The sequence below is a fragment of the Micromonospora sediminicola genome (assembly GCF_900089585.1).
In the GTDB taxonomy this organism is placed as follows: domain Bacteria; phylum Actinomycetota; class Actinomycetes; order Mycobacteriales; family Micromonosporaceae; genus Micromonospora; species Micromonospora sediminicola.
Map to the genome: position 1 here is coordinate 718,705 of NZ_FLRH01000003.1, position 446,880 is coordinate 1,165,584.

454 protein-coding genes, 1 tRNA gene, 4 pseudogenes and 2 riboswitches (2 of these 461 cut by a window edge) are annotated in these 446,880 nt (G+C 73.5%); of the genes and pseudogenes, 212 read left to right on the forward strand and 247 right to left on the reverse strand.

What is annotated here, in order from left to right:
• From GA0070622_RS03815 to eccCa, 4 genes are all read right to left on the reverse strand, one after another.
• Positions 1–376, reverse strand: partial view of a phosphatase PAP2 family protein gene (locus GA0070622_RS03815; protein WP_091568615.1) — the 5' portion only. The gene continues 350 nt to the left of window position 1, outside the view; only the first 376 of its 726 coding nucleotides appear in the window; it begins with the start codon at positions 374–376; the stop codon falls past the left edge of the window.
• Positions 377–406: 30 nt separating this feature from the next.
• Positions 407–1,201 (reverse strand): phosphatase PAP2 family protein, encoded by a 795-nt coding sequence (locus GA0070622_RS03820; protein ID WP_091568617.1) that lies wholly within the window; start codon positions 1,199–1,201, stop codon positions 407–409.
• A 43-nt stretch (positions 1,202–1,244) separates the two neighbouring features.
• The gene (gene mycP / locus GA0070622_RS03825; RefSeq protein ID WP_176710412.1) at positions 1,245–2,564 is read right to left on the reverse strand and encodes a type VII secretion-associated serine protease mycosin; all 1,320 of its coding nucleotides are present in this window, start codon (positions 2,562–2,564) and stop codon (positions 1,245–1,247) included.
• An 88-nt stretch (positions 2,565–2,652) separates the two neighbouring features.
• Complete coding sequence (gene eccCa / locus GA0070622_RS03830) at positions 2,653–6,600, reverse strand: type VII secretion protein EccCa (protein WP_091568620.1); 3,948 nt, start codon at positions 6,598–6,600, stop codon at positions 2,653–2,655.
• A 100-nt stretch (positions 6,601–6,700) separates the two neighbouring features.
• Between eccCa and eccD the strand changes: the two genes are divergently transcribed.
• On the forward strand, positions 6,701–8,089 hold the full coding sequence (gene eccD / locus GA0070622_RS03835) for a type VII secretion integral membrane protein EccD (RefSeq protein ID WP_091568622.1): 1,389 nt from the start codon (positions 6,701–6,703) through the stop codon (positions 8,087–8,089).
• A 56-nt stretch (positions 8,090–8,145) separates the two neighbouring features.
• On the opposite strand, the gene GA0070622_RS03840 is transcribed toward eccD, so the two are convergent.
• Positions 8,146–8,652, reverse strand: coding sequence for an inorganic diphosphatase (locus GA0070622_RS03840; protein WP_013288994.1), 507 nt, complete (start codon positions 8,650–8,652; stop codon positions 8,146–8,148).
• Between the two features lie 366 nt (positions 8,653–9,018).
• Between GA0070622_RS03840 and dacB the strand changes: the two genes are divergently transcribed.
• The 3 genes from dacB (at position 9,019) to tilS (ending at position 12,676) form a co-directional block, all read left to right on the forward strand.
• Positions 9,019–10,530 carry a D-alanyl-D-alanine carboxypeptidase/D-alanyl-D-alanine endopeptidase gene (gene dacB, locus GA0070622_RS03845; protein WP_176710528.1) on the forward strand — a complete coding sequence of 504 codons (1,512 nt, stop codon included), beginning with the start codon at positions 9,019–9,021 and terminating at the stop codon, positions 10,528–10,530.
• A 66-nt stretch (positions 10,531–10,596) separates the two neighbouring features.
• Positions 10,597–11,664, forward strand: a complete 1,068-nt coding sequence (locus GA0070622_RS03850) for a zinc-dependent metalloprotease (protein WP_091576847.1) — start codon at positions 10,597–10,599, stop codon at positions 11,662–11,664.
• Between the two features lie 61 nt (positions 11,665–11,725).
• A complete protein-coding gene (gene tilS, locus GA0070622_RS03855; protein WP_091576850.1) occupies positions 11,726–12,676 on the forward strand; it encodes a tRNA lysidine(34) synthetase TilS in 951 nt (316 codons plus the stop codon).
• 20 nt (positions 12,677–12,696) lie between these two features.
• Here tilS and GA0070622_RS03860 read toward each other — a convergent pair whose 3' ends face one another.
• Positions 12,697–13,656: a GlxA family transcriptional regulator gene (locus tag GA0070622_RS03860; protein WP_091568625.1), complete on the reverse strand. Its 960-nt coding sequence runs from the start codon at positions 13,654–13,656 to the stop codon at positions 12,697–12,699.
• Positions 13,657–13,806: 150 nt separating this feature from the next.
• Between GA0070622_RS03860 and GA0070622_RS32380 the strand changes: the two genes are divergently transcribed.
• From GA0070622_RS32380 to folE, 4 genes are all read left to right on the forward strand, one after another.
• On the forward strand, positions 13,807–13,944 hold the full coding sequence (locus tag GA0070622_RS32380; RefSeq protein WP_172967895.1) for a hypothetical protein: 138 nt from the start codon (positions 13,807–13,809) through the stop codon (positions 13,942–13,944).
• A 99-nt stretch (positions 13,945–14,043) separates the two neighbouring features.
• Positions 14,044–14,619, forward strand: coding sequence for a hypoxanthine phosphoribosyltransferase (hpt, locus tag GA0070622_RS03865; RefSeq protein ID WP_091568626.1), 576 nt, complete (start codon positions 14,044–14,046; stop codon positions 14,617–14,619).
• A gap of 378 nt (positions 14,620–14,997) precedes the next feature.
• Positions 14,998–17,004, forward strand: a complete 2,007-nt coding sequence (gene ftsH, locus GA0070622_RS03870) for an ATP-dependent zinc metalloprotease FtsH (RefSeq protein ID WP_091568628.1) — start codon at positions 14,998–15,000, stop codon at positions 17,002–17,004.
• A gap of 83 nt (positions 17,005–17,087) precedes the next feature.
• On the forward strand, positions 17,088–17,705 hold the full coding sequence (gene folE, locus GA0070622_RS03875) for a GTP cyclohydrolase I FolE (protein ID WP_091568630.1): 618 nt from the start codon (positions 17,088–17,090) through the stop codon (positions 17,703–17,705).
• 63 nt (positions 17,706–17,768) lie between these two features.
• On the opposite strand, the gene GA0070622_RS03880 is transcribed toward folE, so the two are convergent.
• The 3 genes from GA0070622_RS03880 to GA0070622_RS32385 form a co-directional block, all read right to left on the reverse strand.
• The gene (locus tag GA0070622_RS03880; RefSeq protein ID WP_091568632.1) at positions 17,769–18,470 is read right to left on the reverse strand and encodes a hypothetical protein; all 702 of its coding nucleotides are present in this window, start codon (positions 18,468–18,470) and stop codon (positions 17,769–17,771) included.
• A gap of 175 nt (positions 18,471–18,645) precedes the next feature.
• A complete protein-coding gene (locus GA0070622_RS03885; RefSeq protein ID WP_176710413.1) occupies positions 18,646–21,174 on the reverse strand; it encodes an FtsK/SpoIIIE domain-containing protein in 2,529 nt (842 codons plus the stop codon).
• A 31-nt stretch (positions 21,175–21,205) separates the two neighbouring features.
• A complete protein-coding gene (locus GA0070622_RS32385) occupies positions 21,206–21,355 on the reverse strand; it encodes a hypothetical protein (protein ID WP_176710414.1) in 150 nt (49 codons plus the stop codon).
• A 43-nt stretch (positions 21,356–21,398) separates the two neighbouring features.
• On the opposite strand from GA0070622_RS32385, the gene GA0070622_RS03890 reads away from it, so the two are divergent.
• The gene (locus tag GA0070622_RS03890; protein ID WP_091568635.1) at positions 21,399–21,962 is read left to right on the forward strand and encodes a hypothetical protein; all 564 of its coding nucleotides are present in this window, start codon (positions 21,399–21,401) and stop codon (positions 21,960–21,962) included.
• A 6-nt stretch (positions 21,963–21,968) separates the two neighbouring features.
• On the opposite strand, the gene GA0070622_RS03895 is transcribed toward GA0070622_RS03890, so the two are convergent.
• Genes GA0070622_RS03895 through GA0070622_RS03925 form a run of 7 tightly spaced genes read right to left on the reverse strand, consistent with a single transcriptional unit; the run spans position 21,969 to position 30,395 of the window.
• Positions 21,969–22,568: a hypothetical protein gene (locus GA0070622_RS03895; RefSeq protein WP_091568637.1), complete on the reverse strand. Its 600-nt coding sequence runs from the start codon at positions 22,566–22,568 to the stop codon at positions 21,969–21,971.
• A 10-nt stretch (positions 22,569–22,578) separates the two neighbouring features.
• Positions 22,579–23,754, reverse strand: a complete 1,176-nt coding sequence (locus tag GA0070622_RS03900; RefSeq protein ID WP_091568638.1) for a M23 family metallopeptidase — start codon at positions 23,752–23,754, stop codon at positions 22,579–22,581.
• Positions 23,751–24,311, reverse strand: coding sequence for a hypothetical protein (locus GA0070622_RS03905; RefSeq protein WP_091568640.1), 561 nt, complete (start codon positions 24,309–24,311; stop codon positions 23,751–23,753). The genes GA0070622_RS03900 and GA0070622_RS03905 overlap by 4 nt, the downstream gene beginning before the upstream one ends.
• Entirely contained in the window at positions 24,308–26,251 is a 1,944-nt protein-coding gene (locus GA0070622_RS03910; RefSeq protein ID WP_091568642.1) for an MraY family glycosyltransferase, read from the reverse strand. Before GA0070622_RS03910 ends, GA0070622_RS03905 begins: the two co-directional genes overlap by 4 nt.
• Position 26,252: 1 nt before the next feature.
• Entirely contained in the window at positions 26,253–29,654 is a 3,402-nt protein-coding gene (locus GA0070622_RS03915) for an ATP-binding protein (RefSeq protein ID WP_091568643.1), read from the reverse strand.
• A gap of 49 nt (positions 29,655–29,703) precedes the next feature.
• Positions 29,704–30,066: a hypothetical protein gene (locus tag GA0070622_RS03920; protein ID WP_091317037.1), complete on the reverse strand. Its 363-nt coding sequence runs from the start codon at positions 30,064–30,066 to the stop codon at positions 29,704–29,706.
• Positions 30,067–30,080: 14 nt separating this feature from the next.
• Positions 30,081–30,395 (reverse strand): hypothetical protein, encoded by a 315-nt coding sequence (locus GA0070622_RS03925; RefSeq protein WP_091568645.1) that lies wholly within the window; start codon positions 30,393–30,395, stop codon positions 30,081–30,083.
• 357 nt (positions 30,396–30,752) lie between these two features.
• Here GA0070622_RS03925 and folP point away from each other — a divergent pair, with 357 nt between their 5' ends.
• The 7 genes from folP to GA0070622_RS03960 all read left to right on the forward strand — a co-directional run bounded on the left by folP (position 30,753) and on the right by GA0070622_RS03960 (position 35,332).
• Positions 30,753–31,628 carry a dihydropteroate synthase gene (gene folP, locus GA0070622_RS03930; protein WP_091576853.1) on the forward strand — a complete coding sequence of 292 codons (876 nt, stop codon included), beginning with the start codon at positions 30,753–30,755 and terminating at the stop codon, positions 31,626–31,628.
• Positions 31,625–31,984: a dihydroneopterin aldolase gene (gene folB, locus GA0070622_RS03935; RefSeq protein ID WP_091568647.1), complete on the forward strand. Its 360-nt coding sequence runs from the start codon at positions 31,625–31,627 to the stop codon at positions 31,982–31,984. Before folP ends, folB begins: the two co-directional genes overlap by 4 nt.
• Positions 31,981–32,508 carry a 2-amino-4-hydroxy-6-hydroxymethyldihydropteridine diphosphokinase gene (folK, locus tag GA0070622_RS03940; protein WP_091568648.1) on the forward strand — a complete coding sequence of 176 codons (528 nt, stop codon included), beginning with the start codon at positions 31,981–31,983 and terminating at the stop codon, positions 32,506–32,508. The genes folB and folK overlap by 4 nt, the downstream gene beginning before the upstream one ends.
• A 38-nt stretch (positions 32,509–32,546) precedes the next feature.
• Positions 32,547–33,035 carry a DUF3180 domain-containing protein gene (locus tag GA0070622_RS03945; RefSeq protein WP_172968059.1) on the forward strand — a complete coding sequence of 163 codons (489 nt, stop codon included), beginning with the start codon at positions 32,547–32,549 and terminating at the stop codon, positions 33,033–33,035.
• 116 nt (positions 33,036–33,151) lie between these two features.
• The gene (locus GA0070622_RS03950) at positions 33,152–34,381 is read left to right on the forward strand and encodes an ABC transporter permease (RefSeq protein ID WP_091568652.1); all 1,230 of its coding nucleotides are present in this window, start codon (positions 33,152–33,154) and stop codon (positions 34,379–34,381) included.
• Positions 34,382–34,456: 75 nt separating this feature from the next.
• Positions 34,457–34,759, forward strand: coding sequence for a hypothetical protein (locus GA0070622_RS03955; protein ID WP_091568655.1), 303 nt, complete (start codon positions 34,457–34,459; stop codon positions 34,757–34,759).
• Between the two features lie 81 nt (positions 34,760–34,840).
• Complete coding sequence (locus GA0070622_RS03960) at positions 34,841–35,332, forward strand: hypothetical protein (protein WP_091568657.1); 492 nt, start codon at positions 34,841–34,843, stop codon at positions 35,330–35,332.
• Between the two features lie 75 nt (positions 35,333–35,407).
• Here the strand turns inward: GA0070622_RS03960 and GA0070622_RS03965 are convergent, their stop codons facing one another.
• On the reverse strand, positions 35,408–36,406 hold the full coding sequence (locus tag GA0070622_RS03965; RefSeq protein ID WP_091568659.1) for an ABC transporter ATP-binding protein: 999 nt from the start codon (positions 36,404–36,406) through the stop codon (positions 35,408–35,410).
• Positions 36,407–36,408: 2 nt separating this feature from the next.
• On the opposite strand from GA0070622_RS03965, the gene GA0070622_RS03970 reads away from it, so the two are divergent.
• The 4 genes from GA0070622_RS03970 to GA0070622_RS03985 all read left to right on the forward strand — a co-directional run bounded on the left by GA0070622_RS03970 (position 36,409) and on the right by GA0070622_RS03985 (position 41,127).
• Positions 36,409–37,095 (forward strand): ABC transporter permease, encoded by a 687-nt coding sequence (locus tag GA0070622_RS03970; protein WP_091568662.1) that lies wholly within the window; start codon positions 36,409–36,411, stop codon positions 37,093–37,095.
• Positions 37,092–37,814 (forward strand): ABC transporter permease, encoded by a 723-nt coding sequence (locus tag GA0070622_RS03975; protein WP_091568664.1) that lies wholly within the window; start codon positions 37,092–37,094, stop codon positions 37,812–37,814. The genes GA0070622_RS03970 and GA0070622_RS03975 overlap by 4 nt, the downstream gene beginning before the upstream one ends.
• Before the next feature lie 211 nt (positions 37,815–38,025).
• The gene (locus tag GA0070622_RS03980; protein ID WP_091568667.1) at positions 38,026–39,030 is read left to right on the forward strand and encodes a glycine betaine ABC transporter substrate-binding protein; all 1,005 of its coding nucleotides are present in this window, start codon (positions 38,026–38,028) and stop codon (positions 39,028–39,030) included.
• A gap of 129 nt (positions 39,031–39,159) precedes the next feature.
• On the forward strand, positions 39,160–41,127 hold the full coding sequence (locus GA0070622_RS03985; protein ID WP_091568669.1) for a hypothetical protein: 1,968 nt from the start codon (positions 39,160–39,162) through the stop codon (positions 41,125–41,127).
• Positions 41,128–41,140: 13 nt separating this feature from the next.
• Here the strand turns inward: GA0070622_RS03985 and GA0070622_RS03990 are convergent, their stop codons facing one another.
• Both GA0070622_RS03990 and GA0070622_RS03995 read right to left on the reverse strand, forming a co-directional pair.
• Positions 41,141–42,310: an NADH-quinone oxidoreductase subunit D gene (locus GA0070622_RS03990; RefSeq protein ID WP_176558974.1), complete on the reverse strand. Its 1,170-nt coding sequence runs from the start codon at positions 42,308–42,310 to the stop codon at positions 41,141–41,143.
• Positions 42,307–43,272 (reverse strand): SAM-dependent methyltransferase, encoded by a 966-nt coding sequence (locus tag GA0070622_RS03995; RefSeq protein ID WP_091576855.1) that lies wholly within the window; start codon positions 43,270–43,272, stop codon positions 42,307–42,309. The genes GA0070622_RS03990 and GA0070622_RS03995 overlap by 4 nt, the downstream gene beginning before the upstream one ends.
• Before the next feature lie 256 nt (positions 43,273–43,528).
• Here GA0070622_RS03995 and GA0070622_RS04000 point away from each other — a divergent pair, with 256 nt between their 5' ends.
• The 7 genes from GA0070622_RS04000 (at position 43,529) to GA0070622_RS04030 (ending at position 50,398) form a co-directional block, all read left to right on the forward strand.
• On the forward strand, positions 43,529–44,458 hold the full coding sequence (locus tag GA0070622_RS04000; RefSeq protein WP_091568672.1) for a Rossmann-like and DUF2520 domain-containing protein: 930 nt from the start codon (positions 43,529–43,531) through the stop codon (positions 44,456–44,458).
• Between the two features lie 55 nt (positions 44,459–44,513).
• Positions 44,514–45,362, forward strand: coding sequence for a pantoate--beta-alanine ligase (gene panC, locus GA0070622_RS04005; protein WP_091568673.1), 849 nt, complete (start codon positions 44,514–44,516; stop codon positions 45,360–45,362).
• Positions 45,363–45,391: 29 nt separating this feature from the next.
• Positions 45,392–45,820, forward strand: coding sequence for an aspartate 1-decarboxylase (gene panD / locus GA0070622_RS04010; protein ID WP_091568676.1), 429 nt, complete (start codon positions 45,392–45,394; stop codon positions 45,818–45,820).
• Positions 45,821–46,032: 212 nt separating this feature from the next.
• The gene (locus GA0070622_RS04015) at positions 46,033–46,926 is read left to right on the forward strand and encodes a septum formation family protein (RefSeq protein WP_091568678.1); all 894 of its coding nucleotides are present in this window, start codon (positions 46,033–46,035) and stop codon (positions 46,924–46,926) included.
• 61 nt (positions 46,927–46,987) lie between these two features.
• On the forward strand, positions 46,988–48,676 hold the full coding sequence (locus tag GA0070622_RS04020; protein ID WP_091568681.1) for an L-aspartate oxidase: 1,689 nt from the start codon (positions 46,988–46,990) through the stop codon (positions 48,674–48,676).
• Entirely contained in the window at positions 48,673–49,569 is an 897-nt protein-coding gene (gene nadC / locus GA0070622_RS04025; RefSeq protein ID WP_091568683.1) for a carboxylating nicotinate-nucleotide diphosphorylase, read from the forward strand. The genes GA0070622_RS04020 and nadC overlap by 4 nt, the downstream gene beginning before the upstream one ends.
• 70 nt (positions 49,570–49,639) lie before the next feature.
• A complete protein-coding gene (locus GA0070622_RS04030) occupies positions 49,640–50,398 on the forward strand; it encodes a type III pantothenate kinase (RefSeq protein ID WP_091568686.1) in 759 nt (252 codons plus the stop codon).
• Positions 50,399–50,450: 52 nt separating this feature from the next.
• Here GA0070622_RS04030 and GA0070622_RS04035 read toward each other — a convergent pair whose 3' ends face one another.
• Positions 50,451–51,191: a class I SAM-dependent methyltransferase gene (locus tag GA0070622_RS04035; RefSeq protein ID WP_091568688.1), complete on the reverse strand. Its 741-nt coding sequence runs from the start codon at positions 51,189–51,191 to the stop codon at positions 50,451–50,453.
• Positions 51,192–51,285: 94 nt separating this feature from the next.
• On the opposite strand from GA0070622_RS04035, the gene lysS reads away from it, so the two are divergent.
• The 3 genes from lysS (at position 51,286) to GA0070622_RS04050 (ending at position 56,267) form a co-directional block, all read left to right on the forward strand.
• Entirely contained in the window at positions 51,286–52,794 is a 1,509-nt protein-coding gene (gene lysS, locus GA0070622_RS04040; protein ID WP_091568691.1) for a lysine--tRNA ligase, read from the forward strand.
• Positions 52,795–52,911: 117 nt separating this feature from the next.
• Positions 52,912–53,262 carry a histone-like nucleoid-structuring protein Lsr2 gene (locus GA0070622_RS04045; RefSeq protein ID WP_172967898.1) on the forward strand — a complete coding sequence of 117 codons (351 nt, stop codon included), beginning with the start codon at positions 52,912–52,914 and terminating at the stop codon, positions 53,260–53,262.
• Between the two features lie 467 nt (positions 53,263–53,729).
• A complete protein-coding gene (locus GA0070622_RS04050; protein WP_091568696.1) occupies positions 53,730–56,267 on the forward strand; it encodes an ATP-dependent Clp protease ATP-binding subunit in 2,538 nt (845 codons plus the stop codon).
• Between the two features lie 237 nt (positions 56,268–56,504).
• Here GA0070622_RS04050 and GA0070622_RS04055 read toward each other — a convergent pair whose 3' ends face one another.
• Positions 56,505–57,404, reverse strand: a complete 900-nt coding sequence (locus GA0070622_RS04055) for an HhH-GPD family protein (protein ID WP_091568699.1) — start codon at positions 57,402–57,404, stop codon at positions 56,505–56,507.
• Positions 57,405–57,500: 96 nt separating this feature from the next.
• Here GA0070622_RS04055 and GA0070622_RS04060 point away from each other — a divergent pair, with 96 nt between their 5' ends.
• From GA0070622_RS04060 to GA0070622_RS04070, 3 genes are all read left to right on the forward strand, one after another.
• A complete protein-coding gene (locus GA0070622_RS04060; protein ID WP_091568702.1) occupies positions 57,501–58,013 on the forward strand; it encodes a glycine cleavage system transcriptional repressor in 513 nt (170 codons plus the stop codon).
• On the forward strand, positions 58,010–58,573 hold the full coding sequence (locus tag GA0070622_RS04065; protein ID WP_091568705.1) for a peptide deformylase: 564 nt from the start codon (positions 58,010–58,012) through the stop codon (positions 58,571–58,573). The genes GA0070622_RS04060 and GA0070622_RS04065 overlap by 4 nt, the downstream gene beginning before the upstream one ends.
• Before the next feature lie 130 nt (positions 58,574–58,703).
• The gene (locus GA0070622_RS04070) at positions 58,704–59,450 is read left to right on the forward strand and encodes a hypothetical protein (RefSeq protein ID WP_091568708.1); all 747 of its coding nucleotides are present in this window, start codon (positions 58,704–58,706) and stop codon (positions 59,448–59,450) included.
• Positions 59,451–59,456: 6 nt separating this feature from the next.
• On the opposite strand, the gene disA is transcribed toward GA0070622_RS04070, so the two are convergent.
• The 4 genes from disA to GA0070622_RS04090 form a co-directional block, all read right to left on the reverse strand.
• Positions 59,457–60,647 (reverse strand): DNA integrity scanning diadenylate cyclase DisA, encoded by a 1,191-nt coding sequence (gene disA, locus GA0070622_RS04075; protein WP_091576858.1) that lies wholly within the window; start codon positions 60,645–60,647, stop codon positions 59,457–59,459.
• Positions 60,648–60,788: 141 nt separating this feature from the next.
• Complete coding sequence (radA, locus tag GA0070622_RS04080) at positions 60,789–62,240, reverse strand: DNA repair protein RadA (protein ID WP_091568710.1); 1,452 nt, start codon at positions 62,238–62,240, stop codon at positions 60,789–60,791.
• Between the two features lie 104 nt (positions 62,241–62,344).
• The gene (locus GA0070622_RS04085; protein ID WP_091568713.1) at positions 62,345–63,118 is read right to left on the reverse strand and encodes a hypothetical protein; all 774 of its coding nucleotides are present in this window, start codon (positions 63,116–63,118) and stop codon (positions 62,345–62,347) included.
• A gap of 142 nt (positions 63,119–63,260) precedes the next feature.
• Positions 63,261–64,100: a UbiA family prenyltransferase gene (locus GA0070622_RS04090; RefSeq protein ID WP_091568715.1), complete on the reverse strand. Its 840-nt coding sequence runs from the start codon at positions 64,098–64,100 to the stop codon at positions 63,261–63,263.
• Positions 64,101–64,145: 45 nt separating this feature from the next.
• Here GA0070622_RS04090 and GA0070622_RS04095 point away from each other — a divergent pair, with 45 nt between their 5' ends.
• The 4 genes from GA0070622_RS04095 to GA0070622_RS04110 all read left to right on the forward strand — a co-directional run bounded on the left by GA0070622_RS04095 (position 64,146) and on the right by GA0070622_RS04110 (position 67,946).
• Positions 64,146–64,901: a methyltransferase domain-containing protein gene (locus GA0070622_RS04095; protein ID WP_091568718.1), complete on the forward strand. Its 756-nt coding sequence runs from the start codon at positions 64,146–64,148 to the stop codon at positions 64,899–64,901.
• Between the two features lie 42 nt (positions 64,902–64,943).
• Positions 64,944–66,110, forward strand: a complete 1,167-nt coding sequence (locus GA0070622_RS04100; protein WP_091568720.1) for an acyl-CoA dehydrogenase family protein — start codon at positions 64,944–64,946, stop codon at positions 66,108–66,110.
• A 154-nt stretch (positions 66,111–66,264) separates the two neighbouring features.
• Positions 66,265–67,314: a type III polyketide synthase gene (locus tag GA0070622_RS04105; RefSeq protein WP_091576860.1), complete on the forward strand. Its 1,050-nt coding sequence runs from the start codon at positions 66,265–66,267 to the stop codon at positions 67,312–67,314.
• Positions 67,315–67,346: 32 nt separating this feature from the next.
• Positions 67,347–67,946: a hypothetical protein gene (locus GA0070622_RS04110; protein WP_091568723.1), complete on the forward strand. Its 600-nt coding sequence runs from the start codon at positions 67,347–67,349 to the stop codon at positions 67,944–67,946.
• Positions 67,947–67,953: 7 nt separating this feature from the next.
• On the opposite strand, the gene GA0070622_RS04115 is transcribed toward GA0070622_RS04110, so the two are convergent.
• Complete coding sequence (locus GA0070622_RS04115) at positions 67,954–68,643, reverse strand: hypothetical protein (protein ID WP_091568727.1); 690 nt, start codon at positions 68,641–68,643, stop codon at positions 67,954–67,956.
• 327 nt (positions 68,644–68,970) lie between these two features.
• Between GA0070622_RS04115 and GA0070622_RS04120 the strand changes: the two genes are divergently transcribed.
• From GA0070622_RS04120 to GA0070622_RS04140, 5 genes are all read left to right on the forward strand, one after another.
• Positions 68,971–69,456, forward strand: coding sequence for a CarD family transcriptional regulator (locus tag GA0070622_RS04120; RefSeq protein ID WP_013288937.1), 486 nt, complete (start codon positions 68,971–68,973; stop codon positions 69,454–69,456).
• 53 nt (positions 69,457–69,509) lie between these two features.
• Positions 69,510–70,205 carry a 2-C-methyl-D-erythritol 4-phosphate cytidylyltransferase gene (gene ispD, locus GA0070622_RS04125; RefSeq protein ID WP_091568729.1) on the forward strand — a complete coding sequence of 232 codons (696 nt, stop codon included), beginning with the start codon at positions 69,510–69,512 and terminating at the stop codon, positions 70,203–70,205.
• 207 nt (positions 70,206–70,412) lie between these two features.
• Entirely contained in the window at positions 70,413–70,895 is a 483-nt protein-coding gene (gene ispF, locus GA0070622_RS04130; RefSeq protein ID WP_091568732.1) for a 2-C-methyl-D-erythritol 2,4-cyclodiphosphate synthase, read from the forward strand.
• Between the two features lie 42 nt (positions 70,896–70,937).
• Complete coding sequence (locus GA0070622_RS04135; RefSeq protein WP_091568735.1) at positions 70,938–71,936, forward strand: tetratricopeptide repeat protein; 999 nt, start codon at positions 70,938–70,940, stop codon at positions 71,934–71,936.
• A 150-nt stretch (positions 71,937–72,086) separates the two neighbouring features.
• A complete protein-coding gene (locus tag GA0070622_RS04140) occupies positions 72,087–73,127 on the forward strand; it encodes an NAD(P)-dependent alcohol dehydrogenase (protein ID WP_091568738.1) in 1,041 nt (346 codons plus the stop codon).
• Between the two features lie 54 nt (positions 73,128–73,181).
• Here GA0070622_RS04140 and GA0070622_RS04145 read toward each other — a convergent pair whose 3' ends face one another.
• The gene (locus GA0070622_RS04145) at positions 73,182–74,348 is read right to left on the reverse strand and encodes a homogentisate 1,2-dioxygenase (protein WP_091568740.1); all 1,167 of its coding nucleotides are present in this window, start codon (positions 74,346–74,348) and stop codon (positions 73,182–73,184) included.
• A 94-nt stretch (positions 74,349–74,442) separates the two neighbouring features.
• Between GA0070622_RS04145 and GA0070622_RS04150 the strand changes: the two genes are divergently transcribed.
• From GA0070622_RS04150 to GA0070622_RS04170, 5 genes are all read left to right on the forward strand, one after another.
• Entirely contained in the window at positions 74,443–75,309 is an 867-nt protein-coding gene (locus GA0070622_RS04150) for a hypothetical protein (protein WP_176558976.1), read from the forward strand.
• Between the two features lie 53 nt (positions 75,310–75,362).
• Positions 75,363–76,562 (forward strand): fumarylacetoacetase, encoded by a 1,200-nt coding sequence (fahA, locus tag GA0070622_RS04155; protein ID WP_091576863.1) that lies wholly within the window; start codon positions 75,363–75,365, stop codon positions 76,560–76,562.
• A 148-nt stretch (positions 76,563–76,710) separates the two neighbouring features.
• Entirely contained in the window at positions 76,711–76,920 is a 210-nt protein-coding gene (locus tag GA0070622_RS04160; RefSeq protein WP_091568746.1) for a DUF397 domain-containing protein, read from the forward strand.
• A gap of 111 nt (positions 76,921–77,031) precedes the next feature.
• On the forward strand, positions 77,032–77,514 hold the full coding sequence (locus tag GA0070622_RS04165; protein ID WP_091568749.1) for an SRPBCC family protein: 483 nt from the start codon (positions 77,032–77,034) through the stop codon (positions 77,512–77,514).
• A 68-nt stretch (positions 77,515–77,582) separates the two neighbouring features.
• Positions 77,583–78,836, forward strand: coding sequence for an outer membrane protein assembly factor BamB family protein (locus GA0070622_RS04170; protein ID WP_091568751.1), 1,254 nt, complete (start codon positions 77,583–77,585; stop codon positions 78,834–78,836).
• A gap of 119 nt (positions 78,837–78,955) precedes the next feature.
• Here the strand turns inward: GA0070622_RS04170 and hisC are convergent, their stop codons facing one another.
• Genes hisC through hppD form a run of 4 tightly spaced genes read right to left on the reverse strand, consistent with a single transcriptional unit; the run spans position 78,956 to position 83,009 of the window.
• Entirely contained in the window at positions 78,956–80,059 is a 1,104-nt protein-coding gene (gene hisC / locus GA0070622_RS04175; RefSeq protein WP_091568753.1) for a histidinol-phosphate transaminase, read from the reverse strand.
• A complete protein-coding gene (locus GA0070622_RS04180) occupies positions 80,056–81,057 on the reverse strand; it encodes an RDD family protein (protein ID WP_091568756.1) in 1,002 nt (333 codons plus the stop codon). The genes hisC and GA0070622_RS04180 overlap by 4 nt, the downstream gene beginning before the upstream one ends.
• A 22-nt stretch (positions 81,058–81,079) precedes the next feature.
• Positions 81,080–81,793: an RDD family protein gene (locus GA0070622_RS04185; RefSeq protein ID WP_091568758.1), complete on the reverse strand. Its 714-nt coding sequence runs from the start codon at positions 81,791–81,793 to the stop codon at positions 81,080–81,082.
• A gap of 10 nt (positions 81,794–81,803) precedes the next feature.
• Positions 81,804–83,009 carry a 4-hydroxyphenylpyruvate dioxygenase gene (gene hppD, locus GA0070622_RS04190; protein ID WP_091568761.1) on the reverse strand — a complete coding sequence of 402 codons (1,206 nt, stop codon included), beginning with the start codon at positions 83,007–83,009 and terminating at the stop codon, positions 81,804–81,806.
• A 140-nt stretch (positions 83,010–83,149) separates the two neighbouring features.
• Here hppD and GA0070622_RS04195 point away from each other — a divergent pair, with 140 nt between their 5' ends.
• From GA0070622_RS04195 to GA0070622_RS04220, 6 genes are all read left to right on the forward strand, one after another.
• Complete coding sequence (locus GA0070622_RS04195) at positions 83,150–83,656, forward strand: Lrp/AsnC family transcriptional regulator (RefSeq protein WP_091568764.1); 507 nt, start codon at positions 83,150–83,152, stop codon at positions 83,654–83,656.
• A 139-nt stretch (positions 83,657–83,795) separates the two neighbouring features.
• The gene (locus GA0070622_RS04200; RefSeq protein WP_369700224.1) at positions 83,796–85,193 is read left to right on the forward strand and encodes an outer membrane protein assembly factor BamB family protein; all 1,398 of its coding nucleotides are present in this window, start codon (positions 83,796–83,798) and stop codon (positions 85,191–85,193) included.
• 76 nt (positions 85,194–85,269) lie between these two features.
• Entirely contained in the window at positions 85,270–86,937 is a 1,668-nt protein-coding gene (locus GA0070622_RS04205; RefSeq protein ID WP_091568770.1) for a fumarate hydratase, read from the forward strand.
• 265 nt (positions 86,938–87,202) lie between these two features.
• Positions 87,203–90,184, forward strand: a complete 2,982-nt coding sequence (locus GA0070622_RS04210; protein ID WP_091568772.1) for an AfsR/SARP family transcriptional regulator — start codon at positions 87,203–87,205, stop codon at positions 90,182–90,184.
• A gap of 43 nt (positions 90,185–90,227) precedes the next feature.
• Positions 90,228–91,637 (forward strand): class II fumarate hydratase, encoded by a 1,410-nt coding sequence (locus GA0070622_RS04215; RefSeq protein ID WP_176558977.1) that lies wholly within the window; start codon positions 90,228–90,230, stop codon positions 91,635–91,637.
• 63 nt (positions 91,638–91,700) lie between these two features.
• Positions 91,701–92,294 carry a GNAT family N-acetyltransferase gene (locus GA0070622_RS04220; RefSeq protein WP_091568777.1) on the forward strand — a complete coding sequence of 198 codons (594 nt, stop codon included), beginning with the start codon at positions 91,701–91,703 and terminating at the stop codon, positions 92,292–92,294.
• On the opposite strand, the gene GA0070622_RS04225 is transcribed toward GA0070622_RS04220, so the two are convergent.
• Positions 92,261–92,806, reverse strand: coding sequence for a CGNR zinc finger domain-containing protein (locus tag GA0070622_RS04225; RefSeq protein ID WP_091568780.1), 546 nt, complete (start codon positions 92,804–92,806; stop codon positions 92,261–92,263). The genes GA0070622_RS04220 and GA0070622_RS04225 overlap by 34 nt on opposite strands.
• 72 nt (positions 92,807–92,878) lie before the next feature.
• Between GA0070622_RS04225 and GA0070622_RS04230 the strand changes: the two genes are divergently transcribed.
• The 3 genes from GA0070622_RS04230 (at position 92,879) to GA0070622_RS04240 (ending at position 96,313) form a co-directional block, all read left to right on the forward strand.
• Positions 92,879–93,841: an EamA family transporter gene (locus GA0070622_RS04230; RefSeq protein ID WP_091568782.1), complete on the forward strand. Its 963-nt coding sequence runs from the start codon at positions 92,879–92,881 to the stop codon at positions 93,839–93,841.
• Positions 93,838–94,536, forward strand: a complete 699-nt coding sequence (locus GA0070622_RS04235; RefSeq protein WP_091568784.1) for an HAD family hydrolase — start codon at positions 93,838–93,840, stop codon at positions 94,534–94,536. Before GA0070622_RS04230 ends, GA0070622_RS04235 begins: the two co-directional genes overlap by 4 nt.
• An 88-nt stretch (positions 94,537–94,624) precedes the next feature.
• Positions 94,625–96,313 carry a S8 family serine peptidase gene (locus tag GA0070622_RS04240; RefSeq protein WP_176558978.1) on the forward strand — a complete coding sequence of 563 codons (1,689 nt, stop codon included), beginning with the start codon at positions 94,625–94,627 and terminating at the stop codon, positions 96,311–96,313.
• Between the two features lie 68 nt (positions 96,314–96,381).
• On the opposite strand, the gene GA0070622_RS04245 is transcribed toward GA0070622_RS04240, so the two are convergent.
• Positions 96,382–97,437: a PDDEXK family nuclease gene (locus tag GA0070622_RS04245; RefSeq protein ID WP_172967903.1), complete on the reverse strand. Its 1,056-nt coding sequence runs from the start codon at positions 97,435–97,437 to the stop codon at positions 96,382–96,384.
• Positions 97,438–97,705: 268 nt separating this feature from the next.
• Entirely contained in the window at positions 97,706–98,353 is a 648-nt protein-coding gene (locus tag GA0070622_RS04250; RefSeq protein WP_091568796.1) for an IclR family transcriptional regulator, read from the reverse strand.
• 62 nt (positions 98,354–98,415) lie between these two features.
• On the opposite strand from GA0070622_RS04250, the gene cysS reads away from it, so the two are divergent.
• Complete coding sequence (gene cysS / locus GA0070622_RS04255; RefSeq protein ID WP_091568798.1) at positions 98,416–99,831, forward strand: cysteine--tRNA ligase; 1,416 nt, start codon at positions 98,416–98,418, stop codon at positions 99,829–99,831.
• Positions 99,831–100,946 carry a 23S rRNA (guanosine(2251)-2'-O)-methyltransferase RlmB gene (gene rlmB, locus GA0070622_RS04260; RefSeq protein WP_091568801.1) on the forward strand — a complete coding sequence of 372 codons (1,116 nt, stop codon included), beginning with the start codon at positions 99,831–99,833 and terminating at the stop codon, positions 100,944–100,946. The genes cysS and rlmB overlap by 1 nt, the downstream gene beginning before the upstream one ends.
• Positions 100,947–101,006: 60 nt before the next feature.
• On the opposite strand, the gene GA0070622_RS04265 is transcribed toward rlmB, so the two are convergent.
• Positions 101,007–102,098: an ABC transporter ATP-binding protein gene (locus tag GA0070622_RS04265; RefSeq protein WP_091568804.1), complete on the reverse strand. Its 1,092-nt coding sequence runs from the start codon at positions 102,096–102,098 to the stop codon at positions 101,007–101,009.
• 364 nt (positions 102,099–102,462) lie between these two features.
• On the opposite strand from GA0070622_RS04265, the gene GA0070622_RS04270 reads away from it, so the two are divergent.
• From GA0070622_RS04270 to GA0070622_RS04285, 3 genes are all read left to right on the forward strand, one after another.
• Positions 102,463–102,539: transfer RNA gene (locus GA0070622_RS04270), tRNA-Thr, on the forward strand.
• Positions 102,540–102,668: 129 nt separating this feature from the next.
• Entirely contained in the window at positions 102,669–103,670 is a 1,002-nt protein-coding gene (locus GA0070622_RS04275; protein WP_245666123.1) for a tyrosine-type recombinase/integrase, read from the forward strand.
• Positions 103,671–104,169: 499 nt separating this feature from the next.
• Positions 104,170–104,424, forward strand: a complete 255-nt coding sequence (locus GA0070622_RS04285; RefSeq protein WP_141684513.1) for a hypothetical protein — start codon at positions 104,170–104,172, stop codon at positions 104,422–104,424.
• Between the two features lies 1 nt (position 104,425).
• On the opposite strand, the gene GA0070622_RS04290 is transcribed toward GA0070622_RS04285, so the two are convergent.
• Positions 104,426–104,647: a winged helix-turn-helix domain-containing protein gene (locus GA0070622_RS04290; protein WP_091568812.1), complete on the reverse strand. Its 222-nt coding sequence runs from the start codon at positions 104,645–104,647 to the stop codon at positions 104,426–104,428.
• Between the two features lie 180 nt (positions 104,648–104,827).
• Complete coding sequence (locus tag GA0070622_RS04295; protein WP_091568814.1) at positions 104,828–105,901, reverse strand: helix-turn-helix domain-containing protein; 1,074 nt, start codon at positions 105,899–105,901, stop codon at positions 104,828–104,830.
• A 241-nt stretch (positions 105,902–106,142) separates the two neighbouring features.
• Here GA0070622_RS04295 and GA0070622_RS04300 point away from each other — a divergent pair, with 241 nt between their 5' ends.
• From GA0070622_RS04300 to GA0070622_RS04310, 3 genes are all read left to right on the forward strand, one after another.
• Positions 106,143–106,331 (forward strand): hypothetical protein, encoded by a 189-nt coding sequence (locus GA0070622_RS04300; RefSeq protein ID WP_091568817.1) that lies wholly within the window; start codon positions 106,143–106,145, stop codon positions 106,329–106,331.
• Complete coding sequence (locus GA0070622_RS32390) at positions 106,328–106,546, forward strand: hypothetical protein (RefSeq protein ID WP_176710416.1); 219 nt, start codon at positions 106,328–106,330, stop codon at positions 106,544–106,546. Before GA0070622_RS04300 ends, GA0070622_RS32390 begins: the two co-directional genes overlap by 4 nt.
• 294 nt (positions 106,547–106,840) lie before the next feature.
• Positions 106,841–107,371 carry a hypothetical protein gene (locus tag GA0070622_RS04310; RefSeq protein WP_091568820.1) on the forward strand — a complete coding sequence of 177 codons (531 nt, stop codon included), beginning with the start codon at positions 106,841–106,843 and terminating at the stop codon, positions 107,369–107,371.
• 131 nt (positions 107,372–107,502) lie between these two features.
• Here the strand turns inward: GA0070622_RS04310 and GA0070622_RS04315 are convergent, their stop codons facing one another.
• A complete protein-coding gene (locus GA0070622_RS04315; protein ID WP_141684514.1) occupies positions 107,503–107,739 on the reverse strand; it encodes a hypothetical protein in 237 nt (78 codons plus the stop codon).
• A gap of 105 nt (positions 107,740–107,844) precedes the next feature.
• On the opposite strand from GA0070622_RS04315, the gene GA0070622_RS04320 reads away from it, so the two are divergent.
• The 5 genes from GA0070622_RS04320 (at position 107,845) to GA0070622_RS04340 (ending at position 111,042) form a co-directional block, all read left to right on the forward strand.
• Positions 107,845–109,197, forward strand: coding sequence for a hypothetical protein (locus GA0070622_RS04320; RefSeq protein WP_091568825.1), 1,353 nt, complete (start codon positions 107,845–107,847; stop codon positions 109,195–109,197).
• 195 nt (positions 109,198–109,392) lie between these two features.
• Complete coding sequence (locus GA0070622_RS04325; protein ID WP_091568827.1) at positions 109,393–109,746, forward strand: hypothetical protein; 354 nt, start codon at positions 109,393–109,395, stop codon at positions 109,744–109,746.
• The gene (locus GA0070622_RS04330; RefSeq protein ID WP_091568830.1) at positions 109,746–109,979 is read left to right on the forward strand and encodes a hypothetical protein; all 234 of its coding nucleotides are present in this window, start codon (positions 109,746–109,748) and stop codon (positions 109,977–109,979) included. The genes GA0070622_RS04325 and GA0070622_RS04330 overlap by 1 nt, the downstream gene beginning before the upstream one ends.
• Positions 109,979–110,566 carry a hypothetical protein gene (locus GA0070622_RS04335; protein ID WP_091568833.1) on the forward strand — a complete coding sequence of 196 codons (588 nt, stop codon included), beginning with the start codon at positions 109,979–109,981 and terminating at the stop codon, positions 110,564–110,566. The genes GA0070622_RS04330 and GA0070622_RS04335 overlap by 1 nt, the downstream gene beginning before the upstream one ends.
• Positions 110,566–111,042, forward strand: a complete 477-nt coding sequence (locus GA0070622_RS04340; protein WP_091568835.1) for a hypothetical protein — start codon at positions 110,566–110,568, stop codon at positions 111,040–111,042. Before GA0070622_RS04335 ends, GA0070622_RS04340 begins: the two co-directional genes overlap by 1 nt.
• Positions 111,043–111,107: 65 nt before the next feature.
• Here GA0070622_RS04340 and GA0070622_RS04345 read toward each other — a convergent pair whose 3' ends face one another.
• The 47 genes from GA0070622_RS04345 to GA0070622_RS04565 form a co-directional block, all read right to left on the reverse strand.
• Positions 111,108–111,482, reverse strand: a complete 375-nt coding sequence (locus GA0070622_RS04345; protein WP_091568839.1) for a hypothetical protein — start codon at positions 111,480–111,482, stop codon at positions 111,108–111,110.
• A gap of 27 nt (positions 111,483–111,509) precedes the next feature.
• A complete protein-coding gene (locus GA0070622_RS33410; protein ID WP_218060634.1) occupies positions 111,510–112,115 on the reverse strand; it encodes a hypothetical protein in 606 nt (201 codons plus the stop codon).
• Positions 112,112–112,411 carry a hypothetical protein gene (locus GA0070622_RS04355; protein WP_091568842.1) on the reverse strand — a complete coding sequence of 100 codons (300 nt, stop codon included), beginning with the start codon at positions 112,409–112,411 and terminating at the stop codon, positions 112,112–112,114. Before GA0070622_RS04355 ends, GA0070622_RS33410 begins: the two co-directional genes overlap by 4 nt.
• Positions 112,412–112,435: 24 nt before the next feature.
• Entirely contained in the window at positions 112,436–113,356 is a 921-nt protein-coding gene (locus tag GA0070622_RS04360) for a collagen-like triple helix repeat-containing protein (RefSeq protein WP_141684515.1), read from the reverse strand.
• A 22-nt stretch (positions 113,357–113,378) separates the two neighbouring features.
• Positions 113,379–114,080 carry a hypothetical protein gene (locus GA0070622_RS04365; protein ID WP_091568849.1) on the reverse strand — a complete coding sequence of 234 codons (702 nt, stop codon included), beginning with the start codon at positions 114,078–114,080 and terminating at the stop codon, positions 113,379–113,381.
• 1 nt (position 114,081) lies between these two features.
• On the reverse strand, positions 114,082–115,554 hold the full coding sequence (locus tag GA0070622_RS04370) for a hypothetical protein (protein ID WP_091568851.1): 1,473 nt from the start codon (positions 115,552–115,554) through the stop codon (positions 114,082–114,084).
• Positions 115,555–115,566: 12 nt separating this feature from the next.
• Positions 115,567–116,487, reverse strand: a complete 921-nt coding sequence (locus GA0070622_RS32395) for a hypothetical protein (RefSeq protein WP_176710417.1) — start codon at positions 116,485–116,487, stop codon at positions 115,567–115,569.
• A 213-nt stretch (positions 116,488–116,700) separates the two neighbouring features.
• Entirely contained in the window at positions 116,701–117,891 is a 1,191-nt protein-coding gene (locus GA0070622_RS04380) for a siphovirus ReqiPepy6 Gp37-like family protein (RefSeq protein WP_091568854.1), read from the reverse strand.
• Positions 117,892–117,900: 9 nt separating this feature from the next.
• Positions 117,901–118,863 (reverse strand): phage distal tail protein, encoded by a 963-nt coding sequence (locus tag GA0070622_RS04385; RefSeq protein ID WP_091568856.1) that lies wholly within the window; start codon positions 118,861–118,863, stop codon positions 117,901–117,903.
• Positions 118,864–120,999, reverse strand: a complete 2,136-nt coding sequence (locus GA0070622_RS04390; protein ID WP_091568858.1) for a hypothetical protein — start codon at positions 120,997–120,999, stop codon at positions 118,864–118,866. It lies immediately after the preceding gene.
• A 4-nt stretch (positions 121,000–121,003) separates the two neighbouring features.
• Positions 121,004–121,291 carry a hypothetical protein gene (locus GA0070622_RS04395; protein ID WP_091568861.1) on the reverse strand — a complete coding sequence of 96 codons (288 nt, stop codon included), beginning with the start codon at positions 121,289–121,291 and terminating at the stop codon, positions 121,004–121,006.
• A 74-nt stretch (positions 121,292–121,365) separates the two neighbouring features.
• Positions 121,366–121,932: a hypothetical protein gene (locus GA0070622_RS04400; RefSeq protein ID WP_091568863.1), complete on the reverse strand. Its 567-nt coding sequence runs from the start codon at positions 121,930–121,932 to the stop codon at positions 121,366–121,368.
• Positions 121,929–122,438 (reverse strand): phage tail tube protein, encoded by a 510-nt coding sequence (locus GA0070622_RS04405; RefSeq protein ID WP_091568866.1) that lies wholly within the window; start codon positions 122,436–122,438, stop codon positions 121,929–121,931. Before GA0070622_RS04405 ends, GA0070622_RS04400 begins: the two co-directional genes overlap by 4 nt.
• Entirely contained in the window at positions 122,435–122,680 is a 246-nt protein-coding gene (locus GA0070622_RS04410; RefSeq protein ID WP_091568868.1) for a hypothetical protein, read from the reverse strand. Before GA0070622_RS04410 ends, GA0070622_RS04405 begins: the two co-directional genes overlap by 4 nt.
• Positions 122,681–122,707: 27 nt before the next feature.
• Entirely contained in the window at positions 122,708–123,136 is a 429-nt protein-coding gene (locus GA0070622_RS04415; RefSeq protein WP_091568870.1) for a hypothetical protein, read from the reverse strand.
• Entirely contained in the window at positions 123,133–123,531 is a 399-nt protein-coding gene (locus GA0070622_RS04420; protein WP_091568873.1) for a hypothetical protein, read from the reverse strand. The genes GA0070622_RS04415 and GA0070622_RS04420 overlap by 4 nt, the downstream gene beginning before the upstream one ends.
• Positions 123,528–123,929, reverse strand: a complete 402-nt coding sequence (locus tag GA0070622_RS04425) for a DUF6093 family protein (RefSeq protein ID WP_091568875.1) — start codon at positions 123,927–123,929, stop codon at positions 123,528–123,530. The genes GA0070622_RS04420 and GA0070622_RS04425 overlap by 4 nt, the downstream gene beginning before the upstream one ends.
• Positions 123,929–124,489 carry a hypothetical protein gene (locus GA0070622_RS04430; protein ID WP_091568878.1) on the reverse strand — a complete coding sequence of 187 codons (561 nt, stop codon included), beginning with the start codon at positions 124,487–124,489 and terminating at the stop codon, positions 123,929–123,931. The genes GA0070622_RS04425 and GA0070622_RS04430 overlap by 1 nt, the downstream gene beginning before the upstream one ends.
• Positions 124,490–124,588: 99 nt before the next feature.
• The gene (locus GA0070622_RS04435; protein ID WP_091568881.1) at positions 124,589–125,248 is read right to left on the reverse strand and encodes a hypothetical protein; all 660 of its coding nucleotides are present in this window, start codon (positions 125,246–125,248) and stop codon (positions 124,589–124,591) included.
• A gap of 59 nt (positions 125,249–125,307) precedes the next feature.
• Positions 125,308–126,504, reverse strand: coding sequence for an SU10 major capsid protein (locus GA0070622_RS04440; RefSeq protein WP_091568884.1), 1,197 nt, complete (start codon positions 126,502–126,504; stop codon positions 125,308–125,310).
• A gap of 54 nt (positions 126,505–126,558) precedes the next feature.
• Positions 126,559–127,290: a hypothetical protein gene (locus GA0070622_RS04445; RefSeq protein ID WP_091568886.1), complete on the reverse strand. Its 732-nt coding sequence runs from the start codon at positions 127,288–127,290 to the stop codon at positions 126,559–126,561.
• Between the two features lie 58 nt (positions 127,291–127,348).
• Complete coding sequence (locus tag GA0070622_RS04450) at positions 127,349–127,621, reverse strand: hypothetical protein (protein WP_141684516.1); 273 nt, start codon at positions 127,619–127,621, stop codon at positions 127,349–127,351.
• Positions 127,621–127,929 carry a hypothetical protein gene (locus tag GA0070622_RS04455; RefSeq protein WP_091568892.1) on the reverse strand — a complete coding sequence of 103 codons (309 nt, stop codon included), beginning with the start codon at positions 127,927–127,929 and terminating at the stop codon, positions 127,621–127,623. The genes GA0070622_RS04450 and GA0070622_RS04455 overlap by 1 nt, the downstream gene beginning before the upstream one ends.
• An 18-nt stretch (positions 127,930–127,947) precedes the next feature.
• Entirely contained in the window at positions 127,948–129,006 is a 1,059-nt protein-coding gene (locus GA0070622_RS04460) for a VG15 protein (RefSeq protein ID WP_091568895.1), read from the reverse strand.
• Positions 128,996–130,504: a phage portal protein gene (locus GA0070622_RS04465; protein WP_091568898.1), complete on the reverse strand. Its 1,509-nt coding sequence runs from the start codon at positions 130,502–130,504 to the stop codon at positions 128,996–128,998. The genes GA0070622_RS04460 and GA0070622_RS04465 overlap by 11 nt, the downstream gene beginning before the upstream one ends.
• 3 nt (positions 130,505–130,507) lie before the next feature.
• The gene (locus GA0070622_RS04470) at positions 130,508–132,154 is read right to left on the reverse strand and encodes a terminase (RefSeq protein WP_091568901.1); all 1,647 of its coding nucleotides are present in this window, start codon (positions 132,152–132,154) and stop codon (positions 130,508–130,510) included.
• Positions 132,151–132,780, reverse strand: coding sequence for a hypothetical protein (locus GA0070622_RS04475; protein ID WP_141684517.1), 630 nt, complete (start codon positions 132,778–132,780; stop codon positions 132,151–132,153). Before GA0070622_RS04475 ends, GA0070622_RS04470 begins: the two co-directional genes overlap by 4 nt.
• Before the next feature lie 184 nt (positions 132,781–132,964).
• Positions 132,965–133,243, reverse strand: a complete 279-nt coding sequence (locus tag GA0070622_RS04480; RefSeq protein WP_091568906.1) for a DUF7213 family protein — start codon at positions 133,241–133,243, stop codon at positions 132,965–132,967.
• 545 nt (positions 133,244–133,788) lie between these two features.
• The gene (locus GA0070622_RS04490; protein ID WP_091568911.1) at positions 133,789–134,634 is read right to left on the reverse strand and encodes a DNA-methyltransferase; all 846 of its coding nucleotides are present in this window, start codon (positions 134,632–134,634) and stop codon (positions 133,789–133,791) included.
• 67 nt (positions 134,635–134,701) lie between these two features.
• Positions 134,702–135,796 carry a hypothetical protein gene (locus GA0070622_RS04495; protein ID WP_091568913.1) on the reverse strand — a complete coding sequence of 365 codons (1,095 nt, stop codon included), beginning with the start codon at positions 135,794–135,796 and terminating at the stop codon, positions 134,702–134,704.
• Positions 135,793–136,863 carry an HNH endonuclease gene (locus tag GA0070622_RS04500; RefSeq protein ID WP_091568915.1) on the reverse strand — a complete coding sequence of 357 codons (1,071 nt, stop codon included), beginning with the start codon at positions 136,861–136,863 and terminating at the stop codon, positions 135,793–135,795. Before GA0070622_RS04500 ends, GA0070622_RS04495 begins: the two co-directional genes overlap by 4 nt.
• Before the next feature lie 101 nt (positions 136,864–136,964).
• Entirely contained in the window at positions 136,965–137,582 is a 618-nt protein-coding gene (locus tag GA0070622_RS04505) for a hypothetical protein (RefSeq protein ID WP_091568918.1), read from the reverse strand.
• On the reverse strand, positions 137,579–137,863 hold the full coding sequence (locus GA0070622_RS31925; protein WP_141684519.1) for a hypothetical protein: 285 nt from the start codon (positions 137,861–137,863) through the stop codon (positions 137,579–137,581). Before GA0070622_RS31925 ends, GA0070622_RS04505 begins: the two co-directional genes overlap by 4 nt.
• A 207-nt stretch (positions 137,864–138,070) precedes the next feature.
• Complete coding sequence (locus tag GA0070622_RS04510; protein WP_091568921.1) at positions 138,071–139,168, reverse strand: ICP22 family protein; 1,098 nt, start codon at positions 139,166–139,168, stop codon at positions 138,071–138,073.
• 127 nt (positions 139,169–139,295) lie between these two features.
• The gene (locus tag GA0070622_RS04515; protein WP_091568923.1) at positions 139,296–139,481 is read right to left on the reverse strand and encodes a hypothetical protein; all 186 of its coding nucleotides are present in this window, start codon (positions 139,479–139,481) and stop codon (positions 139,296–139,298) included.
• Entirely contained in the window at positions 139,471–140,508 is a 1,038-nt protein-coding gene (locus GA0070622_RS04520) for a hypothetical protein (RefSeq protein WP_091568926.1), read from the reverse strand. The genes GA0070622_RS04515 and GA0070622_RS04520 overlap by 11 nt, the downstream gene beginning before the upstream one ends.
• Positions 140,505–140,717, reverse strand: coding sequence for a hypothetical protein (locus tag GA0070622_RS04525; RefSeq protein WP_091568929.1), 213 nt, complete (start codon positions 140,715–140,717; stop codon positions 140,505–140,507). The genes GA0070622_RS04520 and GA0070622_RS04525 overlap by 4 nt, the downstream gene beginning before the upstream one ends.
• Entirely contained in the window at positions 140,710–141,036 is a 327-nt protein-coding gene (locus tag GA0070622_RS04530) for a hypothetical protein (RefSeq protein ID WP_141684520.1), read from the reverse strand. The genes GA0070622_RS04525 and GA0070622_RS04530 overlap by 8 nt, the downstream gene beginning before the upstream one ends.
• Positions 141,036–141,191, reverse strand: coding sequence for a hypothetical protein (locus GA0070622_RS32400; RefSeq protein WP_176710418.1), 156 nt, complete (start codon positions 141,189–141,191; stop codon positions 141,036–141,038). Before GA0070622_RS32400 ends, GA0070622_RS04530 begins: the two co-directional genes overlap by 1 nt.
• Positions 141,192–141,252: 61 nt before the next feature.
• Complete coding sequence (locus GA0070622_RS04535; protein WP_141684521.1) at positions 141,253–141,615, reverse strand: hypothetical protein; 363 nt, start codon at positions 141,613–141,615, stop codon at positions 141,253–141,255.
• Complete coding sequence (locus GA0070622_RS04540) at positions 141,612–141,890, reverse strand: hypothetical protein (RefSeq protein WP_091568937.1); 279 nt, start codon at positions 141,888–141,890, stop codon at positions 141,612–141,614. Before GA0070622_RS04540 ends, GA0070622_RS04535 begins: the two co-directional genes overlap by 4 nt.
• Positions 141,887–142,021, reverse strand: a complete 135-nt coding sequence (locus GA0070622_RS33415) for a hypothetical protein (RefSeq protein ID WP_281186919.1) — start codon at positions 142,019–142,021, stop codon at positions 141,887–141,889. Before GA0070622_RS33415 ends, GA0070622_RS04540 begins: the two co-directional genes overlap by 4 nt.
• On the reverse strand, positions 142,018–142,230 hold the full coding sequence (locus GA0070622_RS04545) for a hypothetical protein (RefSeq protein WP_091568939.1): 213 nt from the start codon (positions 142,228–142,230) through the stop codon (positions 142,018–142,020). The genes GA0070622_RS33415 and GA0070622_RS04545 overlap by 4 nt, the downstream gene beginning before the upstream one ends.
• On the reverse strand, positions 142,227–142,676 hold the full coding sequence (locus GA0070622_RS04550; protein ID WP_091568942.1) for a hypothetical protein: 450 nt from the start codon (positions 142,674–142,676) through the stop codon (positions 142,227–142,229). Before GA0070622_RS04550 ends, GA0070622_RS04545 begins: the two co-directional genes overlap by 4 nt.
• A gap of 226 nt (positions 142,677–142,902) precedes the next feature.
• Entirely contained in the window at positions 142,903–143,364 is a 462-nt protein-coding gene (locus tag GA0070622_RS04555; RefSeq protein WP_141684522.1) for a hypothetical protein, read from the reverse strand.
• 79 nt (positions 143,365–143,443) lie between these two features.
• Positions 143,444–143,728: a hypothetical protein gene (locus tag GA0070622_RS04560; RefSeq protein ID WP_218060566.1), complete on the reverse strand. Its 285-nt coding sequence runs from the start codon at positions 143,726–143,728 to the stop codon at positions 143,444–143,446.
• Positions 143,728–143,979, reverse strand: coding sequence for a helix-turn-helix domain-containing protein (locus GA0070622_RS04565; protein ID WP_091568948.1), 252 nt, complete (start codon positions 143,977–143,979; stop codon positions 143,728–143,730). The genes GA0070622_RS04560 and GA0070622_RS04565 overlap by 1 nt, the downstream gene beginning before the upstream one ends.
• Before the next feature lie 221 nt (positions 143,980–144,200).
• Here GA0070622_RS04565 and GA0070622_RS04570 point away from each other — a divergent pair, with 221 nt between their 5' ends.
• Positions 144,201–144,680, forward strand: a complete 480-nt coding sequence (locus GA0070622_RS04570; RefSeq protein WP_141684523.1) for a hypothetical protein — start codon at positions 144,201–144,203, stop codon at positions 144,678–144,680.
• Between the two features lie 202 nt (positions 144,681–144,882).
• On the opposite strand, the gene GA0070622_RS04575 is transcribed toward GA0070622_RS04570, so the two are convergent.
• From GA0070622_RS04575 to GA0070622_RS04595, 5 genes are all read right to left on the reverse strand, one after another.
• On the reverse strand, positions 144,883–146,139 hold the full coding sequence (locus GA0070622_RS04575; protein WP_342672780.1) for a tyrosine-type recombinase/integrase: 1,257 nt from the start codon (positions 146,137–146,139) through the stop codon (positions 144,883–144,885).
• Between the two features lie 60 nt (positions 146,140–146,199).
• Complete coding sequence (locus GA0070622_RS04580) at positions 146,200–147,057, reverse strand: hypothetical protein (RefSeq protein WP_091568956.1); 858 nt, start codon at positions 147,055–147,057, stop codon at positions 146,200–146,202.
• A gap of 493 nt (positions 147,058–147,550) precedes the next feature.
• On the reverse strand, positions 147,551–148,012 hold the full coding sequence (locus GA0070622_RS04585) for a WapI family immunity protein (RefSeq protein WP_091568513.1): 462 nt from the start codon (positions 148,010–148,012) through the stop codon (positions 147,551–147,553).
• On the reverse strand, positions 148,009–149,829 hold the full coding sequence (locus tag GA0070622_RS04590; RefSeq protein WP_245666118.1) for an IS481 family transposase: 1,821 nt from the start codon (positions 149,827–149,829) through the stop codon (positions 148,009–148,011). Before GA0070622_RS04590 ends, GA0070622_RS04585 begins: the two co-directional genes overlap by 4 nt.
• A gap of 632 nt (positions 149,830–150,461) precedes the next feature.
• On the reverse strand, positions 150,462–153,302 hold the full coding sequence (locus GA0070622_RS04595; RefSeq protein WP_091568959.1) for an HsdM family class I SAM-dependent methyltransferase: 2,841 nt from the start codon (positions 153,300–153,302) through the stop codon (positions 150,462–150,464).
• 353 nt (positions 153,303–153,655) lie between these two features.
• On the opposite strand from GA0070622_RS04595, the gene GA0070622_RS04600 reads away from it, so the two are divergent.
• Positions 153,656–155,770, forward strand: coding sequence for an AIPR family protein (locus GA0070622_RS04600; RefSeq protein WP_218060567.1), 2,115 nt, complete (start codon positions 153,656–153,658; stop codon positions 155,768–155,770).
• 233 nt (positions 155,771–156,003) lie between these two features.
• Here GA0070622_RS04600 and GA0070622_RS04605 read toward each other — a convergent pair whose 3' ends face one another.
• From GA0070622_RS04605 to GA0070622_RS04625, 4 genes are all read right to left on the reverse strand, one after another.
• Positions 156,004–156,645 (reverse strand): SPFH domain-containing protein, encoded by a 642-nt coding sequence (locus tag GA0070622_RS04605; protein ID WP_091568963.1) that lies wholly within the window; start codon positions 156,643–156,645, stop codon positions 156,004–156,006.
• Between the two features lie 1,145 nt (positions 156,646–157,790).
• Positions 157,791–158,959, reverse strand: a protein-coding gene (locus tag GA0070622_RS04615) for an IS3 family transposase (RefSeq protein ID WP_091568968.1) whose coding sequence is annotated in 2 segments (ribosomal slippage) — positions 157,791–158,672 and positions 158,675–158,959 — 1,167 coding nt in all. Because the reading frame shifts where the segments join, the coding sequence is not laid out codon by codon here.
• Positions 158,960–159,503: 544 nt separating this feature from the next.
• On the reverse strand, positions 159,504–160,397 hold the full coding sequence (locus tag GA0070622_RS04620; RefSeq protein ID WP_091568970.1) for a tetratricopeptide repeat protein: 894 nt from the start codon (positions 160,395–160,397) through the stop codon (positions 159,504–159,506).
• Positions 160,398–160,519: 122 nt separating this feature from the next.
• Positions 160,520–160,984 carry a carboxymuconolactone decarboxylase family protein gene (locus GA0070622_RS04625; RefSeq protein WP_218012424.1) on the reverse strand — a complete coding sequence of 155 codons (465 nt, stop codon included), beginning with the start codon at positions 160,982–160,984 and terminating at the stop codon, positions 160,520–160,522.
• A gap of 125 nt (positions 160,985–161,109) precedes the next feature.
• Here GA0070622_RS04625 and GA0070622_RS04630 point away from each other — a divergent pair, with 125 nt between their 5' ends.
• The 4 genes from GA0070622_RS04630 (at position 161,110) to GA0070622_RS04645 (ending at position 163,518) form a co-directional block, all read left to right on the forward strand.
• Positions 161,110–161,967: a sigma-70 family RNA polymerase sigma factor gene (locus GA0070622_RS04630; protein WP_091568976.1), complete on the forward strand. Its 858-nt coding sequence runs from the start codon at positions 161,110–161,112 to the stop codon at positions 161,965–161,967.
• Complete coding sequence (locus GA0070622_RS04635; protein ID WP_091568979.1) at positions 161,964–162,365, forward strand: helix-turn-helix domain-containing protein; 402 nt, start codon at positions 161,964–161,966, stop codon at positions 162,363–162,365. The genes GA0070622_RS04630 and GA0070622_RS04635 overlap by 4 nt, the downstream gene beginning before the upstream one ends.
• A 35-nt stretch (positions 162,366–162,400) precedes the next feature.
• A complete protein-coding gene (locus tag GA0070622_RS04640; protein ID WP_091568982.1) occupies positions 162,401–162,835 on the forward strand; it encodes a VOC family protein in 435 nt (144 codons plus the stop codon).
• Between the two features lie 68 nt (positions 162,836–162,903).
• Positions 162,904–163,518, forward strand: a complete 615-nt coding sequence (locus GA0070622_RS04645) for a histidine phosphatase family protein (protein WP_091568984.1) — start codon at positions 162,904–162,906, stop codon at positions 163,516–163,518.
• Between the two features lie 60 nt (positions 163,519–163,578).
• Here GA0070622_RS04645 and GA0070622_RS04650 read toward each other — a convergent pair whose 3' ends face one another.
• A complete protein-coding gene (locus GA0070622_RS04650) occupies positions 163,579–164,235 on the reverse strand; it encodes a type 1 glutamine amidotransferase domain-containing protein (protein ID WP_091568986.1) in 657 nt (218 codons plus the stop codon).
• Between the two features lie 71 nt (positions 164,236–164,306).
• Here GA0070622_RS04650 and GA0070622_RS04655 point away from each other — a divergent pair, with 71 nt between their 5' ends.
• Entirely contained in the window at positions 164,307–165,191 is an 885-nt protein-coding gene (locus tag GA0070622_RS04655; RefSeq protein WP_091568989.1) for a LysR family transcriptional regulator, read from the forward strand.
• Positions 165,192–165,200: 9 nt separating this feature from the next.
• Here the strand turns inward: GA0070622_RS04655 and GA0070622_RS04660 are convergent, their stop codons facing one another.
• Positions 165,201–165,656 carry a protealysin inhibitor emfourin gene (locus GA0070622_RS04660; protein WP_141684524.1) on the reverse strand — a complete coding sequence of 152 codons (456 nt, stop codon included), beginning with the start codon at positions 165,654–165,656 and terminating at the stop codon, positions 165,201–165,203.
• A gap of 172 nt (positions 165,657–165,828) precedes the next feature.
• Here GA0070622_RS04660 and GA0070622_RS04665 point away from each other — a divergent pair, with 172 nt between their 5' ends.
• The 3 genes from GA0070622_RS04665 (at position 165,829) to GA0070622_RS04675 (ending at position 169,744) form a co-directional block, all read left to right on the forward strand.
• Positions 165,829–168,228, forward strand: a complete 2,400-nt coding sequence (locus GA0070622_RS04665) for a M4 family metallopeptidase (RefSeq protein ID WP_091568994.1) — start codon at positions 165,829–165,831, stop codon at positions 168,226–168,228.
• A gap of 77 nt (positions 168,229–168,305) precedes the next feature.
• Positions 168,306–169,073 carry an enoyl-CoA hydratase/isomerase family protein gene (locus GA0070622_RS04670; protein ID WP_091568996.1) on the forward strand — a complete coding sequence of 256 codons (768 nt, stop codon included), beginning with the start codon at positions 168,306–168,308 and terminating at the stop codon, positions 169,071–169,073.
• A gap of 59 nt (positions 169,074–169,132) precedes the next feature.
• Positions 169,133–169,744, forward strand: coding sequence for a hypothetical protein (locus GA0070622_RS04675; RefSeq protein ID WP_091568999.1), 612 nt, complete (start codon positions 169,133–169,135; stop codon positions 169,742–169,744).
• On the opposite strand, the gene GA0070622_RS04680 is transcribed toward GA0070622_RS04675, so the two are convergent.
• The gene (locus tag GA0070622_RS04680) at positions 169,719–170,270 is read right to left on the reverse strand and encodes a peroxiredoxin-like family protein (protein ID WP_091569001.1); all 552 of its coding nucleotides are present in this window, start codon (positions 170,268–170,270) and stop codon (positions 169,719–169,721) included. The two genes, GA0070622_RS04675 and GA0070622_RS04680, sit on opposite strands and share 26 nt — an antisense overlap.
• A 69-nt stretch (positions 170,271–170,339) precedes the next feature.
• Between GA0070622_RS04680 and GA0070622_RS04685 the strand changes: the two genes are divergently transcribed.
• On the forward strand, positions 170,340–170,963 hold the full coding sequence (locus GA0070622_RS04685; protein WP_176558979.1) for a TetR/AcrR family transcriptional regulator: 624 nt from the start codon (positions 170,340–170,342) through the stop codon (positions 170,961–170,963).
• 132 nt (positions 170,964–171,095) lie between these two features.
• Here the strand turns inward: GA0070622_RS04685 and GA0070622_RS04690 are convergent, their stop codons facing one another.
• The 3 genes from GA0070622_RS04690 to GA0070622_RS04700 all read right to left on the reverse strand — a co-directional run bounded on the left by GA0070622_RS04690 (position 171,096) and on the right by GA0070622_RS04700 (position 174,017).
• Complete coding sequence (locus GA0070622_RS04690) at positions 171,096–171,536, reverse strand: HNH endonuclease (protein WP_091569006.1); 441 nt, start codon at positions 171,534–171,536, stop codon at positions 171,096–171,098.
• A 272-nt stretch (positions 171,537–171,808) separates the two neighbouring features.
• Entirely contained in the window at positions 171,809–173,335 is a 1,527-nt protein-coding gene (locus GA0070622_RS04695) for an FAD-dependent oxidoreductase (protein ID WP_091569008.1), read from the reverse strand.
• 202 nt (positions 173,336–173,537) lie between these two features.
• Positions 173,538–174,017: an MSMEG_6728 family protein gene (locus GA0070622_RS04700; protein WP_091569010.1), complete on the reverse strand. Its 480-nt coding sequence runs from the start codon at positions 174,015–174,017 to the stop codon at positions 173,538–173,540.
• A gap of 87 nt (positions 174,018–174,104) precedes the next feature.
• Here GA0070622_RS04700 and GA0070622_RS04705 point away from each other — a divergent pair, with 87 nt between their 5' ends.
• A complete protein-coding gene (locus tag GA0070622_RS04705) occupies positions 174,105–175,889 on the forward strand; it encodes a potassium channel family protein (RefSeq protein ID WP_369700222.1) in 1,785 nt (594 codons plus the stop codon).
• A gap of 6 nt (positions 175,890–175,895) precedes the next feature.
• Here GA0070622_RS04705 and GA0070622_RS04710 read toward each other — a convergent pair whose 3' ends face one another.
• The 3 genes from GA0070622_RS04710 to GA0070622_RS04720 form a co-directional block, all read right to left on the reverse strand.
• Positions 175,896–177,125 carry an APC family permease gene (locus GA0070622_RS04710; RefSeq protein ID WP_091569013.1) on the reverse strand — a complete coding sequence of 410 codons (1,230 nt, stop codon included), beginning with the start codon at positions 177,123–177,125 and terminating at the stop codon, positions 175,896–175,898.
• Positions 177,126–177,197: 72 nt separating this feature from the next.
• Positions 177,198–179,729 carry a glycosyl hydrolase family 18 protein gene (locus GA0070622_RS04715; protein WP_091576878.1) on the reverse strand — a complete coding sequence of 844 codons (2,532 nt, stop codon included), beginning with the start codon at positions 179,727–179,729 and terminating at the stop codon, positions 177,198–177,200.
• 85 nt (positions 179,730–179,814) lie between these two features.
• Positions 179,815–180,552, reverse strand: coding sequence for a phosphatase PAP2 family protein (locus tag GA0070622_RS04720; protein WP_176710529.1), 738 nt, complete (start codon positions 180,550–180,552; stop codon positions 179,815–179,817).
• A 130-nt stretch (positions 180,553–180,682) separates the two neighbouring features.
• On the opposite strand from GA0070622_RS04720, the gene GA0070622_RS04725 reads away from it, so the two are divergent.
• Positions 180,683–181,891 carry a DUF4032 domain-containing protein gene (locus GA0070622_RS04725; protein ID WP_091569017.1) on the forward strand — a complete coding sequence of 403 codons (1,209 nt, stop codon included), beginning with the start codon at positions 180,683–180,685 and terminating at the stop codon, positions 181,889–181,891.
• A gap of 8 nt (positions 181,892–181,899) precedes the next feature.
• On the opposite strand, the gene nagA is transcribed toward GA0070622_RS04725, so the two are convergent.
• From nagA to GA0070622_RS04740, 3 genes are all read right to left on the reverse strand, one after another.
• Positions 181,900–183,009, reverse strand: coding sequence for an N-acetylglucosamine-6-phosphate deacetylase (gene nagA, locus GA0070622_RS04730; RefSeq protein WP_091569019.1), 1,110 nt, complete (start codon positions 183,007–183,009; stop codon positions 181,900–181,902).
• Positions 183,006–183,938, reverse strand: a complete 933-nt coding sequence (locus GA0070622_RS04735; protein WP_091569021.1) for an ROK family protein — start codon at positions 183,936–183,938, stop codon at positions 183,006–183,008. The genes nagA and GA0070622_RS04735 overlap by 4 nt, the downstream gene beginning before the upstream one ends.
• A 112-nt stretch (positions 183,939–184,050) precedes the next feature.
• On the reverse strand, positions 184,051–184,980 hold the full coding sequence (locus GA0070622_RS04740) for an SIS domain-containing protein (protein ID WP_091569023.1): 930 nt from the start codon (positions 184,978–184,980) through the stop codon (positions 184,051–184,053).
• Positions 184,981–185,179: 199 nt separating this feature from the next.
• Between GA0070622_RS04740 and GA0070622_RS04745 the strand changes: the two genes are divergently transcribed.
• The 4 genes from GA0070622_RS04745 to GA0070622_RS04760 all read left to right on the forward strand — a co-directional run bounded on the left by GA0070622_RS04745 (position 185,180) and on the right by GA0070622_RS04760 (position 188,651).
• A complete protein-coding gene (locus GA0070622_RS04745) occupies positions 185,180–185,965 on the forward strand; it encodes a DeoR/GlpR family DNA-binding transcription regulator (protein ID WP_091569025.1) in 786 nt (261 codons plus the stop codon).
• A gap of 142 nt (positions 185,966–186,107) precedes the next feature.
• Positions 186,108–187,109 (forward strand): ATP-binding cassette domain-containing protein, encoded by a 1,002-nt coding sequence (locus tag GA0070622_RS04750; protein WP_091569028.1) that lies wholly within the window; start codon positions 186,108–186,110, stop codon positions 187,107–187,109.
• On the forward strand, positions 187,106–188,119 hold the full coding sequence (locus tag GA0070622_RS04755; protein WP_091569031.1) for an ABC transporter permease subunit: 1,014 nt from the start codon (positions 187,106–187,108) through the stop codon (positions 188,117–188,119). The genes GA0070622_RS04750 and GA0070622_RS04755 overlap by 4 nt, the downstream gene beginning before the upstream one ends.
• A 136-nt stretch (positions 188,120–188,255) precedes the next feature.
• Positions 188,256–188,651 carry a DUF3263 domain-containing protein gene (locus GA0070622_RS04760; RefSeq protein ID WP_091569033.1) on the forward strand — a complete coding sequence of 132 codons (396 nt, stop codon included), beginning with the start codon at positions 188,256–188,258 and terminating at the stop codon, positions 188,649–188,651.
• A 6-nt stretch (positions 188,652–188,657) separates the two neighbouring features.
• On the opposite strand, the gene GA0070622_RS04765 is transcribed toward GA0070622_RS04760, so the two are convergent.
• Entirely contained in the window at positions 188,658–188,870 is a 213-nt protein-coding gene (locus GA0070622_RS04765) for a hypothetical protein (RefSeq protein WP_091569036.1), read from the reverse strand.
• A 149-nt stretch (positions 188,871–189,019) separates the two neighbouring features.
• Here GA0070622_RS04765 and GA0070622_RS04770 point away from each other — a divergent pair, with 149 nt between their 5' ends.
• The 12 genes from GA0070622_RS04770 to GA0070622_RS04825 all read left to right on the forward strand — a co-directional run bounded on the left by GA0070622_RS04770 (position 189,020) and on the right by GA0070622_RS04825 (position 196,048).
• Positions 189,020–189,922 (forward strand): hypothetical protein, encoded by a 903-nt coding sequence (locus GA0070622_RS04770; protein WP_091569038.1) that lies wholly within the window; start codon positions 189,020–189,022, stop codon positions 189,920–189,922.
• Between the two features lie 151 nt (positions 189,923–190,073).
• Positions 190,074–190,583, forward strand: a complete 510-nt coding sequence (locus GA0070622_RS04775; RefSeq protein WP_091569041.1) for a GNAT family N-acetyltransferase — start codon at positions 190,074–190,076, stop codon at positions 190,581–190,583.
• A gap of 255 nt (positions 190,584–190,838) precedes the next feature.
• A complete protein-coding gene (locus tag GA0070622_RS04780) occupies positions 190,839–191,291 on the forward strand; it encodes a hypothetical protein (protein ID WP_176710419.1) in 453 nt (150 codons plus the stop codon).
• Between the two features lie 2 nt (positions 191,292–191,293).
• A complete protein-coding gene (locus GA0070622_RS04785; RefSeq protein ID WP_091569043.1) occupies positions 191,294–192,454 on the forward strand; it encodes an SRPBCC family protein in 1,161 nt (386 codons plus the stop codon).
• Positions 192,451–192,849 (forward strand): gas vesicle protein GvpJ, encoded by a 399-nt coding sequence (gene gvpJ, locus GA0070622_RS33635; protein ID WP_091569046.1) that lies wholly within the window; start codon positions 192,451–192,453, stop codon positions 192,847–192,849. Before GA0070622_RS04785 ends, gvpJ (GA0070622_RS33635) begins: the two co-directional genes overlap by 4 nt.
• Before the next feature lies 1 nt (position 192,850).
• Positions 192,851–193,606: a GvpL/GvpF family gas vesicle protein gene (locus GA0070622_RS04795; RefSeq protein WP_091569049.1), complete on the forward strand. Its 756-nt coding sequence runs from the start codon at positions 192,851–192,853 to the stop codon at positions 193,604–193,606.
• A gap of 1 nt (position 193,607) precedes the next feature.
• Entirely contained in the window at positions 193,608–193,952 is a 345-nt protein-coding gene (locus GA0070622_RS04800; RefSeq protein WP_091569052.1) for a gas vesicle protein GvpG, read from the forward strand.
• A complete protein-coding gene (locus GA0070622_RS04805; protein WP_091569055.1) occupies positions 193,949–194,296 on the forward strand; it encodes a gas vesicle protein GvpO in 348 nt (115 codons plus the stop codon). The genes GA0070622_RS04800 and GA0070622_RS04805 overlap by 4 nt, the downstream gene beginning before the upstream one ends.
• 1 nt (position 194,297) lies before the next feature.
• The gene (gvpJ, locus tag GA0070622_RS04810; protein ID WP_091569058.1) at positions 194,298–194,666 is read left to right on the forward strand and encodes a gas vesicle protein GvpJ; all 369 of its coding nucleotides are present in this window, start codon (positions 194,298–194,300) and stop codon (positions 194,664–194,666) included.
• Positions 194,650–195,465, forward strand: a complete 816-nt coding sequence (locus GA0070622_RS04815; RefSeq protein WP_091569061.1) for a GvpL/GvpF family gas vesicle protein — start codon at positions 194,650–194,652, stop codon at positions 195,463–195,465. Before gvpJ (GA0070622_RS04810) ends, GA0070622_RS04815 begins: the two co-directional genes overlap by 17 nt.
• Positions 195,456–195,698, forward strand: coding sequence for a gas vesicle protein (locus tag GA0070622_RS04820; protein WP_091569063.1), 243 nt, complete (start codon positions 195,456–195,458; stop codon positions 195,696–195,698). The genes GA0070622_RS04815 and GA0070622_RS04820 overlap by 10 nt, the downstream gene beginning before the upstream one ends.
• Positions 195,695–196,048 carry a gas vesicle protein K gene (locus GA0070622_RS04825; RefSeq protein ID WP_218012425.1) on the forward strand — a complete coding sequence of 118 codons (354 nt, stop codon included), beginning with the start codon at positions 195,695–195,697 and terminating at the stop codon, positions 196,046–196,048. The genes GA0070622_RS04820 and GA0070622_RS04825 overlap by 4 nt, the downstream gene beginning before the upstream one ends.
• A gap of 4 nt (positions 196,049–196,052) precedes the next feature.
• Here the strand turns inward: GA0070622_RS04825 and GA0070622_RS04830 are convergent, their stop codons facing one another.
• Genes GA0070622_RS04830 through GA0070622_RS04860 form a run of 7 tightly spaced genes read right to left on the reverse strand, consistent with a single transcriptional unit; the run spans position 196,053 to position 204,500 of the window.
• Positions 196,053–198,269 (reverse strand): AAA family ATPase, encoded by a 2,217-nt coding sequence (locus GA0070622_RS04830; protein WP_091569066.1) that lies wholly within the window; start codon positions 198,267–198,269, stop codon positions 196,053–196,055.
• A 38-nt stretch (positions 198,270–198,307) separates the two neighbouring features.
• Positions 198,308–198,808, reverse strand: coding sequence for a hypothetical protein (locus GA0070622_RS04835; protein WP_091576883.1), 501 nt, complete (start codon positions 198,806–198,808; stop codon positions 198,308–198,310).
• A gap of 46 nt (positions 198,809–198,854) precedes the next feature.
• Positions 198,855–199,616: a GTP-binding protein gene (locus GA0070622_RS04840; RefSeq protein WP_176558981.1), complete on the reverse strand. Its 762-nt coding sequence runs from the start codon at positions 199,614–199,616 to the stop codon at positions 198,855–198,857.
• Positions 199,594–200,043 (reverse strand): DUF742 domain-containing protein, encoded by a 450-nt coding sequence (locus tag GA0070622_RS04845; RefSeq protein ID WP_091569069.1) that lies wholly within the window; start codon positions 200,041–200,043, stop codon positions 199,594–199,596. The genes GA0070622_RS04840 and GA0070622_RS04845 overlap by 23 nt, the downstream gene beginning before the upstream one ends.
• A complete protein-coding gene (locus GA0070622_RS04850) occupies positions 200,040–200,504 on the reverse strand; it encodes a roadblock/LC7 domain-containing protein (protein ID WP_091569071.1) in 465 nt (154 codons plus the stop codon). The genes GA0070622_RS04845 and GA0070622_RS04850 overlap by 4 nt, the downstream gene beginning before the upstream one ends.
• The gene (locus GA0070622_RS04855; protein WP_091569074.1) at positions 200,501–203,341 is read right to left on the reverse strand and encodes an ATP-binding protein; all 2,841 of its coding nucleotides are present in this window, start codon (positions 203,339–203,341) and stop codon (positions 200,501–200,503) included. The genes GA0070622_RS04850 and GA0070622_RS04855 overlap by 4 nt, the downstream gene beginning before the upstream one ends.
• The gene (locus GA0070622_RS04860; protein ID WP_091569077.1) at positions 203,328–204,500 is read right to left on the reverse strand and encodes a hypothetical protein; all 1,173 of its coding nucleotides are present in this window, start codon (positions 204,498–204,500) and stop codon (positions 203,328–203,330) included. The genes GA0070622_RS04855 and GA0070622_RS04860 overlap by 14 nt, the downstream gene beginning before the upstream one ends.
• A gap of 375 nt (positions 204,501–204,875) precedes the next feature.
• Here GA0070622_RS04860 and GA0070622_RS04865 point away from each other — a divergent pair, with 375 nt between their 5' ends.
• From GA0070622_RS04865 to GA0070622_RS04875, 3 genes are all read left to right on the forward strand, one after another.
• Entirely contained in the window at positions 204,876–207,743 is a 2,868-nt protein-coding gene (locus tag GA0070622_RS04865; RefSeq protein WP_091569079.1) for an alpha/beta fold hydrolase, read from the forward strand.
• Positions 207,743–208,666, forward strand: coding sequence for an ABC transporter permease (locus GA0070622_RS04870; RefSeq protein WP_091569082.1), 924 nt, complete (start codon positions 207,743–207,745; stop codon positions 208,664–208,666). The genes GA0070622_RS04865 and GA0070622_RS04870 overlap by 1 nt, the downstream gene beginning before the upstream one ends.
• Positions 208,667–209,051: 385 nt before the next feature.
• Entirely contained in the window at positions 209,052–209,501 is a 450-nt protein-coding gene (locus tag GA0070622_RS04875; protein WP_091569084.1) for a DoxX family protein, read from the forward strand.
• A gap of 51 nt (positions 209,502–209,552) precedes the next feature.
• On the opposite strand, the gene GA0070622_RS04880 is transcribed toward GA0070622_RS04875, so the two are convergent.
• Complete coding sequence (locus GA0070622_RS04880) at positions 209,553–210,206, reverse strand: DUF4232 domain-containing protein (protein WP_091569087.1); 654 nt, start codon at positions 210,204–210,206, stop codon at positions 209,553–209,555.
• A gap of 7 nt (positions 210,207–210,213) precedes the next feature.
• On the reverse strand, positions 210,214–210,522 hold the full coding sequence (locus GA0070622_RS04885; protein ID WP_091569089.1) for an ArsR/SmtB family transcription factor: 309 nt from the start codon (positions 210,520–210,522) through the stop codon (positions 210,214–210,216).
• Between the two features lie 90 nt (positions 210,523–210,612).
• Between GA0070622_RS04885 and GA0070622_RS04890 the strand changes: the two genes are divergently transcribed.
• The 3 genes from GA0070622_RS04890 to paaN all read left to right on the forward strand — a co-directional run bounded on the left by GA0070622_RS04890 (position 210,613) and on the right by paaN (position 215,129).
• Positions 210,613–211,587 (forward strand): DMT family transporter, encoded by a 975-nt coding sequence (locus GA0070622_RS04890; protein WP_091569092.1) that lies wholly within the window; start codon positions 210,613–210,615, stop codon positions 211,585–211,587.
• A gap of 72 nt (positions 211,588–211,659) precedes the next feature.
• Positions 211,660–211,792: riboswitch (SAM riboswitch) on the forward strand.
• Between the two features lie 12 nt (positions 211,793–211,804).
• Positions 211,805–213,094 carry a threonine synthase gene (gene thrC / locus GA0070622_RS04895; protein ID WP_091569094.1) on the forward strand — a complete coding sequence of 430 codons (1,290 nt, stop codon included), beginning with the start codon at positions 211,805–211,807 and terminating at the stop codon, positions 213,092–213,094.
• A gap of 361 nt (positions 213,095–213,455) precedes the next feature.
• Positions 213,456–215,129, forward strand: a complete 1,674-nt coding sequence (gene paaN, locus GA0070622_RS04900) for a phenylacetic acid degradation protein PaaN (protein WP_176710420.1) — start codon at positions 213,456–213,458, stop codon at positions 215,127–215,129.
• Between the two features lie 58 nt (positions 215,130–215,187).
• Here the strand turns inward: paaN and GA0070622_RS04905 are convergent, their stop codons facing one another.
• Positions 215,188–215,703, reverse strand: coding sequence for a GNAT family N-acetyltransferase (locus GA0070622_RS04905; protein ID WP_091569099.1), 516 nt, complete (start codon positions 215,701–215,703; stop codon positions 215,188–215,190).
• Positions 215,704–215,926: 223 nt separating this feature from the next.
• Here GA0070622_RS04905 and GA0070622_RS04910 point away from each other — a divergent pair, with 223 nt between their 5' ends.
• The 3 genes from GA0070622_RS04910 (at position 215,927) to groL (ending at position 219,435) form a co-directional block, all read left to right on the forward strand.
• Positions 215,927–216,130, forward strand: a complete 204-nt coding sequence (locus GA0070622_RS04910; protein ID WP_067305333.1) for a cold-shock protein — start codon at positions 215,927–215,929, stop codon at positions 216,128–216,130.
• A 110-nt stretch (positions 216,131–216,240) separates the two neighbouring features.
• Positions 216,241–217,539: a hypothetical protein gene (locus GA0070622_RS04915; RefSeq protein WP_091569102.1), complete on the forward strand. Its 1,299-nt coding sequence runs from the start codon at positions 216,241–216,243 to the stop codon at positions 217,537–217,539.
• A gap of 273 nt (positions 217,540–217,812) precedes the next feature.
• Positions 217,813–219,435 carry a chaperonin GroEL gene (gene groL, locus GA0070622_RS04920; RefSeq protein WP_018787968.1) on the forward strand — a complete coding sequence of 541 codons (1,623 nt, stop codon included), beginning with the start codon at positions 217,813–217,815 and terminating at the stop codon, positions 219,433–219,435.
• A gap of 70 nt (positions 219,436–219,505) precedes the next feature.
• Here groL and GA0070622_RS04925 read toward each other — a convergent pair whose 3' ends face one another.
• From GA0070622_RS04925 to GA0070622_RS04935, 3 genes are all read right to left on the reverse strand, one after another.
• Positions 219,506–219,748: a hypothetical protein gene (locus GA0070622_RS04925; RefSeq protein WP_091569104.1), complete on the reverse strand. Its 243-nt coding sequence runs from the start codon at positions 219,746–219,748 to the stop codon at positions 219,506–219,508.
• 62 nt (positions 219,749–219,810) lie between these two features.
• Positions 219,811–220,737 (reverse strand): GNAT family N-acetyltransferase, encoded by a 927-nt coding sequence (locus GA0070622_RS04930; RefSeq protein WP_091569106.1) that lies wholly within the window; start codon positions 220,735–220,737, stop codon positions 219,811–219,813.
• Positions 220,738–220,780: 43 nt separating this feature from the next.
• Positions 220,781–223,288 carry a S8 family serine peptidase gene (locus GA0070622_RS04935; protein ID WP_091569108.1) on the reverse strand — a complete coding sequence of 836 codons (2,508 nt, stop codon included), beginning with the start codon at positions 223,286–223,288 and terminating at the stop codon, positions 220,781–220,783.
• 68 nt (positions 223,289–223,356) lie between these two features.
• On the opposite strand from GA0070622_RS04935, the gene GA0070622_RS04940 reads away from it, so the two are divergent.
• Positions 223,357–225,159, forward strand: a complete 1,803-nt coding sequence (locus GA0070622_RS04940) for a glycerol-3-phosphate dehydrogenase/oxidase (RefSeq protein ID WP_091576889.1) — start codon at positions 223,357–223,359, stop codon at positions 225,157–225,159.
• 69 nt (positions 225,160–225,228) lie between these two features.
• Positions 225,229–225,738 (forward strand): hypothetical protein, encoded by a 510-nt coding sequence (locus GA0070622_RS04945; protein ID WP_091569111.1) that lies wholly within the window; start codon positions 225,229–225,231, stop codon positions 225,736–225,738.
• Between the two features lies 1 nt (position 225,739).
• On the opposite strand, the gene GA0070622_RS04950 is transcribed toward GA0070622_RS04945, so the two are convergent.
• Positions 225,740–227,140, reverse strand: a complete 1,401-nt coding sequence (locus tag GA0070622_RS04950) for an FAD-binding oxidoreductase (RefSeq protein ID WP_091569114.1) — start codon at positions 227,138–227,140, stop codon at positions 225,740–225,742.
• Positions 227,141–227,173: 33 nt separating this feature from the next.
• Between GA0070622_RS04950 and GA0070622_RS04955 the strand changes: the two genes are divergently transcribed.
• Positions 227,174–227,506, forward strand: coding sequence for a DUF4031 domain-containing protein (locus GA0070622_RS04955; protein WP_091576892.1), 333 nt, complete (start codon positions 227,174–227,176; stop codon positions 227,504–227,506).
• On the opposite strand, the gene GA0070622_RS04960 is transcribed toward GA0070622_RS04955, so the two are convergent.
• A complete protein-coding gene (locus tag GA0070622_RS04960) occupies positions 227,432–228,067 on the reverse strand; it encodes an HD domain-containing protein (RefSeq protein ID WP_091569117.1) in 636 nt (211 codons plus the stop codon). The two genes, GA0070622_RS04955 and GA0070622_RS04960, sit on opposite strands and share 75 nt — an antisense overlap.
• A 109-nt stretch (positions 228,068–228,176) precedes the next feature.
• Here GA0070622_RS04960 and GA0070622_RS04965 point away from each other — a divergent pair, with 109 nt between their 5' ends.
• A complete protein-coding gene (locus GA0070622_RS04965) occupies positions 228,177–229,400 on the forward strand; it encodes an FUSC family protein (RefSeq protein WP_245666124.1) in 1,224 nt (407 codons plus the stop codon).
• A 24-nt stretch (positions 229,401–229,424) separates the two neighbouring features.
• Here the strand turns inward: GA0070622_RS04965 and GA0070622_RS04970 are convergent, their stop codons facing one another.
• Positions 229,425–230,687 (reverse strand): aminotransferase class V-fold PLP-dependent enzyme, encoded by a 1,263-nt coding sequence (locus GA0070622_RS04970; protein ID WP_091569120.1) that lies wholly within the window; start codon positions 230,685–230,687, stop codon positions 229,425–229,427.
• A gap of 45 nt (positions 230,688–230,732) precedes the next feature.
• Positions 230,733–230,855, reverse strand: a riboswitch (SAM riboswitch).
• Positions 230,856–230,877: 22 nt separating this feature from the next.
• Here GA0070622_RS04970 and GA0070622_RS04975 point away from each other — a divergent pair.
• Positions 230,878–232,329 carry a PrsW family intramembrane metalloprotease gene (locus tag GA0070622_RS04975; protein ID WP_091569123.1) on the forward strand — a complete coding sequence of 484 codons (1,452 nt, stop codon included), beginning with the start codon at positions 230,878–230,880 and terminating at the stop codon, positions 232,327–232,329.
• A 3-nt stretch (positions 232,330–232,332) separates the two neighbouring features.
• Here GA0070622_RS04975 and GA0070622_RS32405 read toward each other — a convergent pair whose 3' ends face one another.
• Entirely contained in the window at positions 232,333–232,500 is a 168-nt protein-coding gene (locus GA0070622_RS32405; protein WP_172967907.1) for a hypothetical protein, read from the reverse strand.
• A 72-nt stretch (positions 232,501–232,572) separates the two neighbouring features.
• Positions 232,573–232,920 carry a GroES family chaperonin gene (locus tag GA0070622_RS04980; protein ID WP_091569126.1) on the reverse strand — a complete coding sequence of 116 codons (348 nt, stop codon included), beginning with the start codon at positions 232,918–232,920 and terminating at the stop codon, positions 232,573–232,575.
• A 154-nt stretch (positions 232,921–233,074) separates the two neighbouring features.
• Here GA0070622_RS04980 and GA0070622_RS04985 point away from each other — a divergent pair, with 154 nt between their 5' ends.
• On the forward strand, positions 233,075–234,373 hold the full coding sequence (locus tag GA0070622_RS04985; protein WP_245666125.1) for an AI-2E family transporter: 1,299 nt from the start codon (positions 233,075–233,077) through the stop codon (positions 234,371–234,373).
• A 52-nt stretch (positions 234,374–234,425) separates the two neighbouring features.
• Here GA0070622_RS04985 and GA0070622_RS33640 read toward each other — a convergent pair.
• A pseudogene (locus tag GA0070622_RS33640) lies at positions 234,426–235,112 on the reverse strand (ATP-dependent DNA helicase); the annotation flags it as partial.
• Positions 235,113–235,232: 120 nt separating this feature from the next.
• Positions 235,233–236,564 (reverse strand): annotated as a pseudogene (locus tag GA0070622_RS33645) (ATP-dependent DNA helicase); the annotation flags it as partial.
• A gap of 125 nt (positions 236,565–236,689) precedes the next feature.
• Between GA0070622_RS33645 and GA0070622_RS04995 the strand changes: the two are divergent.
• Positions 236,690–237,196 (forward strand): DUF402 domain-containing protein, encoded by a 507-nt coding sequence (locus GA0070622_RS04995; RefSeq protein ID WP_091569133.1) that lies wholly within the window; start codon positions 236,690–236,692, stop codon positions 237,194–237,196.
• A 7-nt stretch (positions 237,197–237,203) separates the two neighbouring features.
• Here the strand turns inward: GA0070622_RS04995 and sigJ are convergent, their stop codons facing one another.
• Positions 237,204–238,157: an RNA polymerase sigma factor SigJ gene (gene sigJ / locus GA0070622_RS05000; protein ID WP_091576897.1), complete on the reverse strand. Its 954-nt coding sequence runs from the start codon at positions 238,155–238,157 to the stop codon at positions 237,204–237,206.
• Positions 238,158–238,680: 523 nt separating this feature from the next.
• On the opposite strand from sigJ, the gene GA0070622_RS05005 reads away from it, so the two are divergent.
• The 3 genes from GA0070622_RS05005 (at position 238,681) to GA0070622_RS05015 (ending at position 241,418) form a co-directional block, all read left to right on the forward strand.
• Positions 238,681–239,631, forward strand: a complete 951-nt coding sequence (locus GA0070622_RS05005; protein WP_091569136.1) for a PPK2 family polyphosphate kinase — start codon at positions 238,681–238,683, stop codon at positions 239,629–239,631.
• A gap of 151 nt (positions 239,632–239,782) precedes the next feature.
• A complete protein-coding gene (locus tag GA0070622_RS05010) occupies positions 239,783–240,409 on the forward strand; it encodes a DUF47 domain-containing protein (RefSeq protein ID WP_089157475.1) in 627 nt (208 codons plus the stop codon).
• 4 nt (positions 240,410–240,413) lie between these two features.
• The gene (locus GA0070622_RS05015) at positions 240,414–241,418 is read left to right on the forward strand and encodes an inorganic phosphate transporter (RefSeq protein WP_091569139.1); all 1,005 of its coding nucleotides are present in this window, start codon (positions 240,414–240,416) and stop codon (positions 241,416–241,418) included.
• A 76-nt stretch (positions 241,419–241,494) separates the two neighbouring features.
• On the opposite strand, the gene GA0070622_RS05020 is transcribed toward GA0070622_RS05015, so the two are convergent.
• Entirely contained in the window at positions 241,495–242,463 is a 969-nt protein-coding gene (locus GA0070622_RS05020) for a Gfo/Idh/MocA family protein (protein WP_091569142.1), read from the reverse strand.
• Between the two features lie 139 nt (positions 242,464–242,602).
• Positions 242,603–243,202: a HEAT repeat domain-containing protein gene (locus tag GA0070622_RS05025; RefSeq protein ID WP_091569144.1), complete on the reverse strand. Its 600-nt coding sequence runs from the start codon at positions 243,200–243,202 to the stop codon at positions 242,603–242,605.
• 142 nt (positions 243,203–243,344) lie between these two features.
• Here GA0070622_RS05025 and GA0070622_RS05030 point away from each other — a divergent pair, with 142 nt between their 5' ends.
• Positions 243,345–244,172: an NUDIX hydrolase gene (locus tag GA0070622_RS05030; RefSeq protein WP_091569146.1), complete on the forward strand. Its 828-nt coding sequence runs from the start codon at positions 243,345–243,347 to the stop codon at positions 244,170–244,172.
• A gap of 64 nt (positions 244,173–244,236) precedes the next feature.
• Here GA0070622_RS05030 and pstB read toward each other — a convergent pair whose 3' ends face one another.
• The 7 genes from pstB to GA0070622_RS05065 form a co-directional block, all read right to left on the reverse strand.
• The gene (pstB, locus tag GA0070622_RS05035; RefSeq protein WP_091569147.1) at positions 244,237–245,013 is read right to left on the reverse strand and encodes a phosphate ABC transporter ATP-binding protein PstB; all 777 of its coding nucleotides are present in this window, start codon (positions 245,011–245,013) and stop codon (positions 244,237–244,239) included.
• 20 nt (positions 245,014–245,033) lie between these two features.
• On the reverse strand, positions 245,034–246,122 hold the full coding sequence (pstA, locus tag GA0070622_RS05040) for a phosphate ABC transporter permease PstA (protein WP_091569148.1): 1,089 nt from the start codon (positions 246,120–246,122) through the stop codon (positions 245,034–245,036).
• Positions 246,119–247,207, reverse strand: a complete 1,089-nt coding sequence (gene pstC, locus GA0070622_RS05045) for a phosphate ABC transporter permease subunit PstC (RefSeq protein WP_091569150.1) — start codon at positions 247,205–247,207, stop codon at positions 246,119–246,121. Before pstC ends, pstA begins: the two co-directional genes overlap by 4 nt.
• Before the next feature lie 41 nt (positions 247,208–247,248).
• Positions 247,249–248,349, reverse strand: a complete 1,101-nt coding sequence (gene pstS, locus GA0070622_RS05050; protein ID WP_091569153.1) for a phosphate ABC transporter substrate-binding protein PstS — start codon at positions 248,347–248,349, stop codon at positions 247,249–247,251.
• Positions 248,350–248,638: 289 nt separating this feature from the next.
• On the reverse strand, positions 248,639–249,583 hold the full coding sequence (gene mshD, locus GA0070622_RS05055; RefSeq protein WP_091569156.1) for a mycothiol synthase: 945 nt from the start codon (positions 249,581–249,583) through the stop codon (positions 248,639–248,641).
• Positions 249,584–249,650: 67 nt separating this feature from the next.
• Positions 249,651–250,511, reverse strand: a complete 861-nt coding sequence (locus tag GA0070622_RS05060) for a polysaccharide deacetylase family protein (RefSeq protein ID WP_091569158.1) — start codon at positions 250,509–250,511, stop codon at positions 249,651–249,653.
• A 143-nt stretch (positions 250,512–250,654) separates the two neighbouring features.
• Positions 250,655–251,374, reverse strand: a complete 720-nt coding sequence (locus GA0070622_RS05065) for a winged helix-turn-helix transcriptional regulator (RefSeq protein WP_217428853.1) — start codon at positions 251,372–251,374, stop codon at positions 250,655–250,657.
• A gap of 247 nt (positions 251,375–251,621) precedes the next feature.
• Between GA0070622_RS05065 and GA0070622_RS05070 the strand changes: the two genes are divergently transcribed.
• The 6 genes from GA0070622_RS05070 to GA0070622_RS05090 all read left to right on the forward strand — a co-directional run bounded on the left by GA0070622_RS05070 (position 251,622) and on the right by GA0070622_RS05090 (position 256,019).
• Positions 251,622–252,671 carry a hypothetical protein gene (locus GA0070622_RS05070; RefSeq protein WP_091569161.1) on the forward strand — a complete coding sequence of 350 codons (1,050 nt, stop codon included), beginning with the start codon at positions 251,622–251,624 and terminating at the stop codon, positions 252,669–252,671.
• Between the two features lie 82 nt (positions 252,672–252,753).
• Positions 252,754–253,536 (forward strand): LmeA family phospholipid-binding protein, encoded by a 783-nt coding sequence (locus tag GA0070622_RS05075; protein ID WP_091569163.1) that lies wholly within the window; start codon positions 252,754–252,756, stop codon positions 253,534–253,536.
• Between the two features lie 61 nt (positions 253,537–253,597).
• Positions 253,598–253,675 carry an Ms5788A family Cys-rich leader peptide gene (locus GA0070622_RS33550; protein ID WP_310503780.1) on the forward strand — a complete coding sequence of 26 codons (78 nt, stop codon included), beginning with the start codon at positions 253,598–253,600 and terminating at the stop codon, positions 253,673–253,675.
• Between the two features lie 196 nt (positions 253,676–253,871).
• On the forward strand, positions 253,872–254,720 hold the full coding sequence (locus GA0070622_RS05080) for a sulfurtransferase (protein WP_091569166.1): 849 nt from the start codon (positions 253,872–253,874) through the stop codon (positions 254,718–254,720).
• 1 nt (position 254,721) lies between these two features.
• Positions 254,722–255,054 (forward strand): DUF1416 domain-containing protein, encoded by a 333-nt coding sequence (locus tag GA0070622_RS05085; protein WP_091569169.1) that lies wholly within the window; start codon positions 254,722–254,724, stop codon positions 255,052–255,054.
• Between the two features lie 116 nt (positions 255,055–255,170).
• The gene (locus GA0070622_RS05090; RefSeq protein ID WP_091569172.1) at positions 255,171–256,019 is read left to right on the forward strand and encodes a hypothetical protein; all 849 of its coding nucleotides are present in this window, start codon (positions 255,171–255,173) and stop codon (positions 256,017–256,019) included.
• A 6-nt stretch (positions 256,020–256,025) separates the two neighbouring features.
• Here GA0070622_RS05090 and GA0070622_RS05095 read toward each other — a convergent pair whose 3' ends face one another.
• The 3 genes from GA0070622_RS05095 to GA0070622_RS05105 all read right to left on the reverse strand — a co-directional run bounded on the left by GA0070622_RS05095 (position 256,026) and on the right by GA0070622_RS05105 (position 258,920).
• A complete protein-coding gene (locus tag GA0070622_RS05095; protein WP_091569174.1) occupies positions 256,026–258,086 on the reverse strand; it encodes an amylo-alpha-1,6-glucosidase in 2,061 nt (686 codons plus the stop codon).
• On the reverse strand, positions 258,083–258,466 hold the full coding sequence (locus tag GA0070622_RS05100; RefSeq protein WP_091569177.1) for an SCP2 sterol-binding domain-containing protein: 384 nt from the start codon (positions 258,464–258,466) through the stop codon (positions 258,083–258,085). Before GA0070622_RS05100 ends, GA0070622_RS05095 begins: the two co-directional genes overlap by 4 nt.
• A 79-nt stretch (positions 258,467–258,545) precedes the next feature.
• Positions 258,546–258,920: a DsrE family protein gene (locus tag GA0070622_RS05105; RefSeq protein ID WP_091569179.1), complete on the reverse strand. Its 375-nt coding sequence runs from the start codon at positions 258,918–258,920 to the stop codon at positions 258,546–258,548.
• A 12-nt stretch (positions 258,921–258,932) separates the two neighbouring features.
• Between GA0070622_RS05105 and mtfM the strand changes: the two genes are divergently transcribed.
• Positions 258,933–259,037 carry a small membrane protein MtfM gene (gene mtfM / locus GA0070622_RS33420; protein WP_013288813.1) on the forward strand — a complete coding sequence of 35 codons (105 nt, stop codon included), beginning with the start codon at positions 258,933–258,935 and terminating at the stop codon, positions 259,035–259,037.
• The gene (locus GA0070622_RS05110) at positions 259,003–259,629 is read left to right on the forward strand and encodes a heme-binding beta-barrel domain-containing protein (protein WP_091569182.1); all 627 of its coding nucleotides are present in this window, start codon (positions 259,003–259,005) and stop codon (positions 259,627–259,629) included. Before mtfM ends, GA0070622_RS05110 begins: the two co-directional genes overlap by 35 nt.
• On the opposite strand, the gene GA0070622_RS05115 is transcribed toward GA0070622_RS05110, so the two are convergent.
• Positions 259,610–260,557 carry an aminotransferase class IV gene (locus tag GA0070622_RS05115; RefSeq protein ID WP_091569185.1) on the reverse strand — a complete coding sequence of 316 codons (948 nt, stop codon included), beginning with the start codon at positions 260,555–260,557 and terminating at the stop codon, positions 259,610–259,612. The genes GA0070622_RS05110 and GA0070622_RS05115 overlap by 20 nt on opposite strands.
• A gap of 91 nt (positions 260,558–260,648) precedes the next feature.
• On the opposite strand from GA0070622_RS05115, the gene GA0070622_RS05120 reads away from it, so the two are divergent.
• The 4 genes from GA0070622_RS05120 (at position 260,649) to GA0070622_RS05135 (ending at position 264,158) form a co-directional block, all read left to right on the forward strand.
• The gene (locus tag GA0070622_RS05120) at positions 260,649–261,056 is read left to right on the forward strand and encodes a Fur family transcriptional regulator (protein WP_091569188.1); all 408 of its coding nucleotides are present in this window, start codon (positions 260,649–260,651) and stop codon (positions 261,054–261,056) included.
• Entirely contained in the window at positions 261,053–262,165 is a 1,113-nt protein-coding gene (ygfZ, locus tag GA0070622_RS05125) for a CAF17-like 4Fe-4S cluster assembly/insertion protein YgfZ (RefSeq protein ID WP_091569190.1), read from the forward strand. Before GA0070622_RS05120 ends, ygfZ begins: the two co-directional genes overlap by 4 nt.
• Before the next feature lie 111 nt (positions 262,166–262,276).
• Positions 262,277–263,104, forward strand: a complete 828-nt coding sequence (locus GA0070622_RS05130; RefSeq protein WP_091569193.1) for a beta-keto acid cleavage family enzyme — start codon at positions 262,277–262,279, stop codon at positions 263,102–263,104.
• A gap of 94 nt (positions 263,105–263,198) precedes the next feature.
• Positions 263,199–264,158, forward strand: a complete 960-nt coding sequence (locus GA0070622_RS05135; protein WP_091569197.1) for an asparaginase — start codon at positions 263,199–263,201, stop codon at positions 264,156–264,158.
• A 61-nt stretch (positions 264,159–264,219) separates the two neighbouring features.
• Here the strand turns inward: GA0070622_RS05135 and GA0070622_RS05140 are convergent, their stop codons facing one another.
• A complete protein-coding gene (locus GA0070622_RS05140; RefSeq protein WP_091576901.1) occupies positions 264,220–265,017 on the reverse strand; it encodes an alpha/beta fold hydrolase in 798 nt (265 codons plus the stop codon).
• A gap of 111 nt (positions 265,018–265,128) precedes the next feature.
• Here GA0070622_RS05140 and GA0070622_RS05145 point away from each other — a divergent pair, with 111 nt between their 5' ends.
• The 5 genes from GA0070622_RS05145 (at position 265,129) to GA0070622_RS05165 (ending at position 268,428) form a co-directional block, all read left to right on the forward strand.
• Positions 265,129–265,728 (forward strand): helix-turn-helix domain-containing protein, encoded by a 600-nt coding sequence (locus GA0070622_RS05145; protein ID WP_091569201.1) that lies wholly within the window; start codon positions 265,129–265,131, stop codon positions 265,726–265,728.
• Positions 265,725–266,408, forward strand: coding sequence for a hypothetical protein (locus GA0070622_RS05150; protein ID WP_091569204.1), 684 nt, complete (start codon positions 265,725–265,727; stop codon positions 266,406–266,408). Before GA0070622_RS05145 ends, GA0070622_RS05150 begins: the two co-directional genes overlap by 4 nt.
• 72 nt (positions 266,409–266,480) lie before the next feature.
• On the forward strand, positions 266,481–266,795 hold the full coding sequence (locus GA0070622_RS05155; RefSeq protein WP_091569207.1) for a DUF2516 family protein: 315 nt from the start codon (positions 266,481–266,483) through the stop codon (positions 266,793–266,795).
• A complete protein-coding gene (locus tag GA0070622_RS05160; RefSeq protein WP_091576904.1) occupies positions 266,792–267,679 on the forward strand; it encodes an alpha/beta fold hydrolase in 888 nt (295 codons plus the stop codon). The genes GA0070622_RS05155 and GA0070622_RS05160 overlap by 4 nt, the downstream gene beginning before the upstream one ends.
• An 11-nt stretch (positions 267,680–267,690) precedes the next feature.
• A complete protein-coding gene (locus GA0070622_RS05165) occupies positions 267,691–268,428 on the forward strand; it encodes an alanyl-tRNA editing protein (protein ID WP_091569210.1) in 738 nt (245 codons plus the stop codon).
• Position 268,429: 1 nt separating this feature from the next.
• Here GA0070622_RS05165 and GA0070622_RS05170 read toward each other — a convergent pair whose 3' ends face one another.
• Complete coding sequence (locus GA0070622_RS05170; RefSeq protein WP_425412775.1) at positions 268,430–269,119, reverse strand: nucleotidyltransferase domain-containing protein; 690 nt, start codon at positions 269,117–269,119, stop codon at positions 268,430–268,432.
• A 57-nt stretch (positions 269,120–269,176) separates the two neighbouring features.
• On the opposite strand from GA0070622_RS05170, the gene GA0070622_RS05175 reads away from it, so the two are divergent.
• The gene (locus GA0070622_RS05175; RefSeq protein WP_091569216.1) at positions 269,177–270,091 is read left to right on the forward strand and encodes an SDR family oxidoreductase; all 915 of its coding nucleotides are present in this window, start codon (positions 269,177–269,179) and stop codon (positions 270,089–270,091) included.
• Here GA0070622_RS05175 and GA0070622_RS05180 read toward each other — a convergent pair.
• Entirely contained in the window at positions 270,082–271,068 is a 987-nt protein-coding gene (locus tag GA0070622_RS05180; RefSeq protein ID WP_091569220.1) for a helix-turn-helix transcriptional regulator, read from the reverse strand. The genes GA0070622_RS05175 and GA0070622_RS05180 overlap by 10 nt on opposite strands.
• 103 nt (positions 271,069–271,171) lie before the next feature.
• Between GA0070622_RS05180 and GA0070622_RS05185 the strand changes: the two genes are divergently transcribed.
• Positions 271,172–271,963, forward strand: coding sequence for an EI24 domain-containing protein (locus tag GA0070622_RS05185; protein WP_091569224.1), 792 nt, complete (start codon positions 271,172–271,174; stop codon positions 271,961–271,963).
• 1 nt (position 271,964) lies between these two features.
• Complete coding sequence (locus GA0070622_RS05190; RefSeq protein WP_091569229.1) at positions 271,965–272,483, forward strand: O-acetyl-ADP-ribose deacetylase; 519 nt, start codon at positions 271,965–271,967, stop codon at positions 272,481–272,483.
• Here GA0070622_RS05190 and GA0070622_RS05195 read toward each other — a convergent pair.
• The 7 genes from GA0070622_RS05195 to GA0070622_RS05225 all read right to left on the reverse strand — a co-directional run bounded on the left by GA0070622_RS05195 (position 272,476) and on the right by GA0070622_RS05225 (position 279,995).
• On the reverse strand, positions 272,476–273,381 hold the full coding sequence (locus GA0070622_RS05195; RefSeq protein WP_091569233.1) for a GNAT family N-acetyltransferase: 906 nt from the start codon (positions 273,379–273,381) through the stop codon (positions 272,476–272,478). The genes GA0070622_RS05190 and GA0070622_RS05195 overlap by 8 nt on opposite strands.
• A 93-nt stretch (positions 273,382–273,474) precedes the next feature.
• The gene (locus GA0070622_RS05200) at positions 273,475–274,482 is read right to left on the reverse strand and encodes a LacI family DNA-binding transcriptional regulator (RefSeq protein WP_091569237.1); all 1,008 of its coding nucleotides are present in this window, start codon (positions 274,480–274,482) and stop codon (positions 273,475–273,477) included.
• A 19-nt stretch (positions 274,483–274,501) separates the two neighbouring features.
• Positions 274,502–275,869 carry a GH1 family beta-glucosidase gene (locus GA0070622_RS05205; protein WP_091569240.1) on the reverse strand — a complete coding sequence of 456 codons (1,368 nt, stop codon included), beginning with the start codon at positions 275,867–275,869 and terminating at the stop codon, positions 274,502–274,504.
• Complete coding sequence (locus GA0070622_RS05210; RefSeq protein ID WP_091569244.1) at positions 275,866–276,699, reverse strand: carbohydrate ABC transporter permease; 834 nt, start codon at positions 276,697–276,699, stop codon at positions 275,866–275,868. Before GA0070622_RS05210 ends, GA0070622_RS05205 begins: the two co-directional genes overlap by 4 nt.
• Entirely contained in the window at positions 276,696–277,685 is a 990-nt protein-coding gene (locus GA0070622_RS05215; protein WP_091569248.1) for a carbohydrate ABC transporter permease, read from the reverse strand. Before GA0070622_RS05215 ends, GA0070622_RS05210 begins: the two co-directional genes overlap by 4 nt.
• A 68-nt stretch (positions 277,686–277,753) precedes the next feature.
• Positions 277,754–279,061, reverse strand: coding sequence for an ABC transporter substrate-binding protein (locus GA0070622_RS05220; RefSeq protein WP_091569251.1), 1,308 nt, complete (start codon positions 279,059–279,061; stop codon positions 277,754–277,756).
• A 178-nt stretch (positions 279,062–279,239) separates the two neighbouring features.
• Positions 279,240–279,995, reverse strand: a complete 756-nt coding sequence (locus GA0070622_RS05225) for a maleylpyruvate isomerase family mycothiol-dependent enzyme (RefSeq protein WP_091569256.1) — start codon at positions 279,993–279,995, stop codon at positions 279,240–279,242.
• 70 nt (positions 279,996–280,065) lie between these two features.
• Between GA0070622_RS05225 and GA0070622_RS05230 the strand changes: the two genes are divergently transcribed.
• Positions 280,066–281,157 carry a UDP-N-acetylmuramate dehydrogenase gene (locus tag GA0070622_RS05230; protein ID WP_091569261.1) on the forward strand — a complete coding sequence of 364 codons (1,092 nt, stop codon included), beginning with the start codon at positions 280,066–280,068 and terminating at the stop codon, positions 281,155–281,157.
• 644 nt (positions 281,158–281,801) lie between these two features.
• Here GA0070622_RS05230 and GA0070622_RS05235 read toward each other — a convergent pair.
• Both GA0070622_RS05235 and GA0070622_RS05240 read right to left on the reverse strand, forming a co-directional pair.
• Positions 281,802–282,590: an SAM-dependent methyltransferase gene (locus GA0070622_RS05235; protein ID WP_091569265.1), complete on the reverse strand. Its 789-nt coding sequence runs from the start codon at positions 282,588–282,590 to the stop codon at positions 281,802–281,804.
• A 2-nt stretch (positions 282,591–282,592) separates the two neighbouring features.
• On the reverse strand, positions 282,593–283,357 hold the full coding sequence (locus GA0070622_RS05240) for an SDR family NAD(P)-dependent oxidoreductase (protein WP_091569269.1): 765 nt from the start codon (positions 283,355–283,357) through the stop codon (positions 282,593–282,595).
• A 171-nt stretch (positions 283,358–283,528) separates the two neighbouring features.
• Here GA0070622_RS05240 and mshA point away from each other — a divergent pair, with 171 nt between their 5' ends.
• From mshA to GA0070622_RS05255, 3 genes are all read left to right on the forward strand, one after another.
• A complete protein-coding gene (gene mshA / locus GA0070622_RS05245; RefSeq protein WP_091569275.1) occupies positions 283,529–284,890 on the forward strand; it encodes a D-inositol-3-phosphate glycosyltransferase in 1,362 nt (453 codons plus the stop codon).
• Positions 284,891–284,938: 48 nt separating this feature from the next.
• Positions 284,939–285,472 (forward strand): type III secretion system chaperone family protein, encoded by a 534-nt coding sequence (locus GA0070622_RS05250; protein ID WP_091569278.1) that lies wholly within the window; start codon positions 284,939–284,941, stop codon positions 285,470–285,472.
• Positions 285,473–285,664: 192 nt separating this feature from the next.
• Positions 285,665–286,567 carry a hypothetical protein gene (locus tag GA0070622_RS05255; protein ID WP_245666533.1) on the forward strand — a complete coding sequence of 301 codons (903 nt, stop codon included), beginning with the start codon at positions 285,665–285,667 and terminating at the stop codon, positions 286,565–286,567.
• A 378-nt stretch (positions 286,568–286,945) separates the two neighbouring features.
• On the opposite strand, the gene GA0070622_RS05260 is transcribed toward GA0070622_RS05255, so the two are convergent.
• Both GA0070622_RS05260 and GA0070622_RS05265 read right to left on the reverse strand, forming a co-directional pair.
• Entirely contained in the window at positions 286,946–288,196 is a 1,251-nt protein-coding gene (locus tag GA0070622_RS05260) for an MDR family MFS transporter (protein ID WP_091569287.1), read from the reverse strand.
• 80 nt (positions 288,197–288,276) lie between these two features.
• Complete coding sequence (locus GA0070622_RS05265; RefSeq protein WP_091569290.1) at positions 288,277–289,602, reverse strand: MDR family MFS transporter; 1,326 nt, start codon at positions 289,600–289,602, stop codon at positions 288,277–288,279.
• Positions 289,603–289,753: 151 nt separating this feature from the next.
• On the opposite strand from GA0070622_RS05265, the gene GA0070622_RS05270 reads away from it, so the two are divergent.
• Positions 289,754–290,521, forward strand: coding sequence for a phosphoglyceromutase (locus tag GA0070622_RS05270; protein WP_091569294.1), 768 nt, complete (start codon positions 289,754–289,756; stop codon positions 290,519–290,521).
• 102 nt (positions 290,522–290,623) lie between these two features.
• On the opposite strand, the gene phoU is transcribed toward GA0070622_RS05270, so the two are convergent.
• Positions 290,624–291,268 carry a phosphate signaling complex protein PhoU gene (phoU, locus tag GA0070622_RS05275; protein ID WP_091569299.1) on the reverse strand — a complete coding sequence of 215 codons (645 nt, stop codon included), beginning with the start codon at positions 291,266–291,268 and terminating at the stop codon, positions 290,624–290,626.
• Between the two features lie 201 nt (positions 291,269–291,469).
• On the opposite strand from phoU, the gene GA0070622_RS05280 reads away from it, so the two are divergent.
• The 3 genes from GA0070622_RS05280 to GA0070622_RS05290 all read left to right on the forward strand — a co-directional run bounded on the left by GA0070622_RS05280 (position 291,470) and on the right by GA0070622_RS05290 (position 295,030).
• Positions 291,470–292,762 carry a sensor histidine kinase gene (locus tag GA0070622_RS05280; RefSeq protein ID WP_176558984.1) on the forward strand — a complete coding sequence of 431 codons (1,293 nt, stop codon included), beginning with the start codon at positions 291,470–291,472 and terminating at the stop codon, positions 292,760–292,762.
• Between the two features lie 21 nt (positions 292,763–292,783).
• Positions 292,784–293,467 carry a response regulator transcription factor gene (locus tag GA0070622_RS05285; protein WP_091569302.1) on the forward strand — a complete coding sequence of 228 codons (684 nt, stop codon included), beginning with the start codon at positions 292,784–292,786 and terminating at the stop codon, positions 293,465–293,467.
• Positions 293,468–294,478: 1,011 nt separating this feature from the next.
• Positions 294,479–295,030, forward strand: a complete 552-nt coding sequence (locus GA0070622_RS05290) for a hypothetical protein (RefSeq protein WP_091569305.1) — start codon at positions 294,479–294,481, stop codon at positions 295,028–295,030.
• A 49-nt stretch (positions 295,031–295,079) separates the two neighbouring features.
• On the opposite strand, the gene GA0070622_RS05295 is transcribed toward GA0070622_RS05290, so the two are convergent.
• Positions 295,080–295,733, reverse strand: a complete 654-nt coding sequence (locus tag GA0070622_RS05295) for an NADPH-dependent F420 reductase (RefSeq protein ID WP_091569310.1) — start codon at positions 295,731–295,733, stop codon at positions 295,080–295,082.
• Positions 295,734–295,871: 138 nt separating this feature from the next.
• Here GA0070622_RS05295 and GA0070622_RS05300 point away from each other — a divergent pair, with 138 nt between their 5' ends.
• Positions 295,872–296,450: a TetR/AcrR family transcriptional regulator gene (locus GA0070622_RS05300; RefSeq protein ID WP_091569313.1), complete on the forward strand. Its 579-nt coding sequence runs from the start codon at positions 295,872–295,874 to the stop codon at positions 296,448–296,450.
• A gap of 45 nt (positions 296,451–296,495) precedes the next feature.
• Here GA0070622_RS05300 and GA0070622_RS05305 read toward each other — a convergent pair whose 3' ends face one another.
• Positions 296,496–297,302 carry a DUF3109 family protein gene (locus tag GA0070622_RS05305; protein WP_091576909.1) on the reverse strand — a complete coding sequence of 269 codons (807 nt, stop codon included), beginning with the start codon at positions 297,300–297,302 and terminating at the stop codon, positions 296,496–296,498.
• 74 nt (positions 297,303–297,376) lie between these two features.
• On the opposite strand from GA0070622_RS05305, the gene GA0070622_RS05310 reads away from it, so the two are divergent.
• Together GA0070622_RS05310 and GA0070622_RS05315 are read left to right on the forward strand one after the other, a co-directional pair.
• Positions 297,377–298,321: a Ppx/GppA phosphatase family protein gene (locus tag GA0070622_RS05310; RefSeq protein ID WP_091569317.1), complete on the forward strand. Its 945-nt coding sequence runs from the start codon at positions 297,377–297,379 to the stop codon at positions 298,319–298,321.
• 75 nt (positions 298,322–298,396) lie between these two features.
• Positions 298,397–299,203 carry a sugar phosphate isomerase/epimerase family protein gene (locus GA0070622_RS05315; protein WP_172967911.1) on the forward strand — a complete coding sequence of 269 codons (807 nt, stop codon included), beginning with the start codon at positions 298,397–298,399 and terminating at the stop codon, positions 299,201–299,203.
• Between the two features lie 211 nt (positions 299,204–299,414).
• Here GA0070622_RS05315 and GA0070622_RS05320 read toward each other — a convergent pair whose 3' ends face one another.
• The 3 genes from GA0070622_RS05320 to GA0070622_RS05330 are packed head-to-tail and all read right to left on the reverse strand — an operon-like array spanning position 299,415 to position 301,444.
• Entirely contained in the window at positions 299,415–299,981 is a 567-nt protein-coding gene (locus GA0070622_RS05320; RefSeq protein ID WP_091569324.1) for a CGNR zinc finger domain-containing protein, read from the reverse strand.
• 19 nt (positions 299,982–300,000) lie between these two features.
• A complete protein-coding gene (locus tag GA0070622_RS05325) occupies positions 300,001–301,167 on the reverse strand; it encodes a glutathionylspermidine synthase family protein (protein ID WP_091569329.1) in 1,167 nt (388 codons plus the stop codon).
• A 1-nt stretch (position 301,168) separates the two neighbouring features.
• Entirely contained in the window at positions 301,169–301,444 is a 276-nt protein-coding gene (locus GA0070622_RS05330; protein ID WP_245666126.1) for a hypothetical protein, read from the reverse strand.
• A 117-nt stretch (positions 301,445–301,561) separates the two neighbouring features.
• Between GA0070622_RS05330 and GA0070622_RS05335 the strand changes: the two genes are divergently transcribed.
• The 12 genes from GA0070622_RS05335 (at position 301,562) to GA0070622_RS05390 (ending at position 313,608) form a co-directional block, all read left to right on the forward strand.
• Positions 301,562–302,482, forward strand: a complete 921-nt coding sequence (locus tag GA0070622_RS05335) for a proline dehydrogenase family protein (RefSeq protein ID WP_091569337.1) — start codon at positions 301,562–301,564, stop codon at positions 302,480–302,482.
• 39 nt (positions 302,483–302,521) lie between these two features.
• Positions 302,522–303,316 (forward strand): alpha/beta fold hydrolase, encoded by a 795-nt coding sequence (locus tag GA0070622_RS05340; protein ID WP_091569341.1) that lies wholly within the window; start codon positions 302,522–302,524, stop codon positions 303,314–303,316.
• Complete coding sequence (locus tag GA0070622_RS05345; RefSeq protein WP_091569345.1) at positions 303,309–303,878, forward strand: TetR/AcrR family transcriptional regulator; 570 nt, start codon at positions 303,309–303,311, stop codon at positions 303,876–303,878. Before GA0070622_RS05340 ends, GA0070622_RS05345 begins: the two co-directional genes overlap by 8 nt.
• On the forward strand, positions 303,875–304,210 hold the full coding sequence (locus GA0070622_RS05350) for a YrdB family protein (RefSeq protein WP_091569350.1): 336 nt from the start codon (positions 303,875–303,877) through the stop codon (positions 304,208–304,210). Before GA0070622_RS05345 ends, GA0070622_RS05350 begins: the two co-directional genes overlap by 4 nt.
• A 1,489-nt stretch (positions 304,211–305,699) precedes the next feature.
• A complete protein-coding gene (locus tag GA0070622_RS05355; RefSeq protein WP_141684525.1) occupies positions 305,700–306,950 on the forward strand; it encodes a hypothetical protein in 1,251 nt (416 codons plus the stop codon).
• A 29-nt stretch (positions 306,951–306,979) separates the two neighbouring features.
• Positions 306,980–308,377, forward strand: coding sequence for an efflux RND transporter periplasmic adaptor subunit (locus tag GA0070622_RS05360; protein ID WP_091569356.1), 1,398 nt, complete (start codon positions 306,980–306,982; stop codon positions 308,375–308,377).
• Positions 308,374–309,231 carry an ABC transporter ATP-binding protein gene (locus GA0070622_RS05365; RefSeq protein ID WP_091569360.1) on the forward strand — a complete coding sequence of 286 codons (858 nt, stop codon included), beginning with the start codon at positions 308,374–308,376 and terminating at the stop codon, positions 309,229–309,231. Before GA0070622_RS05360 ends, GA0070622_RS05365 begins: the two co-directional genes overlap by 4 nt.
• Positions 309,228–310,412: an ABC transporter permease gene (locus GA0070622_RS05370; protein WP_091569365.1), complete on the forward strand. Its 1,185-nt coding sequence runs from the start codon at positions 309,228–309,230 to the stop codon at positions 310,410–310,412. Before GA0070622_RS05365 ends, GA0070622_RS05370 begins: the two co-directional genes overlap by 4 nt.
• A gap of 223 nt (positions 310,413–310,635) precedes the next feature.
• Complete coding sequence (locus GA0070622_RS05375; RefSeq protein ID WP_013288759.1) at positions 310,636–310,845, forward strand: helix-turn-helix domain-containing protein; 210 nt, start codon at positions 310,636–310,638, stop codon at positions 310,843–310,845.
• Between the two features lie 220 nt (positions 310,846–311,065).
• Entirely contained in the window at positions 311,066–311,167 is a 102-nt protein-coding gene (locus GA0070622_RS05380) for a 30S ribosomal protein bS22 (RefSeq protein ID WP_007465623.1), read from the forward strand.
• A gap of 120 nt (positions 311,168–311,287) precedes the next feature.
• A complete protein-coding gene (locus tag GA0070622_RS05385; RefSeq protein WP_091569368.1) occupies positions 311,288–312,361 on the forward strand; it encodes an NAD-dependent epimerase/dehydratase family protein in 1,074 nt (357 codons plus the stop codon).
• Positions 312,362–312,750: 389 nt separating this feature from the next.
• Positions 312,751–313,608, forward strand: a complete 858-nt coding sequence (locus GA0070622_RS05390) for a lysophospholipid acyltransferase family protein (RefSeq protein ID WP_091576911.1) — start codon at positions 312,751–312,753, stop codon at positions 313,606–313,608.
• A gap of 21 nt (positions 313,609–313,629) precedes the next feature.
• Here GA0070622_RS05390 and GA0070622_RS05395 read toward each other — a convergent pair whose 3' ends face one another.
• The 3 genes from GA0070622_RS05395 to GA0070622_RS05405 form a co-directional block, all read right to left on the reverse strand.
• The gene (locus tag GA0070622_RS05395) at positions 313,630–314,505 is read right to left on the reverse strand and encodes an HAD family hydrolase (RefSeq protein WP_091569372.1); all 876 of its coding nucleotides are present in this window, start codon (positions 314,503–314,505) and stop codon (positions 313,630–313,632) included.
• Positions 314,506–314,616: 111 nt separating this feature from the next.
• Positions 314,617–315,477: a DUF5667 domain-containing protein gene (locus GA0070622_RS05400; protein ID WP_091576914.1), complete on the reverse strand. Its 861-nt coding sequence runs from the start codon at positions 315,475–315,477 to the stop codon at positions 314,617–314,619.
• A 291-nt stretch (positions 315,478–315,768) separates the two neighbouring features.
• Complete coding sequence (locus tag GA0070622_RS05405; RefSeq protein ID WP_091569376.1) at positions 315,769–316,743, reverse strand: ECF subfamily RNA polymerase sigma factor, BldN family; 975 nt, start codon at positions 316,741–316,743, stop codon at positions 315,769–315,771.
• A gap of 560 nt (positions 316,744–317,303) precedes the next feature.
• Here GA0070622_RS05405 and GA0070622_RS05410 point away from each other — a divergent pair.
• Genes GA0070622_RS05410 through GA0070622_RS05420 form a run of 3 tightly spaced genes read left to right on the forward strand, consistent with a single transcriptional unit; the run spans position 317,304 to position 319,841 of the window.
• Positions 317,304–318,932, forward strand: coding sequence for an AMP-binding protein (locus GA0070622_RS05410; RefSeq protein WP_176710421.1), 1,629 nt, complete (start codon positions 317,304–317,306; stop codon positions 318,930–318,932).
• Positions 318,922–319,176, forward strand: coding sequence for a glutaredoxin family protein (locus GA0070622_RS05415; RefSeq protein WP_091569385.1), 255 nt, complete (start codon positions 318,922–318,924; stop codon positions 319,174–319,176). The genes GA0070622_RS05410 and GA0070622_RS05415 overlap by 11 nt, the downstream gene beginning before the upstream one ends.
• A gap of 14 nt (positions 319,177–319,190) precedes the next feature.
• Positions 319,191–319,841: an HAD family hydrolase gene (locus tag GA0070622_RS05420; protein WP_091569390.1), complete on the forward strand. Its 651-nt coding sequence runs from the start codon at positions 319,191–319,193 to the stop codon at positions 319,839–319,841.
• Between the two features lie 9 nt (positions 319,842–319,850).
• Here GA0070622_RS05420 and GA0070622_RS05425 read toward each other — a convergent pair whose 3' ends face one another.
• Positions 319,851–320,507: a LuxR C-terminal-related transcriptional regulator gene (locus tag GA0070622_RS05425; protein WP_091576916.1), complete on the reverse strand. Its 657-nt coding sequence runs from the start codon at positions 320,505–320,507 to the stop codon at positions 319,851–319,853.
• Between the two features lie 80 nt (positions 320,508–320,587).
• A complete protein-coding gene (locus GA0070622_RS05430; protein WP_091569392.1) occupies positions 320,588–321,892 on the reverse strand; it encodes a sensor histidine kinase in 1,305 nt (434 codons plus the stop codon).
• A gap of 389 nt (positions 321,893–322,281) precedes the next feature.
• Here GA0070622_RS05430 and GA0070622_RS05435 point away from each other — a divergent pair, with 389 nt between their 5' ends.
• The 5 genes from GA0070622_RS05435 to hemB are packed head-to-tail and all read left to right on the forward strand — an operon-like array spanning position 322,282 to position 327,962.
• Entirely contained in the window at positions 322,282–323,052 is a 771-nt protein-coding gene (locus tag GA0070622_RS05435) for a redox-sensing transcriptional repressor Rex (protein WP_091569396.1), read from the forward strand.
• Positions 323,049–324,422, forward strand: a complete 1,374-nt coding sequence (locus GA0070622_RS05440; protein ID WP_091569400.1) for a glutamyl-tRNA reductase — start codon at positions 323,049–323,051, stop codon at positions 324,420–324,422. The genes GA0070622_RS05435 and GA0070622_RS05440 overlap by 4 nt, the downstream gene beginning before the upstream one ends.
• Complete coding sequence (hemC, locus tag GA0070622_RS05445; protein ID WP_091569405.1) at positions 324,419–325,387, forward strand: hydroxymethylbilane synthase; 969 nt, start codon at positions 324,419–324,421, stop codon at positions 325,385–325,387. Before GA0070622_RS05440 ends, hemC begins: the two co-directional genes overlap by 4 nt.
• Positions 325,384–326,964 carry a bifunctional uroporphyrinogen-III C-methyltransferase/uroporphyrinogen-III synthase gene (locus GA0070622_RS05450; protein ID WP_091569409.1) on the forward strand — a complete coding sequence of 527 codons (1,581 nt, stop codon included), beginning with the start codon at positions 325,384–325,386 and terminating at the stop codon, positions 326,962–326,964. The genes hemC and GA0070622_RS05450 overlap by 4 nt, the downstream gene beginning before the upstream one ends.
• Positions 326,965–326,978: 14 nt before the next feature.
• Entirely contained in the window at positions 326,979–327,962 is a 984-nt protein-coding gene (gene hemB / locus GA0070622_RS05455) for a porphobilinogen synthase (RefSeq protein WP_091569414.1), read from the forward strand.
• A 632-nt stretch (positions 327,963–328,594) separates the two neighbouring features.
• Here hemB and GA0070622_RS05460 read toward each other — a convergent pair.
• The 3 genes from GA0070622_RS05460 to GA0070622_RS05470 form a co-directional block, all read right to left on the reverse strand.
• Positions 328,595–331,867 (reverse strand): lamin tail domain-containing protein, encoded by a 3,273-nt coding sequence (locus tag GA0070622_RS05460; RefSeq protein WP_091569418.1) that lies wholly within the window; start codon positions 331,865–331,867, stop codon positions 328,595–328,597.
• Positions 331,868–331,962: 95 nt separating this feature from the next.
• Positions 331,963–332,979, reverse strand: a complete 1,017-nt coding sequence (locus tag GA0070622_RS05465) for a GNAT family N-acetyltransferase (RefSeq protein ID WP_091569421.1) — start codon at positions 332,977–332,979, stop codon at positions 331,963–331,965.
• Between the two features lie 72 nt (positions 332,980–333,051).
• Positions 333,052–334,383: a lytic transglycosylase domain-containing protein gene (locus GA0070622_RS05470; protein ID WP_425412753.1), complete on the reverse strand. Its 1,332-nt coding sequence runs from the start codon at positions 334,381–334,383 to the stop codon at positions 333,052–333,054.
• 38 nt (positions 334,384–334,421) lie between these two features.
• On the opposite strand from GA0070622_RS05470, the gene GA0070622_RS05475 reads away from it, so the two are divergent.
• Together GA0070622_RS05475 and GA0070622_RS05480 are read left to right on the forward strand one after the other, a co-directional pair.
• Positions 334,422–334,646, forward strand: a complete 225-nt coding sequence (locus tag GA0070622_RS05475) for an FmdB family zinc ribbon protein (RefSeq protein WP_091569430.1) — start codon at positions 334,422–334,424, stop codon at positions 334,644–334,646.
• 158 nt (positions 334,647–334,804) lie between these two features.
• Entirely contained in the window at positions 334,805–337,621 is a 2,817-nt protein-coding gene (locus GA0070622_RS05480) for an ATP-binding protein (RefSeq protein ID WP_091569434.1), read from the forward strand.
• Positions 337,622–337,734: 113 nt separating this feature from the next.
• Here GA0070622_RS05480 and GA0070622_RS05485 read toward each other — a convergent pair whose 3' ends face one another.
• Positions 337,735–338,277, reverse strand: a complete 543-nt coding sequence (locus tag GA0070622_RS05485) for a phospholipase (protein ID WP_091569438.1) — start codon at positions 338,275–338,277, stop codon at positions 337,735–337,737.
• Between the two features lie 177 nt (positions 338,278–338,454).
• Positions 338,455–340,116: a glycoside hydrolase family 10-like protein gene (locus GA0070622_RS05490; RefSeq protein WP_091569442.1), complete on the reverse strand. Its 1,662-nt coding sequence runs from the start codon at positions 340,114–340,116 to the stop codon at positions 338,455–338,457.
• 275 nt (positions 340,117–340,391) lie between these two features.
• Here GA0070622_RS05490 and GA0070622_RS05495 point away from each other — a divergent pair, with 275 nt between their 5' ends.
• Positions 340,392–341,888, forward strand: a complete 1,497-nt coding sequence (locus tag GA0070622_RS05495) for an amino acid permease (RefSeq protein WP_091569447.1) — start codon at positions 340,392–340,394, stop codon at positions 341,886–341,888.
• A 96-nt stretch (positions 341,889–341,984) separates the two neighbouring features.
• Here the strand turns inward: GA0070622_RS05495 and GA0070622_RS05500 are convergent, their stop codons facing one another.
• Genes GA0070622_RS05500 through arfA form a run of 5 tightly spaced genes read right to left on the reverse strand, consistent with a single transcriptional unit; the run spans position 341,985 to position 347,679 of the window.
• Positions 341,985–342,998, reverse strand: a complete 1,014-nt coding sequence (locus GA0070622_RS05500) for a glycoside hydrolase family 43 protein (RefSeq protein WP_091569451.1) — start codon at positions 342,996–342,998, stop codon at positions 341,985–341,987.
• Complete coding sequence (locus tag GA0070622_RS05505) at positions 342,995–343,819, reverse strand: carbohydrate ABC transporter permease (protein WP_091569455.1); 825 nt, start codon at positions 343,817–343,819, stop codon at positions 342,995–342,997. The genes GA0070622_RS05500 and GA0070622_RS05505 overlap by 4 nt, the downstream gene beginning before the upstream one ends.
• A 10-nt stretch (positions 343,820–343,829) precedes the next feature.
• Positions 343,830–344,792, reverse strand: coding sequence for a carbohydrate ABC transporter permease (locus GA0070622_RS05510; protein WP_091569461.1), 963 nt, complete (start codon positions 344,790–344,792; stop codon positions 343,830–343,832).
• Positions 344,793–344,798: 6 nt separating this feature from the next.
• Positions 344,799–346,130: an ABC transporter substrate-binding protein gene (locus GA0070622_RS05515; protein ID WP_091569466.1), complete on the reverse strand. Its 1,332-nt coding sequence runs from the start codon at positions 346,128–346,130 to the stop codon at positions 344,799–344,801.
• Between the two features lie 37 nt (positions 346,131–346,167).
• Complete coding sequence (gene arfA / locus GA0070622_RS05520) at positions 346,168–347,679, reverse strand: arabinosylfuranosidase ArfA (protein ID WP_091569471.1); 1,512 nt, start codon at positions 347,677–347,679, stop codon at positions 346,168–346,170.
• A 151-nt stretch (positions 347,680–347,830) separates the two neighbouring features.
• Between arfA and GA0070622_RS05525 the strand changes: the two genes are divergently transcribed.
• Positions 347,831–348,838 (forward strand): LacI family DNA-binding transcriptional regulator, encoded by a 1,008-nt coding sequence (locus tag GA0070622_RS05525; protein WP_091569476.1) that lies wholly within the window; start codon positions 347,831–347,833, stop codon positions 348,836–348,838.
• A gap of 134 nt (positions 348,839–348,972) precedes the next feature.
• Here the strand turns inward: GA0070622_RS05525 and GA0070622_RS05530 are convergent, their stop codons facing one another.
• The 3 genes from GA0070622_RS05530 to GA0070622_RS05540 all read right to left on the reverse strand — a co-directional run bounded on the left by GA0070622_RS05530 (position 348,973) and on the right by GA0070622_RS05540 (position 352,255).
• Positions 348,973–349,698, reverse strand: coding sequence for a methyltransferase domain-containing protein (locus tag GA0070622_RS05530; RefSeq protein WP_091569479.1), 726 nt, complete (start codon positions 349,696–349,698; stop codon positions 348,973–348,975).
• 563 nt (positions 349,699–350,261) lie between these two features.
• Positions 350,262–350,579 (reverse strand): hypothetical protein, encoded by a 318-nt coding sequence (locus GA0070622_RS05535; RefSeq protein WP_091569484.1) that lies wholly within the window; start codon positions 350,577–350,579, stop codon positions 350,262–350,264.
• Positions 350,580–350,617: 38 nt separating this feature from the next.
• Entirely contained in the window at positions 350,618–352,255 is a 1,638-nt protein-coding gene (locus tag GA0070622_RS05540) for an ABC-F family ATP-binding cassette domain-containing protein (protein WP_091569488.1), read from the reverse strand.
• Positions 352,256–352,340: 85 nt separating this feature from the next.
• Here GA0070622_RS05540 and GA0070622_RS05545 point away from each other — a divergent pair, with 85 nt between their 5' ends.
• The 3 genes from GA0070622_RS05545 to GA0070622_RS05555 all read left to right on the forward strand — a co-directional run bounded on the left by GA0070622_RS05545 (position 352,341) and on the right by GA0070622_RS05555 (position 353,871).
• Positions 352,341–353,111 (forward strand): ROK family protein, encoded by a 771-nt coding sequence (locus tag GA0070622_RS05545; RefSeq protein ID WP_091569493.1) that lies wholly within the window; start codon positions 352,341–352,343, stop codon positions 353,109–353,111.
• 86 nt (positions 353,112–353,197) lie between these two features.
• The gene (locus GA0070622_RS05550) at positions 353,198–353,560 is read left to right on the forward strand and encodes a tetratricopeptide repeat protein (RefSeq protein WP_091569498.1); all 363 of its coding nucleotides are present in this window, start codon (positions 353,198–353,200) and stop codon (positions 353,558–353,560) included.
• A gap of 56 nt (positions 353,561–353,616) precedes the next feature.
• Positions 353,617–353,871, forward strand: coding sequence for a Smr/MutS family protein (locus GA0070622_RS05555; RefSeq protein ID WP_013288724.1), 255 nt, complete (start codon positions 353,617–353,619; stop codon positions 353,869–353,871).
• Between the two features lie 142 nt (positions 353,872–354,013).
• On the opposite strand, the gene GA0070622_RS05560 is transcribed toward GA0070622_RS05555, so the two are convergent.
• The 3 genes from GA0070622_RS05560 to GA0070622_RS05570 all read right to left on the reverse strand — a co-directional run bounded on the left by GA0070622_RS05560 (position 354,014) and on the right by GA0070622_RS05570 (position 355,941).
• Positions 354,014–354,463, reverse strand: a complete 450-nt coding sequence (locus GA0070622_RS05560) for a GNAT family N-acetyltransferase (protein WP_091576919.1) — start codon at positions 354,461–354,463, stop codon at positions 354,014–354,016.
• A 192-nt stretch (positions 354,464–354,655) separates the two neighbouring features.
• Positions 354,656–355,258, reverse strand: a complete 603-nt coding sequence (locus GA0070622_RS05565; RefSeq protein ID WP_091569503.1) for a dihydrofolate reductase family protein — start codon at positions 355,256–355,258, stop codon at positions 354,656–354,658.
• 86 nt (positions 355,259–355,344) lie between these two features.
• Complete coding sequence (locus GA0070622_RS05570) at positions 355,345–355,941, reverse strand: TetR/AcrR family transcriptional regulator (protein ID WP_176710422.1); 597 nt, start codon at positions 355,939–355,941, stop codon at positions 355,345–355,347.
• 118 nt (positions 355,942–356,059) lie between these two features.
• On the opposite strand from GA0070622_RS05570, the gene GA0070622_RS05575 reads away from it, so the two are divergent.
• Positions 356,060–356,917 carry an SDR family oxidoreductase gene (locus GA0070622_RS05575; protein WP_091569509.1) on the forward strand — a complete coding sequence of 286 codons (858 nt, stop codon included), beginning with the start codon at positions 356,060–356,062 and terminating at the stop codon, positions 356,915–356,917.
• A 20-nt stretch (positions 356,918–356,937) separates the two neighbouring features.
• Here the strand turns inward: GA0070622_RS05575 and GA0070622_RS05580 are convergent, their stop codons facing one another.
• Entirely contained in the window at positions 356,938–359,319 is a 2,382-nt protein-coding gene (locus GA0070622_RS05580; RefSeq protein ID WP_091569513.1) for a M28 family peptidase, read from the reverse strand.
• A 297-nt stretch (positions 359,320–359,616) separates the two neighbouring features.
• On the opposite strand from GA0070622_RS05580, the gene GA0070622_RS05585 reads away from it, so the two are divergent.
• The 7 genes from GA0070622_RS05585 (at position 359,617) to GA0070622_RS05615 (ending at position 368,390) form a co-directional block, all read left to right on the forward strand.
• Positions 359,617–360,828 (forward strand): PP2C family protein-serine/threonine phosphatase, encoded by a 1,212-nt coding sequence (locus GA0070622_RS05585; RefSeq protein ID WP_091576921.1) that lies wholly within the window; start codon positions 359,617–359,619, stop codon positions 360,826–360,828.
• Between the two features lie 28 nt (positions 360,829–360,856).
• Entirely contained in the window at positions 360,857–362,626 is a 1,770-nt protein-coding gene (locus GA0070622_RS05590; protein WP_091569517.1) for a sensor histidine kinase, read from the forward strand.
• Entirely contained in the window at positions 362,623–363,075 is a 453-nt protein-coding gene (locus GA0070622_RS05595; protein WP_091569521.1) for a response regulator, read from the forward strand. Before GA0070622_RS05590 ends, GA0070622_RS05595 begins: the two co-directional genes overlap by 4 nt.
• Positions 363,068–363,877 (forward strand): inositol monophosphatase family protein, encoded by an 810-nt coding sequence (locus GA0070622_RS05600; RefSeq protein ID WP_091569525.1) that lies wholly within the window; start codon positions 363,068–363,070, stop codon positions 363,875–363,877. Before GA0070622_RS05595 ends, GA0070622_RS05600 begins: the two co-directional genes overlap by 8 nt.
• 191 nt (positions 363,878–364,068) lie before the next feature.
• Complete coding sequence (locus GA0070622_RS05605) at positions 364,069–365,112, forward strand: coiled-coil domain-containing protein (protein ID WP_091569530.1); 1,044 nt, start codon at positions 364,069–364,071, stop codon at positions 365,110–365,112.
• Between the two features lie 36 nt (positions 365,113–365,148).
• A complete protein-coding gene (locus GA0070622_RS05610; RefSeq protein WP_091569534.1) occupies positions 365,149–366,702 on the forward strand; it encodes a fused MFS/spermidine synthase in 1,554 nt (517 codons plus the stop codon).
• A 71-nt stretch (positions 366,703–366,773) separates the two neighbouring features.
• Positions 366,774–368,390: a serine/threonine-protein kinase gene (locus GA0070622_RS05615; RefSeq protein WP_091569538.1), complete on the forward strand. Its 1,617-nt coding sequence runs from the start codon at positions 366,774–366,776 to the stop codon at positions 368,388–368,390.
• Between the two features lie 74 nt (positions 368,391–368,464).
• On the opposite strand, the gene GA0070622_RS05620 is transcribed toward GA0070622_RS05615, so the two are convergent.
• Positions 368,465–369,133 carry a potassium channel family protein gene (locus tag GA0070622_RS05620; RefSeq protein WP_091569542.1) on the reverse strand — a complete coding sequence of 223 codons (669 nt, stop codon included), beginning with the start codon at positions 369,131–369,133 and terminating at the stop codon, positions 368,465–368,467.
• The gene (locus GA0070622_RS05625) at positions 369,123–370,457 is read right to left on the reverse strand and encodes a TrkH family potassium uptake protein (protein ID WP_091576923.1); all 1,335 of its coding nucleotides are present in this window, start codon (positions 370,455–370,457) and stop codon (positions 369,123–369,125) included. The genes GA0070622_RS05620 and GA0070622_RS05625 overlap by 11 nt, the downstream gene beginning before the upstream one ends.
• A 106-nt stretch (positions 370,458–370,563) precedes the next feature.
• On the opposite strand from GA0070622_RS05625, the gene GA0070622_RS05630 reads away from it, so the two are divergent.
• Positions 370,564–371,682, forward strand: a complete 1,119-nt coding sequence (locus tag GA0070622_RS05630) for a glycerophosphodiester phosphodiesterase (protein WP_091569547.1) — start codon at positions 370,564–370,566, stop codon at positions 371,680–371,682.
• A 748-nt stretch (positions 371,683–372,430) separates the two neighbouring features.
• Here the strand turns inward: GA0070622_RS05630 and GA0070622_RS05635 are convergent.
• Positions 372,431–372,661 carry a GntR family transcriptional regulator gene (locus GA0070622_RS05635; protein WP_091569552.1) on the reverse strand — a complete coding sequence of 77 codons (231 nt, stop codon included), beginning with the start codon at positions 372,659–372,661 and terminating at the stop codon, positions 372,431–372,433.
• A 276-nt stretch (positions 372,662–372,937) separates the two neighbouring features.
• Here GA0070622_RS05635 and GA0070622_RS05640 point away from each other — a divergent pair, with 276 nt between their 5' ends.
• The 8 genes from GA0070622_RS05640 to GA0070622_RS05680 all read left to right on the forward strand — a co-directional run bounded on the left by GA0070622_RS05640 (position 372,938) and on the right by GA0070622_RS05680 (position 382,706).
• On the forward strand, positions 372,938–373,243 hold the full coding sequence (locus GA0070622_RS05640) for a DivIVA domain-containing protein (RefSeq protein WP_091569557.1): 306 nt from the start codon (positions 372,938–372,940) through the stop codon (positions 373,241–373,243).
• Positions 373,244–373,588: 345 nt separating this feature from the next.
• Positions 373,589–376,873 (forward strand): VWA domain-containing protein, encoded by a 3,285-nt coding sequence (locus GA0070622_RS05650; RefSeq protein WP_245666128.1) that lies wholly within the window; start codon positions 373,589–373,591, stop codon positions 376,871–376,873.
• A 292-nt stretch (positions 376,874–377,165) separates the two neighbouring features.
• Positions 377,166–378,368, forward strand: a complete 1,203-nt coding sequence (locus GA0070622_RS05655; RefSeq protein WP_091569564.1) for a substrate-binding domain-containing protein — start codon at positions 377,166–377,168, stop codon at positions 378,366–378,368.
• A gap of 3 nt (positions 378,369–378,371) precedes the next feature.
• The gene (locus GA0070622_RS05660) at positions 378,372–379,115 is read left to right on the forward strand and encodes an ABC transporter ATP-binding protein (RefSeq protein ID WP_091569568.1); all 744 of its coding nucleotides are present in this window, start codon (positions 378,372–378,374) and stop codon (positions 379,113–379,115) included.
• Positions 379,115–379,846, forward strand: a complete 732-nt coding sequence (locus GA0070622_RS05665; RefSeq protein ID WP_091569573.1) for an ABC transporter ATP-binding protein — start codon at positions 379,115–379,117, stop codon at positions 379,844–379,846. Before GA0070622_RS05660 ends, GA0070622_RS05665 begins: the two co-directional genes overlap by 1 nt.
• Complete coding sequence (locus GA0070622_RS05670; RefSeq protein WP_091569577.1) at positions 379,843–380,733, forward strand: branched-chain amino acid ABC transporter permease; 891 nt, start codon at positions 379,843–379,845, stop codon at positions 380,731–380,733. The genes GA0070622_RS05665 and GA0070622_RS05670 overlap by 4 nt, the downstream gene beginning before the upstream one ends.
• Complete coding sequence (locus tag GA0070622_RS05675; protein WP_091569579.1) at positions 380,730–381,848, forward strand: branched-chain amino acid ABC transporter permease; 1,119 nt, start codon at positions 380,730–380,732, stop codon at positions 381,846–381,848. Before GA0070622_RS05670 ends, GA0070622_RS05675 begins: the two co-directional genes overlap by 4 nt.
• 105 nt (positions 381,849–381,953) lie before the next feature.
• A complete protein-coding gene (locus GA0070622_RS05680) occupies positions 381,954–382,706 on the forward strand; it encodes an SDR family NAD(P)-dependent oxidoreductase (protein WP_091569583.1) in 753 nt (250 codons plus the stop codon).
• A 58-nt stretch (positions 382,707–382,764) separates the two neighbouring features.
• Here the strand turns inward: GA0070622_RS05680 and GA0070622_RS05685 are convergent, their stop codons facing one another.
• Complete coding sequence (locus tag GA0070622_RS05685) at positions 382,765–383,586, reverse strand: hypothetical protein (RefSeq protein WP_091569586.1); 822 nt, start codon at positions 383,584–383,586, stop codon at positions 382,765–382,767.
• Between the two features lie 142 nt (positions 383,587–383,728).
• Here GA0070622_RS05685 and GA0070622_RS32980 point away from each other — a divergent pair, with 142 nt between their 5' ends.
• The 4 genes from GA0070622_RS32980 (at position 383,729) to GA0070622_RS05705 (ending at position 389,398) form a co-directional block, all read left to right on the forward strand.
• A complete protein-coding gene (locus tag GA0070622_RS32980; RefSeq protein ID WP_245666129.1) occupies positions 383,729–385,798 on the forward strand; it encodes an AfsR/SARP family transcriptional regulator in 2,070 nt (689 codons plus the stop codon).
• On the forward strand, positions 385,795–387,915 hold the full coding sequence (locus GA0070622_RS05695) for a RecQ family ATP-dependent DNA helicase (protein ID WP_091569589.1): 2,121 nt from the start codon (positions 385,795–385,797) through the stop codon (positions 387,913–387,915). Before GA0070622_RS32980 ends, GA0070622_RS05695 begins: the two co-directional genes overlap by 4 nt.
• A gap of 135 nt (positions 387,916–388,050) precedes the next feature.
• A complete protein-coding gene (locus GA0070622_RS05700; protein WP_091569593.1) occupies positions 388,051–388,281 on the forward strand; it encodes a heavy-metal-associated domain-containing protein in 231 nt (76 codons plus the stop codon).
• Positions 388,274–389,398 (forward strand): hypothetical protein, encoded by a 1,125-nt coding sequence (locus GA0070622_RS05705; protein WP_091569596.1) that lies wholly within the window; start codon positions 388,274–388,276, stop codon positions 389,396–389,398. The genes GA0070622_RS05700 and GA0070622_RS05705 overlap by 8 nt, the downstream gene beginning before the upstream one ends.
• 4 nt (positions 389,399–389,402) lie before the next feature.
• Here GA0070622_RS05705 and GA0070622_RS05710 read toward each other — a convergent pair whose 3' ends face one another.
• A complete protein-coding gene (locus GA0070622_RS05710; protein WP_091569599.1) occupies positions 389,403–389,822 on the reverse strand; it encodes a helix-turn-helix domain-containing protein in 420 nt (139 codons plus the stop codon).
• Positions 389,823–390,004: 182 nt separating this feature from the next.
• Here GA0070622_RS05710 and GA0070622_RS05715 point away from each other — a divergent pair, with 182 nt between their 5' ends.
• The gene (locus tag GA0070622_RS05715; RefSeq protein ID WP_091569602.1) at positions 390,005–390,436 is read left to right on the forward strand and encodes a hypothetical protein; all 432 of its coding nucleotides are present in this window, start codon (positions 390,005–390,007) and stop codon (positions 390,434–390,436) included.
• Here GA0070622_RS05715 and GA0070622_RS05720 read toward each other — a convergent pair.
• On the reverse strand, positions 390,433–391,587 hold the full coding sequence (locus tag GA0070622_RS05720) for a class I SAM-dependent methyltransferase (RefSeq protein WP_091569605.1): 1,155 nt from the start codon (positions 391,585–391,587) through the stop codon (positions 390,433–390,435). The two genes, GA0070622_RS05715 and GA0070622_RS05720, sit on opposite strands and share 4 nt — an antisense overlap.
• 162 nt (positions 391,588–391,749) lie before the next feature.
• A complete protein-coding gene (locus GA0070622_RS05725) occupies positions 391,750–393,420 on the reverse strand; it encodes a DEAD/DEAH box helicase (protein ID WP_091569609.1) in 1,671 nt (556 codons plus the stop codon).
• A gap of 307 nt (positions 393,421–393,727) precedes the next feature.
• On the opposite strand from GA0070622_RS05725, the gene GA0070622_RS05730 reads away from it, so the two are divergent.
• On the forward strand, positions 393,728–394,372 hold the full coding sequence (locus GA0070622_RS05730) for a ferritin-like fold-containing protein (RefSeq protein WP_091569614.1): 645 nt from the start codon (positions 393,728–393,730) through the stop codon (positions 394,370–394,372).
• Positions 394,373–394,418: 46 nt separating this feature from the next.
• Here the strand turns inward: GA0070622_RS05730 and GA0070622_RS05735 are convergent, their stop codons facing one another.
• Together GA0070622_RS05735 and GA0070622_RS05740 are read right to left on the reverse strand one after the other, a co-directional pair.
• Positions 394,419–394,646: a DUF3107 domain-containing protein gene (locus GA0070622_RS05735; protein WP_013288692.1), complete on the reverse strand. Its 228-nt coding sequence runs from the start codon at positions 394,644–394,646 to the stop codon at positions 394,419–394,421.
• Positions 394,647–394,711: 65 nt separating this feature from the next.
• Entirely contained in the window at positions 394,712–395,350 is a 639-nt protein-coding gene (locus GA0070622_RS05740; protein WP_091569618.1) for a TetR/AcrR family transcriptional regulator, read from the reverse strand.
• Between the two features lie 288 nt (positions 395,351–395,638).
• On the opposite strand from GA0070622_RS05740, the gene GA0070622_RS05745 reads away from it, so the two are divergent.
• Positions 395,639–396,619, forward strand: coding sequence for a tyrosine-type recombinase/integrase (locus tag GA0070622_RS05745; RefSeq protein ID WP_091569621.1), 981 nt, complete (start codon positions 395,639–395,641; stop codon positions 396,617–396,619).
• Positions 396,620–397,647: 1,028 nt separating this feature from the next.
• On the opposite strand, the gene GA0070622_RS05750 is transcribed toward GA0070622_RS05745, so the two are convergent.
• Complete coding sequence (locus GA0070622_RS05750; RefSeq protein ID WP_091569625.1) at positions 397,648–398,052, reverse strand: GntR family transcriptional regulator; 405 nt, start codon at positions 398,050–398,052, stop codon at positions 397,648–397,650.
• A gap of 126 nt (positions 398,053–398,178) precedes the next feature.
• On the opposite strand from GA0070622_RS05750, the gene GA0070622_RS05755 reads away from it, so the two are divergent.
• The 4 genes from GA0070622_RS05755 (at position 398,179) to GA0070622_RS05765 (ending at position 400,699) form a co-directional block, all read left to right on the forward strand.
• A complete protein-coding gene (locus GA0070622_RS05755) occupies positions 398,179–399,393 on the forward strand; it encodes a helix-turn-helix domain-containing protein (protein ID WP_091569630.1) in 1,215 nt (404 codons plus the stop codon).
• A 198-nt stretch (positions 399,394–399,591) separates the two neighbouring features.
• Complete coding sequence (locus GA0070622_RS32410; protein ID WP_176710423.1) at positions 399,592–399,762, forward strand: hypothetical protein; 171 nt, start codon at positions 399,592–399,594, stop codon at positions 399,760–399,762.
• Positions 399,759–400,049, forward strand: coding sequence for a hypothetical protein (locus tag GA0070622_RS05760; protein WP_141684526.1), 291 nt, complete (start codon positions 399,759–399,761; stop codon positions 400,047–400,049). The genes GA0070622_RS32410 and GA0070622_RS05760 overlap by 4 nt, the downstream gene beginning before the upstream one ends.
• Positions 400,050–400,279: 230 nt before the next feature.
• Positions 400,280–400,699, forward strand: a complete 420-nt coding sequence (locus GA0070622_RS05765; protein WP_091569640.1) for a hypothetical protein — start codon at positions 400,280–400,282, stop codon at positions 400,697–400,699.
• 200 nt (positions 400,700–400,899) lie between these two features.
• On the opposite strand, the gene GA0070622_RS05770 is transcribed toward GA0070622_RS05765, so the two are convergent.
• The 17 genes from GA0070622_RS05770 to GA0070622_RS05850 all read right to left on the reverse strand — a co-directional run bounded on the left by GA0070622_RS05770 (position 400,900) and on the right by GA0070622_RS05850 (position 414,157).
• Positions 400,900–401,082 (reverse strand): hypothetical protein, encoded by a 183-nt coding sequence (locus GA0070622_RS05770; protein ID WP_091569645.1) that lies wholly within the window; start codon positions 401,080–401,082, stop codon positions 400,900–400,902.
• A 225-nt stretch (positions 401,083–401,307) separates the two neighbouring features.
• On the reverse strand, positions 401,308–401,607 hold the full coding sequence (locus GA0070622_RS05775) for a putative phage holin (protein ID WP_091569650.1): 300 nt from the start codon (positions 401,605–401,607) through the stop codon (positions 401,308–401,310).
• On the reverse strand, positions 401,604–401,804 hold the full coding sequence (locus GA0070622_RS32415) for a DUF7620 family protein (RefSeq protein WP_091569654.1): 201 nt from the start codon (positions 401,802–401,804) through the stop codon (positions 401,604–401,606). Before GA0070622_RS32415 ends, GA0070622_RS05775 begins: the two co-directional genes overlap by 4 nt.
• The gene (locus GA0070622_RS05785; protein ID WP_091569659.1) at positions 401,788–402,078 is read right to left on the reverse strand and encodes a hypothetical protein; all 291 of its coding nucleotides are present in this window, start codon (positions 402,076–402,078) and stop codon (positions 401,788–401,790) included. Before GA0070622_RS05785 ends, GA0070622_RS32415 begins: the two co-directional genes overlap by 17 nt.
• A gap of 2 nt (positions 402,079–402,080) precedes the next feature.
• Positions 402,081–403,772 carry a hypothetical protein gene (locus GA0070622_RS32420; protein WP_176710424.1) on the reverse strand — a complete coding sequence of 564 codons (1,692 nt, stop codon included), beginning with the start codon at positions 403,770–403,772 and terminating at the stop codon, positions 402,081–402,083.
• 10 nt (positions 403,773–403,782) lie between these two features.
• Positions 403,783–404,484 carry a hypothetical protein gene (locus GA0070622_RS05795; RefSeq protein ID WP_091569664.1) on the reverse strand — a complete coding sequence of 234 codons (702 nt, stop codon included), beginning with the start codon at positions 404,482–404,484 and terminating at the stop codon, positions 403,783–403,785.
• A 1-nt stretch (position 404,485) separates the two neighbouring features.
• On the reverse strand, positions 404,486–405,973 hold the full coding sequence (locus GA0070622_RS05800) for a hypothetical protein (protein WP_091569669.1): 1,488 nt from the start codon (positions 405,971–405,973) through the stop codon (positions 404,486–404,488).
• A 15-nt stretch (positions 405,974–405,988) separates the two neighbouring features.
• Entirely contained in the window at positions 405,989–406,906 is a 918-nt protein-coding gene (locus GA0070622_RS05805) for a hypothetical protein (RefSeq protein ID WP_091569673.1), read from the reverse strand.
• Entirely contained in the window at positions 406,906–408,093 is a 1,188-nt protein-coding gene (locus GA0070622_RS05810; protein ID WP_091576926.1) for a siphovirus ReqiPepy6 Gp37-like family protein, read from the reverse strand. The genes GA0070622_RS05805 and GA0070622_RS05810 overlap by 1 nt, the downstream gene beginning before the upstream one ends.
• 11 nt (positions 408,094–408,104) lie before the next feature.
• A complete protein-coding gene (locus GA0070622_RS05815; RefSeq protein ID WP_091569677.1) occupies positions 408,105–409,052 on the reverse strand; it encodes a phage distal tail protein in 948 nt (315 codons plus the stop codon).
• A complete protein-coding gene (locus tag GA0070622_RS05820) occupies positions 409,053–411,902 on the reverse strand; it encodes a phage tail tape measure protein (protein ID WP_141684527.1) in 2,850 nt (949 codons plus the stop codon). It abuts the gene before it with no gap.
• A gap of 3 nt (positions 411,903–411,905) precedes the next feature.
• A complete protein-coding gene (locus GA0070622_RS05825; protein WP_091569682.1) occupies positions 411,906–412,223 on the reverse strand; it encodes a hypothetical protein in 318 nt (105 codons plus the stop codon).
• Positions 412,224–412,303: 80 nt separating this feature from the next.
• Positions 412,304–412,825: a hypothetical protein gene (locus GA0070622_RS05830; protein ID WP_091569684.1), complete on the reverse strand. Its 522-nt coding sequence runs from the start codon at positions 412,823–412,825 to the stop codon at positions 412,304–412,306.
• Positions 412,822–413,046, reverse strand: coding sequence for a hypothetical protein (locus GA0070622_RS05835; protein ID WP_141684528.1), 225 nt, complete (start codon positions 413,044–413,046; stop codon positions 412,822–412,824). Before GA0070622_RS05835 ends, GA0070622_RS05830 begins: the two co-directional genes overlap by 4 nt.
• Positions 413,047–413,125: 79 nt before the next feature.
• Positions 413,126–413,605: a phage tail tube protein gene (locus GA0070622_RS05840; protein ID WP_091569689.1), complete on the reverse strand. Its 480-nt coding sequence runs from the start codon at positions 413,603–413,605 to the stop codon at positions 413,126–413,128.
• Positions 413,598–413,822 carry a hypothetical protein gene (locus tag GA0070622_RS05845; protein ID WP_091569691.1) on the reverse strand — a complete coding sequence of 75 codons (225 nt, stop codon included), beginning with the start codon at positions 413,820–413,822 and terminating at the stop codon, positions 413,598–413,600. Before GA0070622_RS05845 ends, GA0070622_RS05840 begins: the two co-directional genes overlap by 8 nt.
• A gap of 2 nt (positions 413,823–413,824) precedes the next feature.
• On the reverse strand, positions 413,825–414,157 hold the full coding sequence (locus GA0070622_RS05850; RefSeq protein ID WP_091569694.1) for a hypothetical protein: 333 nt from the start codon (positions 414,155–414,157) through the stop codon (positions 413,825–413,827).
• A 76-nt stretch (positions 414,158–414,233) separates the two neighbouring features.
• Between GA0070622_RS05850 and GA0070622_RS05855 the strand changes: the two genes are divergently transcribed.
• Positions 414,234–414,431, forward strand: a complete 198-nt coding sequence (locus GA0070622_RS05855) for a hypothetical protein (RefSeq protein ID WP_091569697.1) — start codon at positions 414,234–414,236, stop codon at positions 414,429–414,431.
• 4 nt (positions 414,432–414,435) lie between these two features.
• On the opposite strand, the gene GA0070622_RS05860 is transcribed toward GA0070622_RS05855, so the two are convergent.
• The 36 genes from GA0070622_RS05860 to GA0070622_RS06035 form a co-directional block, all read right to left on the reverse strand.
• Positions 414,436–414,864: a hypothetical protein gene (locus GA0070622_RS05860; RefSeq protein WP_091569699.1), complete on the reverse strand. Its 429-nt coding sequence runs from the start codon at positions 414,862–414,864 to the stop codon at positions 414,436–414,438.
• Positions 414,861–415,250 carry a hypothetical protein gene (locus GA0070622_RS05865; RefSeq protein ID WP_091569703.1) on the reverse strand — a complete coding sequence of 130 codons (390 nt, stop codon included), beginning with the start codon at positions 415,248–415,250 and terminating at the stop codon, positions 414,861–414,863. Before GA0070622_RS05865 ends, GA0070622_RS05860 begins: the two co-directional genes overlap by 4 nt.
• Positions 415,247–415,642, reverse strand: coding sequence for a DUF6093 family protein (locus tag GA0070622_RS05870; RefSeq protein WP_091569705.1), 396 nt, complete (start codon positions 415,640–415,642; stop codon positions 415,247–415,249). The genes GA0070622_RS05865 and GA0070622_RS05870 overlap by 4 nt, the downstream gene beginning before the upstream one ends.
• Positions 415,642–416,205, reverse strand: a complete 564-nt coding sequence (locus GA0070622_RS05875; protein WP_091569708.1) for a hypothetical protein — start codon at positions 416,203–416,205, stop codon at positions 415,642–415,644. The genes GA0070622_RS05870 and GA0070622_RS05875 overlap by 1 nt, the downstream gene beginning before the upstream one ends.
• Before the next feature lie 99 nt (positions 416,206–416,304).
• On the reverse strand, positions 416,305–416,958 hold the full coding sequence (locus GA0070622_RS32425; RefSeq protein ID WP_091569710.1) for a hypothetical protein: 654 nt from the start codon (positions 416,956–416,958) through the stop codon (positions 416,305–416,307).
• 58 nt (positions 416,959–417,016) lie between these two features.
• Positions 417,017–418,201, reverse strand: coding sequence for an SU10 major capsid protein (locus GA0070622_RS05885; RefSeq protein WP_091569713.1), 1,185 nt, complete (start codon positions 418,199–418,201; stop codon positions 417,017–417,019).
• Positions 418,202–418,255: 54 nt separating this feature from the next.
• Positions 418,256–419,011 carry a hypothetical protein gene (locus tag GA0070622_RS05890; protein ID WP_091569717.1) on the reverse strand — a complete coding sequence of 252 codons (756 nt, stop codon included), beginning with the start codon at positions 419,009–419,011 and terminating at the stop codon, positions 418,256–418,258.
• A 59-nt stretch (positions 419,012–419,070) separates the two neighbouring features.
• Positions 419,071–419,343, reverse strand: coding sequence for a hypothetical protein (locus GA0070622_RS05895; protein ID WP_091569721.1), 273 nt, complete (start codon positions 419,341–419,343; stop codon positions 419,071–419,073).
• Entirely contained in the window at positions 419,343–419,615 is a 273-nt protein-coding gene (locus GA0070622_RS05900; protein ID WP_091569725.1) for a hypothetical protein, read from the reverse strand. The genes GA0070622_RS05895 and GA0070622_RS05900 overlap by 1 nt, the downstream gene beginning before the upstream one ends.
• 15 nt (positions 419,616–419,630) lie before the next feature.
• The gene (locus GA0070622_RS05905; protein WP_091569728.1) at positions 419,631–420,689 is read right to left on the reverse strand and encodes a VG15 protein; all 1,059 of its coding nucleotides are present in this window, start codon (positions 420,687–420,689) and stop codon (positions 419,631–419,633) included.
• Entirely contained in the window at positions 420,679–422,178 is a 1,500-nt protein-coding gene (locus tag GA0070622_RS05910; RefSeq protein WP_091569731.1) for a phage portal protein, read from the reverse strand. The genes GA0070622_RS05905 and GA0070622_RS05910 overlap by 11 nt, the downstream gene beginning before the upstream one ends.
• A 3-nt stretch (positions 422,179–422,181) precedes the next feature.
• On the reverse strand, positions 422,182–423,828 hold the full coding sequence (locus GA0070622_RS05915; protein ID WP_091569735.1) for a terminase: 1,647 nt from the start codon (positions 423,826–423,828) through the stop codon (positions 422,182–422,184).
• A complete protein-coding gene (locus GA0070622_RS05920) occupies positions 423,825–424,451 on the reverse strand; it encodes a hypothetical protein (protein ID WP_141684529.1) in 627 nt (208 codons plus the stop codon). The genes GA0070622_RS05915 and GA0070622_RS05920 overlap by 4 nt, the downstream gene beginning before the upstream one ends.
• Positions 424,452–424,635: 184 nt before the next feature.
• Complete coding sequence (locus GA0070622_RS05925) at positions 424,636–424,914, reverse strand: hypothetical protein (protein ID WP_091569745.1); 279 nt, start codon at positions 424,912–424,914, stop codon at positions 424,636–424,638.
• A complete protein-coding gene (locus GA0070622_RS05930; RefSeq protein WP_091569748.1) occupies positions 424,911–425,306 on the reverse strand; it encodes a holin in 396 nt (131 codons plus the stop codon). Before GA0070622_RS05930 ends, GA0070622_RS05925 begins: the two co-directional genes overlap by 4 nt.
• A gap of 204 nt (positions 425,307–425,510) precedes the next feature.
• On the reverse strand, positions 425,511–426,698 hold the full coding sequence (locus tag GA0070622_RS05935; protein ID WP_091569751.1) for a hypothetical protein: 1,188 nt from the start codon (positions 426,696–426,698) through the stop codon (positions 425,511–425,513).
• Positions 426,695–427,738, reverse strand: a complete 1,044-nt coding sequence (locus GA0070622_RS32830; protein WP_141684530.1) for an HNH endonuclease — start codon at positions 427,736–427,738, stop codon at positions 426,695–426,697. Before GA0070622_RS32830 ends, GA0070622_RS05935 begins: the two co-directional genes overlap by 4 nt.
• A 120-nt stretch (positions 427,739–427,858) precedes the next feature.
• Positions 427,859–428,167 (reverse strand): hypothetical protein, encoded by a 309-nt coding sequence (locus GA0070622_RS32435; protein ID WP_091569756.1) that lies wholly within the window; start codon positions 428,165–428,167, stop codon positions 427,859–427,861.
• Entirely contained in the window at positions 428,160–428,639 is a 480-nt protein-coding gene (locus tag GA0070622_RS05950; RefSeq protein WP_091569760.1) for a hypothetical protein, read from the reverse strand. The genes GA0070622_RS32435 and GA0070622_RS05950 overlap by 8 nt, the downstream gene beginning before the upstream one ends.
• Positions 428,636–429,196, reverse strand: coding sequence for an HAD-IIIA family hydrolase (locus tag GA0070622_RS05955; RefSeq protein WP_091569764.1), 561 nt, complete (start codon positions 429,194–429,196; stop codon positions 428,636–428,638). The genes GA0070622_RS05950 and GA0070622_RS05955 overlap by 4 nt, the downstream gene beginning before the upstream one ends.
• Positions 429,197–429,222: 26 nt before the next feature.
• Positions 429,223–429,528 (reverse strand): hypothetical protein, encoded by a 306-nt coding sequence (locus GA0070622_RS05960; protein WP_091569767.1) that lies wholly within the window; start codon positions 429,526–429,528, stop codon positions 429,223–429,225.
• Entirely contained in the window at positions 429,525–429,848 is a 324-nt protein-coding gene (locus GA0070622_RS05965) for a hypothetical protein (protein WP_091569771.1), read from the reverse strand. The genes GA0070622_RS05960 and GA0070622_RS05965 overlap by 4 nt, the downstream gene beginning before the upstream one ends.
• Before the next feature lie 38 nt (positions 429,849–429,886).
• Positions 429,887–430,072, reverse strand: coding sequence for a hypothetical protein (locus tag GA0070622_RS05970; RefSeq protein ID WP_091569776.1), 186 nt, complete (start codon positions 430,070–430,072; stop codon positions 429,887–429,889).
• 6 nt (positions 430,073–430,078) lie between these two features.
• Positions 430,079–430,255, reverse strand: a complete 177-nt coding sequence (locus GA0070622_RS32440) for a hypothetical protein (protein WP_176710425.1) — start codon at positions 430,253–430,255, stop codon at positions 430,079–430,081.
• Positions 430,252–430,539: a WhiB family transcriptional regulator gene (locus tag GA0070622_RS05975; RefSeq protein ID WP_091569780.1), complete on the reverse strand. Its 288-nt coding sequence runs from the start codon at positions 430,537–430,539 to the stop codon at positions 430,252–430,254. Before GA0070622_RS05975 ends, GA0070622_RS32440 begins: the two co-directional genes overlap by 4 nt.
• Complete coding sequence (locus tag GA0070622_RS05980; RefSeq protein WP_141684532.1) at positions 430,536–431,444, reverse strand: hypothetical protein; 909 nt, start codon at positions 431,442–431,444, stop codon at positions 430,536–430,538. Before GA0070622_RS05980 ends, GA0070622_RS05975 begins: the two co-directional genes overlap by 4 nt.
• A complete protein-coding gene (locus GA0070622_RS05985) occupies positions 431,437–433,464 on the reverse strand; it encodes a helix-turn-helix domain-containing protein (RefSeq protein WP_091569790.1) in 2,028 nt (675 codons plus the stop codon). The genes GA0070622_RS05980 and GA0070622_RS05985 overlap by 8 nt, the downstream gene beginning before the upstream one ends.
• A complete protein-coding gene (locus GA0070622_RS05990) occupies positions 433,461–433,988 on the reverse strand; it encodes a hypothetical protein (protein ID WP_091569794.1) in 528 nt (175 codons plus the stop codon). Before GA0070622_RS05990 ends, GA0070622_RS05985 begins: the two co-directional genes overlap by 4 nt.
• Positions 433,973–434,233: a hypothetical protein gene (locus GA0070622_RS05995; RefSeq protein WP_091569798.1), complete on the reverse strand. Its 261-nt coding sequence runs from the start codon at positions 434,231–434,233 to the stop codon at positions 433,973–433,975. Before GA0070622_RS05995 ends, GA0070622_RS05990 begins: the two co-directional genes overlap by 16 nt.
• A complete protein-coding gene (locus GA0070622_RS06000) occupies positions 434,230–434,538 on the reverse strand; it encodes a hypothetical protein (protein ID WP_091569801.1) in 309 nt (102 codons plus the stop codon). Before GA0070622_RS06000 ends, GA0070622_RS05995 begins: the two co-directional genes overlap by 4 nt.
• On the reverse strand, positions 434,531–435,046 hold the full coding sequence (locus GA0070622_RS06005; RefSeq protein ID WP_091569805.1) for a hypothetical protein: 516 nt from the start codon (positions 435,044–435,046) through the stop codon (positions 434,531–434,533). Before GA0070622_RS06005 ends, GA0070622_RS06000 begins: the two co-directional genes overlap by 8 nt.
• Entirely contained in the window at positions 435,043–435,327 is a 285-nt protein-coding gene (locus tag GA0070622_RS06010; RefSeq protein WP_091569809.1) for a hypothetical protein, read from the reverse strand. Before GA0070622_RS06010 ends, GA0070622_RS06005 begins: the two co-directional genes overlap by 4 nt.
• A complete protein-coding gene (locus tag GA0070622_RS06015; protein WP_091569814.1) occupies positions 435,321–435,983 on the reverse strand; it encodes a sigma-70 family RNA polymerase sigma factor in 663 nt (220 codons plus the stop codon). Before GA0070622_RS06015 ends, GA0070622_RS06010 begins: the two co-directional genes overlap by 7 nt.
• Positions 435,980–436,252, reverse strand: a complete 273-nt coding sequence (locus GA0070622_RS06020) for a hypothetical protein (protein WP_141684533.1) — start codon at positions 436,250–436,252, stop codon at positions 435,980–435,982. The genes GA0070622_RS06015 and GA0070622_RS06020 overlap by 4 nt, the downstream gene beginning before the upstream one ends.
• Positions 436,252–437,190 (reverse strand): hypothetical protein, encoded by a 939-nt coding sequence (locus GA0070622_RS06025; RefSeq protein ID WP_141684534.1) that lies wholly within the window; start codon positions 437,188–437,190, stop codon positions 436,252–436,254. The genes GA0070622_RS06020 and GA0070622_RS06025 overlap by 1 nt, the downstream gene beginning before the upstream one ends.
• A gap of 266 nt (positions 437,191–437,456) precedes the next feature.
• Positions 437,457–437,702, reverse strand: a complete 246-nt coding sequence (locus GA0070622_RS06035; protein ID WP_091569832.1) for a helix-turn-helix domain-containing protein — start codon at positions 437,700–437,702, stop codon at positions 437,457–437,459.
• Between the two features lie 100 nt (positions 437,703–437,802).
• Between GA0070622_RS06035 and GA0070622_RS06040 the strand changes: the two genes are divergently transcribed.
• The 7 genes and pseudogenes from GA0070622_RS06040 to GA0070622_RS06070 all read left to right on the forward strand — a co-directional run.
• Entirely contained in the window at positions 437,803–438,084 is a 282-nt protein-coding gene (locus tag GA0070622_RS06040) for a helix-turn-helix domain-containing protein (protein ID WP_091569836.1), read from the forward strand.
• A gap of 1,703 nt (positions 438,085–439,787) precedes the next feature.
• Positions 439,788–441,161 (forward strand): annotated as a pseudogene (locus tag GA0070622_RS33650) (DNA polymerase III subunit gamma/tau domain-containing protein); the annotation flags it as partial.
• A 49-nt stretch (positions 441,162–441,210) separates the two neighbouring features.
• Complete coding sequence (locus GA0070622_RS06050) at positions 441,211–442,251, forward strand: alpha/beta fold hydrolase (protein ID WP_091569843.1); 1,041 nt, start codon at positions 441,211–441,213, stop codon at positions 442,249–442,251.
• A gap of 5 nt (positions 442,252–442,256) precedes the next feature.
• Positions 442,257–443,120, forward strand: coding sequence for a DUF3152 domain-containing protein (locus tag GA0070622_RS06055; protein WP_091569847.1), 864 nt, complete (start codon positions 442,257–442,259; stop codon positions 443,118–443,120).
• A gap of 76 nt (positions 443,121–443,196) precedes the next feature.
• The gene (locus GA0070622_RS06060) at positions 443,197–444,009 is read left to right on the forward strand and encodes a DUF3152 domain-containing protein (RefSeq protein ID WP_091569852.1); all 813 of its coding nucleotides are present in this window, start codon (positions 443,197–443,199) and stop codon (positions 444,007–444,009) included.
• A gap of 41 nt (positions 444,010–444,050) precedes the next feature.
• Positions 444,051–445,298 carry an adenylyltransferase/sulfurtransferase MoeZ gene (gene moeZ / locus GA0070622_RS06065; protein ID WP_176558987.1) on the forward strand — a complete coding sequence of 416 codons (1,248 nt, stop codon included), beginning with the start codon at positions 444,051–444,053 and terminating at the stop codon, positions 445,296–445,298.
• Between the two features lie 73 nt (positions 445,299–445,371).
• Positions 445,372–446,241, forward strand: a pseudogene (locus GA0070622_RS06070) (hypothetical protein); the annotation flags it as partial.
• A gap of 634 nt (positions 446,242–446,875) precedes the next feature.
• Here the strand turns inward: GA0070622_RS06070 and GA0070622_RS06075 are convergent.
• On the reverse strand, positions 446,876–446,880 hold the final stretch of the coding sequence (locus GA0070622_RS06075) for a glutamate-5-semialdehyde dehydrogenase (protein ID WP_091569861.1). Its footprint extends 1,237 nt past the window's final position; the window shows 5 of its 1,242 coding nt (coding positions 1,238–1,242); its start codon lies beyond the right edge, outside the window; the stop codon is at positions 446,876–446,878.

Sequence of the window (446,880 nt, forward strand, 5' to 3'; positions counted from 1 at the left end):
TGTGCTCGACGGCCGGGCGGTTCCGGTCGATGACCATGGTGGTGAAGAGGAAGATCAACGCCTGGGCGCTCACCGCCGCGCAGAGGAAGAGCGGCTCCCGCCAACGGTGCAGCACCAACCGCAGCACCAGCGCGGCCAGCACCGTCACCACGACGATCATCTGGGTGCTGGCCAACGTGCTGAAGACCAGCGACACGTCGTTCCAGCCCCCCGTCCGGTCGGCCGCCAGCTCGCGGTTGACCGCGTCCTCCACGGTGAACGGCCAGGTGTGCGCGAGGACCCGGGTGACCAGAAGTCCGAGCCCCACCATGAGAGCGAACAGCAGCGCCAGCGGCAGCAGGACCCGCCGGGTGACCCGGACCACGACATCGGACATGGGCCGCCATCTACCCAGATCCGCGCCGGACTACGCCCGTGGGTCGTCCGGCCCCGGTTCGGCCAGCTCCGGCTCGATCCCCTCGCGCAGCGGACGCGTGGTCCGCCGGCCGGTCGAGGTGCGCCACGTCGCGAAGCCGGCCGCCGTGGCGGCCACCACGGCCACCCCGAGCACCCAGCCGCCCACCACGTCGCTGGTCCAGTGCACGCCCAACGCGATCCGGCTCAGCCCGGTGACCACCATGACCAGCGCGGCGCCCGTCCACAGCGCGACCCGACCGGCCCGGCTGTCCCGGGCGAACGGCAGGAACACCAGCAGCAACACCCCGGCCGCCAGCGCCGCGTTCAACGCGTGACCGGACGGGAAGGAGTAGCCCGCCGCGCGCGCCACCGGGTCCAGCAGCTCCGGCCGGTCCCGCCCGACCAGCAGCTTCAGCAACGCGCCGAGCAGCCCACCGACCAGCATGGTGGCGACCACCCACACGGCCAGCCGGGGCGCGCCGCGACGCAGCAGCCAGACCACCACCACCGCGGCGGCCACCCGCAACGGCCCCGGCCCCAGCGCGTGGGTCCACACGGTCATCACGTGGACCCAGGCCGGATGGTCCACCGCGTAGCCGTGGAACGTGTCGGTGACCGACGCGTCCAGTCGGAGCAGCGGCGGCCAGGCGCCCAGCACCAGCAGCGCGAGCAGGGCGAACGGCACGAGCACCAGGAAGGCCGCGGTGGCGGCCAGGGTGAGCCGGAGACCCAGCGAGTGGTCGGGGTCGAGGCGACGGGCCCGCCAGGACCGCTCCCGCGTGGACGTCGGACCGGTGGTGTTCATGCGCCGTTCACTACCCAGGGCACGGCCCGATCAGACCGGCCGCTCAGCGACGGGTCTGCCGGAACCGGCGCACCATCAGCGCGGTGCCGGTGACCAGGGCGACGAACAACGCCAGCCCGGTCCACAACCGCTCCGGCGCGGAGTCGTCGGCCTGCCCGGCCGGGCGGGCCGACCACCCGGACTTCTGCGTTGGGCCGAGCGGATCACCGCCCTGCCCCGCGCCCGCCGCCCGGCTGTCCCGGCCCTCGCCGGGTGCCGGCCCGAAGCCCACCACCCCCGGGGAGGCGTTGTCGTCGAGCGGGTTGCGCCCCACCGGCGACACGTCGGCGGTGAGCGCGGCCACCGGATCCACCATGCCGAAGCCGAACCGGTCGTCCCGTCCGGTCGGGCCGAGATCCCGGGCGGTGCTGATCAGCCGGTTCACCACGTCCCCGGCCGGCATCCGCGGATAGCGGGCCCGGACCAGGGCAGCCGTCGCGGCGACCAGCGGCGCGGCGAAGCTCGTCCCCTGCACCCGCCAGTAGCCGCCCTGCTGCCGCGCGCCGTAGAGGGCGGTGGCCGGGGCGCTGAGGATGGTCTCGCGGCCGGTGACCGAGCCGGACCAGAGGTTCTCGCTGTTGCGGTCCAGCCCGGTCACCGCCAGCACGCCCGGCTCCCGGGCCGGGTACCAGACCTTGGTGCTGGTCGACGTGGCCAGGTTGCCGGTGCAGGCGACCACCACCACGTCGCGCGCGAACGCGTAGTCGAGCGCCGCGGCCAGGGCCGGGCTGTCACCGCCGCCGCCGAGCGACAGGTTGATCACGCGGGCGCCGTTGTCCACCGCCCACCGCACGGCCTTCGCGATGATCAGCGCGTCGTCGTACCGGTTCTCGGCGTCCAGCACGCGGACCGGGAGGATCCGGGCATCCGGCGCCAGCCCCACCACGCCCCGGTCGTCGTCGGCCCGCCCGGCGATCAGCCCGGCCACCGTGGTGCCGTGCCCGACCGGGTCCGGCCCGCCCGCGCCGTCCGGGTCGACCAGGTCGAGGCCGGGCAGCACCTGCCCGGCCAGGTCCGGATGCGAACCATCCACACCGGAGTCGATCACCGCGACCACCACGCCGCGACCGGTCGAGGTGCGCCAGGCGGTCTTCGCCCGCAACTCCGCCAACTGCCACTGCTCGTCGCGGACCTGGTCGGTGCGGACCACCGCGTCGGGGGCCCGGGCCGGCAGCGGACGGGCGACGGGGGCAGCCGCTGTCGCGTGCGCCGGTGGCGCGAGCGGGCCGCCCGCGACGGCCAGCGCCGACACCGCGGCGAGCAGCACCCGTGCGGTGAGACGCCGGGATGGCACGCCGGGAGCTCCCTGCCGTTCCCTGGTCACATTCCCCAGCCATTCCGTCGCGTCCGACACATGCTGCTCGGAGATTACCGGTTGTCCCGACCGTCACGGGGCAACTCCGCACGCCCGGTCACCCGGGCGGAAGATGGGCCAACTGCACCAGACGTACGCCCTCACGGCGGGTGACCAGACGGGCCCGTCCCGGGGGCAGCGGGCCGGCCTTCACCTGACCGACGAGCGGCCCCTCCTCCGGGCCGCCCGACATCACCAGCCCGGCCGTGGACAGCTCCCGCAGCCGCTGGATGACCGGCTCGTACGACGTCCGGCCGGCGCCGCCCGAGCGCCGCGCCAGCACCAGGTGCAGCCCGACGTCCCGGGCGTGCGGGAGGTGCTCCTCCAACGCGCGCAACGGGTTGCTCGGCCCGCCGGCCACCAGGTCGTAGTCGTCCACCAGCACGAACAGCTCCGGCCCCGTCCACCAGGACCGGGCGCGCAGCTCGGCTGGCGTCACCCCGGGACCGGGCTGCCGCCCCTGCAGGTAGCCGGCCGCCGACTCGATCAGCTCGGTGGTGTGCGGCGCGGCCGTGCCGTACCCGATCAGGTGCGGCGTGTCGATCGTGCCCATCAGGCTGCGCCGGTAGTCCACCAGGATCACCCGGGCCTGCTCCGGGGTGAACCGGCGGACGATCGAGGTGGCCAGCGCGCGCAGGAACGAGGACTTGCCGCACTCGGCGTCGCCGAACACCACGAAGTTGGGTTCGGTGGCGAAGTCGAGCACCACCGGGGACAGGTCCGCCTCGGCCACCCCCACCGGGAACGCCAGCCCGGTGGTCGAGGTCTGGTCCAGCTCGGCGTACGGCAGCACCGGCGGGAGCAGCCGCACCCGGGGCGCCACCGGACCGGCCCAGGCGCCGGCGACCGCCTTGACCAGGTCGCCGGTCTCGGCGCCCAGGGTGGTGGCCCGCGGTTCGGCGGTGAGGAAGTGCAGCCCGCCGGCGGTGATCCCGCGCCCCGGCCGCTCCTCCGGCACAGTCGCCGCCAGCGCCCGCTTGACCACCGCCGAGTCGGCCGGATCACCGAGGCGCAGCTCCAGCCGGGAGCCGAACAGGTCGCGGATCGCCGGCCGGAAGTCCGACCAGCGCAGCGCGGTCGCCACCACGTGCACCCCGTACGCGAGGCCGCGCGTGGCCAGCTCGGTGACCAGCGGCTCCAGGTCCTCGTACTCGCCGCGCAGCGTGTTCCAGCCGTCGACCACCAGGAACACGTCCCCGAACGGGTCGGCGCCGCCCGGCCCGCCCGCGGCCCGTCGCCGACGCCAGGCCGCCATCGACTCCACCCCCGACTCGGTGAAGCGCCGCTCCCGCTCGACGAGCACGTTGACGACCTCGCCGACGGTCCGGCGGACCGCGGTGCCGTCGGTGCGCCCGCTCACCCCGCCGACGTGCGGCAGGTCGCGCAGCGCGCCGAGCGTCCCGCCGCCGAGGTCGAGGCAGTAGACCTGCACCTCGGCCGGCGTGTGGGTGAGGGCGAGCGCGCAGACCAGCGTGCGCAGCAGGCTGGACCGGCCGCTGCGGGTGGTGCCGACCACCCCGACGTGCCCGGCCGCGCCGTCGAGGGCCAGCCAGAAGAGGTCCCGCCGCTGCTCGAACGGCTTGTCCACCACGGCCACCGGCACCTGCAACGCGCCGTGCAGCTCCGGGTTGGCCACGGTCAGCCCGCGCACCGGGTCGCTCCCGATCGCGCCGAGCAGCTCGTCGAGCGTCGGCGAGGCGTCCAGCGGGGGGAGCCACACCTGGTGTGCCGGCGGGCCCTGCCCGGCCAGCCGGTCCACCAGCAGGTCGAGCAGGGTCCCGCCGGTCTCCTCCTCGGCCGGGAGGGCCGCCGGCGCGGCCGGCTCGGGCACCGGGACCAGGTGGCTGGAGAAGGCGAGCACGCGAGGGCTCCCGGCGCCGGCCGTACCCGCCGGGCCGGGGCGGCGGCGGACCGTCCCGGAGACGTACGCGGCCTTGAACCGGACCAGCGGGTCGGTGCCGGAGCGCAGGTAGCCGTGGCCCGGGGTGCGGGGCAGCTCGTGCGCGTCCGGCACGCCGAGCACGGTCCGGGACTCCAGCGCGGAGAACGTGCGCAGGCCGATCCGGTAGGACAGGTGGGTGTCCAGCCCGCGCAGCCGGCCCTCCTCCAGCCGCTGGCTGGCCAGCAGCAGGTGCACCCCGAGCGACCGACCCAGCCGCCCGATCTGCACGAACAGGTCGATGAAGTCGGGCTTGGCGGAGAGCAGCTCGGAGAACTCGTCGCAGATCAGCAGCAGCGACGGCAGCGGGGCCAGCGGGGTGCCGGCCGCCCGGGCCCGCTCGTAGTCGCGCACGCTGGCGAAGTTGCCCGCCCGGCGCAGCAGCTCCTGCCGGCGCATCAGCTCCCCGTTGATCGCGTCCACCATCCGGTCGACCAGGGGCAGCGCGTCCGCCAGGTTGGTGATCACGGCGGCGGTGTGCGGCAACCGCTCGAACGGCGCGAACGTGGCTCCGCCCTTGAAGTCGACGAGCACGAAGTTGAGCTGCTCGGAGCTGTGCGTGGCGGCCAGGCCGAGCACGAGCGTGCGGAGCAGCTCCGACTTGCCCGAGCCGGTGGCGCCGATCAGCAGGCCGTGCGGCCCCATCCCGTCCTGCGCCGACTCCTTCAGGTCGAGGTCGATCGCCCCGCCGTCGGCGCCCACCCCGATCGGCACCCGCAGCCGGTCCCGCGCGGCCCGGGGCGCCCACCCCTGCTCGGCGGTGAAGCCCTCCGGGTCGCCGAGGCCGAGCAGCTCGGGCAGGCCCGGCTCGGCGCCGGGCGGCGCGTCCGGCCCGCGTACCGTGCCGGCCAGCCGCAGCGGCGCGAGTCGCCGGGCCACCGCCTCGGCGTCGGCCGCCGGCAGCGCGTCGGCGGCGCCGACCTCGGCGTGCCCCTCCACGGAGTGCGAGTGCAGCCGGCCGTCGACCAGGTCGAGCAGCAGCGCGTAGCGGTCGAGCAGCCGTGGGGGCGGGGTGTCCAGGTCGAGCACGGTGACCGCGTCGATGCCGCCGTCGCCGGCCAGGTCGGCGGCGCCGGTCAGGTCGCCGCCGTCGAGCACCACGACCACGTGCGGCCCGTCCGTGGCCGGGCCGTGCGGGCTGAACCGGGACCGGCTGCCGAGCACGTCGGCGAGGAGCCGTTCCAGGTCGGCGGCGGAGCTGGTGACCAGGCGCACCGCGCCCAGGGCGTCGGTGCGCGTCGGATGGTGGGCGTGCGGCAGCCACTTCACCCACTCCCACCGGTCCCGGCGCTCCGGCCCGGCGCAGACCGCGACCAGCAGCTCGTCCGGGGCGTGGAAGACCGCGAGCTGGGTGAGCACCGCCCGGACCAGGGCCTGCGCGGCGGGCGAGCCGGCCCCGCGCACCGGGCCCGCCGGACCGCGCACGAAGACCCGGGCGAAGCTGCGCAGCGACAGCGCCACCGGCAGGTCCGGCACCACCGAGTACGCGTCCAGGAAGCGCCGCAGCGCCCCGGCCGTCATCGGCTCCAGCTCCTCCAGCGGCCGGGTGACCGGCGGAACCAGTGGCGTGGCCAGCGTCTGCGGCCCGACACCGACCCGGACCACGGCGAAGTCGGGGTCGGCCGGCCGGCGCTCCCAGACCCGGTGGCTGTCCACCGTGGACCAGAGCCGGCCCGGCTCGGGGTGGCGGTAGGAGAGCCCGGCCCGCTGGGCGCCGGCGGTCTCCCGGACCCGGCGGCGCAGCGTGGCCAGGTGGCGCAGGTATTCCCGGCGGGCGGCCATCAGCTCGGACTTCTTCGGGCCGGCGCTGCCCCAGGTGGTCACCAGCATGGCCAGCGAGGAGAGCCCGAACATGCCGCCCACCGCGTACGAGTAGGCCCCGCCGCCCCGGCCGAACATCATCGCCATGGCCACCGTCCCGCCGAGCATCGGCAGCACCATCAACGCCTGCTGCCAGCGCCCCCCGGTCGCCACCGGGATCTCCGGCGGCGCCTCGACGGGCAGCTCGCCGACCGGGATCTCCGGGGCCGGGCGGCGCGGCGGCCGCTTGATGACGACAGTGGACAACGATCCTCCCATGGCTCTCGGTAACCCGAGCCTGGCTCATAGTAGGTAAAGTCCTGTCGTCCGTCAGCCCACCGATCCGGTCCGGGATGGAGATACGTCGATGACAAGCGGCCTTGCCCGGGTCACCATCAGCGCGCCCCGGCGCCGCGTCGACGTGGCCCTGCCGGAGCAGGTCCCCCTGGCCGAGTTGCTGCCCGAGGTGCTGCGGCACGCCGGCGAGGGGCTGGCCGACGACGGGGAACGGCACGGCGGCTGGCTGCTGCGCCGCACCGACGGCGCGGTGCTCGCCACCGCCCAGGCGCTGCTGCCGCAGGGCGTCCGGGACGGCGAGGTGCTGCACCTCGTGCCGGCCCGCGCCGAGTGGCCCGAACTGGAGTACGACGACGTGGTCGAGGCGATCGTCGACGGGGCCCGACGCCGGGGCGCCGCCTGGTCCGCCCCGGCCACCCGGGCCGCCGCGCTGGCCGGGGCCGGCGTGCCGCTGGCCGTCGGGCTGGTCGCCGTGCTGACCGCCGGCGCCGGCGCCGGGGGCCGGGACTGGCCGGTCGCCGCCGCGGTCGCCCTGATCCTGGTGCTCGCCGCCACCGCCGCGTCCCGGGCGTACGGGGACGGCCCGGTCGGCGCCACCCTCGGCGGGTACGCGCTGCCCTGGGCGGCGACGGCCGGCGCGCTGGCGGTCGGCTCGGGCGACCCGGTCGGTCCGATCCCCGGGCTTCGCTGGATCGGCGCCCCCGAACTGCTCGTCGGCTCGGTGGCGCTGCTGCTGGTGGCGGTGCTCGGCCTGCTCGGGGTGGCCAGCCGGTCCCGGGTCTTCGTGGCCGGCGTGACAGTGGGCGCGGCCGGGGCGGTGGCCGCGCTCGGTGGGCTGCTGCTGACGCCGGCCGGCACCGCGGCCGTGCTGCTCGCCGTCCTGGTCTTCGCGCTCGGCGGGCTGCCGCTGCTGGCCATCCGGGTCGGCAAGCTGCCGCTGCCGCCGCTCACCCTGCCCGCTCCCGCCGGCACCCGTGACCTGCCCGACCGGGGACGGGTGCACGCCGCCGTGGCCCGCGCCGAGGAGGTGCTGACCGGGATGCTGCTCGGGCACGCCGCGCTGGCCGTCGGCGCGATCGGGGTGCTCGTCGCGGTCGGCGGGACCGCCGCATGGCTGCTGGTCGCCGTCGGCAGCGGGGTGCTGCTGCTGCGCTCCCGGCTCTTCGTGGCGGTGCGGCACCGGCTGCCGGCCGTCGTCGCCGGGCTCGCCGGGTACGGCCTGCTCGGCGCGGTGCTGGCGGAACGGGCCGGTCCGGGCGGGCGACTCGCGCTGACCGTCGGCGGGCTGGCCCTGGCCCTGGTGGCGGTGACCGCCGGCGCCACGTACGCCCGGCGACCGGTGTCCCCGTACCTCGGCCGGCTGGCCGACCTGACCGACACCGCCCTGGTGGCCGCGGTGGTCCCGGTGGCCTGCGCGGTGCTCGATCTCTACGACCGGGCCCGCGGCCTGCTCGCCTGAGTACGCGACGGCCCGGATCGCGACGTGCGACCCGGGCCGTTCGAGAAACCTGACCGTCAGTGCAGCGTCTCGCCGCGCTCCTCGGCCTCCTTGGCGCGCCGGTAGGACGCGGCGATCTCGGCCTCGGCCTCGACCCGGCCGACCCAGGTCGCGCCCTCGACCGACTTGCCCGGCTCCAGGTCCTTGTAGACCTCGAAGAAGTGCTGGATCTCCAGGCGGTCGAACTCGCCCAGGTGGTGGATGTCCCGCAGGTGCTCCTGGCGCGGGTCCTCGTAGGGGACGCAGAGGACCTTGTCGTCGCCGCCCTTCTCGTCGGTCATCCGGAACATGCCGATGGTGCGGCAGCGGATCAGGCAGCCGGGGAAGGTCGGCTCGGGCACCAGCACCAGCGCGTCCAGCGGGTCGCCGTCCTCGCCCAGGGTGCCCTCGATGAAGCCGTAGTCGGCCGGGTACTGCGTGGAGGTGAAGAGGGTGCGGTCCAGCCGGATCCGGCCGGTCGCGTGGTCCACCTCGTACTTGTTGCGGTGACCCTTGGGGATCTCAACCGTGACGTCGAAATCCATTTCCCACGCTCCCTCGTTTGCCCACGCTGGCTAACGGAAACCAGCGGCTCGCCGCCCGCACGGGTGAACGCCCCCCGCCGGCTCCGGCCGCCGCATAGTGTTCGGACCGAAGTAGTGTCACCCAAGGTGATTTCGAGCGGGGAGGAGGGGGCCGTGGGGAGGGAAGATTCACACTACCGCCCCGAGGGGGTTGACGGGCGACGGTCCGTCGGATCCGGTTCCGGTGGAGCCACCGGGCGGGTGTCCGTCCCCGGCGCCAACGTTCCCCATCGTCCGGCCCCGGCCAGCGGATCGGCCCGGGTCACCCCGACCGGCGACCCGGCGGCGGCCCCGGTGAGCTGGCCCGGCGCGCCGGGTCCGATCCCGGTGAGCCCGCCGGTCCCGCCGGTCGGCGCCGCCCCGCCGCCGCCCCCGCCCGCCGTTCCGCCGCGCCGCCGTCGTGGCCGCCTGGTCGCGGCGCTGGCGGGCGTGCTGGTGCTGGTCCTCGCGGTGGCCGGGCTGGCGGTGCTCCGCCCGGGTCCGGTCGCCCGTCTGCTGGGCGGCGAGGCCGCCCCGTCCGGTGCCACCGCCGCGCCGCCCGAGCCGGACCCGCCGGCCGTGCTCGGCGGTCCCGACGCCAACGCGCCGCTGCCCACCGAGGCCGGGATCCGGGCCGCGTTGGAACCGCTGGTGGGCGCCGCCGCGCTCGGCGACCGGGTGAACGTCTCGGTGGCGGACGTGGCCACCGGCGAGACGCTCTACGGCAAGGGACCGGACGCGCCGACCGTGCCCGCCTCGGTGACCAAGCTCGCCACCGGCGTCGCGGTGCTCGCGGCGCGTGGTCCGGCGTACCGGATCCCCACCCGCGCGGTGGCCGGCCCGAACCCCGGCGAGGTGGTCCTGGTGGGCGGCGGCGACCCCACGCTCGCGGTGGACAAGAACGGCTTCTACCCGGGCGCGGCCCGGCTGGACGCCCTGGCCGCCCAGGTGCGCGACGCGCTCGGCGGCACCGCACCGACCAAGGTGATCGTCGACTCGTCGCTGTTCAGCGGTCCGGTCTTCGAGCCCGGCTGGGACGCCGACATCCCCACCGGCGGCTTCGGCGCGGCGATCACCGCGCTGATGACCGACGGCGCCCGCAAGGACCCGGCGCTGGCGCGGCGCACCGCCGAGGAGACCAACCACGCCGCCGAGCGGGTGCCCCAGCCGGACCTGACCGCCGGCCGGCAGTTCGCCAAGCTGCTCGGGCTCACCGGTGGCGCCGCCCAGGTGACCCGGGGCGCGGCGCCGACCGCCGGGGGTTCCGGGTCGGCCGGCCCGGCGCCCGGCACCGAGCTGGGCAAGGTCGAGTCCCTGCCGGTGATCCGGCTGGTCGACATCATGATCAGCGACAGCGACAACGTGATCGCCGAGGCGATGGCCCGCCAGGTGGCGCTGGCCAAGGGCAAGCCCGGCTCGTTCACCGGGGGTGCCGCCGCCACCGACCAGGTGCTCGGCGAGCTGGGACTGCCGGCCGGCGAGATCAGCCTCGCCGACGGCAGCGGGCTGTCGCGCACCAATCGCATCAGCCCGTCCCTGCTCACCGAGCTGATCACGCTCGCCGGGAACGGCAGCCACCCGGAGCTGGCGGCGATCTTCGGTGGGCTGCCGGTCGGCGGCTGGTCCGGCACGCTCGACGAGCGCTACCGGGCGGCCGCCACCGCCGCCGGGGCCGGTGTGGTGCGGGCCAAGACGGGCACGCTGACCGGGGTGAACGCCATCGCCGGGACGGTCCTCACCGCCGACGGGCGGCTGCTCACCTTCGCCGTGCTCACCGACCGGACGCAGGGCTCGCTGGACGAGACCCGGCAGGCGCTCGACCGGATCACCTCCGCGCTGGCCGGCTGCGGCTGCCGCTGACCGACCGACGTCGATCGGCCGACGCGAGCCCGGGTGGGGGTGTCGCGGCGCGGGTACGGTGGGTTCATGGCGCAGTTCGTGGACTGGGATCTGGCCGCCGCGACCGCGGGGGCGCTGGGCAAGTCGGGCCCCCGCGTGTCATACGCGGAGGCCACCGACGTGGTGGGCGACCTGCGCCGGCTGACCGAGGAGGCCGCCGGTCACGTGGCCGACTACACCGGGCTGCGCGCCCAGGTGGCCCACCCGCCGGTGCGCGTGGTCGACCGCCGGGACTGGGCGGCGGCCAACATCGCCGGGCTGCGCGAGGTGGTCACGCCACTGGTCGAGCGGCTCTCCGGGGACAAGCGGCCCGGCGCGCTCACCGAGGCGATCGGCTCCCGGCTCACCGGCGTGCAGGCCGGCACCGTGCTGGCCTACCTCTCCGGCCGGGTCCTCGGCCAGTACGAGGTCTTCGCCGGCGACCCGGGCCAACTGCTGCTGGTGGCCCCGAACATCGTCGAGGTGGAGCGGAAGCTCGGCGCGGACCCGCGCGACTTCCGCCTCTGGGTGTGCCTGCACGAGGTGACCCACCGGACCCAGTTCACCGCCGTGCCGTGGATGCGCGCCTACTTCCTCGGCGAGGTGCAGGCGTTCGTGGACGCCTCGCAGGGCGGTGAGCACCTGCTGGAGCGGCTGCGCCGCGGCGTGGCGACACTCTCCGACGCGGTGAAGGACCCGGAGAGCCGGGCCAGCGTGCTCGACATCGTGCAGACCCCGGCGCAGCGCGCCGTGCTGGACCGGCTGACCGCGTTGATGACGCTGCTGGAGGGGCACGCCGAGTTCGTGATGGACGGCGTCGGCCCCGAGGTCATCCCCAGCGTCGGCGCGATCCGGGCCGCGTTCAACCGCCGCCGGGAGTCCGGCAACCCGCTGGAGAAGGCGATCCGCCGGCTGCTCGGCATCGAGGTCAAGATGCGCCAGTACGCCGAGGGCCGCAAGTTCGTGCACGGCGTGGTCGACCGGGTCGGCATGGCCGGCTTCAACAAGATCTTCTCCTCCCCGCTCACCCTGCCCCGGCTCGACGAGCTGGGCGATCCGGACGCCTGGGTGAACCGGGTGCACGGGCCGGCCGGTGCCACCCCGGCCGCCGGCTGACCCGGCCGCTCCGGCCCTCCGGCCGCCGGTCGGCCCGGCGCCCGCGCCGTCCGTGGCCGCCGTGCGGCTCGCCGTGCGGCGCCTGCTGACCGACCTGCCCGCCGCCGGACCGGTCCTGGTGGCCTGCTCCGGCGGGCCCGACTCGCTGGCGCTCGCCGCCGCCACCGCGTTCGTGGCTCCCCGGCTCGGCCGCCCGGCCGGACTGGTCACGGTCGACCACGGCCTCCAGCCCGGCTCCGCCGAGCGGGCCGACGCGGTCGCCGCCTGGGCCCGCACGGCCGGGCTCGACCCGGTCGAGGTGCTCCGGGTGCGCGTGGACGGGCGGCCCGGCGGTCCCGAGGCGGCCGCTCGCGAGGCCCGCTACGAGGCGTTGGTCGAGGTCGCCCGCCGGCATGGCGCGGCCGGGGTCCTGCTCGGGCACACCCGCGACGACCAGGCCGAGACGGTGCTGCTGGCGCTGGCCCGGGGCGCCGGCCCGCGCGGACTGTCCGGCATGCCGGAACGGCGCGACCTCGACGGGGTGCCGCTGCTGCGCCCGCTGCTCGACGTCGCGCGCGACGACACCCGGTCGGCCTGCGCCGCGCTCGGGCTCGACCCGTGGAGCGATCCGCACAACACCGATCCCGCGTACGCCCGGGCCCGGGTGCGGGCCGACGCGCTGCCGGCGCTCGTCGCCGCGCTCGGCCCGGGCGTGGTGGCGAACCTGGCCCGGACCGCCCGGCTGCTCGCGGCGGACACCGCCGCCCTGGACGCGTTGGCCGACGCCGCCTTGGCCGACGTCCGGGCCGGCGATGAGGGGTTGTCGGTCGACGGGCTGGCCGCGCTGCCCGCGGCGGTGCGCACCCGGGTGCTGCACGCCTGGGCCCGGGAGCTGGGGGCCGCCCCGGCTGCCCTGTCGCAGCGGCACGTGGCGGCGTTGGACGCCCTGGTCACCGGCTGGCGGGGGCAGGGGCCGGTGCACCTGCCCGGCGGTCGTCCGGTCCGCCGTCACGCCGGCCGCCTGCTCGGCTGACCGTCGCGGCGGGGCGGCGGTCAGGCGTCGGCGCGCTCGCGGAACGTGGTCCGGTAGGCGTGCGGGGTGGTGCCGACCCGGCGGGTGAAGTGGTGCCGCAGCGCTGCCGCGTCGCCGAAGCCGGCCTGGTCGGCGACGCTCTCCACGCTGAGCCGGGTGTCCTCCAGCAGTCGTCGGGCCAGCAGCACCCGTTGGTTGGTCAGCCAGTCGTGCGGGGTGGTGCCGGTCTCGGCCCGGAACCGGCGGGCGAAGGTCCGCGGTGCCATGTCGGCCCGGGCGGCCAGCTCGTCCACGGTCACGGTGCGGTCGAGGTGGCCCATCAGCCACTCCAGCACCGGTTCGAGCGTGGGGGCCTCCGGCGCGCGGGGGATCGGCGCCTCGACGTACTGGGCCTGCCCGCCGTCGCGGTGCGGCGGGACGACCATCCGCCGGGCCAGCCGGGTGGCCACGGCCGAGCCGTGCGCCTGGCGGACCAGGTGCAGACAGGCATCGATCCCGGCGGCGGTGCCGGCGCTGGTGAGCAGCCGGCCGTCCTGCACGTAGAGCGAGTTGCACCGGACCCGGGCCGCCGGGAAGCGCTGCTGGAGCTCGTCGACGTGCCGCCAGTGGGTGGTGCAGTCGCGTCCGTCGAGCAGGCCCGCCTCGCCCAGCACGAACGCGCCGGCGCAGACGCTGAGCAGCCAGGCGCCCCGGTCGGCGGCGCGGCGCAGCGCGGCGAGCACCGGCTCGGGCACCGGCGTCCCCTCGGCGTGCGCCGGCACCGCCACCAGGTCGGCCTCGTCCACGGGCGCGAGGTCGGCGGTGGGGGTGAGCAGGAAGCCGGAGCGGCTGCGGACCGGCGCGCCGTCGGCGGTGCAGACGTCGAACCGGTAGCCGGGGAAGCCGTCGACCGTGCGGTCGGTGCCGAACACCTCGGCGACGACGCCGAGTTCGAACGCGGCGACCTCGTCGAGGGCGATGACGGCGACGGAGCGGAGCATGTGACGAGGGTAACCCGAGAGGTGGCAGGAAATCGATGCCCGCTGGCATTCCTGCCACTGTCCGGACCGGACGGCGGGCCGGAAACTAGGTGGTGTCCGGTGCGCACCGGCGGCGAAAACCATCCGAACCACGCGAAAGCGAGCGCCGCCATGACCGTTCTTCTGCTCCTGCTCTTCCTGCTCCTCCTCGTCGGCGCCAGCGCCCTCGGGCTCACCGCCGACACCCGCGACTCGGCCGACTGGAAGCCGACCGACGACGGGCGGCGCTGGCGCTCCCGCACCTGCTGAGGTGATTTGCCTCGTTCGCGCCGAAAATCCCCGGCGGGACCGCGCCAAAAGGGGCGGCCCCGCCGACGGAGGCCATCCGGCGTACGGCAGGCTAGGAGCATGGCTGACGGCTCCTGGTACGACGCCGACATCGACCACGTGATCATCTCCGAGGCGCAGATCCGCGAGAAGACCGCGGAACTGGCCAAGCAGGTCTCGGCGGACTACGCGCACGTCGAGGACGGTCTCCTGCTCGTCTGCGTGCTCAAGGGCGCGGTCATGTTCATGGCCGACTTCGCCCGCGCGCTGGGCCGCCAGGGCCCGCCCGCCGAGCTGGAGTTCATGGCCGTCTCCTCGTACGGCCAGGGCACCACCTCGTCCGGCGTGGTCCGCATCCTCAAGGACCTGGACCGCGACATCGCCGGCCGGCACGTGGTCGTCGTCGAGGACATCGTCGACTCCGGCCTGACGCTCTCCTGGCTGCTGCGCTACCTGGAGTCGCGCTCGGCGGCCAGCGTCGAGGTGGTCGCGCTGTTCCGCAAGCCGGACGCGGTCAAGGTCGAGGTGCCGGTGAAGTACGTCGGCTTCGACATCCCCACCGAGTTCGTCGTCGGTTACGGCCTCGACTTCGGCGAGCGCTACCGCGAGCTGCCCTACGTCGGCGTGCTCAAGCCCGAGGTCTACGCCCGCGCCTGAGCGCCGTCGGGCCGCTCGTCAGCGGACGTTCAGCGGGCTCTCAGCCTTTCGGTCTACGGTAGAGACCGGTGACGTGGAGGCACCCTCCACGCCCGACCCCTCGAGCCGCGTGACCGGGCGGTGTGGGCGGGTCGGGTGCGGAGCTCCCCGCCACGCCGGCTCAAACCCTGGTTCGCCCTACGCGTAAGTGCCGGGCTCACAAGCTCACATCTCGCTCGTACGGTGTACCGTCGAATGACCGTGGTGCGGCAGTTCGCGTGCCCCGGGGGTCGGGCCGGCCCGCACGGCGGCCACGGCCGCCGCCCGAGGCGGCGACACCATTCAGACGGTCAGGACGTCGATCAGGAGGATGCGGGCGTCTCGGCGCCCGACGACAGCATGGAACGTACGCGTTTCTTCCGCCGACCGGTGGTCTGGATCATCCTGGTCATCCTCGGCGCCGTTGTGCTCAGTCAACTGTTCACCGCTGGTCCCAGCTACCACCGCGTGGACACGTCCGTCGCGCTCGACCAGCTCAACAAGGGCGGTATCGAGAAGGTCGTCTTCCAGGACAAGGAGCAGACGCTCCAGCTCGACCTGAAGGACAAGGCCAAGTTCGGCGACACCAACACCGACAAGATCGAGGCGCAGTTCCCGTACGAGGTCGGCGGCCAGGTCTGGAACCAGGTGCGCGAGGCCGAGGCGGCGGACCGGATCACCGGCCCGGTCGACACCAAGGTGTCGTCGGACAGCATCTGGGTCAGCCTGCTGGTCAATCTCCTCCCCATCGCGCTGCTCGTGCTCCTGCTGCTGTTCTTCATGTCGCAGATGCAGGGCGGCGGCTCGCGGGTGCTCAACTTCGGCAAGTCCAAGGCGAAGATGATCACCAAGGACACGCCGAAGACCACCTTCGCGGACGTGGCCGGTGCGGACGAGGCCGTCGAGGAACTGCACGAGATCAAGGACTTCCTGCAGAACCCGGCGAAATACCAGGCCCTGGGCGCCAAGATCCCGAAGGGCGTGCTGCTCTTCGGCCCGCCCGGCACGGGTAAGACGCTGCTCGCCCGCGCGGTGGCCGGCGAGGCCGGCGTGCCCTTCTACTCCATCTCGGGTTCCGACTTCGTGGAGATGTTCGTCGGCGTCGGCGCCAGCCGGGTCCGCGACCTCTTCGAGCAGGCCAAGTCGAACGCGCCGGCGATCGTCTTCGTCGACGAGATCGACGCGGTCGGCCGGCACCGTGGCGCCGGCATGGGCGGCGGCCACGACGAGCGGGAGCAGACCCTCAACCAGCTGCTGGTCGAGATGGACGGCTTCGACACCAAGGGCGGGGTCATCCTGATCGCCGCCACCAACCGGCCGGACATCCTCGACCCGGCGCTGCTGCGCCCGGGCCGCTTCGACCGGCAGATCCCGGTCGACGCCCCCGACATGGAGGGCCGCAAGGCCATCCTGCGGGTGCACGCCAAGGGCAAGCCGTTCACGCCCGACGTCGACCTCGACGCGGTCGCCCGGCGTACCCCGGGCTTCTCCGGGGCCGACCTGGCCAACGTGATCAACGAGTCCGCGCTGCTCACCGCCCGCAAGGAACAGCGGGCGATCACCAACGACTCGCTGGAAGAGTCGATCGACCGCGTGATCGCCGGTCCGCAGCGCCGGACCCGGGTGATGAGCGACCAGGAGAAGAAGATCACCGCGTACCACGAGGGTGGGCACGCGCTGGTCGCCTGGGCGCTGCCGCACGCCGCGCCGGTGCACAAGGTGACCATCCTGTCCCGGGGCCGGTCGCTGGGCCACACGCTGGTCCTCCCCACGGAGGACAAGTACACCCAGACCCGCGCCGAGATGATCGACACCCTGGCGTACGCGCTGGGCGGCCGGGCGGCCGAGGAACTGGTGTTCCACGAGCCGACCACCGGCGCCGGCAACGACATCGAGAAGGCCACCCAGCTGGCCCGCGCGATGATCACCCAGTACGGCATGAGCTCCAAGCTCGGTGCGATCAAGTACGGCACCAGCGGCGACGAGCCGTTCCTCGGCCGCAACATGGGCCACGAGCGGGACTACTCCGACTCGGTCGCGGCCGAGATCGACGGCGAGATGCGTGCGCTGATCGAGCTGGCCCACGACGAGGCCTGGGAGATCCTGGTGGAATACCGGGACGTCCTGGACAACATGGTCCTGGAGCTGATGGAGAAGGAAACCCTCTCCACCGCCGACATGGCCCGCATCTGCGCCCGGGTGGTCAAGCGCCCGCCGATGGCCCCCTACCACGGCTTCGGCAAGCGCCAGCCCTCGACCGAGCCGCCCGTGCTCACCCCGGCCGAGAAGGACGCGCTGCAGAAGCAGGCCACGGCCGACGGCATCTCGGTCGGTGGTTCCAGCAACAACTCGGACGGTACGCACTGAGCACCGACCCGACGGCCGGCTCCCCTGACCGGGAGCCGGCCGTTTCCGCGACCGAACCCGACGGCGACGACGCCCTCGACTACGTGGCCGCGCGCCTGATCAGCGGCAAGCTGACCGGTGGCCCGGTGGAGCAGAGCGTCGACCTCGCCCGGATCGAGAAGGCCGTCCGGGAGATCCTCATCGCCGTCGGGGAGGACCCCGACCGGGACGGCCTGCAACAGACACCGGCCCGGGTCGCCCGCGCGTACGCCGAGCTCTTCGCCGGCCTGCGGGTCGACCCGGCGCAGGTCCTCCGCACCACCTTCGAGGCCAACCACGAGGAACTCGTGCTGGTCCGGGACATCGACGTGATGAGCCTGTGCGAGCACCACCTGCTGCCATTCCGGGGCAGCGCCCACATCGGCTACATCCCCGGCCCGGACGGCCGGATCACCGGCCTGTCCAAGCTGGCCCGGCTGGTCGAGGTGTTCGCCCGCCGGCCGCAGGTGCAGGAGCGGCTCACCTCGCAGATCGCCGACCTGCTGATGTCCAGCCTCGCGCCGCGCGGCGTCATCGTGGTGCTCGAGTGCGAGCACATGTGCATGGCGATGCGCGGCATCCAGAAGTCCGGCGCCAAGACCATCACCTCGGCGGTCCGGGGCGGCCTGCAGAACGACGCCAAGTCGCGGGCCGAGGCCATGGCGCTGATCATGCACCGCTGACCCGGCAACCTCGACGGCCGCGTGCTCCCACCCGGGAGGCGCGGCCGTCGCCGTCCCGGGACGTCAGCCGGGCAGCATGGCCAGCAGCAGCCCGGCGGCGGTGAGCACCGCCGGGATCAGGCAGACCAGGGCACCGAAGCGAGGAGTCCGGTCCACCCGGTCGGTCGGGCGGGGGCGGAAGAGCCGCCCCACCGCAAGCCAGCCCAGCATGAACGCGACCGCCGGCAGCGGCAGCCCCACCAGCAGCGCCAACGCGGTCACCGGCCCCGCGCCGGCCAGCGCGTACAGGGCGAGCTGGAGCAGCGGCACCACCAGCGCCAGCGGCCCGTACACCAGCAGGTTGCGCGGGCGGGCCGGCCAGCGGGCCAGCCGGGGCAGACCCCGAGCGCTCAGCGTGTCGTCCGCCGCGTCCGCCCACCCTCCGGCGGCACGCAACGCCGCCAGCACCGCGGCCGGGCCGCCGGCCATCGACCGGGCCGCCTCGCTCACCTCCGGCGGCGTCGGCACCAGGGAGATCGCCGGTACGCCCAGCTCACGCAGCCGGGCCTGCTGCGGTGCCAGCCGTTCGCGTACCGCGGTCAACTCCTCGCGGGCCGCCGCCACCGACCGGGCCTGCTCCCCGGCGGCGGTGGCCGCCGCCCGTCGTACGCCGTCGAGCTGCCGCGCGGCCGCCACGTAGTCCGCCCAGGCCGACTCGGCCGGGTCCACGGCCACGGTCGCGCCACCGGCCCGGGGCCCGGGCACCGTCGTGCCGGTCTCGCTCACGTGGCTACTTCCGTTCGCGACTGCGGGGCTCGCAACCCCGGCTCACTCCTCGCGCTCACCGGGCAGTCCTTCGTTCGCGACTGCGGGGCTCGCAACCCCGGCTCACTCCTCGCGCTCACCGGGCAGTCCTTCGTTCGCGACTGCGGGGCTCGCAACCCCGGCTCACTCCTCGCGCTCACGCGGTCATCTCCCCGGTGCCGAAGGGCACGAAGACCGTGCCCTGCTCGTCCGGGCCGTCCCAGAGCACCGCGCGGCCCGGCCGCGGCCGCCACCACACCGGCCGGTCGAAGAGCTGCTCCAGGCGCCCGCCCGGCACGTCGGTGACCGCCACGGCGGTGAGCTTGTCCACCTCGCCCTCGGGACCGAGCAGCCCGGCCAGCGGCGCCGGCGTCCGCCACCAGGCGAGCAGGTGCCGGCCGGCCGCCGGGCCCTCCAGCAGCAGCGACCGCAGCAGCTCCGGCGGCAGCTCGGCGGCGTCCGGCACGTCCAGCCCGAACACCACCAGGTAGCCGGGCTCGTCCGACTCCATGGCCGACCGCAGCCCGGCCGCGTCGACCGTCTCCACCCGGTGCCGCCCGGCCAGCTCGGCGGCGAGCACGCCGGCCGGCTCGGCCGACCCGTTCGCCAGGGGCGCCAACACGAACCGCGCCGCGCCCGCATGGGCCGCCGCCGCGCTGCGCACCGCGGTGACCAACAAGCGCTCGGCCTCCTCGTCGCGACCCAGCACGGCCAGGTTCCGGCCGGCGGCCGGCCCGAGCGGGACGGCCACGGTGCTGCGCCGGACGTCCACCGCCCGGCCGAGCAGCGCGGCCGGCCCGTGCGCCCGGCCGGCCAGGGCGGCCCGGTGCCGGGGGTCGTTGGCGAGCAGCGGGCGGGCGTAGCCGGCGAAGACCACCGGGGGGACGGCCTCCTCGGTCCGGTCCGACCAGAGTCGCCGCCGCAGGTCCGCCAGCACCTGCGGATCCTCGTACGGGTCGGGGAAGCGGATCATCCGCTCGTGCCCCCGGGTCGCGCCGCGCGGGCCGCCCAGCCCGCCGGCCGTGTTCACCACCGCGCTGCCCACCGGCAGGCCGGCCGCCGAGTCGTTGGCCGGCTCCAGCACCGCCGAGCCGCCCGGCAACGCCACCCGCACCGGAAACTGGCCCAGCAGCGGGTCACGCGGACCACCGATGCCCAGGTCGCCCTCGCCGGCCAGCACCAGGTGGACCCCGTACGACCGGGCGGTGCGGGCCAGCGCGTCCAGCCGGGCCAGCACGTCGACGGCGAGCCGGTCCCGGTCGCGCAGCAGCAGCGGGAAGTTGTCGATCACGCAGACGATCCGGGGCAGCGGCTGGTGCTGGCGCAACTCGGTGTAGCGCTGTCCGCCGGCCCGTCGGGACGCCTCCTCACGGCGGCGCACCTCCGCCTCCAGCTCGCCGAGCAGGTCGGCGACGTACTCCCGGTCGGCGGCCATCCCGGCGGCCCGCACCTGCGGCACCCAGGACCGGTCCCGCTCGGTCTGCAGGAACTCCACGAAGGACTCGCCGTCGCCCAGGTCGGCCAGGTAGAGCGTCAGCTCCTCCGGCCCGTACCGGGTGGCCAGGCCGAACAGCGCGTCGGTGAGGAACGCCGAGCGGCCGGCCTGCGACCGGCCACTGACCAGCCAGTGCGGGGTCAGCTCGGTGAAACCGAGGCTGACCGGACGCCCGGCGGCGTCACCGACCGTGGTGCTCAACCCGTCGACCGAGTCCGCCGTCCACAGCCCGTCGGCGGGCAGCAGGTCGGCCAGGGCGAGCCGGGAGCCGTCCTCGATCTGCCGGGCCAGCCGGCGGCACACCTCGGTGACCAGCTCCGTGGGTGGATCCTCGTCCAGGAACACCGGCGAGTGGAGACCACCCGGTGGTTCGGCGCCCGGGCTGCTGAACCCGGTGAGCGGCGGGTCACCGACCAGCGCGTACGCCGTGCGCACCGTGAGCGGCGTGGCCCGGGGCAGCGGGTCGCCGTCGGGCCATCCGGCGACCACCAGGTGCAGCCCGGCGCGCGGCCCCCGGTCGGCCAGGTCGGCGAGCCGGTCCAGGTCGGCGGTGGTCGCGCCCTCGGGCAGGGCGGCCACCACGAGCAGCAGCGTACGGTCGTGCCCGCGCTGCCGCGAGGTCCCGGCGGCCACCCACTGCTCCGCCTCGGCCAGCACCGCCCGGAGGCCGGTCAGGTCGGCGGTGGGCGGGGGCAGCAGGCCCGCGTCGGCGAGCGCCGCGAATCCGGCGAAGGTGTCGCCCGGACCGCCGTCGACCGCCCGGGCCAGCAGCGCGCCCGCCGGCGTGGCCGCGAACAGGCGCAGCAGCAGGGCCCGGAGCAGCCCGGCCACCCGAGGGTCGGCGGCGTCGGCGTCGACGCTCAGGTGACCGCTGCCGAACAGCGGGACCAGCGCGGGGAAGCGGGCGTCGTCCAGCGGCGCGGCGGCGCCCACCCGGACCCGGGCCGGCGGACCGTCGCCCGGTGGCGTCGCCGGCGTGAGGGCCTCCACCGCCGCGCCGGCCCACCCGGGCGCCGCCCGCTCGGCCGCCGCACGCAGGCGTTCGGCCAGCTCGTACTGTCGGTGGTGGTCGGCGGGGGCGGGCCGGATCTCGTCGAGGATGCCCGCCGCCGCGGTCGCGGCGGCCTCGGCCCGGCGGTGCAGCGCGGCGGCCCGACCGGCGCGCGCCTTCGGAGTCGCCACCGCGTCCACCTCTCTTCCCGAGGCCGACATCTCCTCCCGATCAGTGACGGTAACCCAGGCGCGGGCCGTCCACCGGGATGTCGGTCGGCGCGGTGAGCTGCGCGGCGGTGAGCAGCCTCACCCCGCGCAGGCCCGCCCGCCGGGCGGCGTCCGTCCGGCGGTTCGCCACGATCCGCCAGTTCTGAGGCATTGGGTACGCGGCGCGCAGCCGATAGCCTCAGGAGGTGGAATCAGTGCAGCCCCCCGCCGGTTCCCAGGTCTCCCGCGTACCGGCGCAGCGGACCCCGCCGGAGCAGATGGCGCCCCCCGCGCCGGCTCCGCTTCCGGTACGCCCCAAGCGCCCGCTGCGCACCGTGCTGATGGTCGTCGCGGGGGTGCTCGCGTTGCTCTGCACGGGGGGAGCGGTGGTCGGGTTCGTCCTCTACGACCGCGCGACAGCCCCGGACCGCAGCGCCCCCGACGTAGTAGTGGCCAACTATATTCAGGCATACCTCATTGATCGCAACGACGCAAAGGCGCAGGAGTTCGCCTGTAGGAGCAGCGGTGACCTCGACGGCATCCGTGCCCTTCGGGCAGAGCTGGAGCAACGTGAGGCCAACTTCAACGTGATGATCAAGGTGAGTTGGGGGCCGCTCGTCCGCGCCGAGGATGGACCAGGCGAGGCGGTGACAACGACACTCGCGATATCAAGCTCACAAAACGGTCAGCCTCGGAGCAGCCGTCGTGAGGCTTGGCGGTTCGCTCTGGTGGATAACAAGGACGGCTGGCGTGTCTGCGGGGCGAACAAGATTGGTTAGCCGCAGTTACTCCAGCCAGAGCAGGTGGACCGGAACCTCCAGGGTGGTCGGTGCCTGGCCGCGCCAGGCCCACCGGTACCACTCCAGCTCCGACGTCACCCGGACGCAGATGTCGCCGTCCGCGCCGGAGTAGGTCTCGGTGACCGCGCGGAGGTCGCGTCGTTCCACACCGCCGTCCACGTGCACCACGCGCCGTCCGGTCACCGCGTCGGCCTCGAACGCCGGGGTGGGCGGCCGGCGGGTGGGCGCGTCGAGCGAGACCAGCCGGATGCCCGCCCCGGACGCGGCGGCCGGTGGCGGCCGGTCACCGATCGTCTCCACCCAGACCCGCTCCACGGGCACCAGCGGCGCGAACACCTCCACCTGCTCGGACTCGGCCCGGTACCACTCGTGCTCCGGGATGACCGGCACGTAGGTGCGGCTGCCCTGCACCACCCGCTCGTCGGCCCGCAGGTCGCCACGCCAGCCGAGACCGGGCAGACCGACCAGCACGCGGCGGCCGCGCAGGTCGGTCCCGCCGGTGGCCGGCACGATCTCGACCGGCCGGGGTGGCAGCGGTGCCCAGTCGGGACGGTCGGCGAAGGGGTCGGGCAGCGGGTTGCTCATGCGGGGCGCCTCACTCGGACTTGCCGAGGGGCGCGCCCCTTTTGCGCATGAACGGCAGCGGATCCTCGGCGCCGCGACTGGACCGGTCGCCGCTGTTGTGCACCTCGAAGTGCAGGTGCGGGCCGGAGGAGTTGCCGCTGCTGCCGGAGAGCCCGATCACCTCGCCGGCCTCGACCGCCTGACCCGGCGTGACCCGAGGCCGTTCGATCATGTGGCAGTAGCGGGTGATGAACCCGCCAGCGTGCAGGATGTCCACGAACCATCCGCAGCCACCCTTGTCCGGCCAGCCGTCCCGGTCGCAGTCCCGGCGCCCCGAGCGGTCCGGATCGCAGCGCGCGACCAGCACCCGCCCCGCCGACGCGGCGTGGATGGGGGTGCGTTTCCCCGCGGCCAGGTCCACCCCGTTGTGGCTCCGGCGGGCGGCGGTGCGGAAGCCGGACACCACCCCGCCGGGCAGCGGGGCGGTCCATCCGGAGGCCGCGATCCGGGCCCCGGCGGCAGCGTCGCAGACGGCCCTGCCGGCGATCTCCACGGTCCGGGCCGCGCCGCCGGCCAGCGCGTCGACGATCCGCCCGGCCAGCTCCTCGTGCTTCGCGTAGGCATCCGGGAACGCGCTGACCTGGACCCGCTGGGCCACCACGGTGAGCGGCCGCTGCTGCCAGTTCGGGACCTTGACCATCTTCTGGTAGAACTTGCGCGCCGTGTACGAGGGCGTCATCCGCTGCTCGACGCTGCCCCAGCCGGGACGCTGCTGGAACAGGCCCAGCGAGTCGTGGTCGGCGCCGACGCCCTCGTGCGGCAGGGCCAGCGACGCCGGGACCGTGGTGTTGGCCAGGTTGCGCAGCGCCGACTCCTGCATCGCGGTGGCCAGCGCGATGACCCAGCCACGGGCCGGGACCTTCATGTCCTGGCCGACCTTGATGATGACGGCCGCGTTGCGCAGCTGAGCCTCGCCGTACTCGGCGAAGCGCGGCATGTCCCCGGTCAGGTTCACCCGGTAGGCGGGGTCGCAGTCGAGGGCCGCGAGCTTCGGATCCTCCTGGTCGCCGCCCAGCTCTGTGAGGAAGAACGCGCCGGCGCCGCCGACGCAACAGAGCAGGGCGAGTGCGACGGTGACCGCGGTCGCGAGGACGCCGACGCGCAGCTTGCGGCGGACCTGCGCGGCGACGGCCGGCTCGCCGCTCACGACCGCTCCCAGTCGACCGCGTCCACCAGCCACGGACCGTCCTCGGCGACCAGTTCGAGCCGGAGCGTGCCGTTGTCCAGCGGGACCAGTGCCTCCACGAAGGACTCGGTGCGCGGTCGCAGCGTCGGCGGGCCGGTGGTCCGCCGGGCGGGCACGGTTTCCGGATCGGCGCCGGTCATCTTCTCCACCAGCGCGGGCGTGGAGAGCGGACGCAACTTCGCCTGCCAGGCGTCGCCGGTGGTGCCGGGCCCGGTCAACCAGGCCGTGGTGAACCGGCCGGCGACCTGCTCGGGGGTGTCCTCGCCCGGCCGGGTCCGCGGGGCGACCGTCGCCGGCGGACTGGACAGCACGCCGTCGTCACCGGCCTCGGGATCCACCGTGCTGATCGGCTGGGTGGGGCGGGTGGTCAGCCCGAGACCGGAGTCGACCGGCCCGGAGACCAGTCGGGCCGCGCCGATCACGCCGAAGACCAGCACCGCGATCACCAGCGCGATGCCGAGCCGGGACCGGAGGACCCGGGTGACGAGGAATTCGAGTGCCCGGCGCACCGGTCTCACCGGGCCTCGGAACGGATCCGCGGCGCCGGGCGGGCCGGCGGCGCGGCGCGGTCCGCCGAGTCCGGCCGGTAGACCGCGTAGGAGGGCGCCTCCTCGGGCACGTCCGGTTCGGTCCAGGTGGAGCGGGCGCGACGGGGCCGGGGCGCGGCGGCGGGCCGGTCGCCGCGGCGCTCGACCACGGGCGCCTCCTCGGGCCGTTCCCGCCCGTCCGGCCGCTCCCGCTCGACGGAGGTGGCGGCGTGCGCCGGGTCCTCGTGCCGGGCCTCCGGCCGGAGGCTGCGCTGGTCGGCCGTGACGGTACGGCGTCGGCCGAACGCCGGCTCGTTGGTGCCGCCGGGCTCGGCCACGTCCAGCCGGGCCGCGATCCGCATGTCCCGGAAGAAGCGGCGGTGCCACGAGCCGGCCGAACTGACCGCCTCGCTGCTGTCCTTGCCGCCGAGCTGGGTGATCCGTCGGTACGGCCGCAGCAGCAGCCAGCCCACCACGCCGCAGAGCCAGACCAGGACCACCTGGAGCCAGCCGGGCAGCGTGGCGGTGTTCATGATCAGGTCGACCGCGAAGAGATAGATGGCCGCGCCGGTGCCGAAGATGGCGATGTTGAACACGGCGGCCACCACCGCGTTCGCCAGCCGGCGCAGGCCGGCGCTGGCCGGGCGCATCAGGCCGACGGTGCCCAGAATGGGCGCGGCGATCACCGCCCACCGGAAGATCAGGAATCCGAGCAGCACGAGCAGCGACGCGGTGAGGTCGAACATGGCGAAGAGCAGCGAGGCCAGCACCGCGATGAAGCCGGCGCCGATCCGGTCCATGTCCCGGGTGCCCTGCAGGTACTCGTATGCCTCCGGGTCCTCCGTCTTGATCTGCTGGGCCACCTTGGCCCACTGCTGCTCCTTGCCCTTGATGACGACGTCCCGAGTCCGGGGATTGGCGCGGATCGACTCGGCCTCGTCCCAGCTCAACGACTTGGCGTCATAGAGCGCTTGGCCGTACTTCTTGGCCGTCTCGCTGTCGGCCGAGCCGACCACGCCGCGCAACCAGTTCCGGTAGAGCATGGTCTCGGTGGCGGTGTCGCTGGCCCGTACCGCCGGCGGGCGATGGTCTTTACACGCCTCGGGATTCGGGTCGTCGCACTGACCGGGAGGAGTGTCCTTCGACGACGGGCCGACCGCGTCGTGCACCACGCCGAGCGTCGTGATCAGCGTGCTGTCGGCCATGTTCGCGGACTTGACCGGCCACGCGGCCAGCGCGGTCACCGCCACCATCACGAGCAGCGCCCAACCGGCCGTGGTCATCGCGTTGCTCATGTCCGACTGGCGGGAGCGCCACAGCAGGTAGAGGCCGACGACGCAGATGGTGATGATGCCGAAGACGCTGAACACCTTCTGGTAGACGGCCTTGGTGGCCTGCTCGACCAGCGGGTCCGCCCAGCGCCACATGGTCCGGGGGTCCCAGGCCCGTTCGCGCAGCGCGTTCGACGCGCCGATGACCGCGTTGGCGAACATGAACTCGCCGTTCGCCACCATGGTGGTGAAGCGGTAGTCGGGGTGGAGCACGGACGAGGCGCAGCCGCCGTCCACGTCGTACGTGACGTAGCTGTAGCCGGCGTACCCGTAGTCGCTGTAGAGGCCCTTCGGGCCGGGCTCCTTGGCTGAGTCGGGGCGGGACGCGAACCAGCCGGCCAGGCCGGAGTCCGGCGCTGCCGGTACCGGCGGCTTGCGGCACTCGATCTGGTCCTCGCTGACCGCCTGGAGCCGGTTCACGCAGGCGCGGAAGTCGGCCTGCCACTCCTTGGTGCTGCACAGCTCGGCCCGGGCCTGGGCGGTCGGGCCGGCGGCGTACGCCGGTGTGGCGCCTCCGATCACCGGCCAGGAGATCGTGGCCCCGGCGAGTACGCCGAGCGCGAGGAGGAGCGCCGCGATCCGTGCCCGGGCCCTCGCCATGTCACGCCTCCAGATCAGCCAGGACGGTCGGCAGTTGCCCGGCGGCCGGGGCGACCGTGCCGGGGGTGGTGTCCAGGTGTTCCAGCAGCCCGTTGACGTACGACACGTCGACCCGGACCTTCTGCACGCGGCCGTCGACGTCGCGCATGACGAACTCGCGGAAGCCGAGGCGGGACGCCGAGCCGCTGTCGGCCTGGCTGAGCGAGGCGAGAGTGGCCTCGTAGCCGTCGTCCACCGGCACCCGCAGCAGCCGCAGCGCCTCGGAGGCGATCTCGCTGTCCTCGGCGATCCGGCCGACGAAGACGGTGGAGACGAGGTTCTGGACGTCGAGACCGAGGATGTCCTTCGGGTTCTGCGAGGCGACCAGCGCGGCCAGGTTCCACTTGCGGGAGTCGCGGGCGAGGCGGACCAGGAACGAGCGCCCGGACCGCCAGCCCTCCATGAAGTGCGCCTCGTCGAGGCCGACCAGCTTGCGGGAGGACATCGAGCCGCCGTAGCAGCGGCGGACCGCCAGCCGGTGCGCGGTGTGCAGCATCGGCAGCGCGAGGGCCTCCTCGGCGGACCAGTATTCCCGCTCGATCTTCAGGTCGGGGAGCCGGAGCCCGGCCATGGTGATGACGGTGAGCGCGGCGTCGGCGCCGAGCAGCCCCTCCGGCGGCCGGCCGAAGAAGAGCATGGCCAGCGGCATCTCGGCGGTGTCGAGCAGCAGGTGGGCCAGTTCGCGTCCGGCGTCGTCGTCGAGCCCCTGGAGGCAGGTGACCACATCGTCGAGCGTGGAGGTCTCCTCGGCCGGCACCTGGCGTACGGCGTGCCGGAACAGGGTGGCCGTGGACGCCTCCCGGGCCACCTGTGGCGGCACCAGCATCATGCAGATGTCCTGCACCAGCATCCGGCGCTCGGCGCGGGCGTTGGAGACCGCGATCTCGAACTCCCGGTCGCCGGCCGCCCCGGCGGCGAACTCGCTGCGCAGGGGCGTGGGGATCAGCGCGTACGGCGCCAGGGTGCCCTGCTCCGAGCCGGTCAGGTTGAGCACCCGCGAGTAGGGCGCCAGCTCGGGCATGGCGCAGAGCCGGGCCAACGGGCCGGACGGGTCGAGCAGGGTCACCTGCACGCCGCGCCGGGCGGCCAGGTAGCCGAGCGCGCCGAGCAGCGTGGACTTGCCGCCGCCGGGTTCGGCGACGAAGACGGCGAGGCCGGAGCGCTCGCGTACCTCCATCGGGAAGTGCATGTCGAGGAAGACCGGGCGACGGCAGGTGCCGGCGGTGCGGCCGATCAGGTCGCCGCGCCGGTCGCCGACGGTGGACGCGGCCTGGGGCAGCGCGGCGGCCAGCAGGTTGACCGGCATCCGCCGGACGTAGCCGGTGTTGGCGATCGGCTCGCCGGGGATGAACTCGCGGGCCAGCCAGTCCTGGTTCTTCGGGTGCTGGAGCGAGATGCGCAGCTCACGGGAGTAGAGCTGGATGAGGCGGCGGGCCCGTTCCAGGCACTCCTCCCGGGTCCGGCCGCCGACCGCGATCCGGTGCCACCCGTGCGCGCGGGCCGAGTCGACCGGCAGCCCGGTGGTCATCTCGTCGCCGATCACCAGGGCGCGCTTGGCCAGGCGTTCCAGCTCCGGCGGGGCGTCGATGCCGTGCTCGGCGTAGTCGAGCTGCTGGGAGCGGATCATCCGGAGCCGGTGTTCGAGGTTCCGGAAGGAGTCGTTGGGGCCGAGGATGTCAACCCGGGTGGAGAGTTCCATCGGCCAGGGCAACCGCTCGTGGAAGTGCAGCCACGGCTCGTGTCGCTCGGGGATCTCCAGCGGTTCCATCCGGCCGACCGCGAGCACGGCCACGTGCCGCTCCTCGCCGGTCATCCGGTTGACCAGCTTGACCGTCGAGCCGTAGGGCGTGCGGTAGCGCTCGACCTGTTCGGTCAGGGCCAGCAGGTCGCCGCGTTCCCAGCGGCCGTTGGTGATCGGGGAGAGCACGCCGGGCGGCGCCATGCAGAGCGCCACCGAGCGGTAGAGCAGCCACTCCAGCTCCGGCGCGGTGACCCGGCGCCCGCGCATCCCGAACGCGCCGAGCACCTCGTCGAACTGCTCGACCGTACGGCCCAGCCGGCGGCGCTCGCCGTCGGCGGTGCCCCGGCCGAACGTGCGCAGCAGGCGCTCGGTGAGCGAGTCGCCGAGTGACCGGCGGGCGAAGGTGACGCCCAGGTAGGTCTGGCCCTCGGCGTGGTTGACCGCCATCAGGTGCCGCTGGGCGGCGACCAGGTGGTCGGCCCAGCCGGTGGTGCCGGGCACGTCCGGCAGCGGGGCGGCGGTGTGCGTGTCGATGGTGCGCGCCCACTCGTCGGCCGGGAACGGCCGGGTGGTGCGGCGCAGGTGCAGCCGGAACCCGGCCAGGCCCGCGTACTGCTCGGAGATCGCCGAGAGCAGCGCCTCGCGTTCGGCGTCGGGCCGGAACGCCCAACGGACCTCGGGCAGCCAGTACCAGGCGGTGACCGTGTTGGGGGTGAACGTGAGGTGCCCGGCGATCTCGGTGATGGCCAGCTCGACGGCGGGGTCGCGGTCGCCGAACTTGATTTTCGGGGCGCGTACCCGGACCGGCTTGGTCGGCTTGTCCCGGCGGGCGGCGGACCGCTGCCGGGGCGGCGCCACCTCGCGGTGCGCCGGCCGCCCGACCTCGCGGGTCGGCGCCGGCGTCGCCGCGTACGGGTCCGGCAGGTCGTGGTCCGGCTCGCGCCGGTCGACGCGGCGCGCGGGGGCCGGCGTCTCGACCGGCGCCGGGGCCACGGCCGCCTCGTGGAGCGGCTCCGGCTCGGCCGGGGGCCGGAGCGCGGGGAGGCGGTCACCGGCCTGCTGCGGCACCCGCGTGCGCGACGGGGGCGGCGGGTCGAGCGCGGGGGGCTGAACGGGCTCGGGCAGGGCGTGTGCCGGCTCCGGCCGGGGACGGCCGACCGCGCGTACGCCGGAGGTCTGCTCCCGGGCCGGCGGCGCGGGTTCGGGTCGGGGCGGTTCGACCGGCGCGGCGTGCTGGTGCGGGATCGGCAGGGCCTCGCGGCCGACACCGCGGCGGGGCGGCGCCACCACCGGTTCGACCGGCGCGGCGGGCGGAGTCGTCCCGGCGGGCGGGCCGGCCGGCCGGCGGACACGGGGCTGCGCGCCGCCGAACAGGTCGAGGAAGGGCGAGTCGATGTCGCCCTCGGGGCGGATCGGCTCGCGGGGTTCGGCGCCCCGAGGGCTGAGCGGACGCGGGGGCTGGAAGACGCCGACCCGCCCGTGGCCGGGAGTGGTGACGAGCGCCGGGTCGAGGACGATCTCGTCGAGGTCCTCGTCCGGTGGGTAGTCGAACGATCGCGCACGGTTACCGGGCGATCCGCCCGGGTGCCCGGCCGGGGAACCCGGCGTGGAAGAGCGACTCATGCGACCGCCTCACCCGCGTCGTTCGTCTGCGCCGTCGGCGTACGCCCGGTCATGCCAGTTCCTCCCGGATCCTGATCCGGCTCGCGACGAGGCGCGGGTCCCGCAGCTCGGCGGCCGGCTCCCGGGTGCGTCGCCAGTCGGTCAGCGCGGTCCGGATGACCATGCGCGCCGGCCGGTCCGGGTCGACGTACCGGAAGATGAACGAGGTCGTCACGATGGCGAGCGAGATCTCCCAGGCGGGGAACAGCTCGACCTGGAGCGTGAACAACCAGTGGATGAACATGTAGAGGGGTACGAGCAGCATGAACAGGCCGTACTGGGCGTACGGCAGGTGGACGGGAAGGGTGTACCCGGGCGGCCCCAGGTAGACGAGGCGAGCCCGGTAGATGTCGTCGTCGGTGCGCAGCCGCATCGTCGCCCAGCGCCCTATTCGAAGATCAGCTTGATCAGGTAGTCACCGACGAAGAAGAGTGTGGCCGCGCCGGCGATGAAGGCCAGCCCGATGATGGCGATGGCCGAGCTGGTCAGCACCTTGGAGATCTCACCCCGGCTGGCCCGGCCGATGAAGATCACCCCGAGCACGGCCAGCAGGATCGGCGCGATCTTGCTGGCGAAGAAGGTGACGACGTTGTCCGTGTCGATGCCCTTGGGCGCCGGCTCGGCGAGTGGAGTCGACGCCAGGGTGTGGAGCGCGTGGTCGACGGCGGTGGACGCCGTTGCCATGAGCTCGATGGCGATCACTGGAAACCTCCCCAAGGTCGCGGCCGGCGGCGCCGCGTTGGTGCAAGTAGGCAAGCCTGGCGGGATGATGCTCGTCAGAGACAGCGCCGTCGACGCTGGGTCCGTCACTCACCACGGAGCGTGGCGAGTTTTGGGGGGATTCTTCCCGCTTCGGCCCTCCCTCCAGGCTTCGCCATCTCGATGCTGGGCAATTCCAAAGCGTACGGGCCGGCCACCTTTGCGACAAGCCGCGAAGAGTGGACCCCGAACGACCCGGACGACCGATCGTACACCTGTTCCAATGTGCACGTCAGGGCGCGCGCTCCGGTGCTCGCCCGGCCGCCGGAAGCCCTGCTGGCGAACGGTACTGTCGGGTCCGTGACCGATCTGGTACGGGCGGAGACCCCGGTGGTGATGGGCGTCCTCAACGTCACGCCCGACTCCTTCTCGGACGGCGGCAGATACGCCGATCTGGACGCCGCCGTCGCACACGGCGTGCGACTGCGCGCCGACGGGGCGGACCTGGTCGACGTGGGCGGCGAGTCCACCCGGCCCGGCGCCGACCGGGTGGACGCGGAGACCGAGACCGCCCGGGTGCTGCCGGTGGTGCGGGAGCTGACCGCCGCCGGCATCCCGGTCAGCATCGACACCAGCCGGGCCCGGGTCGCCGAGGCCGTCCTCGCCGCCGGCGCGGCCGTGGTGAACGACGTGTCCGGCGGGCTCGCCGACCCGGACATGGCCCGCGTGGTCCGCGACGCCGGGTGCCCGTGGGTGCTCATGCACTGGCGGGGCCACTCCCGCGAGATGCGCGACCTGGCCCACTACACCGACGTGGTGGCCGACGTCCGGGCCGAGCTGGGCGCGCGGGTCGACGCGGCGCTCGCCGCCGGCGTGGCCGCCGACCGGATCATCGTCGACCCCGGGCTCGGCTTCGCCAAGACCGCCGCGCACAACTGGGAACTCAGCGCCCGCCTGCCCGAGCTGGTCGATCTCGGCTTCCCGGTCCTGTTCGGGGCCAGCCGCAAGTCCTACCTGGGCCGGCTGCTCACCGACCCGACCGGCGCGCCCCGCCCCACCGCCGGCCGGGAGGCCGCGACGATCGCGACCAGTGTGCTCGCCGTGGCCGCCGGCGCCTGGGGGGTACGCGTGCACGACGTCCGGGACACCGCCGACGCGCTCGCCGTCTGGCGTGCCACCGGCCGCCCCCGGTTGGCCACCGCGGGCGCCGGCGCGACCGGGGGAGGGGACCGATGACCGACCGGATCGAGCTGACCGGCCTGCGTGCGCACGGCCGGCACGGGGTCTACGACTTCGAGCGCGCCCAGGGCCAGGAGTTCGTCGTCGACGCCGTGCTCGAACTCGACCTGGGTCCGGCCGCCCGTTCCGACGAGGTGACCGACACCGTGCACTACGGCGAGCTGGCCGAGCGGCTGGTCGCGGTGATCACCGGCGACCCGGTGAACCTGATCGAGACGCTCGCCGACCGGCTGCTCGCGGTCTGCCTGGCCGAGCCGCTGGTCGCCGCCGCGACGGTGACCGTGCACAAGCCGGAGGCCCCGATCCCGCACGCCTTCCGGGACGTGGCGGTCACCATGCGGCGTACCCGGTGACCCGGGCCGTGCTGTCGATCGGCAGCAACCTCGGCGACCGCCTCGACCACCTGCGCGGCGCGGTGGCCGCGCTCGGCGACGGCGTCCTGCTGGTCTCCGGCGTCTACGAGACTCCACCGTGGGGGGACGCGGACCAGCCCGCGTACCTGAACGCGGCGGTGATGGTCGCGGACCCGGCGGCGACGCCGGGCGACTGGCTGGCGCGGGCCCGGGCCGCCGAGACGGCGGCCGGGCGCACCCGCGACGCGGACCGGCGGTACGGGCCGCGCACGCTCGACGTGGACGTGATCGCGGTCTGGGACGACGCCGGGCGGCCGGTGCTCAGCGACGACCCCGAGCTGACCCTGCCGCACCCCCGCGCCCACCTGCGCGCCTTCGTGCTGCGGCCGTGGATCGACATCGAGCCGCACGGCCGGCTGCCCGGGCACGGCTGGCTGACCGACCTGCTCAACGCCGAGCCGTTGGCCGCCGACGCCCTGGAACTGAGCCCGCGACCGGATCTGACGCTAGAGTCGGACACATGAGTACGACCCGGTCCCCACAGGATCCCGACCGCTTCCGGATGGGTCCGACCCGGGTCTCCACGCTGGTGGTGGCCGGTCTGGCCGCCGCCGCCGTGGCCTGGCTGCTGATCAGCAACTTCTACGGCGACTTCGCCGCCGACCTGCCCTGGCTGCCGGTGATCACGCTGGCCGGGCTGGCCGTGCTGGAGGGCTACGCGGCGGTCAACACCCGGGGCCGGATCGAACGGCGACCCGGACGGGAGCCGGTGAACCCGCTGCTGGTCGCCCGCTTCGTGGTGCTCGCCAAGGCGTCCGCGCTGGCCGGAGCGATCTTCGCCGGCTTCTACGCCGGGCTGGCCGGCTGGCTCTTCGTCGAGCCGACCAACGCCGCCGTCGGCGACCGCCCCGCCGCGGTGGCCGGGCTGGTCGCCTCGCTGGCCCTGGTCGCGGCGGCGCTCTGGCTGGAACGGTCGTGCCGGGTGCCTGAGCAGGAGGACGACTCCGACCGCGAGCCGGGCGACCGGGAGACCCCGCGCGGGCGCCTCTGATCAGGGGGTTCCCCACACCCCGGCCCGCAGGTACCGTCCCTGGCGACCGGAGAGCGACGGCCGCCACCGGTCCGCCCGCCCGTGGGCCGGACGCGGCCACCTGGGAGGCGCGGCCAATGGGGTACGACGAGGCGGACCGGACCGCGTCACCGGAGACCTCCTCCGGCGTACCGGCCGCCGTGCTGGAGAACGTCTTCGACGACCCGTCGCACGGCGAACCCGGCCGGGACCGGATCGCGGTGCACGTGGTCTGGGAGTTCCTGCTGCTGGCCGGGCTGGCCGCGGTGACCTGGCTGCTCTGGCGGGAGGACGCGGACGCGCTGCGCGGCGGCGCGCTCAAGACGCTGCTCGTCGACGTGGCCGGGCTCGGCCTGCTCACCCTGGCCGCCGGGCTGAGCCTGCGGGCCGCCGCGGTGAACCTGGCGGTCGGTCCGGTCGCGCTGGCCGCCGCGATGCACTTCGCCGAGCAGGGCGACCGGGGTGCCCGGGAGGCGCTGCTCCCGGCGCTCGCGGTGGCCGCGGTCGGCGGGCTGGCGCTCGCCCTGGTCGTGGTGGTGCTGCACGTGCCGGGCTGGGCGGCGAGCCTGGCCGGCGCGGCCGGCGTGATCGTCTACCTGGAGCGGCGGACCGCCCCGGTCGCGGTCCAGGGGGACTACGACCCCCGGCGCACCGCGCTCTACCTGTTCGTCGGCTTCGCCGCGGTGGCCGTCCTCGGTGGCCTCTTCGGTGCGATCAAACCGGTGCGCCGGCTGATCGGCCGGTTCCGTCCGGTCGCCGACCCGGCCCGGCGGCGCGGGGCGGTCGCCGCCGTCGTGACCGCGCTGGCGCTCGTCGGCTCCACGGTGCTGGCGATGCTCGGCGGGGTCCTGATCGCCGCGAACGGGGACGGTCCGGTGGCCCCCGGCACCGGGCTGGACTGGACGGTGCTGGCGGTCGGCACGGTCCTGCTCGGCGGCACCAGCGCGTACGGCCGGCGCGGCGGTGTCTTCGGCACGCTGATCGCGGTCAGCCTGGTGGTGGTGTTCCTGGCCTGGACCGTGGCGCACGACTGGTCGATCGGCCGGTGGGCCCTGGGCGGGGCGGTGCTCGGCGCCGGGCTGCTGGTCACCCGGCTGGTCGAGACGTTCGGCCGGCCCCGCCCGGCCCGGCAACTGACGGCCGTGCCCGGCCCGCCGCGCCCGGTCGGGGACGGCCGGATCAGCACCGGCTGGACGACGACCCCGACGCCCGAGCCGACCGACACCTGGCCGTCGGTGCTGCCCGTACGCGAGACCGACACCCCGGTCGACGCCTGGGAGGCGCCCCGCTGGGAGAGCGAGCCGCGGCGCTGGGACGCCGACCGCTGACGTCGACGAGGGTCGGCTCCGGCGGGGGTCGCGTCCGGCGGGCCGAAGCTGATCTCGCCGGTTAGGCTCGGCGGCATGAGCGAGACTCCTGCCCCCGGCGGCCGTACCTTCGACGAGCTCGACAAGCTCTCCACCGAGGAGCTGCGCGAGCAGGCGTTCCACCTGGCCCGGGAGCGTCGCGACGTGGGGTTCTTCTGGTCGGTGCTGCGGCACCTGCCGAACGCCGACGAGGCTGCCGCCCTGGACGGCGCGCCGAACTCGGTCGGGCCGACCATCGACGAGGCCAACGCGCTGTGGCGGGAGCTGACCGGGCACGGCTACGACGAGTCCGCGCCGCTGCTGCGCGCCGCCTTCATCGACTACCTGATGAAGCACTGACCCGTGGCCGCCCGCCGGCCGACGGCGGTCGCGCGGACGCGCAGGTTTGCCCGGCGCGGCGGCCCGGGAACTGACCGCTCCATGGCCCTCACCAACCGCCCCCGCACCGTCCCCCGGTACGGCACGGCCGCCGGCACCGGCACGCTCGCCGCGTTCCTGCTCGTCGCGGTCGGCGGCAGCCCGATGTACGGGGACTGGGCGCAGGGCCACACCGATCCGACCGGAGCCGGTGGCTGGTTCCTGCGGCTGCTCTCCTGGCCGGCCTGGCGGTGGCACGCCGACGAGGGGTTGCTCACCACCAACCTGCGGGCGATCCTGCTGCTCGTGGTCGCCGCGGCGCTGCTCTACCTGCTGCCCGGCCCGCAGGTGGACCGCGTGGCCGCCTCGGGCAGCCAGTTCCTCTCCGGTTGGGGCGCGTACGCCCTGGCCGGCGGGATCACCGCCCTGCTCGCCACGCTCCTCGGACCGCACGGCACGCTCTTCGCCGCCTTCCAGGCCGCGAGCGGCGGCGTCACGTACGGCTTCTTCGCCGGCTGGATCGTCGGTCTGGCCAGCCTGGGCGGCCGGGCCTGACGCGCCGTACGGCGGGCCGGGACCGCTGCCGGGCCCGATCCTCCGGTGACCGGTCCGGCCGGCCGCGCGGGCCGGTCAGGCGCCGTCCACCGCGCCCAGGCTCAGCACCCGGCTGCGCGCGATCAGCCCCACCGGGCTGCCGTCCTCGGTGACCAGCGCGTGGTCGGCGCCGGAGGTGAGCAGCGCGCCCAGCGCGTCGTAGGCCGAGTCGCCGAGCGGCACCGTGGGCAACCCGGTCCCGCCGTCGGCCGGGAGCGGGTCGAGCACCGCGCGGGTCAGCGGGGTGACCGCCAGCCGGCGGATGCCCCGGTCGGCGCCGACGAACTCGCGGACGAACGCCGAGGCGGGCGAGCCGAGCAGCGCGGCCGGGCTGTCGTACTGCTCCAGCACGCCACCCTCGGAGAGCACCGCGATCCGGTCGCCCAGCCGGACCGCCTCGTCGAGGTCGTGGGTGACCAGCACGATGGTCTTGCGCACCTCGGCCTGGAGCCGCAGGAACTCCTCCTGGAGCCGGGTCCGCACGATCGGGTCAACGGCCGAGAACGGCTCGTCCATCAGCAGCACCACCGGGTCGGCGGCGAGGGCGCGGGCGACGCCCACCCGCTGCCGCTGCCCGCCGGAGAGCTCGTGCGGGTAGCGCCGGCCGAACTGCGCCGGGTCGAGGCCGACCAGTTCCAGCAGCTCACCGACCCGGGCGCGGGTGCGTTCGCGCGGCCAACCGAGCAGCCCCGGCACGGTCGCCACGTTGGCGGCGACGGTCTGGTGCGGGAACAGGCCGACGTTCTGGATCACGTATCCGATGCGGCGGCGCAGGGTCACCGGGTCGACGCGGGTGACGTCGTCGTCGCCGAGCAGGATCCGGCCGTCGGTCGGTTCGATCAGCCTGTTGATCATCCGCAGCACCGTCGACTTGCCGCAGCCGGACGGGCCGATCAGCACCACCAGCTCGCCCGCCTTGACCTCCAGGCTCAGCTCGCGGACCGCCTCGGTGCCGTCCGGGTAGCGCTTACGGATGCGCTCCAGCGTGATCGAGGCGGCGCCGTGACCGGCGGTGGTGCCCGGGGTAACGTCCACGTGTGTTCCTCCACCTGAGCTACCGGGCCGCCCCGGGCAATCCGTGGTTCTCCTGGCAGTACGTGCGGGACAACTCTGACACCATCCTCGCCGCGCTGCGCGAGCACACCTGGTTGACCGCCCGGGCCGTGGTGATCGCCGCGCTGGTGGCGCTGCCGCTCGCGGTGGCAGCGTACTGGTTCCGCTCGCTGGCCGCGTCGATCCTGGCGCTGACCGGCGTGCTCTACACGATCCCGTCGCTGGCGCTGTTCGCCTTCCTCGCGCCCTACCTCGGCATCGGGGCGATCACCGTGCTCACCGTGGTGGCGCTCTACGCGCTGCTGGTCATCGTGCGCAACACGCTGGCCGGCCTGAACCAGGTGCCACCGGAGGTGCGGGAGGCCGCCGAGGGCATGGGCTACGGCCGCTGGGGCCGGCTGGTCCGGATCGAGCTGCCGCTGGCGCTGCCCGGCATCCTCACCGGCGTACGGCTGGCGACCGTCTCCACGGTCGCGCTGGTCACCGTGGGCGTGGTGGTGGGCCGGGGCGGGCTGGGCCAGCTCATCTTCGCCGGCTTCCAGAACAACTTCTACAAGGCGCAGATCATGACCGGCACGGTGCTCTGCGTGCTGCTGGCGCTGGTGCTCGACCTGGTCCTGGCGGGGGTGGGCCGGCTGCTCACCCCGTGGCTGCGCGGACGGGTCTCATGAATCCGGTGCAGCAGGCGGTGCTCTGGCTGAACGACCCGCTGAACTGGACCAACCCCGGCGGCGTGCTGGACCGCCTCGGCGAGCACCTGAGCATGTCCGCCCTGGCGGTGCTGCTGGGGTGCCTGGTGGCATGGCCGATCGGTCTCTGGCTCGGCCACAGCGGCCGGGGCGGCGGGCTGGTGCTGCTGGTCTCCAACGTCACGTTGGCGATCCCGACCCTGGCCCTGCTGACCATCCTGCCGCTGACCTTCCTCGGGTTCGGCCGGTCGGCCGTGGTGGTGGCGCTCGCGGTCTTCGCGGTGCCGCCGCTGCTGGCGAACGCGTACACCGGGGTGCGGCAGGCCGACCCGGAGGCCCGGGACGCCGCGCGCGGCATGGGGCTCTCCGGCGGGCAGGTGCTGCGCCGGGTGGAGTTGCCGCTCGCGGTGCCCTACCTGGCGGCGGGGTTCCGCACCGCGGCCGTGCAGGTGGTGGCGACCGCGGCGTTGGCCTCGTTCGTCAACGGCGGTGGGTTGGGTCAGATCATCCGGGCCGGCTTCGGGCTGGACATCGCGGCCGGCGGCGGCCAGATCATCGCCGGCGGTGTGCTCGTGGCGGGCCTGGCGCTGCTGGTCGAGGGGATCCTCGCGGTGCTGGAGCGGGTGGTCACGCCGCGCCCGCTGCGACGGGTCAGCCGGCGGGCGAACCGCCGTGCGGCGGCGGCCACGGCCGGCAACTGATCTTCCGGCGGCTCCTCGCCGGCCCGTCGGTGAGTCGGGCATCACAGCGCATCCGACCCGCTGGTGACGATCGGATGACGAAAACCGCTCCAAGTTTGTCGGTCGGGTCCGGAGGATGTTGGGTGAAGTCACGGGCGGCCGTCCGGATCGCCCGTCGGACACGCGGCCGGCCCCATCGGGGGCCGCGCCGGGACACGGAAGGCGGGCACTGATGCGCGCACGTGCACGGCTGGCCGCGGGGGCCTTCGGCGCCCTCGCCGCGGCAACTCTCCTCACGGGCTGCGGTGACGCCGGCTCCTCCGGCACCGACGCTCCCGAGGCGGGCGCCTCGGGTGCCGGCTGCGCCCCGGTGGCGGGTGACCAGCTGGTCGTCCTCACCGACGACAAGAAGCTGCAGAACACCGACAACGTCCTCCCCGCGATCAACAAGAAGGCGGCGACGCCGCAGCTGGTCGCCGCGCTGGACAAGGTCTCGGCGAAGCTCGACACCCCCAAGCTGATCCAGCTCAACCGGGCGGTCGACGTCGACCGGAAGACGCCCCAGGTGGCGGCGCAGGAGTTCGCCGCCGCCAACGGCGTGACCGACGGGATCGAAAAGGGTCCGGGCGGCCAGGTGACGGTGGGCGCGGGCAACTTCAGCGAGAGCCAGACCGTCGCCGAGCTCTACAAGATCGCGCTCACCGCGGCCGGCTACCAGGTCAAGGTGCAGACCATCGGCAACCGGGAGCTCTACGAGCCGGCTCTGGAGAAGGGCCAGGTCCAGGTCGTCCCGGAATACGCCGCCACCATGGCCGAGTTCCTCAACACCAAGGCCAACGGCAAGGACGCCCAGCCGGTCTCGTCCCCTGAGCTGGAGAAGACCGTCGCCGCGCTCAGGACCGAGGGCGACAAGGCGGGCCTGGTGTTCGGCCAGCCCTCCCAGGCGCAGGACCAGAACGCGTTCGCGGTGACCAAGGCCTTCGCCGAGAAGTACGGCCTGTCGACGCTCTCCGACCTGGCCGCGAAGTGCTCCGGGCAGGCCACCGTGCTCGCCGGTCCGCCGGAGTGCCCGCAGCGGCCGAAGTGCCAGGCCGGGCTGGTCGAGGTCTACGACTTCAAGGCCGGCTCGTTCAGTTCGCTGGACGCGGGTGGCCCGCAGACCAAGAACGCGCTGAAGACCGGCGCCGCCAGCGTCGGGCTCGTCTTCTCCTCGGACGCGGCGCTCGCCACGAGCTGATCCGTCGCCGCCGGCCGGTCGAACCGGCCGGCCGGCGGCGATCCCGGGCGGGGTCGCTGGTCAGCGACCGTGCATCCGATCGCGCCGACCCGTTCCCCTCCGGTGGAACTCTCGGTAATCTGCTCAGCCATGCCCGCCTCGGTCGCCCCCGCCGACAAGCGCACCCCGACGCCACTGACCGTCCTGTTCTGGATCGGCGTGGGGTTGGCGCCCCTGGCGGCGCTCATCCTGCTGGTCGCCGATGGCAACGGCACGCTGCGCTTCGGCGCCGTGCTGGCGATCCTCGCCGTGGTGCTGATCGGCCTCTCCATCGCGCTGCGGGCCGAGAACGGCTCCGGTGACGCCGGGGCCGAGGAGCTGCGCGAGGAGCTGGAGCAGCTCCGGCGCGAGTTGCGCTCCGAGATCGTGGCCGCCGCCCAACGTGGCAATCAGGCGCTCGACCAGGCCCGGCGGGCGGAGGAGACGGCCGGCGCGGTGCGTCAGCGGCTCGACGCGGCAGCCGCGGGGCTGGCCGCCGCGCCCGCCGAGGAGCGCCCGGGCGGACGGGCCCGGGTGCCGGTGGCCGGCGCGTACGACGCGGGACGGGCGCACCCGGCCGGCCGCGACGAGGACGCCCCGGGCCGGTCGTCGGGCACGCGCTACGGCGCCGACGACGCGTCCCGGCCCGACGTCGACCGCCCCGACGCTCACGCCGGTACGGGCTGGGGCCGGCCCGAGCCGTACGACGCCGACCCGTCGGGCCCGTACGCCGGGGAGCGCGCGGAGCCGGGCGGCTACCGGGCCGACCCGGACCGCTCCGGCGCGGACCGCCCGGGTTTCGCCGGCTACGGCGCCGACCCGGCCCGGTCCGACCCGCGCGGCACGGAGTGGCCGTCCGCCGGCACGCCGGGCGCGGACCGGCCGTCGGCCGCCGGATACGGCCAGGACCGGTCGTCGACCGGCGGATACGGCCAGGACCGACCGTCGGCCGGTGTCTACGGCGCGGCGCGGGTGGCCGAGCCGGCCCGGCCGGAGCAGCCCCGCCCCGTCGGCGTGGTTCACCACACCGAGACGGTGCACGTCACCACCCGGCACACCATCGTGGACGGTGGCGAACCGGCGGGTGGCCGGTACGGCGGGTTCGCCGGCCGCTGGTCACCGGGAGCGGAGGACCGGCCGCGGGGTGCGGAGGCGGCCGACCACCGGGGCGTCGGGCACCGCGAGTCGGGCCGGGACGAGCCGGCCCGATCCGGCTGGTCCGGCTCTGAGGAGGACGGCTGGCTGGGCGGCCTGCGGTCCGGTCCGGGCGCGGAACGGACCTGGCCCCGCGACGACGGCGCCCGCGACGACGGCTACCGGGCCGGCGCGCCCGGTGACGCCTACCGGGCCGCCCCGGCGGAGGACGCCTACCGCACCGGCCCGTCCGGTGACGGCTACCGGGCCGCACCCCCGGACGACGGCTACCGACCGAGCCCGTCCGGCGACGGATACGCGCGGACCGGTGACGGGCGCGAGCACCCCTGGGCGGGTGTCGGCCGGGCCGCGGGCGGCCAGCGGGGCTGGCCGGCGGACGACGGCTGGTCGCGGGGCCCGGGATCGGACCGGCCGGCGGACGAGCAGCGCGACTGGTCCGGCCCGGGTGACGACCGGACCGGTCCGGCGGCGGGCGGGGCGCGAGGCGACCGCTCCTGGCCGCCGGTGGAGCAGGCCGGGCGGGCGCAGGTGGCCGAGCCGGACGGCGCGCACTGGTCGCAGGTGCGGGCCGCCGGCAACCGCTGGGCGGCGGTCCGCGACGACGACCGGGGGCGGGAGATCCGGGTCGGGGAGCGGCGGGCCGCGGTGCACAAGGACGGCGGGAGCACCGAGTACCGGGTCGAGGACCGGTGGGCCTCCGTCCGTGGCGAACCGGCCGGCGGCTGGTCGCCGGAGAGCCACCCGGCGCTGCCGGCCGGTGGGGTCCCGGTGCCGCAGGAGTGGCGACCGCCGACGCAGCGGAGCGGCCAGCCGGAGTGGCGCGAGGTCGAGCCGGAGTGGCGGCAGCCCGAGCCGGAGTGGCGCCGGCCGGAGCCCGGCGGCTACGGTCACCCGCCCCGCGACGCCGACGACCGCTGGCGCTGACCGCGCCCCGGACTCACTTGTCGATGTCGCCGACCACGAAGAACATCGAGCCGAGGATGGCGATCAGGTCGGGGACCAGGCACCCGGGCAGCAGCGTCGACAGCGCCTGCACGTTCGCGTACGAGGCGGTGCGCAGCTTGAGCCGCCACGGCGTCTTCTCGCCCCGGGAGACCAGGTAGTAGCCGTTGATGCCGAGCGGGTTCTCGGTCCAGGCGTAGGTGTGTCCCTCGGGCGCCTTGACCACCTTGGGCAGCCGGGTGTTCACCGGCCCGGAGATCCGGTCCACCCGGTCCAGGCACTGTTCGGCGAGGTCGAGCGAGGCGTACACCTGGTCGAGCAGCACCTCGAACCGGGCGTGGCAGTCCCCGGCGGTCTTGGTCACCACCGGCACGTCGAGCTGGTCGTAGGCCAGGTAGGGCTCGTCCCGGCGCAGGTCCAGGTCGAGCCCGGAGGCCCGGGCGACCGGCCCGGACGCGCCGAACGCGGCGGCGTCGGCCGCGGAGAGCACGCCGACCCCGACGGTGCGGGCCAGGAAGATCTCGTTGCGCCGGATCAGGTGGTCGAGGTCGGGCATCCGGCGGCGTACCTCGGCGATGGCGGCGCGGGCCCGCCCGGTCCAGCCGGCGGGCACCTCCTCCTTCAGGCCGCCGACCCGGTTGAACATGTAGTGGATCCGGCCGCCGGAGACCTCCTCCATCACCGCCTGGATGGTCTCCCGTTCCCGGAACGCGTAGAACATCGGCGTGATCGCGCCGATCTCCAGCGGGTAGGAGCCGAGGAACATCAGGTGGTTGAGCACCCGGTTCAGCTCGGCCAGCGCCATCCGCAGCCAGGTGGCGCGCTCCGGCACCTCCATGCCCATCAGCCGCTCGACCGCGAGCACCACGCCCAGCTCGTTGGAGAACGCCGACAGCCAGTCGTGCCGGTTCGCCAGCACGATGATCTGCCGGTAGTCGCGTACCTCGAAGAGCTTCTCCGCCCCCCGGTGCATGTAGCCGACGATCGGCTCGGCGGCGATCACCCGCTCCCCGTCGAGCACCAGCTTCAGCCGCAGCACGCCGTGCGTCGAGGGGTGCTGCGGCCCGATGTTGAGCACCATGTCGGTGCCGAGCTGCTCACCGCCGGCGCCGGTCCCGACGGTCAGCTCGCGGAGGTCGCCGGCGTCCGTGGTCATGCCCGTCATCGTGCCATGGTCGCCTCGGGCGCGACGCCGACCGGCTGCCGCAGCCACCAGTGCCCGCCGAGGCCGGCCGGGTCGGTCAGCTCGGCCGCCGCCGACGCGCCGGCCAGCGCGCGCAGGTAGCCGGCCGGGTCCCGGGAGGCCAGGGCCAGCGGTGGTCGGCCGCCGTCGGCTCCGAGCGCCCGCAGCGCCTCCCGCTGCGACACCAGGGTGTACGCGCACCCCGCGACCCGCGCGCCGGCGGCGGCCACCGAGTCCATGGCGACGTGCGCGGTCACGTCGCACGACCCGTCGGGAACCGGCGACACCTGCCGCCCGTCCCGGTACCCGGTCAGCGTCCCGTCCAGGGGCCGGGCGTCCCGCAGGTGCCCGTAGTCCACCGCCAGCGCAAGCCCCCGCTCGACCCGTCCCACCGCCTCCGCCCACGCCTCGTCCCGAGTCCTCCCCACCTCCGCCCGGGTCGGGGTGGGGGGCCACCAGTGGGTCAGCCAGGTGGTGTCGGTGGGGGAGACGGTGGGGCCGGGGGTCTCGTGGCCGGTGGTGGGGTCGACCAGCAGGTGCCGCCAGCCGTCCGGGGTGGGGGTGGCGACGTCCAGGGGGACGTTGTCCAGCCACTCGGTGGCCAGCAGCAGGCCGGTGATCCCCTCGGGGATCTCGTGGCGCCAGTCGATGCCGGGCGGCAGGTCGGCGGGGCGTTCGGCGCGTTCCACCGCGACCGGGTGGATCCGGTCGGCCAGGTCCGGGTCGGCCCGCGTCAGCAGCGCGCGGAGCAGCTCGCCCCGGCCGGCGCCCACGTCGACCACGTCCAGCCGGGCCGGCCGCCCCAGCGCCTCGTCGACGGCGGTGAGCTGCCGCAGCAGGCAGGCGGCGAAGACCGGTGAGGCGTGCACGCTGGTGCGGAAGTGGGCGGCGGGGCCGGGGCCGGCCACGAAGAAGCCGTCCGGCCCGTAGAGGGCCTGTTCCATCGCGTCGCGCCAGCGCAGCGCGGGGTACCCGGACGTCACCGGGCCGACCCTACGGCCCGCCCTGGCCGGTGCCGTCCGGCGACCCGCCGGCCCGGCGTGGAGCGGCGCGGACGTACCCGTACGGGGGGTTCCTCCGCCACCGGAGCGGGCGCTCCGGGCGGTCGGTGAAGGTTTTCACACCTTCTTGTTTCCGGTCTGTCACCCGGGCGCATACTTGCCATCGACCGGTACCCCCTTCGAGGACTGGATCGCTGCCATGAGCGCACCGCTGCGCCCGCGGGCCACTCGCGCCCCGCTCGTCTTCCCCCGCACCCTCACCGTCGGCGTGCTCGGCGCCGGCCGGGTCGGTTCCGTGCTCGGCGCGGCCCTGGCCGCCGCCGGTCACCGCGTGGTGGCCGCCTCGGGCGGTTCCGGCGCCAGCCGGGCCCGGGTGGCGCTGCTCCTGCCGCAGACCCCGCACCGCTCCGCCGCCGCCGTGGCCCGGGCCGCCACCGACCTGCTGATCGTGGCCGTACCCGACGACGCCCTGGCCGACGTGGTCGCCGACCTGGCCGCGAGCGGCGCGCTGCACCCCGGCCAGGTGGTCGCGCACACGTCCGGCGCGCACGGGCTGGCCGTCCTGGCCCCGGCCGCCGCGGCCGGCGCCCGGCCGCTCGCGCTGCACCCCGCGATGACCTTCACCGGTACGCCGGACGACCTGTCCCGCCTCGCCGGCAGCTCCTACGGCGTGACCGCGCCGGCCGAGCTGCGCCCGTTCGCGGCCCGGTTGGTGGCCGACCTGGGCGGCGTGCCGGAGTGGGTGGGGGAGGCCGACCGGCCGCTCTACCACGCGGCGTTGGCGCACGGCGCGAACCACCTGGTCACCCTGGTCAACGAGGCGGCCGACCGGCTGCGCGACGCCGGGGTGGACCGGCCGGAGAAGGTGCTCGCCCCGCTGCTGCGGGCGGCCCTGGAGAACGCGCTGCGGCTCGGCGACGACGCGCTCACCGGCCCGGTGTCCCGGGGCGACGCGGGCACCGTACGTCGGCACCTGGACCGGCTGGCGCGGACCGCGCCGGAATCCGTACCGGCCTACCTGGCGTTGGCCCGACGGACGGCGGACCGCGCCGTCGCGGCGGGCCGGCTGCGCCCGGCGGACGCCGCGTCGCTGCGGGACGTGCTGGACGGGATGGAGGTTGTGGCGTGAGCGCGAGGAGTGAGCCGGGTCTGCGAGCCCCGCAGTCGCGAACCGGGAGGCCCTGATGGTGGACGTGCTGCACACGCGCAAGGAGTTGGCGGCGGCCCGGGAGGGGCTGACCGGCACCGTCGGCGTGGTGATGACCATGGGCGCGCTGCACACCGGGCACGAGACGTTACTGCGGGCCGCCCGCGAGCGGGCCGACCACGTGCTGGTGACGATCTTCGTGAACCCGCTGCAGTTCGGCCCGAACGAGGACTTCGACCGCTACCCGCGCACGCTCGACTCCGACCTGGAGATCTGCCGGCGGGCCGGGGCGGACCTGGTGTTCGCGCCGTCGGTGGCCGAGATGTACCCGGAGGGCCAGCCGACGGTGCGCCTGAACCCGGGCCCGCTCGGCGAGGACCTGGAGGGACTGAGCCGGCCCGGCTTCTTCCACGGCGTGCTCACCGTGGTCCTGAAGCTGCTCCAGCTCACCCGCCCCGACCTGGCCTTCTTCGGCGAGAAGGACTACCAGCAGCTCACCCTGGTGCGCCGGATGGTCCGTGACCTCGACGTGCCGACCGAGATCGTCGGGGTGCCGACCGTGCGGGAGCCGGACGGCCTGGCGCTGTCCAGCCGCAACCGCTACCTGTCGGCCGACGAGCGGCGGGCCGCGCTGAGCCTGTCCGCCGCGCTGCGCGCGGGTGTCGCGGCGGCCGAGCGGGGCGACGACGCCGGGGCGGTGCTGGCCGCCGCGCACCGGGCCTTCGACCCGGGTACGCCGGACGCCCGCCTCGACTACCTGGTGCTCACCGACACCGACCTGGAGCCCGGTCCGGTCTCCGGCCCGGCCCGGCTGTTGATCGCCGCCTGGGTCGGCGCCACCCGACTGATCGACAACACGGCGCTCCACCTCGCGCCGCGTCCCTGACCCCACCACGAATGCGGAAAGGCACCCCGATGCTCCGGACCATGCTCAAGTCGAAGATCCACCGGGCCACGGTGACCCAGGCCGACCTGCACTACGTCGGTTCGGTGACGGTGGACGAGGACCTGCTCGACGCGGCGGACCTGATCCCCGGCGAGCAGGTCGCGATCGTGGACATCACCAACGGCGCCCGGCTGGAGACGTACGTGATCCCGGGCCGGCGGGGCAGCGGCGTGATCGGCATCAACGGCGCCGCCGCGCACCTGGTGCACCCCGGTGACCTGGTCATCCTCATCTCGTACGGCCAGATGGACGACGCCGAGGCGCGCGCCTGGCAGCCCCGCGTGGTGCACGTCGACGCGGACAACAAGGTCGTCGACCTGACCGCCGACCCCACCACCGCCGCCCCCGGCACCGCCGGCGACCCCGTCCCCAACCCCCTCGCCGCCGCCCTGAACTGACCCCCTCGTCCCCCGCCCCTGCCCCCGCCCTCCCCCGTCGATCTTGCACTTTCGGCCCCTCGTTCGCCCGGTCTGCACCTTTCATCCGGGCCGCAACTGCAAGATCCACGGGGTCGGAGGTGGGGGCCGGCGCGGTCTGTTACCGGAAGGTCATTTTCGGCTACCCTGAGCGGACCGTCGGAATCGACGGTCGTCGGGCTGGGGGAGGCGCGATGGGCCGTAGGCTGGGGAGCCTCGTCGCCGCCGTGGTCGCGACAGCGGCGCTGGTCGGGTGCGCCTCCTCGGGCGGGCTGGACGGGGACCTCACCGACGACTGGGCGTCGATGGGTCGGCCCGGTCCGTTCACCCCGGCGGCCGGGGTGTGCCAGGTCGCCGACTTCACCCCGACGGTCGGCCTGGCCGCGTACGCCCCGGTCGGCTGCGACCTGCCGCACCGGGTGGAGACCGTGCACGTCGGGGCGTTCACCGTCGGCCGGGCCACGCCGCCCCCGCTCGACTCACCCGAGCTGCGCACCGCCTTCGCCGAGTGCGACACCCGGGCCAGCGGCTTCGTCGGCGACGACTGGCGGGCCGGGCGGCTCCGGCTGGCCGTGGCGGTGCCCACCGGCGCCGGCTGGACGGCCGGCTCCCGCTGGTTCCGGTGCGACCTGACCGAGCTGAACACGGTCGAGGCGGCGGCCACCGTGGTGACCCGCACCGGCAGCCTCCGGGACGCGCTCAAGCCGCCGTCCCCGCTGCGTCTGGGCTGCCAGCGCACCGGACAGGACCGGCGGCGGGTGCAGACGCTCACGCCGGTCGACTGCGCGGTGGCGCACGACGCCGAGTTCGTCGGCGTCTGGCTCGCGCCGGCCCGCCCGTACCCGAGCCGGCCGGCGGACTGGGCGCCGCTCTACGACGGCTGCTACGGCGCCGTCGCGCGCTGGGCCGGCGTGCCCGCCGACCCGGTCCTGCGCTACCGCAGCGGCGTGGTGGTGCGCCCGCCCGGCGCGGCCCGCTGGGCGGTGGGCGACCGGGGCGTCCGGTGCTACCTGTGGCTCAGCGACCGCACCGTGACCGCCTCGTTGAAGGGCGCCGGCCCGGCCGGGCTGCCGCTCCGGACGAGGTAGCCGAAACCACTCGTCCCGCCCCCGTGGCCCGGAGCGAGGACGCTTCGGGTTGACTGTCCGCATGGACCTATCCACCGTCGACCTGCCGGCGCTGCCCCGGCTGCTCGCGGCGCCCGCGCCCGGTTGGGTGGAGACGACCGACGTCATCGTGGTCGGCTCCGGGGTCGCCGGGCTGACCGCCGCGCTGCATCTGCGCGAGGCCGGCCTGCACGTCACCGTCGTCACCAAGGTCGACATGGACGAGGGCTCCACCCGCTGGGCGCAGGGCGGCATCGCCGCGGTGCTGGACCCGACGGACAGCCCGGGCGCGCACGCGTACGACACGGAGGTGGCCGGCGTCGGCCTCTGCGACCCGGCCGCGGTGCGGGCGCTGGTGGAGGAGGGCCCGACCCGGCTCCGCGAGCTGATGCGGATCGGGGCGGAGTTCGACCGCAACCCGGACGGCTCGCTGATGCTCACCCGGGAGGGCGGGCACCGGGCCGACCGGATCGTGCACGCCGGCGGCGACGCCACCGGCGCCGAGGTGCAGCGGGCGCTGCACGCGGCGGTACGCCGCGACCCCTGGATCCGGCTGGTCGAGCACGCGCTGGTGCTGGACCTGCTGCGCGCGCCCGGCGACGGGCCGGGCGGCCTCGGTCCGGCCTGCGGGATCACCCTGCACGTGCTCGGTGAGGGCAGCGAGGACGGCGTCGGCGCCGTCCTCGGCCGCGCGGTGGTGCTGGCCACCGGCGGGATGGGGCAGATCTTCGCCGCCACCACCAACCCGGCGGTCTCCACCGGCGACGGGGTGGCGCTCGCGCTGCGCGCCGGCGCGGCCGTCACCGACCTGGAGTTCGTCCAGTTCCACCCGACCGCGCTGATCGTGCCGGCCGGCGGGCCGGGCGCCGGCCTGGCCCAGCAGCCGCTGGTCTCCGAGGCGCTGCGGGGCGAGGGCGCCCACCTGGTCGACGGCGACGGCAAGCGGTTCATGGTCGGCCAGCACGAGCTGGCCGAGCTGGCCCCCCGCGACGTGGTGGCCAAGGGCATCCACCGGGTCCTGCTCGCCACCGGCGCGGACCACGTCCACCTGGACGCCCGGTACCTCGGCGGCGACTTCCTGGCCCGGCGGTTCCCCACCATCGTGGCGTCCTGCCTGGCCATCGGCGTGGACCCGGCGACCGACCTGATCCCGGTGGCCCCGGCCGCCCACTACGCGTCGGGCGGCGTCCGGACCGACCTGCGCGGCCGCACCTCGATCCCCGGCCTGTACGCCTGCGGCGAGGTGGCCTGCACCGGGGTGCACGGCGCCAACCGGCTGGCCAGCAACTCGCTGCTGGAAGGGCTGGTCTTCTCCCGCCGGATCGCCGAGGACATCGCCGCCGGTCTGCCCGAGCAGGCCCGCCCGGCGGAGACCGGCGCCTGGGTCGGCGGGCAGGGCTGGCTGGTGCCGGCCGGGGGCACGCCGGACCTGCAACGGGCGATGACCCGGGGCGCGGGCGTGCTCCGCTCGGCGGACACGCTGGCCGGCACCGCCGCCGCGCTCACCGCGCTGGGCGCGGGTCGGGGCGTGCCGCGTACCGCCGACTGGGAGGCGACGAACCTGATCACGGTGGCGTCGACGCTGGTCGCCGCCGCGTACGCCCGGCGGGAGACCCGGGGCTGCCACTGGCGGGAGGACTTCCCGTCGGCGGACGACAGGTGGCGGGGCCACCTGGTGGCCGAGGTGGGCCCGGACGGGCGGCTGACCGAGAACTGGGAGGATGTTTCGTGATCGAGTCGACGCGGCGGGCGCTGCGGGACGGCGGCCTGGACCCGGAGTCGATCCGGCGGATCGTCGTCGACACCCTGGCCGAGGACCTCGGCCCGGACTTCCTCGACGTCACCAGCGTCGCCACCATTCCGGCCGAACAGCAGGACACGGCCGACCTGGTGGCGCGCGCGGACGGCGTGGTGGCCGGGCTGCCGGTGGCGGCCGCGGTGTTCGAGCTGGTGGGCGAGGTGACCGGCGCCGACCGTACGGTCGAGGTGTCGTTGGTGGCCCACGACGGGCAGCGGGTGGCGCGCGGTGACGTGCTGGCCACCGTGACCGGGCCGACCCGGCTGCTGCTCACCGCCGAGCGGACGGCGCTCAACCTGCTCTCCCGGATGTCCGGGGTGGCGACCCACACCCGGGCCTGGGCCGACGCTCTCGCCGGCACGAAGGCCATGGTGCTCGACACCCGCAAGACCACGCCGGGGCTGCGCGCGCTGGAGAAGTACGCGGTCCGGGCCGGCGGTGGCACCAACAAGCGCATGGGCCTCTACGACGTCGCCATGATCAAGGACAACCACAAGGTGGCCGCGGGCGAGATCGGGGCGGCGTTCCGCCGGGTCCGGGCGGCGTTCCCGGAGGTCCCGGTGCAGGTGGAGGTGGACACCCTGGCCGAGGCGGTGGAGGCGGTCGAGGCGGGGGCCGGGTTCCTGCTGCTGGACAACATGACCCCGGCGCAGCTGCGCGAGGTGGTGGCCGCGGTCGGCGACCGGGCGGAGCTGGAGGCGACCGGCGGGTTGACCCTGCCGGTGGCGGCCGAGTACGGGGCCACCGGCGTCGACTACCTCTCCGTCGGCGCGCTCACCCACTCGTCGCCGATCCTCGACATCGCCCTCGACCTGCGCGAGGAATGACGTGCGGCTCGCCACCCCGGCTCACTCCGCGCGCTTCGACCGCGGCGCGAGCGCCGTCTAGGCTGCCGCTGTGCTGCTCTGCATCGACATCGGAAACACCAACACCGTGCTGGCGACCTTCGACGGCGACAAGCTGGTGCACTCCTGGCGGATCAAGACCGACGCCCGTTCCACCGCGGACGAGCTGGGCCTGATGTTCCGCGGGCTGCTGGCCGGTGACGCCGTGGAGATCACCGGGGTGGCCGCCTGCTCGACCGTGCCGGCGGCGCTGCGCTCGCTGCGCACCATGCTCGGCCGCTACTACGCGGACCTGCCCAGCGTGATCGTCGAGCCCGGCGTCCGCACCGGCGTGCAGCTCGCCATCGACAACCCGAAGGAGGTGGGCGCGGACCGGGTGGTGAACACGCTGGCCGCGTACACGCTCTACGGGGGGCCGTCGATCGTGGTGGACTTCGGCACCACCACCAACTTCGACGTGATCAGCGACCGGGGCGAGTTCCTCGGCGGGGCGTTCGCGCCCGGCATCGAGATCTCCTTCGACGCGTTGGCCGCCCGAGCCGCCCAGTTGCGCAAGGTGGAGGCCACCCGTCCCCGCTCGGTGATCGGCAAGAACACCGTCGAGTGCCTCCAGGCCGGCCTCTACTTCGGCTTCGCCGGCCAGGTCGACCGGATCGTCGAGCGGATGTCCGAGGAGTTGGGCGACGTCAAGGCGGTGATCGCCACCGGCGGCCTGGCCTCGCTGGTGCTCGGCGAGTGCCGCACCATCACCCACCACGAGCCGATGATCACCCTGATCGGCCTGCGGATGGTCTACGAGCGCAACACCTGAGGTGCAAGGAAGGACCCCCTATTAACGCCTCCGGTAGAGGAAGGGCCCCCTGTTAACGCCGGCGGGCCCGGAGCACGAGCGTCCGGTACGGCAGCTCGACGGTGTCCCGGCCGACCAGGTCGGGGTGGCCGGCGAACAGCTCGGTCAGCCCGTCGTCGACCCGGGCCCGCTCGGCCGGGGTGGCGGTCAGCCAGTACGACCGGGTGTGCAGCATGCCCACCACCTGGTCCGGCGTGAGCGTGGTCGCGTGCGCGAACTCGCCCACCTCGACCGGCGTGAAGGCGGGACCGAAGTCGGCGTACCGGCCGGTCACGTCACCGGCGGTGTCGCCGAGGTGGGCGATCCGGGTCAGCTCGGCCACCCAGGCGACCCGCTCGTCCCGGACGTTCCACACCGGCGCGAACGTGCCGCCCGCGCGCAGCACGCGGGCGATCTCGACGTGCGCCCGCTCCCGGTCGAACCAGTGGTAGGCCTGCCCCGCCAGCACGGCGTCCGCCGACGCGTCCGGCAGCGGCACCGCCTCCGCGCCGCCCGCCAGCGCCGTCGTGCCCGGCGTGGCGGCCGCGAGTTGCGCCCGCATCCCCGGATCCGGCTCCACCGGTACGACGTGCTGCCCGAGCGCCAGCAGGCCCCGGGTGAGGATGCCGGTACCGGCGCCGAGGTCCACCACCCGGGCCGGGGCGTCCAGCCCGTCCAGCGCCCAGCGCAGGGCCGCCTCGGGATAGCGGGGCCGGAACCGGTCGTACGCGGCGGCGGCGGCGCCGAACGAGAGCGCCGGAGTGGGGTCGGTCATGGCGGGCAGGTTATCCCGTAACGGTCGCCACGCCGCTTGAGTACGCTCATGGGCTGACCCCGCCGTTGTTCCCCAAGGCCTGAGGAAGCGTGCCGTGACCGAGCAGAACGCCCTGCCCACCGACCCCGCCGACGACCTTCCCGAGCAGATGAAGGTCCGCCGGGAGAAGCGGGACCGGATGCTCGCCGAGGGGGTCGAGCCGTACCCGGTCGGTTTCCCGCGGACCACCACGCTCGCGCGGCTGCGTGAGCGCTACGCCGAGCTGCCCACCGACACGGCCACCGGGGACCGGGTCTCGGTCACCGGTCGGGTGATCTTCATCCGCAACACCGGCAAGCTCTGCTTCGCCACCCTGCGCGACGGCGACGGCACCGAGCTTCAGGCGATGCTCTCGCTGGACCGGGTCGGCGCGGAGCGGTTGGCCGACTGGAAGCGCCTGGTCGACCTCGGTGACCACGTCGGCGTGACCGGCGAGGTGATCACGAGCCGGCGCGGCGAGCTGTCGGTGCTGGCCGACGAGTGGGCGGTCACCGCGAAGGCGCTGCGCCCGCTGCCGGTGGCGCACAAGCCGCTCAGCGAGGAGTCCCGGGTCCGCCAGCGGTACGTGGACCTGGTGGTGCGCCCGCAGGCCCGGCAGATGGTGCGCACCCGGGCCACCGCGGTGCGCAGCCTGCGCGACACGCTGCACGGGCAGGACTTCATCGAGGTGGAGACGCCGATGCTGCAGTTGCTGCACGGTGGCGCGGCGGCCCGCCCATTCGTGACCCACAGCAATGCGCTCGACACCGATCTGTATCTGCGAATCGCGCCGGAACTGTTTCTCAAGCGCGCGGTGGTCGGTGGCGTGGACCGCGTCTTCGAGATCAACCGCAACTTCCGTAATGAGGGCATCGACTCCTCGCACTCACCGGAGTTCGCGATGCTGGAGACCTACCAGGCGTACGGCGACTACGACACGATGGCGGAGCTGACGAGAAATCTCGTGCAGCAGGCCGCCGTCGCGGTCGCCGGCTCCACGGTGGTGACGCACGCCGACGGCCGGGAGTTCGATCTGGGCGGCGAGTGGCGGTCGGTGACGCTGTTCGGTGTTCTTTCCGAAGCGCTCGGTGAGGAGGTCACCGTCCGCACGGAAAGGTCACGCCTGGTCGAGTACGCGGACAAGGTCGGTCTCTCCGTCGACCCGAAGTGGGGGCCGGGCAAGCTCGCGGAGGAGTTGTTCGAGGAACTGGTGGTGCCGTCCCTGCAGGCGCCCACGTTCGTGCGCGACTACCCGGAGGAGACCAGCCCGCTGACCCGGGCCCACCGCAGCGAGCCGGGCCTAGCCGAGAAGTGGGACCTCTACGTGCTCGGTTTCGAGCTGGGCACCGCGTACTCGGAGCTGGTCGACCCGGTCGTGCAGCGGGAGCGGCTGGTGGCCCAGGCGCAGCTCGCGGCGCGCGGCGACGACGAGGCGATGCGACTCGACGAGGACTTTCTCCGGGCCATGGAGTACGGAATGCCGCCGGCCGGTGGTATGGGAATGGGAATCGACCGGCTCCTGATGGCCTTGACCGGCCTGGGAATTCGGGAAACCATCCTGTTCCCGTTGGTCCGACCCGAGTAGGCGCGCAAACCTTCTCCGGCTCGTTACCCGGTCCTATTGACGGAGCAAGCATCGGGCGGGTTATCGTGCTTGCGAGTATTCGCAGGAGCGTGACCCTGCTCGAAAGGAATGTGGGACGTGGCCAAGCAGATCATTCACAAGCTGGTCGATGACCTGGACGGCGGGGACGCTGACGAGACTGTCAAGTTCGCGCTCGACGGCGTGCAGTACGAGATCGACCTCTCCGCCTCCAACGCTGAAAAATTGCGCGACGTATTCGCGCCGTACATCGCGCACGGCACGCGGGTGGGTCGTGGGGGTGTGGTCGTGGGCGGCCGGGCCGCGCGGGGTCGGGGTGGCGCCACCGCCGACCGTGAGCAGAACCGTGCCATCCGCGAGTGGGCCAAGAAGGCCGGTAAGGACATCTCCGACCGGGGCCGGATCCCGCAGGAGATCGTGGACGAGTACCACGCGAAGGCGGGGCACTGACCCCGACCCTCGCGAGACGGGCGACCCGACGCCGGACCGGAGTGCGACTCCGGGCCGGCGTCGCCGTTTCCGCCCCGGGGTGCCGCGTGTCCGGTTCCGGGCCGACCCCGCGCCGGCGGGAAGAAAACCCCGTGCGGACCGGTTGTCCACAGGCGGTGGAGATTCCGTCCACAGGCTGTGGACGACCGTGGCGGGCGCGTACACCCCGCCCGAACCCCCCGACCGGGACTTTCCACCGCCGGTCGAATTTCGCTCTGCGCGTACAGGTAGGGGTCCCGGAACACCTCCTGAGCGTGGACGGTTGTCAGAAACGACGTCGGAACGGTCATTCGCGGGGACACACGACCTCAGCGGAGACGGTCCGCGGCGATAGAGTAAGGAGGCACGGACGCCGTCCCGGACGTCCGCGCACCGGCCCCGCCGAGATCTGACCATCAAGGCGCACGGCACGTGAGGAGCACGAGGGCATGTTCGAGCGGTTCACCGACCGAGCGCGACGGGTTGTCGTCCTGGCCCAAGAAGAGGCCCGGATGCTCAACCACAACTACATCGGTACGGAGCACATCCTGCTGGGCCTCATCCACGAGGGTGAGGGCGTCGCCGCCAAGGCTCTGGAGAGCCTGGGCATCTCCCTGGAGGGCGTGCGCCAGCAGGTCGAGGAGATCATCGGCCAGGGCCAGCAGGCGCCGAGCGGGCACATCCCGTTCACGCCGCGGGCCAAGAAGGTGCTGGAGCTGTCGCTGCGCGAGGCGCTGCAGCTCGGCCACAACTACATCGGCACCGAGCACATCCTGCTCGGCCTGATCCGCGAGGGTGAGGGCGTCGCCGCCCAGGTGCTGGTCAAGCTCGGCGCCGACCTGAACCGGGTCCGCCAGCAGGTGATCCAGCTGCTCTCGGGCTACCAGGGCAAGGAGCCCGCCGCGGCCGGCGCCGCGCCGGGCGAGGCCGCGCCGTCGACCAGCCTCGTGCTGGACCAGTTCGGCCGCAACCTGACCCAGGCCGCCCGCGAGGGCAAGCTCGACCCGGTCATCGGGCGCGAGAAGGAGATCGAGCGGGTCATGCAGGTGCTGTCCCGCCGCACCAAGAACAACCCGGTGCTGATCGGCGAGCCGGGCGTCGGCAAGACCGCCGTGGTCGAGGGGCTGTCCCAGAAGATCATCAAGGGCGAGGTGCCCGAGACGCTCAAGGACAAGCAGCTCTACACGCTCGACCTGGGCGCCCTGGTGGCCGGCTCCCGCTACCGCGGTGACTTCGAGGAGCGCCTCAAGAAGGTGCTCAAGGAGATCCGCACCCGCGGTGACATCATCCTGTTCATCGACGAGATCCACACCCTGGTGGGTGCGGGTGCGGCCGAGGGCGCGATCGACGCCGCCAGCATCCTCAAGCCGATGCTGGCCCGTGGCGAGCTGCAGACCATCGGCGCCACCACCCTCGACGAATACCGCAAGCACCTGGAGAAGGACGCCGCCCTCGAGCGCCGCTTCCAGCCGATCCAGGTGGGTGAGCCCTCGCTGGCGCACACCATCGAGATCCTCAAGGGCCTGCGGGACCGCTACGAGGCGCACCACCGGGTGAGCATCACCGACGCGGCCCTCGTCGCGGCGGCCACCCTGGCCGACCGCTACATCTCCGACCGCTTCCTGCCGGACAAGGCGATCGACCTGATCGACGAGGCCGGCGCGCGGATGCGGATCCGTCGGATGACCGCGCCGCCGGACCTGCGTGACTTCGACGAGCGCATCGCCCAGGTGCGCCGCGACAAGGAGTCCGCGATCGACGCGCAGGACTTCGAGCGGGCCGCGCAGCTGCGCGACAAGGAGAAGCAGCTCCTCGGCCAGAAGGCGCAGCGGGAGAAGGAGTGGAAGGCCGGTGACCTGGACGTCGTCAGCGAGGTCGACGACGAGCAGATCGCCGAGGTGCTCGGCAACTGGACCGGCATCCCGGTCTACAAGCTGACCGAGGAGGAGACCTCGCGTCTGCTGCGCATGGAGGACGAGCTGCACAAGCGCGTCATCGGCCAGGAGGACGCGGTCAAGGCGGTCTCGAAGGCGATCCGGCGGACCCGGGCCGGCCTGAAGGACCCGAAGCGCCCGTCCGGCTCGTTCATCTTCGCCGGCCCGTCCGGTGTGGGTAAGACCGAGCTGTCCAAGGCGCTCGCCGAGTTCCTCTTCGGCAGCGAGGACGCGCTGATCCAGCTGGACATGTCCGAGTTCCACGACCGGTACACGGTGTCGCGGCTGGTGGGTGCCCCTCCCGGCTACGTCGGCTACGACGAGGGCGGGCAGCTGACCGAGAAGGTGCGTCGCCGGCCGTTCTCGGTGGTGCTGTTCGACGAGATCGAGAAGGCCCACCCGGACGTGTTCAACACGCTCCTGCAGATCCTCGAGGACGGGCGCCTCACCGACGGCCAGGGCCGGATCGTGGACTTCAAGAACACGGTCATCATCCTGACCACCAACCTCGGCACCCGTGACGTCGCCAAGGCCGTCTCGCTGGGCTTCCAGGCCTCTGAGGACTCCGAGTCGAACTACGACCGGATGAAGCAGAAGGTCAACGACGAGCTCAAGCAGCACTTCCGGCCCGAGTTCCTGAACCGGATCGACGACACCATCGTCTTCCACCAGCTGCGCGAGAACGAGATCCTCTCGATCGTCGACATCATGATCCAGCGCATCGAGGGCCAGCTGCGCAACAAGGACATGGGTCTGGAGCTGACCGACAACGCCAAGAAGTACCTGGCGAAGAAGGGCTTCGACCCGGTGCTGGGCGCGCGGCCGCTGCGTCGCACGATCCAGCGCGACATCGAGGACAACCTCTCCGAGCGGATCCTGTTCAACGAGCTGACCCCGGGTCAGATCGTGGTGGTCGACTGCGAGGGCGACCCCGAGAACATCGACAAGTCCAAGCTCGTCTTCCGGGGCGCGGACCGGCCGGACGCCGTGCCGGACGCGGTCCCGGCGGACCTCGGCGGCACCGCCGCCACCGGCGCGGACGACGCCGCGTAACTGGAACACCAAGGGCGGCGGCCCCGGCTGGCGAAAGCCACCGGGGCCGCCGCCTTTCCCATGCCCACCGCACCTCGCTCCCGATACCGCCCGCCCTCCCGCCCCGCCCCGCCCCGCCCTCCCGCCCCGCCCCGCCCACCCTCGCCCCGTCGATCATGAAGTTGACCGCACGTGGCGTCCGATTTGTCGCCGCCAACTTCATGATCGACGGGGCGGGTCCTGGGTGGAGGAGGGTGGTTAGGGGAGGGGGACCGGGGGGCCGTCGCCGGCCAGGCGGAAGGACTCCTCGCCCACCGGTTCCACCAGGCCGTCGGTCACCAGGCCGGCCAGGGCGCGGGCCCGCTGCACGTCGTCCTGCCAGACCTGGTCCAGCCGCTGGTGCGGCACCGGACCGGTGGCGTCCCGGAGCACCGCGAGGAGCAGCCCGCGTACCTGCCGGTCGGTGCCCGCGTAGCGCTGCGGGCGGCGGGTCGGGCCGGCCGGCGCCGCCTGGCCGGACGCCCGCCAGGCACAGCTCGACTCGACCGGGCAGACCGCGCACCGGGGCGCGCGGGCGGTGCAGACCACCGCGCCGAGTTCCATGAAGGCCGCGCTGGCCAGGGCGGCGGCGGTCGGCTCGACCGGCAGCAGCTCCTCGGTGGCGACCAGGTCGGCGGGGCGGGTGGTCGGTCCGGCGTCGGCTTCGCCGGCGATCGCCCGGCACACCACCCGCCGGACGTTCGTGTCCACCACCGGGTGGCGCTGCCCGTAGGCGAACGCCGCCACCGCCCGGGCCGTGTACGTGCCCACGCCGGGCAACGCCAGCAGCTGGTCCAGTCGGTCGGGCACCACGCCGCCGTGCCGCTCCACGACGGCCACCGCGCACTCGCGCAGGCGCACCGCCCGACGGGGGTAGCCGAGCCGGCCCCACATCCGGATCGCCTCGGCCGGGGTGTCCTCCGCCAGCGCGCGCGGCTCCGGCCACCGGGCCAGCCACGCCTCCCACGCGGGCACCACCCGGACCACCGGGGTCTGCTGGAGCATGACCTCGCTGACCAGGATCGCCCAGGCGCCGATGCCGGGCCGGCGCCACGGCAGGTCGCGGGCGTTGCGCTCGTACCAGCGGCTGACCTGGGCGGCGAAGGTGGGCTCAGTCATGGCGCTGACGATGATGTCACGGGCGGAGATCCCGCTGGTTGGGCGACCCGGGTGGGCCGGCGCGGCCGATCATGGGCGGCGGGGCAGAATGTCCGAATGAACGAGCTCGCGATCACCGTCATCGGCCGGGACCGGCCGGGCATCGTCGCCGACGTCGCGGAGGTCCTCGCCCGGCTGGGTGCGAACCTCACCGACTCGACGATGACCCGGTTGCGGGGACACTTCGCGATGACCCTGATCTGTGTCGGCCCGGCCGCCGCCGACGTGGAGGCCGCGCTGGCCCCGCTCGCCGCCGACGGGCACCTGCTGGCCACCGTACGCGCGGTGACCCCGGACGGCGGCAGCACGGCCGCCGGCGAGCCGTACGTGCTGGCGGTGCACGGCGCGGACCGGATGGGCATCGTCGCGGCGATGACCCGGGTGCTGGCCGACGCGGGCGGCAACGTGACCGATCTGAGCACCCGGCTCACCGGATCGCTCTACGTGGTGGTCGCCGAGGTCGAGCTGCCGCCGGGCAGCGCGGACGAGGTGGCCGGCCGGCTCACCCGCGCCGCCGCGGAGTTGGGCGTCGGGGTCAGCCTGCGCCCGGCGGACACGGACCTGCTGTGACCGCCGAGGAGTACGCCGGGTTGGGCGGCTGGACGCCGGAGAAGCTGGGCGTCCCCGGCGAGGTACGTCCCGTGGTGGCCGCCCCGGAGCCGGTGCTGAGCCGGCCGGGCCCGACGGTCGACCCGACCTCGCCCGAGGTGGTGCGACTCGCCGCCGACCTGGTGGCCACGATGCGGGTCTCACCGGGCTGTGTGGGCCTGGCGGCACCGCAGGTCGGGGTGAGCGCCCAGGTGTTCGCGGTGGACGTTACCGGCCATCCGAAGGCGGTCACCGTGCACGGCACGTTCGTGCTGTGCAACGCCCGGGTGGTGGAGGCGACCCGCTGGAAGGCCGGTCGCGAGGGCTGCATGTCGGTGCCGGATCTGACCGGGGACGTGAAGCGGGCGAGTCGCCTCGTGGTGGAGGGGGCGCTGCCGGGCAGCGGGGAGCCGGTGCGACTGGTCACCGACGGCTTCGAGGCCCGCGCGCTGCAGCACGAGATCGACCACTGCGCCGGGCTGCTCTTCCTCGACCGGGTGGCCGGGGCGCACGCCGTCTACCAGCGCCAGGTCTATCTCTGACCGGGAGTGGTCCGGCGACGGCGCTCGGTGAACGTCGGCCTCCACAGTGGATGCTTCAGGCCGGGCGGCGCGGTGTTACCGGCGCGTCGGACCCGCGCGTCGCGCACCGCGCGGATACGGTAGGCGCATCATGCGTCTGACGGTCGGCCCCCTGCCCCCCGCCGTGTACTGGCGGCGTCGTGCCGTCGTGCTCGGTGCGGGGCTGCTCTTCCTGATTGTCCTGCTCTATTCCTGCACCGGCACGGATCGCAACGCCGGGACGCCGTCCGGCAACCCGTCGCCGAGCGGCACCGCGGGGGCGGCCCCGGGCCCGTCGGGCTCGGTGCTGAGCCCGCAGTCGGGCAGCCCGTCGCCGACACCGGGCGCCTCGGGCGACACCGGCTCGGACGGCGGAGGCACGAGCAGCGGCGGCGGCACGAGCGACGGGGGTGGCTCGGGCACGGGCGACGGCGGGGCGTCCGGGCAACCGGTCTCCGACGACGGCACCTGCGCCGACTCGGAACTGCTGGTGACGCCGGTGGCGGTGCCGGCCAGCGCCCAGCGGGGCACCGTGGTCACCCTGCGCCTGAAGGTCAAGAACGTCTCGGACCGCACGTGCAGCCGGAACGTCGGCGCCGACCTGCAGGAGCTGTACGTGAAGGCCGGCGCGGAGAAGGTCTGGTCGTCGGACACCTGCGGCACCGGCAAGGGCAACGACGTGCAGTCGTTCACACCGAACTTCGAGCGCGCCTACGAGCTGGGATGGAACGGCCGGCTGGACAACCGGTGCGCCGGCGGGCTGGCCAACGGCGAGTACGCCCCGATCGGCACGTACCAGGTCTTCGCCCGGGTGGGCACCAAGATCAGCGAGCCGGTGAAGTTGACCGTCACCGGCTGAGCCGGGTCAGACGTACCGCTCCAGGATGGACGCCTCGGCGAGCCGGGACAGCCCCTCGCGGACGCCCCGGGCGCGGGCGTCGCCCACGCCCTCGACCGCCTGGAGGTCCTCCACGGTCGCACCGAGGAGCCGCTGGAGGCTGCCGAAGTGCACGACCAGTCGGTCGACCACGGCCGCCGGGAGCCGGGGCACCTTGGCCAGCAGGCGGAACCCGCGCGGGCTGACCGCCGCGTCGAGCGCGTCGGAGGCGGACGGGTAGCCGATCGCCTTCGCCACCGCCACCAGGTCGATCAGCTCGGTGGCGGTGAGCAGGTCGAGTTCGACGAGCGCCTCGTCGAGGGTGCGCGACTTGCGGCCGACGGGCAGGTAGTCGCGGATGACCAGGGTGCGGTCGGCGTCCACGCCGGCCATCAGCTCGTCGAGCTGGAGCGCCAGCAGTCGGCCGTCGGTGCCCAGCTCGACCACGTAGCCGGCGATCTCGTCGGCGATCCGCCGGACCATCTCCAACCGCTGCACCACGGCCACCGCGTCGCGGACGGTGACCAGGTCCTCGATCTCCAGCGCGGAGAGGGTGCCGGAGACCTCGTCCAGCCGCAGCTTGTAGCGTTCCAGCGTGGCCAGGGCCTGGTTGGCCCGGGACAGGATCGCCGCCGAGTCGTCGAGCACGTGCCGCTGGCCGTTGACGTAGAGGCTGATGATCCGCATCGACTGGCTGACCGAGATGACCGGGTAGCCGGTCTGCCGGGCCACCCGTTCGGCGGTGCGGTGCCGGGTGCCGGACTCCTCGGTGGGGATGGACGGGTCGGGCATCAGGTGCACGCCGGCCTGGACGATCCGGGTGCCGTCGCTGGAGAGGACCACGGCGCCGTCCATCTTGCACAGCTCGCGGACCCGGGTGGCGGAGAACTCGACGTCCATCGGGAAGCCGCCGGTGCAGATCTGCTCGACCACCTTGTCGTAGCCGAGCACGATGAGCGCGCCCGTGCGGCCGCGCAGGATCCGCTCCAGGCCGTCCCGGAGCGCGGTGCCCGGTGCCATCAGGGCGAGATTGGCCCGCAGCGGATCGCCACCGGCCCCACCGACGCTCCCGGTGACGGTCACGCTGATGGCGGCACGGGCGGGGTTCCCGCTCACGGCGCCGGTGCGGGCGTGCGGCGTCGCCGTTGCGGGCTTGGTGGCATCGCGGTCGATCGGCACGGGCACAGTCTACGGACTGCGGTGCGGTGGGTGCTCTCGTGGTTACTGTGATGTGTCACGATGCCCGGCTCCGGGGCTCGCCGCCCGCTTGCGCGACCTGTCCGATTCGCCCGACCGCTCCCGCCCCAGCGCTACCCACCGTCACTCCGCCGACGCCCGGGCGGCAGCCTGGAGCGCGGTGCGCACGTCAGTGACCTCGATCACGCGCATGTTCTCCGGGGCGACGCCGCTGCTGCCCGGGCCGCAGCCGGGCGGCACCAGGGCCAGCCGGAAGCCCAGCCGGGCGGCCTCGGCCAACCGTCGGGGGACCGCGCCGACCCGGCGCACCTCGCCGGTCAGCCCGACCTCTCCGATGGCGACCAGGTGCGCGTTGAGCGCGAGGTTGAGCCCGCCGGACGCGACGGCGAGCGCCACGGCCAGGTCGGCCGCCGGCTCGACCACCCGGATGCCGCCGACCGTGGCGGCGAAGACCTCCCGGTCGTGCAGCGTCAGCCGCTCGGTGCGCCGCTGGAGCACCGCGAGGACCATGGCCAGCCGGGCGCCGTCGAGACCCGAGACGGTGCGCCGGGGCGAACCGGCGACGGTGGCCCCGATCAGCGCCTGCACCTCGGTGACCAGCGCCCGCCGCCCCTCCATCGCCACCGTCACGCAGGTGCCCGGCACCGGCTCGGAATAGCGGGTCAGGAAGAGGCCGGACGGGTCGGCGAGGCTGCTGATGCCGCCCTCGTGCATCTCGAAGCAGCCCACCTCGTCGGCCGCGCCGAACCGGTTCTTCACGCCGCGCACCATCCGCAGCGAGGAGTGCTTGTCGCCCTCGAAGTGCAGCACCACGTCGACCAGGTGCTCCAGCACCCGCGGGCCGGCCACCTGGCCGTCCTTGGTGACGTGCCCGACCAGCACGGTGGCGATGCCCCGCTCCTTGGCCACCGCGACCAGCGCCGCGGTGACCGCGCGCACCTGGGTGACCCCGCCCGGCACGCCCTCGGTGCCGGTGGTGGAGATGGTCTGCACCGAGTCGAGCACCAGCAGCCCCGGCTTGACCGCGTCGAGGTGGCCGAGCACCGCCGACAGGTCACTCTCGGCGGCCAGGTAGAGCTGGTCGTGCAGGGTGCCCATCCGCTCGGCGCGCAGCCGCACCTGGCTGACCGACTCCTCGCCGCTGACCACGAGCGACGGGCTGCCCGCGCCGGCGGCCCACTGCTGGGCCACGTCGAGCAGCAGGGTGGACTTGCCGACGCCGGGCTCGCCGGCCAGCAGCACCACCGCGCCGGGGACCAGGCCGCCGCCGAGCACCCGGTCGAGCTCGCTGACCCCGGTCGGCCGGGCACGGGCCGGAGCGGCGCTGATGGTGGCGATCGGCCGGGCCGGCTCGGCCGGCATCCGGGAGCTGACCACCCGGCCGGAGACCACCGGGCCGGTGACGGTGCACTCGACCACCGAGCCCCACTCGCCGCACTCGGGGCACCGGCCCACCCACTTCGGCGGCTGGTGACCGCACGCGTCGCACTCGTAGGCCGGGCGGGGTTCGCGGGCGGCGGCGCGACCGCGGCCGGCGCCGGCACGGGAGGAGGTCGATCGGGGCGAGGTCACCACAGGACGCTAACCGGACGGTATGACGAACGCCCACCCTCCGGACGACGACACCGCCGGCGTGGCGCTGGCCACGAACGGCGGTGTCGACGGAACGGAGAACGGCGTCAGCCGTGGCTGCCGCCCTCGACGCCACCCTCTTCGCCGGCGTGCTCGCGCGGGTTGACCACCGCGGAGGGCTCGGCCTCGGGGGTCAGCGGAACGCCGATCGGGGCCGGAGTCTTGATCACCTTGCCGCCACCGAAGTCGAAGGTCAGGTTGACCTGCTGGCCGACGAGCAGCTTCTGGTTCAGGCCGACCAGCTGGAGGAACTGCGGGTTGCCGCTGTTCAGCTGGGCGTAGGAGAGGGCCGGGATCTCGATCCGGGCCGGCTGGCCGGCGGGCGCCGACTCGCTCTCCGACGGCGACGGGCTGGCCGAGGCGGACTCGCCCGCCGACGGCGAGCCGGTGACGTCGAGCGACTGGCTGGGCGAGGCGCTCGGGTCGGCGGCGGTCGGCGAGGCCGAGGCCGGCTCGGTCGGCGAACCGGTCGGGGTGGCCGCGCCGCTGGACCCGGCACCGCCGGTGAGCAGGATCTCGCGGGCGCTGTCGGTGGTGACGGTCACGGTCACCGGGGCCTGGCTGTCGTTGTAGATCACGACGTTGAGCGGCGCGGTCGCGCCCGCCTCGTAGCCCTTCGGTCCCGGGAACTGCACGTAGAGCCCGCGCACCTTGTAGAGGTTGTCGGAGGTCTGGACGTTGACGCCCTGTACCGACGGGATCTTGTTGGCGGTCTCGGCGATCTGCCCGGCGCCGCACCCGGACAGCAGCAGGCTCGCCGCCGCCGCCGTGCCGGCCAGCAGCAGGGCCGGCCCCCGGGAACCCCTGATCGAGCGCGTCACGTCGGTCCTCCTCGTCACGATCCCCGCCCGGTCGACCCCCGGGCACGGGGTGGCCATACCCGCGCAGACCGCGCTCCAGGGTAGTTGGAGCTGATCGAGGCCCGCACGCGGACCCGGCAATGCCCCCCGCGCAGGGGACTTCTCAGACCACCCGGCCGTTCGCCACCAGCAGCACCACATCGATCAACGCCACCACCAGCACCGCCCGGAAGGCGGTCACCGGCCGGTCGCCGGCCCGGGCGGCGGCGCGTCCCGCGTACCAACCGAGGGCCGGCACCGCGACGGCGGCGGCGACCGCCGACAGGCCGGTCCACGACGGCGGCCCGGGTGGTCCGAACACCAGCGCGACGGTGGCCGCGAGGAGCAGCCCGGCGGCGGCCAGCCGGCTGCCCCCGGACCCCAGCCGGTGCGGCAGTCCGCGCACGCCGGTCCGGGCGTCGTCGGCCAGGTCCGGCAGGACGTTCGCGAAGTGCGCCCCGGCGCCCAGCAGCGCGGCGGCGGCCACCAGCCAGGCCGGTGGCGCGGGCGAGCCGGGCAGGGCCAGCACCACGAAGGCGGGCAGCGCGCCGAACGAGACCGCGTAGGGCAGCACCGACACCGGCGTCGACTTCAGCGGCCGGTTGTAGAGCAGCGCGGAGACCAGTCCCAGGGTGGCGCACGCGGCCGCGGCCGGTCCGCCGGCCAGCGCCAGCAGCGGGGTGGCGACCGCGGCCACCGCGGTGGCGCGGACCAGCGTCGGCCGGGTGACCGCGCCGGTGGTCACCGGCTTGTCGGTACGCCCCACCGCGGCGTCCCGCTCGGCGTCGATCAGGTCGTTGCTCCAGCCCACCGCGAGTTGGCTGGCCAGCACCGTCGACGCCACCACGGCGACGCCGACGGCGGAGTGCCCGACGCCGGCCGCGAGCAGCGCGGCGACCACGACGACCGCCGCCGCCGGCTCCGGATGGCTCGCCCTGACCAGCCCTAACACCCGCGTCGACATAAGGGAAGTCTGGTCGTTACCGGGGAGTCGTGCCACGCTCGGACCATGCCAGAAGCGTCCCCGGTGTCCACACCGCACCGGGTGCTGCCGCCGAACGACCCCCGGCAGTACGACGACCTGGCCGGGGAGTGGTGGCGGCCGGACGGCGCGTTCGCGATGCTGCACTGGCTGGCCCGCGCCCGCGCGGCCCTGGTGCCGCCCGCGTCCACCCCGGACGACCTGCTGGTCGACCTCGGCTGCGGAGCCGGGCTGCTGGCGCCGCACCTGGTCGGGAAGGGCTACCGGCACGTCGGGGTGGACCTGACCCGCTCCGCGCTCGACCAGGCCGCCGCGCACGGTGTGACGGTGCTCCAGGGCGACGCCACCGCCGTGCCCCTGGCCGACGGCTGCGCCGCCGTGGTCTCCGCCGGCGAGCTGCTGGAGCACGTGCCGGACTGGCGGCGGGCGGTGGCCGAGGCGTGCCGCCTGCTGCGCCCCGGCGGCCTGCTGGTGCTCGACACGCTCAACGACACGCTGCTGGCCCGGCTGGTCGCGGTGGAGGTGGGCGAGCGGCTGCCCACCGTGCCGCGCGGAATCCACGACCCACGGTTGTTCGTGGACGCCCGCGCGCTGGTCGCCGAGTGCGCCCGGCACGGCGTGTCGCTGCGGCTGCGCGGGGTCCGGCCGGAGCTGGGCGGCACGCTGGCCTGGCTGCTGCGCCGATGGCGCGGCGGTGACCGTCCGGCCCGGACGGAGCCGCGCATCGTGCCGACCCGGTCCACCGCCGTGCTCTATCAGGGCAGGGGGCGCCGGAGCGGGTAGCCGGGACGGCCCGGGGTAAAGGGACGCCGAGAAGGGGGCGACATGACTGTGCACGCGCTGGAGGCGGCCCGCCGGTTGGCGCCGCGACTGGCCGCCCGCGCGGCCGAGCACGACCGGGACGGCTCGTTCCCGGTGGACGACTTCGCCGACCTCCGGGCGGCCGGCCTGTTCGGGCTGATGGTGCCGCAGGCGCTGGGCGGCCGGGGCGCCAGCTTCGCCGAGTACGCGGCGGTCGCCACCGAGTTGGCCCGGGGCAACGGCGCGACCGCGCTGGTGTTCAACATGCACGCCTCGGTCACCGGGGCGCTGGGCGCGGTCACCGAGGAACTGGCCGAGGCGCTCGGCGTACCGGACGAGGCGCTGGCCGCCCGCGACCGGCTGCTGCGCGCGGCGGCCGACGGCTCCTGGTACGCGGTGGCGATGAGCGAACGCGGCGCCGGCGCGCGACTGTCCCAGCTCAGCACGGTCTACGAGCCGGTCGACGGCGGCTGGCACATCAAGGGCAGCAAGACCTTCTGCTCCGGCGCCGGCCACCCGGACGGCTATCTGGTGGCCGCCCGCAGCGCCGCCGACCAGTCGGTGGTCTCCCAGTTCCTGGTCCCGGCCGGCGAGGGCATCACGGTCGAGCCCACCTGGGACTCGCTGGGCATGCGGGCCACCTCCTCGCACGACCTGCACCTGGACGTGACGGTCCCGGCCGACCGGCTGCTCGGCGGGGTCGAGGGGCTGGCCCTGGTGGTCGCCCAGCTCATGCCGCACTGGCTGGTCGCCAGCTACGCGGCCGTCTACGTGGGGGTGGCGCGGGCCGCCATCGACGCCGCCGCCGAGCACCTGAACGCCCGCAACCTGGCCGGCCTGCCGGCGGTCCGGGCCCGCCTGGGCCGGGCGGACGCGGCCGCCGCCGCCGCCGAGCTGGTGGTCGCCGAGGCGGCCCGCCGGGTCGACGAGGCCCCCGGCGACGCGGAGACGAACCGCTGGGTGTGGCGGGCCAAGCTGCTGGCCGGCACCACGGCGGCCGAGGTGGCGGCGTCCATGCTGGAGGCCGCGGGCACCTCGGCGACCCGCCGGGGCCACCCGCTGGAGCGGCTCTACCGGGACGCCCGCTGCGGCTCGCTGCACCCGGCCACGTCCGACGTCTGCGCCGACTGGCTCGGCATCGCGGCGCTCGGCGGCGACCCGGACCGTGACGGCTCGACCCCTCGTTGGTGAGCGCGAGGAGTGAGCCGGGGTTGCGAGCCCCGCAGTCGCGAACGAAGGACGGCCCGGTGAGCGCGAGGAGTGAGCCGGGGTTGCGAGCCTCGCAGTCGCGAACGAGAAGCGGCCCGGTGAGCGCGAGGGCTGAGGGATCCGAGAGGTGGGGGACGTGGACGTACCGGTGATCGCGGGTATGGGTACGGCGCAGCCGCCGGCCGCCGCGCAGGACGAGCTGTGGACGGGCTTCTTCGCGCGGCACTTCTCCGGGACCACCCGGGCGCTGGCCGAACGGATCTTCGCCAACTCCGGCGTGACCCGCCGGCAGGCGGCGGTGAACCCGTTGCTGGAGGACGTCTCGGAGTGGCCGACCGAACGGCGGATGCGCCGCTACCAGGTCGAGGCGCTGCCGCTGGGCAAGGAGGCGGTGGGGCGCGCGCTCACCGCGGCCGGCCTCGACGCCGGTGACGTCGGCCTGTTCGTGGTCTGCTCCTGCACCGGGTACGCGACCCCGGGGCTGGACATCCTGCTCGCCCGGGACCTCGGCATGGCCCCGGGCACGCAGCGCATGTTCGTCGGGCACATGGGCTGCTACGCGGCCCTGCCCGGGCTCGGCGCGGCGAGCGACTTCGTCACCGCCCGGGGTCGGCCCGCGCTGCTGCTCTGCGCGGAGCTGACCAGCCTGCACATCCAGCCGCCGGGCGCCCGGGTGGACACCCAGCAGATCGTCTCGCACGCGCTCTTCTCCGACGCCGCGGTCGCCGCCGTGGTCGTGCCCGGCGGCCGGGGGTACGCGCTGCGCGAGGTCACCTCGGTCACCGACACCTCCACCGCCGACCACATGACCTGGGACGTCACCGACACCGGCTTCCGGATGGGCCTGTCGCCGAAGGTGCCGCAGGTGCTGTCCCGCTACGTCCGGGACCTGGTGGACGACCTGCTGGCCCGGCACGGGTACGACCGTTCCGAGGTGGACGGCTGGGCGGTGCACCCGGGCGGCCCGCGGATCCTCAACGTGGTGGAACGTGAGCTGGACCTGCCGCCCACGGCGCTGGCCGCGTCCCGGGAGACGCTGGCCGAGCACGGCAACTGCTCGTCGCCGACGGTGCTGCTGATCCTGGACCGGCTGTGCCGTGCGCAGCGCCCGCCCCGGCGGGTGGTGATGCTGGCGTTCGGCCCCGGGCTGACGCTCTACGCGGCACTGCTGGAACGGGCGGGCTGACGGACCGCCGTCGCGTCGATAGCCTGGCGGGCATGGCCTCCGAGGAGCGGACCCGGTTGGCGCTGCTGGCCGGCCTGACCGCGCTGGCGTTGGTGCTCGGCGGGTGGTGGTGGCGGTCGACGGCGCCCCGGGTCGGCGCGACCCCGGGCGGTTCCGCCGACGACCTCGTCCGGTCCCGCGTCGATGCCGCGACCGGGAGGGACTGGCCGGGACCATCGAGCGGATCGGACGCGACGGTGGTCGCGGTCGATCCCTCCTCCGGCGAGCTGGGCTCCGATCCGGACCGCTCGCTGATCATCCAGGTGGAACCCGACGGGGCGGCGCGTCCGCTCCAGGTTTCGCACGTGGTGTGGCGGGAGACGTCCCGGCTGACGCCCGGCGGGTCGCCACTCGTCCGGCAGGCGAACCCGTCGCAGGGCGACAAGTACCGGCTGTCGGTGGGCTGCTCGGGCGACGGGGTGGTCACGGTGGGCTTGTCCGGTGCGGGATCCGACGATGTCGAGCGGGTGCTGCGCTGCGGGGGGCGGCTGGACATCCCGTTGTTGGACGGCAACGGCACACCGATGATGGTGCGGTTCGCCGTCCTGCGGGGTCAGGCCACGCTCGACGCCCGGCTGGAGGCGCTCTACTGAGCCCGGCTCAGCCGCCGAGCCGGACCAGGTCGTCGCGGTAGTCGGTCGCCGGGCCCAGCTCTGGCACCAGCCGGACCAGCGTGCCCTGCCGGTCCACCAGCAGCGCGGCGGCGGTGCCGGGGTGGGCGACGAGGTGCAGGTAGGACCGCAGTCCGCCGGCCGGGTCGCCGAGGGGCCGCACGCCGGGGACGGTGGCGGGGCCGGCGCTGCGGCCCTCGGTCACGGTCACCACGGTGACCCCGGCAGGTGCGGCCGCGGCCGCCGTGCCGACCTGGTCGGCGCAGGTGCAGGCGTCCACCAGGATGATCATGGCGGGTAGCAGGCTGCGCAGCGGCACCGGCGTGTCGTCGCCGCCGACCAGGTCGAGCGCGGGGAGCGGGCCGACCGCCAGCGGCGTGGCCGTGGTCCGGGGCAGCACGGTCGGGGCGCCGGAGCGGTTGGACCGGGGCCAGGTGACGGCCGCCAGGCCGGCGAGCGTGACCAGCACCGAGACCAGCAGCGCGAGTGCCGGAAGCCCGATCCGGACCGGGCCGGGCCGGGGCGCCGGCCGGGGGTCGCGGCGTAGCTCCCGGCGAACCTGCCGGGCCTCGTCGGCCAGCGCGGAGGCGTCGTCGGGGACGACCACCCGGCCCCATTCGGGCGGGAGCCCGGGCAGTCCGTCCGGCGGCCCCTGGCCGTCTGCGTCAGGCACGCCCATCGGACCCCCAGGAACGTCTCGGTGAGCGGACGTCGCGTCCTCCACCAGCGTCCCGCACCGAGGGCCGTACCGCCACACCTGGGCGCGAGTGGAGTTACGGAGCTACCATGGAAGAAGCGCATTGCCCTAGATCTGGACGCTCCCGTCACCCGTGCCAGGTTGTCATTCGTTCGTCACGGAGCGTGTTGAAACCATCGGCTTGACCGCCTGTCAAGCCGAAGAAATACCTCTCACAGGGCCCCTGAGCTGCGCCAACGGTCAGGACAGCGGTGAGACATCGGTGCCTGAGCGTGTTACCCTAGACACAGCGAAAGGGGTTTCGAACCTATGGTTTTCAGTGTCGGCGAGACCGTTGTTTACCCCCACCACGGGGCCGCACTCATCGAGGCAATCGAGACTCGGGTCATCAAGGGCGAGCCAAGGGAATACCTCGTCCTGAGGGTCGCGCAGGGTGACCTGACGGTCCGGGTGCCCGCCGAGAACGCCGAGATCGTGGGTGTGCGCGAGGTGGTCGGCGAAGAGGGCCTGGGCAAGGTCTTCGACGTGCTCCGTGCACCGCACACCGAGGAGCCGACCAACTGGTCGCGGCGTTACAAGGCGAATCTGGAGAAGCTGGCCTCCGGCAACCCGCTGAAGGTGGCCGAGGTCGTCCGCGACCTGTGGCGCCGGGAGCGGGAGCGGGGCCTGTCGGCGGGCGAGAAGCGCATGCTCGCCAAGGCCCGTGACATCCTCGTGGGCGAGGTCGCGCTGGCCGAGAAGAGCACCAAGGACGAGGCTGAGACTCTGCTCGACAAGGTGCTGACCGAGGCCTGATCCACACCTCTGCCTCTACCCGTCCCGCAGCGAACGAATCCGAGGACCGCGACGTGACCGCGCAGCTCAATCCGCGCGGTGACGTCGCGGTCCTCGTTCCTGCGGCCGGTGCCGGGGTACGCCTCGGTCCCGGTGCCCCGAAGGCGCTCCGGCTGCTCGCCGGCGAACCACTGCTGGTGCACGCCGTACGCCGGATCGCCGCCGCGCCCTCGGTCCACACGATCGTGGTGGCCGCGCCGGCCGCCGACGTCGAGTCGGTGCGGGCGATGCTCGGCGCGGTGGCGCCGGTGACCGTGGTGCCGGGAGGCGCCGAGCGCCAGGCGTCCGTGGCGGCCGCGCTCGCCGCCGTCCCCACCGGGCCGGGGATCGTCCTGGTGCACGACGCGGCCCGCGCGCTGACCCCGCCCGACCTGGTCGAGTCGGTGGCCGCGGCGGTCCGCGAGGGGCACGACGCGGTGATCCCGGTGCTGCCGGTGGTCGACACGATCAAGGAGGTCGACGCCGCCGAACGGGTGCTCGGCACGGTCGACCGGTCCGCGTTGCGGGCGGTGCAGACGCCCCAGGGCTTCCGCCGGTCGGTGCTGACCGCCGCGCACGAGGCGGCCGGCGATTCGCTCACCGACGACGCCGGTCTGGTGGAGAAGCAGGGCGTCGCGGTGGTCTGCGTACCCGGTTCCGAACTGGCCCTGAAGATCACCCGCCCCTTCGACCTGGCCCTGGCCGAACACCTGCTGACCACAGGCGCCTGACCCGCGCCGCCCCCGGCGCGTGGCTTCGAGATCTTGGTACGAATCGGCCCCTATGGGGGCCCTTTCGTGCCAAGATCTACCCGGATCCTGGGATCTGGAACGTGGATCCCATTTCGGTCGATGGTTGATCGGCGCGCTGGGGCGTACGAGAACCAGTGCTGACCACAGTCCGGGCCGCAGCCAAGGCGCGGCGCGTACCCTCTGGTCATGATCGTTCCTCGGGTGGCCGTCGGCACCGACGTGCACGCGTTCGAGGCCGGGCGGCCCTGCTGGGTGGCGGGCCTGCACTGGCCGGACCAGGACGGCCTGGCCGGTCACTCGGACGCCGACGTGGCGGCGCACGCCGCCTGCAACGCGTTGCTCTCCGCGGCCGGCCTCGGCGACCTGGGCGCGAACTTCGGGGTGGACCAGCCGGAGTGGGCCGGCGCGTCCGGGGTGGCGTTGCTGGCCGAGAGCGCCCGCCGGGTGCGTGCCGCGGGCTTCCGGATCGGCAACGTCTCGGTCCAGGTGATCGGCAACCGGCCCAAGATCGGCCCGCGCCGGGACGAGGCGCAGCGGGTTCTCTCCGAGGCGGTCGGCGCGCCGGTGACGGTGTCCGCGGCGACCACGGACGGCCTCGGCTTCACCGGCCGCGGTGAGGGCCTGACCGGCATCGCGGTGGCCCTGGTCTACGAGGCTCCGGCGGACTGACCCGCTCCGCGCGGCGGGGTGACGGCGGTTACGCTCGCCGGGATGCCGAGTGACGCCGCCCCCGACCAGTCCGCCGCCGACGGCTACCTGCAGCGTGCCCACCTCCTCGCCGAGCTGGGCCGCTACGACGAGGGGATCGACGAGCTCACCGCCCTGATCGCGGCGCAACCCGCGCATCTGGAGGCGCTGACCATGCTCGCCCGGATGCAGCTCGCCGCCGCCCGTCCCGCGGAGGCGCTCGCCGCGTCCGAGGCGGCGTCGGCGACCGCACCGGGCACCGTGCCGGCGCTGGTGGTACGCGGTCTCGCGCTGCTCGACCTGGAGCGCTGGAAGGCCGCCGCGGCCACCGCGGACGAGATCCTCGCGCTCGGGCCGACCGACGCGTACGCGCAGCGCGGCGCCGCCGCGATCCTGTCCGCCTCGCGGAACGGGCAGGCGGCGCTCGACGCGGCCTGGCGGGGTGTCGAACTGGCGCCGGACGAGCCGGAGGCGCACCTGGTGCTCGGTTTGGTCGCGGTGCGCCTCGAACTGTTCGACCTGGCCGAGCGGGCCTACCGGGAGGCGTTGCGGTTGGACCCGGAACTGGCCGGGGCGCGGCAGGACACCGGCGTGGCCCGGCTGGAGCGGCGCCGCTACGCCGAGACGCTGGAGGACCTGACCGAGGTGGTCGACCTGACCCCGGCGCGGGTCGATCCGGCCCGCACCGCGGACGCCGGGCTGCGCCGGCTGGTGCTGTCCGCCGCCGGCTGGTCGTTGGGCGCCGCCGTGCTGGTGGCGGTGCTGGCCCCGGCCGCCCCGGGCGCGTCCCGCCTGCTCGCCGTGCTGGCCGCGGTCGGTGCCGGGTTGCTGTTCTGGCGGCCCGCGTCCCGGCTGCCCGGGCTGCGCGACGCGATGGCGCGCGGCCTGGCCCCGGCGATCTACGCGGCGGCCGCCGCACCGCTGCTGCTGGGGGTCTACGCGCTGGTCGGCGGCCCGTGGCCGCTGGTGGGGGCGGTCACCGCCACCGTCGTCGCGGGTTTCACGGTGCTCGCCCGCCGCTGAGCCGGGCCGCTATTCCCGTCCCCGGGGTGAGGAAGCGAACGTGTCGACCGGGGTGGCCCGGGGGTAGGAAACCCGGAGCGACAGGCTGTGTCGCGGGCCGGGCGTGTCCCGGCGCGGAAGGAAACCACCGGCTGCAGGAAGCGGGAATCCGTGTTCACCGTCAATGCCTACGCGGCGACGTCCGCGACCGAACCGCTCGCCCCGACCACCATCGAGCGGCGGGACCTCGGACCGGACGACGTCGCGATCGACATCAAGTTCTCCGGCATCTGCCACTCCGACATCCACACCGCGCGCAGCGAGTGGGGCCCGACCACCTATCCGATCGTGGTCGGTCACGAGATCGCCGGCGTGGTCCGGGAGGTCGGCTCCGCGGTGACGAAGTTCGCCGTCGGTGACCGGGTCGGCGTCGGCTGCATGGTCGACTCCTGCCGGGAGTGCGACAACTGCCGCAAGGGCCTGGAGCAGTACTGCCTCAAGGGCAACATCGGCACGTACGGCGGGGTGGGCCGGGACGGCGAGCCGACCCAGGGCGGCTACGCGCAGGCCATCGTGGTCACCGAGGACTTCGTGCTGCGCATCCCGGACGGCATCGAGCTGGACGCGGCCGCGCCGCTGCTCTGCGCCGGCATCACCACCTACTCGCCGCTGCGGCACTGGAACGCCGGGCCGGGCCGCCGGGTGGCCGTGATCGGCCTGGGCGGTCTGGGCCACATGGCCGTCAAGCTGGCCCACGCCATGGGCGCCGAGGTGACCGTGCTGTCCCAGTCGCTGAAGAAGCGGGAGGACGGGCTGCGGCTCGGCGCCGACCACTACCACGCCACCTCGGACGAGGCGACGTTCACCGACCTGGCCGGCTCGTTCGACCTGATCGTCAACACGGTCAGCGCGGCCATCGACCTGGACGCGTACCTGGGCCTGCTGGCCGTGGACGGGACGCTGGTCAACGTGGGCGCGCCGGAGGACCCGCTGTCGGTGCGCGCGTTCTCGCTGATCCCGGCCCGGCGGTCGTTCGCCGGCTCGATGATCGGCGGCATCGCCGAGACCCAGGAGATGCTCGACTTCTGCGCCGAGCACGGGTTGGGCGCCGAGATCGAGGTCATCCCGGCCGAGAAGATCAACGAGGCGTACGAGCGGGTGCTCGCGTCCGACGTGCGCTACCGCTTCGTCATCGACGCCTCGACGTTCTGACGACTCCGTGCGAGGGGGCCGCGTCCGTGCCGGGCGCGGCCCCTTCGGCGTACGTCAGGGCTTGCGCGCCCAGGTCCAGGCGTAGCCGTCGTCCTCGCAGGCGGTCGCCGCGTCGCAGAGGTCCAGCGGGCGGAACGTGTCCACCATGACCGCCAGCTCGTCGAAGAAGTCCGCCCCGATCGACCGCTCGGCGGCGCCCGGCTGGGGGCCGTGGGTGAAGCCGGACGGGTGCAGCGAGATCGAGCCCTGCTCGATCCCGGAGCCGCGCCGGGCCTCGTAGTTGCCGCCGGTGTAGAAGAGCATCTCGTCGGAGTCGACGTTGTGGTGGTTGTACGGCACCGGGATGGCGGCCGGGTGGTAGTCCACCTTGCGCGGCACGAACGAGCAGATCACGAAGTTCGGGCCCTGGAACGTCTGGTGCACCGGCGGCGGCTGGTGGATCCGCCCGGTGATCGGCTCGAAGTCGTGGATGGAGAACGCCCACGGGTACATGTGCCCGTCCCAGCCGACCACGTCGAACGGGTGGTTGGCGTAGACGTACCTCGTCCACCCACGACGGTGCTTGACCAGCACCTCCACCTCCTCGCCGTCGACCAGCAGCGGGGTGTCCGGTCCCCGGACGTCACGCTCGCAGTAGGGCGAGTGCTCCAGGAACTGCCCGCGTACGGAGAGGTAGCGCTTGGGCGGGCCGATGTGGCCGGACGCCTCCACCGCGAGCAGCCGGGTCGGCTCGTCGCCGGTGGGCACCAGGCGGTGGATGGTCGAGGTGGGGATGACGACGTAGTCGCCGGCCACCGCGTCGAGCACGCCGAACGGCGACTCCACCCGCAGCGAGCCGGACTCCAGGTAGAGGCAGTGGTCGCCGGTGGCGTCGCGGAACAGCGGTGAGGGCCGGTCGGCCAGCACGTACGCGATCCGGACGTCGTCGTTGGCGAGCAGGTACTGCCGGCCGAGCACCGGGTCCGCGCCGGCGCCGTCGAGTTTGTGCGTGCGCAGGTGGCGCGGTTTGAGCGGCAGGTTCGGCACCCGGGTGACGGCGGGCGGGGCGAACTCCTCGGCGGCGAGGATCGCGGTCGGCGCGTGCCGGTGGTAGAGCAGCGAGGAGTCGGAGGAGAAGCCCTCCTGGCCGACCAGCTCCTCCGCGTAGAGCGTGCCGTCGGGCTGCCGGAACTGGGTGTGGCGCTTGCGGGGCACCTCGCCGACGCTGCGGTAGTACGGCATCTCGCCTCCCGTTATGTCCCGTTCTCCGGCCGGTGGCGTCCGATAATCGGACGCGGTTGTCCGTTCCTCGTAGCGTCCCGTACATTCTTGTCTCGTGTCAACGCAGGTGCCCCGCCTCCTCGCCGGCCTGGTCGACGACGCCGCGGTCTTCCCGCCCGGCAACGCCGCGCTGCCCGACGCGGTCACCGCGCACCGCCGGCACCGCGCGGCCTGGTACGCCGACCTGGTCGGCCCGCTGCTGCTGCCCGCCTCCGACCTCCAGGCCGGTGCGTTGACCGGCCTGGTCGACCCGGCCGAGGGCCTCGTCATCGGCCTGATCGGCGACACCGGCCTCGACGGGCTGCCCGCCGCGCTGTCGGCCCTGGCGCCGGACGGCGTGACCGCCCGGCAGGTCGAGGCGCCGGTGGCCAAGCGCGGCGAGGACCCCGCCCCCGGTGTGGCCGAGCTGGTCGCGCTCGCCGGCCGGCTCGACGGCGCCTCCGTGTACGCGGAGATCCCGCTGACGCTCGGCCTGATGGACGCGCTGGACGCGCTCGCCCGGGCCCGGGCCGGCGGGCTCCCGGTGGCGGCCAAGTTCCGCACCGGCGGGCTGGCCGCCGAGTTGTTCCCGACGCCGGTCGAGCTGGCCGCGGTGATCTGCGCCTGCCGCGACCGCGAGCTGCCGTTCAAGCTCACCGCCGGGCTGCACCACGCGATCCGGCACCGTGACCCGGAGACCGGCTTCACCCACCACGGCTTCGTCAACGTGCTGGCCGCCACGCTGGCCGCGGTCGAGGGCGCCCAGGTGGACGCCGTCGCCGAGCTGTTGGCCGCGACCGACCCGCTGCGCGTGGTCGAGTCGGCCCGGGCCCGCCGCGAGTCCGCGCGACCGCTCTGGGTCGGCTACGGCTCGTGCAGCATCTCCGAACCATTGACCGATCTGATCCGGCTGGGGCTGGTGAACGGGGGATACGAGGCATGAGCGAACGCACCGAGCGGAGCGAGGGCCGTGAGGCCATGCCCGGCCAGCACGACGTGAGTTGGGTTTCGGGTGCGGCGGGCTCGCCGTACGGGGTGACCAACCTGCCGTACGGGGTGTTCCGGCACGGCGACCGCGAGCCGCGGATCGGCGTCCGCATCGGCGACTTCGTGCTCGACCTGGCCGGCGCGGAGACGGTCGGGCTGGTGCTGGCCGGCGGGGCGCTCGGCCGACCCACGCTGAACGCCTTCCTGGCGCTCGGCCGCCCGCAGTGGACCGCCGTCCGGCAGCGGGTCGTCGAGCTGCTCACCGACCCGGCGCACCGCCCGGCGGTGGAGCCGCTGCTGGTGCCGCTGCGCGAGGTCGAGCTGCTGCTGCCGTTCGAGGTCGCGGACTACGTCGACTTCTACTCCTCGGAGCACCACGCCGGGAACGTCGGGCAGATCTTCCGGCCCGGCCAGCCGCCGCTGCTGCCGAACTGGAAGCACGTGCCGATCGGCTACCACGGCCGAGCCGGCACGGTGGTCGTCTCCGGCACCCCGGTGGTCCGCCCCTCCGGGCAGCGGGCCAGCGCGCAGGGCCCCACCACGGGCGCGTCCGTACGTCTGGACATCGAGGCCGAGGTGGGTTTCGTGGTCGGCGTGCCGAGCCGGCTCGGCGAGCGGGTGCCGACGGCCGACTTCGCCGACCACGTGTTCGGCGTGGTGCTGGTCAACGACTGGTCCGCACGGGACATCCAGGCCTGGGAGTACCAGCCGCTCGGCCCGTTCCTGGGCAAGTCGTTCGCCACCTCGGTCTCCGGCTGGGTCACCCCGCTGGAGGCGCTCGCCGACGCGTTCGTGCCCGCGCCCGACCAGGACCCGCCGGTGCAGGACTACCTGCGGGACACCCCGCACCTCGGGCTGGACCTGACCCTGTCGGTGGAGTGGAACGGCGAGCGGGTAGCCGAGCCGCCGTTCGCCACCATGTACTGGACCCCGGCCCAGCAGCTCGCCCACCTCACCGTGAACGGTGCCTCGCTGCGCACCGGCGACCTCTACGCCTCCGGAACCGTCTCCGGCCCCGAGCGCGCCCAGGTCGGCTCGTTCCTGGAGCTGACCTGGGGCGGGTCCGAGCCGGTCAAGCTCGCCGACGGCAGCGAGCGGACGTTCCTGGAGGACGGCGACACGGTGACGATCACCGCCACCGCGCCCGGCCGGGACGGCACCACCATCGCCCTGGGCGAGGTCACCGGGACGGTCCTGCCCGCCCGCTGAACCACCTGTCGGCCGGACGGCCTCGATCGCACATCGGGTGCGATCGAGGCCGTTTCCTTCCGCGTTGATCGACTCGGATCGCGTACGCCCCGGGCGGCCACTCCGGGGCGCGCCCGAGTCGGAAGAAGCCGAACAGGAAGGACCGAGCATGACCGAGCTGACCGGAGCCGTCTGGCGCACCAGCAGCCGCTCCAACGATCAGGGCCTCTGTGTCGAGGTGGCGACCAACGTGGTCACCGCGCACGGCGTGGTGGGCGTACGCGACTCGAAGGACCCGGACGGTCCGGCGCTCGCGGTCAGCCCGCCGGGCTGGACGGCGTTCGTCACCGCGCTGCGGGGCGGAACGCTCCGCGGCTGACCGCTCGTCGGATGCCCCGGTGCCCCGCTCGGGGCACCGGTGGTGGAAATGTCACCGCAAGGCTCCCGGTTTCCGGTGACGGCCCGTACCGTGGACGACACGGGAGGTGCCATGTCGACGGTGACGGTTTCCGCATTCATCGAAGCGCAGGACGACGACCTGTGGCGCCTGCTCACCGACCTCCCGGCCCGCGCCGACTGGCTCTCGGCGGTGGGCGCGGTCGAGGTCCTCGGCGCCGGCGGCTTCGCGCCCGGCACGGTCTGGCGGGAGACCCGCCTGCGGCCCGACGGCGGCACCGAGCCGGAGGAGTACGAGGTGGTCGAGGCGGTGGCGCCGGCCCGTCTGGTGCTCGACTCGCGCGGCGCGGGCGTCGACTACCGGATCACCTGGACGCTGCGCACGGTCGAGCGGCGGCGGCGCGGGTGCACCGAGGTCACCGTCGAGCAGGAGGCGGTGCCGACCCGGCCGTACGGGCGGGTGCTGGCCCTGATCCTCGGCGGCCTGGCCGCCCGCGCGGTGGAGGGCGCGCTCCGGCGTGACCTGGCCGACCTGGCGCTGGCCGCCGGCCCCGCCCGTTCCGCCGAAGCGGCCTGAGCCGACCCGACCGCTCCCCGCACCCCGGCCCGGACCCGGCCGGTAGGGTGCCGGGGCGGAGGTGGCGGATGGCGAAGGCCGCGAGGCGGCGGATCCTGACGACGCTGCTGGCGGTGCTGGCCGTCGCGGCGTCGGTCGCCGTGGTCGTCCGGGTGTTGGCGCCCGCCGAGGTCGAGACCGTCGCCCGGGACCCGTACCCGGCCGCGCCCGCGCCGACCGCCGGGGTGATCGCGCGGCTGCCGGTGGCGCCGCTGGTCGTGGACGGCCGGCTCCGGGTCTACGCCGGCACCCGCCAGGTGTACGCGGACCAGCCGGTCACCGGGCGGCACCGGGTCACCCCGTTCTGGTCCTACCGCCGCTGGCCGGCGACGCTCGTCGGGGTGCTCGCCGAGGGCACCACGGTGGTCAGCCGCTGGTCCGACGGGACGCTGGTGGCACTGGACGCGCGGACCGGCCGGGTGGCCTGGCGCGCGGACGGCCCGGAGCCGGGTTCGGTGCCGGCGCCGCGCCGCACCTACGCCGGCACGGTCTGGGACCCGGCCGGCCTGCACGTGGCCCGGACGGCGGCCGGCCGGACCGTGCTGCTCGCCGCCGGTCCGGGTGCGCTCGGCGGGTACGACCTCGGCGACGGTCGCCGGCTCTGGCGCGTCGACGTCGGGCGCGGCTGCCGGACCGACGTGGGCACGACGGCCAGCGGCGAGCTGGTCGGGGTGGACCGCTGCGCCGGGCCGGCCGCGGTCGAGCTGCGGGACGCGGCGACCGGCGCGGTACGGACCCGTTGGCGGCCGCCGGACGCGCCGGACCAGCTGGTGGTCAGCCCGGTGGGTTGCCGCGACGGGCACTCCGGCTGCCGGGGACTGCGGACCGCCGGGCCGGGCGGCGAGAACAGCCGGGGCTGGCTGGTGGCGGACCCGGGTGAGCCGACCGCCGCGCCGGGCCTGGACGGTGCGGACACGGCGCTGGACGGCGAGCGGGTGGTGGACACGTCCGGCCCGGTGGTGGTCGGGCGGTCGCCCCGCACCGGCGCGGAGCTGTGGCGTCGGGCGGACATCCACCCGGCCCGGGTGCTGGCGGTCGAGCCGGGGCGGGTGCACCTGCTGACCGACCGGCGGGAGCTGGTCACCGTGGATCCGATCACCGGCGCGACGCGGTCGACGTCCGTGCTGGACCTCGGGCGGGACGGGATCGCCTGGCGACCGGGCCGGGCGTACGCGGTGGACGGTTACGTCGCGGTGGAGCGGCTGCGGGAGCGGGCCCGCCCGGAGGACGACGACCAGGGGTACTTCCTGATGGCGGAGCCGGTGCTGCTCGCCGCCACGTGACCGGATCTGCCAACAAAACGGACAAAAGCCACTACAGTGCTCTCATCCGATGGTCGTCGGACGAGACGTCCGAGGCCGGTCCGTAGGGGGTTGACGGACCGGCCCCGGACGCGCTCCGGTCAGGCCAGCGCGGCCTCGGCGGCGGCCAGGAACGCGTCGTTCTCGGCCGGGGTGCCGATGGTGACCCGCACCCCGTCGCCCGGGAACGGCCGGACGATCACGCCGCGCGCCTCGCACGCCTTGCCGAACGCCACCGCGCGCTCGCCCAGCGGCAACCAGACGAAGTTGGCCTGGCTCTCCGGCACGTCCGGCACGAACTTGCGCAGCGCCTCGGTGACCCGGTCCCGCTCGGCCACCACCAGCGCGCAGCGCCGCTCGACCTCGTCGGCCTGCGCCAGCGCGGCCAGCGCGCCGGCCTGGGCGGCCATGCTGGTGGAGAACGGCGTCACCACCTTGCGCACGGCGGCGGCCACGGCCGGCGCGGCCACCAGCCAGCCGATCCGCAGCCCGGCCAGACCCCACGCCTTGGACAGCGTGCGCAGCACCGCCACGTTCGGCCGGTCCAGGTAGCTCAGGCCGTCCGGCACCTCCGGATCGGTGACGAACTCCCGGTACGCCTCGTCGATCACCACCAGCACGTCGTCCGGCACCGCGTCGAGGAAGCGGTCCAACTCGGCCCGGCGCACCGCCGTACCGGTGGGGTTGTTCGGGTTGCAGACCAGGACCATCCGGGTCCGGTCGGTCACCGCCGCCGCCATCGCGTCCAGGTCGTGCCCGTGGCCGGCGTCGTTCGGCACCCGCACGCTGGTCGCGCCGCTGGTCGCCGCGATGATCGGGTACGCCTCGAACGAGCGCCACGAGTAGAGCAGCTCGTCACCGGGCAGGCAGGTCGCCCGCACCAGGTGCTCGGCCAGCGCCACCGACCCGCAGCCGGTGGCGATCCGGTCGGCGTCCACGCCGTACCGCTCGGCCAGCGCCTGGCGCAGCGCCACCACGCCCATGTCCGGGTAGCGGTGCGAACCGGCGACCGCCTCGGCGACCGCCTCCACCACGCCGGGCAGCGGGCCGTACGGGACCTCGTTGCTGGCCAGCTTGATCGCCTCGGGCAGGCCCAGCTCCCGGGCCAGGTCGGCCGGGCTGCGGCCGGGCACGTAGTTGGGCAGCGCGTCCAGGTCGGCGCGGGTGAGCCGCAGCGGAGGCTGGTGACGTCCGGTGTCGGTCATGGGGTGTCTCCCGGGGGGTCGGCGCGGTCGCGCGGGGCGGTACGGGGGTCGGTCCGGTCACGGGGGAGCTGGACCACCACGGTCTGCGCCCGCTTGTCGTGCAGAGCCTGACGCAGCGGCTGGTCGAACAGCGGCGAGACCGCGTCGACGAACTGGAGCAGCAGGCCCAGCCCGCAGCAGTACCAGAGCAGCGTGGGCAGGCCCATCGTGCTCCAGCGCCGGGTGGCCCGGCCGAAGCCGAGCGGCTGGTCCGCCTCGATCGGCACCGCGCGTACGCCCATCAGCCGCTTGCCGAAGGTCTGCCCGCGCGCCGCCATCGACGGCACCTCGTACGCGTACCAGAGCGCGGTGGCGATCAGCAGGATGGCGATCTGCAACCCGCCGGCCTGCTCGTCGATCTGCGGCAGCCCCTCGGTGGAGGTGTCCCCGTTCAGGGCCCGGCGCATCGACTCGCGCAGGTAGGGCGAGACCGCCTCGAAGTAGCGCCAGACGAACCAGCCGTTGACCACGGCGTTGAGCAGGAACACCACGCCGAGGTCGATCAGGCGGGCGACCAGTCGCGAGCCGTACGAGGCGAGCGGCAACCCGTGCGGACGCGGCGCCGGCGGACGGCCCGGCCAGTGCGGGTACGGCCAGCCCGGCGGCGGCCCCTGCGGCCCCGGCCCGGCCTGTCCGGGCTGCCCCGGCCACGGCCCGTTCGGGCCCGGCTGCCCGGGACCGGCGGTCGGCGGGAGCGGATACGGCCCGGCCGGCGGCTGGCCCGCGCCCGGCCCGGAGACCGGCGGGACGGCCGCGCCACCGGTCGCGCCCGAGGTCGGCCGGGCGGCGGTGGGGTCGGCGCCCGCCGCCACCGGGGTCGGCTCGGGCTCGGCGGGCGGGGGGCCGTCGGGCGGGGTGACGTCGACCGGGATCGGCGCGCCGATCCAGCCCTCACCGTCCCACCACCGGCGGGTCTCCGGATCGGCCGGGTCGACGTGCCAGCCAGGTTCCACACTCACGGCTGTGCCTCGCGGTCTGCGCTCACGGTGCAACCTTAACGACGACCGTGCCGGCCGCCTTGTCGTGCAGGCACTGCTGCCAGGGCTTGTCCCAGAGCTGCCAGAAGCCGTCCAGGTAGTTGAGGAACGGCACGAACGAGCCGGCGACGAACTCGACCAGGTACCGCTTGCCCAGGGCGCCCCGGGTCAGCGGGGCGTCCGGCTGGAGCGGCACGATCCGCAGTTTCATCACCTTCTTGCCGAGCGTCTGGCCGGTCCGGCGGGCGTACTCGACGTGGTAGAGCCAGTAGAAGACCAGCAGGAGCAGGAACAGCCCCAGCTCGGCCAGGAGCAGCGGCAGGAAGATGTCGCTGAAGATCACCGACGGGTCGGGTTCGGCCACGGTGCCGTCCGGTCCGGCCGCCGGCATCCGGTCGATCATCCGGACGACGAGCCAGACGAAGACCGGCGCGAAGAGCACCATCAGCACCGCCGACGCGAGAGCCGTGTCGATCAGCCAGGCCACCAGCCGTTCCCCGAAGCCGGCCAGCGGTTGACCGTTCGGGGCGACGGCCGGCGGCACGAACCCGGCGTGCGGCGCGTACCCCGGGGGTGGGGGCGGATAGCCGGGCAGGTGGGCGTACGTCGGCGGGGTGTGCTGCGCGGGCACCGCGGGGCCGGTGGGCGGCGCGAAGCCGCCGCCCGCGGGCGGCGGCCCGGCGGGCGGCGGCGTGCTGCTCGGGGGAGGCTCGATCACGCCGACAGTGTTACAGGTTGCCGCGCTTCTCCTGCTCCCGCTCGATCGCCTCGAACAGGGCCTTGAAGTTGCCCTTGCCGAAGCCGAGGGAGCCGTGCCGCTCGATCAGCTCGAAGAAGACGGTGGGGCGGTCCTGCACCGGCTTGGTGAAGATCTGGAGCAGGTAGCCGTCCTCGTCCCGGTCCACCAGGATCTTGCGGGACTGGAGTTCCTCGATCGGCACCCGGACGTTGCCGATGCGCGCGCGCAGCTCCGGGTCCTCGTAGTAGGAGTCCGGGGTGTCCAGGAACTCGACGCCCGCCGCCCGCATGGCGTCCACGCTGGCCAGGATGTCGTTGGTGGCCACGGCGACGTGCTGGGCGCCCGGGCCCTGGTAGAACTCCAGGTACTCGTCGATCTGCGACTTCTTGCGGGCCACGGCCGGCTCGTTGAGCGGGAACTTCACCTTGCGGGTGCCGCTCGCCACCACCTTGCTCATCAGCGCCGAGTAGTCGGTGGCGATGTCGTCGCCGACGAACTCGGCCATGTTGGTGAAGCCCATGACGCGCTTGTAGAACTCGACCCACTCGTCCATCCGGCCCAGCTCCACGTTGCCGACCACGTGGTCGACGGCCTGGAAGAAGCGCTTCGGCTGGAGGCCGGCGTCGATCATCGGCTGCCGGTCCACGATCGGGCCGCGGGCGACGAAGCCGGGCAGGAACACCCCGGTGTAGCGGGACCGGTCGACCAGCGTGTGCCGGGTGTCCCCGTACGCGCCGATGGACGCCATCCGGACGGTGCCGTGCTCGTCGCTGACGTCGTGCGGCTCGACCAGACCGGTCGCGCCCTGCGCGGTGGCGTGCGCGTACGCGGCGTCCACGTCCGGCACCTCCAGCGCGATGTCGGAGATGCCGTCGCTGTGCCTGGCCACGTGCGCCTCGCCGTCGGCGCCCGGGCGGACCACGCCGGTCAGCACGAACCGGGCCGAGCCGCTGGTCAGCACGTACTGGGCGTGGTCCCGGTAGCCCTGCTCCGGGCCGCGGTAGGCGACACAGGTCATGCCGTAGGCGGTGGAGTAGTAGTGCGCCGCCTGCTTGGCGTTGCCGACCAGGAAGTGCAGGTGGTCGAGGCCCTTGACCGGGAACGGATCCCGGCTGATGTCGTGGTCGACGGCGCCGACGAGAACGTCGGCGTCGACGTCCTCGGTCGACTGGGGTCGGTCGATCGCCTGGGTCATGGTGGCCTCCCTCGCGTACCGGCCGGCCTCGTGGGCCGCCGTGGATGTGCTCTTCCGGCGAGGATCTACGGCCGACCGTAAGGTGGGCAATAGTTGGCGATATTCCTGGTCAGGTTGCGCATTCGGTACGGTTGGTCGCCATGAACACTGGTCAGGATGTACAGCTCGACGAGCTGGACGCCCGCTTGATCGAACTGCTCGCCGAGGAGCCCCGGATCGGGGTGCTGGAGTGCTCGCGCCGGCTCGGCGTGGCCCGGGGCACGGTCCAGGCGCGGCTCGACAAGCTCGTCGGTCGCGGGGTGGTGGGCGGGTTCGGGCCGGACATCTCGCCGGCCGCGATCGGCTTCGGGGTGACCAGCTTCGTCACCCTGGAGATCAGCCAGCGGCACGGCCACGACCAGGTCACCGCGCACCTGGCCGCCATCCCGGAGGTGCTGGAGGCGCACACCATCACCGGCTCCAGCGACCTGCTCTGCCGGATCGTGGCCCGGTCGAACACCGACCTCCAGCGGGTCATCGACCAGATCGTCGCCTCGGAGGGGATCCGGCGCGCCTCCACCATCATCGCGCTGGCCGAGCAGATCCCCTACCGCACGCTCCCCCTCGTCCGCTCCGCCGCCCGGGGGGAAGGAAGGGCCCCCTCTTAACGCATCCGGTAGAGGAAGGGCCCCCTCTTAACATCCGAACCCGGGCAAGAAGCGGCGCGACACGCCCCGCGGGCGGCCCGGGGGAGCGGTGATCGTCGCTACCGTGTGCGGTGTGAAGGGCCTAGGCGTACGCGGCTGGTTGCTGCTCGGGCTCGTCACCGTGGTCGTGCTCGCCGCCACCGGGGTCTGGAACCCGTTCCCCGGCCTCTGGGACTGGGTCGACCGGAGCAAGCCGATCTCCGAGCCGGACGTGGTCTGGCAGCAGCGCGTCGGCGGCACCCCGCGCAGCGTCACCATCGCCGGCGACACCGTGATCGTGGAGCAGCGCACCCGGATCGAGGCGCGCACGCTCGCCGACGGCAGCCAGCTCTGGGAACGCAAGGCCGACTGGTCGGCGGTGGCGGGCAGCGGCCGGGAGTCCGTCGTCGCGGTGGGCAAGCTGCTGGACAAGGGGTACGAGGTGCTCGACCCGGTGACCGGCGTGACCCGCCGCCGGGACGAGCGGGCCATCGCCGTCTGGACCTACCGGAACCTGCTGCTGGACGCGTACTGCGTGCAGGCCACCGACTGCACGCTGCGGGCCTGGGAGCCGCGCGGGACGACTCCGCTGTGGAGCGCGTTCCTGCCCGGCGTGCACAGCGGCGTGCTCGCCGACAACCCCGAACTGCTCGGCACCCGGCGACTGGGCGCGACCCGGATCGACGGCGGGGTGGCCGGGCCGGAGTCGGTCCCGCCGCTGCTGGGCTTTCCGGTCGACGGTCGGGTGCACGTGGTCGACACCGCCACTGGCCGGGTGCTGCAGAACGTCCAGCCCGGGCGGGAGGAGCGCCTGGCGGTGGTCGGCGGGCGGCTGCTCCGGATCGCGGCGACCTCCCGGGACGGGAGCTGCTACTTCGTCGTCACCGCCGTCGACCCGGCCACCGGGCAGCAGGTGTGGCGGCGGGCCGGGATCAACCTGCGCACCGCCGACTACGCCGGCTGCGTGCAGCGGGAGGATCCGCAGGGCGCCCGCAACGTGCTCATCGGCGTCGCCCCGGACGGGCGGGAGGCGGTCCTCGACGGCTACGACGGCCGGCTGCTCCTCCTCGGCGCGGAGGGCGAGAAGCTGCTCGCGGTCGACGACCGGTACGCGGTGGTGCGCAGCGCCGACAAGGACTCGCTGCTCGGCCGGGAACTGTCCGCCGACCGGACCCGGTGGACCCGGCCGGCCGGCGGCAAGAGCGGCGCGGCGCTCACCCCGTATGCGGCAGTGATCAGCGAGGAGAAGCCGTCCCGGCTGGTCGCGGTCGAGCCGCGTGGGGGTCGGGTGCTGGTCGAGCTGCGTACGTCGGCGAACGCGTTGGCGGTCGGCCCGAACGGCATGATCATCGGCGAGGGACGGGAGATCGGGTACGTGCGCTGGGGCGCCGGGGCCGCCGGAGCGCCGCCGCCGAACGAGGACGCCGTGCCCGCGCCCGACCCGGGTGACACCTGGCGTCCGCCGACTGACCAGGGCAGCTGCGGTCCGAAGCGGGAACTCTGCGCCGACGGCAAGTGACGCCGGGTGAGAGCGCCGTCCCACGACCGACCTGCGGGTGTCACCGATCGACGGCTCTGCCCTAGGCTTTTCGGTCATGAGCAGTGCCGCCGCCTTCTCGTACGCACCCCTGCTGCCGACCGGTCCCGACCAGACGGAGTATCGCCTGGTCACCGACGAGGGCGTGGACGTCGTCAACGGCCCGGGTGGCCGCCGGTTCCTCACCGTGGAGCCGGCCGCGCTGACCGCGCTGACCGCCGAGGCGATGCACGACATCGCCCACTTCCTGCGCCCGGCGCACCTGGCCCAGCTCCGGTCGATCATCGACGACCCGGCGGCCTCGCCGAACGACCGGTTCGTCGCGCTGGACCTGCTGCGCAACGCCAACATCGCCGCCGGCGGCGTGCTGCCGATGTGCCAGGACACCGGCACCGCGATCGTGATGGGCAAGCGTGGCCGGCACGTGCTCACCGACGGCGCCGACGCGGAGGCGATCTCGCGCGGCGTCTACCAGGCCTACACCCGGCTCAACCTGCGCTACTCCCAGCTCGCGCCGCTGACCATGTGGGACGAGCGGAACACCGGCAGCAACCTGCCCGCCCAGGTGGAGCTCTACGCCGAGGACCCGGACGGCCACCCGGACGCCTACAAGTTCCTGTTCATGGCCAAGGGCGGGGGTTCGGCCAACAAGTCCTACCTCTACCAGGAGACGAAGGCGCTGCTGAACCCGACGCGGATGATGCAGTTCCTGGAGGAGAAGCTGCGGCTGATCGGCACCGCCGCCTGCCCGCCCTACCACCTGGCGATCGTCATCGGCGGCACCTCCGCCGAGTACGCCTTGAAGACCGCGAAGTACGCCTCCGCGAAATACCTGGACGCGCTGCCGACGCAGGGCTCGATGAGCGCCCACGGCTTCCGTGACCTGGAGTTGGAGGCCGAGGTGCTGGAGCTGACCCGCAACTTCGGGATCGGCGCGCAGTTCGGCGGGCGCTACTTCTGCCACGACGTGCGGGTGGTCCGGCTGCCCCGGCACGGCGCCTCCTGCCCGGTGGCGATCGCGGTCTCCTGCTCGGCCGACCGACAGGCGGTCGCCAAGATCACCCCGTCCGGCGTCTGGCTGGAGCGGCTGGAGACCGACCCGGCGCGGTTCCTCCCCGACGTCACCGACGAGACGCTGGAGACCGAGGAGGTCGTCCGCGTCGACCTGAACCGGCCGATGGACTCCATCCGCGCCGAGCTGTCGAAATACCCGGTGAAGACCCGCCTGTCGCTGACCGGCCCGCTGGTGGTCGCCCGGGACATCGCCCACGCCAAGATCGCCGAGCGGTTGGACGCCGGTGAGCCGATGCCGCAATATCTGCGCGACCACGCGGTCTACTACGCCGGCCCGGCCAAGACGCCCGAGGGCTACGCGTCCGGCTCGTTCGGCCCGACCACGGCCGGCCGGATGGACGCCTACGTGGAGAAGTTCCAGGCCGCCGGCGGTTCGATGGTGATGCTGGCCAAGGGCAACCGGTCCGGCCAGGTCACCCGCTCCTGCGCGGCCCACGGCGGCTTCTACCTCGGCTCGATCGGCGGACCGGCGGCCCGCCTCGCCCAGGACTGCATCAAGCACGTCGAGGTGCTCGAATATCCCGAGCTGGGCATGGAGGCGGTCTGGAAGATCGAGGTGGAGGACTTCCCCGCCTTCATCGTCGTCGACGACAAGGGCAACGACTTCTTCGCCGAGGTCACCAAGCCGGTGCTCACGGTCGGCCGGCGCTGACCCGCTGACGGCGCGAGGGGCGCCCGGGAGTCCTCCCGGGCGCCCCTCCGCGTGTCCGCTGTGCACCGACATCGGTGCGCCCGCCCGGCTGGACGGCCGGACGGGCGCACCGCCCCCGTCGGATGCCGTCACCGACAACCCGGGTCGAGTCTGGTCGTCGTCGCTGTCGATCCGCTATCACATCGCTATCGCCTCGACAGGGCGTTCCGTGACCGTCGGGCTACGCTGCTGGAAGTTGCACTCACGGGGGCGGGTGGTGGCACAGATGCGCTTCGGGATCCTGGGACCCCTGCGGGTCGGCGGTGGTGAAGCCACCGTCACCGCGGGTCGGGACCGGATCGTGCTCGCCATGCTGCTGCTGCGCGCCGGGCGGGTGGTGTCGACCGAGGAACTGGTCGACGCGGTCTGGGAGGAGCGCCCGCCGGCCACCGCGCGGGCTCAACTCCAGATCTGCGTGTCCCGACTGCGGCAGCGGTTCGCCCTGCTCGGGCTGCCCGCCGAGACCATCGTCACCGACCCGGCCGGCTACGGCATCCGGGTCGAGCCGGACGACCTCGACGCCGAGGTCTTCGCCCGCGGGGTGGAGACGGCCCGCGCGGCGGCGGCCGGCGGCCGGATGGCGGACGCGCGGCGGCACTACCGGGCGGCCCTGGCGCTCTGGCGGGGCCCGGCGCTGGCGGGCGTCCCGGCCCGGAGCGTCCGGCGGCGGGCCCAGACGCTCGACGAGCAGCGGCTCGCGGTGCTGGAGGAGTGCGTCGACGTGGAGCTGCGGCTGCGGCGGGCGGCCGACCTGGTCGACGAGCTGGCCGAGAACGTCGAACGCCACCCGTTGCGCGAGCGGCTGCGCGGGCAGCTGATGCTGGCCCTGTCCGCGCTCGGACGCCAGGCGGACGCGCTCGCCGTCTACCGGGAGGGCCGGCGGATCTACGCCGACGAGCTGGGCATCGAACCCGGTGCGGCGTTGCAGGAACTGCACCAGCGGGTGCTCGCCGGCGACCTGGCGCTGGGCGGGTCGGAGACGCGCGCCGCCACGCCGGTGCGGGCGCTGCCCCGGGCCATCAGCGACTTCACCGGCCGGCAGCAGACCGTGGCCCGGCTGGTCAAGGAGATCGACCAGGACGGGGTCCGGGTCCACCTGGTCGACGGCATGGCGGGCAGCGGCAAGACCACGCTCGCCGTCCAGGTGGCGACCGCGCTGGGCGAGCGCTTCCCGGACGCGCAGCTCTTCGTCGACCTGCACGGGCACAGCGAACGCAGCCCGTTGAGCACGGCCGCCGCGGTGGCCACCCTGCTCCGGCAGCTCGGTGTGCCGGCGGAACGCGTACCGGTGGACCTGGCGGACCGGCTGGCCATGTGGCGCTCCGAGCTGGCCGGACGGCGGGCCGTCGTGGTGCTCGACAACGCGGCGGACGCCGCCCAGGTCGCACCCTTGCTGCCCAACGGCCCGGACTGCCTGGTGCTGATCACCAGCCGTCGGCGGCTGATCGGCCTGGACGGCGGTCGGCCGTCCTCGTTGCCGGTGCTCGACGCCGACGAGGCGGTCGAACTGCTCGCCCGGGTGGCCGGCGCGGAGCGGGTCTGGGCGGAGCCCGACGCCGCCGCGGAGGTGGCCCGCCGCTGCGGCCACCTTCCGCTCGCCCTGCGACTGGCCGGCGCCCGGCTCGCGCACCGGCCGCGGTGGCGGGTGGCCGACCTGGCCGAGCGGCTGGCGACCGCGGCGGATCCGCTGGCCGAGCTGACCGCCGGGGAGCGTTCGGTGGCCCGGGCCTTCGCCCTGTCGTACGAGCAGGTGGCGCCGGCCGCGCAGCGCGTCTTCCGCCTGATCGGGCTGCACCCCGGCACCCGGGTGGACAACCGGGTGGCGGCGGCGCTCGCCGACCTGTCGCTGCCGGAGGTGCAGGACGCGCTCGACGACCTGGTCGACGCGCACCTCGTCGAGGAGGTGGAACCGGGCCGCTACGGGCTGCACGACCTGATCCGGGAGTACGGGCGCACGCTCGGCGCGGACCGGGAGACCGCGGCGGAGCGGCGGGCGGCGCTGGAACGGCTCCTCGAATACCACGTTCAGGTCGCTCTCGCCATCGCGCGCGTGATGGAGCTGCCCGGCAACGGTCACCTGATCGACCTGCCCGAGCCGGCCCGGCCGGACCTCGTGGCCGCCGTCGCCCCCCTCGGCCGGCCCTGGTTCGACGAGAACGGGGCCGCCCTGCTCGCCCTGATCCGGCTGGCGGAGGTCGAAGGACTTCCGCGGTACTGCTGGCAGCTCGCCCGCGCCTGCTGGAAGGCGCACTTCGACGGGGGTCACCTCGACGAGCTGGTCGAGGCGCACACCATCGGCCTGCGCGCCGCCCGGGCCCTCCAGGACGACGAGGCCGTGGCGATGACGCTCAACTACCTCGCCTCGGCGCACTTCCGTCGGGCCCGCTTCGCCGAGGCCGTACGGCTCACCGAGGCGTCGGTCGAGGTCTACCGGCGGCTCGGCCGGCGCCACGCGCTCCGCAACTCACTGAACAACCTGGGCACCGCCTACTCCCACAACGGCGACCACCGGCGGGCGATCGAGACGTACGCGGCCGCCACGCAGCTCGCGCGGGAGCTGGACGAGGCCGCGGCGCTGGCGAACGTGCTCAACAACACGGCGCTGTCGTTGCTGTTGTGGGGGCGGTACGACGAGGCGCTGGAGGTGTCCCGCCGGCATCTCGTGCTGGCCCGGGAGACCGGTGACTTCCGGCAGCTCAGTCAGGCCGTGGGGCACGTCGCGATGGCCCGGCACCGGCTGGGTCACCTGGGCCCGGCCCGGCGGCTGCTCCACGTCGCGTTGCGCCTCAAGCGCCGGGCCGCCAACCGCTACGGCGAGGGCGAGGTGCTCAACGAGATCGGCGTGCTGGAACGCGAGGCCGGCTTCCCGGACCGGGCGGCCGCCCGGCACCGGACCGCGCTCGCCGCGATGACCGACGCCGGCGACGTGATCGGGCAGTGCGCCTCCCGGAACCTGCTCGCCCGGGCGATCGGAGACCAGGGCGACGTCAGCAGCGCGTTGGACCTGCACCGCCGGGTGCTCACCGACGCCACCCGGCTCGGCGCGCGCTACGAGCAGGCCCGGGCGCTGGACGGCATGGCCCGGTGCCTGCGGTACACCGACTCCGACCAGGCGCGGCGGTACGCCAACCGGGCGGTGGCGCTGTTCCGTCAGATCGAGTCGCCGGACCGGTGGGCCACCGAGGAGTTGCTGGCCGAGCTGGGTTGAGCGCCCCCCGCTTTCCCTGCACGCCGGCGGCGGGCGCGGCAGGATGGTATGCGTGACGACTCCAGAGGCGACCGGTTACCGGATCGAACGCGACTCGATGGGCGAGGTGGAGGTGCCCGCCGAGGCACTGTGGCGCGCGCAGACCCAGCGCGCGGTGCAGAACTTCCCGATCTCCGGACGCGGGCTCGAACCGGCCCAGATCAAGGCGCTGGCGCAGATCAAGGGTGCGGCGGCCCAGGTCAACGGTGAGCTGGGGGTGATCGACGCGGACGTGGCGGAGGCGATCGCCACCGCCGCCGCGCACGTCGCCGACGGCGGCTACGACGACCAGTTCCCGGTGGACGTCTTCCAGACCGGCTCCGGCACCTCGTCCAACATGAACACCAACGAGGTCATCGCCACGCTGGCCGGCCGGGAGCTGGGCCGCGACGTCCACCCGAACGACCACGTGAACGCCTCGCAGTCCAGCAACGACGTCTTCCCGACCTCGATCCACCTGGCCGCCACGCAGTTCGTGGTGGAGGACCTGATCCCCTCGCTGAAGCAGCTCGCGGGCGCGCTGGAGGAGAAGGCGGCCGAGTTCGAGACGGTGGTCAAGGCGGGCCGCACCCACCTGATGGACGCCACGCCGGTCACGCTCGGGCAGGAGTTCGGCGGCTACGCCGCCCAGGTCCGCTACGGCGTGGAGCGACTGGAGTCGGTGCTGCCCCGGCTGGCCGAGCTGCCGCTGGGCGGCACCGCTGTGGGCACCGGCATCAACACCCCGCTCGGCTTCGCCGGCAAGGTGATCGGCCGGCTGCGGGACTCCACCGGCCTGCCGCTCAGCGAGGCGCGCAACCACTTCGAGGCGCAGGGCGCCCGGGACGCGCTCGTGGAGACGTCCGGCCAGCTCCGCACCATCGCGGTCGGCCTCTACAAGATCGCCAACGACGTACGCTGGATGGGCTCCGGGCCGCGCGCCGGCCTGCGCGAGCTGCGCATTCCCGACCTCCAGCCCGGCTCGTCCATCATGCCGGGCAAGGTGAACCCGGTGGTGGCCGAGGCGATGCGTCAGGTCTGCGCCCAGGTGATCGGCAACGACGCGGCGGTGGCGTTCGCGGGCTCGCAGGGCGACTTCGAGTTGAACGTGATGCTCCCGGTCATGGGCCGCAACCTGCTGGAGTCGATCAAGCTGATCGCCGCGTCGAGCCGGCTGTTCGCCGAGCGCCTGGTGGCCGGCCTGGTCGCGGACGCCGAGGTCTGCCTGGCGTACGCGGAGGGGTCGCCGTCGATCGTCACCCCGCTCAACCGCCACCTGGGCTACGACGAGGCCGCCTCGATCGCCAAGGAGGCGCTGGCCAAGCAGGTCTCCATCCGGGAGGTGGTGATCTCCCGGGGGCACGTCGACTCGGGCACGCTCACCGAGACCCAGCTCGACGAGGCGCTGGACCTGCTCCGGATGACCCACCCCTGAGCGGGACGCCGCGACGCCGGTAATTGCCTCGCCCCGTCACCAGGTGCGCGGGATGATCCGACCGTGCCTGACGACGGGGTGTTGCTGGAGACCGCGCGGCTGACGCTGCGCCGGTTCACCATGGACGACGTGGACCGGCTGGTCGAGCTGGACGCCGACCGGGAGGTCATGCGGTTCCTCACCAACGGTGAGCCGACGCCCGCCGGGACGATCCGGCACGAGGTGGTGCCCCGGCTGCTGGGGCAGTACGGCCGTCACCCCGGGCTCGGCCGCTGGGCGGCGCTCGACCGGTTCACCGGCGAGTTCCTGGGCTGGCTCGCGCTCGACCCGTCCGACGACGGTGCCGAGGGGGAGCTGGGCTACCGGCTGCGCCGCGCCGCGTGGGGGCACGGCCTGGCCACCGAGGGGGCGCGGGCGCTGGTGCGGCACGCGTTCGAGACGGTCGGCGTGCGGCGGGTGTGGGCCGAGACCATGGCGGTCAACGACCGCTCGCGCGCGGTGATGGCCCGCGCGGGGTTGCGCTACGTGCGCACGTTCCACCTGACGTTCGACGACCCGATCCCGGGTACGGAGCACGGTGAGGTGGAGTACGAGCTGCGCCGCGAGGAGTGGCCCGCGGCGCGTCAGGAGTGGGACGCCGCCCTGCGGGCGCGGTAGGCGCTCACCGCGGCCCGGTTGCCGCAGCCGGCGTCGCAGAACCGGCGGGACCGGTTCTTCGACAGGTCGACCAGCACGTTGGCGCAGTCCGGGTGGTCGCAGTGCCGCAGCCGGCGCAGTTCACCCATGCGGATCAGGTCGGCCAGGGCCATCGCGGCCTCGACGGCCATCCGGGTCGCCAGCGGCGCGTCCCGCGGCACGGCGTGCAGATGGTAGGGCTCGTCGTCGTGCCGGATGAGCTGCGGCAGCGCGTGCGACTCGCGGAGCAGGCCGTTGACGATCTCCACCACCTCGTCCGCGTCGGCGTGCCAGACGCGGTGCAACCGGGGCCGCAGGGCGCGGACCTGGCGCAGCTCGACGTCGGTGTGCTCGTGCCGGCCGCTGAAGCCGTGGACGCTGACGAAGTCGTCGAGGGCCCCCACGTCGGACAGCTCGTCCCGGCCCGGACCCGCCGTGTTCACCAGTGCGGCGGCGGCAACCAGCGCGCACTCCGTGTCATGAGCAAAGAGCACCTTGACTCCTGTCGGGAGTTCCGCCTAGCGTCATCAGCATAACGCTTTTTTACTCATGACCAGGAGTTGCCCATGCGTGAACGGCCCCGCGCCGGGCTCGGTCTGGCCCTGCTCTCCGCGCTCGCGTTCGCCACCTCGGGCACGTTCGCCCGCCCCCTGCTCGCCGGTGAGTGGTCGGCCGCCGCGGTGGTGATCGCCCGGGTCGGTGTCGCCGCGCTGGTGCTGGGCGTGCCCGCGCTGCTCGCGCTGCGCGGCCGATGGCCGGTGCTGCGCCGCAACGGGGTCGCGGTGGTGCTGTTCGGTCTGCTCGGCGTGGCGCTGGCCCAGGCCTGCTTCTACAACGCCGTCCAGTACCTGCCGGTCGGGGTGGCGCTCATGCTGGAGTACCTCGGCATCGTGATGGTGGTCGGATGGATGTGGCTGGTTCACGGGCAACGTCCACGGCTGCTGACCGTGGCCGGCTCGCTGGCCGCCCTGTGCGGGTTGGCGCTCGTCCTCGACCTCACCGGCGCCGGCGGCATCGACCCGGTGGGCGTGCTCTGGGGCCTGGGCGCCGGCGTCGGGCTGGCCGGTTACTACGTCATCGCCGGCCGCGTCGACGCCGAACTGCCGTCGGTGGTGATGGCCAGCGGCGGCATGGCCGTCGGGGCGCTGGTGCTGCTGCTGCTCGGCGCGGTCGGGGCGTTGCCGCTGGCCGCCGGCACCGGGGACGTCAGCTTCGCCGGGCACCGGATGAGCTGGCTGGTGCCGATCGTCGGGCTGTCGCTGATCGCCGCCGTCGTCGCCTACCTGGCCGGCGTCGCCGGGGCCCGGCTGCTCGGTGCGCGGCTCTCCTCCTTCATCGGGCTGACCGAGGTGATGTTCGCGGTGCTGATCGCCTGGCTGGTGCTGAACGAGTTGCCCAGCGGGATCCAACTGGTCGGCGGCGTCTTCATCGTCGGCGGCGTCGCGCTGGTCCGGATGGACGAGTTGCGGGCCGGACCCGGGCCGGCGGCACCCGCTCCGCCCGCGCCGGCACTGGCCGGCGAGCGATGAGCACGCCCCGCGCCGCGGTCGTCTTCGACGCCGACGAAACCCTGATCGACCTGCGCCCGGCGGTCACCGGCGGGCTGGTCGCCGTACTCGAGGAGATGCGGCGGCGGACCCCGGCGGCGGCCGACGTGTCCCTCGCGGACCTGGAGGGGGACTGGGGTGCGGTCTTCGGCGCGCTCAGCGCCGCACCGGTGCAGGAGATCCGACGGGCCGCGCTGGCCCGGTCGCTGGCCCGGGCCGGGCTGGACGCGCACCTGGACGAGTTCGCGACGCTGTTCTTCGCCCGCCGGTACGCGCTGAGCAGGCCGTTCCCCGACGCGCTGCCGGCGCTGGCCGCGCTGCGCCCGCACCACCTGCTGGGCTTCGCCACCAACGGCAACAGCCGCGCCGAACGCTGCGGCCTGCCCGGCCAGTTCGCCTTCGAGCTGTACGCGCACGAGGGCGGCCTGCCGAAGAAGCCGGCGCCGGCGTTCTTCGCGGCCGTGGTCGCGGCCGCCGGGCTGCCGGCCGCGCGCATCGTCCACGTCGGCGACTCGCCGGAGCACGACGTGGTCGCCGCCCAACGGGCCGGGCTGCGCGCGGTCTGGCTCAACCGGGGCGGACTGCCCCGCCCGCACGGGCTCGACCCCGACGCGGAGGTGTCCACGCTGGCCGAATTGCCCGAGGTCATCGCGGCGTTGACAAGTGCGAATGCCTGATTGGGGTCTATACCGGACGTGGATCTGGCGGAACTCGCTCCCGTGATGTGGGATGACACCACGTCCCTCAACGAGAGGATCTGATGTGGTGAGCAAGCGCTTCACCGCCGGCGCGGTCGCGGCTGCGGCCTCGCTGGCACTCACGGTGACCGGCCTGGGCGTTCCGGCGGCCGCCGCGCCGTCCAGCACCCGTACCTTCACCGTGCTGGCCGAGAGCGGCGTCTCCAACGACGCCGCCATCGCCGCGATCACCGCGGCCGGTGGCAAGGTCGTCTCCCGTACCGACGACGTCGGCCTCTTCCAGGTGACCAGCGACCGGGCGGACTTCGCCAGCCGGGCCAACGCCGCCGGCGCGCTGCTCGGTGCGGCCGAGGAGAAGGCGATCGGCAGCAAGCCGAAGCTGGACCGGGTCGAGCAGGAGCACCTGCTGGCCGCCGTCGCGAGCAAGGGCAAGGCCGCCAAGGGCAACGCCAAGAAGATGGACCCCCTGGACGACAAGCTCTGGGGTCTGGACATGATCCGGGCCGACAAGGCCCGCACCATCGAGCCGGGTGACCGTCGGGTGACCGTCGGCGTGCTGGACACCGGCGTCGACGCCAGCCAGCCGGACCTGGCCCCCAACTTCAACTGGGCGCTGTCGCGCAACTTCGCGCCGGACCTCGTCGACGTCGACGGCCCGTGCGAGGTGGCGAGCTGCCTCGACCCGGTCGGCACCGACGACGGCGGGCACGGCACGCACGTGGCCGGCACCATCGGCGCCGCCGCCAACGGCTTCGGCCTCTCCGGCGTGGCGCCGAAGGTCTCCCTGGTCGAGCTGAAGGGTGGCCAGGACAGCGGCTACTTCTTCCTCAACCCGGTGGTCAACGCCCTGGTCTACGCGGGCCGTTCCGGCCTGGACGTGGTCAACATGTCCTTCTACGTCGACCCGTGGCTCTACAACTGCACCGCCAACCCGGCCGACTCGCCGGAGGCGCAGGCCGAGCAGCGGACCATCATCGAGGCCATGAAGCGGGCGCTCACCTTCGCGCACCGCAAGGGCGTCACGCTGGTCGGCGCGCTGGGCAACAACCACGAGGACCTCGGCAACCCGCGCACCGACGTGAGCAGCCCGGACTACGGCTCCGACCCGTACCCGCGGCCGATCGACAACGCGAGCTGCTGGGACCTGCCCACCGAGGGCCCGCACGTGATCGGCGTGTCGGCCGTCGGCCCGTCCGGCAAGAAGGCCGACTTCTCGAACTACGGCACCGAGCAGATCTCGGTGGCGGCGCCGGGCGGATGGTTCCGGGACGGCTTCGGCACCGACACCTACCGCGCCGACGCCAACATGATCCTCTCCACGTACCCGAAGAAGGTGCTGCAGGAGGAGGGCTCGGTCGACGAGGCCGGCAACATCGTCGCCGGCTTCGAGAACTCGGTGTTCAAGCAGTGCACCGCCAAGGGTGAGTGTGGCTACTACACCTACCTCCAGGGCACCTCGATGGCGTCCCCGCACGCCGCGGGCGTGGCGGCGCTGATCGTCAGCCGCTACGGCAAGCAGCAGGGCCGCAACGGCTTCGGCATGTCGCCGGACCTGGTCGAGCAGCACCTCTACCGGACGGCGGCCGAGCACGCCTGCCCGGAGCCGCGGCTGCAGACCTACACCAACGAGGGTCGGGACGCCGAGTTCAACGCGTACTGCGCGGGCTCGCTGAACTTCAACGGCTTCTACGGCTACGGCATCGTCGACGCCTACGCCGCGGTGAAGACCCCGCTGAAGCCCAACGCTCGCCCGTAACACCCGTTCGACCGTCGTGGCGGTGTCCGGTACTCCCGGGCGCCGCCACGTCGGCTTTCTCGCGCTCGTCACGGCCGCCAGCCCCGGGCCACCAGGGCAGTGCGGATCTCCCGGACCAGCGCGGGGAACTCCTTGCGCAGGCGACGGCCGGTCACGTGCAGCACCAGCCAGCCGGCCTCGACGAGCTGGTTGAGGCGCCGCCGGTCCAGGTGCATCCGGTCGGCGTCGGAGTGCCACTGGCCGTCGTACTCGACCGCGACCCGGAACTCCGGCCACGCGAGATCGGGATGCAGGATCAGGCCGGTCGACACGCGCACCGGATGCTGGGCCACCGGACGAGGCAGGCCGGCGAACATCAGCCGCACCCGCAGGTGGGACTCGGGCGGAGACTGAGCCAGCCCGTCGGTCAGGCCGAACACCCACGCCGCCCGTCGGCCTCCGGGGCGACCGACGTTCCGGGCCGCCTCGCTGGCCAACTCCGCGCGGCCCACCGAGCCGGTGCGCAGCAGGCCGTCGATGATGCCGACCGCCTTCACCGGCTCGGCCCAGACCGCGGTCTCCCAGGCACAGGTCACCGGATCGGTGCGGGGCGGTGGCTCGGTCATGACCAGGGGCAGGCCCGATGATCGGTCCGCCGCAGGCGACGAGGTCGTGCGAGCGGGCGGACCGGTGCGCCTGGTCGGCGTGGTGCCCGCGGCCGCGCCGGTGACGGCGGCCCTGGTGGTGCCGGGGGTTGTGGCTGTGCCGGCCGGGACCAGGAGGCCGCAGCGGGTGGTCGACATCGGGGCATGGTGCACCCGCACACCCGGTTGCGAGTCGGCCCTGACCGTGGCCGGCAGCAGGACGTGCACGTCGTCCGTGAAGCCGGCAGCGTGCTCGACACCGTGCAGGTAGGCCGCAGAGGGGCCGGCGACCAGAGTGCCGGGTGGCATGCGCAGCAGAGCCGCGCGGCAGGTCAGCGCGTGATCACGGTCGAGCCGCGCGTCGGCGTAGACGTCCTGCCGGAGCCGGATCCAGGACGCCCCCCGGAGGTGGTGTCGGGACAGCAGGCCGCGCCGGATCGCGGCCGAGCCCCGGAAGACCTGCCAGGCCAACTCCGCTGGTCGATGAGGATGAGGTGGCATGCGACCAGCCTGGCGTGGTCGGGGCGGCACTCGACACCCCTGTGGACAGCCGCGGCCGAGCCATCCACCGCGACCTGTGGACAACCGCCTTACCCAGCCGCCGGTGTGGTAACGCCTCGCGCTCGGGCCGCAGGGTGATCGACTGCGGTTCTGTCGTTGATCGTCTGCGGTTCGGCGAGGTGGTGGCGTCCGGGCTGTGGTGATGCCGCCACGTCGGCGGACTGGCGTGGGCCGCCCGGCCAGGCCTCGTGTCGGCGGGTGAGGCGGATCAGGAGAGAGCGGCGGCGACCGCCTCGGCGGCGGCGGTGACCTGGGCGCCGACCTCGGTCACGTCGAGCGGGGTCAGCGAGACCACCCCCACGCTCCCCTCCAGCCCGGGCACCCCGAGCACCGGCGCCGCCACCCCGTACGCGCCGGACTGCAACTCGCCGCTGGTGCTGACCGGCCCGAACTCGCCGGCCCGCCCGGCCAGCACCGCCCGCCCGGCCGCGCCCCGCTCCAGCGGATGCCGGGAGCCGGTGCGATAGGCCACGTGGAAGGCGGTCCAGCTCGGCTCGACCACGGCCAGCGCCACCCCCTCGCCACCCTCGACGACGGTCAGGTGGGCGGTCGCCCCGGTCCGCTCGGCGAGCCGGCGCAGCGCGGGCAGCGCCCCCTCGGCGAGCAGGGGCTGGGCCCGGCGGGCCAGGTGCAGCACACCCATGCCGATCCGGAGCCGGCCCTCGCCGTCGCGCCGGAGCATGCCGTGCCCGGTCAGCGCGCCGACCAACCGGTAGACCGCCGCGCGCCCGATGCCGAGCCGCTGCGCCGCCTCGGTGACGGTCAGCCCGCCCGGGGCGTCCGCCACGAGGTGCAGCAGGCGCAGCCCGCGGTCCAGGGTCTGCGCCGTCTCACCCGGGCGTGCCGCCGTGTCCACGCACGCAGCGTACGGCCCGGCTCCGCCCAACCTGGAAATGTGCGGACGGCTACGCTTGTGAGGTGACGCTACGCCTGTATGACACCGCCACCCGATCGGTGCGGGACTTCGTCCCGCGGGAAGCCGGCAAGGTGGGGGTCTACCTGTGTGGTCTCACGCTCCAGGCCCCGCCGCACATCGGTCACCTTCGCTCCGGCGTCAACTACGACGTGCTGCGCCGCTGGCTGCTGAGCAAGGGCTTCGAGGTCACGTTCATCCGCAACCTCACCGACATCGACGACAAGGTCCTGGCCAAGGCGATGGAGCAGGGGCGACCGTTCTGGTCGATCGCCTACGCGAACGAGCAGCTCCTCACCGCCTCCTACCGGGCGCTGAACGTGCTCCCGCCGACCTACGAGCCGCGGGCCACCGGTCACGTGCCGGAGATGCAGGAGCTGATCGCCCGGTTGATCGAGACCGGGCACGCCTACCCGGCCACTGACGGCTCCGGCGACGTCTACTTCGACGTGGCCTCCTGGCCGGCCTACGGGTCACTGTCCGGCCAGTCGCCGGCCGACATGCAGTCCGCCGGGGACGCCCCCGACCGGGGCAAACGGGATCCGCGTGACTTCGCGCTCTGGAAGGGCGCCAAGCCGGACGAGCCGGCCGACGCCTACTGGTCCTCGCCGTGGGGTCGCGGCCGGCCCGGCTGGCACATCGAGTGCTCGGCCATGTGCTGGCGCTACCTGGGCGCCGAGTTCGACATCCACGGCGGCGGGCTCGACCTGACGTTCCCGCACCACGAGAACGAGATCGCCCAGTCCCAGGCCGCCGACCTGCCGTTCGCCCGCTACTGGGTGCACCACGGCCTGCTCGGCATCGGCGGCACCAAGATGGGCAAGTCGTTGGGCAACACGCTCGACCTCGACTACGTGGCCTCGCTCGGGGTCCGCCCGGTGGAGCTGCGCTACTACTACGTCGCCGCGCACTACCGGTCCCACATCGACTACTCCGAGGACGCGCTGCGCGAGGCCGCGGTCGCGTACCGGAGGGTCGAGGGCTTCGTGCAGCGGGCGGTCGAGCGGGTCGGCGCCGCCCGGCCCGGCGACCTGCCGGCCGGTTTCGCGGCGGCGATGGACGACGACCTGAACACCTCGGCGGCGCTGGCGGTGCTGCACGAGGTGGTCCGGGACGGCAACACGGCGTTGACCGCCGGCGACGATGTGACCGTCCGCACGACGCTCGCCGCCGTGCGGGCGATGCTGGATATCCTCGGCGTCGACCCCCTGGACCCGGCATGGACCGGCGGTGGGCGCACGGACGACCTGCGTGGTGTGGTGGACTCGCTGATCGCGCTCGCCCTGGAGCAGCGCGCCCAGGCCCGCAGCCGCAAGGACTGGACCGCCGCCGACGCGGTCCGCGACCAGCTCAAGCAGGCCGGCGTGGTCGTCGAGGACACCCCCCAGGGCCCGCGTTGGACTATTGGAGAGCAGGACTGATGGCCGGCAACTCGCAGCGCCGTGGCCGGCGACTGACGTCGAAGTCGGGCGCCCCCAAGGGCACCGGTGGCAAGAACAAGGACTCCCTCGCCGGGCGGGGCCGCACCCTGCCGGCGGACGAGCGGCCGTGGCACAAGGCGTACTCGGGCACCGAGAAGCTGCCCCAGCGCACCGCCTGGAAGCAGGACAAGGAGCGCCGCGCCGCCGCCGAGGAGGGGCGCGCGCCGAAGATCGGCAACCCGGGCACCAAGGACACCACCTGGGGCAAGGGCACCCGGGCCGGCGTGCCGCTGAAGGGCGGCAAGGGCAAGCCCGGCGGCCGCGGCGGCCCCCGGGTGGCGCCGGGGCGCAAGGCCAACCCGGCGAAGGACAGCCCCGAGCTGCTGGTCGGGCGGAACCCGGTGCTGGAGTCGCTGCGCACCCAGGTGCCGGCGACCGCGCTCTACACCGCGCAGGGCATCGACGTGGACGACCGGGTCAAGGAGATCGTCCGCACCGCCGCCGACCGGGGCATCGCGATCCTGGAGGTCAGCCGCGCCGAGCTGGACCGGATGACCGGCGGCGTGCTGCACCAGGGCGTCGGCCTCCAGGTGCCGCCGTTCGCCTACGAGCCCTTCGACGACCTGGTCGCCGCCGCGCTGGAGCAGGCAGCCCCGCTGCTCGTCGCGCTGGACGGGGTCACCGACCCGCGTAACCTCGGCGCCGTCATCCGGTCGGCCGCCGCGTTCGGCGCGCAGGGTGTGTTCGTACCCGAGCGGCGTGCCGCCGGGATCACCGCGACCGCCTGGCGGACCAGCGCCGGCGCGGCCGCGCGCGTGCCGGTCGCCCAGGTCACCAACCTGACCCGGTCGCTCAAGGCGTGCAAGGACGCCGGCTTCGTCGTGGTCGGCCTCGACGCCGACGGGCAGACCGACCTGTACGACCTGGAGGCCGCGGTCGGCCCGCTGGTCGTGGTGGTCGGCTCGGAGGGACGCGGGCTGTCCCGCCTGGTCGGCGAGACCTGCGACCTCACCGTCAGCATCCCGATGGTCTCGGACGTGGAATCGCTCAACGCCAGCGTCGCCGCCGCGGTCACGCTCGCCGAGGTCGCCCGCCGTCGGTCCGTCGAGGCCTGACCGCACGTACGACGAAGGGGCGGCCCGCCACGGCGGACCGCCCCTTCTCTGTCGCTGACGTCAGATCCGCTGGCCGGTGGCGGCGTGGAAGACGTGGCTGCGGCCGGTGCGCGGCTTGACGAACACGGTGTCGCCCATGTTCGGCATGCTGCGCCGGTCGGTGCGGACCACGAACCGCTCGTTGTGGCCCTCCAGCGCGGCGTGGCCGTAGACGTTGGCGTCGGAGCCCAGGTCCTCGACCAGCTCGACCACGACCGGCATGCCGCCCTCGGACGGGCTGACCAGGTCGCAGTCCTCCGGGCGGAAGCCGACGGTCACCTTGCCGTCGGCGCCCTCGGCGCCGGCCGCCTGGACCTGCTCACGGGTCAGCGGGACGATCATCTCGGCGAACGCGCCGCCCTGCTCGGTCAGCTTCACCGTCTTGATGTTCATGGCCGGGGAGCCCATGAAGCCGGCGACGAAGACGTTGGACGGGGTGTCGTAGAGCGCCCGCGGGGTGTCCACCTGCTGGAGCACGCCGTCCAGCATGACCGCCACCCGGTGACCCATGGTCATGGCCTCGACCTGGTCGTGGGTGACGTAGACCGTGGTGACGCCGAGCTTCGCCTGGAGCGAGGCGATCTGCGTACGGGTCTGGACGCGCAGCTTGGCATCGAGGTTCGACAGCGGCTCGTCCATGAGGAAGACCTGCGGCTCGCGGACGATCGCGCGGCCCATGGCGACACGCTGGCGCTGACCGCCGGAGAGCGCCTTCGGCTTGCGGCTGAGGAACTCCTCCAGCTGGAGCAGCCCGGCCGCCTCCTTGACCCGCCGGTCGATCTCCGACTTCGAGGTCTTGCGCAGCTTGAGGGCGAACGCCATGTTCTCGTACACCGTCATGTGCGGGTAGAGGGCGTAGTTCTGGAAGACCATGGCGATGTCGCGGGCCTTCGGCGGGAGGTGGGTGACGTCCCGGTCGTCGATGTAGATCGCGCCGTCGTCGACGTCCTCCAGGCCGGCGAGCATCCGCAGGCTGGTGGACTTGCCGCAGCCGGACGGGCCGACCAGGACGAGGAACTCCCCGTCACCGATCTGGAGGTCGAGCTGGTTGACGGCGGGGCGCTCGGTGCCCGGATAGATCCGGGACGCCTTCGCGTAGGTGACCGTAGCCATGATGGAGCGCTTCCTTTCACCGGCAGGAACGTGCCGGACGATCCGAGTGAAGGAGCGACCGGCGCCCAAGGCACCGGCCAACGGGGTCGTCGCCCGGGCAGCCGAGGCCGACCGGAGTGTCGTCCGTGTCACTGCACCGTAAACGGCTTTCGCGGCCGTGCCAAGACGAGGAACAGCGGGTGGGACGGACGGCATACACATTTCGGTCACCCGGGCACGGCGAGGCATCAATCTCCCCGCCCGAAGCGCGTCAGACCGACGATCCGTCGGCGCCGCCGGTCGGGAAATTGACGTTTTCCGTGCTCGGGAGCCCTGCCAGGCGGGATTTCCGGAGGCCACTCGCTATGCTGAGCCCGTCACACGCGCCCCTGTAGCTCAGCTGGCCAGAGCACTCGCCTTGTAAGCGAGATGTCGCCGGTTCGATCCCGGCCGGGGGCTCCATCCCTTCTCCACCTGCGCAAACTTCGGTAAGCCTCCACGAGAGGACTACCGAACGATGCTCAAAGACCAATCGCTTATGCCCGCTGACCTGGTGTCACCCAGGACACGGGCCCGGGCACGGTGGATCTCATGACCCGCCACCCCAAGATCCGCCGCGCCGAGCCCGGCCACTACCAGCTCTGGATCGACTCCTGGTGCCTGAGCCTGGAGGCCGAGGGCCGCAGCAAGCGCACCGTCACCATGTACCTCGACGTCGCCCGGTTCTTCGCCGGCTGGCTGCGCCAGGCCCGGCCGAAGGTGAGGGACTGGGACGAGGTGGGGCGCGACGAGCTGCGCGCGTTCTTCATCTGGCTGCGCGCCGGCGCAGAGGACGGCAAGCCCTGCCCGCACGCCCTGGCCGACCCCGGCACCGCGCCGGCGGGTTGCGCCGGCTACGGCAAGGGTTACATCAACAACGTCGGCCGCGGCCTGCAGCAGTTCTTCGCCTGGATCGCCGAGGAGGAGGAGCTGCCAAACCCGTTCGAGAAGGTGACCGTGCCCGCGGCGCCCAAGGCGGACGAGAACCCACCCCCGGTGCTCACCCAGGAGCAGATGACCGCGCTGATCAAGGATGCCGAGCGGGAGCGCGACTACGACTCCCGGCGGGACGCCGCCATGCTCCGGCTCTTCGCCGCCACCGGCGGCCGGCTCGCCGAGCTCGCGCTGCTGCGCCTGGACGACGTCGACGTCCACGGCCGCGAGGCGACCGTCACCGGCAAGGGCAACCGCACACGCACCGTCAAGTTCGACGCCAAGTGCGCCGTCGCGCTCAACCGCTACCTGCGTGCCCGCGCCAAGCGCTCCACCGCGTCAGCCCCCGCCCTCTGGCTGGGCCACAAGGGGCCGATGACACCCAACGGGATCTATCAGGTGCTGCGCCGGCGCGGCGAGCGCCTCGGGATCTCCCTGAACCCGCACCTGTTCCGGCACACCTTCGCCCACAACTGGCTCGACAAGGGCGGCGCCGAGGGTGACCTGATGGCCCTCGCCGGGTGGACCTCGCCGCAGATGCTGCGCCACTACGGCCGCTCCGCCAAGTCCGCCCGAGCCCGTCGTGCTTACGACAGGATCGACGTCATGGGCGGGATTTGATCTCCGTAAATAAGCTCTTGAGCAGGGATTTTAAGGCAGCGCTTAACGCGATGTAAGGCGTCTGTCACGACTTGCAGATGGCGCAATTTGCAATCCGGTAGATCGTGGATCACCGGGGGTAGGGTCCGGTGACCGCCGAGTAATAACAGGAGGTCAGCTTCGTATGTGGCGTCGAACAGCCTTGTCACTCCTCGCAACGCTCACCCTGGCCGCGCCAGCGGCCGACCCGCCCACACCCATCCGGGACCTGGTCGACGGGCTCCTCGGCTCGTCGCCGGCGGCGTCCCCGACGCCGTCCACATCCGCCCCACGCCCCGTGCCGGCGCAGAGCGCGAAGAGCGCGCCGGAGACCGCAGCGACGTCGGCACGCTCCAGCGCGCCGGCCCAGCCCGCCGCGCCGCCCGCCGGGCCCGGGACCACGCTCCGGCAGTCGGCCCCCGGCATTCAGCCGGCCGCCGAGGGGCAAGGCGCTCCAGCCGCCGGCGACGAGGCGGTGTCCGTGCAGCGCGAGGATGAGGCGCCGGAAGCCGTGCCGCCGGCGCGAGACGTCGACGCGGGCCGCGCAGGCTTCGGCGGCTGGCCTCTGCTCTCGCTGCTCCTGGCAGTCGTCGCCGTCGCGGCCGCCGCCGTCGCGATCCCGTTCGTGCGGCGCCGGGCGAGGAAGACCGGCTTCGACCGCGGCTTCCTCGAGGGCGCCGAAGCCGGCCAGGCTCCGGCCGAGCCGCACCTGCGGCTGGTCAGGAAGGCGGAGTGAGCTACCAGACCTCGGCGACGTACACGCCCACGCCGGCCCGGCCAACTGTGAGCCCGCGGTCGCGGGTCAACTCCAGAGCGCGCTGGATGGTGGACACGCTCACCGAGTACAGCTCGGCGAACTCGCGGAGGCTGGGCAGCTTCTCCCCAGGCGGGTACTCGCCGGCGCGGATGCGCGCCGACAGGTCGTCCGCGATCTCCCGGGACGACATCGGTATGGGCATGGTGGATCTCCCTGGCTGGCACGCCGATTCGATCACGCACCGCCACATGCCTCAAGCAGTGATTGCACCTAGGTCACAGAGTGGCCTAGCGTAAAGAGCAGGCAGAACGTCCCTGGCTGGCGCCGGGTCGTGACGCCGGGGCCGGGAGGCGTACCCCCGTTCGCCTCCCGGCCCTCACGCTCAGCGGTGTCGGGCGGCCCGCTCTACCTCGCGCAGCACCAGCCCGAGAGTCTGCGATCGCCGCTCAGCGGGCAGCGCAGCCCAGGCCCGGCGCGCGTAGGCCAACCCGCCCGTACCGTCACCGGCCTTCGCCATCATCAGTGCCCGGTGCAGCTCGATGTGCGTCGCGAACCTCGTCAGCGACGGCGGCCGCCATCGGTCCGCATCTGACTGCGCCTGCTCACCTGGGCCCACCATGCCCAACCGGGCATAGAGCATCGACCGGAACGTGGCCATCCGCCAGGACGGGACTGCCGCGTCACTGATCTCGCCGTCCGGGGAGGCGACCTTCTCGAACACGCGCAACGCTGCCTCGTCCGCCGCAACCGCCGCGTCGTCGTCTCCCCGGCCGGCGAAGACGTGTGCGCGAGCCATCAGGGCGTTCAGCCGGCCAAGTGACGACCGGTCAGACAGGCCGATTGCCTCGTCGGCGTACCGCTTCGCCACCGGCAGCGCGGCACCCTCATACGCCAAGGCGATAGCCGCCCGCCCCCGCACCCACACCCGCACACCGAGGTCGTCCGAGCGGTCTGCGGCGGTCCGGGCGATGTCGTACCAGCCGATCGCCTCGGTCGGGTTCTTCGTGGTCTTCCCGTACGTCACCAGCGCACGAGCTGCGGCCGCCCACATCGCCGGCGTGTCGAGGTGCTGCTGCATCACGACCAGGTCCCCGGCCAACTGCTGCTGGAGAGCGTCGGCGCCGATCTCCATGTAGTCCCGGCCGTACCGAGCGACTCGCTCAGCCCACTGGTCTTCGCTTCCCCTGCCGCTGAGCGCGGCCGCGAACCCCGCCCGGATCAACTCACCGGCGGCCACAGGGCCGACCGTCGCGGCGGCAAGCAGGCTCCTGCGCTTCACGTCCGCACCTCCCAACGCCCGCGCATAGGCGAGCACGACGTCCGGCGTCGCGGTCCGGCGCCCTGCCTCGACGTTGCTCAGGTGTGCCGCGGAGTAGCACGACCGCGCCGCGATGGAGGCGAGGGTGACCCCTGCCTCAGTGCGAGCCTCGCGCAGCTGCCTGCCGAGATCATTCATCGGGGCCCCTTGGTGAAAGGTCCTGAAAGCATCGACTCCCTTCCGACAGTAGTCCTCTGGTCACCAGAGTAAGAGCACGGGCCGACCACGGCGCCACCCGTCTGGGGCGGCCCCGGCGGCGGCGGTGCCCTCCCTGCTGGCAAGCGAAGTTGAGCACCGCCGCCGTCCACTCGGGAAGGTCGAGGGCGGCTGCTGCCAGAGAGGCCGGCCGCCTTCGTCCCCTTGAACGAGGAGGCGCACGATGATCTGGCCGTTCCGCCGGCGAAGCCGGCAGCCCGCACCGCTCGACACCACCGGCCCCGCCACCGTCTACCCGCAGCGCGCCGGCGCACTGCCCGCCCCCGAGTGGAATGGGCCGACGCTCATCACCACCGTTTCCCCGCTGCTCACCCCCGGGCAGCTGCACCGTGGCGATGGGAGCGGGCGGTGAGCTCTATGTACGACGAGTCCAGCCCTTCCGTGCTGGCCGCACTCGCGTCGCAAACCATCGAGCAGCACCGAGCCACGCCCGGTCAGAACACGGCCGCGCCCGGCTGCTCGGAGTGCACCCCGACCGGCTGCACCCGACTCGCCCGGGCCGAGCGGGACCTGGCCGAGCACCGACGCCAGCGGGCCGCCCGGCTCGCAGCCGCGCCCAGCTGGTGAGCTTGTCCGTCGAGCAGATCCGCAACCGGCTGGTCCTCGACGCCCGGGTCATCATCACCGACCACTGGCCTCGGCCGGGCAAGGCGGACTGGTGTCCGATCTGCCGCTGGCAGTGGCCGTGCGAACCGACCCAGGTGGCGTACGCCTACCTCAGCCTCGTTGGCCGGGGCCGGTGGATTCCACCCCACATAACGAGGTGAGCTGCGTTGCGCTGGAGCAGAGCCCCGCCGGGCCACCGGTAGACTAACCCGGCCCGTGAGCTGCCAAGATCCCCCACCAATCAGGAGAGCAACCGTGCAGGTATCCCAGGCCCTGGACATCATGGAGGCACTCCTCCAAGCCGCCGAGCACCCGGACATCACCGCCATCTCGCGGTACGGCCGGGACACGCAGCCCGGCGGCCAGTCCCCCCCGGGGATCAAGGTGGTCCACGGCAACAGGTCGTACGCCATGCTCTGGGCCGCGCTCCCGCACCCGGACGCCCGGCCCCTGCCGCTCGGCGAGATGCCGCCCCCGCGGCTTCGCGCCGGACGGATCATCGTGCTCGCGCACCAGCTGCTCGACGCCGCCCAGCCGGACGCCTTCCTCAAGTGGGAGTTGTGCGCCACCCCCGGCGTGGGCGCGTGGGAGGACGGCAACCCTCCCGCTTCGGCGCTCCGGATCACCTGTCGAGACCGGCAGGTGATCTACCTCCGGGGCACCGCAGCGTCCGGCGGTGCGGCCGAGCCCGAGACCGACCCGCACCCGGACTACCGAATCCCCCAAGGAGTCCAGTCATGGCACCTCAGTCCCAGTGCTCCGTCTGCGGAGCCCGTGTCGGCGTAGCCCCAGGCAGCCCCTGCCCGCCGCACCAGGCGATGGGCAGCCGAGGGACCTGCCCCGGATCCCGCCAGCCCACCTCCTGAGCAACGACGACGCCCCCGACCATGGCGGTCGGGGGCGTCGCTGCGTCTGGGCTACTGGTCGCCGTGCACCTGGCGGCGCGCGTCCAGCTCTCGGCGGACGTCGTCCGGGTGGCACTCACGGTGCCGCCCGGTGCCGGGCTTCACCCGGTAGCGGATCTGCGGCGGGTCGCTGTTGAGCAGCCGAACAGCAGCGGTACGGGAGATCCCGAGCAGCCGCGCGACGTCGCCGGGACGTAGCCATTCGCCGGACTCAAGGGCCCGCTCTAGATCTTCCACCGTCCGTGCCATCGCGCCGATCGTAACGGGTGTATCGAGCGTGGCAGTGATCGACACGGACCCTCCCCTCATCCTCCCTAATGTGCACAACGTAAACAGTGTGCCATACTGAGCGACATGAAGCTGATCAGTCGGGCGCCGCGGCTGTCTCCCGCCGAGCTGGCTGAGGTCGAGCAGACGCGCATCCGCACGGAGGACGAGCGGCGCCGCCTGGCCGACGCGTTCGCCCGTGAGCAGGCCGACGCCGACCGCGCCGACCGCCGCCGCGCCGAGCGTGAGAAGGCCCGCGAGGTGAAGAAGGCGCGCAAGGCGAAGGCCCGGGCCCGCGCCCGCCGCAGGGCCACCCTGCACCGTTGGGCCAGCACCGCCCGGTATGTCGCGCCGCTGCTCCTGGTGAACCTCGCCGCCGTTGGTGGGCAGACCGCGTACGCGTTCACCCGCACTCCGGAGTCGTGGCCGGTTCCGGCCCGGATCGCGGTTGCCCTGGTCTACGCGGCCACCGTCGAGTCCATCTCCCTGTACGTGAACTGGCACGCCCACGACGCGCTGCTCCAGGGCGCGACCGGCACGGCGGCCGAGATGCGACGCCGGGCGTACGCCATCGCCGCCGTCGTGGCCGTCATGAACTATTCGCACTTCGACGGGGAGCACTGGGCGCCGACGCCGTTCGCGGTCGGCTCCGGTATGGCGTCGCTGCTGTCCCCGTGGCTGTGGGGTCTGCACACCCGCCGTGCCCAGCACGTGCAGCTCCTGCGCAAGGACCTGCTCGACGAGACCGGCGCGGTGTTCGACCGCAAGCGCCGGCGGGCGTTTCCCATCCGGACCTGGAAGGCGGAGCGGTGGTCGATCGAGCACAACGTCCGGGACCCGCGCCAGGCGTGGGCCGGCTACCACGCCGAGCGTGACGCGAAGCGTGCCCGCGCCCCGCACGGTCGAGCCCGGTGGGCGTGGGCGGTTCTGCGCGGCCGGGCCGTGGCCAACCCGGTGAAGCCGGCGCCGAAGCTGGTGCTCGACGAAAGCGACCCGGGCGTGCAGGTGGCCCGGCGGCTGCGTCAGCAGATGCAGGTCGCGCAGGAGGCGATCCGGCCGCAGCTCGGTCGGCTGGCCGTGGTCGGGCATTCGCTCGGCCTGTGGCCGGCTGGCCCGGCGGCACCGACCACGGGGACCGCGGCCGCCCGTGCGCCGACCGCCGTGGCGGCCACCAAGCCGACCACGCGCACCCGCGCCGTGGTCGCCCGCACCGACCACGCAGCGACCACGAAGACCCGCCAGAAGTCGACCACGAACGCGGCCACCAAGCCGGCCACGACCGGCGCCGAAGCCGACCGCACGGCCGCCGCGTACGCCACATTCGTGGCCGACCACGGCCGACCGCCGTCCGGCACCGAGCTGGCGGCCATGGCCGGCGTCAGCAAGTCCTACGCCAACAACTGGAAGCGCGACAACGCGACCACCGTCAAGGAGGCCTGATGCCCACGGAGAAGTGCGAGAGCTGCCGCGAACCCATCGAGTACGTCGACGTGAAGGACCCGTACTGGCGGCACGTCGGGGCGACCACCCACCCCGTGAAGCGCAAGAAGAAGTAGTTCGACCCCGGGGCGCGGCTCCATCCGCCAAGAGAGTGCCGCCCCCCGGGCCCTCCCAACCCAGGAAGGAACCACCATCATGGCCCCGACCCACCACGTGTGCGGCTACGTCCCCCCGGACTCGCCGCTGCGCGCCCTGGCCGGCCGGATCATCACCCTGCCGGCGCGCGGCCTCCAGCAGCTTGCTCAGCGGGTCCGCGAGCTGCGCGCCGCCGGCGCCCGGCCCTTCGTTCTGGCGGTGCCACGCCGGGTGAACTGGACCCGGATCGCCGTGGCGGTCACGGCCGGCGTGCTCGCCGAGCTGGTGGCCGCGCTGGCCGCCATCCTCACCGGCCACACGATGGCCGCGTGGGCGGCCGCGGCCGCCATGGTGCTGCTCGGCCTCAGCCTGTTCCCGGTCCTGACCCACCTTGAGGCGGAGGGGAACACCTGATGGCCAGCCGCGTCTACCGGGTGCACGTGTTCGACGGCGCCTACGAGGTTCTGCACAAGCGGACCCTCACCTACCAGCTCGACCTGGAGGGCCCGGGCGTGGACGGCGTCCTCGACCGGCTCCTCCAGGCGCTCACCCGCGCCGCCCTCGCTGAGAACGAGCCGATGGGCAGCCCACGCCTGGAGATCCGCGACGCGACCGGCACGACGGTGCTCGACTGGATGGGATCCTGATGCTGCACGCCCTGCCCACGCCGAGCCCGACGCCGGTGCCCGCACCGCACCCGGACGCCGGGATCCTCGTGCACACCATGTCCCCGACCGCGGTGGCCGTGCTGCTTTTGCTCGCCCTGGTCGTCGACTACATGTCGGTCGGCCCGAACAGCATCCGCGACCGGGTCGCGTTCGTCCTGGCCGTGCCGGCGATCCGGGAGGGCTTCGACGGGTCGCCGCTGGACCAGTGGACGGTGCAGACCGCCAGCAGCGGCATCGAGCAGCTCCTCGACGCCACCGGCGGCGCTTACATCGCCGGCGCCTCCATCAACGTCATCCTCGGCGCGCTGGTCGGGCTGCTGTTCGTCTACGTCATTGGCTGCATGCTGCCCACCAAGGCCAGCAAGAAGCTCGGCCGGTTCGCCACCCTCACCTTCCCCCAGAGCCCGCTCTACCGGCTCAACACCCGCCTGTGGATCGCGGCGATCCTGCTCGGTCTGATGGCCGACCTGCCCGGCGGCACGGTCGGCGACGTCACCCGCGGCTGCGTCGACTTCCTCACCGGCTTGGTCGCGGGCCTGCCCGCCTGGCTGTTCGGAGCTGCCTGATGATCACCCTCGCTGTCACTCAGGAGTCCGGACGCGGCTGGGGCGGCCCCGTTGCCATCCTCATCGCCGTGGCCCTGTTCATCACCTTCGCGACCCTTCACGACACGTGGATGCGCCGCCGTGGGCTCCCCTCCCCCGAGGAGGACGACACCACCGACACTGGTGTCAAACAGCAGGCCAGGCCAGTGTCTGACACCGATGACACCGCCGATGACACCAGCCTCTGGGGCCGCATCGTCAACCGCGGCGGCCGCCGGGTCCGGGTCTACACGGAGCCCGCACGAGACGCCGAGGTCGACGTCGACCTGGAGGACGACGAGGAGTTCGAGACGCTGGAGGAAGCCGTCGACCGGATGGACCGCCGGGGCGTGCCGTACGCGGAGATCGTGCGCCGGGTGATGGTCGCCTACCAGGTGTCGGAGTCGACGGCGAAGAGGCGGATCCGGGACAGCCGCAAGGTCCGCACCGGCGGGTAGCCGCAACGACAGAAGCGCCCCCGCCCGGGCCGAGGCCGGGCGGGGGCGCTTCTGGTTGAGGTTGGTTACGCCGCGGCGGTCGTCGACGTCGACGTCGTGGACCTGGCCGTGCCGTCCGGTCCGATCGGCGGGTCGACCTGCGGGCGGACACCGAGCAGCGCGAACAGCGCGAGCACGGAAGCCGAGATCGCCCCGGTCACACCGTCAGGCACCGCCAGGCCGTACTCGGCGACCAGCGCGGCCCCCGCGGCGATGACACCGGTGAACAGCGCCGGCGCCCACGGGCGGGTGGTCAACGCGATGATCACCGCCGACAGGAACGCGGTGATGGCCGCGGCCGCGCCGGCGTCGATGCCCGGCGTCTTGAGCGCGGCCAGGACGGTGAGCACGGAGCCGGTGGCCCCGACGATCAAGGCCGGCTCGCGTCCGAAGATCTTCATGATGCTCCTCAGGTAAGTGGGGATGGTCTAGTCCGCGACGCAGGCGGCGATGCGCTGCGCCCCGGAGGTGGTCACGACGGTCACGGTCTGCGCGGTGGTGCCCTCCGGGCACTGCGGGCCGGCCGGGCCGGCTTCACCGCGCGGGCCCGCCGGTCCGGAAGGGCCGGTCGGGCCGGTCGGGCCCGGAGCGCCGGACGGTCCGGGCGGTCCTGGAGGTCCGCTGCCGCCGGCGGGCCCGGTGGCGCCGGCGGGGCCTGTGGCGCCCTTATCGCCAGTCGGTCCTTGAGCGCCGGCCGGTCCGGTGGGGCCGGGACCGCCTTGCTCGCCGTCGAGGCCGGGGACGCCAGGCGGCCCGGGCGGGCCGGCCGGGCCCGGCTCGCCGCGGTCGCCCTTGAGAACGGCCGGGTCGACCACACACGTGCCGCCGAGCTGCCGTACCTGCTGGCAGAGCTGCTCGGCCCCGGACACGGCGGTGTCGGCGCGCTGCTGCTCTGCGGTCGCCTGCCGGCCGAGCGTGGAAGCCCACCAGCCGATCGCCGCGGCGATCAGCGCGGTGGCCACCACGGCGATCACGGCCCTCCGGCGGCCGCGGCGGCGCATCCGCCGGCGCAGCTCCAGGGTTTCACCGGTCACGGCGCACCCCCGGGATCCGGCGGACGTAGGGTCGCCAGCTCGCGGGAGAGGGCAGCGGCGCGGTCCTCGGCCGCCCGCCGTGCGGCGCGAGCCTCGTCAACGATCTCGTGAAGCTCCCGCACGCGCGCCTCTTCCGCGCGCCGGCGGGCCTCGGCGTCGTCGGCCCGCTTCTCGGCGCGGTCGATCGCCTCCTGGTACTCGCGGCGGTCCTGCCTGTTGGCGTTGAGCAGGTACAGCACGACCAGGACGAGGAGGCCGCCGGCGCCGACCGCACCGAGTCCGCCGGCGGGGAGCATCTGTGCAACGTCGCCCACACGACGTCAGGTGGTCAGTCGCTGGGCGATCTCGTCGATGACGTCGCCCACCGTGACGTTGCCGGGCGGACCGGCCGGTCCCTGCGCGCCCGTCGGGCCCTGGGGGCCGGGGTCGCCCTTGGGGCCCTGGGTGCCCTGGCCGCCGCCGTAGCGGCGGGCGACGATGATGTCCATCCGCATCATCTCCTCCGGGCCGTAGGTGCGGCCGTCGTCGGTGACGCCGATGGAGGCCATGGCCGCCTTGAGCGCGGCGGCGGTCTTGTCGCCGTACGAGCCGTCGACGCCGCCGAGCTGGGCGGCGAACCCGCAGTTGTGCAGCCGGTACTGGAGCAGCTTCACGGCGGGGCCCGTGTCCCCGAACTTGCAGAACAACTCGTCCTCCTGGTGGTCGTCTCCGAGGGCGATCGCGACGATGCGCCCCATGAGCGGTTGGTCCCGGCAGCGCCGGCGGTCGAGGGTGAGGTGCCAGTGATCGAGGTGGGAGCTGTCGCTGCTGAACGTCGAGCTGTCCGAGCGGGTGCCGACAACGGTCCGGCCGTCGAGGGTGCCGATCACCTCGCGTACGCCGGCGAGCCGGCCAGACTTGAGCGCCTCGACCAGGCGGCGGGTCTGCGCGACCATGAGCGCCCGGTTGCTGGCCGTGCCCCACGCTCCGGGGGTGAAGTCGACGCCGGCGATGTGCCGTTCCTGCTCGGCGGTCAGGCCGGACTGGACGGTGTAGGTACGGGACGTGCAGTACTGCGACCGCTTGATCCACTCCTGGGAGCGGTGCGCGCCGCGCAGGTGCGCCGTGTTGCCCTTGGAGCCGAAGGCGGTACGGGGCCGGCCGGCGCGGCGGCACAGCTCGTCGCCGAGCCAGTCCACCTCGGGAGTCACGATCTCTCGTGACCAGTACGACTCGGCTAGCAGTTGGGCTTGGGTGGGCATCGGGCGTCTCCTCGTCGACGGATCAGAAGATGGGGATGCCTGGGGCCGGCTCGCTGGCGGCCGGGGGCGGGGTGGTCGAGTCGGGCTTGAGCGCGATCGCGAACACCACGGCGTTGCCCTCAGACCCCGAACTGGTGAGGGTGCGCGTGACGCCGCTCGCCGCGGCGAGTGGGCCGCCGGAGTCCCAGACGGCCATGGTGATGTCGGCGCTTCCGGCGTTGGTGGCGGCGTCCGCGCGTTTCGGGTCCCCGCCGGCCGATGAGGACCAGGTGGTGACGCCGGCGGCGCCGGGTGCGTGTCGGGTGATGACGCCGTAGACCAGCCAGCCGCCTTCGGGCACGGTGACGGCCGGGGTGGTCTGTGTGGTGCCGGCGGTGCCGGCGACCATGGACGCGGCCGCGACCGGGGCGGTCGCGTCGAGGCCTCGGTATGCGCCGGCCCACGCCGCGCTCTTCACGGCGGTGGAGATGCCCCACGTGTACGAGGCGGGCTCGGAGGCGGCGGTCTTGGTGCGGATCCGGCCGCCCAGGTTCGTTCCGGACGTGGCGTCGCCGCGGACGGTCAGCCCGGCTACCGGCTCGGTCACGGTGGCGCTGGTGCTTAGGAGGCCGAAGAGGTGCACGAGCAGGTCGCCGTCGGCGACGCCGGTCAGCGCGGGTAGCGGGTTGGACGTCGCCGATCCGCTGGGCACGTTCTCCTGGTCGTCGACTCTGCTGATCGCCATGTCAGTAGGCCAGGACCTGGACGGTGAGCTTCGTGCCCGCCGCGGTGGAGCCGACCTGGTCGACGTCGACGGTCAGGTACGACCCGGCCGGCCAGTTCGCCGAGATGAACGTGGACGCGACCCCGCTGTACCGGTTACCGGCGGTGATCGTCGGCCGGTTCCCGCTGGTGAACACGGCGGTGCCGTCGACGCGGACCTGGACGATCAGCGACGACCCGGTCGGCGCGGTCCCGCCGATCGACGCGACCACCGACCGCAGGGTCAACGCCGAGGCGGTGGGGTTGTAGACGCGGTATGTGCCGGTGCCGACCGTGGCGGTGTCCTGCGTCCAGGTGGGCATCACGCTGACCGCGCTGCCGCCTCCGCCGGCCCAGGTGCCGGGGGTGCCGCCGGCGGTGCACAGCCAGAGCACGCCGGCGGCGTCGACGACGGCGTCGCCGGTGGCCCAGGTGCCGGTGGTGGGCGCGCCGGTTCCGGTCTTCTGGCCTCGGAAGTTGACGCCGGAGAGGCTGTTGTAGGAGCCGCCGGCGCGGACGCCCTGCAGGCCGGACAGCACCCGGGTGGCCTCGATCCAGCCGGGCTTGGTGCTGTTCCCGGTGCCGTACGCGCCGAGCAGCGCTTCCCTGTTGGCCGCCACGGAGGGGTTGGTGGACAGCTCGAAGAACCTTCCGGTGGAAGGGCCGCCGCGGTTTTCGTAGGCCTCGAAGACCCGCCCCGCCACTCGGTTGGGCAGCGACGGCGCGGCACGCAGTTCCCCGTTGCCGTTGAACCATCCCGTTTTGATCGACTGGCCGGTGGACGAGGTGGAGAAGAACTGAACCGCGTCGGGGTTGTCGTCGGCGCCGCTGAAGGGCTGGGTGAGCTTGAGCCACGGGTTGCCGTTCTGTCCCTGCGCCGGGTCGGGCGGCTGGGCGGTGTTGCCGACGTAGCTGCCGCCGGAGGCCGGCGGGTTGAGCAGCACCGCGCCGGCGGCCGCCGACGGGGGGATCGTCCCGAACGTGCCGCCCGGGAGAACGCCGAGCAGGTCACCGACGTTGCGGCTGCCTGGTGCGGGAACGGCGACGTCGGTGAGGTTGGCCAGGCCGGTGCCGTGGCCGTTGGCCTGCGCCTTGTGGGCGGCGAGGTCCACGGCGGTGGCCAGGGCCTGGTCGCCGACGTCGGCGGGCATCCACACCCGGGGGCCGCCGCCGGCGGACGCCCACGCCCCGGTCACTCCGTCGGGGTACTGCACGCGGGGGATCTGGCCGAAGGCGCGGCCGTCGGTGGTGTCGGAGGACGGCACCGAGGTGACCGGCTGGCCGACGGCGTTGAGCAGGTCGGCGTATTGGGTGCCGCCGGTCTCGGCGTTCCACCAGACGACATCGACGCCGCCGACGACGACGGCGTTCTTGCCGGTGACCGCGCCGACGGTGACGGTGTCACCGGAGATGATCGTGTAGTCGGACGGTCCACCGCCGGCCCAGTAGCGAGTCATTCAAGATCCTTTCTAGGACGCGGCGTGCCAGACGAGGGAGCCGTCGACGGTGCGGTCCTCGGCGACGGTGACGCCGGCCGGCGTCACGACATACAGCCCGCTGGAGGTGACGCGCAGCCCGGCGACCTGGGCGCCGGACCACCACATCACTGCCGACTGCACGGGGAAGGTCGGCGTGCAGCCGGCGGGTAGGTTCGCAACCTTGGTGGTGGATCCGGCGGGGAACGCGGCGTTGGTGCGCTGGACCTTGATGTTGAGCACGCACACGCCGCCGCGGCGCTGCAGGGTGTTCTCGGTCGCGCCGAAGCCGCTGAGCATCGACACGGCGAGCAGGCCGGAGTCGTCGACGGCGTTGCGCCAGACGGTGCCGTCGGACAGGATCCACCGGCCGGTGTCGGTTTCGAACGCCGACCGGCCGGGGTGGTGCGGGGGCCGGCGGTCGGACTCGCAGAGGATCTGCCCGTCCTCGTTGAGGTACCACGCCTTGTCGGTGACCGTCGACCCGGCCAGGGTGGTGGCGTTGTTGGCGACGGTGACGGTGGCCAGCTCGATCTCGTAGATCGTGCCGCCGCCGGTGGCGGGGGTGCGGGTGGCCGCGGGCGCGCCGGCGCCGGGGGTGCCCTGGACGATCTGCACGGTGACGGTCCAGGTGGACCGGTTGAGGCGCAGCACCACCAGGTCGACGCGGGTCGACCCGGAGGTGTTGGCGGCGAGGGTCTTGGTGATGACGGCGGCGTCGTTGGCCCAGCCGTAGCCCTCGACGGCGCCCTGGCGGGAGGCGCGGATGCGGATCTCTCGGGTGCCGGTGCCGTCGGCGTAGACCAGGGGCTGGTCGTCGGGGTGGCCGAGCAGCCCGGAGGGCAGCGCCCGGCCGAGCAGCCGTTCGTGCTGGGCCTCGGTGACGCCGGGGTTCGGGTACGAGGATTCAGCCATCGGACCTCCTACGGGGTGCGGCTACGGTGGTGGTCGTGACGGCGTACGACGACTGCGACTACTGCTCGACGTGCGGCTGGCACCACGACGGCTGCTGGTGCCGCGGTGGGGTGTTGCGGGATCCCGGCGAGGTGGTGTGTGGTCGGCCGGATCCGGAGCGGGGTTCGGTCGGGTTCGGCCGCGCCGACCGGCCGTGCGTCGCCGCGGCGGCTGCTACACGGTCTCCAGCTGGTCCAGGCGGCGCGACAGCTCCCGCAGGTACGTGAGCCACGCCTGGTCGCTGGATGCCTCCTGCGTGCCGACCAGTGCGGTGACGATCTCCCCGGCGTCGGGGGTCGCCTGCAGGTGCACGGCGCGGACCACGTCGGTGACCGTGACGCCGGAGGCCAGCTCGACCGAGACGCGGTCGCCGAGCTGGTAGTGCACGCCGTAGCGCTGGTCGGGGGTGTCCACGGTGACCGAGGACAGCCGGCCGGTCTCGGCGCCGCGGGTCAGGGCCTCGTCGCCGGCCTGGTTCAGCTCGGTGGTGTCGGCGGCGGTGTCGGTGGACTGGCGTTGGTCGACGAACGTTTCCATCCGCCCCCAGCCGGTGGCCGCGGTGGCGTTGACGCGCTCGACGATGACCCGGGACGTGCCGACGTCCTTGCCGCCGACGATCGCCACGGTGGCGGTCGGGGCCGCCGGCTCGTACCGGTAGGAGCGCAGGTTGTTCAGGCCCGGGGAGAACCGCACGCTGCCGGACAGGTCCTGCGCGGCGTACACGTCGAACAGCAGCTGGTTGGACGCGATGTCGTGGCGGGTGCGCATGCCGAGGCCACCGCCGGCGATCGCGGCGGAGCGCAGCACGTCGCCGAGCGGCTCGAAGCGGGTCCCCACCTTGATGGACGCGCCGAGGCCGGCGCCGGAGCCGAGGAGCAGTTGCGGCACCCGCCGCGCGGGCAGCGCGCCGGGGCCGGCGTTGCCGTTGACCAGGGACCGCATGATGTCGCCGGCCTCGTCGGTGGCCGTCCACCGGGCGGTGGAGGTCTGCGCGGTCGCGGCGGCCGCCGGGTTCGGGTAGGTCACGCGGGCCACGACGGCGGCCAGGTCGTCGGCGAACTGCACCTCGACGGTGCCGGGCCCGGCCGCCGAGCCGGTGACCGCCCAGTCCTCCGGGCCGGGTTCCTCGATCGGCCCGGCGCAGAACACGACGCCGTCGCGGATGACCACGACCCGGTTGCCGGGGGCGAGCTGGGCGGCGGACACGGCGGTGCGCGGCGCGGTGAACGTGCCGGTGGCCGGCTCGTTGAACCGCAGCGTGATGTCCACCTCGGTCCACCCGTCGATCGGATCACCGATGACGGTGAGGTTCCGGTCGGTGATCAGGATCGTGATCCGCGCCGGGCCGCGCAGCAGCAGAGGCATGGCGTCCTCCTACGCGGTCTCGTAGCGCGGCACGTACGACAGGGTGATCTTTGTTCCGGCGGCGGCGCCGGCGACGGCGAACTCCACGTCGTTGACGCCGGGTTGCAGTCCCCACAGCACCGCGCCCGGCCAAGACAGCTTGTTGCTCCAGTTCGCCCCGCCCGGCCCGCGTACGGCGGGCGGGTCGGTGGTGATCGTGGCGACCTGCCCCGCCGTCAGCGTGCCCGTCAACGTGAAGCTCTCGCCGGTGCTGTGGTTGGTGGCGACCACCGCGGTGGCGGGGCCGATGATCGTCCAGGTTGGCCAGGCCTCGACGTCGCCGGCGTTGTGGGCGGTGGTCACGCCCAGCACGCTGGACGGGCTCACCGTCAGGTACGGCGACAGGTAGGACACCGGCGCGCCAGCGTAGGAGTACGGGATGCTCTCCGCCTTGACGTCGCGCCAGAACGGATCCGGGCAGTACAGCGACAGCACCGCGGTGTCCCACAGCCAGCCCTGCCCGGGCTCCCCGTCGAAGCCGGCCTGGTAGTAGCACTCGATCTCCCGCGCCGAGCCGTCCGGACGCAGAGCGCGCAGCCGGCCCGGGCCGCGGCGCCGGGTCGACACGATGTCGGTGACCAGGCTCCGCCAGCCCCCCAGAAACTCCATGTGGGTGTCCGCGCGCACCCGCATCGGCACGATCATCGTGCGCGGCTGCGGCTGGATGTGCCGCACCCGAGTGCCGCCGCGCGGGTGCGGGTCAGCCACGATGGCCACCGGCGCGGCGCCGGTGACGTTCGACCACCCGTCGAGGGTGAAGTGCAGCTCGGCGTCGCTGGTCAGCTGCACCTGCCGGTCCTCGCCAGGCACGACCCACACCAGCTCGAAGCGGCCGCGGTCGCGCGGTCGCCGCGGCGGCGACGGTGTCGGCACCGGGGTGGGCGCCGGCGGCGGGTCGGTGGGCGAGGTGATCACGCCGACGTACACAGGCATCTACCGTGGCCTCCCCAACCTGTTGAGGGCGTCGCGGCGGCGCTCCAGCGCCTCCATGTCGTGCACCGTCCAGTTGGCCTGCTGCGGATACACGGCGATCCGGTTGTCGTTGGTCACCTGTGCGCCGCCGGCGGCCGCGCCGGCGGGCGTCACCTGCTGGCCGTACCAGCGGGCGGCGCGCTGCAGGATGTCCAGCGACCGGGCCGGGTCGCCGTAGCGGGGGATGAACGCCTCCCCGCCGGTGGCCGGCTCCGCCCACGCGTAGCGGGCCGGGGAGACGGGGGCGGCGATCTGCGCCTCCCGCAGCCGCCCCCACTGGGCGTGCTCGACCACGCCACCCCACCGGCGCAGCTGGGTGCCGACCCCGGGGATGTACTCCCCGGCGGACGTGATCCGGGTCCGTACGGTGATGACCCGGCCGTCGAGCTGCCGGATCCGCTTCTCGAAGCCGATGATCTGCCCGGTGGCCTCGTCGGTCAGCGCCCGGACCTTCGTCTCGACCTTCGCGGGGATGGCGAACAGCTGGTCGGCCAGGCGCCGCGCCTCGCCCTTCTCCACGCCCATCGCGTCGGCGGCGCGCAGGAACGCGGCGCGGGCCCGGGCGCTGGCGGCGTTGGCCTGCTCGTGCGAGCCGGTCTGGCGCAGGATCGCCTCGGAGCTGGACTGGGCGGCCTCGGCCATGCCGAGCAGCGCGGAGCGGTTCTTCCGCCCGGCCTCGGTGTTCGGGTCGATGCCCTTGTCGGCGCCGTCCTTGGCCGCCTTCGCGACCTGGTCGATGGCCTCCTCCAGGCGCAGGTTGGCCTGCTCGGCGTTGATGTTCTCCGCCGTCATCCGGCGCATCATCTCGTCGAGGGACTCGATGTCGGCGGCCGCGCCGGCAGCCTCGTCGCCGGCGGAGGTGAAGGAGCCGATCAGCTCCTGCAGGCCGTCGGACAGCCCACCGCCGGAGGTCTTGGCCGCCTCCTGCGCGGCGACCAGCTCGCCGAGCTTGGCGACGTCGCCGGAGATGAACGCGGCGAACTTCTCCATCCACCCGTAGGCGGCGGTCAGGGCCTCGATCGTGCCGGCGATCGACCGGATGCCGAACTCGAAGACGGACCACAGCATCAGCAGTGCGTCCGCGCCGGCGGCGGAGTGCTCCGACAACCCTTCGAAGGTGTCGCCCAGCACGTCGCCGACGCGGGCGCCGATCTCGCCGAGGGCGTCGACGGCGGGCCCGGCCCGCTCGGCGGCGGTCGCGAAGCCCTCCACGGCCCGCCCGGCTCCGCGCAGGAAGTCGTCGGTCAGCGGGGTCAAGTACTTGGAGGTGGCCGAGAAGGCCCGCTCCAGGTCGCCCTCCATACCTTCGATGCCGCTTCGGACCTGGCCCAGGGCGTCGAGGGTGGCCGGCACGAAGGACACGCCGGCGCGTTGCATGGTCTGGGCGAACAGGTCCCCGGTCTCCTTCGCGGAGGCCTGCACCTGGGGGTGCTTGGCGGCGATCGCGATGCCGCCGACGATGCCGCCGGCGCCGGCCGCCCCGACGATCGCGCCGCCGACCGCGCCGCCGACAAGCGGGGCGGCCGCCGCCGCGGCGGCGACCACGCCGGCGCCGATCGCGGCCTGCGCCTGCGGCGGCAGCTCCCCGAACACCGCCGACAGGGCGGAACTGATCGGCCCGCCGGCGCGGGCCAGCCCTGCGGCGAGGCCTTCGGCGAACCGGGCGCCGTAGCGGATGCCCTGCTCTTTGCCCTCGTCGTCGTTGAAGTCGATCAGCTTGCGCAGGTCGACCTGGCCGCGCTGCTTGCCGCGTTCCAGGGTCAGCTTCTCCGACAGCTTGGCCCGCTCGGCCTCGTCCGCGGTCGCGGCGATCTGCCGGGCCAGGTCCCGGATGCCCTCGGAGGTCTCGTCGATCTGCCGATCCAGCCGGGCGGCGTCGGCGCGCAACCGGTCGAGGTCACGGCCGGCGTCCTTGGCCGAACCTCCGAGGTCCTCGGTCGACTCGGTGGCGCGGCCCAGCTCGTCGCCGGTGTCCTTCGCGGAGCCGGCGACGTCGTCGAGGGCGCCCTCGAGATCCTCGGCCGCGTCGGCAGCACGGCCCATGCCGCGCACGAACGGCCGCTCGTCGACGTCGAGGCCGACCTTGGTGGTGCGCAACCGGTCACCTCCTCGGCATCAGCCGCACCGCGTGGATCATCGCGGCGGGGAACTGCGGGTTCAGGGCGGCGGTGTCCCGCTCGGAGCGCTGCAACGCCGCGCAGCAGTGGCACTGCGCGGGGTGGTTCGGCACGGGCAGGTACACGCCGGTGCCGAAGATGTTGTTGAAGTCGTTGGCCGGGGCGGTGGAGATCTCCAGCGGCTCCCCGCACCGCTGGCACAGCCCCGCCTCGTACGCCTCCAGGGCGAGCATCCACGCGACCTGCCGCGGGTCCCACTCGGTCTCCGGCACCGAGCGGGTGAGCCGGCCGCCGCCGTCGTGTTCGTAGGCGGTGGCCGGCTCCCAGCCGTCGAGGCGCTTGAGGCTTACGCCGAGGGTTCGGGCGAGCCGGAGCCGCTGAAGGAGTCCGGGGTCCTCAGCAATCCGGCGACGGAGAAAGGGAGGTCCTGGTCCTGGACGTTGAGGTTCCAGCAGGCCCGCCACAGCTTCTGCCACTGCGGCCGCGACAGCAGCTCGCCCTCCAGGTCCAGCAGCGCCGCCCAGGTGGCGTCCTTGAGCTGCGGGGACACGGTGCTCAGCCGCACCAAGACCGGGAGGAACGTCTCCCGGTTGACCTGCATGCGCAGGTCCTCCTCGTCGCCGTCGCGCGGCTGGTGCTCGGCCACCAGCTCCGCCCACCGCTTCGGCGCCAGCGCCCGCAGCTCGAACGGCACGGTCGCCGCCTCGATCTCGCCGCGCAGCTGCTCCATCCGGCGCAGCTTGTCGTCGGTGCCGTCGCCGGCGATACGCGGGTCGCCGGCTGCCGCCGCCTTGGCCTTACCGACCTCCTTGGCCAGCTGCCGCCACTGGTTGACCAGGTCGCCGCGGGTGCAGATCGCCACGGTGTCCTCTGCCGGCTTCGCGCCGGTGAGGATCGCGTCGACGTCGCTCACGCCACCACCGCCACGTCCATCTGCACCTCGTTGCTGACGAACAGCCGCTGCGTGGCGGTGTGCACGCTGTTGGCGCCGTTCCAGTTCTTCATCGGCTCGCCGGCCTCGATCGGCCACACGTCGGTCAGCTGCGCGATCGCCCACGCCGTGGTCCGCGGCACGCCGTAGCGGGCGAGGATGAACCCGGTCACGCCCTCGGCGAGGGTCAGGTACGCCTCGTTGTTGTCGGCGTCGGCCGGGTTGTGGACGTACACGACGGTCAGCGACCGCGACTTGCGGCCGGGCTTCTCGAAGTCCTGCACCGTGGCGATCCGCGAGTCGGTCACGGTGGCCTGCTCCCCGGAGGGCTGCCAACCATCGCCGGTGATGTAGCCGTGCAGCGGCTGCGACGTCACCGCGTTGATCTCGGTCAGCTTCGGCGACGCCGGGTCGACCAGGCTGGCCACGTACACCAGCGTCAGGGTGCCGTCGGACTTGACGGACGTGGGCAGCAGCGGCGACGTCATCGGGTCTGCTCCTGGCTCTCCGCGCCGGTCGCGGTGTCGGCCGCCGCGCTCTGGGCGCGGCGGGTCTTGGGCTTGGCCTCGGCGGCGCCGGACGGCAGCGGCTGACCGAACGCGTCGACGGCGTCGACGGCGTCGAGGATCTCGACGTCACCGCGGTCGGCGAGCTGCTGCGCGCGCCGCCGCGGCAGCGACGACTCGGTCTTGGTCTTGGGGTCTCGCACGCGCACGAACTCAGTCGGCACGACTCCTCCAATGGGTGTGGTGCCGGACTAGCCCGGCAGGGTTTCGAGGCGGAACACGTACACCTGGTCGACCACCAGGCGGCCCGTGGACTCGTCGGCCCGGACCGGCGGCGAGTCGAGGTAGCGGATCGGAAAGCACTGCCGGCCGGCGATGACCGGCACGGTGTCGAGCAGCGCGTCGACCACCTGCTGAGCGACCGCCCGGGCGGCGATGTCGTTACCGCCGACGCAATGCGCGGTGATGTCGAACACCGCCCGCGTCGTCGCGGCGACGATCGACGGGCCGAGCGCGAAGCCGGGCCGGATCTGCACGGCCACGTACGGCGGCTCGGCCTCGTCCGGCACGATCTGCCCGGCGTCGTCGGGCTCCTCCGGCGGATACACCGTCAGGTCCTCGCGGGCGCGCAGCAGACCGAGGATCGTATCGGCGTGGGCCTGGATGTCGACGCCGGTCACGTGCGGCCGTCCAGGGCGTCCGCTGCGGCCTTCTCCAGGCCGTGCTCCCAGTCGGGGGTCCAGATGTCCAGCGCCGGCCCCAGATGCGCATACGGCGGGTTGTTGATGGTGCCGTACTCCAGGATGTTGCCCAGCGCGCCCTGGCGGCGTTCCTTCTCCGGGCCGATCTCCGCGGCCACGCCGTCGCCGGCGCCGCGGTCGTCGACGTCGTAGGTGATCGCCTGCGGGTAGTCCGGGGCGTGCGCCAGCCCGGAGGCGAACTCCCGGGAGGTGTCCTTGATGCCGCGGGCGGAGAACTCGGTGGCCTTGACCAGGTTGCGGTGCGCGTCGGCCGGCACCTGCTCCAGGTGCGCGCGAAGCCGGTTGACGTCGGAGGCATCCAGGTCGATGTTCACGACGTGCGCTCCTTGACCTTGAGCCGGCGGGCGGTGGCGTCGGCGTGCCGGTGCGGGGCATCGACGACGAACACCCGCCCGACCAGGTCTGGGTCGCCGGTCGAGGCGGTGATCACGCACTCGTCGCCTGTCTGCGGCACCGGGGCGGCGCCCATCGGGATGTGCACCTCCACGCCGACCATCACCACCACGGCCTCCCCGACAGTGGCCGGCGCGGCGGTGGGTGAGGGCTGCTTGAGCCGGCACTTGCCGGCGTACCCATTGGCGTAGACCGGCGTGATCTTCCCCGTGGCCGGGTTGGTGGAGGTGCCGGTCTTGCGACGAAACTGGCACGTGTCGCGCATCCGCGCCTCGGCGAGGCGGCGGCCGCGGGCCACCGCCTGGTCGAAGCGGCCCATCAGCGTCGCCGCCCGTACTGGCGGCGCAGCGCCGCGCGCAGCGTCGGCGTGCCGTCCATGTGCGTCGACATCGCCGCGTAGGTCGTGGACCAGTCGTCCTGCGCCTCGGCCTTGACCCCGGCCGGGTTGTACGGCACGTCGCGGATCAGGCCGAGCACCGCCGAGCGGGCCAGCTGCAACTCCTGCGACCCGTCCGGGTAGCCGTGGGTGTAGACCACGGTGACCGGGATCAGATCGCCCGGGCGGTCCGACCAGCCGCAGCGCCGGTACAGGCGGGTTCCGTGCAGCCGGTACCCGGCCGCGCCGGCCGCGATCGGGGAGCCGTTGTAGTCCACCGACGTGACCGCCTGGACCGGGAACTGCGGCAGGGGCAGCCACTGGCTCGGGCCGGCGGTGAGCACCGCGGTGTCGTCGACGACCTCGACGATGCGCTGCCCGCCGGCGGCGGCCTGGACCACCGCGGTGGCGCACTCGATCAGCAGGGTCACCTGCGCGTCGGGCAGGTCCTGGTCGTCGAGCAGGTTCTTCAGGTCGGCCGGGGCCGCCAGCTGGTCCGCCACCGAGTCCCCCTCTCCTGAACCAGGTGTTCAGTGCTGAACACCTGCCGTGGTGCGGGCTCGGCCGGCAGGGGTGCTCCTGCCGGCCGAGCCCGGTCCGGGTCAGCCGCGGCTGCTGCCGGTGGCCTTGGTCGCCTTGGCCGCGCTGGCCTTGGCGGCGGCGGTGGCCTTGGTCGCCTTCGCCGGGGTGCTGGCGCTGTCGCCGGCGCCGCCGGCGAGCGGATCCGGGTCGGGCACGGCGACCCCGCCCGGCGTGGCCGGGGCGATCACCGTGCCGTCGTCGACGAGCGCCTCCGGCACGGCCGGCGGCTCGGTCTCCTGCCCGCCCATGACCTTCTGCAGCTCGACGACCAGGCCCTGGCGGGTGTTCAGGCCCTTGGCCTGCTCCATGTCCAGGGCCACCCGGGCGCGGGCGAGGTCCTCACCGACCCAGTCGAGGATGTCCTCGGCCGCGCCGGCGACGATGACGTCCCGGTCGATCTCGTCCGGCTCGACCAGGCCCGGCACCGGCCGGGCCGCCGGCGTGCCGAACCGGTTGGTCGGCCCGTCGGTCTCCGCCGACGCGTCGACGTCCCCGTCGCCGTCGCGCAGGCTGATCGCGCCGGCGTCGAGCAGCCGCTGACGCTGCTCGTCCGACACGTCGTCCGGCAGCGGCGCCCCGTGCGGGACGTCGACCAGGGCGCGGCCGGCGCCCACCTGCGTCTCGACGGTCACGTAGCCGGCCGTGACGACGTACTGCTCCTTGTCCTTGGCCTTCGCCATGATGCAGCGCTCCTTTACGCCTTGAGATTGACGATCTCGGGTGGTGGGCCGGGCGCTGCTCAGCCGTTGGCCTTCAGGTTGATGATCTTGCCGTGCTTGCGCTCGTTGCCGTAGGCGAGACCGACCTCGCCGTAGAGCTGGTTCTTGTCGTAGGCGCCCGTCTTGGCCAGGGGCTCCTCGAACATGTGGCCCTTGCCGGGGACCTCCAGGTACACCGGCCGGCACTCCTCGAGGGAGACGACCTGGACCACGTCGGCCGGCATGTGCCGGTTGAGCATGACGTTGAGGATTCCGAAGTCGGTCTCGATCCGGTTGACGGTCACACCGCCGACGGTGGAGATCTCCTTGGTCACGTAGCCGGCCGCCACGTAGGCGTTGGTGATCGCCAGCTTCTGCGAGGCTCCCACCATGATCGTGGCGGTCTCGGACTGCATGATGCCGCCGTTGTTGTAGACGGTCATCAGCAGCGCGTCCACCATGGTCTTGGTCAGGGCCACGCCCTTGGCCCAGACCACAGTGCCGTTCGCGGTGATGTCGACCGGCGCGCCGTCCTTGGTCAGCGACACCTTGAAGTCGCTGGCGGTGAATCCGCTCGCGACGACGTAGTAGACGGCGGTAGTGGTCAGCGGGGTGGCAGTGCCCACCGAGGTGAACCGGATGCTGTCGCCGACGGCCAGGCCGTGCGCGGCCAGGGTGATCAGGTCCGTGGTCGCGGCCGCCGTTCCGGTCGCGGTGACGCCGGCGGCGGCGTCGACGACGTTGGACGACGTGGCCGCGAGGATGCCCCGGGTCTTGCGGGCGGTCAGGTTGTCCGCCGGCAGCTGGTAGATGCCGTTGACGAACGACCACTCGATGTCGCGGACCATCTGCTTGAGCATCAGCTCGGTCTGCCAGTCCAGCTCGTCGACGACCGGGTTGGCCGCGCCGGCGGTGGCCAGCCCGCCGAGCCGGCCGGTGGCCGCCCGCTTGGTGTAGGACACCCCGACGGTCTCGTGGTGGATCTGCGTCACGTTCTTCTTCTGACCGCGGATCCGGTTCTGCGCGGTCGGCGCGTCCTGGCCCTCCAGGGCCACGTTCTGCCCGGCGGCGCGCAGGTCGTACTCCGACCACTCGAACTCGGTGTCGGTGGTTTGCCCGCCGCCGGTCAGCCCGCCGATCGCCGAGAAGAACGGCGTGTCCGACGGGGTGAGCAGGTACAGGATGCCCGTGTAGTTGGGCAGGTTGTAGGTGGTGCCGAGCGCGGTGATGCCAGCCATCGCTGGTCGCTCCCTTCGATCGTTCCTTGGGCGCGGCCCGCGCCGGCCCTTCGGTTACTGCTGGACGGTCAGCTTCTGCTTCTGCAGACGGATGACCTCACGGACGTTGCCGGCGGCCTGCGCGGCCGCGATCAGCGCTTCCAGGTCCGCCGGCTGGTTGCCCCGGGTGCCCTGCGTCGGGTCCGGAGCGGGGTTACGCGGCCCGGCCGGCGCGCCGGGGAACAGCTGCAGCAGCGCGTCCGCGTCCGCTTCGAGCTCTTCCCGGGTGGAGCCCTGCAGACGCGCGGCCTGCTGCGGCGTGAGCCCCTTCGCGGCGGCGACCTCGGCAACTGAGCGCGCCCGCCGCTCCTCGGCGAGCTCCTTCTCGTACGAGTCGAACCGCTCGTTCAGCAGCTCAAGGTCGCTCTTGCCCTTCTCGTGGTCGCCGTCGCCGAAGGCCGCGGCGAGCCGGGAGAAACGCTTCTCCAGCGCGATGCGAGCTACCCGTTCCTCGCGCAGCGCCTTCTCGCCGGCGGGGCCGAGCGGCTTGTCCTGCGGGTCGCCGCCGGTCGGGGCCGGGTCGGCGGGCGGCTGGCCGCCGCCGCTGCCGGTGCCGGGGTTGGCCGGCGGTGCGCCTGTGCCTGGGTCCGCCGGTGGCTGACCGGGGCCGGGGGCGGGTGCCGGCGGGTCGGGGGCGGCGCCGAGCTGCGGCCAGATCAGCCGGCCGGAGCGGGTGCGGCCGAGCGCGCGCAGCGGGTCGCCCGTGCGCGGGTGCCGCAGATGCGGATGGGTGGGCAGGTGGGTCATCGCGACCTCCGGTAGGTGGCCACAGCATCGCGCCGGGCCAGGTGATGTGTGCGGGCCCCTACTCGCCGGGGCCCTTGACGTCGACGGAGAAGACGGGCAGCGGGCCGTACACGGCCAGCCACACCGTCCCGCCGGCGGCGAGCTTCTCCAGGTCCCCGTCCTCCAGCCGCAGCCGCACGCAGACCCGGGGTAGGCCGGTGTGCTCGCCGGTGTCCACCAGCACCTCGACCGGTGCGATGTCGGTGTCGGTCAGGTCACCGGACGGGCCGGTGGCCACCATCCGGCGGGCACCGGGCCACATCTCGTCGTCGGGGATCGGACTCGGGCGCATCAGACGCGAGGCGGCCAGCACCAGGTACCCGGCGGGATCGTGCCGCCGGTCGGCTCGTGTCCGTCCGCGGGCTCACCCCGCTTCCGCGAGGTCACCCAGTGCTGCTGGATGCCGTCGAGCTGAACCACCAGGTTGGCGGTGCCGGAGGCCGGGTCGAAGACGGCGGTGACCATGGCCGGGTAGATCTGGCCGGCGCTGACCGGGTTGCGGTGCTTCTGGACGGCGGTCGCGTCGCTGCCGGAGGTGATGCTCGCGACGTCGGCGTCGCTCAGCCGGTAGTGGACGATGCGGCCGATGGTGGGCTGCATGAGGTCTCCTTCGGTCGGTCAGCGGATGTAGCCGAAGCGGCGCAGGAGGCGGATCGCTTCGTCGCGGTCGTCGCCGGCGGCGGTGAGGATGCTCTCGGGCATCAGGCGGGGCGTGCGGGCCTGCCGGTAGCGGCCGCCGTCCTTGACGCCGCGCTCTCGGGCGCCGAGGCGGACGCCGGCGACGCCGCGGGTGGTGGTGCCCTCGGTGGTGGTGTAGACCTGCCGGCCGTACACGTCGCGGGTTGCCAGCTGCCCGCGGTCGCGGCCGCCGCGCAGCATCCGCGTCTCGGCGGCGGTGAGGCGGGCGCCGGCCGGGGCGAGGCCGAACGCGCCGCGGCGGGCGTTGACGACCTGGCCGATGTCAGCGCCGAGACGGATGGACGCTGCGCCGGCCTTGGTGAACTGCCGGTCCTGCTCGTCCGGTGTGAGGCTGTCGAACCAGGCCCGGGGGTTGGTGGCGATCGCGTCGACGGTGTCCTCGGCGGCGGGCACGTGGACGCAGTCGCAGCACGGGTGCCGGTCGAAGGCCTCCGCGCTGCGGTAGCGGCGGCCGGCGAGCACGACGCAGCGGCCGCAGGTCTTCCCGACGACCATCCGGATGTAGGTGTCGACATCGCGGGCGGCCATCGCGGTGGCGTCGGCGGCCCGGCCGGCGTCAGCGACCTGCGTCCGGACCGCCGTCTCCAGGGTGGCGTATCCGCCGGCGAGGGCCCGCTCGACGTCGACGCCGGCACCGATCGCGGTCAGCGCGGTGATGGCCGGCTCGTACAGCAGGGACGGCAGGGGCCGGCCGTCGGAGGCGATGCCGGCGAGCGCGGCCGGCACCACCCGCGCCCGCGCCCGAGGGTCGGCGCCCTGGGCGTCGAGCACCGCGTCGAGGTAGCTGTCCGCGGTGACCGCGGCGGCGAGCTGCGCGGCCGCGGTGACGGGCACCAGGTCGCCGAGCTGGGCGGCCCAGCTGCGGGCGATCGCGTCCGGGTCGACCCGGGACCACAGCTGCCGGGCGACGACGACCAAGCGGCCAACGATCCGCCGGCGGCGGCGGTAGTGCTCGCGGGCGACCTGCTCAGCCGACACCGGCCGGCTCCGGCTGCGGCGCCGGTGCCGGGACCGGCGCGGGTGGCGCCGGCGGCTCGACCGGGGCCGACTGGCCGCCCATGCCGAGGTTGATGATCTCGCGGACCGGGTCGCGGTCGGCCTCGGCCGCGTCCTCGGCCTGCATCCGGCGGATCTGCCCCTGGCTGTAGCCGAGGTCCTCGCGGGCCTGCCGCTTGGTGATGATCGGCTCGTCGCCGCCGAACACCTTGCGGACCGCGTCAGCGGCCTGCGCCCGGGTGGGCGTCGACGGGTCCCGCCAGATCGTCTCCAGCCGCTTGGTGGCCGGGTCCCAGTCGCCGTCCTGCAGCCGGCGCACGTGCCGGTTCACGCGCTTGTAGGAGCCGCTGAACGGCACGGTCTTGCGCTCGGCCCGCTTGATCAGCCGGGCCTCGGCCGCCCGCCACGCCTCCGCGCTGGCCGGGGTGTCGGTCACCACCCCGAACGCGGTCGGTGGCAGGCCGACCAGGGCGGTGGCGTGCTTGGCCAACTGGGTCAGGGACTGGTGGAAGTTCGCCAGGCTGGAGGCGGCGAACTCGTGGGCCTTGATGCCGCCGCCGTCGGTGTCCTCGCCGCCGCCTTCCAGGGTGAGCAGCTTGCCCATGATGACCTGCAGCGCGGACTGCTTCTGACCCTTGTCGTCGACCAGGTCGTCCTCACCGATGCCGAACAGCGCGCGCAGCGGGATCGCGTGGAACTCCGCGGCGACCATCATGTCGCTGGCCAGCTTGTTGGCGGCGTGCGACAGCGTCAGCAGCGGGATCGTCAGCTCCGACTTGCCGTACCGGTCAGCCAGGCGGCCGCGGTTGGTCAGCGGGGTCACGAGGACCTCGCCCACGTTGTGCACGTCCCGGCCGATCTCCCGCCAGCCCTGCGGGCCCCGGTCGAACCAGACCGTGTGGTTGGGCATGTAGAGGGTGGCGTACTCCTGCGGCAGCCGGATCAGGCTGTCCGGGTCCTCCACCCAGCGGCGCAGCGCCGCCCGCGGCGCCCGGGTGCGCGGGTCGATGTCGGCGTACATCTCCAGCGGGGACTCCACCGTCACCAGCGGGGTGTCGTCGTCGTCCTCGTTGGTGCCCACCGCGATGTAGGAGCGGCGCATCACGAGGGCGTCGAGGCGGCCGAGCTGCGCCTCTTCGTCGAGGTCGTTGTCCTGCCACACCCGCTGGAGGTTCTTGTCCGCGGTGGCGCTGGCCAGCTCGTCGGCCGGGGTGTCCGGATCCGGCTCGTCGTCGTCCTCCGGGTACCGGAACCCGAGCACGTCCAGGCGCTCTTCCAGAGGGTCGACGGCGAGCATCGGCCAGCCCAGCGACACGGCCTGGAGCCGTTCGCCGACCTCCCGCAGGATCTCCGGGTGGATGTAGTGCAGCGGCGCGCTGCCCTCGTAGAGGGCGTTGAGCTCCTGCAGCTGCGGCAGCTCCCGGTCGTGCCGGCTGGCCAGGTGGGTGACCCATCCCAGGTCATCGGTGGGCAGCGGCATGGGTCACCTCCTGACGATGATCTGCTTGCGCTTCTTGCGTTTCCAGCCGCCCTTGGCGATCGCGTCCAGGCGGGCCTTCCAGGACAGGCACCCGGCCATCGCCAGGTCGATGTACTTCGTGGAGTCGGGCCGGATCTTGTAGATCGTCCACAGCGGTGTCTCGTCGTCGTCGCGGACGTTGAGGTCACCGCGGACGGCGTTGCCGATGTGGTCGGCGTAGGTCTTGTCGCCGTTGTGGGTCAGCTCGCCGGAGGTCTGCGCGGTGCGGTAGGCGCGCATCGCCTGGCCGATCTGGCGGGGCCGGTTGGTGTACCACTCCAGCACCCGCCGCTCGCCGTACCGGCCCGACCAGCGGGCCACGGCGGACTCGAAGCGCGGCGGGTCGGCGTACACCAGCCGCACCGCGTACAGGTCCATCGCCTCGGTCAGGACGCCGTCGACGTCGTCGTCGGTGACCTCCCAGCCCTCGGCGTCGTCGGGGCGCACCCAGTAGCGCAGCGGCCACTGGAAGCCGGTCTCGATGTGCGTGGCGATGAACCCGACCGCGTCGCGCCAGCGGGCCCCGTCGAAGCCGATGGTGATCGGTTCGCCGTGCTCGATCCGGATCGCCGGGCGGGCGAGGGTCTTCGTCCACCTGGCGGCGTCGAACGCGTTGCGCTCGGCTGACCGGCGGCGGTTGAGCCAGACCCGCTGCCAGTACATCTTGTCGGTGTCCGGCTGGTGGTACAGCGACGCGATCGACTCGACCTGGCCCTCGAAGTCCGGCCACAGCGCGATCGCCGGGCCGGAGGCCTCCCGGATCGCCGCCTTGAGCTGCTCCGGATCGTCGAGGTCCTCGTCGTCGCGCCACGGCGCCTCGCGGTGGAAGAAGAACAGCGACGCGTCCTTCACCTTGCCCGCGGCGATCATCTCCGCGTACTGGTGCGTGTCCTCCGCGCAGGAACCCTGCCCCTCCCCGTAGGTGGTGGTCGTCTCCAGCTCCCACGCGTCGGCGAGCACCCGCTTGGGCAGGTTGTTGCGCATGGTCTGCCGGGCGTCCTTGAGCCTCGGCAGGATCATCCGGTGGGTCTCGTCGAAGTGCTGGTGCGTCGTCCGGGCGCCGTCGGCCGCCGACGGGGAACCGGCCACCGCGAGGGCCTTGCCCTCGCCGTCGATGCGGGTGATGTGGTCCTTACCCGCATCGAACAGGTCCGCGTCCGGACCCTCCTGCACGATGAACAGCAGCGCCCCGTACGCCAGCTCCTCGGTCTGCTCCTCGGTGTAGGCCAGCATGGGGATGTACGGGTCGGTGACCGGTGCACCGACCGGTTGCCAGATCCCGTCGACCAGCTTCCAGCCGTCGGTGCGCACCGGCGCTTCCGGGTGCAGCTCGCCGTACGCCACCCACGCCGCGAGTTCGGTCTTCGCCACACCCTTGCGCAGCGACCACGCCACCCGCTTGAAGCGCCGGCGGCCGGCGCGCGGGTGCCCGCGCGGGAACACCTCGTAGGCGCGGTAGATCAGCGCCCGCTTCTCCTGGTCGATCACGGCGGGGCGGCCTCGCAGGTCGCCCGGGCCGTGCACGGCCCGCTCCTCCAGGAAGTCGCACAGCTGCGGCCCGAGACTGGGCCAGGGTTGCTCGTCCAGCGGGGGGACGACGAAGACGCTCACACCGCCCGCAGCGCCGCGAGGGGATCAGCCGCCGGCTGCACCGCCGTCGCCGGCGGCGTCTCGGCATCCGCCCGGTCGCGGTCGCGCTCGGCGCGCTTGGCGGCGGTCTCGTCGACAGCTACCTCCCAGCGCAGCCGCAGCATCGCCATCGGCGACAGGCCGAGGCGGTCCGACCACTGCCGGGCCTCCTTGGCCGCGGCGAGGTCGCCCAGCTCGGCGAGGACCTTGTGCCGGACATACTGCGCGACGTCGCGTGTCCAGCGCAGCCGCTCCCACGCCACCGCCTGCGGCAGCCGCCACAGGTCGCGCCACAGGTCGGCCTCCAGCGCCCGCTGCGCTCTCATCTGCGCCTTGATGATGGCCAGCTTCTCCTGGGTCGTCTCCAGCCGTCGGCGCACCGAGGCCTCCTTGCGGGTGCCCTCCAGCTCGGCCAGGTCCTCCTCCAGGTCCGCGACCGCGGCGGCGAGCAGGTCCCGACGCGCGGCCATCACCACGTCGGGCACCAGCGGCCAGTTCGGTGCCCGCCGTCCTCCGCGCCCTTCGGCCGGCAGCCGGGTCGTCGCGACCGTGGCGTTGCGGCGTCGGCGCTGTCCCGCCGGCTTCGGCGGCGGTCCCATCCCTGCCATGATCGGCTCCCTCTCGCGGCATCGCGCCGCAGACAGCCGGGCCGTCACATCGCGTGACGGCCCTCAGGTGTGCCGGATCTCCCAGACCCGTACACGGCAATCTCTACCTCCCCGGCGGTACTGCTGACCTGGGGTCTTGGGGGTCACCCCCCACCCCTCCGGGGTCGATCACTCTCCGTGACATTCAGTGATCCTCGTCCAGGGTCGCGATCGTCTTGCGTGTGCGCGTTGCCGCGTACTCGACGAGCCCAAGGATGCGGTGCACGGGGACCGCGTCGTCCCGGTTGAAGCAGCCGACAGCGGTCACACCATGGCCGTGGTCGTCGAACCGCTGCTGCGCACTGATCACCACGTACTCGGTGAGCACCCACGCCTGGCCATCGTCGGCGTACGCCAGTAGCACCTGCTCGATCGCGGCGGTCAGCGCCTGATCGGCGGCCACCTGCTCGGGGGTGCGGCTCATCGTTGGTTCCACCCTCCCGGCTGCTCGGCCGCGGTGTGCTTGGCGTGGCACGGACCGCACAACCCGCGGCCGCGGGCTGGATCGTTGGGGTCGTCGCCGGCGGCGACCAGGTCGCGTCGGTCGCGGGGCCAGTGGTCGGCGTGCCGGGACGGGCGCAGGCACTGGTCGCCGTGGCCGTGGCCTCGGTCGGTGCAGACGCACAGCGGTTCCTTCCGCAGCACCCGGCGGCGGAAGCGCCGGCGGTGGCGGTGGTCGTAGCCTCGCTCGCCGGCCGTGCCGCGTGCCGCCTCGGCCCGGGCCACACAGTCCGGGCACCGGCCGGCCGGGACCGCCTCGACACAGCCCGACCCGGTTGGGCCGGGGCCGGAGCAGACCTTCCACGCCCTCGGCACCGCCGACCTCCAAGGCCAACGCCGGAGGCCCCGACCTGGTGGTCGGGGCCTCCGTCCGGGAGCCGATCCCCGGTGACTGGCGCGGTAGCTGTGTAGTGGACGCACTGGTCCTACTGGCAGGTCAGCGTACGCCCAGCTCAACCGTTGATCAAGTCAGGTCGTGGCGGGAGTGTCCTGCCTGGCCTGACGGTCGATCTGGACGCGGCTGTCGAGGACCTGGGCGATGCTCGGGCCCGCCGCGGCGTCCAGCTCGACGTGGCCCGGGGCTGCGTCTCGCAGCCGTTCGGCGGCGACCTGCTGGTAGTGCTCGGACAGCTCGACTCCGACGAACCGGCGGCCGGTCTGCAGCGCGGCGACACCGGTGGATCCGGATCCGGCGAACGGGTCGAGCACCGTGCCCCGGGGCACGCACACCTGGGCCAGCTCGGCCAGCAGCGAGACGGGCTTCTCGGTGATGTGCCGCCTCGCTACGCCGCGGGGCTGGCTGGCGGAGTACAGGCCGGGCAGGTACACCGGGTTGCGGGTGGCGTCGATCGGACCGTTGGATCCCCAGAGCAGGTACTCGCACTCGGCCTTGAAGCCGCCCTGCCGGGGCCGGCTGATCGGCTTGTGCCACGGCACGATGCCGCGCCACAGCCACCCGCCGGCCTGCAGCGCGTCGGACGTGGCGGGAAGCTGCCGCCAGTCGGTGAACACCAGCAGGCTGGCGCCCGGCCGGGCCGCCCGGAGGCAGTGGGCCAGGACCAGGGACAGCCAGGCTACGTAGGAGTGCTGGTCGCGGTTGTCGCCGGTGAAGTCGGCCAGGTGGTGAGCGGCGTCGCCGGAGACGTACTTGTCCCGGGCGGACTGCTTGGTGCGGTCGGACTGAGTGCGGCCGCCGCTGTTGTACGGCGGGTCGGCGAGAACCAGGTCGACGCTGCCCGCCGCGAGGGTGGGCAGCACGACCAGGGCGTCGCCGCCGTGCAGGGTTGATCGGTCGTCGGTGTGAAGGATGGTCATATCTGGCGTCCCCCGTTGCACAGATGGATGGTCTGTCGCGCCAGCGTGCGACACGGACGTCCCGGCGTCAGCCGCCGGCGGCGGGGCCCGGGACGGAAGAAGTGGGCGCACTGGTCCCACTGGCGTCCGAGCGTACGCCCTGGTCAGGCTCGTGATCAACCAATGCGGCCTGCCGCTCGCGCGAGGCCTTCGCCGCGGCTCTGCGGGCCCGGTCTTCCTCGTCGCGCCGGCGTTGCTCAGCCAGCTCGTCGAGGACGGTCAGCACATCGCCGAAGCGGTAGAGCGGACGGACCCACACGTCGACGGCCAGTTCCTGCGGGCCCTCGGCACCGTCGAGCTCGACGGTGGCCTGCCTCAGCCGGCCGCGCTGCGCGAGTGCCCGCAGTTGCCCGGGCGTGCACACCCGGCCGAGCCGGGCCGCCGCGGTGGCGAGCTGGGTCGCGGTGCCTCGCACGTCGCGGGCCTCGTCGAGTAGCCACCGGACGCGGGGCCCGGTCTGGTGGGTGGTCTGACAGCCGGGGCAGCGGACCCAGGTGACGCCGGGCCAGGCGTACAGCTCGGTGGTGCACCGCTGCTCCGGATCGGCGTCGATCGGTGTGAGGCAGGTGCCCGCGTACCACCGGTCGGCGGGGTTCTCGACCAGCCGCTTGACCGCGTGCGCCGCGCCGAGCAGCTCCTCGGCGGCGTCGGTGGCGTCGGGCTGGCGGCGCAGCCAGTGCAGGTGCTCGACGACGAAGCGGGCCGCGGCCGCCACCGGGTGCTCGGCGCGTCGGTCGCGGATCTCGTCGCATGAGGGGTGTCCACACCGGCCGGGCAGCGCGGTCCATCCGGCGATGCAGAGCGGCCCGACGACTCGGGGGCGTCGGCGAGGCAGGGGCACGGCTCGGGCGGTGGCGATGTGGTCCATCCAGGTGACCACGACGTGGGCGGCCGCCCAGGCCGCGTTCGACGCCTTGAGGTCGACGGGGATCGGTGGCTCGGTCGAGCGGGGGCCGTCGCGGTCGCCGTATCGGGCCTGCCGGGTGATGTTGACGTCGGGCTCGCCGGCGAGGTCGGCCATCTCCTGGAGGGCGTGCCCGACGGGCCGGTAGCACTTCGGGCAGACGTAGCCGCCGGTCGGGTCCGGCCGGCCGCACCAGGCGCAGTCATGGAAGGAGGTCACCGGGTCTCCTCGTGGGTGGCGGGTGGGGTGGCGGGCACGGAGCCGGGAGGCCAGGCGTAGTCGGGAGGGGCGGTCGGAGGAGCGGGTGCTCGCGAGCGCCGGTGGTAGATGTCCGGGGAGTCCGGGGCCCTGGCGGGTTGGGTGGGGCGGCGGGTCGGATCAGGGTGATCAGGGCGGTGCCCGACCCGACCCTCCCCGGCACCCCCCTCGACCGTCGCGGACCGTTGTTCGTGCTGGTGACCGCCGTTCTGCGGATACACCTCACCCGTGGTGTTGTCGTTCGGATCAGCGATCCGGTCGTCTGTTCGATCAGTGATGCGATCAGCGTTCGGATCAGCGTCTGATCGGTGATCGGTCGCTGTTTCGTCGGTGATCTGTTGCTGATCGGGGAGGTCGTTGAGGACCTGGTCGCGGTTGGTCCAGGCGGCCTTCTCGGAGGACGTGGGCTCGGCCAGGAGGACCATGTCGGCCTCGTACGGGGTGCGGTGGCCCTTGTGCTCGTTGCAGCGGGCGCAACAGACGACGAGGTTGACGCCGTCCTCGCCGGCGGGCAGGTCCGGGTCGACGTGGTCGAACGTGAGGACCTTGCGGCGGTCGCGGGCCCGGCCGGCCTTCGCGCTCAGCGGCCCGGAGCGGCAGTAGCGGCACGCGCCGGCGTCGCGGGCGTAGACCATGGCCTTGAGTGGTGCGGAGCGCAGGTCGGCCTTCTGGGCCTGGTTGCGTTCGTACTCAGCGCGGCTCGGGTTGCGGCGCAGGAAGTTGTGGATCCGGTAGTCGTAGCCCTCGATCCAGGCGTCGCCGAGGCAGCGGCACTCGTCGCCGGGGCGGTGCAGCAGCGGCTGCTCGTCGAGGACCGGCGTGCACAGGAGGTCGAGATACTTGCGCCGGCGGGCGTACCGGACGGCGGTGGGCTCGGTGAGGTAGCCGTCCTTCTTGATGTGGCTGGCCTTGGCCTTGAGGCGGCAGTAGGCGGCCTGGAGGTGGTCGACCAGGTTGGCGTCGCCGGCGGCGAGGACGTCCCAGACGGCCTCGTCCGCGAAGGTGTCGCTCTCCAACCAGTAGGGCATGCAGTCCGCCTAAAGATCAACTTTGTTCGATGGGTGTTCTAAAACGCGATCGGCGCGACCACCCCGCCGAGGGGTGGCCGCGCCGTGTGAAGGCGGATCGGTCAGGTCGGGAAGATCCGGTGCCACCACCGGGTCCGGGGTTGCTCGTCGACGAGCACCGGCAGTGCAGGCGCCGGGGCCGGGACAGCGGCGGCCGCCAGGGACGCGACCCAGCGCAGACGCGCCTCGTCGATTCGCCGGGCGTCGACGGGCTGGCCGAGCGTGGGCTCACGGCCATCCGTCATGTCGGCCAGCTCGCCGAGCAGATGCGCGGCCAGCTCGAAGGCGCTCGGGCCCGCCGGGGTGGCGTTGACGATCAGCGCGGCGATCAGGCTGGTCATCAGCTCGCCGCGCAGGTCACGGGCGAGCCGGCCGCGCAGCTCCGGCTCCAGGCGGCGGCTGGCTGCCTGTGCCTCGGCCAACTCCTCGGCCAGGCGCAGCCGCTCAGCGTTGGCCCGGTCCGCCTGCTCCCGGTACCGGTCACGCTCGCACTCGGCGTTGGTGACCGCCTGGTGCAGCTCGTCGACGCGGCCCCACGCGAAGGCCAGGCCCTCCTGCTGCTCCTGGCACACCCGGTTGAGTCGGATCCGCTGGTCCAGCAGCGCGTCGATCGTCGGCCCGTACACGCGGCGGGCCTCCGCCCGGGCGGCCAGGTCAATGCTGATGTCGGTGTGGGTCACGGGGTTCCTCCAGGGGTGGCGGGTTTGCAGGCAGGGCAGCGGGAGCCAGGAAGGCCCCAGACGGGCCGGTAGCACCCGACGCAGGCCACGTACTCGTAGCCGGCGGGCGGGGACGGCTCGGAGCGTTCGGCGGCCTCGGGCGGTGCGTCTCCCGCGAGCGCGGCCTCGACCAGGGCGCGGCCGCGGCGGGCCCGCTCGGCGGCCTCGGTCGGGGTGCGGGCCTGTCGGGCGGCCAGATCGGCTTCCCAGGCGGGCCGGCCGCGCCGGCGTGGCCCGGTCACCGGGCGCTCCCGGCGGCGGGCGTCCCAGAGGTCGCGGGCCGGGAGAAGTCGGCGGTGAACAGCGTTAGCTGCTCGGCGCGGCACTGCATGTAGCACCGATTTGTGCCCGAGCAGGCGCCACACACGAACAGAATTCCTGCGGACTTGCCGTCGCAGAGAGGGCATCGTCCCGTACCGCGACAGGCTCGACATGTCAGGGCCACCTGGTCACTCCCCGGTTCGATGAGTCAGCGTGAGCGCGGCCTCGACGAGGGCACGGCCGCGCCGGGATGTCGCGGCGAACTGCGCCGCCGGCGTGTGGCCGACGACCGGCCGGCCATCGTCAACCGGTACCGCCTGGGCAGCCGGCGTCGCCGTTGGCGCCGGGGTGGCCGTGCGGTTGGTATCGGGCAGGAGACCGAGCTGGTGGGCGGCGCGGTGCCAGTGCGGGCACGCCTCGTGCAGCAGCCGGCGCGGCGTCTTCGTCTTCGGGTCGGTGGCCGCCGATCGGAACGCCGCGGCGACCAGCGTCCAACTGCGCTCCTGGACCGCGTTGTCGGCCAGGACCTGGCGCAGCACCCGGGGCGACCAGTCCGGGCGGGCGGCGATCAGCTCCGCGGCGAGGTCGTCCTCGACGCTGCGCGGTTGGGGTTGATCTGCCGAAGGCGTCTCCTCCTTCTCCTGGCCGGTAGCCGAGGAACCAGAAGGAGGAGTAGGAGGTTCTACTTCATCAGGTTCAACTTCTTTAGGTTCCCGCCCCGAAATGGGGGTGACAGGTTCCCCCGAATCGGGGGTGACATGTTCCCCCCGATCGGGGGTGACAGGCTCGTCGGCCTGTTCCCCCGAATCGGGGGTGACAGGGCTGACCTGGCCTTTCGCCTTTGCCTTGGCCCGGCGCGCGTCGCGCTTGGCCTTCTCGTCGGCTCGCTTGAGCGCGATCAGCGCCCGGTGCTCCTCGTACCACGCCTTGAGGGTGGTCTTGCCGGTGTAGCCGGGCGGGGGGAGCTGGTGCACGGTGTAGGTGTTGCGGCGGTGCAGGCCGCTGCGGTCGACGTCGACGGCGCCGAGGGTCACCAGCTCGTCGAGGTAGCCCTTGATCTTGTCGCCGCGGGACATGCCCATCAGCACGGCGAGGGTCAGCGTGCTGGTCATGACCATGTCGTCGTCGCGGGAGCGGTTGACGTGCATCCGGAGGACGACGTAGAGGGCGATCGCGCCGGGGCTGACTCCGGACAGGGCGACCCAGTCGTGCACGTCGGTCCACTGCGGCGACTCGCGGCCGCGCTTGAGGTCGACGTCGGCGCCGGTGGTGCTGTTGGCGGTCACGCCCGGCCTCCCGTGAGTCGGTCGGACGCGGTACGGTTGGTGCTTCTCACGCTTGGCCTTTCGAGGTTGAGCAGTCGGCGCGGCACCCCTGGACCGGGTGCCGCGCCGTTCTTGTCGGTGAGCAGGTTCATGCAGCCCTGGCCTTGGGGCTCAGGGCGTCGAGCAGCACCCGGCGGCGGTGCTGCTTCGGGCTGTCGGACGGGTTGACCGGCTGCGGCGCGGGCGCCGGCGGCGGAGCGGACTGCTCGGCGGCGACCTCGCTCGGGTCGCCGTAGCGTTCGGCGAGGGCCTTCCGGAGGCGGTCATCGGCCATCGGGCACCTCCTGGTCGACGTCGCCGCCGTGGGTGCGGCAGAGCCCGTTCAGGAAGGGGCGGGCCCCACAGGGGGTGGTCCCGGTCGGGGGTAGCCACGGGCAGGCGGGCCGGCCGTCCGGGTGCCGGTCGCGGGCCATGTCGGTCAAGCCCTCGCGCATGGCGGCGGTCAGGTCGGCGGCGCTGTCGCCGTGGACGTCGATGCGCTCCAGGCCGTAGTGGTTGTGGTAGCCCGTCCAGAGGCCGTCGCCGTTGGACCAGGTGCGGGCGTGCCAGTCGGTCCACCGTTGCCGGAACTCGTCGTCGCGGTGCTCTTTGATCGACGGGTCGGCCAGCGAGGTTTCGTAGCGCCACCACAGCTCGCTGGCGGCGGAAAGCACCCCCATCGGTGTCTGGGTCCACCCTGTGCCGACGTAGATGAGGCGTCGGCCGATCAGCGGCATCAGGTACGGCACGAGCCGGTCGGCGTCGATCGCCCCCGGCGTGCGGGCAACCTTCGGGCTCGGCCACTTCGGCCAGACGAGGATGTCGACGAGCGGCTGCCCGTCGAGCGCGATGGCGTGGACCTCGATCGGGCAGCCGTGCCCGAGCTGCCGGAGCGCGATCAGGACGACGTCGCTGTCGAGGATGGCGGTGCGCGCCCAGTCGACGGCCCGCTGCCGCAGCGTCAGCCAGGCCGGCCGGGCGGCGGCGAGCCGCTCCAGGCGGTTGCAGCCGAGGCACAGCCGGCGGCCGCCGTGGTTGCGCGCGAGCGGGGTGTCCCTGGTTGTGGCGCAACGCGCGCAGGTGCGCGCCGCGGTCCAGGCGGCCTGCCGCCGCGGCGAGAGGGCCGGCAGGGTGGCGGAGGCGGACACCTCGTAGAGCGGGGCGTGCTTGTTGCCGTGGTAGAACAGCATCGCCACGGCGGGTTGCCCCTGGGCGGGGCGGCGCCGCTGGCGGCGCAGCATCGTCGCGGTGGCCATGCCGTCCGGGATCTCGTCGACCCGGTAGACGGGCAGGCCGCCCGGGCTCAGCTTGCGGGCGGTCATCTCGCTCCTTCGCTGGTGCGGACGTGGACACGGATGTACTGGCGGTAGCGGCCGGCGTCCGGGCCCACGAGGACGCTCGGGTCGCCGACCTCGATGAGGCGGCCGGCGGCGGCGAGCTGCGACCGCAGGCCGATCAGCTCGTCCCAGCTCCCGATGGCCCAGACCTCCAGGCCGAGGGAGGCGTTGGCGCGGGGCTTGGCGCTAGGCACTGTGGCCGCCGAACGGCCACGGCTGGCGCGGCTGGGTGGCGTCCAGGGCTGCGTACGCGGCGCGGGTGAGCCGGTAGCGGGTCGGGCGGGCGTAGCCGAGGCGGGCCAGCTCGGCGATCGCCATGCGCAGCAGGTCGTCCCGGACGTCCCGGTCGGTGGCCTCCAGGACGTCAGTCACCTGGTCGCCCGGGCAGACGCCGGCGTGGGGGCACGCCTCCGCGTCGACGTGCTCGTCGGCGGCGGAGACCAGGTCGACGAGCGCGGCGCGGGTCTGGTCGATCCGGGCGGTCAGCGCCGGCGGCGGGGTGAAGTCGTCCATCACCACTCCCGTTCGCCGAGGATCCGGGCTTCGAGTTCCTGCGCCTCGGGTGGCGTCGGCGGCATGGTCGGCTCCGGGTGCTGGACGTCGCCGGCGCGGCCGAGCTTGTTGCACTCCCGGCACGGGGCGAGCCCGGACCACGGGTCCGCGGGCACGCCGTCCTGCCGCACGTACCGGTGCGGCAGGACGGTTGGGCGAGCGGGCCGGCGCGGCGACCTAGACACCGCTGGCGGCCTCGACGGTCATGCCGAGCAGCGGCGCGATGTTGCGCACGAGCATCCGCGCCTCGTACACCGGGATCAGCGTCAGCGGGCCGCCGGCGACCTGCACCGCGAGGTTGGTCTGCTGGTCGGCGGCCTCGTCGAGGGTGCGTCGCTTCCTGTCGGACTCGCCGAACCACAGCGACCCGGGCCGCTGCAGCTGAGCGACCACGAGCACCGCGTCGCCCCCGGTCAGGCTGATCACCATGCGGTGCGGGACGCCGCGGTGCACGCCGCCGGCGGCGGGCAGGGACGGGACCTCCGCGTCGCAGAGGGCGGGCTCGCACCAGTCCGGGTGCGGCAGCGTCACGAGGCTCATCGCGCCACCGCCGAGGCCAGCGCGTTGAACAGGCGGGCCGGCTCCAGCGACGCGATCCGGAGCACGCCCAGGTGCTCGTCGACGACCTCGCGGTGCGGGGCCGCGGCGATCGCGCCGATGACCGGCCGGCCGGAGAGGTCGGCCAGCGGGTGCCAGTCCTCGGTCGCGCCGAGGTGCTCCGGCTCCCGGGCGAACCGGTCGCCGAGGAAGTCCCTCACCGCGGCCGTCAGGGTGGCCACGGCGGTTCGGCCGGGGCAGGTCAGGGTGGTGGTCATGCGCTGGCTCCGATCAGGAAGAGCAGGAAGGCCCACACCAGGCGGAAGCCGCCGATGAGGACGGCCCAGAGGGCGAGGCAGATCAGGACGAGGACGATCAGCGCGCCGGCGGCGCGCATCGTGTCGGTCACGAGGACTCACCGCCGGTCTTCTTGCGTGGCTGGCGCTTCGTCGGGGCTACCTCGACGAGGCCGAGCATGGGCAGGAGGTCGGCGTTGCCGGTGCGCTCCAGGTAGCGGCGAGCGTCGGTCTGCTGCTGGTCCCGGTAGATGCGGTCCGCCATTGCGGCGGAGACGCGGGCGGTGTTTACGCCGCCATCGATCTTGTCGATCTGGCTCATGCGGCACCGTCCAGCGCGTCGTGCTCCAGGTCGACGAGCGCTTGCACGGCCAGGCGGTGCAGCGCGGCGACCGCAGCGGGCCGGCGCAGGTTCGATGTCGCGTTCGGGCCGACCTCGACCGTCCAGCGGCCGAGGTGCCACAGGTCGCGGCTCAGCTCGCCGAGGACGGTCGGGTCGTCGACGGGGCCGGTCTCGGCGACGGCGTGGGTGCCGTAGTCCATGAGCCGGACCGCGTGCACGGCCCGGCCGAGCGCGGTCAGCCGCCAGTAGTCGCCCGGCCGGTCGCGGTCGAGCTCGACCCAGCCGGCCTGCTTCAGGTCGGCGATGGTCGCGGTGACCTTGCGGTCGGCGCGGATGTACGAATCGTTGATCGCGTCGCGGAAGACGCGGCCGGCGGCGACCTGGTCGAGCAGGGCGCGGCGGGCCGGGGTCGGGAACAGGCTCACGCCGCACCTCGCAACGCCGGGTCCGTGATCGGAGCCGGCAGAACCAGCGGCTGGCGGATGGCGTCCAGCAGCTCGCCGGTCACCCCGTACGAGTCGAGGGTCAGGCACTCACCTTCCGAGACGTCAGCCCGGTCGGGACCGGGCAGAGTCTGCGTGGCAGGAAAAGCGGGCTGCTCACCCGTGCGCGGATTGCCGGGAAGCTGCGGCGGGTTCGGCCAGGGCGACGTCATCGTCCGCCGCCGCTCTGCGCGATCTGCGCCTCCAGCTCGGCGACCTTGGCCTCCAGCTCGGCCCTGGACCGCACCTTCTCCTGCCGGGTCGGAGGGTTCGGTATCCGCGCCGACGCGACGAGCCGGACCTTCCCGTGGTTGGTGCGCATCTCCCGGTTGGTGGTTCGGGTGCGTCCCCGTCCCTCGGTCTTCGTCTCGGCCTTGACGCCGAACGCGGAGGCCAGCGCGTCCACGATCGGCGTCGAGCGCTCCCCGTCCTCCTGGTTGTAGTTCGAGTAGATGGAGACGTAGGGGCCGAAGACGGGCGGGGTTGGCGTGCCGGCGAGGGTCGCGATCCGGTCGGCGACCTGGCGCAGTTCGTCGGCCATGGTCAGCCAGTGGTCCGGCTTCGCCGGCTCGGTGTTGTTGCGGGTCTGCGGCTGCCCCATGGTGGGCACTTCCGCTACGATGTCGGTCATCTGAATCTCCTGGTCTTGGCGGGTCAGGGACAGGTACTGCGGGCCCTCTGCCGTTCCAGCGGCTGAGGGCTCGTGTCGTTCACGCCGCACGACGGCGCTTCTTCGCACTCGCGAGAGCCATCCGGCGGTAGTGCGCCTTCTTCAGCCGGTCGACCGCGGCCGCCAGCTCCGCCGGGCTGAGCACGCCGTCCGGGTCGGCCTGGCGCTCCCACTGCCGCTGCCGGGCCGCCCGCGCCGGCGCGAGCGCGGCCGTGCGGTCCTCCTGGGTGTTCACCCGGGACCAGCGGGTCAGCGAGCCGAGCGAAGCGGTCAACTGCCGCTGCGACGGCGGTAGCGCCGCGAAGCCCTGCGTCTCGCGGCCCATCAGGCCACCGCCTTGTCGGCGCGGAAGGCGTCGGAGCGGGCCGGACGCAGAATGCGAACGAGCGACGCATGGACGGTCACGCTGCAGCGGAGCGAGTGACCCAGCTCCAGCTTGCTGATGTACGGCTTCGTGACCCCGACCCGCGTGGCGAGCTGCTCGATCGACAGCCCCCGCTGCTTCCGCGCCTCCCGGATGGCATCGCCGTTGACGGCGATGAAGGCGCTTGCGCGCGATCCCCTGGAAGTCGTCATGGCGGAAACTATAGGAACCTGTGTGGCAAGTTGGCAACAGGAACCTCTAGGAATCCTGGAAGGTTGCGCAAGCTGCGGTGAGGTTCTTAAGGCGGGGTTAATTCACGTACGCAGATGGCGCAGTGCTGCCGTCTCGGGGTTTCGGTTTCCTGCGGTTTCCTGGCATCCTGTGGGTAGCTGTCAGTAGCCGACCCGAAGTGCAGGACTTGATGACCAGACAGATGACCGAGGACGACCGAGCGGCCATCGGCAAGCTCGTCGAGCGTCATCGGGCTGCACTGCGTCTCGCCGTTGAGACGGTCGCCGCGCGAGCGCCGATGAGCGCGGTCACCTGGACCAGGGTGGAGAAGGGGCTACCCGTGCGTCTCGGGACGTACGGAGGCGTCGAAACCGCGTTCGGCTGGGCCCCAGGGGCGGTGCTGCGGTTCCTTGATACCGGCGAGGATCCGCAGGATGTTCAACCGGCGCCGCGCGTACCGAGGGACCTTGTCCAGGAGGTCCTGGACCTGGACTGCAAGGACGCGGTGAAGGTGCTGCTGGTGAGAGCGGTTCGATCGGGGAGCAAGCCGGTCGACGCGGTCCTCGACTCCGACGCCCCGGACGGGGACAAGGTGGCAGCGATCCGGGCGCTCCGCGAGCTCAAGCTCACCGTCGGCGAGCAGCAGGCACCCGAAGACGTCCGGCCGGCCAAGCCTGCCTAGTTGGCGACCACTCGCTTATCGGGTTTGCGCAAGCGGTGATCATGCGGAAGCGCTGGAAAGGCACGACGCTAAACGGCGCTTCTGCTTGTAAGCGAGATGTCGCCGGTTCGATCCCGGCCGGGGGCTCCAACACCATCAGGCGTTTCGCGGCGGTGGCCGCCACGAGACGGCCCGATGACAGCAACGCTGACGGCAACGCGGTTCATGACAGCCGCCCGTCGAGCTTGCCGAGCGCCTGACGCATCGCATCAAGGTTGGCGTGAGCGTAGACCTTGAGGGTGATCTTCACGTCCGCGTGGCGGGCGATGGCCTGAACGACGTGCGGCGGGACGCCCAACTCCATCAGCAGCGACACGACCGTGTGCCGCAGATCATGAAGGCGGACACCGGGCAGACCGGCGGTCTCCCGAAGCCGAGCAAACGAACGGCTGAGGTTGGTCGGCTCCAACGGGGTGCCCCGCTCGGAGGGGAAGACGAGGCCGTGGTCCTGCCAGACCTCTGCGAGCGCAGTCCGTTCGGCCTGCTGGCGCTCCTGGTGCTCAAGCAGAGCGAGCCAGGTGACCTCGGGCAGCGGCAACACCGCCTCCGAATCCTCGGTCTTGGCGTCCAGGACGTGGAGCTGTCCCGCCACCCGCTGGACGGTCTGCTGAACCCGCAAGGTGCCCTCGTCCAGGTCGACGTCCGACCAGCGGAGCCCGACCAGTTCACCGCGCCGGAGGCCGATCGTGGCGGCCACGACGTAGAGCGCGTGGAGCCGATGACCAGCAGAGGCGGCGAGGATCTTGCGCACCTGGCCGACGGACAGACCCTTACCGACCTTGTAGCGAGGCGAGGGAACCCGGACGAGCTTGGCGACGTTGCAGGGCACCAGCTCCTCGCGCATCGCGTGTTGGAGCGCGTTGCGCAGCAACGCATGCACGAACTGAATCTGCCGTGCGCTGGGGTAGCTCTCGCAGCAGCGGTCAACGGAGCAACACCGCCGGTCAGCAGGACGAATGTCGTTGAGGCCATTGGTGCAGCAGAGGCACTTGCGCCGGAAGTCGTCCATGAACGCCTTGACGTGCTGTACCTGCAAGCCATCGAGGCGCTTGGTGCCGAGTGCGGGGATCAAGTGCAGACGTACTGCGCTCTCGTATCCCCGCGCGGTAGTGGGCTTGAGGTCAGTGACGAAGGCGGCCAGCCAGTAGGGCAGGTAATCGGCGAGCTTCCAAGCCCGATCGGGTACGGGTATGCCGCGCTGGGATCTCGACTTCAGCTCGGTGAGCTTGGCATGGGCTTCCTCCCAGGTGGCGCCGTAGACGAACTTGCGCTTACGGCTGCCGTCCGTCGTCAGGACGTATGCCTGTCCGACCCAGCGGCCATCGCTGGCGCGCTGGTAGATGGAGCCTTCGCCAAACCTGTACGTGCTCCAGATGAGCAGCGGAGAGCGGATCGGCCTGTCGCGGGTGCTGGCCAGCAGGCGTCATGACGAGCTGCTGCGGCAGTGGCGTGAGGTGGCCCGTCCGTCGCCTACCCCGGTCTATGGCCCCTTCACTTCCCTGACGTCCGAGCCCCTTCGGACCGGGCGCTCACCGAATCGCTTATTGTATCGAAGCACCGTCTGCACCTGCATATAGCGTGTCATCGCGTTCACCGCGTCTCTCACCCGCCGCCGGATCAATCGCCTCAGCCGCATGATCCGCAGAACCGGGGTAGAGATCGGCCAGAAATACTCCCAGAGGGCCGACCAGAATGGGTGGCGGAGCTTCCGCTGCCGTGGCCCCCGGAGTCTAATGGGGGGATCGGTACCTAATTTGGACCACGCGTAACCAGCGGCGTCGATGAAGTCAATGGAGACGTCGGCAAACCTCAACATGTCCACCGACGGCACGGGCGTAGTGAAGACATACATAGACACCTCGTCGTCGAGCTCTGCGCCGGGTCCGAGGTGTCTCTTGTAGTACATGTTCTTCCGTCCGCGTCGGACGGCTTCTTCCGCGAGGGCCATCCGCTGGCCGCGCGATTTGTGGCTGTTGCCCGCAAAGATGCTGGGGTGGTTTCCTCGGCTGTCGCCCGCAAAGGTGCCGAGCTGGCCCCCTCGGCTGTCCCGTATCTGCACGTACAACTCGTAGATGGGCCCGCTGCTGTAGTTCCTCACGCCCAGATAGACGTGCTCGACAGTCCCGTCATCGGCTATCCCGGGGTTCCTGAGTCCAGCGGAGACGAGCCTGGCATGCGCGGCATCGGCATCTTCCTTGTCCTCGCGTCGTGCTCGCAACTCGTGGCGGAGCAGGGCCCCGGTGATGATGACGGCGAGCGTGGAGACGCCAACACCCACCAAGCTGCCCCACGCTTGCAGCCAGTCGGTGATCTTCGGAGCATCAGCAACGAGCAGCACCGAGCCAGGGTAAGGCCCCGGATCAACCCAGCGCGCCCCCGCCGGTCTGAAGCCTGGCGCCCTTACATCGCATGCCCGATCCCTCGGTGGTCTCGGCCCCCGGACACTGGCCGGCAATAGGAAGAAGACGATCCCGGCGATAGGTGCCGACGATCATCGTGAACGCACCGGCGATCTTCATGGTGCGCAGATGGCGGCGGGCTCCTGTGCCTCAGATCAGCCTGCCGCGAAGACTGCCACACGAAGCGACAGTCCGGGGCGACCGGCTGCCGGCTGCCGGCTGCCGTGTGATCCGACAGCTGATGTGCGACGCAGCTCCGCCAGGTGCTCCGCCAGGTGATGTCGAGTCTCGGGACCTGCGTGACAGGTCAGTCTCGGGACGTGGGTGACACGTCCGGCTAGACGACTGCTAACTCTGGTGAGGGTAGCTGGCGATCAGTTGAGGGAGGTTTTCCTGCGACTGGCCGTCTGACGGGTTCTTCAGACGGGGGGGTCAGGGCTGCCCGAGGAGTGGGTAGGCACTTTCGAGTGCCGACAGGGCTGTGAGCATCGCTGGGATGTTGGTCTGGTCGAGGCCGGTGATGGCGAACGTCAGGCGGTTCCCGATGCCGGGATTGTCGGCAAGCTCTCCGGTGACGGACAGCGAGCCGTTCGGGCGGCAGGTCACGGTCAGTGAGATCCATTGTTCAAGTGAGGTGAGCACTGCTTCGCCGCGTAGTTGTTGGTTGATCAGCTCTAGCCCGTGTCGGAAGGTCTGTAGTTCATCGACACGTAGCCCGGCGGCGAGCTGTGCTGAGAAGCCGCCCACGTGGGCCGAGATCGGGCTGATCAGCCAGTTGCCGTCCCAGTAGTCGGTGCTGCCGGGGTGCATTCTTCCCATGACGCGGACCGTTAGATGGTCGTCGTTGGGGAGTCCGATGACCAGTTCGGGGGGTTCGGTCACGCCGGTGATCATGCCATCCCTTCCCGGGTGGACGTCTTCTGTCTGGGTGGTTCGGGTTTGCGGACCTTGAACCGGGCGATGGGCTTGGTGGTGGTGCGGGGCACTTCGCTGAGGAGCTGGTCGCCGTCGTGGACGCGGAAGGTGGTGTCGGCGGCTTCGACGGTGAGGGTGGTTCCGGCGTGGGCGATGCCGACGTGGATGCGTTGACCAGCGATGACCAGGGATCCTCGGCAGCTGACGCGGCGTTCGACCCGCAGGGGTTCGGGTGCCGGTGTTGGTGGTGGTCCGGCGGGGCGGGCGTCGCGGATGCGGGCGACTTCGGCCGGTGTCAGCGGGTTGGGCAGGCTGCGCAGCAGGACGCCGTCGGCGGTGATCTGCATGAGGCCGCGGTCGAGGCGGACGGTGACGCGCCTGCCGGCGAAGTGGTAGCCGACGGGGTGTTGCCGGCCGGCGAGGCCGATCAGGCCGGTGGCGTTGACGAGCCGTTCGACCTCGATCGGGGCGCCGGCCTGGATGGTGCCGGTGGTGATCGGTGGTGGCCCGGCCGGTTGGCCGTCGTCGGCGAGGATCTGGCGCAGGTGCGCAGGGGTAAGTCGGGACGGGACGGTCTTGAGTCGGACGCCGTCGACGAGCAGGTGAACGACGGTGGTGTCGGCCCAGAGGGTCACCGGAAGTCCGGCGCGGGTGGGGCTGAGCCAGAACTGCTGTCCGCAGACGGTGAGGTTGCCCGAGGCGGGAACGAGGCGGGTGACCTCTACGGCCAGGCCAACGTCCCCGCTGGCGGCCACCGGCACTGGCGGGGCGACGGCATGCCCGGCGGGTGCTGGAGGCGTCGGTGCCGGTGTTGCTGGCAGTGGCCGGCGGGGTGCAGGGATGGTGGTGGCCAGCGCTGGCGGCAGCCGCAGCGGCAGCTGTTCCTCAGCCGGCTGGGCGGTGAAACGGTCGGCCGGGAACGCCATCCCGAGGGACTGGTGCGGCCGTTCGGTGTTGTATTCGTGCCGGAACACGTCGATCGCTGCTTGGGCCTCTTCCGGGGTGGCCCAGACCTCGACGTCGTCGAGTAGTTCGCGTTGCAGGGTCTGGTGGAACCGTTCGACCTTGCCGGTGGTGGTCGGTGAGCGGGGCTTGGTCAGCCGGTGAGTGATGCCGTTCTCTCGGCAGATCCGGTCGAACATCACCTCACCGCCGCCGCGGCCGAACCGGGCAGTGAACTGCTTGCCATTGTCCGTGAGGACCTCTTCGGGAATCCCGAACCTGTGCAGGGCTTCGGCGAAGGCGAGACAGATCGCCCGACCGGTGGCCCGGCGGACCACGGCGGCGATGACGCAGAACCGGGAGTGGTCGTCCACGCCGGTGACGACCTTCGCCTCACCGCCATCGGCCAGCTGAATACCGCCGACGATGTCCATCTGCCACAGTTCCATCGGCCGGCCACGTTCCCATCGCCGGTAGTCCTCACGCCGACGCCGGCGAGGTGTCGGATCGACCAGGCCGTGCCGGATCAGCACCCGATGCACGGTGATCCGAGACGGGATCGGACCCGGGCAGTCACGACGGCCAAGCTCATAGAGCAGGCGACGGGCACCCCATCGCGGGTGATCCCGGCGCAGCTCACAGATCAGCGCCTCCACCTCAGGAGAAGTCTGGCCAGGCGAGGAACGCGGCCGGCTGGACCGGTCCGCCAGCCCTTCCAAGCCCTCGTCCTGATACCAGGCCAGCCAGCGGTGCACCGCCTGGCGGGAGACCCCGAATCGTTCGGCGACGTCCGTGACCGTGGATCCGGCAAGCACGTCCTGGACGGCTCGATACCGCTGTTCCATCACGCTCATCTCCACCAACACTCGGCGGAGTGTCACCCAGGTCCTGACACCGATGTGTCACGCAGGTCCCGAGACCGGACAGCACCCTCCCAGAATCCCCGTTCAAAGTTTCTGTACGTCTTCAAGGCGGCCCTTGACGGGCCGCACGCGCCGCCGCCTGGGCGCGCGCCAGCCGCTGCCGCTGTCGCTCTGCGGCCGTCACGCCGGATGCCCGGCGGCTGGCGCGGAGAGCGGGGAAGCCCGGAGGGCCGCCGCAGCACGACAGGCCGTTGACGGGTGAGGGGTGGGCCGGCAGCCGGCCGGGCCGCGCGGCCACGAGCCCGCGCGGTGTAGGGGAGCGGACGCTGGCCGCGTCGGCGAGCTGGCGGCGGTCGCGGGGTTGCGGGTTAGAGCGCCTCCGGCGGGGGCGCTCCGGCTCCAGGATGGCCGGGGCTCCATCGGCGGGTCGCGGTCCGTGGGTGGTTGCGGTAGGCCATCCCGTCTGTCATCGACCCGGGACGAGCCGAGCAGACCACCGCCTGGCCCGCCAGCGTCCGTACGAGCCGTCAAGGTCCGCTTGACGTGGCGGGCCAGGCGGTGGCCCGCTCCCCGGGTGGGCGGGTCGACGGCAGACGAGATGGCGAGGTGCTCAGTTGCTCTGGCTACGCCAGTCTCACCGCCTTGCTCCACCGGCCCGTCTCTTCAAGTCGACTACGGATAGCGTCGAGCCTTTTAGCTGCTGCCGCAATCTTCCGTTGCCGTTCGAGATCGAGGGTTCCGTCGGCCATCACCGGAACGTCTACCGATAGTTGGCCTACCCGCTTCGTGTATAGCTTCGCCTCATAGAGATAGCCACCTTGAGCAATCGTCTGGCTTAGGGCGACGGCTAAGTAGTGAAGGTCGATCTCCTGGCTTGGCGCGTCGGCTTCACTCAGCCCGGTCAGACCCGCATGTTCCTCGAATGCGTCGTCGACTTCTTCGTCCACAATGGTGTCCACGGGCACACCGAGGGCGTCAGCAACCTTCTGCTTCTTCCATTTCCGCTCGGCCGGCCGTGACCAGGGTTGAACAATTACCACGTCGTCAGTCATGACGCAGTCGCTTTCGCGAAAGAAGACTGTGCCAACCGCCGAGGCCCCAGTCGCCATTACCGTTACCGACGGAAAGAGTTCGGGCCGTATCCCCCGATCCGAGAGCCAGATCCTGGAGATTTTTCCCTTGATGGTATCTCTACGGGTAAAGACGCTGTATACAGGAACCTCCCCAGGGTTCTCTCGCAAATCCACATTCCTAATCCGCACACCCGATCGAATCTGGAACCTCGCTGCGTTTGACAGGCGGATCTGAGTCATGTCGCCGGCGGTCAGCGATTCCAACTCTTCCCTGGCCTGGCGAAGTTCGTCCAGCAGGTCCATGAGGGTGTCCTCAGCGAACTTGATGAAGTCAGCGCGCTCAACCGTTTCGGTGCGCACGCCGAGCGCGACATACTCCTCGTCCGTCCAATGGCGTACAACATCCCACCGCTCATCTTTCGCGAACTCGGCGGAGGGTACTAACTTGGCAATGGGACTGTCCTGATAAAGAGTTGGGCGATCCACCTTGGGCGGAGAAGTTTTGAGGAACTGAACAAAGAGGTCTGCCAGCAGCGCGAGGTCATTTTCCTCGGGCGTCGCTACGCGCTCGTAGTCAAGCGTCTCCCCGATCGTACGCGCTAGTCCGCAAAACACCGGGGGCCGACTCTGATTCATGACGCGGCGCTTCTCGAGCACAAGAATGTAAGTCGGTTGCGCCGTGTTGAAGAAGGCGTTACGCGGAAGCTGAATGCTCGCAATAATGTTGCATTCTGCGAGCAGGCGAGACTTCATGAGATGTGCGGTTCGATTGAGTAGGCCGAGCGGCACGATGACGAACGCACGCCCTCCAGGCCGAAGTGCCCCAGAAATGTACCGAAGGAACAGCGACTCTACACCAAGTCCGCCATTGTCGTAGTAATCCTTGAGGACTGCCCCATTCCGGAGCCCGGATACGTGTTCGATCTCCTTGCGGTAAATCGATGATCCTTGAGTCACGTACGGCGGGTTTGTGAGGATGACGTCGACGCTGTCTCGCGGAGGGTGCTCAAGCGCCCCGAGCGTTTCGTTTCCGTTGAGCAGAATGAAGGTGTTGGCGAGTGCTTGGTTGAGTGCCGCCGGCGTTGTGCTGGAATCCCGCACTAGCTCCGACAGATGCAAAAGCATGTTCGCCTTGGCCAGGATATTTGTATCTACGTCTACTTCAACGCCGACCAGCTTCACTCGCTGCCGCGGCTTCCCGTCGACAAATTGAATATTGCCGGGAAGTGCATCGGCGAAGAGAAGGGGCTCGAGAAGGAAGCCGCCAACGCCGGCAGCCGGGTCTAGCACAACGGAGTCGTCCGGGAGTGAACTAAGTTGTGCCATCTTGACCATCGACTTGACGATATTTCGAGGCGTGAAGAATTGCCCTAGGCGCTGCTGACGGGCGCTGCGCCTGAGGAACATTTCGTATAGCCGCAACTTGAATTCGGGGTCGATGTTTGTCAGCGAGCCGAACTCCTGGAATGCGTCAAGAATTTCGCAGAAGGTTCGGTTGTAACTAGAGACGGTGACGGTCGACGACGACCGAAGAAAGGCGAAGCCGTTGATGATTGACGTGTGTGAGGTGATCGTGGCAAGACCAAAGAGCTCCGACACCTTGTCGTCATCGACTATTAGGCGATCGGCAAAAATCTGCTTGACTCTTGGTCGGATGGAGTTGACGTAGTATTCGATTTGCGAGGTGCCTTTTTGCTGCTTGAAATCCTCGGGGTCGAGGAGCAGTGCCTCGAAACGAAAATCTGCAGGGAGGACCGACAGCGGAAGGTTATCGCTGAGGAACTTGAGCATGAAGATCTCAACGAAGGTCAGGAGGCAGTCTTTCGGCTCGGCCTTGGTGGCGTGCCAGATGGTCTGCCAAACCGTCTCCGCGAGGCTTTTGGGGTCGCGAACCAAGCCGGACTCGCCACGGTGCAGATCGGCCAGGACTGCGGGGCTCAAGTCTCGGACTTCGTCGAACTCGACAACCTCTCCGGATGTCGCCGAGGTCGCAGCGTCAAGATATCGAAAACGGCTGCCGTCGGTGGTGATCGCTATGCCCACACCCATCGCGAGAGCGGCGACGATAGCCTGCTCGGCCGCTTCCTGAGCCTCCTCCTCGCTTCGGAGCTTCGACCTGTCCTTCCACTCGGCGACGGCGATGGGGACCAGGCGGCTATCCACTCTTTGGAGGTAGACCGCATCGGGACGACACGTGCTTGGCCTCTTGGGCGGCTTGTACCTTTTGGTAGGAAAACTGATGTTAGCGGCAGGGGTGAAGTCGAGCCCGAGCTGCGCGAGGGTTGAGACGGTTGTCGAGCCCAGCTCAAGCAGCTCGAAGTCTCCAAAGCGCTTGCCGCGTAGGCCGTTAGGGGTGAGGTACCCCTTCTTGACGATCTCTTCCTTGCTCACATCATCTCCACGCCGACTCGGTGATCAGAGTGACTGTAGTCGCGGGGCTGGCGTTGTCGTGATCCGCGCGCTGCTCGGTGCACTGGAAGGAGCAGGCGCTCGTCGCTGTGGCCCTTGACGCAAGGGCTCCGGAACACCCTGGGGGGGGGCCATCGAGCAACGGGGAAGCTCAGTAGGAGTGGACGAAGGCGGGCAGCAGATGGGCGCCAGCGGGCGAGAAGACAGCGGCGTCCCGTGCACGAGGACGCCGCTAACGGACGAGCATGAGACAATCCACACTCGTTTGACTGTGCCGCAAGCCGCCTAGGGGGTAACAGTTGAGTCCGACTAGCCCGCGAGCCGGCCACGGGGACGTGGCCCTGCAGGTGCGTCAGGTAGAAGCGTTCCTTCAATCGGTGTACGTAGACGGCGGCTTGCTGGACCTCAGCGACCTTGAGGGCAAGTCGGACGAAGAGCGCGAGCCCCGGACGTTATCGAGGGCCTTGGCCGCCCAGGCGGTCAGGATAGTCACCGGCTGGACTCCGCAGGAGGCTTCGCTCGTCGTCATCGACGGTATGGCGGACCAAGGTATAGACGCGATCGCGGTCGTGGATGGGGCGGATCCGCATGTCTACCTAGTGCAAGCAAAGTGGAGCAAGACAGGGAAGGCTAACTGCGATCGGTCGGCGGTAATGGAACTGCTTACCGGATTGCGGCTTATCGACGACGAGGACTTCGCACCATTCAATCCCCGTGGCCAGCAGCTGGCCGAGCGGGCGAAGAATGTCATGGCTAGCGGACCGGTGCCGGTTACGCAAGTCATCGCACTGATGCGCGCTGAGGAGGTGACCGCTGGCTTCCGCGTGGCCATTGAGAACGGGGAGACTGAGTTCAATCGCCACGGCGGCGTGCTAGGTCATCGAATCATCCTGGCCTCCGAGGTGTGGACTTCGGTTCGGGAGGATATAGCGCCAAAGCCAGTTGAACTGGCGGCTGACTTATTTCCGTGGTTTGCCATCAGCACCCCATACGAGTCGTACCAAGGTGTTGTTGAGGCGGAGCAGGTGTCGCAGTGGGTTACTCATGGCTCAAGCCTTTTCAGCCTTAATATTCGCAATCCCCTCGGCAGGACGCCGATCAACAATGAGATTATCGATACCCTCAGTCGGGAGCCGGCCCACTTCTGGTACTTCAATAACGGGGTAACGATCCTTTGTGAATCGGCCGAAAAGGTTCAGCAGTCCATGCGTTTCCCGCAATCGCGTCCGCTCAGCTTGACGCTGCGCAATGCCAGCGTCGTGAACGGAGCTCAAACCGTTCGTTCAGTCGCTGAAGCCGTTGCTGCTGATGAGGCCGCTGCTTCGGCCCAAGTCGGCGTGCGCATCATTGTTACGGGTAAAGCTGTCGACTTCGCTAAGCAGGCTACCCAAGCCACCAATCGCCAGAACCGCGTCGAGGCGAGGGACTTCATCGCGCTCGATCCGATCCAAGCCGCCATTCTTGAGGAAATGCGAGCCGAGCTAAGGCTCGAGTACAGCGTGCGCCGCAGCGAGCTGGAGCCACAACCGGACACCGGCTGCTCCGTCGTTGAGGCTGCATGCGCACTGGCTTGTGCTCATCCTGATAGCCAGTACGCCGCCCGCATCGCGACTACTCTTGATGTGCTGTGGGAGCGGGGTTCGCAGGGTATCTACGATGCCCTGTTCCGGCCGCAGCCTGGTGTCTATCTGCTTTGGAATGCAGTGCAGGTGCTGAGGCAGGTTAGGCGAACCCTCCACGAGTTGCGCCCACGCTACGCAGGGCGCGGTGCTGCCTTGGCCGAGTACGGCGTATATCTCCTTGCGCACCTCGTATTCCGCCGTCTCGATGCCGATGCAATTGACGAGCCCGATCCGAATCTCGAATGGGCGGAGCGCTCCGTCCACGAGACAAAACAGCTGGTTCGGGAACTGTTGCCCATTGTCGCTGGTGTGATCGATGAGCTCTACACAGAGCGTTCGCAGATCCGATCCGTTTGCTCGGATGTAGCCCGCTGCCGGGAGATAACACGGCGAGTGCTTGGCGGTCCGGGACCAGACCACCTCCCAGACCCGAACAAATACCGCCGGGTGCCGGCTCAACGCAAGCGCCGCCCGAATGCTGTCTCCGTTATCATAGATAAAGCGGTTCTCGCCGAGGGAGAAGCCCTCACGCTTTCGCCCCGTAACCGGTTTGAAGTCGAGGCATTGAAGGGTTGGCTCGCCGCGGATCCGAAGCGTGCACGGGCTACTTGGACCCCGCATCGCACCAAACCGATTGTTTGGGCAGCGGATGGCCTGCAATACTCACCGTCCGGCCTGATCTCTCGTATGTGGGAGCTCGCTCAATGGGAAGACCGGCCTATGGCGAACCAAGGAACCGCGCGGTGGGCAATTAGCACGGGTGAGACTCTGGCCGAGCTGGCGTGGCGTGCCCTTGGCGAACTTGAGTCGTCCGAGGAAAGTGCCTGAACCGGGGGCGACCTGACATCAGTCGGTGACATCAACGGTGGCGGCCGAGGCCGGACCAACGCGGACGGTTGTCACCTCTCGCCGAAAGCGCCTTGTAAGCGAGGTGCCACACGATCGATGGTCGGCACGAGCCGGCAGTCGGCAGGATGGGTCCGCATCCCACCGACGTCGAGCAGAGGCTCGACACCGAGTCGCGGTCGGTTACCGTGGCGGTCAGTCCATGCCGGCGCACCTCATCCCTGGCTGTCAGTGCCAGGAGGCTCGTTGATGACCTCGATTAGGGCCTCGAGGTCCTTCTGCCGGGCCAGCATCTCAGCGAGTGTTGGCTCGTTCATGTCGCCGTCCTTGACGTTGATCGTGTTGTAGTCGACCTCCAGGTTCTCTGCCAGCCGGGCCGCCCTCTCGCGCACTGCCTTCGTCGGGTGGGTTGCGTGCAGCTTACGGAGGTCGCGGATGACGTCACCGACGTCCGCATGCCCGCCGGATGGCAGATGGGCTGGAAACATGTCATGGTCCAGCCCGTACTTTTCCACAGCCTCGTAATAGATCCAGGCCAACGCGTTGCCAGCCAACTCAGCGGCCTCTTTGCGGGCCTCAAAGTGGGCCTGCTGTTGCAGCATCGCCTGTTGGTGTCGGTGATCCACCTGCTGGCGTTCGCGCTGGCCTTCCAGGTCCAGCTTCTGGCGCTCCCGCAGCCCGTCCAGTTCCAGCTTTTGGCGGTCCCCTTGGCCCGCCAACTCCAGCCGCTGTCGTTGGCTCTGCTGCCTGCCAGTGAGCTTCAGGTTCCAGCGATCGAACGCACCCGTCAGAGCTCCGCCCAGAAGTCCCGACACGCCCATCAAGCTGACCCATCCGGTCCAGTCTGGCAACGGCACGTTGTCTCCTCGTTAGGCGTCGAAGGATAGGCACCACTCCAGCCGCCAGCTTGCCGGGCACCGATGCGGGCGGCAAGGGCCTCAACCTCGTTGCCGCCGATCCTCGCGCAAACGGGTTCTCGTCACAGGGCTAGGAGGAGGTCGAAGACAAGCGGAGTCAGCAGGGAGTCAGCAAAATGCTCGCCACGCGGCGATGACAGCCGGAAAGAGACACATGCCAGGCGAGCGTGAGCGCAACCGACGTGGTCTGCCGACACTGCTTGACAACCAGGACCAGGCTCCCCCCGACGGGGGTCGTCCCCTCTGGGCGACGCGCTGTGCCTGGGCATTGCCCCTCATCTTCGACGAAACGGCCCCGTCCGCGGCCTCGCGCCCTTCGGCAACCGTGCTGCCTCTCTGCCGCCTCCCGGAGGTGACCTGCCCGCGATGTCTCCCGGACGTAGTACTACAGGGCGCGATGCCAGAAGGGGCTTGGTTCGCCTATCGGCATGAATCCGGCTGTCTTGAGCACGCGTAGACCGTCGGGGCTCACTGGGCGGGCAATCAGGTCTTTGGTTCCGCTGCTAAGTAGGAACGACTCAAGAAAGCTCAACGCCCAAGCCCGTCCGGCGGGCGTCGTGCCGGCCACCCCTCCTAGGTAGACGCCCTGCGGTCGGTGCCAGGTGCGTGTCACGTAGCGCCTTAACATCGCCGAGTCCAGTGACGTAACCGTCTTCGCCTGGAAGTCCTTCACGGCACGTGCCGTCAACGGGGCGATCACGACCATGCCTACCAGGCGTCGCCTGCTGTTCCGTTCGCTCTCTACCAGTCGGATGCACAGTGGGTTGCGTTGGTATAGACCTTGCATCAGGGTCAGTGATGGCGGGTCATGCGGCAGCAGTGAAGCCAGGAAGTCGTGGGCGTCCGCGACGTCGCGGGGGGACTGGGCCCACCGCGTCGTGTGGATGCCGATGCGCATCCCGGGTAGGTCGCGGTTGCCTAGAGGGAGCCTGCCCAGGAGAGACAGTGTGCGGTGCAGTGCGGCAACGAAGGACCCCAGGGCGATTGCGCCCAGCACGACGCTGAGCGCTCGGAGCCAAGTGACCTGGCTCGGGTTCGAAACTGATACTGCAAGGGTCTGCTGCACCGGCAGGTGACAGGCGTAGTCACGCGGCCTGACTGGCCGGTGGGTGCATGATGGTCTCGAATTCAACGGGGGTCAATCGGGACAGTGACCGTTGGCGTCGGCGGCGGTGGTAGGTCCGTTCGATCCAGGTCACGATCGCGATCCGTAGTTGCTGGCGGGTGGTCCATGATCGTCGGTTGAGGACGTTGTTCTGCAGGAGGCCGAAGAAGGATTCCATGGCGGCGTTGTCGCCGGCGGCGCCGACACGGCCCATCGATCCGGCCATCCGGTGGCGGTGGAGGGCTCGGACGAATTTCCTGGAACGGAATTGGGATCCGCGGTCGGTGTGCAGGATGCAGCCGGCCAGGTCACCGCGTCTGGCTGCGGCGTTGTCCAGTGCGGCGACGGCCAGGCGGGACTTCATCCGCGAGTCGATGGAGTAGCCGACGATGCGGTGGGACCAGACGTCCTTGATCGCGCACAGGTAGAGCTTGCCCTCGGCGGTGTGGTGCTCGGTGATGTCGGCCAGCCACAGCCGGTTCGGGCCGTCGGCGGTGAAATTCCGCCGGACCAGGTCGTCGTGCACCGGCGGGCCGACCTTGCCGCCCTTACCCCGACGCTTGCGCTTGCCGAAGGCGCTCCACCAGCCGTTGCCGGAGCAGATCCGCCACGCGGTGCGGTCGGCCATCGGCTGCCCGGCGTCGCGGGCCTCGTCGACCAGGAACCGGTAGCCGAACTCCGGATCGTCGCGGTGGGCGTCGAACAACGCGTTGGCCCGGTACGCCGCCACCAGGTCGGCGATGGTGACCGGTCGGGCCAGCCACCGGTAGTAGGGCTGGCGAGCGATGTTCAATACCCGGCACGTCACCGCCACGGGGATCCCGTCGGCGGCCAGCTCGCTCACGAGCGGGTAGAGCCTTTTCCCGGCAGATGCGCCTGCGACAGGTAGGCAGCGGCCCGGCGCAGGACCTCGTTCTCCTGCTCCAACAACCGGATCCGCTTGCGCGCCTCGCGTAGCTCGGCCGACTCATCGCTGGCCGTCCCCGGCATGACGCCAGCGTCGATGTCGGCCTGGCGCAGCCACTTGAACAGCGTCATCGGGTGGACCCCGAAGTCCTTGGCGATCTGCTCGACGGTCACGCCTGGCTCGCGGTCGCGAGCGACACGCACGACGTCATCGCGGAACTCTCTGGGGTAGGGCTTGGGCACAGCGACATCCTTCCAGCCTGCCCGCAGGGCAAGCCATCTCAGATGTCACCTATCGGTGCAGCAGACCCCAATGCCGACAATGCCGAGCAGGGTAGATAGGCACCAAGCCCCGATTGCCAGTTGCCAGTTTTGAGGTAAGGCGGGGCCGGGCCTGGGTACCATCCGGCTCCTTCCGATGAGTCGACGGGTATTGCAATGCAGGGCTCACGTAGAGCGAGACATTAGGCCGGTCAGCGACGGGGACACCACGGTAGTGGCGGCGGAACAAGCGGAAAAGGAAGCTGTAAGGAAGCCGTCAGGCTCCAGGTGAGCAGCCAAGGGGGTTGATGGCTGCCCTGAGGGGCGGAGGTCGGCTTGGGCCGCCGGCGGAATGGCTGTCGACAGCAACGGTGACAGCAACCGCGCCGGACGGCAGCACGCTGAGGCGCGCTGGCATGGACGAAGCTCCGAGCATGCAGCCGTTCCCGGACGCGTGCGGACGGGGTGCACAGAGCTTGTAAGCGAGATGTCGCCGGTTCGATCCCGGCCGGGGGCTCCAATTCCATCAGGCGACCCGGGCCGTCTCGCGCGCCGGGCCGCCGGTGGCGTCCTCCTCCGGCAGGCGTCCCGCACGCCCGTGCCGGACCCGGAACGTGAGCGCGAAGAGCAGCGACACCGCCACAGTCGTGAGGCCGAACGCGGCGGCCATGGTCGCCGTGCGGGTACCGCCCCAGACCGCCCCGGCGGCGCCGGCCCCGCCGACGCACGCGGCCCCGACGATCCCGCGCCAGGTCAGCACCAGTGGCACGACGCCCACCGTCCGACCGGCCGCGGCGCAGACGATCAGGACGGCCACCCCGACGACGGTGGGCCACATCGTCCAGCCGGCGTCGGTGGAGCCGTCGTCGACGGCGAGCCAGCGCAGGAACAGCACGCACCAGGGCGGGTACACCGCGAGGAGCACCAGGGTCGCCGCGCCCCGGCGGCGGATCCGCCGGTCCACTCCGGCGCTGTGCCGCGCCGGTGCGTTGCTCGGGTCGACGGTGAGCGCCCGCTGGTAGAGGTCGCGGAACCGGGCCACGTCGCGGTCGACGGTGAGCACGTTGACGGCGAGCAGGTTCAGCCCCTCGGGATCGTCCGAAGCGAGTTCGACCGCACGTCGCGCGTCGGCGTAGGACTCCCGGTGCCGACCGAGCAGTTGCCGGGCCAGCCCCCGGTACCGCCAGGCCACCGTGTCGCCGGGGTCGATGTCGATCGCGCGACCGGCCGCGTCGATCGCGGCGTGCTGGTCACCCAGCCCGATGAGCGCACCGGCCAGTCGACGCCACGCGAGGCTGTCGTCGGGGTGGGTCCGCAGGTGCGCGCCCAGCAGCGTGACCGCGGGCTTGAACTCCTTGGCGAGGACCAGGTCACGGGCGCGCGCGACGGCGTCCTCGACCGGGGCGGACGGCGGTTCCACGTGGCTGCTCCTCGACGGGATGATCAGCGGGCACCGAAGTATCACCCGACGGGTCGGCGGCCGAGGGCCCACCCGGTCCGGGCCGGCGCGGAGGCCCAGCGGCCCGCGCCGGCCCAGAGGAATCAGCCCCAGTTCTGGGGTGCCGGCTGCCGGGTGGTGGCGTTGATCCGGTTGAAGAAGTTCGTGGTGGCGATCCAGAGCACCAACGCCGCCAGTTCCTTCTCCCCGAAGTGCCGGGCCGCCTCGTCCCACACCGGGTCCGGCACCGCGTCGCCGCGGTCGGCGAGACGGGTGGCGTGCTCGGCTAGGTCGAGCGCGGCCCGCTCGGCGTCGGTGAAGTACGGCGTCTCCCGCCACGCCGCCACCGCGAACAGCCGCTCCTCGGTCTCGCCGTTCTTGCGGGCGCCGCGCGCCCCCGAGTCGACGCACGCGCTGCATCCGTTGATCTGGCTGGCCCGCAGGTGGACCAGCTCCAACGTGCCGCCGGGCACGCCGGCCGAGTGCGCGGCCCGGTAGAGCAGGTTGACCGCCTTGACGGTGTCCGGGAGCAGCGCGGCCGGGTTCTGCATGCGGGCTTCGAGGCTCATGGTCGTCCGTCCTGTCCTTGTAGGCTGGGCGGCGTCCGTTCGCCGCCCTCCCCCGTCTGTCGACATCCGGGCCGGTGGTGTGACGGATGTGACGGCGATCACGCGGCGGTGGAGGGCGGGGGGTCGTGACCGACGCGGACCTGGTGGCCCGGCGCTTCGAGGAGCAGCGGCCCCGCCTGCGGGCGGTGGCCCACCGGATGCTCGGCTCGGCCGCCGAGGCGGACGACGCCGTGCAGGACACCTGGCTGCGGCTGAACCGGGCCGACATCCCCGGGATCGACAACCTGCCGGGCTGGCTGACCACCACCGTCGGGCGGGTCTGCCTGGACCGGCTGCGGTCGGCCGGGCATCGCCACGAGGAGACCGTCGACGCGGTGGGCGAGGAGCCCTCGACCGTGCCGGAGCCGGAGCAGGAGGCGCTGCTCGCCGAGCGGGTCGGGCACGCGCTCCAGGTCGTGCTGAGCACGCTCGGCCCCACCGAGCGGCTGGTGTTCGTGCTGCACGACATGTTCGCCGTCTCCTTCGAGGAGATCGCGCCGGTGGTCGACCGCAGCGCCCCGGCGGTACGGCAGATCGCCGGCCGGGCCCGTCGCCGGGTGCAGGGCCGTTCCGCCGATCCGGTGACCGACCCGGCCCGGCAGCGTCGGGTCGTCGAGGCGTTCCTCGCCGCGTCCCGGGAGGGTCGCTTCGACGACCTGGTCGCGCTGCTCGACCCGCACGTGGTGCTGCGGGAGGACGCCGCCGCCGTGCGGATGGGCGGCAGCGCCGAGGTCCGTGGCTCGTCGGCGGTGGCCGGCTTCTTCAACGGTCGGGCGCAGGCGGCGGTGCCCGCCTGGGTCGACGGGGCGGCCGGCGCGGTGGTGGTGCTCGACGGCCGGATCCGACTCGCGCTCAGCTTCGCCGTCACCGACCGGATCATCGGCATCGAGGTGGTGGCCGACCCGGACCAACTCGCCGACCTCGACCTGGTGGTCGCCGGATGAGCCGGGCGACCGAGGAGTCCAACCGGGCCATGCTGCGGGCCCGGGACGCGATGGACCGGGCGTACGCGCAGCCGCTGGACATCCCCGCGCTGGCCCGGATCGCGCACGTCTCCGAGTCGCACTTCATCCGGACGTTCCGGGCCACCTTCGGCGAGACGCCGCACCGCTACCTGCAACGGCGTCGGGTCGAGCGGGCCATGTCCCTGCTGTTGGAGACCGACCGGGACGTCACCGACATCTGCCTCGCGGTCGGCTTCACCAGCCTCGGCACGTTCAGCCGGACGTTCCGCGACATCGTCGGCGAGTCGCCCCGCGATTTCCGGCGGCGCCGGTCCGCCGCCGCGAACGTGCCGAGCTGCTTCGCCAAATCCTGGACCAGGCCCAGCAGTTTTGGATAAGCAGCAGGTCAGGGCGGTGCTCTAGCGTCGACGGCATGACGATGACTTCGATTTCCCGCTCGCAGATCTACGTGCTCGACCAGGACGAGGCGCTCGACTTCTACGTCGGCAAGCTGGGCATGGAGGTGAACACCGACCAGGATCTCGGCTTCATGCGCTGGCTGACCGTGAACGTGCCGGGCGACGCCGAGCGGGAGATCCTGCTGGAGAAGCCCGGCCCGCCGGCGCTGGACCCGAAGACCGCCGAGCAGGTCCGCGAGCTGCTCACCAAGGGCGCCGCCGGTGGCTTCCTGTTCCTGACCACTGACGACGCGCACAAGACGTACGCGGATCTGGTGGCCAAGGGGGTCGAGGTGACCGACGAGCCGACCGACCGGCCGTACGGGATCGACTTCGGAATCCGGGACCCGTTCGGCAACCGGATCCGGATCGGCCAGATGCACCCGCGGGAGCAGTGGGCGAACGGCTGACCACGGGGCTGCGGGGTCGGGGAGCGACCGACTAGGGTCGGCCACTCCCGATCCTGAAGGGGTGACCGATGGCGAGCCGCCTGTTGTTCCTGGCCCGGCACGGCGAGCAGGAGGACACCGGGACGGAGGCCCCGGAGGTCGGTCTCTCCGCCCGGGGCCGGCGGCAGGCGACGCTGCTCGGCGAGCGGCTGCGCGGCGCGCGGATCGACGCCGTGCACCACGGGCCGCTGGCCCGGGCCGCGGAGACCGCCGCGCTGGTCGCCAAGGAGCTGCCGGGTGTTCCGGTCCACGAGGACGAGCGGGCCGGCGACCACATGCCGCACGACACCGACCCGACCGGCCTGCCGGCGCGGTATGCCGAGTTCCTCGCCGAGTTCACCGAGGCGGAACGGCGGGACGGGCCGCGCGTGACGGCGGAGGCGGTGGCCCGGTTCGCCACCGCCCCCGCCGAGGGCGACGTCCGGGAGCTGGTGATCACGCACAACTTCCTGGTCGCCTGGCTGGTGCGGCACGCGCTGGAGGCGCCGGAGCGCCGCTGGATCGGGCTCAACCACGCCAACTGCGCGCTGACCGTGATCCGCTACAGCGACGCCGGCCCGCCGACGGTGGTCGCGCTGAACGACGCCGCCCACCTGCCGCCCGACCTGCGGGCCACCGGCTTCCCCGACGACTACCGGTTCTGACACCCGAACCACGCCCGCCTCGCGGAACGACGCGCGAGGGCGGGCGGCGCGCCCGACGGGTCAGCCGCGGAGCTTGACCACGGCTTCGGCGAGCGCGCGGGCCGACTGCGGGTTCTGGCCGGTGACCAGGCGGCCGTCGACCACCACGTGCTCGGTGAAGTTCGGCGCCGGGACGTGCTGCGCACCGGCCTCGGTGAGCTTGTCGGCGAGCAGGAACGGCACCTCGTCGGTGAGGCCGACGGCCGCCTCCTCGTCGTTGGTGAAGCCGGCCACCCGCTTGCCGGCGATCAGCCGCGAGCCGTCGGAGAGGGTGAGGTTCACCAGCGCCGACGGCCCGTGGCAGACGGCGGCCACCACGCCGCCGCGCTCGTAGACCGCGCGGGCGATCCGGGCCAGGTCCGGGTCGTCGGGGAAGTCCCACATCGTGCCGTGACCGCCGGCGAAGACGATCACGTCGTAGCCGGCCGGGTCGACGTCCGCGGCCTTCGGGGTATCGGTCACGCCGGCGGTGGCGAGGAAGTCGTTCTGGGTCCGGTCGTCGGTGTCCCGGCCGTCGACCGGCGGCTCGCCGCCGGCCACGGACACCAGGTCGACGTCGTACCCGGCGGCCCGGAAGACCTCCCACGGCTCGGCGGCCTCGCCGACGTAGTAGCCGGTCTTGCGGCCGGTGGCACCGAGGTCGGAGTGGCTGGTCAGGGCGATGAGTGCACGAGTCATGTCACCATGCTGGCGCGCCGATCCATAGCTGACCAATAGGCAAGAGTCACGTCGGCGATAGGTTTGCTGATGTGAAGGTGTCCCTGGACCTGCTCCGCAGCTTCCTCGCCGTGCACCGGTCCGGGTCGGTCACCGGCGCGGCCGAGCTGTTGGGTGTGGCGCAGCCCACGGTGACCGCGCAACTGCGCGCGCTGGAGGAGGCGGTCGGTCGGCCGCTCTTCGACCGACTGCCGCGCGGTGTCACCCCGACCGCGGCCGGGGACGAGCTGGCCCGCCGGGTGGCCGAGCCGCTGGACCGGCTGGCGGCCGTGCTGACCGACGAGCCGGGTGCCGCGTACGCCCGGACGGTCTTCCTCGGCGGGCCGGCCGAGCTGCTCGCGGAGCGGGTGCTGCCGGCGCTGGGCGGGCTGGTGGCCGAAGGCCTGGAGCTGCGGGTTGCGGCCGGGTTGCCGGAACGGCTGCTGGACGACCTGGTGGCCGGCCGGCTCGACCTGGCGGTGACCAGCGTGCGGCCGCGTCGGCGGGGGGTGGTGGTGGAGCCGCTCTACGACGAGGAGTTCGTGCTGGTGGCGGCGCCGGCCTGGGCCGACCGGCTGCCCGATCCGGTGACCCCGGCGGCGCTGCGGGACGTGCCGCTGGTCGCCTACGGGGAGGAGGCGCCGATCCTGCGGCGGTACTGGCGGACCGTCTTCGACACCCGGCTCACCCGGACGCCGAGCCTGGTCGTGGCGGACCTGCGGGCGGTCCGGGCGGCGGTGGTGGCCGGTGCGGGGGCGAGCGTGCTGCCCGCGTACCTCTGCCGGGGTGAGTTGGCCTCCGGCGCGGTGCGGGCGTTGCTCACGCCGGCGGTGCCCCCGCTCAACACGCTCTTCCTCGCGGCGCGGCCGGCGGTGGCCGGCCGGCGCGAGGTCCAGGCCGTGCGCCGGGCGTTGCTCGCGGCGGCGCCCGGCTGGTGAGCGGGCGGGTCAGCCGGTGGCGCGGGTGAGCAGGTCGACCACCTCGGCGGTGGCGGCCGGCGGGGTGGCCTGCGGCGGGCAGTCCACGTACGAGCTGGTGGTCGGCCCGATGGTGAGCCGGTAGCTGAACGCGTCGGCGCACATGGTCGCCGGCACGGTGACGGCGGCCTCGGCGGTGAGCCGGGGGTCGGCGGCGAGCTGGCGCAACCGGTCGAGGTCCGCCTCGGCGAGCCGGCCCTCGCGTTCGGCGCCGGCCCGGTCGGTGGTCGTCCAGGTGCCGTCCGCGTGCACGGTGATGGTGTCGGTGAGCCCGGCGATGCCGCCCGACTTGACGAGCACCACCTCGACGCCGGGCAGCGGGGTGGCCTGCGGCAGCGTCGACGTCGGTGCGTCGGTCCTGGCGCAGCCGGCGAGCGGGACGAGGAGGGCGGCGACGGCGGCCGCCACGGCGGGGGCTGCTCTCATGCCGGATCGGACGCACGGCGGGGCCACCCGGTTCCGGACCACCGCGTCCTCCTCATCCGTTCGGTCAGTGTCTCGGACGGGAAGTCGTCGACCTCTTTCACGTTCTTCGATGTATCGCTATATCTACATCAGTGACTACCCCCGTCACAACTTCGCCTTCGGAGGAGGGCCCGTGAAAAGATCCGTCGCCGCCGTCAGCGCAGCGCTGCTCACCAGCGGCGTGCTGACCTGCGTCACCACCACGGCGCACGCGGCAGCGCCCAGCGCCCCCAGCCCCGAGCCCGCCGCCGCGGCCCGGGCCGACAGCCTCGTCCGTGCCAACCCCGGCGCCGTCCAGGGCGCCAGCGGGGAGGCCTACCAGGCCGTCCGCACCAAGGTCGACCCCTCGGGGGCGGCGCACACCCGCTACAGCCGGACCTACCGGGGCCTGCGGGTCTACGGCGGTGACTTCGTCGTCCACACCGCCCCGAACGGCACCATGACCGGCACCTCGGTCGGCCTGTCCGCCCCGCTCACCCTGGGCACCACCGCCAAGGTGGGCGCGTCCGCGGCCAAGGCCAGCGCGCGCAAGGCGTTCTCCGGCACCCTCACCTCGATCGGCGCGCCGGAGCTGTTCGTCGACGCCAGCAGCGGCAAGGGCCGGCTGGCCTGGGAGACGGTCGCCACCGGGTGGAAGGCGGACAAGCAGACGCCGTCGAAGCTGCACGTGGTCACCGACGCCAGCACCGGCAAGGTGATCGGCTCGTACGACGAGATCGAGTCGGTGGTCGGCAGCGGCCAGGGCATCTACACCGGCACGGTCAGCATCGACACCACGCTCAACGGCAGCACCTACCAGATGATCGACCCGTCGCACGGCAACGGCCGGACCTGCGACATGAACAACGGCACGTCGACCTGCACCACGTTCACCGACGCGGACAACGTGTGGGGCAACGGCGCCACCTCCAACCGGCAGTCCGCCGGCGTGGACGCCCACTTCGGCGCCGCCAAGACGTTCGACTACTTCAAGAACGTGCACGGCCGCAACGGCATCTTCGGCAACGGGCAGGGCGTGCCGAGCCGGGTGCACTACGGCAACAACTACGTCAACGCCTTCTGGGACGGGTCCCAGATGACCTACGGCGACGGCTCGGGCAACTCCCGCCCGCTGGTCTCGCTGGACGTCGCCGGGCACGAGATGAGCCACGGCGTCACCGAGGCGCTGGCCGGGCTGGTCTACTCCGGTGAGTCCGGTGGCCTGAACGAGGCCACCAGCGACATCTTCGGCAACATGGTGGAGTTCTACGCCGCCGCGCCGAGCGACCCGGGCGACTACCAGGTCGGTGAGAAGATCAACATCAACGGCAACGGTACGCCGCTGCGCTACATGTACAACCCGTCGCTGGACGGCTCGTCCGACTCCTGCTGGTCCACCAGCACGAAGAACAAGGACGTGCACTACTCCTCCGGCGTCGGCAACCACTTCTTCTTCAACCTCGCCGAGGGCACCGGCTCCACCGCGTACGGCACCTCGCCGGTCTGCGGCTCGGCCCCGGCGGTGACCGGCATCGGTCGCGCCAAGGCGGAGAAGATCTGGTACCGGGCGCTCGACGTGTACTTCACCTCGAACACCTCGTACGTCAACAACACCACCCCGTCGAACACTGCCCGGGCGTACACCCTCAAGGCGGCGACCGACCTGTACGGCAACTGCTCGACCGAGTACAAGGCCGTCCAGGCGGCGTGGACCGCGGTGAACGTGGCCGGCAACGACGCCCCGTGCAGCTCCACCGGCAACGACTTCTCCGTCTCGCTCTCCCCGACCGCCGGCTCGGTGACCCAGGGCGGGTCCGCCACCGCCACCGTCGCCACCGCCACCACCAACGGGGCCGCGCAGACCGTGACGTTCTCCGCGTCCGGCCTGCCGACCGGCGCCACCGCGTCGTTCAGCCCCGCCTCGGTGACCTCGGGCGGCTCGTCCACCCTCACCATCGCCACCAGCGCGAGCACCCCGACCGGCACCTACTCGGTGACGGTCACCGGCAGCGCCGCGTCGGGCACGAAGACCGCGACCTACTCGCTGACCGTCACCGGCACCGGCGGCGGCTGCACCGGCGCGGGTCAGAAGCTCGGCAACCCGGGCTTCGAGTCCGGCAACACGGTCTGGTCCGCCAGCTCCGGCGTGATCGGGCAGTACGGCTCCCAGGGCCAGCCCACCCACGGCGGGACCTGGAACGCCTGGATGGACGGCTACGGCAGCACCCACACCGACACGCTCTCGCAGTCGGTGAGCCTGCCGTCGGGCTGCTCGACGTACAACTTCAGCTTCTGGCTGCACATCGACTCGGCGGAGACCACCTCGAGCGTGCAGTACGACAAGCTGACCGTGCAGGTGCTCAGCTCCTCCGGCTCCGTGCTGGCGACGCTGGCGACCTACTCGAACCTGAACAAGGCCAGCGGCTACAGCCAGAAGTCGTTCTCCCTGGCCTCGTACGCCGGGCAGACGGTCACCCTGAAGTTCACCGGCACCGAGGACAGCTCCCTGCAGACCTCGTTCGTCGTGGACGACACCGCGGTCAACGTCTCCTGACCTGACCGCCCGACCCCGGGGCCCGGCGGCCACCCCACGCGGGTGGTCACCGGGCCCCTCCCGTTACGGTCGGAGCCATGTCCGACGCGGAACTGACCGTCACGGTGGACGGCCCGGTGGCGACCGTGGTGATACGCAACCCGGCCCGCCGCAACGCCATGACCCCGGCCATGTGGCGACAGCTCCCGGTGCTGCTGGACGGCCTGGAGGCCGACCCGGCGGTCCGGGTGCTGGTGCTCACCGGAGCGGGTGGCACGTTCTGCGCCGGCGCCGACCTCGGCGACCTGGACGAGCTGCTGGCCGCCGGTGACGGCAGCATCGCGGTGGCGGCCGAGGAACGGCTCGCCGCGTTCGGCCGCCCCACGGTGGCCGCCATCGAGGGCGCCTGCGTCGGTGGCGGGTGTCAGCTCGCCGTCGCCTGCGACCTGCGCCTGGCCGCGGCGGACGCCCGGTTCGGCGTACCGCCGGCGCGGCTCGGCCTGGTCTACCCGGCGCCGACCACCCGCCGGCTGGCCGGGCTGGTCGGGCCGTCAGCGGCCAAGCACCTGCTCTTCACCGGCGAGCTGGTCGACGCCGAGCGGGCGCTGCGGATCGGCCTGGTCGACGAGGTGCTGCCGGCCGACGCGCTGGCCGATCGGGTCGCGGCGCTGACCACCACGATCGCCGAGCGCTCCCGGCTGACCGTGACCGCCGCCAAGGAGATCGTCGACGGGCGCGCCGACGCCGACCGGCTGGCCTGGTGGCACGCCCAGGTGCGGGACAGCGGCGAGGCCCGCGAGGGGGTGTCGGCGGTCAACGAGCGGCGGCCCCCGCGCTTCGGCTGGACCCCGCCGGCCGCCCGCTGACCGCCGTTTGACCAGCACCCCCCGACGGGTACGTCCCGACCGTCGAACGGGGGACCATCATGGACAGTAGTCCGGAGCGTCGGGAGATCCAGCGGAAGCGGCGTCGGTTCCGCCTGCTGCTGGTCGGCACGGTGCTGGCGTTCGCGCTGGTGTCGCTGCTGGTCGGGCTGATGGCGGACGGCGCGTTCCCGGGCAGCTGGGTGGAACGCGGTGACCCGCCGACCGGGGTGGCGGTGACCGGCGGGGTCCTGGCGGTGCTCGGCCTGGTGCTCGAGATCGTCGGGCTGGTCGGCCTGGTTCGCAGCGGCAGCTACCGGGCCGACCGGGAGTCCCGGCTGTGGGCGGTGAGCTTCCGCCGCCGCCGGGAACTGGCCCGGGCCGTCCGGCGCGGTGTGGTGGACTCCCCGGACGACTTGCCCTTCCTGCGGACCGCCGCCGCGCAGATGGTCCGGCTACGGAGGCAGATCCCCATCATCGGCGGTCTGGTGACGCTGAACCTCGGCCAACTGTTGCTCAGCCTCGCCCCGATGTGGTTCCTCCTGTTCGGCGTCACCTCGGTGATGTTCGCGTTCGCCAGCTGGCAGATCCTCCGGGACGCGCCCCGGGCCGAGGCGTTCCTGCGGGAACACCCCGGCGATCCGGCGGTCACCGAGTCGACCGGCTCCCGCTGACCCGGGCCAGCAGCTCGTCCACCGACCACTGGTCGGAGGCGTGCTCACCGTGCTTCACCGCGAGCACCCGGCCGTCGGGGGCGATCAGGAAGTCGGCCGGCAGCCCCAGCCGACCGCCGTGCGGGGTGCGGGACGGCAGCCGCTCCCGGCCGCGCAGGACGTGCCAGGTGCCGCTCGCCACGGCGCGCAGGATCGGCAGCCAGGCGCGCGGGTCGAGCAGCGCCCGCCGCGCGGACTCCACGCCGAACTCCCGGTAGAGCCGCCGGTCGGGATCGGCCACCACGGCGAACGGCAGGTCGGCGACGTGTTCCCGCAGTTCGTCGGCGGGGGAGTGGAAGAGCACCACCTCGCGGACGCCGGCCGCCTCGATCTCGGCGTGCCGGCGGACGATCGAGCGCAGGTGGAGATTGCAGACCGGGCAGCCGGCGAAACGCCGGAACTGGAGGTGGACCAGGAGGTCCGGATCCGGCAGGGCGACCTCGGCGCCGGTGACGCTGGTCAGGTGGCGGGGGGTGACGACGTCCATGCGTGCTCCCGTTGTAGGCGTACAACGTACTCCTACAACCGTAGGCGTATCTTGTACGCTGTCAAGGCCATGCCCCGTCCCCGTTCCCTGACCCCGGCCCAGCTCGCCGACGCGGCGCTCGCGGTGCTCGACCGGGACGGCCTCCCCGGCCTCACCATGCGTGCGGTCGGCGCGCGGCTCGGCACCAGCACGATGGCCCTCTACCGGTACGTCGCCGACCGTGACGAGCTGGAGGCGCTCGTCGTCGAACGGGTCCTCGACGGGGTGGACATGCGCCCGCCGCTCGACGTGCCGTGGCCGGACGGCATCCGGGAACTGGTCGACCGGGTGCGCGCCGGGGTCGGCGCCCACCCGGCCGTGGTACCGCTGCTCCCGGCGCACCGGCACCGCTCGCCCGGCATCCTGCGCTGGGGCGAGGCGGCGCTCGCCGTACTGACCCGGGGCGGCTTCGCCGGCACCCGGCGGGTGGTCGCGTTCCGCGCCCTGCTCGCGTACGTGGTCGGGGCGATCCAGATGGAGCACCTCGGCGCGCTGGGCGGCCCCGGCACGGCGGTCATCGCCGCGCTGCCTCGCGACGAGTTCCCGCTGCTGGCCGAGACCGCACGCGCGGCTGGTGCGGTCGGCCCGGACGACGAGTTCGGCGGCGGACTCGACCTGCTGCTCGACGGACTCGCCCGGCAGCTCGACGGCTGACCACCGCCACCGCCCGCGTCCGGCGGCCGGGGACGGTGGGGCCGGGGACGGTGGGGCCGGGGACGGTGGGGCCGGCGGGCGCCGCGCCGGGGAAGCTCCCCGACACCGCCCCCTGTGCCCGCCGGCCGTCCGTCACCGCGCCAGCGCGGCCCAGCTCGGCGTCACCGGCTCCCGCCGCAGCGGCATGCCCGCCTCGGCTGGGGTCCGGTCGCCCTTGCGCTGGTTGCAGCCGTAGCAGGCGGCGGTGGTGTTCCCCCAGGTGTTCCGGCCACCGCGCGAGCGGGGCAGGATGTGGTCGATCGTGCTGGCCGGGCCGTCGCAGTAGGCGCACCGCCGGCCGTCGCGGCACAGCACCCCGGCCCGGGACCAGGCCGGACCGGAGGTGAACCGCCAGCGGGTCACCACGTACCGGACGAGGCGGACCACCCGCGGCAGCGGGAAGACGCCGATCACCCGGTCCGGCTCGGACTCGTGGATCTCGGCGACCCGGCGGCAGAGCATCCGGATCGCGTGCTTGACGGTGACCCGGTGCAGCGGGCCGAGGTCGGCGTTGATGACGAGGACGGCGTCCACCGGGCTCTCCCTTCACGATCGGTGGTACGGCGACGAAAAAGCCGCCCGGTCCACAGGGACCGGGCGGCGACGACACGAACGCGCGGCGCGCGTCAGTCGGACCTTCCGGGCCGTGGGCCTTCCGCCCGGCAGCCGTCGTCGAGCAGCCACGACGTCATCGTGGTGGCGGGTCGTAGCGACATCGACGGCTCCTGGAGCGGCGGTTGACCTTGCGCGTTCACGGTAGGTCCACACCGGAGAGGCGGGCAACGCATTTCGATCTCACCCGCGCCTCAGCGGCGGGCCAGCAGACCACGCGGGCGGATCGAACGGACCGGCTCGGCCGCCGCCCCCTCGGCGCGCAGGATGTGGTTGGCGGCGATGATCCCGGTCGCCGCCGAGCGCTCCATCAGCGCGCTCGGGAACTCGGTGCGGATCCCGTCGCCGGCCAGGTAGAGACCCGGCGCGTCGGTGCGTACGCCGGGCCGCCCGGCGTGGCTGCCCGGGGTGAACGCCGGGGCCTGCGCCTCGACCCGGGCGCGCAGCTCGCGTACCCGCAGGTCGGCCACCTCCGGCCAGAGCGTGGTCAGCTCCCGCAACATCCGCGCGGCCAGCTCGTCGGCCGGTACGTCCGGCTCGCAGGCGTACGCGTGCAGCTCCAGCACCGAGCCGCCGGTGCGTTCCGCCCAGCGGCGCGGCTCGGACTCCAGGCGGTGGTAGAGCGTCACCGAGTCCAGGGTGGGCTGCCGGGAGACCCCGCTGAACACCGCCCGCTCCGGGCGCACGTCGCCGTCCATCCAGTAGCGCGCCACCGCGTACGGGGGACCGGGCCGACCGAACGCGGGCATCCGCGCCACCAGCTCGGGCGCCGCCACGGCCAGGCCGGGGGAGGCATCGACCAGCGCGGCCAGGGCGGGCGGGTCGACCGCCAGCACCACGTGCGCGGCCTCCCACACGTCGCCGTCGGCGCCGGCCACCCGCCAACCCTCCGGCGTACGGTCCAGCCGGGCGGCCGCAGCGCCGGTGAGCACCCGGCCGCCGTGCTTCTCCACGTGCCGGGTCAGCGGCTCCCAGATCGCCGTCGCGTAGTCCTCGTCCGGGCAGTCGAAGGCCAACCCCTCCGGGTTGCCGAGCAGGTAGAAGTGGAACTGGGCGATCATCTCGGCGGCGGACATCTCCGCCTCGTGGTTGAAGAACGAGTGCGAGAAGACCTCGAAGAGCATCGCCCGGGCCCGGTCCGGCAGCCGCAGCGAGCTGAGCAGCTCGTCGGCGGTCCGCTCGTCGAACTCGGCGTAGGTGCGCACCGCGTCGTAGGTGAGCAGCGGCAGCGCGGCGTCGCGGTCCATCGACCGCAGGTCCGCCAGGCGCAGGCTCGGGCTGCGCAGCAGCAGCGCCAGCAGGTTGGCCGGCGGGGCCGGCGGCAGCTTGCCGAACTCCTCGGTCGGCCACTGGGCGGACAGGATCGGATAGCCCGGAATCGGCTTGAGGAAACCCAGCGCCGGGTCGACCCGGCGCAGGATCGAGCGCCAGTTCCAGTACTGCCGGAAGAAGGCGTGGAAGCCGTGCTCGTTGCGCTGGACGCCGTCCGGCAGCTCCTCCGGCCAGGCGCCGAGCCGGCCGCCGAGGTGCGGCGCGGCCTCCAGCACGGTCACCTCCACCCCGCGCTCGGCCAGCACCACCGCCGCCGACATGCCGGCGATGCCGCCGCCCACCACCAGCGCCGTCACCGGTCGCGGCACGCGCGGGGCGCCACCACCGCCCGGGTCCACCACGTGCTCCCGTACGCCGATGAGGCGACCTACCACTTGCGACAGACCCACGGGCATCCTCCAGTCGGCGGTCCCCCCAGTCTGCCTGAGGTGAAAGGAAGGGGCCCCTTTTAACGCATAGGGATGTGCGGGGTCCCCTGTTAACGCCCCCCCGCGCCCGCGCCCCGCGTGCGCCGAGTGGGCGCGGGGCGCGGGGGAGGCGTTAACAAGGGACCCTTCCTCTACCGGAGGCGTTAATAAGGGGCCCTTCCTTTCACGGCAGGCAGCGGCGGGGGCGGTCGGAGGGGGGCCAGACGTACTCCAGGTCGGGGGAGACGTCGGTGAACAGCGGGGCGTAGTGGGCGGGGTCCTTGCGCAGCAGCGACGAGCGGTGGCTGCGGTGCAGGTCGTCCCGGCCCAGCCAGGGCGGCAGCTCGCCGGTCGAGGCCAGCTCGTCCTGGGTCCGGATCACCGCGATGCCGCAGGCGGTGGCGAGGTCGGTGGCGAGCGTGGCGGCGCAGGTGTCCGCCCGGCCCGGCTCGCACCACACCGCGCACATGTCCAGCCCGTAGCGGGTCAGGGCCTCCTCGTACCCGGCCCACATCTTCACCGCGGGATGGTTGCGCCAGCCGTAGTCCGGGCGGGTCAGGCCGCGCAGCACCTGGATGGTCTCCACGCGCTGCTTGCCCAGCCGCTTCTGGTCCAGGGTCCGGGCGCTGGCCAGGAAGTCCGGATACGGCAGGAACGTCTGCATGCCGGTGCTCTACCCGTACCCGGCGACGCCATGCGTTCATGATCGAGGGGGCTGCGCCCACCGCGAGCGGCTGACTACGATCCGGGCATGGCCGAGCCCCTGCGCGACCGCGCGCGCCGCGCGACCGGCTGGCGGCTCCGGATGAACGGTGACGAACGACCCCACTTCGTGGTCTGCGGTTCCGACCCGCTGGCCTACTGGGTGGTCCGCGCCCTGCTCGCCACCGACGGGGCCCACGGCCAGGTGCGGGTCACGCTGGTGGTGCCGGAGCGCCGCCGCTCGGAGGGCCCGGACGGGCGGGACGTGCCCGGGGTCCGGGTGGTGCGGGCCGACCGGCTCGACGAGGCCACGTTCCGCCGGGCCGGGCTGGCCGACGCGGCCGGGCTGGCCCTGCTGCACCAGGACGACGTGGGCAACATGCACGCCGCGCTCTGCGCCCAGGAGGTCGAGCCCCGGCTGCGCCTGGTGGTCCGGATGTTCAACACCAACCTGGCCGACGGGCTGCGGCAGCTCTTCCCCGACTCGGCGGTGCTCTCCGACGCCTCGATGGCCGCCCCCGCGTTCGTCGCCGCCGCGCTGGGCGAGCTGGCCCCGACCCACTTCCGGCACGCCGGCCGCACGCTCTACGTGGCCCGCCGCGCCGACGTACGCCCGCAGGACGTGGTCTGCGGCCTGGCCGTCACCGGTGATCCCGAGCTGGTCCGGGTGCTTCCCGCCGACGAGGCGGCGGCCGACGTGGTGCTCGCCGAGGCGACCGGCCAGCCGCCCGGCACCGAGTTGGCCGCGCGGCGGCTGGTCCGGGCCCGGCGGCGCCGGCAACCGGTCGAGGTGCTGCTCCGCGCGGTCCGCAGCTTCGCCACCCGCAAGATCGGCATCGCGGTGCTGGTGCTGCTCGGGGTGATCGCGGTGCTCGGCTGGCTCAACGCCCGGGCCGCCGAGGTCAACTGGAGTGAGGCGCTCTATCTCACCCTGGTCACCACGCTCAGCGGCCAGGACCCGGACGTCAACAAGCCGGTCGCCGCCCAGATCATGCAGGTGGTGCTCAACCTGGCCGGGCTGGCGCTGATCCCGCTGATCACGGCCGCCGTGGTCGACGGCATCGTGAACGCCCGGTTGGCCCTGCACGCCGGCCGGATCCAACCGGACCGGTCCGGCCACGTGGTCGTGGTCGGGTTGGGCAACATCGGCACGCGGGTGATGGCGCAGCTGCACGACTTCGGGGTTGAGGTGGTGGCCATCGACCGGAACGCGGAGGCGCGCGGCGCCGCCCTCGCGCACCGGCTGGGGGTGCCGTTGATCGTCGGCGACGCCGGCCGGGAGGAGACGCTGCGCTCCGCCTCGGTGGACACCTGCCAGGCGCTGGTGGTGGTCTCGACCGACGACGGGACGAACCTGCGTGCCGCGTTGATCGCCCGTTCGCTCGATCCTGACCTGCGGGTGGTGCTGCGGCTGTTCGACGGCGACTTCGCCGAGCGGATCCAGCAGGCGTTCGGCATCGGCATCTCGCGCAGCGTGTCCTACCTGGCCGCGCCGTCGTTCGCGGCGGCCCTGCTGGACCGCGCGGTGATTGCCACGATCCCGGTCGACCGGCACGCGCTGCTGGTCACCGAGGTGCCGGTGGTGGCGGGTTCCCCGCTGGACGGGCGACCGCTCGGCACGGTGGCCCGACCGGGCGAGGTGCGCCTGCTGGCGCACACCCGCGTCGGCCAGAAGGCCGACTGGTCGGTCGACCCGCGCATGGTGCTGCAGGCCGGCGACCGGTTGACCGTGGTGGCCCGGCGGGCCGGGCTGACCGCCCTGCTCCGGGAGACCACACCCGCGCCACCGCCCGCGCCGACCGGGCCACCAGCGCCCCGCGAGGCGGCGGAGTGAGCCTGCTCAGCGGTGGCGGAGGGCGTACCAGGCGGCGCCGAGGGCGAGCACGCCGAAGCCGGCGAGCACGCTGGGCAGCGGCAGGTTGACCGCGAGCAGCAGGCAGCCCACCAGTCCCAGGGCCGCGAGCGTCCGCACCGGCAGCTTCCGCGCCGGGTCCCGCCCCAGCGTCAGCGCCGCCGCGTTGGTGATCGCGTAGTAGACCAGCACGGTGCAGCTGGAGAAGCCGATCGCGCCCCGTACGTCGCCGAGCGCCACCACGACGATCACCACGGCGGCCACGGCCAGTTCGGCGCGGTGCGGCACCCGGTGGCGCGGGTGCACCGCCGCCAGGGTCGCCGGCAGGTCGTGGCGGCGGGCCATCGCCAGCGTGGTGCGGCCGACGCCGGCCAGCAGGGAGAGCAGCACCCCGGTGACCGCGACGGCCGCCCCCGCCCGGACCAGCCAGGCCAGCCCGGGGTGGCCCGCTGCCGACACCACCTCGACCAGCGGCGCGGAGGCGGCGGCCAGCCGCTCGGTGCCCAGCACGCCGAGCGCGACCACGGCCAGCGTCAGGTAGACGGCCAGCACCGCGCCGAGCGCGAGCGGCACGGCGCGCGGGATCGTGCGCTCCGGGTCGCGTACCTCCTCGCCCAGCGTGGCGATCCGCGCGTAGCCGGCGAAGGCGAAGAAGAGCAGGCCGGCGGCGGTGAGCACGCCGCGTGCCCCGATGTCGCCGCCGTCGGTGAGCCGGTCGACGGCGATCTGCGGCGCGCCGGTCACCGCCACCACGGCGAGCACGGTGAGCACCACGCCGACCAGGACCCGGGTGGCGGTCGCGGTCTTGCCGACGCCGCGCAGGTTCACCGCGGTCACCGCCGCCACCGCGAGGACCGCGACGAGCCGGGCCCGCCCCGGCCACAGGTACGCCCCGACGGTCAGCGCCATGGCCGCGCAGCTCGCCGTCTTGCCGACCACGAATCCCCACCCGGCGACGAATCCGGCGAACGGGTGCAGTCGTTCCCGGCCGTAGACGTAGGTGCCGCCGGACTCCGGGTAGCGGGCGGCGAGCCGGGCCGAGCTGGTGGCGTTGCAGAACGCGATGAAGCCGGCCAGCGCGAGCGCCACCAGCAGCCCGGCGCCGCCGGCCGCCGACGCGGCGGGCGCGAAGACCACGAAGACGCCCGCGCCGAGCATCGACCCCAACCCGATGACGACCGCGTCGGGTACGCCGAGTCGTCGTGCCAGCCGTTCCACACCCGCAGCCTAGGGGTGGGACGTGAACGGCCGGTGCCGCCGGCGTGATCCGCCGACGGCACCGGTCCCGGTTCAGCAGGGCCCGTTGTCGGTCCAGACGCCCTGGCTGTTGGCCCCCGGGACGTCACCCTGGGTCCACCACCGCGCGGTCCACCGGTGCCCGCCGTGGGAGACCACCGCACCACCGGAGTACGCGGTGCCGGCGGCCCAGGCCGGGGCCGTGCACGCCCCACCCGTGGACGTCGGGGAGGCGGTGGGCGTCGGGGAGCCGGCGCAGGCACCCTGGTCGGCCCAGACCGCCGCGCTGCCCGGCGTCTCGCCCTGGGTCCACCACTTCGCGCTCCAGGTGTGCCCGCCGTACGAGACGGTCGCGCCGCCGGAGTACGCGGTGGCCGCCGACCACGCCGGGGCGGTGCAGGTGCCGCCGCCGGGCGGGGTGGAGCCGCTCGGGCTCGGCGACGGGGTGACGACCGCGCCACCGCGCGCCCAGTCGCCGGTCAGCGCGTACGTCTGGCCGCCGAAGGCGAGCGTGAGGTTGGCCGGACCGGAGATCGGGAGTTGGTAGTTCAGCGTCACCTCGGCGTACGCGCCGGGCGCGATGGCGGCCGGCACGGTGAGGCGTACCCGGTTGTGGTCGCCCTTGAGGCCGCCCACGTTGCTGCCGGTGTGGCCGGTGGAGACCGTGGTGAGCGCCCAGCCGGACTGCTGGCTGAGCGTGGCCGGGGTGGTGGTGGGGTAGTCGAACTCCAGCTGCGCCCCGGCCGGGATCGGCGCGCCGGTGTTGTTGGTCAGCCGCAGCTCCGGGTTGATCGGGTAGTTGTTGTCGCCGAGCGCGAAGCCGCCCATGCCGACCGCCACGTCGAGCGTCCTCGTGGGCATGGTGGTGCCGGCCTTGCGGGCCCCGTACGCGGGCGCGGTCCTGAACCGGTCGTAGAGCAGCGTGGTGAGCGTGTCGCCCATGCCGTACTGGCCCTTGGCCGGGTCGTAGGCGTAGTCGCCGGCGAGTTCCCAGATCATCACGCCGCCGACGCCCTTGGCCGTGACCCAGTCGGCCTTGGCGGCGAGCGACTGGTCGTCCTCGGTGGAGAGGAAGACCTTCTTCTCGGCGTTCCACAGCCAGGGCGCGACCAACGCGGAGGAGTAGTTCCGGGCGTAGCTGCCGCTGATCCGGTCGGCCGGGTCGGTGGCGGGGGTGAGCCCGTACGCGGTCAGGTAGTCGCCGGTGATGCCCTGCTGGAGGTTCTTCGCGTGCCACATCGGGTTGGCGCCGGCGGGCACCTCGTCGCCGGCGGCGTCGAGGTCGTGCCAGAGGTTGTCGATGCCGACCGCGCCGTTGCCGCAGGGGATGGTGGAGCCGATCGAGCCGCCGGTGCCGGCCGGGCACTTCGTCTGGTCGGGCAGCGCCGCCCGCCCCCACAGGCCGTTGGTGCCGCCGGTGACGCCCTGCCAGCCCCGGGTGTAGTAGGGCACGCCGATGTTGACCCGGCCGCTGGGCAGCGCGCCCCGGAAGTAGTGGTAGGCCCAGTCGGTGTTGAGGTAGCCGATCCCGGAGTACGCACCGTAGACCCCGCCGGAGGCCAGCTCGGCGTCGTCGCCGTTGTCGTAGAGCGCCGCGTTCGGCCCGACGAAGTGGTTCCACGCGCCGTGCAGGTCGTAGGACATGACGTTGACGTAGTCGAGGTACTGCAACGCCTGGTAGGACTCCATGCCGCGCAGCAGCCACCCGGACGCGGGCGCGGCCACGGTGAGCAGGTAGTGCTTGCCGTCGGCGGCGGCGGCCCGGTCGAGCTTCTCCCGCAGCGTGCGCATCAGCACCTGGTAGGAGGCGTTGAGCCCGGCCCGCTTGGCGTCGGCCTGGGCGAAGTCGAGCGGGTTGCCGGCCTTGTTGTTGGAGGTCGGGTACTCGTAGTCGATGTCCACGCCGTCGATCCCGTAGGTGCGCAGGAACGTGACCACCGAGTCGGCGAACGTGTTGATGCCGGCGGTGTTGACCGTGTTGGTGCCGGTGGTGGTCATCCGGTAGAAGCCGCCGGAGTCCACCCGGTTGCCGTTGTCGTCGATGAAGCCGCCGGTCTCGGCCCAGCCGCCGACGCTGATCAGGGTGCGGACGTTCGGGTGCTGCTTCTTGTACTTGTTGAGCAGGTTGAAGTGCCCGGTGTAGGGCAGGCTCGGGTCCATCTCGGCGCCGGCCACGCCGGGCCAGGTCATGTTCGTGGCCGGGTTGTCCGGCGCGGCCGGGTTGCCCACGGAGATGCGGTTGTTCGCGTCGACGTGGGCGAACGCGTAGTTGATGTGGGTGACCTTCTGCCACGGGATCTGGTTCACCAGGTAGGCGGGTGCGCCGTTGCGGCCGGTGCGCCAGCTGGTGAAGTAGCCGATGATCCGGCGCGGGTGGTCGGCGCCCATCTTCTCCCGGCCAGCGGTGTCGTAGACGGTGCAGTAGGGCACCGCGACCCCGGGCGTGCGGTAGAGCCCGTCGGGCCGGCAGGCCTCGTCGTCGACGACGGCCGACCGCGCGTCCGGGGCGACGGCGACCGCCAGGGCCGCGGTCAGCAGACCGGCGGCGCCCGCCGACAGCCAACGGCTGATTCGTCTCGCCAGCACGTGCACCTCCTACATTTAACAAACTTAACTGTTAAGGTTGCTAAATGTATACCGGCGTCGATCCGTCGGGACAAGAGGCAGGAGGTCAGCGCAGCTGGTCGGTCGGCCGGGCCCACGGGCCGAGCCGCCCGGGCAGCGGCAGGTCGTCCCACGGCACCCGGTGCAGCAGCCGGTCCAGCAGCAGCCCGAGCAGCAGCCCGGCGACCGAGTCGGTGAACCAGTGCCAGCCCAGGTAGACGGTGGTGCAGAAGACCACCGCCGGGGGGACGACCCGGACCACGGTGACCAGCCGGGGTCCGACGGCCCGGCCGACCGAACGCAGCAACGGGGCCAGCAGTAGGGCGAGCACGCCGTACCAGACGATCGCGTTGGCCACGTGCCCCGACGGGTACGACTGGGCGAACCGCACCGGCAGGTCGTGCTGGAACAGCGGCAGCGTCTGCTCGGCCGGCAGGAACGGCTCCTTCACCGACGCGCTCGGCGCCGGACGGGCCGTCCACACCTTCAGCGGGCCGATCGTGAAGAACGTCAGCACGAACGCGGTCACCGGCGGCAGCACCGGCCGTACCGAGCGCAGCCGCAGCCCGAGCAGCACGCCGAGCCCGGCCGCCAGCAGCGTCAGTGGGGTGCCCTGGCCGAGCAGGTTGAGCGCCATCGCCACCCAGCGGGCGGCGGTCGGGCGGTGCGCGGCGGCCCAGTCGGCGACCGCCCGGTCGAGCCCGAACAGATGGTCGGTGGCGAGCGCCACGGTCAGCGCCACCAGGGCCGCGAGCAGCAGCCCGTCGAACCACCACCCGGCCGGTCGGACCGGTCGCAGCCGCAGGTCGCGGCGTACCCCTGAGCTCTGGCGCACGCGACCACGCTACCGGCCGACCGCGCCGACCCGATCGGTGGCTGTGTGCCGAGCCACGAAGGGAAGCGCGGCGCGGGGGTCACCGGTCACACTGGTTGCCGTGCGGATCACCTCGGCCCTCGTCGACCCGGCGCTGCTCGACCTCCCCTGGTCGACCCCGCTGGAGCAGTGGCCTGCCGAGCACCTGGTGGCGCTGCCCCAGGGCATCTCCCGGCACATCGTGCGGTTCGTCCGGCTCGGCGGCTACGTCTACGCGGTGAAGGAGACCGGCGAGCGGGTCGCCGAACGCGAGTACGACCTGCTGCGGGCGCTGGAGCGGATCGACTTCCCGTCCGTCGAGGCGATCGCCATCGTGGCCGACCGGCAGACCGACGACGGCGAGCCGCTCGACCCGGTGCTGATCACCCGGCACCTCCAGTTCTCCCTGCCCTACCGCGCGCTGTTCTCCAACACGCTGCGGCCGGAGACGATGAACCGGCTGCTCGACGCGCTGGCCGCGCTGATCGTCCGGATGCACCTGACCGGCTTCTTCTGGGGCGACTGCTCGCTGTCGAACACGCTGTTCCGGCGGGACGCGGGCGCGTTCGCCGCCTACCTGGTGGACGCCGAGACCGGCGCACTGCACCCCTCGCTCTCCAACGGCCAGCGCGGCGAGGACCTGGAGATCGCCCGGGTCAACATCTTCGGCGAGGCGCTCGACCTGCAGGCCGCCGGCCTGCTGCACGAGTCGATCGACCCCGAGCTGGTGTGCGAGGAGGTCGTGCGGCGCTACGAGCGGCTCTGGCACGAGATCACCTACGAGCAGCAGGTCGAACGCGCCGCCCGGCACGACATCGAGGGCCGCATCCGGCGCCTCAACGAGCTGGGCTTCGACGTCGCCGAGGTGGCCATGTCGACCGTCGACAACGGCCGCTACCTGGTGCGACCCAAGGTGGTCGACGCCGGCTACCACACCCGACGGCTGCTGCGGCTCACCGGCCTGGACGCCGAGGAGAACCAGGCCCGCAAGCTGCTCAACGACCTGGACGCCTACCGGGTGGAGAGCGACCTCACCGACGAGCAGCAGGCGGCGCACCGCTGGCTCACCGAGGTCTTCGAGCCGGTGGTCCGGGCCGTGCCCGCCCACCTGCGGCGCAAGCTGGAGCCACAGGAGCTGTTCGCGCAGATCATCGAGCACAAGTGGCTGCTCTCCGAGCAGGCCGGTCGGGACGTCGGGATGCGCCGGGCCGTGCAGTCCTACCTGGCCGACGTGCTGGTGCACCGCCCGGACGAGCAGGCCGTGCTCGGCGTCGAGGTCCCCACCGCCTGACGGCCGGGTCACTCCACCCAGTCGCCGCCGCGCATCACCCGGACCACGTTCAGGTCGTCGTCGAGCACCACCAGGTCGGCGCGCAGGCCGGTCTGGAGGGCGCCCACCCGGTCGCCGAGGCCGATCGCGCGGGCCGGGGTCGTGGACACCATGCGGCAGGCGTCCGGCAGGGCGACCCCCGCGTCGACCGCGTGCCGCAGGGCGGCGTCCATGGTCAGCGTGCTGCCGGCGATCGCCCCGTCCCGGCTGAGCCGGGCCACGCCGTCGGCCACGGTGACCGCCTGGCCGCCCAGCTCGTACTCGCCGTCGGGCATGCCGGCGGCGGCCATCGCGTCGGTGATCAGCGCGGCCCGCTCCGGGCCGGCGACCGAGGTGGCGAAGCCGAGCATGCCGTCGTGCAGGTGGACGCCGTCGGCGACCAGCTCGCAGACCACGTTCGGGGCCTCCAGCAGCGCCACCACCGGGCCGGGCTCGCGGTGGTGCACCGGGCGCATCCCGTTGAAGAGGTGGGTGCCGACGCTCGCGCCGGCGGCCACCGCCGCGCGGGTCTGCTCCCAGGAGGCGTCGGTGTGTCCGACCGCCGCGACCACACCGCGGGCGACCAGCAGCTCGATCGCCGCCGTCGCGCCGTCCCGCTCGGGGGCGAGGGTGACCATGCGCACCGCGCCGCCGCCCAGCTCGATCAGTTCGGTCAGTTCGGCCGTGGACGGGTCACGGAGGAACTCCGGGTTCTGCGCGCCGCAACGGTCGGCCGACAGGTAGGGGCCCTCGTAGTGGATGCCGGCGAGCACCCCCTCCTCGACCAGCGGGCGGAAGGCCGCGGTGGCGTCGCGCATCAGCGCGAACGGGGAGCTGACCAGGCTGGCCAGCAGCGTGGTGGTGCCGTGTCCGAGGTGGAACGCGGCGGCCTGCCGGGCCGACTCCGGGTCGCCGGTGGTGAACGTGTGGCCACCCCCGCCGTGGGTGTGCATGTCGACGAAGCCCGGCACGATCCAGTGGCCGTCGCGCACCGACGGGTAGTCGGCCACCGCGCTGATCCGGCCGTCCCGGATCTCCACGCAACCCTGCCGGATGACGCCGGTCGGGGTCACCACCTTGCCGGTCACGCGCCGGGTCATCGACTCTCCTTCGCCAGGGTGTCCAGGGCCAGCAGGGCGGCGCCCAGGCAGCCGGCCTCGTCACCGAGGGCGGCCGCGACCAGGCGCGGTTCGCGGTGGAAGGTCAGCCGCTCCCGCAGCGCGTCGCGCAACGGGTCGAACAGCCGGGGACCGGCCTGGGCCAGGCCACCGCCGAGCACCACGGTCGCCACATCGTAGAGCGCCTGCCCGGTGGCCAGACCGTCGGCGAGCGCCTCGACCGCCTCCCGCCAGACCCGCTCGGCGAGCCGGTCGCCGGTCGCCGCCCGGTCGGCCACCTCGGCGGCGGTCGCCGGTGTGCCGGCCAGCTCGGTGTAGCGACGGCCGATCGCCGAGGCCGAGGCCACGGCCTCCAGGCAGCCGGCCCGGCCGCAGCCGCAGGGCGGGCCGCCGGGGCGTACCAGGATGTGGCCGATCTCCCCGGCGGCGCCGTGCGCGCCGACGGCGGCCGACCCGTCGACCACGTGCGCGGCGGCGATGCCGGTGCCGATCGCGACGAAGAGCACGTGCCCGGCGTCCCGGCCGGCGCCGAGCCGGGCCTCGGCCAGGCCGCCCACCCGCACGTCGTGGCCGAGCGCCGCGGGCAGGTCGAGGCGCGTGGCCGCCAGGTCGCCCAGCGGTACGTCCCGGAAGCCCACGTTGGCCGACCAGACCGCCACCCCGCGGGCCTCGTCGACCACCCCGGGCACGGCGATGCCGCAGGCCACCGGCGTGAGGCCGGCGGCGCGCGCCTTGCCCGCCAGCCCGTCGGCCACGTCCAGGACGGTGTCGACCACGGCGTCCGGGCCGCGCTGGGCGTCGGTGGCGTGCCGTTCGGTGTGCACGGTCGTGCCGTCCGGCCGGACCAGGGCGCACTTCATCCCGGTGCCGCCCACGTCCAGCGCGACGACGACCTCGTCGCCGCCCCTCACGCCGTCTGCCAGCCGGGCATGCGCTCATGGCCCTCGCTGCGCTCGGTGCGTTCGCTCATGCTGCGCTGGCCGGGCATGCGCTCATGGCCCTCGCTGCGCTCGGTGCGTTCGCTCATGCCAGGACCACGGACCGGGTGAGGTGGCGCGGCGCGTCGGGGTCGAGACCGCGGCTGGTGGCCAGCGCGACGGCGAAACGCTGGGCCAGGATCAGGTCGGCCATCGGGTCGACCGGGTTGCGGCCGGCCGCCCAACTGGTCAGCACCGTGCGGCACCCGTGCGTACGGCTGTGCACGAACGCGGCGCCGGTGGCCGCCACGTCCTCCGGCAGCCCGTCCGGGATGTCGCCGAACGCCCAGACCAGCCGCCCCGGGGCGGCGACCGAGATGGGGCCGTGTCGATAGTCCATCGCCGGGTACGCCTCGGCCCAGAAGGTGGCCGCCTCGCGGCACTTCAGCGCCGCCTCCTGGGCCAGCCCCACGGTCCACCCGCGACCGAGGAAGGTGACCTGCTCGATGCGGGCCGGGTCGATCGGCAGCGGCGCCCGGACGGCGACCTCGGCGTCGGCGGCGAGCCGGCCGAGGTCATCACCGAGGTGTGCGCGGAGCAGCGCGAGCGCGGTGGTGGCGAAGCGGGTCTGCACGACGGAGCGCTCGTCGGCGAAGGGCAGCGCGACCGTGGCGTCGGCCACGGCGACGGCGGGGGAGTCCGGGTCGCCGACCAGGACCGTGGTGGGGATCCGCCCGCGCAGCGCGGCGAGCAGGTCGAGCACCTCGGTGGTGGTGCCGGATCGGGTGATCGCGATCAGCCGGTCGTAGTGGCGGCCGGTGGGGAACTCGCTGGCCTGGAAGGCGTCCGTCTCGCCCTGGCCGGCGCCCTCGCGCAGCCCCGCGCACGCCGCCGCCATGAACCACGACGTGCCGCAACCGACCACCGCGACCCGCTCGCCGGGGCGCGGCAGCTGCCCGGCGACGGTCGGGGCGAGCCGGGCCGCCTCCCGCCAGCAGTCGGGCTGGCTCGCGATCTCCGCGTGCACGAACGCCATGACAACTCCTCGCCAGGGGAGACCTTGCGCAATAGGGCGCGATACAGCCGTCTTTCGCGCGTCATTCTGCGCGAAGTCGGGTGGCTGTGGCAACCGTCTCCCGGTTCGCGCAGCACAGGGTTTTGCGCAGACCCAGTTTCGCGCACTACTGTGCACGCAATCAATCACCGTTCGTGCACAGTCAGGGGAGGCCCCCGCGGTGGACCGCTACGCGCGCTGGAACGCGCTGCTCGAGATGCTGACCGACAGCGGCCGGGTCAGCGTCGAGGAGGCGGCCGAGCGGCTCGACGTCTCCCAGGCCACCATCCGGCGGGACTTCGACCAGCTCGCCCAGCAGCAGATGATCACGCGGACCCGGGGCGGCGCGGTCGCCAACGGCGTCTCCTACGACCTGCCGCTGCGCTACAAGACGGCCAAGCACTCGGCGGAGAAGCAGCGGATCGGCGCCGCCGCCGCGGCGCTGGTCTCCCCGGGCACCGTGGTGGGGCTCAACGGCGGCACCACCAGCACCGAGGTGGCCCGCGCCCTGGCGGTCCGTCCGGATCTCAACACCAGCGCCGAGGGCGCCCAGCTCACCGTGGTCACGAACGCGCTGAACATCGCCAACGAGCTGCTGGTGCGCTCGCGGATGAAGGTGGTGGTGGCCGGCGGCGTGGTGCGGCCCAAGTCGTTCGAGCTGGTCGGCCCGCTGGGCGGGGCGCTGCTGCGCGAGGTCACCCTGGACGTCGCGCTGCTCGGCGTGGACGCGATCGACCCGCAGCTCGGCGCCGCCGCGCACCACGAGGGTGAGGCGGCCATGAACAGCCTCATGGTGGCCCGGGCCAAGCGGGTCGTGGTCATCGCCGACTCGTCCAAGCTGGGCGGGCACGCGTTCGCCCGGATCTGTCCGGTGGACCGGATCGAGACGCTGGTGACCGACTCCGGCGCGTCCCCGACGGTGGTGCAGGCGTTCCGCGACGCGGGCGTGCACGTCGTCTGCGCCTGAGGTGCAAGGAAGGGCCCCCTGTTAACGCCTCCGGTATAGGAGGGGCCCCCGCTTGACACGCCGACACTGCATACCCGGTATTGCCTTCGCGTGCATACCGCGTATGGTGTCGCTGTCACCTACTCATCGGGGGAGGTCAGCTGTGTCGGCTGTCCTGGAGATCGAGGGTCTCCGCAAGACGTACCGGAGCCGGAAACGCGGGGTACGCCACGCGCTCGACGGCTTCGACATGCGGGTCGAGGCCGGCCAGGTGCACGGCTTCCTCGGCCCGAACGGCTCGGGCAAGACCACCACGCTGCGCACGCTGCTCGGGCTGATCCGCCCCAACGGCGGCCGGATGGCGATCCTCGGCCAGGAGCTGCCGCACGCGCTGCCGGCGGTCGCCGGGCAGGTCGGCGCCATCGTGGAGAGCCCGCAGTTCTTCCCGCACTTCTCCGCGCGGGACACCCTGGGCCTGCTCGCCCAGGCCGGCGAGCTGCCCAGGCAGCGGGTCGACGAGGTGCTGGAACTGGTCGGGCTGCGCGACCGGGCCGGCGAGCGGGTGAAGACCTACTCGCTCGGCATGAAGCAGCGGCTCGCGGTCGCGTCGGCGTTGCTCAAGAACCCGAAGCTGCTGATCCTCGACGAGCCGGCCAACGGCCTCGACCCGGGCGGCATCCGGGAGATGCGCGGGCTGATGCGCGGGCTGGCCGAGTCCGGGATGACCGTGGTGCTCTCCAGCCACATCCTGGGCGAGATCCAGCTCATCTGCGACTCGGTCACCATCATCTCGCTCGGTCGGCGGGTCGCGTACGGGCCGGTCGAGGAGGTGCTCGCGGCGCACTCGCAGGGCACCGTGCGGGTGCGGCTGGAGGCGGTCAGCGACCTGCCCCAGGCCGCCGAGACGCTGACCCGCTCCGGCATCCGCGTCGCGACCAGCGAGGCCGACCACCTGATGCTGTCCGGCGTGGACAAGCCGGCCGAGGTCAGCCGGCTCCTCGCCGAGCAGGGCCTCTACGTCAGCGAGCTCACCCCGGTCGCGGTCGACCTGGAGAGCGTCTTCCTCGAACTGACCGCGACCGCGCCGGTCCCCGGCCAGCACCGTCAGGTCGATCAGTCCGCCAAGGTCGACCAGACCGGCACCGCAGGAGGTTGGGGCGCATGAGCCTGTTCGTCACCGAGCTGCGCCGGCTCGGCAAGCGCCGGCTCACCCGGCTGCTGCTCGTCCTGCTGCTGGTCGGGCTCGCCACCGTCGCCACCGCGTTCAGCTTCTCCAGCCACAAGCTCTCGCCCGAGGTGGTCGCCGCCGCCCGGGCCGAGTCCGACGCCCAGTACAAGCGCTCGGTGGAGGACTGGAAGCGCACCGTGGCCGACTGCGAGGCCGCCCAGGCCCGCGGCGAGCAGACCGAGGAGCGGTTCGGCCCGAACTGCGGCAAGGACTACCAGCCGCAGCCCGAGATGTTCGACCCGAAGTGGAACCTGCCCTACCAGTTCGACTTCCGGGCCGAGTTCCCCACGTTCATCGCCGTCTTCGCCGGGGCCGTGGCGCTCTTCGCGTTCATCGTCGGCGCCTCCTTCGTGGGGGCCGAGTGGAACACCGGCGGGATGATGAACCTGCTGCTCTGGCGACCGAAACGGCTCGCCGTGCTGGGCACCAAGCTGGCCGCCCTGCTCACCACCGTGCTCGGCGTGACAGTGGTGCTCGGCGCGCTCTGGACCGCGGCGTTCTGGCTGATCGGCACGTCCCGCGGCACCACCGCGAAGATGACCGCCGGCGTCTGGCGCTCGATCGGCCTGGACGGGCTGCGGGCGGTGGCCCTGGTGCTGGTGGTCGGCGCGGTGGCGTTCGCGCTCGCCTCGCTGGGTCGGCACACCGCCATGGCCCTGGGCGCGGCGGTGGCGGTCTTCGCGATCAGCGAGATCGGCATCCGGATCGCGGTCGGCGTGCTCTCGGTGCCGTTCGGCGACCGCTACGTGCTCTCCACGTACGCCCAGTCGTGGTTCCTGAAGCAGGCGGAGCTGTTCGACTACGACACCTGCCAGTTCGCCAAGGGCGCCTGTGAACCGGCCAAGTACGTGGTCACCTGGCAGCAGTCGGCAGTGGTGTTCGGCGTCGGGGCCGTGGTGGCCCTGGTCGGGGCGTTCTGGACGATGCGCCGGCGGGACATCTCCTGACCGCCGTCCGCGCCGCCGGCCGACGCCGGCGGCGCGGACCGCGCGTGCGATGCGGCCGGGGACGGCCCTGGTTACGCTGGGGTCCCCCGGCCGGCGCGTGCCCCGCGCCGGTCATCTGCCGTCGGAGAGGAGCGCCGTGTCCGCCGACGCCACCCCACGGGCCGCCGACCGGGCCGAGCCGTCCACCCCGGACGCGCCGCCCACCGTCCCACCGCCCCGCTCGGCGCCGCCGGTCGAGTCCGCGCCGCCCGAGGAGTCGCCGTCCCCCGACGCGGCCGGGCCGGTCGGGGAGGAGCCGGTCGCCGGGCTCACCGAGCGGGAGCTGCGGATCCTCGCCTTCGAGTCCCGCTGGTGGAAGCACGCCGGCGCCAAGGAACAGGCCATCCGGGACACCTTCGGTCTCTCCGCGACCCGCTACTACCAGCTGCTCAACGCGTTGCTGGACCATCCGGCCGCGCTCGCCGCCGAGCCGGTGCTGATCGGCCGGCTGCGGCGGCTCCGCTCGTCGCGCGCGCGCAACCGCCGGCGCTGACCGGCCTCACTTCTCGTACGTGCGCAGCCCGTTGCCGATGGCGAAGAAGGTCGGCGCCCACTCGCCGATGAAGATGCCCCAGCGGTCCGCCCGCGCCACCCCGGCACGCTCCAGGCTCTTGGAGAGGAACCAGCTGGTGAACGAGAGCCCGATGCTGACGAACCCGGCGACGTAGGCGTGCTCCGCCCGGATTCCCGACTCGTGCAACCGCTCCAACATCGCGATCCCCCTGACGCTCGGTCCGCCCCGATTCGTCGATGACGCTACCTTCTGTTGCGACGTCGTGACGCACGGTTGCCGAGATGGGCCGGCTGCATGGCTGCGTGCCGTCCGGGTAGGCGGCGTGCGACGACGGAGGGAGCGGCTCGATGGGTGCACCGGACCGCCGGTACGCGACCGGCAGCAGCCCGGCCCGGGCGGTGGGGCAGGCGCCGCTGATGCGGGTGCGCTCCGCCTCCGACCCGGCGCCCGGCCGGCCGGAGAACGAGGACGTGGTCTTCCGGCTCGGTCCGCTGGTCGGCGTCCTCGACGGGGCGACCGTGCCGGAGGGCTTCGACACCGGATGCGTCCACGGCCCGGCCTGGTACGTCCGTCACCTGGCCGCCCGGATCGGCCTGGCGGTCGCCGCCCGGCCCGGTGCGACGTTGATGAGCAGCCTGGCGGCGGCGATCCTGGCGGTACGGGCGGACCACGGCGGGGTGTGCGACCTCGACCACCCGGGAACCCCGTCGTCGACCGTGTGCCTGCTGCGCGAGGGCGGCGACCGGGCCGACTACCTGGTGCTCTGCGACAGCCCGCTGGTGCTGCAGACCGACCGGGAGATCGAGGTGGTCACCGACGACCGGCTGGAGACCGCGCTGGCCGACCTGCGGCGCGCCGCCGCCGCGCTGCCGGGCGACGAGGTCGACCCGACGGTCCGGTTCCGGCGCGCGGTGAGCGTGCAGCGGACGCGGATGAACCGCACCCACGGCTACTGGGCGGCGGCCGCCGATCCGGACGCGGCCTACCACGCGGTGACCGGCGCGGTTCCGTTGCGCGGGCCGGGGGCGCTGCGCCGGGCGGCGCTGCTCAGCGACGGGGCCTCCTGCGCGGTCGAGCAGTTCGGCCTCTTCGACTGGGCCGGCCTGCTGGAGGTGGCGGCCGTGGAGGGGCCGGAGGGGCTGATCGACCGGGTCCGCGTGGCCGAGCGGGACCACCCGGACCGGCTGCGCCGGCGTAAGCGGACCGACGACGCCTCGGTGGCGCTCTGCGAGTTCGGACCCGTCGGGTGAGCACGCTCACGCCCGGAACGGACCGGTCGGATGACAACGCAGCGTGAGGCGGAACACCCCGGGGGTACGACCGGCCGACCCGCTCCGCCGTACCGGCAGTAGGTCGGCAAAGGGGTGGACGCGCGGCGGAACGGGCGGCAGACTGCGGCTCGTGACGGGTGCGGTACGGCTGGAGCCGGTGGACGAGCGCAACCTGGAGCCGTTGCTCTCCGTAGCGGCGGCCGAGGCCGAGCCGGAGGACGTGATGCCCCCGGTGGACGCTCCGGCCGGCTGGTCGTTGGCCCGTCGGGACGCCTTCCGCGAGTTCCACCGGGCCAGCTTCGGCGGTCTGGCCGGCCCGACCCGCACCGCGATGTACGCCGTCGTCTCCGGCGGCGAGGTGGTCGGGATGGTGCGGATGGCCCGCCGCGACGAGCCCGGGGTGGTGGAGACCGGCATGTGGCTGGGCCGGTCGGCCCGGGGGCGGGGCCTGGGTGCCGCCGCGCTGCGGGAGTTGCTGCACGCCGCTGCGGCGGCCGGAATGCACACGGTCGTCGCGGACACCACACCGGACAATGCCGGCGCTCTTTCCGTTCTTCGCCGATGCGGCGCGGAATTGCGCGAGGAGAACGGCAGGATTCACGCGAGAATGTGTCTCGACTCGGCCATTCCGAGCCACTGAACGCGCGCTTGCCGCAAGGCAACCATCTCGTGTTCCCCCTGCTCGCTTGGGGTTGAGTGCGAGGTTCATCCTTTTCTGCGACGCTTTTCGCGTTCCCCTGGGAAATGTTTCGCGCATGTCATGACGGGTACTGCCCGCCGGGTCCGCTGATGGCGGGACACCGGTCGCAGGCCCTTTTTCGCTGATCCCCGGCAGTTGTCTTCCGGGTCTGCTCCAGCATGTGTGTCCCTTCCGCCGGGGAGCGAAGGAGAACTGATGAAGAGCGGAGCTCGGATCGCCCTGGCGGTCGGTTTCGGATATGTCCTCGGCCGCCGCAGGAAGCTGCGGACCGCACTCACCCTGGCCGCCGCCGTCGCGGCCGGCCGGGCCAGCCAGAACCCCGGTGGCCTGAAGCAGATGGCCACCGGGCTGCTCGGGTCGAGCCCTCAACTGGGCAACCTCGGCAAGCTCGGCGCGCCGCTGGTCACCGCCGGCCGGGCCGCGGCGACCGCCGCCGCCGGCAGCGGCATCGACGCGGTCAGCGGCAGGTTGCGCAGCGGCGCCGACGCGTTGCGCCGCCGCTCCGGCGAGCAGCCGGAGGGCGAGCGCTCGGCGCCCGACGAGGAGCAGGAGCTCGACGAGCAGCCCCCGGCCGACGACGACGAGGACCGCGACGACGGGGACCGGGCCGAGCGGCCGGCCCCGGTCCGGCGTGGACGGGGGCGGTGACGATGGCCCCCACCAGCCTCACCGACCGGGCACGTGAACAGATCGGTGACGAGCTGCGCAACCTCGCCTCCGCGATCGGGGAACGGGCCGTGCAGGTGGTCACCGAGCGGGTCACCGGCGCCACCGGTCGACTCAGCGAGTACGCGAAGCAGGGCGGCGGTCCCGGCCTGGTCGCCGCGGCCACCGGTGCGCAGAAGCTCGCCGACGGCAACTCCCCGCTGAAGGCCATGTTCCATGCCGGCCTGGCCGGCGGTAAGGAGAAGCTGATGTCGGCGTTCGGCGGCGGCAAGGGTGGCAAGGGCGGCGGCAAGAAGCTCAAGGTCACCAACATCGTCGAGACCATCGAGGTCGGGGTGCCGGTCCGGGTGGCCTACAACCAGTGGACGACGTTCGGCGACTTCCCGAGCTTCATGAAGAAGGTCGAGCAGGCCGACAACGACGAGGACGAGAAGATGACCTGGAAAGCGCAGGTCTTCTGGTCGCACCGGACCTGGGAGTCGACCATCGTCCGGCAGATTCCGGACCGGCTCATCCACTGGCGGTCGAAGGGCGAGAAGGGCTCCGTCGACGGGACGGTCAGCTTCCACGAGGTCGGCCCCGAGCTGACCAGGATCCTGGTGGTGCTGGAGTACCACCCGCAGGGTCTCTTCGAGCACACCGGCAACCTTTGGCGGGCCCAGGGTCGCCGCGTGCGGCTGGAGCTGAAGCACTTCGTCCGGCACGTGATGACCGAGACGGTGCTCGACCCCGACTCCGTCGAGGGCTGGCGCGGCGAGATCGAGGACTCCCAGGTGGTCAAGGACCACGAGACCGCGCTCCGCGAGGAGCAGGAGGGCCGCGCCGAGGAGCCGGAGACCGAGCCCGAGGAGGAGCCGGAGGAGGAGCGCCGGCCCGCCGAGCGTGGCCGCCGCCGGCCCCCGGCACGCCGTCGCCCCACGCCCGCGGAGGAGGAGTACGCGGACTACGACGACGGCGAGGACTTCGAGGACGACGAGTACGACGAGGAGCCCGAGGAGGAGCAGCCGCCGCGTCGGCGGCAGCCCGAGCGGGCCCGCCGCCCGCAGCGCGCGGAGCGGGAACCCCGCGAGGAGCGGGCCCGTCGTGCCCCCGAGGCGCCCCGCCGTCCGGTGGTCCGCCGTCGGCGTGAGGAGCGTGGGGAGTGAGCGTCGCCGCCACGGCCGGGAGTCCCGGCAGCGCGTTGGAGCGCACCGGCGGCGGTGGGAGTGGCCTCGCCGACGTCGTGGAGACCGTGCTGGACAAGGGCGTGGTGATCGACGCCCAGGTCTCGGTCGCCGTCGTCGGGATCCAGCTGCTGGAGATCAACGCCCGGGTGGTGGTCGCCAGCATCGAGACCTACCTCCGGTTCGCCGAGACGGTCGACCGGATGAACATCGTGCCGAAGGAGCAGAAGACGTTGCCCGACCTGGTGGACGGCGTCGCCGGGGCGGCCGCGAAGGGCAAGGCGGTCTCCGGCCTGGGCAAGGCCGCCCAGGAGATCAGCGGCGCGGTGGCGGACTCGCTGCGCGACCGGCCGCGCCGGCGGGACGGGGAGCGCTGAGATGGCCGGGGAACACGGGCTGTTCATCTACGGCATCGTGCCGTCCGACGTGGAGCCGACCTCCGACGCCGAGGGGGTCGGCTCCCCACCCGGCGAGGTGACCGCGATCCGGCACGGCGAGCTGGCCGCGCTGGTCAGCGAGGTGGGGCTGGAGGAGCCACTGGGCCGGCCGGCGGACCTGTCCGCGTACGAGCGGTTGCTGGACGGGACGGCCGAGGTCGCGCCCGTGCTGCCGGTCCGCTTCGGCACGGTGGTGACCGGCGAGGACGCGGTCGAGGACCTGCTCGACGCGCACCACGACCGGTTCGCCGACGCGCTGGACGAGTTCGAGGACCGGGTGCAGTACACGGTGCACGGGCGCTTCGACGAGCAGGAGTTCATCGGCGAGCTGCTCGCCGGCAACCGCGACGCCGCCGCCCTCGCCGATCAGGTGCGAGGTCGGCCGGAGGCGGAGAGCCGGGAGCAGCGGATCCGCCTCGGCGAGATGATCAGCCAGGCGGTCGAGCTGCGCCGGGAGGCGGAGAACCGGGACCTGATCGACGCGGTCGGCGGACACGTGGTCGCCGACGCGGCCCGCGCGCCCAGCCACGAACTGGACGCCGTGCACGTCGCCTTTCTGGTCGCGAACGACGACGAGGAGGAGTTCGTCCGGGCCGTGGAGGAGTTCGCCGAGCAGCGTCGGGACCTGATCCGGACGCGGCTGATCGGCCCGCTCGCCCCGTACGACTTCGTCAGCGCGCACCAACTGGCGGAGTGAGATGGACATCCTGTGGGCGCTGCTGACCCTGCCGTACGCGCCGGTGCGCGGGCTCACCGCGATGGTCAAGGTGGTCGCCCGGGAGGCGGAGTCGAAGCAGCACGACCCGGTGAACATCCGCCGCGAGCTGGAGGAGCTGGACCGGGCGGCGGAAGCCGGCGACATCACGCCGGAGGAGCGCGACCGCGGCCAGCAGCGCGTGCTGGACCGGCTGACGCCGCAGGGTGCGAAGACCGGCCGTAGCGCGTCCCGGGCGAACGGCGGCGATCGACCGCCGCCGCCCGCCCGGCGACGCCCTGCCCGCCGGCGGGGGGAGCAGCAACGGGGGGCGAGGGGGAGGACATGACGTCGACACGGATCCGCGGCGACGGCAACCGCCAGCGGCAGGACGGCCGGGCCGAGGAACGCTACCTCGACGAGAACGACGAGGAGGCGATCAGCACGGCCGAGGCGGCCCGGGAGGGGCTGCGTCAGGTCGTGGCGCTGACCGGCAAGGACCCGCTCGGGATCACCTCGATCCAGCCCACCGACGACGGCTGGCTGGTCGGGGTGGAGGTGGTCGAGGACCATCGCATCCCCGCGTCCACCGACCTGCTCGGCCTCTACGAGGTGGAGCTGGACATGACCGGTGACCTGCTCGGCTACCGGCGGACGCGCCGCTACCAGCGCGGCAAGGGGGACGGGGGCTGAGATGACCACAGCGCGGCAACCGCCGGTGGTGCAGAACACCGGCCAGGTGATGGGCGCCGGGCACGAGCCGGCGAACCTCGGCGACATCCTCGAACGGGTCCTCGACCGGGGCATCGTCATCGCCGGCGACATCCGGGTCAGCCTGCTCGACATCGAGTTGCTGACGTTGAAGCTGCGGCTGGTCATCGCCTCGGTCGACACCGCGCGGCAGATCGGCATCGACTGGTGGGAGCACGACCCGTGGCTCAGTTCCCGGGCCCGTCCACCGGTCGAGCCGGGACCCCGCGACCCCGAGGAGGTCGAGGCGTCCCGCCGGCCGCGCGTCGCCGCCCGTGTCGCGAGGGAGGAGTGGGATGACGACGACAGCTGAACCCGCCCCGGCGGCGCCGGAGACCGGCAGTGGCGTCTGGCTGCACGGCGTGGTGGCGGAGGTCGCCCCGACGACCCTGGCCGGGATCCCCGGCATCGCCGGCACGCCCGTGCGCGCGGTCACCGGCGCGGGCCTCGTCGCCGTGGTCGGCGACGCGCCGCTGGCCGAGTACGGCGAGGAGGCGTTGCGCCGCAACCTGGAGGACCTGGGCTGGTTGGAACGCGCCGCGCGGGCCCACCACGCGGTGGTCGACGCGCTCGCCCGCGCCGGGGCCGTGGTGCCGGCCCGGCTCGCCACCGTCCACCGCGACGACGACCGGGTGGCCCGGGTGTTGGCCGAGCGGCACGACGAGCTGTCCGGCACGTTGGCCCGGCTCACCGGCCGCGAGGAGTGGGGCGTCAAGGGGTACGTGGTGCCGGGCGCCACCCCGCGCACCGAGGAGCCGGGCGGCGGGGGCGGCGCGGGGGCGGCGTACCTGCGCCGGCGTCGGGCCCAGCTCACCGCCCGCGAGGAGGGGCAGCGGATCGCCGCCGACGCGGCGACGGCGGTGCACGCCGCGCTCGCCGGGCACGCGGTCGCCGCCCGGCGGCACGCGCCGCAGGACCGCCGGCTCTCCGGCGCGGCCACCGCGATGGTGCTCAACGGCGCGTACCTGGTCGACCGCGCCGGTCTGGACGGCTTCCGCGCGCTGGCGGGAGCACTCGCCGACCGGCACCCGGAGCTGCGGTTGGAGCTGACCGGCCCGTGGCCGGCGTACTCGTTCGTGACGGAACCGGCGGCGGAGTCGGCATGGCCGTGACGGCACTGGCCCCGAGCAGCGTCGACGACCCGTCGGCCTACGGGCAGGTGGCGCTGGTCGACCTGCTCGACCGGGTGCTCGCCGCCGGTGTGGTGGTCACCGGCGACATCACCCTGGCCATCGCGGACGTCGACCTGGTCCGGATCTCGCTGCGCGCGCTGATCGCGTCCGTCGGGGCCCTCGCCCCGCCCGAGCCGGGACCCGTCGCGCCGGAGCCGGCGGTGGCGACGTGACCACCCGGGACGAGGCGGCCGAGCTGGCCGCGGCGTTGGGCGAGTCGACGTGGACCGCGCCCCGGGTCCGGCCGCTGGACCGGCGGCTCGCGGTCGACGAGAACTCGGTCGAGCGCGGCCTGGCCAGCCTGGTGCTCACCGTGGTCGAGCTGCTCCGCCAGCTGATGGAACGGCAGGCGCTGCGCCGGGTCGACCTGGGTGACCTCGACGACGACCAGGTCGAGCGCATCGGCGCCACGCTGATGGCGCTGGAGGAGCAGATGACCCAGCTCCGCGACTACTTCGGACTCTCGCCCGAGGACCTCAACCTCGACCTGGGCCCGCTCGGGCCGCTGCTGCCCACCGACTGAGCCGTCACCGCCGGGTGGCGGCGTACGACTCCAGGTGGGCGAGCTGCGCCGGATCGAGGGACGGGCGTACCCGGGCGCGGGCCGCCTCGACGTGCCCGGCGGTGACCGTGCGGGCGCTCAGCGACTCGCGCATCGCGGCCAGCGCCGCCTCCCGCACCAGCGTGGCGCAGTCGGCCGCGGAGAAGCCGTCCAGGTCGCCGCCGAGCGCGTCCAGGTCCACGTCCGGCGCGAGCGGCACGTTCCGCGCCGCCGCCCGGAGGATCTCGGCGCGGGCCGGACCGTCCGGCGGGGGCACGTAGACCAGGCGCTCCAGCCGGCCGGGACGCAGCAGCGCCGGGTCGACCAGCTCCGGGCGGTTCGTCGCGCCGACCACCACCACGTTGCGCAGCGCCTCCACCCCGTCCAGCTCGGTGAGCAGCGCGGCGACCACCCGGTCGGTGGTACCCCCGTCGGTGGCCTGGCCGCGCACCGGAGCCAGGGCGTCCACCTCGTCCAGGAAGACCAGGGTGGGTGCCGCCTCCCGGGCCCGGCGGAACAGCTCGCGGACCGCGCGTTCGCTCTCGCCCACCCACTTGGAGAGCAGCTCGGCGCCCTTCACCGACAGCACGTTCGCGCGCCCGGAACCGGCCAGCGCGGTGACCAGGTAGGTCTTCCCGCAGCCGGGCGGCCCGTAGAGCAGCACCCCGCGCGGCGGCGTCACCCCCAGCCGGGCGAACGTGTCCGGATAGGTCAGCGGCCAGAGCACGGACTCGGTCAACGTCTGCTTGACCTCGTGCAGCCCACCCACGTCGTCCAGCGTCACCGACGCCAGCTCCAACGTGGAGGACGCCATGGTGGTCGGCCGGACCACCTCCAGCGCGGCGGTGAAGTCGGCCATCGCCACGGTCGGCGTCTCCGCCGTCTTCTGCCGCAGCGCCGCCCGCACCCCGGCCTCCCGGACCAGCGCCGCGAGGTCCGCGGCGACGAAACCGGGGGTACGCGCCGCCACCTCGTCCAGCCGGACGTCGCCGGCCAGCGGCACCTGGCGGGTGAGCACTGTCAACTGCTCCCGGCGCAGCGCCGGGTCGGGCAGCGGCACGGTGATCCGCAGACCCAGCAGGTCCGGGCCGCGCAGGGCCGGGTCCACCGCCTCGGGGCGGGCGCTGGTGCAGACCACCGCCGCGCCGGCCCGTACCGTCTCGGCGACGACCTGCCGGAACACCGTGGCCAGCGGGCCCGGCTCGTCGGCCGGGGCGATCGCCTCCACGTCGGTGACCAGCAGCACGGCGGGTCCGCCGGCGCGTACCGCCGAGGCCGCCTCGCGCAACCGTCGGGCCGCCGCGTCGGCGGTCGACGCGGCCAGCTCCGGTGCCCAGAGCGGACGGATCCGCGCGCCCACCCGGGCGGCGACGGCGCGGACCAGCGCTGCCTTGCCCGAGCCCGCCGGGCCCTCGACGAGAACCCCGAGCGAGACGGTGGTGCCCAGCCGGCCCAGCACCTCCCCGTGGTGGAAGCCCAGGTCCAGCAGCTCGGTCAGCTCCTCGGCCTGGGCCCGCAGGCCGGGCAGCTCGTCCACGTCCGGCGCGTCCTCCGGACCGAGCAAACCCTCGGCCGCCGTCGCGACGGGCGCGGAGTCGGGCACGTCCGCCGGGCCGGAGCCGCGGGTGGCCGGGCCGTGTTCCCAGCCCACCACCGTCTCCATGGTGACCAGCGCGCCGGTCGCCGGCTCGGCCGCGACCACGGTGAGCAGGGTGCTGGTCCAGGCGTACCCGACGGAGCTGGCGAGGCTGCGCCGCGCCGCCTCGACCAGGCCGCGCACGGCGGCGTCCGGGAGCACGTCCTGCGGCAGCAGCGAGACGTCGTCGCCGGCGGTGACCACCTTGCCCAGCAACGCGAGCCGCAGCATCTCCGGCGGGACCGCGGCGACCACCGCGGCCGGGCCGGCCACTGTCACCCGGCGCGCCGGCGCGGCCGGCAGCGGGCTCACCGTGACCTGCCCGCCGGCCCGCACGCCGAGGTTGCCGAGCAGCAGGTCGTCGGCGTACAGCAGGGCGCTGCTGGTGTCCGGCTCGGCGGCGGCCGCGATGCCGGCGGTCACCCGGCGACCGGTCAGGCGCACCGGGTCGCCGGGGCGCAGGGCCAGCGCGGTCAGCACCTCGGGGTGCAGGCGTACGACGCCCCGGCGGGCGTCCAGCGCGGCCGGCCGCAGGCTCGCGGTCAGGGTCAGGTCGGGTTCCGCCACCCGCCGACAGTAGCCGCCGGCACCACACCCCGTCCGGGTCAGCGCGGGCCGGGGTCCTCCAGCAGGGACGGGTCCCGGCGGATCATCTCGGCGAGCCGGGCCGCCGGGTCGGTGTCCAGCGGGTCGTGCCCGGGCGCGGGCACCGTCTTCACCGACATCGGCCAGGCCGGCGGGGGCGCCGGCGCGGCGGCCGGGCCGACCGTCACCGCCGGGCCCGCCCAGGAGACCCGCAGCGGGTACGCCTGGCCGCCCAACTCGACCCGGAGCGTCACGTCGAGCCCGGGATGCTCGGCGACCACCCGTCGGACCGCCTCGGCGACCTCCTCGACCGGGTCCCGCCGGTGCGGCGCCTCACCGCCCCGCAGCCGGTACGCGCCGTGCCCGGCCCGCCGGTCCGGCGGCCCGTCCGGAACCGGCCCGTCGGCGGCGGCACCCCGTTCGGCCGCTTCGGCCGGCTCGCCGGGCAGCGGCTCCCGTCGGCGCCGCGCCTCCTCGCGCCGAGCCAGCCGGGCCAGTGTCTCGTCCAGATCACCCCTCATCGCGTCCACCCCCTTCGCCAGAAAACGGACCGGATCGAGCGTCGGTTCAACCCTCCCGGGACCGGGTCGCCCGGTCCAGCGCCCGGTCCAGGACGACCAGCAGGGCGTCCCGGACGGAGAGGCGGTCCCGGGCGTCGAACTGCACCAGCGGCACGTGCTCGGCGATCGCCAGCGCCCAGCGGATCGACGGCAGGTCCAGCGCCAGCTTCCCGTCGAAGGCGTTGACGCCGACGGCGAACGGCAGCCCGGCCCGCTCGAAGAAGTCGATCGCGGGATAGCAGTCGTCGAGCCGGGCGCTGTCCACCACCACCAGCGCGCCGAGCGCGCCCCGCGCCAGGTCGTCCCACATGAAGCCGAAACGGGCCTGGCCGGGCGTGCCGAAGAGGTAGAGCTTCAGGCTGCGGTCGATGGTCACGCAGCCGAAGTCCATCGCCACCGTGGTGGTGGTCTTGCCGGCCACCCCACCCGGGTCGTCCACGCCGATGCCGGCGCTGGTCATCTCCGCCTCGGTGGTCAGTGGCGCGATCTCGGAGATGGCGCCCACGGTGGTGGTCTTGCCGACCCCGAAGCCACCGGCGATGAGGATCTTCACCGGGATCGGCGGGCGGGGCGCGGGCGCCCGCCGCACGATCGGGGCCGGTTCGCCGGGCACGCCGGGGGGCCGGTACGGCAGCGGCGGCGGCGCAGGCGGGGGCGGTGTGGCCCGGCCGATCAGCGGGGCCGGCCCGCCGTAGCGGGTGGGGGCGCTGTTCGCGGACGGCCCGCCCAGGGCCGCCGCCGGCCATTCAGGAGATCGCACGGAGTCCATCAATCACTCGCAGGATGATGTCGGGATCGAGGGCGTCGTCGACGTCCGCGACGTGCACGTCGAGATGACCAGCGGCGCGCAGGTCGCCGACCAGCACCCGGGTCACCCCGAAGTGCATCCGGGTACGGGCGGAGATCTCGGCGACCGACACCGGCTCGGCGCAGATCGCGACGATCGCCGCCAGCTCCGGGGCCAGCCGGGCGGTCACCGCCCAGGTGCCGCTGCCCGCGCGGGCGGTCACCTGGGTCTCCAGGCCGATCGCCGGGTCGCCGTCCACCCGTCCGGCGGTGAGCACGAACGGGCGTGGGCCGGTCGGCTCCCCGTCGCCCGCGTCCGACCCGGTGAGCGGGGCGGACGCGCGCAGGAAGGGACGGATCCGGACGCCGGGTTCCGGCTCCGGGTCCCCGCCGGCGGCCCCCGGGATCATTGCTGGACGGCGTTCTTCAGCTCGGCGATCAGGCGGGGGCTCAGGGCGCCACCGGCGCGGCCCGCGAAGAGCGTCATCTCGTACGCCACGGTGCCCAGGTTGGCCGAGCGGTCGGCGACCACGCCGAGGACCGAACCGCTGCTGATCGCGCTGATCAGCAGGTAGCCCTCGGCCATGTCGACGATCACCCGGTTGAGCGCGCCCAGCGCGTACCAGCTGGCGGCGCCCCCGGCGAGGCTGGTCATGCCGGAGACGACGGCGGCGAGGCGTTCCGCGTTGGACCGGTCCTTGATGGCGGACATGGCCATCAGCAGCCCGTCCGAGGAGACCGCGATCGCCTCCATCACCCCGGCCGTGCTGGAGGTGAACGAGTCGAGCAGCCAGTTGAAGGTACGCGCCTCGGGGCTGAGGTCGCCGGTGGAGCTCTGTTCGACGTTGTCGTGCAGGAACGGGCTGGTCACCGTGATGGATCCTCTTCGTAGCGACGGTCGGTACTGACTTCGCGCAGAGCACGGGCGACGCCCGCCTCGAACTCGGTGATGAGGTTGCGGACCTCGACGGGGTCGCCGGGGTCGGAGCTGGTCGGGGGCGCGGCCGGCACCGGGGAGACGGCCAGGTTGGCTCCGGGCACCCGCCGGCTGAGCCGGGGGCGGCCCGGCGTCGGCGGGGCCGGGGTGACGTCGTCCTCGGCCCGGCGTACGCCGTCCTGGAACGCCTCGACCAGCGCCCGGACCGAGGCCGGGTCGGCGGGGATCCCGATCAGCGGCCCGGTCGCCGGGCCGGCGGGGCCCGCCGGGGCGCCAGTGGGCAGGTTCGCCCCGGGCACCCGCTTGCGGATCGGCCGGGTGCCGGCCGGTCCGGGTCGCCCCGCCGGCGGGCCGACCGGAGCCGGTCCGGTGGACGGCCGTCCGGCCGGGGCCACCGGCGGTGGGCCGGCCGGCGGGAAGGCGGGACCGGGCGGCGGGCCGTCGGACGGTCCGCGGGCGGGGCCGGTCGTCGGCCCGGCGGCCGGGGGAGCGGCCGGTGCCGGGCCGACGACCGGTGTCGGCGGGGTCGGGTCGGCGGGGTACGTGGCCGGGCCGACGGGTGGCGTGGTCGCCGGCCCGGCGGCGGGCGGCCAGGCCGGCGGCGGCCCGGCGGTGGGGAAGCGGAGATCGTCGACCGGCGCGCCGCCGGCCGGGGCGGCGGCCACCGGCACGTCCCGCGGACCGGCCGGGTCCGGGGTGTCGGCCTGACTGCCGAACGCGTCCCACGAATCGCCGGTGGCGATGCTGCGGGTGGCCCGGGTGAGCAGCTCGGCGTCGAACCCGGCCGGTTCGACGGCGGCCGGCGGGGGGTCGACCGGCACACCCTCGCGGGGCAGACCGGGCGTCGGCGCCTCGGCGGTCGGTGCCGGCTGCCGCTCCGCGGGTGCGACGGTGGCCCGGGCCGCCGTGGCGGAGGGGCGCTCCGGCCGGCGGACCACCAGCGAGGCGGCCGGGATCTCCACCCCGGCGGTGACCCCGCCGCCCGAGGTCGCGGCCAACCGGACCGTCCAACCGTGCCGGCGGGCCAGCCGACCCACCACGAACAGGCCGAGCACCTCGGTCGGCGCGAGGTCGAGCCGTTCCCGCCGGGTGAAGCGGGCGTTCTCCTCGGCGAGCCGCTCGGCGGTGAGGCCGATGCCGTGGTCGACCACGGTGAGGCGGGCGCCGCCGTCGGTCAGCTCACCGGCCACCACCACCCGGGTGTGCGGCGGTGAGAAGGAGGTGGCGTTCTCCATCAGCTCGGCCAGCGCCAGCACCAGGTCGCCGGCGATCGCGGGCGCGGCCGAGACGCCGGGTGGCACCTGCACGTCGACCCGGGTGTAGTCCTCGATCTCGCCGAGCGCGAGCCGCACCACGTCGGCCAGCGGGACCGGCGCCACGTGCCCGTCCGAACCGGTGGCGCCGGAGAGCACCACCAGGCTGCCGGCGTTGCGGCGCAGCCGGCTGGAGATGTGGTCCAGCCGGTAGAGGTGCTCCAGCCGGGCCGGGTCGGCCTCCTGCCGTTCCAGCCGGTCGATGAGCGCGATCTGGCGGCCGACCAGGTTCTGCGTACGCCGGCCGACGTGGCCGAACATCTGCGCCACGTTGCGCCGGCCGGCCACCTGCCGCTCGACCAGCCGGGCGGCGGTGTGCTGCACCCGCTCGAACGCGCGGGCCAGGTCGCCGATCTCGTCCCGGGCGTCGACGTCCACCGGGTCGAGGCGGACCGGTGGCACCGACTCGGTCTCGTCGTCGGCGACCCGGGTCAGCTCGGCCTCGGCGACCCGGGCGACGCGTTCGGCGGACCGGGTGAGCCGGCTCAGCGGCCGGGCCACCGTCCGCGCCACGGTCATGCTCAGCAGCACCACGAGGAGGAGGATCAGGACCGCCGCCACGCTGACCAGCCAGGCCGCGGTCAACGCGGTCCGCTGCTCGCTGCGGGTCTCCGCGATCACGTCCGCGACGACCTTCTTCTCCACGAACTGGCCCAGGGTGATCATCGAGCGGACCGAGGGGAAGAGCGCGTCCAGCGGCACCGGCGCGATCGCCCCGATCGGGTCCCGGACGCTGTCGACCAGGAACGTCGGGCTGGTCCGGGCCGCCACGGCCGCGTCGTCCAGCCGGGCCAGCTTGAGCTGCTCCGGCGTGATGAGCTTGCGGAACCGCTGGTTGTCCACGTTGAGCGCGGCCATGCAGGCGATGTACGAGCCGGCCACCTTCGCGTCGCCGGTCGCCTTGACCAGCACGATCTGGGTGGCGCAGGAGCTCAGCCCCTCGTCGGCGCGCAGCAACGCGTCCAGGGCCAGCACCTGTCGCCCGGCCGGGGTGTCGGTGTCCACCTGGAACGGCAGCCGCAACGACTCGATCAGGGCGGTGTCGACCGCGGCGAAGGCGGTGAGGATCTGTTCCGGCGTGGCCCGCCCGGCGAGCACTGTGGTGCGGACGTCGGCCAGCGTGCGTACCCCGTCGAGGGCCGCGCGGACCGGCGCCGGCAGCGTCTCGGCGCGCAGGTCGGCGGCCCGGTCGTCGACGGTGACGGACTTCTGGATCAGCTCGGTGCGGGTCACCCGGCCGAGCAGCAACCCGACCGAGAGCAGGCGTTCCTGCTGGAGGTCCTGGACCAGGCTGCCGATCCGGCTGGCGACGCGGACGGTCTCGGCGGTGTCGGCGGCGCGCTGCGCGGTGGCCACCCGGTCGACGACCACCGGCACGGCCAGCCCGACCATGCTGAGCAGCGGGATGATCACCAGCAGGGCGAGCTTGCCCCGGATCCGCAATCTAGCGAGCAGCATCGAACGGCCTCCACCGCTCGGCGTCGCCGCCGCCCACCGTGACGGGCTGGCGGTCGGCGGGCCGGGTCGCGGCCGGCTGGTCCGGGCGGACCGTCGCCGGCCGGCCGGCCTCGGCCGGCTCCCGCGCCTCGGTGGAGCGGTGCCGACCCCGGCGCCACGCGGCGAGCTGGACCACGGCGAGCCCGGCCAGCAGCGCGACCGCGACCACGGCCGCGATCCGGGCCAGGAGCCGGTCCCGGTCGAGCGTGTCCAGTCGCTCCTCCAGCAGCGCGTCGAGCTGGTCGAGGATCACCGTGCGGAGTTCCTTGGCGGCGTTCTGGGCGGTCAGGCCGGCGTTGGTGAGCTGGTCGGTGCTCGGTGCGGCGCGCCCCGGGCCGGGCGCGGAGAACGCGGTGAACGCCTCCAGCGAGCGCTGGTAGGTGTCCAGCGGGGTGAGCACGTTGGCGCCCAGGTCGGTGCTCTCCGAGCTGTCCACCGCCGAGCGCAGGTCGGCGACCAGGTCCATGGCGGGGCCGAGCGCGGCCACCCGCAGCTCGGACAGCTCGGCGCCGGTCTTGACCCGCTCGGCGGCGGGGCGGGCGGGGGCCAGCCGGACCAGGTCGGCGAGCCGGCCGGCCAGCACGGTCGCGGTGGGCAGGTCGCCGCCGATGCCGTCCTGGAGGAAGAAGGAGTCGGCCCGGGGGTCGCGGATCAGGCCGGAGCTCTCCCGCACCTTCCGGTAGAGGGCCAGCAGCAGGTCGGTGGCCTCCCCGTACGCCCGGTAGGCCGCCTCGGGGTCGCCGAGACCGCGGTCCGGCAGCGCCTCCACCTTGGCCCGCAGCCCGGCCCAGCGCTCGTGACTGCGCAGCTCGTCGCCGACGGCGGCGTCCACCTCGGCTGCCCGCTCGATCGCGGCGTTGAGCGCCGCGCGGGAGACCGGCGCCCCGGCGACGGCGGTCGACTGGGCCTCGACCAGCGCGTCGGTGACCGGCCCGAGGGCGCGCAGGTAGCGGACTCCGAGGCGTTCCCGGGTCGCCAGGTCGTGGTCGTCGGCGGTGGTGCCGGAGGCCTGGGCGAAGAGCAGACCGAGTGGGGCGATCAGCGCCAGCACCAGCAGCAGGGGCAGGACACGGCCCGGTACGGAGGGCCGCCGACGGACCCGCGGCGCGGGAACTGTCATGGTCTGTCTCCTCCGGCGACGGCAGGGTGATGCGGTGCCCCGGGAGGTCGCCGTACGCAGTCCCGTGCACCGGACCGGAAAAGTAGCCGAACCGGGCGTGGTCGGAACCTCGGTCGATGAGTCGGCTTCACGTCACTTCGGTGGGTATGACGGAACGTCAATGGGGTGAACACGGAGCGTTCGATCGACGTGGCGAGACGCGACATCGACGGTGATTTGCGGTTGTAGATGTGAATTCACGTGATCCGAATACGTCCCGCTGGGATGGTCTGGACCTTCTGCGGACGACGGACGGCACGCGCCGAACGGCCCAGCCGGACGGACGTACGGCGGATCTCAGGGAACGCTCAGCCGGCGGCCCGTACCGTGTGCCGCATGAGATCACCCGTCGCGCGGGTCCGGCGCGCCCTCGCCGGCCGTCCGCGCCGGATCGTCGCCGCCGTCGTGGTGGTCGTCCTGGTCGTGGCCGCCCTGGTCTGGGCGGTCCGCCCGCAGGGACCGGACTTCCGGACCGAGGCGGCCGTGGTGACCGTCCGGTCCGGACCGACCGGGGACGAGCCGGTCGACCTGGACACCACGCTCTATCTGCCCGGCGACGCCTCGGAGACCAACCGGGTGCCGGCGGTGCTGCTGGCCCACGGGTTCGGCGGCACCAAGGAGTCGGTCCGCGCCGACGCCGAGGACCTGGTCGCCCGGGGGTACGCGGTGCTCACCTGGACCGCCCGGGGCTTCGGCCGCAGCGGCGGCCAGATCCACCTGGACAGCCCGGACCACGAGGTGCGGGACGCGCAGCGCCTGCTGGACCGGCTCGCCGCCCGCCCGGAGGTGCGCCTGGACGCGGCCGGCGACCCGCGCGTCGGCGTGGTCGGCGGCTCGTACGGCGGCGGCCTGGCCCTGCTGCTGGCCGCGCAGGACCAGCGGGTCGACGCGATCGTCCCGATGATCACCTGGAACGACCTGTCCCGGGCGTTCCTGCCGGAGAGCACCGGCCGGGAGCCCACCGACGGCGTGTTCAAGAAGGGCTGGGCCGGCATCTTCTTCGGTGGTGGCGGCAACGCCGGCTCCGGTCCGGCCGGTCTCTCCGGCGCCACCGCGGCCCAGCCGGAGGGCGCTCCCGCGTCCGCCGGCCCGGCGAGCCCGCAGCCGGGCGCCGGCCCGGGCAGCAGCTCCGGACGGGCGCCGGGTGGCGCCGCCGCCGATCCGTCCTGCGGTCGCTTCGCCGCCGACGTCTGCGCCGCGTACCTGCGCATCGCCACCACCGGCCGGGCCGACGCGGCGGCGGTGGCGCTGTTGCGGCGGTCGTCGCCGGCCGGTGTGCTCGACCGGATCAAGGCCCCCACCCTGCTGGTCCAGGGCGAGGCCGACACGCTCTTCCCGCTCACCGAGGCGGACGCCAACGCGCGCGGCATCGCCGCCGCCGGCACGCCGGTGCGGGTCGCCTGGTTCACCGGCGGGCACGACGGGGGCGCCGGCCCGACCTCCGACTCGGACCGGGTGAAGTTCCTGACCGCCCAGTGGCTCGACCACTACGTCAGGGGCGACGGCCCGGCCCCCGGCGACACCTTCACGTTCTCCCGGATCGCCGGCTTCGACGCGCTCGACCGCGGCCTGGTGGCCACCGGCTTCCGCACCGACGACTATCCGGGCGTCGCCGGCCAGGGCCGCCGGGAGATCACCCTGACCGGCGGGGCCCAGCCGGTCGCCGTGCCGCCCAACGGCAACCCGGCGGCGATCTCCGCGGTGCCGTTCGCGGGCGCGCTCGGCTCGTTGCTCGACGGCGTGGCCGGGGACATCCCCGGCCAGCACGCGCGCTTCGAGTCGGCGCCGCTGGACGACCCGGTCGACGTGGTGGGCGCGCCGACCGTGCGGATCCGGGCCGCCTCACCGACCGGCGAGGCGGTGCTCTTCGTCAAGCTCTACGACGTCGACCCGCAGGGCGCGTCCACGTTGCCGTCCGGCCTGGTCGCGCCGGTGCGGCTGACCGGCCTGCCGCGCACGCTGGACGCGGCGGCCCCGGTCTCGGTCACGCTGCCGGCGATCGTCCGCCGGGTCGAGGCCGGGCACCGGCTGCGGCTCGTGGTGGCGACGTCGGACCAGGCCTACGCCACCCCGGCCGAGCCGACCGTGCACACGGTGGCGCTCGGCGACGGCCCGTTGGTGCTGCCCACCGTCGACGCCGCGCCGATCCCGACCACCGCCGCGGTGTGGCGCTGGGTGCTGGCCGGCCTGCTCGCCGCGATCGTGGTCGGGCTCGTCGTGGTCGTCCTGGTCACCCGCCGTCGGCACCGTCGCCAGGACAGCTCCGTGCATCCGGAGTACGCGGGCGTCCCGCTCGCCGTGCGCAACCTGCGCAAGGAGTACGCGGACGGGTTCGTCGCGGTCTCCGACGTGGACTTCGAGGTGCACCCCGGCCAGGTGGTCGGCCTGCTCGGGCCGAACGGCGCGGGCAAGACCACCACGCTGCGGGTGCTGATGGGGCTGACCCAGCCCACCGCCGGGGAGATCCACGTCTTCGGCCACCGGCTGGTGCCCGGCTCGCCGGTGCTCTCCCGGATCGGCGCGCTGGTCGAGGGGCCCGGCTTCCTGCCCCACCTGTCCGGTCTGGACAACCTCAAGGCGTACTGGCGGGCCACCGGGCGGCCGTGGGAGGACGCCCACTTCGACGAGGCGCTGGAGATCGCCGGTCTGGGCGACTCGGTGCACCGGCGGACGAAGAAGTACAGCCACGGCATGCGGCAGCGGCTCGCCATCGCCCAGGCCATGCTCGGCCTGCCCGAGCTGCTGGTGCTCGACGAGCCGACGGACGGGCTGGACCCGCCGCAGATCGCGGAGATGCGCCGGGTGCTCCAGCGGTACGCCACCGACGGCCGCGCGGTGCTGGTCTCCAGCCACCTGCTCGCCGAGGTGGAACAGACCTGCACGCACGCGGTGGTGGTGAACAAGGGTCGGATCGTGGCCTCCGGGCCGGTCGAGGAGATCGTCGGCGAGTCGCCGAGCGTGCTGTTCGAGGTGAGCGACCCGGACGCGGCGCGTACGGTGCTCGACCGGCTGGACGGCGTACGGGTGCTGCCGGATTCCGACGGCGGGCTGGTGGTCGACACCAACGGCACCGCCCGCAGCGAGGTGGTGGCGGAGCTGGTCCGGGCCGGCATCGGGGTGGACCGGGTGGTGCCCCGGCGCCGCCTGGAGGACGCGTTCCTCGCCCTGGTGGGCGAGAACTCTCGGGGAAGCGGTGACCGGTGATGGCGGGTTCTTCGGTGGCGTCGTCCGGCGGTGGCGCGGTCGCACCCGGCGGTACGGCTGCGCCCGGCGCGGGCGGGGCGGCGGCCGGCTACCGGCCGTCGGCCACGATGCCGTTCGGCGCGGAGTTCCGGCGGCAGGCGTCGCGGCGCCGGACCCAGCTCGCGCTGGGGTTCATGGTGCTGCTGCCGCTGATCATCCTGGTGGCGTTCCAGTTCGACTCCGGGGACGACGACGGCGGCGGCCGGGGCGAGTTCGCCAGCCTTGCCGACCTGGCCACCTCGGGCGGCCTCAACTTCACCCTGTTCTCGATCCTGGTGTCGGCGTCGTTCCTGCTGGTCGTCGTGGTGGCGTTGTTCTGCGGCGACACGGTGGCCAGCGAGGCGAGCTGGGGCAGCCTGCGCTACCTGCTGGCGGTGCCGGTGCCCCGGGCCCGGCTGCTCGCGGTGAAGCTGGTGGTCGCGCTCGCGTACTCCGGGCTGGCGCTGGTGCTGCTGGCCGGCACCGCGCTGCTCGCCGGCACGCTGCGGTACGGGTGGAAGCCGCTGAGCAGCCAGGTCTCCGCCGAGCTGGCGCCGGCCGACGGGTTGCTCCGGCTGCTCGGCGTGCTGGGCTACCTGGCGGTGGTGCTGCTGGTGGTGGCCGGGCTGGCGTTCCTGCTCTCGGTGACCACGGACGCCGCGCTCGGCGCGGTCGGCGGTGCGGTGCTGCTCTGGATCCTGTCCAGCATCCTGGACCAGATCACCGCGCTGGGCGGGCTGCGGAACCTGCTGCCGACCCACTACAGCAGCGCCTGGCTGGGGCTGCTGTCGTCGCCGATGCAGACCGACGACGTGGTCAAGGGCGCGATCTCGGCGATCGTCTACGCCACGCTGTTCTGGGGGCTGGCCTTCTGGCGCTTCACCCGCAAGGACGTCACGAGCTGAGGTGGCCGTCACCGACCCGTCGGGGCCGGTCGGCTGTCGGCCAGCTCGACTCTCGCCTGGCCACGGCGGTCACTCTCCGCAACGCTTCGTCAGAAGCAATGTCGCCTCGAACCTCTTATGACTCAGCGTCATAATTATGACTCTGAGTCATATCGCACTCGGGAGAAGCTTCACCCGACCGTGCGGGGCCGACTGGGGAGGGCCTGACTAACTGGGGTTCGCCGAGCCGGGCCGAGTCGAGCCGCAGGTCTTCCCGGCGGCTTTCGGACTTCCATATCATGGGAGCGTTCCCACGAAGTTGTCCCGCCAGCAAAGAATCGATTAACTTCAATCTTCTGCGCCGCCATCCTGGACGTCGTCCGATACCCGTCCCAGGAGGTTTCCCATGGTCCCGAGCCAGTTGAAAGGCCCTGTGCTCTCCCTGTTCCGCATCGTCGTCGGCCTGCTCTTCCTGCTCCACGGCGCGGCGTCGATCTTCGGAATACTCGGCGGCAACCCGGCGACCGGCGGGGCGGTCCCGTTCGGCACCTGGCCCGGCTGGTGGGCCGCGCTGATCCAACTGGTCTGCGGCGCGTTGGTGCTGGTCGGCCTGCTCACCCGGCCCGCCGCGCTGCTCGCCTCCGGCTCGATGGCGTACGCGTACTTCGTGGTGCACCAGCCGCACGGCCTGCTGCCGCTCGGCAACGGCGGTGAGCTGGCCGCGCTCTTCTGCTGGGCGTTCCTGCTGGTCGCGGTGCTCGGCCCCGGCCCCTGGGCGCTCGACGCGCTGCTGTCCCGCCGCCGGGGCGAGCCCGCGGACGCCACCCCCGCGCCTCGCGCGTCGGTCCCCGCCTGAGTCGGTCGCCCACCGGGTCCTGGTGCGGGGCTCCCGTCCCGTGCCGGGGCCTCAGAGCGGGTTGACCGGGGTGGTCGCGAGCGACGGCGGACCGATCGGCGCGGACGGCGCGGGCGCCTGTGTGGTCGGCGCCGGGTCGCGGCGCTTCCAGGCGCTGACGCCGAGCCGACCGGTGTTGCCCAGGTCGATCGGCCCGTCCAGCGCGACCGGGTACGCCGGCCGGCCGGCCACCGGGGCGACGTCCAGCTCGACGCCGTCGGTCGCCACCACCGTCGCGTCGGTGACCAGGTTGCGCCAGATCAGCGCGGCGCCGGCCCGTTCGCCGGGACGCAGCACGAGCGCGGTGGGTGGGTCGTCGAAGCCCGAGGTGATCGGGGCGGCCCCGGGGATCACCCGCACCGTGATCGGGTCCCTGTCGGCGTCCCGCAGCGCGACCGCCGGATAGCCGCGCAGCTCGTACGGCCGGTCGCCGCAGTTGACCAGGTCGAGGCCCATGGCCCGCAGCCCCATCGCGGCGCTCACCCCGAGTTCGACGATCCGGATGCCCTCCGGGGAGCAGGCCGGGGTGGCCGTCGCGCTGTCGGGCGCGGCCCCCGGCCGCTGCGGCGGCGTGGACAGTGGGTCCACCGGGCGCGGCGTCGCGGTGCAGGCGGTCAGCAGGGTCAGCCCGGCGATGACGCCGAGTCGGCGCGCCGGGTTCCGCATCCGGTGATCATGCCACCCGGTCGGGCGCGGCGAGGACCGCGTCGAGCAGGCCCGGGTAGAGGCGGTCCAGTTCCTCGCGGCGCAGGCGCACGTAGCGGCTGGTGCCGGCGACGCGGGTGCGGGTGACGCCCGCCTCGCGCAGCACCCGGAGGTGGTGGCTGCGGGTGGCTTTGGAGACGCCGAACTCGAACGTGCCGCAGGCGTGCTCGCCGCCCCGGGCCAGCGTGCGCACGATCTGCAGTCGGACGTCGTCGGCCAGCGCCGCCAGCACCGCGGTCACCGGCACGTCGCGCAACTCGGGTTCGTGCAGTTCCATGTGACCAGGGTAACCCATGTTCGACATCCGTCGAACAACCTCCTAGAGTCGGCTTCGTTGGTTCGACGATACTCGAACATAGGAGCCGCGATGCGATCCCGTTCCGCCGCCCTCCCGCTCTTCGCGGTGCTCAGTTGGGGCGTCATGTTCCCCGTCCTGGCCAGCGCGCTCACCCGGGTGGACGCGCTCAACCTGACCACCGCCCGGTACGTGCTCGCCACCGCCGTGCTGGTCGCCCTGCTCCTGGCCCGGGAGGGGGTGACCGCCCTGACCACGCAGCGCCGTGGGGTTGAGGTGCTGCTGCTCGGCGCGCTCGGCTTCGCCGGCTTCAACACGCTCACCAACCTCGCGCTCGGGCACGCGGCCCCGCAGCAGATCGCCCTGTTCGCCGCCACCGTGCCGGTCGTCACCCAGCTGGTCCGCTGGGCGCGGGACGGCATCCGGCCCCGGCCGGCGATGCTCGGCCTCTCCGTGGTCGCGCTCGTCGGCGTCGGTCTGGTGATCACCCGCGGCCGGCTCGACGGGCTCGGCGAGTTCGGTCTCGGCGGGCTGCTCATGGTCGGCGCCGTGCTCGGCTGGGCGTTCTACACCCACGGCGCGACCCGGTTCCCCGAGTGGTCACCGCTGCGCTACACCGCGCTGACCGCCGTCGCCGGCACGATCGCCATGCTCGCCGCCAGCGCCGCCGCCGACCTCACCGGGGTCCAGCACGCCCCGCACGCCGCCGACCTCGTCGCGGTCGCCCCCCAGCTGGCGTACGCGGTGCTGGTCGCCGCCGTGGTCGCGGTGCTGGCCTGGAACACCGGCGTCCGGCGGCTCGGGGCGGCGGACGCCGCGCTGTTCATGAACCTGGTCCCGGTGACCACGTTCGCGGTGCAGATCCTGCGCGGCTACCGGCCGGGCGCGGTCGAGCTGGCCGGCGCCGGGCTGACCGTCGCCGCCCTGGTGGCGGCGAACCTGGTCACCCGTACCCCGGCCCGGCGGGCCACGACGGCGACCCCCGTGCCGGCGGCCGTGGTGGACCGGCCGGCGGTGGTCGAGCCGGTCGCGGTGGTCGGCCGCTGAGCCGGCCCACAGCGTGGGATCCCGAGGTGGCGTGGCCGTGAGCGGCGCATAGACTCGGCGGCACAACTGCATACCTCATCCAGAGGGGCTGAGGGATACGGCCCGAAGACGCCCCGGCAACCACCCGCGCGCTCGACGACGAGCGACAGCGGGCAGGTGCCAATTCCGTCCCCGCCGCACCCGGCGATGCGGGGAAAGATGAGAGGACACCCTCGACATGACGTCGACGCTTCCCGCCGCACCCGGCATCGACACCACCCGCAGCCCGGCCCGCGCCCTGGTCTGTCGCGCCTGTTCCGCGCGGTACCCGCTGGCCGCTCAGCATGCCTGCTACGAGTGCTTCGGGCCGCTGGAGGTCGACTACGACACCGCCGCCCTGGCCACCGTCACCCGGGAGCGCATCGAGGCCGGCCCGAACAGCATCTGGCGGTACGCGGACCTCCTGCCGGCCGGCCAGGACCCGGACACCCGGGTCACCCTGGACCCCGGGTTGACCCCGCTGGTGTCCGCCCCGCACCTCGCCGCCGAACTGGGCCTCACCGGCCCGCTCTGGGTCAAGGACGACAGCGCCAACCCCACCCACTCGTTCAAGGACCGGGTGGTGTCGGTGGCGCTGACCGCCGCCCGGGCGCTCGGCTTCACCCGCTACGCCTGCGCGTCCACCGGGAACCTGGCCAACTCGGTCGCCGCGCACGCCGCGCGCGCCGGCGTGCCGTCGGTGGTCTTCATCCCCGGCGACCTGGAGCAGGGCAAGGTCGTCACCACCGCGGTCTACGGCGGTGACCTGGTCGCCGTCGACGGCTCGTACGACGACGTGAACCGGCTCTGCGGCGAGCTGGTGGAGACCGACGACTTCGAGGACACCGCGTTCGTCAACGTGAACGTCCGGCCCTACTACGCCGAGGGGTCCAAGACGCTCGGCTACGAGGTGGCCGAACAGCTCGGCTGGCGGATCCCGGCCCAGGTGGTCATCCCGATGGCCAGCGGCGAGCTGCTCACCAAGATCGACAAGGCGTTCACCGAGCTGGTCGAGATCGGCCTGGTCGAGGCGCCGGCCGGCGGTTGGCGGGTGTTCGGCGCGCAGTCCGCCGGCTGCAACCCGATCGCCACCGCGCTGCACGCCGACAGCGACACCATCGTCCCGGTCAAGCCGACCGGCATCGCCAAGTCGCTGAACATCGGCGACCCGGCCGCCGGCCTCTACGCGCTGGAGGCGGTGCGCCGCACCGGCGGCTGGATGGAGTACGCCGACGACGACGAGATCCGGGCCGGCATCCGGCTGCTCGCCCGCACCACCGGCGTGTTCGCCGAGACCGCGGGCGGCGTCACGGTCGCGGTGCTGCGCAAGCTGGTGGAGTCGGGCCGGCTCGACCCGACGGCGGAGACGGTCGTCTTCAACACCGGCGAGGGTCTCAAGACGCTCGACGCGGTGGCCGCCCAGGTCGGCCCCACCCACCGCATCAAGCCCAGCCTCCGCGCCGCCCGCGACGCCGACCTCCTCACCTGAGCCTTGATCGACTCGGTCGGGCGGTGGAGGTGGGACTCGCCCGGGTGGGGGATCGGGCAGGACCGGTGGGTAACCGGCGATGTGCGGTGAGTGCCAGAAACCCACCCACAAGGACTTGACGGCAGGAACCGGACGGCGCAAGATGCTTCGTGCGGGAGGGCATCCGCCGGAGACTTTTCAAGTTCTTGCGACCCAACGCCGGAGGCGTTGTGCGGACGTCCCTCCCGACCAACCTCGCGCAGGGCCAGCGGACATCCGCTGGCCCTGTCGCCGTTCCGGCCCGATCCGCTCGCCGGCGACCGATCTTCAGTTGTGACACGCCCCTACTGATCTGGTGGCTTCCTGTTGCATGATGGCGGGCATGACGGAGACCCCGCACCCCCTGTACGACAGGCACCGCGAGACCCTCGACCGGGCGCTGACCGCGATCACGGAGCGCGGGTACTGGTCGGCCTATCCCGAGTCGCCCAGCCCTCGGGTGTACGGCGAGACCGCCGCCGCCGACGGCAAGGCCGCGTTCGAGGCGTACCTGGGCGGGGACTTCCCGCTCGACCAGCCGGGCGACGGCAGCAGCGTCGCCACCGAGGCCAGCCCGTTCGGTGTGCCGCTGGACGTGCGCTACCCGCACGCCGGCGCCGACCAGCTGGTGTCCGCCGCGACCGCCGCGCTGCCGGCCTGGCGCGACGCCGGTCCGCAGGCTCGGGCGGGGGTCTGCCTGGAGATCCTCGACCGTCTCCACAAGAACGTGTTCGAGCTGGCCAACGCCGTGCAGTTCACCAGCGGCCAGGCGTTCGTGATGGCGTTCCAGGCCGGCGGCGCGCACGCGCTGGACCGGGCGCTGGAGGCGGTCGCCTACGCGTACGCGGAGATGAGCCGCCACCCGGGGACGGCCGGCTGGGAGAAGGCCGCCGGCAAGGGCGACCCGCTGCGGATGACCAAGACGTTCCACGTGGTGCCCCGCGGCGTGGCCCTGGTCATCGGCTGCAACACGTTCCCGACCTGGAACTCGTACCCCGGTCTCTTCGCGTCGCTGGTCACCGGCAACCCGGTGGTGGTCAAGCCGCACCCGCGCGCGGTGCTGCCGCTCGCCGTCACTGTGAAGTACGCCCGGCAGGTGCTCGCCGAGGCCGGGTTCGACCCGAACCTGGTGCAGCTCGCCCCCGAGGCGCAGGGTGAGAAGCTCGCCTCGACGCTGGCCCTGCACCCGGCCGTGAAGATCGTCGACTTCACCGGCTCGACCGAGTACGGCGACTGGCTGGAGGCGAACGCCCGGCAGGCCGCCGTCTACACCGAGAAGGCCGGCCTGAACACGGTGGTGATCGACTCCACCGACGACTTCGCCGGGCTCTGCCGCAACCTCGGCTTCACACTGACGCTCTACAGCGGCCAGATGTGCACCACCTCGCAGAACCTGCTGATCCCGCGCGACGGCATCGACACCGACCAGGGGCACAAGAGCTTCGACGAGGTGGCCGCCGGGATCGCCGGCGCGGTCGCCAAGCTGACCGCCGACCCGGCCCGCGGCGTCGAGCTGACCGGCGCGATCGTCAACGACGGGGTGCTGGAGCGGTTGGAGGAGGTCACCAAGGTCGGCGAGCCGGTGCTGGAGTCGCGGTCCGTCGCGCACCCGTCCTTCCCGGGCGCGGTGGTGCGCACGCCGACCGTGGTCAAGCTGGACGCCGGGGACACGGCGACCTACTCGCGGGAGTGGTTCGGGCCGATCTCGTTCGCCATCGCCACCGACTCCACCGAGCACAGCCTGCGCATCCTGCGCGAGACGGTGGGGGAGAAGGGCGCGCTGACCGCGGCGGTCTACTCCACCGACGAGGCGGTGCTGGACGCGGCCGAGGCGGCGGCGATCGACGCCGGGGTGCACCTGTCCTGCAACCTGACCGGTGGCGTCTTCGTCAACCAGTCGGCGGCGTTCTCCGACTTCCACGGCTCCGGCGCCAACCCGGCGGCGAACTCCGCGCTGACCGACGGCGCGTACGTGGCCAACCGGTTCCGGGTCGTGCAGAGCCGCCGGCACGCGTGAAAGGCGGGGCCCCTTCTTAACGCCTCCGGTAGAGAAGGGGCCCCCGCTTAACAACCCGTCAGGCCGCGCGGCGCATCTGGAGTTCGTGCAGGCCGGGGATGCGCGGGTGCGGGACGCGTACCCCGGTGTCGGTGAAGCCCAGCTTCTGGTAGGCCCGGTAGGCGCGGTCGTTGCCGACCACCACCTCCATCATCAGCTCGGGCCGCCCGCAGGCCCGGGACCAGGCCGCCACCTCGTCGACCAGCGCGGCCAGCAGTCCGCTTCCCCGCCGGGCCGGTGTCACGTAGACCGCGTAGACCAGCGTCAGGCCCGGCTCGTCCGGCGCGGCGACCCCACCCGCGTGACCGACCAGGCGGCCGCCCGGGTCCGCCACGAACTGGGCGGTGTGGTCGCCGCGCGAGACCGCCGCCACCCGGGCGGCGAAGTCGGCGTGCGGCCGGGCCGCCGCCTCGGCCACGGTCTCCAGGAAGGCCAGCGGGCTGTCCGCGAGCATCTCCAGCCGGAGGGCGCGCATCCGGGCGGCGTCCTCCGGACGGATCCGGCGGACGGTGGTCAGGACGGTCGTGCTGGTCATGCCGCATGCATACCGGACGGTCCCCGGACGGTGTACGCGGGTGCCGTGTTCCGGGCCGGAATATGCCCGATTTGTGGTCGTGCGCGGTCGTCACGCCTCGTGTAGCGTGCGATTTCGGTCACCGATTCAGCGGCCGTCGCCGATCGCCGAAACCGGTGCGCCGCCGGTGCCGGTCCGCCGGTTCCCGGGTCTTGGAACGCCGCGCAGAGTGAGGAAGTGCACCGTGGCACAGGGCACCGTGAAGTGGTTCAACTCCGAAAAGGGCTACGGCTTCATCGCCGTCGACGGCGGGCAGGACGTGTTCGTCCACTTCTCCGCGATCGAGATGGACGGTTACAAGGCGCTGGACGACGGCCAGCGGGTCGAGTTCGAGATCGCCCAGGGCCAGAAGGGTCCGCAGGCCGAGCGGGTCCGCGTCATCGCCTGACCGGGCCTGGCCCGCCGCCGGCGGCCGAGCCACCCCGACCGGGGCTGCGGTGCGGCCTCGCACCGTGGAAGATCATGAGCCGTTCCAGCCGTTGCCGCTGAGGAGGGCCCATGTCCGACCTGCCCCCGTCGGGTTCCACCGAACCGATGCCCCCGGCGTCGTCCGGTGCGCCGACCGACCCGACCCGGTCCACGCCGCCGACCGCCGGGCCGGTGCCGGGGCAGCCGGGCCCGTCCGGATCGCCCGCACCCGCCGCCGACCCCTGGGCCCGGCCGGTCGTGCCCGAGCAGCCGGGCCCCGGCGCCTCGCCGCCCGCCCACGCCGACCCCGCCACCCCGGCCACGCCTCCGCCGGGTTGGCCCGCGTCGTCCGGCGCCACGCCTCCGCCGGGTTGGCCCGCGTCGTCCGGCCCCACGCCCCCGCCCGGCTGGCCCGCGCCGCCGGGTGACCCGTCGACGGGCTGGGGCTGGCCGGCCGGCGGGCCGGCGTATCCGGGCCACCCGATGCCCGGCGCGCCGTACCCGGCCCAGCCGATGCCCGGTGGCCACTACGGCTGGTATCCGCCCACCGACCCGAACGACCCGCTGGTCACCCCGCCGCACGCCGGTGTCGCCGGCTGGTTCTCGCGGTGCGCCGGCGCGGTACGGCGTGGTTGGCGGCAGCTCCTGCCGATCGTGCTGCTCGCCCAGTGCGTCCCGGCGGCGATCATCTCGGTCCTCTCGCTCTACCTGGTGCCCACCGACGAGCCGGTGACCGGCCCGGACGGCGCGCCGGTGCTGCCCGACGGCTACCTGGAGCACATGTTCGCCTTCTACGGCGTGGTCATGCTCGCCGCGTTGATCTTCGGCCCGGTGCAGGCCGCCGGCTGGGGCGCGGGCACGTGGGTGGTCGCCCGACAGGCCGCCGGTGAGCCGGCCGGTCTCGGCGCGGCCCTCCGGTACGGGCTGCGCCGCGCGCTCGGTCTCTGGGGCTGGACCATCGTGGCCTCGCTGCTGATCACCGTGGGCGCGTGCCTCTGCCTGTTGCCCGGCGTCTACGTCGGGTTCGCGGTCGCCCTGTTCGGACCGGTCTACCTGTTCGAGCGGCAGGAGCCGATCGGGCGGGCCTGGCGGATGTTCCACCAGCGGTTCGGCATGGTGCTGGGCCGGGTGGCGCTGGTGATGTGCGCGCTGCTCGCGGCGACCGTGCTGGACCTGGTGGTCAGCACGGTGAGCGGGGTGGTGTTCGGGGCCGACCCGACGAGCGCGCCGGGCACCACCGTCGGCGCGGTGGCGCTGGCCGTGGTCGGCGCCGCGTTGGCCGCGCCGGCCTACCTGGCGCAGCTGGTCGGGCTGGTCGTCGCCTACGCCGAACAGCGGGCGCAGGAAGGCCCGGTGAACGCGGCCCGACTGGCGGCGGAACTCGGCTGAGCGGGGCCGTCGTGCTTGCACTCGGCTAGGGAGAGTGCTAAACAAGTCATTGGCACTCGCGTACGGTGAGTGCCAGAAGGTCGGGGCGGTAGGGCCACGATCGCGCCGGTGCCGAAGGGGTGCCGGAGCGGTACGAGGCCGGTCGTCGCGGGCTGTCCGGCCCGACCGAGGAGACGTCGTCGTCGCCAGGTGGCGACGTCCCCAAGGTGCGTACACCAGACGGCCCATCCGGGCATCCGGGTGGCCCGTGAGTGTCCAGGAGGACAACGCCGTATGGCCAAGATGATCGCGTTCGACGAAGAGGCGCGCCGCGGCCTCGAGCGGGGCATGAACCAGCTCGCCGACGCCGTGAAGGTGACCCTCGGCCCCAAGGGCCGCAACGTCGTGCTCGAGAAGAAGTGGGGTGCCCCCACCATCACCAACGATGGTGTGAGCATCGCCAAGGAGATCGAGCTCGAGGACCCGTACGAGAAGATCGGCGCCGAGCTGGTCAAGGAGGTCGCGAAGAAGACCGACGACGTCGCCGGTGACGGCACGACGACGGCGACCGTCCTGGCCCAGGCCCTGGTCCGTGAGGGTCTGCGCAACGTGGCCGCCGGCGCCAACCCGATGGCCCTGAAGCGGGGCATCGAGGCCGCCGTCGCCAACGTCTCGGAGGAGCTGCTCAAGCTCGCCAAGGACGTGGAGACCAAGGAGCAGATCGCCTCCACCGCCTCCATCTCCGCCGCCGACCCCAGCGTCGGCGAGATCATCGCCGAGGCGATGGACAAGGTGGGCAAGGAAGGCGTCATCACCGTCGAGGAGAGCAACACCTTCGGCCTGGAGCTCGAGCTCACCGAGGGCATGCGCTTCGACAAGGGCTACATCTCCGCCTACTTCATGACCGACCCGGAGCGTATGGAGGCCGTCTTCGACGACCCCTACATCCTGATCGTCAACAGCAAGATCTCGTCGGTGAAGGACCTGCTCCCGATCCTGGAGAAGGTCATGCAGTCGGGCAAGCCGCTGCTGATCATCGCCGAGGACCTGGAGGGCGAGGCCCTCGCCACCCTGGTGGTCAACAAGGTCCGGGGCACCTTCAAGTCGGTCGCCGTCAAGGCGCCGGGCTTCGGTGACCGCCGCAAGGCCATGCTGACCGACATCGCCATCCTCACCGGTGGCCAGGTCATCAGCGAGGAGGTCGGCCTCAAGCTGGACGCGACCGGCCTCGAGATGCTGGGCCGCGCCCGCAAGGTCGTGGTGACCAAGGACGAGACCACCATCGTCGACGGTGCCGGCGACGCCGAGCAGATCCAGGGCCGGGTGAACCAGATCCGGGCCGAGATCGACAAGAGCGACTCCGACTACGACCGGGAGAAGCTGCAGGAGCGTCTGGCCAAGCTGGCCGGCGGTGTTGCGGTGATCAAGGTCGGCGCGGCCACCGAGGTCGAGCTGAAGGAGCGCAAGCACCGCATCGAGGACGCTGTCCGCAACGCGAAGGCCGCCGTCGAGGAGGGCATCGTCCCGGGTGGTGGCGTCGCGCTGGTGCAGGCCGGCAAGACCGCCTTCGACAAGCTGGACCTGGCCGGCGACGAGGCCACCGGCGCGCAGATCGTCAAGATCGCGCTGGACGCCCCGCTGCGGCAGATCGCCGTCAACGCCGGCATGGAGGGTGGCGTCGTCGTCGAGCGGGTCCGCAACCTCGACCCGGGTCACGGCCTCAACGCCGCGACCGGCGAGTACGTGGACCTGCTGGCCGCGGGCATCATCGACCCGGCCAAGGTGACGCGTTCCGCGCTGCAGAACGCCGCCTCGATCGCCGCGCTGTTCCTCACCACCGAGGCCGTCGTGGCGGACAAGCCGGAGAAGACCCCGGCCGCCCCGGCTGGTCCGGGTGGCGGGGAGATGGACTTCTGAGTCCAGCTCCATCCCGTACGCCGAAGGGGGCGGGCCGCGTCAAGCGGTCCGCCCCCTTTCCGCGTACGTGTCAGGTGGGCAGCGGGCGTTGGTTGCGGCGCTTCTTCGCCCGGTCGTACGGGGGCGGCAGCCACCTCGGTTCGTCCACCGGCTGCCGTGGCTCCTCCACGGGTGGCTGGTCGGCCCCGGCCAGCTCGGCGAGCTGTTCGGCGTCGCCGACGTCGAGCCGGTCGAACGGGAGCTGCCCGGGAAGCTCGTCGGTCGGGCGTCGGCCCGTGGCCGGGTCGTCGGCCCGTTCGTCATCCGTGCTCATGCACCGCCTCCTCCTGCCTACCGACCGTAGGGCCCGGGTGACGCCATGGAGGGTGAACGGCGTTATGCCCTTTTGATGGCTTTCCGGTAGAGGAAGAAGACGCGCTCGATCCGGGCGCCCGCCGCGCCGGAGTAGAACGGCACCGGGCCCACCCAGCCGATCTGCGCCGCGCCGATCCCGGACGCCGCCTGGTCCCGCAGGCATCGGCGCAGCAGCACCCCGCCGATGCCGGACCCCTCGGCCGCCGGGGCGGTGCCCATCGGCCCGAACCAGCTCGGTCGCGCCGACCCCCAGGCCGCGAAGCCGAGGATCTCCCCGTCCCGTTCGGCCAGGTGCGCGCCCGCGTCCGGGCGACCCGCCGAACCGGCCAGCTCGCCGTCCCAGGTGCCGCCGAACGTGGCCCGGGCGAACGCGGTCAACGCCGGCAGGTCCGCCGGTCCGGCCCGACGTACGGTCACGCCCCGCCCGGCCAGCCGCTGCTCGGCGGCCTCGGTGGAGCGCAGCGCCGGCGACCCCTCGGTCAGCTCGGCGGTCATGTTCCAGGCCGTCCGGTCCTGCCGGAAGCCGAGCCGTGACGCGGCGCAGACCGCCGGCGTGTAACGCACGTCGATCCCCGGCCAGGCGTAGTGCGGCGGGTTGCCGGCCAGCAGCAGCTCGGCGGCGCCGAGCGCGGCCAGCCGGGCCTCCGCCTCCGCGAGCAGCGCGCCACCGACCCCCTGGCGGCGTTCCGCCGGGGCCACCGCGACCAGGTCGACGTGGCCGAGCCGGGGATCGGTCGCCGACAGCGAACCCACCAGCACCCCGACCAGGTTGCCGTCGCGTACCGCGCCGAGCCGCAGCACGGTCCGGTCGGCCGCGGCCCGGTCGGCGAGCGTGGTCACCACGGCCGACGCCTCGGCCGCGTCCTCCGGCAGGTCGAGCGACCACCGGCAGAGTTCGACGACCTCGGGCAGGCGGTCCCGGCCCAGCTCGATGATCTCCACGTCCATGGTCGCCGACCCTAGGTCATCGACGCCGCAATGGACAGGGTTCCTAACCGCTGGAGGTCGCCCGGGCGGCCCGCACCGCCGCGTACGCGTCGACCAGGCCCGCGCCGACCAGGTCCCGGCTGCCCCCGCAGGGCGCGCCGGCGGGGACCGTGGCCGGGGTGGCCGTGTCGGCGAGGATCCGCCGGGTCCGGTCCAGGTCGCCGACCAGCGCCGGGTTCGCCGACCACATCAGCGCCACCACGCCGGCCACCTGCGGCGTGGCCATCGAGGTGCCGTCCAGGGTGGTGTAACCGCCGCCGGGGAACGCCGACGGCACCGCCGCGCCGGGAGCCACCAGATCGGGCTTGCCGGCCGTTGCGGCCGGGCCCCGGCTGGAGAAGTCGGTGAGCCGGCGGCTCCGGTCGACCGCGCCGACCGTGAGCACGTCCGGGTACGGCGCCGGCGGGTCGACGATCGACCCGCAGTGCGGACCGGTGTTGCCGGCGGCGGCCACCACCAGGATGCCGGCGGCGGCCAGCGCGGCGGTGGCCGGGCGCAGGGCTCCAGGGTCGCAGCCCTCCAGCGGCGGGCAGCCCCACGAGTTGGTCAGCACGTCCGGTGCGCGCGCCGGACGGCCGTCGGTGAACGGGTCCCCGCCGGGCGGGAACGGGGCCAGCATGAACTGGAGGCAGTCGAGGTAGCGGGCCGGGCTGCCCAGGTTGCGGTCCAGGTTGACGCAGCCCACCCAGCGCGCCCCGGGCGCCACCCCGATCCCGTCGCGGCCGACCGCGCTGCCCAGCGTGTGGGTGCCGTGGCCGCCCCGGTCGGCCGGCGCGCGGCGGTGCTCCCACGGGTCGTACCAGGAGTCGTCGCCGCCCCGGAAGCCCGCGGCCAGCGCCGGGTGCCGGCCGTCCACCCCGGAGTCCGAGCTGCCCACCACCACGCCGGTGCCGGTGACGCCCAGCTCCGACCAGACCCGGTCGGCGCCGATCAGCGACACGTTCCAGGTCGGGCCGGTCGGCGCCGGGGTGTCACCCCGGGCCGGCGGCGCCGCCGCGGGCAGCGGGCGCGGACGCTGGCCGACCAGCACCCGGGCCACCTCCGGCCGGCCGGAGAGCCACGCCCGCACCGCCGGCCCGCCGTCCGTCTCGATCGCGTTGACCAGGTAGTAGGGCGTCGGGTTCAGGCGCAGTCCACGCAGCGTGCGGCGCAGGTCGCCCTGCGTCCGGTCGGCGGTCGCGACCAGCCGCCGGTAGACCTCGGCGGCCCGCGCGTCCCGTCCCGCCCGGCCCGGGGCGCCGGCCGGCAGGCCGCTCAGGTCGGCCTGCTCCCGCAGCACCACCAGCAGCCGCTCGCCGTACAGACCCGGTTGGCCGGGCACCACGTACACCACCGCCACGGCGGCCAGCAGCGCGCCGGCGGCCAACGCGGCCGGACCGCGCCGGGGCGCGCCGGCGCGGCTACGGGCGAACAACACGCCGTACCCGACGGCGAGCAGCACCGCGACGGCGAACCCGGCGCCGGTGCCGACCGCGACCCAGTACGGCACGTCGCGGGCGGCGGCCAGCAGGAGCGTGACCTCCTCCGGGTCGGTGAAGGCCAGCGGCCCGGCGAGTGCCAGGCCGACCAGCCAGCCCGCCGGCGCCGAGCCGGCCGCCCGGCCGCCGTGCCGGGCCGCGGCGTCCAGCGCGCCCAGCACGAAACCGAGCGGTGGCAGCAGGACCAGCGCCGGGAGCTGCGCGCCGGACTGCCCGGCCCCGGCGGCCAGCATCGTCAGCGTGACGCCGGCGACCAGGCCGCCGAGCAGTACCGGGCGGACCGGCCGGCGCGCGGAACCGGCGCCGAACGCGGCCCAGAACCCGGGACCCAGCAGCACCCCGGCGAGGACGCCGAGCGCGGCGGCGGCCAGCCCGGCGAGCAGCGTCTCCGACGCCCCGCCCAGTGCGCCGATCCAGGCCCAGGGCAGCAGCATGGCCAGCCCGGCGGCGATCGCCAGCAACGGCACCGCCCCGAACCGCCCGCCCCGGCCCACCTCCCCGGCCACAGCACCCGTCGCGGCCGGGCCGGCCTGCGCCGTCGGGCCGGCGCCGGGGGTCGGCGGCCCGGCGGGGAAGGGCGCCGCCGGAGGGGCGACCGGGCGACGGCGGTCGAGCCGCGTCGCCACCAGCGCGAGCAGCGCGGCGGTCACCGCCAGCGCCCCCAGGTACGCCTCGTGGTGCACCGGCGGCACCACCCGGAGCAACGTCGCCGCGCCGAGCGCGAGTACCCCGGCGGTCCAGGCGCGGCCGGTCGCCCGCAGGGCCGGTGAGCGGGGCGCCAGCGCCAACGCCAGTGCGGGCGCGCCGACCAGCAGCACGGTGGCCGCCGCCACCACCGGCCACACCGCCAGGGCCCGGTCCAGCCCGCTGACCAGCACCACCTGGTCGACCAACCAGCCGGTGACCTGGCCGGGCACGGTGACCAGCACGGCCCACAGGCCGGTCAGCACCGCCGCGACGACCGGCCACGGCCCGGTCTCGCGGGGTGGTGGCGGGGGTACGGGAACAGCGGGCGGGCCGGTGAGCATGGTCATCACGGTACGGCCGGGACGTGTCGCGGTGGCGCGGGGACGGTTACCGTGGACGGGTGCGCGACCCCAACGTGTCCCGATCCGAGGCCGGTCAGCTCTCCGCCGAGCGCCGCGCCGACGACCTGCGCCGGCTTCGCGCCGAGCGGTTCGACGTGCTGGTCATCGGCGGTGGCGTCACCGGTGCGGGCGCCGCGCTGGACGCCGCGTCCCGGGGCCTGAAGGTCGCCCTGGTCGAGGCGCGCGACTATGCCGCCGGCACCTCCAGCCGGTCCAGCAAGCTGATCCACGGTGGTCTGCGCTACCTCGAACAGTTGGAGTTCCACCTGGTCCACGAGGCGCTGACCGAACGCGGGCTGCTGGCCACCCGGCTCGCCCCGCACCTGGTCCGCCCGGTGCCGATCCTGGTGCCGCTGCCGGCCGAGGGTGGCGCCCGTGACGTGCCCCGACGGATCTTCCGCCGCTCCTACTACGGGCTCGGCGTGGCCGCGTACGACGTGTTCGCCGGGGTGTTCGGCGGGGGCCGTGGGATGCCGCTGCACCGGCACCTGACCCGCGAGGGCGCCCGGCGGATCTTCCCCAGCCTCCGGCCGGACACGCTGGCCGGCGCGATCCGCTACTACGACGGCCAGGTCGACGACGCCCGCCTCGTGGTGACGCTGGCCCGCACCGCGGCCAGCCTCGGCGCGACAGTGGTCACCAGCGCCCGGGCGGTCGGCCTGACCCGCCAGGCCCGCGAGGTGACCGGGGTCCGGGTGCGCGACCTGGAGGCGCCGGCCGACGCGCCGGACGCCGAGTTCGAGGTACGGGCGCGCACCGTGATCGCCGCGACCGGCGTGTGGAGCGACGACATGTCGCGGATGCTCAACGACGTCGGGCTCCGTCCCAAGCTGCGGGTCCGGGCCTCCAAGGGCGTGCACCTCGTGGTGCCCCGCTCGGCCATCGTCGGCGAGACCGGGCTGATCCTGCGCACCGCGACGAGCGTGCTGTTCGTCATCCCGTGGGGCGGCCACTGGATCATCGGCACCACCGACACCGACTGGCAGCTCGACCGGTCCCACCCGGCCGCGACCGCGGGCGACATCGACTACCTGCTGTCGCAGGTCAACACCGTGCTGGACCGGCCGTTGACCACCGCCGACATCGAGGGCGTCTACGCCGGGCTGCGACCGCTGCTGGCCGGCGAGGCGGACTCCACCTCCAAGCTCTCCCGGGAGCACGCCGTGGTGGAGCCGATGCTCGGCCTGTTGCTGGTGGCCGGCGGCAAGTACACGACCTACCGGGTGATGGCCGCCGACGTGGTCGACCGGGCCATGCACCGGCTCGGGCAGACCCGGCCGTCGCGCACCGCCGACCTGCCGCTGCTCGGCGCCGACGGGTACGCGGCCCTGTGGCGGGACCGGGCCGACCTGGCCCGCCGGCACGGGGTGGCGGTCGGCGTGGTCGAGCACCTGCTGGAGCGCTACGGCAACCTCACCCTGGACCTGCTCGCCCTGGTCGACGCCGACCCGCTGCTCGGCTCGCCGCTGGCCGGCGCGCCGGAGTACCTGGCCGCCGAGGTGACGTACGCGGCCCGCGCCGAGGGCGCGCTGCACCTGGAGGACGTGCTCACCCGGCGTACCCGGATCTCCATCGAGACCAGTCATCGCGGAATGGAGTCGGCCGAGCACACCGCGGAGTTGATGGGCGCGGTGCTCGGCTGGGACGCGGCGACCCGGGCCCGGGAGGTCGCCCACTACCGGGCGCGGGTCGAGGCCGAGCGGGAGTCGCAGCTCATGTCGGACGACGTCGCGGCCGACGCGGCGCGGCTCGGCGCGCCGGACGTGCGCGGTTTCGCCGCCGACCGGGGGACCGAACTCCCCACCTCGCCGCGCTGAGAAAACCGGAACCCCTACCGGCCGCTCGGCCGGTGGTGCGCGCTACCTACGGAAGTGTAGGTTTCCCGCGTGGTTCGCCCAACCTGGTCGCGCGTCGCCGCCCTCTCCGCCGGCATTCTGCTGGCGACCACCCTGACCGGCTGCACACTCTTCGGCCGGGCCGAAGGGGCCACCACACCCGGTCAGCAGGGCTCCGCCGCACCGACCCCGGCCGGGAAACGTGTCTCCCTGGTGCAGCGGCTGGGTGCGGACGGGCCGGTCCGCACGCTCGACGTGGACCCGACCGGCCGGTGGCAGTGCCGTGACTGCGCCGGCGACGGTGTCGACGCGACCGGCACGCTCAACCCCGAGCAGACGCAGCGGTTGCAGCAGATGCTCACCGACCCGGCGCTGGTCGGGGAGACCGACCAGGCGCGGCAGTACAAGCAGGGCTGCATCGGCGTGCTGACCTCGACGCTGCTCGTCCCGCCCGGGCTGACCGTGACCATCCAGGACTGCCCGGGCGAGCCGAAGCCGACGGTCGCCTACGACGTGCTGCTGCTGCTCACCCAGGCGACCCCGGCCGAGGACAAGGGCTGACTCAGATCACCTTGCCCGGGTTGAGCAGCCCGGCCGGGTCCAGCGCCGCCTTGATCGCCTGGTGCACCCGGACGCCCACCGGGCCGATCTCCCGGGCCAGCCAGTCCCGCTTCAGCAGCCCGACGCCGTGCTCCCCGGTGCAGGTGCCGCCCAGTTCCAACCCGAGCCGCATGATCTCGTCGAAGGCCCGCCGCCCCCGGTCCAGACTCACCGGGTCGGCCCGGTCGACCACGATGTTGGGGTGCATGTTGCCGTCCCCGGCGTGACCGACCACGCCGATCGGCACGTCGCACGCCTCGGCGATCCAGGCCACCCCGTCCAGCAGTTCGGCCAGCCGGCCGCGCGGCACCGCCACGTCGTCGATGACCAGGCCGCCGTTGCCGCCGGGGAACGTCTCCGCGGCGAACCGTTCCATCGCCGGATGGGCCAGCCGCCGGGCCTGGAGCAGGGCGGCCGCCTCGGTCGCGTCGGTGGCCGCCCAGACCTCGTCGGCGCCGGCCCCGGTGCACACCTCGGCGATCCGGGCCAGGTCGTCGGCAGCCCTTGCGCCGGTGTCCACCGCCGCCAGCAGCAGCGCCTCGGCGTCGGTGCGCAGACCCATCGGCCGGTACGCCTCGATCGCCAGCAGGTGGGTCCGGTCCAGCAGCTCCAACAGGCTCGGGGTGAGACCCCGCCGGGCGATCCCGGCCACCGCGCCACCGGCCGCCGCCGTGGTCGGGAAGACCGCGACCAGGGTCAGTGACGCCTCCGGCGCCGGGCGCAACGCCACCGTCACCTCGGTGATCACGCCGAGCGTGCCCTCCGAGCCGACGAAGAGCCGGGTCAGGTCGTACCCCGCGACGCCCTTGGCGGTGCGGCGGCCGGTGCGCAACACCTCGCCGGAGGCCAGCACCACCTCCAGGCCGAGCACGTACTCGGTCGTCACGCCGTACTTCACGCAGCACATGCCGCCCGCGTTGGTGGCCACGTTGCCGCCGATGGTCGACGACTCCCACGAGCCCGGGTCCGGCGGGTACCAGAGACCCTGCTCCCGCACCGCCCGGGCCAGCGCCGCGTTGACCACGCCCGGTTGCACCACGGCGAACCGGCCGACCGGGTCGATCTCCCGGATCCGGTCCATCGCCGTGGTGCTCAGCACCAGCGCGCCGGGCACCGCGTTCGCCGCGCCGGCCAGCCCGGTCCGCGCCCCCTGCGGCACCACCGGTACGCCGTGCCGACCGGCCGCGCGGACCGCCGCCACCACGCCCTCGGTGTCCCGCGGCCGGACCACCACCAGCGGGGTGCCCGCGGCGCACATGTCCGCCTCGTCGCGTTCGTGCCCGGCCAGCAGGTCCGGATCGGTCAGCACGGCGGCGTCGCCGAGCGCTGCCCGCAGGTCGTCGAGGAGGGGATGGGCGGCCATGCCGGGAAGGCTACCGGCGTACCGTTGGTCGCCGTGCTCTACCTGGACCCGCCCACGGTGCCCTGGCGCGGCCGGCTGTGGTCGCACCTGATCAGCGACGTCTCCTACGCGGAGCTGCACGCCTTCGCCGAGATGCTCGGCGCGCCCCGGCGCGGCTTCGACCGGGACCACTACGACCTGCCCGCCGAGCGGTTCCGGGTCGCGGTCTGGCTGGGCGCGACGGTGGTCGGATCCCGGGACATCGTCCGCCTGCTGCGCGCCGCCGACCTGCGCCGCCCCAAGCCCCGAGCCTCAGCCGAGGCGCGCGAGTTCCCGGCTCAGGTTGGCCCGGGCGGCGTCCTCCCAGCGGGCGTGCGGCTCGGGTAGGCGGTAGAGCGCCGGCAGGCCGAGCAGGTGCCGCAGCACGGCCGCCCGGCCGGCGCGGAAGTCCGGCTCGGGGACGTGGGCGTACTCCCGGCGGATCGCGGCGGCGTAGCGGTCGTAGCCGTCCGGTGGGGCGGCCAGCACGGCCAGGTCGGCGTCGCAGAGCAGCGCGCCGTCCGGGTCGTCCGGGCCGACCGCGTGGTCGGCGGTGAGCAGCACCAGGCGGCGTACCTCGGTCACCGCCGCGGCCGGCAGTCCGGCGGCGGTGAGCAACGTGTCGCCCAGCTCGGCGCTGGCCCGCTCGTTGGTGTCGCCGCCGGCCCGCGGGTCGTGGACCACGTCGTGGCACCACGCGGCCAGCCGGACCAGGTCGGGTCGGCGGGCGGAGTCCGCGTACGCGTCCACCACGTCGAGGACCGCCCGCAGGTGGTCCACCGTGTGGTACCGCCGGTGGGGTTCCCGCCAGCCGGCCAGCAGGCGCGCCCCGGCCCGGTCCACGCCCGCCGGGTCGGTGGCGCCGGCCGCGAGGGCGGCGTCCCGCCACCGTGCCGTCAGGTCGTCCATCGGCTGAAGTCTGCCCCATCGCGGGCGGCGCGAGGATTCACCCGGGGTGGGACGGGTAGTACCGGCCATGGCCGTGGCCCGGGACCGACGACAGCCGTTCCTGCGGCGCATGACGTCACGCGAAGCGTTGGGCGACCTCGACGGGCCCCGGATCGCCGCCGCCATGGACGAGCTGCGGGATCGGAGCAAGGCCACCCTGCACGACCGGCTGCACCGGGTCCGTACCGCCTTCGGTCTGGCGCTGCAGGCCGGGCTCGCCGCCGGCCTGGCGTACCTGATCTCGCACCGGCTGCTGAAGAACCCGCAGCCGGTGTTCGCCCCGATCTCCGCGGTGGGCACGCTCGCCGCCTCGGTGGGCCAGCGGTTCCGGCGCACCGTCGAGCTGATCGTCGGGGTCGCGGTCGGCGTCCTCGTCGGCGACGTGCTGATCTACTTCCTCGGCACCGGCGCCTGGCAGCTCGCGCTGGTGGTGACGTCGGCGATTCTGTTGACCATCTTCGCCGGGGCGAGCGTGGCCATCGTGATCCAGGCGGCGGCCACCGCGGTGCTGATCGTGACGCTCAGCCCGTCCACCCAGAACCTGGAGTTCCCCCGCTTCGTCGACGCCTTCCTCGGCGGTGGCATCGCGTTGCTGGTCACCGCCATCCTGCTCCCGCTCAACCCGCTGCGGGTCATCAACCGGGCCGCCCGCCCCGCGCTGGACCTGCTCGCCGGTCAGTTGGACACCTGCGCCGAGGCGCTGCGCAACCAGGACCGGGGCGCCGCCCAGCGGGCGCTGTTCCGGCTGCGGGAGAACAAGGAGGAACTGGCGGCGCTCTCCGAGGCGATCGAGGGCGCCAAGGAGACCATCACCATCTCGCCGGCCCGCTGGCACCGGCGCAGCGAGCTGACCCACTACGCGGAGGCGGCCGAGCCGATCGACCGGGCGATGCGCAACAGCGGCACCCTGATCCGCCGCTCGGTCACCATGATCGAGGACGAGGAGCCGATCCCCGAGCCGATGCCGGACGCGATCGCCCACCTCGCCGAGTCGGTACGCCTGCTGCGGCACGAGTTCGCCGCCGGCGAGGAGCCGGAGCAGGCGCGCGAGCGGTCGCTGCGCGCGGTCAGCGAGGCCGGCCGGGCGTACGCCGAGGGGGTGGGCTTCTCCGGCAGCGTGGTGATCGCGCAGGTGCGGACCACCGCCAGCGACCTGTTGGTGGCCTCCGGCGTCGACCAGGAGGAGGCGAACCGGCTGATCCGGCAGGCGTTCGGCGAGAAGGAGCAGCGCAGCGGCGAGCCCACCGAGCAGAGCCCGGCCCCCAAGCCCCCCACCGCACCCCCCGTCGGCTGACCCTCCACCGACCGGCGGGGGTGGTCAGGGGAGGGTGGCGAGGGCGGTGAGGAGGGTGTCCACCTCTTGTGCGGTGGTGCCCAGGCCGAGGCTGGCGCGCAGGGCGGTGGGGGGCAGGTCGGTGCGGCCGGAGCGCGCGGCGGCCTCGGACAGCAGGCGGCGGGTCAGCGGGTGGGCGCAGAACAGGCCGTCCCGCACCCCGATCCGGTGCCGGGTCGCCAGGTGGGCGGCCACCTCGGCGGAGTCCCGCCCGGCGACCACGAAGCTGACGATGCCCACCCGGGGCGCCTCCGGGCCGAACGCGCGCAGCTCCACCACGTCGGGCAGGGCGGCCAGACCGGACCGCAGCCGGGCCAGCAGGGCCTGCTCCCGGGCGTGCAGCGCGCTCCGGTCGGCGGCCGCGAGCGCCTCGCAGACCGCGCCCAGCGCCACCGCGCCGAGCAGGTTCGGGGTGCCCGCCTCGTGGCGCGCCGGGCCGGTCGCCCAGCGCACCTCGTGGGTGGCCGCGCCGACGTGGCTGGTGGCCCCGCCGCCGGCCAGGTACGGCGGTGCGGCGTCCAGCCAGTCCGCCCGCCCGACCAGCACGCCCGCGCCGAACGGGGCGTAGAGCTTGTGACCGGAGAGCGCCAGGTAGTCCACGTCCGACGCGGTCAGGTCGACCGGCGCGTGCGGGGCCAGTTGGGCGGCGTCGACCAGGATGCGGGCGCCGTGCCGGTGGGCCACCCGGGCCAGGTCGGCGACCGGCCAGCACTCGCCGGTCACGTTGCTGGCGCCGGTCACCGCGACCAGCACCGGCAGTCCGGGCCGGGCGTCACGGGCCAGCTCGCCGAGCGCCGCGGCGAGGGACCGGACCGCGCCGGCCGGGCTGTCCGGGACCGGCAGCCGCACCGAGCCGCGCGGCCAGGGGAGCAGGTTCGCGTGGTGCTCGCCGCCGAACGTGACCACCGTGGTGCCGGCGGGAAGCGCCCGGGCCAGCAGGTTCACCGCGTCGGTGGTGTTCCGGGTGAAGATCACGTGATCGTCGGGGCGGGCGCCGACGAAGTCCGCCACGCTCTGCCGCGCCCGCTCGTAGGCCAGCGTGCAGCGCCGGGACAGCGCGCCCGCGCCGCGGTGCACGCTCGCGTACCAGGGAAGCAGCTCGGCCACCGCGTCGGCCGCGGCCCGCGCGCACGGCGCGCTGGCGGCGTGGTCCAGGTTGATCTCCCCCGGTACGCCGAGCACGCCGAGCGGGTCGGGCCGGACCGGCGTGGGCAGCACAGGAGCGGGCGGTACGAGGGTGAGGGTCATGCCGGAGCCTCCGGGTCACCGGGGGACCCCGAGGTGTCGGGACGGGGTCCGCGCTTGCCCAGCGCACGGATCGGCGCGGGGCCCGGTCATCACCCGGGGCACCCCACCGCGAACCTCGACGAGGGTTGCCGGCCAGCAAGCCGGGGCTTGACGCTGGCGCTCGTGACCTGTCGGGAGCATAGCCGTCGCGATGCGGCCGGACCAGTGGGGCGCGGGTGACTACGCTGACCGCATGGTCGTCACCCCGCCCGGCGGAGCGCCGCCGCCGCCGTCCGCGCCCGCCGCCCCGCCGCCCGGCGCGCCGACGCCCCGGATGCCGCTGCGCCGGCTCGGTTGGCGACGTTTCCTGGCGCTGGCCGGGGTGGTGCTGCTGATCGCGGCCGGCGCGCTGTTCATGGTCTTCACGCTGGGCGAGAGCCTGGGCGCGGAGGCGCTGCTGGTCGGCGTGATCGCGGCGATCCTGCCGGTGCCGGTGCTGGTCTCCTGCTTCCTCTGGCTCGACCGCTACGAGCCCGAGCCGCTGAAATACCTGATCTTCTGTTTCGCCTGGGGCGCCTTCGTCTCCACCGCGATCTCGCTGCTGGTCAACGAGACGGGCGCGCGGCTGTTCGAGGACCGGGGGCTGCCCACGGCGCTGACCGCCGTGCTGGTCGCGCCGTTCATCGAGGAGTTGACCAAGGCGGCCGGCCCGATCCTGCTGCTGATCTTCCGCCGGCGGGAGTTCTCCGGCGTCACCGACGGCCTGGTCTACTGCGGGCTCTCCGCGGTCGGCTTCGCCATGGTCGAGAACATCCTCTACCTGGGCGGTTACGGCTACCGCACCGGCGTGGAGGAGTACGGCCCGGCCACCGGCGCCCAGCAGGTCATCGCGATCTTCATCGTGCGGATCCTGCTGTTCGGCTTCGCCCACCCGCTGTTCACCTCGATGACCGGCGTCGGGCTGGGTGTGGCCGCGCGGACCGCCGACCGCCGGGTCCGGATCCTCGCCCCGCTGGCCGGCCTGCTGCTGGCCATGATGCTGCACGGCACCTGGAACCTGCTGCCCTCGCTGGCCCAGGCCACCGGGCAGCCGGTGATCGCGCTCTACGGCTACCTCGGCGTGATGGTGCCGATCTTCTTCGCCATGGTGGGGCTCGCGGTGTGGCTGCGGGCCTGGGAGGGGCGGCTCACCGAACGCACCCTGCCGGACTACGTGCGGGCGGGTTGGCTGACCCCGCCGGAGGTGGCGGCGCTGGGCAGTCTGGGCCGGCGGCACGCGGCCCGCACCTGGGCCCGCCGGGTGGCCGGCGACGGCGGCGTGAAGGCGATGCGCGGCTACCAGTTCGCCGCGACCCGGTTGGCATTGCTGCGCGACGGGATGCGCCGGGGGCTGGACCGCAAGCCCGCCGAGCGGGACCGGACGGCACGGGAGGAACGGGAGCTGCTGGACGCGATCGCCGCGTACCGGTCGTTCTTCGTCGGCCGCGACCCGCAGGCGCCGGTCGGGGTGTGGGACGGTCAGCGCTACCACCTGCGGTTCCCGGACGGGTCGCAGCGCACGGTCGACGCGCCGGACGAGCCGGTGGTGCCGATCCCGGTGGTGCTGGCCCCGCCACCGCCGCCGGTCGGTCACGGCCCGCACCCGTGGCACCCGGGCGGCTGACCGTCAGGCCACCAGCCCGGTGAGGAAGTCGCCGAGCCCCTGGGCGATGGCCATCAGTGCCACGCCGATCCCCTTGAACAGCTGCGCCGCGCCGTCGGGCCGGAACGCCATGAAGTAGATCAGGAACGCGAGGAATCCCCAGGCGAGGATCTTCTTGATCACTACCGGCATGGTCCCTCCCCAGGGCGCTGAGGTGCCTGGGCTTCCCGCCGGGCCGCGCCGCAAACAGCGCCCGGGGGCGGGCTACAGGTAGAGGCCGGTGGACCCGGCGGCGGTGGTCTCCACCCGCTCGGCCGCCACGGCGTGCACGTCCCGCTCGCGCAGCAGCACGTACGCCCGCCCGTGCAGCTCGACCTCGGAGCGGTCGTCGGGGTCGAACAGGACCCGGTCGCCGGAGACGATCGCGCGTACGTTCGGCCCCACGCCGACCGCGGTGGCCCAGGCCAGCCGCTTGCCGACCGCCGCGGTCGCCGGGATCACGATGCCGGCGGTGGAGCGGCGTTCCCCCTCGGCGCCCTCGGTACGCACGAGCACGCGGTCGTGCAGCAGGCGGATGGGCAGCCCGGCGTCGAGACTCTGGTCGGCGGTCACGCGAAGACGCTACCGCGTGCCCCGCTGTCGATCCCGGCGTGGTTGGCCCGTGCCGTGGCGGGGCAATGTGTGGCGGAGCCGCCCTAGGGTGGGGCGGTCGGACGTATCCTGTCCCCCCTGTGACGTGGGTGGGCCAACTTTGCCGGAGGTGCGCTTGAGCCGCTTCGAGCGGATGCGCGGACGGCTCCGCCGCGCGTACGAGTCGGGCCGGGAGTCCGTCCGGTCCGGCCGGGAGGAGCCGGACGCGGCACCGCCCGGCGCGGGCGTGGCCTCGCCCGTCTCGCCGGGTCCGGTGGCGGCGCCGTCGGCGACCGTGGTGGGCGCGGAGCCGCCGGCCGCGATGCACAACTCGACCGTCAGCCGCGACGACACGGAGGTGCCGCACGCGCTGCGGATCGCCGCCGCGTGGTGCTGGCGCCTGATCGTGATCGGCATCGTGACCTGGGCGCTGCTCAAGATCGTCGGCACGATCAGCATCGTGATCATCCCGCTGACCGTCGCCCTTCTCCTCTCGGCGCTGCTCGCGCCGGCGGTCGGCTGGCTGCTCAAGGCCCGACTTCCCCGCTCGCTGGCGACCGGCGTGGTGCTGGTCGGCGGCCTGGCCGCGGTGATCGGCACGCTGACGCTGGTGGTCAACGAGTTCATCCAGGGCGTGCCGGAGCTGAGCGAGAAGTCCTCCCAGGGCGTCCGGCAGATCCAGGACTGGTTCAAGACCGGCCCGCTGCACCTGTCCGACAGCCAGCTCAACCGCTACATCGACGAGGCGCAGAGCTGGATCAACGGCAACACGGAGCGGTTCACCAGCGGCGCGCTCAGCACCGCCGCCACGCTGGCCGAGGTGCTCACCGGCACCGTCCTGGTGCTGTTCGCGACGTTCTTCTTCCTCCGCGACGGCAACAACATCTGGCGGTTCCTGGTGCGGCTGCTGCCGGTCGCCGCGCGCTGGAAGGTCGACGACGCCGGGCGCGCGTCCTGGGCGACGCTCGGCGCGTACGTCCGGGCCACCGTCCTGGTCGCGTTCATCGACGCCGTCGGCATCGGCATCTTCCTGGTCGTCTTCGACATCCCGTTCGCGTTCCCGCTCGCCGCGCTGGTGTTCCTGGGCGCGTTCATCCCGATCGTCGGCGCCTTCCTGTCCGGCGTGGTCGCCGTGCTGGTGGCGCTGGTCGACAGCGGTCCGGTGACCGCCCTGATCATCCTGGGCGTGGTCATCGGCGTGCAGCAGGTCGAGGGGCACGTGCTCCAGCCGCTGATCATGGGTCGGGCGGTGGCCATCCACCCGCTCGCCGTGATCATCGGCATCGCCGCCGGCGTGGTGCTGGCCGGCATCGCCGGCGCGCTGGTCGCGGTGCCGCTGATCGCCGTGCTCAACACCGCGGTCCGGCGGCTCGCCGCGCGTACCGTGCCGGACACCCCGCCGGACGCCGTGGTGGTCGCCTCCCAGGCGCCCTGACCCGGCCCGACCCGTCGACGCCCGCGTCACCCCACCCGGGGAGGCGCGGGCGTCAGCTCTTGGCGAGCCGTTCCAACGCGCCCCGGGCCACCTCGGGCCGGGTGGTGTACCAGAACGGCGGCAACGACCGGCGCAGGAACGGGCCGTAGCCGCGCGCCGTCTCCAGCCGCGAGTCGAGCACCGCCACCACGCCCCGGTCACCGGTGGCCCGGATCAGCCGGCCGACGCCCTGCGCCAGCCGGACCGCGGCGATCGGCACGCTCACCGCCGCGAACCCGGAGCCGCCGCCCGCGTCCACCGCCGCCGCGCGGGCCGCGGCGAGCGGCTCGTCGGGGCGGGGAAAGGGCAGCCGGTCGATCACCACGAGCTGGCAGGCGTCGCCCGGCACGTCCACCCCCTGCCAGAGCGACATCACCCCGAACAGGCAGCTCTCCCGTTCCTGGCGGAACCGGCGGACCAGCAGCGGCAGCGCCTCCTCGCCCTGGAGCAGCACGGGCAGGTCGGTCCGCGCCCGGACCAGCTCCGCCGCCTGCTGGGCGGCCCGTCGCGACGAGAAGAGCCCGAGGGTACGCCCACCGAGCGCCCCGACCAGCGCCAGCAACTCCTCGCCGGCGGCCGTGGGCAGGCCGGACACGCTGGGGCGGGGCAGGTGCGCGGCGACGTAGAGGATGCCCTGCCGGGCGTAGTCGAACGGCGAGCCCACGTCGAGCGACCGCCAGCCGGGCCCTTCCGTGGCCGGGACCGTGCCGATCGCCGCCCGGCTGCCCTCGGTGCTGGCCACCGGGGCCGGCCCGGCGGTGCGACCCGCGGCGGCCGCGGTGGCCAGCGCGGCGGCGGCCGGCGACGGCGGGGTGGGCGGCGGGGCCTCCAGCCCGAGCGCCCGGGCCACCGTGTCGAAGCGACCGCCCAGGGCGAGCGTGGCCGAGGTGGCGACCACGGTGCGCTCGTCGTAGAGGTGGGTGGCGAGGGTGCCGGCCACCGACAGCGGCGCCACCACCAGCGCCCGGCGGCTGCCGTTCTCCGGCTTCTCCACCCAGGCCACGTCGTGGTCGGCCTCCTCCAGCAGCCGCTGGGCGGTGGTGGACAGCTCGTCCAGCACCGCCTTCGCCTGCTGCTTGCGGACCGGGTCGGGGTCGTCGGCCTTCACGTCGCCGATCGACTCCAGCGCGGCCCGGGTCGCCGCGTCGAGCAGCGTGCACGCCTCCCGCAGCGCGGGCGGCAGGCCGGCGGTGAGCCGACCGGCCGGCGCCTCGGCCAGCCCCACCGTCAGCGCGTCGCCGGCCTCGGTGAGCCGGTCGGCCAGGTCGGGCCGGAGCAGCGGCCGGGCCCGCCGGGTGGAACGGTCGATCAGCTCGGGCACCAGCTCGGCCTGGGCGGCCGAGGAGACGCGGTCGGCCAGTTCGTGCGCCTCGTCCACCACGAGCAGCTTGTGCGGCGGCACGATGTGCCGCCCGGCGAGCATGTCGACCGCGAGCAGGCTGTGGTTGGTCACCACGATGTCGGCCTCCCGGGCGCGGGCCCGGGACGCCTCCGCGAAGCACTCCTGCCCGAACGGGCAGCGGCTGGCCCCGACGCATTCCCGGGCCGGCATGGAGACGCTGCGCCACACCTGGTCGTCGACGCCCGGGTCCAGCTCGTCGCGGTCGCCGGTGGCGGTCTTCTCGGCCCAGTCGCGCAGCCGCTGCACCTGCTTGCCCAGTCGGCCGGCCTCACCCAGCCACTTCGTGCCGCCGGGACGGGGCGCGTCGAAGAGCGCGTCGTCCGGCTCGTCCTCCACCGAGCTGTCCAGCCGGGCCAGGCACAGGTAGTGGTGGCGGCCCTTGAGCACGGCGAAGGTGGGGCGGCGGCCGAGCACCGGCTCGACCGCGTCGGCCAGCCGGGGCAGGTCGTGGTCGACGAGCTGGGACTGCAACGCCAGGGTCGCGGTGGAGACCACCACCGGACCGTCCACGGTCAGGGACGGGGCGAGGTAGGCCAGCGACTTGCCGGTGCCGGTGCCGGCCTGTACCAGCAGGTGCTCGCCGGAGGCGATGCTCCGCTCGATCGCCTCGGCCATCTGCTGCTGGCCCGGCCGGGCCGCGCCGCCCGGCACCGCGCCCACCGCGGCGGCCAGCAGCGCCCCGCCGTCGGCGCGGCCGGCCCGGCGTTTCTTCGGGACAGCGGGGCCGGTGGCGGTGCGGGACGGGCTCACCGTGCGACCGTACCCGCCGGCACCGACGGGGGTCCCGCCGCTCCGGCCGCGTGGCGCGGACCCTGCGTCGCGTCCGGTTACCTCCCGATCGCGAGGCGTGGCCGGAATCGGTTAGGGTGCCAGGCATGCCGAGCGACGTGGTCCGCGTGATCTACCGCAAGTACGACGGCAGCGCGCACCGCGACTACCCGGCCCGCCGGCTCGCCGAGGACGACCTCGGCGTCTGGCTCGGCGTGCCGGCCGGCACCGAGTCCGTCTACCACGGCCGCCCCTCGGTCGAGCAGATCCCGTTCGTCCTGCTGGTGCCCCGGCACGGCTGGTGGACCGGGATGTTCAACCCGCCGCCGCGCACCAGCGAGGTCTACTGCGACATCGCCACCCCGGCCCGCTGGGAGGGTGAGGAGACGGTCCACCTGGTCGACCTCGACCTGGACGTGGTGCGTCGCCGGGAGACCGGCGTCGTCGAGCTGCGCGACGAGGACGAGTTCGCCGAGCACCGGGCCCGGTGGGGTTACCCGGACGACCTGGTCGCCGAGGCCGAGGCGGCGGCCCGCTGGCTGCTGGGCGCGCTCGGCGACGGCAGCGAGCCGTTCGCCACCTCGTACCGCAAGTGGTTGGCCCTGGTGGTCTGAACCGCGGTCACCAGCGCGGCGGCCAGGCGGCGTCCGGCCCGAGCGGCGGCAGGTCGGCCACCTTGTCCGGGTTGAGCTGGTTGAACACGCCGGTGACCCGCCCGTCGTGCACCGCGAACGAGGTGACCATCCGGATCGTCCGCCCGTCCCGGTGGAGGAACTCCGACTGCCACCCCAGCGTGCCGTCCACCAGCACCGGCCGGCCGCGCAGGGCGCCCCGCCCCCGGGCCTGGCCGTACAGGCCGAGGAGCAGGCGGCCGACCGCGTCGGTGCCGACCACCGGCCGGCGCCCCGCCGGGAAGTGCCCGCCGGAGTCGCCGATCGACATGACGTCCGGGGCCAGCACCCGGACCAGTTGGTCCAGCTCGCCGGACTCCACCGCGGCGGCGAAGGCGGTGAGCACGCGGCGCTGCTCGGCGAGGTCGGCGCTGTGCCGTGGCGCGTCCGGCCCGTGCACCGCCCGACGCCCCCGGGACGCGAGCTGCCGCGCCGCCTCCGGCGTCACGGCGAGCACGTCGGCCACGTCGCCGAACGGCACCGCGAAGACGTCGTGCAGCACGAACGCCACCCGCTGCTCCGGCGTCAGCCGCTCCAGCACCACCAGCAGCGCGGTGCCGAGCTGGTCGGCCCGGACCGCGCGTTCGGCCGGGTCGGGGGCGAACCCGTCCGCCGCAGGGAGGCCGCGCACCACCGGCTCGGGCAGCCACTGACCCGGGTACGCCTCGCGGCGCACGCGGGCGGAGCGGAGCACGTCCAGGCAGATCCGGGAACAGGTGGTGGTCAACCAGCCGCGCACGTCGCGGACGCGGGCCCGTTCGGCCGGGTCGGCGAGCGCGCCCGAGAAGCGCAGCCAGGTCTCCTGCACGGCGTCCTCGGCCTCGCTGCGGCTGCCCAGCATCCGCTGCGCGACCGCCAGGAGGTGCCCCCGTTCCGCCTCGAACTCCCCCGCAAGCTCGTCCACCCACCCATTCTCCCGCTCGCCCACCCGCACCGCCCACCGCCCACCGCCCACCGCCCACCGTCCACCGTCCGCCGTGCCCGCCCGCTGCCTGCCGTCCGCAGCCCGCTCCGTTGCCTGCCGTCCGCCGCTCATCCGCCGCCCGGCTCCGCCGTTCACCCGTCCTCCCTGCCGGCCGCCGCGACCAAGCCGCCTGGCGTTCGGCCGTTCGCGCCCGTCCGGCCCATCCCGGCGGGAGATCTTGGTACGAAACGGCCCCTATAGGCGCCGTTTCGTACCAAGATCTGGACCGATCCCACTTTGTGGAAGATCGATTCCGTTAGGTGAGCGCTGGTTCCGAGATGGGGTGAGGTGCGTGAACGGGGTGGGGCGGGTCCGTGAACGGGCGGGCGGGGGCGGGGACTGCCGACGGGCGGGGCGGGCCTGGGAACGGGTGGAGGAGGTGGGCGGGTGGAGGTTGGGTCGCGAAACGGGCGTACCGGGCACGCCGTACCCATGATCGGGGTTGCGGGGTGAGGATCGGGGGATGAGTGGCGTGGTGGGGCCCGAGGGCGGGTCGATGCGGGAGTTGTTGCGGGTGGGCCCGGGGGCGGTGGACCTGGCGGCGATCGACCCCCGGTCGACGCCGGGGTTGCCGGCGGCGGCCGGGCACGGTTCGGCGCGCAAGGAGTGGGCCCGTGGGCAGGTCGAGCTGGTCGGCGCGGAGCTGGGCCGGCAGCAGGAGATGCTCTACGCCGCCGCCCAGGGCGCGGCCGGGCCGGGGAGCGCCACCAGCGCGCCCAGTCAGGCCGGCGCCCGGCTGGACGGTGACCGGCCGCGCCGGGTGCTGCTGGTGCTCCAGGCCATGGACTGCGGCGGCAAGGACGGCGCCGTCAAGCGGGTGGCCGGCGCGATGAACCCGCTCGGGCTGCACATCCGTTCCTTCGGCCCGCCGACCGAGGAGGAGCGGCGGCACGACTTCCTCTGGCGCGTCCGGCGGGCGCTGCCGCCACCGGGCTACGTGGGCGTGTTCAACCGCTCGCACTACGAGGACGTGCTCATCGCCCGGGTGGAGGAACTGGTCGACGAGGCCACCTGGCGGTCCCGGTACGCGATCATCAACGACTTCGAGCGGGAGCTGGTCGAGCAGTCCGTGACCGTGGTGAAGGTCATGCTGCACATCTCGTACGCGGAGCAGGGCGAGCGGCTGATGGAGCGGCTCACCGACCCGACGAAGTACTGGAAGTACAACCCGAGCGATCTGGACACCCGGGCCCGCTGGGACGATTACCGGGCCGCGTACACCGAGGCGCTGGAGCGTTGCGGGACGGACGCCGCGCCCTGGTTCGTGCTGCCGGCGGACCGCAAGTGGTACCGCGACTGGGCGCTGGCCCACCTGCTGCGGGAGACGTTCGACGGGCTGGATCTGGGGTATCCGCCTGCCGATTTCGACGTCGAACGGGAGCGTGACCGGTTACGCGACCAGGGCGGCAAGTGATCAGGTGAACATCAGGTGAACGAGCGGTGAATCGGGCCTGACCAGGGGTGGGCCGGTCGATGCCGGGTTCGACCGTGTCCCTAGCATGCCCAGAGCAGACGCCTCTCGCAGGCGACGGCCACCCTTCCACCGACACGACGAGGTCCGTGCTGTGAAGTTTTCCTTCCGTCCCACCGAGGGCGCCTTCTACGAGCTCTTCACCAGGGCCGCGCAGAACCTGGTGAAGGGGACCGACCTGCTCAACGAGTTGGGTCTGCCCGGCGCGGACGTGCAGTCGATCAGCGAGCGGCTGACCGAGGTCGAGCACGACAGCGACCAGATCACGCACGACCTCTACAAGAAGATCAACTCCACCTTCATCACGCCCTTCGACCGGGAGGACATCTACCGGCTGGGCTCGCTGCTCGACGACGTGATGGACCACCTGGAGGCGGTCGGCAACCTGCTCTACCTGTACGGCCTGACCAAGCTCCCGTCGCTGCCGCGCGAGCTGCACGAGCTGGTCAACGTGCTCGACCAGCAGGCCAAGCTCACCGCCGAGGCGATGCCCCGACTGAAGTCGATGAAGGACCTCGAGGACTACTGGATCGAGTGCAACCGGCTCGAGAACGACGGCGACCAGGCGTACCGGATGCTGCTGGTCCGGCTCTTCTCCGGTGAGTACGACGCGCTCACGGTGCTGAAGATGAAGGAGGTGGCCGACGAGCTGGAGGCCGCCTGCGACGCCTTCGAGCACGTCGCCAACACCGTCGAGACCATCGCGGTCAAGGAGTCCTGATCCCGTGACACCCGAACTCATCGCCGTGCTGGCGGTGATCGCGGTCGCCATGGCGTTCGACTACACGAACGGCTTCCATGACGCGGCCAACGCGATCGCCACCAGCATCTCGACCCGGGCGCTGACCCCCCGGATCGCGCTCGGCCTGGCCGCCGTCGGCAACTTCGTCGGCGCGCACTTCGGCGCCGGGGTCGCCAAGACGGTCGGCGACGGACTGGTGACGCTACCGACCGGGGTGGAGAGCCTCGGCGTGGTCTTCGCCGGCGTACTCGGCGCGATCGCCTGGAACCTGATCACCTGGTACTTCGGCCTGCCGTCCTCCTCCTCGCACGCCCTCTTCGGCGGCCTGGTCGGCGCGACCCTGTTCGCCGCCGACGGCATCGTCCAGTGGGGCAACATCCTGGAGAAGGTCATCATCCCGATGGTCCTCTCGCCGGTGGTCGGCCTGGTGCTCGGCTTCCTGGTGATGCTCGCGATCATGTGGCTGTTCCGGAAGGGGCAGCCGGGCAAGCTCAGCCGGGGCTTCCGCTGGGCGCAGACCGTGTCCGCCGCCGCCATGTCGGTCGGCCACGGCATGCAGGACGCCGCCAAGACCATGGGCATCATCGTGCTGGCGCTCTACACCGGCGGCTTCCAGGAGAGCAAGACGCACATCCCGGGCTGGGTGTTCTGGACCTCCGCGACGATGCTGGCGCTCGGTACGTACGCGGGCGGCTGGCGGATCATCCGGACGCTGGGCCGGAAGATCATCGACCTCGGCCCGGCGGAGGGCTTCGCGGCCGAGACGGTGGCCAGCGCGGTGCTCTACTTCAACGCGCTGGTGCTCAAGGCCCCGATCTCCACCACGCACACGATCACCTCGGCGATCATGGGTGTGGGCGCGACGAAGCGGCTCTCCGCGGTGCGCTGGAACGTGGCCGGCAACATCGTGATCGCCTGGATCATCACGTTCCCGGCCGCCGCCGCGATCGCCTGCCTCGCGTATCTGCTGGTGCGCCCGCTGTTTTAAGGCGGGGCCCCCTTTTAACGCCTCAGGTAGAGGAGGGGCCCCTTCTTAACATCCGATGTTAAGAAGGGGCCCCTCCTTACACGTAGGAGACGCCGATCCGGGCCTTGATGTCGTCGATCAGGGTCATGACCTCCAGCGTGGCGGCGTGCGGCACCAGCGGGCTCTCGGTCAGCCCGGCCGCCAGGCAGCGCTGCACCTCGATCGCCTCGTACTGGTAACCGCCGCCGGTCATGTCCGCCGGGATCGTCTCCGGCTCGGCGTCGAGCCGGTGCAGCACCGCCGACCCGGGCCGGAAGAACGGCTCCGGCAGCTCGATCCGGCCGGTGGTCCCGGTGATCGACGCGGTGATCGCGGTGGCGCCCACCATGCCGCAGCTCAACGTCGCCACCGCGCCGGAGTCCCAGCCCAGGACGATGTCGGTGTTCTCGTCCACCGCCTCCGGGCTCAGCCGCGCCCACGCCCGCACGTGCTGCGGCGCGCCGAGCACCAGGTGGGCCAGGCTCAGCGGGTAGACGCCGAGGTCGAGCAGCGCGCCCCCGCCCAGCGCGGGATTCCGCATCCGGTGCTCGGGCGGGAACGGCCCGGCCACCCCGAAGTCGGCCCGGACGTGGGTCACCTCGCCGATCGCGCCGTCGGAGATCAGCTCCAGCACCCGCAGGATCAGCGGATTGGTCCGCATCCACATGGCCTCCATGAGGAAGAGCCCGCGAGCGCGCGCCGTCTCCACCAGCTCGGTGGTGGTGGGCAGGTCCAGCGTGCAGGGCTTCTCCACCAGCACCGCCTTGCCGCCGGCCAGGCAGGCCAGCGCCGCCTCGTGGTGCGCGGCGTGCGGCGTGGCCACGTAGATCGCGTCCAGGTCCGGGTCCGCGGCCAGTTCGGCCCAGGAGGCGTACGCCCGCGGCACGTCGTGCCGCCGCGCGAACGTCTCGGCGCTCTCCCGGGTGCGCGACCCGACCGCCACCAGTTCGGCGTCCGGCACCAGCCGCAGGTCGTCGGCGAAACAGGTGGCGATGTGCCCGGTGGCCAGGATTCCCCAACGCGTCATTCCCGGCACGTTATCCCTTCCCGCTCCGGGACCGGCAGGGTGATCCACCCGTCGGGACGTCAGTACCGGTTCGGGACCTTCTCTCATCGCGAAAGTCGACGAGGAACTGGCCGTCTCCACCGAGCTGAATCCGGCCGCCTCACCACGGCTGGGGCGGTATGGGAGTGCCTTCACGCAGATACGACAACGCCCGCCGCGCCTCCTGCCGCAGGAGTGGGGTGAGGCTGGGCTCTTCCAGGAATGCCTCGTACAAGGTCCTGCCCCGGCTGGGATCCGTGTCGGCGACGCAGCGGATCGCCGCACTGCGGACCACGAGGTCCACATCGGCGAGGGCCCGCTCGACCGCCTCCCGGCTCGCCCGGCCGGTGTGCTTGGCCAGTGCCCTGACGGCGTTGACGCGGTGCAGGAAGTCCTCGTGCCGAGCCTGCTCGCAGAGGATGCGCGTAGCGCGGGGATCGTTGATGTCGCCGAGGATCACGATCTCCGTCGTGCCGACGCGGCTCGGCATCTGGGCGAGAAACTCCTCGGGCGCGACCAGGGCGGCGATGTGCAGGGCGGCCGACCAGCCGTCGCCCAGATCCCGGCCAGTAGCGCTCGTGGCCAGGTTCGCCGTGGCCCTGCCGTAGTAGAGGTCGAAGACACGTCTCGCTCCGGTCGGCCCGGCGGCGATCAGGGCTTCGTCGGCCCCGGGCTCCCAGTCGAGAACCCTGGCGATCACGGCATCGAGACCATCGATCATCGGCCTATGATGCCATTGATCTTGTCGACCGCATGGTGGGCGCCACAGCCACGGCAAGCCGGCCGCAGGCGGAAACCGAGCGCGGACGGGGCGGCTGCTTGCGGCCGAACATGGTCCGCGAGGCAGGGCCTAGGCTCGGCGCATGACGACTGACGGCTTCGCCGCACCCCCCGCCCTGGTGGAGCACGCCCGCCGGTTCCACGCCGAGGGTGGCGTGCCGGCGGTGCCCCGGGTCGCCGCCACCGTGCTGCTGCTCCGCCCGGCCGGTGACGACTTCGAGGTCTACCTGATCCGCCGGGTCGCGGCGATGACGTTCGGCGGCATGTACGCCTTCCCCGGCGGCGGGGTGGACCGCTCCGACTCCGAGGCGCACCTGGGCTGGGCCGGGCCGGAGCCGGCGGCCTGGGGTGAGCGGTTCCGGCTCGACCCGGCGGACGCGCAGGCGGTGGTCTGCGCCGCCGCCCGCGAGGTCTTCGAGGAGGCGGGCGTGCTGCTGGCCGGCCCGGACGCGGGCACCGTGGTCGGCGACGTGAGCGGCGACGACTGGGAGGCGGCCCGGCAGGACCTGGTGGGTCGGCGTACCGGCTTCGCCGATCTGCTGGCCGGGCGCGGTCTGACGCTCCGGTCCGACCTGCTGCTGCCGTGGACCCGGTGGATCACGCCGGAGTTCGAGCCGCGCCGCTTCGACACGTACTTCTTCGTGGCGCTGCTGCCCGAGGGGCAGCGGACCCGCGACGTCTCCGGCGAGGCCGACCACACGCTGTGGCTGCGCCCGGCGGACGCGCTGGCCCGGGCGGAGGCGGGGGAGCTGACCATGCTGCCGCCGACGATGGTCACCCTGGGCGAGATCGCCGCCGCCGGCGACCTGGCCGGCGTGGCCCGCGCCGCCGCGGATCGCGACCCGGGTACGCCCATCCTGCCGCGCATCGAGGACCTGGACGGGGCGCAGCCGCGCTTCCTGCTCCGCTGAGCGGGGTGTTAAGAGGGGCCCCCTGCTATGCAGAATGCGTTAACAGGGGGCCCCTCCTTGCACCTCAGCCGAAGCGGCCGGTGATGTAGTCCTCGGTCTTCTTCTGGCTCGGGTTGCTGAAGATCTTCTGGGTGTTGTCGTACTCGATCAGGCGGCCCGGGTCGCCGGTCTTCTCGATCGAGAAGAAGGCGGTGCGGTCCGACACCCGCGCGGCCTGCTGCATGTTGTGCGTGACGATGATGATGGTGAACTTGTCCTTCAGCTGGAACATCAGGTCCTCGATGGCCAGCGTGGAGATCGGGTCCAGGGCCGAGCACGGCTCGTCCATCAGCACCACCTGCGGCTCGACCGCGATGGTGCGGGCGATGCACAGCCGCTGCTGCTGACCGCCGGAGAGGCCGGCGCCGGGCTTGCCGAGCCGATCCTTGACCTCGTCCCACAGGTTCGCCGAGCGGAGCGCCTTCTCGGCCGTCTCCTCCAGGATCGACTTGCGTCGGACGCCGTTGAGCCGCAGCCCGGCCACCACGTTCTCGAAGATGCTCATGGTGGGGAACGGGTTCGGCCGCTGGAAGACCATGCCGATCATCCGGCGTACGGCCGTGACGTCCACGTCGCGGTCGTAGATGTCCTGCCCGTCGATGGTCAGGTTGCCCTCGACCCGGGCGCCGGGCAGCACCTCGTGCATCCGGTTGATCGACCGCAGGAAGGTGGACTTGCCGCAGCCGGACGGGCCGATCAGGGCGGTCACCGTCTTCGGCTCGACGGTCAGGTTGATGTTCTCGATCGCCTTGAACCCGCCGTAGTAGGCGGTGACGTTCGAGGCTTCGACGCGCTTGGCCATGGTGGCGGTACCTCCGGGGTTCATCGGCCGAGCCGGTTTCGACGGGCCAGCAACTTCGCCGCGACGGTCAGGACGAGGACGAGCGCGACCAGGGTGAGCGCCGCGGTCCACGCCCGCGCCGGCGAGTACTTCGAGGCCTCGCCGGCCTGCTGGTAGACGAAGAGGGCCAGCGACGACTGGTTGTTCTCGAACGGGTTGAAGTTGATCGAGGCGCCACCACCGGCGACGAGCAGCACCGGCGCGGTCTCGCCGGCGGCCCGCGCGATGGCGAGCATGATGCCGGTGACGATGCCGGGCAGCGCGGTCGGCAGCACGACCCGCAGGATGGTCTTCCACTTCGGCACGCCGAGGGCGTAGGCGCCCTCGCGCAGCGGCGCCGGCACGAGCCGGAGCATCTCCTCGGTGGACCGGACGATGGTGGGCAGCATGAGCACGCTCAACGCCAGCGCGGCGGCGAAGCCGGAGAAGCTCGGCCGGCCGTCGTTGAACCACGGCGAGACGATCAGCACCCAGAACGCCAGCACGAACAGGCCGGTGACGATCGACGGGATGCCGGTCATCACGTCGACGAAGAAGCGGATGGTGAACGCGAACCGGCCCCGGCCGTACTCGACCACGTAGATGGCGCAGAGCACGCCGAGCGGCACGGTGATCAGGGCGGCGATGCCGACCTGCTCCAGCGTGCCGATGATCGCGTGGTAGGCGCCGCCGTTGGCGTCCCGCGCCCCGATGTTGTTCATCGAGGTGCCGAAGAAGTTGCCGTCCAGCCGCTCGGAGCCCTTGCTGACCAGCGTCCACACCACCGAGGCCAGCGGCAGCACGGCCAGCACGAAGGCGGAGTGGATCAGCGCGCTCCAGGTCCGGTTGCGGGCGGACCGCCGGCCCTCCACCGCGTTCGTCGCGACGTAGAGACCGGCCAGGTAGAGCAGCGCGCCGAGCACCACGACCAGGACCGGTCCGCCGATGCCGGCGCCGTACACGAGGGCCGCCGCGAGCAGCAGCGCCGCGACGGCGATGACGGGCGCGGCGTACGCCGGGAGCCGTCGGGCCCGCAGCGTGGCCGGCTGGGCCGGCGGGCGCGGGCGGGAGGGGGTGAGAGTGGAGGTCATGCCGCAGACTCCGTGAACTCGCGGCGGCGGTAGATGATCGCGCGCGCGGTGATGTTGACGATCAGCGTGATCGCGAAGAGCACCAGGCCGGAGGCGATCAGGGCGCCGCGGCCGGTGTCGTTCGCCTCGGCGAACCGGTTGGCGATGTTCGCGGCGATCGAGTTGCCGCCGCTCTGCAGGATGTTGAACGAGATGGCGTACGTCGAGCCGAGCGTGAGCGCCAGCGCGATGGTCTCGCCGAGCGCCCGGCCCAGGCCCAGCATCACCGCGGCGATGACGCCCGGCCGGCCGTACGGCAGGACCGCGGTGCGGATCATCTCCCAGCGGGTGGCGCCGAGCGCGAGCGCGGCCTCCTCGTTGGCGGTCGGGGTCTGCCGGAACACCTCGCGGGAGAGCGAGGTGACGATCGGCAGCACCATGATCGCCAGCACCACGGAGCCGAGCAGGATCGAGCTTCCGTACGGGCCGTCGCCGAAGATCGGGATCCAGCCGAAGTACGTGTTCAGCCAGGCGGAGAGGTCGGCGACCGGCTGGGCGAAGTAGTCGCGGCCCCAGAGTCCGAAGACCACGCTCGGCACCGCGGCCAGCAGGTCGATCACGAACCCGAGTCCGTTGCCGAGCCGGCGGGGGGCGTAGTGCGACAGGTAGAGGGCGATGCCGAGCGCGACGGGCACCGCCATGAGCAGCGCCAGCAGCGAGCTCAGGACGGTGCCGAAGGCGAGCGCGCCGATGCCGAACTTCGGCGGGTTGTCGTTCGGGAACCAGCCCTCGAAGGTCCAGAACGACTCGGTGTTGGCCCGCAGCGCCGGCACGGCCTTGGCGATCAGGAAGATCGCGATGGCCGCGATGATCACCAGCACCGTGGTGCCGGCGGCCAGGGTGAGGCCGCGGAACGCCCGTTCCGCGCCGAAGGCGCGGGCGCGGGGCAGGCCGCCGCCCCCGCCGAGGTCGCCGCCGGGGCGGCCAAGGGGGTTTCCGGAGCGCTCGGCCACACGCGCCGAGGCACCGGCGGGCCGCTCGTGGCTCATGGCCACGGGGGTCCCGCCGGTGCCGGCGTGCGCCGAGCGGTGAGGGGTGTCACCCATCTGCTCGCTCGCTTCGCGTTGAGGAGGTGTCGATCAGGGCGTCAGGAGAGGCTCTTGACCGCGGCCTCGACCTTGGTGCGGACGGTCTCGGGCAGCGGGGCGTAGCCCAGCTCCACCAGCTCCTGCTGGCCCTCGGCGCTGGCGGCGTGGCCGAGCAGGCCCTTGACCAGGGGCAGCTTGTCGGCGGCGAGGCCCTTGCTGCAGACGATCTCGTAGGTCGCCAGGACGATCGGGTAGGCCCCGGCCTCCTTGGTGTTGTAGTCGATCGACATCTTGAGGTCGTTGCCCTGGCCCTCGAACTTGGCCCCGGCGATGGTCTTGCCGGCCGAGTCGCCGGTCAGCTCGACGAACTCGCCGGCGCCGTTCTTGACCTTGGCCATCTTCAGGCCGGAGTTCTCGGCGTACGACCACTCGACGTAGCTGATGGTGCCGTCGGTGCTCTTGACCTTGCTGGCCACGCCGTCGGACTTGGCCGCGCCGACGCCGCCCGGGGCCTTCCACGCCTTGGAGTTGCCCAGGGTCCAGTCCGCCTCGGCGGTCTTGGACAGGTACTTGGTGAAGTTGTCGGTGGTGCCCGACTCGTCGGAGCGGTGCACCGCCTGGATCGCGGTCGACGGGAGCTTGGCGTCCGGGTTGTCGGCCTTGATCGCCGCGTCGTCCCACTTGGTGACCTTGCCGGCGAAGATCTTCGCCAGGGTGGCCGGGCTGAACTGGAGGTTGTCCGCGCCGCTGACGTTGTAGACCACGGCGACCGGGCCGATCACCATCGGCAGGTTGAGGGCCTGACCGCCGGCGCACTTGGCGTCGGCCTGCGGCTGCTCCTCCGGCTTGAGGGCGGAGTCGGAACCGGCGAAGTCGGCGGTGCCGGCGATGAACGCCTGGATGCCGGCGCCCGAGCCGCTCGGCTCGTAGTTGATCGTGGTGCCGGAGCACTTCTGCTGGTAGGCCTTGATCCACTCGGCCATGGCGTTTTTCTGCGCGGAGGAGCCCTGCGCGTTCAGCGTGCCGGTGGCGCAGTCCGCCGCGGCGGCGGAACCGGTGGCACCGGCGGCCGGCTCGTTGTTGTCCGAGCCGCAGGCGCTGAGACCGAGAACCGCGGTAAGAGCGAGACAGGCGATGGCGCCGTGCCGCTGGAGCTTCACTTCAGGGGTTTCCCTTCACGTCTTTGGTCAGGTCGCCCGGGGTGCCGGGGGCCGGCGCTGACCGGCTGACGTGAAAGTTAGGAGGGCCAGGTGGACGGTTCGCCGGTCGTAAGTGAACGCGGGATGAACACGTCCGGCCGGCGAGGTGGCCGTACGCTGAGGGGGGACTGTCCATTTCGTGAACTCGCGACCCGCTATCGCTTTTAGTGCGATTTATCCGGGCAGCCGTTATCGCGCCGAGCCTGTCGCGTGATGCTCCCGTGACCGCGCCCGGGCGGCCCGCCGGCGGTCAGCCGAGTTGGTAGTTGACGTGCGCGGACCAGCGGGCGAAGCCGGTCCGCTCGTAGAGCGCGACAGCGCCGGTGTTGCTCTCGTCGACGTAGAGCATCACCCGGTCCAGCCCCCGCCGGTCGCGCAGGTAGGTCAGGCCGGCGGCGGTGAGGACCCGGCCGAGCCCGCCCCGGTGCGCGGACGGGTCGACGCCGAGCACGTAGACCTCGCCGATCGGGGCCGACCCGGGCCGCTCGTGCACCTTGGTCCAGTGGAAACCGAGCAGCCGGCCGGTGCCGGACTCGACCGCGAGCAGGAAGCCGGCCCTGTCGAACCACGATTCGCCGAGGCGTACGCGGAGGTCGTCCAGCGTCCACCGGCCCTGCTCGGGGTGCTGGGCGAAGGCGGCGTTGTTGACCGCCAACCAGGCCTCGTCGTCCTCGCCCGGACGGAACGCGCGCAGCTCCACCCCCTCGGGCAGGCTCGGCTCGGCCAGCGCGGCGGTCAGCGGCCGGCGCAGCTGCCACAACACCCGGGCCCGGGTGAAACCCAGATCGACCGCGAGCGCGGCGGCCGACGGGTGGTCGCCGTGCGCCCAGGCGCGCACCGGCCCGGTGGCGGCGGCCAGCACCGCCCGGGCCAGCGCCCGGCCGGTGCCCCGGCGTCGGTGCGCGGGGTGCACGACCAGCTCCACGCCGACGCCGTCGGCAGGCGCGGTGGTGTCGAGGTGCGCGTAGCCGGTCAGGGCGCCGCCGGGGGTCCGGGCGGTGAGGTGCACGGCCGGGGCCGCCGGGTCGCGCAGCCGCAGCAGCACGTGTTCGTCGAGCGGGTCGGCGCCGTCGGCGTCGCCGGCGGCGCGGGCCAGCGCCAGCACCTCGGTGACCTCGTCCGGCGTCAGCCGGTCCGCCGGGGCGACCTCGGCCGCGCCCCGCCCTGCGTCGCCCGTCGGCTCGGTGCTGCTCATCCGTGTCACGGTAGCGGCCCGCGGGCCGCCGTTCGCGCCGGCTCCGGGCGGGTGGCGGTGGCCCTCGTCACGGGGCGTCGAGGGGCAGCGGTTCCAGCTCGAACCGGGCCAGCAGTTCGGGCAGCAGGCGCTGCAACGCGGCCACGGTGCCGGAACGGTCGCCGCCGGCGTCGTGCATGAGCACGATCGCGCCGGGGCCGGTCTGGGTGCGGACGGTCGCCTCGATGGTGGTCGCGCCCGGCGCCTTCCAGTCCGACGGGTCGACGTTCCAGTGCAGCGGGGTGAGGCCCAGCTCCGCGCAGACCGACACCACCGGAGCGGTCCAGGCGCCGCCCGGCTGGCGGTAGTACGCGATGTGCGCGTCGGGCGCGGCGGCCAGGATCGCGTCGTTGGTGCGCAGCAGGTCGGCGCGGATCGTCTCGGGCGACCGCTTGCCCAGGTTGACGTCGTGTCGCCAGGAGTGGTTGCAGACGGTGTGCCCCTCGGCCACGATCGACCGGAGCAGGTCCGGGTGGCTCTCGACGTTCTCGCCGACGACGCAGAACGTGGCCTTCACCCCGTACTGGCTCAGCAGGGCGAGCACCTGCGGGGTCCACCGGGGGTCGGGGCCGTCGTCGAACGTCAACGCGACGCGGGCGGAGCCGGTGGCGGTCAGGGCGCCGAACGGGCCGGGGCCGTCGTCACCGCCGTCCGGGGCGCTCGGGTCGGCGTCCGGTGAGGTGTCGGGGTGTGCCCGGCCCGGCGCCGCGGGAAACTCGGTGCTCGGTGGCTGGTCGGCGTAGTGCGGCCCGGCGGTGGAACTGGCCACCCCGGTGGTCGTCGGGTGCTGCTCCGGCACCAGGCTGCGACCCAGCACGTAGGCCGAGGCCAGCAGGCCGGCCAGCACCACGGTCACGATGCCGGTCGCGCGCACGGTCGCGCCCGACATCAGTGGTACCGGCCGTTCGTCGCCCCCGTGGTCACCGCGCGCACCGTCGCCCCCTTTACCCGCCAAATCCGGCAGTCAGGATATGACTGACTGATGGGGCAAAAAGGGCATTCAGCGAAACTGTTCCCCGGTCGGGGGAGCGGTCAGACCGGGAGCGGGGCCGGCTCCGACTCCGGCAGCGAACGCGACGGCGGCACCACGAACTTGTAACCGACCTGCCGGACCGTGCCGATCATCGACTCGTACTCGGAACCGAGCTTGGCGCGCAGGCGCCGGACGTGGACGTCCACCGTGCGCGTGCCGCCGAAGTAGTCGTAACCCCAGACCTCGCGGAGCAACTGGTCCCGGGTGAAGACCCGCCCCGGGTGCTGGGCGAGGAACTTCAACAGCTCGAACTCCTTGTAGGTGAGGTCGAGCGGACGGCCCTTCAGCTTCGCGGCGTAGGTGTCCGGGTCGATGTTCAGCTCACCGGCCCGGATCGAGCCGCCGGCGCCGGCGGTGGCGTTGCTCAACCGGCCGACCGCGAGCCGCAGCCGGGCCTCCACCTCGGCCGGGCCGGCCGCGGCGAGGATCACGTCGTCCACGCCCCAGTCGGCGTTCAGCGCGATCAGGCCGGCCTCGGTGACCACCGCGACCAGCGGCACGCCCAACCCGGTGGCGTGGAGCATCCGGCAGGTGGCCCGCGCCTCGCTCAACTCCGAGCGGGCGTCCACCAGGACGGCGTCCGGGGTCGGGCCGGAGACCAGCGTGCGGACGTCGCGGGGTGCGGTGCGGACCGAGTGCGGCAGCAGGTCGAGCGCCGGCAACACCGCCGACGGCTCACCCGCCCGTGCGGTCACGAGCAGCAGGAGCTCCACGATCACCTCCGTCCCGGCGGCCCTTCGGCCGCACGCGACCAGCGGCACGCCCGGGTGTGGGGCGGCGCTGTGAACTTGCGTGGGTCCCGGCGTCGCTGACGGGCGGGGTAACGGGTTGAGCGTAACCGATCGTCCGGCCGTCACCTTCGCGTCCTTTCCCGTTTGCCCCATCTGCCCTCGATCGCGGCACAGGTTTTAACGTTGCCGAAACCGTGACCTCCGCCGAGCCGCCCGGGTCTGGCACGATCGGGGCGTGTTTCCCTCCACCTCGCGCGACAGCGGTCGTGAACCGTGGGCCGACGACCCGCCACCCGGGCCGTCCGGCCCCGCCCGTGGCTACCCGCCCGCCCCACGTACCGGGCCCGCTGAGGAGGAGGGTGAACGGCGGGAGCGGAAGGGCCCGCGCCGGCTCCGCAAGGGCGGCCCCGGTCGGCGTCCCGACGACGAGCCCGGCGAGGCCCCCGAGGAGGAGGTCCCGCCGGTGGAGTTCCGCCGGCCGCTGGCGCTGACCGTGGCGGGCTTCGCCGCGCTGCTCGGCGTGGGGCTGGTCCTCGGGGCGCAGACCTCCGGCCCCGGGCACCGGCTGCCCTTCGCGATCATCATCTTCGGCGTCCAGCTGCTCTTCGTGCTCGCCTGGACGATGGCCATGCGACCGCCCGCGCTCCTGGTCGTCGCGCTGGTCAGCGTCGGCGCGGCGGCCATCGCGGACGTCGCCGCCGTCCGGTCGGACGTCGCCGGCCTGGCCCCGCTCGGCTACGCGGCCGCCGCCGGACTGCTGCTCGGCGTGCTGGGTCAGCTCGTCCGCCGGGTCGACCGGGCCCGGGTCACCGAGTCGCTGGGCGGCACCCTGCTCATCGTGGTCGGCGTGGTCGCCTTCGGCACGTTGATCGTGCTCAGCCGGATCCCCAAGGGCACCCAGGCGATCACGCTCTGCCTCACCGCCGCCGGGGTGGCCCTGCTGGTGGCCCGGTTGACCGACGCCATCGCCCCCTGGCCCCGGCTCGCCCCGCAGGTGCCCCGCGGGGCGGCCGGTGTGGTGGCGGGCGCCATGCTCGGCACCCTGACCAGCGCCGTGCTCGGCAGCTACCTGGTCGGGTTCACCCCGACCAGCGCCGCGCTGGTCGGGGTGGTCGCCGCGGCCACCGCCGTGCTGGCCGACCTCGCCGTGGGCTACGCCGAGGCGGGCCGGCTGATGGCCGGCGAGCCGCCGACCATGTGGGTGGCCCGGCACATGCAGGGGCCGCTGGGCGGCTTCGCGCTCGCCGCGCCGGCCGCGTACGCGATGTGCGTGCTCTTCCTCTGAGCCCGCGGTTGGGGAGGATTCGCCTCGGGTAAGTACGGTTGCGCCGCGAGGCGCGGTGACGGCGGCGAGGACTGGAGGCGGCGTGGCAGAGGCGTACCCGGCGGAGGGCCGGCCCCGCCGGCGGGGCCGGAAGGTGCTCATCGGATTCGTCGTCCTGCTGCTCGTGCTGGGCGGGCTGCTGGTCGTCGCCGACCGGGTGGCCGCCGGCGTGGCCGAGCGGGCGATCGCCGACCAGGTGCGCCAGGAGGTGGCGAAGCAGGACGCGCAGTCCGCCGCGCCCCAGGTCGAGGTGGGCGGCTTCCCGTTCCTGAACCAGGTTCTCGCCGGGAAGTACGAGCGCATCTCGATCCAGCTGACCGACGTGCAGGGCAACGTCCAGGGCGACGCGGTCAGCGTGCCGCGGTTGGACGTGGACGCCCGCAACGTGACCGCCTCGCTGGACACGCTCCGCTCCGGCCAGGGCGACGTGGTGGCGGAGAGCGTCGTCGGCCGGGGCACGGTCACCTACGACAGCCTGGCGAAGCTGCTGGACCGGCCCGGGCTGACGCTGGGCGAGCGCGACGGCAAGCTCGCCGTCACCGCCCCGGTGGACATCCTCGGCGTCAAGCTGACCGTCAACGGCACCGCCGACGTGACAGTGGTCGACGGCAAGGTGGCGCTGCGCTTCAACGACCTCGCCGCCGAAGGGCTGCCGAACGTGCCGCTGGCGCGGAGCCTGCTGGCCAACTACGCCAAGGGCATCTCGATCGACGTGCCGCTGCCGGAACTGCCGTTCCAGCTCAACGTCCGCAAGGTCCAGCCGACGCCGGAGGGCCTGACCGTGGACGCGGACGCGAAGAACGTGCCGATCAACTCCGCCCGCTGACGTCCCGGATGCTGGTCGGCCCGGTGCCCTGTGGCCGGGTCGGCTGGTAGTCTCCCTCCCCATGGGGACCCACCTCACCAAACGGCGCGCGGTCGACCTGTGCCGCGTGGCCACCTGCCTGTGTCGCCCCGTCATCTGACGGCGGGGCTGTCCCCGGTCGCCTGAGCGACCATCGGCACCAAGGGTCCGCAACACCCCCCTGAACGCCCGGCAGCGGCGCCGTCGCACGTACCCGTGATCCGTTCCTAGCTCTGGGTCCCGCGCGTGGTGCGACACCTACCGACCTCGATCCCCGCGCGCAGGCTCACCACCCATCCTCACCAGGGAGTGATCTGATGAGTCGCGACACCGCACTCGTCTCGGCCGAGTGGGCCGAGAAGAACCTCGACGCCCCGGGCGTCGTCTTCGTCGAGGTCGACGAGGACACCTCGGCCTACGACACCGGCCACATCGCCGGCGCGATCAAGCTCGACTGGCGGACCGACCTGCAGGACCCGATCCGTCGGGACTTCGTCAACCGGTCCCAGTTCGAGGCGCTGCTCTCCGAGCGGGGCATCGCCAACGACGACGTCGTCGTCCTCTACGGCGGCAACAACAACTGGTTCGCCGCGTACGCGTACTGGTACTTCAAGCTCTACGGCCACCGCGACGTCAAGCTGCTCGACGGCGGCCGCAAGAAGTGGGAGCTGGACGCCCGTCCGCTGGTCACCGACGCGGTCGAGCGGCCGAGGACGCAGTACGTGGCGCAGGAGCCGGACACCTCGATCCGCGCGTTCCGCGACGAGGTGGTCGACGCCATCGGCACCAAGAACCTGGTCGACGTGCGCAGCCCCGACGAGTACGCCGGCCGACTGCTCGCCCCGGCCCACCTCCCGCAGGAGCAGGCGCAGCGGGCCGGTCACGTGCCGACCGCGATCAGCGTGCCGTGGTCCAAGGCGGCGAACGAGGACGGCACGTTCAAGTCCGACGACGAGCTGCGCAAGATCTACGCCGACGCCGGGCTGGACGACGGCAAGGAGACGATCGCCTACTGCCGCATCGGCGAGCGCTCCTCGCACACCTGGTTCGTGCTCCAGGAGCTGCTCGGGCACCGCAACGTGAAGAACTACGACGGTTCCTGGACCGAGTACGGCTCGCTGGTCGGCGTGCCGGTGGCGCTCGGCGACGAGCCCGGGGAGGCCTGACATGACCGCTCCGACCGCTCCCACCGCCGCCGGTTGCGCCGCGCCGGACCAGGCCGCCCCCCTCCCGGCCAGCCTGGACCTGGAGAAGGAAACCGTCATCACCGGCCGGGTGCTGGCCGAGTCCGGCGAGGTCGTGCCGGGCGCGTACGTCCGGCTGCTCGACTCGACCGGCGAGTTCACCGCCGAGGTGGTGACCTCGGCGGCCGGCCAGTTCCGGTTCTTCGCCGCGCCGGGCTCGTGGACCCTGCGGGCGCTCTCCCGCCACGGCAACGGCGACACCGCCGTGACCGCGGCCCGGGGGATCAACGAGGTGACCGTCGCGGTCGCCGCCTGACCCACGCTCTGACCGTGGCCCGTCACCCCACCGGGGTGACGGGCCACGAGCCGTTCGGGGGTCGGGGGTGCCCAGGCGCGGGCGGCCGGGTCGCCGGCACGTGGCACCATGGCCCGGTGAGTGCCGTCCAGGCGGGATACGCCCCGCCCACCCCTCCCGACCGGCCCGCCGCCGGCCGGCGTCGGCTGCGCTGGCTGGTGGCCGCCACGGTGGTGTGGGCCGTGCTGCTCGCCGGGCTGACCTGGTGGTCGGTGCGCAACGACCCGCCGACGGTCAAGGAGCAGCGCTCGCTGGACCAGGCCGGCCCGGTGGTGGACCGCGCGGTCGGCGTGCTGACCGCCGCGATCGGGGCGGACGGCGTCCCGGCGCTCCTGCCGGACCGGCTGGAGCGGGGCTGCCGGGTGACGCCGCTGGACGACGGCGCGTCCCTGGAACGTGGCATCGAGGTGGCGACCGGCGACGTCGACGTCCGGGAGGTGTTGCGTCGGGTGGCCGACCGGCTGCCGGCGCAGTGGCGCGCCGGTGTCTCGACGCTCGACGGCGAGCCGCTGCTGCGCGCCGACGCCGGGGAGTTCGTCGCGGTCGAGGGCCGGTCCGGCGGGCCGGGCCGGGTGCTGCTGACGGCCGCCACCGGCTGCCGGCCGGTCGGTGCGGGCTACCGCGCTCCCGCCGCCGACGCCGCCGCCGAGTCCGCCGCGCTGGCCCGCGCGCTGGCCCGCTGGGGCGGCGCCACCGGGCCGGTCCAGGTGCTGGCCGCGCCCTGCCCAAACGGTGGGACCACGCGGACCGCCCGCGCCGAGGCCGCCGCGGCGGCCGACCAGCCGCTGGCCCCCGCGTTCGGCGTCGGCGCGGCGCCGGTGGTGGACTCCGCCGACCGGTACGCCCGGGCGGGTGACCCGGCGGTGCTGGCCGAGCGGGTCGACGAGCGGGTCCGGGTCGCGGTCACCACCTCCTGCCCCGGCTGATCCCGCTCAGTGCCGGTGGCCCCGGTGCTCGTCGTGCGCGGTGCGGCTGCGGCCCAGGGCGTCCACCCGGCCCCACCGGCCGGGGATGTCGAGCAGCTCCACCCGGCCCATGCCCGGCGGCACGGCCGGATCGATGATCAGATGCTCGCCCTGCGGTTCCAGCCCCAGCATCACCCGGAGCAGCAGCAGCGGCGTGCCGGCGGACCAGGCCTGCGGGCTGCACGCGGTCGGGTACTGCACCGGGTAGTCGGTGAGGCCGCGCTCGTAGCCGGCGAACGCCTCGGGGAGCCGCCCGTCGAAGTAGCGGGACGCGCTCAGCATCGACTCGCAGATCCGGCCGGCCTCCTCCCGGAAGCCGTACTTCCACAGGCCCCAGGCGATGATCGAGTTGTCGAACGGCCACACGGTGCCGACGTGGTAGCCGATCGGGTTGTACCGGCCCTGGTCGTCGGCGAGCGTCCGTACCCCCCAGCCGGAGAAGAGCCGCGGTCCGAGCAGGTGCGCGGCGATCGCCGGCGCCCGGGACTCGTCGACGATGCCGCTCCACAGCAGGTGGCCGATGTTCGAGGTGAGCGCGTCCACGTGCCGCCCCTGCGGGTCCAGGGCCAACGCGTAGTACTCCCGCTCCGGGATCCAGAAGTCGCGGTTGAACCGCTCCTTGAGCGCCGCCGCCTCCCGCTCCAGCCGATCGGCGTACGCCGGGTCGTTCCAGTGGGTGCGGGCCAGCCGGGCGCCGCGCAGCTTGGCGTCGTACGCGTACCCCTGCAGTTCGCAGGTGGCGCGGGGGAAGTCCGGCATCCGGCCGTCGGCGTAGGAGATGGAGTCCGGCGAGTCCTTCCAGCACTGGTTCGGCAGCCCGGTCTCCGGGTTGCGGCTCATGTACCAGACGTAGCCCGTGCCGAGCAGGTCCCCGTACGTGTCGAGCCAGGTCAGCGCCGCCCGGGTCTCGTACTCCAGCTGGTGGACCAGCTTCGCGTCGCCGGTCCAGCGCTCGTACTCGTCGAGCAGGATCACGAACAGCGCGCTGGTGTCGGCCGCGCCGTAGTACGGCGAGTGCGGCTGCTCCTCGAAGCCGGCGGTCTCGCCGTACCGCAGCTCGTGCAGGATCTTGCCGGGCTCCTCGTCCCGGAAGTCGTCGATCCGGCTGCCCTGGAGTCCCGCCAGCATGAGGATGGTCGGCTGGACCAGTTCGGGAAGGAACGGCAGCACCTGGAGCGAGGTGAACATGCTGTCCCGCCCGAACAGGGTCATGAACCAGGGCAGGCCGGCGGCAACCAGCCGGACCCCGAGCGTGATCGACTCGTACCGGAGGGCGGCCAGGTCGTTCAGGCTGCGCCGGTACGCCCCGGCCAGCGGCTCGCAGTCGCAGCCCAGCTTCGGGGCGCGTTCGATGAGCGCGTTCTGCTCGGCGTGGATCTCCGACGCCGAGCGGTGCCCGCCCAGCGGCAGGGTGGCCCGGATGTCCTCGCCGCGGGCCCCGTAGATCACGGTGGCGACGTGCAGCCGGGTGGTCCACTCGCCGTGTGCCGGCACCCGGACCCGGAACGTCATCCCGTTCGCGTCGACCTCGGCCGGGGCGGTGCTGGTCACCCGGGCCTCGCGGTGGAACGCCTCGCGCCGGTAGGTGAGCCGGAGCGCGTTCTCCTCGACGGTCGGCGTGGTGCGGCCCTTCTTCTCCCGCTGGTGCTTGATCTCGAAGAGGTCGGCGAAGTCCGACCCGATCTCCAGCCGCAGGCGGAACTCCTTCTCCTGCTCGGAGTGGTTGAGCAGGGTCAGTTCCTCGTCGAAGCTGCCGCCGATCGAGCGGCTGCGGATCACCGAGACCTTCGCGTCCAGGTAGTGCGTCGGCTCGCCGGGCACCATGAAGAACCGGGTTTTGTAGGACAGCGAGTCGTCGATCGAGAGCGCGTGCAGCAGTTGGCCGTCGAGCGACAGGATCCAGGTGGAGATGAACCGGGTGTCGAAGGAGAACAGCCCGGTGGGGAAGTCGTACGACGGCTCGATGTTGCCGCGCCCGTCGCTGACCAGGAACGTGTTGCCGTCGAGGATGCTGACCCGTTCCTTCACACCGACCGCCGGGCGTGTTCTCGGGCGGTCTCCCGCGGGTCCCGCACCCCGGGCCGGTCGGGCAGGAAGCGGCGGAACACCAGGAACAACGCCACCTTGCCGCTGAAGGTGGCCTCGTTGCGCAGCACCGCCGCCATGCCCGCCTCCTCGCCGGTGACCAGTTTCTCGAAGAGCCGGGTGGACACGGTCAGCACGGCGTCCGGCGGTCGCTGCTCCTCCCGGGTCACCTGGGCCGACCCGGGAGCGAGCGTCACGAACCAGTGCCCGGTGCGGTTGCCGTCGGTCAGGTCGATCTGCAGGGTCCCGGCTATCGGGCTGCGCAGGACGGACGCGGCCCGCGCCGGCAACGACGCGAAGAACCGCTCGGTCGCCTCACTCACATCCGAATGGTAGGCAGCCTAAGGACATATCGGGACGAGATCGGCTCTCAGGGCAGAATGGACAACCCGGGCGGGTTGTTCAGTAGACGAGGGCCTGCGCGCCCTCGGTCATGGCTTCCTCGACGAAGACCGCCGCGCCCGCGATCCGCACGCCGGGGATCACGTCGTCCGTGCCGATGTCGCGGCGGGCGGCGCACTGGGTGCAGGCCGTCACCCGGCCGGTGGTCAGGATGACGTGCAGCAGCTCACCCAGCGGCGCGGAGTGCGGCAGCTCGAACGACTCGGCCCGCCCGGGCAGCGCGAACCAGGTCGACTCGCCGGTGAGCCAGAGCGACACCTCCACCCCCGCCGCGGCGGCGGTGGCGGCGACGGTGAACGCCTGGGCACAGCGTTCCGGGGCGTCCGCGCCCGCGGTGGCCTTGACGACGAGAGTGCGCGCCATGGCACCCAGCATAGGATGGCCCGGATGGTTACCGAGATCGGGTTCGTCAGCCTGCTGGTCGCCGGCCTGGGCGCGCTCGCCGGTGGCCTGGTCTATGTCGCTGTGCGTATCGCAAGAGGTAAGTGGTGAATCTGTGAGTGAGAATCCGCTTCAGCCGCCGTGGCTGAACGCGCCGCCGGTCGACCCGTACCCGTACGAGGAGAGCCACGACCTGCGTGTCGGTCCGAAGCTGCACCGGAGCCTGGACGGGCTGCTGCCGTACGTCGGGGTGTGGCGCGGGCGGGGCCGGGGCGGGTTCCCGACGATCGAGGACTTCGACTTCGCGCAGGAGATCCGGATCAGCCACGACGGCCGGCCGTTCCTGTTCTACGAGTCGCGGGCCTGGATCCTGGACGAGCAGAGCCGTCCGGTCCGCCCGGCCGGTCGCGAGGTGGGCTGGTGGCGTCCGGTGATGGACGGCGACCGGGTCACCGACGAGCTGGAGGCGTTGATGACCACGCCGACCGGCGTGATGGAGCTGCACATCGGCAAGCGCAAGGGCACCCAGATCGAGTTCGCCACCGACGCGGTCGTCCGCACGGCCACGGCGAAGGAGGTCACCGCCGGCGCCCGCCTCTTCGGCATCGTCGAGGGCGCTTTGCTCTACGCCCAGGAGATGGCCGCCGTGGGCCAGCCCCTCAGCCCGCACCTCTCCGCCCGCCTCACCCGGGTGGCCGGCTGACCCCCGGTTCTGCGTCGATCAAGGAGTTCACGTCGGAGTCGATCTCTCCGCTGACGCGAACTCCTTGATCACCGTGTGTCGGCGGGCTGGGGAAGCCCAGGAGGGTGAGCAGGCGGGGGGTCAGGGGGGAGCGGTTGCGCGGGGTTCCGTCCAGGGTGCGGACCTCCGCGAGGCCGCGCAGGGAGCTGGTCAGCCAGATCGCCTCGGCGTCGTGCAGGTCGGCCACCGTGGGCAGGTGCTCGCCGGCCCCCAGGCCCAGCTCGGCGGCCCGACTCAGCAGGTGGTGGGCGGTCACGCCGGGCAGCACGCCGGTCTCCGCGGCCGGGACCGTGCACAGCTCGCCGCCGCGCAGCCACACCACGTTGGCGGTGGGCCCCTCCAGCACGTAGCCGTCGGTCGAGAGCCAGAGCACGTCGTCCACGCCGGTCCGGCGCGCCCACCGCCGGGCGGCGGTGCTGAGCGCGTACGAGGTGGACTTCACGCCGCTCGGCAGCCACCCCAGCTCCGGGCGGGAGCGCGCGGCCACCCCGAGCGGCAGCGTGGCCACCGTCACCCCGTCCCGACGGGCCCGTCGGGCGGACGCGGGCACCTCGCCGAGCGTCGCGTACACCGTGGGCGGTCCGCCGCCCTCCGGCCCCCGGGTGCAGACCAGCCGGAGCGCGCCCTCGGTCCGCGTGGGCCAGCCGGCGCACACCGCGTCCAGCAGCTCCACCAGCACCGCGACCGGGGGCAGCGGCAGGTCGATCGCCGCCGCGCCGGCGTGCAGCCGGTCCAGGTGGGCGTCGCGCAGCCAGGGCCGGCCGTCGCGCAGGTGCAGCGTCTCGAACAGGCCGTCGCCGTGCAGGACACCCCGGTCGTCGCCGCGCAGCACCGGCTCGCCGGCCGGCACCAGCCCTCGGCCGGGCACCGCCACCCGTGTCGCCTCCACGGGCGCAGCGTAGTGGCGTACCTCGCGGCGAGCGGGACCGACGCGGCGGCCGAACTATGATCGGACGGTGTCCGAATCCTCCCTCGCGGAAATGCTCCGCTCGCGCGGGCTGCGGCTGACGGCGCAGCGGCAGCTGATCCTCCAGGCCGTCCTCGATCTGGGGCACGCCACCCCGGAGCAGGTGCACACGGCGGTCCGGGAGGTGGCGGCCGGGGTCAACATCACCACCATCTACCGCACGCTGGAACTGCTGGAACGGCTCGGCCTGGTCACGCACACCCACCTCTCGCACGGCTCGCCGACCTATCACGCGGCCGGCGAGCACCAGCACGTGCACCTGGTGTGCCGGGAGTGCGGGGCGATCGACGAGATCTCCCCGGAGATGCTCCGACCGCTCGCCGACCAGTTGGCCGGGCAGCGCGGGTTCCAGGTCGACATCGGGCACGTCGCGCTCTTCGGGGTCTGCGGTCGGTGCGCACAGGACGGGGACAACAAATGATCGACATCGCGGGCGCGGTGGCCGCCGACGCCATCGACGAGGAGACCCGGGACCAGCCCGAGCCGGCCCACCGGGCGGCCGGGGTCGGGCCGGTCGCCGCCCACTACGGCGACCCGATGCGCGAGCAGCGCGCGCTGGCCACCGGCGTCGGGCTGGTGGACCGCTCGCACCGGGGCGTGATCGCCGTGCCGGGCGAGGAGCGGATCGGCTGGCTGCACACGCTCACCAGCCAGCACCTGGCCGCGCTGGCCCCCTGGCAGGGCACCGAGCTGCTGGTGCTCTCGCCGCACGGGCACGTCGAGCAGCACGCGATGGTCGCCGACGACGGCGAGACCACCTGGCTGGACACCGAGCCGGGGACGACCGGCGGACTCCTGTCCTACCTGGAGCGGATGCGGTTCTTCAGCAAGGTCGACCCCCGCGACGCCACCGCCGACCACGCGTTGCTCTCGCTGGTCGGCCCGGAGGCCGCCGGCGCGCTCGACACGCTGGGCGTCACCGGGCTGGCCGCCCCCGACGTGATCGGGGTGCCGGGTCCGAAGTTCCGCTCCGGCGAGCTGCCCGCGCGGCCCTCCGTGGTGTACGACGTGAAGCCGCTGCCGGTGGGCGGGTGGGCCCGCCGGGTGGCGCTCGGCGTCGACCTGCTGGTGCCCCGGCCGGCCATGGCACAGGTGGTGGCCGAGCTGCGGGGTGCCGGCGTGCCGGTGGCCGGGTTGTGGGCGTACGAGGCGATCCGGGTGGCCGCCCGGCGGGCCCGGGCCGGCGTGGACACCGACCACCGCACCATCCCCGCCGAGGTCGACCTGATCGCCCCGGCGGTGCACCTGGACAAGGGGTGCTACCGGGGGCAGGAGACGGTGGCCCGGGTGCACAACCTGGGCCGGCCGCCCCGCCGGCTCGTGCTGCTGCACCTGGACGGCGTGGCCAGCGACCAGCCGCCGGTCGCCGGCACGCCGGTGACGGTCGACGGGCGGACCGTCGGCTTCGTCGGCACCGCGGTGCACCACTTCGAGTTGGGCCAGATCGCGCTCGCCGTGGTGAAGCGCAACACGCCCGACGACGCCCGTCTGATGGTGGGCGAGAGCGCGGCCGCCATCGACGCGGTGTAAGGAAGGGCCCCCGCTTAACGCCTCCGGTAGAGGAAGGCTCCCTGCTTAACACCTCTAGCGCCGGAAAATCTTCGGTCGACCCGGCAGTGGGCGGGGGTCTAGGATCCGGGCATGACGACAGGGACGTTGATCACGGTTGCCCCCACCGGCGCGGAGTCGGCCAAGGCGGAGGTGCCGGCGCTGCCGGTGACGCTCGACGAGCTGGTGCTGACCGCCAAGGAGTGCGAGGCGCTCGGCGCGGCCGTGATCCACGTGCACATCCGCGACGACGAGGCGCGGCCCACGCTCGACCAGGGCCGGCTGCGGGCCACCGTGGCGGCGCTGCGGGAGAACACCGACCTGATCGTGCAGCTCTCCTCCGGCGGCGCGGTGACCGATCCGGAGGCCGCCCGCCTCGCCGTGCTCGACGCCGGGCCGGACATGGCCTCCTGCACCATGGGCACCGTCAACTTCGGCGACGACGTCTTCCTCAACCGCTGGGAGTTCATCGTCGACCTGCACACCCGGATGCAGGAGCGGGGCGTCGTCCCCGAGTACGAGATCTTCGACCTCGGTCATCTCACCGCGTTGCAGCGGCTGCTCGGCAAGTACGGCCTGCCGCACGGCGGACACGTGCACGTGGACTTCGTCATGGGTGTGCCGGGCGGCATGCCGGGCACCACCGCCACCCTGGTGGCGGCCCAGCAGATGCTGCGCGACCTGCCCGAGGGCACCACGTTCTCGGCCACCGGCATCGGGCGCAGCACCATCCCGGTGATGCTCTCCTCGCTGTCGACCGGCGGTCACCTCCGGGTCGGCATGGAGGACACGGTCACGTACGCCAAGGGTCGGCCGGTGGAGTCCAACATGCAGCTCGTCGCGCGCGCGGTCGGTTTCGCCCAGCTCGCCCAGCGCCCGCCGCTGACCACCGCCGAGGCCCGAACGCTGCTCGGCGTGTAAGTGGCACACGAGCACCCGCCCTTGTACGCCCGAGGCTGACGTCGCAGCTCACCCCCGTGTCGGACGGGTGCGCCCCGTCGGTACCGTCCATCTCGTGGGAAAGACGTACGAGGGCGGCGTGCCGCTCGCCGAGGTGGTCCGGTCCGGTTTCGTGGAGGGCGTCCACCGTGGCTCCGTGGTGGTGCTCGACGGCGCCGGCGCGCCGGTCGCCGGCGCCGGTGACGTCACCTCGCCGATCTTCCCCCGGTCGTCGAACAAGCCGATGCAGGCGGTCGGCATGCTCCGGGCCGGGCTGCCGCTGACCGACCCGGCCGACGTGGCACTGGTCGCCGCGAGTCACGCCGGGGAGGAGTTCCACCTCGAACGGGTCGCCGCCCTGCTGCGCCGCGCCGACCTGACCGAGGAGGCGTTGCACTGCCCGCCGGAACTGCCGGTCGGCGAGGCCGCCCGGGAGGCGGTGCTGCGTGCCGGCGGCGGCCCGACGCGGGTGTCGATGAACTGCTCCGGCAAGCACAGCGGCATGCTGCTCACCTGCCTGGCCGCCGGGTGGCCGCTGGACGGCTACTGGCGGCCGGAGCACCCGCTCCAGCGGCGCCTGACCGCGACCGTGGAGGAGTTCACCGGGGAGCGGGCGGCGGCGGTCGGGGTGGACGGCTGCGGCGCGCCGGTGCTCGCCGTCTCGCTGACCGGGCTGGCGCGGGCCTTCCTGCGGCTGGTCACCGCCGAGCCGGGCACGGTGGAGCGGACCGTGGCGGACGCGATGCGGGCGTACCCGGAGCTGGTCGGCGGCACCCAGGCGGACGACACCCGGCTGATGCGCGGCGTACCCGGGTTGCTGGCCAAGGTCGGCGCGGAGGGCGTCATCGCGGCGGCGGTCCCGGGCGTCGGCGCGGTCGCCCTGAAGATCGACGACGGCGCGTCCCGCCCTCGCATGCCGGTCCTGACCTCGGCGCTGCGTCGCCTGGACGTCGAGGCGCCGATCCTGACCGAGTACACCGAGATCCCCCTGCTCGGCGGCGGCCTCCCGGTCGGCGCCGTCCGCCCCCTCTGGTAGCCGCCCCTGCCGCCCCGCCCGGTTCGCCGGGGCGGCAGGTGCGCGATCGACGCGGGTGGGGTCAGGGCAGGAAGGACAGCAGGGCCTCGTTGACGGGGGCGGGGCGCTCCAGGGGAAGCAGGTGGCCGGCGTCGGGGACGTCGGGGAGACGCGAGCCGTGAGGGGCCTCGTCGGCGATGCGGTCGGCCAGTCGGCGGATGTCCGCCAGATCGTCGGCCCCGGCCGCGGTCAGCACGGGCATGCGCAGCTCGCCCAGGCGGTCGATGGCCGGCGGGTCCAGCTCCTCCACCTCGATCGCGCTGAGCGCCTGCTCGGCGGCGAGCGCCCGACGGTCCATCTCCTCGGCGAACCGGATCAGCTCCGGGTCGACGTCGGCCGGCTCGCGGGTCGGGCCGACCACCCAGAACCGCACCTCCCCGGCGGCGGTGGCGGCGAAGTCCTCCGGGTCCACGTCGCCGACCAGGTCCTCCCAGAGCCGCTCGGTCTCCTCGGACCACTCGTTGCCGGAGACCGGGGCGCCGAGGAGGGCCACCGCGCTCACCCGCTCCGGGTGGGCCAGCGCGGTGTCCACCGCGACCCGGCCGCCGAACGAGCAGCCGACCAGCGCGGCGCGCTCGACGCCCAGCGCGTCCAGCAGGCCGACCAGGTCGTCGTGGTGGGCGAACGGGGTGGTCGGCAGCGTCGACTCGCCGTAGCCGCGCAGGTCCAGGGCGATCACCCGGTGCCGGGCGGCCAGCGCCGGCACCTGGCCGCGCCACATCCGCCGGTCCGCGATGCCGGCGTGCACCAGGACGACGACGCTGCCGCTGCCGGCCTCGTCGTACGCGATCTCGGCGCCGTTGACTTCGATCTTGGTCACGGGGGAACGGTACGGACCGGACACCGGGACCGCAACAACCTCCGGGTGACCTCGCTAACTCTGGCTAGCGTTTTGCTTGCAGCAGCTAGCAGGCCGCGTTAGCGTGGAGTCATGGCCACCAGCAAGGACCTTCCCGATGTCGGCGGGTTCATTCGCGACCTGCGACGCAACGCGAAGATCTCGCTGCGTCAGCTCGCCGAGCAGGCCGGGGTCAGCAACCCCTACCTGAGCCAGATCGAGCGCGGGCTGCGCAAGCCGAGCGCCGAGGTGCTCCAGCAGCTCGCCAGCGCGCTGCGGGTCTCCACCCCGGCCATGTACCTGCGGGCCGGACTGCTGGACGACAAGGAGGGGCAGGGCGTGCTCGCGGCGATCGCCGTCGACCCCGAGCTGACCATGGCCCAGAAGCAGTCGCTCACCCAGATCTACGAGACGTTCCGCCGCGAGAACGCGCGCCTGGCCGAGGCGACCGGCGCCGACCGACCGGCGGAACCCGCCGAGCCGGCGGCCGCCCCGGAGGCCCCGGCCACCGTCGCGCCGGCCGCGACCGGCCCCGTCACGCCGGAGGGCACCCCGACCGAGGCGGTCCTCGAGTCGGTCGCCGTCACCGAAGCGGGCCCCGCGCCCGCCCCGACCACCGCCGCCAACGAGCGCACGACCGCCCGCCGGGCGGCCCGGAAGGCCGCCGCCGCGGCCGAGGAGGAGCAGTCATGACCCAGCCGAAGACCAACCGCATCCCCGCCCCCCTCTACGCCGCCGCCGGCGCCGGCGAGCTGGCCATCGAGCAGCTGCGCAAGCTGCCCACCGTGGTCAGCGGCCTCGGCACCCGGGTCGTCGCCGACCTCGGTGGCAAGGCCGTCGTGACCGGCGTCGAGCTGCGCCAGAAGGCGACCGACACGCTCAAGACCGCCAACCTGACCGCCACCGGGCTGCGCGAACGGGCCGGCTCCGCCGACCTGGACCAGCTCCGCGAGGCGGCCAACCTGGACAAGCTCCGCGAGGCCGCCACCCGCAACGCCGCCGCCGTGGTCGCCGGTGCGTACGCCGCGCAGGAGCGGGCCCTGGCCGCGTACGCCGAGCTGGTCGCCCGGGGTGAGCGCGTCGTCGGCGCCGGTGTGCTGGAGGCCGCCGACACGGTGAACGCCGACATCGAGGCGACCGAGGCCACGCCGGCCCCCGCCACGACGGCTCCCGCCACGACGGCGGACGTCGCGGCGAAGACCGAGGTGCCCAGCCCGGCCGAGGTGGCCGAGGCGGTGGCCGCCCAGCCGGCCGCCGTCAAGCGGACCCGGGCCACCAAGGCGACCGCCACCAAGGCCGCCGCCACCAAGCCGGCCACCCCGTCGGCGAAGCTGCCTAAGGCCACGAAGCGGACCCGCCCGGCCGCCGAGTGACCCCTGGCTCCACCGAGACCCCGGACAGCGTCCTGTCGGACGTTTCCGGGGTCTCGGCATAAGCTTGCCGGCATGGCCTACGCCGCGCCGATCTTCGCGTTCGAAGTCCGCTCCGTGATCGAGCTGATCCTGCTCGTCTTCGCCCTGGTGATCCAGGGTGTGGCCCTGGTGCACGCGGTCACCCAGCGGGGCGACGGCTTCGCCGCGCTCGGCACCCTGCCCAAGGGCGGCTGGGTCGCGATCCTGGCGGTCTGCCTTCTGCTGACCCTGCTCGGCTTCGGCCCGATCAGCCTCTTCGGACTGATCGGCATCGCGGCCGGTCTCATCTACTGGCTCGACGTGCGGCCCGGCCTGCGGGACCTGCACGACGGCCGAGGGTCGTGGTGAGAGGTTTCCGCTGGCCCCCGCCGCCGGACGGCGGCCCCCGCACCTGGGGTCCCGGCCCCGGCGGGCCGCGCACCGGGCGGCCCGCCCTGCCCGAGCCGGAGACGGACCTGGTCGCCACCCCGCACGGCGTGAGCCTGGAACGACTGGTCACCGGCACCGGCGACCCGGTGACCGTGTTCGCGCACGGGCTGGGCAACGGCATCGCCACCACCCGACCGTTCGGCAGCGGCGTCACCGGGCGGCGGATCTTCTTCCAGTTCCGCGGCCACGGCCGCTCGGACTCACCGCCCGGGACGTGGACCTACATCGACCTGGCCCGTGACCTGCGGGCCGTCGCCGACCTCGGTGGGGCCACCCGCGCGTTCGGCGCCAGCCTCGGCGCCGGCGCGCTCTGCCGGTTGCTCACCGAGAGCCCGGAACGCTTCGAGAAGCTCGTCTTCTTCCTGCCCGCCGTGCTGGACACCCCGCGCGGCGAGGCGGCCCGCGCCCGACTCACCGGCCTGCTCGACGCGGTCGCCGACGGCGACGCCTCGGCGCTGGCCGACGTGGTGTCGCTGGAACTGCCGCCGTCGGTGCGCAACACGCCGGCCGGCTGGGCCTACCTGCGGCAGCGGCTCGACCAACTGCTGCGCGACGGGCTGGCGCCCGGGCTGGCCGGCCTGCCCGAGCAGACCCCGCTGACCGACGCCGGCGCGCTCGCCGCGGTCACCGCCCCGGCCCTGGTCATCGGGTGCCAGGGCGACGACCTGCACCCGGCCGCCGTCGCCGAGCAGTTGGCCGCCGCGCTGCCCCACGCCACCCTGCACGTGTACGACCGGCCCGGCTTCGCCTGGACCGAACGCGCCGACCTGCGGGAGCGCATCTCGACGTTCCTCAACGGGTAACGTCCCCTTCCATGGGCGTCACTCACCACGGCCGTACGCACCGCCTCGACCTCGCCGACCCCACGCTGCGCGAGTGGACGTGCCGGGTGCTGGCGGCCGACCCCGAGCAGGGCGTCGTGCTGGACCGGTCCGCGTTCTACCCGGGCGGCGGCGGGCAGCCGCCGGACCACGGGGTGCTGCTCTGGCAGGGCGTGCAGACCCGGATCGTGGGCACCCGCAAGGGTGACGACCTGTGGCTGGTCCCGGCCGAAGGAGACCCGTTGCCGCCGGTCGGCACCGAGGTCACCGGCGCGGTGGAGGACGCGCGGCGGACCATGCTGATGCGCACCCACTCCGGGCTGCACGTGCTCTGCGGCGTGGTGTTCCGGGACTTCGGCGCGTTGGTCACCGGCGGCAACATGGAGCCGGGCGAGGCCCGGATGGACTTCAACCTCCCCGAGGTGCCGCCCGACTTCAAGACCCGCATCGAGGAACTGGTCAACGCCGAGGTGGCCGCCGACCGCTCGGTCGCCGTCCGGGTCCTGCCCCGCGCCGACGCGCTGGCCCTGCCGGACATCATCCGCACCCAGTCCAACCTGATCCCGCCGGACGAGCAGGAGGTGCGGATCGTCGACATCGTCGGGCTGGACGTGCAGGCCGACGGCGGCACGCACGTCGCCTCCACCGCCCAGATCGGCAAGGTCCAGGTGGTCAAGGTGGAGAGCAAGGGACGGGCCAACCGCCGGGTCCGGGTCCGGCTCGCGGACTGACTCAGCCGGGCAGGTGCGCCGCCCGGACGTCGAGCAGCCAGCGTTCCGCCGTCTCCTCGTCCGGTCGCTCCGGCAGCGGCGAACGCACCCGGGCGAACTCGGCCTCGGCGTCGGCCACCAGGGCCTGTGCCTCGTCCAGCGCGCCGCCGGCCACCCGCTCGCCGAACGCTCGGAACCAGCCCGGGTCGGCGAGCCGGATCTCCAGCACCCCGGTCGCGTAGAGCACCCGGCCCTGGTGCAGCAGCCGGGCCAGGTGACGGGCGTGCTTCGCCGAGCGCCGTCGGCCGCCGACGTCCGGTGGGGCGGTGGTGAGCTTGCGGAACTGCTGCGAGGCGTAGCCGAGGTAGGCGTCCCGGACCCGGGGGGCGCTGAGGAACGCCGAGCGGATGGCGATCAGCCGCTCGCCGAGGTCGGTGCGGGTCTCGTAGCAGTCGTCCGGCAGCCACATCAGCTCGGTGGCGGTCGGGTTGCCGCTCAACGCCAGCAGCGCGTACTTGCGCGCCTCGTGCAGCGTGACGTCCGGGTCGGTGGTCACCACCGACTCCCGGGGCGGGTGCAGGCCGTGGAAGGCGACCGTCGGCGCGGCGAAGACGCCGATCCGGTCGGTGTCCGAGCCCGGCCCGGCCAGCCCGTACGCGACCGAGCCGACGATCCCGGAGAGCAGCAGGTGCATGCCGTCATGATCGCCGATGCGGCGCGATCGGGAAACCGGACTTCGGCTGTCAGGTATCGGTGACACGGTGGTCGCATGAACTCACCACTCACCGGAAAGGTGGCGCTCGTCGCCGGCGCGACCCGGGGCGCCGGCCGGCAGATCGCCGTTCAGCTCGGCGCCGCCGGGGCCACCGTCTACGCCACCGGCCGCACCACCCGCGAGCGCCGCTCGGAGATGGACCGGCCGGAGACCATCGAGGAGACCGCCGAGCTGGTCACCGCCGCCGGCGGCACCGGCATCGCGGTCGCGGTCGACCACCTCGACCCCGAGCAGGTGCGCCGGCTGGTCGAGCGGATCGACGCCGAACAGGGCCGCCTCGACGTGCTGGTCAACGACATCTGGGGCGCCGACCCGCTGATCACCTGGGAGAAGCCGGTCTGGGAGCAGCCCCTCGACGCCGGCTTCCGCACGTTGCGGCTGGCCGTCGACACCCACATCATCACCAGTCACTTCGCGCTGCCGCTGCTGATCCGCAACCCGGGCGGGCTGGTCGTCGAGATCGGCGACGGCACCAAGGAGTACAACGACGGCGAGTACCGCCTGTCGGTCTTCTACGACCTGGCCAAGGTCTCGGTGAACCGGCTCGGCTTCAGCCAGGGGCACGAGCTGGCCCCGTACGGCTGCACCGCCGTCGCGCTGACGCCCGGCTGGCTGCGCTCCGAGGCGATGCTGGAGCACTTCGGCGTCACCGAGGCGACCTGGCGCGACGGCGCGAAGACCGAGCCGCACTTCGTCATGTCCGAGACGCCGGCGTTCGTCGGACGGGCGGTCGCCGCGCTCGCCGCCGACCCGGACCGGGCCCGCTGGAACGGCCAGTCGCTGGACAGCGGTGGTCTGGCCCAGGTGTACGGCTTCACCGACCTCGACGGCACCCGCCCGCACTGGGCCCGCTACCACGAGGAGGTGGTCAAGCCGGGTCGGCCGGCCGACGACGCCGGCTACCGCTGACCGGGCTCGTCCGCGTAGAGCGCCGCCGCGCGGCGGGCCGCCTCGGCGAACCGGGCCCGCAGCTGCGGCGGCGCGAGCACCTCGACCTCCGGTCCGAGCGCCAGCAGTTGGGCGTACGCCACGTCGACCGACTCGACGGGCAGCCGGAGCACCAGCCGGCCCCGCTCGTCGGGTCGGCCGGCCGCGGCGACCGCCTCCTCGTAGACGAACGGCGCGTCCACCAGGTGGCGCAGCACCCGCAGGCCGGCCGGGCCGAGCCGCACCGTGACCCGCTCCCGGAGCAGCTCGCGCAGGAACGCGCCGGCCTGCTCCCGCCAGTACGCCCCCAGGTCGAAGCCCTCGTCCCGGTCGAAGCCCTCCGCGCCCACCTCGACGTCGACCACCCGGTCCACCCGGTACGTCCGCCAGCCGTCGCCGACACGTCCGACCAGGTACCAGACCCCGTTCTTCAGCACCAGCCCGTACGGCGCGAGCGTGCGGGTCACCTCCCGGTCCCCGCGCCGGTAGCGCAGCTCGACCGTCCGGTCCCGCCACACCGCCCGGGCCAGCTCGGCCAGCCGGGGCGGCGGCGCGGTCTCCCGGAACCAGCCCGGCACGTCCAGGTGGAACCGCTGCCCGGTGCGCGCGGGCGCGTCGCGCAGGCTCGGCGGCAGCGCGGCCAGCACCTTCAGCTCGGCGGCCGCCACCGCGTCGGCGAGCCCCATGTCCCCGGCCGGCCCGGGCAGGCCGGCCAGGAACAGCGCCTCGGCCTCGTCCCGGCTCAGCCCGGTCAGCCGGGTCCGGTAGCCGCCGAGCAGGCGGTAGCCGCCGGCCCGGCCCCGGTCGGCGTAGACCGGGACACCGGCGGCGGAGAGCGCCAGCACGTCGCGGTAGACGGTGCGCTCGGACACCTCCAGCTCGCGGGCCAGCTCGGCGGCCGTCATCGTCTCCCTTGACTGGAGCAGCAGCACCAACGAGATCAGCCGCGACGCACGCACCCCCCCATTGTGTAAGGAAGGGCCCCCTCTTAACGCATACGGATTGGAGGGGGCCCTTCCTAACACCCGGGCAGCGTGCGGTGGCGCACTAGGCTGTGCCGTCGTGAACGCCTCCCGTACCGTCGCGCCCGTCACCGGCGCGGCCACCCGCTTCCTCGGCGGCGCCGGTCTGCTGCTGCGCGGCTTCGGAATGTACGTCCGCAGCCCGAAGCTGATGCTGCTCGGCGTGATCCCGGCGCTGATCTCCGGCGCGCTCTACCTGGCCCTGTTCGCCGCGCTGCTGTACTTCGTGGACGACCTGGCCGGCTGGCTCACCCCGTTCGCCGACGACTGGTCGTCGACCTGGCGCGGGCTGCTCCGGGTCGCCGCCGGGCTGGCCGTCGTCGGCGTGGCCGGGCTGGTCGGGGTGCTCACGTTCACCGCCGTCACGCTCGTCATCGGCGACCCGTTCTACGAGGCCATCTCCGAGCGGGTCGAGGACCGGCTCGGCGGCACCCCCGGCGCGGTGGACGTGCCGTTCTGGGCGTCACTGCGGCGCAGCGTCGCCGACTCGCTGCGCCTGGTGGCGCTGTCCGCGCTGATCGGCGTACCCCTGTTCGCGGCCGGCTTCATCCCGCTGGTGGGCCAGACGGTGGTCCCGGTGGTCGGTGCTCTGGTGGGTGGCTGGTTCCTGGCGCTGGAGCTGGTCGGCGCGCCGTTCCAGCGGCGCGGGATGCGGCTGCCGGACCGGCGGACGCGGCTGCGGGCCGACCGGCCGACCGCGCTCGGCTTCGGGGTCGCGGTCTTTCTGTGCTTCCTGATCCCGCTCGGCGCGGTGCTGGTCATGCCGGCCGCCGTCGCCGGGGCCGCGCTGCTGGCCCGCCGGTCGCTCGGGCAACACGTCGAGGAGCGCTGAGATGGACACCGTGCTGATCGAGGGGGACATCACCGCGCAGCGGGTCGACGCGATCGTCAACGCCGCCAACTCCTCCCTGCTGGGCGGCGGGGGAGTGGACGGTGCGATCCACCGGCGCGGCGGGCCGGCGATCCTGGCCGAGTGCCGGGCGCTGCGCGCCTCCCGCTACGGCCGGGGGTTGCCCACCGGCCAGGCGGTCGCCACCACGGCCGGCGAGCTGCCGGCACGCTGGGTGGTGCACACGGTCGGGCCGGTCTTCTCGCCGCACGAGGACCGGTCGGCGCTGCTGCGCGACTGCTACGCCAACAGCCTGCGGGTCGCCGACGGGCTGGGCGCGGCCCGGGTCGCGTTTCCGCTGATCTCGGCCGGGATCTACGGCTGGCCGGTCGAGGACGCGGTGACCCAGGCGTTGACCGTGCTGCACGAGGCCACCCCGGCGCACGTCGTCGAGGCCCGGCTGGTCCTGTTCGGCGCGGACACGTACGCGACCGCGGTGCGGGTCGCCGCCGGGCTCAGCTGAGCTTGCGCCGGCACGACCACTGGCTGTCCACCGGCCGGTAGCCGAGCCGGGCGTTGATCGCCAGCATCGGCGCGTTCGCCTCGTCGTTGGAGGTGTACGCGGTGCGCACCCCGCGCGTCGCGGCGACGTGCAGCGCGGCCTGCTTGGTCAGCCGGGCCAGCCCTCGCCCCCGGTACGCGGGCAGCGTGCCGGTGAAGTCCGACCACATCCGGTCCCCGTCCCGCTTCACCAGGCTCAACGCCACCAGCTCGCCGTCCACCTCGGCGACCGTGCTGGCCTCCCGGTCCAGTCCCAGGTTCTCCCAGCACTCGTGCAGCCAGAGGCCGTAGTCGAGTGCGTCGGTCGGCACGTCGCCCGGCTCGTCGCGGGCCGACTCGGCGTCCACCCGGTGGACCCGGCGCGGGTCGAGCCCGGCGGTCGGCAGCAGCCGTACGCCGGGCGGTGGCTCGGGCATCGGCGGGGCCGGGTCCAGGTCGAGCGCCGAGTAGCGCATCTCCCGACTGGCGGTGAAGCCGTGCCGCTGGGCGAACGGCAGCGATTCGGCGCGCGCGTTGGCGAGGACCCGGGTCGACCCGAGGGTCCGCAGGTGAGCGAGCGCGGCGTCGAACAGCGCGGTGCCGACGCCCCGGCCGCGATGGTCGGGGTGGACGTGCAGGGTGGAGATCTCACCCACGCCCGGCGTCGAGGTCTGGATGTTGCGGTACGCCGACGCCCAGCCGACCACCTGCCCGTCCGCGTCGGCGACCCAGGCCGCCCAGTCCTCGCCGGGCGGCGGCTCGGCGATCATCCGGCGGGTCGACGCGACGCCCCGGACCAGGTAGGGAAAGACGATCGCGCGCAACGCCACCACGGCGGGCGCGTCCTCGGCACGGGCAGGACGGATCTCGACGTCAGTCATCCGGGCGACCCTAGCCACGCCTCGTCGGCGTCGCGACCGGTTTGTTAAGCGGGGCCCCCTCCTATACCGGAGGCGTTAACAGGGGGCCCCTCCTTACGCGGAATCGCGCAGGACCAGCTCGGTCGGTAGCACCAGCGCCTGCTCGACCGCCTCGCCCGCCGCGATCCGCAGCAGCTGCCGGGTCATCGACCGCCCCAGTTCCACTATCGGCTGCCGCACCGTGGTCAGCGGCGGCTCGGTGTACGCGGCCGTCTCGATGTCGTCGAACCCGATCACCGCCACGTCCTCGGGCACCCGCCGGCCGGCCCCCCGCAGCGTCCGCAGGGCGGCGTGCGCCATCAGGTCGGAGGCGGCGAACACCGCGTCCAGCTCCGGGTCGGCGGCGAGCAGCTCGCGCATCGCGGCGGCGCCGGACTCCCGGGTGAAGTCGCCGAACGCGACCAGCTCCGGCAGCCCGGCACGGGTGACCGCCGTGCGGTAGCCGAGCAGCCGTTCGATGCCGGCGACCATGTCCTGCGGCCCGGCGATGGTGGCGATGCGCCGCCGTCCGCCGGCGATCAGGTGCTCCACCGCGGTGGCCACGCCGCCCTCGTGGTCGACGTCCACGTACGGGACCTCGCCGCCGTCGAGCGGACGCCCGCCGCACACCACCGGGATGCCGAGCCGGGCCAGCCGGCCGGGCAGCGGGTCCTCGCCGTGCAGCGAGGCGAAGAGCACGCCGTCGACGTGCCGCCCGGTGGTGTACCGCTCGACCCGTTCGTGCCCGGCCGGCGAGCCGGCGAGCATCAGCACGAGCTGCTTGTCCGCCGCCTCCAGCTCCTGCGCCGCGCCCCGGATGATGCCCGGGAAGACCTGGTCGTCGGAGAAGACCCGGGTGGCCGCCTCGGGCATCACCAGCGCGATCGAGTCGGTGCGCTGGGTGACCAGGCTGCGGGCGGCGAGGTTCGGGACGTACCCGAGTTCCTCGACCGCCCGGCGCACCGCCTGCTGGATCGACTCGGCCACCGTGGTGGAACCGTTCACCACCCGGGAGACCGTCGCCCGGGAGACGCCGGCCCGCCGGGCCACCGCCTCCAGGGTCGGCCGCTGTGCCGTCGTCATCCCCGTTACCACCACCTCGTCACAGCCCGTTCCGGGCGATCACCTCCTGGTACCAGCGGGCACTCTGCTTGGGTGTGCGCCGCTGGGTCAGGTAGTCGACGTGGACGATCCCGAAGCGCTTCCGGTAACCCTCGGCCCATTCGAAGTTGTCCAGCAACGACCATACGAGATAACCGCGCAGGTCGACCCCGCGGGCAATGGCGGCGTGCGCCGCGCGCAGGTGCCCGTCGAGGTAGGCGGTGCGGTCGGTGTCGGCCACCCGGCCCTGCTCGTCCCGGGCCGAGTCGGGGAACGCGCCGCCGTTCTCGGTGATCATCAGCGGCAGCCCGGGGTGGTCGGCCGCCACCCGCTCGAGCAGTCGCGTCAGCCCGGCCGGCTCGATCGACCAACCCATGTCGGTGAGCGCCCCGGTCGCCGGCAGGAACTCGACCGACCCGGCGGTGCCCGGGTACGCGTCGCTGCCGCCGCCGTCCGCCCGGCCGGCCACGTAGGTGGGCGAGTAGTAGTTCAGGCCGAGCAGGTCCAGCGGCGCGGCGATCATCTTCTCGTCGCCGTCGCGGACGAAGTCGGTCGGGACGATCCGGCTCACGTGCGCCAGGACGTCCTCCGGGTAGCCGGCGCCGGTGAGCGGGTCGAGGAAGATCCGGTTGTGCAGGCCGTCGACCAGCCGGACCGCGTCGGCGTCCGCGGCGCTGCCGGCGTCCGCCGGCTGGACGTCGGCCAGGTTGAGCGTGATTCCGAGCGTCTCCGCGCCGGCCGCGCGCAGCGCCCGCGCCGCCAGGCCGTGGCCGAGCAGCAGATGGTGTACGGCCCGGAACGCGTCCCCGGCGTCCCGCCGCCCCGGGGCGTGCACGCCGTTGCCGTACCCGAGGTAGGCCGAGCACCACGGCTCGTTGAGCGTGGTCCAGGTGCGGATCCGGTCGCCGAGCCGCTGGTGCACGGCGACCGCGTAGTCGGCGAAGTGCTCGGCGGTCTCCCGGACGGTCCAGCCACCCCGGTCCTCCAACCCCTGCGGCAGGTCCCAGTGGTAGAGCGTGACGATCGGGTCGATGCCGGCGTCCAGCAGCGTGTCGGTGAGCCGGTCGTAGAAGTCCAGGCCGCGCGGCTCGACCGGGCCGGTGCCGTCCGGCCGCACGCGCGGCCAGGCGACCGAGAACCGGTACGCCCGCAGCCCCAGCTCGGCCATCACCGCGACGTCGTCGGCGTACCGGTGGTAGTGGTCGCAGGCCACGTCGCCGGTGTGGCCCTGGAACACCGCCCCCGGCGTACGGCTGAAGGTGTCCCAGACGGACGGGCCGCGACCGTCCTCGCGGGCGGCGCCCTCGATCTGGTACGCGGCGGTGGCCGCCCCCCAGACGAACCCCTCGGGGAAACGGAGACCCGTCATGCCTTCACCGCACCTTCCATGATGCCGCCGATGATCTGGCGGCCGAAGACGACGAACACCAGCAGCAGCGGCAGCGTGGCGATGGCCGTGCCGGTGAACACCTGCGACATGTCCTGGTAGTAGCCGTCGGAGAGGGCCCGCAGCGACAGCTGCACGGTCGGGTTCTCCGGGTCGTTGAGCACGGCGTAGGGCCAGAGGAAGTCGTTCCAGGTGGTCATGAACGTGAGCAGGCCGAGCACGGCGGCGGCCGGGCGCAGCGCGGGCAGCACCACGTTCCAGTAGATCCGCGCGGTGTTGCAGCCGTCCATCCGGGCCGCCTCGATCAGCTCGGTGCTGACCGCCTGGCCGGCGTACTGGCGCATCATGAACACGCCGAAGCCGGTGACCAGCGCCGGCACGATCACGGCGGGCAGCCGGTCGTTCCAGTTGAGCTTCGTCATCAGCAGGTAGAGCGGGATGACGCCGAGCTGGGTGGGGACCATCATGGTGGCGATGATCGCCAGCAGCAGCGCGTTGCGGCCGCGGAAGCGCAGCTTGGCGAACGCGAACCCGGCCAGGGTGGAGAAGAAGACCACCGAGACGGTCACCGTGACGGCCACGATCGTCGAGTTGATCAGGCCGGTGAGGAAGTAGGCATCGGTGTTGTCGAACAGCCGGGCGATGTTGGCACCGAGGTTGCCGCCGGGGGTCAGCGGGGGTGGCACCTGCCCCATCGCGTCGCTGGTGCGGCTGGCCACCACGAACATCCAGTAGATCGGGAAGATCGACAGCAGCGCGGAGATGGTCAGCGCCAGGTAGGTGAGTCGGCTGGCCGACCAGAGGCGGTTCATCGGGAGACCTCCTTGCGGGAGCCGCCGCCGAGCCGGCGCAGGAGCAGGACGTTGATCGCCGCGACGATCGCGATCAGCGCGAAGAGCAGCCAGGCGATGGCCGAGCCGTAGCCGAAGTTGTAGTGCGGGGCGAAGGCGTTCTCGAACATGTACATGGTCACCGTCTGCGACTCGCGCAGCGGCCCGCCGCGGATCGCGTTGGTGCCGGAGTTGAACATCCGGGGCTCGGTGAAGAGCTGGAGGCCGCCGATGGTGGAGACGATGACCGCGAAGACGATCGTCGGCTTGAGCAGCGGCACGGTGATCGACCAGAACTGCCGGGCCCGGCCGGCGCCGTCGATCGACGCCGATTCGTACAGGTCGCGCGGGATGGCCTGCATGGCGGCCAGGAAGATCAGCGCGTTGTAGCCGGTCCACCGCCAGTCGACCATGGTGGAGATGGCGACCCAGGCGGCGAACCTGTTCGCCTTCCAGTCGATCGCGCTCACCCCGACGTGGTCGAGCAGCCAGTTGATCATGCCGAAGTCGCGTCCGAAGAGCACCGCGAAGACGATCGCCACCGCGGCGGTCGAGGTGACGTTCGGGACCAGCACCGCCATCCGCCACGTGGTGCGGGCGCGCAGCTGTCGGTTGAGCAGGTTGGCCAGCCAGAGCGCGGCCAGCAGCTGCGGGACGGTGGAGATGACGAAGATGCCCAGCGTGTTGACCACGGAGTGCCAGAAGTCCGGGTCGGCGAGCAGCTGGCTGTAGTTGTCGAACCCGATGAACGGGTGCTCGGCGCCGAGCAGGTCCCAGTCGTGCAGCGAGACCCAGAACGTGTACGCCAGCGGGTAGGCCCCGAAGACGCCGAAGAGCAGGAAGAACGGGGCGATGTAGAGGTAGGGCGAGTACTTCGTGTCGAACCGGCTGAGCCGGGCGCCCCGTGCGGGACGGCTGTGTCGGGGTGCCGGTGCGACCGGCGGGCGGGCGTCGAGCTGGACGGCCATGACCCGGGACTCCTTTCCGCCGTGCGGGCGGCACCCGTCACCGGGACCGCCCGCACGCGCTGCTCGGGTTACTTGGCGGCGGCCTTCTCGGCGTTGGCGACCGCGTCGGTCCAGCCCTGCTGCGGGGAGCGCTTGCCCAGCTCCACGGTGCGCACGGCGTTCTCCACCTCGGTGCGGACGGCCTGGTTCTTCGGGCCCATGTAGACCGGCTTCAGGCTCTTGGCGCCCTCGGCGAAGATCTTGCCGACGGGGGCCTCGGAGAAGTAGGCGTTCTTCGAGTCGAGGATCGCCGGGTCGGCCAGCGCCTGCGGCGACGAGGGCAGCGGGCCCTTCGCCTTGAACGCGCCGATCTGACCCTTGGCGCTGGTCAGGAACTTGGCCAGCTCGATCGCCTCGGCCTGGTGCTTGCTCTGCTTCGGCACGGCGAGGAACGAGCCGCCCCAGTTGCCGCCGTTGCCGGGGATCTGGGCGATGTCCCACTTGCCCTTGGCGGCCGGGCCGGCGTTGCCCTCGATCACCCCGGTCATCCAGGCCGGGCAGGCGATGGTGGCGAACTTCGACTGCTTGAAGGCGGAGACCCACTCCTCCGACCAGGAGCCGTACTTGCCGGAGAGGCCGGAGTCGATGATGTCCACGGTGGTGTCGTACGCCTGGCGTACCGCCGGGTTGCTGCCCACGACCAGGTTGTTGCTGGTGTCGTAGTAGCTGTAGCCGGTGGTGTTGCCGGCGTTCTGGAGCAGGATGGTGTTGAACGTGTTCGTCGCGGCGTCGAGGAACGCGGCACCGGTCTTCTTCGCGGTGAACTGCTCGCCGACCCGGATGTAGTCCTGCCAGGTGGGCCAGAGCTTGGACACGGCCTCCCGGTCGGTGGGCAGCCCGGCCTTGGCGAACAGGTCCTTGCGGTAGCACATGGCCATACCGCCGACGTCGGTGCCGAGGCCGATGAGCTGCTTGCCGTCGGCGGTGAGGCCCTGGTTCCACTTCCAGTCGAGGAAGTTGCCCTTCAGCTCGCCCGCGCCGTGGTCGAGCAGGTTGACGAAGTTCTGCGGGTTGGCCTTGTACTCGACCAGCAGCCCCTCCTCGATGGCCACGATGTCGCCGGCGCCCTTGCCCGCGGCGAGCCACTGGGTGAGCTTGGGCGAGTACTCGTCGAGGTTGCTGCCGGTGCCCCGCTCGACGATCTTCACGTCGGGGTGGCTGGCCATGTACTCCTGGTAGAGATCCGCGTAGCCGAGCTGGCCGAAGGTGTCGACGGTGAGGGTGATCGGCCCGTCGGAGGCGGCCTCGTCGCCGCCGCCGCAGCCGGTGGTGCCGAGCAGTGCGGTGGCGGCGACCAGGGCCACCGCCGCCAGTCGACGGCGCGTGAAGGTGAGCATGCTGTCCTGACCTCTCGGGGTCGTAACGGGTGGTGGAAGGCGGTTCCGGTACTAAGAGAGCGCTCTCACGACAGCGTGCTGGGTGCTCCCGATCCTGTCAAGAGAGCGCTCTCCCCGCGTCCGAAAAAAGCGGAGAGGGGCGATGACCGCCCCTCTCCGCCCGGTATCGGGTGCTGTGTCAGCCCACCCGCAGGCCGTCCAGCAGGCCGCGGTCGCCGGCCACCCCCAACGTGTCGAAGCTGACCCGGCCCATCAGCGCCAGCAGCAGGTCGCTGGCGGTGCCGGTGACCTGGGCGCGGGCCCGGTGGTCGTCGTGGTCCAGGATCGTCGCGGTGTCCAGCAGCGCGATCCCCTCGCCACGCAGCCGCAGGTACCACTCCTGCGCGGCGTCCGTCGCGGTCAGCTGCACCACGCCGTGCCACTGGCCCGGTCGGGTCCGCCGGCCGGCCGGCAGCCAGGTGTCGAGCACCTCGCTCACCCCGTCGGCGGCGAGCTTGGCCTCGATCGGCTCACCCGCCGCGATGGCCAGCTGGGCGTCCCACCGGTGCACCGCCGTCTCGTGCGCCATCCGGCGCGGCCAGAAACCGGCCTTCTTCGGCTGGGGCGCGAAGTTCCAGGCCGGTGCCTCCGGGTCCAGCGCGTCGAAGAGCGCGTTCAGGCGCTCGTACTCCTGGACATACCACTGGGCCGGGGTCAGACCGGCCGGCGGCTCCGGGTCGCGCCGCTCCGGCCGGCTGGTGGAACCGGCGCTCAGCACCGTGCCCGCCCAGACGTAGGTCCTGGTCAGGTGATGGGCGAGATCGGTGACCGTCCAGCCGGGACAGGACAGCACCGGTGTCTCGGGAGGCGCCTCCGACACCGCCGCGGCGAAGGCCGGACCCTCCGTCCGCAGCGCGCCGATCCAGAAGTCCTTCGTGTGGTGCAGTCTGCTCATCGCCATCCTCCCGGGGGTGACCGGGCCACCAGTGGGTGCCGCGGCTACCCCTCAGCCTAGGGTGAAAGGCGTGTCAGACGTCTACGCCGAACCGACGACCGCCGCCGGCCCGACCGATCCGGCCTCCCTGGCGCGTTACACCACGCTACGCCTCGGCGGTCCGGCCGGCCGGCTGGAGATCGCCACCGACGCCGACGAGATCGTGCGGAAGGTGCGCGAGGCCGAGGCCCGCGAGGAGGCCGTGCTGGTGCTCGCCGGCGGCAGCAACGTGGTGATCGGCGACCAGGGTTTCCCGGGCACCGTCGTGCTCGTCCGCTCACGCGGGTTCCGGGTCGTCGCCTCCGAGGGCGACACCGTCACGGTACGTGTCGCCGCCGGCGAGCCCTGGGACGACCTGGTCGCGGCCACCGTCGAACGCGGCTGGTCCGGGCTGGAGTGCCTCTCCGGCATTCCCGGTTCGGCCGGCGCGACGCCGATCCAGAACGTCGGCGCGTACGGCCAGGAGGTGGCCGAGACGATCGTCGCCGTCGAGGCGTACGACCGCACGCACCACGAGGTGGTGCGGATGGCGGCGGCGGACTGCGGGTTCTCCTACCGGGGCAGCATCTTCAAGTACAGCGACCGCTGGGTCGTGCTCTCGGTCGACTTCCGGCTCACCCGCTCGCCGCTCTCCGGGCCGGTCCGCTACGCCGAGCTGGCCCGGGCGCTCGGCGTCGAGGTGGGCGACCGGGTGCCGCTGGCCGACGCCCGGGCCACCGTGCGCCGGCTGCGGGCGGGCAAGGGCATGGTGCTCGACGCGGCGGACCCGGACACCTGGTCGGTGGGCTCGTTCTTCACCAACCCGGTGCTGGAGCGCGAGGCGTACGAGCTGCTCCGGGAGCGCGCGGCCGACCTCGGCGAGCCGCCGCACTGGCCCGGCGCCGGCGACGTGGTGAAGGTCAGCGCCGCCTGGCTGATCGACAAGGCCGGCTTCGGCAAGGGGTACGCCGGCCCGGAGGGCGTCGCCATCTCCGGCAAGCACACGTTGGCGCTGACGAACCGCTCCGGCGCGGCCAGCACCGCCGCCCTGGTGGCCCTGGCCCGCGAGATCCGCGACGGCGTGCACGCCCGGTTCGGCGTGCCCCTGCACCCCGAGCCCGTCCTGATCAACTGCACCATCTGACCGACCCTGCCTCCCTTCCGCCCTCCCTCCCCTCTCGGCTCTCGGCGATCTTGGAGTTGTGTGCCATGGTGTGCCGGTTTTGAACCGTTATCGAAGGTGCCACAACTCCAAGATCGCCGAGACAGGAGGTGGAAGTCCGCGTCTTGGGATTGGTGTTCTACTTCGTGGGACGCGGAGAGATCTTGGTACGAAAGTGCCCCTGGAGGGGCCTTTCCGTACCAAGATCTCCCAGCCGTGACCTGTTGACCTGTTGACCGGTGCCCCGGAGACCGGTGCCCCGGAGACCGGTGCCCCGGTGACCGGTGACCGGTGACCGGAGACCGGTGACCCGGATGGCGCGATCCCTGGAACCGTGCCTCCGTGACCGGGTGCCCCCGTGCCTCCGTGACCGGGTGCCCCCGTGCCTCCGTGACCGGGTGCCCCCGTGCCCCCGTGACCGGGTGCCCCCGTGCCCCCGTGACCGGGTGCCCCCGTGCCCCCGTGACCGGGTGCCCCCGTGAGCCGTGAGCCGTGAGCCGGGAGCTGTGAGGCGGGAGCCGTGACGCGTCACCCGTGAGCTGTAAGCCGTACGTCGGGGCCCGTGAATCAGTGCCGACCGGCTCGTTTCGAGGGGCGCAACCGCGAGATCGACGGGGGAGGGGCGGTCAGGACGGGGCGACGGTGGGCCAGGGGAGGGTGAGGTAGCCGTGGCGCCAGGATCGGGGGGTGTTCTGGACCGGCCAGCCCGACTCCTGCACCGTCGCGACGGCGCGCAGCCAGCGCTGCCGGGGGCCGAAGGGGGCATAGCCGGCGGCTGAGCGCCAGGCCTGCTCCAGCGCGTCGAGCAGGTCGTGCACGCGCTCACCGGGCACGTTGCGGTGGATGAGCGCCTTCGGCAGCCGCTCGGCCAGCGTCGCCGGGCTCTCCAGCGCGGTCAGCTTCGCGGCCAGCGTGAGCGTGCGCGGTCCGGCCGCGTCGAGCAGCACCCACGCGCCGAGCCGACCCAGTTCGTCGCAGGTCCCCTCGACCAGCAGCCCGCCCGGCGCCAGCCGTCCGGTGACCGTCCGCCAGGCGTCGGCCACCTCGCTCTCGTCGTACTGGCGCAGCACGTTGAAGGCCCGCACCAACGCCGGGCGCAACCCGGCCAGCTCGAAGCCGCCCCGGGCGAACGTGAGCCCGGGCGGGTCCGCGGCCGGCTCGGCGGCGGCCACGCGTACCGGATCGATCTCCAGCCCGACCACCCGCACGTCCGCGCGGACCCGGGCGGCGAGCCGGGCCCGCAGTTCGAGCGGGGTGACCGGGGTGGCGCCGTAGCCCAGGTCCACCACGAGCGGGTCGGCGGCGGCGCGCAGCGCGTCCCCGCAGGTCTCGACGATCCAGTTGTCCACCCGCCGGAGCCGGTTCGGACTCGTCGTGCCCCGGGTGACCACCCCGAGCGGCCGGCGCGGTTCCACGGTCAGGACGTCCGGTGCACCTTGTGCTGGGCGGCCTGGGCCAGCGGGCGCACCACGAGTTGGTCGATGTTGACGTGGTGCGGCCGGGTGGCGCACCAGGCGACGCAGTCGGCCACGTCGTCGGCGACCAGCGGTTCGGCGACGCCGGCGTAGACCGCCTCGGCGCGGTCCGCGTCCCCGCCGAACCGGACCAGGCCGAACTCCTCGGTCCGCACCATGCCCGGGTCGATCTCGACCACCCGGACCGGCCGGCCGCACAGCTCCAGCCGCAGCGTGCCGGCGACCGCCGTCTGCGCGTGCTTCGCGGCCGTGTAGCCGCCGCCGCCCTCGTAGACGACGTGGCCGGCGGTGGAGCTGACGATCACCACGGTGCCCGCGCCGGACCGTTCCAGCGCGGGCAGCAGCGCCTTGGTGACCCGCAGCGTGCCGAGCACGTTGACGTCGTACATCCACTGCCAGTCGCGTACGTCGGCGGTCTCGACCGGGTCCAGGCCGCGCGCGCCGCCGGCGTTGTTCACCAGCAGGGTGACCGGCCCGGGCGCGGCGTCGGCGGCGGCGGCCAGGCCGGCGACGGACTCGTCCGAGGTCACGTCGCACGCCACCGCGGTGGCCGCGCCGCCGGCCGCCTCGATCTCGGCGACCAGCGCGGCCAGCCGGTCGGTACGCCGCGCGGCGGCGAGCACGTGGAAACCCTCGGCGGCCAGCCGGCGGGCGGTGGCCGCCCCGATCCCGCTGGACGCTCCGGTGACGATGGCGACTGAGGTCATCCGGACATTCTCTCCCGCCGCCCCGCTGCCCGCCGTGATGAGGTCCGTCACGCCGGGGAACCCGCCGCAGGCATTTCCGAACCCCGATGGGGAAGATGACATCCGGCGTACGGGTTGACCGAGAAGCGCCGGTCGTGCGGGACGGCATCAACCGTGACAGAGGGAGCGGACGTGGCGGAGTTGCACACCGGTGTCGGTCGTCAGCGCGGTGCCCTGCCGTGGCCTCGGCCGCGCCGCATCGCCACCCTCTCGGTGCACACCTCGCCGCTGCACCAGCCGGGCACGGGCGACGCGGGCGGGATGAACGTCTACATCCTGGAGGTCGCCCGACGCCTGGCCGAGGCCGACGTCGAGGTGGAGATCTTCACCCGGGCCACCTCCGGCGACCTGCCCCCGGTGGTGGAGATGGCGCCCGGGGTGACCGTCCGGCACGTCACCGCCGGGCCGCTGGAGGGGCTGACCAAGGAGGAGCTGCCCGGTCAGCTCTGCGCGTTCACCGCCGGTGTGCTGCGGGCCGAGGCGGCCCGACCGCCCGGCCACTACGACCTGATCCACTCGCACTACTGGCTCTCCGGCCAGGTCGGCTGGCTGGCCAAGGAGCGCTGGGGCGTACCGCTGGTGCACACCGCGCACACCCTGGCCAAGGTCAAGAACGCCCGGCTCGCCGTCGGGGACCGGCCCGAGCCGAAGGCCCGGGTGATCGGTGAGGAGCAGGTGGTCACCGAGGCCGACCGGCTGGTCGCCAACACCCGGGTGGAGGCCCGTGACCTGCTCGACCGGTACGCCGCCGAGCCCGGCCGGGTGGCCGTGGTGGAGCCGGGCGTGGACCTGGACCGGTTCCGTCCCGCCGCCGGTGACCGGGAGGCCGCGACCCGCGCCGCCCGCCGCCGCCTCGGTTTGCCGACCGACGGGCACGTGGTGGCGTTCGTCGGCCGGATCCAGCCGCTCAAGGCGCCGGACGTGCTGGTCCGCGCGGTGGCCGCGCTGCGCGAGCGGGAGCCCGCGCTGGCCGACGAGGTGACCGTGGTGATCTGCGGCGGCCCGAGCGGCAGCGGCCTGGACCGGCCGACCGCCCTGATGGAGCTGGCCCACTCGTTGGGCGTCGCCGACCGGGTGCGCTTCCTTCCGCCGCAGACCGGCGACCGCCTGCCCGATCTCTACCGCGCCGCCGACCTGGTCGCCGTGCCGTCGCACAACGAGTCCTTCGGGCTGGTCGCGCTGGAGGCACAGGCGTGCGGCACGCCGGTGCTGGCCGCCGCCGTGGGCGGGCTGGTCACCGCCGTACGCGACGGGGTCAGCGGGATGCTCATCGACGGGCACGACCCGGTCGACTGGGCGCGGGCGCTGGCCCGCCTGCTGCCCGACCGGCTGCGTCGCGCCTCGCTGGCCCGGGGCGCCGAGCGGCACGCCCGCGCCTTCTCCTGGCAGCGGACCGTCTCCGGGCTGCTCGCGGTCTACGGGGAGGCGATCACCGAGCACCGGGCCCGGCTGGCCGGCCGGCTCGGTGACCCGGCCCTCACCTGTTCCTGGTGACCCGTCGCCGTCGGGCGGGGCGGGGCGGGCGACCGTAGAGTGGGTGCGATGAGCCGCAGGAGTGAGGTCGCCGCGCTGATCGAGGCCGTCTGTGCCGAACGGGAGCTGGAGTGGGAAGCCACCGGCGAGGCGTCGTACGCGGTGACCCTGCCCGGCACGCACAAGCTCAAGACGATCTGCAACCTGATCGTCGGTGAGCACGCGCTGCGGATCGAGGCGTTCGTGATGCGCCAGCCCGACGAGCGGCGCGAGGAGCTGTGGGCCTGGCTGTTGCAGCGCAACGCGCGGATGTACGGCGTCTCGTTCTCCATCGACACGGTCGGCGACGTCTACCTGACCGGCCGGGTCAACCTGGCCGGGCTCGACGCCGACGAGCTGGACCGGCTCTTCGGCTCGGTGCTGACCTACGCCGACGAGTCGTTCGACAGCATGCTGGAGATCGGGTTCGGCACCGCCATCCGGCGGGAGTGGGAGTGGCGGGTCAAGCGGGGCGAGTCGACCGCCAACCTGGCCGCGTTCGCCCACCTCTTCGAGCCCTCGACGCCGGCCGGCTCGGCCGCCGGAGGTTCGGAGTCCTCCTGACGGGTATGCCGCACCGCGCGGTGCGGAGTGTGTGTGGGGACCCACCGCGAGCCGAGGACGGACTGTCGAGGAGCGTGTCCCATGGCTCAGCGCAACAGCTCAGGTCGCGGCACGACCGCGACCCGGACCAAGCGGCAACCCGGTAACCAGACGCCGAACACCCCGAGGGTGTCGGAGTCCGACATCTCCCGGATGAAGGTGGACGACATCCGGAGTCAGCTCCGCCGGCGTGGGGTCTCCGGGACCTCCGCGCTGCGCAAGCCGGAGCTGGTGAAGACCCTGGCCCGGACCATGCGGTCGGAGGGCCGTGGCGGCGCGGCCCGGCGGAGCACCGGCCCGGCCGGTCGCCCGGCGGCGAAGAAGACCACGGCGGCGAAGAAGACCGCCGCCGCGAAGAAGACGACGGCGGCCCGCCGGAAGGCCACGTCTCCGGCAAAGTCCGCGCCGGCCGCCCGCGCCACCGGCGCCCGGGCCAAGGCGACGGGTACGCGCAGGGCGGCCCCGGCGCGCGCGAAGGCGACCGCCTCGCGGGCGAAGGCGGCCCCGGCGCGAAAGGCGTCGTCGGCCCGCGCGACGACCTCGCCCTCCCGGGCGAAGGCGGCTCCGTCGCGGGCCAAGGCGGCTCCTTCCCGGGCGAAGGCGGCGCCGTCGCGGGCGAAGGCTGCCCCCTCGCGGGCGAAGGCGGCCCCGGCGCGGAAGGCCGCATCCGCGCGGGCGCAGGCCGCGCCGACGCTCGGGCCGGCGTCCAGTCGGTCGATCGGGTCGTCGCAGCTCATCACCTCGCTCGCGGACCGTCCGGAGCGTCCCGGCCGGAGCCTGGTCACCCGCAACCACGAGGTGATCCAGCGGTGGGCGCGGGCCCGGGGCGCGAAACCGGCGACCATCGCCGGGACCGAGCGCGGCGACCGGCCCGGCGTGCTGACGTTCAACATCCCCGGCTACCGGGAGAGCGGCCGGATCCGGGAGGTCACCTGGGACGACTGGTTCCGGACGTTCGACTCACGGCGGCTGAACCTGATCTACCAGGAGCAGATGCGGGACGGTCGGCAGAGCAACTTCTTCCGTACCGAGAACCCGAATCGTGAGGACGGCTGAGGTTTGCGGGAATGGTCGCCGGGAACCCCGTGTTGGCCATCCCAGAGACCGGAGCACTGACAGCCGGATAGCCGACACGCGTGCTGTGACGGGCGAGACAGCGATCTGGGTTGAATCCGGAATCCGGTCGAACTAACTTTATTGCACCGCGTCACGCTTGTTTTCGTTCGGGGGAGCGGCGGATCGATCAGATCCGCGCAGGCGAGACGCGAAGATCGGGTGGAGCACACCGTTGGGGGACGGTGCCGCCCGTGGAACCGGCGGCGCGAGCGGGCGACGCTTACGGGGGTGAGTGTCGCCCGCCGCCGCCGGGCGTACGGTACGAGCGCCCATCTCGACGGGGGTCGGGGTGGGCGCTCGGCCGTTCCTGAGCCCGGTTCAGCGCGCGGCGCGGACCGGGCGCCGGGTCGCCGCCCGCAGCGCCGCGACCCGGCGCTCCCGAGGCGGCCCGGCGAGCAGGTGCCCGGCCGCGGCGACCAGGCCCAACCCGCCCACCACCAGCCAGTGCCGCTCGCCGAGGTGCTCCAGGCTCAGTCCGCCGAGCGCCGGCGCCACGAACGACGCCGCCGGGAACGTCAGGTAGAACACCGACTGGTAACGGGCCCGTAGCTCGGGCGGGGCCAGGTCCGCGTTGATCTGCGCGTTCGGCGGCGCGGCGAGCATCTGCCCGACCGTCCAGACCACTGCCGCGCCGAGATAGAGCGGCAGCCCGTCGGCGACGGTCAGCGCGCCGAACCCGAGCGCCATCAGGCCGGTGGACACGGCCAGCACCGTCGACCTGCGGTACGGCTCGATCAGCCGTGGGACGAAGAGCTGCCCGGCCACGATCAGCGCCCCGCCCAGCGCCACCACCAGCCCGTACGCCGACGGGCGCAGCCCGTCCGCGCGCATCGCCAGCGGCATGATGGTCGACGTCTGCATGGTCAGCACGGCCAGCAGGAAGGTCAGCCCGACGAAGGTGAGGAAGGTGCGGTCGGTCAGCGCGGTGTGCAGCCCGGGACGCCGCCCCACCACCGCGCGCGGAGTGACCGCCGGCCGGCGGGTGAGTGTCTCCGGCACCTTCAGCGCGATCACCACGGCCGCCGCCAGGGTGGCTCCGGCGTCGACCAGGAACAGCGCCAGGAAACTCGCCTCGGCGAGCACCCCGGCCAGCAGCGACGCCACCGCCATGCCCAGGTTGAACGCCCAGAACTGGAGGTTGAAGGCGCGGGACCGGCGGGCCTCCGGCACCACGTCCACGATGGCCGCGACGAACGCCGGGCTGGGCATCGAGTGCGCCACCCCGACCAGGGCGGCGAGCACGGCGATCACCGCGAGGTGCCGGCTGAACGCCAGCGCCGCCATCAGTCCGGCCGCCGTGAGGTGCGCGGCGAGCAGCGTGGCCCGCCGGCCCCACCGGTCCGCCAACACCCCGCCGAGCAGCGTGCCGGCCGCGCCCCCGATGCCGTACGCGCCGACCACCAGCCCGGCCAGCGACGGCGAGGCGCCCCGCGCGGCGGTCAGGTAGAGCGAGAGGAACAGCAGCGCGAACGCGCCGGCCCGGTTGATCAGCAGGCCGGACCAGAGGTACCAGAAGGTGGCGGGCAGGCCGCCGGCCGTGTCGTCCCACCAGCGCCGCAGGCCGCGCACCCGTCCTCCAGGAAGGTTTCCTTACCGATGCTCCCGCGTACCGTATCCGCCGGTCCGGCGGCCGGCACGCGGGGGCGTACTCAGGAGCCGACCCGGACCGGCTCGGCGGGCGAGGTGGCCGCGGCCTCGGCCGCCTCCGGCGCCGGGGTGCGGGTGGCGGTGACCGGCGTGACCGTCGTGCCGACGGCGCGCAGCCGGGCCGCGCGCCGCTCCCGGGCCGGGCCGGAGACCAGGTGGGCGACCGCCGCCACGACGCCGATGCCGGCGCAGCCGAGCCAGAGCGCGCTGTTGCCGGCGTGCTCGCGCACCAGGCCGCCGAGGATCGGCGCGGCGGCGCCGGCGAGCTGCCAGGAGAGCGAGAAGACGCCCTGGTAGCGGCCGCGCAGCGCGGCCGGTGACAGCTCCGCGATGAGCGTGGCGTTGGACGGCGAGTTGAGCATCTCGCCGAGCGTCCAGATCAGCACGGTCAGGCCGTAGAGCCAGACCGTGTCGGCGAACGCGGTGAGCCCGAACCCGACGCCCATCACCAGCGCCGCGAGCGCCAGCACGTGCGAGCGGCTCCGGCCCCTGATGAGCCGGGGTACGAAGAGTTGGCCGACCACGATGAGCACGCCGTTGAGCGCGATCACCGAGCCGTAGGTGGCGGGGCTGAGCCCGGAGTCGCCCATCGCGATCGGCAGCATCGAGATGTGCTGGAGGAACACCAGCGCGGCGAGCAGGTTGAGCGCCACGAAGCCGAGGAAGACCCGGTCGGCGAGGATGGTCCGCAGCGCGCCGGCGGGCGCGGGGGCGCCCTTGACGACGGGGCCGGTCGGCGTGGTCCGGGTCTCCCGCACCCGGGTGAAGATGATCAGCGCGGTGACCACCGTGGTGGTCGCGTCCACCAGGAAGAGCAGCAGGTAGCCGGCCTGGGCGGCGAAGCCGGCGAGGACGGCGGCGCAGGCGAAGCCGAGGTTGATCGCCCAGTAGTTCAGCGAGAAGGCCCGCAGCCGGTCCTTCTCCGGCACCACGTCGACCATCATGGCGCCGAAGGCCGGGCGGGCCGCCTCGGCGAACGTGCCGAGCAGCAACGCGCCCACGGCCACCGCCCAGAGCGGCCGGGCCAGGCCCAGCGCGACCATCATGGTGGCCGCGCCGAGGTGCGCGGTCAGCAGCGTGGGCCGGCGGCCCCAGCGGTCGGTCAGCGTGCCGCCGACGGTGGTGCCGACCGCGCCGCCGACGCCCCAGAGCCCGATCACCAGACCCGCCTGCGAGGCGGAGAAGTCGCGCTCCTGGGTCAGGTAGATGGCGAGGAAGACCAGGATGAACGAGCCGAGCCGGTTGATCAGGGTGCCGGTCCAGAGGTACCAGAACGTCCGTGGCAGGCCGCCCGCCGTCTCCTGGAACCAGCCCCGCACCGTCCGCATGCCGACGCCCCCCGCTCGGTAATGACCGACCTCTGCCGGATGCCTTACAACCTAGTCCCGCCCCGGAACGCCGGTCATCCGCATTTCCACGTGGTGGTCGTCACCACCGGTCCCCGCGTGTCCGCCGGGCCGGTACGGCAGGATGATCGGCATGACTGCGAGCGAAGGGCCCACCATCGGGACGCTGGTCCTGCTGCGGCACGGCGAGAGCGACTGGAACGCCAAGAACCTCTTCACCGGCTGGGTCGACGTCGACCTGACCGCCAAGGGCGAGACCGAGGCGCGGCGCGGCGGCGAGCTGCTCCGCGAGCACGACCTGCTGCCGGACGTGGTGCACACCAGCCTGCTGCGCCGGGCGATCCGCACCGCCGAGCTGGCGCTGAACGCCGCCGACCGGCACTGGATCGCGGTGCGCCGGTCGTGGCGGCTCAACGAGCGCCACTACGGCGCGCTTCAGGGCAAGAACAAGAAGCAGACCCTGGACGAGTACGGCGAGGAGCAGTTCATGCTCTGGCGCCGGTCGTACGACACGCCGCCGCCCCCGATCGACGACAACGACGAGTGGTCGCAGGTCGGCGACCCCCGGTACGCGTTGCTGCCGACCGAGCTGATGCCCCGGACGGAGTGCCTCAAGGACGTCGTCGACCGGATGCTGCCCTACTGGTACGACTCGATCGTGCCGGACATCCTGGCCGGCCGGACCGTGCTGGTGGCGGCGCACGGCAACTCGCTGCGGGCGCTGGTCAAGCACCTCGACCAGATCTCCGACGACGCGATCGCCAAGCTGAACATCCCCACCGGCATCCCGCTGCGCTACGACCTGGACGCGGACCTGCGCCCGCAGGTGCTCGGCGGGACGTACCTCGACCCGGAGGCCGCGAAGGACGCCGCCGCCGCAGTCGCCAACCAGGGCCGCTGAGGGTGTAAGGAAGGGCCCCTTATTAACGTCTGCGGTAGAGGAGGGGCCCCTTCTTAACGCTGGGCTGTTAAGAAGGGGCCCCTCCTTGCACGCGGGCCGGGGTCAGCTGGACGGCGAACCGGTGATCAGGTAGACCACGTGCTCGCCGGCGTTCACCGCGTGGTCGGCGAAACGCTCGTAGAAGCGGCCCAGCAGGGTCGCGTCGATGGCGGTCTCCACGCCGTACGGCCAGTCGTCGCCGAGCAGCACGCCGAACAGGCTTTTGTGCAGGTCGTCCATCGCGTCGTCGTCCCGGTCCAGCTCCGCCGCCACGTCGGCGTCGGGCTTTGCCAGGACCGCGCCGATCTTCTCGGCCATCCGGTCGGCGATGCCGGCCATGTCGGTGAAGACCGGCCGCAGCTCGGCCGGGACCGCCGGCGAGGGGTGCCGGCGCAGCGCGGTCTTGGCCACGTGGTCGGCCAGGTCGCCCATCCGCTCCAGGTCGGCGGCCACGTGCAGGGCGGTGATCATCGCGCGCAGGTCGGAGGCGACCGGCGCCTGACGGGCGAGCAGGTCGCAGACCCGCTCCTCCACGTGCCGGTAGAGGTCGTCGATCTCGGCGTCCCGCGCGATCACCGTCTCGGCCGCGGCGCGGTCGGCGGTGAGCAGCCCCCTGGTGGCCTGCCGCATGGCCGCGCGCACCGCCTCGGCCATGTCCACCAGCAGTTGGCTGACAATCTGCAGGTCGGCCCGGAACTCGTCGCGCATCGTCACTTCCTGGGGTCGGTTGCCGTCGCCGGGAGCGGCTACGGCGTGAGCAGGTGCGCGCCCCACGGTAGGCCGCACGGCCGGCACCAGGGTGAACGCGGATGAACGACGCGGGACCCGCAGGTGAACTTTCCCGGAAGCGAGAGTGGTTCGTCCCTTTGTGCCCGATCCCCGGGTTAACAATGACCCTACGATCGCCGGGTGGAATGGGCGGTGGCCATCGCGGTGGCCGTGGCGCTGGTGACCGGGCTGGTCGCCGGGTCGCTGCTGTCCGAGCCCGTCGGGGAATGGCGACGCCGCCGGGCGTCGCGGGGCGGCGGGACCTCCCGCCGTGACGCAGGGAGGCCGACGATTCCGGACGACCAGCAGGGGGGCCTCTCCGGGCTCGGCCGCAAGACGATCGACTCGTTGCGCGCCGGCGTGGTGGTGCTCGACCCGGACGACGTGCCGGTGCTCGTGAACCCGGCCGCCCGCGCGATGGGGCTGCTGCGCACCGGGGCGACACCCGGCTCGATCGCGGCGCACCCGCTGATCCGTACCCTCGCCGGGCAGGTCCGCCGCACGGGCGTGCGCCGCGAGATCGAGCTGGACCTGCCCCGGGGCCGCGACAGCTCCGGGGTCAACCCGCTCGGCGTGCACCTGCGGGCCATGGGACTGGGCGCCGGCTACATCTCGATCGAGGCGGTCGACGTCACCGAGTCGCACCGCCTGGCCCGGGTACGCCGGGACTTCGTGGCCAATGTCAGCCACGAACTGAAGACCCCGATCGGCGCCCTCCAACTGCTCGCCGAGGCGTTGGTGGACGCCACCGAACCGGCCGGCGACGGCGCGCCCGACCTCTCCGAGGATCTGGTCGCCGCGCGGCGGTTCGCCGAGCGGATCCAGCACGAGTCCACCCGGCTCGGCCGGCTGGTGCAGGAGCTGCTGGAGCTGACCCGGCTCCAGGGCGCCGAGCCGCAGCCCGCCCCCGAACCGGTCTCGCTGGACTGGGTGCTCGCCGAGGTGATCGACCGGACCCGCACCGCGGCCACCGCCCGCCGGGTGGAGATCGTCGTGGACGGGCAGCGGGGCCTGACCGCGTACGGCAGCGACAGCCAACTCGCGACCGCGGTGGCGAACCTGGTGGAGAACGCGATCACCTACTCGGCCGAGGACACCACGGTCCGGGTCACCGTGCGGGGCACCGACGAGTACGTCGAGGTCGCCGTCGCGGACCAGGGCATCGGCATCGCCCCGAACGAGGTCGACCGGATCTTCGAACGCTTCTACCGGGCCGACCAGGCCCGCTCCCGGGCGACCGGCGGCACCGGCCTGGGGCTGGCCATCGTCAAACACATCGCCAGCAACCATGGCGGTCGGGTGGATGTGTCGAGCACCCTTGGTGGGGGGTCGACGTTCACCCTCCGGCTGCCTGCCCGCCCCCCGGACGACCTGGAGGCGACACTCGCCTCCGCTGGGATCGAGGCCGGCCCGGCCGAGCTCCGGCAGGCCTGACCACAGGAAAGGAAACACCCGTTGAGCCGCGTACTGGTGGTCGAGGACGAGGAATCGTTCTCCGACGCCCTGTCCTACATGCTCCGCAAGGAGGGGTTCGAGGTCTCCGTCGCCGCGACGGGTCCCTCCGCCCTCACCGAGTTCGACCGGACCGGCGCCGACATCGTGCTGCTCGACCTGATGCTGCCGGAGATGTCCGGCACCGAGGTCTGCCGTCAGCTCCGCCAGCGGTCGCACGTCCCGATCATCATGGTCACCGCCCGGGACAGCGAGATCGACAAGGTGGTCGGCCTGGAGATCGGCGCCGACGACTACGTGACCAAGCCGTACTCGCCCCGTGAGCTGGTCGCGCGGATCCGCGCGGTGCTGCGCCGGCAGAGCACCGAGACCAACGAGACGGGCGCGCCGACCCTGGCCGCCGGCCCGGTACGGATGGACATCGAGCGGCACGTGGTGACCGTCGACGGCGCCTTGGTGCAGCTCCCGCTCAAGGAGTTCGAGCTGCTGGAGCTGCTCCTGCGCAACGCCGGCCGGGTGCTCACCCGTGGCCAGCTCATCGACCGGGTCTGGGGCGCCGACTACGTGGGCGACACCAAGACGCTGGACGTGCACGTGAAGCGGCTGCGCTCCAAGATCGAGCCGGAGCCGTCCGCGCCGCGCTACATCGTCACCGTCCGGGGCCTGGGCTACAAGTTCGAGCCGTGACCGTCGCGGCTCCTCACCCCGCCACCTGACCGACTCCGGCCACGGCGGGCCGGGCCGCGCTGCCCGTGGTCTCCCGCCTCGTCGGCCCCCGCGTCGCATTGCTCCGTGTCCGCGTCGCGCCTGCTCACCCGTTTCGTGCCCGCACCTCCTCGCCGTCCGCCTCGCTCTCGGAGAGCTTCAAAGCGGTCTTCGGGCAGTCGTTGTTCGCCGCGAACGAAACTGTCGGCGATCGTCGCGGGCTGCTAGGGGCCTGCTCGGGCGGGCGCGGGCCTCCGGTGTGCGGGGTGGTCTGAGGTTGGGCGGGCGTATCGCTCGTTGGCGGGCGGTGGGTGGAACGGGGTGGGCGTCTGCTGGGGCCGGATGCACCCACGGTGTTCCGCTGACGGGCTTTGGCATGCGCTGGGTGGAGCGTCATGGGTGTCTCGGCGGCCGGGATGGCCCCATGGTGTTCCACTGACGGGGCTGGCGCGCACTGGGTGGAACGTCATGGGTGTCTCGGCGGCCGGGATGCACCTATGGTGTTCCACTGGCCGGGTTGGCGGCCGCTGGGTGGAACGTCATGGGTGTCCGCGGCCGGGATGCACCCAGGGCGTTTCCACTGACGAGGTTGTCGCCCGCTGGGTGGAACGTCACGGGTGTCCGGATGCGCTCGCGGACGTCACCCGTCTGCGTGGGGTGCGGGTGGTTGTCCGGTTCGGTGGTGGTGGGCGGCACCCTGGACGCGGAATCGGCGTGGGCGGGGCGGCGTTGTAGACGGGTGAACGACCGAGCAGGCGAACACCCCCGAGCCGCCACCCCCGCCCCCGGCGGAATGACGGCAGGCCGCCGGTCGTTACACATCATCCCGGCGCCGCGTGCAGGCCCCCCGCCCCGCGAGCCAGCCGGACACCCCGGCCCCCGTGAGCTGACCCCCCAGCCCTCACGAGCCAGCCGGATCCCCCTTCAAGACTTCTCGCGCGCCTGACGGTGCCCACACCCCCCGGTGTGTTGACCCCCGAATGGAGCCCCCCGATGAACACGATCCTGCGCAAGAGCATCCTCGGTATCGCTGGTCTGGCCTTCACCGGTGGCGTGTTCGCCGGTCCGGTCGCCGCCCACACCGACACCCCCGCCCACGCCGCTGCCAAGCCCGTCGCGGTCGCCAGCGTGCAGGGCGAGCAGTCCCGCATCACCCTGAACGACGAGCAGACCGCCAACGCCAAGGCGATCATCGCCGCCACGAAGAAGGCCGGTCTGCCGGAGCGGGCCGCGGTCGTCTCGATCGCCACCGCCCTGCAGGAGTCGAAGCTGGAGAACCTCGGCCACCTCGGCGACAAGAATGACCACGACTCGCTGGGCCTGTTCCAGCAGCGCCCGTCCAGTGGTTGGGGCACGCCGGAGCAGATCACCGACCCCGAGTACTCCACCCTGGCCTTCCTCAAGGGCCTGAAGCAGGTCGACGGCTGGGAGAAGATGCCCCTGACCGACGCCGCCCAGACCGTCCAGGTCTCCGCCTACCCCGACGCCTACGCCCAGTGGGAGAAGCAGGCCACCGACATCGTGAACCAGCACTGGACCAAGTAAGACGTGAAGGCCGGCACCCCCAACCCGGGGTGCCGGCCTTCACGCGTATTCAGCGCACGACCTTGACGTTGAACAGGGGAGTGCCCAGCCGGCCGTAGAGGCGCAGCCAGATCGGCAGCAGCATCTCGGTGCCCCGTGCCGTGGTGATGTCGCCCAGGTCGATCACGTCGGTGTGGCCGAAGCTGGTGAGCAGGTCGACGACCACCTTCTTGGCCTCGGCGTCGTCGCCGGAGACGAAGACGCTGTGGTCACCGTCGGCGAGCTGCCGGGGGTGCGTCATCAGGTCGGCCGTGAGCGTGTTCAGCGCCTTGACCACCCGGGTGCGGGGGAACGCCCGCTGGATCCGCTCGGCGAGCGAGTCGTCGTTGACCACCGACAGGGTGGGCGGAAAACCCTTGCTGAAGTCGAGCGGGTTGGCGATGTCGAGCAGGACCTTGCCGGCCAGGTTCTCCGCGCCCGCCGCGTTCAACGCGGGCAGGGAGCCGTCGCCGCTGGTCGCGTTCACCACCAGATCAGCCTCGGCCGTGGCGGCGGCGTGGCCGGCCAGGGTGACGCCGGAATGTCCGGCGGCCCACTCGCCCCAGTCTCCGGCCTGTGTGGCGGCGACGTCCCGGGTGCCGACGACGACCTCGTGCCCCAGCTCGGCCGTGCGAGCGGCGATGGCCCGCCCCACCATGCCGGTGCCCAGTACTGCGATGCGCATGTCGAATCCGTCCTCCGATTGCGGCGCGACGACGACTGCCACGCCCGATGCGACCGAGACTAACAGACAGGTCTGTCTACTAGAAGGATGAGGAGACGTACCGGTCTGTAGACTTCGCCGAACGACGGAGGAGGAACCATGGCCCGCACGCCCGCCGGCACCGCCCGGGACCGCATCCTGGAGACCGCGTTCCGGCTGTTCTACGCGTACGGGCCCCGTGGCGTCGGGGTGGACACGGTGATCGCCGAGTCGGGCGTCGCCAAGGCCACGCTCTACAAGCACTTCCCACGCAAGGACGACCTGGTCCTGGCGTACCTGGACAAGGTCGACCTGGCCTGGTCAGGCGCGTTGCGGGACGCGGCCCGGGAGGCCGGTGACGATCCCCGGGCGCAACTCGTCGGCATGTTCGACGCGCTCGGCGGCGCCTGCCGCCGCGAGGGCTACCACGGCTGCGCGTTCATCAACACCGCGGCCGAGTCGCCCGCCGGGAGCGCCGTGCACGCCCGTACCGTCGCGCACAAGAACGCCGTGCGGACCTGGGTGACCGACCTGGCCCGGCAGGCCGGGGCGGCCGAGCCGGAGTTGCTGGCCCGTCAGCTGACCCTGCTGCTCGACGGCGGGCTGGCCGGCGGAGTGCTCGACGGCGACCCGGCGGTCGCCGACGCGGCGAAGCGGAGCGCACACGCCCTGATCGACGCGGCGCTCCCGAAGCGTTAAGAGGGGGCCCCTCCTCTACCGGAGGCGTTAATAAGGGGCCCTTCCTTACTCGCTGGCCGGGTGGGGGGCGACCTGGCCCTGGCGGAAGCGGGCGGCGCAGAGTTCGGCCAGCTTCGCGTACGCGGGCTCGCCGACCAGCGCGGTCAGCTCCGGCCCGTAGGAGAGGTACATCGGCTCGGCGCCGACGTGCGCGTCCGTGGACGAGGTGCACCACCAGTCCAGGTCGTGCCCGCCCGCGCCCCAGCCGCGCCGGTCGAACTCGGCGAGCGTGGAGATCAGCACCTTGGTGTTGTCCGGCCGGGTGTGCCACTCCTGGTCGCGGCGCACCGGCAGCTGCCAGCAGACGTCGGGCTTGTATTCCAGCGGGTGCACGCCGTCGCGCAGCGCCTGGGCGTGCAGGGCGCAGCCGCCGCCACCGGCGAAGTCGGCGTCGTTGAGGAACACGCACGGCGCGTCGACGTCGCGGGTGGCGGTGCGCCGGGCCGGGGTCTTGCCGTCGACCGTGTCGTTCTCGGTCCAGTTCTTGAAGCCGCGGCGGAAGTGCTGCCAGGTCTCCGGCGTCAGCCGCTTGACCGCCGCCCGCACCCGCTTCTCGTCGTCGGAGTCGGTGAAGAACGCGCCGTGCGAGCAGCACCCGTCGGCGGCCCGCCCGGCGATGATGCCGTGGCAGCCCCGGCCGAAGACGCACGTCCAGCGGGACAGCAGCCAGGTCAGGTCGGCGCGGACGACGTGCTTCGGGTCGGCCGGGTCGACGAACTCGATCCACTCCCGCGGGAAGTCCAGCCCGACCTCGCGGCTGCGCGGGTCGTCGGGGTCGTCCACCAGCACGTGAAGCTCGATCTGCCCTGTCACCCGGACCAGCGTACGCGCGGTCACCCCGCCCGGCCGGCGAGCCGACGAAACGTGTTGCCCCTAGGGTTCTTCCCATGCGACTGGGTGTCCTCGACGTCGGTTCCAACACGGTGCACCTGCTGGTGGTCGACGCCCATCACGGCGCCCACCCCTGGCCGGCCCACTCCGAGAAGGTGGTGCTGCGGCTGGCCGAGCAGATCGGTCCGGACGGCGCGCTGACCGACACCGGGGCGGACGGGCTGGTCAAGGCCGTCGGCATGGCCCGGGCGGCGGCCGACGGGCTGGGCGCCGAGGACCTGCTGGCGTTCGCCACCAGCGCGGTCCGCGACGCCACCAACGCCGGCGAGGTGCTGGCCCGGGTCCGCGACGAGACCGGCGTACGCCTGGAGGTGCTCTCCGGCGCGGACGAGGCGCGGATGACGTTCCTCGCGGTGCGGCGGTGGTTCGGCTGGTCCGCCGGGCGGCTGCTGGCGATGGACATCGGCGGCGGCTCGCTGGAACTGGCCGCCGGCATCGACGAGCACCCGGACGTCGCGGTGTCGCTGCCGCTCGGGGCGGGCCGGCTCAGCCGGGAGCGGCTGGCGGTCGACCCGGCCGGCCTGCTGCCGCCGCCGGCCGAGGCCGTGGAGGAACTGCGGGCGTACGTGGACGCGCAGCTCGACCCGGTGGTGAAGCAGTTGACCGAGGTGGGCTGGGAGCGTCCGGTCGCGACCTCGAAGACGTTCCGCACGCTGGCCCGGCTGGCCGGGGCCGCGCCGTCCGGCGCCGGTCTCTGGGCCCGGCGCAGCCTGACCCGCACCGGGCTGCGCCAGGTGCTCGGGTTCGTTCGGCACATCCCGCCGGCCCAGTTGCCGGAGTTGGAGGGGGTCAGCGCGCAACGGGCCCATCAGCTCCTGGCCGGCGCGGTGGTGGCCGAGGCGGTCATGCGCCGGCTCGACGTCGACAGTCTGGACATCTGCCCCTGGGCGCTGCGCGAGGGAGTCATCCTGCGCCGGTTGGATCAGCTCGCGCCGATGTGATCCGTGCGGCCGCTCTGGGCGCTTTGCGGCTGCTCGTCCCGATGCCTCCTGGCGGGGGCGGCTACCCTCAGAGGCGTGACTTCCCGCGTCCCGGTGCTCCTGTCCACGTCCTCGGTCTTCCCCGAACGGACCGCGGCGGCGTTCCAGCTCGCCGCGGCGCTCGGGTACGACGGCATCGAGGTGATGGTCTGGACGGACCCGGTCAGCCAGGATCCGGGCGCGCTGCGAGGCCTGTCCGAGCACTACGGCGTCCCGGTGCTCTCCGTGCACGCCCCCTGCCTGCTGGTCACCCAGCGGGTGTGGAGCGCCGACCCGTGGGAGCGGCTGCGGCGGGCCGCCGAGCTGGCCGAGACGCTGGAGGCGCCGACCGTGGTGGTGCACCCGCCGTTCACCTGGCAGCGCGACTACGCGCGCACGTTCGCCGACGGGCTCGACACCATCGCCGGGCGCTTCGGCGGGCTGCGCTTCGCGGTGGAGAACATGTTCCCGGTGCGGATGGCTGGCCGGCAGTTCGTGCCGTACGTGCCGGGCTGGGATCCGACCGACACCGGCTACGCCTCCTACACGCTCGACCTCTCGCACTGCGCGGCCTCGCACACGGACGCGCTGGCCATGGCCGACCGGATGGGCTCCGGCCTGGCGCACGTGCACCTGGGCGACGGCACCGGCGAGGGGCGGGACGAGCACCTGGTGCCCGGCCGGGGCGGCCAGCCCTGCGCGGAGCTGCTCCGCTCGCTGGCCGGGCGCGGCTTCACCGGCTCGGTGGCGGTGGAGGTCACCACCCGGGGCGCGAAGAGCCGCGCGGTCCGCGAGGCGGATCTGCGGGAGTCGCTGGAGTTCGCCCGGGCCAACCTGACCGCGCCCTCACCGGTCGACGCCTGAGCCGCCCCCGCGCCGGTCGACGGCTCGACGGCCCGCGCCGGCCGACGGCTCGCGCCGGTCGACGGCTCGCGCCGGTCGACGGCTCGCGCCGGTCGACGGCTCGCGCCGGTCGACGCCCTGAGCCGGCCGACGCCCTGAGCCGGCCGACGCCCTGAGCCGGCCGACGCCCTGAGCCGGCCGACGCCCTGAGCCGGCTCGCGCCGGCCGAGGGTCAGATGACCGGGGAGAGCGGCTGGGCCGGCACCGCCTGCTCGCCGACCGCGGCCCGCTTGCGGGCCCGGTGCGCGGCCACGTGCGAGCGGGTGGCGCAGCGCTCGGAGCAGAACCGCCGGCAGCAGTTGGACGAGGTGTCCAGGTAGACGTTGCCGCAGCGCTCGTCCGCGCAGACGCCGAACCGGGCGCTGCCGTACTCGCAGAGCCAGACCGACAGCCCCCAGACCGCGCCGGCCAGGTATTCGGAGGAGACCGAGGCGCCCCGGCTGGTCACGTGCATGTGCCAGTCGGAGGAGTCGTGGCCGGAGATGCGCGGCTGCACCGGGAACGCCTCCAGCAGCGCGTTCAGCTCCGCCACCGCCTCCCCGTCCCGCCCCGAGGTGCCGTACGCGAAGACGTCCCGGAGGCGCTTCTGCGCCCGCCGGAAGATCGCCAGGTCCCGTTCCGCGACCTCGTCGCGCATCCAGGCGTTCTCGTCCGGGAAGAGGGCCCGCAGGCCGTCGAGGTCGTCCAGCCGGGCGTTGACGAGCTCGACCCCGGTCCGGGCGTACGCGTCGAAGTTCACGACACCAACGGTAGACGACTCAGGGCAGACGCGGCGCGTCGATGTAGTGGGGCAGGAACCGCGCGTAACCGTCAGTGATGAGGCTCTCGCTCTCCCGTACCCCGGCGCCGGCCGACCCGCCGTCCACGATCCAGCTGCCGAGCACCGTCCGGTAGCCGGCGAACTCGGGCAACGCGCGAAACTCCTGGTAGCAGAAGCCCTCGTCGCCGTAGATCCCCGGGTTGGTGATCTCGGTGCCGCCGGTCACGATGCGTACCGAACCGCCCTCCCGGCCGAGCAGCGGCTTGGCCACGTACTCGGTCATTCCGCGCGGCGAGTCGAGGTATGCCGGCAGCAGCAGCTCGTGGCCCGGGTACAGCTCCCAGAGCACGGCCAGCAGCGCCTTGTTCGACAGCAGCAGCTTCCAGGCCGGCTCGATCCAGGTGGTCGGGGTGCCCGGGTCCAGCGCCGGCCGCCCGTACGGCTCGGCGAGCATCCATTCCCAAGGGTAGAGCTTGAAGCAGGTGGTGATCGGCCGGTCGTCGGCGTCGACGAAGCGCCGCCCGTCCCAGCCGACGTGCTGGATCGGCATGAGCGTCACGTCCAGCCCGGCCTGGCGGGCGGTCTCGGCCAGGTAGCCGGCGGTGATCTGGTCCTCGCCCGACTCCTCCTCGTTCGACCAGAGCACGTGCACCCGGGGGTCGTGCAGCCCGGCGCCGATCTTGGCCCACGAGGCGGTCAGCCGCTCGTGCAGGCTGTTCCACTGGTCCGCGTCCGGGCGGGTGTCCTCCAGCCAGTACCACTGCACGATGCTCGCCTCGACCAGCGCGGTCGGGGTGTCGGCGTTGTACTCCAGCATCTTCGGCGGCCAGCTGCCGTCGTACCAGAGGTCGAACCGGCCGTAGAGCGTCGGCGGTGCCTCCCGCAGCGAGCGGGCGACCGCCTCGGCGGCCCAGTCCGGGATGCCGAACTCGGCGTAGCGGCGGCGGGCCACCACGTGCTCGGCGGCGGCGACGGACATCCGGTGCAGCTCCTCGGTCGCCTCCTCCAGCCGGAGCACCTCGTCCAGCGTGAAGGAGTAGGCCGCGGTCTCGTCCCAGTACGACATGATCTCGCCGTCGGGCAGCTCGGTGTCCACGTACACCAGGCCCTGGGTCCGGATGGTGTCGTCCCAGTCGGGGCGCGGGGTGCTCGCCTCGCGGCGCACGTCAGCCGCCGCAGGAGGCGAGGTGGGTGCCGAAGCCGCCCCGGTCGGGCAGCGCGGCGGCCGGGGCCGTGTCCCCGCGTGCGGCGGTGGCCGGGGCCGGGACGCGCAGGGCCACGGCGACGGTGTCGCCGCCCCCGCCGGCCGGGCCGAGTGCGCAGTCGTCATCGTCGTCGTCGTAGCCGTTGTTGCAACCGGTGAGCGCGAGGGCCAGCGCGGTCAGCGCGCCGAGCTGCACGGTGGCCGAGCGGAGCCGGCGCCGGGGGTGTCGTCGATCCACGTGAACGTTGTAGCCGATGGCCGCCAGCGCCGGTGCCCCGCGTCCCGGGTTCGCATGCCGAGTGAGGTTGGCCGCCGTGCCCGGCGAGGGCCCCGGGCCGGGCGTTACGCTCGGCTCATGCTCCGTTCCGTCATCCTCGCCGCCTCCCGGTCAACCCAGGTGGAGCGGCTCGTCGCGACGGCCCCGTTCACCCGGGACGTCGTCCGCCGGTTCGTCGCCGGCGCCGCCACGGACGACGCGCTGCGCGCGACCCGCGCACTCGTCGCCGACGGCCAAGCGGTCACCCTCGACTACCTGGGCGAGGACACCACCACCCCGGAGCAGGCGAACGCCACCCGGGACGAGTACCTCACGCTGCTGCGCCTGCTCGGGGCCGCCGGCCTCACTCCGGCCGCCGAGGTCAGCGTGAAGCTGTCCGCGCTCGGCCAGGCGTTCGACGAGCAGTTCGCGTACGACAACGCGCGGCAGATCTGCGCGGCGGCCGACGCGGCCGGCACCACGGTCACCCTGGACATGGAGGACCACACCACCACCGACTCGACCCTGGACATCCTGGCCAAGCTGCGCAAGGACCACCCGTCGACCGGCGCGGTGCTCCAGGCGTACCTGCGGCGGACCGAGTCGGACTGCCGCGAGCTGTCCGCGGCCGGGTCCCGGGTGCGGCTGTGCAAGGGCGCGTACAAGGAGCCCGAGTCGGTGGCGTACCAGTCCGCCCGCGAGGTGGACAAGTCCTACGTGCGCTGCATGAACGTGCTGATGGCCGGCGACGGTTACCCGATGCTGGCCACCCACGACCCGCGCCTGATCGCCATCGGCGAGGACCGGGCCCGCTGGTTCGACCGCGACCCGGGGCGGTTCGAGTTCCAGATGCTCTACGGCATCCGCCCGGAGGAGCAGAAGCGCCTGGTCGGCGAGGGCTACACGGTCCGCACCTACGTCCCCTACGGCGACCAGTGGTACGGCTACCTGATGCGCCGGCTCGCCGAGCGCCCGGCCAACCTGATGTTCTTCGGCCGCGCGGTGGTCTCGAAGAAGTGAGCCTTGACCGGTAAGGCTAACGGCATTAGCTTTATGGCTATGACGGTTAGCCAGGTGGCGCGGGACGGCGGGACGATCGCGTACGAGGTGCACGGGGCGGGGCCGCTGGTCGTGCTCGCGCACGGCATGGGGGAGAACCGGGCGGCCTTCCGGCACCTGACCCCCCGACTGGTGGCGGCCGGCTACCGGGTCGCCTCGATCGACGTACGGGGGCACGGCGACTCCAGCCCGCACTGGCCCACGTACGCCCCGGCCGAGGTCGGCGGCGACCTGCTCGCCGTGGTCCGGGCGCTCGGCGGTGGGCCGGCCACGCTGGTCGGTAGCTCGTCCAGCGGGGCCGGCGTCGTCTTCGCCGCCGCCGACGCGCCCGACCTGGTCAGCGGCATCGTGCAGATCAGCCCGTTCGTCGCCGCCCCGAAGCCGAACCTGGCGATGCGGGCCGCCCAGGCGGCCGTGCTCCGCAGCCCCCGGCTGTTCGGGCTGTTCCACCGCACGCTCTTCCCGTGTGGCCGACCGGCCGACGACGCCGCGTACCGCAAGGAGATGGTCGCCAGGCTGCGCGGCCGGATGGACGCGGTGCGCGGGGTGATCGCGCCGGTCGACCCGCACTGGACCACGCGGGCGCCCGAGGTGCGGCAACCGGTGCTGGTGCTGATGGGCACGAAGGACCCGGACTTCCCCGACCCGGGCGCCGAGGCCCGCGCCGCCCGTCGGCAGTTCGCCGTCGCCGAGGCGCGCATGATCGCCGACTCCGGCCACTACCCGCACGCCGACCAGCCCGACGCCACCGCAGCCGACCTGGCCGAGTTCCTGACGGCGACCGCGCGTGCCTAGGGCCGGCCTGACCCCCGCGACGGTGGTCCGGGAGGCCGCCGTGCTCGCCGACGAGGTCGGCTACGACCGGCTGACCCTGGCCGCGCTCGCCGGCCGGCTCGGCGTCGCGCTCCCCAGCCTCTACAAGCACGTGCGGGGCGTGGACGCGCTGCACCAGAAGCTCGCCGTGCTCGCCGCCGCCGAGATGGCGGACGTGCTGACCGCCGCCGCCGCGGGTCGGGCCGGCGACGACGCGTTGCGCGCCGTCGCCGCCGCCTACCGGGCGTACGCCCACCGGCACCCCGGCCGCTACCCGGCCGCCCAGCGCGCGCCCGACCCGGCCGACCCCGAGCACCTGGCCGCCGCCGAACGTGCGGTCGGCGCGATCTTCGCGATCCTGCGCGGGTACGGCCTCGACGGCGACGCGGCCGTCGACGCCACCCGGATGTTCCGGGCCACCGTGCACGGCTTCGTCTCCCTGGAGGCGGCGGGCGGGTTCGGGCTGCCCCGCGACGTCGACCGCTCGTTCGACCAGATGGTCGACGGGCTGGACCTCGCCTACCGCGGCTGGCGGTCCCGATGAAGGCGCTGCTGCTGGGCCTGATCTTCCTGCTGGAGCTGGCGTTGCTCGCGGCGGCCGGACTCTGGGGCTTCACGCTCGACGCCGGCTGGCCGGTGCGGCTGCTCGCCGGCCTCGGTGCGCCGCTGGTGATCGCCGTCGTCTGGGGCGTGTTCTGCTCGCCCCGGGCGACCGTGGCGCTGCCCGCCCCGGCCAAGCTGGGCGTGCAGGCGGCCTGCTTCCTCGGCGGCGGCGTCCTGCTGGCCCTGGCCGGTCACCCACTTCCCGGCGCGGCCCTGGTGCTGCTCTGGGCCGTCGACAAGGCCCTCCTCGTCCGCTCCGGCAACCCGATCTGACCCGCCCTCCGAGCGAGGCGCGCGGCCGATCTTGGTACCGATCCGCCCTCGGAGGGGCGGATCGGTACCAAGATCTCGACACACGGCTGGATCTTGGAAGTTTGAGGCCCCTATGAGGGCCGTTTCCTTCCAAGATCTGGCTCGGGGTCCGACGCCCTGGCCCGGGTCCCCGTCGATCTTGGGGTTGTGGCACCTCGGATAACGGGTCAATCGGACATGCTGGGCGCCACAACTCCAAGATCGATGCACGGTGCCGGTGCGGCGCGGTGCCGGGTGGGGGAGGCAGGGATTACGGGGAGGACTCTTTCCCGGAACGCCCGATTGGTCGTACCCTTCGCCGGTGACCGACGGCGACGAGGAGCCTCCCGGCCGGGCAGCCGACGGCGACGAGCCACGCGCCGGGAGCGACGGCGAGGGGCCACGCCCGCGCGTCGACGCGTCACCCGATCCGACCCCGGTCGGGAGTCCGGACCCGGCGAGCCGTGAGCCGTCGGCGCAGGTCACACCCCGCCCGGTCGCGACGGTCCCTGCCCCCGGACCGACCGCCTCCGGACCGACCGCCTCCGGACCGACCGCCTCCGGACCGACCGCCTCCGGACCGACCGCCTCCGGACCGACCGCCTCCGGACCGACCGCCCCCGGACCGACAGCACCCGCACCCCGCGCGACCGCCCCTAGACCCGACCTGGCCTCGTCCGGGTCGAGCGTGGCCTCGTCCGGGTCGAGCGCCACCGCGCCCGCTCCTGCACTGGCCGCACCCGATTCGAGCGCATTCGTTCCCGTCCCGATCCCGGCTGCACCCGAGCCGGACGCGGGCCTTCCCGCCCCGAGGCCGGCCGCCCCCGAGCCGGGTGTCGTCGCCCTCGAGCCGAGTGCCGTCGTCCCCGGGCCAGGTGCGGTCGCCCCCGCCCGGAGGCCGGCCACCCCTGATCCCGGTGCCGCCGCCTCCGAGCACGGTGCGGTCGTCCCCGCCCCGAGGCCGGCCGCCTCCGAGTCGGGTGCCGTCGTCCCCGAGTCGGGGGCGGTCGTCCCCGAGTCGAGTGCCGTCGTCCCCGAGTCGGGCACGGGCGCCTCCGAGTCGGGCGCGGTCACCTCCGAGTCGGGCGAGGTCGCATCCGCCCCGGAATCGAGCCCGGCCAACCCGACGCCGAGTGCGGTCGCGTCCGCGCAGGTGCCGGCCGCCCCGTCCGCGAGGCCGACAGTGCCCGAGCCGATCACGCCCGCATCCCCTCCGGCAGCGGCCGCGCCCGAGGAAGGCGCCGACGCGCCCCGCCAGGCGCCGTCGCCTTCGACGACGTCGCCCACGGCGCCGCCGCCCACGGCGCCGCCGCCCATGGCGCCGCCGCCCACGGCGACGCCGCCCACGGCGCCGCCGCCCATGGCGACGCCGCCCACGGCGCCGCCGCCCACGGCGACGCCGCCTTCGACGACGCCGCCCTCGATGCCACCGCAGGTGGCCGTACCCCATGCGCCTGCCCCGATCGGGAGGGTGGCGAAGAAACGACGCTGGCCGCTCTGGACCGCCCTCGGCCTGGCCCTCGGGCTGACGGCGGGCGCGGTGCCCGGCGTACTCCTGCGGCAGTTGGCGCCCGACGCGGCCGGGCGGCCGGCCGCGGGCCGGGAGGACCGGGGTACGCCGGAGCAGCGGCGGCTCGCCGAGCGGATGGTCGCGCAGCTCGACCGGCAGGCCGGCGCGCTGCTCGGCGGCGACCGGGCCGGCTTCCTCGCGGTGGCCGAGCCGGCGGCCCGGCCGGCGCTCACCAAGCGGTACGCGGCGTTGCGCGCGCTGCGGACCAGCGTGTGGCGACCCGCCGCCGTCGGTGTGCCGGTGGCCGTCGACGGGCGGCCCGGGGAGTGGCGGTTGACGGTGACCGTGGGCTACTGCTTCGTGGTGCCGGGCTGCGGGCCGAGCACGGCGACGATGGGCACCCGGTGGCGGGTGGTGGGGGAGGAGCCGCGACTGGCCGCCCTGGAGCCGTCCCGGACGGATCCGACCGGCGTACGCCCGTGGGAGGTCAGCGACCTGGCCGTCGCGGTGGGCAAGCGGGCGGTGGTGGCCACCACGCCGGTCCAGCGGGCCAAGCTGCCGGGGTTGCTGGCGCAGGCGGAGTCGGCCGCCCGGGCCGCGGACCGGTACGCGGTCGACGGCACGCCTCCGGACCGCTACCTGGTCTTCTACGCCGGGCGGGCGGAGTGGCAGCGGTGGTACGGCGGTGGCCGACCGAAGTGGACCGCCGGGTACGCGGTGGGCGTCGGTGGGGGGCGGCACGACGTCGTGCTCAACGCGCAGAGCCTCTCCCCGGCCGGAGTGGACGACCTGCTGCGGCACGAGCTGACCCACGCCGCCTCGCTGCCGGAGCAGGGTTACGCGGATCGGGCGAGCTGGTGGCTGGTGGAGGGGCTGGCCGAGTACGCCGGCACAGACGGCCAGCCGGTCGACCGCTACGAGGGCCTGGCCGAGGTGCGCAAGCTGCTCCGGGGCGGGTGGTCCGGCCGGCTGGACGCGGTGGCTCCGGCCGACGACGCGAGCGACGACCGGGTCGGCGGCGCCTACGGCGTCGGGTATCTGGCCGTGCGGCACCTGGTCGACCGCTACGGCGAGCAGCGGGTGCTGGACTTCTTCCGGGCCGTGGTGCACCAGCGCCGGTCCCCGGCCGAGGCCGCCGACGAGGTGTTCGGTGACCCGTGGTCGGCGTTGCAGGACGACTGCGTCGCCTACGTGCGAACCGCCGCCGGCTGACCCGTCGACGCCGGTCGACGGGTCGTAGCATGGGCCGGGTGGCCCGCACTCCCTCGCCGCGGCTGCCCGCGGCCCGCCGCCCCCGTCTCGTCACCGCCCTGCTCGCCGTCGTCGCCCTGACCGGCACCACCGCCGCCTCCTGCGGTGACGACACCTCCGCCGTCGCCGTCGCCCCGGTCGGCCGCGCGCCGGTGAGCGAGGTGATCGACGCGCCGGCCACGGTGACCGCCCGGGCCGCGGCCACCCTCACCGCCCCCGCCGACGGCACGCTGGCGAGCCTGCGGGTCCAACCAGGACAGCGGGTGTCCCGCGGGCAGGTGCTCGCGGTGATCGACTCGCCGGCCGCCCGGGACCGGCTGGCGCAGGCGCGGGAGGCGTTGCGCGCGGCGAAGCGCGCCGGCCGGGGCGTCGGCGTCGGCGACCTGGGCGGTAGCCGGCGCGGCACCGACAAGGCCGCGGACGAGGCGTTCGCCGCCGCCCGCGCCGCCGCGGGCAAGGTCGGCGACCCGCAGTTGCGCGCCGCGCTGCTGCTCCAGGTCCGGTCGGCGCAGCAGCAGTACGAGTCGGCCGCCCGCGCCGCCGACCGCGCGGTCACCGCCGTGCAGCGCGGCGTGGCGGGCCTGAACAGCGCCGTCGGCGCGCTGTCGGCCGCGCAGCGCCTCCAGGCCCAGCAGGCGTACGACCTGGCGAAGGCGACCGTCGACGCGTTGACGCTGCGTGCCCCGATCGGCGGTGTGGTGCAGCCGGGTGGCACCCGGGCGGCCGCGCCGTCCGACCTCGCCGGGCTGCTCGGCGCGGCCGGGGGCGGGGCGGTGCCCGGTCTGGACCCGTCGGCGCTGGGCGCGGCCGGTCAGGGTGGCCCGCCGGCCGGGGTCGACGACGCGGTGCCGGCCGGTGGGCGGGTCACCGCCGGCACCCCGGTGCTCACGGTGGTGGACACCGGGCGGCTGGGCCTGCTCGCCGAGGTCGACGAGACCGACGTGCTGCTGGTCCGGGCCGGGGTGCCCGCCTCGGTCGAGTTGGACGCGGTGACCGGCGCGACCTACGAGGCCACGGTGCGGTCCGTCGACGTGTTGCCCACCAGCTCGGCCCGGGGCGGGGTCACCTACCGGGTCCGGCTCGACCTGGGGGCCGGTCGGCTCGGTGAGGCGGAGGCCGCGCCCGCGCCCCGCCCCGGGATGAACGCGGTGGTCCGGCTCCGGGTGCGGGAGGCCGCCGACGCGGTGGCCGTACCGGCCTCGGCGGTGTTCTCCGCGGACGGGCGGGACGCGGTCTGGGTGCTGCGCGACGGACGCGCGGACCGGGTCCCGGTGACGGTCGGCGTGCAGGGTCAGGACCTGGTGCAGATCGTGGACGGGGTGCGGGCCGGCGACCGGGTGGTGGTGCGCGGCGCCGACCAGGTCCGCGACGGCCAGGAACTCCCGTGACCGTCGCCGCGGTCGAGGCGGTCGACGTCTCGCGCACGTACGAGCTGGACGGGGTGTCGGTGTCCGCGCTGCGCGGCGTCTCGCTCACCATCGACCAGGGCGAGTACGTGGCGGTGATCGGCCCGTCCGGTTCCGGCAAGTCCACGCTGATGCACCTGCTCGGCGGGCTGGACCGGCCCACCGGGGGCCGGCTGGTGATCGGGGGTCGGGACGTGGCCACGCTGACCGCCCCGGAGCTGGCGACGCTGCGCAACGAGACCATCGGCTTCGTCTTCCAGGCGTTCCACCTGCTGGCCCGGACGTCCGCGGTGGACAACGTGGCGCTGCCGCTGGTCTACCGGGGCGTCGGCGCGCGGCAGCGCCGGGAACGGGCGGCGGCGATGCTCGGCCGGGTCGGGCTCTCCCACCGGTTGCACCACCGGCCCAACCAGCTCTCCGGCGGCGAGCAGCAGCGGGTGGCGATCGCCCGGGCGTTGGTCACCGAGCCGGCGGTGCTGCTCGCCGACGAGCCCACCGGCAACCTGGACAGCGCCACCGGCGAGGCGGTGCTGGAGCTGCTGGAGCGGTTGAACGCCGAGTCCGGGGTGGCCCTGGTGATGGTCACGCACGACCAGGAGGTGGCCGCCCGGGCGCGCCGCCGGATCGCCGTCCGGGACGGGCTGATCCGCTCCGACACCCGTCATGATCGACCGGGGTCGGGCGGTTCCGGCGCACCTGCGACACTGGACCCCGCTCCCAGCGCGGAGCCCCGGTCCGCGTCCGGAAGCGGCCCGGGGCACCCGCCCGGTGGCTCCGGTGGCGCCACCGGAGCCACCGGGCGCCTTCCGCGCGCCGGCGCCGGGGGTGCCGGATGAGGGTGGCCGAGGCCTGGCGGGTGGCGCTGGACGCGCTGCGGGCCAACCGGATGCGCAGCCTGCTGACCATGCTCGGCGTGATCATCGGGGTCGCCTCGGTGGTGATCCTGGTGGCCATCGGCACCGGCACCAAGCAGCAGGTGGAGCAGCAGGTCGAAGGGCTCGGCTCGAACCTGCTCCTGGTGGTGCCCGGAAAGATCGAGGTGGGCACCGCCCCGGTGGTGTCGCCGTTGGACCTCAAGGACGTCGACGCCGTCTCCCGGGTGGTCGGCGACCCCGGCCGGGTGGCCGTGACGGTCGCCTCCGGCGCGACCGCCCGCGCCGGCAACCGGTCGGACTTCACCACCGTGCAGGGCGTGCTGGAGACCACCCCGTCGGTGTTCACCCGGTCGCTGTCCCGGGGTCGCTACCTGACCGGCGCCGACGTCGACACCAGCCGTCGGGTGGCGGTGCTCGGCTCGTCGGTGGCCCGGTCGCTCTTCCCCGAGCGGGACCCGCTCGGCCAGCAGGTCACCCTCGCCGGCGTGCGGTTCCGGGTGATCGGCGTCTTCGCGCCGCTGGGGCAGAGCCTCGGCGTGGACCGGGACGACGAGGTGCACGTACCGGTGACCGCCGCGCAGCGGCTGTGGGGCACCCAGCGGATCGACGGAATCGCGGTCAAGGCGCCGGACCGGGAGCGGATCGACCAGCTCGGCGAGCGGATCGTGGCGGAGCTGTCCCGTCGGCACCCGGACACCGAGTTCAGCGCCGTCACCCAGCAGCAGATCCTGGGTGTGCTCGGCGACATCCTGGGTGTGCTCACCGGCGTCCTGGCCGCCATCGCCGGCATCTCGCTGCTGGTCGGCGGCGTCGGCGTCTCGAACATCATGCTGGTCTCGGTACGCGAACGCACCCGCGAGATCGGCCTGCGCAAGGCGGTCGGCGCGCGCCCCCGGGACATCGGCGTGCAGTTCCTGTTGGAGGCGGTGCTGCTCACCTCGATCGGCGGCCTGACCGGGATGGCGCTCGGCGTCGGCACCGCGCTGCTGGTCGACGCGTTCTCGCCGATCCCGGCGGCGATCACCTGGTGGTCGCTGGCGCTCGCCTTCGGCGTCTCGGCGGCGGTGGGCATCGTGTTCGGCGTGGTGCCGGCGCAGCGGGCCGGCCGGCTCGACCCGGTGGTGGCGCTGCGCGCCGAGTAGCCAGCCACCGGTCCCACGAACGGGAACGGGACGAGCCACCCGTCCGGGCGAAAAAGCCCTGGTGGACACCGGGTGAACGGCCGTCCCGCCATGATCAAACGAGAGAAGGGATCGCGCTGGTCACAGCCGTCCCGCTACCGTACTGGTTACACGCGCGTCGCTCGTCGAGGCGGGAGCACCTGCCCGGTGACACGCGCCGGGCACGGGAATGGGTCGGTGAGCCATGGCCGGGTCGCAGTCCGACGCACGGCTGTCGGATGTCAGGTTCCTGACCGTCGCCGAGGTGGCGACGGTCATGCGGGTCTCCAAGATGACGGTCTACCGTCTCGTGCACAGCGGTGAGCTGACCGCGGTGCGCGTCGGCCGGTCGTTCCGGGTGCCCGAGCACGCCGTGCACGAATACCTCCGGGGCGCGTTCCAGGAGTCCGCCTGACCCCTCGGCGGCCGGTCCGCCGAGTGCGACGAAAAGGGGCATCGACGGGGGCGCGTTGGTCCTGCTGACGCACTCCGGCTACCCTGGACCACGACCGTGACCGCACCCTGGTGTGCCCTGCCCACCTCGCTGGTCCGGTCCGTTGTCCGCAAGCGGGCACGGTGCCACCGACGGTGGCGCCTCCCGGTCCGCCCCGCACGTTGCATCGAAAGGCTGTCGTATGGGCTCGGTGGTCAAGAAGCGCCGCAAGCGCATGGCTAAGAAGAAGCACCGCAAGCTGCTGCGCAAGACCCGCGTCCAGCGTCGCCGTCTCGGCAAGTGACCGGGGCCGGGCTCTGGCCCGGCACCCGGCACCACTTGCCAACTGTCGACCCTCGGAGGCTCAGGTGATCAGGCCGCGGACGTCCCGGCTCGATCCCGCCTGCCGCGCAAGGCGCACGACATGACCCCCGGTGGCACCTCCGGTGCTCCGGGGGTCGTCGTCGTCACCGGGGTCGGCCGCTACCTCGGCGCGAACGTCGCCGCCCGGCTCGCCGCCGACCCACGCATCGAGCGCGTCATCGGCGTCGACCCGGCTCCGCCCAACCCCGAGCTGACCGACCTGCTCTCGGACGTCGAGCGGGTCCGCATCGACCTCGACTCGCTCGGCGGTCTCCTGGCCGACCTCGACGTCGACGCCGTGGTGCACCTGGCGTTGGTCTCCGCCCCCGATCCGCAGCTCGGCGGCCGGACGGGGATGAAGGAGCAGAACGTCATCGGCACGATGCAGCTGCTCGCCGCCTGTCAGCGGGCGCCCCGGCTGCGCAAGCTCGTGGTCCGCTCGTCGACCGCCGCGTACGGGGTGTCGTTCCGCGACCCGGCCGTCTTCACCGAGGAGACCGAGCCGCGCGAGGTGCCGCGCGGCGGTTTCGGCCGCGACATCCTCGACATCGAGGGATACGTGCGGGGGTTCCGCCGCCGCCGGCCCGACGTCACCGCCACCGTGCTGCGCTTCGCCCCGTTCATCGGGTACGCGGCCGACACCACGCTCACCCGCTACTTCTCCCAGCCGGTGGTGCCCACCGTCTTCGGCCGCGACCCGCGCCTGCAGTTCGTCCACTTCGACGACGCCCTGGAGGTGCTGCACCGGTCGGTCGCCGAGGAGCACCCGGGGACCTACAACGTCGCCGGGCCGGGCGTGCTGTCGCTGTCCCAGGCGATCCGCCGGGCCGGTCGGGTGGCGCTGCCGGTGCTGGAGCCGGGCCTGGCCGGGGTGGCCGCGGTCGCCCGCACCATGGGTTTCGGGCGCTACGGCCTGGACCAGGTCGACCTCTTCGTGCACGGCCGGGTGGTCGACACCAGCCGGCTGGAGCGCGAGTACGGCTTCACCCCCCGTTCCACCGCCGCCGCCTTCGAGGACTTCATCCGCGCCCACCACGGCGGCGTGGTGGTGACCCGGGACCAGCTCGCCGCCGCGGAGCAGCTGGTGCTGGAGAGCATCCGGCAGGTCCGCTCGACCGTCCAGGAGCGTTCGTGAGCAGCCCGGAGGAGCGGCGTGACGCGCGCTACGACGTACCGCTGACCGTGCCCGAGCCGGGTGCGGAGCCGGCGCGGCGCAACGGGCACCGCCGGGTCACCGCGCCGGCCGCCCGCCCGGCCGCGTCGGCCGACGAGCCGGACACCTCCACCGACGAACCCGCCGGCGGCGCGGCCGTGCCCGGCGCGGAGGCCGCCCGTCCCACCGACGATCCGGGCGTCCCCGCCGCCCGGCCACCGGCCCGGAAGGCGGTGGCGAAGAAGGCCGTGGCCAAGAAGGCGGTGGCGAAGAAGGCCGTCGACCGGAAGGCGGTGGCGGACGGGACCGACGCCGGTACGGCCGGCCCCGGAACCGGGGCGGCCCGGCCGGCGACGCCCTCCGGCCCGGCCGTGGCCGACCGGCCGGGGGACCACTGGGACCGCAGGGTCGCCCAGGGGCTCGCGTTCCTGCGTCGCCGGCTCTCCGGCGACTACGAGGTGGACGAGTTCGGCTTCGACCCCGACCTCACCGACGCGGTCTTCCATCCGCTGGTCCGGCTGCTCTACCGGGACTGGTTCCGCACCGAGGTCGGCGGCGTGGAGCACGTGCCGGCCGACGGCGCCGGCCTGGTGGTCGGCAACCACTCCGGCACCGTGGCGCTGGACGCGCTGGTGCTCTCCGCCGCGCTGCACGACCGGCACCCGCAGCGCCGCTACCTGCGGCTGCTCGGCGCCGACCTGGTCTTCCGGATGCCGGTGGTCTCCGAGCTCGCCCGCAAGACCGGCGGCACGGTGGCCTGCAACCCGGACGCGGAACGGCTGCTCGGCAACGGCGAGCTGGTCGGCGTGTTCCCGGAGGGCTTCAAGGGGGTCGGCAAGCTCTACGCCGACCGCTACAAGCTCCAGCGGTTCGGCCGGGGCGGCTTCGTCTCCGCCGCGCTGCGCACCGGCACGCCGATCGTGCCGGTCGCGATCGTCGGCGGCGAGGAGATCTATCCGATGCTCGCCGACATCAAGCCGCTCGCCCGGCTGCTCAAGTTGCCCTACTTCCCGGTGACACCGACCTTCCCCTGGCTGGGGCCGCTGGGCATGGTGCCGCTGCCGAGCAAGTGGCTGATCGAGTTCTGCCCGCCGATTCCGACCGCGCACCTGCGCGACTCGGCGGACGACCCGCTGGTCGTGTTCAACCTCGCCGACCAGGTGCGGGAGACCATCCAGCAGACGCTGCACAAGCTGCTCGAACGCCGCCCCGACCCGTTCGGCCCCTGACCGGGGGTCGGGCCCGCCGCGTCAGGCGCGCTGGCGGCGGCGGTGCAGCGCCAGCCCGGCGCTGACCGCGCCGGCGAGCAGCCCGGCGGCGGCGGTCGACGGCACGGCGATGCGTGCGGCCCGGCGGCCGGTGCGGAAGTCGCGGACGTCCCAGCCCCGTTCACGGGCCTGGCGCAGCAGCGCGGCGTCCGGGTTGACCGCCACCGCGCGGCCCACGGCCGAGAGCATCGGCAGGTCGTTCGACGAGTCGCTGTAGGCGGCACAGCGGGCCAGGTCGAGCCCTTCGACGGCGGCCAGCTGGGCGACCGCCTCCGCCTTCGCCGGGCCGTGCATCAGGTCGCCGACCAGGCGGCCGGTGTACGCGCCGTCGACCACCTCGGCCACCGTGCCGATCGCACCGGTCAGGCCGAGCCGGGCGGCGATCACCCGGCCGATCTCCACGGGGGCGGCGCTGACCAGCCAGACCCGCTCACCCGCGTCGAGGTGCCGCTGGGCCAGCCGGTGCGTGCCGGCCCAGATGCGCGGCGCCATCAGCTCGTCGAAGATCTCCTCGGTGAGGCGCTCGACGTCGTCGACCCGCCAGCCCTGCACGAAGGCGAGAGCCGCCTCCTTGGCCTGGGTCATGTCGCCGGGGTGCTCGGTGGCGAGCAGCCGGAACCGGGCCTGCTGCCAGGCGAACCGGGCCAGGTCGCCGGCGGTGAAGTAGTTGCGGGCGGCCAGCCCGCGGGCGAACCAGTAGATCGAGGCGCCCCGCATCATCGTGTTGTCGACGTCGAAGAAGGCGGCGGCCGTCGGATCGGGGGTGACCGTGGTCGCGGGCGCCGCCGGGGTCTCCGACCAGCCGGCGGTGTGCCCGTGGGCGTCGGTGCTGACCGTCACCTTGCCGGTCCCGGTCACGGCGACCTCCCTGCCTCGACGACCACGTACGCGCTCCGCGTCGAGCGTATCCGGCACGTCGTGACGGTCGGGTGTCCGTCGGGAGAAGTGTGGCGTGGTCGGCGTCCGCGCTCAGCGGTCGCCGGGGCAGGCGGCCGGGGCCGGTCCGAGCGCGTCGCTGGCGGCCGGCGCGGGCAGCCCGCAGGCGATGGCCTCGCGCAGCGCGTCGGCGCGCTTGCCGGCCGCGTCGAGCAGGGCGAGCGAACGGCGGGTGCGGTCCCGGTCGGCGTGGTCGGGTCGGTCCAGCAGGCCGCTGACCACCCGGCGCTGGCCGGCGAGGAAGGTGTCCACCGCGTCCAGCGCGGTCGGGTCGGACCGCTGCGCGGCGACCGTGGTGAGCAGGCGTACGCCCTGGCGGGTGTCGGTGTCCATGTCGTCCAGGACGGCGCTGAAGCCGAGCCGGTCGTCGCGCACCGAGGCGGCCTCGTCGAGCCGGGTCCGGGCGAAGTCGAGGAAGAGCTGCCCCCGGCTGATGTCCGAGCTGGCCAGCGCGAGCTGGGCGCGCTCGGTGGAGCGCTTCATGCCGTACAGGGCGTCGCCGGGCAGCGCGTTCTCGCTGGCCGCGGAGATGCCGGAGAGGGCGACCGCGCCGGCGGCCACGCCGACCAGGATCGCGCCCCGGGCCCGGGCCCGGCGGCCGGTGATCGCCGGCAGCAGCGCGCCGCGCAGGCCGCCGGCCGCGCCCGCTCGGGCCGGAGCCGTCACGCCCTCGCGCTCGGCGGTGGCCACCAGCATCGCGCGCAGGCCGGTGCGGAACTCGGGATCCACCTCCACGGTGGGCCGTTCGGCGGTGACCCGCCGGCTCACCTCGACGAGCGCGGTGAGTTCACCGTCGGCCCGGGACCGGACGTGGTGCCGGCGTCCGCCGTTGGCCTCGTCGAGAAGTTGCGCGAAGCGCTCGGCTCGCCGACGGGAGAAGAGGTCGCTGTCCACCGCGGGCACCCCCTCTCGCTGGTCACGGCCGGACGGCCGTCGTCGTCACCAGCGACCGGTGGCAGCGTGCGGCCGAGGGCCGACCGGACGGCCGACCTGACCCGCCGGACCGGGTGGCCCGGGGGACGCCGGGACAACCACTGGTCGCACCCGGAGAAACGGTTCGCGCCGGTCGCCGGTTACGGCCCGATCAGGGGCGAAATCACCGGGTGTGATCGCTGCCGGGGGACCGGTCGGGCACGCGACACCGCCCGGCGCCTGCGCCGGTGGGGTGGACGGGCTCGGAGCGGGTCAGGCCTGGAAACCGTCGGGCAGCAGCCGGGCCAGCGCCCGGACCGCCCGGTACTGCAGGGCCTTGATGGCCCCCTCGTTCTTGCCCATGGCGCGGGCCGTCTCGGCCACCGAGAAGCCCTGGAGGAACCGCAGCACGATGCACTCCTGCTGCTCCGGGTTGAGCTGCTTGACGGCGGTGAGCAGGGCGACGTTGGTGATGTGCTCGACCACCGCCGCCTCCGGGCTGCCCTCCGGCCCGCGGTCCTCCCGGTCGGCGTCGAGGACGTCACCGGTGGTCACCTCCAGCCGGTAGCGCCCGGACTTGAAGTGGTCGGCGACCAGGTTGCGGGCGATGGTGACCAGCCAGGCGCCCAGGTCGCGGCCCTGCCAGGTGAAGCTGCCGATCCGCTTGAGCGCCCGCAGGAACGTGTCGGAGGTGAGGTCCTCGGCGAGCTGGCGGTTGCCGACCCGGAAGTAGACGAACCGGAAGACGGTGTCGACGTACCGGTCGTAGATCAGGCCGAACGCCTCGGACTCGCCGGCCTGGGCCCGTTCGACGAGCGTCCAGACCTCGGTGGCCGGGTCGGACGGGTCGGGGCGGCTCGGGAAGCCGGTGGCCGTCGTGGCGGCCGGGACCGCGGGCAGCACCGCGGTGTCACCGGCGGCCACCGCGGGCAGCACGGCGGTCTCGGCGGCGGACGGTTCGCCGGTGGTGGCCGCCTCGCCGCGCCGGGCCTGGGCCGGCGGCATGGCGGGTCGGGCCGGCGCGTTCAGCCGGCCGGCGGCCGGCTTGGCGTTGCCGCCGGGCAGCGCGGGTCTCGGCGGCGCCTCGTTGGCGTGGTGGGCGCGGCTGCGGACCCGCCGCGCCTCGCTCCGCACCGCGAGCAGGCCGTCGGCGCCGCGCGTGGCGGGCTCGGCGCGCTCGTTGAGCGGGTTCCGCTGGGTGGGGCCGGTCACCCCGGCGGGCCGGTCCGCGTAACCGAAGGTGGTCACCGCGCCTCCCCGGTCCGGGTGGACAGTGACCGCGCGGGACGCCACGGGGGCGCCGCGGGACCGGGTACGCCCCGGTCGGGCGCGGTCGGTCCGGGACGTGCCGGCGGGCGGCAGATCCCCTTGAGGTGCTGGTCCAATGCGCTCACGGGCACGGGGGCCTCCTCGGGCTGAGGGGTGTCGACTCACGGCAAATGGGGTGAGCCGACCCGAGTGATGATAGGGCCAACGTCACCCACGCGTGGCAAGTCCGTTACACAGAGCGGAAGTATTTCCCGCCGGGTCGTACTCCTGGCGGACCGGTTGTCCGTCGTGTGTGGTTGACTTTCGCGCCGGGAGCTGGTCCGGAGTGGAAAGTCCTGGTCGGAGCCGATTTTCTTTTCACTCGGCGTGTCGCGGGAGCGGCTCGGACGGGTCGCTTCCGGCTGCCCGCGCCGCACCGGTGGAGATCCTCATCCCGCACATGGGATTCCCGCCAGGCCGCATGTGCGGTCCCGTGCAACGGACCCGGGCGAGCGTCCGGGCATGGCCCGGCGGTCCCGGCTGTGCCAGACTCAGCCACCGTGCAGGACGCCGCCGACAGCTCCGCGCCGAACCTCGCCGACCGGCTCCGCCGGGCCGCCACCGACCGGGGTGACCGGGTCGCGCTGCACTGGCGCGACCGGACGGTGACCTGGTCCGAGCTGGACCGCGCGGTCACCGCCACCGCCCACGCGCTGCGCGCCGGCACGGCCCCACCCACCGGGGAGTCGCACCCGCCCCGGGTCGCGGTCGCGTTCGGCAACACGCCCGACTTCGTGGTCACCTACCTGGCCGTGCTCCGCGCCGGCCTGGTCGCCGTGCCGGTCAACCCCACGCTGACCGCGCGCGAGCTACGGCACGTGCTCGTCGACTCCGGCGCCGCCGTGCTGGTCGGCGCCGCCGAGGTGACCGCCCGGGTGGACGCCGCCGAGCTGCCCGCGCTGCGCGCGGTGCACACCGCCCCGCCGGTCGGCGACCACGACGCCGCCACGCCGTTCCCGCGCCGCGGCGGCGACGACCTCGCCGTCCTGCTCTACACCTCGGGCACCGAGGGGCGACCCAAGGGCGCGATGCTGTCGCACCGGGCGCTGGCCGCCAACCACGCCCAGGTCGACCGGATCGAGCCGCCCGTGGTGGGGCCCGACGACACCGTGCTGCTCGCCCTGCCGCTGTTCCACGCGTACGGGCTGAACTCCGGCCTCGGGGCCGTGGTGCACCACGGCGCGACCGGGGTGCTGGTCGACGAACCCGGCCCGGACGGCGCGCGGGACGAGATCGCCCGGCACCGGGTCAGCGTGCTGGTCGGCGTACCGTCGATGTTCCTGACCTGGGCCGACGCGCCGGGTGACGCGGCCGAGGCGCTGGCCTCGGTGCGCGTCGCGGTGTGCGGCGCGGCGCCGCTGCCGCCGGCGGTCGGCGCGCGCTTCACCGAGCTGACCGGGCACCCGGTGCACGTCGGCTACGGCCTCACCGAGACCGCCCCGGTGCTCACCTCGACGCTGGTCGGCGGCGAGCCGAAGCCCGGCTCGATCGGCCGGCCGCTGCCCGGCGTCGAGCTGCGCCTGGTCGGCTCCGACGGCACCGAGCTGTGGCGCGACGGGGTGCCCGCGGCCGAGGCCGACGACGACGGGATGGACCTCACCGACGACCCGACCGGCACCGACCCCGGGCAGATCGTGGTGCGCGGCGCGAACCTGTTCGCCGGCTACTGGCCGGACGGGCGGGGCGGACCGGACCCGGACGGCTGGTGGGCCACCGGCGACGTGGCCTACGCCGACGGCGACGGCGACCTGTTCCTGGTCGACCGGCTCGGCGAGCTGATCCTGGTCAACGGCTTCAACGTCTACCCGCACGAGGTCGAGCTGGTGCTCCAGGCGCACCCCGGGGTGGCCGAGTCGGCCGTCCTGGGGGTGCCGCACCCACGGACCGGCGAGACTGTCCGGGCGTACGTGGTGCGGGCGGCCGGCCCGGCCGTCCCGGCCGAGGAGCTGCTCGCCCACTGCGCGCGTAACCTGGCCCGGTTCAAGTGCCCGACCGCCGTCGAGTTCGTCGACAGCCTGCCGTACTCGGCGATCGGGAAGGTGCGCAAGACCGAGCTGCGCCCGGCGCCCACGGTGCCGGCACCGGCGCGACCGCCCGAGACCCGCACGGAGGTACCCGATGTCCAGTGACGCGAGGCTCATCCTGATCACCCGGCCGGGCTGCCACCTCTGTGACGACGCGAAGGCGGCGCTGGATCGGGTGGTGGCCGTCACCGGCGACCGGTGGGTGGAGAAGGACGTGACCGGCGACGTCGAGCTGGAACGCGACTACGGCGACCGGCTCCCGGTGGTGCTGCTCGACGGCAAGGAGCACGGCTACTGGCGGGTCGAGGAGGACCGGCTCCTGCGGGACCTGACCACCCCGCAGCTCTGATCTATCGTGCTCGGGTGACGGGAACACGACGCCACCTGGTGTGGGACTGGAACGGCACGCTCCTCGACGACCTCGACCTGGTGGTGCGCGCCACCAACGTGGCGTTCGCCAGCGCCGGGGGTCCGGCGGTCAGCGCGCGGGAGCACCGGGTCCGGTTCCGCCGGCCGATCGTCGACTACTACGCCGAGATGCTCGGCCGGGCGGTGGACGCCGAGGCGTTCGGCGCGCTCGACCGGATCTTCCACGACGCGTACCGGGCGGGGCTGACCAGCTGCGCGCTGGCCGCCGACGCCACCGCCGCGATCGCCGCCTGGCCGGGCAGCCAGTCGCTGCTGTCCATGTGGTTCCACGACGAGCTGGTGCCGACCGTGCACACGTACGGGCTGACCCCGCACTTCGACCGGGTGGACGGGCTGCGCGCGGCGGTCGGCGGCGGCCCGAAGGCGGAGTGGCTGGAGAAGCACCTGGCCGAGCTGGGGCTGGCCGGTCACGAGGTGGTGCTGATCGGCGACTCGCTGGACGACGCCGACGCGGCCGTCTCGGTCGGCGGCGCCGCGGTCCTCTACACCGGTGGCCTCTCCGACCCGGCGGTGCTGCGGGCCAGCGGCCACCCCACCGCCGACACCCTCACCGAGGCGGTCAACCGGGCCCGCACCCTCCCCTGAGCAGGGAGGTCAGGCCCGCAGGTGGGTCAGGACGGCCAGCACGCGGCGGTGGTGGGTCGTCGCGTCGGGCGGCAGGTCGAGCTTGGTGAAGATGTTGCGTACGTGCTTCTCGACCGCGCCGTCGCTGACCACCAGGACGCGGGCGATCGCGGTGTTCGAGCGCCCCTCGGCCATCAGCGCCAGCACCTCCCGCTCGCGCGGGGTCAGCGCGGCCAGCGGGTCGTCGCGCCGCCGCCGCACCAGGAGCTGGCTGATCACCTCCGGGTCGAGCACCGTGCCGCCGGTCGCCACCCGGGCCAGCGCGTCCAGGAACTCGTCGATCGCGGCCACCCGGTCCTTGAGCAGGTAGCCGATCCCGCCGCCGGCGCCGCCCGCGGTGTCCAGCAGGTCGTCGGCGTACGACACCTCGACGTACTGGGAGAGCACCAGGATCGGCGTGCCCGGCACCCGGCGGCGGGCCTCCACGGCCGCGCGCAGCCCCTCGTCGGTGTGCGACGGCGGCATCCGCACGTCCACCACCGAGATGTCCGGACGGTGCGTGACCACCGCCTCGACCAGGGCGTCCCCGTCGCCGACGGCGGCCACCACCTCGTGTCCGCACTCGGTCAGCAGCCGGATGAGCCCCTCCCGGAGCAGTACGGCGTCGTCCGCGATCACCACCCGCATGGGTCCGGTGTCTATCACGTCCGGGTCCCACGGCGTGGCCTCCGGCCGCTCGGCAGCGCCGTCCACCGGCCCGGCGGACGTCACCGCGGCAGCTCCGCGTGGACCCGCGTCGGCCCGCCGTTCGGGCTGGCCACCTCCAGCGTGCCGCCGGCCGCCCGGACCCGGTCGGCGATGCCGCTGAGCCCGTGGCCCTTGGCCAGGTGGGCGCCGCCGATCCCGTCGTCGGTGACGGTGATCTCCAGCCGGCCCACCTTCCGGGCCACCTCCACCCGGCACGCGTCGGCCCGGCTGTGCTTGGCGACGTTGGTCAACGCCTCGGCCACCACGAAGTAGGCGGCGCTCTCCAGCCCGGGGTCCAGCCGGCCGGCGGCGGTGCCCAGGTCGTCGTCGACCAGCAGTTCGGTCGGCACCAGCGCCCGGGCGGCGAGCGCGGCGAGCGCGCTGGGCAGCCCCCGGTCGACCAGGATCGGCGGCGCGATGCCCCGGGAGAGGGCGCGCAGCTCGTCGAGCGTCTCCCGGGTCTGGGCGACCGCCTCGTCCAGGGTGCGGCGGGCCGCCTCGGGGTCGGCGGCCAGTTGGTGGCGGGCCCGGCCCAGGTCCATGGCGAGCCGGACCAGGCGCTGCTGCGGCCCGTCGTGGATGTCGCGCTCCAGCCGGCGCAGCGCGGACGCCTCGGCCGAGGCGGCGGCCCGCTTCTGCTCCTCCAGCGTGACGATCCGCTGGCGCATCTCGGCCACGCCGGCGAGCAGCGAGTACGCCAGGCCGCCCTGGATCCGGGCGCAGGCCCGGGCCACGAGCGGAAGGGTGAACAGCGCGAACAGGCCGATCGCGGTGTTCAGGGCGATCCGCGCGTCGGCGCCGTCCCCCATTCCGAGGAGCTGGCTGAGGTCCTGGTCGCCGGGCCCGCGCGGGATGGCCCAGTCGTACGCGCCGTAGAGCGAGCCGGTCAGCGCCAGCGCCCACCACACCACCAGCACCACGAACGTGGGCAGGGTCACCACCAGCCGCAGGAACGCGTGCAGCAGGTCGAGCCAGGACTGCGGGTCCCGCATCGGGGTGAACACCCGACGCCAGAACCGGGCGCCGCGCGGGGGCGTCACGTAGGCCGGCCGGACCCGGGGCCGGCCGAGCACGCCGGGGAGCCGGAGCCGTTCCAGGTCGGCCAGCCCGCGCGCCGCGTAGAGCACGCCGGCGAGGACGGGCAGGCCCAGCGTGGTGACCAGCAGGCCGGCGCTGAGTGAGATCCCCGCCACGGCGAGCACGAAGCCGACCAGCGCCAGCGGGAGGCTGAAGAGCACGTAGCCGGAGTCGCGCGCGAGCCGGTGGAACAGGCCCCGGACGGGCGACGAGGGGGCGGGCGCGGTGGCCAACGGTGCGGCGGTCATGGTCCGAGGCTATGGGCGCGGAGCCGGCCGACCCATCCCGTGCGCCGCCCTTTCCGGGGTGGGGTTCTCCCTACCCGGACGTGAGCCGCGCCTCGCCACGCCGGTCACGGAGCGCTACCGGGCGCGTGCGATTGGTCAGAGAAGTCTGTATTGAGCAATAATCGCCACGCGCCGCCCATGCAGCGCGATTGATCGATCTTGTAGGAATGGAGGAGCAGGTGAAGGCGCGTCGCGAGTCAGCAAGATCGCGATTTGTGCACCTCTTCACAAGCGCCTACTCTGTAGTTCCGACGCGCCCTGCTAGCACAGCCGGCAATCTCGGTCGCCAGCGGGAGTCCCGAAACGACCGGCCCCCGTCGCTGGTCGAGGATCGCACCGCACGGAGTCTCATGAGCCAGCACCGTCAACCAGGCGCGCCCGGTCGCACCGGTGCCGTACCGGCGCTTCCGGACCTGCCCGAGGCGACCGTGTCCCGGCTCCCGGAATACCTGCGCGCGCTGCACGCGCTCGCCGACGCCGGCCACGAGACGGTGTCCAGCGAGGGCCTGGCCAGCGCCGCCGGCGTCAACTCCGCCAAGCTCCGCAAGGACCTGTCCCACCTCGGCTCCTACGGCACCCGCGGCGTCGGCTACGACGTGGCGCTGCTGATCGACCAGATCGAGTCCGTCCTCGGGCTCACCCAGTGCCGCGCGGTGGCGCTGGTCGGCGTGGGTAATCTCGGTCACGCCCTGGCCGGCTACGACGGCTTCGCCAACCGCGGCTTCCGCATCGCCGCGCTCCTCGACGCCGACGCCTCCCGGGTCGGCGAGCAGATCAACGGCCTGGTCGTCCGGCACGTCGACGAGCTGTCCCGGGTCGTGGCCGAGGAGTCGATCTCGATCGGCGTCATCGCCACTCCGGCGCCGGCCGCCCAGGCCGTCGCCGACGAGCTGGTCGCCGTCGGCGTGACGAGCATCCTCAACTTCGCGCCGTGCGTACTCTCGGTCCCGGACGGGGTCGACGTGCGCAAGGTCGACCTCGCGATCGAGCTGCAGATCCTGTCCTTCCACGAGCACCGCAAGGCGTCGCTGACCGCGCTGCCCGCCACCGGCGGGCCCGGCCTGGCCGCCCTGCCGGGCGGGCTCGCGGCCACCGACACCCAGGAGGCGATCGGCACGTGAAACTGCTCGTCGTCGGCGCGTCCTACCGCACCGCCCCGGTCGCCACCCTGGAACAGCTGGCCGTCCCGCCCGCGGACCTCACCCGCACGCTGGACCGGCTGGTCGCCCAGCCGTACGTGGCCGAGGCCGCCCTGGTCTCCACCTGCAACCGGGTCGAGGTCTACGCCGCCGTCTCCGGCTTCCACGGCGGCCTCGGCGACATCTGCGCGGTCCTGGCCGAGCAGGCCGGTTGCCCGCCGGCGGCGCTCGCCCCCCACCTCTACGTGCACTACGACGCCGCCGCCGTGGACCACGTGTTCCGGGTCGCCGCCGGGCTGGACTCGATGGTGGTCGGCGAGGCGCAGATCCTCGGCCAGCTCCGTGACGCCTACCACTCGGCCACCGGCGCGGACACCGCCGGCCGCCTGCTGCACGAGCTGATGCAGCAGGCGCTGCGGGTCGGCAAGCGCGCGCACGCCGAGACCAACATCGACCGGGCCGGGCAGAGCGTGGTCACCGCCGCCCTCGACCTCGCCGCCGACCTGCTCGACGGCGACCTGACCGGGCGACCCGCCATGGTGGTCGGCGCCGGGGCGATGGGCTCGCTGGGCGTGGCCACCCTCTCCCGGCAGGGCGCCGGCCCGCTCACCGTCACCAACCGCGGCGCCGCCCGCGCGGTCCGGCTCGCCGAGTCGTACGGCGCGACCGCCGTGCCGATGGCCGAGCTGGTCGAGGCGCTCGCCACGGTGGACGTCGTGGTCGCCGCCACCGCCGCCACCGAGCCGGTGCTCACCCGGGACGTGGTGACCCGGGCGCTGTCCCGCCGGGACGCCGACCGGGGCCCGCTGGTCCTGCTCGACCTGGCCGTCCCGCGTGACGTCGAGGCCGGCGTCGCCGAGCTGCCCGGCGTCGAGGTGATCGACATCGACCGGATGGCGGCGATCCTCGCCGACGGGCCGGCCGCCGCCGACGCCGCCGAGGTGACCCGGATCGTCACCGGCGAGGTCGAGGCGTTCCTGAGCTGGCTGCGCGGCGCCGACGTGGCCCCGACCGTGGCCGCCCTGCGCGGCCGGGCCGACGACGTGGTCACCACCGAGCTGCGCCGGCTCGGCCAGCGCCGCCCCGACCTCAGCGACGACCAGCGCGCCGAGGTGGCCCGCACCGTGCACCGGGTCGTGCAGCGGCTGCTGCACCAGCCGACCGTACGGGTCCGCCAGCTCGCCGCCGAGCCCGGCGGCAACCAGTACGCGGCCCTGCTGCGCGAGCTGTTCGACCTGGAAGTTCCGCAGACGTCCCCGGTCGACACCGTCCCCGACGTGGTCGCCACCGACCTCGACGGCCGCTCGTCGTTCGACGCGGCCGACGTTCCGCCCACCGGAGGTGCGCGATGACCGCCCCCCTGCGCCTCGGCACCCGGGGCAGCACCCTGGCGATGGCCCAGTCCGGCCACGTGGCCGAGGCCCTCACCGCGGCCACCGGCCGCCCGGTCGAGCTGGTCGAGGTGGTGACCGCCGGCGACCGCTCCTCCGCCCCGGTGCACCGGCTCGGTGTCGGCGTCTTCGTCTCCGCGCTGCGCGACGCGCTGACCGCCCGGGAGATCGACTTCGCGGTCCACTCGTACAAGGACCTGCCCACCGCGGCGGCGCCCGGCCTGCACATCGCTGCGGTGCCGCCGCGGCAGGACCCGCGCGACGCGCTCGTCGCCACGGACGGCCGTACGCTCGCCGAGCTGCCGCCCGGCGCGCGGATCGGCACCGGCGCGCTGCGCCGGATCGCCCAGTTGCACGCGCTGGGCATGCAGTTCGAGGTCACCCCGATCCGGGGCAACATCGACACCCGGCTCGGCCGGGTGCTCGGCCCGGACGCCGACCTCGACGCCGTCGTGCTGGCCCGGGCCGGGCTCACCCGGATCGGGCGCGCCGACGTCATCACCGAGACGCTCGACCCGATGCTGATGCTGCCCGCGCCCGCCCAGGGCGCGCTGGCGGTGGAGTGCCGGGCCGACGACCAGGACCTGGTCGAGCTGCTCGCGCTGCTCGACCACGCGCCGTCCCGCGCCGCGATCACCGCGGAGCGGGCGCTGCTGGCCACCCTGGAGGCCGGGTGCAGCGCACCGGTGGCCGCCTACGGCGAACTCGCCGAGGGTGAGACCGGTGAGGAGATCTACCTGCGCGGTGCGGTGATCAGCCCGGACGGTACCCGTGACCTCCGACTGTCCCGCACCGGAACGCCCGCCGACGCGGCGGAGATCGGCAAGGCACTCGCCGCCGAACTCCTCGAACTCGGCGCCGACTCGATCCTCGGCCAAGAAGGACACACCGGCCCGGGGACCCAGCAACTTGGGAGCACAGAATGACCCGCACCCGTAAGCCCGTAGGCCGGATCGCTTTCGTCGGGGCCGGCCCCGGCGACCCGGGCCTGCTGACCCGCCGGGCGCTCGACGCCCTGGTCGAGGCCGACCACGTGGTGTACGACCGGGGAGTCCCCGAGTCGCTGCTGACCCACGTCCGCGCCCAGGCCAGGTCCGACGCCGAGTTCAGCCCCGCCGAGGGCGTGCCCGGGGACGTGGCGAAGGTGCTGATCTCCGCGGCCCGGTCCGGGCAGAACGCCGTGCACCTGGTGGCCGGTGACCCGTTCGGCCACGACTCGGTGGTCAAGGAGGTGCAGGCGGTGGCGCGCACCGCCGCGCACTTCGAGGTGGTGCCGGGCGTCGGCCAGGCCGAGGGCGTCGCCACCTACGCGGGCGTCCCGCTGCCGGGCGTACGCACCGCCGCCGACGTCGAGGACGTCACCACGCTGGACTTCGACGCGCTCGCCGCGGCCGTGGGCCGGGGCTCGCTGGCGCTCGCCGTGGACGCCGGTGACCTCGCCGCCGTCCGGGACGGGCTGCTGGCGGCCGGCATCGACGGCACCACCCCGGTCGGCGTGACCGGGGACGGCACCGGCGAGACGCAGTACACCACCACGTCGAGCGTCGACTCCTTCGTCGCGGCGGCGCTCGGCTTCACCGGCCGGGTGGTGCTCACCGTCGGCGCGGGCGTCACCGACCGCGACAAGCTGAGCTGGTGGGAGAACCGGCCGCTGTACGGCTGGAAGGTGCTGGTGCCCCGCACCAAGGAGCAGGCCGGCGCGATGAGCGCGCGGCTGCGCGCGTACGGGGCGATCCCGTGCGAGGTGCCGACCATCGCGGTCGAGCCGCCGCGCACCCCGGCCCAGATGGAGCGGGCGGTCAAGGGCCTGGTCGACGGCCGCTACGCCTGGGTGATCTTCACCTCGGTGAACGCGGTGCGGGCGGTCTGGGAGAAGTTCGGCGAGCACGGCCTGGACGCCCGGCACTTCGGCGGCGTCAAGATCGCCTGCATCGGTGAGGCGACCGCCGACGCGGTCCGCGCGTTCGGCATCCAGCCGGAGCTGGTCCCCGCCGGGGAGCAGTCCTCCGAGGGCCTGCTGGCCGAGTTCTCGCCGCACGACGAGATCCTCGACCCGGTCGGCCGGGTGCTGCTCCCGCGCGCCGACATCGCCACCGAGACCCTCGCGGCCGGCCTCACCGAGCGCGGCTGGGAGGTCGACGACGTGACCGCGTACCGGACCGTGCGGGCGGCGCCGCCGCCGGCCGAGATCCGCGACGCGATCAAGTCGGGCGGGTTCGACGCGGTGCTCTTCACCTCGTCCTCCACGGTGCGGAACCTGGTCGGCATCGCCGGGAAGCCGCACGCGCGTACCGTTGTTGCCGTGATCGGGCCCAAGACGGCGGAGACCGCGACGGAGTTCGGCCTGCGGGTCGACGTCCAGCCGCCGCACGCCTCGGTCCCCGACCTGGTGGAGGCGCTCGCCGCCTACGCCGTCGAGCTGCGCGAGAAGCTCGCCGCCATGCCGGCGAAGCAGCGCCGCGGCTCGAAGGTGCAGGGCCCGACCGCCCTGAGGTTCCGCTGACAGGAGGCATCCCCATGCCGTACCCCGAGATCCGGCCCCGCCGGCTGCGTCGCAACGCGGCCGTGCGGCGGCTGGTCTCCGAGACCCGCGTCGACCCGGCCGAACTGGTCGTGCCGATGTTCGTCAAGGAGGGGCTGACCGAGCCGAGGGCCGTCGCGTCGCTCCCGGGGGTGCTCCAGCACTCCCGGGACTCGCTGCGCAAGGCGGCCGTCGAGGCGGTCCAGGCCGGGGTCGGCGGGATCATGCTGTTCGGGGTGCCGTCGACGCGGGACGAGACCGGCTCCGGCGGCCTCGACCCGGACGGCATCCTCAACGTGGCCATCCGGGACGTGATCTCCGAGGTCGGCGACGCCACAGTGGTGATGAGCGACCTGTGCCTGGACGAGTTCACCTCGCACGGGCACTGCGGCCTGCTCACCCCCGACGGCGGCGTGGACAACGACGCCACGCTCGCCGCGTACGCGGAGATGGCGGTCGCCCAGGCCGACGCCGGGGTCCACGTGGTCGGGCCGTCCGGGATGATGGACGGCCAGGTCGGCGTGGTCCGCAGGGCCCTGGACGCCGCCGGGCACCAGGACGTCGCGGTGCTCGCGTACGCGGTCAAGTACGCCTCCGCCTTCTTCGGCCCGTTCCGGGACGCGGTGGAGTCGGCGCTGGAGGGCGACCGGCGTGGCTACCAGCAGGACCCGGCGAACCTGCGGGAGTCGCTGCGTGAGGTCGCGCTGGACGTCGCCGAGGGTGCCGACATGGTGATGGTCAAGCCGGCCCTGCCCTACCTCGACGTGGTGTCGGCGGTCCGGGCCGCGGTGGACGTCCCGGTCGCCGCCTACCAGGTCTCCGGCGAGTACGCGATGGTCGAGGCCGCCGCCGCGAACGGCTGGATCGACCGGGAGCGGGTCATGCTGGAGACGCTCACCTCGATCCGCCGGGCCGGCGCGCAGATCATCCTCACCTACTGGGCGGTCGAGGCGGCCCAGCTGCTCCGCGAGCGCTACTGACCGTACGGCCGGCGTGTCCGACGAACCAGTGCCGGCGAGGCGGAGCGGCGGATCGCCGAGCTGCACGTCGCGCTCGACGGCATCCGCTCCGGTTGCCGCCTCTGCGACCTGTGACCCACCCGTCGGCTGATCGCTCCGCCCGCCGGCCCCGCTCGGCCGGACCGGACCTCTTCTCGACGCCTTTCGAGCTGATATCAGAAACGACTCAGTGCACGCGCTACCTGACCGGGGCCGGCTACCGCCGCCGGGTCGGCCACCAGACAGGGCGCTACCTCGGCGAAGTGGCGATGTCCGGGCGGGCCGGACGGTGCCATCTCGGCGAAGTGGCGTCGATCATGGGGACGGAGGTGGCTCGGCCAGGCCGGAGGTGGCCGTGCGATATCACGAACGACTCAGCTCGAAAGGCGTGCCTCGGGGATCAACCAACTCCTGCGCGGCGGGGATTGGCCGACTCGGCCGGTGGGTGGCATTCCTGCCTGCCTCCGGCGGCACCTCCTGGCAACTTCGCTCACCGGCCGAGGACGCGCCGGTAATGATCCGGACGACTCCGTGGGTGGCCGACTCCGCCGGAACCGCGGCGGCCCGCCGATCCGGCCATGAGCCGGACGACGGGCCGCCGTGAGGGGTGGCGCTCAGTCGTCGTTCAGGATCGTCCCGACGCCGGACGGGTCGGCCAGCCGGAGCCCCGGCACGCCGGCCACGTAGAGCGTGAGCCGCTCGTCCGCCTCGCGCTTGCGGTCACCGCGCACGGTGACTGGGAAGTCCAGCGACGTCCGACCCGCGGGCAGCACCCGGCAACCCACGTACGGGTCGTAGTCCGTCCCGGCCTGCGCGGTCGTGCCGTAGGTGGCGGCACAGAGCAGGGCGGGCTCGGAGAGCGGGCGGGACACGGTGACGGTGAACGTCATCGTGCGGGTGCCCTTGTCGCCCTCGGTGACGGAGGCGTCGGCCACCCGCAGCGCGGCGCGGGAGCGGAACCGGGCCACCGTCGGGTCGTGGTCGCTGGCACCCCGGTCACCCAGCTGCCCGGCGTCGGTGGGGTAGTCGGCGTTGATGTGCGCCGTCCGCACCTGCACCAGGTCGTCGTGCATCGGGTCGTTGACGAACATGTTGTCCAGCGTCTGGGCCTGCCCGCTGAAGGTGTACGAGTAGGCCGCCGCCGGCGCGTCCGCCACCAGATCGTCCCAAAGGTTGTGCAGGCCGGCCTGGTAGAGCGGGGCGAGCTGGTCCGACGGGGTGGGGTTCTGCCCGGTCGCGATCGGGTCGTCGGGGCGGGGGAAGACGTTCAGGTCGCCGCCGTAGACCACCCGGGCGGACGGGTCGGACGCCTCGACCGCCCGCACCATCGCCGCGCCGTACGCGGCCTGCTCCCGGCGCTGCCCGACCCGGCTGTCCGGGCCGGACGAGAAGTGGTTGGCCACCGCCCAGAGCGTGAAGTTCTCGGTCGAGCCGGGCGCCGCCCGGACGGTGAAGCGGGCCAGCTGCGCCGCGCGGGTGTAGACGTTGCTGCCGTCCACCCCGGTGGACCGGTCCACATCCTCGGGGAGCACCGCGTTGAACGCCTTCGGGTTCTGCACGTCCGCGTTCGACGGCAGCGCGGCCGAGCGGTACGTGACCGTCGGGGCGGAGCCCAGCAGCGGGTCGGCGGCGGTGGCCTGGGCCAACGTCAGCCGGTCGGTGCGGTAGAGGAACGCCGAGGCGATGCCCCGGGCGTCCGCGCCGGTGCGGTCGTACGCGGCGGCGTAGGCGGGACCGCCGTTCGCCGCCACGGCCAACGCCAACTCCTGCACCGTGTCCGGCGCGCCGTCGGCGTTGTTGGTGTCCCCGCAGGTGAGGTTGCCGTCGACCACCGAGCAGATGTCCTGGTCCTCGGCCTCCTGCACGAGGATCAGGTCCGGGCTGTGCAGCGAGTTGACGATCTGCCGCGCCTGCACGCCCAGCTTGGCGGTGTAGGCCTCCGGGCTGGCCGGCACGTAGTCGAACGGCGGGCTGACGCCGGGGCAGCCGCTGTTGCCGGCGAAGTCGCAGCCGTCGAACGGGTCGTCCCGGTAGTCGTACAGGTTCTCCACGTTGTAGGTGGCGACCGCGACCTCGCTGGTCCGGTCCGCCGGGCGTGGCGGGTTGTTCTCCGCCGGGTCCGCGCCGCCGGTCAGGGTGAGCTGCTCGGGCTGCACGCTGTACTTGCTGAACGCGTACGAGACGGAGCCGTAGGCGTCCTCGGTGAGCGTGTCGAACGTGCGCGCCTCGGGCAGCAGCGCCCGGGAGTCACCGGCGGTCGCCTTCACGCCACCGGCCCCCAGCAGGATCCGCTGGTTGTTGCCGTTGTCGAAGAGCGTGCCCGGGATGTCGTCCAGCGGGTGCGCGTCCCGGAACACCCGGCGGGCGTACGGGTCGGACCGCTTCATCACCGGGTCCTCCCGGTCCAGCACGTAGATCTCGGAGTCGGCGGTGGAGGAGTAGATGTGCCGGGGCGCGGAGACACCGCTGCCGGCCCGGACCCGCATCCGCTCGCCCTCGTGCCGCTCCCAGAACAGGTCGGCGGCGTCCGCCTCGGCCGGCGGGACCGCGTCGGCCACCCGGACCGCGGTGTCCACGTCGAGCCCGGAGTCGAGCTTGCGCACCAGCGAGGCACCGGAGAGCTGGGTCTGGTTGAAGTATTCCGAGACCCGCCCGCGCAGCACGACCTCGTCCCCGACGGTGGGGGCGTAGCCGCCGATCAGCGTGGTGAACGAGCCCATGAAGACGAACAGACCGTCCGAGGTGAGCGGGTCGCCGTCCTCGCTGCCGAGCCGGCTCTGCAGGTAGAAGCCCCACTGGTCGGCCCCGGCCGAGGTGCGGGTCAGCGACTTGCCGGTGATCACGCCCCGGACGTCGTACAGCAGGGTGCTGGTGCCGTTGCCGCTGGCCGGCGCGAGCGGCGACCGGTCGGTGCGGCCGCTCTCGTCGTCGGCGGTGCGGCCCTGCACCTCGCCCACCGACAGCACGCTGGTGGCCTGCACGGTGAGCGTGCAGGTGGCGGTGCCGCCCTCGGCGTCCGTCGAGGTCACGGTGACCGCGTAGCTGCCGGCCGGCAGGCCCGTCGCGGTCAGCGTCGCGGTGGCGGTGCCGCCGGCCGCCGTCGCCGGGGTGAACGCGGTACGGCTGATCGAGCCGCTCGCGGGCGCCGGCGCGACCGAGGTGACCGCGAGGTCGGTGACCGTGTCGTCGGCGTCGGTCGCGGTCACCGCCCGGGTGGCCGTGGCGCCCGCCTCCAGCGTCAGCGCGCCGCCACAGGTCAGCGTCGGCGGCTGGTCGACCGGGCCGCCGCCGTCGACGCTGTGGCTGCCCAGCCCGTCGAACGTGTCGGTGGCGAACCCGGCCCACTGGGCGGCCGGGTCGAACGGGTCCGACGGGTCTGTGTCGCCGGCGGTCACCGAGGGCAGCCGGCGCAGCGTGTTGTCGGCCGTGCTGGTGAGCCCGCCGCCCCACTCGGTGCCCGGGTCGACGCCGACCTGGCCGAGGGAGTCGACGACGGTCTCGCCCCGGCGCAGCACGATCGCGTCGTCGCCGTTGAACAGCGAGCCGGCGTACGTCTGGTCGGCCTGGGCGAGGATCGCCGGCCCGGCCGACGCGGCGGCGAAGACGAACACGTCCCCGGCGGCGACGGTGCCGGTCAGCGCCACGTTGGTGGAGGTGGTCGCGCCGTTGAAGTGGAACTGGAGCTGGTAGCCGGCGGCGGCCAGGTCGACCGGGGCGCCGGTGCCGTTGTACAGCTCGACGGCCTTGTTGTTGGACGACCCCTCGACGTATTCGGAGATGAACAGGTCGGTGGGCGCGGCGCTGGCCGCGGGGGGCGCGACACCGATGGCCGTGACGGTGACGGCGGCGGTGGTCGCGAGCGCGGCGATTGTGCGGCGCGGGCGCATGGAGCCTCCACGATGGGTGGGCGGGGAACTAACGCACGTTAAGGGGCGTGGCCGTCCGACGTCCATCCCCCGGGCAGCCGTTTGGTGAACAGGTGTCAGCGGTGACTGTCCAGCCGGTGCACCAGCTCGGCGACGTCCACACCGTATTCACACCAGTCGCGGTCGGTGCGGTAGCCCAACTCGGCGTTGACCTTGAGCATCGACTCGTTGGCCTGCGCGTTCCAGGTCTGCACCTCGGCCACCTCGGGCTCGGCCGAGCGCAACTCCAGCAGCATCCGGGCCTTGATGGCCCGGTCGATGCCGTAGCCCCGGTGGTCCCGGACCACGATGGTGTCGTACTGGTCGGCGCGGGTGGGGTGCTGTGCCGGCACCACCACCTCGGTCAGGCCGGCCACCTCGCCGGTCTGCTCGTGCAACGCCAGCACGATGTACGGCTTCATGCCCCGCCGGTGCAGCGTGTCGAGGCTGTCCCGCAGCCGCTCGGGATCGTAGGAGCTGGGCCGCAGCTCGCCGTCGTCCACGTCGCGCACCTCGGCCTTCGCCCGCGCGTACGCCTCGATCAGCGTGTCCGGCGGGCCGCCCGGCCAGAACTCGACGTGGTAGCCCGCGCCGACCTCGGTGGCCATCTCCGCGAGCGCCGGCCAGTCCACCGTGCTCAGGTCGAGCACGCTGCGGGTCTCCACGTATTCCCGGGTGAAGCCCAGCGCCTCGTAGAACGCGACGGCCGGGGTGTCGCCCACCACCTCGACGCCGATCGACTGGAAGCCCTCGTCCCAGACCCGGCGGGCGGCCACCCGCACCAGCTCGCGGCCGAGCCCGGTGCGCCGGACCGCCGGGTGCACCAGCACCTCCAGCACACCGATCCCGCCGAGCAGGAGCACGTGGACGTGCCCGACGATGTCACCGGGGGTGCCGTCCGGGGCCGGGTCGTCCTGGGCGATCCAGGAGATCCGTCGTTCGCCGGGCATCACCTCGGACAGGTATTCCCGCATGGAGCTCTCCCGCCAGGGCGGATCCTGCGGCAGATCAGCCGCCAGGACCGCGTTCAGCGTGTCCAGCAGCGACGCGATCTCGGCGGACGACGCGGTCCGAGGGTCCCACTCGCGCACCATCACCCGTCTAGCTTGCCGTCAACCGCTGCCCGGGGGAAGGGTTGAGTCCGCGAATGTACGCGAGCCGTCACGTCACGTGCCGCTGCGCCGCCCGTACTCGTCGGCCTTGGTGAAGACGTCCTGGGCGTAGCGCCGCACATCGTTGTAGGACAGGATCGCGCCCCACCAGTCACCCGGGATGGTCATGTTCCGGCCGCCCTTGCACAGGTATTCGCCGGCGGCCAGCGCGGCATCGTCGATGTCGTGCGGGTTCTTCACGCCGTCGTTGTCGGCGTCCGCGCCGATCTCCTGCCAGGTGCCCGGGATGAACTGCATCGGGCCGATCGCCCGGTCGTAGACCCGGTCGCCGTCGAGCTGCCCCTGGTCGGTGTCGAGGATCCGGGACCGGCCGCCCTGCCCGTCGAGCGCGTCGCCCCGGATCTCCTTGGAGGTCAGGCCGCTGGGCAGCAGCGTGACCCCGCCGGTGGTGCCGTGCCGGGACTCCACATAGCCGATCGCGGCGAGCGTGGTCCAGCTCAACTGGCAGCTGCGGTGGGTCTGGGCGAGCACCAGCTCGGCGTAGCCGTAGGCCTGCAACGCCACCGCCGGGACGTCGGTGGTGCCGCTGACCCGCTGGGCCCAACCCGCCAGCGCGTCGGCCGGGCGGCCGGTCGGCAGCGCCGGGGCGGTGGTCACGCCACCGGGCAGCGGTGTGCCGGACGGCCCGAGGCCGCCCGGCGGGCCGGTCGGCCCGGGGAGCACGGGCGCGCCGGTCAGCCCCGGCGCCGGGGCGGTCTGCGGCACGCCGAAGACCGGTGCGGCCGAGGTGGCCTCCACGGCGACCGGCTCCGGCTTGCGGACGGCGGCCGGCACCAGCACCGCGCCGGCCGCGGTGGCGGCCCCGACCAGGGCGAGCAGGAACATGGCCGGCAGGGTGGTGCGCCCGCTCGGCCGGCGGGACCAGTCCCGGGTGGCCCGGGCGGCGCCCACGGCGAGCTGCCGGGGTCGCACCGGGCCCGCGTGGGCGAAGGGCATCCGCCGCCGCCGGCCACCGACGCCGGGCTGCCCGGCACCGGCCGACTCGCCCGCCGATGCCGGCTCGGCCGTGGACGACGCCGGCTCGCTCGTGGATGCCGGCTCGGCCGTGGACGACGCCGGCTCGGTCGTGGACGCCTGCTCCGTCGCGGATGTCGACGTGGTCGTGGACGCCGACTTTTCGCTGGACGCCGGCCTGGAAGCGGACATCGACTTGCCCGCGGGAGTGGACTCCGCTGTGGAGGGAGTCTTCTCGGGAACGGAGGAGCCGGACGAGGCACGGCGGGGGCGAGGGACCGGCCCGGCGCCGCCGTCTGGCGGCGCGGCGGGTCGCAGGGGCCGGGCCGTGTTCCGCCGTTCGCCGTCCACCACCCGTCGAGTATCACCCATCGGTGCGACGACGTCAGGCCCGGCCGTACGCTGGCCGCATGCCCCGGTACGAGTTCCGCTGCCGCGCCTGCGGCGACACCTTCGAGGTCAACCGTCCGATGGCCGAGGCCGGCCGGCCCGCCACCTGCCCCCAGGGCCACGCGGACACCGTGAAGCTGCTGTCCACCGTCGCCTTCACCGGTCGCGGCGGGTCGGGCCCGGTGGGCGGGGCCCCCGCGCCCGGCGGCGGTGGCGGCTGCTGCGGCGGCGCCTGCGGTTGCTGACGCGACCCCCTCAGCCGGCCCGCCGGTCGATCCGGGGCTTGCCGCCCGTGTGATCCTTTGGCACCTTGAGTCGGAATCGGCCCGACCGTTCTCACGATGCGTGACGACGCGATCATAGGGCAGCATGAACCCGACGTCAGCGGGCGGAGGTTCGACGTATGTCGCCACGGATCCACCTCCCCAGCGGGTGGGTGACCTTCGTGTTCACCGACATCGAGGGCTCGACCCGGATGGCCCGGATGCTCGGGCCGGTCTACCGCCCCGTGCTGCGTGAGCACCGCCGGTTGTTGCGGGACACGCTGGCCGGCACCGACGGGGCGGAGCTGCTGACCGAGGGCGACTCGTTCTTCCTCGCCTTCCCGGACGCGGCCGCCGCGGTGCACGCCTGCATGACCGCGCAGCGCGCGCTCGTCGGGCACAACTGGCCCAACCCCGACGCCACGCCCCGGGTGCGGATGGGCCTGCACACCGGCTACGCCGAGCCGCGCGACGGCGAGTACGCCAGCCCCGAGGTGCACCGGGCGGCGCGGGTGGCCGCCGCGGCGCACGGCGGGCAGGTGCTCTGCTCGGCGGCCACCGCCCGGCTCGCCGACCCGCTGCCGGACGGCGCGTCCCTGCTCGACCTCGGTCTGCACCGGCTGCGCGGCTTCGACGACCGGGAGCGGCTGTTCCAGCTCGTCGCGCCCGGTCTGGAACGGCGGTTCCCGCGACCGCGTACGGCCGACGCGGCGGCGCACAACCTGCCCACCCCGGCCACCTCGTTCGTCGGCCGGCACTTCGAGCGCGCCGAGCTGGGTCGGCTGGTCGAGGCGTACCGGCTGGTGACCGTGCTCGGCGCGGGCGGCGCCGGCAAGACGCGGCTGGCGGTGGAGCTGGCCTCCGGGATCGTCGAGGACTATCCGGACGGCGTGTGGTTCGTCGACATCGCCGCGGTGACCGATCCCGGGCTGGTGGCGTTCGAGATCGCCGCCGTGCTCGGCCTGCGCCCGGAGCCGGGCCGGCCGATGGTCGACACCCTGGTCGAGTACGCGGCGCCGCGCCGGATGCTGGTGGTGCTGGACACGTGCGACGCCCAGCCGGGCGCGTCCGCCGAGGTGATCTCCCGGCTGCTGGCCGGCGGCCGGGGCGTGCGGGTGCTGGCGACCAGCCGGGAGTCGTTCGGCGTACCCGGTGAGGTGGTGTGGCGGATCCCGCCGCTGTCGGTGGACGAGGAGCCGGGCGGGGGCGCCAGCGACGCGGTGGCCCTGCTGCTGGACCGGACGGCGGCGGCCCGGGGTGGCCGGGCGCCGGATCCGGCGGAGCAGGCCGACCTGCGCCGGGTGGTCCGGCGGCTGGACGGGTTGCCGCTCGCCATCGAGCTGGCCGCGGCGCGGCTGCGGGTGCTGTCGGCGGGTCAGCTGGCCGAGCGGCTCGACGACATGCTGGGCACGCTGGACGCCGGCCGGGAGGCGGCGGAGCCGCCGCCGGTGGAGGCCGGCTGGAGCGGCAACCAGCAGGACACCGTCGACCTGGTGGCCGCCGCGACCGGCGCCGCCCCGCCGAGCCCGGCGAGCCGGGCGGTGCAGCGCTCCGCCAGCGAACGACACCTGACCATCCAGGCCACGGTGACGTGGTCCTACCGCACGCTGGGGGCGCGCTCGGCGCGGCTGCTGCGCTGGCTGGCGGTCTTCGCCGGCCCGGTGGACCTGCCGACCGTGCAGTGGCTGCTGGACGAGGATCCGCTGGACCCGCTGTCGGTGCTGGTGGACAAGTCGATGGTGCTGGCCGAGCCGCACGCGTCGGGCAGCACCTACCGGATGTTGGACCCGATCCGGGCGTACGCGGCGCGTCGCCTGATCGAGACGGGTGAGGAGCAGAGCGCCCGGGACCGGCACGTCGCCTGGTCCCGGCACGCGTTGGACCGGGCGCACCTGGGCCCGGACGGTCGCCCGGTGACGCTCTCCCTCTACGCGCTCGACCCGCTGGCCGGGGAGTTGCGGGCCGCGCTGCGCTGGTGCGCCACCGGCGGCAGCGCCCGGTCGGGCCTGCACCTGGCCGGTGGTCTGGACCAGTGGTGGCGGGAGCGCGGGCTGGCCCGCGAGGGGCGGCTCTGGCTGTTCCGGCTCTACGGGCGGATCGCCGAGACCGGGGAGGCGATCCCGGAGGCGGAGCTGGCCGCGGCCTACCACATGCACTCGCTGCACGCCGGGGCGGACGGGGAGTTCGCCGAGGAGCTGCGCTACTCGCAGCGGGCCGAGGCGGCCGCCCGGCAGGCCGGCGACCGGGGGCTGCTGGCCCGGGTGCTGGCCGGTCGCGCCGCGCCGCTGGTCGACATGGGACAGTTCGCCGAGGCGGAGCGGGTCTGCCGCGAGGTGATCGACTGGGCGTACGCGCAGGACGTGGTCGGGGACGCGCTGCTCGCCGTCTACAACCTGGCCGAGCTGCTCTGGCGCCGGGGCGCGTTGGACGAGGCGGCCGAGCTGCTCGGCGCGGCCCGCCCGGTGGAGGCGGCCCGGCCGGTCGAGCGGGGCCGCCGCTCGGTGGACATGCTGCTCGGCATGGTGGCGCTGTCCCGGGGTGACCTGGTGGCCGCGCACGAGCACCTGTTGGTGGCGTTGCGGTCCCGGATGAGCCACGGCTACCTGGGCCGGGCCTGCGACACGATCAACGCGATCGCGGTGCGCTGCGCGCTGGCCGGGGACGCGGTGTCCGCCGCCCGGCTCTTCGGCGCGGCCCAGGCCACCCGGGCCAACCTGCGGGCCACCCCGGGCATCCACGGGCCGTACTGGCTGGGCCGGCAGGCGGAGCTGCGCCGGGCGCTGGGCGACGAGGCGTTCGACGCGGCCTACGCCGCCGGGGCCGGCCTGCGGTTGGACGAGGCGGCGGCGTTGGCCCTGCACGTCGAGCACCCCGACCTGGCGGCGGACTCGCCCCGGTTCGGGACGCCCACCGCCGGCCCCCGGCCGGCCGCCGAGCCGCGCAGCACGACGGGCTGACCGGCCCGACCACGGCGGCACGACAGGTTAACCGGCGGGCCGGCGACGCCGGGTCGGGCCCGGGCCACGGGCACGCCGGCCGGGCGGCCCGGCGAGGGCCGCCCGGCGGCGGGTCAGCCGCGGACGGCGGCGCGGCGCTCGGCGTCGGCCTTCATCCGGGCGGCGCGGTCGAGGTCGGCCTGCTGCACCGCGGCGACCGAGCCGAAGATGCTGACCGCCTGGTAGTAGGTCCAGGCCAGGCTGTAGCAGGCCGGTCGGACCACCGAGTTGTAGGTGGCGCAGACCCGCTTCAGGTCCGCGTAGAAGGCGCTGTCGAGGCGGGACTTGTTGGCCGGGAAGATGCCCATGGCCTTGTGGTTGCGGTAGCCGAAGTCGTGCCGGTAGCAGGACAGGTTGAAGGTGAAGCCGAGCGGGTTGTCCGGGCTGGACGAGCAGTAGTCGGTGGACCAGTCGAAGCCGTACTCGGCCCAGGGGGTCTTGTTCAGCCGGGCGCTGTTCCAGGCGTTGTAGCTGGAGGCGCTGGTCTGGGTCCAGGACGACAGCACCGAGAGTTTCTGCTGGGTGCTCACCGCGGCGGCGGCCGGTGTGGCCAGGCCGAGCAGGGTGAGCAGGGCGAGCGTTCCGGCGGCGAGGGCGGTGGCGAGGCGACGGGACACGGGGACCTCCGCGGGGTGGGCGTCGGGACGGGTGACAACCCGGGATCTCCGGATTTCGACAAGTGTCGATCAATTGGGTGACGGGGGGCGATGGCGCGGGAAACGGCTCGCTGACATCCGCCCAAACAGACGAATGCCCCCGGGCCGCCGTGGCGGTCCGGGGGCATCCGGTGGGGATCAGCGGACGAAGCGCGGCAGGCTCGCCGGGCTCTCGTTCGCCAGCCGGTCCAGCGCGGTCACGTAGTAGGTGTACCGGGTGCCGGCGGCCGCCGTGGTGTCCACCCAGGACTGGGTGGCGCCGTCGGTGGCCCGGACGGTGCCGACCAGGTGGGAGGCGTCGGCGAAGTCGCAGCGACCGGCCAGACCGAGGCCGTCGAACCGGTAGATCGCGTACGACGTGGCGGTGCCGAGCGGGCCCCTGCCGTCGGCCGGCTGTCGCCAGCTCAGCCGCACCCCGTCCGCCTCCCGCTGGGCCCTGGTGACCACCGGGAACAGCAGCGGCTTGTGCGGCAGGTGGGTCATCGTGGGCACCAGTGCCGGGCGGGAGTAGTGCTCGGCGGCGTAGATGTCGGTGGCGCCGAGCCGGTTGGCCCGGACCTGCACCGCCGAGAAGTGCACGTTGCCGAGCACCTCCGGGTAGGACCGGTTCAACGTCAGGTGGTTCGACAGTTCCTGCGGGTTCATCCAGAACGACCCGTACGCCGGCTCACCGCTCTTGTAGTCGGCCTGGCCGATGTAGAGCTGGACGCGGGTGCCGCGCACCTGCTCGGCCCACCACGGCACCAGCCGGGCGTAGTCGGCCGCCGGGTACTGGCCGATGTACCAGTAGAGCTGCGGCACGACGTAGTCGATCCACTCCTCCTTGATCCACTTGCGGGTGTCGGCGGAGATGATGTCGTACGACTGCGAGCCGGTGGTGTCCGAGCCGTTCGGGTCGGCCGAGGCGTTGCGCCAGATCCCGAACGGGCTGGCCCCGAACTTCACCCACGGCTTGGCCGCCTTGATCTTGGCATTCATCTCCTGCATCAGCAGGTTGATGTTGTCCCGCCGCCAGTCGGCCTTGTCGGTGAAGCCGCGGTTGTACTGCGCGAACGTGGCGTCGTCCGGCACCTGCCAGGTGCCGCTCGGGTACGGGTAGAAGTAGTCGTCGAAGTGCACGCCGTCGACGTCGTACCGCGTGACCGCGTCCATCATCGCGGTCTGGACGAACTCGCGGACCTCGGGGATGCCGGGGTTGTAGTAGAGCCGGCTGCCGGCGACGCCGGCGGGCGGGTAGGCGAAGACCCAGTCGGGGTGCTGCCGGGCCGGGCTGTTCGGCGCCAGCTTCGACAGGTCGGCGCCGGCGCCGCCGGGCGCGGGCATGGAGACCCGGTACGGGTTGAACCAGGCGTGGAACTCCAGGTTCCGCTTGTGCGACTCGGCGACCAGGAAGGCCAGCGGGTCCCAGCCCGGGTCCTGGCCGCGCACCCCGGTCAGGTACTCCGACCACGGCTCGTACGGCGAGGGCCAGAACGCGTCCGCGGTCGGGCGGACCTGGACCACGACGGCGTTGTGGTTGAGCTTCTGGGCCAGGTCGAGCCAGGCCAGGTATTCGGCCTTCTGCTTGGCGACCTGGTCCGGCGCGGTCCAGGAGTCCTTGCTGGGCCAGTCGATGTTCGTCACCGAGGCGATCCACATGGCCCGGAACTGCCGCTTCGGCGTGGCCGGGTTCGTGACGCAGTCGGTGGAGGTCGTGTCGGTGGAGGTGGGCGCCGGCGCGGCCTGCGCCGGGCTGCCGGCGACCAGCGCGCCGAGCAGCGCCGCGGCCAGCGCGGCGGCTCCCAGCCGAGTTGCCTTCATGCGGTGCGGTCCCTTCGTCGGGTCCGGTGGGACGGCAAGATTCGCCGCGTGACTCAAGTCACCGGTAGAAAACTTTCATCAATCCGTACGCGGCGCAAGACCTCCGCGCCGGATCGATGCGTCCGGTCCGGCCGGCGGCTCCCGGTGAGCCCCGCCACGTTTCGCATCGTGACCGAACCGACACTCCTGGTGCTGGATTGGGCAGGGGGAGGGCTGGGTAGCTTGGCCGGTCACGGACCGCCACCGAGGTGGTCACACCGTGGGGGAGGTGATCCATGTCAGTCCTGCGGACCAAGCCGATCCAGGACGTGCTCGCCCAGGGTGACGCCGACGGCAGCGACGGCAAGCCCGGGCTGCGCCGCAGGCTCGGCTCGTTCGACCTGATGGGCTTCGGCATCGGGATCGTGATCGGCACCGGCATCTTCACGCTGACCGGCATCGAGGCGAAGAACAGCGCCGGCCCGGGTGTGGTGATCTCCTTCGGCATCGCCGGGGTGGTCGCGCTGCTCGCCGCGCTCTGCTACGCCGAGCTGGCCGCCAGCGTGCCGACCGCCGGCAGCGCCTACACCTACGCGTACGCGACCATGGGCGAGATCGTCGCCTGGATCATCGGCTGGGACCTGCTGCTGGAGTTCGCGCTCGGCGCGGCGGTGGTGGCCCGGGGCTGGTCCGGCTACCTCGCCGACCTCGTCGGCCTGCCCAGCGCCTGGTTCGCCGAGGAGGGCAGCATCGTCAACCTCGGCGCGATCGCCATCGTGCTGGTGCTCGGCGCGATCGGCATCGTCGGCATCCGGGAGTCCGCCCGGGTGACCAACCTGCTGGTCCTGGTGAAGGTGGCGATCTGTGCCTTCATCATCATCGCCGGGCTGTTCTTCGTGAAGGCGGCCAACCTCAGCCCGTTCGTCCCGTCCAGCGAGCCGGCCGGCGCCGGCGAGGACGGGATCCGGCAGCCGGTGACCCAGGCCATCTTCGGGATGGAACCCTCCGTCTTCGGCTTCGCCGGCGTGCTCACCGCCGCCGCCGTGGTGTTCTTCGCGTACACCGGGTTCGAGGCCGTGGCGAACCTGGGTGAGGAGACCCGCAAGCCCAAGCGGGACCTGCCGCTGGGCCTGCTCGGCACGCTGCTGATCTCCACCGTGCTCTACATCGGCGTCTCGCTGGTCGTCGTCGGCATGGTCAAGTACACCGAGATCGACGAGGGCGCGCCGATCGCGTCCGCGTTCAAGGCGGCCGGCGCCGGATGGGCCGCGGTGCTCGTCTCCATCGCCGCGATCGCCGGCCTGACCAGCGTGATCCTGGTCGACCTGGTGGCCATGGGCCGGATCGGCTTCGCCATCGCCCGGGACGGGCTCATCCCGCCCTCGATCGCCAAGGTGCACCCGCGCTGGGGCACCCCGTACCGGATCTCCGCGATCATGACCGTGGGGGTCGCGCTGCTCGCCGGCTTCCTGCCGCTCTCCGCGCTGGCCGACCTGGTCAGCATCGGCGCGCTCTGCGCGTTCGTGCTGGTCTCGATCGCGGTGCCGATCCTGCGCCGGCGGCGGCCCGACCTGAACCGGCCGTTCAAGGTGCCGTTCTCGCCGGTGCTGCCGATCGTCTCCGCGCTGGCCTGCCTCTACCTGATGTTGAACCTGTCGGTGGAGACCTGGCTGCGGTTCCTGGCCTGGATGGTCCTCGGCGGCATCATCTACTTCGGCTACGGGCACCGCAAGAACCGCCTGGCCCGCCGCGAGCACTCCTCGGACACCCCCGAGCCCGCCCCCACCCCCTGAGGCGGGCCCCTGAAAGGAAGGGCCCCTTCTTAACACCCCGGTGTTAAGAAGGGGCCCTTCCTCTACCGGAGGCGTTAAAAGGGGGCCCTTCCTTCCTCAGGGGCGGGGCTGGGCGGACCCGGTGGGGCCCTTGAGCACCGGCTTGCCGTCGGTCCAGACGATCTCGTCCAGCCACACCTGCCGACCCGGGTCGGTGGTGCCCTCCTGCCCCGGCGGCCACGCGTGGTAGATCAGCCAGGTACGCCCGTCCTTCTCCACCATCGAGGCGTGCCCCGGCCCGGACGCCACGTCGTTGCTCTTCAGGATCGGGTTCTCCGGCGCCTTCACGCACGGCCCGGCCGGCCCCTCGCACACCGCGTAGCCCTCGGCGTAGGTGTCCCTGTCGTACGCGTTGGCGGCGAAGAACAGGAACAGCTTCCCGTCGTGCCGGTGCAGGAACGGCCCCTCGATCAGGGTGCCCTCCCACGGCTCGGTCTGCTTCAGCAGCTTCGCCGCCGGTCCGGTCAGCCGCAGCCCGTCCGGGGAGAGGCGTTGCGACCAGAGCCAGGTGTCCACCCCGATCGCGTTGCCGTCGTTCTTCCACAGCAGCCACAGGCTGCCGTCGGTGTCCCGGAACGGGCTGGCGTCGATCGAGCCGCCCAGGTCCGCCTGGCAGACCAGCGGCCCGGCGGAGTCGTCGACGTACGGGCCGAGCGGTGTGCTCGCCTTCGCCCGGCCCAGGCACTGCCGGCCGGAGGCGCGGTCGGCCACGGTGTAGTAGAGGACGAACCGGTCCGGGGCGAGCTGGATCACCTCGGGCGCCCAGGTCTTGCCCGCGTCCGCCCAGTCCGGCAACTCCGGCAGCGCGTCGCCGGCCGGGGTCCACTCGACCAGGTCGGGTGAGGTGAGCACCGGGACGTTACGCCCGCCGGCGTTGGTGTGGAACAGGTACCAGGTCTCGCCGACCCGGATCGCCTGCGGGTCGGGGGCGTCGCTGCGGACGACCGGGTTGGTGAACACGCGCGCGTCCTCCGGCGTACTCGATGGGGTGGGTCCGCTGTCGCAGCCGGCGACGAGCAGCGCGGCGGCCAGGGCCGCCGCGCCGCGTCGCCGGAGTCGCCGGCCGGTCATCCCTTCAGGCCGCTGCGGGAGACGCCCTGGATGACGTGCCGTTGCGCCAGCACGAACAGGATCAGCACGGGCACGCTGGCCAGCATCGCGCCGGCCATGATGACCGGGTAGTCGGTCACGTACGCGCCCTGGAGCAGGCCCAGGCCCGCCGGCAGGGTCAGCCGCTCCGGGCTGAACAGCACGTACACCGGCCAGAGGAAGTCGTTCCAGTTGGTGAGGAACGACAGCACCGCCAGCGTGGCCAGCGCCGGCTTCGACAGCGGCAGCAGCACCTGGCGGAAGATCTGCCACTGGTTCGCCCCGTCCAGCACCGCGGCCTCCTCCAGCTCGGCCGGGATGGAGAGGAAGAACTGGCGCAGGAAGAAGACCCCGAACGCGCTGGCCGCGCCGGGCACGATCACCACGGTCAGCGTGTCGATCCAGCTCAGCCGCTCGGCGATGATGAAGTTCGGGATGATCAGCGAGGTCGGCGGCAGGAACAGGGTGCCGACGATCAGCGCGAACAGCACCCTGCGGCCCCGGAACCGCATCCGGGCCAGGGCGTACGCGGCCATCGACGCGGTGACCAGCACCAGCAGCGTGTGCAGGGTGGCCGCCAACATGCTGTTGAGGAACCACCGCAGCACCGGGTTGGCCGCGTTGTTCAGGATCTGGTCGTAGCCGTAGGTGGAGAACGGGTTCGGCAGCCAGCCCGGCGGGACCTGCTGCGCGTCGTCGTAGGTCTTCACCGAGGTCAGCAGCATCCAGACCAGGGGAGTCACGAAGATCGCGGTGATCAGGAGCAGGACGGCGTAGCGCAGCGCCGGACGCAACTTCGACATGGCGGTCCCCTCAGTCTTCCCGGTAGCGGAACAGCCGGAAGTTGACGATGCTCACCACCGCCAGCATCAGCGCGAAGAACACGCTCATCGCGGCGGCCCGACCGGCGTCGTAGTCGCGCAGCCCCTCGTCGACGATCCGCCAGACCACGGTCCGGGTCTGTTCGCCCGGCGCGCCCTGGGTGATCAGGAAGGCCTGCCCGAAGACGTTCGCCGAGGCGAGGATCGTGGTGGTGAAGACGAAGAGCAGGACCGGGCGCAGGCCGGGGATCGTGACGTGGCGGAAGCGGTCCCAGCCACCGGCCCCGTCGACCTTCGCCGCCTCGTACAGCTCGGCCGGGATGTCCTGGAGACCGGCCAGGTAGATCACCGCGTTGAAGCCGCAGGTCCACCACACGGTCACGCCGACCAGCGAGACCCAGGCCCACGGCACGTCGGTGACCCACGGCGTGTCCGACGGGAGCCCGACCAGGCCGAGCAGCCTGTTGACCAGGCCCAGGTTGGCGTCGAGCAGGAACCGCCAGAGCAGGCCGATCACCGCCACGCCGAGCACGTACGGGGCGAAGAACGCGGCCCGGAAGAACGTGCGGCCGGGGAACGAGCGGTTGAGCAGCAGCGCCAGCCCCAGCGGGACGACCACCAGCAGCGGCACCGAGAAGAGGGTGAAGATCCCGGTCGCCCGGACGCTGGACCACCAGTCCCCGTAGATGGCCGAGTCGCTGGAGAACAGGTCCTGGTAGTTGTCCAGCCCGATGAACGGCCGGTTGGGCAGCTGAAGATCCCACTGGTGCAGGCTGATCCAGACCCCGAACAGGATCGGCGCCAGGCCGAAGACGCCGAACAGGACCAGGTACGGCGCGAGGAAGAGGTACGGCGTGGCCCGGTTGCCGCGTTCCGTCGCGCCCCGGCGGCGGGTGCGCCCCGCCGGGGGCGGCGCGCCGTCACGCGCCGCCCCGACCTCGATCACGTCCGCCACGACGGATCAGTTCCCGTACTTCTTGCGGTTGTCCTCGAGCTGCTTGTTGGCCTTCGCCACGCCGTCGTCCAGGGCCTGCTTCGGCGACTTCTTGCCCAGCGCCGCCTCGTTGAAGGCGCTGTAGAAGGTCAGCATCGTCTCGCCGAGACCCGGGGCCGCCGGCGGGAACGCGGCGTACTCCAGCTCCGGCGCGAGCGCGTTGACCTCGGTGAGCGCCTTGAACTCGGCGCTGTCCCGGACCGCCTTGCGGGCCGGCACCTGGCCGCCCTTGGCCCAGTCCAGCGAGTGCTGGCTCAGCCAGTTGATGAAGACCTTCGCGCCGGAGACCTTGTTGTCGTTCGCCGCGCGCTGCTTGACGATGGTGAAGTTGTGCGAGTTCGCCCAGGCGGCCTGCTGGGTGCCGATCTGGGGCAGCGGGGCCACGCCCCACTCCACGTTCGCGCTCTTCTTCAGGTCGTTGATCTGCCAGATGCCGTTCCAGTTGAACGCGTTCTTGCCGCTCTTGAACGCCAGGTAGTCGGCGTCCTGGCCGACGTTGGCCGGCGAGTGGCCCTGCTTGATCAGGTCGACCAGCCAGGTGCACGCCTCGACCGCCGGGTCGGAGTTGAAGGTCGCCTTCGCCACCTCGTCGTCGAAGAGCTTCCCGCCCCACTGGTGCAGCAGGCTGTAGAACGTCATGCCGCCGGTGAACTGGAACGGGCTGACCCAGAAGCCCTGCACGCCGGACTTCTTCAGCTCGGTCAGCGCGGCGGTGTACTCGTCCTTCGTCGCCGGCGGCTTGTTCGGGTCCAGGCCGGCCTTCTGCATGACGGCCTTGTTGTAGTAGAAGCCGAGCGGGTGCATGTCCAGCGGGATGCCGTACCGCTTGTCGTTGTAGAGGCCGCCCTTCCACACCGTCGGGGCGAAGTCGCCCTCGCTCAGCTCCAGGGTCTTGGCCACGTCGTCCAGCTCGCTGATCGTGCCGCGGGCGGCGAACGTGGCGAGCTGGTCCATGTGCATGACCGCGATGTCCGGGCCGTTGCCGCTGGACACCGCGCCGGGGAGCTTGCTGTAGTAGTCCTCCCACTGGTACGTGATCACGCTGACCGCGATGTTCTGGTGCTCGCTGTTGAACTGCTGCACCAGGGCCTTGAAGATGTCGCCGTCGCCGCCGGTGAAGCCGTTCCACAGCTTGAGGTCGACCTTCGGCCCGGTGTATTCCTTGCCGCCGTTGCCGGCCGCGCCGGACGGGCCGGAGCTGCTGCCGCCACCGCATCCGGTCAGCGTCAGCGAGGCCGCCGCACCGAGGCCGAGGCCGAGGCCGAGCAGGCGCCGCCGGCTCATCTCGTTCTGGATCATGCTTACTCCTTGGGGGACGGGATGAAGTATTGCCTGGTCACGACTGCGGGGCGAACCGCAGCAGGTTCCAGGAGGTGGCGGGCAGCGCCACGGTGCAGCGGCCGCCGTCGAGGGTGGGGGTGTGGAGCTGCCGTGGCGTGACCCGCTCGGGGTCCGCCTCGGTGTTGGTGGCGGCGGGGTCGGCCCCGGCCGCGACTGTGGTGTGCGCCTCGGCGCGCAGGCCGGGCAGGCCGCGCAGGTCCAGGTCGAGCGGGACGTCGTTCGGGCCGCGGTTGACCGCGAAGACGGCCAGGCCGCCGGTCTCCTCGTCGTGCACGGCGACGGTGTCCAGCACCGGCACGTCGCCGTACCGGCTGGTCCGGTAGGTCGGGCCGACCGGCTCGGTGCGCAGGACCGTGCCGCGCGCGTACCGGGCGGTGAGGGCGAACGGGTGGAAGATGCTCTGCCGCCAGGCGGGGCCGCCGGTGCGGGTGCGGATCGGGGCGATCACGTTGGCGAGCTGCGCCTGGCAGGCCACGCCCACCCGGTCGGCGTGCCGGAGCAGGGTGATCAGCAGGTCACCCACCACGACGGCGTCGACCGCGGTGAAGTCGTCCTCGATCAGCGCCGGGGCCTCGACCCAGCCGCGCCGGTCCAGGTCGGCCTGGAGACGGGACTGGTACCAGACGTTCCACTCGTCGAAGGAGATCTTCAGCTTGCGCTTCTGCCGCAGCTTGGCGCCGACGTAGTCGGCGGTGGCGGTCACCTCGGTGATGAAGGCGTCCATGTCGACGGCGGAGGCGAGGATGCTGGCCCGGTCGCCGTCCGAGGGGTCGTAGTAGGTGTGGGCGGAGATGTAGTCGACGTGCTCGTAGGTGTGCTCCAGCACCGTCGCCTCCCACGACGCGTACGTGGACATCTGCCGGTTGGAGCTGCCGGAGGCGATCAGGCTGATCGACGGGTCGATCATCTTCATGGCGCGGGCGGTCTCGGCGGCCAGCCGGCCGTACTCGTCGGCGGTCTTGTGCCCGACCTGCCACGGCCCGTCCATCTCGTTGCCGAGGCACCACAGCCGCACCCCGTACGGCTGCTCGGCGCCGTGCTTGCGGCGCAGGTCGGACAGTTGGGTGCCGCCCGGGTGGTTGGCGTACTCCAGCAGGTCGCAGGCCTCGGCCACGCCGCGGGTGCCGAGGTTGACCGCCATCATCGGCTCGACCTCGGCCTCGGCCGCCCAGGTCATGAACTCGTCCAGGCCGAACGCGTTGGTCTCGATCGTCTTCCAGGCCAGGTCGAGCCGGCGCGGGCGGTCGCCCACCGGCCCGACGCCGTCCTCCCAGCGGTAGCCGGAGACGAAGTTGCCGCCGGGGTAGCGGACCACCGACACGCCCATCTCCCGGGTCAGGTCCAGCACGTCGCGCCGGAGGCCGAGCGGATCGGCGGTCGGGTGCCCCGGTTCGTAGACCCCGCCGTAGACGCAGCGGCCCATGTGCTCGACGAAGGAGCCGAAGAGCCGTCGGTCGGCCGGACCGACCCGGAACGCCGGGTCGACCGTGAGCTGCGCGTTCGGCACGAGTGCCACCTTTCCCTCGGTGCTGTCGCCGGGTGACCGCGGTCACCCGTGTCCCTGGTTTCTACAACGTTGTAAGCAACGCTGTAAAGGGGTCGTTACGTCGTCGTGACGCGGTAGAGTGCGGCCAGCGTTCACCGGGGAGGGAAGTTCAGTGCGGCACAGGCTCAAGGACGTGGCGGAGCGGGCCGGCGTGTCGGTGAAGACCGTCTCGAACGTGGTCAACGGCTACCAGCACGTCCGCGCCGACACCCGGGCCCGGGTCGAGGAGGCCATCGCCGAACTCCACTACCGGCCCAACCTCTCCGCCCGCAACCTGCGCAAGGGGCGCACCGGCGTGATCGCGCTGGCCGTGCCCGAGCTGGACATCCCCTACTTCGCCGAGCTGGCCCGGCACGTGGTCACCGCCGCCGCCGAGCACGGCTGGACGGTGCTGATCGACCAGACCGGCGGCGGCTCCGAGCAGGAACGCAAGGCGGCCAGCGGGATCGGCGACCACATGATCGACGGCCTGATCCTGAGCCCGCTCGCGCTCACCGCCGACGACCTGGCCGCCCTCGACGGACTGCCGATGGTGCTGCTCGGCGAGCGCGTCGACCACGGCCCCGCCGACCACGTCATGGTCGACAACGTGGCCGCCGCCCGGGAGATCACCGCCCACCTGGTCGGCCTCGGCCGCCGCCGGATCGCCGCGATCGGGTCGCAGCGCACCCCCGAGGGCGCCAGCGCCCGGCTGCGCCTGGCCGGCTACACCGCCGCGCTGGCCGAGGCCGGCATCGCGTACGACGACAGCCTGGTGGCGCCCGCGCCGGCCTGGCACCGCGCCGACGGCGCGGCCGCCATGCGGCACCTGCTCACCTCCGGGGTACGCCCCGACGCCGTGTTCTGCTTCAACGACACGCTCGCGCTCGGCGCGCTGCGCGCCCTGCACGAGGCGGGTCTGCGCGTGCCCGAGGACGTGGCTGTTGCCGGGTTCGACGACATCGAGGACGGCCGCTTCTCGATCCCGACGCTGAGCACCGTCGCCCCGGACAAGGAGCGCGTCGCCCGGCTCGCGGTGGAGCTGCTCGCCGGCCGGCTCGGCGCCGATCGCGAGGCCCCGCCGAGGGAGCTGGTCGCCCCCCACCGCCTGGCCCTCCGCGAATCCGCCCCACCCTCCTGACCGCCCCGCGCCCTGCCCCCGCAGCGGCCCTACGCCTGGTCTCGCCCTGCCCGGCCTCGTCGATCATGAAGTTGGCGGTGTTTTCGATCTCCGAAACTGCCGCCAACTTCATGGTCAACGCGGTGAGCCGGGGGTCAGTCGAAGAAGCGGGCCAGGTGGGAGGGGGGTGGGGCGGGGGCGTCGGGGGGTAGCGGGGTGAGGTCGGCGAAGACGGAGGCGCCGTCGCAGCCGACGTGCAGCGGATACCAGCGCGGGGTGCCGGGCGGGCGCTGACCGCAGATGCCCTTGAACGTCTGCACGTCGAGCAGGCGGACGTGGGTCGGGTCGGCGACCGCGTTGACGTGCCGCCACCACGGGCTCATCACGTGCAGCACCCCGCCCGGTCGGAGCACCCGGTGGCACTCGTCGAACAGTGGCAGGAAGTCGATCAGGTGCTCGACGATGTGCACCGCGAAGAACACGTCGACCGAGTCGTCGCGCAGCGGCAGTGAGCCGGCGAGGTTGGCGACCGCGTTCACCCCGGGCGCCGGATAGATGTCCAGCCCCAGGTTGCCCGGCCACTGCTTGGTCGCCCCGCAGCCCAGGTCGACCACCACCGGCGGCCGGCCGGCGACGCCCACCCGGCACCACACGCCCAGCACCCCGGAGAGCCGGCCGATCAGCTCCCGGACCAGCCGCAGCTGCTCCGGGTCGGCGACCTCGCCGGTCAGGTGTGCCACCCCCCGGTCGAAGCTCACCTCCACGGTCACGCCGCGCAACCGCTCGTCGTGCCGGGCCATGTCGGCCCACGCCTCGGCGAGGAAGCCGTCGGCCTGTCGGAGCCGCTCACCCGAGAGCGCGGCCTGCCCCATCGCCACCATGTGCCACCTCCGGCGGCGCGTTACCCCCAATTCACCCCGATACACGTCCACCAGGCACTGCCGGCCGAGGTCCGGACGCACCCTGGGCCGTTACCGACCACGCGACGAGCCGTCGGGCCGTCCCGCCCCGAGCGCGGCCATGGGCCCTCCGCCGCGCTGCATCACCGGGCGGCGGCTTGCCCGTCCGGGCCTGTCGCGCCGACGAAGACCCCCGACGCCGTCTCCCCCGGCGGCGGCTCGCTCGCCCGGGTGCCTCGCGCTCACGAAGGCCCCGGCGCTGTTCCCTCCGGCGTCGGCGGCGGCTCGCTCGTCCGGGCGTGTCGCGCCCACGAAGGCATCCCCCTGATAACGATATGACTCAGAGTCATAAATATGACCAGGAGTCATATCGCTCCCGGGGCGGTAATCGCCCGCCAGCCAGCACGAGCCGTTTCCGCCCGCGCGCTCCCTCGCCCTCGACGATGACCAAGGAGTTTGTGTCGTGAGCGGCCCGCCCCGCTGACGCAAACTCCTTGATCACCGCCGGGACGGGGGAGCGGGGGGAGGGGAGGGAGGGGGAGGGGTCAGGTGGGGAGGGTGCGGCGGGGGGTACGGGAGCCGCGCATGCGCTGGCGCGGTTGTGCCGGGGCCGTCTTCGGGCGCTTGAGGTGGTAGCGGTGCAGCTCGGCGTTGCCGGGCAGCGACGGGTCCTCGCTCATCGCTACCAGCTCCCAGCCCTGGTCGCCGGCCCGGTTCAGGTGGGCCAGCGCGGTGTCGCCGTAGGGCGTCACGTCGATCATGGAGCCGTCCGGGCCGTACCAGATGAAGACGATCTCCCAGCCGGTGTCCGTGGTCGCGGCCTGGCGGCGGCGGACCAGCAGCGCGTACTCCCACTTGAGCATGGGCTCATTGTGGCCCCGCGCGCGCCGGTCGGCACGGATCAATCCTCGGCGATCCGCCCGTCGGTCACGCGCAGCCGCCGGTTCACGCTCACCGCGTCCAGCATCCGCCGGTCGTGGGTCACCAGCAGCAGCGTGCCCGGGTAGGTGGCCAGCGCCGACTCCAGCTGCTCGATCGCGGCCAGGTCGAGGTGGTTGGTCGGCTCGTCGAGCACCAGCAGGTTGACGCCGCGCCCCTGGAGCAGGGCCAGCGCGGCCCGGGTCCGCTCGCCCGGCGAGAGCGTCGCCGCAGGCCGCAGCACGTGGTCGGCGCGCAGGCCGAACTTGGCCAGCAGCGTCCGCACGTCCGCCGGTGCGAGATCTCCTACGGCGGCGCCGAACGCGTCGAGCAGCGGCTGGTCGCCGAGGAACAACCCCCGGGCCTGGTCCACCTCGCCCACCACCACACCCGGCCCGAGCGCGGCGTGGCCCTCGTCCAGCGGCAGCCGGCCCAGCAGCGCGGCCAGCAACGTGCTCTTGCCGGAGCCGTTCGCCCCGGTGATCGCCACCCGGTCGGCCCAGTCGACCTGGAGGTCCACCGGGCCGAGGGTGAAGCCGCCCCGGCGCACCACGGCACCGCGCAGCGAGGCCACGACGGCGCCGGCGCGGGGCGCGGCGGCGATCTCCATCCGCAGCTCCCACTCCTTGCGCGGCTCCTCGACCACCTCCAGCCGCTCGATCAACCGGGCGGTCTGCTTGGCCTTCGCCGCCTGCTTCTCGGTGGACTCGGTCCGGAACTTGCGGCCGATCTTGTCGTTGTCGGTGGCCTTGCGCCGGGCGTTCTTCACGCCCTTCTCCATCCACGCCCGCTGGGTCCGGGCGCGCGCCTCCAGGTCGGCCTTCGTGTCGGCGTACTCCTCGAACTCCTCGCGGGCGTGCCGGCGCGCCACGGCGCGCTCCTCGAGGTAGGCCGCGTAGCCGCCGCCGTACTGGTTGACTTGCCCCTGGTGCAGGTCCAGCTCCACGATGCGGTTGACCGTGCGGGTGAGGAACTCGCGGTCGTGGCTGACCAGCACGGTGCCGGCGCGCAGCCCGGTGACGAAGCGTTCCAGCCGGTCCAGCCCGGCCAGGTCCAGGTCGTTCGTGGGCTCGTCGAGCAGGAAGATGTCGTAGCGGCTGAGCAGCAGCGAGGCCAGCCCGGCCCGGGCCGCCTGCCCGCCGGACAGGCCGGTCATCGGGTGCTCCAGCTCGACGTCGAGACCCAGCTCGCCGGCGACCTGCGCGGCCCGCTCCTCCAGATCCGCGCCGCCGAGGTCGAGCCACCGTTCCAGGGCGGTCGCGTACGCGTCGTCGGCGCCGGCCGCCCCGGCGGTCAGCGCCTCGGTGGCGGCGTCCAGCGCGGCCTGCGCGTCGGTCACGCCGGTACGCCGGGCCAGGAAGTCCCGGACCGTCTCACGGGGCCGGCGCTCCGGCTCCTGCGGCAGGTAGCCGACCGTGGCGGTGGGCGGGTTCAACGCCACCGTCCCCTGCTCCCGGGGTTGAAGGCCGGCGAGCGTCCGCAGCAGCGTGGACTTGCCGGCGCCGTTGACCCCGACCAGGCCGACCACGTCGCCGGGCGCGACGACCAGGCTCAGGTCGGAGAAGAGAAGGCGGTCACCGTGGCCGGCGGTGAGATCCTTGGCGATCAACGTGGCGCTCATCAGGGAACCGAGCCTACCGGCGGGCGCATCCGGATTACCGTGACCCGCGCTCGGGGCGACGCTTGTCTGAGGGAGACTCACAGCCGTGGCGACCACACTGGCGATCGACTGCGGGGGCGGCGGAATCAAGGCCTCCGTGCTGGACGCCGCCGGGACCATGCGGGCCCGACCGTTGCGCGTGCCCACGCCGTACCCCTTGCCCCCGAGCCTGTTCGTGACGACGTTGCTGGATCTCGGCGCCCGGCTGCCCGCGGCGGACCGGCTCACCGTCGGCATGCCCGGCATGATCCGGCACGGCGTGGTGGTGGCCACCCCGCACTACGTGACCCGCTCCGGGCCGCGCAGTCGCGTCGACCCGGACCTGGTCGCGGAATGGTCCGGGTACGACGCGCGCGGCGCGCTGGCCGAGGCGTTCGGCATGCCCGCGCTGGTCCTCAACGACGCCGAGGTGCACGGTGCGGGCGTGGTCGCCGGGACCGGCTGCGAGCTGGTGCTGACGCTCGGCACCGGGCTGGGCAGCGCGCTCTTCGACGGCGGGACGATCGCCCCGCACCTGGAGCTGTCGCACGCGCCGGTGCGGTGGAACACCACCTACGACACGTACGTGGGGGAGCCGGAGCGGCGACGACTCGGCGACGCGTTCTGGTCCCGGCGAATCCGGCAGGTGGTGGACGGCCTGCGGCCGGTGTTCCGCTGGGACCGGCTCTATCTCGGCGGGGGCAACTCGCGGCTGATCCGGCCGGAACAGGTGGCGCGGATGGGGGACGACGTCGTGGTCGTCCCGAACACGGCCGGAATCGTCGGTGGTGTCCGGGCCTGGGACCTGGTGGGTGACCGGTACGACCCGACCCCCTGATCTTCACCCCGTGGAACACTCGCGCTCGCGCCGGTGTTGTGCCAGCGTCGGACAAAGGGCTGACGCGACACGAGGAGGTGGGTCGAGTGGACCTTCTGGCGGAGTACCGGCGGGCGACCATGTTCTTCGACTCCGGGGACCCGACCGGGGCGGCCCGGCTGCTCGAACCGATCATCGAAGCGGAGCCGGACAACTCCTCGGTCCGGCAGCTGCTGGCCCGGGCGTACTTCCAGTCGGCGCAGCTCAACCGCGCCGAGGAGCAGTTGCGCGAGCTGGTCGACCGGGACCCGAGCGACCACTACGCGCACCACGTGCTGGGTCGGACGCTGGAGCGGATGAACCGGCCGGCCGACGCGCTGCGGCACCTTCGCATCGCGGCGGCCATGTACTCGACGAACACCGACTACACCACGGCCCTGCGCCGGGTGGAGGGCAAGGTCGGTCGTTGAGCCCCGTCGAAGGGCAGCCCGGGTGGGCTGCCCTTCGGCGTACCTAGGATGGGATCGTGAAGCTGAAGCTCGACCTCCACGACATCTACAACAAGGGCCACGACATCGACCGCGCGCTGCGCGGGATCATGGACGAGGCCGTGGCGAAGAAGGCCACGCTCGTGGAGATCATCCCGGGCAAGGGCTCCGGCGCGCTCAAGAAGAAGGTGCTGCGCTTCCTCGACCAGAAGGACGTCAAGCAGCTCTACCACCGGGTCGAGAAGGACTCGAAGAACTTCGGCCGCCTCTTCGTCCACTTCCGCTGGAAGTAGACCGTCCCCGTTTCTTGATCCACTCCACTACGCCGATGTGGCGGTTTCCCGACAGCTCGGATACGGCCACTTCCCTGAACTGGTGTCGATCGAGTGGCGCGGGCCTTGGCCGTCCGGCGCCGAGCAGTCGTCACTGACCGGCTCAGAGGTCGCGGACGGCGACCGTCTGGCCGCCGCTGCGTTCGCCGGTCGGCCGGAAACCCAGCTTCAGGTAGAACGGTTCCGGCCCGCCGGGGCGGGGCTCCCAGGTGACGTACGCCCGGTCACCGCCCCGGGCCCGGATCTCCGCGCACACCGCGTCGACCGCGAACCGGCCGTAGCCGCGGCCCTGCGCGTCGGCCGCGATGTTCAGCCGCCAGAGACCGGCCCGTACGTCGTCCGGGCGGTCGTTCCACGCGATGTCGAAGAACGCCATCAGGAAGCCGACCAGCCGGTCCCCGTCGTAGATCACCCTCGGCCAGGCGTGCTCCGGGAAGACGTACGCCTCGGCCAGCGACTTGACCACCGGTGCCACCAGATCCTCCTGGTCGGGGCGCACCGACAGGCCGAGAGCCGCCTCGTAGTTGTCGGGGGTGATCGTCTCCAGCCGCATGCGGCGCAGCGTAGCGAGCGGGTGCGCGCCCGGCGAGCCGGTATCTCCGGCCCGGATCCGCGCCAGGAGCGCGGGGACCCAGTGGTCCCCGAACCGGTACTGAAGGTCGGCCGGTCGCTGGTCGGCTCCACCACGCCGAGGTGGCGGGGTCCCGGTCAAGCGGTCCCCGCCCCCTCGGCGAGCTGGTGTGGGTCAGGCCGGACGCCGTACCCGGTAGGCCAGGTGGGTGACCCCGGTGCCCTCGACCACCCGGAACGGCCCGTCGAACTCCACCGGCGCGATGCCCAGCCCGGAGAAGAACGGGATCCCGTCGCCGAGCAGCACCGGCACCAGGTCCACGTGCACCTCGTCGAGCAGCCCGGCCTCCAGCACCTGCCGGGCGATCGTCCCCGCGTTGACCCCGACCTCCTTGTCACCGGCGAGGGAACGGGCCCGGGCGATCGCCGCCTCGATGCCGTCGGTGACGAACACGAACGACTCGCCCTCGGGCTCCCAGCCGTCCGGCACCCGGTGGGTCACCACGACCACCGGCTTGTCCATCGGGTGCCGCCCGCCCCAGCCGTTGGTCAGGTCGAACAGGGTACGGCCGACGACCAGCGCCCCGGTGCGCTCGACCAGCGCGCGGATGTGCGCGGCGCTGGCCGCCGAGGTCCGGAACGTCATTTCCGGGTTGGCGGTCGGCACCTCCACGTCGCCGTTGCCGTACCACTGGAAGAGGTGTTCGAACCCGCCGTGCGAAGGGTCCGCGACGTAGCCGTCCAGGGACATCGTCGCGCCGGTGGTCACCTTGCTCATCGTGTGCTCCTCGGGTCGCGTGAACCAGCTTTCACCCGGGGGTAGAAGCCGACCGGCCGTTCCTCGACATCCCGGCGGAGAAAAGTTCAGCGGCGGGGCCGTAGCCCGTCGAGCGCGGTGGCGACGAGGCGGTCGGTGTAGTCGGTCGTGAGTGGTCCGCCGCGGTGCAGCCAGCGCTGGAACAACGGACCCCAGATCAGGTCCACCGCGACGTCGAGGTCGAGGTCGTCGGCGAGTTGCCCGGCCAGTTGGGCGCTGCGCAGGCGCTGCCGCTTGGCCTCCCGCAGCGGCCCGTCCAGTCGTTGCGCGTACGTCGCCGCCAGCTCGGGGTCGTGGGCGATCTCGGTGGCGAGCGCGCGCATCGGTTGCTCGTACCGCGCGTCGGTCAGCTCGACGACGGTGGCGCGGAGCACCTCGGTCAGGTCGGCGGCCAGGTCGCCGGTGTCCGGCAGCCGGATCGGCTCGCCCTCCGCGCCTTCGCTGAGCATGAGGAAGGCGTCGAGGACGACCGCACCCTTGGAGGGCCACCAGCGGTAGATGGTCTGTTTGCCGACGCCGGCGCGGGCGGCGATGCCCTCGATGCTGAGCTTCGCGTACTCGACCTCCTGGAGCAGGTCGAAGGCGGCGGTGAGGATGGCGCGGCGGGAGGTCTCCCGTCGGCGGGCCGTGTTCGGCGGCGTCATGGGCGGCATCCTATCAGCGAGACGAACCGTCTCGTCTTGACGGAGAGAACGGGTCGAGCTAGCCTCGGTCCGATAGCGAGACGGACCGTCTCGTCTCAGTGATCGAGGGAGCCCTCGCATGCCGACCCCGTCCGACGCCACCCCCCGCACCTGGTTCATCACCGGCGCCAGCCGCGGCCTGGGCCGCGCCTTCGTCGACGCCGCGCTCGACCGTGGCGACCGGGTGGTCGCCGCCGCCCGGACCGTCACCCCGGACGACGTCGACGCGCGGCACGGCGACCGGCTGCTGGCCCTGCCCCTCGACGTCACCGACCGGGCGGCCGTCTTCGCCGCCGTGGCCACCGCGGTCGAGCGGTTCGGACGGCTCGACGTCGTCGTCAACAACGCCGGCACCCTGTCCATGGGCATGATCGAGGAGTACACCGAGGCCGAGGCGCGAGCCCAGTTCGAGGTCAACGTCTTCGGCGCGTTGTGGGTCAGCCAGGCCGTGCTGCCCCACCTGCGCGCCCAACGGTCCGGTCACATCGTGCAGGTCTCCAGCATCGCCGCACTCGCCGGCTTCCCGAGCACCGGCATGTACAGCGCGAGCAAGTTCGCGTTGGAAGGCATGAGCGAGGCCCTGGCGATGGAGGCGGCGGCCTTCGACATCAAGGTCAGCATCGTGCAGCCCGGCGGCTACTGGACCGACCTCTACACCAGCATGACGACCACCACCCCGGTGGAGGCGTACGCGCCGCTGCGCGCCGAGCTGGAGCGACAGTGGGCGGCCGGCTCCGTCGACAGCGAACCCCGGCTGGCCGCCGAGGCGCTGCTGCAACTGGTCGACAGCGACGACCCGCCACTGCGGCTGCTGCTCGGCAGCATGGTCTACGACCTGGCGTTCGACATCTCCCGCCGGCGGATGGACACCTGGGCGGGCTGGGAGCGGGTCAGCCGAGCGGCGGAGCAGGCGGTGGCGGCCCCCGCCGGCACCTGACGCCGACGGGGGCCGCGCCGCTAGAGCGGGTACGTGCGCGCCACCGCCAGCATCTCCGAGCTGTGCGAGCCGACCACGCCCACGTCCGCCGGCCGGGCCCGGAACCCGGGCAGCGCGGACAGCCCGTCGCTGGCGTCCATCGCGCGCAGGTTCACCGGACCGTCGCCGGTGGTCGCCAGCGTCAGCGTCACCTCGACGCCCTCCGGCGGCGGGGCGTGGAAGACGATCCCGAAGCCCCACCGGCCCTCGCGCGCCTTGACCGGCACCTCCCGCCCGGCCACCGACGCGGCCCGCACGGTCGCGGTGGTGGTGTCCACGTGCAGCGTCAGCAGCCGCACCGGCCGCTGCGGCGTGACCCGCACCCGCAGTGTGCGCTGGTCGCCGGCACGGGTGTCGGCGAGCGTCTCCAGCTTCGGCGCGGGCAGGGACGCCGCCTGCGCCGGCCCGGCCCGCAACTCGCCGTCGCCCAGGCCGGGGAAGTCGTCGGCGACCGAGACGCTCCGGTCGACGTACCCGTCGGTCCAGGGCTGCGGCGCCTCCTCGTGACTGAGCCAGGCCGCCTTGCCGGTGCCGGCGTCCAGCGCGTACATCAGGTGGGTCGGCACGGGGTGGTCGGCGTCGAAGCGGTCCACGGCCAGGCCGACCCCGGCGAGCACCACCGCGGCCAGCGCGGCGGCCGTGGCGGGCAGCGCGCCGAGCCGGCGGGCCCGCAGCGCGAGCAGGCCCCGCTGGCCGCCGGCCTGCGGGTGCAGCAGGTCCACCACGGGCAGCGCGGCCAGGCCGAGCAGCACCGCGACGAGCGCGGCCACCGCGCCCATGCCCATGCCGAGCGCCGGGAAGAGCAGCACCACGGTGGGCAGCAGGATGACCACGGCCACCGCGGCGGCCAGGGTCACCGCGACCACCGGCCACGGGCCGTCGCGCCGGGTGGCCAGCGCGGTGAGGCCGGCGACCGCGCCGGCCAGCGCCGGCACTGTCGTCAGGTACGCCCCGCCGGGCACCAGCACGGCGAGCAGCACCCCGAACAGGGCCAGCCAGGTCAGCCCCCCGAACGCCAGGGCGGCCGGGCCGACCCGGCGGCGGCTCAGCGCGTACCAGCAGAGCAGCACCGCGGCGGCGAGCGCCACCACGGCGAGCCGGTACCAGACCGGACGGTACGGGTCGAGCAGCTCCGCGTATCCGGGGCGGACCGTGGTGATCGCGGTCCAGAGCAGCCAGGCGCCCAGCGGGGCCACCACGAGGGGCACCAGGGTCAGGGCGGCGCCGGCGGCGAGCGTGCCGGCGGTGGCCCGCCCGCGCCGGCGCAGCAGCCAGCCGAGCGCGCCGACCGCGAGCAGCGCGACCACGGCCAGCGGCAGGGTCAGCCAGCCGGGATAGCGGACCAGGCCGCCGGGAACGGGGAAGTAGGTGTCGTCGTGGCCGGCACGCAGGTCGCCCAGGTCGGTGCGGCCGAACTCGCGGGCCAGGCCGAGCGCGTTGTCGCCGTGCATCTGGAGGCTGCCCCGGTCCATCCGGGCCGGCACGTCCAGCGGCGTGTGGTAGATCGCCCCGCCGTCGATGTAGGCGGAGTTCAACCCGACGAACCTCTGGTCGAGGAACGCGGTGAAGTCGGTGTCGTTGGGCAGCGCCCGGTAGATCTCCACCGCGAACGAGGTGCCCACCGGGTGCGGGGCGGCCCGACCGAAGACGTCCACCAGCTTCGCGTTGTTCCGCGAGGTCTCGAACATGATCACCGGGCCGGTGGAGCCGCGCGCCTCCAGGTTGAGCACCACCCCGCCGTCGGCGGCCAGCGGGTGGTCGGCGGCGAAGCCGGCGGCGCCGCACAGGCACGCCTCCTCCGCGTCGGTGAGCACGAAGACCACGTCGTTGCGGGGGCGCGGGCCGGTGGTCAGCGCCCGGGCCACCTCCAGGATGGTGGCGGTGCCGGCGGCGTCGTCGTTGCCGCCGGGCCCGGTCTGCACCGAGTCGTAGTGGGAGACGAGGAAGACCCTGCCGGTCGGGTCGGTGCCGGGGAGCCGGGCCACCACGTTGCGGACCCGGGCCAGCGTCGCCCCGCCGGCCGCGCCGCTGAGCTGCCCGGCCTCGGGCGCGACCGCGTCCTGCACCTGCGTCTCCAGGCCCAGCCCGCGCAGCGTGCCCACCAGGTGCTCGCGTACCCGGTCGTTGGCCTCGCTGCCGGCCACGTGCGGCCGGGCGGCGATCACCTCCACGTTCCGGTACGCCCGGGCGGCGCTGAACTCGTCGGCCGGCGCGCTCACCGGGCGCGGCGCCGGGGTGGACAGGTCGAGCAGGACGCCCGCCCCGACGGCGAGCAGCGCGACCAGCGCGGCGACGGCGGCGGGCAACCGGCGGCGCGGCTTGGCCAACGCCCGGTCGGCGGGGCGGGTGGGGGGTGCGCCCACGGGGACTCCTCGGGGTGGATCTACGGGGGTGGGCATCATCCTGCACCCCCGGGCCTCGCGGCGGCACCACCCGGTCGGTGCCTCGCCGCCCTGGCACCGCTCCCGGCGTAACATCGGTGGTCGGCCGTGCCGCTGTCCGGGTGGACGAGGTTCACCGCCGACCGATGCCGACGGCGGTCGTGTGGTGTGCGACCGTTTGTCTTAGCCTGGATCGCCCACGGCGCCCGGAAGGAGCCCGACATCACCAGCGAACTCCCGCGCCTCGCGGCGGTGACCCGGCCGCACGGGGGGAGCAGCGTGCCGGGTTCCGTCGTCGTGCCCCGGGCCGGCGCGGGGCTGCACGGCGGCCTCCCGCCGGGCGAGCGGCTGCGGGTGCTGCTGGTCGAGGACGACGAGGGCGACGCCTTCCTGGTCGGCGAGCTGCTCGCCGAGACCAACTCGATGATCGACCTGCTGGTGGCGACCAGCCTCAGCGAGGCCCGGCAGCGGGTGATGGGCGTGGACTGCGTCCTGCTCGACCTGGGCCTGCCGGACGCGCAGGGCCTGGACGGGCTGCGCCGGGTGCTGGAGATGGCCAGCGGCGCCGCGGTCTGCGTGCTGACCGGCCGCTCCGACGAGCACCTGGGCATCGTGGCGGTCGCCGAGGGCGCGCAGGACTACCTGGTCAAGGGCCAGGTGGACGGTGTCCTGCTGACCCGGGCGCTGCGCTACGCGGTGGAGCGCAAGCGGGCCGACGAGAACGCCCGCCGGCTGCGCGAGGTGGAGCTGCGTCAGGCCGAGTCGGCCCGCCTGGAGCGCGGCCTGCTGCCGCAGCCGCTGATGACCACCGACGAGGTCGCGGTGCACACGTTCTACCGGCCCGGCCGGCACGCCGCGCTGATCGGCGGCGACTTCTACGACGTGGTGCAGACCCGACCGGACCGGATCGACCTGATCGTCGGCGACGTCTGCGGCCACGGGGTGGACGAGGCCGCGCTCGGCGTCGAGCTGCGGGTGGCCTGGCGGGCCCTGGTGCTGGCCGGGGTGCCCGACGACGAGGTGCTGCCCGCGCTGGAGCAGGTGCTGATGAGCGAGCGCCGCCTCCAGGAGATCTTCGCGACGGTGGCGACCGCCCGGCTCGACCTGGCGTCCGCGCGGGCCACCGTCCGGCTCGCCGGCCATCCGCCGCCGCTGCTGCTCAGCGGCGGTAAGGTCGCCCCGGTGCCGGCCAAGGGCGGCCTGCTGCTCGGCGTCCGACCCCGTCGCCCCGTCGCGTTCGACCTGGAGTTCGACACCGACGACTGGTCGCTGCTGATGTACACCGACGGCCTGATCGAGGGCCGGGTCGACGGCGGCGACGAGCGGCTCGACGTGCCGGGCCTGACCGACCTGCTCGCCGACCCGGCCAACCGGGCGGTGCCGCTGGCCGAGCTGCCCGCCTGGCTGGTCGGTCGCGCCGAGCAGATCAACGGCGGCCCGCTGGCCGACGACGTGGCGATGCTGCTGGTCACCCGTGGTGGCGGCCGGTGAACCCGAGGGACGAGCGAAAGTGGGATCGGTGAAGGCGTACCAGCAGGGGTGGACCCTGCGGCGGCGGGTGGCCGCGCTCCTTGGCGTGGTGCTGGTGCTGCTGCTCGGGCTGGCCGCCGCGGAGGCGGCGGTCGCCGCGAAGAACCGGCAGAACATCGACGCGGTGCTGCTCAAGACCGGCCCGCTGCGGGTCCAGGCGCAGGAGCTGATGAGCGTCCTGCTGGACCAGGAGACCGCGGTGCGCGGCTACGCGGTGAACGGCGACCGCAACGACCTGGTGCCCTACCGGGAGGGCGTGCAGCGCGAGCAGGCCCTGATCGCCTCCATCCGTGACCTCTCCGCCGACTACCCGGACGTGCGCCGGGAGCTGGGCCTGGTCGAGCAGCGGACCGCGCAGTGGCGCAGCCAGGTCGCCGAGCCGGTGATCGCGACCACGGAGCGCAGCGGCCCGGCCGCCGGGCAGGCGCTGATCACCGACCAGACCCGGCAGCAGTTCGACGGCATCCGCACCGCTGTCACGACGCTTCAGGACGAGGTCCTCACCGTCCGGAAGGAGACCGCCGACCGGGTCAACGCCACCAGCAACGCGCTGGTGGTGCTGCTGATCATCGCGGCCCTGGTGGTGGCGGTGGCCGGCACGGTCATGCTGCTCTCGCTCGACCGGATCCTGATCCGCCCGCTGGCCGGGCTGGTCGGGCAGGTGCGCGAGGTCGCCGCCGGCGACTACCAGCACCACATCGAGGGGTCCGGCCCGCCCGAGTTCCGCCGGCTCGCCGACGACATCGACCTGATGCGGCAGAAGATCGCCCAGGAGCTGGACGAGGTACGCCAGGCGCGGGAGCGGATCGAGTGGGTCAACAGCCAGCTCCAGAAGCAGGCCGAGGAGCTGACCCGCTCCAACCGTGACCTGGAGCAGTTCGCGTACGTGGCCTCGCACGACCTCCAGGAGCCGCTGCGCAAGGTGGCCAGCTTCTGCCAGCTCCTCCAGCGGCGCTACGCGGGGCAGCTCGACGAGCGGGCGGACCAGTACATCGCGTTCGCGGTGGACGGCGCGCAGCGGATGCAACGGCTCATCAACGACCTGCTCGCGTTCTCCCGGATCGGCCGGTTGACCACCGGCTTCACGGAGGTCGACCTGAACAAGGTGATGGGCGACGTGGCCGGGCAGACCGAGGCGGCCCGGCAGTACGCCGACGCCGAGCTGACCTGGGACGAGATGCCGACGATCCGCGGCGAGGAGCCGCTGCTGACCAACCTGCTGGTCAACCTGGTCAGCAACTCGGTGAAGTTCCGCCGCCCCGACGTGACGCCCAAGGTGCACGTGTCGGCCCGGCTGGTGGACGGCGAGTGGGAGATCAGCTGCCGGGACAACGGCATCGGGATCGAGCCGGAGTTCGCCGACAAGATCTTCGTGATCTTCCAGCGGCTGCACTCCAAGGACGCGTACCCGGGCACCGGCATCGGGCTCGCCATCGTCAAGAAGATCGTGGAATATCACGGCGGTCGGGTCTGGGTGGACACCGACGCCGAGGTCGGCACGACGATCCGGTTCACGCTGCCCGCGCTGGAGGCCGACGTCGAGGCGGCCCGGGCGGCCGACGAGGCCGGGGCCGCCGAGGGCGCCGAGGCGACCGAGCCGGTGGAGGGGTCGACCGGGGACGGGGCGTCGACCGGGGAGGGCGCCGAGGACGCCGCTCCCGAGGTCGCCACTCAGCCGGACGGCCCGGTACGCGAGGAGTCGCCCGCACGGGCGGACGGACACGGTACAAACGGTGGCATGAAGGAGACGGTGGGATGACCGCGCCTGCGGACGGCAAGAGCCCGATCGAGGTCCTGCTCGTCGAGGACGACCCGGGCGACGTGCTGATGACCCAGGAGGCGTTCGAGGAGCACAAGCTCCGCAACCGCCTCACCGTCGTCTCCGACGGCGCGGAGGCCCTGGCCTACCTGCGTCGCGAGGGCCAGTACGCGGACGCGGTCACCCCCGACCTGATCCTGCTCGACCTCAACCTGCCCCGCCGGGACGGCCGGGAGGTGCTGGAAGAGATCAAGAAGGACGAGGAACTGCGCAGGATCCCGGTCGTGGTGCTCACCACCTCGCAGGCCGACGAGGACATCCTGCGCAGCTACCAGCTGCACGCCAACGCCTACGTGACCAAGCCGGTGGACTTCGAGCGCTTCATCTCGGTGGTCCGCCAGATCGACGAGTTCTTCGTCAGCGTGGTCAAGTTGCCGCCGCGTGGCTGACCCGCTGCTGGACGACGTCGCCGCGCTGCTGCGGGAGGCCGCGGCCGACGTCGTGGTGCCGCTGTTCCGCCGGCTCGACGCGTCCGACATCTCCGAGAAGGCGCCCGGCGAGGTGGTGACCGTCGCCGACCGCGAGGCCGAGAAGCTGATCTCCGAAGGGCTGCGACGGCTGCGGCGCGGCTCGGTCGTGGTCGGCGAGGAGGCCGTCGCCGACGATCCCGACCTGCTGCGGCACCTGCACGGCACCGGCGACGTCTGGCTGGTCGACCCGGTCGACGGCACGTCCAACTTCGCCGCCGGCCGGCGGCCGTTCGCGTTGATGGTGGCGCTGCTCACCGACGGCGTACCGGTGGCCTCCTGGGTCTACGACCCGCTGGACGGCACGATGGCGGCCGGCCGGCTCGGCGCGGGCACGACGCTGGACGGCACGCCGGTGCGGGCCGCCGGGTCGGCGCCGGAGGCGGGCGCGCTGCGCGGCACCGCGATGACGAAGTTCCTGCCGGCGGACTTCCGCCGCGACGTCGAGGCCGGCGGTCGGCGACTCGGAGAGCTGCTGCCCGGCCAGCACTGCGCCGGCCGGGAATACCTGGACATCCTCACCGGCGCCCAGCAGTTCGTGCTGTTCTGGCGCACCCTGCCCTGGGACCACACCCCCGGCACGCTGCTCGTCCGGGAGGCCGGCGGGGTGGCCCGCCGCTTCGACGGCACCGACTACCACCCGGCCGACGAGGGCCGGGGCCTGTTGGTCGCCGCCAGCGAGGAGATCTGGGACGAGGTGTACGCGGCGCTGCTGGCCCGCTGATCGGCGCTGGGCGACGACCGCGACACGCTGCGTCGACGTTACGCGCTCCGCGCCCTCGCCGGCCTGGCGCGGGGCGCGCGGTCCGGTATCGTGACCGGCGGTCTCCGCCAGCAGGCCGCCGCCCGGCGCCGGCGGAGACGCCGCCGCGCACGGTCGACTCGGGGGGCCGGCGGTCGACGGAAGGACCAACAGTGCCCAGGACCAGCCTCACCGGCCGGCGCGTCCGCCGGTCGTTGCTCGCGCTGCTCGCCGCGACGGCCGTGCTGCTCGGCGCCGGCAGCCTCGCCGTGGCCGGCCCGGCCGCCGCCGCGCCGAGTCCGAACGCCCCCGACGAGGGCGACAGCAAGCAGTTGCGGGCGGCGCTGGAGGCCGCGGCGAAGGGCCACATCGACGCCAAGAACCGGCTGGACAACTCCAGGCGCCGGCAGGCCGCGCTGGCCACCCAGCTCAAGGACATCGAGGCGCGCCTCGTCGGGTTGACCGCGCAGGCCGGTGAGGTGGCCGTGCAGTCCTACCGGCTGGGTCGGCTCAACGAGGCGTCGATGCTGCTGGCCAGCTCCGGGCCGGACGACTTCCTCCAGCGGGCCGCCGAGCTGGACACGATGGCCCAGCGGGACAGCAAGCGCCTGGGTGACCTGGCCCGGGCCAAGGCCGAGGCGGCCGAGTCGAAGCTGGCCATCGACACCGAGGTGCGGGAGCAGCAGAAGCAGCTCGCCGTGCTGGCCCGCAAGAAGAAGGACGCCGAGGTCGCGCTGGCCAAGGTCAGCTCCGGGGCCGGCTCCGGCTTCAGCGGCGGTTCCTCGTCGGCCAAGCCGGCGCCGCGCAACTCGGACGGCTCGTGGCCGTCGGAGTCGTGCTCGGTGGACGACCCGACCCCCGCGTCCGGCTGCATCACGCCGCGCACGCTGCACATGCTCCAGCAGGCCAAGGCCGCCGGCTACAAGCGCTACGCGTCGTGTCACCGCAGCGGCGGGGGCGGCGAGCATCCCAAGGGCCGGGCCTGCGACTTCGCCGCCGCCACCGACGGGTTCGAGGACCGCACGGCCACCGGCGGCGACAAGGCGTACGGCGACAGCCTCGCCGCCTGGGCCAAGAACAACGCGAACCGGCTCGGCATCATGTACGTGATCTGGTATCGCCAGATCTGGATGCCGAACACCGGTTGGCGGGCGTACAGCGGGGGCGGCAGCCCGGCCGCCGACCACACAAACCATGTTCACATCTCGATGTACTGACCCGGTGGCCCAGGAACGCTGCGTACCATCGCGACGGTGAGCAGCACATCGTCCGACGTCATCACCGAGCCGGTCGCCGGCACGACTGCCCCGCCGCGGGCCCTGCCGAACGGGCTCGCCGCGTTCCTGGTCTTCCTCTCCAGCGGCGCGGTGCTGGTGCTGGAGACCGTCTCACTGCGCCTGGTCGGCCCGTACGTCGGGGTGACGCTCCAGGTGACCAGCTCGGTCATCGGCATGGCGCTGGCCGCCATCGCGTACGGGGCGTGGATGGGCGGGTGGCTCGCCGACCGGCGGGACCCGCGCACCCTGATCGCCCCGGCGCTGGTGCTGGCCGGCATCGCCACCGCGGTCACCCTGCCGATCGTCCGCTACGCCGGTGAGGTGCTGCGCGGCGGCGCGGCGAGCGCGGTGCTCCTGCTGACCGCGGTGACCGTGCTGCTGCCCGCGGCGCTGCTGGCCGGGATCACCCCGCTGGTGGTGAAGCTCCAACTCGCCGACCTGCGCCGCACCGGCCAGGTCGTCGGCAAGCTCTCCAGCATCGGCACGCTGGGCGGCATCACGGCCACGCTCGGCACCGGCTTCATCCTGGTCGCCGCGCTGCCCAGTTCGGTGATCGTGCTGGCGCTGGCCGCGGTGCTCGGGGCGACCGGGCTGGCGCTCGGCTTCTGGCTGCGGCGGCGCTCCGGCGGCGGGCCGTCGGCCCCGGGCCGGGCCAAGGCCGCGCTCGCGCTGCTCGGCCTCTCCGCGGCCGGGCTCACCGCCGCCGCCCCGAACCCGTGCGACGTGGAGACCGCCTACCACTGCGCGCGGGTCGAGGTGGACCCGCAGTGGCCGGAAGGCCGCACGCTCTACCTCAACTCGGCCGAGCACTCCTACGTCGACCTGGGCGAGCCGACCCACCTGAAGTACGGGTACACGCAGTGGATCGGCCTGGTCGCGGACCTGGCCCGTCCGGCGCGGCAGCCGGTGGACGCGCTGCACCTGGGCGGCGGCGGCTTCACCGTGCCGCACTATCTGGCCGCGACCCGGCCGGGCACCGACAACCTGGTCTTCGAGCTGGACGGCGGCCTGGTCGACCTGGACAAGCGGGAGCTGGGCCTGCGTACCGGTCCGCAGCTGCGCGCCCGGGTGGGTGACGCGCGGGTGCTGCTCGGGGGCGAGCCGACCGACAGCCGCGACCTCATCGTCGGGGACGCGTTCGGCCACCTGGTGGTGCCCTGGCACCTGGCCACCCGCGAGATGGCCGCCGACGTCCGGCGGGTGCTGCGCCCGGACGGCGTCTACGTGCAGAACGTCATCGACTACCCGCCGGACCGGTTCATCAAGGCCGAGCTGGCCACCGTCTCGGCGGTCTTCGAGCACGTCGCGCTGATCGCCCCGCCCGGCGCGGTCGCCGGTCGGCAGGGCGCGAACTTCCTGATCATCGCCTCGGACGCGCCGCTGCCGCTGGCCGGGATCCCGGCCGGGCTGAAGCTGCTGCCGGAACCGGCCGAGCTGCTCGACGAGGCCCGCACCGCCGAGTGGGTCGGGGACGCGCAGGTCCTCACCGACGACTACGCGCCGGTGGACCAACTCCTCGCGACCGCCTGAACGGGTGACTTTCCTGACCGATTCCGACCGCTGAGGTGTACGAGGGCCCACTTCGGGCAACAGGACCGACCATGGGCGGACCGGTCAGGAACGGCGTGCAACTGCTCGGCGAGCGATACCGGCTCGTCGAGCAGTTGGGTGCGGGCGGCATGTCGGTCGTCTGGCGCGGCTACGACGAGGTGCTCGGCCGGCAGGTGGCGGTCAAGGTGCTCGCCTCCCGGCTGGCCAGTGACAAGGCGTTCCGGCACCGGATCCGCGTCGAGGCGCAGGCCGCCGCGCGGCTCTGCCACCCCAATATCACCAACGTGTACGACTACGGCGAGTCGATCCAGGTCGGGTTGACCGTTCCGTACGTGGTTATGGAGCTGGTCGACGGCGGCCCGCTCAGCGGCCGGCTCGGCCGGGACGGGCAGCTTCCCTGGCGGGAGGCCATGACGATCGGCGCGGAGGTGGCCTCGGCGCTGGCCACCGCGCACGCCCGGGGCGTGGTGCACCGGGACGTGACCCCGGGCAACGTCATGCTCACCCCGACCGGCGTGAAGGTCGTCGACTTCGGCATCTCGGCTCTGGTGGGGGAGAGCGACAAGGGGCCGGACGGCGCGCTGCTCGGCACGCCCGCCTACCTGGCCCCGGAGCGGCTGGACAACGGGCACGTCTCGCCGGCCACCGACGTGTACGCGGTGGGGCTGCTGCTCTACCGGATGCTCACCGGCCGGCTGCCGTGGCAGGCCAGCACCACCACCGAGATGCTCCGCGCCCACATGTACCGGGATCCGGACCCGATGCCGCCGGTGCCGGGGCTGCCCGCCCAGGTCGCCGAACTGGTCCAGCGCTGCCTGGCCAAGCGCCCCGAGGACCGTCCGCCGACCACCGAGGTGGCCCGGACCCTCGCCGAGGCGGCCGGCATCGCGGCGGTCGTGCCGGTGTCGCCGGCGTTCGGCCGGATCGACCCGGCGCTGATGGAGAACGCCGGCACCACCATCCTGCCGTGGTCGGCGGAGACCGACGCGCTGCCGTTCTCGGTGGTCCGCACCCGGACCCGGCGGGCCGCGGTGCGGCGGCGCCGGGTGGAGGCCGGGGTGGCCGCCGCCGGCCTGATCGCGGTCACCGCAACCCTGTGGGGGGTGACGTCGCGGAGCCCGGCCAGCGGCGGCGTGGAGCCGACCGAGGCGCGGATGGGGCTGCCCGAGCCGACCCCGTGCGCGGTCGACTACTCGCTGCGCCGCGACACCGGCAAGGACTTCTCGGCCGAGCTGACGGTGACCAACACCGGCACCCGCGAGCTGCGCGACTGGACCATGAACTTCAGCTTCCCCGGCAAGCAGGCGATCACCACGGCCCAACCTCCGGTACGCCAGGTGGGGCGGGCCGTGTCGGTCACCGCCCCGGCGACGACTCCGGTGTTGGCGCCGGGCGCGTCCACCAAGGTCACGCTGGCCGGGCGCTACAGCGGGAGCAACACGCTGCCGGTGGAGTTCACGATCGGCGGACGCACGTGCGGGGTGCAGGTGTCGGGCATCGCCGGTTCGGTGCCGATCACCGTCGCGCCGACCACCAAGCCGCCGGCCAAGCCGGCCACCAAGACCACCGCCAAGGGCGGGACGGCGAAGGCGAAGCCCGCGCCGAAGCCGAAGGCCGAGCCGGCGAAGCCGAAGCCCAAGGGTGCTCCGAAGGGAAAAGGGAAGTAGACCGGCCGAAGGGGGGTGAGCACGGCAAGGACAAGGCCAAGGGCAAGGGTCCGAAGGGCCCGAAGGGGTGACGGTCAGGCCAGCGCGGCGAAGCGCTGCACCTGGGCGATGCTGCCCTCCACGATGAGCACGCTCTCCGGCTCCAGCACGGTCTCCGGCCCGGCGTAGCGGAACGGCTGGCCGGGCTGCTTGGCGCCGACCACCATCACGCCGTACCGGTCCTGCGGGGCCAGGTCGCGCAGCGAACGCCCGACCAGCGGCGGCGGCACCCGGATCTTGGCGATGGCGAAGTCGTCGCCGAACTCGATGAAGTCGAGCATCCGGCTGACGATCAGGTGCGCCACCCGCTCGCCGGTCTCCGCCTCCGGGAACACCACGTGGTGCGCGCCGACCGAGTGCAGGATCTTCGCGTGCTTCTCCGAGGTGGCCCGGGCCCAGATCTGCGGTACGCCCAGCTCGGTCAGGGCCAGCACGGTGAGTACGCTCGCCTCGACCGACGCGCCGATGGCGACCACCACCCGGGGGAAGTCGGCCATACCGAGCTGGCGCAGCACCGCCTCCTCGGTGGCGTCGGCCTGCACCACCCGGTCCAGTTCGCCGGACCAGCGCTGGACCCGCTCCGGGTCGCGGTCGACGGCCAGCACCTCGTGGTCGAGCCGGGCCAGCGAGTTGGCCAGGTGACAGCCGAACCGGCCGAGGCCGATCACGGCGACGCCGGTGTCCTCGGAACGTCTAGCCGACAATGGGTTGCTCCTCCGGGTAGCGGTACAGGCGTCGCCGGGTGTTCAACGCGATCGCGGACCCGAGGGTGAGCGGGCCGACCCGGCCGATGTACATGAGCGCGATCAGCACGTACTGCCCGGACGGCGGCAACTGCTGGGTCAGGCCGACGGTGAGCCCGGTGGTGCTGAACGCCGAGGTGACCTCGAACAGCGCGGCGTGGAAGCGCACGTGCGCGGTCAGCGCGATCAGGCCGACCGTGCCGGCGGTGACCAGCGCGACGCTGAGCAGGGCGACCGTCAGCGCCTGCCGCTGGCTGGCCGAGGCCACCCGGCGGTGCCCCACCGTGGTGTCCGGTTCGCCGCGCAGCTCCGCCCAGATGGCGAAGCCGAGCAGGAAGAACGTGGAGACCTTGATGCCGCCGGCGGTGCTGGCGCTGCCGCCGCCGATGAACATCAGGCCGACGAACATCGGGTAGCTCTCCTCGGTGAGCCGATCCACGTTGATCAGGTCGAAGCCGCCGGTGCGGCTCAGCGCGATCTGGCCGAAGGTCGACAGCACCTTGCCCGGCACGTCGTAGGTGCCGATCGTGTACGGGTTGCCCCACTCGGCCAGCAGCAGGTAGCCGAAGCCGACGGCGATGAGCACCAGGCTGCCCCAGACGGTCAGCTTGGTGGCGACCGCCCAGCGCGCCGGCCGCCGCCACTCCCGGGTGGCCTCGAAGAGCGCCGGGAAGCCGAGCCCGCCGATGATCGCGCCGGCGCAGAGCGGCAACGTCACCCAGGGGTCGCGGGCGAAGGCGACGAGGCCGTCGGAGTAGAGCGTGAAGCCGCCGTTGTTGAACGCCTGGATCGAGTGGAACACGGCGGCCCAGATCGCCCGCCCGGGCGCGTAGTCGTAGACCAGCCACAGCCGCGCGCCGACCACGGCGGCCACCAGCGCTTCCGTGACGAAGACGGTGGCCGCGATCCGCAGCAGCAGCCGGCGTAGGTCACCGAGGCCGAACTCGGCGGTCTCGGCCTGGACGAGCAGCCGGTTGCGCAGGCCGAGCTGGCGGGAGACCGCGAGGATCACCAACGACGCGCCGGTCAGGATGCCGAAGCCGCCGAGCTGCGTGAGCACGGTGATCATCACCAGCCCGAAGCCGTTCCAGTAGTTCGGCGTGTCGGTGACCGTCATGCCGGTCACCGACACCGCCGAGGTGGAGGTGAACAGCGCGGTCTCGAACGAGGTGTAGCGCTGCTCGCTCGTGGCCCAGGGCAGCATGAGCAGCCCGGTGCCGACCAGGATCACCACCAGGAACCCGAGCGGCACCAGCCGGACGGGCTTGCGGAGCAGGCGGCGCACCACGTCATCTTCCGTCCGGAGATTCACCGGCAGGTCAGGAACCGACCAACTGGCGGCCAACCGGGACCGGTCTGCTGTGCGTACCCATCGACGACAGGAGACGGCGTTGCGACGTACCCTTTCCGCCCTCGGCGTGGCCGGCGCGCTGCTCGCGGCGGCGGCCGTGGTGGTGCCGGCCGTGGCCGCCCAGGCCGGCCCGGACCACCACGCCGAGCGCCCCCGCGCGACCCAGCGGCCGATCGTGATCGGTCACCGGGGGGCCAGCGGCTACCGCCCGGAGCACACCCTGGAGGCCTACCGGCTCGCCATCCGGCAGGGCGCCGACTTCATCGAGCCGGACCTGGTCTCGACGAAGGACGGCGTGCTGGTCGCCCGGCACGAGAACGAGATCTCGGGTACGACGGACGTGGCGGCCCACCCCGAGTTCGCCGCCCGCAAGGCGACGAAGACCATCGACGGGGTAGCGGTCACCGGCTGGTTCACCGAGGACTTCACGCTGGCCGAGCTGAAGACGCTGCGGGCGAAGGAGCGGCTGCCGCTGGTGCGGGTGGCCAACACCGCGTTCGACGGCAGGTTCGAGATCCCCACCTTCCAGGAGGTCATCGACCTGGCCCGGGCCGAGTCGAAGGCGCGGGGCCGGACCATCGGCGTCTACCCGGAGACGAAGCACCCCACCTACTTCGCGTCGATCGGGCGGGCGCTGGAGGAGCCGCTGGTCGCGGTGCTCCGGAAGAACCGGCTGACCCACCGCAACGACCCGGTCTTCATCCAGAGCTTCGAGACCGCCAACCTGCGCAAGCTCGACACGATGACCGACGTGCGGCTCGTCCAGCTCATGGACGCGGCCGGCGCCCCCTACGACTTCACCGCCGCCGGCGACCGCCGGACCTACGCCGACCTGGCCACCGCCGCCGGCCTGGCCTGGGTGTCCCGGTACGCCGACGGCGTCGGCCTGAACAAGAACCTGATCGTGCCCCGGGACGCCGCCGGCCGGCTGCTCGCGCCGACCTCGGTGATCCGGGACGCGCACCGGCTCAAGCTGGTGGTGCACGCGTGGACCTTCCGGGCCGAGAACCAGTTCCTGCCGGTGGACTTCCGGATCGGCGCCGACCCGAACGCGCGCGGTGACATCACGTCCGAGTACGAACTCTTCTTCGACCTGGGCCTCGACGGCGCGTTCGCCGACCAGCCCGACACGGCGGTCGCCGCCCGCGCCGGCCGCTGACGCCCGCTCACCCGTCGGGGTGCCCGCGTTCGCGCGGACACCCCGACGTGCCTCCCGCCTGCAGCGATCGCCCGCCCGCTTGCCGCGCCCGCCCGCCGCGCCCGCCCGCCCGCTTGCCGCGCCCGCCCGCTTGCCGCGCCCGCCCGCCTGCCGCGCCCGCCCGCCTGCCGCGCCCGCCCGCCTGCCGCGCCCGCCCGCCTGCCGCGCCCGCCCGCCTGCCGCGCCCGCCTGCCGCGCCCGCCCGCCCGCCGCTCTCGCCCGGTCGCTTGCCGCGCTCGCCCGCCTTCCACGGTTGCCCGGTCGCTTGGCGCGGTCGCCCGCCTTCTACGGTTGCCCGGTCGCTTGGCGCGGTCGCCCGCCTGCCCGCCACGGTTGCCCGGTCGCTTGGCGCGGGTCGCCCGCCTGCCTGCGCCGTTGCCCGCCTCGCGCCGCTGCCCGTTGCCCACTGCTCAGGGAAGGCGGCTGTGCTTGCCAGCGCCTTTAGAGCTGATAGCAGATTCGACTCACGCCCCGCCGGCCGCCGGGCCCCAGCGTTAGGAGGGGGCCCTTCCTCTACCGCAGACGTTAATAAGGGGCCCTTCCTTACACCGGGGCACGCCGCCCCGGGCGGGGTGATGAGTCGGAGCTGTTATCAGCTCGAAAGGCGGCGGGAGGGCGGTGACCCTCTCGCGCCTGGGGAGGTGATGACGTGGGTGGACCGGCTGGCGTGGGTCGGTCAGGTCGTCACATTGCCAGTCGGCCCCGGGGGCTACTGTCCCGGTGGCTCGGCGACGTAGGTGCCACGGCCGGGCTGGCCGGTGATCAGCTCGCGGTCGTGCAGCAGGGACAGGGCACGGGACGCGGTGTTCATGTGGACCCCGTAGCTCTCGGCCAGCTCACGGGTCGAGGGCAGCTTGTCGCCGGGCTTCAGCTCACCGCTCCTGATCTTCGCGGTGAGCTCGTTGGCGATCTGACGGTATGGCGCTTCGGCTGTGGGCATGGTGAGGACTCCGGTTGGTTCGGCACCTCCGATCATGCCGGGCCTACACCAGCATCTGCAACAGGCAAGAAAGCCCGATGTGGACGCTCGACCTACACAGGTATTTTGGGTAGGCTGACCCACGTCCGGCTCCGGTTGGTTCGGCAAACCGCGGGGTCGGACCCGGATTGGGCTCCGGGGCCGTACCGCCGAACGAGGCTGCGGTCGCGGGGCCGGCGACCCGCCCGCGTCCCCTGTCTGCGGGCGGGTCGCCTCCACGGCTGGCGAGGAGGATTCGTGCGCAACGTGCTCCACCTGTTCCACCCGGCCCGGCGACCTCGTGGGGGCCGGGCGCCGAACGAGGGCTGGTACCGCTCCGAGTCGTGCCGACCGCTGAGCGTCGGGCAGATCCGCGAGCGGCGGTTCCGCACCGTGCGGCGTGGCGGACTCGACCCGGCGGACGTGCACGCGTTCCTGCACCGGGTCGCCGGCGACCTGGCGCTGGCCCGGCACGACGCGGCCCGGTGCGCCGAGGAGAACAACCGGATCAAGCGGGCGCTCCGCGCCTGGCAGTCCCGGTTCGCGCCGGGGGCGTACCGGTGAGTCGGGAACGGTTCGTCGTACACCTGCCGGTGCTCGCGGCCGACCTCGACGGCGCCCGTGGGTTCGCCAGGGCCATCTGTCGCGCGCTCGGCTTCCTGGCCGACGTCGAGCGGGCCGGGACGACCGTGTCGCGGGAGGACGAGCAATCCCTCCGCCACTGGGTCTGGTGCGACCGGGTGCTGGACGGCGGCCGGCGCTGCCCGCGGGCGGCCGAGCACGACGGTGGTTGTGGGCCGGTGGCGACGACGACTCATGATCGGCGAAGCGGCCACCGAAACGGACATTTCACCCAATAATGGCGTGGCCGCCTGCGACGAGGGGCAGGCGCTTCACGGGGGATTGTGCATGTCCATTCTGAGAGCTACACGAATGCGGCGGTGGTGGTGCGCGGCCGCCGCCGCGACCCTGGTGGGTGGCCTGCTGCCGTTGGTCGGCCCGCAGGCGGCGACGCCGGCCCGCGCGGCCGACGCCAACAACGCGACGCTCGTCGTCAACAAGGGTGGCGACCGCGTCGGTGAACAGACCGTCGGGCCGCTGGCCGGTGCCACGTTCGACTTCTACGCGGGAGTCAGCGGGACGCGTCCCGCCCCGGGCGCCACCCCGAACGCGTCCTGCACCACCGACGCCAGCGGCAGGTGCGCGGTCGACCTGCCTGGCCGCACCGGGACCAGCCAGGGCTACTGGATCATCGAGCGCAGCGCGCCGGACGGCTGGCGGGTCGTGGACAGCCTGGTCACCGGCAACGGGAGCAGCGCGCCGTTCCAGTCCACGCCCTACAACGGCGTGTTCACCGGAGCGGTGGCCAACAACCAGACGTACACCTTCCCGGTGGAGACCACCGGCAACACCAACCGGACGGCGCGTGGCCCGGTGTGGGCCGACGAGCGCGACAACCCGGCGCTGCCCGGGTCGTGCGGCCTGCACGTCGCGCTGCTGATCGACGTGTCCGGCTCCATCCGGCCCGACCTGCCGGTGGTCAAGAACGCGGCGAACGGCTTCGTCGACGCACTCACCGGCACCCCGTCGGAGATCGCGCTCTACTCGTTCGCGACCGACGCCACCGCGGTGCTCAACCCGACGCCCGTCTCCGACCAGGCCGGGGCGAACACCGTCAAGGACGCGATCAACGGCCTCACCGCCGGCGGCACCACCAACTGGGACCAGGGTCTCTGGCAGATCGCCGCGGCGCCGTTCGACTACGACGCCGTGATCATCCTGACCGACGGCAACCCCACCGTGTACGGGCCGCCGCCCGTCCAGGGCTCCGGCAGCTACACCCGGTTCGTGGAGGTGGAGAACGGCATCTTCTCCGCCAACGCGGTAAAGGCGAAGGGCACCCGGGTGGTCGCGGTCGGCGTGGGCGCCGGCGTGTCCGGCGCGCCGGACAACCTGATCGCCATCTCCGGGCCGGTGGCCAACTCGGACTACTACCAGACCGGCTACGACCAGCTCGCGGCCGTGTTCCGGGAACTCGCACTGGAGAATTGCCGCGGCACGGTCAGCGTGGTCAAGAAGGTGATCCCGCCAGGCGGCGGTGACCCGCAGCCGGCTGGCGGCTGGACCGTCTCCTCCAGCAGCGCCGGCGTGACGCCGCCGAGCGCGGTCACCGACACCTCGACCGGAGCGGTCAACCTCGCCGTCGACCTCGGCGGGCAGCCGAGCCGCGCGGTGGCGATCGCGGAGACGCCGCAGGCCGGCTTCGCCCTGGTCCCGCAGGACGGTCTGAACGCCACCTGCGCGGCCAGCGGTCAGCCGGTGCTGGTCACCAACAACGGCGACTTCGGGTTCAACGTCAACGCCCTCGCCAACGACGCGGTGACCTGCGTGATCCTCAACCAGGCCGAGGTCGCCCCGGCCACCGTGGTGGTGAACAAGACCTGGGTGATCAACGGGCAGACCTATCCGGATCCGGAGCAGGGCACCTCCTTCCAGGCCGCGCTGGTGCTGCCCGGCATCGACCAGCCGGCATGGGGCGTGGAGTACCACGACTACGAGGTCGGGCAGTCGATCGTCGTCGACGAGAACATCACCGCGTTGCCGCCGGGCTGCACCAACACGGCCAGCGGGGACCTCGGCGAGCAGACGCTTGCTGCCGGGACCAACACCTTCCAGATCACCAACACGGCGACCTGTGAGACGAAGCTGGCCCTGGTCAAGTCCGTGCGGAACCCGTACGGCGTGCCCGAACCGCCGGCCTCGGCGTGGGACCTGACCGCGTACGGGCCGAACGGGTTCACGGTGAAGAGCGGCGACCCGGCCCGCCCGGTCGTCGAGGACGCCGTCTACGCGCTCGGCGAGAACACCGTCCCCGGCTTCACCCAGACCGTGGTGCAGGGTGCGGTGATCGTGCCGCCGGCCACCGGTAGCTGGAGCTGCGCGCTGCGGCAACGGGACGGCTCGGTGGGCAACCCGGGCTTCGACGGCACCGACGGTCGGGTGTCCGTGCAGATCGGCCAGACGGCGGTGTGCACCGCGGTGAACGAGGCGCAACCCGCCCAGCTGACCCTGGTCAAGGAGGTGCGCAACACCCACGGCGGCACCGCGAAGCCGACGGACTGGGTGCTGAGCGCCACGCCGCCGGCCGGCTCGGTGACGCCGGTCACCGGTCGCAGCGGGCAGCCCGCCGTGACCAAGGCGGCGGTGAACCCGAACGTCGGCTACACGCTCGCCGAGAGCGACGGCCCGGCCGGGTACGAGCAGGTCGGCGCGCCCACCTGCGTGCTCACCGGCACGCAGACCCCGGTGCAGACGCCGGACAACGTCCTCACGCCCACCTTCGGGCAGGACATCACCTGCACGTTCGTCAACGCGGACGTGCCGCCACCGCCGCCGGCCCCGGGCCGGGTCACCCTGGTCAAGGAGGTGCAGAACACCTACGGCGGCACCGCGAAGCCCACCGACTGGGTGCTGAGCGCCACCCCGCCCGACGGCTCCGGGGCGGACCCGGTCAGCGGTCGCAGCGGTGAGCCCGTGGTCACCGATGCCCAGGTGGTCGCCGGTGTGCCGTACACCCTCAGCGAGAGCGGCGGGCCGTCCGGCTACGAGCTGACCGAGCTGCGCTGCGCCTTCAACGACACCGGCGAGCCGGCGCCCACCCCGGACAACGTGCTCACCCCGGCCGCCGGTCGCGCGTACACCTGCACCTGGCGCAACGGGCAGCTCGATCCGGGCGGGACGTACCTGACGCTGGTCAAGAAGGTCTGGGGCAAGGCCGCCCCGACCGAGTGGACGCTGAGCGCGACGCCGCAGAACGCGGCGACGCCGATCAGCGGCCCGTCCGGCAGCGCCGAGGTGACCAGGGTGTCGGTGCAGGCCGGCGTCGGCTACCGGCTCGCCGAGTCGGGCGGCCCCGAGGGCTACCAGGAGGCCGGGGCGCCGGAGTGCGTGCTGACCGGCACCGACACCCGGGTGCCCGTGGTGGACCGGGTGGTCACCCCGGCGCAGGGGCAGGACGTCACCTGCACCTTCGTCAACCGCATGGCGGAGAAGCCGTTCCCGCCGTTCCACCCGGGCAAGCACCTGCCGGTCACCGGCATGAAGCTCACCGGGGTGATCGGTGGCGGCGCGCTGGCGGTGACGGCCGGTGTGGTGCTGACGGTCCTCGGATGGCGGCGACGCCGATCGGTGTGACGCTGGATGGTCGGCCGGTGAACGGCTGACCGTGGCGGCCCGGTGGGACCTGCTCCCGCCGGGCCGTCGCGCGTACGCGGTCCGCGATGGCCCGGGCCGACATTGCGGCCGTGCCCCGCGTGGTGCGGCGGGCCATCCCGGGTCGGCGGGGTTACGTGGTGGTGTCCGACGTTGTAACGTGCGGCCATCCCGTCCCGGGCACTTGTGTGCGCCGACCACATAGCCCGTGGGTGACGTCACTTCTAGCGTGAGCCGACAACTGACAATCCTCCTGTCCTCACCTGGAGTCGCAATGACGATCCGGCACACGCGACGGGTGTTCCTTACCGCCGCCACCTCGGTGGCGGTCGCTCTGGCCGCCACGGCCTGTGGCAGCCCGCAGGACACCGCATCCGGCGGCGGCGACGCCGCCCCGGTCAAGGTCGGTCTGGTCTACTCCCAGTCCGGGCCGCTGGCCAGCTACGGCAAGCAGTACATCGAGGGGTTCAAGGCGGGCCTCGACTTCGCCACCAAGGGCACCGGCAAGGTCGGTGACCGCAAGATCGAGGTGACCGAGGCCGACGACGCGGGCGACCCGGCCAAGGCCGTCTCCGCCACCAAGGACATGATCGGCAAGGGTACGAAGATCATCGCCGGGTCCACCTCCTCCGGGGTGGCGCTCCAGGTGGCTCCGATCGCGGCGCAGAACAAGGTCCTGTTCATCTCCGGTCCGGCCGCCACCGACGCGGTGACCGGCGCGAACAAGTACACGTTCCGGTCCGGCCGGCAGTCGTGGCAGGACGTGACGACCGCCAAGTCGTTCATCGGCGACGCGGCCGGCAAGAAGGTCGTCGTCTTCGCCCAGGACGGCGCGTTCGGCGACGCGAACGAGGCCGCCGTCAAGGCCGTGATCGGCGGCGCCGGCGCGACCGTGAGCAGCGTCCGCGCGCCGGCCAGCGCCACCGAGTTCACCCCGTTCGCCAGCCAGATCAAGGCCGCCAAGCCGGACCTGCTCTTCGTCGCCTGGGCCGGCACCACCGCCGGCGCGATGTGGCAGACGCTGGACCAGCAGGGCGTCCTCGCCTCCACCACGGTCGTCACCGGCCTGGACATCCGCGCCTCCTGGCCGACGTTCGGCGCGGCCGGCAGCAAGATCTCGTTCCTGTCGCACTACTTCGACGGGGCCAGCGACACCGAGGCGGCCAAGGCCGCCAAGGCGAAGGTCGCCGGCGGCACGCTCGACCTGTTCCACCCGGACGGGTTCGCCGCCGCGCAGATGGTCGTCCGCGCCGTGCAGGAGGGCGGCGACGACGTGGACAAGATGATCAAGGCGCTGGAGGGCTGGGAGTTCGAGGGCGTCAAGGGCACCATGAAGATCCGCGCCGAGGACCACGCGCTGCTCCAGCCGATGTACCAGGCCAAGCTCTCCGGCAGCGGCACCACCTTCACGGCCACCGCGCAGAAGACCCTGACCGGTGACGAGAGCGCGCCTCCGGTCGCGCAGATGAAGGGCTGACCCGTGCTCGCCACCCGCGGTCTGACCTGGCGGATCGGTGAGGTCGCCATCGTCGACTCCGTCTACCTCGATCTCCAGCCCGGGGAGTTCCTCGGCGTGATCGGGCCCAACGGCGCCGGCAAGACCTCCCTGTTCAACCTGATCACCGGCCTGCGCCGGCCCACCGAGGGGAAGGTCCTGCTGGACGGCGCGGACATCACCGCGCTGGCCCCGTACCAGCGGGCCCGGCTCGGGCTCGGGCGGACCTTCCAGGCCTCCTCGGTCTTCGGCTCGCTGACCGTCCGGGAGAACGTCCGGCTCGCCGTACAGGCGCACCGGGGTGGCTCGATGAAGCTGTGGCGGCGGGCGGCGGCCGACCGGGAGGTGGCCGCCGCCGCCGACGCGGCGCTCGACCGGGTCGGCCTGCACCACCGGGGCGCGGCCCTGGCCGGCACGCTCGCCCACGGCGAGAAGCGCAAGCTGGAGATCGCCCTGCTGCTCGCCGGGGAACCCCGGGTGATGTTGCTGGACGAGCCGATGGCCGGGGTGAGCGCCGAGGACGTGCCCGAGCTGGTCAGCGTGATCAAGTCGCTGACCGGGGACAGCGGCCGGGCGGTGCTCATGGTGGAACACCACATGGACGTGATCCTGGAACTGGCCGACCGGATCGCCGTGATGCACCACGGCGCGCTGCTGGCCTGCGACACCCCGGACACGGTGATGGCGAACGCCACCGTGCAGGAGGCGTACCTGGGGGAGGCGCTCTGATGGCGGCGGAACCGATCCTGTCGGTGGAGGACCTGTCCGTGCGGATCGCCGGGCTGCACATCCTCCAGGGCGTGTCGTTCGAGGTGGCCCCGACCGGCGTCACCGTGCTGCTCGGGCGCAACGGCGTCGGCAAGTCCACCACCCTGCGCGCGATCGTCGGGCTGACGCCGCGCAACGGCGAGGCCCGGGGCACGGTGCGGATGGGCGCGCAGAGCCTGCTCGCCCGCCCCACTCACCGGCTGGTCCGCGGCGGCCTCGGCTACGTGCCGGAGGACCGCTGCGTTTTCGCCGGGCTCACCGTCGCCGAGAACCTGCGGCTGGCCGAGCGGCGGGGCACCACCCCGGCGTACGACAAGGTCTTCGCGCTCTTCCCGGAGCTGGACCGGCGCGGACGGCAACGGGCCGGTTCGCTCTCCGGCGGGCAGCAGCAGATGCTCGCCATCGGCCGGGTGCTCCTCAACGACAACCGGCTGCTGCTGGTCGACGAGCCGACCAAGGGGTTGGCGCCGAAGGTGGTGACCGAGGTGGCCGAGGTGCTGGAACGGGTCGCGGAATCCGTGCCGGTGCTGCTGGTCGAGCAGAACCTGGCGGTGGTGCGGCGGCTGGCGTCCGACGCGGTGGTGCTCTCCGCCGGTCGGGTCGCCTGGACCGGCGACGCCCGCGAGCTGCTGCTGGAGACCGCGCTGACCAAGTCGCTGCTGGGCGTGGGGTCCGGGGAGGTGCACGCGTGAACACCGTTGTGCTGCTGACGCTGACCGGGCTGGGCCTGGCGGCGCTCTACTTCCTCGTCGCCTCCGGCCTGTCCCTGGTCTTCGGCCTCGCGGACGTGCTCAACTTCGCGCACGGGCTGTTCCTCGGCGTCGGCGCGTACGCGACCTGGTGGGCGGCGGGCAACCTGCCCGGCGCCGGGTCGGACGGAATCGGCTTCGTGGTGGCGGTCGCCTTCGGCGTGCTGGCCGGATCGCTGGTCGCGGTGCTGGTCGAGCTGGTGCTGATCCGGCCGCTCTACTCCCGCACCATCGAACAGGTGCTGGTCACCGTCGGCCTGTCGCTGGCCGGGGTGGCGCTGCTCCAGGCCACCTGGGGCGCGGACCCGCGCCCGTTCCCGCGCCCCGACTGGAGCCGGGACGTGACAGCGGTGTTCGGCGCCCAGGTGCCGAACGCCGGGCTGCTGCTGATCGTCGCCGCCGTGGTGGTGCTCGGCGCGCTGCTGGCGTTCCTGCGCTACACCCGGTACGGCCTGATCATCCGGGCCGGGGTGGAGAACCGGGAGATGGTGACCGCGCTCGGCATCGACGTCCGCAAGGCGTTCACCCTGGTCTTCGCGATCGGTGGGGCCGCCGCCGCGCTGGCCGGCGCGCTCGGCGGCGTCTACTTCGGCACCGTCTCGCCCGGGCAGGGCGGCTCGCTGCTGATCTTCGCCTTCATCGTGGTGGTGATCGGCGGAATGGGCTCGGTGGTCGGGTCCGCGTACGCGGCGGTCGCGGTGGGGCTGCTGCAACAGTTCGTCAACTACTACGGCACGTCCGGGCTGGGCGACCTGTGCGTGGTCGGTCTGCTCGCCGTGGTGCTGCTGCTGCGTCCGCAGGGCCTGGCCGGAAAGGTGGCTCACGCATGACCGAGGTCAAGAGCGCGGAGGTGCCCGCGCCTCCGGCGACGGTGCCCGACGAGCTGACCCCCGGCCACTCGCGGTGGCACGGGCTGCGCCCGTACCTGCCGCTGGTCGCGCTGGTGGTGGCGGCGGTCCTGCCCTACTCGACGCTGAACCTGCCGGGGATCTTCGAGGGGCCGCTGAACTCGCCGGGCACGCTGCAACTGCTCGCCATCTGCCTGGTCTTCGGCGGCCTCGCGGCCGGCTACGACCTGCTGTTCGGGCGGACCGGGATGCTCTCCTTCGGGCACGCCCTCTACTTCGCCGCCGGTGTCTACGGCACCGACGTGCTGATCACCAAGGCCGGGCTGCCGCTGTGGCAGGCCGCGCTGCTGACCGTGGTCGGCGGCACCACGCTCGCCGCGCTGCTCGGCGCGGTGGCCCTGCGTACGGTGGGCATCGCGTTCGCCATGGTGACGCTCGCCTTCGCCCAGGTCGGGGCGATCCTGGTGGCCCGGGACTTCGGTGGCCTCACCGGCGGTGAGGAGGGGCTGCCGCTGGACGTGTCCGGGCTGCCGGCCGCGCTGGTCGGCGTCACCAACACGGTGAACCTCTACTGGCTGGCGCTGGCGTACCTGGCGATCGTGGTCCTCGTGGTGCACCGGGTCAGCGGATCGCCGACCGGCCGCGTCCTGGCCGGGCTGCGCGACGACGAGCGGCGGATCGGGGTGCTCGGGCTCGACCCGTACCGGTTCAAGCTGGTGGCGTTCACGCTGGCCGGCGGCCTGGCGACGGCCGGTGGCGTGGTCTACGTGCTGATCGTGGGTGGCGCCAGCCCGCACATCACCTCGTCGGAGCTGACGCTGTCGCTGCTGGTCATGGTGGTGCTCGGCGGCCCCGGCACCCGGTGGGGCCCGGTGCTGGGCGGCATCCTCTACATGTACCTGGACCACCGGCTCACCGCGTTCGGCAGCAGCGACGCGGTGAACAGCCTGCCCGCGTTCCTCAGCCACCCGCTGAGCCAGCCCCTGTTCGTCCTCGGCACGGTCTTCATCCTGGCGGTGTACTTCTTCCCCGGCGGCCTGGCCAGCCTGAGATCCCGCCTGACCCCCCTCGTCACCGCCCTCCGCCCCCGCCGCTGACCCCACCCCCGCCCCGTTGATCAAGGAGTTCGCGTCCGGCCCACCGGCATAGGATGACGCGAACTCCTTGATCGACGAGGTCGGGGAGAGGCTCGGGGAGGAAACGTGACGGAGCAGCAGCGGGTCGCCGTGGTCAGCGGGGGTGGGACCGGGATCGGGGCCGCCGTCGCGCGCGGGCTCGTCGAGGAGGGGTTCGACGTGCTCGTGGTGGGACGGCGGGGGGACGTGCTCGACGCCGCCGCCCGGCGGATCTCCGAGGAGTGCGGCCGGGCCGGCGCGGTGCGCGCGGTCGCCGCCGACCTGACCGATCCGGCCCAGCTCGCGGCCGTCGTCGACGCGGTCGGCGGGCGGACCGTGGACGCGGTGGTCAACAACGCCGGGGGCTATCTCGGCGGGCCGACCGGAACCCTCGACGAGGTGGCCGCCTGGTGGCGCGCGAACCTGGACGCCAACGTGCTCACCGCCGTCCTGCTGACCGAGGCGCTGCGGCCCGCCCTGCGTCGTCCCGGCGGCCGGGTGGTCCTGCTCAGCTCGATCGCCGCCCAGCGTGGCGGCGGCGGGCCGTACTCGGCGGCCAAGGCGGCGCTGCACGGCTGGGCGTACGACCTGGCCGCACAGCTCGGACCGGAACAGATCACGGTCAACGTGGTCAGCCCCGGCTACGTCGCGGAGACCGAGTTCTTCGGCGACCGGATGACGCCGGAGGGCCACGCCAAGCGGGTGGCCGCCACCCTCGTCGGCCGGGCCGGGACGCCAGACGACATCGCCGCCGCCGTGCGCTATCTCGTCGGTCCGTCGGCCGGCTACGTCACCGGTCAGGTCCTGGGCGTCAACGGCGGCTCCGTCCTCGGCCGCTGAACACGACGACGGGCGGCGGCCCCCCGTGTGGCCGCCGCCCGTTCCCGTGCGTCGTGGATCAGCCGTTGAGCATCTCGTACGCCGAGGCCGTGGCCTTCTGCGCGCCGGCCGGCGGGGCCAGCTCCGGCGCCTTGCCGAAGTCGTAGTACTTCGTGACCAGCTTCATCGCCTTGTGCTTGCCGGCCGCCGGCACGTCCAGGGTGAACGTGGTCAGGTTGCCGTCCGGGCCGACCACGGCGGTGAACGGCACCTTCCGGCCCGCCGCACCCAGCGCGGTCAGGTCCAACCCGTCGAACGTGCTCTTCACGTCCTCGTTGTCGGCCAGGTCGGCCAGCCCGGTGTACGTGCCGTCGCCCTTGTCCTCGACCGTCTCCGCGGTGCGGATGATCGCGGCGGTGTTGCCCGGGTCGGTGCCCTCGTAGCTGGGGGCGTTCTCGCCGTCCGCCAGCTTCTCGCGCTCCATCTTCATCCAGGTCTTGGGCAGCTTGAGCGCGTCGTGCAGGCCGGGCAGGCCGGTCAGCTTGACCCGCATCCACAGGTCCTCGTCGAGCACCCGGAACGTCATGTCCATGGTGAACTTCGGGTCGTCGTTCTGCTGCTTCATGCCGAGTTCCATGCCCTTGGCGGCCGGGTCCACCACGCCGGTGAACCGGTCGGTGCCGTCCTGGGTGGAGAACCGGAAGCGGGGGTCCTGCTCGGTCGGCACGGCGGCCAGCAGGGCGGCCTTCGGGTCGGCCGACGGCGCCGGTGCGGCGCCGGCGCCCTCGGGGGCGTTCCCGGTGCTGCCGCACCCCGCGGCGAGTGCGGTGGTGGCCAGCACGGCGGCCGCGCGGAGCACGATCCGCCGGGCGGTGGCGGCGGTGCCGTTTCGCTGCGTCATCTCGTTCGACTCACTTTCCCAGGTGGTTGTTGCCGGGGAAGCATCGCAGGCAGCGACGGCCGCTCCGCTGCCGATATGCTGCCGTCCGACTGCCGTCGGCCGCGGCGGGCGACGGCTGGGGGGTACGGGGGCGGGAACTCGCATGTCAGAGGCGCTGCGCTTCGAGCTTCTCGGCCCGCAGCGGGCCTGGTACGCCGACCGTCCGATCGATCTCGGCCCGGCCAAGCAGCGGGCCGTGCTGGCCGTGCTGCTGCTCGCCGCCGGGCGTCCGGTCCCCACCGGGCAGATCGTCGAGGCGGTCTGGCCGGAGGAAGCGCCGGTGAACGGCCCGAACGTGGTGCAGAAGCACGTGGCCGGGCTGCGCCGGGTGCTGGAGCCGGACCGGTCGCCGCGCACACCCGCCCGGGTGCTCACCCTCACCGACGCCGGCTACCTGCTGCGGGTCGCGCCGGAGACGGTGGACGCGGTGCGCTTCGAGCGCGGCGTGCAGCGCGCCCGGCAGGCGCAGTCGGCGGGGCGCGCCGCGGACGCGCTGGACGAGGTGACCGCCGCGTTGGAGCTGTGGCAGGGCGAGCCGTTCACCGGGTTCACCGGCCCCTGGTTCGACGCGGCCCGGCACCGGCTGGTGGAGCTGCGGGCCGTCGCCCTGGAGACGCGTACCGAGCTGGAGCTGGCCGCGGGCCGGCACGGGGAGGTGGTCGGCCGGCTGGTCGAGCTGGTCGCCGAGTTCCCGGTCCGCGAGCGGCTGCGTCTCCAGCTCATGCTGGCGCTCTACCGCAGCGGCCGGCAGGCCGAGGCGCTGGCCGCCTACCGCGACTTCGCCGCGTCGCTGCGCGAGGACCACGGCATCGAGCCGGGGGAGGCGCTCCAGACGCTGCACCGGCGCATCCTGCGCTCCGACCCGACGCTGCTGCCGACCGTCGCCGAGCCCCTCGACCCGCCCGCGGTCCCGCTCCCGCCGGCCGGCGGCCCGGCCGCCACCACCGCGGCGTCCGCCCAGCCGAGTGCCTCCATCGCACCGCCCGTCCAGCCGGCCGCACCGCCGGGCACGGACACCGCGCCGACCGCCGGACCGGGCGTCACCGCCGCGTCGCCGCCGGCCCAACCGGCTCCACCCCGGCCCGACGCCCCCGCCACCCCGCTGCCCGGTCCGGCCACCGCGCCGGCCGGACCCGTCGGCCCGCCAGTGCCGCCCGCGCACGTGCCGACGCCAGCCGCGCCGCATGAGCACGTGCCGACGCCAGCCGCGCCGCACGAGCACGTGCCGGTGCCGCCCGTGTCGGTCGGGCACGTCGAGTCGCCACCCGTGCCGACCGGGCACGTGCCGACGCCGTCCGTACCCGTCGGGCCGCCGACCGCCCCGGCCGGCGTGACGCCGGCACCGGGCGGCCCCGGCTCCGTCGACCCGTCGTCGGGTCCGGTGTCCGCCGTGCCGGTCGCGTACCCGCAGGCGCTCTTCGTCTCCGCCGGGCGGCCGGCGGAGACGCCGCCGGACCGGCGCTCGCCGGGTTGGGTCCGGGCCACCGCGACGCTGGTGGGCGCCGCCGTCACCGTGCTGTCGGTCGGCATCCTGACCTGGGCGGTGATCCTGGCGTACGCGCTCTGGCGACGCAGTTGGCGTCTCGCGTTGGGCGCGCTGCCCTACTTCCTGCTCGTGGTGAGCGTGTTCGGCCTCGCGGTCAGCAGCCCGGTCGAGGAGGAACCGAGCGACCCGATGGTCATCTACTTCCTGTTCGGGCTCTGCGTCTGCTGGATGCTCGGCACCCTGCACGTGGTGCTGCTCAACCCGGCGTTGTGGGCGGCGCTGCGGGGCCTGTTCTGGACCGGGCCGCAGCGCGCCGACGAGCAGCGGCGGCTGCGTCGGGAACAGGCGCGGTACCTGCTGCACCACTACCCCTCCGCGCGGCGGGACCTGCGGATCGGCCGCCCCGACCTGCTGCGGGAGTTCGACGACGGTGGCCTGGTCGACGTCAACGCGGTGCCCGACACGGTCTTCGCGACGCTTCCCGGTCTCACCGCCGAGCAGCGCCGGCAGGTCGCCGTCGACCGGTGGCTGCGTGGGCCGTACGGGTCGCTGGAGGAGCTGGTCGTGCGCTGCCAGCTGCCCCCGGCCGCCACCGGGGCGCTACGCGAGGTGCTGCTCTTCCTGCCACCCGAGCCTCCGCCCGGGCCGCCCGTGACTCCGACGTCCCCTGGTAGAAATGCCGGATGAGCCAGGATCGGACGGCCGTTCGGGAACGTGCCGAGGCGGTGCTGAGGCGGCTGGCGGGTGAGCACGCCCGGCTGCGCGAGGACCAGTGGCGGGCGATCGAGGCGCTGGTCGTCGACCGGCGACGGGTGCTCTGCGTCCAGCGCACCGGCTGGGGCAAGTCGGCGGTCTACTTCGTCGCCACCGCGCTGCTGCGGGAGAGCGGCGAACACGGGCCGACGGTGATCGTGTCGCCGCTGCTGGCGTTGATGCGCAACCAGGTCGAGTCCGCCGCCCGGGCCGGCATCCGGGCCCGCACCATCAACTCGGCCAACCTCGACGAGTGGGACCAGATCACCGCCGAGATCCACGCCGGGGCGGTCGACGTGCTGCTGATCAGCCCCGAGCGGCTGAACAACCCGGACTTCCGCGACACCGTGCTGCCCAGGCTCGCCGCCACCACCGGCCTGCTGGTGGTGGACGAGGCGCACTGCGTCTCCGACTGGGGGCACGACTTCCGGCCCGACTACCGTCGGCTGCGCACGTTCCTGGCCAACCTGCCCGAGCGCACGCCCGTGCTCGCCACCACGGCCACCGCCAACGCCCGGGTCACCCGGGACGTGGCCGAGCAGCTCGGCGACGCGCTCGTGCTGCGCGGCACGCTCGACCGGGAGTCGCTGCGCCTCGGCGTGCTGGACCTGCCGAGCCCGGCCCACCGCCTCGCCTGGCTGGCCGACCACCTGGACCGGCTCCCCGGCTCGGGCATCGTCTACACGCTCACCGTGGCCGCCGCGACCGAGACGGCCGAGTTCCTCCGGGCCCGGGGGTGGTCGGTGGCCTCCTACACCGGGCAGGCCGAGGACGCCGACCGGCGCGCCGCCGAGCAGGACCTGCTCGACAACAAGATCAAGGCGTTGGTCGCCACCAGCGCGCTCGGCATGGGCTTCGACAAGCCCGACCTCGGCTTCGTGGTGCACCTCGGCGCGCCACCCTCGCCGATCGCCTACTACCAGCAGGTCGGGCGCGCCGGCCGGGCCGTCGAGCACGCCGAGGTGCTGCTCCTGCCCGGCGCCGAGGACGCGGCGATCTGGCGATACTTCGCCTCGCTGGCCTTCCCGCCCGAGGAGCAGGTCCGCACCGTGCTCGCCGCGCTGGACACCGAGCGGCCGATCTCCACCCAGGCGCTGGAGCCGATGGTCGACCTGCGCCGGGCCCGGCTGGAGCTGATGCTCAAGGTGCTCGACGTCGACGGCGCGGTCCGCCGGGTACGCGGCGGCTGGCTCGCCACCGGCGAGCCGTGGGTCTACGACGAGGCCCGGTTGCGGCGCGTCGCCGACGCGCGCACCGCCGAGCAGCGGGCCATGCGGGAGTACGCGTCCACCTCCGCCTGCCGCATGCGCTACCTGCGGGAAGGGCTCGACGACACCGGGGCGCAGGACTGCGGTCGCTGCGACAACTGCGCCGGGCCGCTGTTCGACGCCGAGGTCTCCACCGAGGCGCTCACCGCCGCGCAGACCTTCCTCGGCCGCCCCGGCGTCCAGATCGCGCCGAAGAAGCTCTGGCCGACCGGGCTGGACGCGGTCGGCGTACCCCTGAAGGGCCGGATCCCGCCGGCGGAGCAGGCGCTGCCCGGTCGGGCCGTGGGGCGCCTGTCCGACCTGGGGTGGGGCGGGCGGTTGCGGGGCCTCGTCGGGCCGGACGCGCCGGACGGCCCGGTGCCCGACGACGTGGCGACGGCTGTGGTCGAGGTGCTGAAGGCGTGGGCGCACGGCGACGATCCCTGGCCCCGCCGCCCGGCCGGCGTGGTCGCGGTCGGCTCCCGGACCCGGCCGCTGCTGGTCGGCTCGCTCGCCGAACGGATCGCCTCGGTCGGCCGGCTCCCGCTGCTCGGCCAGGTCGTCCCGACCGGTCCGGGCGGGCCCGGTGGGCCGCGCGGCAACAGCGCCCAGCGGGTACGCGCGCTGCACGACGCCTTCCGCCTGCCGGACGAGCTGGCCGACGCGCTGCCCGGGCTGGACGGGCCGGTGCTGCTCGTCGACGACCTGGTCGACTCGGGCTGGACGATGAGCATGGTGGCGCGCCTGCTCCGGCGCGCCGGCGCGCCGGACGTGCTGCCGCTGGCGCTCGCCGTCGCCGGCTGACCCCGTGCAAGGAGGGGCACCCTCTTAACGCCTCCGGTAGAGGAAGGGGCCCCGCTTAACACCGGGGATGCGAGCCGGGCCACCGTCCGCGCGGCCGTGGTCGGTGGGCGTCCGGGCCGGCGGTACCGTGGGGCCATGACCGAGCAGCGACCCGTCGTCCAGACGTACACCGTGACCGGGATGACCTGCGAACACTGCGTCCGGGCGGTGACCGAGGAGCTGTCCGCCCTGCCGGGCGTCGAGGAGGTCCGGATCGACCTCGCGGGCGGCACGGCAACGGTCACCAGCGCGTCCCCGCTGCCGGTGGAGTCCGTCCGCGCCGCTGTCGACGAGGCGGGTTACGAGATGGTCGGCGGCGTTGCCTGAGTCGCCGTCCGCGCCGCCCGGCGTCGACCTGCCGGCGCGGTCCGGCGGTGACGTCGACGTACCCGCGCTGTCGATCGGCGGCGACGCGGCGGAGGGTGCTGGCGGCGGCGACGCGGCGGAGGGCGGCGGTGAGCCGGCGGCCGGCCGCCGGGCCGCGGCGCGCGGGACGGCCCCGGCCGGGCCGGTCACCGTGGACCGGGAGACGCTGCGGCTGGCCCTGGTGGTGGGTGGCCTGGTGCTGGCCGTGCTCCTCGGTTTCGGGCTGGGCCGGCTGAACCCGCCGGCGAACCCGGCCGGATCCGGAGCCGTGGCGCCCACCGGCGGTCCTCCCGCCGGCGGCGCCCACTCGCACGCGCCGGGCACCGGCGCGCACAGCCACGATGGCGCCACCGTCGCCCAGGGCGGCGGTGACGGCGCGACCGGACTGTCGATCAGCTCGGCCGGCTACACGCTGGTGCCGTCGGCCGGGGAACCAGCCGCCGGACGCGCCGGCGACCTGCGATTCCAGATCCGCGACGAGCAGCGTCGCCCGGTGACCCGCTTCGCGGTCGTGCACGACAAGCCGATGCACCTGATCGTGGCCCGCCGGGACCTCAGCGGCTACCGGCACCTGCACCCGACGATGGCCGCCGACGGCACCTGGTCGGTGCCGGTGGCGCCGTTCGACCCCGGCGTCTGGCGGATGTACGCGGACTTCACCGCCGTCGCCGACGACGGTCGCCAGGTCGCCGTGGTGCTCGGCGCCGACGTGACAGTGCCCGGCACGTTCGCGCCCCGGCCGCTGCCCGCCGCGGCCACGTCGGCCACGGTCGACGGCTTCACCGCCACCTGGACCGGCACGCCGGAGGTGGGGCGGTCGGTGCCGCTGCGGTTCCGGGTCACCGGCGCGGACGGCGGAGCCGCCGCGTTGGAGCCCTACCTCGGCGCGTACGGGCACCTGGTGGCGCTGCGCGAGGGTGACCTCGGCTACCTGCACGTGCACCCGGAGCCGGTGCGCGACGGTGACGCGGTGACGTTCTGGCTGACCGCGCCGGGGCCGGGCCGCTACCGGATGTTCCTGGACTTCCAGGTCGGGGGCGTGGTGCGGACCGCCGCGTTCACGCTGACCGTCGACTGACCGGTCAGCCGGCCCGGCGGACCGGCCGGCGGGCCAGGTAGCGGAGCAGGTCGCGGATGTGGTGCTTCTCCTCGGCCGGGACGTTCGGGTCGGCCAGCCGCTCCAGGATCACCCGGACGTCGGCCTCCACCGGGCCGTCCTCCGCGCCTCGGCGGCGGGGCACCGGACCGGCGTCGGGCAGGCCCAGCGCGCGGAACGCGGCGGCCACCGGCAGGTCGAGGGCGGCGCAGAAGCCGCGCACCTTGGCCAGCTCGGGATAGTCCTGCCAGTCGCCGGCCAGCCAGCGGAACACGGTCGAGCGGCCGACGCCGGTGTGGGTGGCGAGGTCGGTCACCGTCCAGCCGCGCTCCTCGCGGGCATCGTCGATGGCCCGTCGCACGAAGCGCGCGAAGGCCATCTGCGGTGACACGTCTGCGGAACCCATCCCTGGGTCTGTCCCCTTCCGCCGGTGGCCCGGTTCTGCTTCCTGAGCCTAGTACGCCCGCGCGAGGAAGTAACTGACTGATCGGTCGAAAGGTCCCGCCGGCGGGACTGACGAGGGCGTGACGGTTGCGAGGTGTCAACTAAGCTGGACCGATCCCCGGCAGCGACACGACGAGGAGCAGCATGACCGAGCCGGACCGCCCCGTCCCGCACCGTCCCGGCGCCGTGAGCCTCTTCTTCGTGGCCAAGGCCGGCGTGTTCGCGCTCGGTTTCTGGGTCTGGCTGCTGGTGCTGGCCGTGCAGGGTGACCCGGCGACGGGCGTGCACCTGATCGCCGCGACCGGCGCGATCTGCACGACGCTGGTCGGGGTCGTGCTGGGTGCCCGGATGGCGCTGCAGCGCAACGCCGCCCTCCGGCACGCCGAGGTCAAGCGGCTGCTGGTCGACATCTCCTGGAACGCCTTCGCCGCCGCCGGCAACGCCGACCAGCCGGCGAAGGTGGTGCCGTTCCCCAGCCCGCCGCAGGACGGCGAGCGGGTCACCAACCGGGGTCCGGGCGACCGGGTGTCGATGCTGGACCGGGGCGACCGCAACCGGGGCGAGCGCCGCCGTTAGGGCCGGTCCGCCCCGTCGAGCAGCGTCTCCAGCCGGGGCGTGACGCCCCACTGGTCGACCAGCTCGCGATACTCGGCCCGCTGGCTCCCGGTCGGCGCGCCCGCCGTGCGCCGGGCCCGGATGAGCAGGTTGCGAGGCGTGTGCTGGGAGTCGACGAACTCCACCACCTCCGCGCGGTAGCCGTGCAGCCGGAGCAGCCCGGCCCGTACCGCGTCGGTGAGCACGTCGGCGAAGCGTTCGCGCAGGATGCCCTGCCGGGTGAGCAGCTCGTACGGCGCAGGCGCTGGCCGGGACCGCAGCTGGGCGGCGAGGTCGTGGTGGCAGCAGGGCGCGGCTAGCACCCAGCGGGCGCCCCAGCGCACCGCCCGGGCCAGCGCCTCGTCGGTGGCGGTGTCGCAGGCGTGCAACGCCAGCACCAGGTCGGGGGCGGGGTCGACGGCCGCCTCGGCGATGGTGCCGGCCACGAAGCTCACCCGGTCGGCCCAGCCCAGCCGCTCGGCCAGCTCGGTGTTGCGGCGGCGCTGGTCCTCACGGACGTCCACCCCGACGAGCGTCACGTCCAGTCCGCGCCCGGTCAGGTAGCGGTGGGCGGCGAAGGTCAGGTAGGCGTTGCCGCATCCCAGGTCCACCACGCGCAGCGGGCCGGTGAGGTCGTCCGGCAGGGTGGCCGCCAGCGCCCGGAGGAACGCGTCGACCTGGCGACGCTTGGCCGCCGAACCACCGATCTCGGCGAACAGCGGGTCACCCGGGTCGAGCAGCCAGTCCTTGGCCCGGTCGTGTCCCTCCGCCGCACCGGCCGGTCGGCTGGCCGCGGCCCGGTGCACCTGCGCCTCGCCGGACTTGGTGACCCGAAGTTGGAGCGTGGCGTCGGCGGTCTCCACGTGCCAGTTGCCGAACGGCTCGGCGAGCAGTTCGTCGACGGCCGCGTCGGCCTCCGCGCCGGGGGCCACGTTGCGGGTGTGCGGCCGCGCCCCGTCGGAGGTGGCGATCTGCAACCGGGGACCGGCCTTGAGGGTGACCGGGCGCAGCTCGGCGCGGACCACCGAGGGGCGCTGCCCGCGTCGACGCCCGGCGGCGACCGCCCGGGTCAGCCCGGGGCCCAGCAGCAGCGCCCGCACCTCGCCCAGTGCCGAGTCCAACGCTTCCGGCATCGCTACTCCTTCGTCCTTCCGCCCTCCCCGCGTCCTCTCGCTCCCACGGTCGATCACGAGGTCGACGGTGAGATCACCGTGCCGGCGAAGCAGGCCGGCGCCGGGGTGGGGACAGGGAGCGGCCCCCGGAGCGGATCCGGGGGCCGGTCGTGTCTGTGCTGGTCAGTCGGTGGTGGTGACGGTGGCCTCGGCGGGTGCGCCGGTGCCACCTCCGCCACGGCGACGCCGGCGACGGCGTGGCTTGGTGGCGGTCTCACCCTCGGCGGATGCCGCCGGGGTGGTCTCGCCGGTGCTCTCGGCGCCGATCACCGTGGCCGGCTCGCCGGCCACCGTCTCGCCGGCCCGGCGGCGACGCCGCCGGCGCGGGGTACGGGCGCCCTCGTCGGCGCCGGTGTCGGTGGCGCCGCTCTCGGCGGGGGTGCCGACGGGCTCGTCGCCGCGACCCCGCCTGCGCTCCCGGCCCCGGCTGTCACCGCGACCCTCGCCCCGGCCGCCCTCGCCGCGTCGGGCGCCCCGCCGCGACCGACCGCCGCCCAGGTCCTCCTCGACCTCGGCGGACAGCCCGGCGCGGGTGCGCTCGGCGGTCGGCAGGGTGCCGCTGATGTCGGTGGGGATGTCCAGGTCGGTGTAGAGGTGCGGGGAGGTGTGGTAGGTCTCCGGCGGCTCGGGCATGTCGAGCCCGAGGGTCTTGTCGATGATCCGCCAGCGGGGCACGTCGTCCCAGTCGACGAACGTCACCGCGACACCGGTGGCCCCGGCCCGGCCGGTGCGGCCGATCCGGTGGGTGTAGGTGTCCTGGTCCTCGGGGCAGTCGTAGTTGATCACGTGCGTGACGCCGGTGACGTCGATGCCCCGGGCCGCCACGTCGGTGGCGACCAGCGTGTCGATCTTGCCGGCGCGGAACGCCCGCAGCGCCCGCTCCCGGGCGCCCTGGCCGAGGTCGCCGTGCACGGCGGCCACGGCGAAGCCGCGGAAGTCGAGGTCCTCGGCGACGCGGTCGGCGGCCCGCTTGGTGCGGGTGAAGATCATGGTCAGCCCGCGCCCCTCGGCCTGGAGGATCCGCGCCACGATCTCGACCTTGTTGAGCGAGTGGGTGCGATACGCGAGCTGCTGGGTCTGCGGCGACGGACCGGTCTCGGCGGTGTGCCCGGCGTGGATGGTCACCGGGCGGCGCAGGAAGCGCCGCGACAGCGCGACGATCGGGTCCGGCATGGTGGCCGAGAAGAGCATGGTCTGCCGGTCCTCCGGCAGCATGGCCAGGATCTTCTCGACGTCGTCGAGGAAGCCCAGGTCGAGCATCCGGTCGGCCTCGTCGAGGACGAGCGCGCGGACCCGGTCGAGCCGCAGGTGCTTCTGCTTCTGCAGGTCCAGCAGGCGACCGGGCGTGCCGACCAGGATCTCGACGCCCTTGCGCAGCGCCTCGATCTGCGGCTCGTAGGCCACGCCGCCGTAGATCGGCAGCACCCGGACGCCCCGGGTGCGACCGGCGGCGTCGAGGTCCTTGGCGACCTGGATGCCCAGCTCGCGGGTGGGGACGACGACCAGTGCCTGCGGCACGCCGTCGCTCCCCTCGGACGGGGCGAACACGCGCTCGAGCAGCGGGATGCCGAAGCCGAGCGTCTTGCCGGTGCCGGTCGGCGCCTGCCCGATCAGGTCGACGCCGCGCAGCCCGATCGGCAGCGCGTATTCCTGGATGGCGAAGGCGCGGGTGATGCCGGCGGCCTCCAGCGCCTCGACGGTCTCCTGTCGGGCGCCGAGCGCGGCGAACGTGGGTGCCTCCGGTCGGACCGGAGCGGTGGGGGCCAGTGGCTGGCCGGAGATCTGCTCACTCATCTGGATGTGGGGGTGCCCTCTCGTGGTGCGCCCCTCATGTCCTCAGGGCGCGATCGGTGTGGCGCGGGCCACGCGGTCGGGGGCGGTTTCGCCGAGCCGGACCGGGCCGCACGCGCTCCGGGGACCGGTGCTGACCGGCGGAGCTGACGGAATGCTCATCAACCACGCTGACCAGGTCGGTGCCCACGGCAACTGTCTCATCCTACCTGAACGGCCCCTGAGCCGTCCCGATTCCAGGTGGCGGCCCCGCGCGCGGGGGCAATCGCTGTGACTTGGGTCACAGGGGCTGACGGGGTAGCCTGCGCTCGTGTCCGCCCCCGACCCCGCCGTCACCGACCTGTTCGGCCTCGTGGCGTACGGCGAGCTGCTCGCCTTCGACCGCCTCGCCGCCGACGCCCGCCTCGCCCCCGACCTGCGCCGCCGGGCCGCGCTCAGCGAGATGGCCGCGGCCGAGATCGCGCACTACCGCTGGCTCGCCGACCGGCTCGGCGCGCTGGGTGCGACCCCGGAGGCGGCGATGGCCCCCTACGTCGACGCGCTGCGGGCCTACCACGACTCGACCGAGCCGCGGGACTGGCCGGAGGCGGTGACCAAGGCGTACGTGGGGGACGCGATCACCGACGACTTCCTGCGCGAGATCGCCGGCGGTCTGGACGGGCCGGACCGGGCGCTGCTCCTCGACGTGCTGCACGACTCGCGGTACGCCGAGTTCGCCGCGGTCGAGATCCGCGCCGCGATCGAGGCCGACCCGCGGATGGCCGGACGGCTCTCGATCTGGGCCCGGCGGCTGCTCGGCGAGGCGCTGTCCCAGGCCCGGCGGGTCGCCGCCGCCGACGACCGGGGGGCGCTCGCCGCGCTGATCGGGCGGGACGGTGGGGACGTGTCGACGCTGCTGCGGCGGCTCACCGAGGCGCACACCGCGCGGATGGTGGCCGCCGGGCTGAACAACTGAGTCGCCGCGGCGGGCGCCCCCGCCACGGCGACCGGTGCGCCGGGGATCAGCGGACGGTGAACCCGACCGCGCGGGGCGAGGCCTCCGCGATCTCGACGTAGGCGACCTTGCCGACCGGCACGATGACCCGCCGGCCCTTCTCGTCGGTCAGGGAGAGCGTGCCCTCACTCTTGGCGAAGGCGTCGGTCACGATCTGCTCGATCTCGGCCGGCGACTGCGCGCTCTCCAGGACCAGCTCCCGCGGCGCGTACTGCACGCCGATCTTGACCTCCACTGTGCCTCCTCAACTGGGGCGAAAAAGCCACCGTGGGAAGGCTATCCGATCCGGCGGCCCGATGTTCAGGCTGACTCACCTTGCAGCGGGAAGCTGGCGATGCCACGCCAGGACAGCGCCGCGACCAGCGCCTCGGCCTCCGCCTTGGGCACCTGGCGGCCGCCCGCCAGCCAGAACTGGGCGGCCGTCTCGGCCGCGCCGACCAGACCGGACGCCAGCAGCTCGGCGTGGAACCGGCTGACCCCGGTGTCCGAGATGATGGTGTCGGTGATCGCCGCGATGCAGCCCTGCTCGACCCGCTCCACCCGCTGCCGCACGGCCGGGTCGTTGCGCAGGTCGGACTCGAAGACGAGCCGGAACGCCTCGCTCTCGTGGTCGACGAAGTCGAAGTAGGCCCGCACCGCCGCGCCGACGCGCTCCTTGTTGTCGTTGGTGCCGCGCATCGCGTCGTGCACCTTCGCGACGATGGCGTCACAGTGCGTGTCCAGCAGCGCCAGGTAGAGCTCCATCTTCCCGGGGAAGTGCTGGTAGAGAACGGGCTTGGAGACACCGGCCCGCTCGGCGATGTCGTCCATCGCGGCGGCGTGGTAGCCCTGCGCGACGAACACCTCCTGAGCAGCGGCGAGCAGCTGCTTGCGGCGCGCCGAGCGGGGCAGGCGGGTGGGCCGGCCGGCGGTCTGTGCACCGTTCCCCACTGCGGTCATGGGAACCTCCGAGTATCTGCGTACGAGCCGGCACGTATCACCCGAACCGGTCCGGGTTCGTGAACCCGTCGCGGAATTGGCCCGCCGCTGTAACTTATCGCCACTGTCACCACACGTTATCGGGGAGCCGCCGAACGGCCCACCCCGGAGCCGACCGTACGGACCGCCCCCACCCGCGCACCTCAGCCGAAAAGGCGACCCAAGGCCGCAACCTCCCCCGCCGGGGGGACCCCGAAACCCGACACCCGCCGCCCCGCCGTACTTCCCCGCCTGGTCAGGGCATAGGCGATGACCACGACCTCGGGCACCGTCGAGTACGTGGCTACCCCAGAGCAGATGATCGACGCCCACCTCACCTGGATGCGCGCCGGCGGCTACGCCGAGAAGTCCGTCCGCGCGTCCCGCCGGGTTCTCCGCAAGGCCCACACGGAGCTACCCGAGGGCCTACACGCCGCGATCGGCACCGAGCTGGCCGCCTGGCTCGACAACCCCGAATGGGTCCGCGCAACGAAGTGCGCCTACCACAAGCACCTGGTCCGGTTCTATCGCTGGGCCACCAACCCGAAGGATCCCTGGATGACGTTCGACCCGTCCGCCGACCTGCGCGCACCGAAGGTGAATCCCGGCGTCCCGCGTCCCGCCGGCGACGAGCTGGTCCGCGCCGCGATCTACGACACCGCCGACCCGTGGCGGATCAACTGCCGGCTCGCCGCCCTCGGCGGGCTGCGCGCCTGCGAGATCGCCGCCCTGCGCCGCGAGGACGTCACCGCCGAGGTGATGCACCTGTGGGGCAAGGGCGACAAGGCCCGCGCCGTGCCCACCCACCCGCTGATCTGGGAGCTGATCGCGCCGCTGCCGCCGGGGCACATAGTGCGGCGCCCGTCGGGACGGCCGCCGACCGGGGACTGGGTATCCACCCAGACCGCCCACTACCTCGCCGCCGCCGGGATCCCCACGAAGCTCTACCCGCTGCGGCACTACTTCGCGTCGACGATCAACCAGCGGTACGGGGACATCCGCGTGGTTCAGGAGCTGCTCGGCCACGCCTCCGTGATGACGACCCAGCGGTACACGGCAGTGACCGCCTCCCGTCTCCGGGAGGCGGTCACCGTGTTGCCGTTCAGCGGATCAGACGCGGACGACACGCCGAGCGCTGGCCCGGCACCATCCGACGCCGCTGCTCAGCCACCACATCGATCCGAGGCGTCCGCTCCTCCGGCAGCTCGTCGCGGTCGGCGACCACGACGACCTGGACGCGGCCGTCCATGAGCAGCTGCACCACCTCCGGCCACCGGCCCCCGTCCAGCTCGTCGACGACGACGGCCGCTAGACGCAAACCCAGCCGGTTGCAGTACTCTGCACATCGATCGGTGTAACGGTTTACGTTGCCTGCTGTCACGTAGATCAACGCATTGGTCATCTCAAGGTCCTCCCTGGTCAAGCGCTTCGCTGGCGGTCTTGATCAGGGAGGACTTTTGGTGGGGGAGGGCCGCGTTCCACGGGACGACCAGCAGGCCGGTTGTCCAGCGCCCGCACCACGGCGCCCAGGCGAGGCGGTTGCATCTGCGAACCACCGAGCATCGCACCCGGTCCGACGTCGGATCCGCCGGAGGCGCCCGGTGTCGCCCGGGTCGCGGCCAGTGCCAGATCCCACCGATCAGGCGGCGCCGCCGGCGCCAGAGGGCCAGCTGACGCCGAGTGCGGCGGCGCAGCGGGCGGTGGCGGGCGATCGCGAGGCCGCCACCGTGGCGCCGCCTCGGTCGGCCGCGACGGTGGGCGCGTGGCCGCGCGGTCCGCCAGGCTCGAAGTCGGGCTCGGAGAGGCGGCGGGGCGCGGCGAGCGCGATGCAGTCAGCGAGGGCTTCGGCGCGGGAGGTCGAGTCGACGGCGCGGCGGCCGAGCCGTCGCCATCGCCGTCGATGTCCGGCAGGCCTGGCACGTCGGGAAGCAGTGACGGTAGCGGCTGCGGCAAGGGCAGCGGCGGCACCGGCAGGCTCGGCAGGGGCAGCGAGGGCAGCGAGGGCAGCGAGGGCAACGGCAACGACGGCAGCGGGACCGGAGGCAACGGCAGCTCAGGGTCAGCGGACGCTGGGTCCTGCGACGCCGAGCAGAGGACCGCCGTCGCACCCAGCGCCAGCAGGATCCCCCCCATGCCGCGACGCATTGGATTGATCTATCCCGCTCACGAGACCCGAGCAACCCGCACTCGTCTGATCTTGCGCCATGTGAAGGTAGCTCGTTACAGGCGTGACAGATGGTGTTAACCCACGGTTACCATCTTCCGCTGCAAGTTGCAGGTCAGAGAATGTCGACCTGCGCTCGGTCGCCCGGGTATGCATCGGCGATCCCGTCTGGCCCGATCACGACCAGCATGGGCACGCCGTCGGGAACGTCAAAAGTCGCCCGCTCGGCCGGAGTCGGCATACGCGTCGTCACCACCGACCCCGGCTCGGCGACGATCCGCTCCACCTCACGCGCCTGCGGCACACGCGTGCCCCAACCATGCTGAACCTCGACCACGCCCTGGGCGCGCAGCGCGGCGATCGCCCGGCGAACCGTTGTCCGACCCAGCCCCGTCTCCTGCATCAAGCGCGACTCCGACGGCAACCGCGCGCCCGGAGACCACTCGCCCGCGGCAACCCGACGACGTAGATCGTCGGCGAGCTGCCGCCAGGCCGGCACGCCCGACGCGGGGTCGATCATGGACGGAGACGCTATGGCGCGTCCGCCTCACGTCGACACGTGGGCACGTGCGGACGAGCTGGCTTGTCGGCAGCGCGTACGGTGAGAGGGGGTACACGATGTAACCCCCTGGCGTGGAGGTGTCCGATGGTCGATCAGCCCGCACTCACCCCCGGCCAACGCGTCGAGAAACTCCGCCGCGGCGTCGGCCTGTCCCGCGAGCGCCTCGCCGGCCTTACGGGCCTGGGCGCGTCGACCATCAAGTTCGTCGAGAACGGCCGCCGATCCCTCACCCTGAACGTCGCCCAGCGCATCGCCCCGCACCTCGGCGTCCACGACCTCGGCGACCTGTTCGGGCCCTCCGTCACCCTGTCCCTCGACGGCCGGGCCACCCATCCCGCCGTCGACGACGTCCGACGCGCGTTGACCGCCTGGCACATCACCATCGACGGCCAGCCCGAGAGCACCGACTACCTTCGTGGCGCTGTCGACTCCGCCTGGCAGACCTGGCACACCAGCCGCAACCAGCGCACCGAGGCCGGCCTCGTGCTGCCCGGCCTCCTCGACGCCACCCAGCGCGCCGCCCGCCTGCACACCGGCGCCGACCGGCGCACCGCGCTGGCGCTGCTCGCCCAGGCCTACCACCTCGCCCAGGCATACCTGGCCTGGCACGGCGACCGGGAACTGTGCTGGCTCACCGTCGACCGAGGCATGGCCGCCGCCCTCGACGCCGACGACCCCCTCGCGATCGCCGGGAGCATCTGGTACGCCGCGCACATCCTGCGCGCTGTCGGCCGCGGCGACGAAGCCCTCGACCGGCTACGTGAGGCCCGCGCCCTGATCGAGCCTCGGGTAGCCGACGGGGGCGTGGAGTACGCGGAGATGCTCGCCGACCTACACCTGTGCACGGCGCTGACCCGGGCTCGCACCGGCGACCAGGGGGCTTGGGCGGACTGGGACACCGCCCGGCAGGTCGTCGACCGGGCGCTCCCGGACGGGTACGTGGGGCTGCGGACCCGCGTATCCCGTCCGCTGGTCGAGGTGTACGCGGTGATGTGCGCCGTCGACCTGGGCGACCCCGACGAAGCGCAGCGCCGCGCGCACTCCCTCGACCCGCAGTCGATCCCGTCGACCGAGCGGCGCGGCCGGCACTACGTCGAGCTGGCCCGCTCCGCCGACCTGGAAGGCGCCCGGGAGGCAACGCTGCACCTGCTCACCCGCGCGGAGGCGACGTCACCGGAGACGGTGCGGTTCTCGCCAGCGGCGCAGGACATGGCCGGCCGGCTGGCCCGGGAGGCGCCGGCGGCGATCCGCGCGGAGGCGTCCGAGCTGGCCCACCGCATCTCCAGCCCTCCTGTGTAGAGGTACACCGAGTCACCGGGTACGCCGCGTACCCATAGCGAAGCGCGTCTTTACCTACCGTCATCTCTGCTGGTGGCGGTGGAGAGTCGCGCGGCGTACGACGAGCTGTTCGCCCTGCCGCCCTGAGCCGGACGCGGGTACGTGCTCTGCCCCCGTGGAGCATGTACCCGCGCCCCCGGACTGACGGAGGCGATCAGCGTGGCGTCCATCCGATCCCTGCTCCGCCGGCTGACCAGTCGGCCCGACCCGGCGATCTCGGACCGAGGGCAGCGGATCCAGCGCAACGAGCACGACAGCGCCCGGCAGCGGGTGCTCGAACTCGGCCGGCAGCGCCAAGCCGAGTACCGGTACGAACGGCGCGACCGGTGACCCCCCGTCCGGGGCACGCCGCTCGGGCTCTCGACGCCCTCGATGAGCGGATGAGCGGCGTCGACCACCAGCCGCACCGGCCATCCTGGGAATGCCGCGCCTGCTACGAGCCGTGGCCGTGCGCGGCCGGGCAAGTGCAGCTCGCCGAGGCGTACCGCGGTGACCGGTCCGGCCTGACGATCTACATGGGCAAGCTGTACGCGGCAGCTCTCGTCGAACTGCCCGCCTTCCCGCCGCGGCTGCTCTACAGCCAGTTCGTGGCCTGGACCCGCGCCCTCACCCGGTGACCGGGCCGGGCCGGGCTCAGCCCGGCGCGATCTGCATGGGCTGCACCGAGGGGATCACCGTCAAGACGCACGCGTGCGCCGGCGCGGCCGAGCTGCTGCCGTTCGGCGGCACCTGCACGTGCCGGCTGCCCGGCTGCGGACCGACCCCCTCCACCACACCCACAAGTCGGCCCCGGACGCGGCGAGCCAAGCGCCGGCCGGGGCCTTGATCAGACACAGGAGGTCTGACCATGCTCCAGTCTCACCGAACCCGCCGGATCCTGGGCGGCGCCGCGCTGGCCCTGGCCATCGTCGGCGGCCTCGCCTGCGACGGCGAGGGCACGAAGAGCGACCGCGACCCGGCCGACCGGCAGGTCGACGCGAAGCGGAAGATGACCGCCGTCATCAACGCCAGCGGCGACGGCCCGTACTCCGTCGTCGTGCGGGCGGCGAAGGTCGGCGACGACCGCGGCGACTACACCCGCAAGTCCGTCGCCGGCGGCGCGTACCGGCAGACGCTCGACTACACGTCGGGGCTGCGGATCACCATCACGATCACCGCGACGGGGCACCGCACCGATCCGCTGTCCTGCGAGATCACCGACGGGACGAAGCGGGCCCGGGACCGGGCGGCCGGCACCGTGCAGTGCAAGCTCACGACCTCGCGATGATCCGGGCGAGCCGGGCCAAGGCGAGCCGGATCCGGTCGACCAGGCTGGCGCGGCGGTAGGGCTCGGGCGAGTTCAGCGTCCATCCGGTCATCCGCCCAGTATCACCGGGGCCGGCCAGGCTTGGGGCGCACATCTGGTCCGCAGACACGAAAACGCCCCCCGCCCATTAGGGCGGGGGGCGCGATCGTGTGTAGCTCGGCTCAGCGGTCGAGCGGGTCCTTGGCGTTCGGCACGACGTACACGCCGAGCGCGCCGAGCACCGCCAGGGCGACGGTGATCCCCTCGGTGGCGGTCAGGACGTCGTCGCCCATCGCGACGGTCAGGGCGACGCCGCCGGCTACGGTAGCGGCGACGATGGTCTTGGCGTAGCGGGCAACCCGCATGGTGTACCTCCTGAGTACGGTCGATGAGTGCAGCGGTACGTACGGACGCCAGCCGGTGAGCTGGCGGAGCTCCCGAGCCCTGCCCGGACGGGCACACCGACACCGTCCCCACTTGGGGTGCGTGCCTGGTGGAGGGCTGCTGGGAGATGGGGCCGGCAGTGGCGCTGCCGACAGCCGGGCTGCGACGGGGTGACGCAGCACCGGCACGAGCACCGGAGCCGGTAGCTACCGGCGTTCGGCCGGTGCGTGCTGGGCACGGTGAAGCAGCACGCACCGCCACACCACCTGGGCGACCAGAGCAGCGAACGCCACCAGGGTGACCGCCGCGCGGCCGGGGTACTGCGGCCACACCCGGGCCAGCACGATCAGGGTCATCAGCAGGCCCAGGTTCGCGGTGAACTGCATGACGTGCCTGCCGCCGGGGTTGTGCCGCCAGTCCCCGCCGGTGGTGACCCAGAACGCGACCACGAAGTACCAGCACGCTGCTGCGCCGATTCCGGCGAGCACCGTGTTGAGGTCGTTCACCGTGACCCCCTCAGCGCGTCGGTGATCATCGGGCCGAAGTGGTTGCGGCGGCGCAGCTCCGCGAGTCGCCGCGCCGCCGCGTCGACCTGGTCGTCGTCGGCCCGGGCCGCCGCCAGGTCCTCCCGCGCCCGCGCGAGCAGGTCGCGGGCCTCGGTCGTCTCCGGCGACGGCCGCTTGCGCTTACGTCTCCAGATCATGGCGGCCTGCCTCCCGAGCCAGTCCTTGCAGCAGCTGCACGGTCAGGTCGGTGTTGGGCAGCAGCTTCTGCACCTGCTCGTCACGTACCCGCACCTGCTCGTCTCGTACCGCCAGGGTGGCTCTCAGGTGGGCGATCTGGTCGTCCTTGTCGCGGACCCGATCCTCGTGCACGGTGCGCGGCACGAGCCGGCCGGTGAGGACCAGGGCGACGACGAAGAGCAGCACCCCGACCGGGCCCCCGGAGCTGAGCAGGGCGGCGGGGATGTCGGGCACGGTCAGGCCTGCGGTCCGGCGCCGTCGAGCGACCCGAGGACCGATCGCAGGGCGGCCTCCAGGTCGTCGCGGGACACCGGCCCGTCGGCGGCCGGGAGACCGGCGAGGACCCGCTCGGCGACCGCCGCGGCGAGCTGGTCGACGTCGACGCCGGCCGGCCGGGGCAGCGCAGCCAGGGCGGTGGCCAGCTCGGGTGGGCTGGTGCTCTCGGCCTTGATCAGGGCGGGCAGCGCGGTGAGCTGCTGCACCGGCCACATGGCCTGGCCGCCGCCTTTGAGGTCGGTGCGGACGGCCGGCCGGCCGTTGGCGAAGGCCTCCATCCTGCCGTCGGTGTAGGCGACCTGGGCGAGCAGGGTGGGCAGCGCGGCGGCCAGCTGGTCGAGCAGCCGGGCGTGCGCGTCGGTGAACTGGGCCATCTCGTCCTCCAGGAGTCCGATCGTGGTGAGGTAGCGGCGGAACAGCGCCGTCTGGTCGCGGCCGGCCTTGATCGCGTCGCGGTGGTAGCTGATGTGCGTGTGCCACCGGTGCGAGTCGTCGCCGCTGGCGCGCTTGCCGAGCCGGTCCCAGCGGCGCACCGTCGATCCGTCCGGCGAGTAGATGACCTCTCGGATGTCCCGGGTGTCGGTCGCGCCGGCCGCGCACTCGCGGGCCAGCCAGGTGGAGAACGTCTGCAGGTCGTGCCGGCGGCCGCCGATGGTGACGGTGAACGTACCGATGTCGAGGGCGCAGGCGTACGAGCTGAGGCCGGTGCGGTCCCGGGGCGACTCGACCACGCTGTAGTCGCCGCTGACGACGCGGTCGGAGCCGCAGTGGTAGCCGCCGCGGTGTGCCGGGTCGCCGACGATGCCGACCTCGGCCGGCTCCAGGCCGTTGCCGCCGAGGTGGTCGAGCAGCAGCCGGCGGGCGTCGAGCAGGGTCTGTGGTGCGGTGGTGGCCACCGGTACCTCCTCCAGAGTGATGGCCTGCCAGGTCTGCCGTGCCGGTTCGGAGCCGGCGAGGGTGAGATCGCAGCCGCCCTTGTGGAACCACTGCGCTGCCAGCGCGCCGTCGGCGCGCAGGGCGTCGACCATCTCCTGGGCCCACCCGGCCTGGCCGGTGCCGTCGACGTCCCACGGCTGGCGTTTCGCGCCTAGCTCGGCGACCAGGTACGGCACGCCGAGCTGCTCGGCGACTTGACGGGGGATGCTGAGCAGGTCCTCCGCGGTGCGGTACTTCGGGCCGTCGTTGTAGATGTCCCAGGCGATGAAGTCGACGAGTTGGCGGGGCATCCACCGGCCGTCGCCGGCGAACTTCTGCCACCAGTAGCGGGTGAACACCGGCCCGAGCCAGATGTCGGCGCGGGCCGGGTGCCCGTCGAACGCCGCCACCAGCGCGGCCTGCTGGGCGTGGAAGTCGTCCAGGGTCGGATCCCCGGACTCGGGGCCCTGCTCGGGCTCGTGGTCCTCGGTGAGGAACAGCCGCAGCCCGGCTGGCTTCCGGTCGGCCCAGGCGCGCACGTCGGCGGGCGGGTTGGTCTTGTACGACAGGTGGACCGCCGGCACTCCGGCCGCGACGAGCGGCCCGAGCACCGGACCGTCCCAGGCGTGCAGCGCCTTGTTCGCCTCGACGAAGATCCGACCTATGCCGGTGCCCGGGTACAAGGCGAGCATCTCCCGCACCGAGCGGGGGCCCGGAGTCCAGCCGATCAGCGTCATGCTGCCTCCCTCAGAAGATGGGGATGCCCGGGGCCGGCTCGGCGGCGGGTGGGGTAATGGAAGCGGGCTTGAGGGCGAGGGCGAACACCACCGCGTTGCCCTCGGACAGCGAGCTGGTCAGCGTGCGGGTGACTCCCGTCGCCGCAGCCATCGGCCCCCCGGAGTCCCACACGGCCATGGTGATGTCGGCGGAACCTGCGTTCGTGGCCGCGTCCGCCCGCTTCGTATCCCCGCCCGCCGACGACGACCAGGTGGCCACGCCGGCGGCGCCCGGCGCGTGCCGGGTGACGACCCCGTAGACCAGCCAGCCGCCCTCGGGCACGTCCACGGCCGGGGTGGTCTGCGTGGTGCCTGAGGTGCCGGCGACCATGGACGCCGCCGTCACTGGGGTGGTCGCGTCGAGGCCTCGGTATGCGCCGGCCCACGCCGCGTTCTTCACGGCCCCGCCCGTGGAGATGCCCCACGTGTACGAGGTGGGCTCCGAGGCGGCGGTCTTGGTGCGGATCCGGCCGCCCAGGTTCGTCCCGGACGTGGCGTCACCGCGCACGGTCAGCCCGGCCACGGGCTCCGTCACCGTGGCGCTGGCGCTCAGGAGGCCGAACAGATGCACCAGCTGGTCGCCGTCCACCACGCCGGTCAGCGCAGGCACCGGGTTCGACGTGGTCGAACCGCTGGGCACGTTCTCCTGGTCGTCGACTCTGCTGATCGCCATGTCAGTACGCCAGGACCTGAACGGTGAGCTTCGTGCCCGCCGCGGTGGAGCCGACCTGGTCGACGTCGACGGTCAGGTACGACCCGGCCGGCCAGTTCGCAGAGATGAACGTGGACGCGACCCCGCTGTACCGGTTCCCGGCGGTGATCGTCGGCCGGTTCCCGCTGGTGAACACGGCGGTGCCGTCGACGCGGACCTGCACGATCAGCGACGACCCGGTGGGTGCGGTGCCGCCGATCGACGCGACCGCCGACCGCAGCGTCAGCGCCGACCCGGTCGGGTTGTGCACCCGGTAGGTGCCGGTGCCGACCGTGGCGGTGTCCTGTGTCCAGGTCGGCATCACGCTGACGGTGCTGCCGCCGCCTCCGCCGCCGGCGCTGCCGGTCCAGGTGCCGGGGGTGCCGCCGGCGGTGCACAGCCACAGCACGCCGGCGGAGTCGACGACGGCGTCGCCGGTGACCCAGGTGCCGGTGGTCGGCGCGCCGGTCCCGCTCTTCTGCCCCCGGAAGTTCACGCCAGACAGGCTGTTGTAGGAGCCTCCGGCGCGGACACCCTGCAGGCCGGACAAGACGCGGGTGGCCTCGACCCAGCCGGGCTTGGTGCTGTTCCCCGTGCCGTACGCGCCGAGCAGCGCCTCCCTGTTGGCCGCGACCGAGGGGTTGGTGGACAGCTCGAAGAACCTGCCGGTGGAGGGACCTCCGCGGTTCTCGTACGCCTCGAAGACCCGCCCTGCCACCCGGTTGGGCAGCGACGGCGCGGCGCGCAGCTCCCCGTTGCCGTTGAACCACCCGGTCTTGATCGACTGGCCGGTGGACGAGGTGGAGAAGAACTGCACCGCGTCGGGATTGTCGTCGGCGCCGCTGTAGGGCTGGGTGAGCTTCAGCCACGGGTTGCCGCTCTGTCCCTGCGCCGGGTCTGGTGGCTGGGCGGTGTTGCCGACGTAGCTGCCGCCGGAGGCCGGCGGGTTGAGCAGCACCGCGCCGGCCGCCGCCGACGGTGGGATCAGCCCGAACCCGCCGCCGGTCACCACGCCGAGCAGATCACCGACGTTGCGGCTGCCCGGCAGCGGCACGGACACGTCGACGAGGTTCGCCACACCCGTGCCGTGGCCGTTGTTCTGCGACTTGTGGGCGGCGAGGTCGACTGCGGTGGCCACGGCCTGGTCGCCGACGTCGGCGGCCATCCACACCCGCCGCCCGCCGGCGGCCGACGCCCACGCCCCGGTGACGTTGTCGGGGTACTGCACGCGGGGAATCTGTCCCAGCGCCCGACCGTCGGAGGTGTCGGAGGACAGCACCGACGTGCGGGCGCTGCCGGTGCTGTCCAGCAGGTCGGTGTACTGCGTGCCGCCGGTTTCGCTGTTCCACCAGGTGATCTCGACGCCGCCGACGACTACCGCCGCTTTGCCGTCGAGGGAGCCGATGGTGACGTCGGCTCCGGAGACGATGGTGTAGTCGGACGGCCCACCGCCGGCCCAGTATCGAGTCATGCTCTACCCCTCTTCCTACGCGGCGTGCCAGACGAGTGAGCCGTCCACCGTGCGGTCCTCGGCGACCGAGACGCCGGCGGCGGTGACGACGTAGATCCCGGCCGAGGTGACCCGTAGCGCGGCGGGCGCGCCGCCGGACCAGTAGAGGGCGGTTGCCTGCACGGGGAACGTCGGTTCGAAGCCGGCCGGGATGTTCGCGACCTTCGTCGTCGAGCCGGCCGGGATCGCCCCGGTGGTCCGCTGGACCTTGAGCGCCAGCACGCATACCCCGCCGCGCCGCTGCAGGCTGTTCTCCGTCGCGCTGAACCCGGACAGCAGCGGCACGGCCACGGTCCCGGAGTCGTCGACGGCGTTGCGCCAGGTCGTGCCGTCGGAGAGGATCCACCGGCCGGTGTCGACCTCGAACGCGGTGCGGCCCTTCTGGTGCGGCGGCCTGATTGACGCCTTGCAGAGGATCTGGCCGTCCTCGCCCAGGTACCAGGCCTTCTCGGTGACCGTCGACCCGGCCAGGGTGGTGGCGCCGTTCGCGACCGTGACCGTGGCCAGTTCGATCTCGTAGACGCCGCTGCCGGCCGACGCCGGCGTTCGGGTGGCCGCCGGCGCGCCCGCCCCGGGGGTGCCCTGAACGATCTGCACGGTGAGCGTCCAGTCGGCCCGGTTGAGGCGCAGTACCACCAGGTCCACCCGGGTGGAGCCGCTGCTGTTCGCGGCGAGGGTCTTGGTGACCACGGCGGCGTCGTTCTGCCAGCCGTACCCGTCGACGACGGCCTGCCGGGACGCCCGGATGCGGATCTCCCGGGTGCCGCTGCCGTCGGCGTAGATGAGCGGCTGGTCGGCCGGGTCGCCGATCAGCCCGGACGGTAGCGCCCGGCCGAGCAGCCGCTCGTGCTGCAGCTGGGTGACGCCGGGGTTCGGGTAGGAGGACTCGGCCATCAGATGGTCTCCAATCCGGCGAGCCGTCGGGCCAGGGCCCGCGTGACCTTCACCCACGCCGGGTCAGCGGAGGCGTCCTGCGAGCCGACCAGCGCGGTGACCGTCTCCCCGTCGCGCGGGCTCACCTCGAGGTGCACGGCGCGGACCACGTCGGTGACTTCCGCTCCGGAGTTGAGCTCCACCGACACGCGGTCGCCGAGCTGGTAGTGCACGCCGTAGCGCTGATCCGTGGTGTCGACGGTGACGCTGGTCAGCCGGGCGGTCTCGGCCGAGCGCTCCAGCTCTTCGTCGCCGGCCTGATTCAGCTCGGCCGCGGCGCCGGCGGTCGCGTCGGATTGCCGCTGGTCGACGAACGTCTCCAGCCGCCACCACTTCGCGACCGCCGCGGTGTTGACCCGTTCGACGATCACCCGCGACGTGCCGACGTCCTTCCCGCCGACGATCGCGACGGTGGCCGACGGGGCGACCGGCTCGTACGAGTAGGAGCGCAGGTTCCCCAGGCCGCGGCTGAACCGGACCGCGCCGTCGCCGGTGGTGCGGTCGGCCGGCGCGTACACCTGGAACTCGATCGTGGTGCCGACCTGCTGGGTGCGGAACCCGAGCCCGCCGCCGGCGATGGCCGCGCTGCGGAGCGCGTCGCCGAGCGCCTCGAACCGGGTCCCGAACGTGATGCTGGCCCCGAGGCCCGCGCCGGTGCCGAGGACCAGCTGCGGCACCCGCCGGACTGTCAGCGCTCCGGGGCCGGCGTTGAGGTTGACCAACGACCGCATGACGTCGCCGGCCTCGTCGGTGGCTGTCCACCGGGCGGTCGACGTCTGCGCGGTGGCCACGGCCGCCGGGTTCGGGTAGGTGACCCTGCCGGCGATGAGCGCCAGGTCGTCGGTGAACGCGACGGACACGGTGCCCGGGTCAGTGTCGGCGCCGTCGACGGACCAGCGTTGCGGGCCGGCCCGCTCGATCGGCCCCGCGGCGAAGATGACGCCGTCGCGGATCACGACCACCCGGTTGCCGCCCGCGTTGATCAGCTGGAGCAGCTCCGGCCGGGCCGGCGCGGTGAAGGTGCCGGATCCGGGCTCGTTGAACCGCAGGGTGACGTCCAGGTCCGTCCACCCGCCGATCGGGTCGCCGAGCACGTTGAGGTTCCGGTCGGTGATGAGCAGGGTCGTCCGCGCCGGCGCGGACAGCATCAGGGGCATGGTCAGGCCGTCTCGTACCGAGGGACGTAGGACAGGGTGATCGCGGTGCCAGCTGCCGCGCCGGCGACGGCGAACTCGACGTTGTTCAGGCCGGGCTGCAACGCCCACAGCTGCGCGCCGGGCCAGGTCAGCTTGCCGGTCCAGTTCGCGCCGCCCGGGCCGCGCACGGCGGGCGGGTCGGTGGTGATCGTGGCGACCTGCCCGGCGGTCAGCGTCCCGGTCAGCGTGAACGCCTCACCGGTGCTGAGATTGGTGGCCACCACCGCGGTGGCAGGGCCGACGATCGTCCAGGTCGGCCACGCCTCCACGTTGCCCTCGTTGACAGCAGTCGCGGTGCCGAGCACCGACGACGGGGACACCGTCAGGTACGGCGACAGGTACGACACCGCGGTGCCGTAGGCGTACGGCAGGCTCAGCGGCCGGACCGCCCGCCAGAACGGGTCCTCACAGTAGAGGCTGAGCACCGCCGTGTCGTAGGTGTGACCCTGCCCCGGTTCCCCGTCGAAGCCCTGCTGGTAGTAGGCGAGGATCTCCCGGGCGTCGCCGTTCGGGCGCATGATTCGTAGCCGGCCCGGGCCGAGCCGGCGGGTCTGCGTGAACGCGTTGGACAGGGCCCGCCACCCGGCCACCAGCTCCAGGTGGGTGTCCGCCCGCACCCGCAGCGGCCACGTGATCGTCCGCGGCTGCGGCTGGATGTGCCGAACCCGGGTGCCGCCGCGCGGGTGGTCGTCGGCCACGATGTTGATCGGTGCGGCACCCCACCCGGTCACCGCGTTCAGGGTGAAGAACAGCGTCGAGTCGTTGGTGAGCGGCCACTCCGTGCCGTCCGGTGCGATCCACACCGCCACCGGCCGGCCCGGGTCGACCGGTGGCGGCGCCGGAGTTGGGATCGGTGAGGGGGTGTCGACCGGCGGCGGTGGAGTCGAGATCGTGCCGACGTAGACGGGCATCTACCGTGGCCTCCCCACCCGCGCGAGCGCGTCCTGGCGCTGCTGAAGCGCCGTCAGGTCGTGGACGGTGAAGTTCGCCTGCCGCGGCTGCACCGTGATCCGGTTGTCGTACGTGATCTGGCCACTGGCCTGCCCGCCGTAGCCGGACGACGGGGCGAAGTTCCGCCATCCGCCCCACCAGTTCTCGATCGCGTACCCGACCAGCGCCCGCGTGCGGGCCATGTCCCCGAAGCGGGGGGCGAACAGCTCCCCGCCGGTCGACGGCTCCGCCCACGCGTACCGGGCCGGGCCCTGCGGCGCCGCGATCTGCGCCTGCCGCAGCAACCCCACCGCCGCGTGCTCGTACACGCCACCCCGGTCGTTTTTCAGGATCGTCCCGCCGGGCACCTTCAGATCGCCGGTGCTGGTCCACCGGACGGTGCCGGAGATGTAGATGTGCTTGTCCTTCAACTCCGCGATCTTGCTCTTGAGTGCCTCCACGGCCGCCTTGGCTTCACCAGTGGACGCCCAGAAAGGCACCGTCTTGGACGGCGGCACGTTCCGGACCGCGAAGTTGAAGTCCTGCACCTGCCCGGTGGCCTTCGTCGTGCCCGGCGCGGACACGTCCGTCGACACCTCGCCGGGCACGGCCTTGTACTTGCCGATCAGCGCGTCGACCTCACCCTTGGTGTAGCCGGCCTGCAGCATCGTGCGGCGCAGCCCGTCGATGTCCTTGACGTACTTGCCGTTGACCTCGTCGAGGGTCTCGCCGTGCTCCAGCCGGGCGTCCCGCAGCGCCTTGATCCGGTCGACCTGCTCCAGCACCGCGGCGATGTTGTCCCGCCCGGCCTGGGTGTTGTCGTTGAGGGTGCGGGTGCCGTCGCGCAGCTCCGCCTTCACATCGGCGATGCCCTGCTTGTAGGCCAGCAGCGCCTTGTCGTACGACATCTCCTGCTTGAACAGGGCGTCGAACGCTTCCTTCAGCTCCTGGACCTCGTCGGCGGCCTGCCCGGCCGCGCCGCCGACCTGCTTCACCCCGCCGGCCGCGTCGGTCGACGCCTTCCCAGCGACCTCCAGCGCCGCCGCGTACTGCGGGAACAGCGCCTTCAGCTCCTCGATGGAGACGCCGTCCTTCGCGGCCGCGTCGGCGAGCCGGTTGAACGCCGCCGCGGCCTCGTCGGCCTTCCCGCCGGAGGCGAGCTGGGCCAGCGCCGAGTCCATCGCCTCGACGCGCTCGCGGGTGCGGTCGAGGCTCGTGTTGGTGCCCCGCAGAGCCGGCCCGATGATCCAGGTGTTCTCCAGGATGTCCTGCATGAACCGCGCTGACTGCCGACGCTTGTTGTCGGTGTCTGCCAGGAACTTCAGGCCGACCGCCAGATCCTGCATGTCGCCGCCCAGGACCCGCGCGGACTCCCCAGCCAGAGCGCCGGTCTTGCCCCATTCACCGAGGCCCTTGGCCATGGCGTCGATCTGCGGATTCAGGTCCTTCTGCATGGCGGTGATGGCAGCACCAGCGACCTCGAACGCGGCGAAGGTCACAGCAGCGCGGCCCGCCCACTTACTGGCGGTCTCCAGCCCGCGGGCCGCGCGCTGGCCGGCCGGGCCGACCTCCCGCAGCTCGTCGAGCATGTCCCGCGTCGACCGGCGGACCCGCACCCACCCGGCGCCGAGTAGCAGCGCACCGCCGGCCACCCCGGCCATCACGGTCAGGGTCGACGTCAGCGCCGGCGGCAGCCGGTCCAGCTCGTCGACGAGCGCGCCGGCCGCCTGGACGAGGATCCGCAGGCCGCTGTTCGCACCCGACCCGGCCTCGATGGCCATGGTCTCCAGGGAGCCCTTGAGCTTCTCGACGTCGCCGGCGAGGTTGTCCATCTTCTTCGCCGCGACGTCGGCGGCGGCGCCCTGGTCGTCGACGGCCTTGGTGTAGTCCTGGATGCCCTTCTCGCCCAGCTCGTACATGATGTTCGCCGCGCGCATGCCGTCCGCGCCGAAGATCGTCGCGAGGGCGGCGTTGCGCTGCTCCTGGGTGAGCCCGCCGAGGGCCTTCTGCAGCACCCCGGCCAGCCGGGTGGTGCCGATGAACTCGCCGTTTGCGTCGTACGCGGCGATGCCCAGCTTGTCCATCAGCGCGGCTGACTTGTCCGTCGGCGCCTGCAGCATCATCAGGGCGGTCTTCAGGCTGGTGCCGGCGTCGGAGCCGACGAGCGCCCGGTCGGCGAACGCGGCCAGGGTGCCGACGGTCTCCTCCAGGCCCATCCCGGCGGCGTTGGCCGCCAGGCCGCCCTGCTTGAGCGCCTCGCCCATCTCGTGCACGTCGGTGGCGGACTTGTTGGCCGCCGCGGCGAGCACGTCGGCGATGTGCCCGACGTCGGCGCCCTTGAGCTTGAACACGTTCATCGTCTTCGCGGCGATGTCCGCCGACTCGGCCAGGTCCAGCGACCCGGCCGCCGCAAGGGCCAGGGAGCCGTTGAGGGCGCCGCCGAGGATGTCGGAGGTCTTCAGGCCGGCCTTGGCCAGCTCGGCCTCCGCCTTGGCCGCCTCGGTGGCGGAGAACGCCGTGTCGGCGCCGGCTTTCAGCGCGGCCTGCCGCAGCTGGTCCAGCTCCTTGCCGGTGGCGTCGGAGACCGCCGCGACCTCCGACATCTGCTTGTCGAACTTCGCGGCCATCGCCACCGCCGCACCGAACCCGGCGGCGAGGACCAGACCCATCCGGCCGGCCTGGTCGGCCAGGGCGTCGAGCTTCCCCGCCCGGGCCGCCTTGTCCAGCTCCCCGCGCAGCTCCGACGTGGCCGCCCCGGCCTGACGCATACCCGCCCGGAACCCGGACACGTCGGCGGCCAGCCGCACCCCTACCGTCCGCAGACCAGCCACCGGTCACCTCCGCTCAGCGTGCAGCAGCAGCGCCTCCGGCTGCGGCGAGTCCTTGTACTCCGGGGCCGCCGACCGCAACGCCGTCGACGCGAAACACCGCCTCGGCGGCGGCACCACCCAGTGGCCCTCCGACTCCGGGTCGGTGCACACCGAAAGCGGCCGGCCGCAGTGCGGGCACAGGCTCGCCCGGTAGACGGTCAGGGCGAGCATCCAGCCGCGTTCCTCGTCGTCCCACTCCGGCTCCCGGCTGGTCACCGACCGGATCAGCCGGTCCTGCTCGTCGTACTCGTGCTCGGTGACCTCGGCCGGCTCCCAGCCCATCAGCCGGCGGCGGCTGATACCGAGCCGCTCGGCCGTCTCGACGCGGGCCCGCAGCTCCGGGTCGTCGCGGAGACGGCCAGCTAGAAAGGGATGTCGACGGTCTGCCGGGTCAGCTGGAACGCGACCGTGGCCAGCTGGTCGAGCTGCCGGGAGGTGAGGACCCCGAGGGTGTTCTCGTCGCCGAGCAGCGCCGTCCAGTCCTCGTCGTCGAGGTCCGGGTCGACGACGGCCAGGCGCACCAGCGCGGCCGGGAAGGTGTCCCGGTTCCAGCCGGCCTCGTCGGCCTCGACGGTCTTGCCGGTGGCCTCGTCGACGCGGGCCGGGTGGTCGCGCAGCAGCTGCGCGTACCGCAGGTCGTCGAGCCCGCGCAGCCGGAAGTCGACCCGGAACTTGTCCAGCTCGGCACGCAGCTCGGTGACGCGCTGCTCGGCGGCGGCCGGCGAGCCGTTCCCGGCCAGCGAGTCACCCGGCTTGCGGGCCTCCTCGAGCGCGGCGACGGCGGCCTCGTACTCGTCGACCAGGTCGAGGTCCGCGCCGAGCCACACCGGCACGGTGCGGGTGGTCGGGCGCGCGTTGCGGATGCGCTCCTTGATGGTGCTCATGCGTCAGCGTCCAATGCGAGCGTCACGGTCTCGGTGGCCACCGTGTTCGGTGCCACCGCGTAGATCTGGCCCTGCTCGTTGCGCCGATACCGAACTACCTCAACGCCGCCAGCGCCGAAGGTCACCGAGCGGAGGTCGGCCGGATCGACCGGGTCGAGGCCGATGTCACGCAGGAACGCGACCACCTTCGACAGCGGCACACGGTGGGAATCGTTGCTCATGTCCAGCCCTTCGCAATCCAGCCCCCGATGGTGCGGGACGGCCGGGCCGGGCTGGTGGCCCGGCCGCCCCGGTCAGTGGTTAGGCGACGACCGCGTCCGTCGCCGGCGGCGTCGTGATCGGCGTCGGCACCTCGTACTTCCGGACGCTGTTGGCCTCCGGGGCCAGCTCCTTGCGGCGTCCGCAGATCACCGGGTAGACCTCCACCGGCTGGGTGGCGGCCCACGCGGTCTCCTCCGGGATGTCTCGGCGGATCACGATGAACCCGGAGGTGCCCCGGGTCAGGGTGTTGCGGGCGGTGTCCGGGGCGGTCTGCTTCTTCATCCGCAGGCCGGTGCCGGAGTACGAGTCCCGGCCGATGGTCTTCGTGTCGAAGGTGCTGGCCAGCGCCGAGTTGTCGACCTCGGCGGTGCTGGCCTCGAAGCCCATCAGGCCGTCCGGGGTGATGACCTGCTGCAGCAGCAGTCCGGCGTTCAGCTCGGCGGCCGTCGGGCTGTTGATGTTGGCGATGGCGCCCACCCACGCGACGCGGGTCATGCCATCGGCGAGGACGTCAGCCATCGCTCTTCTCTCCGTTCCCGCCGTCGGCGGTCGTGGTGTTGGTCTGCACGGCCGCCGGCGCGGCCGAGGTCTGCCGTGGCGGCGCCACCGGGTTCGGTTCCTCCGGCGTCCCGTCCGCCCGCTTCCAGCCCCGCTCCAGCCAGTCGTCCACCGCCCCGGCCGGGCACTCCCACTGCCCGCCCGTCTCGGGGTGGATCAGCCACACGAACCCGTCCACGGTCAGATCCGGAACAGCTCGTACGTCAGCCCGGTCTGCGACGAGCTGGTGACCGTCGCGACCCCCGTTGCCGGGTCGATCGCCGAGCGGGGGATCAGCAGCCGCCGCACACCGGTGGCCGGCGCGGCCAGCGCGGTGGCGGTGCCCGGGTTCCCCGACGGGGTGCGACCCGGGTCGAGCACGGTGATGTTCGAGGCGGTGCCGGTCGTGATGACCCGCAGCTCGCAGCCGTTCGGGCCGAACTGCCCGGCGGCGATCGTGTCGGAGGCGGTCGGGGTGATGACGGTCGGCGTGGTACCGGTGGTGGTGGCCGACTGGGAGGTGAGCGCAGCCATCGGCGGCGTCCTTTCAGGTAGGTCCCGCCGATCGGCGGAGGGTGATCTCTTGCAGAGGCGCGGTACGGTGCCCGGCATGACTCAGCAGCACGAATCGCGGTGGTCGCTGGCGCACACCGGGAACCGGGTACTCCTGGCTGTCGCTGCTGGCGTGCTGATCGCGTGTCTCTGCGGCGGTAGCGACCTGCCCGTCGCGGTGCAGATCGTGATCCTGCTTGCCGTCGGCGGCGTCACGTACGCCTTGGTGACGTTGCTGCACCGGTCACGCCGGTAGCAGGTCAGGCCGGCTCGGACTCCAGCCGGTAGACGTCAACGCGGTCCATCACCGGCGAGCCGGTCGAGTCGTCCCGCTGCGGCGGCTGCCCGTCCTCACGGCGAATCGGCCAGCACTGCCGACCGGCCACCGTCGGCCGCACGTTCAGCAACGCGGCCCGGACCCGCTCGGCGACCGACCGGGACGCCGTCGCGGTCAGGCCCACGCTGTGCACGTACGCGCGCAGCACATAGCGGGCCGGACGGGCGGACAGCGGCCGGGAGTCCGGCTCCTCCGGATCCGCGTCGGCGAAGTACACCAGCGCATATGGCGGCGGCTTCGACCGGCCCGTCACCGGATCCTCGGCGACCGCGCCGTCGTAGACGGTCAGCGCCGTGGTGCCCGGCGCGGCGCGCAGCAGCGCCAGGACCGCGTCGGCGTGCTCGCGGATCACAGGTCCTCCAGCAGCCGGACCGCCAGGTCCTCCATCGCCTTCTCGAACCGCGGCAGCTCCTCGTCGGCCGCCGGCTCGACGTGCGAGATCGGCGCGTTCTTCACCGTGCCGTAGTTCAGGATGTTGCCCAGCGCGCCCTGCCGCCGCTTCTTGTCCGGGCCGATCTCCGCCTCCGGGCCCCGGAAACCAGCGGACCGGTCGTAGGTGATCGCCGCCGGGTACGCCGGGGCGTGGGCGATGCCGCCGACGCGGCGACGCATCCCGTTCTTGATGTTCAGGGCACCCTTCTCGACGACCTTGCCGGCCTCGTCGGGTGCCTCCGAGGCGGCGCGGTCCAGCGTCACGCGCAGCCGCGCCACCCCGTCGGAGTCGATCGTCACCGTCACGATGTCACCTCCTCCACACCGAGCCGCCGGGCGGTGGCCAGGCTCTTCGCCGCCTCGTCCCGGACTACCAGAGCCCGACCCATCAGGTCTGGGTCGTACGTGCAGGCCGTCAACTCGACCCGGTCACCGGCGCGCACGCCGGCCGAGGCGGCGACGGGCAGGTGCAGCTCGCGGCGGACCATCAGCAGCGACGCCTCGCCGGCGTCCGACGGGCGGGACTGGACGGCCTGCTGCTGGACCTTGCAGCGGCCCTCGTAGACGGTGGTGTAGGACGGGGTGACGTTGCCGTCGTCGTCCTCCGTTGACCCGGCGGCGCGTTGGATCCGGCACTGGTCGACCATCAGCCGCTCAGCCGCCCGGCGGCCCCGAGCGAGCGCCCGGTCGACGGACATCAGCGCCTCCGCCCGTACTGGCGGCGCAGCGCCGCGCGTAGGGCCGGTGTGCCATCCATCTGAGCCGACATCGCCGCATAGGTCGCCGACCAGTCGTCGACCGACTCTGACTTGATGCCGCCGCCCGGGCTGCCTGGAATCTCGCGGATCAGGCCGAGCACCGCAGAGCGGGCCAGCTGCAGCTCCTGCGCCCCGTCCGGGTAGCCGTGGGTGTAGACCACGGTGACCGGGATCAGGTCGCCCGGGCGGTCCGACCAGCCGCAGCGCCGGTACAGGCGGGTGCCGTGCAGCCGGTACCCGGCCGCGCCGGCCGCGATCGGGGAGCCGTTGTAGTCCACCGACGTGACCGCCTGGACCGGGAACTGCGGCAGGGGCAGCCACTGGCTCGGGCCGGCGGTGAGCACCGCGGTGTCGTCGACGACCTCGACGATGCGCTGCCCGCCGGCGGCGGCCTGGACCACCGCGGTGGCGCACTCGATCAGCAGGGTCACCTGCGCGTCGGGCAGGTCCTGGTCGTCGAGCAGGTTCTTCAGGTCGGCCGGGGCCGCCAGCTGGTCCGCCACCGAGTCCCCCTCTCCTGATCCAGGTGTTCAGTGCTGAACACCTGGCGATGTGCGGGCCCGGCCGGCAGGGGTGCGCCTGCCGGCCGGGCCCGGGCCGGGTCAGCTGCGGCTGCTGCCGGTGGCCTTGGTGGCCTTGGCCGCGGTGGCCTTGGTGGCCTTGGCCGGGGTCGCCTTCGCCGGCGTCGCGGCTGCCGAGGCGTCACCGCTGGCGGCGAGCGGGTCCGGGTCGGGCAGGGCCACCCCGCCGGTCGCCGCCGGGGCGATCACCGTGCCGTCGTCGACGAGCTCCTCGGGCACGGCCGGCGGCTCGGTCTCCTGCCCGCCCATGACCTTCTGCAGCTCGACAACCAGGCCCTGACGGGTGTTCAGGCCCTTGGCCTGCTCCATGTCCAGCGCCACCCGAGCGCGGGCGAGGTCCTCTCCGACCCAGTCGAGGATGTCCTCGGCCGCGCCGGCGACGATGACGTCCCGGTCGATCTCGTCCGGCTCGACCAGGCCCGGCACCGGCCGTGCGGCCGGCGTGCCGAACCGGGTGGTCGGCCCGTCGGTCTCCGCCGACGCGTCGACGTCCCCGTCGCCGTCGCGCTTGCCGATCGCGCCGGCGTCGAGCAGCCGCTGACGCTGCTCGTCCGACACGTCGTCCGGCAGCGGCGCGCCGTGCGGGACGTCGACGTGGGCGCGGCCGGCGCCCACCTGCGTCTCGACGGTCACGTAGCCGGCCGTGACGACGTACTGCTCTGTGTCCTTGCCCATGCTGCAGCGCTCCTTACGCCTCGTTGTTGACGATCTCGGGTGGTGGGCCGGGCGCTGCTCAGGCCTTGAGGTTGACGATCTTGCCGTGCTTGCGCTCGTTGCCGTAGGCGAGACCGACCTCGCCGTAGAGCTGGTTCTTGTCGTAGGCGCCCGTCTTGGCCAGGGGCTCCTCGAACATGTGGCCCTTGCCGGGGACCTCCAGGAAGACCGGCCGGCACTCCTCGAGGGAGACGACCTGGACCACGTCGGCCGGCATGTGCCGGTTGAGCATGACGTTGAGGATCCCGAAGTCGGTCTCGATGCGGTTGACGGTCACACCGCCGACGGTGGAGATCTCCTTGGTGACGTAGCCGGCCACCACGTAGGCGTTGGTGATCGCCAGCTTCTGCGCCGCGCCGACCATGATCGTGGCGGTCTCGGACTGCATGATGCCGCCGTTGTTGAACACGGTCATCAGCAGCGCGTCGACCATCGTCTTGGTCAGGGCCACGCCCTTGGCCCAGACCACGGTGCCGTCGACGGTGATGTTGACCGCCGTGCCGCCCTTGGTCAGCGACACCGAGAAGGTGTTGGCCGAGCTGGCCACGACGTAGTACACGTCGGTGGTGGTCAGCGGCGTGGCCGCGCCCACGCTCGTGAACCGGATGCTGTCGCCGTTGGCCAGGCCGTGGGCGGTCAGCGTGATCAGGTCGGTCGAGGCGGCCGCCGTGCCGGTCGCGGTGACGCCGGCGGCGGCGTCGACGACGTTGGACGTCGTGGCCGCGAGGATGCCCCGGGTCTTGCGGGCGGTCAGGTTGTCCGCCGGCAGCTGGTAGATGCCGTTGACGAAGGACCACTCGATGTCGCGGACCATCTGCTTGAGCATCAGCTCGGTCTGCCAGTCCAGCTCGTCGACGACCGGGTTGGAACCGCCGGCGGTGGCCAGCCCACCGAGGCGGCCGGTGGCCGCCCGCTTGGTGTAGGACACCCCGACGGTCTCGTGGTGGATCTGCGTCACGTTCTTCTTCTGCCCGCGGATCCGGTTCTGCGCGGTCGGCGCGTCCTGGCCCTCCAGCGCCACGTTCTGCCCGGCGGCGCGCAGGTCGTACTCCGACCACTCGAACTCGGTGTCGGTGGTCTGCCCGCCGCCGGTCAGCCCGCCGATCGCCGAGAAGAACGGGGTGTCGGACGGGGTGAGCAGGTACAGGATGCCCGTGTAGTTGGGCAGGTTGTAGGTGGTGCCGAGCGCGGTGATGCCAGCCATCGCTGGTCGCTCCCTTCGATCGTTCCTTGGGCGCGGCCCGCGCCGGCCCTTCGGTTACTGCTGGACGGGGGTCAGCTTCTGCTTCTGCAGACGGATGACCTCACGGACGTTGCCGGACTTCTGCGCGGCCGCGATCAGCGCTTCCAGGTCCGCCGGCTGGTTGCCCCGGGTGCCCTGCGTCGGGTCCGGAGCGGGGTTACGCGGCCCGGCCGGCGCGGCGGGGAACAGCTGCAGCAGCGCGTCCGCGTCGGCCGCCAGCTCGTCGCGGGTGCCGCCGTTGAGCCGGGCCGCCTGCGCCGGGGTGAGGCCCTTCTCGTGGGCGACCTCGGCCCGCCAGCGGGCGGCGCGCTCCTTGGCCAGGTCCTCGTCGTGCTTGTTGAGCCGCTCGGTCAGCTGCTCCAGGTCGGTCTTGCCGTCCCCGGTGGGCTTGGTGCCGAGCAGGTCCGCGAGCTGCTTGAGCGGTGCCAGCTCGCCGATCTGCCGCTCCAGGGCCTTGCGGGCCTCGCGCTCCTCGCGCAGCGCCTTCTCACCGCCGGGGCCGAGCGGCTTGTCCTGCGGGTCACCGCCGGTCGGAGCCGGGTCGGCGGGCGGCTGGCCGCCGCCGCCGCTGCCGGTGCCGGGGTTGGCCGGCGGTGCGCCGGTTCCCGGGTCCGCCGGCGGCTGACCGGGGCCGGGGGCGGGTGCCGGCGGGTCGGGGGCGGCGCCGAGCTGCGGCCAGATCAGCCGGCCGGAGCGGGTGCGGCCGAGCGCGCGCAGCGGGTCGCCCGTGCGCGGGTGCCGCAGATGCGGATGGGTGGGCAGGTGGGTCATCGCGACCTCCGGTAGGTGGCCACGGCATCGCGCCGGGCCAGGTGATGTGTTCGGGGCCCCTACTCGCCGGGGCCCTTGACGTCGACGGAGAAGACGGGCAGCGGGCCGTACACGGCCAGCCACACCGTCCCGCCGGCGGCGAGCTTCTCCAGGTCCCCGTCCTCCAGCCGCAGCCGCACGCAGACCCGGGGCAGGCCGGTGTGCTCGCCGGTGTCCACCAGCACCTCCACCGGGGCGATGTCGGTGTCGGTCAGGTCGCCGGACGGGCCGGTGGCCACCATCCGGCGGGCACCCGGCCACACCTCGGCGTCGGGGATCGGACTCGGGCGCATCAGACGCGCGGCGGCCAGTTCCAGCGCCCCTGCTCGCCGGCCTCGCCCTGCGGGCGGGAGGTGGCCCAGTAGGTGTCGGGGCCGTCGAGGAGCACCTGGAGGTTGGCGGCGTCTCCGCCGAAGACGCGGACCACGACGGCCGGGTACGTGTCACCCGCGTTGGCGAAGTTGCCCGCGTTGGGGCTCGGCGAGTTCTGCCGGTTGAAGTTGATCGCGTCGACGTCGAACTGGCTCAGGGTGTACAGCACGATGCGGCCGATGGTGGGCAGCATGGGGGACTCCTTCGGTCATCGGATGTAGCCGAAGCGCCGCAGGAGGCGGATCGCTTCGTCGCGGTCGTCGCCGGCGGCGGCGAGGATGCTCTCGGGCATCAGCCGGGGCGTGCGGGCCTGCCGGTAGCGGCCGCCGTCCTTGACGCCTCGCTCGCGGGCGCCGAGGCGGACGCCGGCGAGACCGCGGGTGGTGGTGCCCTCGGTCGTGGTGAAGACCTGCCGGCCGTACACGTCGCGGGTGGCCAGCTGCCCGCGGTCGCGGCCGCCGCGCAGCATCCGCGCCTCGGCGGCGGTGATCCGGGCTCCGGCCGGTGCGAGGCCGTACGCGCCGCGCCGGGCGTTGACGACCTGGCCGATGTCGGCGCCGAGGCGGATGGACGCGGCGCCGGCCTTGGTGAACTGCCGGTCCTGCTCGGCGGGGGTGAGGCTGTCGAACCAGGCCCGGGGGTTGGTGGCGATCGCGTCGACGGTGTCCTCGACGGCGGGCACGTGGACGCAGTCGCAGCACGGGTGCCGGTCGAAGGGTTCCGCCCGGCGGTAGCGGCGGCCGGCGAGCACGACGCAGCGGCCACAGGTCTTCCCGACGACCATCCGGATGTAGGTGTCGACGTCACGGGTGGCCATCGCGGTGGCGTCGGCGGCCCGGCCGGCGTCGGCGACCTGGGTCCGGACCGCCGTCTCCAGCGTGGCGTATCCGCCGGCGAGGGCCCGCTCGACGTCGACGCCGGCGCCGATCGCGGTCAGCGTGGTGATGGCCGGCTCGTAGAGCAGGGAGGGCAGGGGCCGGCCGTCGGAGGCGACGCCGGCGAGCGCGGCCGGCACCACCCGCGCCCGCGGTCGGGGGTTGGCGCCCTGGGCGTCGAGCACCGCGTTGAGGTAGCTGTCCGCGGTGACCGCGGCGGCGAGCTGCGCGGCGGCGGTGACGGGCACCAGATCGCCGAGCTGGGTGGCCCAGCTGCGGGTGATCGCGTCCGGGTCGACCCGGGACCACAGTTGTCGGGCGACGACGACCAGCCGGCCGACGATCCGCCGGCGGCGGCGGTAGTGCTCGCGGGCGACCTGCTCAGCCGACACCGGCCGGCTCCGGCTGCGGCGCCGGGACGGTCGGGGTGGGTGGCTCGACCGGGGCGGGTTGGCCGCCCATGCCGAGGTTGATGATCTCGCGGACCGGGTCGCGGTCGGCGTCGGCTGCGTCCTCGGCCTGCATCCGGCGGATCTGCCCCTGGCTGTAGCCGAGGTCCTCGCGGGCCTGCCGCTTGGTGATGATCGGCTCGTCGCCGCCGAACACCTTGCGGACCGCGTCGGCGGCCTGCGCCCGGGTGGGCGTCGACGGGTCCCGCCAGATCGTCTCCAGCCGCTTGGTGGCCGGGTCCCAGTCGCCGTCCTGCAGCCGGCGCACGTGCCGGTTGACGCGCTTGTAGGAGCCGCTGAACGGCACGGTCTTGCGCTCGGCCCGCTTGATCAGCCGGGCCTCCGCCGCCCGCCACGCCTCCGCGCTGGCCGGGGTGTCGGTGACCACCCCGAACGCGGTCGGCGGCAGGCCGACCAGGGCGGTGGCGTGCTTGGCCAGCTGCGTCAAGCTCTGGTGGAAGTTGGCCAGCGATGAGGCTTGGAACTCGTGGGCCTTGATGCCGCCGCCTTCGACGTCCTCGCCGCCGCTGCCCTCCAGACTGAGCAGCTTGCCCATGATGACCTGCAACGCCGACTGCTTCTCGCCCCTGTCGTCGACCAGGTCGTCCGGGCCGATGCCGAACAGCGCGCGCAGCGGGATCGCGTGGAACTCCGCGGCGACCATCATGTCGCTGGCCAGCTTGTTGGCCGCGTGCGACAGCGACAGCAGCGGGATCGTCAGCTCCGACTTGCCGTACCGGTCGGCCAGGCGGCCGCGGTTGGTCAGCGGGGTCACGAGGACCTCGCCCACGTTGTGCACGTCTCGGCCGGTCTCACGCCAGCCCTGCGGGCCACGGTCGAACCAGACGGTGTGGTTGGGCATGTAGAGGGTGGCGTACTCCTGCGGCAGCCGGATCAGGCTGTCCGGGTCCTCCACCCAGCGGCGCAGAGCCGCCCGCGGCGCCCGGGTGCGCGGGTCGATGTCGGCGTACATCTCTAGCGGGGACTCCACCGTGACCAGCGGGGTGTCGTCGTCGTCCTCGTTGGTGCCCACCGCGATGTAGGAGCGGCGCATGACGAGGGCGTCGAGGCGGCCGAGCTGCGCCTCTTCGTCGAGGTCGTTGTCCTGCCACACCCGCTGGAGGTTCTTGTCCGCGGTGGCGCTGGCCAGCTCGTCGGCCGGGGTGTCCGGATCCGGCTCGTCGTCGTCCTCCGGGTATCGGAACCCGAGCACGTCCAGGCGCTCTTCCAGGGGGTCGACGGCGAGCATCGGCCAGCCCAGCGACACGGCCTGCAGGCGGTCGCCGACCTCCCGCAGGATCTCCGGGTGGATGTAGTGCAGCGGCGCGCTGCCCTCGTAGAGGGCGTTGAGCTCCTGCAGCTGCGGCAACTCCCGGTCGTGACGGCTGGCCAGGTGGGTGACCCATCCCAGGTCATCGGTGGGCAGCGGCATGGGTCACCTCCTGACGATGATCTGCTTGCGCTTCTTGCGTTTCCAGCCGCCCTTGGCGATCGCGTCCAGGCGGGCCTTCCAGGACAGGCACCCGGCCATGGCCAGGTCGATGTACTTGGTGGAGTCGGGCCGGATCTTGTAGATCGTCCACAGCGGGGTCTCGTCGTCGTCGCGGACGTTGAGGTCACCACGGACGGCGTTGCCGATGTGGTCGGCGTAGGTCTTGTCGCCGCTGTGGGTCAGCTCGCCGGAGGTCTGCGCGGTCCGGAAAGCGCGCATCGCCTGGCCGATCTGTCGGGGCCGGTTGGTGTACCACTCCAGCACCCGCCGCTCGCCGTACCGGCCCGACCAGCGGGCCACGGCGGACTCGAAGCGGGGCGGGTCGGCGTACACCAGCCGCACCGCGTACAGGTCCATCGCCTCGGTCAGGACGCCGTCGACGTCGTCGTCGGTAACCTCCCAGCCCTCGGCGTCGTCGGGGCGCACCCAGTAGCGCAGCGGCCACTGGAAGCCGGTCTCGATGTGCGTGGCGATGAACCCGACCGCGTCGCGCCAGCGGGCCCCGTCGAAGCCGATGGTGATCGGTTCGCCGTGCTCGATCCGGATCGCCGGGCGGGCGAGGGTCTTCGTCCACCTGGCGGCGTCGAACGCGTTGCGCTCGGCTGACCGGCGGCGGTTGAGCCAGACCCGCTGCCAGTACATCTTGTCGGTGTCCGGCTGGTGGTACAGCGACGCGATCGACTCGACCTGGCCCTCGAAGTCCGGCCAGAGCGCGATCGCCGGACCGGACGCCTCCCGGATCGCCGCCTTGAGCTGCTCCGGATCGTCGAGGTCCTCGTCGTCGCGCCACGGGGCCTCGCGGTGGAAGAAGAACAGCGTCGCGTCCTTCACCTTGCCCGCGGCGATCATCTCCGCGTACTGGTGCGTGTCCTCCGCGCAGGAGCCCTGCCCCTCGCCGTAGGTGGTGGTCGTCTCCAGCTCCCACGCGTCAGCCAAGACCCGCTTGGGCAGGTTGTTCCGCATGGTCTGCCGGGCGTCCTTGAGCCTCGGCAGGATCATCCGGTGGGTCTCGTCGAAGTGCTGGTGCGTCGTCCGAGCGCCGTCGGCCGCCGACGGGGAACCGGCCACCGCGAGGGCCTTGCCCTCGCCGTCGATGCGGGTGATGTGCTCCTTACCCGCATCGAACAGGTCCGCGTCCGGACCCTCCTGCACGATGAACAGCAGCGCCCCGTACGCCAGCTCCTCGGTCTGCTCCTCGGTGTAGGCCAGCATGGGGATGTACGGGTCGGTGACCGGTGCACCGACCGGTTGCCAGATCCCGTCGACCAGCTTCCAGCCGTCGGTGCGCACCGGCGCTTCCGGGTGCAGCTCGCCGTACGCCACCCACGCCGCGAGTTCGGTCTTCGCGACGCCCTTACGCAGCGACCACGCCACCCGCTTGAAGCGCCGGCGGCCGGCGCGCGGGTGCCCGCGCGGGAACACCTCGTAGGCGCGGTAGATCAGCGCCCGCTTCTCCTGGTCGATAACGGCGGGGCGGCCGCGCAGGTCGCCCGGGCCGTGCACCGCCCGCTCCTCCAGGAAGTCGCACAGCTGCGGCCCGAGACTGGGCCAGGGTTGCTCGTCCAGCGGGGGGACGACGAAGACGCTCACACCGCCCGCAGCGCCGCGAGGGGGTCAGCCGCCGGCTGCGCCGTCGCCGGCGGCGTCTCGGCCTCCGACCGGTCGCGGTCGCGCTCGGCGCGCTTGGCGGCGGTTTCGTCGACCGTTACCTCCCAGCGCAGCCGCAGCATCGCCATTGGCGAAAGGCCGAGGCGGTCCGACCATTGCCGGGCTTCCTTGGCCGCGGCGAGGTCGCCCAGTTCGGCGAGGACCTTATGCCGGACATACTGCGCGACGTCGCGTGTCCAGCGCAGCCGCTCCCACGCCACCGCCTGCGGCAGCCGCCACAGGTCGCGCCACAGGTCGGCCTCCAGCGCCCGCTGCGCCTTCATCTGGGCCTTGATGATGGCCAGCTTCTCCTGGGTCGTCTCCAGCCGCCGGCGTACCGAGGCTTCCTTGCGGGTGCCCTCCAGCTCGGCCAGGTCCTCCTCCAGGTCCGCGACCGCGGCGGCGAGCAGGTCCCGCCGCGCGGCCATCACGACGTCGGGCACCAGTGGCCAGTTCGGCGCCCGCCGTCCTCCGCGCCCTTCGGCCGGCAGCCGGGTCGTCGCGACCGTGGCGTTGCGGCGTCGGCGCTGTCCCGCCGGCTTCGGCGGCGGCCCCATCCCTGCCATGATCGGCTCCCTCTCACGGCATCGCGCCGCAGACAGCCGGACCGTCACATCGCGTGACGGCCCTCAGGTGTGCCGGATCTCCCAGACCCGTACACGGGAATCTCTACCTCCCCGGCGGTACTGCTGACCTGGGGTCTTGGGGGTCACCCCCCACCCCTCCGGGGTCGATCACTCTGAGTGACATTCAGTCCTCCTCGTCGTCGGTCGCGATGCGCCTACGCGTGCGGGTCCCGGCGTACTCAAGGAGGCCGAGGATCCGATGGAACGGCACGTCGCTGTCGCGGTTGATGCAACCGACCGCGGTGATGCCGTTGCCCTCCTCGTCGAAGCGCTGCTGTGAGGTGACCACCACGTACTCGGTGAGGATGTACGCCTGGTCGCCCGGGCCGTACGCCAGCAGCGCCTGCTCGATCGCGGCGGTCAGCGCCTCGTCGGCGGCCACCTGCTCGGGGGTGCGGCTCATCGTTGGTTCCACCCTCCCGGCTGCTCGGCGGCGGTGTGCTTGCCGTGGCACGGACCGCACAGCCCGCGGCCGCGGGCTGGGTCGTTGGGATCGTCGCCGGCGGCGACCAGGTCGCGTCGGTCGCGGGGCCAGTGGTCGGCGTGCCGGGACGGGCGCAGGCACTGGTGGCCGTGGCCGTGGCCTCGGTCGGTGCAGACGCACAGCGGTTCCTTCCGCAGCACCCGGCGGCGGAAGTGCCGGCGGTGGCGGTGGTCGTAGCCTCGCTCGCCGGCGGTGCCGCGGGCCGCCTCGGCCCGGGCCACGCAGCCGGGGCACCGGCCGGACGGGACCGCCTCGACGCAGCCTGACCCGTCAGGTCCGGGACCGGAGCAGACCTTCCACGCTCTCGGCATCGGGGGCCTCCCACGACGAACGCCCCGGCACGGAGGGACCGGGGCGTTCGCCAGAGCCGAGGTACGCCTCGGCCCTTTGGCCAGGCCGGGAGGGGTGACGCACCCTCCAGGCCCCTAATTGGTAGATCGTCAGCAGGACCAGCAACCGCGAGGCGGGCATAGTGCACCTGCTGGCACCCATACTGAGATATCGGGCGATCATGGTCAAGCTGAGCGCTTCCGGCCGCGTGTCGACGTGGTCACGTACTCCTCGACGGCCAGCAACTGCTCCGCCCGGTACCAGGACGTGGCGCCGTCGCGGCGGGGCCGGTCCAGCCGCGGAAACGTAGCGGATGCCTCGCTGCGCCGGACCCAGTCCCACAGCTGCTCGGGCCGGATGGCCAGCTGTGAGCAGGCCCGAGCCCGGTCCCACCACAGCACGCCGTCGCCGTCGCGGACCGCCCGGCCTACCCGGGCTGGGGCGCGCCGCTCTGACCAGCCGCCGTGGCCGAACGCCTCGCTGGCCACCCGGGTGCCCGGGCCACGCCGGCGGGAGTCGGCGGCCTTGACCGCCGCCCACAGACCGAACGGCCCGGACAGCTCCCCGTACGCCCAGGCGTGCCGGCGGCCGCGGTAGCGGACCCGCTGCCGGCAGCCGCAGCCCTCGCCGACGCAGAGGCAGGCCTCGCTGATGCAGGTGACCGTCCACGACCGCCGGTACCGCTCGTCGTCGCGGGCACGGCGCAGCAGGTCCTCCGACCGATAGTCCAGCTGCAACGACCGGCGGCCGCACGCCGGGCACCGGTGGTCGACCGGGGCGAGGTGCTCTCCGTCTGGGGACCGGGCCGCCTCGCGGGCGATGCGGTTCGCCCGGGCCAGCGCGGACAGCACCACCACGGCGGTGCGGCCGTCGTGCAGCTGGTCGAGCACCCCGCCGGGCGGGGTCCGCCAGATGACCCCGTCGGCGGTGGCGATCCAGCAGGGCGGCCCGCCGTCGAGCCAGTCAAGCGCGTCGCGCACGCCGGCCAGGCCGGCGCGGTTGCCGACGTAGCGGGCGTCCTCGGCGGCCGCCACGAGACGGGCGGCGTCCAGGACGACGCCGTGCACCGCGGCGCGGGCGTCGATCACGGCGAGGCGGGCGCCCGGGCGAGAGCCGGCCAGGGCGTAGCGGCCGGATGGGGCGGCGTACTGGCGCTGCCCGACCGGGACGTCAGCGGCCCAGGCGTCGCGCTCGATCCGCTCGGCGGCGATCGCCTCGGCCTGGCGGGCGCGTTGCAGGTCGGTGAGCACGGGGATGGGCGCGGAGTCGCGGCCGGGCTCGACGAGGTCCTCCAGCCAGCACCATGCCTCGCGGAGGTCGGCGATGGCGGCGCGGATCTCGTCGACCAGCAGGACGGGGGTCGGCTCGATCATGGGTGACCTTCCTCAGGCTCGGGGTCGGGCTGGGGCGGGTGGCCAGCGTGGTGCTCAGGCAGGGGGCGGGTGCTGCGCAGGTACGGGGATCCGTGCAGAGGTCCGCGGGGGGTGGCGGGGGGTCCGATGCGGGAGGCCGTGGGTGGCCCGGGTCGGGGGGGACTTGGGCTGGGAGCGGTGCCCGGCCCGCCCCGTCCCGTCCAGGGAGAGCCGGGGACCTGAGTCGGGTTGTTGGTGTCGGCGTAGGTCTCGGCGCAGGGTTCGGCCGTGTTCGTGCTGCTCATGGGTGTTGGTGGGGGTGGTGGATCTGGATCCGGATCTGCGCCGGGATCTGTGGTCGGATTCAGGTCCGGACTCAGGTCGGGCGTAGGTTCGGGCGTGGATCGGGTCGCAGGTCCGTTGGTGTCGCCGGGGGCGGGCAGCAGGGTCATGCCGGCGGCCTCGGGGGTGCGGCGGCGCTTGCGGTTGTTGCAGCCGCGGCAGGCCACGACGAGGTTGGACATGCCGTCGGCGATCTCGGGGTCGACGTGGTCGAAGGTGCGGCCGTCGTCGGAGCGGCGGTCTGACGGGGCGCAGGTCTTGGCGCAGTAGCGGCAGATGTTGCAGTCGCGTTCGGCCACCGCGTTCTTGAGCTTGGAGTCCTTCAGCTCGCGGGCCTTGGCCTTGTGCACGTCGTTCTCGGACCGCGACGGGTTGCGGTCGAGGTAGTCGTGGATCAGGTAGTCGTAGTCGTCGACCCAGATCCGGCCGGTCATGCACTCGCAGCGCTCACCGTCGGCGCGGCGGTGCATCAGCGGCGCCCTGCCGTAGCGGGCACGCAGCAGCCGCTCGTTGGCCTCCTCCCACCCGAACAGGTCGAGGATGTCCTCGGTGAGGAAGCCATCCGAGCGTTCACCGGAGACCCACGACAGGACCTGGACCCAGACGCCGAGGGCCTCGGCGCGCTGCTTCTTGGCCCGCTGCCCGGTCGCGCCAGGGTCCGCGAGGCCGCGCACCTTGACCGACATGGCCAGGCGGTCATCGATCCGACCCCAGGGCATCAGCGACCCCGACTAGTGATCAACATCTATGGTTCTCCCGGTATGGCGAAGCGCGGCCACCTGATCGGTGGCCGCGCCAGCGTTGAGAAGATCGACGAAAGGCAGCGGCGGTGAGCGCCGCTACACGGGTGGATCCGGTGGGTCCGGGGGTTCCGAGTCCAAGGGCTCCGGGGGGTCGGGGCGCTCGGTCAAGCGCGCCGTCAGGCGCGTCAGATGGCCGTTGTTGGTCTGGTGCTCGAGCAGCGCGGTACCGGGCGCGCCGGCGACGTCGAGGGCTCGCACGAAGTCGCGGATCACGCTGACGTCGTAGCCGTGGATGCTGCGCACTACTACCGTCGTCTCCTCCACGACGTCCGGCGCGCTGTCGCCCCAAGACTGGGAGCAGGTCCGGGTCACCCGGCGCTGCTCGAAGCGGACGATCTCAGCCACGCTCGGCCTCCGGGGTCCGCCGCGTGCGGCCGTAGCCGCGCGGCAGGTAGTTCATCGTCGCGGCCATGGACACGAGCAGGTCGGAGATGTAGCGGCCCCGCTCGAAGCCGTCGGCGATGCCGTTGAGGCGCTGCACCAGGGCGTCGAACGCGGCCTGGTCGCCCTGGCTGCGGGCGAGGATCAGGTCCATGACCCACCGCGCCCGCTCCGGGACCTCCCCGCCGAGCTGCCCGGTGTCGGCGTTCCAGCCGAGCATCCGGACCTTCCCGAACTCCGGCGGTCCGCCGTTGGCGTGGTCGGCGAAGATGTCGCACCAGGCAACCAGGGCGGTGTAGAGGCCTTCGCCCGCGCACTCCTTGTTGAGCCGGTCGATGACGTCGGTGGCGCGACGCCAGTCGCCGGCGATCGCCGCCTCCAGGGCGCGGCCCGCCAGGCGCTCGGGCTTGCCGTGGCCGAACTGAGGGCTTGTCACTTGGCGGCGCTCCTCTGCTCGCCGGCGCGGGCCCGCCAGTCGGCTGCCCACTCGAAGTCGAGGCCGCTGCGGTGGGCGCAGAGCATGTCCTCGGACCGGTCGCCGACCATCAGACCGAGGTGCGGCGGGTAGTACTCGCCGCATTCGGCGCCGAGGGACACCGCCGCCTGGATGAGCAGGCCGGGCGCGGGCTTGCGGCACCAGCACCGCGCCCACTCCGGCCCGGCGGCCTTGGGATGGTGGGAGCACCAGGCGATGCGGTCGAACAGGCTGTCGGCTTGCCGTTGGGTCTCGGACATGGCGGCCACCACCTGGGCGGTGGTGACGTGGCCGAGGGCGATGCCGCCCTGGTTGCTCACGCCGATGACCCGGCCTCCGCCGGCCTTCCAGCGGCGCATCATCTCGACGGCGGCGGGGAACACCCGGACGTCCTCGGGGCCGTTGACGAAGCGGCCGAGCGGGTCGTCCTTGCCCTCGCGCACGGTGCCGTCGAGGTCGAGGTAGAGCACCGGGACCGGCCGTAGCCGGAGGTGGTCAGGGATGCGGCTCCAGGGCATGCGGGGTCTCCTCAGCAGGGTGGTGGTCAGGCTGCGGTCGGGCTGTCGGGGGTGGTCGGTGGTGCGGGTGGGGCTTTGCAGGCGGGGCAGCGGGATCCGGGCAGCGCCCAGATGGGCCGGTAGCAGCCGGCGCAGGCGACGTACTCGTAGCCGGCCGGCGGGGACTCCTCCGCCGGGGCGGTCACCTCGGCTGGGGCCTGCCCGGCCAGGGCGGCGTCGACGAGCGCCCGGCCGCGGTGCGCGCGGTCCTTCGCCTCGCCCCTGGTGCGGGCCTCGCGGGCGGCCAGGTCGGCCTCCCACGGGCGGCGGGCGCGGCGCCGGGGGATGCTCACCGGTCCGGCCCGCTCGCGGCCGGCTCGGCCTCGCCGGCGCGGTCCGCGGCTTCCTGCTCGCGGGCCTCGGCGAGGACCCGCTCGCCGAGGCCGGTGAGCCGGTACGGGCGCACGCCCCACCGGTCCGGTGGGGTGTCCGGGTCCAGCTCCACCAGGCGGTAGTCCTTGAGCGGTTGCAGCCGCTGGGTCGCGCGGCGGTGCCCGGGCTCGCCGGGGACGCGCTCGAAGTCCGGCAGGGTGAAGCGGGGGTCGGTGTGGACGTTGCCCGCGTCGACGGCGGCGAGCAGGTCCACCTGGGGCTCGTCGAGGGTGATCCGCATCTGGGTGTCTCCCGTTCGTGCGTTGGGTTCGGGGCGGTTCATGCGGCCGCCGTGGTGGTCGATCCGCCGTCGAGCACCACCAGGTGCCGCCGGCGGGCGGGCGGGTCCGGTGGGGCGGCCCACCGCTGCGGGTCGCGTACCAGCGGCTCCGGCTCCACCTGCGGCGGGGCGGTGGGGCCGTAGCGCTCCACCAGCAGCTCGGTCAGCAGTTCGTCCTTGGTCATGGCCGCTCACCCGCGCCCGCCGGGCCGCTGGGGGCAGGCGGCGCAGTCGCGGGCCCGGTACCGGTACGGCTGGCCGGTGATCGTGGCGGTGGCGGTCGTGCCGCACAGGTGCGGGTAGCGGTCGGTGACCGGCACGGGCCGGCCCAGCACCACGCCGGCGACCAGCCACAGCCCCGGCCTCACCGGTCTGCCCCCGCCCGCCGTCGCCGGTGGATCCGGAGGCGGTCCTCCCGGGTGGTGCCGCCCCAGATGCCGTACAGGTCGTTCGGGCTCTGCCGCAGCGCCCACTGCCGGCAGGGCGTCCTGACCGGGCAGGCCCGGCAGTACCGGTTCGCCGTCTCCGCGGCGGCCGCGCTGTCCTCCCGGGTGGGGAAGAACAGCGCGCTGTCGACGCCGGCACAGGCCGGCACCACGTCCGGGTCGTCGAGGAAGTCCGGAGCGGCGGAGCGGGTACCGAGGCGGGTCATGGGCTGGCCGTCGCGGTCAGGTCGGTGGCGGCCATGCGGCGCAGCACCAGCAGGGTCCGCTCGGCGGTGCCCGGGTCGAGTGCGCCGCGCAGTTCCAGCCGGGGGTCGTCGGGGTCGACCTCACCGCGCCAGCAGGTCGCCCGCCGCCACAGCGCGTTCGGGTTGCCGCCGATGTACGCCGGTGGCCAGTCCTTCGGGCGCTCGATGTCGTAGAGCCAGCGCAGCTGGTCGACCTCGCCACCGGACCAGGTGACGATCACCGGCGCGGTCAGCAGCCGCCGCATCGGCTCGGCGAGCGTCGCCGGGTCGACCGCGTTCTCCGGAACCGCGCGCACGCGCGGGCCGGCGAGGCGGAGCGTGGCGTCGACCAGGCGGACGCCGGTGGTGTCGACCGCGTCGACGCGCACCGCGATCGGCCGCGGGTTACGGCGGCCCGCCGGGCTCGGCGGCCGAGTGATCTCCCACGCGCGGACCACGACCGCCGGCGGGGCGTCCGCGGCGATCAGCCCGGCGGCCCACAGCACCGCGTCGATCCGGCCGGCGGCCGCAGCGGCCACCGCCGCGCGCAGCCGCTGGATCCGAGCGCAGGCCGGGCACCAGTGGCGGCCGCCGTCGCCGGCGATCGCCGGCCGGTCCGGCCGGGCACCGCACCCGTCGCACACCCGGCCGGCGCCGCCGCGGCGGCGGGCCGCCTCCAGCTGCGCCAGACTCGCCGGCGACGGCACCGACTCCCCCCACGCGTACAACGGCACGGTGGTCTTCCTGTCCCGCCAGTCCCGGGTGGCCACGTACGCGGCCACAGGCCCGCCGGCCTGGCGGGGCAGGTCCAGGTCCGCCAGCTGCGTTTTGGTGTAGAAGCCGGTCGGCACGTCCCGCCACCGCTCGTACACAGGCAGGTCAGGCATCCGCGTCCTCCTCGATGAGCGCGCCGTCGATCGCCGCACCGCGGCGCATGCCGGCCTGGACGCCGGCGGCGTACTGCTGGGAGAAGCGGGCCGGGAGCACGCCCCAGGCACACAGCAGGTCGACGCCCTGGGCGACGGTGGCCGGGCAGAAGTCGATACGGTCCAGCTCGTAGCGGTCGGAGCGGTAGACGACGTCGACCTGTCCGGCCTCCCAGCAGACCTCCACGTGCGCCACTTGGCCGCTCCGTGCCATCTCCGGGTGCAGGGGCGGGGTCGGCTCGCCCGGCGCGTACTCCATGCCGAGCGTCGCGGGCTTACCCCGGCCGGCAGCGTTGCGCGGATGCCGAGCCAGCCCGGCCCGCGCCCACTCGAAGACGGCCCGCAACCTCGCGACGTCGGCCGGCGTCAGACCGTCCTCGGCTGGGGTCACCTCCGCCCCGCCGTCGAGGGAAGTCGACGACGGGGCGGAGGCTGGAGCAGCGTCGCCCGCGCCGTGAGGACGCGCGGTATCCGCTCCATCCGCCGGCTCGGTGTCAACACCGGCGGCCGCCTGGGCGGTGCCTGCCGGGGCGGAGTCGCGAATCTCCGCCCCGGCTTCCCGCGAGGCCCGGGGGTCGTGGGTCTCGGCGGACGGCCCGGTCGGGGCCGTGTCACCCGCCGCGAAACGGGTGGTCTCGCCGCCGGCCGGGACGGGCCGGCGGATCTGGAGCAGGTCGTCCCACCGCCAGATGCGGTGGGCGGTGGCGGTGTGGTTGCCGGTGCGGGTGCGGGCGAGGACCTGCCAGCCGCCCGGCTCCGGCGGGATCGGACCGATCTCGGCGGAGGTGGCCGGCTGCCAGCCGTCCGGGCCGACCCACACCAGGTCGCCGGCGCGCAGCTGGCCCGCCGCCACGGTCTCCTCGGCGCCCGGTTCCATGTCCGGGCTCTGGGCGAGCAGCTTCTCGTTCGACATCTGCGCGTGGTCGGCGGCGTCGAGGCAGGCCGGGCACTTGCCGTTGTAGATGACCGCGGCGGGCACCAGGCTGTGGCAGGCACGGCAGTCGGACACGCGGCCGGCGGCCGCGGTACGGCCCTCCGGCCGGCGGACCGTCAGCGGCAGGTCACCGGCCACGTCCTCGTGGACGGGCACGTTCTCGCTGTGGTTGGTGAAGACGGTGACGCCGGCGTCGAAGTGGGCTTGGACGACCTGGTGCCAGGCGACGTGCTGGCGTGGGCCGTACGGCCGGTCGATGTAGTCGCCGGGCAGCAGCGTGCCGTAGGTGACGCTGGTCGTGACGTAGTCCGCCGGCGGCATGAACCGGCACACCGCGCACCACCAGCGCGCCGAGAGAGTCGGCGGGCCGCCCGGGCCGTCGGCCACCTCGGCGGCCGGCACGACGGTGCCGCAGCGGCCGCAGGGGACCTCGGACGGCTCCGGTTCGGGCCAGCACTTGCGGCACCACGTGGCCGCGTGCTTCTCCGTCGCCTGCCGGGCGGGCAGGGTCAGGCCGGTGCGCGTCGACCGGGAGCACCTGGTCGACGTCTTGCTCTTCAACGCGTGCGCCTCGATCGCCCGGCGGGCGGCGGCGATCCACACCTGCTCGTCCGGCTCCGGACCAGGGCCGGGAGCGACGTCGACGGCCGGGGCCGGGCGGGTGGCGGCGTAGGTCTTGCCGTCCGCGCCGCGGATCTCCGCCGGCGTCCGGTCCTGCACGACGGCCAGGTCGGCGTTGACGGTGCCGACGCTGACACCGAGCGCAGAGCCGATCGCCCGCTGACTCATGCCGGCCGAGCGCAGGGCCTCGACGGCGACCTGGCGCTGCGCGGTGGGCATCCGCAGCCGCTCGGCGCCGAACTCGCCGTCGAGGTACGCCTGCCAGTCCGCGTACCCGAGGACGTGCCAGTCGCGGCGCTCCCACGCCAGGGCGTACTCCGACACCGTCTCCAGCCAGTTGCGCATGCCCTGCCGGATCCGCTCGGCCCGGGCCCGCGCCATCTCCTCGGTGGACTGCTCGGTCAGCGCGATCACGTCGGCGGTCACCGGACGGCCCTCCGGGCCGCCCGAGCGGTACGCCGGCGGGCGCCGGCCTGCGTCCAGGCGTAGCCGTGGTGCACTCCGGCGTCGGCGGCCATGACGGCCCAGTGCCAGCGGCGGCGCCACCACGGCCGCTCGACGATCCAGCGCGGCTCGAAGTCGAAGACGTGGGTGGGCGGCAGCGCCTGCAGGGTCGCCGGCGGCGGCTCGGCGGCTGTGGTCGGCGGCCGGGCGTCGAGCGGCTCCCCCACCGGCACGGCCGTGCCGGTGGGGGCGGGCTCGGGCTCCGGGCCCCAGATGTCGGTGTTGTCGTACCAGGTCTTGGGCGCTGCAGCTGCGCTGCCGTCCAGGGCGGCGGGCTGCTGCTCGACGGCCGCCGCGGCGGCGGGGGCGGGCGCCGGCGGGCGGTGCACGGCGGGCAGCTTGCCGAGCCGCTCGGGCTGCCCGGGCCGGTACTCGGGGTAAGTCGCGTAGCCGGGCCGGGTGGCGGCCGCGGCGCGCAGCTCGTCGTCGTTCAGGCGGTGGACCACGGGAGCTCCTCCGGGTCGTGCTCGCCGAGGATCGCGGCGTCGCGGGCCTGGGCGGCCGCGGCGAGCGCGGGCGAGATGCGGGTCTTCGGGGTGGGGGTGGGCGGGGGCGCTGGTGGGGTGTGGCCCGGGTCGCCGGCCTGGCCGACACGGCCGCAGTTGAGGCACGTCGCGCGCTGCTTCCAGTCCAGGCCGAGGTCCGGGTCCGGCACGAACTCCTCGCAGAAGCGGGGCGCCTTGGCGGTCACCGGTCACCGTCCTGGTCGCTGGGCCACTGGTCGTCGTCCTGGAGGTGTCCGCACTGGGACGGGTCGCCGTGGCAGACGTCGCAGGCGGTCTCGCGGGCGGCGTCGAGCAGGTCCGGGCCGGGCTGGCCGGCCCGGCCGCCGCGCCCGGCCAGGCCGGGCAGGGCGACCGGAGCGGCCTCGGCGCGCGCGAGGGCACGTCGCTTGCGCCAGCACTTCGCGCCGATCCGGCGGGCCCGGGACACCGGGGTCTTGCACGGCCGGTGGCAGTCCAGGCACAGCACCAGCGGCTGCTCCGGCTCACCCATCGCGGCCGCCGGCGCGGACCGGGTGGTGGACGACGAGGCCGGCCGTGTCGACGGACACCACGCCCGGGCCGACCGGGGTGGGCGTCGCCGTGCCGGTGGCGGCGGCGATGGCGGCCATCGCGCGGAGCCGGCCGCGGACGTCGGCGGGCACCCGGCAGCCCGACAGGTCGACCGGGCGGCCGGTGGCCAGGGCGTCGAGCAGCCGGTGCACGTACGTCTCGGTGAGCTGCTTGTCGGCGTGGTGGCGGTGGTAGGCCTCCAGGTGCAGGCCGTCGGGCCGCCACCCGTCCCAGATCCGGGCGGCCTCGCGCAGGAGCACCGCGGCGTCGGCGGGGATGACGTGGCGCTGGGCGACATCGCGCAGCTCCCGGAACGCGGCGCCGGCGCGGTCGCCCTCGTCGAGCTGGCGGGCACGGGCGGCGATGGCCATCACGAGCAGGCCGACGATGAACGAGACGACGGCGAGGGCGATCAGCATGGCGGCGGCCTGGAAGGGGTCGAGGTTCATCGGTGTGCCTCCGGGATGTCGAGGAACGCGGCCGGCTCGCCGCGGCGGTAGAGGGGGTAGGCGGCGGCGTGCAGGCGCTGCCAGTCGGCGGTGCGGGCTCGGCGCAGCGCGACGGCGGCGCACACCGCGGCGGTGGCCAGCCAGAGCACGGCCAGGACGATGAGGGCACCCAGGCCGGTCGGGGACGGCCGGTCGGGGACGGCGAGGGTCAGGGCGGCGGTGCCGAGCAGCACCGCGAGCGCGGCGGCGAGCGCGGCGGCGGCGGGGTGGCGGGTCAGCACCGGATCACCTGCTCGAAGCCGGCGGGCAGGCGCTGCGCGAGCGCCCGGACGGCGCGGTACTGCAGCGCCTTGACCGCGCCCTCCTGCTTGCCCATCGCCGCGGCGACCTCGAGCACGGACAGGCCCTGGAAGAACCGCAGGTCGAGGCATTCCTGCTGCTCGGCGGTGAGCTTCCCCATCGCCTCGCGGACGATCTCGGCGATCTGCCGGTCGACGGCAGTGTCGGCGGGGTTGCCCTCGCGGGTGCGGTCGGTGAAGTCGACGCCCAGGTTCGCGTCGAGGACGTCGCCCACCATGCACTCCAGGCGGGAGCGGCTGGACTTGAAGTGGTCCGCGATCAGGTTCCGGGCGATCGTCACGAACCAGGCGCCGATGTCGCGGCCCTGCCACTGCACGGTGTTGATGCGGCGCAGCGCCCGGACGAACGTCTCCCCGGCCAGGTCCTCGGCGGTCTGCCGGTGCTGCCCGACGCGGAACAGCACGAACCGGTAGACCACGTCGTAGTAGCGGAGGTAGAGCTGACCGAACGCGTCCCGGTCGCCGGCCTGCGCCGAGACGACCAGGTGCCACGTGCCGCCCTGCTCGGGCAGCTGCTCGACGGCCGGCGGGCCGGGCTGGCCAGGCACCCGCGTCGGCGCGGCCACCTGGGCGGTCATCGGGACACCGCCACGTGGATCTCGGAGCGGGTCAGCCTGTCCACGTCGTGGTCCTCGGCGTGCGGCCACGGGTCCACCGGCAGACCGCACTCGGCCGGGTCCAGCGCCGGCGGGCGGCGGCGGGCCTCGGCCCGGGCGCGGCGCTCGTCCGCCCGCCGGACCTCCTGCCGCCGACCCCACCACGCCACCAGCGCGACCAGGGCGACGACCAGGACCAGGCCGGCCACCTCACCGGCGGAGGCCCGCAGGCCCGCCAGGATCGAGGCCATCACGACGCGCCACCGGCGAGGGAGGCCGGCTCCGGGTCGGCGATGTGCCGGTCCAGGAACGCCATCGCCCCGGCGTGGGTGTCGAAGCCGTCGAAGACCAGCCCGCACGCGCACTCGACGCTGTTCTCACCGGGCCCGCCGACGGAGCCGCCGACCTGGTAGTGCTCCGGCGGCACCGGCAGCGCGTCGACCTCGGCCTGCACCTCGGCGGCCGGCGCCGCGCCCACCGCCGGCTCGATCTCGACCGTGGCGACGGAGACCAGGTCGACGCACACACCCCGCCAGACGACGATCGCGTGGTAGCCGGTCGCACCGACGAGGGCGAAGTGGCGAGCGCTGCGCAGCGTGCCCTGCTCCGCGCCCAGCCGCGCCGCCCAGGCGATCGCCTCGTCCTCGGTGTCGAAGTCCAGCTGCGCGGCGTGGGTGAACTTGTCGAACCGGACCGCCCGCGGCGCCGGCAGCGCCTCGGAGTCGACGGCGTAGCAGAGGCGGGAGATCTCGCGCAGCATGTTGGCCCGGGCGATCCGGAGCACGGCGGCCTGCCCGGCCGCCTCCACCATGGCCGGCGCCGGCTTCGGCTCCTCGACGGCGAGGGCGTCGGCGTGCGCCCGGTCGACGTCGTGCACCCGGCCGTAGTCCGGGTAGGCGGCGCGGCACCGGGCGGCCAGCGGCTCCGGCCGGTCGCCGGCGAAGTCCATGCCGCTGCCGCATGGCCGCTCGCTCACGTCGTCGTCCAGCGGCAACAGCAGGAAGTTGTCCCCAAGCGCCGGCGCGACGGCGTCGACGTGGTTGCGACACACGTTGACCGTGCCGGCCAGCTCGGCGAAGGTGCGGCCGTGTCCGGACCGGTAGATCTCGAGGCGCTTTGCCGCGGGCTCGCCGCAGCCCGGCATGGTCGGCAGCTGCGCCACCTCGGGGGTGGCAGGTACGTTGGTCATCTCGACCAGTCCTTTCATGGAGGTGGGGCGGGTTCGGGGTACAGGGGTCACGACCGTTGGCGCGGTCGTGGCCCTTTCCTTGTGCGCGCTGGCGGAGCCGCAGCAGGTGCAGCGGCCGCCCTCGCACCAGAAGTGCTTGCCGCACACGCACGGCCAGCAGACGTAGCCAGCAGCGGGCAGCTTCGGGGCCGGCGGGTTGGTGGGCCGCGCCGGCGGACGGTTGTCAGCCGGGCCGGAAGGCCCCGGGGCGACGGGGAGCGTGGCGATCACGCGGCCGGCACCTCGGCCGAGGTCGCCGCCGCCGCCGGCAGGAACTGCGCCACCGGGACGCCGAGCAGCTCGGCGACGAGCACCAGCTCCGACACCCGCCACTCAACGTCGCCGCGGATGCGCTCCGAGACCTGGTTTACCGAGATGCCGAGCAGCTCAGCGATGTCACGCTGTGGGCGGCGCTGCCTTGCAAGCTCAGCCCTCACCTCAGATGAGACGTGATCGGCGATTGTCTTCCGCATGAACGGAACTATGTCAGGCTTAGCCTGATGACGTCAAGCGTTCACGGGATATTGACAATCGTGCCTTGACGGTTCAGGCGGAGCCGTTACGATTCAGGGCATGACTACGACACCCGACGGAGGGACCGCGACCCTCTCTGCGGACGTAGCCGCGGAGATCCGCGCGTGGATGGGTCGCCTTGGGGTCAATCAGGCTGAGCTGGCGAAGCGCCTGGGCCATAACGCGCAGTGGCTCTCAGTGCGGATCAGCCCGCGGGCGACCGTCGCGATGAACCTCGACGAGGTCCAGCGCATCGCGGACGCGTTGGGGATCCTCGTCATCAACCTGCTGCCGCAATACGCCTCGCAACGGGTCTCTCGCTCTGAGGCCACCACACGGTAGCCTCAGCGGGGGCGACCAAGGAGCGCGCGGTGAGTGAAACAGGGCAACCCGGAGCCGCCACCCCGGGAGAGCACGGCGACGGGACGGGCCAGCACGACGACCCGGCCCGCACCGGCGGCGGATGGGCGCCCCCGGCGAACGGCTGGTCCCGGGGCGCGCCCGCGCCCGGCGGCTGGCCCTACGGCGACCTCGGCGGCAGTTGGGCCGCCTCCTCGCCGAGGCACGGTGACCTCCCGGCCCCGCCCGGCCAACCCGCGACCGAGGAGTCGCCGGCCCGGCTCAACGGGCGACACGTCAACGGCGTGCGCCACCCGGGGGAGGAGCCGCCCGTGACCCGCCAGGCGCCGGTGAGCGCCCCGCCGGTGGGCGGCGAGCCGCCCCGGGAGACCGACGGTGACCGGCTGGCCGTGCCGGCGCCCCGCCCGGCGCCCGCGATCGAGCAGCAGCCGCCCGGGGTCGACTCCGCCGGCTCCCGGCACGCCTCGGACGAGACGTCCGCCGGCCGGCTCCCCCGCTGGCCCGAGGGCGGCCCGACCTCCGCGCCCCCGGCCCTCCAGGTGCCGCCGGTCGGGGCCGCCGCCTCCGGTTTCGAGGTGCCCCCGGGCTTCCACGCGCCCACCACCGAGCCGGCCCCGTCGCTCTCCCGGGGTTGGGCCGACCGGCCCCCCGGGCAGCCGTCGGTCGCCGATCCCGGTCGGGCCGAGCAGCCGCACCGCGACCCGGCCGAGCAGCCGCCCCGCCACCCGGCCGAGCACCGACCCGCCGAGGGGCGGGGACCGGCCGCCGAGCCGCGGGCCGCCGCCGAGCACCCGGGCGCGTCCGACCACCGGGCCACCGCCGAGCACCCGGGCGCCGCCGAGCACCGGGGCCCGACCGAGCACCGGGGCGCGGCGCCCGACGACCCGGGCGCGGGCCCGGTCGGCGAGCCGGACTGGTCCGGCCCGTCCTGGAACAGGCCGAGCTGGGGCGACGGCTGGGCGCCGCCGTGGGCACGCGCCGACGAGCCGGTCGGGCGGCGGGCGGCACGGGACGACGAGCCCGCCGAGCGCCCGGCACGGGACGACGAGTCGGTCGGCCGTCGTGCCGCCCGGGAGGACCGCGCGGCCGAGTGGGCGCCCGAGCCGGTGCGGCCGTACGCGCCGGCCGGCGTCGAGCCGCCCGTCGGCTACGAACCGCCCCGCCCCGAGCCGGTCCGCCCGTACGAGCCGGTGCGCGCGGAGCCGTCCGCCGGCCCGGAACCGGCGCACCCCGAACCGACCCGGCCGTTCCGCCTGCCCCGGTCCGAACCGGAGCCGCGGCCGGGCTACGAGCCGTCCGCCGAGCGCCCCTCCTGGGCCGGCCCGCCGGTGCCGGTGACCCCGTTCGGCGGGTCCGCGCCCGCCGAGCCGACCAGCGCCCCGCCGGCCTCCCGGGAGGCGCCCACCGGCCCGCCGTCCGCGGCGTACGCGCCCGCGCCGGCCGGTCCGCCCCACCCGTCGGCGCCGACCGGCCCGCCGTCCGCGAGTTACGCGCCCGCGCCGGCCGGTGAGCCGTTCGCCGGCTACCTCTCCGCGCCCGCCGCGCCGCCGTCCGCCGGACCGGCTCCCGTGCCGTCCCCGCGTGCCGCCGGCGAGCCCCCCGCCGACCCCCGGCAACCGCCGGCCGGGTCCGAGCAGTCCGTCGCACCGGCCACCACCCGGCCGGTCTCCGCCGTCCCCGCCACCGGTGGGACGACGCGCTTCGACCCCGCGCCCCACCCGACGAGCGCACCTCCCTACGCGGCCCGCCGGTCCGCCCCCGAGCCGGTGCCGGCCGCCGACGCGGTCGCCGAGCCCCGGTCGGCGGAGTCGCCCCCGGCGGTGCTGCCGCAGCGCGTCCCCGCCGAGCCGGACGTGCCCGTCGTGCCGGAGCCGCCAGCCGTGGAACCGTCCGCCGAGACTCCCGAACTCGCCCGTATCGCCACCCACCTGCGCCGTGACGACGAGCCCGCGCCGCTGCGCGAGCGGCCGGAGGGCTTCGACGTCAACGCCATCCTCGACGCGGTCCGTGAGGTGGCCGGCGTCCGGGACGCCGCGCTCCGGCGTACCCCGGCCGGCGCGCACAGCCTCCGGCTCGACCTGGCCGACGGCGCGGACCCGGCCGAGGTGAGCCGGGTGGTGGCCCGCCTGCTCCAGGAACGGATGGGCCTGGCCGCCGCCCCGCAGAACCTGCCCGGCGCGCCGGCCCTGCCGCCGCCGCCGGTGCGCCGGCGGTCCGCCGCGGCGCGCGTCGCCGAGGGCCGGTCGGTCCCGACGGTCGACCCCCGATCCGGTACGCCGCAGTCCCGGCCCGTCGACGAGCCGGGTGCGGTGCCGTCCGGGTCGACCGAGGACGACACGTCGGCGCGTACCGGCGTGGTGCGACCCGCCGCCAACCGACCCGCCGAGAACCGGTCCGGCGAGGGCCGGTTCGGCGGGGTGGAGTCGCGTGCCGGCCGGCCGGCCGACGCGCCCGCGGACGGCGACGAGCCGCCCCGCCGCCGCCGGCAGGCCGCCCACCGGGGTCGGGCCACGGTGGAGGAGACGTCGCTGGCGGCCGCGCCGACCGGCATGTCCACCGGCAGCCCGGTCACGCTGGGCACCTCGTACGCCGGTGGGCAGATGACCACGACGGAGACCGCGCCGTCGCGACCGCTGGACACCGGCGGCGTCCCGGGTCCGCGGGTGGTGATCGAGCACGTCCTGGTGAGCACGTTCGGGCTGGACGCGACCACCGAGGTGCGCCTGATCGCCGGGGACCGCACGGCCGAGGGGCACGCGACCGGGCCGGCCGTCGACGGGTACGTGCTCCGGCTCTGCGCGGTGGCCGCGGCCGCCGCGGTGGACGAGCTGCTCGGCCGGGTCGTCCCGGCCGGTGAGCGCGGCCGGTGCTTCGTCGAGCACGCCGCCGTGGTGCCGTTCGGCAACTGCGAGGTGGCCACCGTGGTGGTGCTGCTGGTCTGCGACGGCTGGGTGGAGCAGTTGGCCGGGTCGGCGCTGGTCGCGGGCGACCCCCGGCAGGCGGTGGTCCGGGCCACCCTCGCCGCGGTGAACCGGCGGTTGGAGGCGTTGCTCGCCTGACCGCCCGGTCGCGGTGTGCGGTCGGGCCGGGGCGGGGAAGACTGGAACCATGAAACGCGCCGAACTCTGGCCGGACCATGTCCTTCCCGCGCATCACGTCCCGCCGCCGTGGCCGGGTCGGCACGTGCGTCTCGACGGGACGCTCGTCCACGTCCGGGACACCCCGGCCACCGCGCCCGGCGCCGAGCCGGCCCTCTACGTGCACGGTCTCGGCGGCTCGGCGCAGAACTGGACCGACCTGGCCGGCCTGCTCGCGGGGCGGCTCGACGGCCAGGCGATCGACCTGCCCGGGTTCGGGCGCAGCGAGCCCGGGCGGCGCTACACCGTCCCGGCGTTCGCCGACCGGGTGGTGAGCTGGATCGAGCACAGCGACCGGGGGCCGGTGCACCTGTTCGGCAACTCGCTCGGCGGCGCGGTCGCGGTGCGGGTGGCCGCCCTCCGGCCGGACCTGGTCCGGACGCTCACGCTGATCTCGCCCGCGCTGCCGTTCCTGGACTTCCGGCGTTCGTTGCAGGGGCGGATGCTGCCGTTGCTGGCCATCCCCCGGGGCGAGCGGTTGGCCGCCTGGCGGCTGGCCCAGCTCGCCCCGGAGGTGATGGCCCAGCAGGTGATGGAGTCGTGCGTCGCGGACCTGACCCGGATCAGCGAGCAGCGCCGGCAGGAGGCGATCGACGAGATCCGGATCCGGTACGAGGCGGCCCACTACGCCGCCGCGTACGTCCGGACGTTCCGGGGCCTGGTCGGCAGCTTCCTGCGGTCGTACCTGCCGGGGGCCGGCGCGCTCTGGCGGCAGGCCGCGGCGGTGCGGGTGCCCACGCTGGTGGTGGGTGGCCGGCAGGACCGCCTGGTCGACGTGCGGGTCGCGCCGCAGGCCGCCCGGGTGATCCCGGACAGTCGGCTGCTGCTGCTCGACGGCGTCGGTCACGTGGCCCAGCTGGAGGTGCCCCGGACCGTGGCGCGGGCGGTGCTGGCGTTGCTGGCCGAGGCGGCCCCGGCCGCCACGCCGGCCCCGAACGGGACGAAAGCGCAGGCCAGGGCCATGGTCACCGGAACGGAGGAGAGCGGAACCGGGCGTGACGTGGCAGTCTGAGCCGGATGCCCAGCTCCCGCCGTCCGCGTGCCGCGCGGTCCACGTCCTTTGCCCGCCGATGGCGTTCCGCCGTCGTGGTCTGCGCCTTCGCCGCCGCTGCCGCGGTCGGTGTCGGGGTCGCGTTGCAACTTCCGTCGGCCGGGGCCGAGGTGCTGGTCACGGACGGGTTCGCGGCCCAGCCGCCGGCGCCGCCCGTGCCGGCGCCGCCGCCGAGCGTCTCCCCGTCGCCGTCCCCGGCGCCCAGCTCACCGGCGGCGCCCGTGCTGGCTCTGCCCGGCCCGGTGCCGGCGCACGGCCGGGGCAGCTTCGGCTACGACGACCGGACCAGCGGCGTGCTCGGGACGGCCGGGACGCTGCGCCGGTTCCGGGTGGCGGTGGAGAACGGCTCCGGCGAGGACGTTCACGCCTTCGGTGGGGCGGTGCAGCGGGCCCTGACCGGGCCGGGGAGCTGGGTGGACGGCGGCCGGTTGCGGTTGCAGCGGGTCGCGCCGGGGGAGCGGTACGACTTCACGATCTACCTGGCCACCCGGGACACGGCGGGCCGGCTGTGCGGGGCGGGTGGGATCGACATCCGCAAGGGCGGGGTGCCGTACACGTCGTGCCGGGTGCCGGGCAAGGTCGTGATCAACCTGGACCGGTGGCGCACGTCCGCCCCGCACCTGGTGGCCGCGCGGATGCCGCTGGACGCCTACCGGCTCTACGTGGTCAACCACGAGGTGGGGCACCAGTTGGGGCACCACCACGAGGCCTGTCCGGGCGCGGGCCGGCCGGCGCCGGTGATGCAGCAGCAGACCCTGTTCCTCGACGGGTGCCGGCCGAACCCGTGGCCGTACCTGGGCGGGAAGCGGTACACCGGCCCGGCGCTCTGAAGGCGTTCGTGAGGGATTCTCGCGGCTTGCGCCGCAAAAGCAGCTAAATGCCCGAATTGCGTGGCACCCTGGTGGCATGACGTCGTCGTCCCCTTACGACCCGCCTGCCGCGCCCGAACGACCCGGCCTGCGCCGGATGCGCCGCCGCCGACGGCGGTCGGTGCTGCTGCTGACCATGATGCTCGCGGCCGGCGGCGGCGCCCTGGGGATCACCCGACTGAGCGAGCCGCCGCGCACCGAGCGGGTCCCGCTCGCCGCCGTGCCGTCGCTCGCCCAGGGCGCCGAGGCCGAGATCCCGGCGGCTCCGACCGGCTATCCCACCGCCGGTTCCGGCACCTTCGCCGTGGCCGAGGGCCGGTCGGAGGTACGCGGCCAGGCCGGCCCGCTGCGCCGCTACCGGGTCGAGGTCGAGCAGGGTACGGGTCAGGACGCCGACGAGTTCGCCGCCACCGTGGACGCGGTGCTCGGCGACCCGCGCAGCTGGATCGCCTCCGGGGAGCTGCGGGTGCAGCGGGTGCCCGAGGCGGCCGCCGCCGACTTCACCGTCTACCTGGCCACCCCGGCCACCTCGGAGCGGATGTGTGCCGAGGGCGGGCTGCGCACCGAGCGGTACACGTCCTGCCGGCTTCCCGGCCGGGTGATCCTCAACCTGGCCCGCTGGATGTCGGCGGTCCCCGACTACGGCGCCCCGCTGGAGGTCTACCGGACCTACGTGGTCAACCACGAGGTCGGCCACGAGTTCGGCGAGCTGCACCAGGCCTGTCCCGCGCCCGGCGCCCCCGCGCCGGTGATGCAGCAGCAGACGTACGGGCTGGACGGCTGCGTGCCCAACGCCTGGCCGTACGTCGACGGGGTCCGCTACGATGGTGAGCCGACCGACGGCGTCTGAGTTATTCCCGGTCCCGCAGTTCGGGCCGAGTGTCCCTCATCATGGCCGATCCCCACCCGGGCGAGCGACAATGGCGCGGTCCCACCGCCGATCCCGGGGAGTCCACCGTGTCGTTGCCCCCGCTCGTCGAGCCCGCCGCCGAGCTGACCGTAGACGAGATCCGCCGCTACTCGCGCCACCTGATCATCCCGGATGTCGGGGTCGAGGGGCAGAAGCGGCTGAAGAACGCCCGGGTGCTCTGCGTCGGCGCCGGCGGTCTCGGCTCGCCCGCGCTGATGTACCTCGCCGCCGCCGGCGTCGGCACGCTCGGCATCATCGACTTCGACACCGTCGACGAGTCGAACCTCCAGCGCCAGATCATCCACGGCGTCTCCGACGTCGGCCGGTCCAAGGCCGAGTCCGCCGCGGCCTCGATCCGGGAGATCAACCCGCTGGTCAACGTGGAGATCCACAACACCGCCCTGGACCGGGAGAACGTGCGGGACATCTTCTCCCGCTACGACCTGATCGTCGACGGCACCGACAACTTCGCCACCCGCTACATGGTCAACGACGCGGCCGTGCTGCTCGGCAAGCCGTACGTCTGGGGTTCGATCTACCGCTTCGACGGCCAGGCGTCGGTGTTCTGGGCCGAGCACGGCCCCTGCTACCGCTGCCTCTACCCGGAGCCGCCGCCGCCCGGCATGGTCCCCTCCTGCGCTGAGGGCGGCGTGCTCGGCGTGCTCTGCGCGTCCATCGGGTCGATCCAGGTCAACGAGGCGATCAAGCTGCTCGCCGGCATCGGGGAGCCGCTGGTCGGCCGGCTCATGGTCTACGACGCCCTGGAGATGAGCTACCGCAAGATCAAGGTCCGCAAGGACCCGAACTGCGCGCTCTGCGGCGAGAACCCCACGGTCACCGACCTGCTGGAGGACTACGAGGACTTCTGCGGCGCGGTCTCCGAGGAGGCCCAGGAGGCGGTGGTCGACTCGACCATCACCGCCCTGGAGCTGAAGGAGTGGCAGGACGCCGGCAAGGACATCTTCCTGGTCGACGTCCGCGAGCCCGCCGAGTACGAGATCGTCCGGATCCCCGGCTCCACGCTGATCCCCAAGGGCGAGATCATCTCCGGCGAGGCGCTGGCGAAGCTCCCGCAGGACCGGCAGATCGTGCTGCACTGCAAGTCCGGCGTCCGGTCCGCCGAGGCGCTCGCCGCGCTCAAGGCGGCCGGGTTCAAGGACGCCGTGCACGTGCAGGGCGGCGTGCTGTCCTGGGTCAAGCAGATCGACCCGTCGCTGCCCGCCTACTGACGTCGATGTCCCGAAGGGCCCTTCCGGTGCGCCGGGAGGGCCCTCGGCGTGTCACCGGTGGGCCGGGCCACCTCTGACCGAGCTACCGAGGCGTAACCGCGTCGGCGCAGGTAGCGTCGCCTGCGTGGTGGATCTGGAAGCGGCGATCGGGTTCGTCGTGGCGCACGGGGACGCGGTGGACCGCGCCCGGCTGTCGCGGCTGCGCACCGGCGCGTCGGTGCCGCCGGAGCTGCTCGACGCGGCGGAGTCCGGCCAGGCCGTCGGCGGCGGCTGGCCCGCCGTGCTCGACGGCGAGGTGGCGTCCGTCGACGCGACCTGCTTCCGGCTGTCCGAGCTGGACGACCTGGGCGCGCTCGGCCGTCCCGCCGCCCGGCACGCGCTCGACTGGCTGGCCGCCGGCCAGCTCGCCGACGGGGGCTGGGACGAGCACCCGTCGCTGGCCGGGTTCGCGCCGGAGTGGGCCACGCCCGGCGATCCCGAAGCCCGGTTCTACCTGACCGCCGACGCCGGGTTCTGGCTCACCGTGGCCGGGCTGGACGCCCGCGCCGCCGGCCCGCTCGACCACCGCGTCGGCGGGGCGTACGCCGGGGTGGTCCAGGCGGCGGCCCAGGCGCTGGCCGGGCGGCTCGCGGCGGACGGGAGCTGGCCGTCGTTCCTGCCGGCCGGCTGGCTGGCCGCGGCCGTGCTGCACCGCCAGCAGATGTACTACGAGTCAGCCCGGATCCAGGCCGTGCTCGCCGACCGGATCCCCGGCATGTCCCCGGCCGACGTGGCCTGGCTCGCCGCCACGCTGCGGCGGGTGGAGGTGGGCGAGGAGCAGTGGCTGCTGGTGTCGGCGCGGCGGCGGCTGGCCGAGACCCAGCGCAGCGACGGCGGCTGGGACAGCGACGACGGGCACCAGTTCGACGTGCACACCACGCTGCGCGCGATCCGGGCCTGCCGCCCGACCGCCCCCGAGGCGCCGGTGTCCGGCGCGCCGTTCGTGGTGCCGCGCATCGTCGCGCTGCCGGCCGCGCCGGCCCCGCGTTCCGCCCCCGACGCGTCCTCCGCCCACGCCCCGCGTTCCGTGCCCGGCGCGTCCTCCGCCCAGGTCCCGCTTCCCGCCCCCGAAGCGCCCCCGGTCCAAGCCCCGCCGCCCGCCCCCGACGCGCCCTCGGCCCAAGCCCCGCTTCCCGCCCCCGACGGGTCCTCCGGTGCGGTGCCCGACCTGCGCACAGGCTTCGTTCCAGGTTCGCCCCCGGCCCTCGTCGCAGATCCGACCTCGCTCCCCGTCCCGGCCCCCGCTTCGCTCGCCGGGCACCCGGTCCCACCCGCACCGCCCGTCGATCATGGAGTTGTGGCGCCCAGCATGTCGGATTGACCCCGTTGTCCGAGGTGCCACAACGCCAAGATCGACGAAAAGGCGGGCGGGAGTGCGGGAGTTCCGGGAAGGAGCGCCGCGACAATGCCCCACCCCGGACCGCGCGCCGGATCTTGGAAGGAAGTGGCCGCTCTGAGGGCCGTTTCCTTCCAAGATCTCGTGCGAGGTGTGGTGGGTGACGAGGACGTGGGCGGGCGGACGCGGAGCCGTGGGTGGATCAGC

Bases quoted from the DNA above. Each gene is read 5' to 3' on its own strand.
- GA0070622_RS03820 (WP_091568617.1), bottom strand. From the start codon at position 1,201: ATGAACACCACCGGTCCGACGTCCACGCGGGAGCGGTCCTGGCGGGCC.
- eccD (WP_091568622.1), top strand. From the start codon at position 6,701: ATGACAAGCGGCCTTGCCCGGGTCACCATCAGCGCGCCCCGGCGCCGC.
- GA0070622_RS03840 (WP_013288994.1), bottom strand. From the start codon at position 8,652: ATGGATTTCGACGTCACGGTTGAGATCCCCAAGGGTCACCGCAACAAG.
- GA0070622_RS03850 (WP_091576847.1), top strand. From the start codon at position 10,597: ATGGCGCAGTTCGTGGACTGGGATCTGGCCGCCGCGACCGCGGGGGCG.
- GA0070622_RS03860 (WP_091568625.1), bottom strand. From the start codon at position 13,656: ATGCTCCGCTCCGTCGCCGTCATCGCCCTCGACGAGGTCGCCGCGTTC.
- GA0070622_RS32380 (WP_172967895.1), top strand. From the start codon at position 13,807: ATGACCGTTCTTCTGCTCCTGCTCTTCCTGCTCCTCCTCGTCGGCGCC.
- hpt (WP_091568626.1), top strand. From the start codon at position 14,044: ATGGCTGACGGCTCCTGGTACGACGCCGACATCGACCACGTGATCATC.
- ftsH (WP_091568628.1), top strand. From the start codon at position 14,998: ATGGAACGTACGCGTTTCTTCCGCCGACCGGTGGTCTGGATCATCCTG.
- GA0070622_RS32385 (WP_176710414.1), bottom strand. From the start codon at position 21,355: ATGCCTCAGAACTGGCGGATCGTGGCGAACCGCCGGACGGACGCCGCC.
- GA0070622_RS03895 (WP_091568637.1), bottom strand. From the start codon at position 22,568: ATGAGCAACCCGCTGCCCGACCCCTTCGCCGACCGTCCCGACTGGGCA.
- GA0070622_RS03910 (WP_091568642.1), bottom strand. From the start codon at position 26,251: ATGGCGAGGGCCCGGGCACGGATCGCGGCGCTCCTCCTCGCGCTCGGC.
- GA0070622_RS03915 (WP_091568643.1), bottom strand. From the start codon at position 29,654: ATGAGTCGCTCTTCCACGCCGGGTTCCCCGGCCGGGCACCCGGGCGGA.
- GA0070622_RS03920 (WP_091317037.1), bottom strand. From the start codon at position 30,066: ATGCGGCTGCGCACCGACGACGACATCTACCGGGCTCGCCTCGTCTAC.
- folB (WP_091568647.1), top strand. From the start codon at position 31,625: ATGACCGACCGGATCGAGCTGACCGGCCTGCGTGCGCACGGCCGGCAC.
- GA0070622_RS03945 (WP_172968059.1), top strand. From the start codon at position 32,547: ATGGGTCCGACCCGGGTCTCCACGCTGGTGGTGGCCGGTCTGGCCGCC.
- GA0070622_RS03950 (WP_091568652.1), top strand. From the start codon at position 33,152: ATGGGGTACGACGAGGCGGACCGGACCGCGTCACCGGAGACCTCCTCC.
- GA0070622_RS03955 (WP_091568655.1), top strand. From the start codon at position 34,457: ATGAGCGAGACTCCTGCCCCCGGCGGCCGTACCTTCGACGAGCTCGAC.
- GA0070622_RS03960 (WP_091568657.1), top strand. From the start codon at position 34,841: ATGGCCCTCACCAACCGCCCCCGCACCGTCCCCCGGTACGGCACGGCC.
- GA0070622_RS03975 (WP_091568664.1), top strand. From the start codon at position 37,092: ATGAATCCGGTGCAGCAGGCGGTGCTCTGGCTGAACGACCCGCTGAAC.
- GA0070622_RS03980 (WP_091568667.1), top strand. From the start codon at position 38,026: ATGCGCGCACGTGCACGGCTGGCCGCGGGGGCCTTCGGCGCCCTCGCC.
- GA0070622_RS03985 (WP_091568669.1), top strand. From the start codon at position 39,160: ATGCCCGCCTCGGTCGCCCCCGCCGACAAGCGCACCCCGACGCCACTG.
- GA0070622_RS03990 (WP_176558974.1), bottom strand. From the start codon at position 42,310: ATGACGGGCATGACCACGGACGCCGGCGACCTCCGCGAGCTGACCGTC.
- GA0070622_RS03995 (WP_091576855.1), bottom strand. From the start codon at position 43,272: ATGGAACAGGCCCTCTACGGGCCGGACGGCTTCTTCGTGGCCGGCCCC.
- GA0070622_RS04000 (WP_091568672.1), top strand. From the start codon at position 43,529: ATGAGCGCACCGCTGCGCCCGCGGGCCACTCGCGCCCCGCTCGTCTTC.
- panC (WP_091568673.1), top strand. From the start codon at position 44,514: ATGGTGGACGTGCTGCACACGCGCAAGGAGTTGGCGGCGGCCCGGGAG.
- panD (WP_091568676.1), top strand. From the start codon at position 45,392: ATGCTCCGGACCATGCTCAAGTCGAAGATCCACCGGGCCACGGTGACC.
- GA0070622_RS04015 (WP_091568678.1), top strand. From the start codon at position 46,033: ATGGGCCGTAGGCTGGGGAGCCTCGTCGCCGCCGTGGTCGCGACAGCG.
- GA0070622_RS04020 (WP_091568681.1), top strand. From the start codon at position 46,988: ATGGACCTATCCACCGTCGACCTGCCGGCGCTGCCCCGGCTGCTCGCG.
- GA0070622_RS04035 (WP_091568688.1), bottom strand. From the start codon at position 51,191: ATGACCGACCCCACTCCGGCGCTCTCGTTCGGCGCCGCCGCCGCCGCG.
- GA0070622_RS04050 (WP_091568696.1), top strand. From the start codon at position 53,730: ATGTTCGAGCGGTTCACCGACCGAGCGCGACGGGTTGTCGTCCTGGCC.
- GA0070622_RS04055 (WP_091568699.1), bottom strand. From the start codon at position 57,404: ATGACTGAGCCCACCTTCGCCGCCCAGGTCAGCCGCTGGTACGAGCGC.
- GA0070622_RS04060 (WP_091568702.1), top strand. From the start codon at position 57,501: ATGAACGAGCTCGCGATCACCGTCATCGGCCGGGACCGGCCGGGCATC.
- GA0070622_RS04070 (WP_091568708.1), top strand. From the start codon at position 58,704: ATGCGTCTGACGGTCGGCCCCCTGCCCCCCGCCGTGTACTGGCGGCGT.
- GA0070622_RS04090 (WP_091568715.1), bottom strand. From the start codon at position 64,100: ATGTCGACGCGGGTGTTAGGGCTGGTCAGGGCGAGCCATCCGGAGCCG.
- GA0070622_RS04095 (WP_091568718.1), top strand. From the start codon at position 64,146: ATGCCAGAAGCGTCCCCGGTGTCCACACCGCACCGGGTGCTGCCGCCG.
- GA0070622_RS04100 (WP_091568720.1), top strand. From the start codon at position 64,944: ATGACTGTGCACGCGCTGGAGGCGGCCCGCCGGTTGGCGCCGCGACTG.
- GA0070622_RS04110 (WP_091568723.1), top strand. From the start codon at position 67,347: ATGGCCTCCGAGGAGCGGACCCGGTTGGCGCTGCTGGCCGGCCTGACC.
- GA0070622_RS04115 (WP_091568727.1), bottom strand. From the start codon at position 68,643: ATGGGCGTGCCTGACGCAGACGGCCAGGGGCCGCCGGACGGACTGCCC.
- GA0070622_RS04120 (WP_013288937.1), top strand. From the start codon at position 68,971: ATGGTTTTCAGTGTCGGCGAGACCGTTGTTTACCCCCACCACGGGGCC.
- ispF (WP_091568732.1), top strand. From the start codon at position 70,413: ATGATCGTTCCTCGGGTGGCCGTCGGCACCGACGTGCACGCGTTCGAG.
- GA0070622_RS04135 (WP_091568735.1), top strand. From the start codon at position 70,938: ATGCCGAGTGACGCCGCCCCCGACCAGTCCGCCGCCGACGGCTACCTG.
- GA0070622_RS04145 (WP_091568740.1), bottom strand. From the start codon at position 74,348: ATGCCGTACTACCGCAGCGTCGGCGAGGTGCCCCGCAAGCGCCACACC.
- GA0070622_RS04160 (WP_091568746.1), top strand. From the start codon at position 76,711: ATGACCGAGCTGACCGGAGCCGTCTGGCGCACCAGCAGCCGCTCCAAC.
- GA0070622_RS04165 (WP_091568749.1), top strand. From the start codon at position 77,032: ATGTCGACGGTGACGGTTTCCGCATTCATCGAAGCGCAGGACGACGAC.
- GA0070622_RS04170 (WP_091568751.1), top strand. From the start codon at position 77,583: ATGGCGAAGGCCGCGAGGCGGCGGATCCTGACGACGCTGCTGGCGGTG.
- hisC (WP_091568753.1), bottom strand. From the start codon at position 80,059: ATGACCGACACCGGACGTCACCAGCCTCCGCTGCGGCTCACCCGCGCC.
- hppD (WP_091568761.1), bottom strand. From the start codon at position 83,009: ATGACCCAGGCGATCGACCGACCCCAGTCGACCGAGGACGTCGACGCC.
- GA0070622_RS04195 (WP_091568764.1), top strand. From the start codon at position 83,150: ATGAACACTGGTCAGGATGTACAGCTCGACGAGCTGGACGCCCGCTTG.
- GA0070622_RS04205 (WP_091568770.1), top strand. From the start codon at position 85,270: ATGAGCAGTGCCGCCGCCTTCTCGTACGCACCCCTGCTGCCGACCGGT.
- GA0070622_RS04210 (WP_091568772.1), top strand. From the start codon at position 87,203: ATGCGCTTCGGGATCCTGGGACCCCTGCGGGTCGGCGGTGGTGAAGCC.
- GA0070622_RS04215 (WP_176558977.1), top strand. From the start codon at position 90,228: ATGGTATGCGTGACGACTCCAGAGGCGACCGGTTACCGGATCGAACGC.
- GA0070622_RS04230 (WP_091568782.1), top strand. From the start codon at position 92,879: ATGCGTGAACGGCCCCGCGCCGGGCTCGGTCTGGCCCTGCTCTCCGCG.
- GA0070622_RS04235 (WP_091568784.1), top strand. From the start codon at position 93,838: ATGAGCACGCCCCGCGCCGCGGTCGTCTTCGACGCCGACGAAACCCTG.
- GA0070622_RS04245 (WP_172967903.1), bottom strand. From the start codon at position 97,437: ATGCCACCTCATCCTCATCGACCAGCGGAGTTGGCCTGGCAGGTCTTC.
- rlmB (WP_091568801.1), top strand. From the start codon at position 99,831: ATGGCCGGCAACTCGCAGCGCCGTGGCCGGCGACTGACGTCGAAGTCG.
- GA0070622_RS04265 (WP_091568804.1), bottom strand. From the start codon at position 102,098: ATGGCTACGGTCACCTACGCGAAGGCGTCCCGGATCTATCCGGGCACC.
- GA0070622_RS04275 (WP_245666123.1), top strand. From the start codon at position 102,669: ATGACCCGCCACCCCAAGATCCGCCGCGCCGAGCCCGGCCACTACCAG.
- GA0070622_RS04290 (WP_091568812.1), bottom strand. From the start codon at position 104,647: ATGCCCATACCGATGTCGTCCCGGGAGATCGCGGACGACCTGTCGGCG.
- GA0070622_RS04295 (WP_091568814.1), bottom strand. From the start codon at position 105,901: ATGAATGATCTCGGCAGGCAGCTGCGCGAGGCTCGCACTGAGGCAGGG.
- GA0070622_RS04300 (WP_091568817.1), top strand. From the start codon at position 106,143: ATGATCTGGCCGTTCCGCCGGCGAAGCCGGCAGCCCGCACCGCTCGAC.
- GA0070622_RS04315 (WP_141684514.1), bottom strand. From the start codon at position 107,739: ATGGCACGGACGGTGGAAGATCTAGAGCGGGCCCTTGAGTCCGGCGAA.
- GA0070622_RS04320 (WP_091568825.1), top strand. From the start codon at position 107,845: ATGAAGCTGATCAGTCGGGCGCCGCGGCTGTCTCCCGCCGAGCTGGCT.
- GA0070622_RS04325 (WP_091568827.1), top strand. From the start codon at position 109,393: ATGGCCCCGACCCACCACGTGTGCGGCTACGTCCCCCCGGACTCGCCG.
- GA0070622_RS04330 (WP_091568830.1), top strand. From the start codon at position 109,746: ATGGCCAGCCGCGTCTACCGGGTGCACGTGTTCGACGGCGCCTACGAG.
- GA0070622_RS04335 (WP_091568833.1), top strand. From the start codon at position 109,979: ATGCTGCACGCCCTGCCCACGCCGAGCCCGACGCCGGTGCCCGCACCG.
- GA0070622_RS04340 (WP_091568835.1), top strand. From the start codon at position 110,566: ATGATCACCCTCGCTGTCACTCAGGAGTCCGGACGCGGCTGGGGCGGC.
- GA0070622_RS04345 (WP_091568839.1), bottom strand. From the start codon at position 111,482: ATGAAGATCTTCGGACGCGAGCCGGCCTTGATCGTCGGGGCCACCGGC.
- GA0070622_RS04355 (WP_091568842.1), bottom strand. From the start codon at position 112,411: ATGCTCCCCGCCGGCGGACTCGGTGCGGTCGGCGCCGGCGGCCTCCTC.
- GA0070622_RS04360 (WP_141684515.1), bottom strand. From the start codon at position 113,356: ATGCCCACCCAAGCCCAACTGCTAGCCGAGTCGTACTGGTCACGAGAG.
- GA0070622_RS04365 (WP_091568849.1), bottom strand. From the start codon at position 114,080: ATGGCGATCAGCAGAGTCGACGACCAGGAGAACGTGCCCAGCGGATCG.
- GA0070622_RS04370 (WP_091568851.1), bottom strand. From the start codon at position 115,554: ATGACTCGCTACTGGGCCGGCGGTGGACCGTCCGACTACACGATCATC.
- GA0070622_RS32395 (WP_176710417.1), bottom strand. From the start codon at position 116,487: ATGGCTGAATCCTCGTACCCGAACCCCGGCGTCACCGAGGCCCAGCAC.
- GA0070622_RS04380 (WP_091568854.1), bottom strand. From the start codon at position 117,891: ATGCCTCTGCTGCTGCGCGGCCCGGCGCGGATCACGATCCTGATCACC.
- GA0070622_RS04385 (WP_091568856.1), bottom strand. From the start codon at position 118,863: ATGCCTGTGTACGTCGGCGTGATCACCTCGCCCACCGACCCGCCGCCG.
- GA0070622_RS04405 (WP_091568866.1), bottom strand. From the start codon at position 122,438: ATGACGTCGCCGCTGCTGCCCACGTCCGTCAAGTCCGACGGCACCCTG.
- GA0070622_RS04425 (WP_091568875.1), bottom strand. From the start codon at position 123,929: ATGGGCCGCTTCGACCAGGCGGTGGCCCGCGGCCGCCGCCTCGCCGAG.
- GA0070622_RS04435 (WP_091568881.1), bottom strand. From the start codon at position 125,248: ATGGCGAAGGCCAAGGACAAGGAGCAGTACGTCGTCACGGCCGGCTAC.
- GA0070622_RS04440 (WP_091568884.1), bottom strand. From the start codon at position 126,504: ATGGCTGGCATCACCGCGCTCGGCACCACCTACAACCTGCCCAACTAC.
- GA0070622_RS04445 (WP_091568886.1), bottom strand. From the start codon at position 127,290: ATGACCCACCTGCCCACCCATCCGCATCTGCGGCACCCGCGCACGGGC.
- GA0070622_RS04450 (WP_141684516.1), bottom strand. From the start codon at position 127,621: ATGCGCCCGAGTCCGATCCCCGACGACGAGATGTGGCCCGGTGCCCGC.
- GA0070622_RS04455 (WP_091568892.1), bottom strand. From the start codon at position 127,929: ATGCAGCCCACCATCGGCCGCATCGTCCACTACCGGCTGAGCGACGCC.
- GA0070622_RS04465 (WP_091568898.1), bottom strand. From the start codon at position 130,504: ATGCCGCTGCCCACCGATGACCTGGGATGGGTCACCCACCTGGCCAGC.
- GA0070622_RS04475 (WP_141684517.1), bottom strand. From the start codon at position 132,780: ATGGCAGGGATGGGACCGCCGCCGAAGCCGGCGGGACAGCGCCGACGC.
- GA0070622_RS04480 (WP_091568906.1), bottom strand. From the start codon at position 133,243: ATGAGCCGCACCCCCGAGCAGGTGGCCGCCGATCAGGCGCTGACCGCC.
- GA0070622_RS04490 (WP_091568911.1), bottom strand. From the start codon at position 134,634: ATGACCATCCTTCACACCGACGACCGATCAACCCTGCACGGCGGCGAC.
- GA0070622_RS04500 (WP_091568915.1), bottom strand. From the start codon at position 136,863: ATGCCCTACTGGTTGGAGAGCGACACCTTCGCGGACGAGGCCGTCTGG.
- GA0070622_RS04515 (WP_091568923.1), bottom strand. From the start codon at position 139,481: ATGGCCGATGACCGCCTCCGGAAGGCCCTCGCCGAACGCTACGGCGAC.
- GA0070622_RS04520 (WP_091568926.1), bottom strand. From the start codon at position 140,508: ATGACCGCCCGCAAGCTGAGCCCGGGCGGCCTGCCCGTCTACCGGGTC.
- GA0070622_RS04530 (WP_141684520.1), bottom strand. From the start codon at position 141,036: ATGGACGACTTCACCCCGCCGCCGGCGCTGACCGCCCGGATCGACCAG.
- GA0070622_RS04535 (WP_141684521.1), bottom strand. From the start codon at position 141,615: ATGAGCCTCGTGACGCTGCCGCACCCGGACTGGTGCGAGCCCGCCCTC.
- GA0070622_RS04540 (WP_091568937.1), bottom strand. From the start codon at position 141,890: ATGACCACCACCCTGACCTGCCCCGGCCGAACCGCCGTGGCCACCCTG.
- GA0070622_RS04545 (WP_091568939.1), bottom strand. From the start codon at position 142,230: ATGAGCCAGATCGACAAGATCGATGGCGGCGTAAACACCGCCCGCGTC.
- GA0070622_RS04555 (WP_141684522.1), bottom strand. From the start codon at position 143,364: ATGACCGACATCGTAGCGGAAGTGCCCACCATGGGGCAGCCGCAGACC.
- GA0070622_RS04560 (WP_218060566.1), bottom strand. From the start codon at position 143,728: ATGGGCCGCGAGACGCAGGGCTTCGCGGCGCTACCGCCGTCGCAGCGG.
- GA0070622_RS04565 (WP_091568948.1), bottom strand. From the start codon at position 143,979: ATGACGACTTCCAGGGGATCGCGCGCAAGCGCCTTCATCGCCGTCAAC.
- GA0070622_RS04570 (WP_141684523.1), top strand. From the start codon at position 144,201: ATGACCGAGGACGACCGAGCGGCCATCGGCAAGCTCGTCGAGCGTCAT.
- GA0070622_RS04585 (WP_091568513.1), bottom strand. From the start codon at position 148,012: ATGATCACCGGCGTGACCGAACCCCCCGAACTGGTCATCGGACTCCCC.
- GA0070622_RS04590 (WP_245666118.1), bottom strand. From the start codon at position 149,829: ATGAGCGTGATGGAACAGCGGTATCGAGCCGTCCAGGACGTGCTTGCC.
- GA0070622_RS04625 (WP_218012424.1), bottom strand. From the start codon at position 160,984: ATGAGCCTCGAAGCCCGCATGCAGAACCCGGCCGCGCTGCTCCCGGAC.
- GA0070622_RS04635 (WP_091568979.1), top strand. From the start codon at position 161,964: ATGAGCCGGGCGACCGAGGAGTCCAACCGGGCCATGCTGCGGGCCCGG.
- GA0070622_RS04640 (WP_091568982.1), top strand. From the start codon at position 162,401: ATGACGATGACTTCGATTTCCCGCTCGCAGATCTACGTGCTCGACCAG.
- GA0070622_RS04645 (WP_091568984.1), top strand. From the start codon at position 162,904: ATGGCGAGCCGCCTGTTGTTCCTGGCCCGGCACGGCGAGCAGGAGGAC.
- GA0070622_RS04650 (WP_091568986.1), bottom strand. From the start codon at position 164,235: ATGACTCGTGCACTCATCGCCCTGACCAGCCACTCCGACCTCGGTGCC.
- GA0070622_RS04660 (WP_141684524.1), bottom strand. From the start codon at position 165,656: ATGAGAGCAGCCCCCGCCGTGGCGGCCGCCGTCGCCGCCCTCCTCGTC.
- GA0070622_RS04670 (WP_091568996.1), top strand. From the start codon at position 168,306: ATGTCCGACGCGGAACTGACCGTCACGGTGGACGGCCCGGTGGCGACC.
- GA0070622_RS04675 (WP_091568999.1), top strand. From the start codon at position 169,133: ATGGACAGTAGTCCGGAGCGTCGGGAGATCCAGCGGAAGCGGCGTCGG.
- GA0070622_RS04680 (WP_091569001.1), bottom strand. From the start codon at position 170,270: ATGGACGTCGTCACCCCCCGCCACCTGACCAGCGTCACCGGCGCCGAG.
- GA0070622_RS04685 (WP_176558979.1), top strand. From the start codon at position 170,340: ATGCCCCGTCCCCGTTCCCTGACCCCGGCCCAGCTCGCCGACGCGGCG.
- GA0070622_RS04700 (WP_091569010.1), bottom strand. From the start codon at position 174,017: ATGCAGACGTTCCTGCCGTATCCGGACTTCCTGGCCAGCGCCCGGACC.
- GA0070622_RS04705 (WP_369700222.1), top strand. From the start codon at position 174,105: ATGGCCGAGCCCCTGCGCGACCGCGCGCGCCGCGCGACCGGCTGGCGG.
- nagA (WP_091569019.1), bottom strand. From the start codon at position 183,009: ATGACCCGGCGCGTGACCGGCAAGGTGGTGACCCCGACCGGCGTCATC.
- GA0070622_RS04740 (WP_091569023.1), bottom strand. From the start codon at position 184,980: ATGGCGTTCGTGCACGCGGAGATCGCGAGCCAGCCCGACTGCTGGCGG.
- GA0070622_RS04755 (WP_091569031.1), top strand. From the start codon at position 187,106: ATGAGCCTGTTCGTCACCGAGCTGCGCCGGCTCGGCAAGCGCCGGCTC.
- GA0070622_RS04765 (WP_091569036.1), bottom strand. From the start codon at position 188,870: ATGTTGGAGCGGTTGCACGAGTCGGGAATCCGGGCGGAGCACGCCTAC.
- GA0070622_RS04770 (WP_091569038.1), top strand. From the start codon at position 189,020: ATGGGTGCACCGGACCGCCGGTACGCGACCGGCAGCAGCCCGGCCCGG.
- GA0070622_RS04780 (WP_176710419.1), top strand. From the start codon at position 190,839: ATGAAGAGCGGAGCTCGGATCGCCCTGGCGGTCGGTTTCGGATATGTC.
- GA0070622_RS04785 (WP_091569043.1), top strand. From the start codon at position 191,294: ATGGCCCCCACCAGCCTCACCGACCGGGCACGTGAACAGATCGGTGAC.
- GA0070622_RS04795 (WP_091569049.1), top strand. From the start codon at position 192,851: ATGGCCGGGGAACACGGGCTGTTCATCTACGGCATCGTGCCGTCCGAC.
- GA0070622_RS04800 (WP_091569052.1), top strand. From the start codon at position 193,608: ATGGACATCCTGTGGGCGCTGCTGACCCTGCCGTACGCGCCGGTGCGC.
- GA0070622_RS04805 (WP_091569055.1), top strand. From the start codon at position 193,949: ATGACGTCGACACGGATCCGCGGCGACGGCAACCGCCAGCGGCAGGAC.
- gvpJ (WP_091569058.1), top strand. From the start codon at position 194,298: ATGACCACAGCGCGGCAACCGCCGGTGGTGCAGAACACCGGCCAGGTG.
- GA0070622_RS04815 (WP_091569061.1), top strand. From the start codon at position 194,650: ATGACGACGACAGCTGAACCCGCCCCGGCGGCGCCGGAGACCGGCAGT.
- GA0070622_RS04820 (WP_091569063.1), top strand. From the start codon at position 195,456: ATGGCCGTGACGGCACTGGCCCCGAGCAGCGTCGACGACCCGTCGGCC.
- GA0070622_RS04835 (WP_091576883.1), bottom strand. From the start codon at position 198,808: ATGAGGGGTGATCTGGACGAGACACTGGCCCGGCTGGCTCGGCGCGAG.
- GA0070622_RS04840 (WP_176558981.1), bottom strand. From the start codon at position 199,616: ATGGACTCCGTGCGATCTCCTGAATGGCCGGCGGCGGCCCTGGGCGGG.
- GA0070622_RS04845 (WP_091569069.1), bottom strand. From the start codon at position 200,043: ATGATCCCGGGGGCCGCCGGCGGGGACCCGGAGCCGGAACCCGGCGTC.
- GA0070622_RS04855 (WP_091569074.1), bottom strand. From the start codon at position 203,341: ATGCTGCTCGCTAGATTGCGGATCCGGGGCAAGCTCGCCCTGCTGGTG.
- GA0070622_RS04860 (WP_091569077.1), bottom strand. From the start codon at position 204,500: ATGACAGTTCCCGCGCCGCGGGTCCGTCGGCGGCCCTCCGTACCGGGC.
- GA0070622_RS04865 (WP_091569079.1), top strand. From the start codon at position 204,876: ATGAGATCACCCGTCGCGCGGGTCCGGCGCGCCCTCGCCGGCCGTCCG.
- GA0070622_RS04870 (WP_091569082.1), top strand. From the start codon at position 207,743: ATGGCGGGTTCTTCGGTGGCGTCGTCCGGCGGTGGCGCGGTCGCACCC.
- GA0070622_RS04875 (WP_091569084.1), top strand. From the start codon at position 209,052: ATGGTCCCGAGCCAGTTGAAAGGCCCTGTGCTCTCCCTGTTCCGCATC.
- GA0070622_RS04880 (WP_091569087.1), bottom strand. From the start codon at position 210,206: ATGCGGAACCCGGCGCGCCGACTCGGCGTCATCGCCGGGCTGACCCTG.
- GA0070622_RS04885 (WP_091569089.1), bottom strand. From the start codon at position 210,522: ATGGAACTGCACGAACCCGAGTTGCGCGACGTGCCGGTGACCGCGGTG.
- GA0070622_RS04890 (WP_091569092.1), top strand. From the start codon at position 210,613: ATGCGATCCCGTTCCGCCGCCCTCCCGCTCTTCGCGGTGCTCAGTTGG.
- thrC (WP_091569094.1), top strand. From the start codon at position 211,805: ATGACGTCGACGCTTCCCGCCGCACCCGGCATCGACACCACCCGCAGC.
- paaN (WP_176710420.1), top strand. From the start codon at position 213,456: ATGACGGAGACCCCGCACCCCCTGTACGACAGGCACCGCGAGACCCTC.
- GA0070622_RS04905 (WP_091569099.1), bottom strand. From the start codon at position 215,703: ATGACCAGCACGACCGTCCTGACCACCGTCCGCCGGATCCGTCCGGAG.
- GA0070622_RS04915 (WP_091569102.1), top strand. From the start codon at position 216,241: ATGTCCGACCTGCCCCCGTCGGGTTCCACCGAACCGATGCCCCCGGCG.
- groL (WP_018787968.1), top strand. From the start codon at position 217,813: ATGGCCAAGATGATCGCGTTCGACGAAGAGGCGCGCCGCGGCCTCGAG.
- GA0070622_RS04925 (WP_091569104.1), bottom strand. From the start codon at position 219,748: ATGAGCACGGATGACGAACGGGCCGACGACCCGGCCACGGGCCGACGC.
- GA0070622_RS04930 (WP_091569106.1), bottom strand. From the start codon at position 220,737: ATGGACGTGGAGATCATCGAGCTGGGCCGGGACCGCCTGCCCGAGGTC.
- GA0070622_RS04935 (WP_091569108.1), bottom strand. From the start codon at position 223,288: ATGACCATGCTCACCGGCCCGCCCGCTGTTCCCGTACCCCCGCCACCA.
- GA0070622_RS04950 (WP_091569114.1), bottom strand. From the start codon at position 227,140: ATGGCCGCCCATCCCCTCCTCGACGACCTGCGGGCAGCGCTCGGCGAC.
- GA0070622_RS04960 (WP_091569117.1), bottom strand. From the start codon at position 228,067: ATGGACGACCTGACGGCACGGTGGCGGGACGCCGCCCTCGCGGCCGGC.
- GA0070622_RS04965 (WP_245666124.1), top strand. From the start codon at position 228,177: ATGACGTCACGCGAAGCGTTGGGCGACCTCGACGGGCCCCGGATCGCC.
- GA0070622_RS04970 (WP_091569120.1), bottom strand. From the start codon at position 230,687: ATGACCCTCACCCTCGTACCGCCCGCTCCTGTGCTGCCCACGCCGGTC.
- GA0070622_RS04975 (WP_091569123.1), top strand. From the start codon at position 230,878: ATGCGGCCGGACCAGTGGGGCGCGGGTGACTACGCTGACCGCATGGTC.
- GA0070622_RS32405 (WP_172967907.1), bottom strand. From the start codon at position 232,500: ATGCCGGTAGTGATCAAGAAGATCCTCGCCTGGGGATTCCTCGCGTTC.
- GA0070622_RS04995 (WP_091569133.1), top strand. From the start codon at position 236,690: ATGCCGAGCGACGTGGTCCGCGTGATCTACCGCAAGTACGACGGCAGC.
- GA0070622_RS05005 (WP_091569136.1), top strand. From the start codon at position 238,681: ATGAGTGGCGTGGTGGGGCCCGAGGGCGGGTCGATGCGGGAGTTGTTG.
- GA0070622_RS05020 (WP_091569142.1), bottom strand. From the start codon at position 242,463: ATGACGCGTTGGGGAATCCTGGCCACCGGGCACATCGCCACCTGTTTC.
- GA0070622_RS05025 (WP_091569144.1), bottom strand. From the start codon at position 243,202: ATGATCGATGGTCTCGATGCCGTGATCGCCAGGGTTCTCGACTGGGAG.
- GA0070622_RS05030 (WP_091569146.1), top strand. From the start codon at position 243,345: ATGACGACTGACGGCTTCGCCGCACCCCCCGCCCTGGTGGAGCACGCC.
- pstB (WP_091569147.1), bottom strand. From the start codon at position 245,013: ATGGCCAAGCGCGTCGAAGCCTCGAACGTCACCGCCTACTACGGCGGG.
- pstA (WP_091569148.1), bottom strand. From the start codon at position 246,122: ATGACCTCCACTCTCACCCCCTCCCGCCCGCGCCCGCCGGCCCAGCCG.
- pstC (WP_091569150.1), bottom strand. From the start codon at position 247,207: ATGGGTGACACCCCTCACCGCTCGGCGCACGCCGGCACCGGCGGGACC.
- mshD (WP_091569156.1), bottom strand. From the start codon at position 249,583: ATGAGCAGCACCGAGCCGACGGGCGACGCAGGGCGGGGCGCGGCCGAG.
- GA0070622_RS05060 (WP_091569158.1), bottom strand. From the start codon at position 250,511: ATGTCGGGCGCGACCGTGCGCGCGACCGGCATCGTGACCGTGGTGCTG.
- GA0070622_RS33550 (WP_310503780.1), top strand. From the start codon at position 253,598: ATGGGGACCCACCTCACCAAACGGCGCGCGGTCGACCTGTGCCGCGTG.
- GA0070622_RS05080 (WP_091569166.1), top strand. From the start codon at position 253,872: ATGAGTCGCGACACCGCACTCGTCTCGGCCGAGTGGGCCGAGAAGAAC.
- GA0070622_RS05085 (WP_091569169.1), top strand. From the start codon at position 254,722: ATGACCGCTCCGACCGCTCCCACCGCCGCCGGTTGCGCCGCGCCGGAC.
- GA0070622_RS05105 (WP_091569179.1), bottom strand. From the start codon at position 258,920: ATGCTGGGTGCCATGGCGCGCACTCTCGTCGTCAAGGCCACCGCGGGC.
- mtfM (WP_013288813.1), top strand. From the start codon at position 258,933: ATGGTTACCGAGATCGGGTTCGTCAGCCTGCTGGTCGCCGGCCTGGGC.
- GA0070622_RS05110 (WP_091569182.1), top strand. From the start codon at position 259,003: ATGTCGCTGTGCGTATCGCAAGAGGTAAGTGGTGAATCTGTGAGTGAG.
- GA0070622_RS05120 (WP_091569188.1), top strand. From the start codon at position 260,649: ATGCTCCGCTCGCGCGGGCTGCGGCTGACGGCGCAGCGGCAGCTGATC.
- ygfZ (WP_091569190.1), top strand. From the start codon at position 261,053: ATGATCGACATCGCGGGCGCGGTGGCCGCCGACGCCATCGACGAGGAG.
- GA0070622_RS05130 (WP_091569193.1), top strand. From the start codon at position 262,277: ATGACGACAGGGACGTTGATCACGGTTGCCCCCACCGGCGCGGAGTCG.
- GA0070622_RS05145 (WP_091569201.1), top strand. From the start codon at position 265,129: ATGGCCACCAGCAAGGACCTTCCCGATGTCGGCGGGTTCATTCGCGAC.
- GA0070622_RS05150 (WP_091569204.1), top strand. From the start codon at position 265,725: ATGACCCAGCCGAAGACCAACCGCATCCCCGCCCCCCTCTACGCCGCC.
- GA0070622_RS05155 (WP_091569207.1), top strand. From the start codon at position 266,481: ATGGCCTACGCCGCGCCGATCTTCGCGTTCGAAGTCCGCTCCGTGATC.
- GA0070622_RS05165 (WP_091569210.1), top strand. From the start codon at position 267,691: ATGGGCGTCACTCACCACGGCCGTACGCACCGCCTCGACCTCGCCGAC.
- GA0070622_RS05175 (WP_091569216.1), top strand. From the start codon at position 269,177: ATGAACTCACCACTCACCGGAAAGGTGGCGCTCGTCGCCGGCGCGACC.
- GA0070622_RS05190 (WP_091569229.1), top strand. From the start codon at position 271,965: ATGGACACCGTGCTGATCGAGGGGGACATCACCGCGCAGCGGGTCGAC.
- GA0070622_RS05195 (WP_091569233.1), bottom strand. From the start codon at position 273,381: ATGACTGACGTCGAGATCCGTCCTGCCCGTGCCGAGGACGCGCCCGCC.
- GA0070622_RS05200 (WP_091569237.1), bottom strand. From the start codon at position 274,482: ATGACGACGGCACAGCGGCCGACCCTGGAGGCGGTGGCCCGGCGGGCC.
- GA0070622_RS05205 (WP_091569240.1), bottom strand. From the start codon at position 275,869: ATGACGGGTCTCCGTTTCCCCGAGGGGTTCGTCTGGGGGGCGGCCACC.
- GA0070622_RS05210 (WP_091569244.1), bottom strand. From the start codon at position 276,699: ATGAACCGCCTCTGGTCGGCCAGCCGACTCACCTACCTGGCGCTGACC.
- GA0070622_RS05215 (WP_091569248.1), bottom strand. From the start codon at position 277,685: ATGGCCGTCCAGCTCGACGCCCGCCCGCCGGTCGCACCGGCACCCCGA.
- GA0070622_RS05220 (WP_091569251.1), bottom strand. From the start codon at position 279,061: ATGCTCACCTTCACGCGCCGTCGACTGGCGGCGGTGGCCCTGGTCGCC.
- GA0070622_RS05225 (WP_091569256.1), bottom strand. From the start codon at position 279,995: ATGAGCAGACTGCACCACACGAAGGACTTCTGGATCGGCGCGCTGCGG.
- GA0070622_RS05240 (WP_091569269.1), bottom strand. From the start codon at position 283,357: ATGACCTCAGTCGCCATCGTCACCGGAGCGTCCAGCGGGATCGGGGCG.
- GA0070622_RS05250 (WP_091569278.1), top strand. From the start codon at position 284,939: ATGAGCCGCAGGAGTGAGGTCGCCGCGCTGATCGAGGCCGTCTGTGCC.
- GA0070622_RS05255 (WP_245666533.1), top strand. From the start codon at position 285,665: ATGAAGGTGGACGACATCCGGAGTCAGCTCCGCCGGCGTGGGGTCTCC.
- GA0070622_RS05265 (WP_091569290.1), bottom strand. From the start codon at position 289,602: ATGCGGACGGTGCGGGGCTGGTTCCAGGAGACGGCGGGCGGCCTGCCA.
- GA0070622_RS05270 (WP_091569294.1), top strand. From the start codon at position 289,754: ATGACTGCGAGCGAAGGGCCCACCATCGGGACGCTGGTCCTGCTGCGG.
- phoU (WP_091569299.1), bottom strand. From the start codon at position 291,268: ATGCGCGACGAGTTCCGGGCCGACCTGCAGATTGTCAGCCAACTGCTG.
- GA0070622_RS05290 (WP_091569305.1), top strand. From the start codon at position 294,479: ATGAACACGATCCTGCGCAAGAGCATCCTCGGTATCGCTGGTCTGGCC.
- GA0070622_RS05295 (WP_091569310.1), bottom strand. From the start codon at position 295,733: ATGCGCATCGCAGTACTGGGCACCGGCATGGTGGGGCGGGCCATCGCC.
- GA0070622_RS05300 (WP_091569313.1), top strand. From the start codon at position 295,872: ATGGCCCGCACGCCCGCCGGCACCGCCCGGGACCGCATCCTGGAGACC.
- GA0070622_RS05310 (WP_091569317.1), top strand. From the start codon at position 297,377: ATGCGACTGGGTGTCCTCGACGTCGGTTCCAACACGGTGCACCTGCTG.
- GA0070622_RS05335 (WP_091569337.1), top strand. From the start codon at position 301,562: ATGCTCCGTTCCGTCATCCTCGCCGCCTCCCGGTCAACCCAGGTGGAG.
- GA0070622_RS05340 (WP_091569341.1), top strand. From the start codon at position 302,522: ATGACGGTTAGCCAGGTGGCGCGGGACGGCGGGACGATCGCGTACGAG.
- GA0070622_RS05350 (WP_091569350.1), top strand. From the start codon at position 303,875: ATGAAGGCGCTGCTGCTGGGCCTGATCTTCCTGCTGGAGCTGGCGTTG.
- GA0070622_RS05360 (WP_091569356.1), top strand. From the start codon at position 306,980: ATGGGCCGGGTGGCCCGCACTCCCTCGCCGCGGCTGCCCGCGGCCCGC.
- GA0070622_RS05370 (WP_091569365.1), top strand. From the start codon at position 309,228: ATGAGGGTGGCCGAGGCCTGGCGGGTGGCGCTGGACGCGCTGCGGGCC.
- GA0070622_RS05375 (WP_013288759.1), top strand. From the start codon at position 310,636: ATGGCCGGGTCGCAGTCCGACGCACGGCTGTCGGATGTCAGGTTCCTG.
- GA0070622_RS05380 (WP_007465623.1), top strand. From the start codon at position 311,066: ATGGGCTCGGTGGTCAAGAAGCGCCGCAAGCGCATGGCTAAGAAGAAG.
- GA0070622_RS05385 (WP_091569368.1), top strand. From the start codon at position 311,288: ATGACCCCCGGTGGCACCTCCGGTGCTCCGGGGGTCGTCGTCGTCACC.
- GA0070622_RS05415 (WP_091569385.1), top strand. From the start codon at position 318,922: ATGTCCAGTGACGCGAGGCTCATCCTGATCACCCGGCCGGGCTGCCAC.
- GA0070622_RS05425 (WP_091576916.1), bottom strand. From the start codon at position 320,507: ATGCGGGTGGTGATCGCGGACGACGCCGTACTGCTCCGGGAGGGGCTC.
- GA0070622_RS05430 (WP_091569392.1), bottom strand. From the start codon at position 321,892: ATGACCGCCGCACCGTTGGCCACCGCGCCCGCCCCCTCGTCGCCCGTC.
- GA0070622_RS05435 (WP_091569396.1), top strand. From the start codon at position 322,282: ATGAGCCAGCACCGTCAACCAGGCGCGCCCGGTCGCACCGGTGCCGTA.
- hemC (WP_091569405.1), top strand. From the start codon at position 324,419: ATGACCGCCCCCCTGCGCCTCGGCACCCGGGGCAGCACCCTGGCGATG.
- GA0070622_RS05450 (WP_091569409.1), top strand. From the start codon at position 325,384: ATGACCCGCACCCGTAAGCCCGTAGGCCGGATCGCTTTCGTCGGGGCC.
- hemB (WP_091569414.1), top strand. From the start codon at position 326,979: ATGCCGTACCCCGAGATCCGGCCCCGCCGGCTGCGTCGCAACGCGGCC.
- GA0070622_RS05460 (WP_091569418.1), bottom strand. From the start codon at position 331,867: ATGCGCCCGCGCCGCACAATCGCCGCGCTCGCGACCACCGCCGCCGTC.
- GA0070622_RS05465 (WP_091569421.1), bottom strand. From the start codon at position 332,979: ATGGTGCGCGAGTGGGACCCTCGGACCGCGTCGTCCGCCGAGATCGCG.
- GA0070622_RS05470 (WP_425412753.1), bottom strand. From the start codon at position 334,383: ATGGGTGATACTCGACGGGTGGTGGACGGCGAACGGCGGAACACGGCC.
- GA0070622_RS05475 (WP_091569430.1), top strand. From the start codon at position 334,422: ATGCCCCGGTACGAGTTCCGCTGCCGCGCCTGCGGCGACACCTTCGAG.
- GA0070622_RS05480 (WP_091569434.1), top strand. From the start codon at position 334,805: ATGTCGCCACGGATCCACCTCCCCAGCGGGTGGGTGACCTTCGTGTTC.
- GA0070622_RS05490 (WP_091569442.1), bottom strand. From the start codon at position 340,116: ATGAAGGCAACTCGGCTGGGAGCCGCCGCGCTGGCCGCGGCGCTGCTC.
- GA0070622_RS05495 (WP_091569447.1), top strand. From the start codon at position 340,392: ATGTCAGTCCTGCGGACCAAGCCGATCCAGGACGTGCTCGCCCAGGGT.
- GA0070622_RS05500 (WP_091569451.1), bottom strand. From the start codon at position 342,998: ATGACCGGCCGGCGACTCCGGCGACGCGGCGCGGCGGCCCTGGCCGCC.
- GA0070622_RS05505 (WP_091569455.1), bottom strand. From the start codon at position 343,819: ATGTCGAAGTTGCGTCCGGCGCTGCGCTACGCCGTCCTGCTCCTGATC.
- GA0070622_RS05515 (WP_091569466.1), bottom strand. From the start codon at position 346,130: ATGATCCAGAACGAGATGAGCCGGCGGCGCCTGCTCGGCCTCGGCCTC.
- GA0070622_RS05530 (WP_091569479.1), bottom strand. From the start codon at position 349,698: ATGGTGGCGATGGGGCAGGCCGCGCTCTCGGGTGAGCGGCTCCGACAG.
- GA0070622_RS05535 (WP_091569484.1), bottom strand. From the start codon at position 350,579: ATGCTCAAGTGGGAGTACGCGCTGCTGGTCCGCCGCCGCCAGGCCGCG.
- GA0070622_RS05540 (WP_091569488.1), bottom strand. From the start codon at position 352,255: ATGAGCGCCACGTTGATCGCCAAGGATCTCACCGCCGGCCACGGTGAC.
- GA0070622_RS05560 (WP_091576919.1), bottom strand. From the start codon at position 354,463: ATGCGGCTGGAGACGATCACCCCCGACAACTACGAGGCGGCTCTCGGC.
- GA0070622_RS05565 (WP_091569503.1), bottom strand. From the start codon at position 355,258: ATGAGCAAGGTGACCACCGGCGCGACGATGTCCCTGGACGGCTACGTC.
- GA0070622_RS05570 (WP_176710422.1), bottom strand. From the start codon at position 355,941: ATGACGCCGCCGAACACGGCCCGCCGACGGGAGACCTCCCGCCGCGCC.
- GA0070622_RS05575 (WP_091569509.1), top strand. From the start codon at position 356,060: ATGCCGACCCCGTCCGACGCCACCCCCCGCACCTGGTTCATCACCGGC.
- GA0070622_RS05595 (WP_091569521.1), top strand. From the start codon at position 362,623: ATGACCGCGCCTGCGGACGGCAAGAGCCCGATCGAGGTCCTGCTCGTC.
- GA0070622_RS05615 (WP_091569538.1), top strand. From the start codon at position 366,774: ATGGGCGGACCGGTCAGGAACGGCGTGCAACTGCTCGGCGAGCGATAC.
- GA0070622_RS05635 (WP_091569552.1), bottom strand. From the start codon at position 372,661: ATGCCCACAGCCGAAGCGCCATACCGTCAGATCGCCAACGAGCTCACC.
- GA0070622_RS05650 (WP_245666128.1), top strand. From the start codon at position 373,589: ATGTCCATTCTGAGAGCTACACGAATGCGGCGGTGGTGGTGCGCGGCC.
- GA0070622_RS05655 (WP_091569564.1), top strand. From the start codon at position 377,166: ATGACGATCCGGCACACGCGACGGGTGTTCCTTACCGCCGCCACCTCG.
- GA0070622_RS05665 (WP_091569573.1), top strand. From the start codon at position 379,115: ATGGCGGCGGAACCGATCCTGTCGGTGGAGGACCTGTCCGTGCGGATC.
- GA0070622_RS05675 (WP_091569579.1), top strand. From the start codon at position 380,730: ATGACCGAGGTCAAGAGCGCGGAGGTGCCCGCGCCTCCGGCGACGGTG.
- GA0070622_RS05685 (WP_091569586.1), bottom strand. From the start codon at position 383,586: ATGACGCAGCGAAACGGCACCGCCGCCACCGCCCGGCGGATCGTGCTC.
- GA0070622_RS32980 (WP_245666129.1), top strand. From the start codon at position 383,729: ATGTCAGAGGCGCTGCGCTTCGAGCTTCTCGGCCCGCAGCGGGCCTGG.
- GA0070622_RS05695 (WP_091569589.1), top strand. From the start codon at position 385,795: ATGAGCCAGGATCGGACGGCCGTTCGGGAACGTGCCGAGGCGGTGCTG.
- GA0070622_RS05700 (WP_091569593.1), top strand. From the start codon at position 388,051: ATGACCGAGCAGCGACCCGTCGTCCAGACGTACACCGTGACCGGGATG.
- GA0070622_RS05710 (WP_091569599.1), bottom strand. From the start codon at position 389,822: ATGGGTTCCGCAGACGTGTCACCGCAGATGGCCTTCGCGCGCTTCGTG.
- GA0070622_RS05715 (WP_091569602.1), top strand. From the start codon at position 390,005: ATGACCGAGCCGGACCGCCCCGTCCCGCACCGTCCCGGCGCCGTGAGC.
- GA0070622_RS05720 (WP_091569605.1), bottom strand. From the start codon at position 391,587: ATGCCGGAAGCGTTGGACTCGGCACTGGGCGAGGTGCGGGCGCTGCTG.
- GA0070622_RS05725 (WP_091569609.1), bottom strand. From the start codon at position 393,420: ATGAGTGAGCAGATCTCCGGCCAGCCACTGGCCCCCACCGCTCCGGTC.
- GA0070622_RS05740 (WP_091569618.1), bottom strand. From the start codon at position 395,350: ATGACCGCAGTGGGGAACGGTGCACAGACCGCCGGCCGGCCCACCCGC.
- GA0070622_RS05745 (WP_091569621.1), top strand. From the start codon at position 395,639: ATGACCACGACCTCGGGCACCGTCGAGTACGTGGCTACCCCAGAGCAG.
- GA0070622_RS05750 (WP_091569625.1), bottom strand. From the start codon at position 398,052: ATGATCGACCCCGCGTCGGGCGTGCCGGCCTGGCGGCAGCTCGCCGAC.
- GA0070622_RS05755 (WP_091569630.1), top strand. From the start codon at position 398,179: ATGGTCGATCAGCCCGCACTCACCCCCGGCCAACGCGTCGAGAAACTC.
- GA0070622_RS05765 (WP_091569640.1), top strand. From the start codon at position 400,280: ATGCTCCAGTCTCACCGAACCCGCCGGATCCTGGGCGGCGCCGCGCTG.
- GA0070622_RS05770 (WP_091569645.1), bottom strand. From the start codon at position 401,082: ATGCGGGTTGCCCGCTACGCCAAGACCATCGTCGCCGCTACCGTAGCC.
- GA0070622_RS32415 (WP_091569654.1), bottom strand. From the start codon at position 401,804: ATGATCTGGAGACGTAAGCGCAAGCGGCCGTCGCCGGAGACGACCGAG.
- GA0070622_RS32420 (WP_176710424.1), bottom strand. From the start codon at position 403,772: ATGACGCTGATCGGCTGGACTCCGGGCCCCCGCTCGGTGCGGGAGATG.
- GA0070622_RS05795 (WP_091569664.1), bottom strand. From the start codon at position 404,484: ATGGCGATCAGCAGAGTCGACGACCAGGAGAACGTGCCCAGCGGTTCG.
- GA0070622_RS05800 (WP_091569669.1), bottom strand. From the start codon at position 405,973: ATGACTCGATACTGGGCCGGCGGTGGGCCGTCCGACTACACCATCGTC.
- GA0070622_RS05805 (WP_091569673.1), bottom strand. From the start codon at position 406,906: ATGGCCGAGTCCTCCTACCCGAACCCCGGCGTCACCCAGCTGCAGCAC.
- GA0070622_RS05810 (WP_091576926.1), bottom strand. From the start codon at position 408,093: ATGCTGTCCGCGCCGGCGCGGACGACCCTGCTCATCACCGACCGGAAC.
- GA0070622_RS05815 (WP_091569677.1), bottom strand. From the start codon at position 409,052: ATGCCCGTCTACGTCGGCACGATCTCGACTCCACCGCCGCCGGTCGAC.
- GA0070622_RS05825 (WP_091569682.1), bottom strand. From the start codon at position 412,223: ATGGGCTGGGAGCCGGCCGAGGTCACCGAGCACGAGTACGACGAGCAG.
- GA0070622_RS05830 (WP_091569684.1), bottom strand. From the start codon at position 412,825: ATGAGCACCATCAAGGAGCGCATCCGCAACGCGCGCCCGACCACCCGC.
- GA0070622_RS05835 (WP_141684528.1), bottom strand. From the start codon at position 413,046: ATGAGCAACGATTCCCACCGTGTGCCGCTGTCGAAGGTGGTCGCGTTC.
- GA0070622_RS05840 (WP_091569689.1), bottom strand. From the start codon at position 413,605: ATGGCTGACGTCCTCGCCGATGGCATGACCCGCGTCGCGTGGGTGGGC.
- GA0070622_RS05850 (WP_091569694.1), bottom strand. From the start codon at position 414,157: ATGGCTGCGCTCACCTCCCAGTCGGCCACCACCACCGGTACCACGCCG.
- GA0070622_RS05855 (WP_091569697.1), top strand. From the start codon at position 414,234: ATGACTCAGCAGCACGAATCGCGGTGGTCGCTGGCGCACACCGGGAAC.
- GA0070622_RS05870 (WP_091569705.1), bottom strand. From the start codon at position 415,642: ATGTCCGTCGACCGGGCGCTCGCTCGGGGCCGCCGGGCGGCTGAGCGG.
- GA0070622_RS32425 (WP_091569710.1), bottom strand. From the start codon at position 416,958: ATGGGCAAGGACACAGAGCAGTACGTCGTCACGGCCGGCTACGTGACC.
- GA0070622_RS05885 (WP_091569713.1), bottom strand. From the start codon at position 418,201: ATGGCTGGCATCACCGCGCTCGGCACCACCTACAACCTGCCCAACTAC.
- GA0070622_RS05890 (WP_091569717.1), bottom strand. From the start codon at position 419,011: ATGACCCACCTGCCCACCCATCCGCATCTGCGGCACCCGCGCACGGGC.
- GA0070622_RS05895 (WP_091569721.1), bottom strand. From the start codon at position 419,343: ATGCGCCCGAGTCCGATCCCCGACGCCGAGGTGTGGCCGGGTGCCCGC.
- GA0070622_RS05900 (WP_091569725.1), bottom strand. From the start codon at position 419,615: ATGCTGCCCACCATCGGCCGCATCGTGCTGTACACCCTGAGCCAGTTC.
- GA0070622_RS05910 (WP_091569731.1), bottom strand. From the start codon at position 422,178: ATGCCGCTGCCCACCGATGACCTGGGATGGGTCACCCACCTGGCCAGC.
- GA0070622_RS05920 (WP_141684529.1), bottom strand. From the start codon at position 424,451: ATGGCAGGGATGGGGCCGCCGCCGAAGCCGGCGGGACAGCGCCGACGC.
- GA0070622_RS05925 (WP_091569745.1), bottom strand. From the start codon at position 424,914: ATGAGCCGCACCCCCGAGCAGGTGGCCGCCGACGAGGCGCTGACCGCC.
- GA0070622_RS05930 (WP_091569748.1), bottom strand. From the start codon at position 425,306: ATGCCGAGAGCGTGGAAGGTCTGCTCCGGTCCCGGACCTGACGGGTCA.
- GA0070622_RS05935 (WP_091569751.1), bottom strand. From the start codon at position 426,698: ATGATCGAGCCGACCCCCGTCCTGCTGGTCGACGAGATCCGCGCCGCC.
- GA0070622_RS32830 (WP_141684530.1), bottom strand. From the start codon at position 427,738: ATGCCCTGGGGTCGGATCGATGACCGCCTGGCCATGTCGGTCAAGGTG.
- GA0070622_RS05955 (WP_091569764.1), bottom strand. From the start codon at position 429,196: ATGCCCTGGAGCCGCATCCCTGACCACCTCCGGCTACGGCCGGTCCCG.
- GA0070622_RS05965 (WP_091569771.1), bottom strand. From the start codon at position 429,848: ATGCGGATCACCCTCGACGAGCCCCAGGTGGACCTGCTCGCCGCCGTC.
- GA0070622_RS05970 (WP_091569776.1), bottom strand. From the start codon at position 430,072: ATGACCAAGGACGAACTGCTGACCGAGCTGCTGGTGGAGCGCTACGGC.
- GA0070622_RS05975 (WP_091569780.1), bottom strand. From the start codon at position 430,539: ATGACCCGCCTCGGTACCCGCTCCGCCGCTCCGGACTTCCTCGACGAC.
- GA0070622_RS05980 (WP_141684532.1), bottom strand. From the start codon at position 431,444: ATGCCTGACCTGCCTGTGTACGAGCGGTGGCGGGACGTGCCGACCGGC.
- GA0070622_RS06000 (WP_091569801.1), bottom strand. From the start codon at position 434,538: ATGGGTGAGCCGGAGCAGCCGCTGGTGCTGTGCCTGGACTGCCACCGG.
- GA0070622_RS06005 (WP_091569805.1), bottom strand. From the start codon at position 435,046: ATGAACCTCGACCCCTTCCAGGCCGCCGCCATGCTGATCGCCCTCGCC.
- GA0070622_RS06015 (WP_091569814.1), bottom strand. From the start codon at position 435,983: ATGACCGCCCAGGTGGCCGCGCCGACGCGGGTGCCTGGCCAGCCCGGC.
- GA0070622_RS06020 (WP_141684533.1), bottom strand. From the start codon at position 436,252: ATGGCCTCGATCCTGGCGGGCCTGCGGGCCTCCGCCGGTGAGGTGGCC.
- GA0070622_RS06025 (WP_141684534.1), bottom strand. From the start codon at position 437,190: ATGACCAACGTACCTGCCACCCCCGAGGTGGCGCAGCTGCCGACCATG.
- GA0070622_RS06035 (WP_091569832.1), bottom strand. From the start codon at position 437,702: ATGCGGAAGACAATCGCCGATCACGTCTCATCTGAGGTGAGGGCTGAG.
- GA0070622_RS06040 (WP_091569836.1), top strand. From the start codon at position 437,803: ATGACTACGACACCCGACGGAGGGACCGCGACCCTCTCTGCGGACGTA.
- GA0070622_RS06050 (WP_091569843.1), top strand. From the start codon at position 441,211: ATGAAACGCGCCGAACTCTGGCCGGACCATGTCCTTCCCGCGCATCAC.
- GA0070622_RS06055 (WP_091569847.1), top strand. From the start codon at position 442,257: ATGCCCAGCTCCCGCCGTCCGCGTGCCGCGCGGTCCACGTCCTTTGCC.
- GA0070622_RS06060 (WP_091569852.1), top strand. From the start codon at position 443,197: ATGACGTCGTCGTCCCCTTACGACCCGCCTGCCGCGCCCGAACGACCC.
- moeZ (WP_176558987.1), top strand. From the start codon at position 444,051: ATGGCCGATCCCCACCCGGGCGAGCGACAATGGCGCGGTCCCACCGCC.